The organism is Rhizobium leguminosarum, from assembly GCF_010668065.1.
GTDB lineage: Bacteria > Pseudomonadota > Alphaproteobacteria > Rhizobiales > Rhizobiaceae > Rhizobium > Rhizobium leguminosarum_S.
In genome coordinates this window covers 514,909-976,281 of the sequence record NZ_WUEN01000001.1, presented here as the reverse complement: position 1 = coordinate 976,281, position 461,373 = coordinate 514,909, and the positions used below count along the sequence as shown (strand labels likewise).

Sequence of the window (461,373 nt, the reverse complement as noted above, 5' to 3'; positions counted from 1 at the left end):
TGCCGCCGTCGGCCTCAATGAGGCGGTCTCCGAGGCCGTGGCTCTGGTACAGCCGCAGGCGAACGGCCAGCGCGTCATCATCCGCACGGCGCTGTCGCATGCAGTGCCCGAGGTCGTGGCGGATCTGCGCTCGATCAAGCAGATCGCGCTCAACATCCTGTCGAACGCCATCCGCTTCACCCCGTCAGGCGGGCAGATCGTCGTTTCGACGTCCTATGAGGCGAATGGCAGCGTTGTGTTGAGGGTCCGCGATACCGGCATCGGCATGACGCGCAACGAACTCGACCAGGCGATGAAGCCGTTCCGGCAGGTCTCCTCGACCCAATCGCGTCATCGCGGCGACGGCACCGGGCTCGGCCTGCCGCTGACCAAGGCGATGGTGGATGCCAACCGGGCGGTTTTCTCGATCAATTCGGCGCCGAACGAAGGTACGCTCGTCGAGATCACCTTCCCGTCGCAGCGGGTGCTGGCCGGTTGATAAAGAAAAGGCAGCCAGGAGGCCGCCTTTGAATTTGGTGCTGTTCAACAAGAGCTCAGTCGATCAACGTCATGTTTCGGAGGCCGGAAGGCCCCAGGCCGCATCGTTCATGTGCGGCCCCCAAGTTAGCTTCACCTTTGACAAACCTTTCTTAACGAAAGGTTTCCATGACAGGAAATTGATAAAGGGTGAAAGCTTGTAATCTACGATCGCTGTCAATCCTTCAGCTCGCTTAGCCCGGCGAAGAGCCCCAGCGCCTCTGGATTGGCAAGCGCTTCCTGGTTCTTCACCGGCCGGCCGTGAACGACCTCGCGCACGGCAAGCTCGACGATCTTGCCGGACTTGGTGCGGGGAATATCGGCAACCGCGATGATCTTCGCCGGCACGTGCCGCGGCGAGGCGCCGGTGCGGATGCGGGTCTTGATCGCCTTGACGAGATCCTCGGTCAACGTCACATCCGGGGCAAGGCGGACGAAGAGGATGACGCGCACGTCGTCGTCCCAGTCCTGGCCGATGCAGAGCGCCTCGGCCACCTCCTCCATCTGCTCCACCTGATTGTAGATCTCGGCGGTGCCGATGCGCACGCCGCCGGGATTGAGCGTCGCATCCGAACGGCCGTGAATGATAAGGCCGCCATGCTCCGTCCATTCGGCGAAATCGCCGTGGCACCAGACATTGTCGAACCGTTCGAAATAGGCGGCGCGGTATTTGGCGCCATCGGGGTCGTTCCAGAACATCACCGGCATCGAGGGGAATGCCTTGGTGCAGACGAGCTCACCCTTCTCGCCACGCACCGGCTTGCCGTCATCGTTCCAGACGTCGACGGCAAGGCCGAGGCCGGCCCCCTGGATCTCGCCGCGCCAGACCGGCTGCAGCGGATTGCCGAGCACGAAACAGGAGACGATATCGGTGCCGCCTGAGATCGAGGCGAGCTGTACGTCTTCCTTGATGCCCTCGTAGACGAAGGTGAACCCTTCCGGCGACAGCGGCGAGCCGGTGGAGGTCATCAGCCGCAGGCTGGAGAGATCGTGGCTGACGCGCGGCGTCAGCCCGCCCTTGCGCACCGCGTCGATATATTTCGCCGAGGTGCCGAAGATGGCGAATTTCTCGGCCTCGGCATAGTCGAACAGCACGTTGCCATCGGGGGCGAAGGGTGAGCCGTCGAACAGGCAGAGCGTCGCGCCGCTGGCGAGACCGCTGACCAGCCAGTTCCACATCATCCAGCCGCAGGTGGTGAAATAGAACAGCTTCTCGCCCGCCTGCAGGCCGCAATGCAGCCGCTGCTCCTTGAGGTGCTGCAGCAGCGTGCCGCCGGCCGAATGCACGATGCATTTCGGCACGCCTGTCGTGCCTGACGAAAAGAGAATGTAGAGCGGGTGCGAAAAGCCGAGCCGCGTGAACTCGACCTCCCTTGCCTCATAGGGCGCGACAAAGGCCTCAAGCGTTAAAGCCCCCGGCGTCTTACGCGCCACGGCCTCCGCATCGCCGGCATAGTGGACGATGACGGTCCAGACACCCAGATTTTTTGCGACCGTGGCGACCTTGGCGCCGACATCCTGCAACTTGCCGGAATACCAATAGGCATCGCAGGCGATGAACAGCCTTGGCTCAATCTGGCCGAAGCGGTCGAGCACACCCTGCTCGCCGAAATCAGGCGAACAAGACGACCAGATGGCGCCGATCGAGGCGGCGGCGAGCATGGCGGCGACGGTTTCCGGCATGTTCGGCATCATCGCGGCGATGCGGTCGCCCTTGCCGATGCCGAGTGCTGCGAAGGCCTGCTGCAGCTTCGAGACCAGCACGCGCAGCCGGTCCCACGACCAGCGGTCCTCGGCCTTGTCCTCACCGCGGAAGATGATCGCATCACCCTCGCCGCGGCCCGATAGCAGGTTCTCGGCGAAGTTCAGCGTCGCATCGGGAAAGAAGCGGGCTTCCAGCATGCGGTCGCCATTGGCAAGCACCTCTGCGCCACGCTCTCCCTTGACGCCGCAGAAATCCCAGACGGTCGACCAGAAATTCTCCCGCTCGGCCACCGACCATGCATGCAGATCCTCAAAGCCTGAAAGAGAAAGCCCGAAATCGGCATTGCAGCGCTCCATGAAGGCATGGATCGGGCTTTTTGCAACGGCATCCTCCGAGGGCACCCAAAGTGGTCTGTTATCCTGCATTCAATCCTCCTCCCCAATGCCGTCCTTATATCATGCTGCATTGCATTATAAAGCGTGGAACCGACGCGATCCGACGCCTAGAGTATGATGTCGAAAAGTGTGAGCGATTTTCGGACGACATCATGCTCCAACTATTTAATTGAAAGTGCTACAGCGTCCTTTGCGCGTCTGAAAAGACGTGCGGCGCTGTAGGGATTTGCATATGCCTGATATTTCCTATATCCGGCGAAATCAGCGCATAACGGGATGACCGGCTGAATTTGCCGGCGGAGATCATGAGCACGTCAAGACATCGCAGGTGGCGCAGGAAGATCGGACCCGTTTCGCGCTGGCTTCCGGCCTTCGCCCGCCTGTCGACGGTGTTCCTGCTGATCGCGCTGGCGCTTTTCGTGGCGCTCAGGGTTGCCGCACCCTATCTCATCTCGACCGGCTTCGTGCGCTCCGGCATCGAGGACACGCTGTCGAAATGGACGGGCTACCATGCCGAGATCAAGGGCAGTCCGGTTCTCGAATTCTGGCCGACGCCACGCATCACGCTGAACCAGATCACCATCCGCCAACCGCGCGAAAGCGGCGACAAGCTGCTCGGCAACATTGAAAGCCTGTCGGCGGATTTCAGCCTCATCGACGCGTTGAGAGGCCGGACGAGCTTCCACGAATTCCACCTGGTGCGCCCCAACCTGGCGCTGACGCGCGACGAAAAAGGGCTGATCGACTGGAGTTATGCCGGCCTGCTCGCACGCGCGATCAGCGGCGTACGCTACGAAAACGGATCTGAGGTGCTCGATCCCGATCTCGATGCCGAGATCGGCGCCGTGACCGTCGAGGACGGCACGCTTGTGGTCACCGACATCAAGTCCGCCACGACCTATCATTTCGACAGCGTCACCGCAGATATCGCCTGGCCGAGACTATCCGGCGCGATCTCGGCGGTGGTCATCGCACGTATCAACGGCGAAGACCTGAAGGTCGATTTCGCCTCGCGCCAGCCGCTGCTCGCCTTTGCCGGCAGGAATGCCGAGACACGGACGTCGCTCACATCAAACCTTTTGACCGCGCACTTCCAGGGCATTGCCAGCATCGCCAATCTTTCGGCCCTTTCCGGCAATATCACCGCCAGCATTCCCGATGTGCCCGCACTTCTGACATGGTCGGGCAAATCGATCCCCGGCATCGCAACGCTGAAGAGCGCCTCGCTGGAATCCGACATCATGTCGTCGGGCAACGGGCTGCGTTTCAACAATCTCAGCCTCTCGCTGAACGAAGCGAGCGCCACCGGGGTGATGGACCTTTTCACCCAACCCGGCAAACGACCGAAAATCGGCGGCACGCTTGCCTTCGACCAGATGAACCTCAAGCCCTTCCTCGACGCCTTCGCGCTCAGGCTCGCCGCCGGCGAGGCGGAGGAAATCTCCGCCGGCATAAGCGGACCGCTGCGGGTGCTCGATGTCGACGTCAGGCTTTCGGCGCGGCGCGCGCAGATGGGTCTCTTCGAGCTCTCCGATGTCGGCGCCAGCATGATCGTTGCCGGCGGCGAGGCGAAATTCGATATAGGCGACAGCCAGTTCGAAGGCGGTGAAATGACCGCGCATCTGGAAGCGACGCAGCGCGACTTCGACGGCGGCGGCAAGCTGCAGCTGTCGATCCGCAATGCCGACTTCGCAGCCCTTGCCGAGCGCCTGCAGCTGAAGGGTCCGCTGCCGCTTGCAACCGGATCGCTCGATCTCGACCTCCAGTCGCCGAAGGCGATCTGGACGACCGGCCTTGCCGACGTCACCGGCAAGCTGCACTTCTGGACGAGGGAAGGCACGATTCCCGGCATCGATGCCACAGCACTGCGGACGCAGGCGGCCGAAAAACCGTTCTTTCCGCTGAGCGCTGCAGCAGGCGGCGCCTTCGCCTTCAACCAGCTCAACCTTCAGGCCGATTTCGCCAACGGTTCCGCCGAAATGCACGACGCCCGCATCGCCGGCGCCACGCAGACGCTGACGCTTTCCGGCGTCATCACCTATCAGTCGAACGGGCTGGCGCTTTCCGGATCGCTGGCGGCGACCGATCCGGCCAAGGCGGCGGAGCTGCCACTTCTGCCGTTCTTCATCGGCGGCTCATGGCCGAACCCGGTGATCTCGCCGGTTCCGCTTTTCGGCAATACGCCTCAGGCGCAATAGAGCGCTCACACTTTTCGGCATCAATGCTCTAGGCTCAGGCGCCGGCGGCGGCTGCACGCTCGTCCCGCTGGCGCTGGATTTCTTGACGCTTGGTGACGATCGAGGCGCAGATGACACCAACGGTCACGATCGCGATCAGGATCGTGCACACCGCATTGATCTCCGGCGTCACGCCGAGGCGCACCTGGCTGTAGATCCTCATCGGCAGCGTGGTGGCGCCCGGCCCCGAGGTGAAACTGGCGATCACCAGATCGTCGAGCGACAGGGTGAAGGCAAGGATCCAGCCGGAGAGCACAGCCGGCGCGATGATCGGCAGGGTGATCTCGAAGAAGGTCCGCACCGGCGGCGCGCCGAGATCCTGCGCCGCTTCCTCGATCGATTGATCGAAGCTCAACAGGCGCGACTGCACGACGACGGCGACGAAGCACATGGTCAGCGTCGTATGCGCGAGCGTGATCGTCCAGAAGCCGCGGTCGAAACCGATCGCGACGAAGAGCAGCAATAGCGACAGGCCGGTGATGACGTCAGGCATGACGAGCGGCGCGTAGATCATGCCCGAAAACAGCATGCGGCCGCGAAAGCGGGTGTAGCGCACCAGCGTCAGCGCCGCCATGGTGCCGAGGATGGTTGCGACCGTCGCCGACAGCAGGCCGACACGGATCGTCACCCAGGCGGCGTCGAGCAGGCCCTGGTTCGAGAGCAGCGAGACATACCACTTGGTTGAGAAGCCGCCCCAGACGGTGACGAGCTTCGATTCGTTGAAGGAGAAGATCACCAGCAGCACGATCGGCAGGTAGAGAAAGGCAAAGCCGAGCGTGACGGAGATGATGTTGAAACGGGTCCATTTCAGCATGACTTATTTCCCCCGCTCTTCGGCCTTGGCCTGGGCGTTCTGGAAGAAGACGATCGGGATCACCAGGATCATCAGCAGGATCGTTGCTACCGCCGAGGAGACCGGCCAATCGCGGTTGGCGTTGAATTCGTTCCAGAGCGTCTTGCCGATCATCAGCGTCTGCGAACCGCCGAGCAGGTCGGGAATGACGAATTCACCGACGGCGGGGATGAAGACCAGCATGCAGCCGGCCACCACACCGGGGATCGACAGCGGAAAGGTGACGCGCCAGAAGGCCTTGATCGGCGTGCACCCAAGATCCTGCGCCGCTTCGATCAGCGTACCGTCCATCTTCTCCAGAGCCGAATAGAGCGGCAACACCATGAAGGGCAGATAGGAATAGACGATGCCGATATAGACGGCGGTATTGGTGTTGAGGATGATCAGCGGGCTGTCGATGATGTACAGCGACAGGAGAAGCTGGTTGAAAAGCCCCTCCGGCTTCAGGATCGCGATCCAGGAATAAACGCGAATCAGGAAGCTCGTCCAGAACGGCAGGATGACCAGCATCACCAGCGTCGGACGGATGCTACGCGGCGCCTGTGCCATGCCATAGGCAATCGGATAGGCGATCAGCAGGGTCAGGAAGGTGGAGATCCCGGCAATCACCACGCTCGAGACATAGGCATTGAAATAGAGCGAGTCCTCGGTGAGGTAGCTGTAATTGTCGAAGGAGAGCTCTCCGATCTTGCTCCAGAGCCCGGCCCAACCGTCGGCAAGTGAGAAGACGGGCTCGTAAGGCGGCATGGCGATCGCCGTCGTCGACAGCGAAATGCGGAAGACGATGAAGAAAGGCGCCAGGAAGAAGAGCAGCAGCCAAGTATAGGGAATGGCGATGACGAGGCGATTGTAGAGGCCGGAGGTTAGCTTGCCCATGATGTCAATCCTTCAGCAGAATGCCGGCGTTCTCGTCGAAGGAGACCCAGACTTCCTGATCGTAAGTGAAGGGGTCGTCGACGGAGCGCTGCGCATTGAGGGACGAGGCCTTGACGATACTGCCGCTCTGCAATTTCACATGGAAGACGGTCATGTCGCCGAGGTAGGCGATGTCCCAGAGTTCGCCCCTGGCGGCGTTGACCGAAGCGTTGGCGGGAGGCGTGCGCCCGACCCGCATCTTTTCCGGCCGGATGGCGAAGCCGACGGCGCTGCCGGCCGAGGGTGTCTCGGAAGCGGCGACGCGCACGCTAAAGCCGCTGTCGATTGATATCTCGATGGTGCCGTTGCCCGATGAGGCGACCTTGCCGTCGAAAATGTTCACGTCGCCGATGAAATCCGCGACGAAGCGGGAATTCGGCGCCTCGTAGATTTCGGCCGGCGTCGCTACCTGCACGACCTTGCCATGGCTCATGACGGCGATGCGGTCGGCCATGGTCATCGCCTCTTCCTGGTCGTGGGTGACGACGACGAAGGTGAGGCCGAGGTTCTGCTGCAGGTCCATCAGCTCGAACTGGGTTTCCTCGCGCAGCTTCTTGTCGAGCGCGCCGAGCGGTTCGTCGAGCAGCAGCACCTTCGGGCGCTTGGCAAGCGAGCGAGCCAAGGCCACGCGCTGGCGTTGGCCGCCGGAAAGCTGGTTCGGTTTGCGGGAGGCGAACTGCTCAAGCTTGACCAGCTTCAGCATCTGCGAGACGCGGTCAGTCATCTCGTCCTTCGACATGCCGTCCTGCCTCAGGCCGAAGGCGATATTCTTCTCGACCGTCATGTGCGGGAAAAGCGCATAGGACTGGAACATCATGTTGACCGGACGCCTGTAGGGCGGCGTGCCGGCCATATCGGTGCCGTCGAGAACAATTTCGCCCGAGGTCGGCTGCTCGAAACCGGCGAGCATGCGCAGGAGCGTCGACTTGCCGCAACCCGACGCGCCGAGCAGCGCGAAGAACTCGCGGTGATAGATGTTCAGCGACAGATCGTCGACGGCGGTAAAATCGCCAAAGCGCTTGGTGACATTCTTGAAAGCAATGAAGGGTTTTGCAGACGGATCGGTCCATGGCGCAAAAGCGCGGCGGATATTGCCGAGAGACTTCATATTATTCCCCGAAATACAAGGTTCTGCCGGCCTCCACCCCGGCCGGTAATTGAAAGGCCCGGACGTTTCCGTCCGGGCCCAAGGCTGAATTACTGGCCGGTGACGACCTTCGTCCAGAGGCGCGTCCCCAGGCGCTGCGTTTTCGGATCCCACGGCTTGACCGTGAAGAGGTTCTTCATCACCTCCTCGGTCGGATAGATCGCCGGGTCTTCCAGAATCTCCTTGCTGACAAACTGCTGCGAAGCCTTGTTGCCGTTGGCATAGAAGGTGTGGTCGCTCGCCTTGGCGATGACCTCAGGCTTCATCAAGTAGTTCAGGAACTCGTGGGCTTCCGCGACATGGGGCGCATCGGCGGGGATCGCCATCATGTCGAACCACATCTGGGCGCCCTGCGAGGGGATCGAATAATTGACCTCGACGCCGTTCTTGGCTTCGGCCGCACGGTCGCGAGCCTGCAGCATGTCGCCGGAATAGCCGAAGGCGATGCAGATGTCGCCGTTGGCAAGCGCATTGATGTATTCGGACGAGTGGAACTTGCGGATATTGGGGCGGACGGCCGTCAGCAGCTCTTCGGCCTTCTTGAAATCCTCAGCCTTTGTGGAGTTCGGGTCGAGGCCGAGATAACGGAACGCCGTGGAGATGACGTCCTTCGGTGTGTCGAGAACGTAGATGCCGCAATCCTTGAACTTTTCGGCGACCTTCGGATCGAAGATCACTTCGAGGCCCGGCTTGACATCGGGACCGAGGATTTCAGCGACCTTCTTGACGTTGTAGCCGATGCCGTCCGTACCCCACATGTAATCGACCGCGTGTTCGTTACCCGCATCATATTCGGCGGTGCGCTGCTGGATCACATCCCACATGTTGGAAATGTTCGGCAGTTTCGACTTGTCGAGCTTCTGGAAGACGCCGGCCTGGATCTGGCGCTGCAGGAAGTCGGCTGTGGGAACGACGACGTCATAACCCGTGCCGCCGGCAAGCAGCTTGGTTTCCACGGTCTCGTTGGAATCAAACGTGTCGTAGACGACCTTGATGCCGGTTTCCTTGGTGAAGTCGGTCAGGATGGAGTCGTCGATATAATCCGACCAGTTGTAGACGTTGACTACGCGGTCCTGCGCATAGGCCGGCGCGGCAGCAAGGAGTGCGGTAACGGCGGCGGCCGTCACGCATAGGATGGTTGACCTCATGACTTCTCCTGTTTTGTTCAAAGATTCCGCACCCGGGGTATCTTTTCCCTCTGGTTTTCAACGCAGACTAAGAAGGAATTTCACAGCCCACAAGCGTAAAATCCTGCGCCTTCAACGATTTCGCAATCACTGGAAATCGAAGGCGCTGAGGCCTGCCACCGTCTCGTCGAGCCCGAGCGGTCTCGTCACCGGCGGCTCGGCGCGGGAAAGGCAGCCGCGCCGCTCGCAAAGGCGACAGGCCGGACCGACCGCGACCGGTTCGAGCGCCATCGCCTGCCCGTAGACCACACCCTCGCCAAGGGCAGCGTCGCAGCCGATCAGGATCGCCGTACGCCTGACCCTTTCGCCGAATTCGACGCTCGGTCCCTCCAGGGTGCGGGCGACCGTCAGGAAGGATGCGCCGTCCGGCATGACGACCGTTTCGGCGAGGATCTGGCCCGGCTGCAGAAAGGCGGCATGGATATTGAGCTTCGGACAGCCGCCGCCGAAACGGGCCTGCGGAAAGCCCTGGGCGCCTGCCCGGCGCAGCCGGTGGCCGGCGGCATCGATCTCGATCAGGAAGAAGGGAATGGCGGCCGCCCCGGGGCGCTGCAGCATGGCAAGGCGCGCGGCCGCCTGGCCGAAAGAGACGCCGAAGCGCGCACGCAGAATATCGATATCGTAGCGCGTCGCCTTCGCTGCCGAAAGAAAGGCCTCATAGGGCATTGCCAGCGCCAGCGCGGCGATGCGGGCAAGCTCGAAGCGGGCGATGCGGCGCGCCTCGGCGGAAGAGAGCGGGAGATCGTCGAGCTCGGCATCGATTGCCGGCAGCAAAGCCAGAGTCGCTGCCTCGACGGCGATCTCGTGCGCACGGTCGGCCTGTGACAGGCGCTCCGAGATGAAAAGCCGCATCGAATGGCGATCGAAACGGCGGCGCAGATCCGGCATGACATGGACGGGCAAGACACGCACCGCGATGCCGCGCTCGGAGCGCAGCCAGTCCTTCAGCCCGGCGGCGAGATCGATGCCCCAGGGCAGCGTGGCGGCAAAGGCTTCGGCCGCCATCTCGATCTGTCCGAAATAGCCGGACCGACGCTCCAGCATCTCGCGCACCTCGTCCAGCGGCAAGCGGCCGGCGGCGACCGGCGCATGCCCTTCGGCGGCCATCAGCGCCGTCAGATCGGACAGCCTTGCCGCCTGCTCGCGATAGGCGCGGTAGAGCTTGATCATGCCGCTCGCGGCATTGGGTGCCGCCTCGGCCACCTCGACCAATTCCTGATCACCCGGCAGTTCGCCGGACAGCAGCGGATCGGCAAAGACCTCCTTGAGCTGGCCGAGACTGCCGCCGGTCTGTCCGCGCAACTCTTCCAGATCGACCCTGTAGACGCTTGCAAGCTTGAGAAGGAGCTGCACCGTCAACGGCCGCTGGTTGCGCTCGATCAGGTTCAGATAGGACGGCGATATTTCAAGCGCCTCGGCCATGGCGGTCTGCGTCAGCGCCAGCGCATTGCGGATGCGCCTGACCTTCGGGCCTGCGAATATCTTCCGTTCCGCCATGTCACACCCTTTGACAGGAAGGAGCGCTCATATTTACAAAATTTTACAAATTCACAGCGCCACTCTGTCAATCCTCCTCATCTTAACCTCTTTCCGGACAGGAAATCAAAGGTTTTTCTGGTCATTGCGGCTCATATTGTCAATCTTGTCATGCAGCACCTTTATCGGGCTTTTTAGTGAGGAGAGCAGCATGACGGATTTTTACAAGCTTGTTCCAAACGCATCAGCAGGCCGCTTCGACGGCATCGAGAGGCCGTACTCGGCCGATGACGTGCGGCGGCTCAGGGGCTCGGTGGCGCTCAGCCATACGCTGGCCGAAATGGGGGTGGACCGGTTGTGGCGGCTTCTGCATCAGGAGGATTTCGTCAATGCGCTCGGCGCACTTTCCGGCAACCAGGCCATGCAGATGGTGCGCGCCGGGCTGAAGGCGATCTATCTCTCCGGCTGGCAGGTGGCGGCCGACGCCAATACCGCATCGGCGATGTATCCCGACCAGTCCCTCTATCCGGCCAATGCCGGTCCGGAACTTGCCAAACGCATCAACCGCACGCTGCAGCGCGCCGATCAGATCGAGACCGCGGAAGCCCAGGGACTTTCCGTCGAGACCTGGTTCGCGCCGATCGTTGCCGATGCCGAAGCAGGCTTCGGCGGACCGCTCAACGCCTTCGAAATCATGAAGGCCTATATCGAGGCGGGTGCCGCTGGCGTTCACTTCGAGGACCAGCTCGCCTCGGAGAAGAAATGCGGCCATCTCGGCGGCAAAGTGCTGATCCCGACGGCCGCCCATATCCGCAATCTCGACGCCGCGCGGCTTGCCGCCGACGTCATGGGCGTTGCGACGCTGGTGATCGCCCGCACCGACGCGGAAGCGGCAAAGCTCTTGACGTCAGACATCGATGAGCGCGACCAGCCCTTTGTCGACTATGATGCCGGCCGCACCGTCGAAGGTTTCTATCAGGTGCGAAACGGCATCGAGCCCTGCATCGCGCGCGCCGTCGCCTATGCGCCGCACTGCGATCTCATCTGGTGCGAGACCTCGAAGCCGGACCTCGAGCAGGCGCGGCGTTTTGCCGAAGGCGTGCACAAGGTCCATCCCGGCAAGCTGCTCGCTTATAATTGCTCGCCTTCCTTCAACTGGAAGAAGAACCTCGACGAGGCGACGATTGCACGGTTCCAGCGCGAACTCGGGGCGATGGGCTACAAGTTCCAGTTCATCACGCTCGCCGGCTTCCACCAGCTGAACTATGGCATGTACGAACTGGCGCGCGGCTACCGGCAGCGGCAGATGTCGGCCTATTCCGAGCTGCAGCAGGCGGAATTCGCCGCCGAGGTCAATGGCTATACCGCGACCAAACATCAGCGCGAGGTCGGCACCGGCTATTTCGACGCCGTGTCGCTCGCCATCACCGGTGGCCGGTCGTCGACCACGGCGATGCACGGCTCGACCGAACATGCGCAGTTCAAGCCGGCTGCGGAATAACTCGAAGAGGAGGAGAAGATCATGGCATCCATCACACGCGTCAGGGAACGGGCCGAGGAGCAGGCAAGCAGCATGAGCGAGGATCAGCAGACGACGATCCGCATGCTCGCCAACGACCTGCACCGGCTGAACCAATCGGTCATGAAGGCCGTCGAGGCCGGTGTCTCGGTCGAACTGGTGCGCTCGGCCCGTCATCACGGCGGCGACGGCCACTGGGGCGACTTGCTGATCCCCGTCGTCGTCACCAACCGGCATTGACGACCGGCAGCGGGCCGACGGTGGCGGCCCCGTTGCTCAATCAGAGCGCCTGCATGTCAACGAGACGTGTGGGCGCTCATCCTTTTTGAAAACTCGTCCCGATTTAGGTTTGCGCGCACCACTGCTCTTTGCAATTTGCCGCAATTGTCACCGCCGCCTAGTCGGCGTTCCGGGAAATGACCGAGCCGATAGGTTGGCGGCCTCGACAGCTGCGCATCGTTCGTATAAAAATATTTTTCAGAGTTGGAATTTTTCTGGCAATTATCACCAAGGCGAACCATGGCGTCACGTATTGCAGTAACACAGGATGCGGATTTCATCGTGAAGGCCTATGCAACGTCCTTCGGGTTTACGGTGCAACAGACTGAAGCCTATGTGGGCAAGGTGGGCCTCGAAAATTTCTATATCGCCGACCATGAGGATAGGCCGGCGGCGGTCTTCGCTCTCATCACCACCGGGCACTGGTTCGGTGGCAGAGCCGTGCCAGCATGCAACATTGCACATGTGGCCATTCTACCCGAATACCGCGGCATGGGTCTCGCAGAAATCATCCTGGAGCATGCGGGTGCGATCGCTACCAGCAGAGGCGCATTTCTCACAACCTTATTTGCATCAACCCGCCCCGTCTATCGAAGAGGCGGATATGAATTGGCCGGATCGGAAATCATCTACGAAGCGGAAACGTCAGAGCTTTATAAAATCAAGGAAAAGTACCGTTGCCGCGAGCTGACGCTATCTGCCGCGTTGCCGACCTTGGCCTCTATTCATGAGCGACAATGCGCAGTGGAGGCGGGTAATCTGCGGCGCAGTGCAACACAATGGTCCCTTCTTTTGACGTGGCCCGATCCCGCGACGTCCGTTTACGTCTTCGACAGCGACGATGACGTCGCATATGTGATCATCGATACGAGTAATCCCGAATGTCTGGCCATTCGGGATTGGGCGGCGTTGTCCGGACGGGCGGCTCGGTGCATATTGCGGTTTTTGGGGACATTCTCGACCGTATACCCGCGGGTGCGGTGGCACGGTTCGGCGCAGGACAAGTTGGTCTTCGCGATGCCGGACAAGGGATGGCGTCTGGTCCACCAGGAGGAGTTTCTAATGCGGGTCCTTTCCGCAAGGGACGCGCTTCTGGCGCGTGGCTACAACTCCGTGACCGAGCAGATCACATTGGAGATAATGACGGGCGATCAGGTCGAGACGCTATCGCTCTCCATCGAAAACGGCACACCGTATTGCCGAACACATGAAGCCGGCTCACCCGTCGTGAAAATCGCAAGTGAACATCTTGCAACACTCTATAGCGGCTTTCGCTCCGCGAGCTTTCTTGCAAGAGCAGGGTGGATAAACGGTGATCGTGATGGCGTAATGGCATGCGACCGCATATTTTCCGGCCCGTCCCCCTGGGTCGGAGAACATTTTTAAGGACATCACGTGAATCCGACACCGCATATGGCTCTCGTCGCGAGTATTCGCTCACGCGCTCCGAACATGACGCGCGCGCTACAGCGTGTCGCAGATTACACGTTGGAAGACCCGCAGGCGGTGCTTTACAAAAGTATCACCGAGCTTGCAGAAGACGCGCAATCCTCGGAAGCCAGCGTGATGCGGTTCTGCCGTGAACTGGGATTCACCGGGTTCCAGAATTTCAAGCTGGCTTTGGCGCAGGAGTTGGCGACACAGAGCCAGACCAGCGTCCCGATATCAACGGGAGATCCGGTTCAGAATCTTGTGGAGACCGCAAGAACGGCCCTCGATGAAACGGAGCGGCTGCTCGACCGTAGCATAATACAAGCCGTAGCCCAGGAATTGCTGCAGGCAAAACACATCGAGATTTTTGGCGTCGCCGCTTCGGCGATCACAGCGCAATATCTGGAATACAAGCTCGCACGCCTGGGTGTGCATTCCCATATCGCCCGTGACGCGCATCTGGCAACTATGGCCGCTGCCACCTCAAATCCCGCTGATGTCTACTTCCTGATTTCAAGTTCGGGCTCGACCCTTGATACGGTCAAGATTGCCGAGCTTGCGCATGCGAGGGGCGCGCGCGTGATCGGAATCACCAATCGATCGAAAAGCCCGCTGGCAGCCACTTGCACGCATGTGCTGTTGGCATCCTGGCCGGAGACACCGCTCACCGGGGGCGCCTTTCCCTCGAAGATCAGCCAGTTACTAATTGTCGATGCTCTGGCGTCCTATATGACGATGGCTGAGCCGGACCGTCTGATTACCATTCTCGACACCGCCCAAAGCGTTACCGACCGCAACATTTAAGACCCCTGCGAGCGCCCCTTTTCGCCGGGTTGATTTTTGCTCTTATTTTTTGGCGGAAATTTTCATCATAAATAATTTCTTGACGGTTTATTTCACTATGATACCGTGACCTCGAATTTGAGACGAAGGGTATTGGAACTTGAGCATCCTTGAAGCCTTGCGCGGAACACTTGCCGTTTCCTGTCAAGCGGCTGACGGCAGCCCCTTGCAGCCGACAGATCACATTGTCGCACTTGCCAAGGCGGCGGTGTTGGGCGGCGCGAGGGCGGTTCGTATCGAGGGCGTCACAAATGTGTCGGCCGTGCGAAATGCCGTCAGCGTCCCTGTCATCGGCATTACCAAGATCGAGCATCCGGATTCCGAGATTTACATCACGCCGACGCTGGAGGACGTTCGCCAGCTTTGCGAGGCGGGCGCAGACATCGTGGCGTTTGACGCCACTGCTAGACCAAGACCCTGCAGCGTCGCTGCCCTTGTCGAGGCGGTGCATCAAGCGGGCCGGATCGCCATGGCTGATATCAGCACCTTGGACGAAGGGCGGGCAGCGGTTGCCCTAGGTGCTGATTTCGCAGGCACCACCCTGTCTGGATACACGCCCTATTCGCCACAGAGCGAGGCGCCGGATTTTAAGCTGATGCAAGATCTTTTCCGTGCAGGCATCCCGTTCGTGGCCGAGGGCCGGATCTGGGAACCAGCCGATGCACGCAGAGCTATCGAATATGGTGCCGCGTTTGTCGTGGTCGGTTCTGCCATCACCCGTCCGGATGTGATCACACGACGGTTTGCGGACGCTGTGGCCGGTGCACGGCAAACGCCTGAATTCAATGGAGAAAGCAGATGACAAGGAAATTTCGCGTTGCCGTGATCGGAGCCGGCTTCATGGGTTCGATGCACGCTTCGATTTTCGCAAACGAACCCCGCGCTGAACTCGTAGCCGTCGTCGATAGCGACATCGGACGCGCCGCTGCGCTGGCAGGTAAGTTGCGCGGCAACGTCAAAGCCTACAGCTCCCATCAGGAACTGCTGGCTGCCGAAGAGCTTGACCTGGTCAGTATCTGCACCCCGGATCACCTTCATCTCGATCCGGCGCTCGCCATTGCGGCAAAGGGCATAAATCTCTTCGTTGAAAAGCCGATCGCCTCGACCATGGAAGACGCAGCCAAGATCGTCGCGGCGTGCAAGGCGGCGGGCGTCAGGCTTGGGGTCGGCTATCTGCTTCGGTTCGACCCGCGCTACTACAAGGCGCGCGAGTTGATTACGTCGGGCAAGATCGGCACGCCTATTCACATCTATGCCCGCCGCAACAGCGCCCGCACCGAAGGCCCCAAGCGCTATGGCGGCACCTTGCCGCTCGCACTGCATGTCACAGTGCATGATGTCGACATGGTGCTTTGGATGCTCGAGGGCCAGACCCCGGTTTCCGTCTACGCCCAGCAGACTGACATTCTCCTCGGATCGCTCGGCACGCAGGATACGATCGCGGCGGTCGTACGCTTCTCGGGCGGGACCGTCGTGACGTTTGAAAGCGCCTGGTCATTGCCTGCCGGCGCTCGCCACATGATCGACGCACGCCTGGAACTCATCGGCACCGAGGGTTCATTCGAAGTGCAGTGCGGAGATAGCGGCCTTTATTTCGCAGACAACCAGACATCGCGCGAGATCGACACCCAGCATTGGCCGATCGTCGAAAATCGGGTTGGCGGCGACCTCAAGCTCCAGCTTGCCAGCGTTCTCGAATGGCTCGACGGCGGCCCCTCTCAGGTGGCCAGCGGCGAAGAAGCCATTCGCTCGTTGGAATTGACCCGAGCCCTCATCCGCTCGGCCGAAAGCGGCGAGGTGGAGAGACTCTAGCGCATCATCGATCAAGCAATTCGACGCAACGCATGGATAGTTCAAAAAAAGGGGAATGACATGAAACGACGCCAACTACTCGCACTCACGCTTGCACTTGCGACCTCTTCGGCCCTGCCGGCGATCGCACAGAACGCCAATCAGCCATACGCAGGAACGCATATTGCGGTTCTGATGGAAGGTCACCCGACCACCGATGGCATCCAAAAGCTGTTGCCGGAATTCACCAAGGAAACCGGCATCGAAGTGGAACTCGAGGTCATCCCGGAATCCGACATCACCGCCAAGATGCTCCTGGAGTTCTCGTCCGGCTCGGGCCGCTATGATGTCGTCCAGAACAACATCATCTATATTCCGGGCTTCGTTAAGGCTGGATATATCGATCCACTCGACGATCTTGCGAAAAAGCTGCCCAAATATCTCGACCGCGCCGATTTCGTGCCCGGCTACCTCAACACGAATATTGTCGACGGCAAACTCTACGGCCTGCCGGTTTATGGCGAGAGCACGTTCCTGATGTATCGCAAGGATTTGTTCGAGCAATACGGCCTCACCCCGCCGAAGACTTTTGACGAGGTTATCAGCGCGGCCAAGACCATCAAGGAAAAGTCCAACGGCGAAATCGCAGGCATTACCATGCGTGGCGCCCAAGGTATCCAGAACGTCTATGTCTGGGCAGGCTGGCTGTGGGGTTACGGCGGCGAATTCCTCACCAAGGATGGAAAGTCGGCCCTTGGAACGCCAGAAGCCGCCGCCTCGCTCGATGCTTTTGCAAAAATCCTGCGCGACTACGGTCCCGTCGGCGCTGCCAATTTCGGTTGGGAAGAAAACCACGTTCTCTTCCAGCAGGGCAAGGCCGGTATGACCATGGATGCAACGGTCAATGGAGCATTCAACGAGGACCCGGCTGTGTCATCAGTGGTCGGCAAGGTTGGCTACGTGCCGGTTCCCAAACAAACCGACGCATTGAAGGGTGGCTCATCGTCCCTCGCTGTGCACAGCCTTTATATCACGTCCGCCTCCGCCCAGAAGGAAGCAGCATGGCTGTTTGTGTCGTGGGCAACGGCGAAAGAGCAGCAAATCAAGTCGTTCAGCATCGCGCCCAACTCCGGCGTCACGTCTGAAGCTGCGTTGAATTCGGATGAATTCAACAAGCGCTACGGAGCCTTCAAGGAAGCGATGCTGGCTTCGATCAACCAGGGCAATCCGCAATATCTGCCGACGGTTACGGCTGCGAACGAAATCATCAACAATGCTGGTATCGCCGTATCCAAGGCGCTCGCCGGCACCGCTTCGGCAAAGGACGCACTGGCGGAAGCCAACACGGCCAACGACGCAGCACTCGCCCGCTAACAAACGGGCGCCACGTCCGGATTTCCGGACGTGGCTACACTGCGGGGATCATTATGCTCAACGACGCGACAAAGCTTTTCTATCAGCCGGTGATTGCCTTTTTCGGCGCGGTCTCGGTGGTCATCACGATCTATGTCGTGTGGCTGACATTGCACAATATCAGTCTGATGCGGCCAGGGCAGGAACAGTTCATCGGGCTGGACAACTACTTGCGGCTTCTGCTCGACCCACGCGGCCTCAATGCTCTCTGGCGCACGGTCCTCTTCACGGTGCTGGCCACGACCATTGAACTGATCATCGGCCTTTTCGTCGCCTTGCTGCTCGACCGGGAATTTCATGGCAAGAGGATTGCGCGGGCTATCATGCTCGTGCCCATCGTCATGACGCCCATCGTCGTCGGGCTGACATGGCGTTTCATGTTCGACCCGTCGAGCGGTATGGCGAACTACCTCCTGTCCCTGCTTCATCTCGGTTTGGTCGATTGGCTTGGCAATCCAAACGTCGCCCTGTTCTCAGTGATGATTGCCGACATCTGGCAATGGACACCCTTTGTCGTGCTCTTGACGATGGCGTCACTGGAAGCGCTGCCAGGCGATCCGCAAAACGCCGCGCGTGTCGACGGCGCTCGGGAGTGGCAGGTTCTCTGGCACATCACCTTGCCAGCGCTTCACCGTGCGCTTCTTGTCGTCGCCCTCATCCGCGCCATCGACAGTGTGAAGACCTTTGACATCTTCTACATCATGACCCGCGGCGGGCCAGCGCTGTCGACGGAAACACTCAATCTCTACGGCTATATTTCGGCATTCACCAATTTCGACATTTCCTACGCCCTGACCGTTGCCATGGTGTTGACGATCTTCACCAATGTCGCGCTGCTGTTGCTGTACAACCTGGCCTTCAAGGCTCAAGCGCGGGGAGCCGTATGATGCGCAAAATGGCCTTCTATATCGCCATCCTCGTCCTCATCGTGGTCGTGCTGTTTCCGCTCTACTGGGTGGTCGTCACATCGGTAAAGACGACGAAGGACGCCTTTGCGATCCCGCCGGTCTGGTTGTTCGAACCGACCTGGGAGAACTACCAGCGCGTTCTCAACAATGGCGTCTTCATTCGCGCCTTCATGAACAGCGTCCTTATCTCCATTACGGCAAGCGCCATATCGGTGGCGATCGGTGCGCTTGTCGCCTATGGACTCGTGGCACAGGAAGAACCGGTCCGCCGCAGCAATGAAAAGTTCGTGCTGAGCCTCAGGATAGCACCACCCCTGATCTTCATCATTCCCACGTATTTTCTAGCCGCGCAGTTGAAATTGCTCAACAATCACTGGGTGATCATTGCGGTCTACGCCTTCATCAATGTGCCCTTTGCCATATCGCTGCTCATCACCTTCTTCGAGGACATACCGAAGGAGCTGCGTGACGCGGCAAAAGTGGACGGCGCACGCGAACTGACGATCTTCTGGAACGTGTTCCTGCCGGTTGCCAAGGGCGGCATCGTCGCGACGATGATCCTGTGTGTGCTGTTTACCTGGAATGAGTTCTTCATCGCCCTCGTCCTGACCGGGCGGGACACCCAGACACTGCCCGTCAGTATCACCTCGTTCCTGACTTTTCAGGGGGTGCAGTGGGGACCGCTGACGGCAGCCGCAACACTTGTCATGCTGCCTATGCTCGTTCTCGGCATGTTGGTTCAAGGCCAGGTCGTACGTGGCATGTCACTCGGAAGTATAAAAGGATGACCGGCATGATCCAGGCCAGCAAACAGTCGCTTTCCCTACGGAAAATCACCAAATCCTATGGCCCGATCTCGGTGCTGAAAGGGATTGATGTCGAGGTCGATGAAGGCGAATTCGTCGTCCTTCTCGGCCCCTCCGGCTGCGGGAAATCCACCCTGCTGCATGCGATCGCGGGTCTGCATCCGATCGACGCTGGAGAAATCGTGATCGAGGGTCGACCCGTGACACACATCCCGACACGGGAGCGCGATGTCGCAATGGTGTTCCAATCCTATGCGCTCTACCCGAACATGACGGTTGCGCAGAACATCGGCTTTCCGCTCCGGATGCGCAAACTCTCGCGTGAGACAATTTCGCAAAGGGTGTCGGAGGTCGTACGCCTCTTGCAAATTGAACCGCTTCTCGAACGGAAGCCGCGCGAGCTTTCCGGTGGCCAGCGCCAGCGTGTTGCCATCGGACGGGCTCTTGTGCGCGACCCGAAGATTTTCCTCTTTGACGAGCCGCTGTCGAATCTTGATGCGACGTTGCGTGTCGAGACACGCGCCGAGATCAAGAGACTGCACGAGCGCGTCGGAAAAACAATGGTTTATGTGACCCACGACCAGATCGAGGCCATGACACTAGCGACCAGAATTGTCGTGATGAACAAGGGCGATATTCAGCAGATCGGCTCGCCCTATGAGATCTATCACAAACCGGCCAACACCTTTGTGGCCGGGTTCGTCGGCTCGCCGTCCATGCAGTTTATCAGCGGCCGCCTTGTTATGGATGGGACCACAGTGATCTTCACGGATGGAAAGGATTGGAAACTGCCTCTTCCGCTGCCAGGACTTTCCGAAGGCATTTCGGGAGACGTCATTCTTGGTGTGCGGCCGGAACACATAAAGCTGGCCCGTCACGATGAGGAGGGTCATGACGCCATCGTCGACCTGGTCGAGTCGACAGGCCCTGAGGACAACGTCACTTTATCGATCAACGGACAGACGGCGACAGCCAGGCTGGAAACCGGGAGCACCGCCCCTGGGCAGACGATCAAGGTGCAGATAGCGGCCGAGAAAGCGTCCCTTTTCGACGCCGCGACTGGACAGCGCCTGAATTGAACGGAAAAACCATGGAAATCATCGTCAAGGATACAGTCGACGAAGCCTCTGCCATCGTCGCGGAAATTCTGATCCGGCAAGTCGAAGAAAAGCCGGACAGCGCGCTCGGCTTGCCGACGGGAGCGACGCCGCTTGGGGTGTACGCTCGTCTGATTGAGGACTTTCGAAACGGCCGTGGTTGCTACAATCGTGCCCACGCCTTCAATCTTGATGAGTATCTCGGGATTTCGGGCACCGACACTGCATCCTATGCCTTCTACATGCGTGAAAACCTGTTCCGGCACATCGATTTCATGCAGAGACATATCCATATTCCGGATGGTTCAGCTGCGGATGCGAGCGCGGAGGCCACGCGCTACGAAACGCAGATTGCAGCGCGTGGAGGCATCGACCTGATGTTTCTCGGCCTTGGCCGCAACGCCCACATCGGCTTTAACGAACCGGGATCTCCGCATGACACCCGCACCCGGCGGGTTGCGCTGTCAGCCTCGACGATGGAAGCCAATGCGCGCTATTTCGAGCCGGGCTCACGCCAACCCACGCATGCCATCACGATGGGAATCGGCACTATTCTAGAATCGCGGAGAATCGTTGTTCTGGCGACCGGCATCGAGAAGGCCAGCGCGGTTGCGGCAAGCCTTGCAGGGCCAATAACAGATGCCGTTCCCGGCTCCGCGCTCGCACGCCATGCCCATACGACCATTGTGCTGGACAGGGACGCCGCCCACGAGCTTGATCGCATACTGGCGTTGGAGATTGACGCGTGACGAGGCCGGTGCTTGCCATCGATATCGGTGGAACAAAAACGATGACGGCGCTCGTGTCTGACGCCGAAGTCCTTGAGGAGGTGACCGTTCCAACACAGCGTTCTGACGGACCGGATACCTGGCTCACCAACGCCCACGCTGCCGCGGAGCGTTGGCATGGTAAGTATGATGCAATCGGCCTTGCTGTGACGGGCTTCATCCGCAATGGGCTTTGGTCGGCCATGAATCCTGAGACACTCGGAATACCTGAAAACTACCCTCTGGTCGACAAAACCTCGGCCTTGTTTGGCGCACGCGCCCTTGCGATGAACGACGCTCAGGCGGCGGCGTGGGGCGAGTATCGCTTTGGCGCCGGGTCTGGTGGCGATCTGGTTTTTCTGACCGTATCGACGGGTGTCGGTGGAGGTATCGTTATCAACGGTCGGCCACTTGGCGGTCTCGCCGGGCATTTCGGGCTGACGCAAAGTTTTGGCGGTAGTTCCACCTATCTAGAGGACCAAGTGTCCGGGCGCTGGATGCAGGCAGAAGCCGCGCGACAGGGATTTGGCGCCACGCCCGCCCCCGACATTTTTAACGCTGCGCGGAACGACGAAACTTGGGCGAAAGCGATCGTTGCACGATCGGCGCGTGGGATCGCCATGCTTTGCCGGGATATTCAACTTATACTTGACCCCGCAGAGATTGTGATCGGAGGTGGAGTCGGCCTTGCCGAAGGCTATCTCGATCTCGTTCGCGATGTCAGCGTTCAAATCCCTTCCGCCATAAGATCAAATATAATGCCCGCTAAACTGGCTGCACGGGCTGGAGTTATCGGAATTGCCGATCTTGCAAGCCGATTACTTCTCCCAGATGGTCAGGCTAGCGAAGTGACAAATTCATCGATCTCGACGCGCTGACCATCGGTTGCGCTGATCGCAGAATGATAGAGCGTCCTTAGCGTGTCTGAAAAGACGCGCGGCGCTCTAGCCACGGCTCGGTCGTTTTCCGGCGAAGAGATCGGCATAACTTTTGATGAGCTTGGTCATGCGGTCGGCGACCGTCCGGATCTCCGGGCGGTGGCGGTCCTCGGCATTCATGACGATCCATTGCCGGTGGCGCAATTCCGGCAACTCGCTGCCTTGCCGCTGCAATTCGGGATGGAGATCGCCGACGAAACAGGGAAGCACGGTCTTGCCGGCGCCGGCACGCACCAGATCCGGCAGCGAACGCGGCCGATTGACGGTGGCGACGATCCCCGTCCCGGCATGGGCGTGCGGCCAGCGCAGATAGGCCGATATCGCCTCTTCCTCAGCAACGGCAATCCAGCGCTCGTCGGTCTCGGCGGCGTTGCGCCTGATATAGACGGCATAGGCCACCTCGCCGAGCAGACGTGCGGCAAGATTGGCCTCCTCAGGCTCGAAGGCGCGAATACCGATGTCGCTCTCGCGATAGGCAAGGCTCGCCCGCGCCTCGCCGATGGTGAGCGAAATGGCGAAGGCATCGCCCGGCATGCGGATTGCGGCGAAATTCTCGGTCAGCAGCCAGGCGAGCCAGGTGCCGGCGGCGACCCTGACGGTCGTGGCGCCCTCGCCGGATTGCCGCCACGCCGCCACCTTGCGGGCGGCGGCCTCCATTTCCTGCAAGTGATCGAGCAGCGCCTGGCCATCCTGTGTCAGACGATATCCGGTCTGGCTGCGCGAAAACAATGCGCGGCCGATTTCCTGCTCGAGATCGAGCATACGCCGGCCGACGGTCGCAGGACTGAGCCCGCTTGCGGTGCTTGCCCCCGTCAGCCCGCCGAGTCGGGCCACCTGCAGGAAAAGCTGATAGGAATCCCAACTCGCGTTTTTCATCAATGAAAAACATAGCGGGATTTTTCCCGTTTATAAAGAGAAATTCGACGCCTAGATCAAGTGATGTCTTACACAGGAAAGGACATTGTCATGATCGACATGATCACCATCGCAGGCACCATCGGCTATCGACACTATCCCCAGCGAAGCGGTGGCAAGGCGGAAGAGGACAGATTCTATGCCGAGTTCGGAAACAATAGCCTCATTGGCTTTATCGCCTGGCTGACGTCGCTCGACCTCAATCTAGGAAGGCGCCGCAAGGGCGCGGCGCAATCCCGTAGCGGCAGCTGCGCGGTTCAGGCGACTCTTCTTGCTCCGAGATGAGCCGGTGCCGATTCTGCGACGATGCGGAACCGCTCGATCAGCGCCATCAGCGTATCGGCCTCGCCGGCAAGCAGGCGGCTTGCCTGCGTCGTCTCGGCAACCATCGCCGCGTTCTTCTGGGTCATCTGGTCCATGGCGTTGACCGAACCGTTGACCTCCTGCAGCGCGGCCGACTGATCGCGGCTGGCGGTGGCGATGGTTTCGACATGGCCGCTGATCGCGATGATCTCCTGGCTGATCGAGGCAAGGACGCTGCCGGTCTTCTGGACCAGTTCGGACCCTGCCGTCACTTCGCGGCTCGATGTCTCGATGAGCGACTTGATCTCGCGCGCCGCATCGGCCGAGCGCTGGGCGAGTTCGCGGACTTCCTGGGCGACGACGGCAAAACCCTTGCCCGCCTCGCCTGCGCGCGCCGCCTCGATGCCGGCATTCAGCGCCAGAAGATTGGTCTGGAAGGCGATGTCGTCGATCACCTCGATGATCTGCTCGATACGCTGCGAAGCCTGCTCGATGCGATCCATGGCGGCGACGGCATCGCCGACGACGGCGCCGGAATTGTCAGCCGTCTTCTTGGTCGCAGCCACGACATTGTTGGCTTCACGGGCACGCTCGGCGGAAGAACGAACCGTCACGGTGATCTCTTCCACCGCGGCCGCGGTCTCCTCGAGGTTCGCCGCCTGCGCCTCGGTGCGTTTCGAAAGCTCGCCGGCAGAGGCGGAGACGGCGCCGCTGTTGCGCTGGATCGTCGAGGCGCTGTCACGGATACCGGACAGCGTATCCTGGAGCCGCAAGAGGGAAGCGTTGAAGTCGACGCGCAGCTGCTCCAGCCGGCCGACGAAGGGCGTGCCGATCGTCTGCGAGACATCGCCCTGCGACAAGCGCCCGAGGCCGGCGGCAAGCTGGTTGACGGCAAAGTCGATCTGGCCATCGAGCGAGCGCTTGTCGGCATCGTTCCTGGCGCGCTCGGCATCGCTCAATTCGCGCTGTTCGGCAGCCTGGGTTTCCAGGTCGCGCCTTGCACGGGCACTGTCGCGGAAAAGCGCCAAGGCCCGGCCGATGTCGCCGAACTCGTTCCTCTTTTCGACACAAGGAATCGCCCCTTCGAGATCGCCCGCGGAAATCGAGTGGACGCTGGTCGTCAGCGCCTGCAACGGCTTCACCGACAGGCGGATCGCATAGAAGGCGAGAACGCCGACGATGAGCATGACGATGGCGCCGACGCCGAGAACCAGCATCTGCAGCTCATACATGCGCTGGTAATAGAGCTCCATCGGAATGCCGATGAAGAGAATGCCGACATTGGCGTTCGAGGCGTTCTTGATGGGGAAATAACCGGTCATGAACTTGCGGCCGAAAAGCTCCGCCGGACCGTAATAAGCCTCGCCCCTGGCGAGAACCGGCTGGGCGGGGTGCTCGGCGACCAGCTTGGTGCCGACGGCCCGGTCGCCGTTTTCCTTCTTGACGTTGGTGGAGATGCGGACGTAGTCGCTGCCCTGCTTTTGAAAGATGGTCGCAACGCCGGCGATCGATTGCGCCGTGCGGTCGACCAGCGAATGGTCGGCAAGGGCGGGAATGGCGTCTTCCGTGACAGTGGAGAGCTGATTGTCCTTCAGCTCGATCTTTGCAGCCTGATCGGCCGCGCCGTAGAGGACGGCCATGGCGCGGGTGGCATCCCTGGCGTCGGAGACAGCCCCATCCATGACATGGTGGCTCAGATTGTAATAGGTCACGCCGACGATGGCGGCCGTGCTGATCGCCAGCAGAAACAGCGTGATCGCAACGATCTGGCGTACGATCGACGTAGAGAAAAGGCGCAGCATCGAGACCCCCGGGAGATAGACCACGGTTAAATTAGACTAAAAGCGTTAAAGAAGATTCTCCGTAAATCAGGGTTGTCGGAGGTATTCATCGGTCTCGTTTTCAGACGGATCATCTCTGCGTGATGGCCGCGCGACCGCTCGCAATCCGACCAGATCGCGATTTCTGCGGAATAAATAGAAACGGCCCCGGAAAGTCCGGGGCCGTTCGAATAAAGACAGGTCGGTCGATGATCAGGCGGCGCGGTAGACCGGCGCGCCGGTGGCTTCGCCGTCGATCTTGAACTGCTGGATGAGCCTGCGCAGCGAACCGGCCTCGTCGGCCAGTTCGCGGCTGGCGGCAGTCGTCTCCTCCACCATGGCGGCGTTCTGCTGCGTCATCTGGTCCATCTGGTTGACCGTCGCGTTGACGCTCTGCAGCGCGGTGGACTGGTCATGGCTGGCGCGGGCGATCATCTCGACATGCTGGCTGATCGTGACGATCTGGGCGCTGATCTTGGCGAGCACCGTGCCGGTCTCCTGCACGAATTGCGAGCCGGAATTGACCTCGTTGGTCGACTTGTTGATCAGCCCCTTGATCTCCTGCGCCGCGGCGGCGGAGCGCTGGGCCAATTCGCGGACTTCCATCGCGACCACCGCGAAGCCCTTGCCGGCTTCACCGGCGCGCGCCGCCTCGATGCCGGCGTTGAGCGCCAGGAGGTTGGTCTGGAAGGCGATCTCGTCGATGACGCCGATAATCTGCTCGATCTGGCGCGAGGCACCTTCGATGCGGCTCATCGCGTCGATCGCATTGCTGACGACGACGGCGGAATCGTCGGCACTGCGCTTGGCCTGGCGGACGATCTGGTCGGCATCCTTGGCGCGTTCGGCCGACGAGCGGACCGTGACGGTGATCTGATCGACGGCGGCCGCGGTCTCTTCGAGCGAGGCAGCCTGTTGTTCGGTACGCTTGGAGAGGTCCTCGGCTGACTGGGCCATCTGGTTGCCGTTGCCCTGGATCAGTTCGACATTGTCGCGGATCTGGCTCATCGTCGCCTGCAGGCGCATCATCGAACCGTTGAAATCCTGGCGCAGCTGTTCGAGACGGCCGATGAAGGGCGTTTCGATCGTCGTCGAGATATCGCCCTGCGACATGCGTTCGAGGCCGGCGGCAAGCGCATTGACCGCGAATTCGATCTGACGATCCATCTCGCGCTTTTCGGCGTCGTTGCGCTGGCGCTCGTGTTCTGCGGCGGCGCGTTCCTCGTCGCTCTGCTCCTCGATGCGGATCTTCGAGATGGCGTTTTCCTTGAAGATGCCGAGCGCGCGGGCCATGTCGCCGATTTCATCGTGGCGCTGCTCGCCGGAGATGCTGGTATCCAGCGCCCCTTCGGCGATGCGGCGCATGGCGCCGGTGATATGGCTGATCGGGCGCTGCAGCGTCAGCACCAGGGCAATGCCGCCGAGGATCGACAGCAGAATGCCGAGACCGGTGGTCATGACGGAGATGCTGTTTGCCTGGGTGCGCTCGGTGCCGGCCGTCTGCTTCTGCAGCTCGGCGAAATCGGTCAGCTTTTTCCAGATCTGGTCGAGCTCCTGGCGAGCCGCGGCATAGGCGGTGACACGCTGGCCGATCGTGTCGACGATCTTCGAGCCGCCGCCGGAAATGACGTCGAGCGCCGGCTGGATCGCGCCGGATATGCCTTCGGCAAAGCCCATGCCCTTGGCGCTGGTGACCAGCACCTGCATGTCCTTGCCGAGCGTGCCGGCCTGCTGCTGCAGGCGCACGAGATTTTCCTTGCTGGAATCGGCGAGAAAGTCGGAAAGAACGATCTGAAGCGAATAGACCGAATTTTCGAGACGCCTGGTATCCTGCAGGACCGAGTTGGCCTGGGCAATCCGGCCGTCGAGCGCGGCGAATTCCTGGGTCGCGTCACGCATCTTCTGCGTTGCGGTCAGCTGCGTATAGGTCGAGGTCTGGCGGAAGCGCGAAATGAGACGGCCGAGTTCGGTGGCGGTCTCGTCGGTCGGATTGGGCGTCTGGACGATCGCCTTGATGCCGTCGATGGTCGCAGCCAGCGCGTCGATGACATTCTTCTGATTGCTTGGAACCGAGATGGCGATCAGACGCTGCGATTTGATGATCTCCGGCATCTGTTCGTTGATGAAGGCGATCTTGTCCTGCGGTGTCTGCGGCTTGCTGAAGCCGCTGGCGACGGTGCCGAGGAAATCCCCGCCCTTCAGCAGGCGGTCGGCCGTGCGAAGGGTGCTGGTGGCGGCGCTCTCGTCGCTCTGGACGGTGCTCTGCAACTGCTCGGCCTGGTAGGACACGGTGAAGCGAGTGCTGATCACGCTCTTCTGGGCCGCGTCGATCTGCTCATGCAATGCCCGTTCCTGCTCGTGCAGGGCCCACAGCTTGTCGACGACGCCCGAAATTTCCTTGGTGCGGCGCGATGCTTCCGCAAGGCTGTCGCGACCGGCGGCCTCGTCACCGACCTGGCTCAGCGTCTGGTCGAGCACGCCTTGCTGGGTCTTCAGATCCGAGATCAATTTGTCGCGCGCCTCAGGGCTGGTGACGCGCAGGAAATCGTCCATCGAGCCATAGAGATCTTTGAAGCCGCTCAGCGACTGCAGCACGCTGTTGGATATTTCCATGCGGCCCTGCAGAAGTCCCGAAGCGTAGAGGCCGGTCAGGCCCACCGCCGAAATGGTGACGACGAAAGGCAGAACGAAGATCAGAACCTTGGTCTTGATCCTGAAGCGGGAAAGAATCTTGTCAATCAACATGGCGTTCCGGGCCTTTCATACACCACTCCTCCCGCAGGCGGCCACATGGCGCCAGCCGGGTGCACATCGAGCTGTTCTTATTTTACATTGGGGAACCCGGAGGCCAGGCGGCAGTCATTGCCAGTTCACGTCCAAACAACTTGGAGATGCCCAAATATTCGCGAGCAATTGTGTCAGATTAGATATTAATTTTCGGATAAGCGGTTATGGCGGGTTAAGCCAAGGCAGTGAAATAGTTACAAATTATGGGCCGCGATGCCGCGGTGCGACAATTGGCATGTCGCAATGTTGGTTCCAGGTCTGCTGACAGGATCAGATGAAGTGCGAGAGCAGCAGCGCGAGGCTGGCGGCGGTGGCGCCGGCTGCAAGCATCAGATAGCGCAGGGCGACCATCCGGGCGTTCGGCTTTGCCTCGGCAATTGCGATGGCGCGGGCGCGTCGTGCGTTTCTGTTCATGGCGAAACCTCACTTCTCTCTGACACAACAACAATCCAACAAAACGGCTTGCCGGTAAAGCTTAATTTAGGAACGACCTCACAAACCGCCAATTGAGACAGGATGGCGCACCTCTATTAAGAAGTCTTGAATCGGTATCTCCGGATATTTCCAATGCATGTCAAAAAGTGTGCAGCGGTTTTAGGGCTACGACATGCATCAAAACAAAGAGCTTTAGACGCATTCGCCGGCGGCAAATCCGGAAGCCCAGGCCCACTGAAAATTATAGCCGCCGAGCCAGCCGGTGACGTCGACGCATTCGCCGATGAAATAAAGGCCGGGCACGGCTTTTGTTTCCATGCTGCGGGAATCGAGCGCCGCCGTGTCGATGCCGCCGAGCGTCACTTCGGCGGTGCGGTAACCTTCCGAGCCGGACGGTTTGACCGCCCAGTTCTGGACGGCGGCGGCAAGACGCAGCAGCGCCTTGTCGGGTAGGTCGGCCATGTTGCCGGAGATCTTTTCGCGCTCGACGAGAAATTGTGCCAGCCGCTTCGGCAGGATATCGCCGAGTGCCGTCTGCGGCGACTGACGGCCATTGATCTGTTTTGCCGTCTTCAGATGGGCGGCAATGTCGATATCCGGTTCGATCGAGACCACGACCTCGTCGCCCTCGCGCCAATAGGAAGAGATCTGCAGGATGGCTGGGCCGCTCAGCCCGCGATGGGTAAAAAGCAGCGCTTCGCGGAAGGCGGTCCTGCCATGGCGGATTTCGGCCGGGGCGGCAATGCCGGCGAGCGGCGCGATGCTTTCCAGCAGGCCGGGATCGAGCGTCAGCGGCACGAGGCCGGGTCGGGTTTCGAGCACGGCCAAGCCGAACTGCTCGGCGAGGCGATAGGCAAAGCCGGTGGCGCCCATCTTCGGGATCGACTTGCCGCCGGTGGCGACGATCAGCGACGATGCTTCGCAGTGACCTTCGCTCGTCGATACACGGAAGCCGGATTCGGTCTTTTCGACGCCTGATATCTCGGTGCCAAGATGCAGCACTGCACCGGCCGCGCGCATCTCCGCCAGCAGCATGCGGATGATGTCTTTGGCGCTATCGTCACAGAAAAGCTGGCCGAGCGTCTTTTCGTGCCAGGCGATGCCGTGGCGGTCGACCATGGCGATGAAATCGGCGGGCGTGAAACGGGCAAGCGCCGACTTGCAGAAGTGCGGGTTGGCGGAGAGGAAATTCTTCGGGCCGGAATGGATATTGGTGAAATTGCAGCGGCCGCCGCCTGATATGCGGATCTTCTCGCCAGGCGCCCTGGCATGGTCGAGGATGACGACCGAGCGGCCGCGTTTTCCGGCACGGATGGCGGCCATCATGCCCGCCGCTCCGGCGCCGATGACGATAACGTCGCTTTTGCGCTGCAAACCCGTTTCCCCGATCAAACCCGCGTCTTCTTTTTCCATCAAAGGGCGAAAGTCAACGTTTGCCACCCCTCGCCAATTGGCAAAGTCTGGTTATGATGGCGCCACGATCAATGCAAACCGGTGTGTCATGTCCCCAAAAAAGACGACGCTGAAGCCTGCCAGAAACGTACCCGCCTCGAAGAAAACTCCCCCGGAACCCGGATCCCTGCGCGGCGTTGCGAACTGGAAGGAAGCAGCGCGGTGGCTGAGGGACAGGGGCATCGAAGACATCGAATGCATCACGCCCGACCTTGCCGGCGTTGCGCGCGGCAAGATGATGCCGAGTTCGAAATTCACCTCCAACACCTCGCTGGCGCTGCCTTCGGCGATCTACCGGCACACGATTTCGGGCGAATATCCCGACGAGACGGAGAGCTTCCGCTATGAGCCGCGCGACAGCGATCTGAAGCTGATGCCCGACCTTTCGACGCTTTCCGTCGTGCCCTGGGAGACCGACCCGACGGCGCAGGTGATCTGCGACATCGTCGATTCGGACGGCGGCGAAGTGCCCTATACGCCGCGCAACGTACTGAAGCGGATCATGAGCCTCTATCATGAGCGCGGCTGGAAACCGATCGTGGCGCCCGAGATCGAATTCTACCTCGTCGCCAAGAACGACGATCCAGACTATCCGCTGCACCCGCCGAAAGGCCGGTCCGGCCGCTCGATCCTCGGCGGCCAGGGCTATTCGATCGCCGGCATCAACGAGTTCGACGAGCTGATCGACGACGTCTATCATTTCTCGGAGAAGCAGGGGTTGGAGATCGATACACTGATCCATGAAGAGGGACCGGCGCAGCTCGAAATCAACCTGCGCCACGGCAATCCGATCGAACTTGCCGACCAGGTGTTCCTGTTCAAGCGGACGATCCGCGAGGCGGCGCTGAAACACGATATCTACGCGACCTTCATGGCCAAACCGATGCAGGGTCAGCCGGGCTCGGCGATGCATATCCACCAATCGGTGGTCGATATCGAGACCGGCAAGAACATCTTCTCCAACCCTGACGGATCGGCCTCGAAGGAATTCTTCCATTTCATCGGCGGCATGCAGAAATTCGTGCCGAGCGCGATGGCGATGCTGGCGCCCTATGTGAATTCCTACCGGCGCCTGCAGCCCGATATGTCCTGCCCGGTCAACAATGCCTGGGGCTACGACAACCGGACGACCGCCTTCCGTGTCCCGGTCTCCGATCCGCAGGCGCGGCGCGTGGAAAACCGGCTGCCGAGCTCGGACGCCAATCCCTATCTCGCGCTCGCCGCTTCGCTCGCCTCCGGGCTGCTCGGCATCATGAAGCAGATCGAGCCGACGGCGCCGACCGAGGATTCGGCCAATGAGGGTTCGATCGACCTGCCGCGCGGCCTGCTGGAAGCCGTGGCGCTGCTCGAGGACGAACCCGCCTTCGAGGAGATATTCGGCAAGCAGTTCATCGGCCTTTATGCCGGCGTCAAGCGCGGCGAGTTCGAGACCTTCATGCAGGTGATCAGTCCCTGGGAGCGGGAATTCCTTCTGCTCAACGTGTAGGGAAGCATCATGGCATCGCAGGAGACGTGGCAGAGCCCGATCGCGCCCGGGCTGTCCTGGTATCAGGCAACCGTCGGGGAGCGGCCCACCTACCCCGCTCTCGACGGCTCGAGAACATGCGACGTCGCGATTGTCGGCGGCGGTTATACCGGCCTGCAGGCCGCCTATAATCTTGCCAAATCGGGCGTTTCGGTGGTCCTGATCGAGGCCTGCCGCTTCGGCGACGGGGCGTCCGGGCGCAATGGCGGCCAGCTCGGCACCGGTCAGCGATGGTGGCCGGAAGAACTCGAGGAGAAGATCGGCTACGAACGCTCGAAGGCGCTGTTCGATCTTGCTGAAGCAGCCAAGCGCCATCTCATCGATTTCGCCCGCGAGCATCAGATCGAGATCGACTATGTGCCCGGCCAGCTCAATGTCGCACACAAGGCGAGCTACAAACGCGACTATTACGAAAATGCTGAAATCGCCGCCTTACGCTACGGCTATCCGCATCTGAGCTTCATGAACGAGGAGGAAACGCAGGAGAGGCTCGGTTCCAAGCGTTTTCATTGCGGCGTGCGCGATATCGGCACCGGCCATATCCATCCGCTGAAGCTGCTGGTGGGGCTGGCGCGGGTCGCCGCCAATGCCGGTGCTGAAATCTTCGAGATGACCAAGGCAACGGCGATCCGCCAAAGCGGCGGCAAGGTGACGATCGAAACCGAAAGGGGAACGATCACCGCTGAGCGCGCGCTGATCGCCTGCAACGGCCATATCGGCGACCTCGAGCCGGTGACAGCGAGCCATGTCATGCCGATCCGCTCCTTCATCGGCGCCACGGCGCCGCTCGACGGGCATCCCGATGTGCTGCCCGGGGGCGAGGCCGTGGCCGATTCGCGCTTCGTCGTGCGCTACTTCCGCAAATTCGGCGACGGCCGCCTGCTGTTCGGCGGACGCGAGGCCTATACCTCGGACAATCCGCGCGACATTTCCGAGCACATCCGCCGGCAGATCGCCGAGATCTATCCAGAGCTGAAGGACATCGAGATCACCCATGCCTGGGGCGGCAGCGTCGGCATCACCCTGCCACGCCAGCCCTTCGTGCGCGAGGTCATGCCCGGGGTCACGTCGATCGGCGGTTATTCCGGCCATGGCGTCATGCTGTCAAACTACTGTGGCAAGCTCTATGCGGAAACGGTGCTTGGCAAATCCGGCGATCTCGATCTCTTCGCATCGCTCGATATTCCCGCCTTTCCCGGCGGAGCCCGGATGCGCGCACCGTTGCTTTTCCTCGCCTTGTCGTGGTTTGCACTTCGCGACAAGTTTTAGTCCGATTGCGGATTTCCTCTTCCGGAAATTCGCTCTAAAACCAGTTCCTGAGAGATTCATTGCACTGCACACTGGCTTTTTTAAATCGATTAGATTAAAAGGGCCGCCAACCAGCCTGATTGAGAGACAAGCTCATGAGCAGCCAAATCATTCCCGTTGAGCCCTTTGATTATGTCGTCTTCGGCGGCAGCGGCGACCTTGCAGAACGCAAGCTTCTGCCCGCGCTGTATCATCGCCAGATCGAAGGCCAGTTCAGCGAACCGACCCGCGTGATCGGCGCCTCGCGCAGCCCGTTGACGCACGAGGAATACCGCAAATTCGCCAAGGACGCGCTGAACGAGCACCTGAAGAAGGGTGAATATGACGAGGCGGAGGTGGAGAAATTCTGTGCCCGCCTCTACTACGTCTCGGTCGACGCCCGCACCGATGCCGGCTGGGATCAGCTGAAGAAGCTGCTCGACGAAGGCAAGGATCGCGTGCGCGCCTTCTATCTGGCGGTCGCGCCCGGCATTTTCGGCGACATTTCGCAGAAGATCCACGACCACAAGCTGATCACCAAGTCCACCCGGATCGTCGTCGAGAAGCCGATCGGCCGCGACCTCGCCTCGGCGCTGCAGCTCAACGACACGATCGGCCGCGCCTTCAAGGAAGAGCAGATCTTCCGCATCGACCATTATCTCGGCAAGGAGACGGTGCAGAACCTGATGGCGCTGCGCTTCGCCAATGCGCTCTACGAGCCGCTGTGGAACGCCAACTACATCGACCACGTGCAGATCACCGTGGCTGAATCGGTCGGCCTCGAAGGCCGCGCCGGCTATTACGACACGGCGGGCGCATTGCGCGACATGGTGCAGAACCACATCCTGCAGCTCCTCTGCCTGACGGCGATGGAAGTGCCCTCGTCGATGGATTCGGAAGCCGTTCGCGACGAGAAGCTGAAGGTGCTGCGGGCGCTGAAGCCGCTCAATGCCTCCAACGTCGAGCAGGCGACGGTTCGCGGCCAGTATCGCGCCGGCGCATCGGGCAGCGGCCCGGTCAAGGGCTACCTCGAAGAGCTCGAAGGCGGCGTGTCGAATACCGAGACCTTCGTTGCCATCAAGGCCGAGATCAACAACTGGCGCTGGGCGGGCGTTCCCTTCTACATCCGCACCGGCAAGCGCCTGACGGGGCGCATGTCCGAGATCGTCATCACCTTCAAGCCAATCCCGCACGCGATCTTCGACCAGGCGGCCGGGCGCATCAACGCCAACCAGCTGATCATTCGCCTGCAGCCGGATGAGGGCGTCAAGCAGTCGCTGATGATCAAGGATCCGGGTCCGGGCGGCATGCGCCTGCGCAACGTCTCGCTCGACATGAGCTTCGCCCAGGCCTTCAACGTCCGCAATCCGGACGCCTACGAGCGCCTGCTGATGGACGTGATCCGTTCCAACCAGACATTGTTCATGCGCCGCGACGAAGTCGAAGCCGCGTGGAAATGGGTGGATCCGATCCTCAAGGGTTGGGAAACGACCGGCCAGCAGGTGCAGGGCTATACGGCCGGTACCTGGGGGCCGAGCCAGGCCATCGCGCTGATCGAGCGTGACGGCCGTACCTGGCATGACGAAATCTAGGACGAAATCGATGGCATCGACCCTGCATTCCTTCGCCAGCGCCGCAGACCTCGCCGGCAGTCTCGCCGATAAGGTCGCAGATACGCTTTCGGCGGCGATCACCGCCCGCGGAACGGCGTCCATCGCCGTTTCCGGCGGCTCCACACCGAAGGCCTTCTTCCAGGCGGTTTCGACGCGCGACATCGCCTGGGACAAGGTGACGATCACCCTTGTCGACGAGCGTTTCGTGCCGGCCGACAATCCGCGCTCGAACCATCTGCTGGTGGATGCCAATCTGCTGCAGAACAAGGCAAAGGCGGCACGCTTCCTGCCGCTCTATCAGGACGCTGCCTCCGCGGAGGATGCAGCAAGGCTCGCAACCGAGAAGACCAGGGCGATCAGTTCACCCTTCGACATCGTCATCCTCGGCATGGGCGGTGACGGCCACACGGCTTCGTTCTTTCCCGGCGGCAGCAATCTTGCCAAAGCGCTCGATGCATCGACGCCGCGCGGCATCATCACCATGGAAGCGGAAGGAGCCGGCGAGCCGCGCCTGACCTTCACCTTCTCCAGTCTTGAGGATGCCGCACTCCTGGTTCTCCATATTGAGGGCGAAGGCAAAAAAGACGTTCTCGCCAAGGCGGAAGGTAGTGGTGACGAGGCAGAAATGCCGATCCGCGCCGTTCTGCGCCGGGCCACTTCCCCGGTCGAGATCTACTGGGCTCCCTGATCAGCCATAAATCCATTGAGATTTTTGGGCCAGAGCCGCCGAAACAGATAAGACAACGAACAAGGCAGGGATTTTCCATGTCCGCTCACGCACGCATTTCAGCGATCACCGATCGCATCGTCGAACGCTCAAAACCAACTCGCGAGCGCTACCTGGAACGTCTGCGCGCGGCCGCCTCGCAGGGCGTCGCGCGCTCGGTGCTGGGCTGCGCCAACCTTGCCCACGGCTTCGCGGTCTGTTCCCCCGCCGACAAGGATGCGCTCGCCGGCGACCGCATCCCCAATCTCGGCATCATCACCGCCTATAACGACATGCTCTCGGCCCACCAGCCGTTCGAGACCTATCCGGCGATCATCCGCGAGGCAGCAGCCGAAGCAGGCGGCGTGGCGCAGGTGGCCGGCGGCGTGCCGGCGATGTGCGACGGCGTCACCCAGGGACAGCCGGGCATGGAGCTCTCGCTCTTCTCGCGCGACCTGATCGCCATGTCGGCGGGCGTCGGCCTGTCGCACAACATGTTCGATGCCGCCCTCTTCCTCGGCGTCTGCGACAAGATCGTGCCAGGCCTGGTGATCGCAGCCCTGTCCTTCGGGCACCTGCCGTCGATCTTCGTTCCGGCCGGCCCGATGACCACAGGCCTGCCGAACGACGAGAAGTCGCGCGTGCGCCAGCTCTTCGCCGAGGGCAAGGTCGGGCGCGCCGAACTGCTGGAGGCGGAATCGAAATCCTATCACGGTCCCGGCACCTGCACGTTCTACGGCACCGCCAATTCCAACCAGATGCTGATGGAAATCATGGGCTTCCACATGCCCGGCTCGTCCTTCATCAATCCCGGCACGCCGCTGCGCGAAGCGCTGACGCGCGAAGCCGCCAAGCGGGCGCTGGCGATCACCGCGCTCGGCAACGAATTCACGCCGGCAGGCGAGATGATCGACGAGCGCTCGGTCGTCAACGGTGTCGTCGGCCTGCATGCGACCGGCGGCTCGACCAATCATACGCTGCACCTCGTCGCCATGGCGCGGGCAGCCGGCATCCAGCTCACCTGGCAGGACATTGCCGAGCTTTCAGAAATCGTCCCGCTGCTTGCCCGCGTCTATCCGAACGGACTTGCCGACGTGAACCATTTCCAGGCAGCCGGCGGCATGGGTTTCCTCATCAAGGAACTCTTGAAGCACGGCCTGGTGCATGACGACGTGCGCACCGTCTTCGGTCAGGGTCTCGCAGCCTATACGGTCGACGCCCGTCTCGGCGAAAATGGCGCCGTCCTGCGCGAGCCGTCGCCGGAAAAAAGCGTCGATCCCAAAGTGCTCTCCAGCATCGAGACGCCGTTCCAGGCGAATGGCGGGTTGAAGATGCTGCGCGGGAATCTCGGCAAGGCGGTCATCAAGATATCGGCCGTCAAGCCGGAGCGTCACATCATCGAAGCGCCGGCGATCATCTTCCACAGCCAGCAGGCGCTGCAGGATGCCTTCAAGGAAGGCAAGCTCAACCGCGATTTCATCGCCGTCGTGCGCTTCCAGGGCCCAAAGGCGAACGGCATGCCGGAACTGCACAAGCTGACGCCGCCGCTCGGCGTGCTGCAGGACCGCGGCTTCCGCGTGGCGCTGCTCACCGACGGGCGCATGTCCGGCGCATCCGGCAAGGTGCCGGCGGCGATCCACGTGACGCCGGAAGCGGTCGACGGCGGTCCGATCGCCCGCATCCGCGAGGGCGACATCATTCGCCTCGACGCTATCAAGGGCACGCTCGAACTGCTCGTCGATGCGGCTGATTTGGCCGAGCGCGAGCCTGTCGTCGTCGATCTTTCCGACAATGAATTCGGGATGGGCCGCGAGCTCTTCGCGCCGTTCCGCCGCGCCGTCGGACCTTCGGATCAGGGCGCGAGCGTGCTCTTCCACCACTGAGCGCGGTCACTCGAGATAGACAAAAACCCACGGGGGGCGCGCAGCACCCCGTGGGTTTTTGATTTCAGTCGGATGGTCCCTCAGGCTCGAATATCGAGAACGTAGTCGCGGTGCGCCGGATGGGTGCTGTAGACGAAGATCTTGTTCAGCTCCTTCTGCGTCAGCAGGCGCAGGAAGCGAACTTCCACTGTGTTGTTGGCATTGACCTTCATCAGCAGGCAGCCGACCTTGGTGATGCGGGCATCCGGAATATCCAAATAGAACTGCTTCGGCAGGCTGAATTGGGTCAGGATCGCGAGCGTCGCGCTGCTCATCGAGATTCGGACAATATCGCAGCGGCGCGAAGCCGCGTGCATGACGCCCTTTTCCGTATATTCGATGCGCGCGGCGTTCATGGTGTCCTCCATCTTGAACCGCGCCTCGCGGTCATACATGAAGGATTCTTCCTTGCTCAGGAAATGAGATTTTGGCTGTGACGGATTGGAAGCGGCCACCTGCTTATCCCCCTCATAAATTGACAGGGAAAAGGTAGCAGCCGATCTTTAACAGAAAGTGAGAATTCGGACCGTCCCGCACGATTCTTGGGGCCATCACCCCAAAAATGGCCGCCTCACTTCCGGTAGGTATGGCCGGTTGCGTCAAACAGATGCAACTTCTGCCTGTCGGCGGCAAACCGCATCCTCTGGCCCTTCTTCACATCATAGATGCCGGGCAGCTTGACGACGATCGGCTCGCCCGGAACCAGACCCTCGATATAAAGCAGCGTCACTTCGCCGAGCGCTTCGACGATCGACACTTCCCCTTCGAAAAGGTAGTCGGCGCCATCGGCAACCCGGAGATCCTCCGGCCGAACGCCGAAGCTTGCCTGCTTGCCCATTTCCGACGCGTCGGTCGCCGCATCGAGCGTCACCGACATGCCGCCGGTCAGCGTCACCGTCGTCTGGCTTCCGGTCCCGGCGACCGTCGCCGGAATGATGTTCATCGCCGGCGAGCCGATGAATTTCGCGACGAAGAGGTTTGCCGGGCGCTCGTAGAGGTCCAGCGGCGCACCGACCTGCTCGATATTGCCGGCGGAGAGAACGACGATGCGGTCGGCAAGCGTCATCGCCTCGACCTGGTCATGGGTGACGTAGATCATCGTCGTATCGGCCATCTGTTCGTTCAGACGGGCGATCTCGATGCGGGTCGCGACGCGCAGCGCAGCATCGAGGTTGGACAGCGGCTCGTCGAACAGGAAGACCTTCGGATCGCGGCAGATGGCGCGGCCGATCGCCACGCGCTGGCGCTGGCCGCCGGAAAGCGCCTTCGGCAGGCGACCGAGATATTGGGTCAGCTGCAGGCTCTCGGCCGCCGCTTTGACGCGGCGATCGATTTCCTGCTTGCTTTCGCCGGCGATCTTCATGCCGAAAGCCATGTTGTCGAAGACGGTCATATGCGGGTAGAGCGCATAGGACTGGAAGACCATGGCGATGCCGCGCTTGGAGGGCGGCACGTCATTGACGAGATGGCCATCGATATACATCTCACCGCCGGTGATCGCCTCGAGACCGGCGATCATGCGCAGAAGCGTGGACTTGCCACAGCCGGACGGACCGACGAAGACGATGAATTCACCCTGCTTGATATCGAGGTCGATACCATGGAGAACGTCCACGGAACCGTAGGATTTGCGGATATCCTTCAGCGTCAGTCCAGTCATTTCTCTCTCTCCCCTTAGTTCCTAGGCGAGACGGGCGAAATACGCCCCCCAGGCCGGAATATCGATCTTGTCGCCATAGTTGTTGCTGGTAAAGCCGTGGCCCGTCAATGCCTGCCATTCTCCCGCAGGCAGAATGACGGCGGCCTCGGCCGGGCTCATGTTGAAGATGCAGAGCAGCTTCTCATTGCCGTATTCACGGGTGAAGACCAGGCTATCGCCCTGTTGTTCCTCGAATTCGATCTCGCCCTTGGCAAAAGCCGGGTGCAACTTGCGGAAGGCAATGAAGCGGCGATAGTGCTCCAGCACGGAAGTCTCGTCGCCCAGCTGGACGCTGACGGCACGCAGGATATGCTCGACCGGCACCGGCAGCCAGGGTTTGACCGTCGAGAAGCCGCCCTGGGCGACCTGGCTGTCCCAGACCATCGGCGTGCGGCAGCCGTCGCGGCCCTTGAATTCCGGCCAGAACTGGATGCCATAGGGGTCCTGCAGATCCTGATAGGCGAGATCGGCCTCGGTCAGCGCCAGCTCCTCGCCCTGATAGAGGCAGACGGAGCCGCGCATGGTCATCAGTAACGAGGCATAAAGCTTGGCAAAGGCGTCGTGATCGGCGACCAGCCCGCCCCAGCGGCTGACATGGCGCATGACGTCGTGATTGGAGAAGGCCCAGCAGGCCCAGCCATCGGGTGCGGCAGCTTCGAAATCCTGCATCACCTCCTCGACGCGCTCCGGCGTCAGCGGATCGGGCGCCAGGAATTCGAAGGCATAGCACATATGCATCTTGTCGTTGCCGGAGGTGTATTCGCCGACGATTTCAAGGCCGCGCTGGCTGTCGCCGACTTCGCCGACGGCGGCGATTGCCGGGAATTCTTCGAGAACGGCGCGGAAGCGCTTCAGGAAGGCAAGGTTCTCCGGGCGGTTCTTGTCGTAGAGATGCTCCTGAAAATTATAGGGATTGACCGCCGGCGCCGTCGAGGCGTTGCGGCGCTCGGGGGCAAGCGCCGGATTGTCGCGCAGCTGCGTGTCATGGAAATAGAAATTGATGGTGTCGAGGCGGAAGCCGTCGACGCCGCGATTGAGCCAGAAGCGCACGACGTCGAGCAGACGGTCCTGCACCTCAGGATTATGCAGGTTCATGTCCGGCTGCGAGGTCAGGAAATTGTGCAGGTAATATTGCATGCGCGTCGGATCCCACGCCCATGCCGAGCCGCCGAAGATCGACAGCCAGTTGTTCGGCGGCGTGCCGTCCGGCTTGGCGTCGGCCCAGACATACCAGTCGGCCTTGGCGTTGGTCTTGCTGGATCGGCTCTGCACGAACCAGGGATGCTGATCCGAGCTGTGGGAGATGACGAGGTCGATCATCACGCGAATACCGAGGCGATGGGCCTCGGCGATCATCGTGTCGAAATCCACCAGCGTGCCGAAGATCGAATCGACATTCTCGTAGTCTGAAACGTCGTAACCGAAATCGCGCATCGGCGAGGTGAAGAAGGGCGAGATCCAGATCGCATCGACGCCAAGGTTTGCCACATGCGGCAGGCGAGCGGTGATGCCCTTCAGGTCGCCGATGCCGTCGCCGTTCGAATCCTGGTAGGAGCGCGGGTAGATCTGGTAGATCACCGCGCCGCGCCACCAGTCCTTGTCAGGGGTCGAGATCGATTGGGAAGCCACGTTCATGGAATATCCTGTTTGAAGTCACGTTTGGAAATGGTCAGCCTCCCTTGACCGAACCCGCCAGCAGACCGCGCACCAGGTAACGCTGCAGCCCGAAGAAGACGAGCAGCGGCACGATGATGGTGACGAAGGCTGACGCCGTCAAAATCTCCCAATTGCCGCCGCGCGAGCCGAGCAGCGCGTTCAGGCTGCCGGTCAGCACGATGTGGTCCTTGTCGGTGCCGAGGAAGACCATGGCGACGAGCAGGTCGTTCCACACCCACAGGAACTGGAAGATGGCGAAGGAGGCGAGTGCCGGGAAGGACAGAGGTAAAACGATGCGGACGAAGATCTCGAAATCGCTTGCGCCGTCGACGCGGGCGGATTCGATGATCTCCTTCGGCAGGCCAGCGATATAGGCCCGCAAGAGATAGATGGCGAGCGGCATGCCGAAAGCGGTATGAGCCAGCCAGATGCCAGGATAGGTCTTCGACGGCTGGCCGAGCAGGTTGCCGACCTCGTTATAGAGGCGCAACAGCGGGATCAGCGACATCTGCAGCGGCACGACGATGAGGCCGACGACGAGCGCAATCATCAGCCCGCGGCCGGGAAACTCCATCCAGCTCAGGGCATAGGCGGCGAAAGCGGCAATCAGGATCGGGATGATCGTCGCCGGGATCGTCACGGTCAGCGAGTTGATGAAGGATTGGCCGATGCCCTCGCCGGTCAGAACCGTGTTGTAGTTCTGCATCGTGAATTCCGGCGGCGCCGAGACGGATGCATAGATGCGCCGCGGGCGTTGGTCGGGCGAAAAGGCGGCGTTCTTCACATAGCGATAACTGCCGTCGCTGTTGATCTGCAGGGTTTCACCGTCGCCGAGATCGGCGGTTTCACCGGCCTTAAAGGCGGCCGGCTGCTGCACGCGGTTGCCGAAGGCCTTCACCTCGCGGCCGGTCTGGCCTTCCAGCACATTACCTGAGATGACGTAGCTGGCGCCCTCTTGCTTTTGCTGGTCGGGTGTACCGAGGCGGACCGCGGCGGTTTGCGTCGAGCCGACGAAGGCCGTCCACCAGCCGGAGACGACGATCTGGTCCTTGTCGCGCAGCGCGCTGACGAAGATGCCGAGCGTCGGGATCAGCCAGATGATGACGATCAGCAGAACGGCTGCGTGAACGAAGAGCCGGGCGGGGCCGATCTTGAAGTAGCTTCCGATAGCGGTCATCTCAGTGCCCCTTCAATTCGCGATTGGCGCGGCGCACGTTCCAGACCATGATCGGTGTGACGGCGAGCATGATGATGATGGCGATGACCGCACTTCGGCCGGAATCACCGCCGCCGCGGAACATCCAGTCGAACATCAGGTTCGCCAGCACCATCGTCTGCCACTGGCCGTTGGTCATGGTCAGCACGATGTCGAAGACCTTGAGGACGAGGATGGTGATCGTCGTCCAGACGACGGCGATGGAACCCCAGACCTGCGGCACCATGATGCGCCAGAAGATCTGCCAGCCATTGGCGCCGTCGATCACGGCGGCTTCGATCGTCTCCTCGGGGATGCCGCGAAGGGCGGCCGACAGGATGACCATGGCGAAACCGGTCTGGATCCAGATCAGAATGATCATCAAGAAGAAGTTGTTCCAGAAAGGAATGGAGATCCAAACTTCCGGCGTGCCACCGAAGGTCTGGACGATAGCGTTCAGCAGGCCGATCTGGACGTCGTTGCCGCCGCGATATTCATAGATGAATTTCCAAATGACCGAAGCGCCGACGAAGGAGATCGCCATCGGCATGAAGACGATGCTCTTGGCGATGTTGCCCCACCAGATGCGATCGGTCATCACGGCGATGACGAGGCCGAAGAAGGTGCAGGCGGCCGGCACGACGGCGAGCCAGAGGATGTTGTTGAAGATCGACTGGCGGAATTCGCGGTCGCCGAGCGCCCATTTGTAGTTGGCGAGGCCGACGAACTGCAGACCGGCACGGTCGTAGAAGGAGAGGATGAAGGTCGCAACGACCGGATAAACGAGATAGACGATGAGCAGGAAGAGCGCCGGGCCGATGAACAACCACGGCCGGACAAGTGCACGTCGGTTGAGATTGCGCGATGCGGCGCGGATGTCGCCATCCTTCACCGGCAGAGCGAGATCCAGGATCTTGTTCGAAAAATAGAAATAGGCCGAGCACGCGACAACGGCGGCGACCACGACGCCCAAAGCGGACACTATCTGCGACAGCATTTCGTCCCTCCCCTGCTTCCCCTGATCTTATTCCGACCGGTTTTTATTCTGACGGCTCAACGCCGGTCACCGTCAATTTGTTTGTATTGCCCAATCACAATATATCCTGCGATGGCCGGGCTCTTTGCGAGCCCGGCCAGTCATGCAAGCCATGCCGCCGGCAAGCCGGCGGCATAATTTTGAAAGATTACTTGATGCCGTCCCAGGCGCTCTGGATTTCGCCAGCTGCCTCTTCAGCGGACTTGCCGCCGACGAAATCGACCATGCCGGTCCAGAAGGCGCCGGCGCCGATCTTGCCCGGCATCAGGTCGGAACCGTCGAAGCGGAAGGTGGTGGCCGAGGTCAGGATATCGCCTTCCTTCTTCATCTGCGGGTTGGCATAGGCCTCGGTGCTGACGCTCTTATACGGCGTCAGGAAGCTCGACTGCGCCATCCAGACCTCATGGGCGATCGGGGTCTTCAGGAAGTCGATGAAGGCGCGAGCAGCCTTCGAGTCCTTGGCGATCGAGACGAGCGTGCCGGCGCCCAGAACCGGCTTGCCGAGTTCGGGATGCGAAGCAAAGGTCGGCATGTAGAAGAAGTCTGCATCCTGGCCGAGCTTCGTGCCTTCAGGGAAGAAGGACGGGATGAACGAGGCCTGATGGTGCATGTAGCACTTCGGCGGAACCGCGAAGAGGCCCTTCGGGCTGTCGCGGAAATCGGTCGAGGCCACGGCTGCGACGCCGCCATCGACGTATTTTGCGTTCTTGGCGAACTTGCCGAACTCGTCGATCGCGGCAACGACGGCCGGATCGGTGAACTTCAGCTCGTTGGTCGTCCACTTGTCGTAGGCTTCCGGTGGCTGCATGCGCAGCATGATGTCCTCGACCCAGTCGGTCGCCGGCCAGCCAGTGGCGCCGCCGGAACCGAGACCGATGCACCAGGGAACGCCGCCGTCCTTGACGATCTGGTCGGTCAGGGCATGCAGCTCTTCCATGGTCGTCGGGATCTTGTAGCCGGCTTCCTCGAAATTCTCCGGCACGTACCAGACGAGCGACTTTACGTCGGCCTTGTAGGGGAAGGCGTAGAAGGCTTCCTTGCCGTCCTTGCCCTTGTAGGTGCCGTAACCGACCCAGCTGTCGCCGGCGCCGTAATTGTCCTTGATCCACTTGGAGTTGTCATCGCCGAGCGGCGTCAGGAAGCCCTTGCTGGCGAGATCGGCCAGGAGGCCTGGCTGCGGCAGAACGGCAATGTTCGGCGGCGAGCCTGCCTGCGTGTCGATGACGATCTGCTGTTCGTAGTTTTCGGAAGAGGAGTATTTGGCATCGATGCCGGTCGCTTCGGTGAAATAGGCAAGAACGCTCATGAAGAACGCCTCGTCCTCGCCGCGCCACGGCCCGAAGATCGTCAGAGGCTGACCCTTCAGATCGGCATGAGCAGCCTTGAACTCGTCATAGCTCTTCCAGTTGAACTTGGAATCCTGTCCCGGGGCAAATTTCAAATCGGCCGCGGACGCAGCACCGGCAAAAAGCGCTGCCACGGCAACGCCCATCAAAAATGACTTTTTCATGTGATCAACCTCCCATCACAATCCCAACCGCGCCGAATTCCCTCAATAAAGAAATTTCAAAGCGCTTTGACACCCAACTCATTCCACTTTCAGTGGAATGGAGTCAAGTTAATTCGCGAAAACCCGCTGCAAACACGCCAGATATCGCGGCATATCGCGGTGCAACAGCGCCTATCGGGAAATATGGAGCGATTTTTCTTGAGTCAAGCGCGCTAGATGATACATAATTGAAAGCGCTTTGGATGCCACTGGGAGGCGACAGGCCTTTTCAGACGGCTGACGGGCGGGCTGGGAGGAAGCATAGCAGGTGAATCTCAAACAGCTATCGGAATTGCTGGGGCTGTCTCAGACGACGGTGAGCCGGGCGCTCAACGGCTATCCCGAGGTCAATGAGGCGACCCGGGAGCGCGTGCTTCAGGCTGTCAAGGAAACCGGATACAGGCCGAACAAGGCGGCGCAGCGGCTTGCGACCGGCAAGGCAGGCTCGATCGGCCTCGTCATGCCGACGGCGCCCGGCCACCAGTCCGACGTGCATTTCGGTGAATTCCTGGCCGGGCTCGGCGAAGAGGCCGTGCGCCACGACTTCCACTTCGTGATCATGCCGGCCGACCCGGATGACGAGGTGGCGGCGCTGCGCCGCCTTGCGATCAGCGGCAATGTCGATGCCCTGTTCGTCGCCTATATGCGCGGCCACGATCCGCGGCTCGCCATGCTGAAATCGCTCTCGATGCCCTATGTCGTGCACGGCCGATCCTTCGGTTCGGAGCCGGACTATCCCTATCTCGATATCGACAATGAAGGCGCCTTCTACGATGCAACGCGGCTCTTGCTGCAGCTCGGCCATACGCGCTTTGCGCTGATGAACGGACCGATGCATCTCGATTTCGCCATCCGCAGGAAGAACGGCGTCATATCGGCCCTTGCCGAGCGCGGGCTCGCGCTCGAGGAGGGCTGCATGAGCCACGCGCTGATGACGGACGAACAAGGCCTGCTGGCGATGGAACACTTCCTGCAATTGCCGGAGCGGCCGACGGCGATCCTCTGCTCCAGCACCGTGCTGGCGCTCGGCGCGATCCGCGCCGTCAACCAGGCCGGATTGCGGCTCGGTGAGGATATCTCGCTGATCGCCCATGACGACGTGCTGCCGCTGCTGAAGCCGGAAAGCTTTTCCGTGCCGCTGACGACGACACGCTCTTCACTGCGGGCGGCGGGCGTTCGCATCGCGCAGCGGCTGATTGGCACGGTGAAGCAGGCCGGCCCCTTCCCCGACCAGGAGCTCTGGAAGACGGAGCTGATTGTCAGGGCCTCGACCGGCCCTGTTCCCCAGTCTTAGAAGCCTTTCCGGGTTCAAAACTGCGGCGGTGTCTGCCCTGCGGTACGGTGGGCGGCAATGACCGTGTTGGCCATCAGCATGGCGATGGTCATCGGCCCGACGCCGCCGGGAACCGGAGTGATGGTGCCGGCGATCGCCGAGACCTCCTCGAAGGCGACGTCGCCGACGAGCCGGGTCTTGCCCTCGCCTCTTTCGGGGGCTGCCACCCGATTGATGCCGACGTCGATGACCGTCGCACCGGGCTTGACCCAATCGGCCCTGACCATCTCCGGCCGGCCGACGGCGGCCACCAGGATATCGGCGTTACGGCAGACCTCGGCGAGATTCTTGGTCCTGGAATGCGCAATCGTCACCGTCGCATTGGCGTTGAGCAGCAATTGCGCCATCGGCTTGCCGAACAGATTGGAGCGGCCGATGACGACGGCGTTGAGGCCGGAGAGATCCTCGCCATGGGTGCGGCGGACGAAGACCATGGCGCCGGCCGGGGTGCAGGAGACCAGTCCGGTCTTCAGGTCGCCAGTGGCGAGCTTGCCGGCATTGACGACGCTCAGGCCGTCGACATCCTTTTCCGGCAGGATCGACTGGATGATCGCCTCGCTGTCGAGCGGCTTCGGCAAGGGCAGTTGCACCAGAATGCCGTGGATCGACGGATCGGCGTTGAGGGTGGCGACGAGAGCTGCCAGATCCTCCTGCTTCGTTTCGGCCGGCAGCGTGTGCTGAACGGATTTGAAGCCGCACTCCTTGGCCATTCGACCCTTGGAACCGACATAGGCGTGGCTTGCCGGGTCGTCGCCGACGATGACGACCGCAAGGCCGGTGGTGACGCCGCTGCTCTTTTCCAGCGCCGCCGTCGCACTCTTGACCGTCTGAATGACCGATGCAGCTACGTTCTTTCCGTCGATTACTGTCGTCACACGTCTCTCCGCCCTGTTTCGCGTCAATCTATGGATACTCGGCGAGCGTCAATTGCCCGCTAACGCCCTATCCTGTCGGAAAGCGGCAAAGCAATAGCAAGCTTGCAAGGAAATGTTCGTTCAGCGCAGCGGCTACCGCGCTTCGAGCGCATGAACACGAAGCCGGTCACGCAGGCCGGAGATTTCGGAGCGCAACAGTTCCATTTCGTCGCCCGACGCGGGGGCCTGCGCGGGCATCGAGGGCAGTGGGGCCTGCGGCCGGGATACCGGCATTTTCTCGCTTGTGGACTCGGCGACAGGCCTACGCAGCCGGAGCAAGAAGGCCGCGACAAGGCCTATCGCAAGGCCCACCGCGGCACCGGCCAGCGCGCGGCCGGTCAGGCCATCGCTTCCCGATACTGCGGTTGCCAACGCCGGCTTCAGGAGAACGATACGACCGTCGGCGGCCGTTTCCACCGCTGCGGATGTCGCCTCTTCGAGGCGCGAGCGGGCGGCATTCGCCTTTTCGCTGAGTTCGGTCAGGCGTGACAAATCGACGCCGGTGTCCCGGCTCTGAGCGATCAGCGTATTGCGTCGATCGTTCAGGCCCTTGCGCGCATCGACGGCGGCCTTGGCGGCGAGGTTGGCAGTCTGGGCAAGACGGGTAAGCTCCTTGCCCATATTTTCCTTCAGACCATCCGTTTCGGCCTGCTGCTGCAAGAGGCGCGGATGGCGCGGGCCGAGCTCGGCCGAAAGCTGCGCAAGCGTCGTTTTGGCGACGGCATATTTGTCGCGCCAGTCCTGCAGCGCCGGCGAAAGCATATCGGAGGGGAGCGAACCATCGAGCACTTCGGCAAGTTTTGCGGCCTTGAGCCGGTCGGCCTGCGCCTTGGCGGCAAGGATGTTCTGGTCGGCCTCTTTCAGATCGGCATCGAGCCGGTCGATCTGACGACGAAGATCGATCGCCACCTTAACGTTGCCCTCGCCGCTCTTCGCGGTGAAGGCGGCAAGCTCCGCTTTCACCTCGTCATAGGTTTTACGCAAGGCGGTATCGGTCTCGACATTGCCGCCGGCTCCGTCTGCTGCGGACACCGCTTCGGCAAGCCTTGCGGCGATGCGCATGGATTTGCCGCTGTCGCCGGTCGTCACCCTGACGAGGATGGTGCCTGTAGCGGCATCGGGCAGTATCTCGACCGCATGTTTCAGCGTCGCCTCGGCGCGCGAGGACGGATCGGCAGCAGCACCGGTCGCCGAAAGGAGATCGAGAGCGACGCCGAGCGCATTGGCGCTGGCGCCGGCAAATTCGGGATCATGATCGAGTTTCAGGGCGGCGACTGTCGAAGCAACCACCCTCGCCGACAGCAGCCCTTTCGCCGCGGCCTGGGTGAAGGCAGCGCGGCTTGCGGCATCGCTCTTCACTGCAAGCGTCGCCTCGGCACGGTAGAGGGCCGGCGAAGCTGGCATCAGCGCCGGCAAGCCCCCGCCGATGATCGTCGCGGCGGCCACCATCATCGCAAGGCCGATGCCGCTTGCCCGACGCTGCGGCGCTACCGGCCGGGGCTCGGCGGGTTCTTCACGGACCGCGGCCAGCGGTTCAGATGAGATCATCGGTTCGTCGGCCGGAACAGTTAGCTCTTCATCGTCCGCCAGTTCCTGAAGAGGCGGATGGCCGACGTCGTTGGCGGCCCGGAGGCGGTTGCCGAGGATGGTTTCGATGCGGTCGACCAGCGGTGCGGTGCGCGCCGCCCTGGCGCGCTGCTCCTCCAGCACCCGGCCGATGGCGCGCAACAATTCGGCCTCGGGCGGCGCGATATCAGGCCGGCCCGACCGGGGCCTCCCATAGGAATCGTCATGGGGGCGCGGCCCTGCGGCTGCGCGATCCTGGAAGCTGTTTCTGGCCCTAATATCGTACATTTGCGCCACATCTCATGCACATGATGGCCGAGTTCCCTCATCCGCACGAATGCAGATGATTAAACGACTCTAAATATTCATGGCAAAGAAATGGTTAACCGCAGCGGGCAAGAATTGCTAAGCCGCGCGCCCTGTTAGACACGCGGCGCTATAAGCTCAGCTCGCCTTCTTATGGTCCGACCGCAGCTGCAGCGCGCTGCCGTGCTCTTCCGGATGGCTGAGAATCCTTTCGCGCCGGCGGAAGCGGTAACGCAGGACATGGAAGAGGAAGACCGGAATGCCGATGATGTAACGGCGCCAGAGGCGCGTCGGCTCCTGCAGCAGGCGATAGGCCCATTCCAGGCGCATCATCCGCACCGTCTTCGGTGCACGCGGGACGGCGCCGGAGACGAAGTCGAAGAGAGCGCCCACGGTCAGCACCAGGCGCGCATGATCGGCGCGGATATGGTTGTGAACCCATTTCTCCTGCAGCGGCGTTCCCATGCCGACGATCAGGATATCGAGCTTCTGATGCTCGAGTTCCTCGATGACCTCAGTGGAATCGACCTTGTCGAAGTAACCGTCGGAAACGACGACGAATTCGTGCCAGGGCGTGTGTCTGCGGAAATTTTCCGCCGCCGCCTCGACGACCGAACGCTCGCCGCCGATGAGGCCGATGCGGCGCGGGGCCTCCATGAAGGTCAGGAAGGCCGGCACGAAATCGGTGCCGTTCAGATTAGCCGGAAACGGTGCGCCATGGGCGATCTGCGATGCGATGTTGAGGCCGATGCCATCAGGCAGCACCAGATTGTGCGACATGATCCGGTAATATTCGTCGTCGCGCAGCGCCGTCAGCATGTTGTGGGCGTTGACGAAGCAAACCACGGTCTGGCCGACGGGAATGGAGGCCAGCTCGTTGATGAAAACGAGGGCGTCGTCCCAGCCGAGATCGCAGACCGGCAGATCGAAGATCGTCCGCCGCGATGCGAGCACCGCGAAGTTTGCAATCAGATTCATTCCTACCTCCTGCCGAGGGTGCTGCATGCGCCCGACATCCCGGAAAACAAGCCCATATTTCCGCACCGGAGGTCTCGAAAGGACCGGTCGCGTCCCGCCGGTGCGCCTCGCTCCGATCCCGGATAAGCGGCGCATGCCAAGCTGTGACACTGATATAACAGGACGGTTTCAAACAACCCTTAGGAAAATTCCTTGAATTTCCATGCTCGTATAAGTGGTTTATTAACCATGCGCGCCAACGACAAACGGCGCCCTCGGGCGCCGTTTGTCGTCGATGATCGAATGATGTCGAAAGCATGTCGCGCAAAAGTGTGCAGCGGTTTTGCGACAACGACATGCGTAAAAAACAAAGACCTAAAGCGCGAGGAGCGAATCTGAAAGATCGCGACGCGCTTTAGTGGGCTGCTGGCGCCGGTGCTTCGGCGGCCGGGGCGGTCTCGACGATCTTGACGGGTGCGCCCACCTTCTTCGGCTGACCGGCGGAGCTTTCCTTGACCTCTTCCTTGGACAGATAGTCGAGCTGCTCCAGCATCACGTCGGCGACGTATTCGCCGCCGAGGCGCTCGTTCATGCCCTTCTTGATCTCTTCGCGGAAAGCCTTCGGATCGAAGGATTTGATGTGGGCGATATCGACCATCTTGTTGCCGACCAGCAGGCTGAAAAGCTCGTCCGTCGTCATCTCGCTCAGTGGCAGCGTCACGCCTTTCAGCATGTCCTTGTTCATCATGAACGAAACGCGGCCGAGGAAGTAACCGGTGATCGCACCGTTGCCGATGATCGGCACCGTGATCGTTTCGCCCTTCACCAGTTCAAGCGCGCTCTGCTTGGAATCCGTTGCTGCGGGCGCCGGCGCGGTCGCCAGGTACACCGAGAAATAGACCGATGCCAAGGTGATGGCGCAAACCCAGACACCGGTGAGGACGAGCTTGATCATCAGTTTCCACGCGCGGCGAATTGTTCCTGGGAATAGGTGCCGTCGGCGTCGGCGTCCTGAACTGCGTTCTTCAGCAGGTCGGCGACAGCGCGAACCGCTTCGAGATGCGCCTCGACGCGACGGGCGTTGAGAACCAGCTTCTTCTTCAGGCCATGCAGCTGATCGAGATGGGCAGCGGCAAGCTCGGCCGGATCGGTGTCGCGGAAAAGCATCGACAGTTCGTAGAGGCAGCGGCTCTTATGCGCATTGGAGACCTTGAGATCGAACTGCGGATCGTTGCCGATCCGGGTGTTCTCATTGTCGATGATCATTTCGAGGCGTCCGAGAACGGATTTGATCCTGTATTCGTTCGAAATTATTTCCATTGTACCCTCGGTTATGCGTCGCTTAGAGCATGATGCCGAAAAGTGTGATCGGTTTTCGGACGACATCACGCTCTAACTATATAATTTAGAACAGGATTCAGATTTCAGGCCAACGGGCCTAAAATCATCCTGTTCTATCGGCCTTGGCGTCCGCCGTCGGCGTGCCAAAGGTCTTGCGCTGGAAGTCGTCGATCATGCTGAGCGCGGTGTTGCGGTCATCGTCGTCGGTGGAGGCATTGACGATCTTGCCTTCCTGGCGGCGCAGCTGCTCGCTGTACATCTGCTTGGCGATGCCGATGCCGTCTCCCTTGGCCATGACGTTGCCGAGCTGTTCGGCCATCATGCCTTTCCAGATATCGCCGGTCGCGCCCTTGCCATAGACATCTTCGCTTTCGTTCGGCAGCATGGACTTGACGAAATTTTGCAAGACCATGGCCTCGAACTTCCGGTAGCTTTCCGGAGCTTCCTCGGTCTTGGTGCGGTTCTGGATGTTGTTGAGGCCACTCTTCTGGCCGACTTGATCGAGAACGTCGACCGTATTGGAGAAGCCCTTGCCATTCTCGGCGAGGCTCGTTGCGGCAAAGGCCGCACGATTTGCCTTCAACTTTTCCTGGGCCGCCTGAACCTCCATGGGGTCGGCAGCTTTGACAACGTCCAGGACCAGATCACTGGGGGGCGAAATAGCCACGTTACAATCCTCTGAATTTAAGATCGTAACGACTATGGTTTTTGAAGCTTGCTGGAGGCTGGCGTTGCGAATTGCTGATCGATGACATCGTAGACGGCATTGTCATCGGCCTCGCGGCGCTCGACTTCCAGCGCTTCCTTCATGCCGTCTTCGAGGCGGTCGCCCTTGGCGCGCTCGCGCGTCAGCCGCATCTCGTGGATCTGCTGCATGCCGGTCAGTTGCTGGTCCTTGATGGTGAGCCTGCCGAATCGGTCGGCGTAATTCTGCGAGAAGGCGTGGTGGACGGGGTCCATCGAGCCGAGCGCGAGGATGACGTCGTCCATCGCCACATTGACCTCGACACGCTGGCGGCTCGTTTCGGCCAGGTCGTTCTCGGCCATTCTTTCGATATGCCGCTGCACCGAGAGCAGCCGCTTGAGCTTCTGGGAGCGCTTCTTTTCGATCATATCAGCCTCATCGCCCGATATAGATCGAGCCGAAGGACTGGCCGAACTGGCTGACCATCGCCGCAATCGAGAAATAGATCAGGAAGAGCCCGCCCATCAGCAGATAGGGTGTGGAGATGAAGTAGACCGGGATCTGCGGCGCCAGCTTGTTGATGAAACCGATCGAGACGTTGAAGATCAGGCCGTAGATCAAAAACGGGCTCGACAGCCGCAGCATGATGTAGGTGGTCTGCTCCAGCGTGTCGGCAAAGGAGATCAGCGTCGCGCGCATCTGCATCATGCCACCGAAGGGCATGGTCGTGTAGGAATCGATCAGCGCGCGGAAAACGATATGATGGAAATCCATGATGAAGAGGATCATCATGCCGGCAAAGGTGATAAAGGCCGACAGGCTGGTCTCCGGCGTGTCTTCGAGGATGTCGGCGGAACCCGGCTGGGTGTAGCCGACCATCATGGCGGTGATCGAGGCGGCGAACTGCATGCCGAGCGTGTAGATCCTCGCCAGCATGCCATACATCACGCCGATCAGCGATTCGCTGAAGATCAGGCCGATATAGGTTCCGGCACCGGTGTGAACGGCCGGATAGACGGTATCCCAGAGCAACGGCATGACGGCGATCGAAAGCGCGCCGGCGATGAAGACGCGTAGCTGTGCGGGCACGCGCGCCGAGGAAAAACCCGGAAGAGCCAGCACACAGCCACCGATCCGGCAGAAAACCAGAAACAGCGCGAGAACGGTCCCTTGCGGGTCTGTTATCATGAAATAGAGCCCAAAATCTTTATCTCGATGCCCTTGGCCAGTTCGACATGCGACAGGACCGGGAGCGTGGCGAACAGCCTCTCGATGATCATGCGCACATAGGAGCGTGTTTCCGGCGACGTGACAAGTGCGAATGGCAGGCCGCGATCCATGAACTCACGGATAACTTTGGTGGCCTGCTCGCTGAACTCCTCCAGGCTGCGCGGATCGATGTCGAATTCGATCACCTCGCCCTTGGCGTCGCGCTTCAGCGCCTGGTGGAAAGCCAGATCCCATTTGCTGCCCAGCCGCAGCACGCGCAGCACGCCGTTGTCGGCGAGGTCGCCGCAAAGCTGCTGGGCCATGCGGATGCGGACATGCTCGACGATCTGCTCGGTCTTCCTGACATGCGGGGCGAGCTCGGCCACCGCCTCGAGAATGAGGTGCAGGTTGCGGATCGAGACACGTTCGGCAAGCAGCAGCTTGAGCACTGCCTGCAGGCCCGAATAGGACATGTGCGACGAGCAGATCTCGTCGGCAAGCTTCTTGTATTCGGGATCGAGCCGATCGATCAGCACCTTGACGTCCTTGTAGGACAGCAGCTGCGGCAGGTTGTTGCGGATGACCTCGCTCATATGGGTGAGCACGACGGAGACATTGTCGATCGGCTGGAAGCCCTCGCGTTTCAGATCGTCGGCGAAGTTTTCGAGGATCGAGACGGCAGGCATGCCGAAAGCGGGTTCGCGGATTTCGTCGCCGGGAATGCTCGGCCGGCGGCCGGCGCCGGTAACGACGAGGACTTCGCCGACGCGCAGCAGGTTGGAAGCGACCGTCGTGCCGTGGATACGGATCTGATACGACTTCTCGGCGATGGCGATATCGTCGGTCACCTTGATCTCGGGCACGACGAAGCCGTATTGGGTGGCGAACTTCTTGCGCATCTTACCGACACGGAAGGCGAGCTCCTGGTGGGCGCCGAGCAGACGCGTCGAGACCATCTTGCCGAGTGCGAGCTCGATTTCGGAGGTGCGCAGCACTGCCTTGACCGAATCCTTTTCCAGCTCCTTGTTCTGGACGACCTTCTTTTCTTCCTGCTCGCGGCGAAGCATGTTCTCTGCCTCGACCTGACGCGGGATGAACCAGGCGCCGAAGGCGAGAAGACCGCCGAGGACCACGAAGGGCACAAACGGCAGACCCGGCATCAGGGCCAGGATGAACATCAGCACCGCCGAGACGGAAAGCGCACGGGGATAACCGCTCAACTGGTTGACGACCGCCTGGTCGGTGGAGCCGGTGGTGCCGCCGCGAGAGACGAGAAGGCCGGCGGCGAGCGAGACGATGAGAGCCGGCATCTGTGCGACGAGGCCGTCGCCGACCGAGAGCTTGACGAAGACGTCAGCGGCTTCGCCGATCGGCATGCCGTGGCGGAAATAGCCGATGATGATGCCGCCGAAAATGTTGATGCAGGTGATGATCAGGCCGGCGACGGCATCGCCGCGCACGAATTTCGACGCACCGTCCATCGCACCGAAGAAGGAGCTTTCCTCCTCGAGTTCCCTGCGCCGGCGCTGGGCTTCCCTCTCATCGATGATGCCGGCCGAGAGATCGGCGTCGATCGACATCTGCTTGCCGGGGATGGCGTCCAGGGTGAAACGTGCGCCGACTTCGGCGATACGCGTGGCGCCCTTGGTGATGACGATAAAGTTGATGGTGATGAGAATCAGGAAAACGATCAGACCGATGACGAAGTCGCCGGACATCACCAGGCTTGCAAAACCGGCGATGACGCCGCCTGCCGCATCGTGGCCCTCATGGCCATGCGAAAGGATCACGCGTGTCGTCGCGATGTTCAGCGCCAGCCGGGTCATCGTCGCGATCAGCAGAATGGTCGGGAAAGACGAGAAATCGAGCGGTTTCTGGATCCACAGCGCAACCATCAGAATCAGCACCGAGAAGGCGATCGAGAAGGCCAGTCCCATATCGATCAGGAATGGCGGGATCGGCAGGAAGAGAATGCAGATGATGCCGATGATGCCGAGGGCAAAACCGACATCGCGCAGGCTCGGGGCGACTTTTGGAATGGGGAGTGCAGGTGGTTGCGCCATGACGATTCCGTCTCTTCATGAGAGGAGGCGGACATGCAGCCCGCCCAATTCGGATCGAGAGTTAAATGGCGAAGCTTGCGCGAAGGTGGCTCAGAGCGGTTCAGCTTCTCATGGAAGCGTAGAACCGCTTTTACTTTTTGTTTCCACGCAATCCCGGACGCAAAACCGCTGCGCACTTTTGCTGGAATTGCTTAGAAACCGGACTGGATGCGCGAGAAGACCAGATTGGTGAAAATCGAGATCTGCGAGCCGACGAAAGGGGCGGTGACGCCGACCGTGATCAGCACCGCGACGATCTTCGGCACGAAGGTCAGTGTCGCTTCCTGCACCTGGGTCAGCGCCTGGATCAAGGCAATGACGAGACCCACCACCATCGCCGCGATGACGGCAGGACCGGCGGCAATCAGGACGGTCCAGATCGCCGCCTGAAACAGATCCAATGCATCAGCTTCATTCATCCGAAGGCAACCTCATATCGCCTTGAAGCGGCCCCGCCGTGGCCGGACCGCCATTGATTGGTATCACCCGAGCTATGCGGCGCACCGGCGCCGTGGGTATCAGGTATCGCTGGTCGGCGCCTTGTCGGCAATAGTGATTCCCGCTTGCACGAGTATATTACCGCCATCCGTGGTCGTCGCTATGATTCCGTCCGAATAAACCTTGACGGATTCGATGGTGCCCTTGACCTTACCGTCGGCGCTTTCCATGTATTTTCCGACGTAGCTGCTGGCCTGGGTGAGGCTCGAGCTTGCCAGAAGCGTGTCCAGCTTGGTGTTGGTCTGGATCGTCTGCTCGACCTGCGAGAAGCTCGCCAGCTGCGACATCTGCTCGCTGGCATCCATCGGATCGGTCGGATCCTGGTTCTTCATCTGCGCGATGAGCAACTGAAGGAAATTGTCGTAGTTCAGCGTCGCCTTCGTCTGGGCCGTGCTCGTCGTGCTTGTCGTGCTCGACGTGCTCACGCTCGATGTTGCATCTACCGCCATGGTGCAATCTCCCTGCGAATCTGCTCGACCATCGTCGGCGGCATTTCGTGGTTATTGAGGATATTGTCTTCGATCGCGTAGAGGCCACGGATCGCCTTGAGCGCGTCGAAGGCGCGGCCCGTCGAGACGAGCGCATCGATGCGCTTCAGTTCGGCGAGGATCTCCTCGTTCTTGAAGCAGGAGAGCAGCATGGTGATCGACTTGCGGAACAACGCCGTCGAGTGGTCCTTGCCCTCAGGGTTGATGAGGATCATCTGCGCGATGAAATAGAGCTGACGCAGCGGCGTCGTGGCTCCCTCCGGCTGGAGGACGTGGTTTTCGAGAAGGAACGTCACATCATTCAGGAATTCCAGCGCGACCTTGCGGTCGACGCGCAGGACGGCGCCGTTGATGAAGATTCTTTCTCCGGCTTTCAGAGAAATGCGAAGTGTACTTTTCATTTAAGTCCATCCCTGATGATGGTGGTAACGTCGATGATGCCCTGGTAGTTATTAGACTGACGTTTTCTGATCCTGTCGCATTCCTTCAATATCCAGATCGCGATCGAGATGAGGTTGGCCCTCAGCCCGATCTCCAGCTGGTTGTCGGGATGTTTGAGATCCTCGATGAAGCTGATCCAGACCCGGCGTGTATAAAACAGGGCTTCAATGGCTTCCCGGCCGTATTTTTCCTTTTCGCGCGCCGCCGCCAGCAGGTCTATGGACCGGTCAAGAACCTGCCATTCCCGCTCTTTCGCGTCGGCCACCGAGTCCTGCATGACTTCGGCATATGAGAACTGATACATTCATGCATCCTTCTTTATTGCGCGCCTTTGATCATCAAAGGTAGTTTACTAGACTCAACTGCTGGATCTTCGAGACGATCGTGTAAGCGGTTTCAAGCTGCGTTTCCAAAGTCTTGACGAGGGTCGAGGCTTCGTAAGGATCGACGCCCTGGAGATCGACGAGCTTGTTCTTGATGATGTTCGATTGAGCGTCGAGAGCGTCGTTGGACTTCTTGACGCGCTCTTGGGAAAGGCCGAGCTGGCTTGCCTGGGTCACGAGGCCGCTGGTCGCCTTCGTCGTATAGCTGATCGCCTGTTTGGACACAGTGCTCATCGCATCGCTGCTGAGGCCCTGACCCAACAGTGCCGAGGTCATTACCGAGGCGAGCGCGAAGTAACGCATGCCCTCGGAATTGGCATTGGTCGAGGATTCGATCACTTCGGAGTTGCTGATGCGGCTCGTCATATTCTGGCTCGATGCCTGCGACCAGCCGGTCGTCGGATCGGTCCAGGCCGCCTGGCTGAACATCGGCTCTACCGTCGTGGTGATGAAGGTGCTCATTTCAGCGCCGGTCAGATCCTTGACCGCCTTCGGTGGGACAAGAGCGGCGGCGTAGGCATTCAATTGCGTGACGATGGCGGCACTCGTCGCGGTCGTCTTGTCGGTCAGCGGCTGCACATCGGTGTTGATGCCCGAGAACAGATATTCGCCGTTTACCATGGTGTTGGCCGTGTCCATCATCGTGGACAGGGCGCTGGTCGCCGACTGGATGGCGACGGTGATGCTGCCTGGGTCGTGGCTGCCCTGGAGAGCGGTCAGCTTCGAAACGAGGCCGTCGCCGACATCCTTCATCTTGGAAAGGCCGAGCTGCGAGGATTCCATGCGCGCGGTGACAAGCGAATTGCTTGATTTGATCGAGGCTATCCGGTCGACCTCGCGGCTGAAGTCGACGCTCCTGGCGGCGTTACCGCCGAGCGAGACACCGATATCGGCATAGACTCCGGTCGTCGCTTCCATCGTCGCCTTCGTCATCTGGTTCTGCGCCTGACGGATCGTCAACCGCATCGCATTCTGAATGGCCGAACTTGAAATAAATGAGCTCTTCATGGCTTAACTCGCAATATCCAGCAATGACTTCAACATTTCGTCAACGGCGTTCAGGATCTTGGTCGCCGCCTTGTAGGACTGCTCTATGTCGAGGAGCAGCGTCAGCTCCTCGTCGAGGTTGACGCCCGTCTCATTGGAATAGGCTTCGTCGGAGCGTGACAGCGCCGCCGAGGTGTTTTCCGCCGCCGTCGTGGCATTGCTGCGGTACTGTTCGAGCCAGCCGAGGGAATTTGTGGCGAATTCCATGATGCTGACGTTTGAATCGATGCCGGTCGTGGCGTCGAACCCGACCGGCGTCCCCGCCGCTGGGTCGAAATCGATGTCGGAGCCCAATGCGGTATAGAGACGATCGAGTTCAGTCGTATAACCGCTGGCGCCTGACGTGTTCAGGACGAGCCCGGTGGCGTTGACGCCACCATCGCGCAGGCGCATCGGATCGCCGCCTTGCGAGGTGATGACGCGGCTGCTGACCGTTATGGTCGCCGCCATGCCAGCAACCGCGGTGGCGCCGGTATCGACCGTGCCGCCGCTCCAGGTGAAGAGGCCTGGCACATAGGCCGGGCCGGCCACCGTGTTCTGTTCCTTGAAGAGCGAGACCAGGCCGCGGGCGACTTCGTCGAGCTGCTTCTGGAAGTTCGGTGCGATTTCGTCGCGCACCTGGAGGAGAGACTGAAGGCTTCCCTGCCCCGTCGTCGTCGATCCGCTGCCGCGCGGAAGTGCCACACCGTCGATATAGACAGAATTGCCGGCGATGGTCGCGGTATAGACATCCTGAGACTTGAACGTCACCTTACGCGGGATCGTCTCGAAGAGGATCGTCCCGTCAGACGTGCTCAGCACCATGTCGTTATTGTCGCGCGTCGTCGCGTTGACGCCGACAATCTGCGAAATCTGCTTGAGAGCCTTCTCACGTTCGTCGAGGGCGCCGGATGCATCCGCACCCGAGGCCGTGGCGGTCTTCACCGCATTGTTGGCCTTCTCGAAGTCGCTGAGAAGCGTATTCAGCTTGTCGACGTCGGTGGCGATCTGCTTGTCGGCGGTGGCGCGGACGTTCTGAACGGATTGCGACGCATTGTTCAGCGAGTTGGCGACGTCCTGGGCGGCGGTAATGGCGCCCTGGGCGGCGACGGTGCTGCCCGGCGTCGTGCGGAAGGCCTGAAGCTTCTGCTGGAAAACACCGAGATAGGTGGATGGCGACGTTTCGTAGTCGTTGCCACCCACGATCGACTTGAGGTCCTCAAGACCGCCGAGCAATGCCTGCTGGGCACTGTCCTGAGAGGATGTCTTCAGGTATTGGCGCAGCAGCGCTTCTTCCTGCGCGCGGTCGATCTTGACGACCTGCGCGCCATTCAAGGACGTGGTGAGCATCGCCTGCCGGCGCACGTAATCTTTGTTGCCCGCATTCGAGATATTGTTCGATACGACACTGCTCTGAGTGCCCGTATTGTTGAATATATTCTGCGCGGTATTAAGTGCGGATGTGAGCGACATGGCTTACCCGGTACCTTGCTTATCTCTTGAGGTTGACGAGAACGTCCATAATGTCGGATCCCGTCTGGAACACCTTGGAATTGGCGGTATAGCTGCGCTGCGATTCGATCATCTCGGTCAGCTCGCCGGCGAGGTCGACGTTCGAGCCTTCGAGAGCGCCTGATTTGATCGTGCCGAGACCGTTGGTCTGCGGGAAGCCGGTGACGGTGACGCCCGACTGGCCGTTGGCGCTGTAGACGTTGCCGCTCATCAGCGTCAGCTTGTCCGGGCTAGCGACATTGGCCAGCGGAATGCGATAGAGCGGCTTGGTGCTGCCGTCTTCGTATTTCGCGTAGACGATGCCGTCGCCGTCAACCGTAACGTCCTTGACCGGGGTCGCTGCCTGACCGTTCGGCGTACCGGTGCCGGAGAAGTCGGCACCGAGCTGTGTGAAGGCGGAGAAGTCCATGGCAATCGTCTGGCCAGTCACCGGATCGACGATGTTAACGGCGCCGGTCGAGGTCATCTTGCCATCGCGGTCGAAGGTCAGCGCTCCCGTGCCGACAGCGGCGGTGGAGTAAGGGAAGGAGGTCGCGCCGCCGACCGCAGCATCGGCGTTGCGGAACATCGCCACTTCCCAGGTGGCAGCGGTAGCGGGAGGTGCCGGTGGCGGCGCTGCCGCGACTGAGGACTTCGTGAAGTAGAAGTCGTACATCACCTTGTTGCCGAGACGGTCGTAGGCGACCATCGAGACCTTCTTGGTATCGGTCGTCGTCGTGGCGAGGTTGGCGCTTGGAGCCGTCGCGGGAGCGACCGGAGCGATCTTGGCGTTGGAGTCCAAGTTGCCCTTGAAGATACCGGATGTCGAGGCGATCGCGGTCAGACCATCCTGGTTGACATTGACGGGAACGAGGCCATCGAAGCCGTTGACGACGACGGCTGGAGCGCCGGAATCGTAGGAATAACCCATCAGCATGAAGCCGGCGGCGTTGACGAGGTTGCCTTCGTCGTCCTTGGTGAAGTCGCCGGCGCGGGTCAGAACCGGCGTGCCGTCAGGACCCTGGACGATGAAGAAGCCGTCGCCCGAGATTGCGAGATCGGTGCTCGACGTGGTGTAGGAAATATCGCCCTGGTCGGAGACGGCCTGGCGGACGGAGGTCTGAACACCGCCGGAATTGTAATTGCCGCCCGAGGAGGGCAGAACCAGCGACGAGAAGCTCGTCGACACAGCCTTGTAACCGGTGGTGTTAACGTTGGCGATGTTGTCGGCGACGGTGCTGAGGCGGTTGGCCTGAGCGTTCATCCCCGATACTGCCGTCTTCATGCTGCCGAAAATGCTCATCTGAAAACCTCGTTTTACCTGTTATGCACGAGAGTATTTGTCGGGCCTTGCGTGAAGCTGTCTGTCATGCGAGCTGCGAGGCCAATATTGACGTTCAGCCGGGCGCCGCCGCCCGGCCGAGAAATCAGGCCCAATCGATGCAGTAACCAAGGAAGCGCTTGGAATCGACCGGATCGACGCCGAGCTTTTTGCGCAGCTTTTTGCGCAGCTTCGAGATGTGGCTTTCGACGACGTTCTCCTCGACCTCTTCATCGAAGATGCCGTAGATGGCGTTGAAGATCTGGGTCTTGGTGACCCGGCGACCGCGATTGGCGATCAAATATTCGAGGATGCGGCGCTCGCGCCGGGGAAGTGCGAAGACTTCGCCGTTGATCTCGGGGTCACGACCATCCGAGAAGACGCGGATCCCGCCGATCTCGGTGTAGTTGGTGATCGCCTTCAGCCGGCGCCGGATCGCAGCCGCCCTTGCGAGGATCTCGCGGGGATGCACCGGTTTACGCACCACGTCGTCAACGCCGCAATCGAAAAGCGCAAGAGTGTTTTCGAGCGAGTGCTGGTCGCTGACCGCAATCACCGGCGCCATCGACCGATCCCGGATCGCCCGGGGCAGTTCGAAGTTGCGCTGGCCCTGACCGATCAGAAAGGCCTCGACTGCAGCTATGTCGGAATCGGCGGCGGTCTGTACCCACTCGCCAAATTCCGCTGGATCAAAGCCGGTGGAGGGAATGCCCTCACGACCGAACAGAGATGTGTATCCATCTTTCACGAGCTCACGCTCATCAACCACTACGATCATTCGTCCGCCTCCGAATCAGTGTGGCACTTCGATGATCTATGGGTACGAATCGCACGAATCGGCGACAACTCGTTAAAGTTAATGGCAGAAACTAATAATTGATTAAGACCTGGGTACCGATTTGATCTATATCTAGTGGGTACGCCTGATTATGCACACCAAAATTTCGTGGAAAAGTTAACGGTCGGTTAAATATGACTTGCGCGGGGGATTCACGCCGGATTCCTGCCACATTGTGACACAGTTTCGTCACAATACGCCTCTTCCATCTTTGGTTGAATCAATTTCGACAAAAGTTACTCGCATTGAGAGTCCACTTGCCATAGCCCGTGGCGACGAGATTGGAGATGACGCGGCAGACATATTGCTTCTGCGCCGGATTGTTGTTGGGTCCGGCATGGTATCTGGCTACCGCCATCGTCCATGTCTCGTGACGGTCATGCAGATTGCGGAGGAATTTTGCCGCATACTCGACGTTGCGATGCGGATCGAACATCTCCTCGGCGGAGCGGAAATTCTCGCCGTGAAAGTAGTGGTTGATCTGCATGCAGCCGATGTCGATGAGCTTGGCGCCGCTGTTGCGGGCGACATCGAACTGCCGCATCGCGTCCTGCTCCGAGGGCGGAAAGATCGCCTTGCCTTCGACGTTCATGGCGTAGGGATAGAGCGAGCCCTTGCGGCCGGTCTCCGTCAGACCGACCGAATAGAGGATGCCTTCCGGGATGCCGTATTTGGCCGCTGCCGACTGGATCTCGCGTTCGCAGGCGCCGGTGGAGGCGATCGCCTCAGAGGTAAACGCCGCCAGTGCCGCTGCTGCCGCCAGAACGAGCGTCTTCAACACTGGTATCGCCTGCGCCATTGAAGCCTCCGCCCGTCCGCTGTGCCGTCTGATTTTGGCGCTCGCGCGCCTCGCCGCCCTGCCCCTGCTGAGGGAGCGACTGCTGCTGGGAAGCCTGGCTCTGGTTGCCCGCGTCGGGGCGCTCGACCGGCGCCATGCTGATGGTGACGTTTTCGACCGCGTAACCCTGGCTGCGCAGAGCTTCGAGAATCTTGCCGTGATCTTCCTTCATTTGACGATAGGCCGCTCCGGTATCGACCTTGAGGTCGATGTTCAGAGCGTCGCCGGACAGGCGCATGGTCGCCGTCACCAGGCCGAGATCGAGCGGGTTCATCTGGATCTTCAACGTATTGACCACCTTGCCGGTGCTCGTCCATTCCGCCGCGTTGGAGAGCGCCGAGCTCGGCTCCATGGCGCGCGCCCATTCGGAATCGCCGGAGAGAGCGGCGGTGACGGCGGCGGAATTCGTATTCTGCATCAGGCCGATATAGCGGCGCGATTCGAGCACCGAAACGTTTTCGACATCGGCCTTCTTCGAGCCATCTTTCGGCCCGGCCTGATCCGTGCCGATGTGGACGTCCATCGACACGCCGCGGCCATCGGCGCGGCTCAACCTGAATGTCTTGCCATCGGCGGCTTCGGCAGTCTCCGATCCGGGAACCTTGATGTCATTCGCCTTGCCGCTCTCGTTATTGCCGCTGACCGCGGCAAGAGCGTCGGACGCATGGCCGCCCGCCTTGGCTTCGATACCATCGAGTTTCTTGTCGCCCGCTCCAGCCTCGTCGACCTTGGCGGAGACGTGATGCGCGGTGGTCGCCGGCAAAGTCACGGTCCCGTCGGCAGGCTCCTGCTTCAGCAGACCCAGAACATCGGAAATGCCGCCGTCATCATCGTCGCTGACCTTGTCCGTATCGGTTTCCAGCGCGTCGGCCTTGGCGTGTTTGCCGCCCTTGGCTGCCGGAGCGACCTCGTCTGCGGGACTGTCCTTCGGATCGAGCTTGCCGAAGGCGAGATCGGCCGGCATTTTGACCTCAGCCTTTACGGGCTTTGCCGTGGCCTTTTCAATACTGGCAATCGTTTCCGGCTGTACCTCCGCCTGTGCCTTCAGCGCGGCGTCGCCGAGGTCGATCAACGGCTTTGCGCTGCTGCGGCCGCGGGTCGTCCGCGCCACTTTCTCGGCGCCGCCATCGGCAGCCACGCCCTGATCCGGCTGCGCATCGTCGGGCTCGTCATTGACGGCATCGCTGCCTGCCTTGGCAAGCGCGTCGAAGAAGCCGCTCTTTTGGCCGTCAGCATCACCTTTTCCGGCCAGTCGCGCGGATTTCGCAACCGCGGCCGTCTCCGTACCGGAGGCTCCGCCCGAGACGCTTATATCCATCATTGTTCGTTGCCTTCTTGCGCCAGAAGACCGTCGATCTCGTCGAGCTTGGATCGACTGGTCGTCACAAATGCGTTGAATGAGGGGTCGGTATCCTGGCTTTGGCCAGTCGATGCCACACCTCCCGGAACAGGCTCGGGAAGCGCGCCTGGCGCTCCCGGTTGCATGGCTATCGCCGCAGCCTTTTCAGAAGTGATTTCTTGATGATCAGTGTTAGGATTGGAGGCTTGCGTCAAGCTTGCCGGGTCGGGAGCGCGCAGAATCTGCTCGGCAACGGATCGCGCCGCCTCCTGCAGCGCCTGATCCCGCCGCGACAGCGCGTTGCCGTCGATGCCGCTGACATTCTTTGCTGCCTGATCGATATCCTCGGTGGGAAGGCCGGCCATGCCGCCATAGAAGTCGGCGAGCGGACCGAAGGCATTGTCGGTGCCGCCGCCAAGCGACTGCACACGTCCGACCGCCATACGCGCCAGCTCCGGCTTGCCTGATATAGCGGCGGCGCGGGCGATGCGCAGATAAACCTCGCGTTGGCGCGGTGCGTCCATGAAGGACAGGATGTCGATGACATCCTGCGGCTTCACGTCGTGATCGTGGCCGACGACGAGGGTGACGAAAAGATCGGCGAACTGGCTGGCATAGGGCGAATGCAGGAATCGTCTGACATAGCGCTGCGAATAGGCCATTCCCCTGTCGAGCATCCCCTTGTCGACGCAAATGGCGACTGAGCGGCGCAACGCCGCCTCCTCGACGATCGTGCCCGGGGCGGCAAGGCGCGCCTGGTCGTAGAGATCCAGCGCGTCTGTCGGTTTCGTCGCGATCAGCACGTTGCCGCCGATCAGAGCAAGATAGGGGCCGATCTTCTTGTCGCGATATTCCCTGGCCGTCTCCTGCAGCGTCTTGGCGACGAGGAGGCCCTTGCCGCTCAAATATTTGCGCAGCACATCGGTGACACGGTTGTCGAAATAGCCGTTGACGTCGTGGGCGATCAGATATTCGAGCGTCTGGGGATTGCCGCCGCTCATCGTATAGATCAGCGCTGCGTCGACGTTGCGATCGTCGTCAAAGATCGACGGTTCGACGGTGCGCAGCCGCGTGTCGATCGTACCCAGCATGAAGCGCTGCATCTCACCGGCCGAATGATCGCCGGTAACGACGGAATCCTGCACGAATTGCAGCGACCGCAGCATTTTGTAGGGCGCGAGATCGTCCGGATCCTGCGCATTGGCTGCGGCCGGCGAAAGCATCGCCAGGCTGAGAGCCACAAATCCGACGTAGCGATGCTGCCGACGCGCCATTCGACTATCCTTGATCCGCCTGCACCAGAATCTCGATCCGGCGGTTGGTGGCGTTGAACGGGTCAGACGGCAGCTTCAGCCGACGGTCGGCAAAGCCGGAGACCTGGGAGATGCGTTTCTCGTCGAGCCCGCCGCGCACAAGCATGTAGTAGGCGCTCTGAGCGCGGTCCATCGAAAGCCGCCAATTCTCGTTCTGCGCGCCCTTATACTGGCGACCGTCCGTGTGGCCGCGGATGGCAACCGCACCACCCCTCTCCTTCAGGATCGCGCCGATCTTTTCCATGGCGAGTACCATTTCCTGGCGCGGAACCGCGGAACCGATATTGAACATCGAATCGTCGGCCTGGTCGGAGATGCTGACCAGCAATCCGCCTTCGGACGCCGTCACTGTCAGGCCTTCGGCGAGTTTGCCGGCAACGCCGCCGATCTGCTGGGCGATCTGCGCCTGCAGCTGCTCGGCTTCCTTCTTCTGCTGCTGCTCGGTCTCGGCGGCACTCTTGTCCGCATCCTTCTGATGATCGGCGTCCTTCTGAGCTTCGGCCTTCTTGTCTTCGGGCGACTTGCCACCCGGCGTCTTGCCGTCCTTGGCCTCGACCGCGCCCTTGGTTTCCTTCGTTTCTTTGGTTTCCTGGGCGGCCTTCTGATCGGTAGTCAGCGGTATCGGCTTGGCGTCCTCAAGCTTGGCGATCTCGGTCGTCTCGCTCTCGACCGCCTGGTCGTCGCTCTTGCCGGGCGGCAACGGCTTGCCGGCCGTCGTGACCTCGACCTGCTTCGTCCAGAAATCCGGATCGAAGGGATCACGATAGGCCTCGCCGCCATCGGCGCCGGTGGCCGGGCCGGAATCGGCGGCACCGCCATCGCCCTTGGCGCTGACATTGGCCTGCTGGCCGACTTCCTGCGCGATCTCGGCAAGAACCGAATAAGGGTTTTCGAAGAAATCGGCCTCGGAATAATTGGTTTGGTCGCCGGAGGTCGATGTCTGGTCGTCACCATCCGCCGCGGCCTTGCCGTCGTTCGGATCTTCTTCCTTCTGTTTCGACTTCTCCTGCTTCTCCTCGCCCTCGGCGTTGTCGACCGGCTTCTTCAGGCCCTTCTCGGTCGGCTTTTCGTCGGAGAGTTTGATCGGATTGAAATAGGTCGCGACCGAAGCCTTGGTCTCCTCGTTGGCGGCATTGACCAGCCACATGACCAGGAAGAACGCCATCATCGCCGTCATGAAGTCGGCATAGGCAATTTTCCACGCACCGCCATGGGCGCCATCGTGATCACCGCCGCCATGTCTCTTGACGATGATGATCTCGTTCTTGCCGTGGTGGTGGTTTTCGCCTTCGCTCATTCCAGAACTTTCTTCAAGCTGGCCGCCCAGGCGGACATACGGGTGACGATGACGGAATCACCGATTTCAACGGCAAGATCGATATCGTCGGTCTCAAAGTGGCGAACCGCGCCGGCATGTTCGCCGAGCTCGGCCTTCAATATATCGAAAAGCCGGGTCGGGCCCCTGACGACGATCGCTCCGGCCGCGCCTTCGAGGATCGCATCACGCAGCAGGGCGGCGAGGCTTTCGGCAGCCTTGGCCGCAAGCGCTTCCGTCATCACAGGCGCGATGGCCTGGGCGGCGCCGGCGCTGACCAGCTGAGCGACTTCTTCGGCTATATCGCGGATGCGGGACGCAATGACCGCCGCCGCCTCGACTTCGTAGCGAAGCTTCAGTTCCTCGAGTTCACGCGCATGGACCTCCGCCAGCGTCTGCACCTCGCGTTCGTATTTCTCGGTCAATTCCACGGTCGCTGCGGCATGACCGTCCGCATAGGCTTCGCGGCGCTCCGCCTCGACGTCGATCGCCGGTTCGCTCGGCATTTCGGGGAAATCGTCGCCGCCGAAATCGTTCATGTCGAGGATCGGCGCTGACGATTCCGGTTCACCGAAATCCTTCAAATACCGGGAAAGCGTAATGCTCATAAAAAACCATCCAGCATTCGGGAGGCATGCAGCATGCCCGCCCCCGCTCAAAGTGACCTTGCGCGCCGGCATCCCCTTCGAAACGGGCAAGGGCCTGACCTTGCACCGGCACGGATTCGGACGATGCCTTCATGCCGGAAACTAGGCAGTCAAACTTGCGCGAGGATGAATGGCGCCGCCACCCGTGATCGCGCCCGCCCCTATTCCAGCAGGATCAGGATCTTGCTTGCGGCCGTGTTGAGGATCGAGATCGCTTCGACCGCCATCTGCTTCTGGGTCTCGATCGCCTTCTGCCGGATCGAAGCCTCGTCCATGTCGGTATCGACGAGCGCGCCGACGCTCTTGTCGATCGAATCGGCCAGATCGGCGGTATAGTCGATCTGATCGTCGATGCGCGTCTTCATCACACCGATGGACGCGGCCGTCGTCGTCAGCGAGGAGAGAAGCGCGTCGGTGACGTCAAGCATGTCGGTGAGTTGCTCACCGGTCGTGTTGTTGTCGATCGCAATTTCCGTACCCGTCGCCGGCGTGGTCGAGTTGGCGTTCAAAAGGTAGTAGTTGCGCGACGTCGCACCGCTGTTGTTGATCGCATTGGCATCGACCGACTTGGTCAGCAGGCCGCCGCCCGCATTGTTCTTGTCGATGAGGATGGTCTGCGACGATGGGAAATCGATGGTCTGGGCCTGATATTCGCCGGTCGGAGCGCGCACGAAACCAGAGATGACCTGCCATGTCGGCGGCGCAGCGGTGTCGCCGTTCAACAGCCAGTTTTCACCCGCAAACGACGTCGATTCAACGATCGTCTGCAGCTGCTCTTTGTATTCGCTGATCTCGGCGTTGATCTTGTCCTTGTCGGCGCCGGGCTCTCTTGCCGAAACCAGTTTGGCGCGAATATCGCCTATGAGATCGATCGCCGAGTTCATCGCCGTGTAGGTCGCATCCACCTTGGCAGCGCCGAGACCGAGCGCATCTCCGATCGTTCCGAGATTGGTGCTGTCCGAGCGCATGACGGTCGCGACCGACCAATAGGACGCATCGTCGGCGGCCGTCTCGATACGATATCCCGAGGACACTTGCTGCTGGGTCTGGTTGGCTTCTTTGTTGATGCTGCGCAGCACCGCAAGCGCATTCACCGCGGCCGCGTTGGTAATCTTAACGGTCATCGACAGGTCTCGGAATCGGGGTGAAAGGGCAGGCCGGATTGCCGGCGGCGACTGAAGTGGCGTCATGCCTCCGGCAGAGTTTCTACCGGCGTGTCGCAAAAGCAAATCAACTCGAGGCGAAGTTAACTCGATACCAACCTGTTGGGCAAGTGCGCAGCACTGAGCCCGATGCAGCGATCGCAATTCCGACCAAAGCATTGATATAAAAGAAAGAACCGCGCCATTTCGGGCGCGGTCCGGGATGCTTTGCACTTCTTGCCAGACGACGGCGCAAGATTGGGTCCAGCTTCAGCGCCTGATTTAGCTGCGGAACAGCGTGAGGATGTTCTGAGCGCTGGAGTTGGCAATCGACAGCGACTGGATGGCCAGCTGCTGCTGCGTTTGCAGCGCCGTCAGCTTGCTCGATTCCTCTTCCATGTCGGCATCGACGAGGCGGCCGACACCCGATTCGATCGAGTCGCTGAGCGCGCCGACGAAGTTTTCCTGCAGATCGATGCGCGTGGAAATCGAGCCGAGCTGCGATGCAGCCTTGGTCATCGCCTCCAGGCCGGCCTCGATCGACGTCAGAGCCATGGAGATCTCAGCCGAGCCGAAAGTGCTGATGTCCATCGAGTAGATCGAGCCGATCGTACCATATGATGTGCCGATGATGCCGGAACTCGTGTCGATCACGCCGGCCGAGGTCATGCCGAAGAGGACGTTGCCTGTGGAGCTCGAGTTCAGGATGTAGTCCGTCGTCTTGACGGAGACATTGCCATTGCCATCACGCACGAAGGTGGAAACGACGCTCTTGGTGCCGTCGGCGCCGGCAACCCAGTTTTCACCGGAGAAGGAAGCCGATTGCGCGATGCTCAGGAGCTGCTGCTGCAGCTGGCTGATTTCTTCCTGGACCTTAGTCTTGTCGACGCCCTTTTCGGTCGCGGCGACGATTTTCGCCTTGATTTCGCTGATGACGTCGATGGCGCTGTCCATGGCAGAGTAAGCGGTGTCGACTTTGGCGGCGCCGAGGCCGAGAGCGTCGGAAACAGCTCCGAGAGCCTTGTTGTCCGAACGCATGGTCGTTGCGATCGACCAGTAGGCGGCGTTATCGGCTGCCTTTTCGACGCGGTAACCCGACGATACGTGGTTCTGCGTAGTCTCCAGGCTGTCGTTGATACCACGGAGTGTCTGAAGAGCGGCCATCGCCGCGACGTTCGTCAAAATGCTGGTCATGAAATGATTGCCCCTTGGCGTGTGGAAAAAAGGGACATTCCGGAAAGCTACCGGGAACGGGAAGCAGCCTCATGCCTGTTAACCGGTTCTTAAATTTGGTTAACTCTCCGTCTCGTTGACCGCAGAAGACAGCATTATGGTTAATCAACAGTTAACGGAAATTAAAAAAGCCGCGCTCCATTGAAGCGCGGCTCGATTCCGAGATGCCCGCCGGAGACCGGCGGGCCGATGTTTCTGCGGGCTATTAGCCGCGGAACAGCGTGAGGATGTTCTGCGAAGAGGAATTCGCGATCGACAGCGACTGGATCGCCAGCTGCTGCTGGGTCTGCAGGGCGCTGAGCTTGGAGGATTCTTCTTCCATGTTGGCGTCGACGAGGCGGCCGACACCGGAGTCGATCGAGTCGCTGAGCGCGTTGACGAAGTCTTCCTGCAGGCCGATGCGGGTGGAGATCGAGCCGAGAGCAGCGCCTGCGCTGGTCATGGCCTTCAGAGCCGATTCAACGTTGGTCAGAGCCGTCTGGATCTGGCCGAGCGTGAAGGTGGTGATGCTCATCGAGTAGACCGAGCCGGTCGCGCCCGACGAGGTGCCGAGGATACCGGTGGAGGTTTCGACCGAGCCGCCGCTCATGCCGAACAGAACGTTGCCGGTGGAGGTGTTCGAGAGAACGTAGTCGGTCGTCTTGACCGAAACGGCGTTGGAGGCGTCGCGGACGAAGGTGGAAACGACGCTCTTGGTGCCGTTTGCGCCGGCAACCCAGTTTTCGCCCGAGAAGGAGGCTGACTGAGCAATGCTCAGGAGCTGCTGCTGCAGCTGGGTGATTTCTTCCTGGACCTTGGCCTTGTCGACGCCGTTTTCAGTGGCGGCAACGAGCTTAGCCTTGATGTTGCCGACAACGTCGATGGCGCTGTCCATGGCGGAGTAAGCGGTGTCGACCTTGGCAGCGCCGAGTCCGAGAGCGTCGGAGACGGCCGAGAGAGCCTTGTTGTCCGAACGCATGGTCGTTGCGATCGACCAGTAGGCAGCGTTGTCGGAAGCCTTGCCGACGCGATAGCCGGACGAAACGTGAGCCTGGGTTTCCTGGAGGCCCTGGTTGATGCCACGGAGAGTCTGGAGGGCTGCCATTGCAGCGTTATTGGTGTTGATGCTCGTCATAGTTTGCTTGCCCCTTGTTGGCAGATTTTAAGAAGGGACATTCCGGATTTTCGGCCGGCCCACAGCGATCAGCATCATGCCTGTTAACCATTCCTGTTAGGGTTAACTCGCCGTTTCGATGGGCCTAGATGACAGCAAGATGGTTAAGGAAAGCTAAATTCGAATTGGAAATAGCGTAAAAATATCTGATACTTAGAAGGATTTTCATTAACCTTATGTTAAAACATTTCGCGGCCGGGGATGACCCGGCCGCGAAACTTGGAAGCCTTGTGCCGACCGGTCTTAGCGGAAGAGCGACAGGATGTTCTGCGAAGAGGAGTTCGCAATCGACAGCGACTGGATCGCCAGCTGCTGCTGGGTCTGCAGGGCGCTGAGCTTGGAGGATTCTTCTTCCATGTTGGCGTCGACGAGGCGGCCGACACCGGAGTCGATCGAGTCGCTGAGGGCGTTGACGAAGTCGTCCTGGCTGTCGATGCGGCTGGAGAGCGAGCCGAGAGCAGCGCCGGCGCTGGTCATGGCCTTCAGAGCCGCTTCAACGTTGGTCAAAGCCGTCTGGATCTGGCCGGCGGTGAAGGTGGTGATGCTCATCGCGTAGATCGAGCCGGTCGCGCCCGACGAGGTGCCAAGGATACCGGTGGAGGTTTCGACCGAGCCGCCGCTCATGCCGAACAGGACGTTGCCGGTGGAGGTGTTCGAGAGAACGTAATCGGTCGTCTTGATCGAAACGGCGTTGGAACCGTCGCGGACGAAGGAGGAAACGACGCTCTTGGTGCCGGCTGCACCAGCCACCCAGTTTTCGCCGTTGAAGGAAGCCGATTGAGCGATGCTCAGGAGCTGCTGCTGCAGCTGACCGATTTCTTCCTGGACCTTGGCCTTGTCGACGCCGCTTTCGGTTGCGGCAACCAGCTTAGCCTTGATGTCGGTGACGACGTCGATGGCGCTGTCCATGGCGGTGTAAGCGGTGTCGACCTTGGCGGCGCCTACGCCGAGAGCGTCGGAGACGGCCGAGAGAGCCTTGTTGTCCGAACGCATGGTCGTTGCGATCGACCAGTAGGCAGCGTTGTCGGACGCCTTTTCGACGCGATAGCCCGACGAAACGTGGTTCTGCGTCTGGTTGAGGCCCTGGTTGACGCTACGCAGCGTCTGGAGAGCGGCCTGTGCGGAAGAATTGGTGTTAATGCTTGTCATAAGTCTGTCCCCTGGAAAACTAGATACAAAAAGGAGGACATACCGGACTATAGTACCGGCGATGACGGACCAGCTTCATGCTACTCGGCGCCTTTTTTGTTTGGCCCAAACCCGTCATGTCCAGGGCAATTTCGCAGCCAATGCTTGCCAACTTCTTAAAAATACAGACCCTGGGCCGGCTCCTTGCAGGGCATAGTTAATGCCTTCTCACAAGGCTTAGTTAATGCCTGCTGAAGATAATTTTTGGCATCCGAATTCGAGCGGCAAAAGCGAACTTTACCGGCGAAAGGGGCGCTTTCCTGGGACAGTCGAGGCTTTCCGAACAAAGCAGGCGCTCATCGCGCCACCGGTTTCAAGCAAGCTTCGAATGCCAGTATGGCAGATGCCGGGATAGCATCATCGGACTGACCCCGTTTTTGGGAGGACGGTCCGTGCGCGCTTCGGCGATCGACAGTCATGCCAGAACATTTCCTTCACGGAGTTGGGTTTTGAACAGCAAAGTTTCGTTCTCTGCGGCATCCAAGGATTACCAGATGGGCCGCTACACACAGTCCTTGGCGACGCTCAACCAGCTCATGGATATCCAGCAGGACGCCAAGACCTATGCGCTGCTGGCCAAGAACCTCGTGCAGCTAGGCTTCAAGGCCGATGCCGCGAAAGCCTATGGCCTGGCCGGCAACTGTGAAGGACCGAATTCCTACGAATACCAGAAACAGGCTGCCAAACTGCATTACGAGACCGGCAACGAGGACGATGCTCTGCTGATCGCCATGCGAAACCTCGCCAAAGCGCAGGAAGACCCGGAGCTCGCCTTCATCATCACCGCGATCTATCTGAAGCGCCAGCAGCGGGATATCATCCGCCCGTTCAAGACGGTGCTGTCGGAGAGCATGAACCCCGATCATATGCGCCTTGCAGCCCTGCTTCTCAGCGACGATCTGAACGACCCAACCAACCAGAGCCTCTCGCGCAACCTCTTCAAGCGTTTTCCCGGCAATCTCGCATTCCGCTTCCTGCATCTGGTTTTCGCCCGCGAATTCAATGAGTTCGAAGAGGCCAGCAAACATCAGGCGGTGATCGACGCTGCTCTCGCAAAGGGCGATATCGAGATCCTGCGCAAGGACAATCCGTTCTATCACCTGCACTGGTGCGGCAACGAGGACTTCAACCGGTATGCGACGATCGGCTTCGCCCCCCTCAACCCGGAACGGGTGTCCTTCCGCCGCAGCCAGCCGCACACATGGTCGGACAAGATCCGGATCGGCTACATGTCATCGGACTTCTGGGATCGCCACGCGACGATGAAGCTCTTGCAGCGCATCCTGGAACTGCACGACAAGGACCGGTTCGAGGTGACGCTCTTTTGCCATACGGACCCGGAGTTCCTGAAGCACAACGACACCGACCGCAACCGCTGGGGCAGGATCGTCACAATTCACGGCTTCTCCGACCAGGCGATGCTGGAAGCGGTGCGCGAGCATAATATCGACATCATGGTCGACCTGAAGGGCCATACATCAGGCAGCCGCGCCACGGCCTTCAACTTGCCGCTGGCACCGGTGCATGTCGGCTGGCTCGGTTTTCCCGGCAGCACGGTCAATATCGACCTCGACTACGTCATCGGCGACCATTCGGTATTGCCCGAGGTGGCCAAGCCCTTCTATCACGAGAAGTTCTGCCGGCTGCCGGAGAGCTACCAGCCGAACGACCCGATGCATCGCCCGAAGCCCCGCCCCGTCACTCGCGAAAAGCTCGGCTTGCCGGAAGAGGCCTTCATCTTTGCGTCCTTCAACGGCAATCGTAAAATCACGCCGGAGACGATCGACAGCTGGTGCCGCATTCTCAAGCGTGCGCCGAACAGCGTGCTCTGGCTGATGGCAAATACGCCGCGCAACCAGGCGAACCTCTTGAAGCAATTCCAGGCGGCGGGCATTTCGCCCAAGCGGATCATCTTCTGCCCGCGCGCCCCTTACGAAGAACATATCGACCGCCAGCAGGCAGCCGACCTCGGCATCGACACCTTCCCCGTCAACGGCCACACGACCACCTCGGAGCAGCTCTGGGGCGGCCTGCCGGTCCTGACCGTCAAGGGCACGAACTTCGCCTCACGCGTCAGCGAGAGCCTGCTCAGGGCCATCGACCTGCCCGATCTCGTCGCGCCCGACCTGCAGGCCTATGAGGATATGGCCGTCGAACTGGCGCAAAATCCCGGGCGGATCGCCGAATACAAGGCGCATCTCAAGGAGAAGCGTTATATCGCGCCGCTCTTCGATGCCGAACGGTTCTGCGACCATCTGGAGAAGGCCTATGAAGTCATGGCCGAGCGCGCCAAGCAGGGTCTTGCACCCGATCACATGGACATTCCGGCGCTGCCGCCGCGCACGGCGCCGTTCGCAGCCGAGTGAGGCTTTTCGATCCGCACAAAAACACCCGCTGGAGCGATCCGGCGGGTGTTTTTCATTGGTGAAATATTAAAAGCGGCAGCCGGTCAGCTGAACGAGCGCACCAGGCTGCCGACGAGCAGGTTCCAGCCGTCGATCAGCACGAAGAAGAGAATCTTGAAAGGTAGCGAGATCGAGGTCGGCGGCAGCATCATCATGCCCATCGCCATGGTGATGGTCGCGACGATGAGGTCGATGACGAGGAACGGCAGCACGACGAGGAAGCCGATCTCGAAGCCGCGGCGAATCTCGGAAATCATGAAGGCCGGGATCAGCACGCGGTAGTCGATCGGATCGGTCGTCTGGATATTCTGTCCGCGTTCGCGCGCCAGATCGACGAAGAGCGCCAGATCCTTGTCGCGGGTATTGGCCGCCATGAAGGTACGGAAGGGTTCGGCGATACGCTGGACCGCCTCGGTCTCGTTGATCTGATTGGCAAGCAGCGGCTGCACACCGTTCTGCCAGGCCTGATCGAAGGTCGGCGACATGACGTAGAAGGTCATGAACAGCGACAGCGACAGGAGGATCATGTTGGAGGGCGTCGAGGAGAGGCCCATGCCTGAACGCAGGATCGAGAAAGCGATGATGAAGCGCGGAAAGCTCGTCACCATGATCAGGATGCCCGGCGCGACCGAAAGAATGGTCAGCAGGCCGAAGGTGCGGATGATCCAGGCGGCGACGGAGCCATCGACCGGCACGTTCAACAAGTCAGTCGGCAGCTGCTGTGCCACCGCCAGTTCCGGTACCGCCATCATGGCGGCAAGGAAAACTATGAGACGAATCATTCGATGACAAATGTCCTGAACATGACCTTCGATACCCGCCCTTGCGAGCGAAGGTCAACACGTTCCTGTATGTCATCCTTGAGATATTGAAAGCCCCGCGGTCCCTCGATCTGCTGGAGGGAAACGGTCCTGATATAAGCGAGGATATCCTGGTGAATATCCTCGGAAACCTTGACATCCGGCGGCCCGTTGAACAGCAGCGCGACCTCGAGTCGCACCCAGTTTTCGGAGGGGTAGGCGAGGTTCGAGGTGATCGGCTCGAGCTGGACGACGTTATTGGCCTCGGTCGAGATGCGCGCCAGGCCTTCCTCGGCCTTCTTCTTGGCCTCCGCATCCTTGGCCTGCTCGACCTCCTTGGCACCCTTGATGTTGGGTGCGACGATCGTACCGACCGCCCAGCCGCCGCCGGCGCCGAGCAGGGTCAGAACGGCGATGCCGATGATCGTCATCAGCGAGCCGGATTTCTTCTGCGATTGACCTGCGCTTGCGTCTGGCTCTGCCATCGTCGTTCAGCCTCAAAGCGGCGAGAAAAGATCGACGGCCTGCTGGCCGCGCGGAGGCTGCTGCACTTCCATCAGGCGGCCGCGGCCGCCGTAGGAGATGCGGGCTTCGGCGATCTTGTCATAGGAGATCTGGTTGTCGGCATTGACGTCCTGCGGACGAACGATACCGGCGACATTCAGGATGCGCAGCTCCTGGTTCAGGCGAACTTCCTGCGAGCCTGATATGACGAGGTTGCCGTTTTCGAGAATGCCGGTGACGACGGCGGCGACCAGAAGGGTGAGCTTGTCGGTGCGCTCGATCTTGCCCTTGCCGTCGGTGCTGGTGTCGGAGCCATAAGTCAGGTCGGTCTTCGACTCGGGCGTCCAGCCGAAGATCTGGGCGTTGACGTCCCAGTTCATGCCGCTCGAATTCGTGCGGCTGCGGTTGGTCTCGTTGTCGAAGGAGGCCTTGTCGTTGATCTGGATGTCGACGGTCAGGATGTCGCCGACGTTGAGCGCGCGCGCATCCTTGAAGAGGGCGGCCTGCGAATCGCTCCACAGCGAATAGCCCTGCGCCACGGCGCGCGGCTGTTTCGGATAAAGCGCCATCTGCGGCGTCTGACCGTAGGCGAGGCCGCTGCCGATCGGGCTCATGGCAGGCGCACGGCCGATCTCGCTGACCGCCGTCGGAGACTGGCAACCTGCAAGGAGTGCGAGGGCGGCGATCGCGGCCGGGAAACGCATATTCATGAAGGATCCTTCGACGTATTGGGATCGGACGCACTGGCGATGACGCTGGCGATGACCGCGGCCTTCTCAGGGTCCATCTCGTTGAGGATGAGGCTCGACTGACGCGGGCCGAGCCGCATGATCACGGCGGAGGCCACCTCGATCTTCATGTCCTGCAACTGAAGTGCGGCCGCATCCGGCTTCATCTTCCTGTAGATTTCGGTAAGGCCGGCTTCCGCCTGCTTCAGGAAATCGTCACGCCGCTTCAGCCAGTCCTGGTATTCGGCCTTGCGCTTGTCCATTTCCGCCATGCGGGCGTCGATGTCGGCGCGAAGCTTTTCCAGTTCCTGCTTCTGCAGGAGGTAACGCTGGTCGCGGGCGGGCTCTGCGATGTTGGTGCAGAACTGCTTGATCTCGTCCTGGGAGGTGATGTCGCCTGCCGGCGCATGTTCCTGCGCGAAGGCGCTGGGGATCGACAGAAGGACGAGGCCTGCGGCCGGCAGAGCCAGCCGGCGCAGCAATTGCAGAACCGTCATGTCAGGGTTGATGATGTCAATCATTGCAGCACAAGCTCCGCCTGCAGGGCGCCTGCCGACTTGATGCCCTGGAGAATGGCGATGATGCCATCCGGTTTCACACCGATATTGTTGAGGCCGGCGACAAGGGTCCTGAGATCTGGACCATCGATGATGGCGACGCGCCCGCCGGTCTGCTCGGCCGCGATATCGGTCTGCGGCTGGACGGCGGTCCGGCCGCGCGAGAAGGGTTCGGGCTGGATGATCTGCGGCGTCTCGGTGACCTGAACCGTCAGGGTGCCGTAGCTGACGGCGACCGGCGAGACGCGGACGTCGGAGCCGATGACGATCGTTCCGGTGCGCTCGTTGATGACGACCTTGGCCGGCGTATCGGTTTCGACGATGAGATTTTCAATATCGGCCATCAGCCGGGTGAGATCGGCCGTGCGCGGCTTCTGGATCACGACTTCCTGCGAATCCTTGGCTTCGGCGACCGGGCCGCCGAAGCGCGCCGAGGCATAACCGTTGACGATGTCGGCGATACGGATCGCCGTCGAGAAGTCTGGGTTGCGCAGTTGCAGGACGAGATTGACCGAATCCTTGAAGCGGGACGGCAGTTCGCGCTCGATGATCGCGCCGCCGGGCACGCGGCCGGCGGTGGTGACGCCTTCGGTCACGGTCGCCGCCTGGCCCTGCGCCTGAAAACCGGAAACGATGGCGGCACCTTGCGCGACGGCATAGATTTGTCCGTCGGCGCCGGAAAGCGAGGTCATGACGAGCGTGCCGCCGCGCAGCGACGTCGCGTCGCCGAGCGAGCTCACCGTCACGTCGATACGACTGCCGGGACTTGCGAAGGGCGGCAGGTTGGCGGTGACCATCACGGCCGCGGTGTTCTTGGCGCTGGACTGACCGCCCTGCGTCGAGATGCCGAGATTTTGCAGCATCGCCCGCATCGACTGCTCGGTGAAGGGCGAGGATCGGAAGCCGTCGCCGGTCCCCTGCAGGCCGACGATCAGACCATAACCGATCAGCTGGTTGTCGCGACCTGCCTGAAGGGAGGCGATGTCCTTGATGCGGGAGGTCAGCGCCCAGGCGGGCGCGACATCAGCCAAACTCATGGCGAGAACCGCGACAAGGGTGACGAAACGGAAGAACAATTTCATTTTGCCCTCACATGGACCGTGCCGTCCGCAAGCACCGTGCCGCTGACGATGACGCCGGAGTCCATATTGCGCGCGCGGACGACCTGCCCGATCGTGCCGTCTTCGAGCGGCGTGCCGGCGGCGGAGATCGTCATCGCGCCGAGCGATAAGACCAGACGGATCGAAGAGCCGCGCGTCACCGTATAGGCCTCGCGCAGACCCGAAACCGAAATCGTGCGGCCCGGCAACAGCGTGCGCTTGGAGACCATGCCTTCGACCTGGGAAATGGATTTGGCGTAATCGCCGGCGAGGTTGGGGTTGGTGACCTCAACCTCCTGAAGCTGGCTCGACGACAAAGTGTCGCCGGGATAGATGATCGTCGTCGGGACGACGGCATAACCCCCGGCATCCGCCGACACAGGCAAGGCGATGCCCGCGACTGCGATCGTGGCTGCCGCCACCCATCCTGAGATGTGTCCTGCCCGGCAAAACATCATGTTTCGGCCCTTCCCTTTACTTCAGGTTCTTGCTGACGATGGAGGCCATTTCATCAGCGGTGGTGATCACCTTGGAATTCATTTCGTAAGCGCGCTGGGCCGAGATCAGCTCGGTGATTTCCTTCACCGGGTCGACGTTCGAGGACTCCAGATAACCCTGCTTCATGTAGGCGAAACCTTCCTCGTCAGGATTGCCGATGACGGCTTCGCCGGAGGCCGGCGTTTCCTGGAAGAGATTGTCGCCGAGCGGCTGGAGACCCGCCTCGTTGACGAAGTCGGCAAGGGTCAACTGGCCGAGCTCGGTCGCCTCCGTCGCTCCCGGCAGCTTGGCCGAGACCTGGCCGGAGCGGCTGATCGTCAGTTCGGTCGAGCCCGTCGGAATGGTGATGCCGGGAAGGACCTCGTAGCCGTCGATGGTGACGAGCTGGCCCTGGTCGTTCTTGTTGAAGGCGCCGGCGCGGCTGTAAAGCGTCGTACCGTCGGTCGACTGGATCTGGAAGAAGCCCTTGCCGATCAACGCTACGTCGAGATCGTTGCCGGTCTGGGTCAGTTCGCCCTGGAGATGCAGGTTGCGGACCGCCGAGGTCTGGACGCCGAGGCCGATATTGGCACCTTCCGGAACGACGGCCTGGTTGGCGCGGTTGGCGACACCCTTGGCACGTTCGGTCTGGTAGAGAAGATCCGAGAATTCGGCGCGGGCGCGCTTGAAACCGGTCGTATTGATGTTCGCGATGTTGTTCGCGATGACTTCCAGATTGGTCTGCTGGGCATCCATGCCCGTTGCTGCGATGGCGAGCGCTCTCATGTGTTCGTCCTCAAATCAGTTACATCTGCATCTTGGTGACTTCGAGAAAGGCCGAGACGACCTTGTCGCGGATGGCAATCGCGGTCTGCAGCGTCTGCTCGGCCTGGAGCATGGAATCGACGACTTCACGCGTCGTCGCCGTGCCCTTGATACCGGCAAAGGACATGCTTTCCGCACCCTTCAGGTTATTGACCGCATCGCTCGCCATGTTGCCCATGACGGAGGCGAAGCTCATGCCATTGGCCGCACCTGCGGCGCCCGACATGGTGGCGGCAGACGAGGAGGCGGAATTTTCGGTGTCGACGGCGCCGAGCGCACGGGTCATCGAAAGGTTGCTGACATTCTGGACGCTGCTGATCATTATTATTGGCTCTTCAGGAGGTCGATCGTGGAGGAGATGAGATCGCGGGTCTGTTTGATGGTCTGCAGATTGGCGTCATACGAGCGGTTGGCTTCGCGCATGTCGGCCATCTCGACCAGGATATTGACGTTCGGCAGTTTGACGACGCCCTTCTGGTCCGCAGCCGGATTGCTGGGGTCGAATTCAGTGCTGAAGTCGCCTTCGTCGACGCCGACCTTCTTGACGCCGACAGTCTCGACGCCGTTGTTGCGATCCATCTGCTGGCCGAAGGTAATCGTCTTGCGGCGATAGGGGTCGGCACCGGGCGTGTCGCCGGTCGAGCGGGCGTTGGCGATGTTTTCCGAAACGATGCGCAGGCGCGTCGATTGCGCCTCGAGCCCGGAACCGGCGATTTTCATTGCTGCTGAAAGCGGATCCATGACTTTACCTCCTGACCGTCATCAACATCATGCGGTTGAAGGAACTGACCAGCGAGGTGTTCAGATCGTACTGGCGCTTGATATCGCCCGACTTGGAGAGCTCCTCGGCCAAACCGACGGTATTGCCGGATTCCTGGACACCGATTTCCTGGTCGAGCGCGGCATCCTTGACGTCGATATCGCCGCTGTCGCTGAAATCGTTGCCGCTGAGATGCGCCGGATTGGTGCGCGCCATGTTGATATTGGAATTGTCGAGCACCGCATCAAAGGGCGTAACGTCCTTGGCATGGAACTTCGGGGTATTGGCATTCGCGATGTTGCCGGCAACAACCTGCTGACGGATCGTCAGCCATTCCGCCTGCCGCGAAGCCAAGTCGAAAAGTTGGATCGGTTGCATGAGAACTCTCCGTTTTTACTGTCCCGAACCTAGTGCGGTAATCTTGCGTGGGACTTACGGGGAATTCAGGCTTCGGGGCAGTTTTCGGCGAAGGCCGCCGCGATGACAGCGCCGCGCATCTTTCGGACGCGCAAGGATGCTGTAACTCTTTGAATTACTGCGTTATTCCCTAAATCGGAATCGATCTAAGGAATGACGGAATAAAAAACAGGGGCTCCGGCCGGTTCACGGCGGAGCCCCTGTTGCCTTCGGCGTTTGCGGACAGGTTCAATTGTTCTGGTAGATCTCGCCCTTGGAGGTGACGATCACCCATTTGCCGTCGCGCTGCTCGAGTGTCGCAAGGCGGCTTTCGTCGGGCAGGATCGAGCCGATGCGCACCACATACATGCCCGAGGGATCCTCGATCAGCGCCCGGCCGTTGGAAACATGCAGCAGGCGGAAGGAAGATTTGCCGGGGAAAGGCTGATCTTCCTGTATGGCGCGGCCATCGCGCTCCTTGCCGAGATCGGAGACCGTCGCCGTCGTCAGCGGATCGATCGGCGGGGCCTTTTTGTCCGCCTCGTTCTTGTTGACCATGGCAAGCGGCGAGACGCTGAAGACGTTGCGGGCCGGCCAATCCGGCAGTTCACGCGAATTCTCGCTGGCGGCGACATTGATGCCGAATTTGTCCGCGTTGAAGAAGACGTACCAGGGAAAGAAGGCGGAGGCGCCGGCAAGCGCCAGGCCGGAGAAGGTCAGAAACCGATCCAGGATGGCGGCTTTCCTGCGCTGCTTCAGGGAAGCTATACGTTCGTCGTCGAAATCAGCCACGTCTAGCCTCTCCTCTGAATAGGGGCGCCCTGATTGCCCATGCCGGCGGCAGCCTTGAGCGCGCCGGCGAGATCGGCAAAAGCGTCGAGCGAGTCGCGATCGCCCGGAGACTGCTTCAGAACGTCGTAAATAATCGGCACCTGCTTGATCGCCATGTCGAGATCGGGATCAGCACCCTGACGGTAGCCGCCGATCATGCGCAGGTCGCGCGTCTCTTCGAAACGATGGATCAGCACCTTCAGCCGCGATACCAGCTTTTCCTGATCCGGCGTCCAGGCCTTGCGGGCAAGACGCGAGATCGAGGCGAGCGGATCGATCGGCGGATACCGCCCTTCTTCGGCGAGACTGCGCTGCAGGACGATATGTCCATCGAGGATGCCGCGGGTCGAATCGGCGATCGGGTCATTGTGATTGTCGCCGTCGACGAGGATCGAGATGATCGCGGTGATGGTGCCGGCTCCCTCGGGACCGGGACCGGCGCGCTCCAGGAGGCGCGGCAGCTCGGTGAAAACGGAGGCGGGATAACCGCGCGCGATCGGCGGCTCGCCGGAGGCGGTCGCCACCTCGCGGATCGCATGGGCGAAACGCGTGACGCTATCGACGATGAAGAGGACGTTCTCGCCTTTGTCGCGGAAATGCTCGGCGATGGTGACCGCCGTCAGCGGCGCCATTTTGCGCAGCATCGGGCTCTCGTCGCTGGTGGCGACGACGGCGATCGCCTTCTTCATATTGCTGCCGAGCGTATCCTCGATGAATTCGCGCACTTCGCGGCCACGTTCGCCGACGAGCGCAATGACAACCTTGTCGAAGGCATCGGCGCGGGCGAGCATGGACAGAAGCGTCGACTTGCCGACGCCGGAACCGGCGAAGATGCCGAGGCGCTGGCCGAGGCAGAGCGGCGAGAAGATGTCGATCGCGCGCACGCCGGTCTTGAAGCCGGTCTCGACACGCTTGCGGGTCATCGAGGGCGGCGCGGTATTGGAGATCGAGCGGCGATCAAGGCCCTCGGTGATCGGGCCCAGCCCGTCGATCGGCTCGCAGAGCGAGTTGACGGTGCGCCCGCACCAGCTGTCCGTCGGTGAAATGCGGAAGGCGCCCTTGCGGATGACGGTATCGTGGATACCGATCGGTTCGCCGGGTTCGATCGGGCAGACATAGATCAGTTCCGGCTCGACGCGCACGACCTCGCCGAGATGGATGCCGGTGGCCGATTTATGGGCCACGAACTCGCCGAGACGAACATGGCGGGAGAGACCGTGAACCGTGTAGTGGCCGGCAGCGATGGTCTGCACGCGGCCGCCATGGGCAACCGCGAACTCCGGCGATGCGTATCGGTCGACGAGGTCGGACAGATGCGCCAGCTTCGGAGAAAGGCCGTCTACTGATAGTAGCGTGGTGCTCATGCTTCAAATCCCGCCCTAAAATACGTCGCGTGCAGCTTGCTGCATGCGACGTATTTTGGATCTTTGTTCTTGTGCATGTCGTTCCCCCAAAACCGCCGGACACTTTTGGGCGACATGCATTAGCGGCTGCCTCCAAGCGTCTGAACGGCTTCCTTGAAAGAATCCTCGCTGTCGCGCATCAGTGAAGAGACGCTTTCGAAGGCGCGGTTGACTTCGATCAGCTGGGTGATCTCGCGCATGGCGTTGACGTTGGAGTTTTCGAGATAACCCTGCTCGACACCGACATTGAAGCGGTCGACGACGGCGCGGGGCTGGTCGGTGGTCATGATGCCACTGTTTTCGTAGCGCAGGTAACCCTTGCTGACATCGGCCTCGAACAGGCCGAGCGAGCCGATCTGGCGGCCGCCCTGATAGATGATGCCGTCGGTGCCGACGGCCGGCTCGCCGCCTGTCGTGTTGAGCTGGATCGGTGCGCCGCCGGCGTCCAGAACCGGGTATCCGCGGATCGAGACGAGTTCGCCGGTATCCTTGATCGTAAAGCGGCCGTCCCGCGTCAGTACCTGGCCGGCCGGCGTGTCGAGCGCAAACCAGGCATCACCCTTGATGGCGAAATCGAGCATGTTGCCGGTGTGCTGCAACTCGCCATTTCCCTCGTTCAGGTAGTCGTTGCCCTGGGAAACGAAGGCGACCTTGGTGTTCAGCTTGTTCTTGGTGGCTGCCACCATCTCATCGAACTTCACCTCGGTGGCGCGAAAACCGGTCGTGTTCACGTTCGCCATGTTGTCCGCGATGGTGGTCAGACGCTTTTCGAGGGCCATCTGCGACGACAGAGAAACATAAAGACCGGATTGCATGTCGGTAAGCTCCAAGCATTGGCGATGAACGGAACGAAAAGCCGGGCGTCGTCTTATGTGGTTCGGCCGGGATTTCGCTGAGGCGGCATCTCAGAAACGGGTACTCGCACCCATTCGTCCCCTTTAGACTGACGGCAGATGCTTGCGCGAAGCTGGCACGCGGAAATGCCTCGCGAACGGGCCTTTCATCAGCCTCACGCAAGGCAGAAACCCTATCGGTCTCAATGAAAAGCAACGTTCAGATTGGGCTGACGATGAACATCATTATCGGATTTATAGTGACTTGCGGCTGTGTCATCGGCAGCTTCATGGCGATGGGCGGCGACGTGAACGCTCTGTTCCAGCCCTTCGAATTCGTCATCATCGGTGGCGCCGGTCTCGGCAGCTTCATCATGGCGAACCCGATGAAGGTGGTGAAGGATTCCGGCAAGGCGCTCGGCGAAGCCTTCAAGCATGCCGTGCCGAAGGAACGTAACTATCTCGATACGCTCGGCGTGCTCTATTCGCTGATGCGCGACCTGCGCACCAAGTCGCGAAACGAAATCGAAGCCCATATCGACAATCCGGCCGAATCGACGATTTTCCAATCGGCTCCGACCGTTCTGAAGAACAAGGAACTGACGGCGTTCATCTGCGACTACGTGCGCCTGATCATCATCGGCAACGCCCGCAGCCACGAGATCGAGGCGCTGATGGATGAAGAGCTCAACACCATCATGCACGACAAGATGAAGCCCTACCACGCGATCCAGATCATGGGCGATTCCTTCCCGGCGATCGGTATCGTCGCGGCCGTTCTCGGCGTCATCAAGGCGATGGCTCACATCAACGATTCGCCTGAAGTACTCGGTCACCTGATCGGCTCGGCGCTCGTCGGCACCTTCCTCGGCATTCTCTTGTCCTACTGCGTCTGCTCGCCGCTGGTCTCCCAGATCAAGGTCGTGCGCAACAAGCAGCACCGCCTCTACGTCATCGTCAAGCAGACGCTGCTTGCCTATATGAACGGCTCGGTACCGCAGGTCGCTCTCGAATACGGTCGCAAGACGATCTCGGCTTACGAGCGTCCGTCCATCGATGCGGTCGAGCAGGAAATGATGAACCCAGGCGGCGAAAACAAGGCGGCTTAAATGACTATGAGCAATGCTTCGCACGACAAACCGGCAATGGATCCTGCCCTCCTCGCCAAGCTGACAGGCGGGCTTGGCGACAGAGGCAGGGTCGCCAAGATCTGCAGCTCCTTCGGGGAAATCTACAGCGAATTCTTTCCCGACGTCATCAAAAGCGAGACCGGCCTCGACGTGACGGTCAACTATCTCGGCTGCGAGATCGGCTACAAGAACCACCTCATCGAAGACCTGAGCGCGAACGTCACACTCGTCGACGCGACGCTGCGCAACTGGTCGCAGAACATTACGCTTGCCTGCGGCAACGGCTTCGTCATCACGCTGATGGAGCATCTGCTCGGCGCCACAGCCGATACGATCGAGGAACCGGCCGACCGACTGCTGTCGATCATCGAGCTCGATCTGGCGGTGATGGTCTTCGACAAGATCGCCAAGGTGCTGCGTTCGGCCGTCAACGCGCCGGGCGGTTTCGAACCGAGCCTTTCGGCCCCGTACGCCCATGACATGCGCGCCCGGCCGCAGGAGGATCGTCCGGATGAATTCGCGGCCGCCATCAACATGTCGATCACGCTTGCCGGCATCGTTTCGGAATTTTCGTTGATCGTTCCGCAGACGGCACTGCTCAAGACCAAGGTGACGCCGCCGAAGCCGAAACGCCAGGCCAGCAGCAACTCAGCTGAATGGACCGAACAGCTCGGCGACCAGGTCCGCCGCTCACATGTCACGCTCGAGGCCAAGATCAGGCTGCAGGACCTGACGCTGCGCACGATATCGAAGCTGATGGTCGGCGACGTCATTCCGTTCCGCGACCACGGCGAGGTGCGCGTCGAGGTCAGCGCCAACAGCAAGGAATTGTATGTGTGCGAGTTCGGGCGTTCAGGCGAAAACTACATGGTCCGCGTCAAGGATACGATGAACTCGGATGACGAACTCATCCGTCATTTAATGAATTAATCGGTTCTCTGGCTTTTGGGCTGCAAAGGCAGTTTGAGGCAAGTTTCAACTGGAATAGTGATTTCATGGCTACGAAGAAAACACAGCAGAACAGCGACCTCTCCCTGGATCTTCCGGGCAGCGAAGCCGATCTCGATCAGGCGATCGACGATCTGCGCGGCGTGCTGAAGCAGGATGCCGATGGCGACCTGTCGCAGTTTGGCGACGACCTGCAGAGCGACCCCTTCGCAGCAGGAACGGACCTGGCCGCCTTTGGCGGCGAGACTTCGGAAACCCCGTTTGGCAGCGACGATTTCGGGGGCGACTTCGGCGGCGGCGATGCCAACCCGGCGGCGGGCATGGATTTCGGCAGCAGCCCCTCCTTCGAGGCGTCGCCGGCCCCGCTCGGCAGCGCGTTGAATTCCAACTTCGATCTGATCATGGACATCCCGATCGACGTCCAGATCATGCTCGGCACCAGCCGCATGCAGGTCTCCGGCCTGATGAACCTCAATGAAGGGGCGACGATCGCCCTCGACAGGAAGATCGGTGAACCGGTCGAGATCATGGTGAATGGCCGCAGGATTGCCCGCGGCGAAATTACGGTGCTTGATAACGACGACACACGATTCGGTGTGAAACTGATTGAAGTTTTGAGTACGAAAAAAGCCTGATCCCTGTGTGGGACGGAGAGGTTAGACCATGATGGACTTTGACGATTTCGGCGGCGCACTAGCCGGGAAACCGTTGACCCAGGCTGAAAAGGCGGCGGCTGTTCTTCTCGCTATGGGAAAGGGCGTCGCCGGCCGGCTGTTGAAATATTTCACCCAGGCCGAACTGCAGACCATTATCTCATCCGCCCAGTCGCTGCGCGCTATTCCGCCGGACGAGCTGCTGTTGCTCGTCTCCGAGTTCGAAGACCTCTTCACCGAGGGCGCCGGACTGATGGACAACGCCAAGGCGATCGAGGCCATTCTTGAAGAAGGCCTGACGCCCGACGAGGTCGACAGCCTGCTCGGCCGCCGCACCGCATTCCAGGCCTACGAAACCTCGATCTGGGATCGCCTCAGCGAGGCGGAGCCGACGTTCGTCGCGCAGTTCCTGCTGCGCGAACATCCGCAGACCGTCGCCTATATTCTTTCGATGATGCCCTCCGCCTTCGGCGCCAAGGTGCTGCTGCAGCTTCCCGACAACCGCCGCGCCGACATCATGAACAGAACGGTCAACATGAAGGCGGTCAGCCCGAAGGCTGCGCAGATCATCGAGAACCAGGTCATGACGCTGCTTGCCGAAGTCGAGGCAGAGCGCAATGCGGCCGGCTCGACGAAGGTCGCCGATCTCATGAACGAGCTCGACAAGCCGCAGGTCGACACGCTGCTCAGCTCGCTCGAATCGATCAGCCGCGAGTCGGTCAACAAGGTTCGCCCGAAGATCTTCCTGTTCGAGGACCTCATGTACATGCCGCAGCGCAGCCGCGTCATGCTGCTCAACGACATCTCGACGGACGTGCTCACCGTTGCGCTGCGCGGGTCGCCCCCCGAGATCCGCGAATCGGTTCTCTCCGCCATCAGCCCACGTCAGCGCCGCATGATCGAATCGGATCTGCAGAGCGGCATGGGCGGCGTCAATCCGCGCGAGATCGCGATTGCCCGCCGCGCCGTGGCGCAGGAAGCGATTCGGCTGGCCAGTTCCGGCCAGATCGAGCTCAAGGAAAAGGAAGGCGACGCTTCGGCGGCCGCCTAACACGTCGAGACTGTTGACAAATCCGGCATGCCGAAAGGCGGCTGTTGATCGCCGTGCCACAGACGACTACCCTTCCAGCAACAGTCCGCGCTCTAAAGCGCGTCGCATAGAACTCGGTTCCTGCGACGCGCTTTAGGTCTTTGTTCTGATGCATGTCATTATCCCAAAACCGCTGCACGTTTTTGGGCGACAAGCATTAGCTGCGGCCTATTTCTTTGAAGAGGGCCGCGACTTGGCAGACGATGACAAGGACAGCAAAACAGAAGCCCCAACCGCGAAAAAGCAAAGCGATGCCGCGGAAAAGGGCAACGTGCCGTCTTCGCGCGAACTGTCGATCTTTGCGACCATCCTCGCCACCTTCATCTATCTGGTGTTCTTCCTTCCAGAAAGTGTCGGGCGCATGACTGAAATGCTGCGCGACATCTTCGAGCAGCCCGACCAGTGGAAGATCGAGACGGGACCGGATGTCCTGGCGCTGTTCGTCCGGATCGGCTGGGCAAGTGCGGCGCTGGTGGCACCCGCCTTCATCCTGTTCATGGTGTTCGGCGTCGCCTCCTCCGTCTTTCAGAATCTGCCGACGCCGGTGCTCGAACGCATCCGCCCGCAGGTCTCGCGGATTTCGCCGATCAAAGGCTGGTCACGGCTCTTCAGCGTGCCCGGCCTGGTCGAATTCGGAAAGTCGCTGTTCAAGGTGGTCGTCGTCGGGGTGATCCTGTTCTTCGTGCTCAGGAGCGAATATTTCGGCTCGATCGACGCGATGTTCTCCGATCCGCAGACGATCCTGGTGCGAATGATGGCGGCGATGCGCAAGATCATCATCGTCATGCTGATCGCCACGGCTATCGTGGCGATCGCCGATCTTTTCTGGACGCGCCATCACTGGTTTACCGAGCTGAAGATGACACGGCACGAGGTGAAGGAAGAAAACAAGCAGGCGCAGGGCGACCCCTTCGTCAAGAGCCGGCAGCGCTCGCTGATGCGCGACCGGGCGCGCCGGCGCATGATCGCCAACGTGGACCGCGCGACGCTGGTGATTGCAAATCCGACGCATTATGCGGTGGCGCTGCGTTACGCGCGCGAAGAGAACGACGCGCCGGTGGTGCTGGCCAAGGGTCAGGACCTGATTGCGCTCAAAATCAGGGAGATTGCCGAGAAGAACGGCATACCGGTGTTCGAAGATCCGCCCCTTGCGCGCTCCATGTTTGCGCAAGTCTCGATCGATAGTGTCATCCCGTCAGTCTTCTATAAGGCGGTAGCGGAGCTCATCCACCGGGTCTACGCTGCGGACGCCAAGAACAAACGGGTCAGATAAGCCGAATGAAAAAATGCCCCCACTCTACCCAGCGTGAAAAGATCCTCGCAGACGCGATCAGCCCGGTCGCCACTGAACTGCGCCTTCTGGATGCTTCTGACCTTATTTCACTGCTGCGCTTCGAGTATTACGGCAATCTTTCCGATCTCGTCGCTTCGGCGGCGGAGCTTTTCTTTCATCCAGGCACGGTGAATTTCGGCCTGGGCGGCAATTATACTCTGGAGTGGGGCGGCAAGCCCGAAGTCGTTCTCGATCTGGAAATCAAGCCGCGCGGCGTCACCGTCTACGCACAGCTCACCCTTGCCGAAGATCACGCCGGCATCGAGATCAGCCATATCGCTTTCCAGGAGCCTTCGGCCGATCCGGACGAAAACACCATCTTCCTCAAAAAGAGCCTTCGGGAAGCGCGTTATAGCGTCAACCAGCCGCCGCAGGCGCTGGCCGGCTGACTTTCTTCCATGCACACTTTTGCGCGACATGCTCTCGCGCGTCTGAAAAGACGCGCGGCGCTGCAAGCGACAACGCGTGGGTTCAGCTGATATAACCAAGCCGGATCGCCTTGGCGATCGCCTGGATGCGATTGACGGAATCGAGCTTGATGGTCGCCGAGCCGAGATAGGCGTTCACCGTGTGCACCGACAGGCCGAGCTTGTCGGCAATCTCTTCGCTGATGCGGCCGTCGCCGGCAAGCTGCAGACAGGCGATCTCGCGTTCGCTGAGCGCCTCGGCGGCAGCCGTGCGGCGTTCGTCGAGCGAGAGCAGATCCATCATGATATGGCAGCAGCGACCGTGCAGCTCGACGATGGTATCGCTCGAAGGATCGATCTCATCGCCGGTGAAAAGGATGAAACCATTGCCGACGGCGCCGAGCCGCACTGGAAAGGCAAGTCCGGAGAAGGGCAGAATACCGTCCTGCAGTCGCGTCATGAACGGCGAGAAGTCTGCCGGACCGGGTGCCGCACGGTCGTAACCGCCGGCCCATGAGAGCGGCAGCAGCGACTTGTCGATATGATCGAGAAGAATATCGCCGTAGGCATCCGTGAAGGCCTTGCCGAAACCGGCATTGGAAGAACCCCAGTTCTCAAGCTCGCAGACAAGCCTCTGCTTTGCCGGAAGGCCCGAGCCGCTGACGCGGAAGATCGCGAAACCTTGCGCATCGGCGAGCTTCTGCATCGCGATCAGCCGCGGGAAAAGATCGGACCGGCTGGAAATCCTGTTCACACGCACCGTGCGCAGCTGCTCGGCGCTGCTCATCGTCCTGCCTGCTGGATAGCCCATAGATCCCCCTATACGAGATTATTGCGGACGGCGAAGGCAATGGCCTCGGACCGCGTCTTGGTCGCCGTCTTGCGCATCACGCTGGTGATGTAGTTGTTGATGGTATTGCGAGAGATACCGAGGATCATCGCGATCTCGTCGCTGGTCTTGCCTTCGGCGATCCAGAACAGGCATTCCAACTCGCGGTCGGTCAATTCGAAATCGCGATCGACCTTCGTACCACCGCAGCGCAGGAAGCTCGCGACATAACCTGCAAGCAGGCCTACGTCCCGCAGGCGCTCCGGCGAAAGGATGAACCCCTCGCCGAACAGGAACATCAAGGCCAGCCGCGACCGGCCGACATTGAAGGTCACCGAACAATATTGACGGCTGGCGCCATCCGGAACCTCGGCACTGTCAGGCAGAAGAGCAAAATTCGGCTGGAAAACCTGCATGCATTTTTCCAGCTCCGTCGACCGGGCATAGCCGCGAACCAGATCATTGGCGATGTCCCTGACCAGATCGAAAGGCCAGTCCGACGAAACGATGAAATCGAGGCCACTTTCCTGAAGAAGATCGCAGCGCGCCAGAAGGTAGTGCGAAGCACCCACGTAGTCCGTCAGAGCGCGCAAACCAGACTGCAACCTGCCAGTGCTGGCGACACCGTGGAGGCGCTGGAGCAGCTCATCGCGCGGCAACAGATCCGGCACCACCGCATTCGCGAAATTCGCCATATGCCTCTCGCCTTTGCTCGCCTGAATTACATTCATATCCATTGGCAATGTCCTGCGGCTGAGAAACGATCGAACTCGGTGCAACAGCAATTTTTCTGCAAGGGATTCAATTCAAGTCCCGCTCGAATCCCATTTCGAATCACCCAAGGGTAAGCCAGCCGATGCAAATCACCATCTCCGACTTCTAGGGATTTACTTTCGCTGTCGCCAATGCACTGATTCGACCGCTCGTTCCAGCCTTCAAGATATAGGGAGGCTAAGGTGATTCTGGCGGTATCGCAACTTGCTTCGCGTTTTACGCGAGTCCATCTCATCATATCGCCCTACAGCCGCATTTCAGTGGTCGGGTCTTTCGCATTTCCAGTCACGGCTTTTCAGCAAACAGCGGTTAGGGATCCAGCTTCGGTACCGACATGAAAAAAGGCCGGTTGCCCGGCCTTTCCTTTACGCTGCTTCGTCGATCGCCCATTTCCTGAGGATTTTCGCGGCGCGTTCCTCGTTGATCTCGACCATACGGGAAAGCTTGCGTTCCGGGCCTTCCTTGACGCGGCGATTGAAGTTTCCATCGTCGTCGCCGAGGCTGAGCAGGTCCTCGGTACTGTCGAAGCCGAAGTCGGACCCGAAGCCGTCCATGAGAGCGCCGCCGGGTGCTCCCGATGAAGGCGCGAAGTCCGGAAGCTCGAGGCCGGCCGCTTCCGGCGTCGCGTCGCCGAAAGCCGCGGAGCTGCCGTTGCCGTTGATGCTGCGCACCAGGGGCCGCAGGCCCATCCAGACCACCACGAAGGCGACCGCGACAAAGGCGAGCGAGTTGATGATGCCGGCAAGGTTGCGGCTCAGCATGTCCATGACGCGGACGCCGCCGGTGGCGTCTTCGAGCAACTGGTTCTCGAGGAAGTCCATGGCCGTCACGGTGACGATGTCGCCGCGCTTGGCGTCGATGCCGGCCGCCGAAGCGACGATCTTCTGCATTTCGGCAAGATAGGCGTCGACCTTGGTCTGATCGGCGGGCTCGCCGACCATCTTGGCGATGCGGCCCTTATTGACCACCACGGCGATCGAAAGCTTTTCGACCTTGTAGCTGCTGCGGGTCGTCGCCGTCGTCTTGCTGTTGATTTCGTAGTTGGTCTGCTCTTCGCGCTTGTCCGACTTGTCCTGCGATTCAGGCCCGGCGGCACCGCCGGCCTCGGGAGCCGCCTGCGGAATGTTCTGCTCGACTGTCGTCGCGCTATCGGACTGCTTCTGCTGCGACTGCTGGGCTTCCTTCGTCGAGCGGACCGAACGTTCGACCTTGGATTCGGGATCGTAGGTCGTTTCCTGGATCTGCTGGGCGTCGGTGTTGAGATCGGCGGTGACGCTGGAGCGGAAGTTGTCCATGCCGAGGAAGGGTGCCAGCGCCTTGTCGATGTTGGATTCGACTTCCTGCTGAACGTTCTGGACGATGTTGAGCGAGCGGTTCAGCGAGCTGTTGCTCGCCTCGTCGCCGGAAGCGAGCAGCTGGCCGGCGGAATCGAGGATGGTCACGTCATCGACGTCAAGCCCCGGCACAGCCGAGGCGACGAGGTGGCGGATCGAGGTCGCCGCGCTGCGCCCGGTGGTGGCGCTTGCGCGAATCATGACGGATGCGGTCGGCTTTTGCTCCGCCTTCCGGAAGTTTCCAACCTCCGGCATGACGATATGGACGCGCGCGGCTGTTATACCCGAGATCGACTGGATGGTGCGGGCGATTTCGCCTTCCAGCGCTCGAACCCGCGTTACCTCCTGCATGAAGGAGGTCAGGCCGAGGGAGCCGACATTGTCGAAGAGTTCATAACCGGCATTGGCGCTGTTCGGCAGGCCGCGCTCGGCAAGCATCAGGCGGGCCTTGCCCGTCATCCCCGCGGGAACGCTGATGCTGGAGCCATCCGTGCCGACCTGGAAATTGATGTTGGCTTCGGCAAGCGCCATGCTGATCTGGTTGAGATCCGGCGAGTCCAGACCGACATAGAGCGTTTCCTGTGCCGGCTTGTTGACGAAAAGGGCGGCCGCAAGGACGATTGCAATGGAAACGGCACCGACGCCTCCAAGAATCATCAGGCGTGTTCGGCCCAAGGCGCCGAAGTTCTTAAAGATCTGAACTAATTGATTTAACAGATTCATTCTGTTCTCGCACGATCCGTCAAAGACAAAGCAGGCTTATTGCCTCATCAGACGAATAGTCGGCGAAACTTGTGCGAGCGTTTCGTGAGAGCGTGCGGGAGTGAAAAGGGCTAAAGTAATTCCGGCCAAACTGCCCAGCGGTTTTGCGTCCGGAATTGCGCAAGAACAAGGAGAGAGCGTTTCCGTGACTCGGAGAAAAACGGAGACGTTCTAGGCTCCAAACCCAATCAAGCCATTGATCAAAATGGATCGCTGTGATTCATTATGATGACAATGGGAGTTTTGATGATGGCAGGAGAGTTCTGGCTTGATGATCAGCAGTGGGCGGTGATTGCGCCCCTACTTCCCACGAACCAACCCGGTGCTCATCGCACTGACGACCGTCGAGTGATTAGTGGAATCATCCATGTCCTGCGATCGGGTTGCCGATGGCAGGATTGTCCCACTTGCTACGGGCCTTCAACAACCATCTACAATCGCTTCCATCGCTGGTCTGCGAAAGGAATATGGCGGCGGCTGTTTGAAGCTCTGGCGCAAACAACCGATCGGGATCTTCATATGATCGACAGCACCACCGCCAAAGCCCACCGATCAGCCGCTGGCGGAAAAGGGGGGCGGATGCCGAGGCAATCGGCCGCTCGCGAGGCGGCAGATCGACAAAAATCCATGCTGTTGTCGATGGTTGCGGCCGTCCAATCGCGCTGCGAATAACGCCCGGGCAGCGCGGCGACGCACCCGTTGCCGTTCCGCTGCTCACGCCCTTGCCTGCGAGCCGCCTGTGTGCCGCAGACACCGCTTATGACAGCGACACATTACGCGACTTCCTCACCGCCCGCGGCACGCAGCCGGTCATTCCCAACAATCCTACTCGAAAGCGCATACAGCCCTTCGACCCCATTGCCTACAAGCGCAGGAATATTATTGAACGCACCTTCTGCCGCCTGAAGGATTGGAGGCGCATCGCAACACGATACGACAAGCTCATGATCAACTTCGAGGCAACTTGCTACATCGCTGCTCTCGTCATTTGGTGGGCATGATTGAGTCTGGAGCCTAATGCATGCCGCCCAAAAGTGTGCAGCGGTTTTGGGACAACGGCATGCATAAAACAAAGACTTAAGCGCGTCACATGATTCCGATTCGACGCGACGCGCTTTAGCGCATTGGAGCGAAAGGGCGAATTGCCACGCGCCTGACAATATGCAACCTTCCCTGACTGCGGCAGGAGCCGGCAAAAAGGGGATCATGCATGTTTCTGCTTCTTGCATTGCTGATTGGTGTCATTGCCGGGCTTCGCGCCATGACGGCGCCCGCCGCCGTCGCCTGGGGCGCGGCGCTTGGCTGGTTCGATGTCTCGCAGACGCCGCTTGCCATCATGGGTTACCAATGGACGCCGTGGATCTTCACGCTTCTCGCCATCGTTGAACTGATCACCGACCAGCTGCCATCCACACCGTCGCGCAAGGTGCCGGTGCAATTCGGCGCTCGCATCGTCACAGGCGCGCTGGCCGGTGCCACGATCGGTGCCGCCAGCAGCCTGCTCTTCGGCGGGCTGATCGCCGGCGTGATCGGCGCCGTCATCGGCACATATGGTGGCGCCGCCGTTCGCAGCAGGCTTGCCGCCTCCTTCGGCAAGGATCTGCCGGCCGCTCTCATCGAGGATGCCGTCGCCGTCATCGGCGCGGTGCTGATCGTGGGGGCTGTCGCATGAAAAGCTTCGACGCCATCGTTATCGGCGCCGGCCAGGCCGGCCCGTTTCTTGCCGCCAGGATGGTCGAAAAGGGCATGAAGGTGGCGCTGATCGAGCGCAAATTCCTCGGCGGCACCTGCGTCAATGCCGGCTGCATGCCGACGAAGACACTGGTCGCCAGCGCCCGCGCCGCCCATGTCGCAAGAAACGGCGCCGTTTACGGCGTCAATCTCCCGGGCGAGATCGCCATCGACATGACGGTGGTCAGGGCGCGCGCCGAAACGGTGACCATGAACGCCCGCAACGGCCTGATCGGCTGGTTCGCCGGCATGGATGGCATGACCGTGATCTATGGCCATGCCCGTTTCGAGGACCCGAAGACCGTCAGCGTCAACGGCGAGACGCTGACCGCACCGCGCATCTTCCTCAATGTCGGCGCGCGGCCGGTCATCCCCGAGCTATCAGGCGTCAACGATATCGACTATCTCACCAGCACTTCGATCATCCATCTCGACACGCTGCCGCGGCATCTGGCCGTCATCGGCGGCAGCTATATCGGGCTGGAATTCGCGCAGATGTATCGCCGCTTCGGCGCCGAAGTCAGCATCATCGAGCATGGCCCGAAGCTCGCGTCGCGCGAGGACGAGGATATATCGGACGCGATCGCCGATGTCCTGCGCTCGGAGGGCATCGACATTCATACCGGCGTCAGCGACATCGCCTTCGCTAGGAGCAGCGACGGAATAACGGTCGCCACCGATTCAGCGAGGATCGATGCGAGCCATGTGCTGATCGCCACCGGCCGCAAGCCGAACACCGACGATCTCGGCCTCGATGCCGCCGGCGTCATCACCGACGGACGCGGCTTCATTACCGTCGACGACAGGCTTGCCACCAATGTCGACGGCATCTGGGCGCTCGGCGATTGTAACGGCCACGGCGCTTTCACCCACACTTCCTACAATGATTTCGAGATCGCCGCCGCCAATCTGCTCGACGGCGACGACCGCAAGGTCTCGAGCCGCATTCCGGCCTATGCGCTTTATATCGACCCGCCGCTTGGCCGTGTCGGCATGACGGAGAAGCAGGCGCGCGCCTCGGGACGCAAGATCATGATCTCGACCCGGCCGATGAGCCGCGTCGGCCGCGCCAACGAGCGCGGCGAGACCAAAGGCTTCATGAAGGTGATCGCCGACGCCGAAACCAAAAAAATCCTCGGTGCGGCGATCCTCGGCATCGAGGGCGACGAGGTGATCCACGGTATCATAGACGCGATGAATGCAGGAACGACCTATCCCGCATTGCAATGGTCGGTGCCGATCCATCCGACGGTGTCGGAGCTGATCCCGACGCTGCTTGGGGATTTGAAGCCGGTTTAGCTGTAGAAACCCCGGGCCGAGGACAGCCGCGTGTCTATCGAACTGCTGATCGAGCACTACGGCCTGTTGGCGATATTTCTGGGTGCAGCCTTCGAAGGCGAAACAGCCGCCTTCCTCGGCGGCGTCATTTCCCACCGCGGGCTGCTGACCTATTGGTCGGCGTCGCTTGCAGCAACGGCGGGATCCTTCGCCGGCGATCAGTTCTGGTTCTTCGCCGGCCGTTATGCCGCTCGATGGGGTCTCGTCCGCCGGCTGATGGAAAGACCGGCGCTGGCGCGCGCCACCCGGCTTCTGGAAAGATATCCGACCGGCTTCATCCTTGCATTTCGTTTCCTAGTGGGATTGCGGACGATCAGCCCGATCGTCATCGGGACAACACGAATAGCGACCGGGAAATTCATTATCCTGAATGCCGCGGCCGCGTTGGTATGGGGGCAGCTTTTCACGGCGCTTGGCTATCTATTCGGGCACGGCCTTGAACAGACATTGGGCCACCTTCCGCTTCACCGCCATCTGCTGATCGCAGTCGGAGCCGCGGCTGTCGTCGCAGCCGCAGCTCTGGCCTTTCGCAAGATGAAACTGAGTGCCAAGCACTCATAAGAGCAGACTTGCTCTACTCCATCACGATCTGCAGCTTCACGTCGCTCGGCCGGGCCTCGACGGCGCGATCGAACGCCTTGATCGATTCTTCGAATGTGAAGGTCTCGGAAATCAGCGGCTTCAGATCCACGCGTCCCGAGCCGAGCAGCGCGATCGACCGCTCATACTGGTGCGCGTAGCGGAACACAGTTTCGATGCGGATTTCCTTGGTGGATGCCGTCGAGACGTCGAAGCCGATCGGGTTGACCGGCAGGCCGACGACGACGATGACGCCGCCCGGGCGCGGCAGCGCCATGATCGTCTCCCAGGCCTTCGGCGAACCGGAGCATTCGAAGACGACATCGGCGCCCCAGCCGTCGGTCAGCCGGCCGACCTCTTCGGCCAGGTTCTTCTCGCGGATATTCACCGGAATGACGCCCTGGTATTGTGCTGCAATATCGAGCTTCGGCTGGGCAAGATCGGCGACGATCGCGCGGGCGCAGCCGCCGGCAAGCGCCGCGATCGCCACCATCGTACCGATCGGCCCGGCGCCGAGGACGACGGCAGTATCACCAGGCGTAATCTTCGCCTTGGTGGCCGCTTGCATGCCGACGGCGAAAGGCTCGACCATGGCGCCTTCGGCAAAGCTGACATTGTCGGGTAGCTTGAAGGTGTAATTGGCGGGATGCACGACCTCTGGCGTCAGCACGCCATGGATCGGCGGGGTCGCCCAGAAGGTGACGGCCGGGTCGATATTGTACATGCCGAGCCGGCTTGCTTTGGAGTTTGGATCGGGAATGCCGGGCTCCATGCAGACGCGGTCGCCGACTTTCAGATGCGTGACGCCGGCGCCGACCTCGACCACCGTGCCAGCCGCCTCATGGCCGAGCACCATCGGCGCGTTGACGACGAAGGGGCCAATCTTGCCGTGGGTGTAATAATGCACGTCCGAACCGCAGACGCCGACCGTGTGGATCCTGATCTTCACCTCGCCGGGGCCGGTTTCGAGCGGCAGATCGATATCGCGGAGCGCAAGCTCATGCTGGCGCTCGAGGACAAGCGCGCGGACTTTGGTCATCGTCGGTTTCCTTCCCTGGTGGCTTGCCCATGACTCCATCGGGCAGCGTCGAAGCCGACTATAAAGCCCGAAGCCTTCCCAATTCAACCAGATTGAAAAGGCTTTTGCTCAACAAATGATAAAATGCTCAAGCAGATCTGCCGGAGGATATAGCACCGGCAGCGGCCCGCCCGAAAACGGCGCCAGCCTGGTCCGACGGCGAGCGGCCCCGCAAGGGCATTTATAAGATTTTTATATAGATGGCCCGTCGTCCGTCTCGAACCTTTATGCGCTTCGGCTCCATATTGATGGCCGAGAGATCGAAAAGATCATCTCCACGCCAGAAAGCATGAAAGGCGACCTCCCAGCGCCCTTTGTCTTGTCTGACTCCAACAAGAACAACAGGAGTCACGATCATGATGGATATCATTCTACTCGGCACCGCGATCATATTCTTCGCGCTGTGCTTTGCCTACACCCGAGCCTGCGACAGGCTTTGACAGGAGAACCGACGATGACCCTCGATTATGTCTTGAGCGGTGCCGTGACCGTGTTTCTCACCGTTTACCTCACCTACGCTCTCCTTCGCCCAGAACGCTTTTGAAGAGAACTGGCGCTTCCGGGGTCACGCATGCGCGACCGAGAAGCAGCCGGGTATTGAAAGTTACCTCAAATGACCCTCAACGGATGGCTTCAGATCCTGCTTTACTGCGGGATCGTCCTCGTGCTCGTCAAACCGCTCGGCGGCTACATGACGCGTGTCTACAATGGCGAGCGCACATTCCTCTCCCCAGTCCTCGTTCCGATCGAACGGGGGCTTTACCGTATTGCCGGCACCAGCGAGCGCGAGGAGCAGCATTGGACTTCCTATGCCTTCGCGATGCTGACGTTCAACCTGCTCGGCGTCCTCGTCCTCTACGCGCTCCTGCGCTTCCAGGATATCCTGCCCTATAATCCGGCCGGCATGGCCGCCGTCCCGCCGGAGCTTTCGTTCAACACCGCCGTCAGCTTTCCCACCAACACCAACTGGCAGAATTACGGCGGCGAAAGCACCATGTCGTATCTGACCCAGATGGCCGGCTTCACGGTGCAGAACTTCCTGTCGGCCGCGACCGGCATGGCGATCGCTGTCGCCTTTATCCGTGCCTTCGCACGGGCGTCGGGCAAGGCGATCGGCAATTTCTGGGTCGATATGATCCGCGGCACGTTCTACATCCTGCTGCCGATCTGCATCGTGCTGACGATCGTCTACGTCTATCTCGGCGTGCCGCAGACACTTGGGCCCTATGTCAATGCGACCACGCTCGAAGGCGCGCAGCAGACGATTGCCGTCGGCCCCGTCGCCTCGCAGCTTGCGATCAAGATGCTCGGCACCAATGGCGGCGGCTTCTTCAACGCCAATTCGGCCCATCCGTTCGAAAATCCCGACGCGATCTCCAATCTCATCCAGATGGTCTCGATCTTCGCGATCGGCGCGGCTTTGACCAACGTCTTCGGCCGCATGGTCGGCAACCAGCGCCAGGGCTGGGCGATCCTTGCCACGATGGGCGTGCTGTTCCTAACAGGCGTCATCGTCACCTATTGGGCGGAAGCTGCCGGCAACCCGCTGATGCACGCTTTCGGTCTCGGCGGCGGCAATATGGAAGGCAAGGAAGTCCGCTTCGGCGTTGCCATGTCTTCGCTCTTCGCCGTCATTACCACGGCCGCCTCCTGCGGCGCGGTCAATGCCATGCATGGCAGCTTCACCGCGCTTGGCGGCCTGATCCCGCTGATCAACATGCAGCTCGGCGAGATCATCGTCGGCGGTGTCGGCGCGGGCTTCTACGGCATCCTGCTGTTCATCATCGTCGCCGTCTTCGTCGCCGGCCTGATGGTCGGCCGCACGCCGGAATATCTCGGCAAGAAGATCGAGGCGAAGGAAATGAAGATGGCCGTTCTCGCCATCCTCTGCCTGCCGCTCGCCATGCTGGTCTTCACCGCAATCGCCACGGTGCTGCCTTCCGCCGTCGCCTCGATCGGCACCGCGGGTCCGCACGGCTTCTCCGAAATTCTCTATGCCTACACGTCGGCGGCAGCCAACAACGGCTCGGCTTTCGGCGGCCTGACGGGCAATACGCCCTGGTACAACATCACGCTCGGCATCGGCATGCTCGCCGGCCGCTTCCTGGTCATCATCCCGGCCCTTGCCATCGCCGGCTCGCTGATCGCAAAGAAGACGGTTCCGGCCTCGGCAGGCACCTTCCCGACCGACGGTCCGCTCTTCGTCGGCCTGCTTGTCGGTACGATCCTGATCGTCGGCGGCCTGACCTTCTTCCCGGCCTTGGCGCTCGGCCCTGTCGTCGAGCACCTGGTCATGATCGCCGGCCAGACCTTCTGAGGTGATGTCATGATCCTCCGTCACAGGCTTCGCAACGCCTTCCACCCTCGTCCCGGTGCGCCGGGACGAGGGAATGGCCGGACGACCCGCGCCTCCGACATCATCCTGGTGATGATGGCAGGCCTCCTCGTCATCGCCGCCATCTTCAAAATCTTACAGGGCTGACCGGCTTCCGGTTCGCCATCCTCGTTTCAAAGCTGGAGTCTCTTATGAGCCAGGCAAAATCCGCGAGCGTCATGGATTCTCGCATCCTCATTCCGGCCGTGGGGGCCGCTTTCAAGAAGCTCAACCCCCGCGCGCTTGCCAGAAACCCGGTCATGTTTGTCGTGGCCACGGTCTCGGTGCTGACCACCATCCTCTTCCTGCGCGATCTGGTGGCGGGCAACGGCAATCTCGGCTTCTCGTTCCAGATCAATCTCTGGCTCTGGTTCACCGTGCTGTTTGCCAATTTCGCCGAAGCCGTCGCCGAAGGCCGCGGCAAGGCGCAGGCGGATTCGCTGCGCAAGGCACGCACCGAAACCCAGGCCAAACTGCTCACCGCCAACAATGGCAGCGGCTATCGCATGGTGCCGGGCACCAGCCTCAAGGTTGGCGATCTCGTGCTGGTCGAGGCCGGTGACATCATCCCGTCGGACGGCGAAGTCATCGAAGGTGTGGCCTCCGTCAACGAAGCGGCGATAACAGGCGAATCCGCCCCAGTCATCCGCGAATCCGGCGGCGACCGCTCGGCCGTCACCGGCGGCACGCAGGTGCTGTCCGACTGGATCCGCGTTCGCATCACCGCCGCTGCCGGCTCGACCTTCATCGACCGGATGATTGCGCTCGTCGAAGGCGCGGAGCGCCAGAAGACGCCGAACGAGATCGCGCTCAACATCCTGCTCGCCGGCATGACGCTGATCTTCGTGCTTGCGACCGCGACGATCCCGAGCTTTGCCATCTATGCCGGCGGCTCGATCCCGATCATCGTGCTCGTCGCCCTCTTCGTCACCCTGATCCCGACGACGATCGGCGCGCTGCTCTCGGCGATCGGCATCGCCGGCATGGACCGCCTCGTCCGCTTCAACGTGCTCGCCATGTCCGGCCGCGCCGTCGAGGCCGCCGGTGACGTCGACACGCTGCTGCTCGACAAGACGGGCACGATCACCCTCGGCAATCGCCAGGCGACGACCTTCCGCCCGGTTCGCGGCGTGTCCGAACAGGATCTCGCCGATGCCGCCCAGCTCGCCTCGCTTGCCGACGAAACGCCGGAAGGTCGTTCCATCGTCGTGCTCGCCAAGGAGAAATATGCGATCCGCGGCCGCGACATGGCAAGCCTGAAAGCAACCTTCGTGCCCTTCACCGCCCAGACCCGCATGAGCGGCGTCGATCTCGAAGGCGCCTCGATCCGCAAGGGTGCGGTCGATGCCGTGCTGACCTATGTCAACGGCGATTCATCCTCGAAAAACGGCAGCGAGGTCGTGCGCGAACTGCAGTCGATCGCCGACGAGGTCGCCAAATCAGGTGGCACGCCGCTGGCCGTCGCCCGCGACGGCAAGCTGCTCGGCGTCATCCAGCTGAAGGACATCGTCAAGGGCGGCATTCGCGAGCGCTTCACCGAGCTGCGTCGCATGGGCATCCGCACGGTGATGATAACCGGCGACAACCCACTGACGGCAGCCGCCATCGCCGCCGAGGCCGGCGTCGACGACTTCCTCGCCCAGGCAACGCCGGAAATGAAGCTGGCGCTGATGCGCGAGGAACAGTCGAGGGGCAAGCTCGTCGCCATGTGCGGCGACGGCACCAACGATGCGCCGGCGCTTGCCCAGGCCGATGTCGGCGTCGCCATGAACACCGGCACGGTCGCTGCCCGCGAGGCCGGCAACATGGTCGATCTCGATAGCGACCCGACGAAGCTCATCGAGATCGTCGAGATCGGCAAGCAGCTGTTGATGACGCGCGGCGCGCTGACGACGTTTTCGATCGCCAACGACATCGCCAAGTACTTCGCCATCATCCCGGCGATGTTCCTGACCTTCTACCCGCAGCTCGGCGTGCTGAACATCATGGGATTGTCGACGCCGCAAAGCGCCATCCTCTCGGCGATCATCTTCAATGCGCTGATCATCATCGCGCTGATCCCGCTGTCGTTGAAGGGTGTCCGCTACCGTCCGATCGGCGCCGGCGCGCTGCTGTCGCGCAATCTGCTGATCTATGGTGCCGGCGGCATCATCGTCCCCTTCATCGGCATCAAGGCGATCGACATGGCTGTCGCAGCCCTCGGCCTCGCCTAAGGCCTGGAGCCATCCCGGTTCCGAGAGGATCGGAACCGGAGCTCTTCGCAAAAGAACACTCCAAGGAGTAAGACAATGTTGAAAGAACTTCGTCCGGCAATCGTCATGATCGTCGCCACCACCGCCATCACCGGCCTTCTCTATCCGCTCGCCATGACGGGTGCTGCCCAGGCCCTCTTCCCGACCCAGGCGAACGGCAGCCTGATCGAGAAGAACGGCCAGGTGATCGGCTCGACGCTGATCGGCCAGGCCTTCACCAGCGACAAATATTTCCACGGCCGCCCCTCGGCCGCCGGCGACGGCTACAATGCGGCTGCCTCCAGCGGCTCTAACCTCGGCCCGACCAGCCAGAAGCTGATCGACCGTGTCAAGGGTGACTACGAGGCAGCCAAGGCGGCGAACCCGACGGCCGATGTCCCCGCCGACCTCGTCACGGCTTCGGGCAGCGGCCTCGATCCCGATATCTCGCCGGAAGCGGCCTATTTCCAGGTACCGCGCGTCGCCAAGGCACGCAGCATGGATGAAGCCAAGGTCAAGGCACTGGTCGACGGCGCCGTTCAAGCCCGCGAACTCGGCATTCTCGGCGAACCCACGGTCAATGTTCTGGCGTTGAACCAGACCCTTGATGCTTCTATGACTCAGTGACCCTGCCAGGCTGGGCGCACCCGTTCCTTCCCATCCGCGGTAGCGCCCGCCCCGGCAGCCATCTGCAGAAAGACCATATGCATGCCAGACGACAATCGCGACCAGGCCGGCAGGCCCTCGCCCGATGCGCTTCTCGAAAAAGCCCGGGCTGAAACGCGCGGCCGTCTGAAGATCTTCCTCGGTGCCGCCCCCGGTGTCGGCAAGACCTATGAGATGCTCGTCTCCGGCCGCGCCAAGATCGCCGATGGTCTCGATGTCGTCATCGGCATCGTCGAAACCCACGGCCGCAAGGAGACCGAGGCGCTCGTCGCCGGCTTCGAGATTATCCCCCGCGTCGAAATCAGCTACAAGGGCCGGGCGCTTGAAGAAATGGACCTCGACGGCATCCTCGCCCGCCGGCCTGATCTCGTGCTGGTCGACGAACTCGCCCACACCAATGCCGAGGGCAGCCGCCATCCGAAGCGCTATCTCGACGTGAGGGAATTGCTCGATCGCGGCATCGACGTCTATACGACGCTGAACATCCAGCATGTCGAAAGCCTGAACGACGTCGTCTCGCAGATTACCCGCATCCGTGTGCGCGAGACAGTGCCGGACTCGATCATCGACCTTGCCGACGACGTCGAGATCATCGACCTGACGCCGGATGATCTGATCAAGCGCCTGCACGACGGCAAGGTCTACATGCCCCGCACCGCCGAGCGGGCGCTGACCAACTATTTCACCCCCGGCAACCTGACGGCGCTCAGAGAGCTTGCGCTGCGCAAGACCGCCCAGCGCGTCGACGATCAGTTGCTCACCCATATGCAGGCTCATGCCATATCCGGCCCCTGGGCGGCGAGCGAGCGCGTTCTCGTCTCGGTCGACCACCATCCGCGCTCAGCGTCACTGGTGCGCTACGCCGCCCGCATGGCCTCGCGCCTGCGCGCGCCTTGGGCCGCCGTCTATATCGAGACCAACCGCTCGATCAATCTGAGCGAGGCCGAGCGTGACACGATCGCATCGACGCTGCGCCTTGCCGAGCAGCTCGGCGGCGAGGCGATCACCCTTCCCGGCCGCGAGGTCGCGGAAGAGCTCGTCGGTCACGCCACCGCCAACAACGTCACCCACATCGTCATCGGCGCCCCGAAGAAGCCGACATGGCGGGACTGGTGGAGCCGCTCGATCACCGACGAACTGATCCGCAGGGCCGGAGAGATCAGCGTCCACGTCATTTCAGGCAACGAGAAGGACGGCACCACCACACGCGGCGTCAAGGCCGCCGTCACCGCGCCGCCGCTGGATTTCAGGGCCTACCTGCTGGCGACCGGCTATGTCGCCATCGCGCTCGGCGTCAGCGTCGTGCTCGACCAAGTGCTCGACGTGCGCAACCTCGCCCTCGTCTTCCTGATGGCGGTGCTGACCTCCGCCGTTCTCCACGGCCTGCGGCCGGCACTCTACAGCTGCATCCTCAGCGCGCTGTCCTTCAACTTCTTCTTCCTGCCGCCGCGTTACACGCTGACGATCAGCGATCCGGAAAGCGTGCTTGCCCTGTTCTTCTTCCTGGGCGTCGCCATTATCGCCAGCAATCTGACAGCGACCGTGCAGCGCCAGGCCGCCGCCGCCCGCCAGCGGGCGCGCACGACGGAAGACCTCTATCTCTTCTCGAAAAAGCTTGCCGGCACCGGCACGCTCGACGACGTGCTCTGGGCAACCGCCTTCCAACTCGCCTCGATGCTGAAGGTCCGCGTCGTGCTGCTGCTGCCGGAAGAGGGCACCATCGCCGTCAAGGCCGGTTATCCCCCTGACGACACGCTGGACGATGCCGATATCGCCGCGGCCCGCTGGGCCTGGGAGCATAATCACGCCGCCGGTCGCGGCGCCGATACCCTGCCCGGCGCCAAACGCCTCTATGTGCCGCTTAGAACCGGGCGCACCGCCGTCGGTGTCATCGGCCTCGACAGCGACCGCCGCGACGGACCGCTGCTGACGCCAGAGCAACAGCGGCTGCTCGATGCGCTGGCCGACCAGGCGGCCCTTGCCATCGAACGCATCCAGCTCGTCGCCGATGTCGACCGGGCAAGACTTGCGGCCGAATCCGACCGGTTGCGCTCAGCCCTGCTGACTTCGATCTCGCACGACCTGAAGACCCCGCTTGCCGCCATCCTTGGCGCCGCCGGCACGCTACGCGATTATTTCGCCTCGATGCCGGAGGAGGATCGCAGCGACCTGCTGTCGACCGTCGTCGACGAATCAGAGCGCCTCAACCGCTTCATCGCCAACCTGCTCGACATGACCAAGATCGAATCCGGCGCGATGGAGCCGAACTCCGCGCTGCATTATGCCGGAGACATCGTCGGCAGCGCGCTGCGCCGGGCGGCAAAGATCCTCGACGGCCACAAGACCGAGATGAGCATTCCCGCCGAACTGCCGATGGTGCGTGTCGATCCTGTCCTGTTCGAGCAGGTGATCTTCAACCTGCTCGACAATGCCGCGAAATACGCGCCCGAGGGATCGGTGATCCACATCGAGGGCTGGGCCGATGCCGACAACGTCGTCGTGCAGATTTCGGACGAAGGCCCGGGCATTCCGCCCGCCGATCTCACCCGCGTCTTCGACACTTTCTACCGCGTGCGCAAGGGCGATCAGGTGCGCGCCGGCACCGGGCTTGGCCTTTCCATCTGCCGCGGCTTCATCGAGGCGATGGGCGGCACGATCACCGCCGGCAACCGGACGGGCCGCCCGGGCGCCGTCTTCACCATCCGCCTGCCGAAACCCACCGACATTCCGAAACTGGATGAACTCAGATGACCGGTTCAGCCGTCAAAATCCTCGTCGTCGACGACGAGCCTCCGATCCGCAAGCTGCTCCGCGTCGGCCTGACCGCGCAGGGCTACGAGGTGCAGGAGGCGCCGAACGCCAGCGCCGCCCGTCAGTCGGTCACCGACGACATGCCCGACCTCATCGTGCTCGACCTCGGCCTGCCCGACAAATCAGGCTACGACCTGCTGCAGGAGTGGCGCGACGAAGGGCTTTCCATGCCCGTCGTCATTCTCTCCAGCCGCACCGACGAGGCCGGCATCGTCAAGGCGCTGGAAAGCGGCGCCGACGATTACGTCACCAAGCCCTTCGGCATCAACGAGCTCGGCGCCCGCATCCGCGTGGCGCTGCGCCACCGCCTGCAGCAGCAGGGAGAAAAGGCGATCTTCCAGACCGGCGGGCTGTCGATCGATCTGGTCAAGCGCATCGTTAAGGTGGACGGTAACGAAATAAAATTGTCGCCGAAGGAATACGACATCCTGCGCGTGCTCGCCCAGCATGCCGGCAAGGTGCTGACACACCAGTTTCTTCTAAAGCAGATATGGGGGCCGGCGGCTGACGTGCAGTATCTGCGCGTCTATGTCCGGCAGCTGCGGCAAAAGGTCGAGCAGATTCCGGACCAGCCGCACTATATCACCACCGAGACCGGCGTCGGCTACCGGCTCAGGGAACCGGATTGACATCCCCTCCCTCCCGCTGCCCGAACAGTATTGAGAATGACATGAACCTTCTGAACATCATCCGGCCGGAACACACCTTCATCGGCGTGTCGGCGCCGACCAAATGGCGCGCGCTGCAGATTATAGCGGACAAAGCCGCCAAGGCTTTCTCCGTCGACGGCCAGACCATCCTGAAGGCGCTCGAAGCGCGTGAGAAGCTCGGCTCCACCGGCATCGGCAACGGCGTCGCCATCCCGCATGCGGCGATCGACGGCATGACCAGCCCGCGCGGCCTGCTCATCCGCTTTGCCCAGCCGCTGGATTTCGAGGCGATCGACGATATCCCGACAGACATCGCCTTCGTGCTGCTCTTCGGAGAAACCAATCGCGGCGAATATCTGAACGTGCTGTCCGCCATCGCCAGGCGGCTGCAATCGGACGGCGTGCTTGCCGCCATGCGCAAGGCAAGAACGGTCGACGAATTCTATTCCGATTTCATCGCCGATTCACGGGTGTGACGCCCCAAAACCGCTCACACTTTTCGGCATCATAAAAAAGGCGCGGCCCGAAGGCCGCGCCCGCTCGTCTGCAATCAGACTATCTTAGAAATCGCGCTGGAAGCGCAGGAAGCCGAACACTTCGTCGTCGCCTTCGTCCTCATCGTGATATTGCACGCTGAGCTTCGAACGCAGGTCTTCGACGATCTGGTAGTCGATGGTGACACCGGTCGTGTAGGCGCTGCCGCCGGTGAAGCCGTTGCCGTCAGCCTCGAGAGCGATGTTCTCGAAGTACTGGAAGCCCGGGGTGACCGACCACTTGTCGTTGACCTTCAAGGCATATTCTGCTGCGATCGTCCATTCGGACTCTTCGTAGTAGTAGTTGGCGCCGCTTGCCCATACGCCGGCAATACCGAGCGTGCCCGGGCCGATGTCGGCATAGACGATACCGCGGACAGCGACTTCGCTGGTGTCGGTGTCATAACCGGCAAGCAGGTAAGCGCTGATGGCGCCGGCCTTGTAGGAGACCTGGCCTGCGACACCAAAGTTGTTCGGGCCTTCGCCCGGCTTGGTGGCGTAGTCTTCTTCGAGTTCGTCAACCGAAATGCCGGCCGCGAAAGCGCCATTCTCGTACTGATAACGGATCGAGTTGTGGGTCGTCTCGTTGCTGGCGAGCGTATCGGTCTCGCCGCTCATGTCGTCATCCCACCAGCTGTACAGTTTACCGGCGCGGAAACCGGCAATGTCGAGATAGCCTTCGTCGAGCAAAGCTTCCTGATCGGAGGCATTGTCGACATTGTAACGCAGCGTGATGACGCCGGTGAGCGTACCGTACTCGGTGTCGTTCTTGGTCTGGAAGGTGACCTGACCACGAGTCCAGAAGTTTACGTCGGAATCGCCGGATATCTGCTCACCGAAGCGCACTTCGGTACGGATGTAACCGCCGATCGAAAGGCATGTTTCCGTCCCCGGAATATAAAAATAGCCGGTACCGTAGGCGTCGCAAACGCGAACATATTCCACGGGCTCGGGTTCCGCCGCCACGATGGCGTCGGCTGCGCGGGCTCCGGAGGCCGCGGCAAGGGCGGCAACGGAGGCAAAAAGGATAGTTCTGATATTCATTTTAAATGGCCCTTAACAGGTTTGGAATGCGAGGCGCACTTCAAGGGTTGCCCCCGCGTAGCAGTCGGCGAATACGACCGCACGGGAGCCATATAGGAATCCGCAAGTGTCATCGCGGCAAAATCTTGGCAAAAATCTGCATCACCATGTCGTTTTCGTGGAGGAACTGTGGCCAAAAAAACACGGCCCTGCGGCAGGCAGCGCCCGGCGACCAATTGGCCGCGGCCAACTTCGGCACGTCCATTTCCAAATTGCCCCTTAAATGGAATGGCATTCTAACAGCCATGCCGGAACCGGAAGAACCTTTGTTTCATTATACGACCGAGTTGATAGAGTTAAGACAGAAAACAGGAGGGTTCCCCATGCAGACACAACGGCTCACCCGGCTCCTCGCGGCGGCGGTCATGGCAGGCAGCTTCGCGATCGGAAGCATTGCTCCGGCATTCGCAGATCAGACGCTTCTTAACGTTTCCTACGATCCGACCCGCGAATTATATAAGGATTTCAATGCCGCCTTTGCCGCCAAGTGGCAGAAGGACAGCGGTGAAACCGTGACGATCCAGGCTTCGCATGGCGGTTCCGGCGCCCAGGCCCGCTCCGTCATCGACGGTCTCGACGCCGATGTCGTGACACTTGCCCTCGAAGGCGATATCGACGCCATCGCCAAGGCGACCGGCAAGATCCCGGCCGACTGGAAGACCAAGTTCCCCAACAATTCGACCCCCTATACGTCGACGATCGTCTTCCTCGTCCGCAAGGGCAACCCGAAGGGCATCAAGGATTGGGGCGATCTGGTCAAGGACGACGTGCAGGTCATCACCCCGAACCCAAAGACCTCTGGCGGCGCCCGCTGGAACTTCCTGGCCGCCTGGGCATGGGCCAAGCAGGCGAATGGCGGCGACGAAGCCAAGGCGCAGGAATACGTTGCGAAACTGCTGCAGCATGTTCCGGTTCTCGACACCGGTGCTCGCGGCGCCACGACCACCTTCGTCCAGCGCGGCCTCGGCGACGTGCTGCTTGCCTGGGAAAACGAAGCCTATCTCTCGCTCGAAGAACTCGGTCCCGACCAGTTCGAGATCGTGACCCCGGCCTTCTCCATCCGCGCCGACCCGCCGGTCGCCATCGTCGACGGCAATGTCGACAAGAAGGGCACGCGCAAGGTCGCCGAAGCCTATCTCAACTACCTCTATTCGGACGAAGGCCAGAAGATTGCTGCCAAGCACTATTATCGGCCGACCAAGCCGGAAGCCGCCGATCCGGCTGACATCGCCCGCTTCCCGAAGCTGACGCTCGCGACCATCGACGACTTCGGCGGCTGGAAGAGCGCACAGCCTAAATTCTTCGGCGACGGCGGCGTATTTGACCAAATCTACAAGCCGGCCCAATAATAGACTTCATGAAAGCACATAGCCCCACGCGGTGGCGGTTCAAACGGCCGAGCGTCATTCCGGGTTTCGGAATGGCGCTCGGCCTTACCTTGACCTGGCTCACCCTTCTGATCCTCATCCCGCTCTCGGGCCTTGCCGTCCGGTCGAGCGCACTCGGCTGGGAGAAATTCTGGTCGATCGCGCTCGATCCGCGCACGCTGAATGCATTGCGCATCAGCTTCGGCAGCGCCTTCATCGCCGCGATCGTCAACGCCGTCTTCGGTATCATCCTCGCCTGGGTGCTGGTGCGTTACCGCTTTCCCGGCAAGCGCATCATCGATGCCATGGTCGACCTGCCCTTTGCGCTGCCGACCGCCGTTGCCGGCATCGCACTGACGACGCTTTACGCGCCGAACGGCTGGATCGGCCAGTTCCTGACGCCGCTCGGCATCAAGATCGCCTTCACGCCGGCGGGCATCGTCGTGGCGCTGATCTTCGTCGGCCTGCCCTTCGTAGTGCGCACCGTGCAACCGGTCATGGAGGAGATCGACAAGGAAGTGGAGGAAGCTGCGGCAACGCTCGGCGCCAATCGCTTCCAGACGATTTTCCGCGTGCTGCTGCCAGGCTTGGCGCCCGCCGTGCTCACCGGCTTTGCGCTCGCCTTTGCCCGCGGTGTCGGCGAATACGGCTCGGTCATCTTCATCGCCGGCAACCTGCCGTTCAAATCGGAGATCGCGCCGCTGCTGATCATCATCAAGCTCGAAGAGTATAATTACGCCGCAGCGACCGGCATTGCAGCGATCATGCTGATCATCTCGTTCGCCATGCTGCTCGTCATCAATCTCATCCAGAGCTGGAGCAGGCGGAGGTACGGTTATGGCGCTTGATGCGACCGCTCAACCAACGAAGCTGCGTTCGGTGACCACCGAAAACAGGATCGCGCGCTTCACCCTGATCATCCTCTCGCTCCTCTTCCTGCTGCTGATCCTGCTTCTGCCGCTCGCAGCCGTCTTCGTCGAGGCCTTTCGCAAGGGAGCCGGCCCCTTTCTCCAGGCGCTCGCAGACGCCGAGACCTTCTCTGCGATTCGCCTGACACTGATCGTTGCTGGCGTCAGCGTGCCGCTCAATCTCATCTTCGGGGTTGCCGCCGCCTGGGCGATCGCCAAGTTCGAGTTCAAGGGCAAGGCCTTCCTGACGACGCTGATCGACCTGCCCTTCTCGGTCTCACCCGTCATATCGGGCCTGGTCTTCGTTCTGCTGTTCGGCGCCAATACCTGGCTCGGCCAATGGTTCAGCGCGCACGACATCAAGATCCTGTTTGCGGTGCCGGGGTTGATCCTCGCCACCATGTTCGTCACCTTCCCCTTCGTCGCCCGCGAGCTGATCCCGCTGATGCAGGAACAGGGAACGGCCGACGAGGAGGCAGCCCTTTCGCTCGGCGCCAGCGGCTGGCAGACCTTCTGGCACGTGACGTTGCCGAACATCAAATGGGGCCTGCTTTACGGGGTACTGCTCTGCAACGCCCGCGCCATGGGCGAATTCGGCGCCGTCTCGGTGGTATCAGGCCACATTCGCGGCCAGACCAACACCATGCCGCTGCAGGTGGAAATTCTCTATAACGAGTATAATTTCACCGGCGCTTTTGCGGTCGCCACGCTTTTGGCCTTGCTCGCGCTCGTAACTCTTGTTTTGAAGACGCTGCTGGAAATGCGCTATAGCGCCGAAATCGCCGCCAGCCGGCGGCACTGAAGGATTTGGAATGGAAGTACGCGTTCAAAACATTCGCAAGGAATTCGATCGTTTTCCGGCACTGCACGATGTCTCGCTCGACATCCGCTCCGGCGAGCTGATCGCACTGCTCGGTCCTTCTGGCTCCGGCAAGACGACATTGCTGCGGCTGATTGCCGGCCTCGAAAGCCCGACGGAGGGGCTAATCTTCTTCGGCGACGAGGATGCCTCGAAGAAATCGGTGCAGCAGCGCAATATCGGCTTCGTCTTCCAGCATTATGCGCTTTTCCGCTACATGACGGTGCTCGAAAACGTCTCCTTCGGCCTCAAGGTCAGAAACAGCGCGCGGCGGCCACCTAAGGCCGATATCCGCAAGCGGGCGCTCGAACTGCTCGACCTTGTCCAGCTTTCCGGTCTCGAAAAACGCTACCCGGCCCAGCTTTCCGGCGGCCAGCGCCAGCGTGTGGCGCTCGCCCGCGCCATGGCCGTCGAGCCGAACGTGCTGCTGCTCGACGAACCCTTCGGCGCGCTCGACGCCCAGGTGCGCAAGGACCTGCGCAAGTGGCTGCGCGATATCCACGACCGCACCGGCCACACCACCGTCTTCGTCACCCACGACCAGGATGAGGCGCTGGAGCTTGCCGACCGCGTCGTCGTCATGAGTCAGGGCGCGATCGAACAGGTCGGCACGCCGGACCAGGTCTACGACAATCCGAATTCTCCCTTCGTCTTCGGCTTCATCGGCCAGTCGAACTGCCTTGAGGTCGAGATCTCAGACGGCGACATTCGCTTCGAAGGCCGCTCGCTCGGCCTCAATGCCGAAGGCGAGCCGGATGGCACGGCGCAACTCTACTTCCGCCCGCACGATGTCAGGCTCTGCGAATCAGCTGAAAACTGTATCGCCGGCCAGCCGGTTTCCAGCCGCCGCGTGGCCGGCACCCGCCATATCGAATTGGATATCGGCGCCGATCGCCCGCATATCGAGATCGAATTGCCGCCGAGCGAGGCCGACAGGCTCGACCGCAACCGGGTGGCTTTCAAGCCGACCCGCTGGAAACTGTTCCGCAGCTGATGGAGATGGGCGGCGACCGACTGCGCCGCGCGTCTGTTCGACAGCAGCAAAGGAGCTGTAACACCTTGAATTCATGCATCATTTTATCCTTGAATCGAATCCGATTTAAGGAATATGCAGGAGGTCACCGCCGGAATCGCATTTGGCGAGAGTCCCTTGGGCTTTTTGTGATCTAAGGTTGTTTGTATTTCAGTCATATGACGAGTAAAACGTTTTCACTTAATTACAAAGGGCTGGACTAATCCCATAGGAGGCACTTGGCGTTGAGGGCGGAGATTTCCTTTGGAAAATCCCTGATCGGGATTTTGCTCGTAGGACTGGCAGCAGCAAGCTGCACGACGACATCGAAACCGGCGGCAACGGCGGCGAACACCAAGACGAAGCAGGGTCAACCGGCAAAAGTCACGTTCAATTATACGGCCAAGGATCGCGACTGCCTGCAGCGCGCGATGTATTTCGAATCGCTGCATTCGGACGAGGACGGCTACATGGCTGTCGGGACCGTCGTCATGAACAGGCTCACCTCCGGCGCCTATCCCACATCGATCTGCGGCGTGGTGGCCCAGAAAAGGCAGTTCGCGCCCGGCGTGATGACGCGCGAAGTCAAGCCGCAGGCTGAAACTGAGCTTGCCAGCGCGGCCGATGCAATCCTGGTTAAAGGCGCCCGCCATCCTGCGGTGAAGGATGCGATGTTCTTCCACACCAATGGACTGAAATTCCCCTACGACAACATGCACTACGTGACGGTCGCCGGCGGCAACGCCTTCTACGAGAAGCGCGACTCCAACGGCATGCTTCAAACGCCGCCGCCGCTGCCTTCCTACGAGGTGGCGATGAATTATGTGCCGGGCGAAAGCATGCTGCCGCCGCAATTCGAGGCCCTGATACCCTCGGCGGTTCCCGTTCCTCTGCCGGCTCCGGACCCCATGTCTACGGCGAGCACGGCGCAGATGCAGATCACCGCACCGGTGACCGTGCCGGAAACATCGCCGGTAACATCGGTCGAGCCCGAACCGGGAATCCCCATCGCGATCCCGACCCCCCGGCCCGCCTATGACAGCGTGATGCTGCGTGAAAGCCTTCCGGCGAACGGCGGTTAATCAACCGCCCTTCCGGTTTGAAAGTTAGGTGTAAGCGTGTCTTTGTTTCCGCGCAATTCCGGACGCAAAGCCGTTGTGCGCTTTTGCTGTTTTAGGCGCGCTCTTCCCAGACTCTCGCCAGTTCCACGATCGTTTTGACGGCCTTTTCCATATCCTGGCGGCTCACCCATTCGAGCGGCGAGTGAAAGGCGTGGCCGCCGGCGAAGATATTCGGGCACGGCAATCCCATGAAGGAAAGGCGCGAGCCATCCGTGCCGCCGCGGATGCTGCCGCGCACCGGCGTCATGCCGGCCCGGCGCACCGCCTCGATGGCGTTGTCGACGATCTCCGGATGACGATCGAGCACCACCTTCATGTTGCGATACTGCTCCTTCACCTCAAAACGATAGGTCGAGCCGGGATAGCCAGCCATCACGTCCTTGACGATGGCTTCGAGCATCGTTTCCTTTTCCGTCAGCCCCTTGTCGGTGAAGTCACGGATGATGAGGCTCAGCGACGCCTTCTCCATCGAGCCGGTCACGCCGGTCGGATGGATGAAGCCCTGCTGGTCTTCCGTAGTCTCCGGCGCAATATCCCTCGGCAGCCGGTCGATGATGGCGCCGGCGATCTTGATGGCGTTTTCCATGCGGTCCTTGGCGAAACCGGGATGGATTGCCACACCTGATATGCTGATCTCGACGCCGTCGGCCGAGAAGGTCTCATCCTCGATATGGCCGGCCGTCTCGCCGTCCATCGTATAGGCGAAGTCGGCACCGAGTTTCTTCAGGTCGACCTTGTTGACGCCGCGCCCGACTTCCTCGTCGGGCGTGAACAGGATCTTGATCGTCCCATGCCTGATATCAGGATTGCCGACGAGCATCGCAGTTGCGGTCATGATTTCGGCCAGTCCGGCCTTGTCGTCGGCGCCGAGCAATGTCGTTCCATCGGTCGTGACGATATCGTTGCCGATCTGGTTCTGCAGTTCGGGGTGATCGCTGACGCGGATCACCCTGCCCGTGTCGCCGGCAAGCTTGATATCCCCGCCCGCATAGCTCCTGATGATCTGCGGCTTGACATCGGTGCCGCTGAAATCGGGCGCCGTATCCATGTGCGAGCAGAAACAGATGACCGGCACCGCCTTGTCGCTATTGGCCGGAATGGTCGCATAGACATAGCCGTGTTCATCGAGATGCGCGTCCGCCAGACCGATCTTCAGCAGTTCATCGACCAGAACCCGGCCGAGATCCTTCTGCTTGCCGGTGGTCGGCTGCGTCGACGAGGCAGGGTCGGATTGCGTGTCGATAACGACATAACGGAGAAAGCGGTCGAGAACAGTGTCGGTCATGGCATCCAGTCCAGTAAGATCACACGGACGATATAGCCCTCCCGGGCGATGCGGCAAAAGATTTTTCCGCTCGCAGCACGTGAGGGTTTCGCCATTCAATCCGTCTCTCAGCCACCGCCGCGGCAGCGAGCAACCCATCTCAACCACTCAGTCGACGCGCTTTCCTTCGCCGTCGAACACATGCAGATACTGGGCCGGGAAGGCGACATTGACTTTCGGCCCCGCCTTCAGCGCGTCGCGGTTCAGCGTGAAGATCTTGAACGGCAGGCCATGCAGGGCAAGGTGCAGGATGATGCCGAAGCCTGTGGGTTCGACGAGTTCCACATCCGCGGCAAGCCCCGCCCCGCCATCGCTCATCAGCACATGCTCCGGCCGGATGCCGAGCGTCACCTTTGCGCCGTCGACAAGCGGCAAAGGCTTTGCAAGCGGCACGATCGTGCCGTCCTTCAGCTTCACGCCGCCGGCATCATAGCTGGCCTCGAGGAAATTCATCCCCGGCGAGCCGATGAAGCCGGCAACGAAGAGATTGGCCGGGCGGTCGTAGAGCTCCAGGGGACTGCCGACCTGCTGGACCACCCCGCCATGCATGGCGACGATCCGGTCCGCCAGTGTCATTGCCTCGATCTGGTCGTGGGTCACGTAGATCGAGGTCGCCTTCAGGTCGCCATGCAGTTTCTTGATTTCGGCGCGCATCTGTTCGCGCAGGCGCGCATCGAGGTTGGACAGTGGTTCGTCGAACAGGAAGGCCTTCGGCTGGCGCACGATGGCGCGGCCCATGGCGACGCGCTGGCGCTGGCCGCCGGAAAGCGCCTTCGGCCTGCGTTCGAGCAGCGGATCAAGGCCGAGCTTTGCGGCCGCCGCGGCCACCGCGCTGGTGATTTTCTCCTTCGCCACCTTCCGCAGCCTGAGGCTGTAACTCATATTGCCGGCGACATTCATATGGGGGTAAAGCGCATAGGACTGGAACACCATGGCAATGTCGCGATCCTTGGGATGCAGCTCGTTGACCCTGACCCCGGCGATGCGGATCTCACCTGATGTGACCTCCTCCAGCCCGGCGATCATGCGCAGCAGCGTGGACTTGCCGCAGCCGGACGGGCCAACGAGCACGACGAATTCGCCGTCCTGGATTTCGAGGTCGACGCCGTGCAGCACCTGCACATGGCCATAGGCTTTGCGGATATTCCGGATATCGATCGATGCCATTTGTTTAACCCTTGACCGCGCCGGCCGTCAGGCCCTGGACGAGATAGCGCTGGATGAGCAGGAAGAAGAGGCCGGCCGGAATGAGCGCCATGACGCCCGCCGCCATCATCTGCCCGAAATCCACCGAGAATTTCGAAACGAAGGTGAGAAGGCCGACGGGGAAGGTCGCCGCGTCATTGCCGTTGATCAGCATCAGCGCGAAGAGCAGTTCGCTCCAGGCGGCGGTGAAGACGAAACCGAGCGTGGCGGCGATCCCCGGCAGCGTCAGCGGCAGGATGATCTGGCGAAACGCCGTGAACTGCGTCGCCCCGTCGATCTTCGCCGCCTCTTCGAGATCCCTCGGGATGCCGTCGAAGAAGGACTGCATCAGGAAGGTGGCGAAAGGTACGTTGAAGGCGGTGTAGACGATGACGAGCCCGGTCAGGCTGTTGGTCAGATGCAGCGGCGACAGGATCTTGAAGATCGGTGCCACCAGCATGACCAGCGGGAACATCTGGGTCAGCAGCATCAGGGCGACGATCCAGTATTTTGCCCGGAAATTGAAGCGCGACAGCGCATATCCCGACAGCGAGGCGCAGATGGTCACGGTAACGGCCGTCGAGGCCGAGACGATCAGGCTGTTCTTGAAGAAGGTCGGAAAGGCGCTGTGCCGCAGCACGAAGGCATAGTGATCCCATGTCGTGTGCGACGGCCACATGCGCACGCCCTCGCTATAGAGCAGGTCATTCGGCGTCACCGACACCTTGAGCAGCCAGAACAGCGGAAAGAGCGCGAAGGCGATATAGCAGAGGATCGCCAGACGGTGTGCGATGGTGGGAATGACGGATCGTCTCATGATCTCAATCCTTATTCAGCAACGTCTGCCGGAGCAGGATGATCAACATCGAATAGGCAAGCAGCAGCACGAGCAGCACCAGCGCGATCGCCGAGGCATAGCCGAAATCGAGCCGCCTGAAGGCTGTCGTGAAGATATAGCTGGCGACGATCTGCGTCCGGTCGGCCGGTCCGCCGTTGGTCATGACGACGATGAGATCGGCGAAATTGGAAATCCACACGGTGCGCAGCAGCACGGTGATGGCGATCGTTGGCGCCAGAAACGGCAGGGTGATCGAGCGGAAACGCTGGAACCAGCCGGCGCCGTCGATCGATGCCGCCTCATAGAGATCACGCGGGATCGCCTGCAACGCCGCAAGCAGCGTGATGGCGAAGAACGGAATGCCCCACCAGACATTGGCGACGATCGGCCCCCACATCGCATAATTGGGATCGGAGAGGATATTGCCCGGCTCATGCATCAGCCCGAGGGCGAAGAGCCAGTGCGGGATCGGCCCGATGACGGGATTGAACAGCCAGGCCCAGTTGAGGCCGGCGAGGAAAGACGGCACGGCCCAGGGCAGGAAGACCAGCGCCTGCGCGATTGCCCTGCCCTTGAACGGCTTGTCGAGCAGCAGCGCCAGGATCAGCCCAAAGACGAACTGCAGGACGACGGAGGCGCCCGTCCACCACAGCGTGTTCCTCAGCGCCCCGTAGAAGGCGGCATCGCCGGCAAGCTCTCGGAAGTGATCGAGCCCGATGAAGCCGCCGGAAAACGGATTGAGCAGCTGGATATCGCGGAAGGCGTAGGAAATCCCGACCGTCAACGGCACCAGCATCACCGCAATGATCAGGATCAGCGACGGCGCGCTGTAGAGATAGGGCTCCGAAGCATCGGCAACGCGACGCAGCCATGGCCTGCGGTCGCGACGCATGTCGAGCGTATCGGCGGAAATAGTCATCAGCCAGAAGTTCCCGTTCGCGGCGTTCATGCGCCGTCTGTGTCATCAAAAAAGCGGCGGCGGCCTGTGTTGAGGCCGCCGCCGTCGATCCGTCGCTTATTTCTTGGCGAGGAACTTCTGCTGCGCCTTGGTGAGGTATTCGGCCCACTGGTCGGCCAGATCCTTCGCCGAGATATCGCCGAGCAATGCCTGCTGCGAGGTCTTGATCGCCAGCGAATCCTTGAAGAAGGCGAATTCCTCGAGGTAGGTCGGCATGACTGTTGGTACCGTGTTCGGGTCCGCCAGTTCCTCGAACCAGCCCTTGAACTGGTCACCGGCATAGAAGGGATCCTTCTCGGCCGCCGTATAGGCCGGCAGGGCGCCGATGCGCTTGTTCCACTCGATATTGCCTTCCGGCCCTTCGAGGGTAGCAATCAGCTTCCAGGAGAGGTCCTTGTTGCCGCTGGTCGTGAACATCGACCATCCGCCATAGCCGATCGTCGGGAAGGACTTGCCGTCGGGACCCTTCGGCAGCGGCATGACGCCGAAATCCTCCTTCTTCATGCGCTCAGCGATGGCGATCAACGCATCCGGATCCTGGTCGAGGAAAGCGCAGGTGCCGGAATAGAAGCCGGCGACGACTTCGTTGAAGCCCCAGTTGACGCTGTCCTTCGGCGCATAGCCCTTCTTGTAGAGATCGACCATCCATTCGATGCCCTTGGCCCAGCCGGGGCTGTTCATCGTCGAGGTTCCGTCGTCGTTGAAATACTTGTTTGAGCCGGCCATCGAGGCGGCGAAGATCATCCAGCCATTGAGGCCGCCCGCTCCGCCGCGCATGCAGTAGCCGTATTTGCCGGACAGTTTGGAAACCTTCTCCGAAGCGGCGGTGAATTCTTCCATCGTCTTCGGCGGCGCGGCGACGCCGGCTTCGGCAAGCAGCTTCTTGTTGTAGAACATCGCCCTGAGATAGAAGCCGTAGGGCAGCATATAGGCGGTGTTCTTGACGTCGCGGCCGAGTTCGAGCGCGCGCGGCGTCAGCTCCTTGGTGTGCTCCCACTTTTCGAGGTAGGGCTCCAGGCTCTCGAGCATGCCGTTATTGGCATAGAGCGACAGCCAGGTATCGGGCATCTCCATCACATCGGGCACGTCGCCGGCAGACACCATGGTCGCGAACTTCTGGAACGCTTCGTTCCAGGGCAGCGAGATGATGTCGACCTTGGTGCCGGGATTGGCGGCTTCGAATTTGCCGACGATCGATTTCAGCGTTTCGGTGCGCTCCGGGCTGGTGATGACTTCGACAAGCTTGAGCGTCGTATCGGCAAAGGCCGTACCCGCCATCATCGAAGCAAAGAGCGTCGAGATTATTAGCTTTTTCATGCTCAGTTCCCCCTTATTAGGTTTCTCTCGGGTTTCAGGATTGTGAGGCGGCGGCGAGCGCCTCCTCGATGTCTCTCCACAGAGCCTCGGTTCCTTCGAGGCCGACATGGAGACGTACGGATCGCGCATGGATGCCGAAGGCATGTGCGGAATTCGGCTGTGCCTTCTGCTGAAGCACCACCTCGCCCGGTACGATCAGGCTTTCATGTCCACCCCAGCTTACGCCCAGTTTGAAGAGCTTGAGGTGATCGGCGAAGGTGCGGATATCGACGCCGTCGCGGAATATGAAGGAAAACAGGCCCGAGGTGCCGTTGAGCCCGGCGGGCAGACGGTTGGCGAGCCCCGGATGGCAGACCGTCTCCACCACGTCGAGCTTCTGCAGGCGCCTAGCGATTTCGAGGCCGGATGCCTCATGAGCCCGCATGCGCAGCGGCAGCGTGCGCAACCCGCGGATCAAGAGCCAGGCGTCGAACGGCGAAAGCTTGCCGCCGAGATAGGGATAGGCTTCGGCCTTGACGCGCGCGATCATCGCCTTCGAGCCGGCGATGACGCCCGCCACCACATCGCTGTGGCCACCGAGATATTTCGAGGCCGAATGGATGACGAGATCGACGCCGAGCGTCAGCGGCCGCTGGAAGAACGGGCTCGCCCAGCTGTTATCGATCATCGAGACGACGCCGTGTTGTCTGGCGATTGCTGCGAGCGCACCGACGTCATGGGCCTCCATCACCCAGCTCGTCGGGCTTTCCATGTAGAAGAGCTTGGCGCCGGGCAGCGCCTTGGCGACCGCCTCCTCGTCGCGCCCGTCGACATAGGTCACCTCAATCTTCATCCGCTTCAGGATGGTGCCGAACAGGCGGAAGGCATCGGGATAGACGTGCTTGACGGCAACGATGCGGTCGCCCGGCTCGACGAAGCTTAAGACCGCCGACGAGATCGCCGCCATGCCGCTGGCAAAACCCAGTGCGTCCTCGGCACCTTCGAGCTTGGCCAGCATTTCCTCGAAGGCACGTACCGTCGGGTTCAGGCCGCGCGTGTAGATTGGCCGCACCTTCTCGCCGCGGTAGGAGGCGATCATGTCGTCATAATCGGAAAAAGTGAAAAGCGACGTCTGGAAAATCGGCGGCACGACGGCGTCGGCGAAGTTGCCTTCGTCATGCGCGGTGATGAGGGAAGCAAGATCGAACGGTTCAGAGCCGTTGCTCATTTGGACATTTCCTTGATGTCTTCCTCGACGATATCGAGAATTTTCAATGTTTCAGCACGCGCCGCCTCGGGATCCCCGGCAGCGATCGCGTTAAAAAGGGTGCGGTGAAAGGGAAAGGACCGGCGCGCGAAATCCTGCCGGTCGAACGGATGCTCCCAGAAGCGCTCGAAGGTCTCGCGCATCTGCTCGAGAAGCTGCCGAAATAGCGGATTATGGGTGGCGTCGTAGACGGCGAGGTGGAAGGCCAGATCCTCCGGCCCGGAGGTGCCTTTCTCCAAGTGCACACGCTCCATCGCATTCAGCTTTTCCTCGATGACGACGAGGTCCGTGCTCGTGCGCTGCCGTGCCGCGACCATGCCGGCCTCGCATTCGATGCCGCGGCGAACCTCCAGCGTCTGCAGCAGCACGTCGCGCAGATGAACCGTGTCGAGCGACAGCGGCATGTGGATTGTCGCCCTGGACACCGGTTTCAGCAGATAGGTGCCGCTGCCCTTGCGCGTCTCGATGACGCCGAGCGCCTGGAAGTGGCGGATCGCTTCGCGAATGGTCGAGCGGCCGACGGCAAGGGCTGCCATCAGTTCGCGCTCGGCCGGCAAACGGTCGCCCGCCTTCAACCTGGCTTCCTCGACATAATCCGCCAGCGCATCGGTGACCTGACGCGCGCGGTCCATGACCGGAAGCGGCCGGATCACCGGCCTGTCGCTGCTGTTTGCCTTCATGGTTCCCCATTTTCTTATCAGGCAGCCGACCTTTAGAATTGGTCTGACATCTTAGCATTTCTCAAAGAGCGAAAGACGTCAAGGGGTGTTTGTTCACAGGTTGGCCCGCCGTTCCACAATTCCCTTTGCACCTCCGAAATGGTCTCAAAGCACATGATCCGATGTCCTTCATCGGTCACGAGAGACCTCGACACGCGATGTGGCTGGCCGCAGTGGAACCGCCTCTCTGTTCAGGTGTTCCTCTCGACCAGCAGGGAGCTTTCAAATGACCTACGTCGCATCGCCAAGCTACGACCGTAACGACGCCAGCCGCGCTTCGAACCTCCGCCAGTGTCTCGAGACTGCCAGACGCCGCCTCGATGAGATTTCGCACAACTCGGAAACTGAGAAAATTGAAACGCTCGTGGCTTCCGCCATCGAGGCGGGTTGGGAAGAGGATGAAGTGCGCGAGGCACTGAGCGCCGGCGACGAGCAAGGAAACAAGATGCCGGAGCACAAACCACCCGTCCCAACGATCGGCGTGGTCCCTTCGTCATCTCTCTGACAAGTGGCGGACGCTAGCGCAGTCCGGGCCAGCGGCGGGATTTCCATGTATCCCGCCGTGTAATCACCTGTGCGGGTAGTGTTGGCCAATCGCCACCACTCTGGCCCCGAGTAGGGGTCCGTCAGACGTGCTCAAGAAGCAAGAAGACCCGTCCAACCCTCCGGCGTGATCCTCTTTCCAGCAAACCATCTGACTGTGGCCTGACAATCGGCGGCACCGACCTAGTTAGTCACCGACGGTCGGGGATGGCGGCCGTCGGGCCTTGACAACTCGAAATCAACGACAAGAGGATAAGTTGATGAAAAGGACGTTTCTATATTATTGCGCTTTGATATCTGCGCTGGCGGCGATGACGGCTTCCGTTGTCGGCGCACCCGCTCTTGCCGAAGAGTTTGTTGCTTCGCAGAGCAAGACGGTCGTCGAAACCCAGAAGGGCAGTCTCGTCGGCGCACTCGACGATGGCATCTACAGCTATCTTGGCGTCCCCTATGCACATGCCGACCGCTTCATGCCGGCGGAAGAGGTCGCGCCTTGGAAAGGCATCCGTCCCGCAGTCACCTATGGTGAGAACTGCTTCATCCCTCGAATGAAGGAAGTGGCCGGCGACGAACTCTTCAATCCGCATCGTTATCTGCCGATGAGCGAAGCCTGCCAGTTCCTGAACATCTGGACGCCAGCGATCAAGGACGGAAAGAAACGGCCGGTCATGGTCTGGATCCATGGGGGCGGCTTCACCAATGGCTCCGGCATCGAATTGACCTCGTATGACGGCCATAATCTGAGCAAGGACGGCGATGTCGTCGTCGTCACCCTCAACCACCGGCTCAACGTGCTCGGCTTCCTCGATCTTTCCGCTTACGGAGAGAAATTCAAACGTTCGGGCAATGCCAGCGTCACCGATCTCGTCGCTGCGCTGAAATGGGTCCACGACAATGCCGAGGCCTTTGGCGGCGATCCCGGTAACGTGACGATTTTCGGCCAGTCCGGCGGTGGCTACAAGGTGCGCGCCCTGATGGGGACGCCGTCAGCGAAGGGCCTCTTCCAGAAGGCCATCGTCCAGAGCGGCTCCCGGACCGATTCTGTCATCGATCAGGCGTCCGCGCGGAAGGTGGCCGAACTGACGCTCGCCAATCTCGGTCTCAAGGCCGGCGAAATCGACAAGCTTGCCGACGCGGACTATTACGATCTCCTTGCCGCTGCCGACAAGGCCATCAAGGACGCGACCGCCCAAGGCGCGAAGGACGCCCGATACGCACCCGTTCAGGACGGCGACTACATTCCAGCGAACCCGGTCGGGACAGAGTGGGTCGACCAGGCCAAGGACATTCCGCTGATGGTCGGAAACACCCTCAACGAATTCGAGACGGTGATCGGCCACAAGGCGGGCGAGCTTCTTGCCGACAACAAAAATAACTGGGACGAAGACAAGTCTGAGGCCAAGCTGAAGGAGCGCTTCGCCGACAAATCCGACGCGGTCGGCAAGGCATTCATGGCGGCCTACCCCGAGAAGAAGATCGCCGACGCCTATTTCCTCGACCTGCGCTTCCGGCCAGGAGCCATCCGTGATCTCGACCTGAAGGCAAAGCAGAACGGGGCTCCGGTCTACTCCTACATGTTCGCCTACGAGTCACCGGTCCTGGATGGCATTGCCATGGCCTGGCATTGTGCGGAACTGCCCTACGTGTTTGCCAACGCCGGTCTGGTCAAGACGTCGACCGGCGGTGGCAGCGACGCGCTCGCGCTTTCCCGGAAGGTGAGCCAGGCTTGGGTCAACTTCGCGCGCAACGGCAAACCGAGCGCCGAGGGCTTGCCCGACTGGCCGGCCTACACAACCGACAAACCAGCGACCATGGTTCTCGACAAGGAGTCCCGCGTGGCGGTCGATCTCGATCGCAAGCTGCTGCAGGCAGCAGGCGCTCTCTAGCGTTAATTGCGGGATTGGACATACGGCGCCGGACGACATCGACCCGGCCGGCGCCGGCAGCGACATTTGCTGGCCGCGGTCAGCCATCGACATCGGCTGAAATCGTCACCTCCTTGAAGGCGTCGAGGGTAGCCAGCCGCTCGACCAGCGCCTTGCGGATCGAGGCATAGCTGCCGGCGCCAAGTGCCAGCCGCTTCGGAGCCGAGTGTTGTTCGGCAGCCTCGATCATCGCCTGCGCCATCTTGACGGGGTCACCCTTGGCCTCGAACCTGCCTTCGGCGATGGCGCGGCGGATTTCGCCGGCCGGCGTCGCGTCATAGGCTTCCATCGGCTGCGGCGCGACCAGGCCGCGCCCGAAATCGGTCAGCGCAGGACCTGGCTCAGCAATGATGAATTCGATGCCGAAGGGGGCGACTTCCTGCGAAACCGCTTCGATGAAGCCTTCGATGCCCCATTTGGTCGCATGGTAAAGGCTGAAATTCGGATAGGCGATCTGCCCGCCTTCCGAAGATACCTGCAGGATGCGGCCGCCACCCTGCGCCCGTATATGCGGCAGCGCTGCCCGGATCACCTGGATCGAGCCGATCAGGTTGGTATCGATCTGATGGCGGATCTGTTCGTCGCTCACCTCCTCCGCGGCACCGAACAGGCCGTAGCCGGCATTGCTGACCACGACGTCGATCCGGCCCATCGCTCCAAAAGCCGCGTCGACGACCTCGCGCACCGCCCCATCATCGCTGACGTCAAGCGTCGCGATCCAGAGGTTCTCGCCGTAATGCGACTTCAGATCGTCGAGCGCTTCCGGCCTGCGCACTGTCGCCGCGACGCGATCACCGCGCGCCAGCAGTTTTTCGGTCATGATGCGCCCGAAACCGGAGGAGGCGCCTGTTATCATCCATGTCTTTGCCATTGTCCTTACCTTTCATGCCGCGGGATTGCGGCTGCTCTTGAAGGTAAAGATAGATAAGGCTATTCCTGCTTCCATCCGTCGAATGCTGTATGAGTTGGTGAATTTTAGCCATGAATTACAAGCCGACCCTTGCCGATCTCAGAGCCTTGTTTGCCATCGTCACCCATCGCAGCTTCCGCAAAGCCGCTGACGAGTTGGGTCTGTCGCCTTCGACGCTCAGCCATATGATGCGTTCGCTCGAAGCAAATATGGGCGTTCGGCTTCTCAACCGGACGACCCGCAGCGTCGCGGCGACGGAAGCCGGCGAGCGTCTCGTCACCCGTCTGACGCCACTGTTCAGGGATTTCGATCTGGCGCTCGAGGAGGTCAACGAATTCCGTGGCCGCCCCAGCGGCACATTGCGGATCAACACTAGCGAGATCGCCGCACGAGTGCTGCTCGATGCCGCCGTCCCGACCTTTCTCACACGCTATCCCGACATGTCGCTCGATCTCGTCACCGACAATCGGCTGATCGATGTCGTTGCCGACGGTTTCGATGCCGGCATAAGGCTTCGCGAGGCGGTGCCGCTCGATATGATCGCGGTGGAATTCGGCGGCGATACCCGCTTTGTTGCCGTCGCTTCGCCGGCCTATCTCGCGACGCATCCGGCGCCGCAGACACCGGACGAACTAAAGACCCATGCCTGTATCCGTTTCCGGCTGCCAAGCGGCAAGCTCTTCCGCTGGGAGTTCGAAAAACACGGTCACGAGCTTGTCGTCGACGTTCCGGGCGTGCTGACGCTCGACCATGTCGAGCTGATGGCGCAGGCGGCGGCAAAGGGGCTCGGCATCGCCTATGTCTCGGATCGCACGGCGCGGCCTTTTCTCGAAAGTGGCGCGCTCGTCACCGTGCTGGACGACTGGTGTCCCGCCATTCCAGGCCTCTGTCTCTATTATCCCGGCCACCGTCACGTGCCGCAGGGTTTGCGGGCTTTCATCACCGTGCTGACCGAGGTCGAGCGTCACGGCCGATAGCCGCCTTCAGAATGTTTCGATCCGGGAGTTGATCCAACGAACAAAGAGTGAGGCAGGCGGGGCGAGCCGCTCGAAACTGCGCGCGACCAGCCAGTAGGCGCCGTGGGCAACGGCAAGGTCGGACAGGCGAAGCAATCGGCCCGCCCTGATCTCTTCCTCGGCGAAGATATCGTCCATCAGCGCTATGCCCTGCCCGCGCAGGACGGCCTGCATGACCAGCCCACCATCGGCATAGACCGGCCCGCGCGCGGTTTCCGGCATGGCGATGCATGCCGCCTCGAACCAGCGGAACCACACGTCGCGGGTCTCCTCATGCAACAGCGTATGACGGAGCATGTCTTCCGGACGGTCGATCGCAGGCCCTGCCTTGAGCAGCGCGGGTGCGGCGACCGGCACCATCCTGACATCGGCGAGATGCCCGCTCTCCGTCCTCGGCCATGCGGTCACGCTGGCGCTGTGGCGGATGCCGATCTCGGCCTGCCCGCCCCGGAACTCGATCAGGCGCGAATCGGCGTCGATCGTCACGTCGATCTCAGGATGCCGTTCCCGAAACTCCGGCAGGCGGGGAACGAGCCAGCACGCCGCGAAGGAAGGCTCCACGCTGATCGTCACCGCTGCCGTCGCCGGCCGGCTGCGGATTTCTTCCAGGCATTCGTCGATCCGGTCGAAGGATAACGTCAGGATCGCCAGCAGCCGGTTGCCCGAGTCGGTCAGATGGACGCCGCGATGGCGGCGCTCGAAGAGCGCTTCGCCCAGCAACGTCTCCAGCTCGCGGATCTGCCGGCTGACCGCCGCCTGCGAGATGAACAGCTCCTGCGCCGCCAGCGTGAAGCTTTCGAGGCGGCCGGCGACCTCGAAACTCCGCAAAGCCGTCAATGGCAGGCGTCCGCGCTTCATCCATAACCTCAAGTCATTCGAGGCCGACGATAAGCTCGTTTGAAGGCGCGAGGCAAGGGGAGGCATATGATCGCGAAGGATAGATATCGATGCGCAAGCGGATATTCGAGATCATATTGAACGCCATCCGGCTGGTGACGTTTCAGTCTTGGCCAGGTGAAAGCGCCGGCCGAAGTGACGACGGCGACAGCACCCATTGTCGCCATGACATCAGCCCGCAACCGGTTCCAGATCGATCAGCGCCTTGATCGGCAGGTGGTCGGAGGCGATACGCGCCAGCGGCGTATCATGCGCTTCCACCTCCGAAATAATCCCCTTGCGGTTGGCGATGATCCGGTCGAGCGCCAGAAGCGGCAGGCCGGCGGGGAAACTCGGGACGGCGGGCGGCAGCGGTCCGAAGGCGGATTGGAAGGTGTTGAGCGAAGAACGGTCGCCGAGCCGCCATTCGTTGAGGTCGCCGAGCAGGATGGTCGGCATCTCGTGCCTGTCGTTGATCAGTTCGACCAGCATGCGGGCCTGCTGGGCTCTGCTATGGCGCAGCAGCCCGAAATGCGCGGCGATGATGCGCAGCACCCCGCCCTTCTCGAGTTCGATCTCGGCAACGAGCGCGCCGCGCGGCTCCAGCCCCGGCAGCTTGACCTGATGCACGTCATGCACCAGCCCCTTCTTGAAGAGCACGACATTGCCATGCCAGCCATGCGCCTTCGCCATGCCGGCAACCGGCACCGCGATCAGCCCCGTCTCCCGCTCCAGCCGTCCGAGATCGAGAATGCCCGTGCGCTCGCCAAAGCGCGTGTCGGCCTCCTGCAGCGCGATCACGTCGGCGCCGATTTCATGGATCACCCGGCTGGTGCGCTCCGGATCGAAGCGGCGGTCGGTGCCGATGCACTTGTGCACGTTATAGGAGGCGATCAGCGTTCCCGCACTGGGCGGCCTTGCCTCCGTATAGGCTGCGTCGAGCCGCTTTTTCCTGCTCCTGATCGAGGCGAGAATGCTGGCGGGAAGGCTGTCTTTTCTGGCGTGCATCGGCAGGCGCACTTGTTCCGTTGATCGAAAAGGCTTGTCTCAGCAGTATAGGCAGGCAAGCCGGACTTGCCACGTCCGATCACAAAAAATCCTTCAGAGATAGGGCGACCCCAGCCATAGCACCTTCTCGAGCAGCCGCACCGCGAAGGGTCGCGCCTGCAGCCCGTCAAGCGTCACCGGCGTTGCCGTTTTCAGCGTTTCCTCGATATGCTCGTCGATCTCGGCGGCGAAGCCCTCGTTCAGCACTTCGAGATCGACTTCGAAATTCAGCCGCAGCGAGCGCGGGTCGAGATTGGAAGAGCCGACATAGGCCCAGGTGCCGTCGATCGTCAGCAGCTTCGAATGGCTGAAGCTGCCGGTGGAGCGCCAGATGCGGCAGTAGTTCTTGAGGATCTGGTCGAATTGCGCCGTCATCGCCCGATCGACCAGCACGAGGTTGTTGACCGCCGGCACGACGATATCGACTTCGACGCCGCGCCGCGCTGCCGTCACCAGGGCGCTGATGAGTTCACGGTCCGGCAGGAAATACGGCGACATGATGCGGATCGATTGGCGCGCCACGGAAAAGGCGCCCATCAGCATCTTGTGGTTGGTCTCGACGCTGCGGTCCGGGCCGGAGGCGACGACGCGCATCAGAATGGGATCGCCGGGGCTGCGCTGCGGCGGTTCGATGCGCCAGGGCTCGTCGTTCAACAATTCCTGCGTGGAGAAGCGCCAGTCTTCGGCGGCGAGATCGAAGAGGTCGGCGACGACAGGACCGGTGACGCTGAAATGCGTGTCGCGAGCAAAGCTCTCGCCCGTCGCCTCCTCGCTGAAGCCCGCCCTGATGTTCATCCCGCCAGTCAGCGCAATTGTCCCGTCGACGATCAGGATCTTGCGGTGGGTACGCAGATTGGCATAGGGCAGGCGCAAGCCCATGATGACGTTGCCGTTGAAGACGGCAACGGTGACGCCGCCTTCCCTCAGATGGCCAAGAATGCTCGGCACCGAATAACGCGCGCCGACCGCGTCGATCAGCACCCGGACCTCCACACCGCGCCTGACCGCCGCAACCAGCGCATCGGCGATGCGAAGGCCGACCGCGTCGCGGTCGAAGATATAGGTTTCGAGCAGGATGCTGCGCGTCGCCTCGTCGATGTTTGATTTCATCGCCGCATAGGCCTCGTCGCCGGTCTCCAGCATGTCGATCGTATTGCCTGAAGTCAGCGGATTGCGCGTCACCCGGTCGCCCAGCGTCTGCAGCGCCGCAAAGCGGCGGCCGAACTGACTGATCACCGTCTCTGCCTCGGCGTCGAAGGTCTCCAACTCGTCGAATTCGGCTGCAAGCAGCAGCGCGTCGCGGCGGACACTCAACGACTTGCGGCGGATGCGGTTGATGCCGGCAATCGCATAGAGCACCGCGCCGATGATCGGAGACAGGATGATGACGCCGACCCAGCCGATCGCGGCACGCACTTCCTCCTTGGTCATGGCCGCATGGATCGCCGCCGCGGCCCCCATGGCGATCGAGACGACAAAGAGGATATGCGGCCAGTAGGTCGACAGGAGATAGAGCATCGCTGGCGAATATAGCCGCGAAACGCCGGCGTTCAATCACGCCGCCGCTCTCCCATGACGTGAAATTTTTCGTCGTGACCATTTTGCCGGCCCGGGACCGCGCGAATACGCCGCAAGCTATCCGCCTCCTGCCCATTTCGCCATCATGAACATCGCTGCAAATGTCGGTCCGGCCTTGGCGTTCGAAGTCGCGGATGCCGACAGCATTGCCGAACTCCGGCATCAGGCCGAAGGCTGCACTCGTTGTGGTCGTGACGCTCGGCGCAAGCGCGCGTTATGCGCTGCTCGGTCCGAGGGTGAAGCTGACGCCGGAGCGCGGCCATATCCTCTATCCGGCAAACCGTCCGCCTGTCCTGGTCACCATCCACCCCTCCTATCTGCTGCGTATCCGCGACAAGGAAGATCAGCGCCGGGATTTCGTCTCAGATCTGCACAAGGCGGCGGAGTTTCGGCCCCCAGTGAAGGCCGATTCTCAACCTTAATATGCTGCGATGCGAAATATTTCCGGTTGCGGCGCGATTTCGCTTGAAAGAGCCCCCCTCCTCTGGAACCATCCAAGCAGTATCGCGTTCGAACGACGGCATCATGTGACTGGAGATCAGCGATGGCAGAAACTCGGGAAGAGTGGATCAAAAAACGTGCATACACCCTCTGGGAAGAAGAGGGTTATCCGACAGGGCGAGAATCCATCCATTGGGAACAGGCACGAGACGAGCGCGACGCGCTTGAGGGCTCGGCTGCGTCTTCCAAGGGCAAAGAGGTCAAGCCCAAGGCGAAGCGCACTGCGACGGGCGCCAAGACGAATGGCGTGGTCACGCCGGCGCCGAAGCGCACCGCGAGCCGCAAGACCGCGTCCTGAACACTAGAATACTGAGCATCTCAATTAAAAAGGGCGTCGTCTCGACGCCCTTGATCCCTTTTTGTCACATGCCTGAATTGGTTGTGCGATATTAAATTGCAGGGGTGGGCTTCCATGCGGGGGTGAACAGAGGCCGGATGACGCTGCAAGCTTTGAGGCTTTCAAAAAAAGTTGAGCCCTGCCCCGATAGCCGGGAACAAGAGCATCCCATGGCTGTTTATGGCGAAACAGGGGAAGTTGCCATGAACGACGGCCGTATCGAAATCCTCTGCTTAGCCAGAAACCGCGCTTCGATCGCGATCGTGTGAGGGATGGAGATGTCACTCCTCGTCATCGCCGCACTGCTCTACCTCGGTCTCGCGCTCGGGTTCATCCTTGTCGTCGACAATCTCGTCGGACTGGTTTTTCGCGATCCGCGCGCGCCGGTTCAGCTGGTCTCCGTCTACATCGGCCGCGCCTTTGCCGCATCGCAAAAACTCTATCGAAAATAACAGCTCGCAGGCGCCGTCCGCAGACTGCTAAAAGTGTTGAACACCCGGCAGTTAAGGATATTTCGACCGCGCCCTTTCCCTCCCATCGGAAGCCTCTATGTTGACGGTTTGGAAGGGCTGAACCCCGAGGTGGCCGATCACCCCGGCGCGGCTGACGACAAGAAAGCGATTTTGAATGGGAAGCGTCGGGAACGGCTGGCCGAGAGGCGGCGGCGAAATCGGCGAATTGTTACGGCATCCGGCTTTCCACGCCGTCGGTCTCGGTCCGGTCGAAAGCTGGCCTGCGTCTCTCAAGCATATCGCCGAAATGGTGTTGAATTCCCGCCAGCCCAAATTCGTCGCCTGGGGTCCGGATCTCGCTTTTCTCTACAATGACGCCTATGTGCCGGTTTTCCCGGAGCGGCATCCCGATGCACTCGGACGACCCTTCCGCGAGGTCTGGGCGGATATCTGGGAACAGTTCTCGCCGATCGTCGCCAGCACGCTGGAAGGCAGTTCGCAGCTCTTCAAAGAGCTGCTCATCCCGATGCGCCGCGACGGCCGTACCGAGGACACCTGGTTCACCTTCTCATACACCCCGCTGCGCGACGAGGACGGCAAGGTCGCCGGCATCCTCTGCGCGGCCCTTGATGTCAGCGACCAGGTGTCGGCCAAGCGCGGCGAACAGAACGCGCTGGAAGAACTGCGTGCAAAATCCGAAGCGCTTGCGGTCGTCAACCAGGCGGGTGCGGCGATCACCGCCGAGCCCAGTGTCGAGCGCCTCACCCAGATTGTCGTCGATGCCGGCGTGATGCTGACCGGCGCGGAATTCGGCGCCTTCATCTACAATGTCGATGATGGCGAGGGCGGCAGCTACATGCTCTATGCGCTCGCCGGCGTCGATCGGAAGAACTTCGAGAAATTCCCGATGCCGCGCAATACCAAGGTCTTCGCGCCGACCTTCAACGGCGAAGGCATCGTGCGCTCCGACGACATCCTGCTCGACCCGCGCTACGGGCAGAATGCGCCGCATGCAGGCATGCCGAAGGGGCATCTTCCGGTCAGGAGCTATCTTGCCGTGCCGGTGAAATCTCGCGACGGCAGCGTCATCGGCGGCTTGTTTTTCGGTCACGGCCAGCCCGGCCGTTTTTCGCAAGCGGCCGAGGCGAGCCTCGTCAGCCTCGCCGGCCAATCGGCCGTCGCGATCGACAATATCCGGCTCTTCCGCGCCGCCAAAGTCGAAATCGACCAGCGCCGCGACATGGAAGATCAGTTGCGGAAACTCAACGAAATGCTCGAGGTCCGCGTCGCGGCCGAGATTGCCGAACGCCAGCAGGCCGAAGCAGCACTCCAGCAGTCGCAGAAGATGGAATCGATCGGCAAGCTCACCGGCGGCGTTGCCCATGACTTCAACAATCTGCTGCAGGTGATCTCAGGCAATCTGCAGCTTCTCGGCAAGGACGTGGCAGACAGCGGCCGGGGCAAGGAACGCATTTCCAACGCGCTTGCCGCCGTCGAACGCGGCTCGCGGCTGGCAAGCCAGTTGCTCGCCTTCGGTCGCCGCCAGCCGCTGGAACCGAAGGTCATCAACATCGGCCGTCTCGTCACCGGCATGGACGACATGCTGCGCCGCGCGCTCGGCGAGGAGATCGAAGTCGAGACCATGGTCTCCGGCGGCCTCTGGAACACCTTCGCCGATCCGATCCAGATCGAAAACGCACTGCTCAACCTTGCGATCAACTCCCGCGACGCAATGGATGGCGCCGGCAGGCTGACGATCGAGGTCGGCAACGCCTTCCTCGACGATTCCTACAGCCGCATCCATCCTGAAGTCACCGCCGGCCAATATGTGGTGCTCGCCGTGACCGATACCGGCGCCGGCATGACGCAGGAGGTGATGGAGCAGGCCTTCGAGCCCTTCTTCTCGACGAAACCGGAAGGCAAGGGCACCGGTCTCGGTCTGTCGATGGTCTATGGATTCGTCAAGCAATCCGGCGGCCACGTGAAGATCTACAGCGAGATCGGCGAAGGCACGACCGTCAAGCTCTACCTGACCCGCTCGTTCCGAAGCGAGGATCGGGTCACGGCCGCCGACAGCGTACCGGCCGCCGGGGGCACGGAAACCATCCTTGTCGCCGAGGACGACGAGGGCGTGCGCACCACCGTCGTCGAGATGCTGTCAGATCTCGGCTACTACGTGTTGAAGGCCAAGGATGCGCAAAGCGCGCTCACCGTGATCGAAAGCGGCGCCCATATCGACCTGCTCTTTACCGATGTCGTCATGCCCGGGCCGTTGCGGAGCCCGGAGCTTGCGCGCATGGCGCGCGAGCGTCTGCCTGACATCGCCGTGCTCTATACATCGGGCTATACCGAAAATTCGATCGTCCATGGCGGCCGGCTCGATCCCGGTCTCGAGCTGCTCTCGAAGCCCTATACGCGCGAGGAACTCGCCCGCAAGATCCGCCACGTGCTTACTATCAGGACGCAACGCCGCCAAGGGGCGGGCGATGCTGCGGTGGCCGTTGCCAAACACGCAGAGATCGCCCGCGAAAAGCTGAAGCTGCTGCTTGTGGAGGACGACGCCTTCATCCGCATGGATACTGCCGAAATTCTGCAGGAACTCGGCTATGACGTCATCGAAGCTGATAGCGGCGAACGGGGCGTGGAAATCCTCGGACACACCATCGTCGACATCATCGTCGCCGATGTCGGCCTGCCCGGCATGTCGGGTCAGGTCTTTGCCGCCAAGGCGCGCGAGGCCTTTCCGTCGGTCGGCCTGGTCTTTGCCACCGGCAACAGCAGCCTGCCGGATGCAAACCGTCTCCCCGGTTCGGTGCTGCTGCCGAAACCTTTCAGCAGCACGGCGCTCGACCAGGCGGTCAAGAACGCCGTCCAGCAGCGGCCTGGCGCTTAAGCCGGTCACGGAAACACGGTAACTTTTGCTTCATGCGTCGGCGCGGTCGAACTCGGGATATTTGCGCATCAGATCCACCTCGCTGGTGCAGCTGTCGTCGCGCGCCGTCAGTTCGATCGAGATCGTGTCGGCAGGACCGAGACGGCCATTATCGTGATGATTGCCATCGTCGTGATGGCTGCCACCATCGTGATAGACGGGAATGCGCGCGCCGCTCTGAGTGACCAGCACGGCATCCCGCTCGAAGCCCCTCTGCAGCAGCCAGTCACGCGGCGCCATCAGGCGGATGTCGACCTCGTAAGAACGTCCCTTCCCTTGATTGAGGCTGACGGTATAGGTGACCGGCGATACCTGGCCGTTCACGTCGATCGCGCCGTTTCCATCGGCTTTGACGATGTGTTTTTCCATGTTCTCGGCTCCTTCTTATGTGCGGCCCGTGTTCAGGCTTTCCCATCGGAAACCTGATAAAATCGGCTTTTGTTCCCAAATCCGGGGCTTGCAAGCCATGCCCGCGGCCGGAACTTTTGGGCTCCGTACCGGTTCAATCCCTTTGCAGACCGACCGCCAACCAAGGATCGACAGCCGGTGGCTTGCCACCGACCGCATCCGGCAAAAGGATTTTCGACATGGCCAAATCGAAGAAGAAATGGTCGCAGGACGTCACCGAACACAGCGATGCGATGGACCTGAAGGAAGGCGTGTTCAAATCGGACGATCCGAAGAAGATCGCCCGCTCCGTCAAGCACTCCGCCAAGGAGAGCGATCGCCGCAAGTCGAGCCCTTATCGTGCCGCCATGTCGATGCTGACCTTCTACATCAACCGCGCCGGCGACCAACTGACGAAAAAGCGGCGCGGAACCCTTGAAAAGGCCAAGGACGAACTGCGAAAAGACTTCGGTCGTCAACCGAAGGATTGAGCAGCCATGGCATACGAGCTTTATTATTGGGACGGCATCCAAGGCCGCGGCGAATTTGTGCGGTTGGCGCTGGAAGAAGCCGGCGCCGACTATATCGACGTTACCCGCCAGCCCGGGCGCGGGACCGGAGCCATGATCGACATCATGGAGAGCGAAAGCGAACCGCACATTCCTTTCGCACCGCCCTTCTTGAAGGACGGCGACCTCATCATCCCGCATGTCGCCAATATATTATTTTACCTCGGTCCGAAGCTCGGCCTTGCGCCTGAAGACGAAGGCCTTCGCCATGTCGTCAACGGCCTGCAGCTGACCGTCACCGATTTCGTCGTCGAAGCGCACGATACGCACCACCCGATCGACATGTCGCTCTACTATGAGGACCAGAAGCCAGAGGCAAAAGCCCGCTCGACCGCTTTCATTCGCGACCGCATTCCAAAATTCCTCGGCTATTTCGAGCGTGTGCTGCGACAGAACCCGAAAGGCCCCAACCATATGGTCGGCGATGCGCTCACCTATGTCGACCTCTCGCTCTTCCAGGTGATCGAGGGCCTGAATTACGCCTTTCCGAAAGCCATGACGAAGCGCAAGGTGGAATATCCCGGCCTCTTGGCGCTGCATGATGCGGTGGCGAAACGTCCGAACATCGCCCGATATCTCGCCTCCCCCCGCCGCCTCGCCTTCAACGAGGAAGGGATTTTCAGGCATTATCCTGAACTGGACGGTGCGGGCTGAGTGCTGAGTTAAGAGCCGTTCATTCGAGCGGCATCGCCGCACCGAAGAAATTTCCCCACGGGTCTCTCGGCTGGGTCTCCAATCGCCGCGGCACGTTGCCGAGCGTGAAAGCGGCGGGACCACTCACATCGCTCAATTCTGACCAATCCAACGGCGTCGAAACCGGCGCACCCGACCGCGCCCGCGTCGAATAGGCCGCGACCGCCGTGTTGCCGCGGCCGTTGCGGAGATAATCGATGTAGATATGTCCACCGCGTTTTGCCTTTGTCGCGGTTGCCAGATATTTGTCCGGCGCGTCGGCCGACATGCTTTCGGCCAGCGAATGGGCGAAATCCTTCACATCGGCCCAGCCGGCCTTCGGCGCAAGCGGCGTCACCACATGCAGCCCCTTGCCACCTGACGTCTTGACGAAGGCGGCCAGCCCACGTGCCTCCAGCCGCGCCTTCAACTCAAGCGCTGCTGAAATCACCGCGCTCCACGCCACGTCCTCGCCGGGATCGAGGTCCATGGTGATCATGTCGGGTTTTTCCCAATCGTCGGTCGTTACGCCCCAGGGATGAATTTCGAGCACGGCCGACTGCACCAGCGCCACGAGCCCGTTGAAATCGGCGATGCGCAGCAGCTTTTCGCCGTCCGCATCCTGCGGGTCGGCGATCTCCTCGATATGCGAAATCATGCCCTTCCAGGCATGTTTCTGGAAAAACCGCTGGTGGCTTTTTATCCCGTCCGGCAGACGCAGCAATGCTAAGGGCCGATTGACGACATAAGGCGCCATGAATGGCCAGACCGCCGCATAGTAATCCGCCAGCGCCTGCTTGGTCACGCCCTCGTCCGGCCAGTAGAGCCGGTCGGGATGTGTCAGCGATACATCAGATGCCGGCGGATGTCTGGGGCTCATTCTTCGATCTCGCTTGTGAGGAAATCAAGTAGCCTGTTTTCCTCGGCCCGCAAGCCCCGGAGCGGCTCGCTACCAGTCTCGATCAGAGGATGACCGTTGCCGGCGAGCGCAATGATGGCGGGATGGATATAGCTCGAGCGCGAGATCGCCGGTGTGTTGTGCAACGCCTCGGCCGCCGCTTCCGACATCTGCTTTACCGTCGGCCGGCCGCCACTGAGGATCGCCTCGCGTGCCGCTCCGAAGGCCGCCAGCGATCCGGCCCAGGTGCGGAAGGTCTTCGCCGAAATCGGAATGCCCGATATCTCGGCGAGATAGGCGTTCAACCGTCCGGAATCGATTGGCTTCAGCGTCCCGCTTTCATCCTTCCAGACGAAGAGCTGGCGGCCGGGCAGGTCGGCTATCTCCTCCAGGATCTTCTGCAGCCTGGGATGTTTGAGGCTGCGCTGGACGCGCTTGCCGCCCTTGGCACGGAATTTCAGCTCGATCTGCCCGTCGACGATCTTCAGGTGGCGCTTCAGCAGCGTCGTTGCGCCATAGGTGCCGTTTTCTCTGACATAGGCTTGGTTGCCGACGCGTAGGTGCGCCTCGTCGAGCAGCGTCGTCAAAGCCGCAAGCACGCCGTTGACATCCTCCGCACCGGTGTCGAGATGGCGCAGCACGGTGCGGCGTATCCGAGGCAACGCCCGACCGAACTCGATCAGCTGATGGAATTTTCCCGCGCTTCGGAAGGATTGCCATTCCTTGTGGTAGCGGTATTGCTTGCGCCCGCGCGCATCGAAGCCCGTCGCCTGCAGATGGCCGTTGTCGTAGAGGCAGATCCAGACATTCTCGTAGGCCGGCGGCAGGCCGAGCGCGCCGATGCGCGCCCGCTGCAACTCGTCGGCCAGCGTCGTGCCGTCGGGCATCACATAGCTGAAGCCCTTACCCTTCCTTCGTCTGCGGATGCCTGGTTCGGTATCGCTGACATAGACGAGACCAAGGTCGGTGATGGCTTCGGCATTCATGTTCTCTGCGACCCGTTACTTGCTCCTGCGGCCGAACTGAAACCACCACCGGCGCCCGGCCTTGGTCATGTCCTTCAGCGGCTCGGTCTGCCCCTCCGGCGCAAAGACGGCCACGCTCTGGGCATAGACCATGACCGGATTATCCTGATCGCGAACCTTAAAGGCATCCCTCTCCGCCCCGGTGTCGGCAATCCGCGACCATTTCGTCAGTCCATTTACCTCCGGCACGTGGAATTCGCAGTCGCCGCCGGCATTGAAGATGAGGAAGAGGTCATCCATCGTCTCGGTCTCCGGCGCATTCGCGCTCTTCGAGAGATAGACGCCGAGCACCCGCAGCTCATCATCGTTCCAGGCACCGTCATCCATGAAGCCGCCGTCTGGTCTGTACCAGGCGATCTCGATGCGGCCGTCCTCGCCGGTTTCTCCGGTCAGGAACCGCTCCTGCCGCAGAACGGGATGGGCCTTGCGGAAGGCGACGGCCTGCCGGCAGAAATCGAGGAAAGGATCGTCGAGCCCTGCCCAATCGGTCCAGCCGATTTCGTTGTCCTGGCAATAGGCGTTGTTGTTGCCGTCCTGGCTGTTGCCGAGCTCGTCGCCGGCCAAGATCATCGGCACGCCCTGGGAGAGCATCAACGTCGCCATCATGTTGCGCCGCCGCCTTGCCCGCGCGGCGTTGATATCGGCATTATCGGTCGCACCCTCAGCACCCATATTGTCGGAATGATTATCCGAATGGCCGTCCCGGTTATCCTCGCCGTTCGCCTCGTTGTGCTTGTCGTTGAAGGAGACCGTGTCCATCAGCGTGAAGCCGTCATGGGCCGACAGAAGATTGATCGAGGAGGTCGCTCCGCGGTCGGAATGGTTGAACTGCAGCGCCGAGCCGGTGACGCGCGCCGCCACCTCCGACACCATGCCGCCATCACCCTTCCAGAAACGGCGGACGTCGTCGCGGAATTTGTCGTTCCACTCGCGGAAGGGATGCGGGAAGCCGCCGACCTGATAACCGCCCTCGCCGATATCCCAGGGTTCGGCGATCAGCTTGACGCCCGACAGCATCGGATCCTGCCTTATGGCGCCGAAGAAGCCGCCCTGCCGGTCGAACTCCAGATCCTGCCGGCCGAGCGTACTGGCAAGATCGAAGCGGAAGCCGTCGATATGCATGACGCCCACCCAGTAGCGCAGGCTGTCGAGCACCATGCGCATCACCATCGGGTTGGCGACATTAAGCGTATTGCCGGTGCCCGTCGTATCGAAGGTATGGCGCGGATCGTCGGGGGAGAGAATGTAATAGCTCGCATTGTCGAGCCCGCGGAAGGACAGTGTCGGGCCTTTTTCGCTGCCTTCGGCGGTGTGGTTATAGACCACGTCCATGATGACTTCGATGCCGGCGGCGTGGAACTTCTTCACCATGGTCTTGATCTCGGTGATCTTGTCGCCGGACATGTAGCGCGATTGCGGTGCGAAAAAGCCGAGGGTCTGGTAACCCCAGTAGTTGCTGAGGTTGTTTTCCAAAAGATAGCGGTCGTCGAGGAAATATTGGATGGGCAGAAGCTCGATCGCCGAGATGCCGAGCTTGACGAGATGGTCGATGATCGGATCGCTGCACATGCCGAGAAAGGTGCCGCGCAGCCGGTCGGGCACCTTCGGATGCGTCATCGTCAGGCCGCGCACATGCGCCTCGTAGATGATTGTGTCGGGCCAGGGGCGGCGGATCGCCTCTTCCCCCGCCCAATCGAAATCCGGATCCTGCACCACGCCCTTGACCATGAAGGGCGCGCTGTCGCGCTCGTCGAAGGAAAGGTCGTCCTCGCCGATCTGATAACCGAACAGCGCGTCATCCCATTTAAGCTCGCCCGTCACCTGTTTGGCATAGGGATCGAGCAGCAGCTTGTTCGGATTGAAGCGATGGCCGGCGGCAGGATCGTAGGGACCATGAGCGCGATAGCCGTAGACCGTGCCTGGTCCGACGCCGGCAATATAGCCGGACCAGATGTCGCCTTCGCGTTTCGGCAGCGGCAACCGGGCGACCTCATTTTTTCCATCAGGCGAGAAGAGGCAGAGCTCAATCTGCTCCGCATGGGCCGAGAAGATGGCGAAATGGGTGCCCGAGCCAATATATTCCGCCCCGAGCTCCGGCTTGAGGAAGTCGAGTTCCGAAAATGAAAAGCTCATGGTGCCCCGCTTGGTAAAAAGACCAAGCGGATAACGTAACGGCGGTTCGAAAGTTCCCTCATGGAAAGGCAAAAGGGAACGATGTTGCGCGCCGATGGAAGCGTTTACGGCATCAGCTGGCCGCCATTGACCTCGATGATCTGGCCGGTGATGTAACCCGACAGCGCAGGTGAGGCGAGGAAGAGATAGGCGCCGACGCAATCCTCCGATGTGCCGACGAAACCCATCGGGATCGACTTGCGCTGCAATTCCATCTGCTCGTCATTGGTATAACGCTCGTGGAAGGGCGTGGCGATAACGCCCGGCGCCACCGCGTTGACGCGGATCCGGTCGGCGACGAATTCCTTGGCATGGCCGCGCGTGATCGTCGACACGAAGCCCTTGGACGCCGCATACAGGATCGCACCATTGCCGCCGCCGTTGCGCGCGGCGATCGAGGTGGTGTTGATGATGAAGCCACCCTGCTTCTTCAGCCAGGGATGCGCTGCACGCGTGGCCGCCAGCACCGAGCGGGCGTTGAGGTCCATAACCGCGACATAATGCGCGTCGGTATAATCCGAGGTCGGCTTGCGCCCCAGCATGCCGCCGGCATTGTTGATGAGCCCGTCGAGATGACCGAAAGTCTTCGCCGTCTCCTCGACGACACGCTCGGTCTCGCCTTCCCTCGACACGTCGCCCTGGATCAGATGCACGGTGCCGCCGGCAGCCCGGATCTCTTCTGCAAGCTTCTCCGCCGGTTCGCGGCTGGCATTGTAATGCACGCCGACCTTGGCTCCTTGAGCCGCGAAGGCGCGGGCGAGTGCTGCACCGATCCCGGTCGAGGCGCCGGTGATCAGCACGGCCTTGCCGGACAGGTCCGGCAGCTTGATGGATGCGAGCGATTGCGCAAGTTCGACCATGGCGACGATTGCCTCCCGAAAAACCAAGGACATAGGTGATGAAACGAATAGGAGAAGTCTTATCAGGGGAAATCGACGAAGGGCAATGCACGAAAGCGGAGATTGGCATGGTGTTTAGTCCCGGCCAGCAGGATTGAGTTCCTGAGAGAGGTCGACAAGTGTTGCACCCCTGCCAGGAAAAGTTTCCTTGTTGCTTTCGATGTAAGGGCCATAAACGTCAAGAAAAGACTGCACAGTATCATTGAAGAAGACTGCCGTTGTTTCCTTGGAGCAGAGTGACGCATTCACGCAAAGAGCAAGCCGGTTGAAGAAATAGACGACCTCCCTGATTTGCTCCCGGCGCGTGGGCTCCTGCGCAATCTGACGGTTTAAGGACTGCAACAGATTATCCTTGGCATGCCCGCTGGTCTCAGCCATCCTTTTGTCGGCGACCGGGATCGTCTCAAGGAACGTTGAATAAAACTCGCGAAGTTCACCGTAGGCTTGCCGATAGCCTTGCGTTTCCCAGGTCTCGATGAGAGTGAGCGTATATTTCGTGCGATCCGTCTCCTTCTTCTCGATGTACTCGAACACCGCCCAAAAGATACCGCCCATCGCGCTGGCGAAGGTCACAACGGTGACGATGCTGCTCAGAAACGACCAGCCGGCATCCGAAACATTTAAGAAAGAGAGCCCGACTCGCCGTTTGGATGATGGCTGGCTCATGGCTTGCAGTTCTCGACCAGATCGAACCGCACCGACGGATCGATCGTACCTTCGTGCCCATCCAGCAATCGCTTGAGGCAAATAAGGCTTGCCTCATCGAAGATGTAGACCGAGCGTAGCTCGCGCTGGTTCCGCGCGCTGGATTCACTTCCGGCTGGTAATAGCCCGGGCATCCGATCAAGACCGCGGCGTTCGCGTCCGTCGTCCCCGGCGCAGGCGGAGAGATCGACCTCCGCATTGCTCGTTTCCGCGCTCCGGGCGGTTGAAAGAAACTTTTCATAGTCCTGACGGAAGCATTTTGCCCTTACCCCATCCAGCTCGACGACCTCGTCACAGATGAGGCACGCGGCACCGGCGGCGGCAGGTGCGAGAAGCAGCAAGGCAGCTGCCAGGGCCGCAACCGTTCCATAGGCGTCGCGAAATCTAAAAGAGGGCATAGTCTCCCACCAGTCGGCTGTTGATGATCCAGGGTGTCTGCTTGCCGTCGCTCGCCGCGAAAACCAGCGTCTTGACGCCGCGATACAGTTCGGAGGCCTCGATGCGACCATTGTGATTGTGGTCATAACGATCGCGTTCCTTTCCAAGGACGGTAACGATCGCGTTGGTGAACAGGCCCCCGACCTCGCGCCGTCCGAGCGACTCCTGTCGCCCCTTCGCAGCGGCGAGAACGGTGAGATTGGATCTGAGGGCGGCGAGGCTGTTGGCGAGATCGTCGTTGGTGGTGAAAGACCCGGTCCCCGCGGCGCCGGAGTGGCAGGCGTCAAGAAGAATGGTGATGCGCGCCTCGGTCCGTTCGAACAGCGCGGCCAGCCGGTCGAAAGGCAAGGCTGTGTGTTCGAGATCCGTTGGATCGGTGGCCGACGTCGCGAAATAGAAACGCCCATTGCGATCCTGCATGCCATGGCCGGCCAGAAACAGGACCGCGTGGTCCCCACGGGCCAGCCCGTCCAGCAGTCGCGCCGTCGCCTCCAGTATGGCCTCGGGTGTGGCACGCCTGTCCTTCGGCCCTACCTCGCCGCGGAACGGTGGCTCCTTGCCAAGCGGCTCGGTCAGCGTTTCGAGCACCGTGCCTGCATCGCGCAGAGGGTAATTGAGCGAACGGAGGCGCTCATCCTCGTAAGTGTTCACGCCGATGACGAGCGCTCGGGTGACCGCACGGCGCGCAAGAGGCTCGCCGAGATCAGCCGATACCGGGAGGCTCGCCAGGCCCGCAGAATTGAATCCGATGACCGACACCCAACGCGCGTCCTTGAGCCTCTCGATCGACACTGCATTTCCGACGGTGGCAGCATCAACCGTTTCGGTCAGCACACCGTCCTGAAAAACGGACATATGCACCGTCTCGGCCGGATCGAAGTGCAATACGGCTCTTACGCGACCGCCGTTTTCCTCGAGCGCGATCTCGCCTGTCAACGACGGCGGTACGCCCACCTCGGCGACGGCCTGCGGCGTCTGCCCTCGATCAAGAACGGCGCGCGCCAGATCTGGGACCAGGCGCGCTGTGCCAAACCGGTCGAGACTATACTGTCCAACCCTACCGGGAAACTTCAGATCGATGAGGGCGGCGGCCTCGGCTGTCGCGTCGTAAAAGTAGTCCTTGGTCCAGACCGCGATCTCGTCGTCGGCAATGCGCCCGGACAGGAGCGACTGCCTATCGTCCAGAATGGCGTGAATGTAGAAGTTGCCGTCAGAATTAAGTTGCACCGCATGGCGACGGTCTTTCGTCAACCAGGCGTCGACGAGGAGGTCGCCATTCGGAAGATTCTCGCCGATCCAGAGGAACTTCTGTGTTGCGCGGTCACGCACAGTAATGACGCCGTTGCCGGGCGCATAGGTCAGCAGCAGATCGTCATTGGCTTTGATACGAAAAGCGTGTTGGTACCACAGACGATGGGCATTGTTTTCGAAGAAAAATGCGCCTTCCGCCTGAAGTGCCGCACTCGCCGCCGGCGCGGGGCGCGCGATATCCATGACGTAAAGGGCAGCATAGGGCCTGAGGCTTCCGAACGTCGCGCCCGCGACACACTCCGCACGCGCCACCCATACCGCGCCGCGAGACGTGCGGACCGTCGAGACCTCGACAACATCGCGAGGCGCTGACAGCGAGCCCGTGCCCCCCGAGCTTGAGGATTCTCCGAGCAGAAGATGTTCACAGTCGGAGATGGGACCCTCCTCCCCGACGGGCAGAGCCCAGTCGAATCGCCAGCCCGCACGCTCCGCCTCGCGGCGGAAGCGCCCCATCGCCTCTGCGGATCGTTTCAGCCGCTGGTCGCGATCAAGCGCGTGAAGGGCGTTGTTCTCACCCGCGGCGTAGGACGCGAGGAGGCGTTCCCCGTCGACCATTGGATCGAGCGCGACGCCGAGGCGCAAGAGTTGTTCGGGCAAGGCAGCGGCGAGAGGCGTGTCGTTGCCGGCTCTGGTGGAGCCTTGGTCGTTCGATGCCACGGCCGTATCGATCATGACTGCCTGAAGCTCTACTTTGCCCAATGTGCGCGACAGGCTCTCCGTAAAATCGCGGGGGCGGCGGCTGTCGGCTTCCGCGACCTCCCAGTCTTCCCAGGTACTGGTCGTCCTGAAGCCGCCGGCAACATCGAATTCCCGAGCGACACTGACGGGCGACACCATGCCAAGCGACCAGAACATATGAAAATGAAGGGGAATCGTCTCGCCACCTGCGGAACTGTAAGCGCCGGAAGAATTCGCGATCGAGGCGTAATCCGGGTTCTGGAGCGCGCCAACGCGGTAACCGGCGCCACCCCAGATGGTGTAGGCGGCATTCTCCAGATCGATCGCCACGCGTGTTTGACCGCGTTCCGCGGTGCAGCAAGACGGCCCGGTAATCTGTTCCCGTATGCGCAAATGATCGCCGAAGGTGGAGGAAAAATTCACCTCCGCCCAAGGCGCGAGTGTGGTGAAGACGACACTGTCGCCGAGCGCCCAGCGAAGGTCGCCGGCATCCGCTGTCGCAGCCGTATGCCCATCGACCATGTCGACGATGTCGAGCCGGCCATTATGCTCGACGCCGATGAAGCGGTGGGTTGGCGAGATCTGCAGGTGTGTGCCTGCCCGCTCGACGATTTCCGTCCCGCTTGCCGCATCCAGCAGAAGAAAGCGGGTATCGTTGAGGAGGATGCGGCGGGAGAATTTAGGGATATCGATGCTATGTGTGAACGCCGCGCGGCCCTCGGCGGTATTGAGGACGATCTCGGCGGGCGCCGGTGCGATTTCGAGCCGCTCTGACTCTTCCTTCAGAACGATCTCCTCCTCGCAGGCGCGGAGATAGCCCACCAATGAGACGGATAGGTTCAAAGGCCCCGCTTGCAGCGGAATGGTTGAAACTGAACCACTCGCCGCGGCGCCACGCGTCGCCAGAGCGACCATGGCGCGTGTCTTGCCCAGACCGGTTTTTATCGCGAACGGATTGGGCGCGGCAGCACCCAACGCGACATGCCCCTTGCCTTTAAAACGGACGGGCTGTTCTGCTTTGACCATGAACCAAACCGGTATGCGATCTTCGAGCGTGTTGCCCGACCACTCGATCGCAAAGCTGTTTCCGGCGCGGAGCGGTCCCTCATGCGGCAGTGTCCATTGGAATTTTTCGGCCAGGCGCCGGAGCGTGTCCTTCTCCTCGTCGCATGACCCGCCTAGCCTGCGAGCAGCTTGTTTCACGCGGGCCTGGAAGCCTTCCAGCGTCTCGCCCTCGCGCCACCCGACCGCTCCATCCACGATCGGTCCCGCACCGCGGGTGGGTGGAGGTGCTAAACCCGCTTTCCGGCCATCGAAAACGCCGCTCTTTGCGGCTGCGTGGGGTTTGGGCGAACCCTTTGCGGACTTCAGGAAACATGCCCCGCCGCTCGGGTTGAACGTATAGGCCCGGCACATGTCGGTTTCCGAGCAGATCGCGATACATTCGCCTTCCGTCAGGCCACGCAGAAGCGGATCGGCCAGCCCATGTCGAATATCATTGCCGGCAAGGTCCGTATTCGGCTGCGAGGTCCACGTTCCTTCGGACACGGTGGCCTCGGCCAGTTCGTCGGCAAGACGGGAGAACTGGCCAGGGAAGGGATCCTGGCCGCTACGGAGCCTGGCGAGCAGCGTAGCACATGCTTTTCCAACCCGGTCGTACTCGGGGCCGAATTGCGCGAGACCGAAGGACATCGACCATGTCCCCAACTTGAGGTTCAGCGACCGCCCGGAGGAAAGGCGGGCGATGAGCGCTGCATCGCGACCGGCATCGAGGACCGGTCTCTTGCGGATGCCATCGAGGGGAAGCGTTGCCTCAGGGCCTCGATCCACCGTCAGACCCGCGCTGGAGACCGACGGTGTCGAGTAGCCCGCCACCTCTTCGAAATCAAGGACCACACCGGCTTCGGCATCGCAGGCAAGACGAAGGCAGACCTTGCTGTAGCCGGTGGAGGCGCAGATTTTGCTGCCGATCCCGGTATCGTCCGGCTGCCACGGTGGCAAGGCCGCATCGCCGACAACCGGGCCTGTCCTCTGGGAAAGCTCCTCCTCCATGTTGACGGCATGTGCCTCGCGGATCGATGCCGGCGCTTCCCAGCTCCGATCGGCTGCCCAGGCCGCCATGGCAGCCATGGTCGCTTGGTCTGTCTGGCCATTCACCGGCCCCGAATAGTAGCCGAGCCGTGAGAGGGCCGATTGAACGCGACGAACAGTCCCATCTTCTGGACCAGAGCTTGGACGATCCTGTTCTGCGACCTGTCCCTGCGCGCGTTCAGCTTCAAGAGAATTGAGATGCGCCACACGGAGGGTTGTTGGAGCCTCCCATCCCCGGTCGCGTGCCCACGCTACCACCGAACTCCACGTCTCGACCCCGGCATTTCCGTCGATCGGACCATGATAGTAACCGAGCGCTTCCAGGGCACGCTGCAGGCGTTGCACTTGCGATCTTGTCAGCTGCGACCGAAGAGTCGGTATCGGTTTAGACGGTGGGCGACCAGCATCTGGCGGCGCGGCATCACGTGTGACGCCGTCGGTCAAGCTCCTGAAGATGTCAAGTGGAGACTGCGCCAGAGCCGGCTGCGACAGCAACATGATACATGCCAGAGCAATCCCCATGACCCTCATTGCTGCAGCATGGCCCCCAGCCAAAAGTTAATAAAGAGTATACTGCCGAAGAACTGAGGGTTCCTCAAGTGAATATTTAAGGATTGGTGCGTCTTACCCGTTACCGCCCTAGCAGAGTGCGTCGCCGCATCGTCCGCTACTATACCAATACGAACTCTACTTTTGCGTGAATCAAGTATATTCCTTGCCTTGCAACGCTTTGTTCTTTCGCAATCCAGAATGGCACACAAGCCAGCGGATGTGAATGATCGCGGTCCGGCTGGTCCTCGTCCATTTGTTACGGCGGAGGCAAATGTGCCGCCTGCGGTGTTGGCGATCTGGCGGCAAAAGTCGCGACGATGCGAAAACCTTGAGTGGGCGTTCACCAACGTCCACTCTCGATACTGCTCGTGAGGGCTTTAAGGCGCCGGTTACGGCGCCATGCCGAAGGCAGGTTGTGGTTTCTGGCGGGCGAGAGGCGGGAACGCGAGCGCTATCGCCGCGGCCGCCAGCCCGACCATCGCGGAGCCGATGAACAGCCAGGAATAATTGGCGAAAGTGTCGAATATCCAGCCGCCGATCAGAGGGCCGAAGGCCATGCCGAGGCTGGAGAGCATCGTCGCCGCGCCGAAGACCGTGCCGATGACGCGCGGCCCGAAATATTCCCGCGCCAGCACCGCATAAAGCGGCATCACACCGCCATAGGCACTGCCGAAGACGATGGCGAGCGCATAGAATTCGCCGAGCTGGCTGACGAAGAGATAGGTCGCAAGGGCCGCCGCCTGCACCAGCAGGCCGGCGACCAGCACCGGCTTCACCCCGATCCTGTCGGCAAGGCTGCCATAGAGCAGCCGGCCGCCCAATCCCGCCAGCCCCTCGACGCTGTAGATGCTGACGGCCGCCATCGGCGCGACGCCGCAGATCGTCGCATAGTTCACCATGTGGAAGATCGGCCCGGAATGCGCCGCACAGCAGGCAAAGAAGGTCAGGCCAAGCACGATGAATTGCGGCGATCGAAAGACTTTCGACAGTTGCGGCCGGGCACCGTCGGCCGAGAACGCGGTGTCGGTATCGGCGGTCTGTGCCGGCGGGCGCCTAACCAGCAGAGCGGCCGGCACCAGCAGCACCCAGGCAGCAATGCCGATGATCAGCATGGCCGGCCGCCATTCATAGGCCGAGATCAGCCAACGCGCGAAGGGTGAGATGGTCATCGGCGCAACGCCCATGCCGGCAGAGACCAGCGACACCGCAAGGCCGCGATTTTCATCGAACCACGCGGTCGTCGCCGCGATCATCGGCGCGAAAAACGTGCTGGCGGCCAGTCCGACAAGGATGCCGTAGGTCAATTGGAACTGCAGCAGGGTCTCGGCCCGGCTCGCCAGAACCAGCGCCAGGCCGAGCAGCACGGAGCCTATCATCACGACGATGCGCGGGCCGAAGCGGTCGCTTGCCGCCCCCCAGAAGAAGCCGCCGAAACCCATGACGATGAAGTTCAGCGTCATCGCGCTCGCTATGCCGACATGCGACCAGCCGGTCGCCGTCGCAATCGGCTCCTGAAAGATCGCCAGCGAGAACATCGCGCCGAGCGCAACGCATGTCATCAATGCGCCCGCAGCGACGATGACCCAACGATAGGAAACACCCATGGCTTCATAACCTCCATGCCGACAGAGTGATCGCGAGGCAACGCGGCAAGCCTACCGCATTTCGCGCCTGCGATCTCAAGACGTTTGGGCCGCGGCGGATTCGACAGCGCGCTCACATCTTTTTTAAGTGTCGAATCGGCAATGGCCCTATCGGCAACGCGCTCTGATCCTCGAAGCTAGCCCAATCCCAGCCTATCGAAAAGCTCTGCCGGCGCGCCATGCTGCTCGATGACTTGCCGCATAAGATGCAGCATTCGTCGTCGCTCTTCGGGCCGGTCCTGCCAGAGGTCGTGCTTTTGCCCGGGATCATTGCGTCGATCGTAAAGCAGCGGCTGGCTGTCCAGGTTCCGCCGGTCCCCGGGGCCGTCGGGGGTGATGGGAATTTTCCATTGCGGCATTTCGATACCGGGAATGTAGTGCCCATGATCGACCGGCTTGTCCTGCGGCTCGATGGTGGTCGGCACCATGGTCGAGTAGGCGTAGAGCGGCTTGTCGCGATCCGGCGGCTGGATCAGCGTCCATTCGCCATCGGTGCAGCAGATGCCTTGCCCGAATGTCCCGTAAATGACGGCGTTCCGCGCGTTGCTGGTCTCGCCCTTGAGAAGCGGCAGAAATGAATGCGAGTGCGTCTTTCGTGGCGGCTTAACGCCGGCGATCGCCAGGATCGACGCGAAGAGATCGACGGTCGACGTCAGATTTTCAATCGCGCCGCCATTGGCTTGGAAGCCGGGGTGCCAGACGAGCAGCGGAATGTTCGCGTGGCTGTCGAAATGCGGGAACTGTTTGCCATAGCCGCCGCGTTCGCCAAGATCATGTCCGTGATCGGTGGTGACGATAATGGCCGTGTCGTCCCAGAGCTGCAGTTCGTCCAGGGTTGTGAACAGCTTGCCCAGCCACCGGTCCGTCATCGTCAGCTTGGCGCCATACTGGGAGCGAACGAAAGCCAGTTCCTCGGGGCTCGCCTGGCTCATGAACTCCGCTTGGCGTGCCGCATCCTGATAGGGCGGCCACAGCGTGAAGCGGTCGCGTGCCGCACCGTCGCCGTACATCGATGCATAGGGCTCCGGGACATCGAAGGGCTCATGCACGTCGAAGGACTCGACCTGCAGGAAGAACGGCTTTCCGGTCTTCGGCTTGGCGAGCCATTCGCTGGCCGATGTCATGACCTTGGCGGGGAAGAAATCGGCCTCATCCTTGAAGTTTGCGACATTGGAGAAGTAGCGATGACCATAGCCTGGGCGCCATTTCTCAATATTGTGCACCCATTGCGGCAGATCTGCCTCCGGCACGAGCGGCTCCCAGAAATCCAGCTCGTGCCCTCGAATGAATTCCGCACCCTGGAAGCTCTGAATGTAGCCGTTCGCCGACTCCTCCCAATAGTGATAGTGATCGGTGACAATCGCGGTTGTGTAACCCGCACTCTCCAGCAGCTTCGGCAGACGAAGGTCGAAGGGTTCGAGCGGTCCCCAAGGACGCCATTGCATGCCGCTGAAGCCGGCAAAAATCTCACGCCGCGCCGGCATGCAGGGCAGGCTGCCGACGAAGTGATTGTCGAAACGCCAGGCCTTTTGGGCGAAAGACTGAAGGTTCGGCGTCTCGAACTCGGTTCCGCCATAGGCCGAAAGAGCATTGCGGTTAACGCTGTCGATAAGCACGAGGATGATGTTCATGGAAGGACCTTCGTTCGAGGCTTTCACGCCGCTACAGCTTCACCGCACCGGCCGCGAGATCGGAGACGAGCTTTCGCTGAAGCAGCATGAAAAGGACAAGCGTGGGCAGCGTCGAAATCACCGATGCCGTCATCACCAGATTCCATTGGGTGGTGTATTCGCCGAAAAAGCCGGCAAGCCCGACTGGCACGGTCTTGTTTTCGTCCGATGTCATCAGTGTCAGGGCAAACAGAAATTCATCCCACGCAGACACGAAGGCGTTGACCGCAACCGTCACCACACCCGGCCAGGCGATCGGCAAAATGACCTTGAAGATGATCTGGATCGTCGAAGCGCCGTCGAGCTTGGCTGCCTCGTCGAGATCCTGGGGAATTGTGTCGAGGTAGCCGAGAAGCAGATAGATGGCGAATGGCAGGTTCATGGCCGTATAGGACAGAACCAGGCTCAGCGGATTGTTGATCAGCCCCACGGCGAAAAACATCGAGTAAAGCGGTGTGATCAGGATCACGTAGGGAAACAGCTGCGTGCAGATCACCAGGATCAGCAACAGGCCGCGGCCGCGGAAATCGCGGTTGCGCGAAAAACCATAGGCGGTGATCAGCGAGATGGTAACGGCCGCAACAGTCGAGATCGTGCAAACGACGAGGCTGTTTCTGAGGTAGTTCGGGAACGGCGAATTCTGAAGGAGGGTGTAGTAGTTTTCCAGGGTGACGCTGGTGAACAGCTGAAACGTCCGGGTGAAGATTTCCTTGTCCGGGCGGAAGGAAATCAGCACCACCCAAATGAAGGGGAACGCCAAAATCAGCAGCAGGCCGATACCCAGAATGACGGTGATCAGGTCCCTGGCGAACCTGATATGCCGCGCTCGATGCGTCATCGAAACATTCATCACGAGGCCCCCCGTTTCCCGCGGGAGAGAACCCCGAGGTAGATGAGCGCGAAGGCGAACATCATCAGGCTCATCAGAACGCCGATGGCGGCACCCTCGCCGACGCGATAGTCGACAAACGAGACCGTATACATCTTCGTGGCCAGAACCTGCGTGTAGTCGCCCGGCCCTCCCCGCGTGGCGAGCCAGACGTAGACGAAATTGTTGAAGGTCCAGATCGTCGTCAGCAGTGCGACGACCGCGATGACAGGTTTCAGCATCGGCAGGATGATGCGCAGGTGTATCTGAAACTCGGACGCGCCGTCGATGCGGGCCGCCTCCCTCAGTTCCCTCGGAATCGACTGCAGCGCCGCGAGGAAGGTGATGATGACGAAAGGAAGCTCGCGCCAGATCAACATGGTTTCGACCGCGCCCCAAACCGTCGACGTCCTGGAAAGGAACGGAATTCCCCTGTCGATGAGCCCAGTCGACAGGAGAAACTGGTTGACCGCGCCATAGCGGGGGTCAAGCAGCCATTTCCAGGCGGCGACGGCGACAACCGGCGGCGTTACGAATGGAACAAGCACCAGCGACCGGACGAGCCAGCCGATGCGCCATCTGGCGAAGACCTCGGCGTTGAGAAGGATCGCGAGCGCAAGTCCGAGTGCCAATCGAATGACAACAGTCACGAATGTCAGCAGGAAAGCCGTGTTGAACAACGCGCCGGCAATTCCTTCATCCTTGAGGACGGTTGCGAAGTTGGCAAACCCGACCCACCGACCCTCCTTTCCCAGATCGAAAAGGCTGAGGTCCTGAAAGCTGAGCGCGATATTGTAGAATGCCGGGCCGGCGAAAAAGATAGCCAGGATAAGCATCGCCGGCATGACCAGGCCGTAAGGCTCGAAATGCCAACTCCGGAATGATCCTCGTCTTTCGGCGCGCTTGGCCAGCGCGCCGTCCGGGTTTGCGGAAACAGACATCGTCAGCCCTTGCCGCGGGCGAGCAAGTCGTTGAGCTCCTTGATGATCACGTCCGCAGCCTCATCAGGATTGCGCTGCCCGGAGAATACGGCGCCGAACTCACGATTGATGAGCGCTGTCATGCTCGACACCTTGATCGGGGAAGAGATGTACCGCTCGAAGGTCTGCGCCAATGGCAGCATCGTCACATAGCCCTGCTCGGCCGGCGGAAACTGGAGCTGTGAAAGCAGCGACTTCTGCGAGGGATACTGGTTGTAGGTTTTGAAGGTCTCGGGGCCGACCAGATATTTGACGAACTCCCAGGCCTCCTTCTGATGCTTGGTGTTGGGATTGATGCCCAGCGCACGTCCGCCAAGATGAGAGATGCGCTTCTCGCTCCCTCTCGGAATCGGTGCGGTCAGCAGCGGCTTGTCCGATTGTTTCTGGGCGGCCCTGAAGGTTTGCGGCGGAAAGAAAGTGATCGCGCAATCGCCTCGGCCGAGCCCGCCGATCAGCTCCGGATCGCCCCACGCATTCACGGTGATGAGATTTTCGGGCGCTGTTCCGTCCGCGAAAAACTGATTGAAATAGTTCATCGCCGCCGCCAGTTGCTCCGGCGTCACCGACACCTTCCATTTCCCCGGGCTTTCCTCCGTGACCAGGGTCGAGCCGTTGCTCCAGAGGTAATAATTCACAAGCGTCCACATGCCGCTGTCGGGTGCGCTGCCTGCGGGGAAGCAGAAACCGTATTGTTCAGCTCCACCACCTTCGGTGGTCAATTTCTTGGCAGCTGCCGCAAGATCGTCCCAGCTATCCGGAAAATTCGAGACGCCGGCTGCCTGCAGGAGATCCGGGCGGTAAGCCATCGAGAATGTATCCGCCGTCCAGGGCAGGCCGAAGATCTTGCCGTCGAGGGTGGCGAGGTCGAGAGCCAGGAAATCGTCGGTGCCGGCTCCCGGCGCGTTCGATTGGATGAGAGGACTGAGATCGAGAAGCAGCTTCGATCGCGCCAGATCACGCGTCCACACGAAAGCCAGCTGCTGAACATCCGGTCCCGCACCGGCGGGAATTTCGCGCGCCAACTGGGCAAGTGTGTCGCCGCCCGACATCGTCTCCAATTTGACCTGGACATCGGGATGACTGGAGTTCCAGGCATCGACGGCGGCAATCAGGCCTTGAATTTCGGTCGGGGGATCGAATTGACGAAACGTCAGTTGGACCTTCTCCTGCGCGGCTGATGGAGCAACCACAAAGATCATCGACGCCGCCGTCGTCGCGGCGAAAATCAGCTGCCGGCCTATGCTATTTTTAAACATCGGTTCCTCCTCCTTCTATCCCCATCCCGCGCCCCGATTTTCTTGTCGAAGGCTTATTCTTCTGTGTAGAGCGTCCGTCGAGAACGTGCTCATGAGCACGAAATTCCCTTCCATGAGGGGCTTTCGCAGCTTTTGGCACGCCAGAATTAGTCTACTATTGTTGTGTAGAATGTGGCGCATACAGCGCTGAGGTCAAATGCAAACATGCTATATGTTATGCGTAATTCGCATAGGGAGGGAGACGGATGCGGGAGCTACGCCAATTCGTCGAAGTGGCAAACCAGCGATCGATCTCGCGTGCCGCCAAGAAGCTGAATATTTCGCAGCCGGCGCTTTCCCGGGCTATCCGACAACTCGAAGACAGCTACGGTGTTCCGCTGTTCAACAGGACCGGAGCCGGCGTCGAATTAAGCGTGTACGGTTCAGCCCTTTATAGCCGGGCGGTGCGGATATTACCGGCGCTCGATGAAGCGAAAGAAGAGATCGAACATCTTCAGGGCCGCGCCAAGGCCGTTATTCGGGTGGCCACCGGCGATCTTTGGGGGCTCGTCATATTGCCGGGGATCATAAAAGCCTTCAGCCGGACGCATCCAGGTGTCGTCGTCCATGTCGAGATCGCCGATGACGGCACGCGTTTCGAGGGAATGCGGCACGGCGTCTACGATCTCGTCTTCGGAACGCTCTCCTACAAATATGAAGCCGTCATGCAGGTCGAGTTCGAAACGCTGGCAAGACAGGCGACCTACATCTACTGCGACAAAGATCACCACCTGGCCAAAGCGACGACTGTCACCCTCGATGATCTTCTGCGTCAGCGCTGGATCAGCCCCGGTTACGGAGATGATGAAGGGCCTGGTCAACTCGAGCGTCAGACCCGCGATTTTGCCGTACGCGTGGACTCCATGTTGCAGGCTCTGTTGATCATGCAGGGTTCGCCGCTGGTGATGGCCGCCTCCAGCGGCTTTGCGAAACTGTTCGATGGGTTCGGGATCAGACCCGTGATGTTCCAGGACCACGGCCGGGTACAGGAATCGGGCGCAATCTATTTTCCGCGTGCACTCGAAAAATCTCCGGTCCGCGATTTCCTGCGTCTGGTGCGTGGTTCGATGCCGTTGCTGGAGCTACCTGAATTCTCGCTCGCGGAAACCGTGTGATCAAAGCGTGCGAAACATCACCAATGCGTCGACGTAACCTTGCGTCGGATGAAGGAAGACGCCAGGCAGCCGGCCGACGACATCGAAGCCGAGAGATTGCCACAGCCCAACCGCGCGTTCATTGCTGCTGACGACGAAATTGAACTGCATGGCGCGAAAGCCCCGCAAACGGGCATGCTCCAGGGAATGGTCATGCATCAGCCGGGCGACGCCACGGCCGCTTGCGGCAGCATCGGTCATGTAGCCGCAATTGCAGACATGCCGCCCGCCGCCGGCCTGATTGGCCTTGATGTAATATGTGCCGAGGACCACGTCGTCCTCTTCGGCGACGAAAGTCTCGCGGTCCGGTCCCATCCAGTAGGCCAGCGCATCGGCTTCGCTCAGATCGCGATCAAGCGCATAGGTTTCGCCGGCGCGGATCGTCGGACCGATGATCCTCCAGATCGCGCTTCGATCGTTCTTGTCTGCGGGTCGGATCAGCATGCCCGATCACTAGCGAAACCGGGCGCGTGGCGCAACGGGTCAGCAGCCTCCGGCAAAAGCCGGAAGCGTCCCGACCTCAAACCCTTTCAAGCGCTATCGCAATCCCCTGCCCGACGCCGATGCACATGGTCGACAGCGAATATTTCCCGCCGGTTTCCAGAAGCTCGAGTGCCGCCGTGCCGGTGATGCGTGCGCCCGACATGCCGAGCGGATGGCCAAGCGCGATCGCGCCGCCATTGCGGTTCACCCGTGCGTCATCGTCGGCAATCCCGAGTGCGCGCAGCACCGCCAGCCCCTGGCTGGCAAAGGCCTCGTTGAGTTCGATCACGTCGAACCGATCCACGGTCATGCCGAGCCGCGCCATCAGCTTGCGCGAGGCCGGAATCGGCCCGACGCCCATCACCCTTGGCGGAACGGCGGCAGCCGCGCCGCCGAGGATGCGGGCGATCGGCGTCAGGCCGTATTTTCGCGCTGCCGCTTCCGAAGCGACGATCAGCGCGGCCGCCCCGTCGTTGACGCCGGAGGCATTGCCGGCCGTCACCGTGCCGCCTTCCTTTTTGAAAGGTGTCGCGAGTTTCGCCAGCGTTTCGATCGTCGTTGCGCGCGGATGTTCGTCCTTGTCGACGATAACGGGATCGCCCTTGCGCTGCGGGATGGTCACTGGGGTGATCTCCTTCGCAAGCCGTCCGTTTGCCTGGGCGGCGGCCGCCTTCGCCTGGCTTCGCAGCGCGAAGGCATCCTGGCCTTCGCGGCTGACATGATAGTCCTCGGCGACATTCTCGCCGGTCTCCGGCATGGAGTCGACGCCATATTGCTTCTTCATCAGCGGGTTGACGAAGCGCCAGCCGATGGTCGTGTCGTGGATTTCAGCCGCCCGTGAAAAGGCCGTCTCGGCCTTCGGCATGACGAAGGGCGCGCGCGACATGCTCTCGACGCCACCAGCGATCATCAGCTCGGCCTCGCCGGAGCGGATGGCGCGCGCCGCCGTGATCACCGCATCCATGCCGGAGCCGCAGAGCCGGTTGATCGTCGTGCCGGATACGGCGATCGGCAGGCCGGCCAGCAGGGCCGACATGCGCGCGACATTGCGGTTGTCCTCGCCCGCCTGGTTGGCGCAGCCGAAGATGACGTCGTCGACGGCTTCCCAATCGACGGCGGCATTTCGTTCCATCAGCGCCTTCAGCGGGATTGCGCCGAGATCGTCGGCGCGCACCTGGGACAGCGAGCCGGCGAAGCGGCCGATCGGCGTTCTGATATAGTCGCAGATAAAGGCTTCGGTCATGGCTTTTCCTCAGAGTTTGGGGACGACGAGGTCGGCAGCCGGCCCGTCGACATGCAGCGGCGCACCGGTCATGGCCTGCAATTCCTCTTGCGACATCGCGGCCAGCTTCTCGCGCAGGACGAAGCGTCCCTTGACGATGTCGATGACGGCATGGCTCGTATAGACGCGGGTGATGCAGGCGACGCCGGTCAGCGGGAAGGTGCATGCCTCCACCAGCTTCGGCTCGCCTGTCTTGGTGACGTGCTCGGTAATGACGCAGACCTGCTTGGCGCCGTGCACCAGGTCCATGGCGCCGCCGACGGCCGGCACGCCCTTGCTGCCCACCCGCCAGTTGGCAAGGTCGCCGCTCTGGGCGACCTGATAGGCGCCGAGGATCGCGACGTCGAGATGGCCACCGCGCACCATGGCGAAGCTGTCGGCGTGATGGAAGAAGGCAGCACCCGGCTTCAGCGTCACTGCCTTCTTACCGGCGTTGATCAGGTCCCAATCTTCCTCGCCTGCCGCCGGCGGCTCGCCGAAGTTCAGGATGCCGTTTTCCGTGTGAAAAATCGCCTGACGGCCGGGCGGCTGATAACGGGCGACCATTTCGGGAAAGCCGATGCCGAGGTTCACATAGGCGCCGTCGGCAATATCCTGCGCGGCGCGCCAGGCGATCTGCGCATTGGAAAGCTTGATGTCTTCGCGAGTATCGATGGTCATACGTAGGCCACTCCGGCTCGAATGAGCTCTTCTTCCTGCTGCGGATTGGGAACAGTGACGACGCGATCGACGAAGATGCCTGGTGTCACCACCTGCTCGGGATCGATGCCGCCGGCCGGCACGATCGATGAGACCTGGACGATGGTCTTTGCCGCCGCCATGCACATCAGCGGATTGAAGTTGCGGCCGGCCTTGTTGTAGGTGAGATTGCCCTGGATGTCGCCGATCGCAGCCTTGACGATCGCGAAGTCGGCCTTCAGCCAGCGCTCCTGCACGTAATGGCGGCCGTCGAATTCGGCGATGACCTTGCCGTCGGCCAGTTCGGTGCCGTAGGCCGTCGGCGTATAGAAAGCCGGAATGCCGGCGCCGCCAGCGCGGATGCGCTCGGCAAGCGTTCCCTGCGGCACAAGTTCGAGCTCGATTTCGCCGGCCAGATATTTATCGGTGAAGGCGCGCGGATCCGACGAACGCGGGAATGAGCAGATCATCTTTCTGACCATGCCGGCATCGATCATCGCGGCGATACCGATGCGCCCGTTGCCGGCATTGTTGTTGATCACGGTGAGGTTCTTTGAGCCCTTGTCGATCAACGCATGAATGAGCTCGATCGGCGCGCCCGAGCCACCAAAACCACCGATCATGACGGTCGCGCCATCCCCGATCTCAGAGACGGCTTCCGCCGTGCTCCCGACTGTCTTGTCCATTGCGGGATCTCTCCTTGGCTAGATGCGGCCGGGAACTCTCCATCCCGTCCTCTGCCGTAGACATAAAGCGCGGCGGGCCAAGCGACAATATATTTGTGCGGTATTTGACATTTGTTCGTATATCGCACAAAATAGAATGAATTCATTGGAGACTGAACCCATGCGCGAAACGGATTTCGTCAGCGGCTTCGCCCGCGGCCTGAAAGTCATCGAAGCTTTCGGTGAAACGCGGCAGCGGCTTTCCATCGCCGAGGCATCGAAGCTGACGGAGCTTGACCGCGCCACGGTGCGCCGCTCGCTGCTGACGCTCGCCGAGCTCGGATATGCCGATTATGACGGCAAGTTCTTCACGCTGACGCCGAAGATCCTGCGCCTTGGCCATGCCTATCTCGCGGCGACGCCGCTGCCGGCGCTGCTGCAGCCGCATCTCGATCATCTCTCGGAAAAGGCCGGCCAGAGCGCCTCGGCCTCGGTGCTCGACGGCACCGACATCGTCTATATCGCCCGCGCCTCGCAGCGCCGCGTCATGTCGATCAACTTGACCCCCGGCAGCCGCCTGCCCGCCTACTGCGCCTCGATGGGGCGCGTGCTGCTCGCAGCCCTTCCAGAGAGCGAGGCGCGCGCCATCCTTGCCCGCAGCGAGCTGAAGCAAAACACGCCGAATACGAAGACCGATCCGGACGAGTTGATCGCCGAATTCCGCCGGGTCCGCACTGAGGGTTACGCCATCATCGATCAGGAGCTGGAGATCGGCCTCTGCTCCATCGCCGTGCCCATCGACAACGACCGCGGCGAAACGGTGGCGGCCATCAATATCGGCGCGCCGGCCGCCCTCGTACCAGCAGCGGAGATGAAGGAACGCTATCTGCCGCTGCTCAAGGAAACACAGGCCGCGTTGCGGCCGTTGCTGCGCCGGTGACGGCAAGTCTGAAGGTGGGCGGCCTCGGTCAGCGCCGGGGCCGCTCGTGATCGGTCAATGCGTCAGGTCGAGCGCGGCTGTCAGGTCACCCATCGGCGGCCGGTCGTTATTGCGTAGCGCCTTGTCACGGGCGATGATGCCCGGCAGCACCGGCAGATCGTAGCGCGCGGTGATGAAGCGGATGATCGACGTCGTGTCGTATTGGGTGTGATCGACCATGCCGCCCTTGGCGAAGGGCGAGATGATGAAGGCCGGAATGCGGTTGCCCGGACCCCAGCGATCGGCCTTCGGCGGCGCGACGTGATCCCAGAAGCCGCCATTCTCGTCATAGGTGACGATGACGAGCATATGGCCCCATTGCGGGCTCTTCTCGAGGTGGGAGACGATATCGGCGAGATGCTGGTCGCCGCTCGAAACATCGGCATAACCGCCATGTTCGTTGAGGTTGCCCTGCGGCTTGTAGAAGGAAACCGCCGGCAGCTTGCCGTCGTCGATATCCCTGAGGAAGGCTTCGCCGCCAAGGCCGCCATCCCTCAGATGCTCGGCACGCGCCGGGGTGCCGGGCGCGAAATTGGCGAAATAGTTGAAAGGCTGGTGATGGAACTGGAAGTTCGGCACCGGGGTGGCATTTTTGCCGTCAAGGGTTGCCTGCCAGGCGCCGCTATACCAGGCCCAGCTGACGCCCTTCAGCGACATGAGGTCGCCGATGGTGATTTCATGCTGCGGCGGCAGCGTTGTTGCGGCCGCCGGATCGGCATAGGCCGGATCGCCGTCCTTGGCCGGCGGATTGGCGCTCGGCTGGTAGGGCGGCTGCATGGTGTTGACGGCGTAGAAGTCAGGCGTCAGCGTGCCGTCGGAGACGAATTTCGGTGCGCCCTCCAGCGCCGACTTCGGGGCGTTTTCCGCGACCGTCAGCGATGTGCCGTCCGCATCCACCTTGGCGATGGTCGGCTTGGCCGGGCTCTTGTCGGCATCCGGATAATAGGGCGTGCAGGCGCAGACCAGCGCGAAATGATTGAGGAACGAACCACCGAAGGCGCCCTGGAAGAAGTTGTCGGCCATGACGTATTTCTTGGCGAGCTGCCACATCGGCAAGATGGAGCCGTCGTAATGGCCCATGACCAGGCTGCCGGAATCGGCCCAGGCGACGAACTTGTCGTTCTTGCCGCCGTCGATCTGCATCTGCTCCTGGTAGAAGCGATGCCAGAGGTCGCGGGTGATGACCGAAGGCGCCTCTGCGAAGCCCTTCGGATCGTCGATCGCGAAGGAGGCGTTGGCGAGATGGGCCGACTGCGCCTCGGTGACGGCAGGCGAGACACCCTTGGCGGTGAGGCCGCCCCAGGCCGGCGGCAGTTCGGACAGCGGCTGGCCATCGCGGTCGAGCTGGCGGGCGCGATCGGCGGTCGCGTTCGAGAGCCCGTCGGCGCCGGGAAAGCTGCCATAGAGATTATCGAAGCTGCGGTTTTCCGCATAGATGACGACGACATTGTCGATCTTGTCGTAACCGGCGGGCGCCGCATGGGCTGCCGTCGCCATGGCAAACGGCACGATGGCCGATCCGGCGAGACAGATGGAATGGAGGAGTTTCAGTCTTTTCACGGGTGGTACCTCATGGCTAGGGGGCGTTGGCTAGAGGGAGCGAAGAACGCTCGGGGGGCGTTCGGACGCTATTCCGGCCGTCTATCAACTTTGTGACATCAGGGGTTGCCGTGATGCCGCAGGGAATAGTCGTCATCAATTTGTTGCAACGAGGTTCGATCATGGAGGAAACCAGTCTTAAGTTATTGGAATCCTTATCATGACAATCAAGACCATCTGGCTTGTGCGGTCCGGCCTGGCGGTGAGCATGGGTGCCGTAGCGCTCTGTCTTGCCATTCTACCCCTGCGGCAAAGCAGCGCGGCGACCGGCTCCGGCGTTCATCCCGGTCCGATGTCACGCACGGAAGCCTTCGCCCGGGCCGAAACGCTCACCGCAATTGGCCGCAAGATATTCTCAGATCCCTCGCTGTCGGCCTCGGGCCTCCAGGCCTGCGCGTCCTGCCATGATCCCAGTCACGCCTTCGGCCCGGCATCGGCGACACCGATCGAGATGGGCGGCGAACATGGGGACCAGCCGGGCCTGCGCGCCGTTCCGACGCTGCGTTATCTGCAATCGGTGCCTGCTTTCACCGAGCACTATTATGATTCCGAGGACGAGGGCGACGAAAGCGTCGACAATGGCCCGACGGGCGGCTTGACCTGGGACGGCCGGGTCGATCATGGCGCCGATCAGGCGAAGATCCCTCTGCTCTCCCCCTTCGAGATGGGCAACAAGGATGCGGCCGAGGTGGTGGCGAAACTGCAGAAGGCGGCCTATGCCGGCGACATCAAGGCGGCCTTCGGCGCCACCGTGTTCGACAACCCGCAAGATGCCTTCGACGCCGCCGCCGAGGCGCTCGCCACATTCGAACAGAGTGGCCCGGATTTCTATCCCTATTCCAGCCGCTACGATGCCTTTCTCGCCGGCAAGGCGACGCTGACGGCGCAGGAACTGCGCGGACGACGACTGTTCGAGGACCCAGCCAAGGGCAACTGTTCGAGCTGTCACTTAAGCGAACCCGCCAATGACGGCGAGCCGCCGCAATTTTCCGATTTCGGCTTCCTCGGGCTTGCAGCACCGCGCAACATGGCGATACCAGCCAACAGCGACCCTGGATATCACGACCTCGGCCTCTGCGGGCCTCAGCGGACCGACTTTGCCGGACGCAGCGAATATTGCGGCCTGTTCCGCACGCCGACGCTGCGCAATGTCGCGCTGAAGAAGAGCTTCTTCCACAATGGCTATTTCCACTCGCTGCGCGACGTCGTCTCCTTCTACGCGACGCGGGAAAGCGATCCCGGCCGCTGGTATCCAAGGAATGCCGACGGCACGGTTCGTAGATATGACGACCTGCCGCAAGCCTATTGGGACAATCTCAACCAGGATCCGCCCTTCGGCAGAAAGCCGGGCGACGCGCCCGCCCTCACCGATCCCGAAATCGACGACATCGTCGCCTTCCTCGGAACCCTGACCGATGCCGATCTGCGGCCTGAGGCGACCGGGCATTAGGAATGACGTCTTTCTCAACAATAACAATCAAACCGTCGAAGCATCCCACTTGATGTATCATGATTTCCGATATACATCATTTCATCGGAAACTATGGGGGAATGATGGAACGCTCGTTTTTGACGATTGCCGCCGGCGAGAATAATGATGCGATACGTGCGCTTTCCGCACCGGCCCGGCTCGAGATGCTCAAGCTGCTTTGCGCCAAAGGACCGATGAATATCAACGATATCGCGCGTGCTCTTTCTCTGCCTCAATCGACTGTCGCCACCGGGATCCAGATTTTGGAAGACGCCCGGCTTGTCGATTCTCAGCTGACAAAGGCCCGCAAGGGAAACCAGAAGATCTGCTCGGCGATCTACAGCGAAATTCTGATCAGCTTTGAGGAAAGTGCCGCCCAAAGGGCCAACAATATCATCGAAGTCGAGATGCCGGTCGGGCTCTACACCAGTTGCGACGTGCATGCGCCGTGCGGTCTCTGCTCCACCGAGAGCGTCATCGGCCCGCTCGATGTGCCCGACTATTTTCTCGATCCGCAGCGCATGCAGGCCGGGCTCGTCTGGTTCGGCAGGGGATATGTGGAATACAAATTCCCCAACAATGCCAAGGTGTTGAACAAGGATATCCGCGCCATAGAGTTTTCGCTGGAGCTGTCGTCGGAAGTGCCGGGCACCAATCCGGACTGGCCGTCTGACATAACGCTCTGGGTCAACGGCATGGCCATCGGAACATGGACCTCGCCCGGCGACTACGGCGACAAACGCGGCGCCTTCACGCCGGCGTGGTGGAAGCTCGAAGGCTCGCAATATGGGATGATGAAGACCTGGCGGATTTCCACCCGCGGAACCTTCATCGACGGTATCGCCGCCTCGAATGTCACGCTCAGCGACCTCGCGCTTGCCCAGCACTCCTCCATCCGGCTGCGGGTCGGCATCGCCGAAAATGCCGGCCATACCGGCGGCGTGAATATTTTCGGGCGTAGCTTCGGAAATCACGGACGCGATATCATCATGCGGCTGCATGTTTGAAAAATAGAAATCGGAAATCTTGATTTAAATATCACGATTCTTTCCAGTTCTGGTGGCCGATAAAGGCATCCAAATAACTGTAATTAAACAATTTTTTCTGAAATCAATATTAGTATGATTAAAGTCGCAACTTGGTTGACACAACAACATTCCTGATATCAAGTTAGAGGCAAGAAAACAAAATATCTGATACATAAACGGGAGGATCCGTTGAAGACGAACGTTGTGGCTCACCGCGATTTCCGCATCGCGACCATTGATTCCAGGCTCTACAGTTCATTTCTCGAGCATCTCGGCAGGGCGATCTACGGGGGCATTTATGAGCCCGGTCACCCGACGGCCGATGAGGACGGATTCCGCCAGGATGTCCTTGATCTGGTCCGTGATCTCGACACGCCATACTGCCGCTATCCCGGCGGCAATTTCGTCTCGGCCTATAATTGGGAAGACGGCGTTGGCCCGCGTGCCGAGCGCCCGGTTCGCCTCGACCTTGCCTGGCGCACCCGCGAAGCCAACCAGATCGGCGTCAATGAGTTCGTCGACTGGTGCAAGAAGGCGAATACCAAGCCGATGCTCGCCGTTAATCTCGGATCACGCGGCCTGGATGCCGCCCGCAATTTCCTCGAATATTGCAATCATCCCGGCGGCACCTACTGGTCTGATCTGCGCCGCAAGCACGGCTGGTCCAATCCGCACGATGTCAAATTGTGGTGCCTCGGCAACGAGATGGATGGTCCCTGGCAGGTCGGCCACAAGTCGGCCTATGAATATGGCCGGCTGGCGGATGAGACGGCGAAGGCCATGCGCGGCTTCGACAAGTCGCTTGAGCTCGTGGTCTGCGGCTCGTCCAATTCCGACATGAAAACCTATCCCGAGTGGGAAGCCCAGGTCCTCGAGCAGTGCTATGACAGCGCCGACCATATCTCGCTGCATATGTATTTCGCCAACCGCGAAAAAAATACGCTCAACTATCTCGCCCGCGCGACGAAGCTCGACCGCTACATCACCACGATCGGCGGCGTGATCGACTATATCAAGGCGAAGAAACGCTCGAAGAAGACGATCGGCATTTCCTTCGACGAATGGAATGTCTGGTATCATTCCAACCAGCAGGACAAGGAGATCCTGGCGCGCGACGAATGGCCGGATGCGCCGCATCTCTTGGAAGACATCTATAATTTCGAGGACGTGCTGCAGGTCGGCGGCATCTTGAACACCTTCATCCGGCGTTCCGACCGCGTGCGCATCGCCTGCATCGCGCAGCTCGTCAACGTCATCGCCCCGATCATGACCGAGGACGGCGGTGCGGCCTGGCGCCAGACCATCTATTACCCGTTCTATTACGCCTCCAGATATGGCCGTGGAACGGCGCTGCAGCTGGTCGTCGATGGCCCGACCTATGACAGCGACGAGGAGAACGACGTCCCCTATCTCGACGTATCGGCAGTCCATTCCGAGGACGGCAAGACGCTGACCTTCTTTGCCGTCAACCGCCATCCGAGCACGGCGCTCGATCTCGATGTGCGGCTGGAAGGCTTCGGAAATGCCCGCGTGGTCGAGCAGGTGGAGATGACCCACGGCGACCTCGAGGCCGTCAACACGGCAGCGCGACCGAAGACGGTCGCCCCCGTCAATGTCGAGAGCGGAAAGATCGAGGATGGACGGCTACGGGCGGCGCTGAAACCGTTCTCCTACAACGTCATCCGGCTGTCGGTGTGACAGCTACCGCCGGGTAGCCCATTGGGGCACGCCCCGGCTAGAACAGGATGATTTTAGGCCGGGTCGGCCTAAAATCTGAATCCTGTTCTAAATTAAAGAGTTAGAGCATGATGTCGTCCGAAAACCGCTGACACTTTTCGGCATCATGCTCTGGGATATTCGGCTCGCTGCGAGGAGGCAGGGAGCCGGAGAGATGGTTCACTGAGGTCCCGGACCTGACTGTTCAAGTCCTGATGCCTCTGCGAACCGACAACCGCGACGTGCCCATGCGTGCCCTTGCGGCCGCCGTATCGTCGCTTTCTAGGGAGGAGTTCATGCAACAGTGGAAGAGGCTCGCATTTGGCGTCGCGCTGGCCGCACTCGGCCTGACAGCGGCGGCCAAGGCCGATGACTACACCTCCTTGCCGCGCAAGGAGACGCTCATCGTCGAAAATCCGGAAGGGACGATCAAAAATCCCGGCTGGTTCAATATCTGGGTCAATGGCGGCGGCGGCGTTTCGACCGGCCTGCAGCAGCTGACCATGGATACGCTCTGGTATATCGACCCCGAACAAGGACTTGGCGGCGCGACCTGGGACAATTCGCTGGCTGCCGACAAGCCGCAATATAATGCCGACTTCACCGAGATGACCGTGAAACTGCGCAAGGGGCTCTTCTGGAGCGACGGCGTGGAGTTCACGGCGGACGACGTGGTCTACACCGTCAAGACGCAGATGGATCATCCCGGCATGGTCTGGAGTGCTGCTTTCTCGGTGCAGGTGGCAAGCGTCGAGGCGACCGACCCCTCGACTGTCGTGTTCAAGCTGAAGAAGCCCAATTCGCGCTTCCACGCCATTTTTACCGTTCGCTGGAACGGCGCCTGGATCATGCCCAAGCATGTCTTCGAGAAAGTCGAAGATCCGCTTCGTTATGATTTCGCCAATCCCGTCTCGCTCGGCGCCTACAAGCTCAAGTCCTTCGACCCCCAGGGCAAGTGGTATACCTGGGAGAAGCGCGACGACTGGCAGCGGACATCGCTTGCCCGCTTCGGCGAGCCGGCTCCGAAATATGTCACCTATGCCGATCCCGGCCCGCCGGATAAACGCACCATCGCTCAGCTCGAGCATAATCTCGATATCATCCACGACAACACGCCCGAGGGCATGTTCACGCTGAAGGAAAAATCCAAGACGATCGAGACCTGGTTCCCGGGTTTTCCCTTCGCCCATCCGGACCCGACGCTTCCGGCGGTGATCTTCAACACCCAGAATCCGCCCTTCGACAACGCCGATGTACGCTGGGCGCTTGCCCTGCTGATCGACATCAAGGCGGTTGATATGGCGAGCTATCGCGGGGCAGCGACGCTTTCGGCGCTCGGCGTGCCGCCGACGGCGGCCACGATGAAGGACTATCAGGCGCCGATGCAGGATTGGCTGAAGAATTTCGAGATCGATACCGGCAAGAGCAAGATCAAGCCTTATGACCCGACGGTCGGGCAACAGATCGCCGATATCCTGCGCAAGCAGCCGAAGTTCAAGGACCAGATCCCGACCGATCCGGAGGCGATCAGCGGTGCCTTCGGCTATGGCTGGTGGAAACCGGATCCGAAGGCTGCCGGCGAGCTGCTGGAGAAGGCAGGCTTCAAGAAATCCGGCGGCAAATGGCTGACGCCTGATGGACAGCCCTTCAAGATCCGGATGACGGTGGAAGGCGACACACGCTCGGTCTTCACCCGCGCCGGGACGCTGATTGCACAGCAATGGGCCGCATTCGGCATCGACGCCAAAGCCGTGCCGGCCGCGAAACTTTGGCAGACGGCGCTCCAGCCCGGCGATTTCCAGGTGGCGATTGCCTGGAGCGTCGAAACCTGGGGCGGCGATCCCGATCTGTCGTTCTTCCTGGATAGCTGGCACTCGCAGTTCGTGGCCAAGAAGGGTGACAATCAGCCGCCGCGCAACTGGCAGCGTTGGAGCAATCCGGAGCTCGACAAGATCATCGAAAGCATCCGCGGCATCAGCGCCGACGATCCTAAGGGCGTCGAGCTCGGCAAGGATTATCTGAAGCTGGTTGCCCGCGAAATGCCGACGATCCCGCTGATGTCGTATAACGTCTTCACCTCGATGGATACGACCTATTGGACCGGTTATCCGACGATATCAGATCCCTATACCGATCCAGTGCCGAATTGGGCCAACTCCAGGCTGATGATGGTTAAACTCAAGCCGGCACAACCGAAATAATCCTCCCAACGCCGGCGCGAGTGTTGCGCGCCGGCCCCCTAATCGACGGGCATGTGGCATGTCCGTCGATCCTTTCCACTTGATGAAGGGAACCAGAGAGGAACCACCGCCCTATGACGTCCTATCTGATCTTTGTGCTGAAGCGGTTCGGTCAGTTTCTGCTTGTCGTGTTTCTCGGCGTGACCATCACATTCTTCGTCACCCACCTGACCCCGATCGATCCGGTCGAAGAAAGCATAGGCGCCATCACCCAGATGGGGCAGTCCGATCCAAATGCGATCGAACTGATGCGCCAGTCGCTTCGCGAGCTTTACGGCATGGAGGGTTCGATCTGGCAGCAATACCTACATTTCTGGCTTCGGCTTGCGACCGGTGATCTCGGTCCCTCGCTATCGGCTTTTCCCACGCCCGTTTCCACCATCATCCTGCGGTCCCTGCCCTGGACCATCGGTCTGATGACGGTGTCGACCCTCATCACCTTCGTGCTCGGCAATGCGATCGGTGCGCTCGCCGGCTATTACCGCAAGGACATGGTGCTGAAGGCCGTCAGCCTCGTCTTCATCGCCCTGCTTCCCATTCCCTATTACATCCTGGCCTTCGTGCTTCTGATTGTGTTCGGCTATCTTTGGCCAGTGCTGCCGATCAATGGCGGCTACGAGATGAACGCCAATCTGGACCTCTCCTTCGCCCTGGTCTTCGATATCCTGAAACACTCGATCCTGCCGGCCTTGTCGCTGATCATGGTCGGCGCCGGCAGCTGGCTGATCGGTATGCGCGCGCTCGTTTCCAACATCATCACCGAGGATTACGTCGTCTTCGCCGAGCTTGGCGGCGTTCCGAAGCGGAAGATCCTGCGCTCCTATATCGCCCGCAACGCCATGGTGCCGCAGTTCACCGGGCTTGCCATGTCGCTCGGCGCGATTTTCAACGGCACGGTCATCACCGAAATCGTCTTCGGCTATCCGGGCATCGGCAACCTGTTGATCGAAGCGGTGCATGCCGGCGACTACAGCCTGGTGCTCGGCCTCAGCGCATTGTCGATTGTCGGCGTCGCCGCCGCCGTCTTCATCATCGACATTCTGAGCCCGCTGATCGACCCGCGCATCAAGGTGGAATAGAGCATGTTTACGATCGTCCGCGACCTCGCGCGCCAGAATATGGAATTCCTCTGCGGCCTGCTGCTCTTTGCCGTCATCGTCGCATTGATAGTGGTGTCCTATTTCTCGCCTTACGGCGCGACCGACATCTATCTTCTGCCGCCCGACATGCCGCCGGATGGCGAATATTGGCTCGGCACGACGTCGCGCGGCCAGGACGTTTTCTGGCAGCTGACGACCGCGCTCAGGAACACCCTGTTTTTCGGCATCGGCGTCGCCTTCATTTCACGCATCATCTCGCTAGTCGTCGGCCTCGTCGCCGGTTATGCCGGCGGTGCGGTCGATCGGGTGCTGATGGCCATCAACGACAGCGTCATGGTCATCCCGCAGTTTCCGCTGCTGATCCTGTTCTATTTTGTGCTGAAGGACAGCATGACCTGGACGGCGCTGATCCTCATCATGGCCGCGCTCGGCTGGTCCTATGATGCACGCCTCATCCGTTCGGTGGCGATCAGCCTGAAGACGAGATCCTTCACCACCCAGAGCGTCTATTCCGGCATGAGCATGCGCAAGATCCTCATCCAGGAGCACCTGCCCTATGTTCTGCCGATCGTCTTTGCCACCACGATGAACAACATGATCTGGTCGATCGGTATGGAGATCACCCTTTCGGTGCTCGGCTTCACCGATATCGAGACGCCGACCATGGGCATGATGATCTACTGGGCCAATACGCATTCGGCGCTGATATCAGGCATATGGTGGTGGGTGGCCGCCCCCGTCGCCGTCATCGTCGTCCTCTTCCTGGCGCTCTTCCTGCTGTCCATGTCGATGAACGAATACAATGATCCGCGCAGCCGGCTGAACCGGATGGGAAGTTAGTATGGATCCTTTGGTCGAAATTGAGAATCTGAAAGCCTATTACCGTGCCTTCCTCTACGGCGTCGATCGCGAGGTGCGCGCGGTCGACGATATCAGCCTGACCATCGCCCGCGGCGAGGTCTATGGCGTTGCCGGTGAATCGAGCAGCGGCAAGACGACCTTGATCAAGACCATCGCCGGCGCAATCCGGCCGCCGCTGAGGGTCGTGTCCGGGAAAGTGACATTCCATTTCGACGGCGGCACCCAGGATATCTACGCGATGAAGCCGGAAGAGCGCCTGGCGCTGCGATGGAAGCATCTGTCCTATATCATGCAGGGCTCGATGAATGTGCTCAATCCGGTGCGCCGGATCCGTCATTCCTTCACCGATTTCGCCTTTCGCCACATGAAGGTCGGCAAGAATGAGTTTCTCGAAAGGGTCGCCACCCATCTGCAGCGGCTGAAGCTCGATCCGCATCTGCTCGATGCCTATCCACACGAACTCTCCGGCGGCATGCGCCAGCGCATGACCATTGCGCTGGCCACCATCCTGACACCGGAATTCATCATCGCCGACGAACCGACGACCGCGCTCGACGTCATCGTTCAACGCGACGTGCTGTCGATGATCCGCGAAATCCAGCGCGAGATGGGCTCGTCCTTCCTGTTCGTCACCCATGATATGGGGGTTCACGCGACGGTCTCCGACCGCATCGGCATTGTTTATGCCGGGCGACTTGTCGAGGAAGCGCCGACCGCCAAACTCTTCAACAAACCGCTCCACCCCTATACGCAGCACCTTGTCGGCAGCCTGCCGCGCATCGGCGATGCGACGGCCCGCCCTTCGCTGGAGGGGCGTCCGCCGAACCTTGCCATGCCGCCGGAAGGCTGCCGGTTTCACCCGCGCTGTCCGAAGCGCATGGAGATCTGCTCGCAGAAGGTTCCACCGCTCGTCACCGTCGAGCCGCAGCGGCGCGTGGCGTGTTTTGCCGTTACGGGAGATCAGGTTTGAGCGCTCTTCTTAGCCTCTCGCATGTCACGAAAGTCTATAGGCAGGGCGGCATGCTCGGCCGGCGGCTGATCACGGCGGTCAAGGACGTCAGCTTCGAACTGGGAGCAGAGCCGGAGATCCTCTCGATCGTTGGAGAATCCGGCTCGGGAAAATCGACGATCGCGGCAATGATCCTCGGCCAGACCGAACCAACGGAAGGCGAGCTTCAGTTCAGTGGCAGGACCGTTGCCATCCATAGCAGATCCGAACGCACGGCTTTCATGAAAGAGGTCCAGCCGGTTCTGCAGAACCCCTTCGAAGCCTTCAATCCGCTGAAACGTGTCGATCGTTATCTCTTCGAGACCGCCCGCAATTTTTCGTTCTCGGGAAACCGGCCGGACCGAGAGCAGGCGGAGAAGATGGCGGATGCAGCACTCGTCCATGTCGGCCTGACCCTTGAAGAAGTGAAAGGCCGGTTTCCCCACGAATTGTCGGGCGGCCAGCTTCAGCGCGTCGCCATCGCCCGGGCGCTGATCCCGCAACCCCGCCTGCTGGTGGCCGATGAACCGGTCTCCATGGTCGACGCCTCGCTGCGCATGGCCATCGTCAACCTCTTCGGCCGCCTGAAAAACGAGCTCGGCCTTTCAATCGTCTACATCACCCACGACCTCGCCACCGCCTATTATATCAGCGACAACATCATCATCATGCGCAAAGGCGAAATCGTCGAGCGCGGACAGGCTAGGGCCGTGTTGGATGATCCGCAGCATGAGTATTCGCGGGCGCTGAAGGATGCGGTTCTTGCGGCGGACTTTAGTGCGGCGACGTAAATGCTGCGGGGAAGCTGCGGCAGTCAAACTGCGTCCTTCACTCGGCGCGGTCTCTTCGGGATGGAGACGAGAGAAACGCGGCTCATTTGCTCAAGTTACCGACGGACAGCGACCTGAAAGCCAGAACCGTTCGCTAGCAACCGTGTTGTCCAGCGGTGGAAGTTTAAAGTGTGGCTGGGAAATGGGCCGCCTTGATTGGAACGGAACCGGACCAGCGCACAGCATGGTGCTCAACGTCCGTAGGATCGGTTTTCCTCCCACCATTCTCAGTTCACATTCCGTCTAATTTAAAGTCTAAACGCGGCCAATTTAAAGTTCATGCCCACGCCTCTCGATCGTCGGAAAAATGCGGTTCGGCAAAATCGAGGATCGCGGCAATGATCCGCGGCCAGAGCGCACAAACGGAAGGCGAGCTTCAATTCAGCGGCAGGACCCGTCGCCATCCATACAAATCAGATCGCAAGGCTTTTATGAAAGAGGTCCAGCGGGTTCTGCAGACCACTTCGAAGACACGCTTGTGGGCCGAGCCAGACTTCTACATCCCAAGCCCCAAGGTCTTGCCGCACTTCAATGATCGCTGCAACCCCATCTGCTGGGTGGGTTCTGCACGATGAATACGGTCGGCAAGACGGACGACCTGTTGGATACGCTCGACGTCACCAGCCTGACGAAGCCCGGCTCGCTTAAGTTTCGCCGCAAGTCCAAGGCGCGACCGAAGCGCATTTCGATCGCACTGACGATATCCTTTTCCTGGGCGAGTTGAGAGCCGGCCCTCGGGAACATCCATGCCTACCGCGAGCTGCTGTTCGTCGCCGGTTATCGGCCGATTATTGCGACAAAGTTGCGCTGTTATGCGACCCGGAATTTGCCGGATTGTTTGCAAGATAGGATAGATGAGGCAAGCCGTTCTCATCACCCCGATGAATCGATCAGCCATAACTGATTCATAAATGTCGTTGGACGTCGCCGCCTACTCTTTGCGATCTTGCCGGCATGACACTTCAGCCCTTTCACCTCTACATCGAACGCAGAGAGCCTGACAAAAACATGGCACGCTTTTATGCCCTGTCGATCGAGCCGAACCTCTTTGGCGGCACTTCGCTCGTCCGCAGCTGGGGACGCATCGGCAGCCGCGGGCAGCAGAAGATCTATGTCCTCGATAGCGAGTTAAAAGCAGTCGATCTCCTGCTCACCCTTTTGCGCAGGAAGCACTCGCGAGGCTATCTGCTGCTGCGGTAAGCCGCGTCTCTCATGGCCAATTGAGGAAGAGACGGCTCACGCCGCCTCCTCCTCGTCGAGCCGCGGCTGCAAGGAATGCAGGTAGTCGACGGCGCGCTGCGCATGTGCTGCCGCCGAGAAGATGGCGCGCTTGTCGTTGCCCAGAACCTTCAGCCAGCCATCGAGATAGCTTGCGTGGTCGGGGCGCGGTTCGAGCTCGGGAACGATGCCGAGATCGGCGCAGAGAAACGAGCTGCCGAGTTCGGCAATGAGCTCTTCGCGGGCGCGTTCGCTTCTGTCTTTTGCGTAGCGGCTGAGATCGCGATTAAGCCGTCGCGATGCGCCAGTCCAGTGCGTCATCTCGTGGCTGAGGACGGCGACATAGGCGGCATCGTCCCGGAAGGCATCCAGGCATGGCATCTGGATGTAGTCACGCTGAGCGGCATAATAGGCAGCCGATCCTCCGTGCCGGATCAGCGCGCCGGTATTGGCAAAGAAGCGGCCGGCATTGCCGATGCGGCTCATCGGATCCTGGTGAGGTGCGACGTCGTCAAAGCGGCCGTTGAGACCGGCGATCTGATCGGTGTTGAACACCGTGTAGGCTTTGAGGAATGGAACATCCTGTTCGATCTCGGTGCCCGTCTCGGTCGTCTCGGTGCGGACGAACGAACTGGCGAAGACGACGGTTGTGCCGGTTTCGCCCTTGCGGACGGCGCCACCGAGTTCGATTGCCTGGCGAAACGTCATCCATCTTGATGAGACAAAGCCACGGGCAATGGCTTCGGACCAGAGGAGCAGGACGTTGATCCCGGTGTAGGGTTGGCCGTTGTGGCGCAGTGGCCGGCTGACCTCACTTGCCGCATGTCCCGTCGTCCAGGGTTTGGTCCATGGCCGCACGCCCTGTTCGAGATCGGCGACGATCGTGTTGGTGATGCGGCTGTGGATGTCAGATCGTTGATTGGATTGCTGCCTGCTCATGTTGGAACCTCCGTTTCGAGGTCGCGGCCATCGCCACCTGCTACGGCGGTCCGAAAGCCGGGCTGCAAGCGGCGCCTGCACCCGCAGGGCCGAAACGAAGTGGAGGACGGCAAAGCCGTTGCCGGCGGCGCGAGCCTGGCAGGACCAAAGCCGGGGCAGGACGCGATTGCCGCAATTCAGGTGGAAGGTTTAGACGGAGGCGGACATGGCAAATCCGCGAGGCGGCATCACGTCGCTTAGATGGCCCATGAACTACAGCGAAGGAAGATGGCTCACTTGGCCAGCCGCGCCAGTCAGCGAGCGGGTGATTGGCGATGTGGTCGCGCGAGGCGTTTAGCTCCTGCTCACATGATGAGTTTGAGTCCGCGGCTAGCGAGACAGCATGTTCGCTTCTTCGTTTCGATCCACGTCTGAGCCTGACGCGAAAGCCGCCTAACGGCGGTAAAGGTATCGCTCACCAAATAGAACCTGCAATTAGTTTGAAGGAAAAAGCACTGTGCACCAGGTAGATGGACGACCCGCGCTGAGGACGTGGTGGAAACCCCAGCACCGCCAATTCGCGGAGATCGCGGCCATGTGCCTCAAAGAGGTTGATTCCGATTCCAAAGGTCACAGGTTCGAATCCTGTCGGGTGCGCCATTTCCCTTAGGGTCCGTTCTGGACACATAGGTTACTTGTTTGGTGGTAAGCCCGCGAAGGTTTGCGCCTGAGAGCCGGGGATTAGTGAATTTTCCGCGTTAGATTTGCACCTGATATCCTGCGGCGTTCGACGTCCTTCCAAATTTGACGAATCTACCGCCCTCGCCCTGACCGGCGTACGCTATCATTTGATCGTCTACAGTGTTCTCGATGCCGATCAGTCGCTTGCAGTCGAGAAACAGATCCCCGCGCCGAGGATGATAACCAAATGGTTGAAATCAGTGCGAAGAGGCTGGCGACGATTCCGCGGGTAGCATACATAATCAGCCGTCTCTTAGGGGTAGGCCGGTATGTACGCCGAAAACGACTTTCAATTGATCGAAGCTCGCACCCGCCATGGTCGGGCAGAGATTCCGTGGCGCCGAAGCAATTCATTCGTAAATCCTAACGTCTTGTTTGACGATGAGACCGTCAATCGAACTTCCTCATCAGATCATATCACGGCCATCATAGGCAAAAATGGTACCGGAAAGTCCTACCTTCTGACCTCGATCGTGCAGACGTTCTTGGCGCTCGAAGACGCCCAGACCATGAGGAAAGACAATGTTGGCAGTATCCCCCTCGAATACCTCGCTTATAGGGCTGATGGGAAGACATGCGTCGTGAGCCGGCGCCGGCGAGGCAAGTTGGAACTGCAGGTGGAAGGCCGAGAGGTCTCTATTTTCCACTTACCACTGCCGCGCCGCGTTGTAGCCTTGACCGTCACGCCGTTCGATAAGTTCCCCGTCCCTACAAAGATCCGCGGCTCCAGCACGCAGAATGAGGCATTCCTTTACGAATACCTGGGCCTTCGTGACCGCTTCAACAAAGCATCACTAGAAAATCTCCTTTACCGTTCTTTGAACAATCTATTTGACGAAGCGCGCGACGACGCCCTGCGGCGCGTGAACGTCGAAGCGGCATTCAGTTATTTCGAACTGAGGCCGCGCCTCACCGTCGCCTATCGGCTCAAGATCCCTAAAATCATCAGAGACGCCATCGTCCATCAGAAGACTTTGCGCTATCCGCAAATCGGCAACGACTACTCGCAGCGTCGCCGGGTAGAGCAGATGCTGACAGATGGATTGGACATAAACTACCTCAATGACTTGTTAGTAAGGGCAATCGCGAACGCGCAATACGGCATCATCCGAACGACGGCGGACTTCGCACCAGGCGGGCGAATTGATGAAGCATTCAAAGATCTGCAACCGTTAAGGCGCGCGGGGTTTCTCAGTGTCGAGGGTATCGAAGTCATACAATATAATGGAGTGGTCGCCGATCTGAAGCGTGCGAGCTCGGGTCAGCTCAGCATGATAGTGTCATTGCTGTCGCTAGCCTCGGTGATCACAAATGCTAGCCTGGTACTCATTGACGAACCTGAACTCAGTTTGCACCCGGAATGGCAGACTGAATACGTCAACCTTCTCGTGAGGACGTTTTCCAGGTTTGATGGCTGCCACTTCGTAGTTGCGACCCACTCGCCAATGGTCATTTCCGAACTTCCGGCTCACGCGAGAATCGTGGCCCTCGACCGGCCAAACATTCCCAGCGTCGCGGAATCGGCGGGACAGTCGGCAGACTATTTATTGGCCGAGGTGTTTGGGGCGCCGTCTCGAGGCAATCTGCACGTGCGACAGCTTATCGTAGAAGCTCTTAAGCTTGTCGCCAATGGCAAGGCGCGTACGCAAGCGTTCAGGGACACACTTTCTAATCTGACAGAGGTTGCCAAGGAACTCGACCCGAGCGATCCCGCTGCAGAGGTCATCGCCAACCTCGCAGAAGTTGCGAAAGACGCAGGTACAAAAGTACAGAAATGATCCCCGTCAAATACTCTAACCCAAATCAAGCGATCGTCGATGGCTACAACAACCGCCCGCCAGCGGCTGGTGATTTCGTTTATTGGGCCGAGGAGGTGGTAAATACGGTCCGCAAGGAGATCAAGGATCACTATATAAACGAACAGGAACAACACTGCTGCTACTGCGATAAAGAGTATCCCACCAACAATAATTCAGTCTGGGATGGTGACCACATAATTCCAAAGAAGCTCGCCGCTAGGTTCCTTTTCGAGCCAAAAAACCTCGCCGCGTCCTGCAGGGATTGCAACATCGCAAAGAGCGAGAGTGAAGTACGGGTGAGGCCTTCCCGAAAGAGCTTTCCGGACAAGTCAGCCCACTACACGATCGTTCATCCACATTTCGACGTCTATTCGGAGCATATCAGGTGGTATGGCGACGCTGTGCGCTCCCTTAGCCCAAAGGGCTCGAAGCTGATTTCCATGTGCAATCTCACCCGTTTCGGACATCTCAAGATCGGGGCTGATCCGACGCCACCAAATCGAACGCTGGAACAGCTTCTAGGTAAGTTCATGGATCCGCTGGCATCGCGCCTTGACCTACAAATGGCACTTGCGGCTATGGGGGAGTACGTTAAGAGCGTACCGCAAGACTAGCCTGCGTCTGTGCTGAGGTCACATCATCCCACGCGCATTCGCAGCGCACTTCAAGGTATGTCTTACCACCATATTGATGGACGCTATAGAAGAGCCAATGCTCGGACCTGCTCGGGCGACCACGAAGGCAGGTCACCGTCTTGCTCGGCTCGGCGCTGAGCGCGATAAGATATCCATCGACCAGAGGGCTGCTCGTCCGCCAGCGCCAGTTCCTTCATCGCGCGATACGATTGTTCGCCGGGAATGGCCTCCAAAACGTTCAGTATCGCATTCCGCGCGTCCTGTGCATGATCTCTAAGCGTAGGCGAATATACACCACCATTCGCCCGGTCTATGTCTTCCGACCGGCGAATGTGTTGATGCGCCAGCTTGTAAAGCGACTTGAGATGTTCCGGCGTCTTGAACGCATCATGGGCAATCGTCGGGTCAGTACGCCGCTCCCCAAACAAGCGAGTGACGAAGGTCATTGCAGTCTCCGTTCGTAATTGATCATCGTGCACGCTCGATAAATATTGCTCAAAAGCCGTGATCGCAGATTTCGGCGACGCTCCGGTCCACGCAGCAAACCAATGCGCGACATGAGGGGGGTGCAGGCCAGAGGTCGCTCTTGACTTCGCCAGCTCAGCGATCTCGGAGACGGAGACAGGCGATCCGATTACGATCTGAAGAAGCTTGTCGAGCGTCTCGCTATTTCGTGGCTCAACAGTTTTCAAGAGCTCCAATACCTTAGGCCCGAGGTCGGCCCACGCCCAACGTCCGGACCAGCTCAAGTCGTCGACAATGTAGTGCATCCCGTCTTCTGGTTCGTGCCGCACCTCAAAGGCTAGCTCACGCATCAAGAAATCTGCGACGATCGTTGGATAGGCTTCAAACAGACCAGGAAACCATTCGGGAAATCCGTTCAGCTCATGAGTCGCATATCTGCATGCTCGCAGGACATCGTCCTCGTTCAGACCGCTGCACCAGTTGTTTATTTCCCGCGCTTCTATTGCAAGACCTGTCAATCCGAAGATGACGGAGGCCACGGTCTGATTGGCCGGCGCTCCCTCCGATCTTAGTTTGGGAAGTGCCCGACGCCAGAACGCCAGCGCACCATCTCGGTACGCATGCGCGACTTCCTCGCCGAAAGTCGGGATCAAAATCTCCCATGCGCCCACTGACCATTTGCCGCTCCGTTCGGCCGCATCGCGAGTCTGATGGTACAGGTACCATTGCGTCCTAGACACATCCTCAGGGTTCGGGAATTTCGGATCCCGCAAGGACTCGATGTGGTTGCGGATGTATTCCTTCGCCTTCCTTTTCTCCGCCCCTTCGGCTCGCTCGCGGGCGCTTGCCCGACGTTTCCAGCGCGCCTCCTGAGGTGCCAATTGACTGCGCGGCGGTGGATTGAGTAGCGACAAAAACCGCCTTGTCAGCTCTTTGTCCTCGTCGGATACCGCCCTCTTGAGGGTCTCGTAAATATCCCTCGGACTTCCCGAGAGCACGTACGCGTCGTAAGCGAGCGAAAGTGCGATCAACTTGTCATCGACCGAAGACTTTTCCGTGATCTGTTCGCAAAGATAACTAAAATCCTTTCCATCGAACTTCCAAAAACCTCCGAACCTCGAGACCTGCCACGGAGAGTTGACAGAGCTCGTCTCTCCGGAAGCGATACGCGCGACCTCAACTTCCGACCAGAAAACTGCACGGTTAAGATCAGGCCATGACGGGACCAGATCGGCCATGGCAGTCTTCAACTCGCGGACGTCCGAGCCGAAATGACGTGATGCGCCTACGGCATGGAGAACACGGATCACCGCGGCTTCAAGTGCAGCAGGATCTCGCGCCTCAATTAGCCTCTCGGCAGTCCTTGCCGCAGCTTGAAGGAGCCACATGGATTCCTCGGACACTCGCAAATATCGCTGATCGATGTAAGGAGCTCGTGAAAGCATGTGATCAAATCCTGCGGCCAGCACCGCAAGAGCTTCTTTGGTCGCATCGTTGACAAAACGAATAAGTGCCTGAGATAGACGATCGACTTGGAAGCGCGCAGGAGCTTCCGCGTTTGCAATCGCCGACAGCAACCAGTCAATATCTTTGTCAGTGCAGCCGAGGGTCGCTACAAGCTCCCCTAACACATCGCGCTTGATAGGTACGCCTTCGTTGAGTAGTGCTTCGCGGACCTCGCGTAGTTGAACAGGCGACCCAATTTCATTGAGAGCGCGAATGGCGGAGATCCGTTGATGGCTGTTTCCGTCGTTTGTCAGGGCGGCGGCCAGTGTTTCTGGAAGCGCCCCTTTGATCTGACCTTGCCATACCATTCGAAGAAGAAAGCTTAGAGCGTCGCTGTTCGATTTATACTGCTGCATGAGCTGGCGGATGTCGTCCGTGAGATCGACGTGAGCGAACCGCTGCACAGCGCTGAGAGCTGTCGGCGAACGAGGCGTGTAGTTATCCGCAATCTCAGATGTAACGTCCCGAAGGACCTGGCGCCGGGTCGGCAGCGGCAATTCGGCAGGGTCGCCGCCCTCGAACAATATCTCGGGCGCCACCACAATGGTACGCTCTCGGATAGACTCGTCAAACAGAGCAAGCCATGGGAGTAGCGGGCGCGTTGCAGGCACTACGATTTCCGTATCGTATTGCGTTTTGAAGAACATGCTCTCGATCGCCTGCCGTGGCCCGCCCTCCTTGAGCAACTGGTGCAACCATTCGGCTGTCAGATACTCTCGGACATTTCGATGGTGGAAGCGAACCGCCCCATAGGCTGGTGCGTCGAATACCGGTCGCTCCAAGAGCGCCTTGCGCTCGCGGGCGTCCCAATCAGGCAATACTCTGTCCACATGAATTCCCCCGAGGCCATGCGCCCCGTCGGGAACTTGAATGGCTGGGTTCCGTCCAAGGGTAGTCGCCGCCGCGAGGAACTGCGCGCCTGTCCTTGCTTTCTGGTCTGAGAGCGGGACCGCGTCATCCCTGTTTTGATCGGACTCCTTGAGGCGCCGGAAAATCCCACCTTGCATGATCGCCAACCGACCACCAATCCGGCGCTTCTCTCCCCAAAGCGCGATGAGGTCCTCGAGGTCCTGAGGTCGCGTAGTGAATTGCCAAGCATCCGCCCGTTCGATTGCCTTCACGAACTCTGAGACCTCAGCAATACCTGACGCTGTGGCAAACCTCTCAACTTGAACCGCGTTGAGGTCATCGAGCGTCACGATACGAAACGGCGCTGTTGGATTGTCGGCGCCTTCCGATATAGATGTTCTTGACGACTGGCGTTCTGGTTGCTCGCCGTCGACGCCGTCGAAATCTGAGGAATCGACATTGTTTTCGTCGGCGTCGTGTGGTCCGCCCGCAGCATCCTCAGCCACCCGTGCGATCGGTGTATAAGGGAGATTGCGTCTGCACATCTCCAGATCTGTCTTCGGACGCCATGCAGACATCCGCCCCGTCAAAACGACGTGCGACCGGTCGAGGGCGAGGCGGATCCGGTCGCCAATGATCTTTACGGCAAGTTCAAAGTCTTGGGGGTGGCGAAGCCGCGCCTCGTCCACCGAGTCGAGGAGAAGCCAGCCTTCTCGCCCGGACAAGACCCAATCATTAAACTCGTCGAGCGTGCCAACGTCGAAGGCGTTTTCGAAGTGCGACGGGATGTTCTCAAGGCGAAGAAAGAAGGCGTCCTTTCCCTCTTTGCGAAGACGCCAAGCCGTATGACGAATTTCTTCCGTCTTACCGGATCCCGCCTCGGATAGAATTACAACCCTATACTCTGCTAGGAGGTTCTCCCAGGTTAGCAAATCGCTGACGAAGAGCCCTTTGGAGAGATCGCCGTCGTCATTTTCATCCCATTGACGCGAGAGTTCGTGGAAAGTGCGTTCAAGATCGATGTGCTGGTGATTGCCTTCGGAGATCTGCATGTGTCCACCGCGTTGCTGAACCAAAGCCTTACTTGCTCAAAGAGATCGAAGCCAGCAGATCGGCGGCCGACGCAATTACATGCTCAACAATGCCATTTTGCCGGATCCGAACCACGGCGATCGCTAAGAGCTCAACTTACCAATACTTCGGACAAGCTGCGAAAGCATCGCCCAGGTTGCGAAGAAGCGGCCCATCCAGGTCGCTCTTCAAGTGAGCTTCAAGGCGTATCGTTGCTTGTGAAATGATCGGCTCATGCACTTGAATTGTAATTTCAAAGCATGTTGAAGTTCGTTCGATGACAAAGCGGAAGTATTCGCTCATGTCCAAAAGCTTGAGGGTTTTAGGCTCTTTCGATGACAGATCGATCCTAAATTCATCCCACATGTCTGTATCAAACCAAACATCTGTCGCGAGGTAGGAAAAACATCCTGTGGAATGTTTTATACCCAACCGGACGCTCCAACGCGTTGAGCGTTGGTCGTTTGGATCGAGCTCTAGAAAGCCCAGCTCCAAGGAAACGTTTTCCGAGTCAAAAGTTATATCAGTCATTTGTACAAAGCATGTTTGATCACAGGGAGAAGGTCCGTCGGTCTTTTGCTAAAAATAATTTCCCAGCCGTTTAAGTTGTATAACTTGCCATATTCGACACTTCCAGCAGATGATATTTCTTTTACCGCTGCCGAAAAGCTCTGCAGGAGAACTTGATCATTAGTAATATTTGAATTGTTTTTGAGATATTCAGGCATATGCTTTGTAGCATTTGAATTGACATAGAATTCCATTTCTCCCGCTTTGAGCTTAAAGGTCGCAGGTATTTTGGTATTTGGCAAATCTCCTGCCGTCGGAAGAATATCATCCCAGACAGTCCCTGTCTTGGCCCCGGTAGCTTCCCTTGCCGCAGCGTCAATCCGCAATCCAGTCGCAAGGTAAGCGAGCTCGACAACGGTTGACGATGCATAATGGAGAGCCTGCCCCGTGGCAAAGCAACCATTCGACTGACCATTATCCTCGCAATAGCCGACGCCAGCCAGGACATCCATCAGCTTTAGCTCGAATTGCGTGGCGTCCGCCGTCAGCCACCGCTCCATAACCTGATTAGAGAGAAGACGCTGCGCCAAAGCCTCGCTTACGCCAAGCTCCTGCAGCTTTACAACATCGAGATACTCGAAGCGCGGGTCGCCATTCAGGTCACCCAATAGATCCTGGACACACTGCCTGGTACGGCAGGCATCGAGCTGACGGTCCTGATTGAAGTCGAGTTCGCTGTATTTTTCCGAAACGATAGCCTTACACGAGGCGGGATCAGCGGCGCTGGCGCAATCTCCCAACTCTTTGGCGAGATCATCGCGCTGCTTGTGCGTCAGGAAATTATAATTGATGTTGTCGAGCGCTGTTGCCACGCCCGTCTCACCGCCAACGGCAACCCCGACGATGGCAGCCACCCACTGGGTGATGGCGCTCTTCTGGTCCTCGGTAAGATTGGGGTTGGCTTTTAGCACATCCTGCAGCACGCCGTTGGCAATTTCGCTGACGGCGCCGGCGAGCGCCCCCGTTCCGATGTTGCCGCCGGCAATTTGTGAAACGAGCGCACCTACAGCCGCGTGCAGGGCAATCTTCTCCGAACTGCCCTCGGCAAAGCCTAGCCTGGTCGAAAGATCGCCGACGGCGATGTTCAAGAGTGCCGACACTGCTGCTGCGCTTGCCTGCCTCGCCTTCAGCCTATCAATGTCGAAGGGCTCGACGGTGTTGTTGGCCTTGGAGAGATCGGTGTTGAGGCCGGCAAGGTCCTGGGTCTGGTTGGTGAGCGTCAACTGGCCGGGAGAGAGCGTGGCACGGGCGACGCCGTGATCTCCCTCCTGCGCCGGCTGGCCGACGACCGGAACCGGAATGCCGCTGGGCGTCAGCCCTACGCCGTAGCTCGAGGTGGAGGCCTCGGAGCGGTTCTCGATGTTCGACCAGGTGAGCGATCTTGCTGTTAGATTATTGTTGGCGGGATCGGCGGTGGAACCGACGACGCCTCCGACCAGATCGACATTGTCGCCCACCGTGACGTGATAGCCGCCAGAGCCGGCGATGATACCGCTCTGCTCGCCGACATTGGCGTAATCACCCTCGGTTCTCCCCTTCTGAACGCCGCCGGAGAGACCGGATTTAGGCGTAAAGCCGATGCCGGCGCTAAGAGTGTTTTCGGCATAGGTGGCGGTGTCCTGGCGGCTGATAATGTTCAGATCGCCGCCAACCACGGTCGTCACGCGATTGCCCGAGATCACCGCGCCAGCCAGCGTTGTGTCGCCACCGGAGACGATCGTGACGTTGCCGCTGCCGATGACATGGCTGTTGATCTGAGTGACGCCGCTCGCCTGCTCCGTGCCCTTGCCATAGCTTGCGTTGCCGGTGAGGCCGCCGCTGGCAAGATCAACACCGATAGCAGCACTCGTCGATTGACTGCTGGAGGAGGAACTGCTCGTTGCCTCAGCGCTCCTAAGGTCGATGTTGCCACCGGCCGACAAGAACACGTCGCCGTTCTGCGGATACTCTGGCGAGCCCGCCGCGATCTGCACACCGCGGCCAGTAATGTCGCCCGATTGCGCAGCCACCGTCACCGAACGGCCGGCCCCGATGCTGGTGACGACAGGAACGCCGGTCGAAGCGCTCTGTTCGCTCTTCGAGACGTTGAAGCCCACCGTCAGCGAAACGGAACCGAGGCCCGATTTCTGAAGACCTGCCCAGTCGGTGAGGCCCTGCATGTTTTTCAGGGCGTCGGTATTGATGCCGGTGAGAGCGTTGTAGGTCTGATAGCCGGCAAGGATTGCGGGCGCCAGCGCGTAATTGCCGTTGGCGCCGCCGAGATCACTTACGGCGGAAGCTATACCCTGTCCGGCGCTAATTAACCCGGAGGACACATTGAGGCTGACGCCGGCGAAGAGCTGCTTGTGCATCTCCGTGTAGTTGCTGACATCCTGGGCCGAGAGCAGATTGATATCGCGTGCTGCAAGGACGTTGACGTCGCGGCCGGCTTCGGTCTGGGCGGCTTGCAGATTGGCGTCGCGCCCGGCTGTGATCGTCACGTCTCGGCCGGCCGACAGCGTCGAGACGGCGTTTGTCGAGGACGACTGCGCGGTGTTGTCCGTGGCGCTCCCGTAACCAATGCCGATCGAGGCGCCGCCATTGCCGGAGCTGAAGGCGATGCCGAAGCCGGAGCGCTTTTCCTTTTCCGCGGACGAGGCGCTTTCGGCGCCTGGGGTGATATTGACGTCGCGGGCCGCGTCCAGCGTGATGTTGTCGTTGGCGTAGATCTGCGAGCCGAGAATGTTGACATCGGTCTCGCGGGACTTCAGCGCCACGTCGGTTCCGGCAGAGAGCACCGATGCCATGTTCAGCTCAGAGGCCTGCTTGCCGCTCTTCTGCTCCTTGCCCCAGAGGGAGATAAAGCCATCGCCGGAGCCGACGAAGAGGCCGGATTCCTTGCGGGTGATTTCAAGTGCGTGCTGTTCGGCCGCCCCGATGACCGAGATGCTGTCGCCCACCACGCTGATAGACCCATCGGCATCAGCCTTCGAGCCGGCGATAACCGCCGCGCCGCCGGCGCTCAGATTGATATCGCCGGATGCGCCGAGTTCGGAGGCGACGGTCGTCTCGTCGTAGCTCTTGTAGCTGGACGAGCCCTTGGACAGGAAGCCGCTGCGCGAGCCCTTGTCGTCCTTGGCGCTGGTATCCTTGCCGGATGCGATCACGAGGTAGCCGCCGGCGGTGATGTTCAGATCCGCCGTGCCGCTCTCATTGCCGGCCTCGATCTTCGAGGCCGAGATGACCGTGTCCTTGCCGGATTCAATATCGACGCCACCACCGCCTGTGATGGCGGAACCGACGGCCGTCGTCGTTTCCAGATGCGTGGTCGTCTTCTCGCTGCTGCCGAGGAAACCGCCCTTGATGCTGAGCTTTGTGTCGAGGGTAGCGGTGTCGGTGGCTTCGGCGATCGTCACCTCGCCGTCGGCCTTGAGACCGACCTTCCCGTCGGCGGTAAGCTTGCTGCCGACGATATTGAGGTCGTGATCGCCGCTGCTATTGCCCGCCGTCACCGAGAGGTCGCCGCCGGCGGATATCTCCGAACCGACATGGGTGATCGACGAAGCAGACTTCTTGCCGAAGGTGGATGCGGAATGCTCCTGCGCGGCGGTGATGTTGATATCGTCGCCGGCGCTGAGCGCGACATTGCCTTCGGCCTTGACCGAGGAGCCGGAGAGCAGGATGTCGTCGCCGGCCTTGACCGTCGCATTCGTGCCGGCGGAAAGCTGCGATTGCTGCTGATCGGTGGAGAGGGTCCTGGTGTAGCCGGATTGGTTGTCGCGGGCGACATCGGTCGCCACCACGGCCACCGAGCCGTTGTCGGCGGTCACGTCGAGCATCGTGCCCGCCTTGGCGGAACTGCCGATGACGTTGACATTGTCGGTGGCCTTGATCGTCAAGGCCCCGCCGCTGGCGATCTGAGTGCCCGTGGCATTTTGTTGACCACTATTGTCGACCTTTGCCGCATCCAGCGTTACGTTTTTACCGGTGAGCGAAGCGTTGCCTGTGGCATTGACCTTGACGCCCGTCAGCGCCAGATCGCCGCCGCCGGCAAGCTGCAGATTGCCGCCTGCCGTCACGCCTGCATTGGTATTGACGACGTTCTGGCCGCCGATCGTCATCGTCTGGGCGGCGAGCGTGATGCCGTTGGTGGCATTGAGCGCCGTGTCGCCGCGCGACAGGAAAGTGCCGCTGCCCTGGATGGAGCTGCCGGAGACGGTAAGGCCGCCTGCCGACGCGATCAGGCCGGAATTGTCGAGATTGCCGACATTCATATTGACCGAGCCGCCCGCCATGGCCGCGCCGGCGCCGGAAAGCTTCTGCCGGTCAGCGGCGGCAACATAAACGACCGGAGCCAGCACCTGGACGCCGTTGACGGTCTGCCATTGGTAGAGGACGATCGACTCGGTGAGGGCCGCCGCCTGCTCAGGGGTCAGGCCCTGGCCGACGGCCAGGCCATGATCATTCGCATAGGTGGCACCGTTGTCCAGCAGCGTCTTCATCTGCTCGATTGCATTGCCGCCGGCGATAAAGGTGCTTCTGCCGAGCCCTTCGCCGACGAGCTGCCGCAACTGCGTGTCGATCAGTTGGTTTTCGAAATAGGCATCGCCGAGGAAGGGAACCGTCGTCTCCGGCTGATAGCCGATTTTGTCCATGAAATAGCCGGAGCCATAGAAGGTGCCGACATCGAGGTAGGCTGCGCGGGTTTCGAACAGGAAGGTCTGGTGGGCTATCTTGCCGCCGAAGCCGCCGGAATCCGGATTGGTTGGGGGCGCGAGGGCGGCACTGCCGAGCCCCGAATTGACGTTGAACAGCGCGCCGCCCGCGGTCAGGCCGGAGAGCGCCGAGAGCGGATCGCCGGGATTGCTTGCGGGGGTGACGCTAGCGCCACCAGCCATCGAGCCGGCCGCCGATGTGTTGTTGACGCTGCCGAAATCGACGGAAAGCACGCCGCCGGCCTTGATGTTGGCCGATACGCCGCCGATCGCCTGGACGGAGCTGACGATCGTCGAGCCGTTGGCGATGTTCTTCGAGGGATTGGCAGTGCCATTGGCATTATAGGCCGTGCAGGCGCCTTGGGCATGGCAGGTCGTCGTCGTCGTGCGGAAAAGGCTGACGCCGGTATTGGTCAGTGTCGAGCCCCGCAGCGTCGCGCCGCCGCCGGCCTCGATCGAGCTGTAGGCATTGGTCAGATTCGTGGCGTCGATGGTGAGGTTGCGAGTCGCCCGGATCGTCGCTTCCGGGCTGAGCGTGCCGACCAACCGATCTTCGTAGACCGACTGGCTGAGGTGGGACGACCAATCCCAGCTATAGGTGGTGCTTTCATCCGAGCCGCTGAAATTGACCTCGTCGACGATGAAATAGCGCGACGGATTGTTGGGATCGACAACGGGATTGCCGTTCGCGTCCCTCGGCACGCGGGCCCTGATCCATTCGATGATCGGCTCGACCTTTTCGGGTCCATCGGCCGAGATCCATGTCCATGCACGATACGTCGTGCCGTCGGCGAGCGTCGCCTTCGACCAGAGCAGCGGCTGATAATCCTGCCACAGCCCCGGATCGACCCCGGCATAGAGCTGGTACATGTTCTGGTCTGCGGTCTCGAGATAGCCGAAAGGCAGGCCGGCGGCGACGGGATTGAGCGTGAAGCCGCTGACGACGCCCGAGGAAACCAGCGTCCCGCTCGTCCATTGCGGTGTGACGGCCCGCCGGTTGGTCAGATTGGCCGTCAGGATGGACATGTCGTTTCCAGCCTGGATCAGGCCGGAAATATTGGTGACTTCAGTGTTTCTTAGTCCCGATGTCGTCCCGGCAATCTCAAGATCGTTGCCGGCGAGGATGGCGCCTTGATTGTTGGTGAGCACCCCGCCGATGAACAGGCCCGCGTCGTGGCCGGCATAGGCCAGGCCCGTGGCGCTGTTGGTGAAATTGCCGGATATGTTGAGCGTCAGATCGTCGCCGGCGGCCAATTGGCCGGCATTGGTGAGAGACGGCAGCGTCAGGGTCAGGTCGTGGGCGGCGAGCAGCGCCGTGCCGGCCGAGGTGGAGAGGCCGCCGGCGTTGATGGCGATGTCGCCCGAACCGCCGGCATTGGTGACGGCATTGATCCTGGTGCCGCTGAGATCGGCAGCATCTGATAGATTGAGGGTGAGCCCTCCGAGAGTGAGGCTGTTATTGCTGAGATTGGCGCTATCGGCGTTGAGCGTCAGCGTGCCGCCGGCGGCGATGTTGCCTGCGCCGCCATTGGAGAGATCGATAGTGGTGGTGGTGAGCGTCAGGTTTCTCTTGGCGCTGGTGGGATTGCCGTAGCTGATCTGGCCGGCAGCGGAGAGATCGGCACTGCCGAGGCTCTGCAGCTTGGTATAGGCGAGATTCTGGCTGGCATTGGCCGAAAGATCGCCGCTGCTCAGCGCGTTGGAAACGGTGATCGAACCATTCGTGGCGGCAAGGCTTATGTCGCCCGCCGGCTGCAGCACCAGTGCGGCATTGGCGGATTGAGCGGTGGCGGCGAGATCGACGCCGGAGGCGATCGTCGCGGCTGCGATCGAACGGCCCGAAGCCGTGACGTCGCCCTCAGCCAGGACATCGCCCGATACGGCGATGTCGGCGCCGGCGGAAAGCGTGAGATTGTTGCCGCTGACAAGCGAGGCCGCGGCGATCGAGCCTGATGTCGCGGTGATCGCCAGCGCATCGCCGCTCTTTGCCGCACCGGCAATCTGGATGTCGCCTGAGGTGGCGGACAGGGTAAGCGTCTGCCCGGCCATGACGCTGTCGGCCGCAATTCCGGCGGCCGACGTCATCTCAACGTTGGCGGCGCTATTCACCTCGCCGCCGACACTCAACAACCCGCTGCCGCTCGACAGCAGGATATCGTCATCGGCGGCGACCGTATCGAGGGTGATGCCCTGATCCGCTTGAACGGCGACCTTTGCCTTCGACGTGACCTTGGAAGCCGTCACCTTCGCCTTCGAGGAGATCGAAACGCCCTGCTGGCCGGAGACGTTGCCGACCGAGATCTTGCCGTCGGCAGACAGAGACAGCTCGCCGGCATTGGCGGCCATGTCGCCGCGCATGCGCACGCCGGCGCCGCGCTCGGTAACCACGATCTTGATGCGGTCGGCCTGCATGGCGCCGAGCGCCGAACCGTCGATCGCATATTCTGGGGTGCCGGACGTCGCCGCAAGCGGCGTGGCGTTGCCGGTAGCATAATCGAATTGATTACGGCCGGCCGTGACGCGAAGATCCTTGCCGAAGACCGCGCCGTTGACGTGCACGGAGCGCGAGACGATATCGAAGAGGTCGACCGCGCCAGGCCCGGCAGCGAAGTTGCCGCCATTCGTTCCGATGGTGACATCGCCGCCGTTGACCGTGAAGCCCTTCAGCGTGCCGTCCGCGCCGATATCGGGGACGCCTGTGGTTAGCGTTGCATGCGGCGTGTTGATGAAGCCGCAGCCGTCGCAGGTGATGCCGTTCGGATTGGCGATGACGACGTCGGCTCGTCCGCCGAACACCTCGATCGCACCGTTCAATGCCGAGCGGTTGCCGCTGATCACCTCGTTGAGGATGACCGATGCCGGACCGGAGCTGTTGAGATTGGGGTTCCCCGGCGTGACGCCGCCGAGATTGGAGTTGCCGACCTCGCCCTTAAAGTTGTTGAGGATGAGGCCCGGCGTGCCGACGTTGAAACTGTCGTATTTGTTATGCGACAGGCCCTTGCTGTTCGGCGTGACGATGTCGATGAGCGGCACGCCGTTTGGCGCCGTGCCGACGCCCGGCTGATTGGCGGCGGGCGCCGTGGTGCTTGCCGAGACCGACTGGGCATTGGCAAGCATCGGCTGTAGCACGAGCAAACTGCTGAGCAGGAGCGCCAGCGATTGCCTGAAAAGACGTGCCGGCCTGAGACCAGCTCTTTCATTTGCGCCGGCGACGCCCCTTGTTGCCGCCGTCCGCCCCAACCGCTCTTCGCTCATCACTGTCTTCCGCGCCCTGAAGTCTGCACGACGGATAAATCCCGCCGCAGTTGTAATTTTTCAGCAGGACCGAGACCACAGCCATTGGTCGTGGTCAACTTCCGCCTGTACTTGAGGTAAATGCAATCCGAAGAAAACATCGTCATTTATCGCGGTGCAGCAATCATGGCTGGCTATTACTCCCAACCATCCTGATGCAGAGGGGCATCTTCACTTCTCGCTTCACTACCAATGAGCGGATGCACTGAAATAAAAGAGCCCGCCGTCGACACCGTCGACGCTGCTTGCAACAATCTCGGAATAGCCGAGGTCGGCGCTGATATTGCCGCCGGCGGTCCGGACGCCGAACGTCCAACTGGCGAGATCGCCGCCTGACATATCGAAGCGCTGCTGCGCGTAGATGTGGCCGTAATCGAAGCCGAGATAGGGGCGCAGCTCGCCGAACGCCTTCGCCGCCGCGCCGCCGCCTTGGTTGGACCCCGTTCTCCAGACGATCTCGTTGTGGCTGAACATGCCATTATTGCCGAAGAGCACGCTTTCGCGCGTGCCGCGGACATTGCTGTAGCTGCCTAGCGAGATCTGTTCCGCGCCAAGGAGATTGTCGGGAGAATATTGACCGCTGATGAGCGAGGTCAGCTCGAACTGCCGGCCCGCCAGCGTGAACGGCTGCGTCACGCTGATCGTGGCATTGAATTTCGAAAATCGCGGATCGGCGTTACCGGCGCCTGGATCCCCTGGTTCCACGGCATCGAAGAGACCGAGCCCCTTGTCATAGCTGGCGTCGAATACCCAGATGCCGCCGAACATGCGGCGGGAATGGGAAATGCCTATCTCGCCGACCGTATAGCGGCGGCTGCCGACCTCGATCAGGTTGCCGAGCAGGAAGTTATCCGTCTGCTTGTAGGTCAGGCTACTGCGGACAGTGGTGATCGAATCCTTGTCGCGCAAGACGACGCGATCGATGCCGAGACCCGCCTGCCCCGAATTGCCGGAGGTTTCGAGCGTGCTGAAGTTTCCTTCGACGGCGCTTTCATACTGGTACCAGGACCCGTTCAGTGAAACGGTGGAATAACCGTAGGGGACGCTGACGCTGCCGGAATAGCTGTTGCCATAGCCCCTGCCGTCATTGCCCCAGGGATAGTCCGGTCCGCTATGTTCGTAGGAGAAATTCCACTGATCGTTGATATCGAGCACATCGTCGAAGCCGAGCGACGTGGAGCTTCTGGAAAAACCGGTGCTTTCCTGACCCAAATTGTTGTTTCCGAAGGAGACGTGCCAGGGCCGGCCGGGGCGGTTCTCGATGTTGAGGATTGATGTTCCGTCCTTGGGGCCGGGCAGCATCGCCGACTTGGCGTCATTGGCCTGCAGCCGGTTCATCTGGTCGAGCCCCTGCTCGATATCGCGGATATTGACGACCCGGCCGATCAGACCCGGAAAGGCTGTTGCCAGCGAACCGCTGCCGGCCACTTTCTTGCCGTTGAGATAGATGTCCGACAGCGTGCCTTCGACGACCAGCAGCCGAAGGATCTTGGTCTTGGCGATATCCTGCTGCGGCACGTAGGCCCGCGAGGTCACATAGCCATGATCGATATAGAGATGGGTGACATCCCGGAGCACGGCGTTGATCTCGGCGAGGCCGACGCATCGGTTGCCATAAGGCGCCGTCACTTTGCCGAGTTCGCTCGGCGACAGCAGGTTCGCCCCTTCGATCTCGATACGGGTGATGTCGAAGCAGGCGCCTTTGCCCTGGCCGGCTTGCAAAGGCCCGCTTTCCGTCTCCGCGCCACCGCCCGGCGTTGCCTGGCGAAGGGCATCCAGCCGCTGCTTTTGCGCCTGTTCTTCCTGGCGGCGCGTAAAATCATCGGCAGGCGACTGCGCGAAGGCGGGCGCGATGCTCATGCCGAAGATGGTGCCGGCGACGAGGAAGGATCGAATTTCTGCGGTCATTTCGAAATTCGGCTACTTCACTGAAATGGACTGGAGTTCGTCGAGGGCCGGCTTCAGCCCTTTCAGCGAAAAGCGAATATTGACGTCCTGGCCGTTCATCAGCCGCACCAGCCCTTCGGCGGTAGCGCCCTTCTTCAATGCCGTCGTCGTCTTCGTATCCAGCGCCAGTTGCGCCCAGCATCCGGCCGCGTTGCAATTGCGGTAGTCGAGCTTGGCGACCGGTTTGCCGTCGGCCCTGATCGACAGGCCCGAAGGCAGGAAGACGTTGAGGGGCAGAAGGGCGGTCAGCACCAGCCGTGATTTGCCTTTCTCGCCCTTGCGCTGGGCGTCGGCTGGCGCAGTTGATATCGCCAGCGTGAGCACATTGACGTTCTTGCCGTCCTTGGCGACTTGTGCAACCTGCGCGACTTCGCATGCCACAGCGCTGGTGCAGCGATAATACCAGTCGTCGAACTTCTGGGATTTTATGGCAGGCGTCGGTTGAGCCGGCGCCTGTTCCGGCGCTTTATCGGCCGGGACAGGCGATTGCGAAAAAGACGGATTGGCACAAGCAACAACCATCAGAACGGCCGCGACAGTCCGGCCGCCCCGTTTCGTGCCGCTTTTCAGAAAACGTCTCATGGAAAATGCAAAGATTTCGATCAGGTGGAAAGCCATGTCGCTACAATTGATTTTGCCTGTGCTTGTCGCACACTGGCAAATTATCGATGTCATGAAAAAAGGCTCGGAGAGCAAGCCCCATCATAGGCTCGCTGCCTTCATAGCAGATGTTGGCGCGATACATCGATAGGTAGTTTTCGCTTCTGCTCGATTCATGCTCGTTTTCGGAGAGTTGTGTAGTTAGTGCAACACATGCGCTAAGATAGACTCCTGCCGTTAGCAGGCCTAAACACTTCTGCATGCTCTCTCCCATATGGGTTTTCACGCAGGCGCCTCTGAATCATGTCGTTGCAAGGCAGCCCGGAGGTGGATCCGGGCACGGGTCTCGGCGCTCTGTCAACGGAGGGTTGCGGAGCGTTATCTCTCCGTGTGAATGACATCAGTGCCGTAAGACTGTACATTCCATTCGAAGCACTTGCCGTTTAGTCGGGATTTGTCACAGATGTCCTCCTCGCCCACCACCCGACGACTGATGGCCATCCTGACGACGGACGTCGTCGGTTATTCGCGCATGATGGAAGCCGAAGAAGAAGGAACACTGGCAAGCGTTAGTCGCTTGCAAGAAGAGATCCTCAAGCCTCGAATCCTCAAGAGTGGCGGTCGGACAATCAAAGTTATGGGTGACGGCCTACTTTCGATATTCGACAGCCCGGCCGTCGCCATCTCGACGGCGTTACAGGTACAGTATCTGCTGGCCAGCGAGGCTGTAGCTGCCAGTGGCACCGATCCTCTTCGAATTCGAATTGGTATAAACTACGCCGAGGTCATGATCACTCAGGACGATGTGTTCGGCGACGGCGTGAATGTTGCGGCGCGCCTCGAACAACACGCGTTACCGGATGGCATCTGCATCTCAGAAGCAACGCACGACATCCTCCCAGAGGAATTGCAGCGGCTGTTTGTAGATGGAGGACTGCTACATCTGAAGAATATTTCCAGGCCGGTGCGTGCATGGCATTGGCCTCGCACTCCCACAATAGAGCAGTCAATTCGAACTGTCGTCGCCGTCCTTCCCTTTCAAAGCGCAGATGAAGCAGCGAACGAGTTCCTCGTCGACGGCTTTACTGAGGACATCATCTCCGGTCTGGCAAGATTCAGGAGCTTGTCGGTGATTGCGGTGTCCTCAGCGTTTACGTTCCGTGATCGCTCGGAGGGTTTAAAGGAAGTTGGGCGCAAGCTCGCTGCCAACTATCTCGTGACAGGCAACATGCGTCGGTCGGGAGACGAGGTTCGGATCACGGTGCGGATGATCCAAGCCGACACGGAGCGGTTGGTCTGGTCTGAGAAATATCAGCGGCAAGCGGCAGATATTTTCGGCATCCAGGACGAGATCGTGAAAATGATTGTCGCAAATCTCGTGGGCCAAATCGAAAGCTGTGATTATCGAGAGTCCCTCCGGCGGCGGCCGGCCAGCCTCGCTGCTTACGAGTATTATCTGCGAGGGCTCGTGCATCTCAGAGGCTACGAGCCGGATGACAACGTCAAGGCAGTGGAGATGTTCGAAGCAGCGGTTGCCGGCGACGGAGGCTTTGCACTGGCACACGCTCATCTTGCGTTGGCGAGGATAGCGGTCGCCGGCTATGCCAACGCGCCGGAGGCTGTACTTCGCGACGGGATCGCCCTTGCTCGTCATGCCGTAAAGTTAGACGAGGGAGAGGCTGGCGCCCATCGTGTACTCGGGCTCGCTCACCTTTACTTGAAGGATTTTGACAACTCCGAAAGAGAATTCCGCCTGGCATATAAGCTCAATTCCAGTGACGCCCATGCATTGGTCCAGCTCGGCGGACTTCTGGCAAGGCGAAACCGTATAGACGAAGCGCTTCCCTTGGTCGAAGAAGGGATGCGGCTCAACCCCTACCCGCCTCACTGGTATCACGCAGTTTTGGGTAATCTTCTCTATTTTAAGGGCGACTACGAGCAGGCCCTAGCGGCGCTAAAGCAGCTACCGAACCCCGGAAAGTATACCAGCACCCGGATGATCGCCTGCTTGTCGATGGCGGGCCGCTCCCAGGAAGCTGCCGCACTTGCCAAACGCGTTCGCGAAAATCACCCAGATCTGACGATCAGGGAGTTTTTGGCGCAAGGGATCGTGGTCGAAACTGCCGAACAGACTGAGAAGTTCAGACAGGGCCTGTTGGGAACGGGATTACCGGAGTGATAGGACGTCGTTGGCCACGTCCGGAGGCCGAGGAGTATGGCCATGCCATGCAAGCTAACAAGCCGCCCGTCCTCGTCTCTGGGAAAACGGAGTCAGTCCGGACATTGATCAGGCAGCGCGCACCCGAAGACGGCGCTGTCCGTCGGCGATCTTGTCGAGGTCTCGGAATAACACGTTGCCAAGCTGGCCAAGTCGTGGATCGTCCTCGGTCAACCCGATCTGCAGCGCGACCTGCGAAAGCGGGCGTCGTGGCGGCGCCTGCTTGTGATGCATTGTATTGTGGTAGCGATCGGTGCCAACTGCAGCAGCCAGGCCCGTCAAAAGGACGCCGGCTTTCTTACATCGATGGGCTGGGGGTCACATATGGACCGGAGCGCCGTCCAAGACAGCGCTCCCGCTCCTCCTTCAAATCAGGCGGCGTCCTGCTTCTCGCCCTCGATCTGGAGAGGGGCCCGTGTTCCGGCGCTGCCGCCGATCGCGATCTTGCGGGGCTTCATCGCTTCCGGGATCTCCCGCTTAAGCTCGATGCTGAGAAGGCCGTTCGTCAAAGAGGCGTTCTCCACCTTGACGTGATCGGCGAGCTCGAAGCGGCGCTCGAAGGCGCGGCCGGCGATACCGCGGTGTAAATACTCACCATCCTTTTCGTCGGCCTTCTGACCCTTCACCACGAGCACGTTGCGCTCTTGCGTGATCTCGAGATCGGCGTCGGCGAAGCCGGCGAGCGCCATCTGAATGCGATAGCCGTTGTCGCCCGTCTTGACGATGTCGTAGGGCGGCCAAGTGTCGATGGCCTGCAGGCGCTGTTGCGCGTTGGTCAAGAGATTGAAGACACGGTCGAAGCCGATGCTGGACCGATAAAGCGGTGCGAAATCGAAGTCGTTTCTCATACCAAATCCTCCGTAAAGCGAGTTGGAATGGAGACGCGGAATCCGGCGTCTCCTGGTTGCTGTCGGCCCCATCGGGCGACCGACGGAAATGATCTGGTCTCGAGCATTTTTTGATTCAAGAGGCGCTTCAAAAAAAATCTGAGCGGAGCGCTTCGAACCTCTTGAATGCTGGTTTCGTTGAAACAATCTCCTTTTCACCTGGAGATTTTCGCTCCGTTAGCTGGAAGTTTTTAGGAGATGCAAGATGAAAACGAAAGGCTCTGAACACACTACCCCCCACGACGCGGTCGACGCGATATCCGCGTCGCACATTCTTCACCCGCACCGACACTTCGACCGCCCGGAGGAGGTCGTCTCAGCGCGGCTTTCGAGTGACGAGAAACGAGCAATTCTCGCTTCGTGGGCTTCTGACCTTCACGCGGTCGAATCGTTGCCGGAACTACGCCATCCGCCGGGCCTCCCCCGTCCGGTTCGATACAGAGACATTCTTGACGCGCTCAAGAAGCTCGACGAGTGGCGAGACGAGGGCTCGCAGACGCGGCCCGCGCGCCATTGGGTTTTGCTTGGATAAGCGGGAGGCCGAACATGAAAGTCAGGCAAACCCGACCTCGGATTGTCACCACTACCTATGATCCCGTGCCACAGCGGCTCTTGGTGATTTCCCGCTACGTGGAGAACATCCGCCGCCTTGCACGGCTGGCGGACCGGATGGGCCACAGCGAGCTCGGCACGGCAATGATGGAGGTGGCAGGCTGTATGGAAAGGATGTCCAACGACATCGCGGTGAGCGCAACCGGGGCGATTATCTTGCGGCGGGCCGCGAGGCTTGTTGGTACCGTCGAAGGTCTTCTGGAGAGGCAGGCGAAGCTTTCAGTGCTGCATTAGGTTGTGACCATTGCGCGAGGTGAACACTTGAATTGGCATTGGTAAAAATCCGCCAGCCCGAGGGAGGTTCCAGCGGACGTCATGTTTTGAGAACGATCATTGCAATCGCCGCCACCGCCATGACCACGGTGGCGGCCCAGCCGAAGAACAAAACGGTCTTGGAGGCTGTAAATTCCTTCATTCGTTCGTGACGGCTGACCACCGTCATCATTGCCACCATGATCGGCACGGCGACGAAACCGTTAATAACAGCACTCCAAAACAGCATTTTTATGGGATCGATAGGCATAAACTCGAGGCCAAGTCCCAGCAGGGTGGCGGCCGCGATCACTCCATAGAAGCCATAGGCCTCCCACGGCTTGTGCTCCAGGCCACATTTCCAGTCCTGGCTCTCGCCAAAGGCATAGGCTGCGGATCCTGCAAGCACCGGAATGGACAGCATGCCGGTCCCGATGATGCCGAGGCTGAACAGCACGAATGCGAACTCGCCCGCAACCGGCTTGAGGGCCTCGGCGACATCGGCAGCCGACGCAATGTCGGTCTTGCCATGAGCATGGAGGGTGGCTGCGGTGCTCATGATGATGGCGATCGCGACGATGTTGGAAACCGCCATTCCGGCAAAGGTGTCAAGACGGATCCGCTTGAGTTCCTTCGGAGCTTGTCTCGGGTCGTTCTTGAGCGGCTCTGCGCTGTCCTTGCGATCAATCTCCTCGACCTCTTGGCTCGATTGCCAGAAAAAGAGGTAGGGGCTAATCGTGGTTCCGAGGATCGCCACGATGACCGTAAAACTGTCGCCTGACAGGGGAAAGGACGGCCATATGAAGCCCTTCAAAGCCACGACCCAGTCGATCTCGACAACCAACAGAACGGCGACGTAGCTCAACAACACGAGTGTCAGCCATTTGAGATATCGGGCGTAGCTTTCGTAACGAATGAACATCTGCATCGTGAGGGACAGAACAGCGAAAACCATGGTTACCGGAAGACTCGGTATTCCAGTGGCGAGTTCCGCGGAAGCTCCCATTGCAGCAAGGTTGGCACCGATGTTAATCGTGTTCGCCACGAATAGAAGCAGTACCAGTCCGAGGACAACTGGCTTGGGCCATATCGCCCCGATGTTGGTGGCGAGGCCGCATCCCGTGACACGGCCGATGCGGGCGCTGATGAGCTGGATCGCCGACATCAATGGATAGGTCAGCAGCATCGTCCAGAGCATATTGAAGCCGAACTGAGCTCCGGCCTGCGAATAGGTCGCGATACCGCTTGGATCGTCGTCGGCGGCTCCGGTAATCAGTCCGGGACCGAGCTGCTTCAGGACCGAACCATGCTTTCCAGCCGCGCGGGGTGTCGGGTGCGCTTCGCGTGGCAATGGGTCACTGAATGAAGTTTCCATGCGCTCCTCCCGTCACGCATAACTATCTCGAAGGTAACGGCTTTCAATATGCCAGAACGTTATCAGCGGATGACCAAAAGCGGCCCGGTCGAATTTTTCGTCATCACGAACTTGGGTGCGATGGCCGGCCAGGCGAAGCGCGGGCACGCGCGTCTCGCCGGACGCTATCTGCAGGGTCTCAAGTTTGAAGCTTTCGAAAAACATGCCCCCCGTCCATACAGATCTCGAAGTGTTCAGGCCCCCGTCTCGCGATGCGAGGAAGCGACAGGCTTTGACTCCGGCGACCCCTTAAAGCGCAGGAAGATCGACAGAACGACGACGACCGCGGTTGACAGAAATTCAGACTGCCAGTTCTGCAGGGATTCGAACCAGAACCGCGCACTGGCAAGATGGTGGACCATGGTGACTGGAGGCTGGCCGTGTATCAGCGCCTCGGCGCTTTCGGCTTCCGCACTGTAGCGAAGATGCAGCAAAAAGGTTACAAGAAACAGCATGCCAAGTGCGATCCCCAACGAATAGGAATAGAGAAATCTTGTGAAGCCGCCAACGCGGACTGGCCACGGCACATCTGGGTCATTGTGCCTTGAGGCAGGGTCCTCATCCTGCTCGGCAGGCTCGTCCGGGTCCTTGGATTCAGCCGATCCTCGCTGGAAGAGAAAAGCGGTCAGCATCACGTAGGCCGACATCTGCAAAAATTCGCTTTCCCAGTTCTCAAAAAGCGATGAAAGGAAATGCCCGGACGCCGCGTAGGCTGCCAGTCCGATCTGCGCAGCACCATGGTCGGCGAGTTCGTCATAGTAGACAAAATAACCCGTTACCAGCATGCCACCGATCGTCAACAGCGATGCCGTTGCGAGAATGATCGACAGTCCGTTGTCGCGTAAAGTACGCATCATGTTTCCCTCTTCCGAGATACTGCTTCGCAGTAACCCCTGATCGGGAATTACGTTCCCACTTATGCGGTCGTGCGGCGCCGGCCCTCGTGGGTGGTTCCGTGCCGTTGATGATCGCCCAGACCAGGTCATATGCTCAGGTTTCCGAACCGAAAGCGTGCGATGTTCCAGAGCTGTTGAGGTTCAACGCGAGTTTATGACTGCGGCGCAAGCGTAGATCATTACTGAGAAAAATCAGTCCGTTCTCGGTCTCGGCAGAACCCTTTGGAGTGGTTCTCTCCGAATGGTCGCCTTGAACCAGTTCGAACTACCGACCCGTTGAATCTCAGCATTGAGAACGAAGCCTAGCTCGTTGGCAAAGTGTTTGGCCATTCGTGCGCGCCATGGAGGACGCGAAGGATACGAACCGCTGTTTCGGTGATTGCATACGCTGCGACGCCCTCCCGTCCGACAGCGAAATGCCGGCTGACAGCCGGAAGTTCCATCACGGCGTTCGCCCAGCCATTTACGAGGAAAAGCGCGCTTATGCCAGACCTCGCCCCACCCGAGGCGAGATCATCGTTTCTACTTTAACTGGCAACGAGACGTGCTGGCCGAGCCGGATGCGTTCTCGGCTTTCTCTTCCACGGGGCAAGGATGGACGGCATGCCGGCTTCGAGGCAGGCCGCCACGAAGGCCTCGCGCGCGACGATGCTGGCAATAGCCCCGTTGAGAGCGCCACGGCACGTCTTCACCGCGCGTTCATGGCGCTCTCCATGACGCAGTGGCGGACTGATATGAGGCGAAGGCCTTGGCAAAGCATTCCTCACGTCGGGGCAATGGGACGATGTACGGCTGATTGGCGCGGCGGCCCTCCTCCGGTTCCGGATCAGGAGAAGGCTCCTCGCCAGGAAAGCGAGCGGGGTCCGGTTGCGGGGGGCACGATCGGCTCGAATGGAACGGACATGACGCGAACCTATAACCGAGGCCGTCGGCAAGCGAAGTTTGAAGCGTCGAGGACTTGAGATCGCTATCGTACCAGGTCACGGCAGCCTGCGTGTCGACGTCGAAGGCGCTCTTGCCGTACCAGGTCAGGTGCCGTCAAAGCCATAGCCTGTGGTGTCGATGTCGCCCTTGCCGAAGCGCGAGGAGATGTCGGACGAAGCGGTGTTCACATGGAAGCTGATCCCGCTGATCAGGGCACCTCCCCCGCTTTCACGTGCCGGTGGTCGAACGTTCCGGCTCGAAGTGCGAATGCGTGCCGTCGACGCGTGTCCAGATCCCGGTGGCGGCGGTGTTGGCGTGGCATGTCGTCCGAAGGCCATCGGAGTGCAAGGTCGCGACCGCGTCGGATTCGCACCAGCACCGTCAAGGAATACGAGTGGCGACGGAGAACCGATTTCAATTCGATGCAGCGGATGGCCTGCCGGAAGGCAGTCCGCGTCGCGCAATCTTCCGAACTACGGTTTTGAGACTCACGGGCGTCGACATGACTAGGCCGGATCGAGCCGCCTGCGCTATCGACGTCTCGATGAAGTCGGCATCGATCTCGGACGGGTCGATCGGCGCATAGTCCAGACCATTCGCCGTAGGCATAAGAAGCCCTACGCGCAGGTCAGGCTTAAGTCGCTTCAGTCGTCGAACGATCTGACGAGCGCGAGACTTCGAATTGCCGTTTAGATATATGACGATCGCCGTGTCGACCCTGTCGATGGGAAAAGCGAGAGATCCTCGCGCGGCATGGTCGGAATATGATGACGTCGTGGACGTTGCTCCCTGGACCTCCAGCACCTGCGAAAGCATCGCGGCGGCCGCATCGTCCAGACCGCCGCGGCCTCCGATGCACAATAAGGAGCGGCCCTGGCCATCGGGAAGTTCCAGTTCGGAACCCGTTTCGAGACCGGCATCCGATGCGGTCTCGTCCTCGTTCTCCTCCTCCTCTGCAATGTCCGACAGGTTCTCCACCAAAGACAGCGAGCTGGACGCCACCAGAATGATCTGGTTTTCTGACAATACGCCGCGCTGACGGTCGGTCTCGCCAAGCAGGAGCGCAGGAAGGCCTACATTGTCGTAATAGTCGACGAGATATTCCTCTTGCAGGAACTCCTCGGCGTTGTCGGAGGCTTCGTTCGGATCGCCCGCGAGCAGACGCTGGTAGAGCTTCTCGTGAGGCTCCAGAACCGGCTCGTTGCCAAGCAGGACATCGAGGACGCCGAACTGGGGGACATGTCTTCCGAGCACGACCAGACAAACAGTCAAAGGCGTCGAGAGCATCAGTCCCAGCGGCCCCCATAGCCACGACCAGAAGATCGCCGAAATAATGATCGCCAGAGGCGAAAGACCGGTGTTGGCCCCGTAGAGCCATGGCTCGAGCACGTTGTTGCTGATCAGTTCTGTCGTCAGATAGAGAGCGCCGACCCAGACCACGAGAGACCAGCCAGGCGCGATTGCGAGGGCCAGAAACAACGGAAGGATCATGCCGATAATCGCGCCGATATATGGCACGAACCGCAGAACAAGTGTGAGCAGCCCCCAGAGGATGGCGTTCGGAATGCCGAGCGCCCACAGGCCCATGGAGATCGGCACTGCGTAGAGCGTGTTCACCACCAACTGCATCAGCAGGTATCGCCCGACCCGCTTGCCTGCGTCCTGGAGAGCCGCGGTCGTCCGGTGAAGGTCTCCCAAACCAACCAGCCGGATGAAACGGTCGCGCAGGTCTTCTCGCTCGAGCAGCATGAAGATCACCAGCACGACCACGAGACCAGCGGTCGCGAACGGGCTGATGAGCGGCAGAAGAAGGTTGCCTAGCGTCTGGATCGGATCGGAACGTGTCACGATCTCGACTGGCATCGGTTCGCGAGTCGTGGGCGTCTGGGCGGTCGGGCTCTTGCTTTCGATGGCCCGCGTCTGGATCTCGGCGCCGACGCGTTCGACCGCTCTGCTCAGATGGTCGAGGACGCCGTTTCCGGCGCCCGCTTGGGCGAGGGAATGAACCTTGTCGACCAGGTTTCTTTGATAGGTGGGGATGTTCTCCGCAAGGTTCGTCACCTGCGTCGCCACGACAATGCTGAATACGGCGATCGCGCAAAACGCCGACACGACTGCGAGAAGAACAGCGGCGATCTTTGGAACGGAGCGCTTGCGAAGGAAAGAGACGATCGGGGCCAGCGTGAACGAAAGGAGAAGCGACAGCGCGAGGGGAACGAAGATCTCCTGGCCCAGCCGGAGGATGACGGCCACTCCAATGAGGATCAATATCGTGCTGCCCGACAGCTTGCTGCGAAGCTCCCCCTCTGCAAGTCGATAGGGTTCGCCGGTCGGCGCCTTGGTGGTCTTCGAAAGTTCCGCGCTGCTCACCGCCCACCCCTATCTTCAAAGGAAAACCTATGCGCTCGACATGGATGGAGGCGCACATCGTATGCGTAAGTGCTCAGTCATATCGCAGGCTGGCCTTCAGGTCTCCGAGGTCGCCCTTATCACAACGACGGCAAGGGCAACGCCGATCGTGGACGGCAGAAATGCCTTCACTGCGACCGCGACGGCGTTTCGTCTGCAATCACATAACTTGTCTCCTCGCACTCCTCAATTCGATGGGGTGCGATCATTACCTTGAGCACCCGCCTTGAACGCATCGACCTCCGTGATCAGGCGATCCTTAACCGCGTCGTGGGCATCTGACGCGACCAATGCGGCCTTTTCGTAGACCTCCGAGGCGACCTCTTTGCTTTGGTCGACAACATCCAATGCCTCGGCGGTGAGCCGCTCTTTCGTGGAATCGGCGGCGTCACCGAGAAATTCGTCTTCGGTGTCGGTGTGCGGCAACGCCGCGCCGATAGCCGCGCCCACCGCAAAAGCTAATGCACCGCCGACCAGCGGCTGATCGCGAAACTGGGTAAGGATCGCCTGATTAAGTTTGGTGGTTTGTTCCTGGAGGCTTGTCGCCGCCGAAGAAGATCGGTCAGACACCGAGCCGGCAACTGCACTTGCGGCGTCTTTTGCCTGCTCCCATCTCTCCGCTGCCCAGCCCGTTGCCGCGTCGAACATCGCACCCACCTCGTCGCTGATCTGATCGATCTGCGTGCCGCTGGCGTCCGCAAACCCACGGTAGGTCTTGCCAGCTTCGTCGACGAAGTGACCAGCACGGCGTCCGGTTTCATCGGTCAGCGCTTTCAGCCTCTTGCCGGAGCTGTCCGCGAAATGGCTGTAGCGCATTCCGTTTTCGATCTCGGGAGGGCCAAGACGGCGGACCGGTCCGTTCACCGGATACAGGGGATACTCAGCCGCGGTCCGGGAACTGGCAGGCACATTTGAAGAGGAGGTTCCCTTTGCCATCAGCCAGGCTAGGCTCACCCCCATCAACGCGACAGGCAGGGGATTTTCCTTGAGGGCTTGGCCAAGGTTGCTGACATACTCTCCCCCACCACTGTTCTTTGCATAAGCCAAGACCTCATCGATCAACTGGCCTGGCGACATTCGCTCCTGAATGGCGTCGATGCGATCTCCGATCCGCCGGCGATCTTGATCGATCTCCTGCTGAAGGTCAGCAGATGTTCTTCCAACTGTCGTTTCCATCAGATCTTCTCCTTGACAACATTGGCATCACGGCGAAGCGAGGTCGCGGTTCGATCCAATTTCAAGTTGCTTCCACGAAGTGCGGCCAGGCCACGGGAAACCAACGCCCACGCGATGACTGCAATCACGACCCCGACGATTAGGGACGCGAGGGCACTGGCACTTGTCTCTGTAAAACCCTCGGTCACCAGGAACGCCGCAAGCCCCCCAACGAGGGCGCTCAACAGGACGCCGACAGCGCCAATCGCCAGGACAAGCCCGAAAACAAGCACTTCGACACCGCGAAGCACCTGCGAGAACTTTTCGGACGCCTCGGTCTTGGCGAGATCGATTTCCTTGCGAAGCAGCCCCGTGACATCGGCCACGAGACCGCCAACGAGCTCTGAGAGTGGGGTACTATCGACAGACTTAACCATTGATTTCTCCTCCCGCCGCCGATGACCCCGAGCGTCCAACTGCAACGGTTTGGCCAATCGCTTCCGTGGGCGATCGCTTGGCGGAGGCGGTCAAAAACCTGCTCGCACTCAAGCCCGCAAGTGCCGCAATTCCAAGGAATGCTAGCGGTTGCTTGCGGCCGAATTCCTCGGCCATCACCGCGATTTCGCCGAGGTCCTTGCCTTCCATTCGTTTGGCCGCGGTCTGGACGCTTCGTCCGATCTGCCTGGCATACCGTCCGACCTCTGGCTGGTCGGATGCCTCCAGTTCCGCGCCGACCTTCTCAAGCGCCGTCGCGATGCCGCCAACCTGGCGGGCTGCGAAGTAGGTTTGCTCGGAAATAGCCTCGTTGACCTTTTCGACGGCGGTATCGGCGCCTTCCTTTATGGTGTCTCTGGCCGCGGTGACATCATCGGCCAACTTAGATTTCAAGTCCGCGAGTGAAGGCTCCGCCTGCGGGGGCGCAGGCGCTCTTGGAGATGGCGTGGATGTTGGCGATGACGGCTTTGGCGGGCCATTTAATTCTGTGAATTCGCTTGGCACTGTAGCCTCCCATGGCTTAACAAAAGCGGCCTTGGCCGCAATCCTAAACCTCGACTGGAGGCCTTTGTTCCCAGTCCTGAGCGCTGTCGCTCTTTTTGACATTTGACGTCTCCCGCGAGGGCGCGAAGAGCGTTCCCAGGCCCTGATGCGGTCTCTCCCTTCTAACCTCAAGAAGGTAAGCGACTTATAACGAAGACCTTGAAGAACTTCGAGGAGTTGCTGCGCGAAGCACGCGTTCAGTTTCCAGTCCTGAAAGCTTTGGCGACATCGGACGACGAAGCGCGGAGCGAGGCCATTTCCCGGATTGCCGGTGGCACAACATTGGGTGCGGGGGATGTATCCGCCATCCGGGCCAATCTTCGAAAAAAGTCGTTCGCGCAGGAGTCTGTCACAGCCGGCTTCCAGAGCTCGTCGAAGTCGGCGCGTCGCAGAGCGGTGGATAAAGTCCGTGTAGTCGACGGCGCCACTAACTCGTCTTCCCAATCAGAAGGCGATACTGACGCTGCGTCATCGTCGGGAGATCGATCCGCCTCCGTTGGCGCCATCGACCGACGACATGACTGCGGATCCAGGGGGTCGAATTGGTACCCGGATTGATCTCAGCCGCTAGCGCTTTCTTTTCCATAGTCACATCGGAGGCCATTACCTTCAGCCCGCGGATAATTCCACGGTAAGAGTTCCACGATTCGGCTCTGCTTGGTTGACGATGCCGGTGAGCGTGGCAGTGAGATACGCAAACGGTTTGAGGGACGCATTGATTGATGTCTCACCTCGGCACTGACATCGACGAATTATTGCGAGTGAGTCGGACTTCGGTCCGATGGTAGACAGCAATCTCTCTGCTAATTTCCGTTCCGCTGAGCTGCAAAACTCAGCACGAAAAGGGTGTCTGCCCCTGATCCGGAGCACCCTTTTCAAACTCGCTTTGGGAAGGCCCGCATTAAACCTTGGCACCAATGGTTCGCGAGCGGCCAGTCGACCAACAAGTCCCTTCTGCAATCATCGCCTGCGAACAAATGGCGGAGCGAAAGCGGTGTGCCGCTCACACTTCCGAAATTATTTAGGCTCCAACAGGCATGCGGTTCTGCCACCCGATACCGGGTTATCGGGCAACCCCGCTCATTGTGCCATGACCGGTTCGGGGAATTTCCATTTTCCTTCCCGAATTTCGGTGTGCGGCCAGTAGAGCCGGACGGTGTAGTTCCAGCCCGGCATGATTGGGAGGCAGTTAGGCGACGAGGTCGAATCCGCTTCGACCGGACGGCGGCCGCCCGAATCCTCGACGACCTCCGGCACGTCGCGTCCGGTACAGGGCGATCTTCAACCGACGCAGACGCCGGCGGACACCGCTGCGGAGGTTTCACAGGTTACGGGGTGGCACTGTCACAGATTGGGTGCACTCTCGGCGTCCGGGAAACGCACAAAGACTCCAAAGAGTTGCGTCTGTTTCTTTTAGCTTGATCTGCCGGCACGACAGGACGCCCCGCGCGGCATCAGTTCGCGGACGTGTGACCAAAGGAGCCCGAGGTCATACGGCTTAGGGAGAAATCTCGCGCCCGCTGGCAGGACGTCTGGGCCAGCATGGTATCTGCCCGAGGTGACAAGAATGCCGATCTCTGGATAGACGTCTGCCACGAGCTTCGCCAGGTCGACGCCCGTCAGGCCACCGGGCATGTCCACGTCGGTGAAGACGACGTCGATCTTCCGGCTCGACAGGATCCCAACCGCTTCGAGGACGGAGCCCGCCTCATAGACCACGTAGCCGTCATCTTCGAGAACGTCGACAGCGACGAAGCGAATGAGCGCTTCATCCTCCACTACCAGGACTGCTTTCTGCATGGAGCCGCCTCTCCTACCTCTTTAACGGACATGATTCAGCGACCACGAAAGTCAACGACGGATAGATAAGAAAATGCTAAATAATGCAGTGGATACCCGCGAAGTTTTGATTGACGGCGACTCTCCGAACGGATCCTCGGACTTCAGTCGGAAGTGACAGGCACTGTCGTTTTCGATACTCTTGCGCTGCCCCAGAAGGAGAAACATGCCTACGATCCTCATCCTTGAAGACGAACCTTTCATCGCGATCGATATCGAAACGGTTCTGGAGGGATGTGGCCAGCGCAGCTTCGTAACGCTCTCGGCCGGTTCGGACGCCGTTTCCTGGCTGAAGGAAAACGCGCCGTCCGCCGCGATTGTCGACCCCCGCCTTTTGGACGGCGTCTGCACTGCCGTCGCGCGGCATCTCGTCGATTGCGGCATTCCGTTCATTGTCTATTCGGGCGAGACTGAATCCGTTTCCGAGTTGGAGCCAGCGTTCGCAGAAGGTCATCTTCTGATGAAGCCGGCTTCGCCTGAGCAGCTTGTGGAAGCCGTCGAGACGGCCTTGTACGGGTCCGACCGTCGGCGTAAGTCCGGGACATGACGACACGTTATCTCTGGACGTTGGAACGCGAAGGCCGGTCGACCCGCAGCGGCCTCGACACGGTCGAGGAAATCATATCGATCATCGAGACCGAGGACGTTCCCGGTGCCATGCCGGCAGACTGGGTGGTCTCGTTCATGCGGAGCGATGCCGATCAGGACGGATCAGCAGCTCACGAATCTCCGCTGGGCTGGACGCTGCGTCTGCAGCAGATGGCTGCCTAGTTCGCCTTACGGCCGACTTCTCGTAGCCTTCCTTCTATCAGCTCGCCATCTTCATTTCTGACATGTCGTCCGGAAGGACGTGCATCCCTGCGGCATGGGCCGCCTTCACGAACGCATCGCGGGCGATCTCCGGATCGAGGTAGAGTTCCATCGCGTCCAGCGACGTCGCAAGCGCTCTGTGAAATTCGGCCGACTGCTTGCCGCTGGAAGGCCAGCTTACACTAAGCAGAAGTCCTGCAAGTTCATCGACGGTGTGCGCCTGTCGGTACCGGGCGAGACCTTCGATCTCGACGTGAAGCGGTCGGATGGGAACTTGGATCTGGGAGTTGTTCATGACGCGAGACCCTACTGGACGTGTAGCGAATCAAAGCGTGAACATTGATTCGGTTCCGTGACGATGCGAATCAGGGAGACAAAAAGGCGTCGGCCTCGGCCAGCTCGACGAGCGACGCCGCCGGAACCTTGGATCGCCGCCACATGTCGTCATCTGCAGTCGCCTGGCCTCTCACCATGCGCATCCCCAAGCGGACCGCGTGGCGGTCGGTGTTGTCGATCCTCTCGAGCGTGCAGTCCCATCGCGACCGATTGATGCAGACGGGCCTGATTTCGACGCCGTGCTTCGCGGCATCGCCAACGATTTGAGCCGGCGCATAGAAACCCATCGGCTGGCGGTTCAACAGCGCTGCGCAGAAGACGTCCGGAAAGTGGCATTTCACATAATTGGACGCGTAGGCGATGAGCGCGAAGGAGGCCGCGTGGCTCACCTCCTCCGCAGCCCGTCCACCTAGGGTCATGGCGACGTGGTCGAGATACCCTTGCCTATCCCAGAGGAGGTCGTCTGCTGAAAGTGCGCGAACCCCAGCGGCTGCGAGGCATACGCCTCCCAAGACTCGGTTACGGTGTTCAAATGGCCGACCCCCAGTCGAATTCCGACGACGGCGTGCCCGGCCTCGTGTACCGCGACCATTCTACGTCCGCCGCCCGAGATACTTTTTGGCGCGAGAAGGATGACCATAACGTCTTCGATGGAGACCGGCCGCCCTGCTCTCCGGGCAGCTCTCCTCGCTTCACGGCCGGCCCTCTCGAAGTGTGCTCCAGCGAACCCTACAGTCGCCGCCGCGATCGCTTCGACGTCACCGTCGGACAGGTCGTGGCCGAAATAAATGCGCGAAAGGAGCTTGCGCTCTTCGCCGTCCGGCAGCGAGATGCTGATGTGACGGTCGAGACGTCCCGGCCGCAGCAGGGCGGCGTCGATCGCGTCGGGGTAGTTCGTCGCTCCGACGATCACGACGCCGTCGAGCCGAGTGTGACCGTCGATCATCTCCGAGGTGGAACTCGACGTCCGGTCTCGCGTGAAGGTTGCGCGGCTTGAGCGGACGCCCTGAGGTCATGTCGCGGCCTCCTTTTCTAGGACGGACCATCAGTCAATTTGCGATTTGTGGTTTAGGGCAAGCAGTGTAGACTCGGCCAATGGCCTAACTTCTCAAAAATTATTTCAAGCCGCCCCACGATTATTGCTCTCCAAGATGAAATCATCCCTCAACCATATGCCTCTTCGCAAACAGCGAGAACTCGGGCGAGTTCTCGAGATCCTCCATGAGGAATTCGAGGATGCGCTGAAAGAAGGCACGGCTGATTTCAAGAAGCGCGGCAGGATCCTAAAGATCATCCTATTCGGCTCCTACGCCAAGGGCGGATGGGTCGATGAACCTTTCACGATGAAGGGATACCGCTCTGATTTCGATCTGCTGATTATCGTCAACAACCGCAAGCTCTGCGAGTTCGCCGAATACTGGCACAAGGCCGCCGACCGGCTGATCCACGAAGCCTCGATCGAAACACCAGTGAGCTTCATCGTCCATTCCAGGCGGGAGGTGAACTCCTACCTCAAGGAAGGGCAGTATTTCTTCTCCGACATTCGCAAGGAAGGCATCGTTCTTTACGAACTCGACGATGAAGCGCTTCCCGAGCCGGCACCACTCTCGCCGGCAGATCGACTACGGGTGGCGAAAGAGCACCACTCGGATCGGTTTTCGCTCGCGCAGGCATTTTTAAAGGGATTTCGGTTCTACGTGAGCGAGAAAGAACTCCGCGTGGCGGCTTTTGAGCTTCATCAATCGATCGAGCAGGCCTTTTCCTGTGTCCTGCTTACACTCACTAATTACGGCCCGCCATCCCACAACATCAAGTTCCTCCGCTCGCTTGCCGAGGAGCAGGACCGAAGACTAATCGAGGCCTTTCCTCGCGATCAGCACAAAGAACGTGCCTGGTTCAACACGCTAAACGAAGCTTACGTGAAGGCACGGTATTCCGCGCATTTCGAGATCACCGAAGAAGCCCTTCTTTGGCTTGGGGAGCGAACGGCCGACCTACTTGAGTTGGTCAAAACCGTATGCTCCGAGCATTTAGAAAAGCTTGAGCGAAACAATGCCTAGCTTTGGCCCGCGAACCGCCCAAGCCTCTAGGATGCGGTTCCAAGACCGAACAAGTCCACAGGGTGTATGTCGCCGGTCGCCTTGAACGAAATGGAACCTGCCGCCGTAGCCCGCCTTTCGATCTCAATCTTTCGTTTTCAAGGGAGAGCAAAGGGGAATCCGCTTGTCCTGGACTACCTCTTCTGGCTGCGCTTTAAAATTGATACCTTTTCCGAAAAGTCGAAGGCTTTGAGCATGCACCGCGCCTTCAAATACAGCCGTTCGCAGGTGAACGGCGATAGGCATCATGGCCTCTAATAGTTGCCGCGCGCGCAGCGAGTCGGAGAACTTCGGCACAAAGTTTCAATTGACCGTTCCCGATCGCGAGGCGACACTTGCAACCTGCAGCGAGGCAGGAGGAAAAACGATGGACGACACAGACCGCTGGCGCGACATGGCAAGCGCACCGAGAGACGGTAGCCGGATCCTCGTCACGATCCGCCCGTCCGAACAGGGGCCGGCGGAAGTTGACCTCGCCTATTGGTCGAATGGCGATCAGTTCGCTGCAGAAGGCTGGCGCGCCTCGGATTCCTCGCCCGGGCACATCATCGAATATGCCGAGCCGGAATTGAAGTGTTGGATGCCGATGCCCTCGGCCAATCGCACCTCGATGCCCTCCCCTTGGGAAGGCGACGATGAGCAGGAGCTCTACGGGTCGGGGATTTAGGAAATCACGCCCCGATTACATTAGTTCCTGCCTCAGCAAACAGGTCCAGATTGCCGTCCGCCACGACTGCGGCGCGACGAAGTCGCCTGATCAAATTGAGGTTCAACCGTATAGCCTTTTGTTTTTATGCATGTCGTTGTCCCGGAACCGCTGCACACTTCCGGGCGACATGCATTAGGCACTTAGGCTGCGCGCACCCTGTCCCGGCCGCTTAACTTGGCAGCATAGAGTGCCTGATCGGCGCGTCGATAAAGGTCCGACGCGCTGTCTGACGGGGCACAGGCGGCGATGCCGGCAGAACAGGTGTAGCTGAAGTCGGGAGATCCCGGCAGAGGCCGGGAGAAGCGGATCACCGTCAGCATGCACTCGACGATAGCAATGGCGTCTTCCGGACCGGTTGCCGGCATCACGAGCAGGAACTCTTCTCCGCCGACCCGCCCGAAACAATCGTTGCGGCGAACATTCTGATGAATGCGATGCGCAAAATCGCGCAGGACGACATCCCCGGCCTGGTGACCAAGCCGATCGTTGATGTGTTTGAAATTGTCGATGTCGAATACCGCAAGGCATCCGTTGTTTCCGTGCTCAGCGGCCACCAGCATGTCTTCGACGCGGGCCATCACAAAGCGGCGGTTGGCGACACCGGTGAGTTCGTCGGTGTAAGACGCCTTGATCGCCTGATCGCGATCTTGCCGGACAGTCCTGCCATGCGCTCGCAGACTGGTGATGTCGCTCGCAATGCACAACATCCAACCGTTCTTCTGGACAGCCTCGGTCATCCAGAACCATCGGCCATCGTAGAGGTCCGTCTCGAAAGCGCGATAGCCGATCTTGCCGCGGCGCGACTGTGTCGAGCGCAGCCACTCGTCGAAATTGCTCGTCCGAATGACTGTGCCGCGCCCCAGCTCGAAATTGCGCCACATGAGATCCGGCCAGAGTGGAGTTTCATCCGGCTCGATGAAATAGACCGAACGAAAGGCGCTGTTGGCGTATCGCAGCCGGTCATGACCATCGTAGACGGCAATCAGCGTTTCGGTGCGTGCGGAAAGGTGCAGAAGCTGTTCGAATATCTCGTCCATACCGAACCCTGTCTGGTTGCCTTGGTATGAGATGGCGCAGAAACCCTATGAGAAAAGAGCCGGTCAGCAAGCAAAGGCGCCTCGAGTGATTACGGAAACGTCAACGAGATGCCGTTTTCAATCGTGATTGGACATCGGCTGCGACCTGAGCGACGCTGTTTTTGGGAGGCGGACCATCTATTTTTCCGGAGATAGGAGGCCGAAATGGAACAGTACGCATTAGACCAGTTGAAATCCATCGCAACGGTCAGCCCGACCTGCAAGCGCCTTGAAATAACGCGGCGCGAACGGCTTGAACGCTGGGCCGAAAGTCTCGAACGCAGCCCCAGGCCGTTTCTGAAGACGCTTCACGAAACCGAATATCAGCCGATGGCCGATCGGCTTGCTCTCAGGGATGACGGCACCCCGATCTCCGTTGCATTCGCTGATCCGATTCTGCGCGCGGCAGGAATGGAAAATGACAGCTATGGCGAAGCCAAACGGTTCTTCGAACTCAGCGATGAGCAATTGCACGACCTTGTCTGCTTCTGCCATTTCGGTGAACGCGTCAGCGCGGCAGTCGTCGCTCGCCGTTTGCGGAAGATGTCAGGCTCCAAACCAGACGGGTTTTTCGCTCAGCTTCGTGCGTGGTTTGCCTGATTGAGGCCAAAGGCCACCATCTGACGTGCCGGTCGGGGATGCATCGATCCCCGTCGGGTCGTTGCTCCTGCGGCATCGACTATCGCTGACATTTTGAGGGGCAGATTTCTGAAGCAGTTGGTTCCTGCTGGTGAGCAGGAACCAGGTTTTCTGCGCTGGCCGACTACGCCCCCTAGGGACTTGCGTCAGGGCGTTCACCAGCAGCACCCACATCTATGTCAGCGTGCTGGGGAAAGATGCCTCGCCGAGCGACTATCCAGACAGAGGCTTGAAGAGGCCGTATCGCTACTTACCGCCAGCTAACCACGCGCTTGCCATTGTAGGTGATTTAACGGAAAATCCTCGGCATGGCCCTTGAGGCCTGGGCAGCCTGCCATGATCGGAGAACGCCGTGCCTCTGAAAAACCTTTTGGCCGCAGCAGCAATCGTCTTCATGACACTCGCAGGATGCGCAACTAGCGGATCGGACAACACAACCTATGCACAGCCGCAGGGGATAGGCCCAGTTCGCGGTGAGATAGGCGGTTACTAGCCCATCGAGAGTGTTTCGCCCGCTTTAGAAACACGGCCTGGCTGTTTACGTCGAACCAACCTCGGCGCTCGATCCGATATCATCGTCGCTGTCCGCGGAGGAAGGCATGACGATGATGCTGGGCCGCAGCCGACGTGACAAATGCAGAGGCGTCGGTTCCGTGCGACAGTAGCGCTTTAAGCCTCAATATTGTCGAGCATCGAATTCCTCAATCGTTTCCGGGTCCTGCTTATATTCCCATTGCACACCGTTCAGCCGGCGCCAGATTGTCCCGATGGGTTTCGGCCGGCGGCGTCGACGAGTGGCACCGGGAGGAGTGACTCGTGCTTGTGCCAGAGTGTGACGTCAGTGACGCTAGCCTGCTTGGGCTTCCGGAACAGGTTAAAAAGGAGTGCGAAGTCCATGGCCGATTTTCCCCAAGGGATCCGACTATAGGGACTTTTTGGGTACTTTCAGGTACAATAATTTTGGGAACCCGACGCGCGGAAAATATCGGCGCCGCTGCTCACGAGTAGCATGCGTCATAGATCGAACAAAGGTCAGCTAGGGGCCCGATTGCGAACGCAGCAAAGAGGCCTCTGAGGTAGCACAGACGTCTCCAATTCTAGAAGCGCCTACACATCCGCGTTGTCGTTGAACGGCAGTCCGCGAGTTCTCCATTCGTCCCTCAGTATATCTTCCAGGTCCTCGACCGTGAATTCGTCGAAGTTTGCCCAGAGCTGCACGGCCAGCGCCTTCAAATTCGACGTTGTTTCTGAGTCAGCTTCGGCCGCCGCGGCAAGCCGATAGACTTCCTGGCGGAGTGCATCGCTCTCTGTCATGTCGCTCCTCATGGCACTGCGCCAGCGCCTCCTGTTCGATGGCAGGCAACGAACAAGGAATCCCTAAGGTTGTCGCAGGATGCCGGCCTCCTTCGCCGCAGCCTCAAACGCAGCTCGCGCTTCCGCACCGGGAACAACGCCATTCGCCGCGTCCAGGCATACCTTCCGCGCTGTCGCGTAGCTCGCGCTTCTGTTGTCGGGCCAGTATTTCTTCAAAAATGCGACCGCCTCTCGAGCGCTCCTGACGACGTGAAAACGATCATCTATCTTCAATTCGACGTTCGCATCCCAGATGCTGATCATGGCGTCCTCCGTGGGGCAGGCTTCCCACAAACGTATATTAGGAAGATCTGTTCCAAGCGGACGATCCGGCCGGAATTTTGGCAGCAGCTTGAGGCTCTTTCGTTTTAACCCAACAACCGCTCGCGATAGCCGTCGCTGTTGCGCTGCGTCCTACCGCCGTGCTTCGATGCTTCGCCTTATCTTCGGTTAAGCGCCTTCGATTCGGCTCTGAAGGTGCATTCAAGAAAGTGGTGACAGGATGTCGATCCGGCCATGCGAGTCACGTCCCCAAATCGCAAAAAGCCCCATCCCCACGCAAAGAGCCCCGCGGTTGTTGCCACCGCGGGGCTCCTTGACGCCTTACCTGGGAGAGTAGGTCAGGCGGCCTGTACTTTGCGGGCCGTGCGTGCCCATTCGGGCAGCCAGTCGCCGTGGGTGGCGAGCAGATCGTCGACCAGCGACCAGATCTGGTCGAGGTCGAGTTCGGCTGCCGTGTGCGGGTCCATCATCGCGGCATGATAGATGTGCTCGCGATTCTCGGTCATCAGCGCCTGCACCGTCAGTTCCTGCACGTTGATATTGGTGCGGATCAGCGCGGTCAGCTGCGGCGGCAGGTCGCCGATGAAGGTCGGCTGGATGCCGGAGGCATCGACGAGGCAGGGCACTTCGGCGGCGCAATTGGCAGGCAGCGAGGTGATGCAGCCATTGTTGCGGACATTGCCGTAGATCACCGAGGGTTCGCCGGTCCAGACCGAATTGATGATCGACGAGGCATATTCCTTCGACGGCTGGACTTCGATCTTGTCGGCTGAACGATAGGCCTCGGCCTGCCCTTTCCAGCGCTCGATCTGCTCGATGCAGCGTTTCGGATATTCATCGAGCGGAATGCCGAATTTCTCGATCAGGTCCTCGCGCCCCTCCTTGATGAAATAGGGCGTGTATTCGGCGAAATGCTCCGAGCTTTCGGTGACGAAATAGCCGAGCCGCGTCAGCATCTCGTAGCGCACCTTGTTCGGGCAGCGCGGGTTCCAGCCGGGCTTCGGCGCCCTGCCCTCGCGATAGGCGCGCAACAGGTCGGGATAGAGGTTGCGGTAGGACCCGTCGGCCTGGCGATGCTCGAATTTGAGGTAGAAGGCCATGTGGTTGATGCCGGCCGCGCGGTAACGGATTTCGTCGTAGGGGATGTCGAGGTCGTGGGCCAGTTCCATCGCCGTGCCCTGCACCGAATGGCACAGGCCGACCTGGCGGATGGTCGGATATTTCTCCGATATCGCCCAGGTGTTGATCGCCATCGGGTTGACATATTGCAGCATGATCGCCTCGGGGCAGACCGCGAGCATATCTTCGCAGACCTTCCAGAGATGCGGCACGGTGCGAAGCCCGCGCATGATGCCGCCGACGCCGAGCGTATCGGCGATCGTCTGGCGCAGCCCGTATTTCTTCGGCACTTCGAAATCGGTGACCGTGCAGGGTTCATAGCCGCCGATCTGGAAGGCGACGACGACGAAATCGGCGCCCGAAAGCGCCTTGCGCTGGTCGGAATAGGTCTCGGCCTTCGCCTTCACGCCAAGCGTCGAGATCAGCTTGTTGACGACGATGGCGCTTTCTTCCAGCCGCTGCGGATTGAGATCCATCAAGGCGATGGTCGCACCCGACAGGGCCGGACGCTGCAGCACGTCGCCGACGATGTTCTTCATGAAGACGGTGGAGCCAGCTCCGATAAACGTGATTTTGGGATTTCTTGCCATTATAACCTCCGGCATTCGGCAATCATGCTACCTCGAAAGCGGCCTTGACGAGCCGTTCGGTGTAAGCGGTCTTGGGATGGGATAAAACTTCGTTGACGGGACCCTCTTCGACGATCTTGCCATGCTGCATGACGATGACGCGATGGCAGAGCGCCCGGACGACCTTGAGATCGTGGGAGATGAACAGGTAACTTAAGCCCCGCTCGTCCTGCAGCTTGCGCAGCAGTTCGATGATCTGCGCCTGGACGGAAAGGTCGAGCGCCGATGTAGGCTCGTCGAGCAGGATGAATTCCGGCTCCAGCGCGATGGCGCGGGCAATCGCGATGCGCTGGCGCTGGCCGCCGGAAAATTCGTGCGGGAAGCGCGACAGGATATTGCCCGGCATGCCGGCGGCGATCAACGCTTCGCGCACCCGGTCCTGCCGTTCGCCCTTGGTCGCGCCCAGCCTGTTGACGACAAGCCCCTCCTCGATGATCTGGCCGATCGTCATGCGCGGATTGAGCGATGAGAACGGATCCTGGAACACCACCTGCATGCGGGCGCGCAAGGGCCGCATCTCGGCCCGGGAGAGGCCGTGGATCGGCTGATTGTCGAAACGGATCTCGCCGCTGTCGGGTGTGTTCAGCCGCAGGATCGCCTGGCCGAACGTCGTCTTGCCGGAGCCGGATTCGCCCACAAGTCCGAGCGTCTCGTGACGGCGCAGCGTCAGGTCGAGGCTGTCGACGGCGACAAGCTCGCGCATCGCCGGCTTCAGAAAGGTACCGTGACGCATCATGAAGGAGACGCGCACGCCTTTGGCATCGAGGATGACATCCGAGCCTTCGGGCAGCGGATTGGCCTGGCCACGCGGCTCGGAGGCGAGCAGATGCTTGGTATAGGCGTCCTGCGGGTTGGCAAACAGCGCTTCGGTGGTGTTGTGCTCGCGCACTTCACCAAGCTGCATCACATAGACGTAATCCGAGAACTGCCGCACGACGGTCAGGTCGTGGGTGATGAGGATGACGGCCATCCCCAGTTCCTTCTGGAGGTTGCGGATCAGGTTCAGGATCTGCGCCTGCACGGTGACGTCGAGCGCCGTCGTCGGCTCGTCGGCGATCAGCACATCAGGATCATTGGCAAGCGCCATGGCGATCATCACGCGCTGACGCTGGCCGCCGGAAAGCTGATGCGGATATTGCATGAGCCGCGCGGCGGGATCGGGGATCTGCACATGTTCGAGCAGTTCGAGCGCGCGCTTTTGCGCATCCCTCTTGCTGATCCGGCGATGGACGCGGATCGCTTCGACGATCTGGCTGCCGATCGTATAGATCGGGTTCAGCGAACTCATCGGCTCCTGGAAGATCATCGAGATGCGGTCGCCGCGCAGCTTGCGGCGCGCCCGCTCGGAAAATTTCAGGATGTTGCTGCCGTCATAAGCGACCGTCGATTTCTCGGAGACGACGGCGCGCTTCGACAACAGCCCCATCACCGTTCGCGCCGTTACCGATTTGCCGGAGCCGGATTCGCCGACGATCGCGATCGTTTCGCCGCGATAGAGCTGGAAGGAGACGTCTTTGACGGCTTCGACCATGCCGTCCTCGACCTTGAAATTCACCGCCACATTGCGGGCGTCGATAACAGGCGTGTCCGAACGGCCATCATGGTCGTGGCGGACGGGCGGGGCGAAGGAATTGACCAGTGCAAGTGCCATATCAATCACCTCAATAAGGATCGACTGCGTCGCGCAATCCGTCGCCGAGCGCGTTGAACGCGAAGACGGTGGCGAGCACGAAGCCGACGGGAGCGAGAATCCAGGGATAGGAACCGATGACCGAATAGGTCGCCGTATCCTGCAGCATCAGCCCCCAGGAGATCAGCGGCGGCTTGACGGCGAAGCCGAGGAAACCGAGGAAGGATTCCAGGAGCACGACGCTCGGTATGTGCAGCGTCACCGCGACGATGACGTGGCTCATTACGTTCGGGAAGATGTGCTGCATGATGATGCGCGTGTCGGTGGCGCCGACGGCCATGGCCGCCCGGACATAATCGATGCGGGCGAGCGCCAAGGTCTTGCCGCGCACCTCGCGCGACATTTGCGCCCAGCCGAGCGCCGACATGACGACGATGACGAAGGCAAGGAAGACATTGGTCGGCGCCGTCACCGGGATCAGCGAGGTCAGCGCCAGATAGAGCGGCAATTGCGGGAAGGCCAGCACCAGGTCGACGAAACGCTGCAGCCAGACATCGAAGGTGCCGCCGAAGTAACCCGACACCATGCCGACGGTCGTGCCGATGATGGTGACGATGAAAACCACGGTCAGGGCGATGGTCAGCGAGATGCGGGAGCCGATGATGGCGCGCGACAGCACGTCGCGGCCGAACTTGTCGGTGCCGAGAAAATGCACCGGCTGGCCGTCGGTCGATCCAAAGAAGTGCCGGTTGGCGGGGATCAGGCCGAAAAGCCGGTATTCGGCACCCTTGACGAAGAAGCTGAGCAGCCGCGGATTGTCGTAGTCGATGCCGACGATCGGCTGGAAGGTGACCGGATCGAGCTCTTCGGAATCCGACAGCGCATAGACGCGCGGCTGGAAGACGAAATTGCCATCCTTGTCGTGGAAGCTCATCACCTGTGGCGGCGCGAAGCCGACATCGGTCGCCTTCGGATCCATCGGCGCAAAGAAATCGGCAAAGATCGCCATGAGGATCAGGAGCACGACGAGCACGAGCCCGGCCATGCCGGTCCAGGAGCGCCTCAACCGGCGCCAGACAAGGGCGATATAGCTTTCATGCCCACGCGATGGCTTGGTCACGATGTCGGTTGTCGGTGGCGTCGCGGAAGAGTCGAAAGCAAGCATCTCAGGCTCCTCCATATTGGCGGACACGCGGATCGAGAAGAGCGAGCAGCATGTCGGCGATGATGTTGCCGACGATCAGCGTCGCCGACAGCACCATCATGAAGGTGGCGGTGACATAGACGTCGCCGACCGCCATCGAGCCGACGATCGCCGGACCGACGGTCGGCAGCGCGAAGATGATGGCGGTTTCGATCTCGCCGGTCAGCATGTAGGGAAGCACGACGCCCTGGTACATCACCAGCGGGTGCAGCGCATTCGGCACCGCATGGCGCATCACCACGGCTGCGCCGGAAAGCCCCTTGGCCTTGGCCGTCTCGACATATTGGGCGTTCAGCGTATCGAGCAGATTGCCGCGCATCACCCGCATATTGTAGGCGAGCCCGCCGAAGGTGGCGATCGCCACGACCGGCCAGACATGGTGGACGAGATCGACGAATTTCGCCCAGGACCATGGCGCGCCGCCATATTGCGGCGAGAAGAAGCTACCGATCTCGGAAACATTGAGCTGGAAGACCAGGAGATAGACGATGATCAGCGCCATCAGGAAGCGCGGCACCGTCATGCCGAGGAAGGAAATCCCCGAAAGCAGGCTGTCGATCCAGCTGTACTGGCGGGTCGCCGCCCAGATGCCGAAACCGATGCCGAGCACCGAAGCAAAGAGATGGCAGACGAGCGCTAGAAGCAAGGTCCTCGGCAGGCGTTCGCCGACGACATCGGCGACCGGCTTGTTGTAGAACATGCTGTATCCGAAATCGCCGCGCGTCACGATGCCGCCGATCCAGTTGACGTATTGGACGACCAGCGGCTTATCGAGCCCGTGTTCGACGCGGTAAGCCTGCGCCTGCGCTTCGGCCTGCGCATAGGACGCGCCGCCCTGGTTGATCAGCTGGGAGCGGATGTAATCGGCGTAGTCGCCGGGCGGGGCCTGGATGATCGCAAAAGTCACCACGCTCAGAATGAAGAGAATGGGTATCGCGGAGGCTATGCGCACGAGCAGGAATCGTAACATCGGACGGTTCGCTTCTCCTTGCCGCCAGTCGCTCCTTGTCAGCGCGGCCGGCTTGTTGGTTTTGCCCGGCCGCGCGCTGCACGCGCGGCCGGAAGCTCACTTCAGCTGGGAGGGAGCTCTCCAGCGCGTCGCATCACATGCGACGCGCTTTGACTCTTTGTTTCCGGGCGGCATGCATCAGTTGATGGGACCCTTGTCGCCGGGCTTGCCGGGCAGCTGTTCGGGGAACAGCTCGTATTTGCCCTGCTTGTCGGCGGCCACCCACAGGCGTTCGCGGATCACCGAATCTTCAGCCCAGTTGAACATCATGATCGGCGTACCCTGGGGCACGTTGGAGAACCGCTTGTTGACGATCAGGGCGCCCGGATATTCCGTCAGGCCGACGGTGTTGACGTGCTCCGTCGAGATCTTCTGATACTGCTTCATCAGATCGACGCGCTCGTCGTTGTTCTGGCTCGTCCTGAACTTGTTGACGACATCGATGAGCTCCTTCTCGAAGGGCATCAGATCGAGCTGGTCATCCTTGCCGGCACGATGATGCCAGCTGGTGCGCGGACCGACAGGAGCAAGCTGTTCGGTATTCTGCACCACCGACGACAGTTCCGTCGTGTTGCGCTGGATCAGCCAGTCGAAGCGGCCGGCATAATGGGCGTCGTCACGCTTGGCGCCGTCGAGCGCATTGATGACGATCTTCAGCCCGAGTTTCTCCATCTGGCCGACGACACCTTCGGCAAGGCTCTTGTCGGTCGTGTACTGATTGTTGATCAGCATGACGATTTCGACATCCTTGCCGCCGAGCGTGCCGGCCGGGAAGTTCACGATGCCGTTGCCGTCGGTGTCCTTGAGGCCGGCTTTGGCGAGTTCCGCCTTGGCGCCCTCGAGATCAAAGGGATAGTAGACGGTCGAGTTGCGGTCGTAGAAGCTGGTGCCGGAGGAGAGCCCGCCGGGATAGATCGCGGTGAACGGCCCCTTGACCAGCGAGTCGCCGATCGCCTTGCGGTCGAGCGCCATGGTGACGGCCTTGCGGAAATCCTCGTTGCGGTTCAGCTCGCGGATCGCCTCACCGCGCTCGTCCGGGCTGCCCCAGCCGTTGGCGGAGAAGTTCATGCGGAGATTGTAGCCGATGAGACGCGGGCCGAAGGCGAGGCGGGCGGGCGCCGTTTCTTCCGCGGCACGCTTCAGCGAGGCGACGAAGTTTTCCGGCTGCTCGAGGTTGGAGAAATCGGCGGATCCCGCCACGGCCTGAACGTCGCGGTCGGCCCAGGTCGAGAGCTTGTAGTGCAGCTCGTTCAGATAGGGGAGCTGATCGCCCTTCTCGTCGACCTTCCAGTAATAGGGGTTGCGGCGCATGACGATGATATCGTCGGAACGATATTCCACAGGCACCCAGGCGCCCATGACCGGCATGTTCATGAACTCCGGCGGGAAAGCGTTCTTGAACTGGTCGTAGGTGTTCTTCGAATATTTCGGATGCTTCGGCTTCAGGATATGCGACGGACCCGGGCAGAAGTTCGGGTAGGACATCGTGTAGAGATATTGCTTCGGGAAGGCCTCCTTGAAGGTCCATTCGACGGTGTAATCGTCGACCTTCTTCAGCGTCGTTCCCACGCCGAAGGCTTCCGGCGAGGCGCCGCCGCCGAGCGGCGAGACATTCGGGTCGATGACTTCGTCTTCCCAGTAGAACATGATGTCGTCGGCGTTGAACGGCGCGCCGTCGGACCATTTGGCGCCTTCGACCAGGTGCATGGTCAGCTTGTGGCCGTCTTGCGACCAATCCCAGCTCTTAGCGAGGTTCGGCAGCGGCTCGGTGTCGGAGGCCTGCACCTGGAACAGCGGCGCGGTGCGCGTCAGGCATTCGGAAAGGCCGATATCAATGCCGCCCCAGCCCTGCGTCTGGCCGGCGCCATAGTTCCAGCCTTCCGGCCGTCCGCCGATGACGTGGCGCATCGTGTCGCCATAGACGCCGATGCCGTCGGGCATATTGCCGGTCTTGAAGACCAGCGGCTCCTTCGGCAGGCGATCCTTGACCGGCGGCAGCTTGCCGGTGGCGACGAAATTCTTCGTGACCCAGTCGGGCTCGTGATATTCGGGCAGCGCCTTGAACTCCAGGATGGAGTCGCGCGCCACATAGTTGATCTTGCCTTCGGCGGGAAAGTCCGCCGGTGCAGGTGGGATGGTTGGCTCGGAGGCATAGGCATTCAGCGCCGCGGCTGAGACGCTGAGCGCCAGTCCGGCCAGAATGCCTGCGTTACGGAAATTCATCATCGTTTCTCCCTCTTGTTCCGGAGCGCGATCACGCGGCTCCTTTTTCCTCGAACGACATGAAAGCGGGCCTGACGTCATGGATTTCCCTCCCGGAAACCCATGACGACCCATCCTTCAAGAACATCAGACGGCCTGTTTCAGCGCCGCCTTTTCCGCGCGCAGCTCCTCGATCGAGCGAACGTTGCGGCGTGCGGCCCCCGCCCAGTCGCGGGTCTGCACCTTCGATTTCGACAGCCGCTCCTTGGCGGCCGGCACGGCATGCGCATATTGCGGCAGCCAGCGCGCCTGGGCAACGACCATCTCGTCAACCATCTGCCAGACCTCTTCCGGCGTCGAGACGGCGCCGACCAGCGGGTCGTGCAGCACGGCCAGCTTCAAGAGGTCGATGTCGCCTGATATTGCCGCATGCACCGACATGCGCTGGACGTTGATCGAGGCGATGCAGGTGGCCGCACAAGCTTCCGGCAGGGTGACGCCGGAGACCATGTTGATGCCGAAGCGATCGACGAAGCCAGGCGATTCGATGATCGCATCGGACGGCAGGTTGGTGATGACGCCATTGTTCTTGACGTTGAAATGGCCGCGATAGACCCGGTTCGTCTCCAGCGCCTCGAGGATATGGCTGGCATGTTCGTTCGAGCGCTTGGCGGGATCGATCGGCTTTGCGGCGGATTCCAGGAATTGCGGATATTCCGTTTCGAACCAGTTGCGCGTTTCAGTGGAATGGCGGAGATAGCCGCCGGTCTCGCCGTGGATCCAGTCGGACATGTCGATCCAGCGGGTGATTTCGTCCGGCCGCTTGCGATACCAGGGCAGATATTCCGAGAGATGGCCGTTGCTTTCGGTGGAATAGACGCCGAAACGCTTCAGCACGTCGATGCGCAATTTCTCCTGCTGCGAATAGACGGGATGCGACTCGAAGGCGGCGATCAGCTCGTCCTTGCCGATCCTGCGGCCGTTGAGGCGCAGGTCGATGAACCAGGTCTGGTGGTTGATACCGGAGCAGATATAGTCGAGCTCGCTCAGCGACTTGGCGCCGAGCACCTCGGCGATCTGTTCGGCGCCATGCTGGACACCGTGGCAGAGACCGACGGTATCGACCTTGCCATATTCGATCGCCGCCCAGGTGTTCATCGCCATCGGGTTGGCATAGTTCAGGAATTTCGCGCCGGGCTCCGCGACCTCGCGGATATCCTTGCAGAAGTCGAGGATGACCGGGATGTTGCGCTGGCCATAGAGGATGCCGCCGGCGCAGATCGTATCGCCGACGCACTGGTCGATGCCGTATTTCAGCGGGATTCTGATATCGTCGGCATAGGCCTCGAGCCCACCGACCCGGACGCAGCTGATGATGTAGCGCGCGCCTTCCAGCGCCTGGCGTCGGTTGGTCGTCGCCGTCACCTTCGTCGGCAGCCCGTTCGCCTCGACGACGCGGTCGAGGATCGCCTTGATCATTTCCAGATTATGCTCGCTGAGATCCGTCAGCGCGAATTCGACGTCGCGAAACTCCGGAACGCACAATATATCGGTAAACAGCTTCTTGGTGAAACCGACGCTGCCCGCACCGATGATAGCGATTTTGAAACTCATGATCTTCACCTCGACCCAATCGAATGCTAAGGAAAAGAAGGCCATGGAGGATCAGGCTGCATGCTGACGCATGCGGCTGAAAACACCGTAAAATCTGCCTTTTTCCTCCCGGCCGCTCTGTCGGCCGTGGTCTCTTCCTCTTGTCGGCGGGGATTATGCCCGAAATCGACAGGGCGACCAGAGAAGGATTATGCTTTCAGGGGTAATTTTGTGCTGCAGGATTTGATCGCCAACGGACAGTCGATGAGGACGGTTTCTCTGCCCCGCGGCCGCCAGCGATTGCACGCCATGCCGACCAGCGCCGGCTATGAAGTGCGCGAGAACGAGAGCTATGACTGGGACGGTCGCCGGCGCGGCCAGACGCCCTTCACCGTGCTGCAGCACACGATCAGCGGCAGCGGCAAGCTGCGCTACCAGAACCGCAACTATCGCCTTCAGGGCGGCGACACGCTGCTCGTTCTCGTGCCGCACAATCATCGCTACTGGCTGGAGAAGGGCGACCGCTGGGAATATTTCTGGATCTCGATGAATGGCGAGGAAACGCTGCGCATCCACCAGATGGTGCTGTCGACGGCCGGGCCGGTGCTGAAGCTGCAGCCCTCGACCATCGATCATCTCGCCGATTGCAGCCTGCGCCTGGTCAAGGGCGCCACGTCGCCGGGTGCCGCCTCGGCGATCGCCTATGAAGCGGCGATGGCGCTCTATGACGACGTCTTCGGCTCGCCGGCCTTTGCCGCCGAGCTCAGCCTGATGCAGCCGGTGATCGACCATATCAATGCCAATCTCGAAAAGCCGCTGCCGGTCAGCGAGCTTGCCGGCATCGTCGGCCTCAGCCGCGCGCATTTCTCGCGCAGCTTTGCTGAGAGCGAGGGCATGCCGCCGGCCGAATTCGTGCTGCAGCAGCGCCTGCAGCGTGCCGTCAAGCTTCTGACCAAGGCAGACTTCCTACCGGTCAAGGAAGTCGCCATCATGTGCGGCTTCGAAGACCCCAACTATTTCTCCAAGGTCTTCCGCCGCGTCTACGGCACCAATCCCACCGAATTCCGCACGACGGGCATGTACGCCAGCATCGGCAAGCTGCGATAGCTGGTCGTCCCGATCGGCGGACCTTGGCTTCAGGCCCTGACTTCGAACACCATGTTGAACGGCGTTTCCGTGGCGCGCCGGAAATGCGTGAACCCGGCGTCGAGCGCGACCTTTCGAAGCTTCATTTCTCCCGCCTGTGCGCCGAGCCCAAGCCCCACCTCCTGGGAGAGTGACGCCGGCGTGCAGATCATCGTCGACGCGCCGTAATAGACGCGGCCGACCGGATTGAGATTGTCCTTGAGATGGTCATGGGCAAAGGGCTCGACGATGAGCCACGTGCCGTTCGGACCAAGCGTGTCCTTGACATGCCGGCCGGCGCCGACCGGATCGCCCATGTCGTGAAGGCAGTCGAACATGGCGACCATGTCATAGCCGCGCCCCGGAAATTCCGCCGCCGAGCCCTGCTCGAAGGTCACGCGGTCCGAAACACCCGCATCCTTCGCGGCGGCCTTTGCCCTTTCGATCGACGGGCCGTGATAGTCGAAGCCGGTGAAGCGGGACGCAGGATAGGCCTGCGCCATCAGGATGGTCGATGCCCCATGACCGCAGCCGACATCGGCGACACTGGCGCCGGCCTTGAGCTTTTCTTCGACCCCGGCCAGAGCCGGTATCCATTCGGCGACGAGATGGCTGTTGTAACCGGGGCGAAAGAACCGTTCGGTCCCGCGAAACAGGCAGGTGCTGTGCTCATGCCAGCCGAGACCCTTGCCGGTGCGGAAGGCATCGGCGACCTTTGCCTCGTCCATCCACATGGATTGGACGACTTCGAAGGCGCCGACGAAAAAGGCGGGGCTGTTTTCCTCGGCAAAGACCATCGCCTGCTCCGGCGTCAGGCTGAACCGATCGGTCTTTTCATCGTAAGCGACATAGTCCGCAGCCGCCTGGGCGCTGAGCCACTCCCTGAGATAGCGCTCCTTTATCCCCGTCTTCTTGGCAAGATCCTGGACGCTCATCGGCGTTCCGTCGGCCATCGCCTTGTAGATTCCGACCTGGTCGCCAAGCACGACCAAGGCACCTGACATCGCGGCGCCGACGTCCCCAACAAGACGACCGACAAGCGCATCGAGTTTTTGCATATCTGGCTCACGCATTGTTACCTCCCGGGTGCGTGATAAGGGTAATCTAAATTAGTCTTTAATAATATTCAGTCAATCAACTTGGTCGTTCGATAGATGAGCGTGGAGTATTAAAGGTCGAAAGAATGAAATAGGCGTGCCTATTCCAGGGCTCACAACATGCTGTGCCGTCATGGACCTCCTCTCATCATCGCTTGTGTCGAGATTGCGTTTTTAATATAATCTGCCCGAGGCAGAATCACACTTTTGATGCAAGGTTATTGTTTTGTGCCTATCTTCCGCTCAATGCCGCGCTGCACGTGCCCTTTTGGCATGGTCTCAAGACGATCTCTCATCGGCCTCGAAAGTCGCCAAAGCGACGATCGCTAATTTCGAGGCCGGGAAGCGCTCTCCCTACGAACGAACCCTTCAGGATATGAAGCACGCCCTGGAAGGCGCAGGTGTGATTTTCATCCCGGAAAATGGCGGGGGTGCGGGCGTTCGCCTGGCAAAACGCGCCGATGCCTCGATCGACACGAACGAGACCGAGACGGTTCAATATGAAGAATATCTCAAAAACGATGCACCACCGGGTGCAGGTGGCTGAATGATGGCAAAGAAAGAAAAGCTCGAACACTCCGAACTGGCGGGAGAATTCACCGACGACGGTGTCACCGTGCTCGTCGATATCTTCCGCACGTCGGGCAGCAATGAAGACTGGACGATGGAAGTGGTCACGCAAGCGGAGGACCTGATCCGCTGGGACGAGCCATTTCCGACTGACCGGGATGCCTTCGACGAATTCCTGGCCATCGTCGCGCGCGACGGCATTCGGTCGTTTCTCGAAGATGAAGAGCCATCCGTGCATTGAGGGTGTCCAGTGAAAAGCATCAATGATCTCGTCGCATCGGCGAAAACCGTCTGCGATCGATACCGGGCCGGCCGGATGGAGCGCGAGACCGTGCGGGAATGGGTTCTCGGACTTGGCGCCTATCCGCCGCCGCATGGTGACCGCGTGCGCGAAGCCGCGGAATGGTTCCGGCTGCACAATCGTGAGCCTGTTTCCGAAGACATCGTGCTGGTGGACATCGACCGGCTTGCAGCCATTGCGGCGCCGTGAACCCGGGCCGCCGGCTCTCTTTTACGGTTGGCTCGCCGCCTCGATCCGGACTGGCGCAATTACGCCGTTACTAGGCGGCGTAGGACCAATGACGATCACGCGCCTTATGCATAATACCCTCATCGCAGCTTCCATGCGTAGCGGTCGGGGGTTCCGCTGCTTCGGCAGACATGACACCCTTACGACGCTGACATGACTGCTGCATCTCACGCGCGAAGCGTACGTCAAGCGCGGTTAGGGCATATTAATTCGTGCGATAAATAGAAGGAACAGCACGTGGCAGCATTTCCGGAAAAGGCAAAGGTCGTCATCATCGGGCTCGGCGGTATCGTCGGCGCCTCCATCGCGCATCATCTCGTCGAGCGGGGATGGGACGATATCGTCGGCATCGATAAGTCGGGCATCCCGACGGATATCGGCTCGACGGCCCATGCCTCGGACTTCTGTTACACCACGAGCCACGACTATCTGTCGGTCTGGACGACGCAATATTCGATCGATTTCTACGAGAAGATGGGCCATTACGCCCGCATCGGCGGCCTCGAAGTGGCGCGCACCGGCGACGATGCCTGGATGGAGGAAATCAAGCGCAAGCTATCCTCGGCACGCGCTTTCGGAACGCGCGCTCATTATGTCAGCCCTTCCGAGATCAAGGAGAAGTTCCCGCTGATCGAGGAAGATCAGGTGATGGGCGGCCTTTACGATCCGGATGCCGGCCTCGTCATTCCGCGCTCGCAGACCGTTGCCGGCAAGCTGGTCGATGCCGCCGAAAAGGCCGGCAAGCTTCAGGTGTTCGGCAATACGCCGGCGAAGTCGCTGATCGTCGAAGGCGGCCGCATCAAGGGCGTTGTCACCCATCGCGGCACCATCATGGCCGACCACGTCATCGTCTGTGCCGGCCTCTGGGGGCGCCTGATCGCGGAGATGGTCGGCGAAGACCTGCCGGTCATGCCGGTCGACCACCCGCTCACCTTCTTCGGGCCGTATAACGAATTCGAAGGCACCGGCAAGGAAATCGGCTTCCCGCTGCTGCGCGACCAGGGCAACTCCGCCTATATGCGCGATACCGGCGACCCGGCGTCGACGGAGGGCGGCCAGATCGAGTGGGGCTACTACGAAGCCACCAATCCGCGTATGTGCCATCCGCGCGACATTCTCGAAAAACACGAAGCGCGCCTTTCGCCCTCGCAGCGTGATCTCGAGATGGAACAGATCATCGAGCCGCTCGAGCGCGCCATGGAACTGACGCCGATCCTCGGCGAACTCGGCTATAACGAAGGTCACTCCTTCAACGGCCTGCTGCAAGTTTCCGCCGGCGGCGGCGCATCCTGCGGCGAGAGCCAGAAGGTGCGCGGTCTCTGGTATTGCGTTGCCATCTGGGTCAAGGACGGCCCGGGCTATGGCAAGCTGATCGCCGACTGGATGACCGATGGCCGTACTGAAATCGATCACAACAGCATCGACTATGCCCGCTTCTATCCGCATCAGTTGACGGAAGAGTTCATCGAGGGCCGCTGCTACGAAGCCGCCCAGAAGATCTATTTCCCGGCTGTTCACACCCGCGAACCCTATGCATCCGGCCGCAACGCCAAACGCTCGCCCTTCTACGAGCGCGAAAAGGAGCTCGGCGGTTACTTCATGGAACTTGGCGGCTGGGAACGTGCGCACGGCTACGCCGCCAACGAGCACCTTCTGGAGAAATACGCCGACCGCGTCCCGGTCCGCGAGAATGAATGGGACAGCCGCCATTTCTGGCGCGTGTCGAATGCCGAGCACCTGGCAATGAGCGAGGATTGCGGCATCGTCAATCTCAGCCATTTCCACATGGTCGATATCGAGGGACCTGACCATGTCGAATTGATGGAATGGCTTTGCGCCGCCAAGGTCGGCGGCGATGCCAACATCGGCAAGGGCATCTACACCCACTTCCTCGACGACGAAGGCATGGTCCGCGCTGATTTCACCGTCTTCCGCATGGCCGACCGGTGCCGTCTCGTCAACGGCGCCGATGCCGGCCCGCGCGACCTGCACTACATGAAGCGCGTCGCCGAAGACCGCGGCCTCGACGTGACCATCACCGACGTCTCGGAAAAATTCGTGACGATCGGCATCTGGGGTCCGAACGCGCGCGACACGCTGAAGAAGGCCGTGGCCGATCGGGCCGGGCTCGATCAGGAAAACTTCGCCTTTGCGGCGATCAAGCCGATCGAAATCGCCGGTAAGCCCGTCACCGCTTTCCGCATCTCCTATGTCGGCGAGCAGGGCTGGGAACTGCACATGAAGTACGAAGACGGCCTCGCCGTCTGGGATGCGCTGCGTTCAACCGGCGTGATGGCCTTCGGCGTGGAGACCTATGCAAACTCGCGCCGCATGGAAAAGAGCCTGCGCCTGCAGAACGCCGACCTCCTCACCCAGTACAACCTGATCGAAGCCGATCTCGCCCGTCCGAAGGTCAAGGAAGCCGATTTCCGCGGCAAGGCAAAACATCTGGAATATAAGGCGCGTGAGCACCAGCCGGCCATGCTCTGCACGCTTGTGATGACCGAGAATACCGACAAATCAGGCGTGAAGCGTTATCCCGTCGGCAGCATGCCGGTTGTCGATCCCGCCACAGGAGAGGTTCTGGTCGACGAACTTGGCCGTCGGTCCTACACGACCTCGGTCGCCTACGGCCCAACGGTCGGAAAGAACATCGCCTTGGCCTATCTGCCCTGGTCGCATTGCCAGGTCGGACGCAGGCTGAATGTCGAGTATTTCGCCGAGACTTATCCGGTCCAGGTTGTCGGCGTCGGGTACAAGCCGATCTATGACCCAGAAAATCTGAAGCCGCGCAGCTAAGCGCATCGGCCGCGCAAATCGGAATCGATTTTCGGAAAGCACGAGGATTGAAAGTGTTACAGCGCCGCGTGTCCTAAAAGACGCACGGCGCTGTAAGCGCTCCAGAACTTGCGACGTTGCAAGGATGGGGCGCTACAGACATGAGGTTGATCGTCAGCGCCACGCTGAACGGCGGCTCGGATGGTCGCTGGTGACCCGGATCCGTCAACTGTCTGCGTCTGACACTCTGGGTGCTGGCGCAATTTTACGGTTGCCTCGCAGTCGGATTGGAAGTCAGGATGCGGCGAAGCCATCATTAGAATTCAAGAGTGAGGCATGATGTCGTCCGAAAACCGCTCACACTTTTCAGCATCATGCTCTGGCGAGTGGACAGTCGATGCTTGATAATCCCACATGGTCCGGAGTACTCGCCGATCCTGTCGTCCAGGCCGGGACGTTGGCCGTGGTCGGTGCGATTATCACGCGCATAGCGCTTCGGCCCTTCCCGAGCTGGAAGCTCGCCGGACAGGTGTTTTTCTTCGCGGCACTCACCGTCCTGTTGCTCTATCACGACATCGTGCCCTACGAAGTCGGGCCGACGACGGCTTCGACCTTCGAACGCGTCTTCATCGCCCTTGCCAAGGTGGTCTGGTGGATCAATGCCGCCTGGGCACTGATCGCCTTCGTCCGCGTCTTCCTGATCTTCGAGCGCCAACCGCGCGAAGGTCGTCTCGTTCAGGATCTGGTCATCGGCCTGATCTATCTCGGCGCGATCCTCTCGGTGGTCGCCTATGTCTTCAGCTTTCCCGTCGGTACGCTGATCGCCACATCAGGCGTCTTTGCCATCATCCTCGGCCTTGCGATGCAAAGCACTCTGAGCGACGTCTTTTCCGGCATCGCGCTCAACCTCGGCCGTCCCTATACGATCGGCGACTGGATCGTGCTGAATGACGGCGTCGAGGGTCGTGTCGTCGAAACCAATTGGCGCTCCACCCATCTGCTGAACGGCTCGAATGACCTCGTCGTCCTGCCCAACAGCTTTCTGGCCAAGGTCGGGCTGACCAATCTCAGCAGCCCCGACCGCAGTCACGGCGCCTCACTGACGGTCCGGGTCATACCGACGATCGGGCCGTCGGCGATCATCGAGGTCATGCGCGCCGTGCTCTTGAGCAGCGGCTCGATCCTGACTGAGCCGAAACCCAGCGTGCAGATCAAATCGCTGACATCAGATGCAGTGGAGTTGGAACTCTCCTTCCGCGTCAGGGACATCGGCCAGACGGGGCCGGCGAAGAACGAGATTTTCGATCTCATCTACCGCCACATCAAGGCCGCCGGCCTCACCTTGGCACGGCCGCTCGACGCCGCCGGCCCACCGCCCGACCAGTTGCAGTCGGAAGAGGTGGTGAAGCCGCACCGGCCGACGCCGCTCAAGCTTCTCGACGCCATCCCGTTGTTTTCCTCGTTGACCGAGGACGAGAAGGAAACGCTCGCAGCCTCAATGACGCGGCGAACCTACAAGAAGGATTCCATTCTTATCGAGCAGGGCGATGCGGTCGCATCGCTGATGATCGTGCGCAGCGGCGCCCTGGTCGCCACGCGCCGGGAAGGCCATCAGGAAATCGAACTCGGCCGGCTGGCGCCGGGCGATTATTTCGGTGAAAGCGGACTGTTGATCGGGGTCGGCGAGGCCGCCAGCCTGCGTGCCCTGACCTTCGTCGTCGTCTACGAGATCGCCCAGACAAGCCTGACGCCGCTGCTGCACGACCGGCCCGGCATCGCCGAAGAGCTTGCCGCTACCCTCTTACACCGTATCGAGACCGGCCAGCATTCTTTCGCGGCCGAAGGCGCCACGTTGCACGGCCACTCGGTTGGCTCCCTGGTGACGCGCATCCGCCACCTGTTCCATGTGCCGCAATAGGCCTCGCGCTATCCGTCGTCGTCGTTCGCGATCGTGTGGACATTATCTGGCGCGCGGCTTGGGATGAACCGCTTCGAGATCAGCCAGCAGCCGAGCGCCCAGAGCGCGCCGGCACACCATCCGGCGAAGACGTCCGTCGGGTAGTGGACGCCGAGATAGATCCGGCTCAAGCCGATGATGACGGCAAGGAAGACGCCGGCGCCCATGACGAAGATCCGCGTCGAGGGATAACGCTGCGTTCGCGCCACGAGCGCGCCAAGCGTCAGATAGGTCACCGCCGAGACCATCGCATGTCCGCTTGGAAAGCTGAGATCGCTCACTTCGACCAGATGCGGCACGATATCGGGACGCGGCCGGGCGACGAGGATTTTCAGCAGCGCGCTCGCCAGCCAGCCGGTCAGCACCGAGGAAAAGACGAAGATGGCGATCGGCCAGCGCCGGTCGAACAGAAGATAGATGGTGATCAGAGCCGTCAGCAGCGAGAGGACGGTGATGCCGCCTAGGGCTGTGATATCGTCGACGGCATGCGTCAGCCAGTCGGGGCCGATCGGCACGGCAAGATCGTCCGCGCGTCTCAACGCCAACAGGACCACCTCGTCGAAGCGAAAGGTCTCGCCTTCCAGGACTTCGCTCGTCAGTCGCTGGAGCACGAACAGCCCGCCGGCGATCGACGCGAGCGTAATCAGCGTCAGCGGTTCATAGGCGGTAAGCCGTGTCAGAAAACCTCGTCGTTGAACCTCGGTCATGCCTGCCGTCGAACTCCCTTTAGTCATGTCGGTCCTCGCCAAATCGGCAATTTGACCTCAAGATTCAAGGCCAGGCGCACTCAAGAACGCTCCTAAAAGGAGTTTTTACGCTCGGAGAGGCTGCCGTCCATTGGTTCATCGGCACCACCGGTGAGAGTGGGAAACGCATTGATCTGGTCGCGCCCTGGTAAAGGACTGCCGCAGCCGGGTCGGAAAAAACGCGTTGCCGCCGCCGCCCCAGGGGGAAGGGGTCCGATCACCCCGTCGGCGATGCTGTATCCTGGTCGATGAGACTGGTGAAGCTCGTCAAATACCTGGCCATGACGAAACCGTGGGCGCGAAGATCGGCAAGCAACATCGGCATGTTTGTCGCTACGTCTTAGGTAAGCATATGATTTATTGATATAACTTTGTTGTCAATCATCGGCAAAACCATCAACGTGTCGCAAACTTCAAAGATCGGCAATCAACATCGGCAATTTTCTTGATTTAAACATGCTAACTTACTAAATATAATCATGTTTTCGAGATTAAAAGATCGGCAAAAAATGGCAGAAGAAGTCCCGACCCGAATTGAGCCCGCATTTTTCGAGGAAAGCATCCCATCCTCGATCTCCGATCTCGTGGTGGAGATGCAGGCGGCAGCCGCGAAGCTGGGCCACGGCCTGCACAACGACGCCGCCTTCGAGCTGTCTGACCTCGTGAGGGTGATGAACTGCTATTACTCCAACCTGATCGAAGGGCACAACACGCGTCCCAAGGACATCGAGCGCGCGCTCGCGGGCGCTGAAATCGAGGAGGCCACGCGCCCTCTGGTCTTGGAGGCCAAGGCGCATGTTGTCGTTCAGCGTGAAATTGACCGTTTGAGCCGGGATGGTGCGTTGCCATCACCAACATCTTCCGAGTTCATCGCTTGGGTACATCGTCGCTTTTATGAGGAGATGCCGGAAGAAATCCGCTTCGTCGAAGGCCGTGATGGACCTAAGGTCGAGATCGTTCCCGGCGCGTTCAGATCAAAAAGCGAAGACGATGTCTCCGTCGGTCGGCACCAGCCGCCATCCTCTCCGTATGTCAAAGCGTTCATGGATCATTTTTCCAAGCGCTACGCAGCCGCGCAGGCCGGAGCTACCAACAAGATCATCGCCATCGCGGCGGCGCATCACCGTCTTAACTTCATCCACCCCTTCATTGACGGGAACGGCCGGGTGAGCCGACTGATGTCGCACGCCATGGCTCAGGAAGCAGGCGTGGGCGGGAAAGGACTGTGGTCCATATCGCGTGGCTTGGCCCGTGGCCTCAAAGACAAGACAGAATACAAAAGCATGATGGATCATGCCGACCAGCAGCGCATGAATGATAGAGATGGCCGAGGCAATCTTTCCGCAAAGGCACTTCAAGACTATTGCGAATGGTTCTTGTCGGTGGCCCTTGACCAGATTCAGTTTTCCAATGCTGTCTTCTCTTTCGACAAGCTTGAGAGCCGTTATCGCAAATTGATCGAAGATGTTATCGACGATAAGCGTGCCCCGGACATCATCTCGGCAGTCCTGAAACATGGCTCGATAGATCGCGGTGATATCGGCTTCATCACGAAGTCGCCCGACCGTACAGCGCGAAACACATTGAAGGCCCTGCTCGATCATGGCTTTCTGAAATCCGCCTCACCGAAAACACCCGTGCGGATAGCTTTCCCACTTGATTACCGCGAGCGGCTATTCCCCAATCTTTTCACAGATGGCGAGATAGATGCGCCAAAGCCGTCTGTTCCATCATACATCACTCGGGTGCGCACGAAGGAGATTGCCAGTCGATCCTCCCTCAAGCCACCCTTCAATGAAGACGAGGAATTTCAAAAGCGCGTCGGCGGCATCACGGCCCTGCAGAAGTCGCTTGGCGCGAGAAGTACCCTGGGCAAAATAGCGGCTCAAGAACTCGCAACCACCGAACCCACGACGGTAGATTGGCAATCTGTCGAGGACCGCGTGATCGCTGAGGGCATTGGAGAGCACGGGCAGTCCCGCGCGGAGGTCATCGAAGCGCTTTGCGAGTTCAGCCCTGGCGCGGTGTCGCAGGAACAGAAGGATGAGATTGAAAAGCGCGTCTTGGCCGCCGCACCCGCGCTAGCGGAAAAATACAACAAACTCATCATGGACCGAAAGCCAAAACGCTAAGATTGCTGGCCGTGCGCCGCGTTGAACCTCGGTCATACCTGCCGTCGAACTCCCTTTACATCATGTCGGTCCTCGCCAAATCGGCAATGCAACCTCGGGATTCAAGGCCCTGCCCCATTCAACGGCGCTCCTGAAGCGAGTTTTTGCGCTCGGCGAGGCCGCCGTCCATGGTCTCGACACCACCCGCGAGATGGGGAAAGGCATTTCGACGGGGAGCCGTTCCCATGGAGTGTACGAAGAGGGAGATGTTCCTTCACGTCAACGTCTTGCGCGAAGATCAGCCCACCTTGCCGACGATCCCCCTCGCTTTGGCTGAGAGCCTGGATGCGCTACTTGGACATCATCCGGCGGAATGTTTTTGATTCATCCGCGGGCAATACATCGGAAGCCTAGATGGCAAGTTGCTGTATCGACGGGTTGCGCCATGCGTGCGGCCGGCCGGTAACGGCGGCAATAATTGGGGGCGCAAAGATGTGAGCCGCCCTTCATAACTTTGCGTGGAATGCTGATCTGCGGTAGGCGCGGATCATAGCTGTTGGATCGTTCAGCGCCGACGGGATTCGAGATCGTGCAGCACGGGCTGTCGATCATGCCATGCTCCTGATACCAGTCGGTCGTCCATTCCCAGACATTGCCGGCCATATCGAACAGACCATAGCCGTTGGCCGGAAAACTCCCCACGGGAGATGTCCCTTCGAAACCGTCTTTCCGACTGTTCTGGACGGGAAACTCGCCCTGCCAGGTGTTGGCCATATGCCGACCACCGGGCAACATTTCCTCTCCCCAGACATAGTCCGCCGCCTCAAGCCCGCCGCGTGCGGCAAACTCCCATTCTGCTTCGGTCGGCAGTTCCTTGCCGGCCCAGGCCGCATAGGCTTGCGCGTCCTCGAAGGCGACATGGACGACCGGGTGCTCCAATAGCCCCTTGATCGTGCTTGCCGGCCCCCGCGGATGCCGCCAGTTTGCTCCGCGCACATATTTCCACCAGTTGTAGTGGTTCGTCAGATCAACGGGCGACCTTGGCTTGATGAAAACGACCGATGATGGTGTCAGCATCTCCGCGACGGCGCCGGGATAGTCTGCGGGGTTGACCGGCCGCTCCGCCGTGGTGACATAGCCGGTCGCCTCGACAAAGGCGGAAAACGCCCGGTTCGTCACCGGGCATGTGTCCACCCAGAAACCGTCGACACGAACCCGGTGTGCAGGGGCTTCCTCCGCATAGTGGCGATCCGAGCCCATCAAGAAATCGCCGCCGGGGATCCATAACATACGACCGCTCGGAGGCGCTTTCACATTTCGTCTTTCCAACACGGCTTCGCCCTGCTTTCGATCTTCACTGATCATTCATTGGCGGAGACCTTCACTCAATCGCCGCCGGCTGGGTGCCGTCATCAACACGGAAGAGAACTCGTCTTCGCCAATCGTTGTTTGCACCTACTGCACCTCGCGATGTTCAAAGAACAGATTCCAAAGCCTCCCCTTGCCGAGCGCGACTCCGAGTTCCCTCGATGCCAGATAAGGGATCAAGATCAGTAGCATGATCGCACTCATGGCCAGGAGTTCGGGTAGCCTGCCGGCTATACCTGTGATCACAACCGAGAGCGTCCGGCCATGGAGGAACCCAACGACGCACTCTTCGGCAAGCGACATAACGAGGATCAGCGAAAGATAGAGTGCCGCCTTATAGGCCACGACGCTGACGAGTCTCGAACTGTCTGACCGCTCTCCCAGCCGGATCGTATGACCGAGCAGAATGAACTTTCCGAGAATGAGGGCCTTGAGCGCGGGTATGCCAAACACAAGAAATTCCACACCCTGACCACCGAGCACCGCCATTTTGTAGAGGAGGATGGCGGCGAAACAGACATAGAGATAGGCGCAGAGGAAGGCGTACTCCCTTATCTCGTGCTTGGCTCGCTGGAGAATAGTCGTCGCTTGCCTGTTCTCATTCGCGATCATCGGTCTTTTCCGATCATAAACGGAATGGCGCCGGAAAATTAACGGCGCCATCCTTGCCTTCTTCGAAGCATGATCACTGCCCATCACTCCGCTGGAGTTTCTCAAGGACATGGTCCAGCGAGAAGCTTCCCGGCGCCTGGCGGGGTGGGTACTTTACATATGTTTGAAGATGTTTGGCCACATATGCCTGGGCAGGAACCAGCGCGAAGGCATGTTCGACGCGCCATCGTGCATAATCCCCGGCTGCATGCTGGGCAATTTCGAACGGATCGGCGCGCAGGTCGATTAGTTTCGGAAATCTCAGTGTGATCAGAGGATCCTGCCACACGTCCAACCCTTCTGCTCGTTGCTCCATGAACACCAGCTTCCAGCGGTCGTAGCGTAACCCTGCGAGGCTCCCCTCATCAGTCCAGTAAAAATACTCCTTGCGCGCGCCAGGCCCCGTGCCGTCAAACAGTTTGCGTTGATTGTAGCCATCAAGATGCACGTTGAATGTCTTGCCGGCCGCTTCATAGCCGGTCAGAAGCTTGGCCACGATGTCAGGCTCGCCGGCTGCCGCGACCAAGGTCGGCAGCCAATCCTCGTGGGAAACAATCTCGTTGATCTCGGTTCCCGGTTTGACGACGCCCGGCCAGCGCACCATCCCAGGCACGCGGTAACCACCCTCCCAATTGGTATTCTTCTCGCCATGAAACGGCGTTGTGCCACCATCAGGCCAGGAAAACACCTCTGCACCGTTATCGGTCGTCCATACCACGATGGTGTTCTCGGCGATGCCAAGTGCATCGAGCTGGTCGAGCAGCTGGCCAACCATACCGTCGAATTCAGCCATGCCGTCGGCAACAATCCCTAAGCCCGTTTTGCCCTTCGACTCCGCCTTAAGATGCGTATAGATATGCATCCGGGTCGAATTGAACCAGCAAAAGAACGGCTTTTCGGCTTTGGCGCTGCGGTCGATGAAGTCCTTGGCGGCGCCTAGGAATTCCTCGTCGACGGTTTCCATGCGTTTTCTGGTGAGCGGTCCCGTATCCTCAATCGTCTGCTTGCCCACTCTTCCGAAACGCGGATCCTCGGTCGGATCGTCTGTCTCGCTCGCTTTGCATTTCAGCACGCCACGCGGTCCGAATTTTGCGCGAAACTGTGGATCCTTCGGGTAATCTGGGTTCTCCGGTTCTTCCTCGGCATTGAGGTGATAGAGGTTGCCGAAGAATTCATCGAAGCCATGGACCGTTGGCAGAAATTCGTTGCGATCGCCGAGATGGTTTTTGCCGAACTGGCCGGTAACGTACCCTTGTGGCTTGAGCAGTTCGGCGATTGTCGGATCCTTCTCAGACAGACCCTCCTTGGCTCCGGGAAGCCCGACTTTGAGCAGCCCCGTGCGAAAACAGCTTTGGCCTGTGATGAAAGCCGCTCGCCCCGCCGTGCAGGATTGCTGAGCGTAGAGATCGGTGAACATCGCACCTTCGTCGGCGATACGGTCGATATTTGGCGTCTGATATCCCATCTGCCCGCGATTGTAAGCGCTGGTATTCCACCAGCCGATGTCATCGCCGAAGATCACAAGGATGTTCGGCTTCTTTGCTCCCGCTTGGGCAAGCGCCGGAATGCTGGCGATCGGACAGAATGCCGTTAAAGCAATTGCCGAACCGCCGGCCAGCAGGATTTGGCGACGGGTTGCGTTGTAACCTTGCCGATTGCACTTGCTGCTCATCGTGGCGCTCCCATACACGTTGTCGGCTGTTTCGCTACTTCTGAGAATTTAGCGCAAATACGGACCCGCGCTATTGCACTTAAGGGAGGGTCGGCGCCCAGACTTTCCTGGACTGTCCCCGATGCAGGCAGGAGCAAGCTTCATCTCGAGGCACTCAAGATCAAACTAGAGAGAAGATCCAAAGCAGGTCGGCGCAAACGCTGTCAGCGTTCTCAAGGCGGCCGCCAACTCACGGGCGGCTGTCATCATAAATGCTCACAGATCCAATGCCTTGTTAATGGCCGCAATCAGCGCGGCTCCGGAAAATTGCTTCTGCAGATAAGCAACGCATCCCACCTTTTCCGCCTCCGCCTTCACGGAGCCGGCTTCGAGTGCCGTGATGATAATCACCGGAAGGATTATGCCCTCGGCCTTCAGCCTGCGTTGCAGATCGATGCCGGACATGCCACCGAGGTCGATATCAAGGACAAGGCAGTCTATCGCCGTTTGGGGATCGCGAGCGAGAAAGGCCTCGGCGGATGCATATTCCTCGGCCAAAAAACCGTAGGCGTTAAGCAGCCGCCCGAGGCTGCGCCGCAGGCTTGCATCATCATCGACGACAGCGACCGTGCGGCGAAGGTTCTCCACCTCATGCCCCCTCTTTCGAACATATGAGAGACTAACGGTTGCCGGTCAAACTAGGCTGGATGGAGATCGATTGATATTGTCCTAAGGGGAAGGAGCAGCCGATCATCTCTGCGACGATGCCGTATCCTGGTCGATGAAACCGATATTTGCGGCGATCGACACCGCCTCGGCCAGCGAGCGTACACCAAGCTTTTCCATGACCTGATGGCGATGCACCTTCACCGTCCGCTCCGAGATGCCGAGCGCATAAGCGACCTGCTTGTTGAGACGGCCGCGAATGACGAGCCGGAACACCTCGGCTTCGCGCGGACTGAGGCCCGCCACGAGCGCCCGCTGGGCTTGAAGGCGGTCGTGGCCGGCCAGCTGTCTTTCGTATTGAATGAGAGCCCGATCGATCGCCTCCATCAATGCCGCCGTGGTCGAACCCTTCTCCAGAAAATCCTTGGCACCCGCCTTCATCGCCTCGACGCTTGTCTTTATGTCTCCTTCCCCCGTGAGGAACACGACCGGCAAATGCGGCGCCAGCTCGCATAGCCGCCGTTGTATCTGCAAGCCGGACTGGCCGGGCATCTGGAGGTCGAGGAGAACGCAGCCCGGCTCGCAACCGGAAAGGCCGGCGAGAAACTGATCTCCGGATTCATAGACTTCGACCTTGAAACCGTGTGCCGACAGCAGCCTTGCGGTCGCCGTCCGGTAGGATTTGTCGTCATCGACGATATGGATGACCGGTTTCATCTCGATCGCTCCTGCCTGCGGGCGAGCGGCAGGGCCACACGAAAGACCGCGCCACCTTCCGGGCGGTTGTCGGCACGGATGGTACCGCCATAAGTCTCGACAATGGCGCGGGCTATCGAGAGACCCAGCCCCGTACCCGCTTGCTTGGTAGTGTAGAATGGCTCGAAGATGCTGTTCAGGCTCTCCTGAGGAATGCCGTCGCCGGTGTCGGAGACCCGGAGTTCCACCTTCTCGTTCGCCAGTCCCGTTGCAAAGGTGAGCGTTCTCCCGGCCGGGACGGCGTCCAGCATGGAATCCATCGCGTTGGTCGCCAGATTGAGGATGACCTGCTGCACATGGACTTTGTCGGCACGCACCGGCAGCTCTCCGGGCAGCTGGTTTGATGTCAGCGTAATTCCGCGCCGTTCTGCCTCGCCGTGAATGATGTGGATTGCGCTCGACGTGACGTCGTTCAGGTCGAACTCCTGCCAATCGATCTCGCTTCTTTTCTTGAGCAATCCTCTCATTCGGCTGATGATATCGCCTGCGCGTTGATCGTCCTCCTGGATGTCGAGAAGAATCTGCTGGATCAGCTCGTGATCGGGGGGCACTCTTCGAAGCAGCACCGAGGCCGCCTCGGCATTGTTGCGAATGGCCGATAAGGGCTGGTTCAGTTCGTGAGCGATCGACGAGGACAATGCTCCTGCTGTCGCGGACTGGTTGAGATGGACGGCTTCGAGCAAGTGCAGGCGCGAGCTGCGCTCGGCGGCGCGGCGGCGCCTCCGCTCGAGCAGCAGCACAGAGATGATGCTGGCTTGCGCCAGCACGAGGCCGCTCCCCGCCACCAATAGGACCCAGTGTTCCTCCCAGAGGCTTTTAACCCTGTGCATCTGGACCGTGCCCGGCGGCAGATCCTTTTCGGCGAGCCCCCAGCGTTGGAGTTGCCGGGCATCGGCGACATAGGTCTGGGGCGCTTCGAGATCGGACACCAGCTTGCCGGCGATCGCATCGATGACGAGGTCGCCGACAGTGTGGCCCAGCGCCTCGAATGTGACGGTGTTGCCGCCGACGACGCCATGATCGATGTAGGTCTGGTAGGGTCCGTAGACAGGTGCACTGGCCGTCGCCGCGATCTGCCTGATCGCGTCGCGCGGAACAAAATTGCGCCCTGTCCGATCCTTGAAGACCGTCAATGCCAGGATGATGCTGTCGGGCGGGACGCGGGACGCGCGTTCGACGAATTCGTCGATCGCCAGATCTTCCAGATAGGTCGTCGTATCATAGGATTTGGAGAACTGTTTCAAATCCGCGCGAGCCGTCGTCAGCCAGCTCCGGTCGAAGTCGGACGAGCCTCCGACGATGTAGAGGTGGCGGGCATCGGGCTGCAGGCCGCGGGCCATCTCGGCCGTCTTCAGAATGTTGAATGTCGAGAAGGCTCCGATCACGTCATCCGGCAAAGCGATCTTCTCGGCGGTGGCGGTGCCGAAGCCGGCGGCTACGATTTTGGCGCCGGGAGCGATCGTGCCGCGGTTCGCGACGATGAAGCTGGCCGATTCCCTGCCGACGGCCACGACCACGTCGGGGCGGCGCGCTGCGTATTTCTCGCCCAGATATCGGGCCATGCGCGCGACATGTTCGCCTTCCGGAAACCGGGAGAGATCCAGGAACTCGGAAAACAGATCGATCTTGCCGTTGGTCGCCTCCAGCAGACGGCTTCTCAACGCCTCTCCGGCAGCGGTCGTCGCCGCGATCCTCTCGTCATAGGGATAAAGAACGAGGACGCGGGGAACCCGATCGATGATGGCAATCGAGGTGTCGGAGGCTGCTGCCTGACGACTGGACACACTCAGGGCGGCCACCGCCAAAAAAAAGGCAGTGCAGCATAATCGACCCGACCATTCGCCCAAGCCCATCAGCTTTCCCCCCAAAGCCGGGCGACAATAACAGCTTCCTGATGCGGCGTCATCTGCGCATCACTACTTTCGATTGCCACCGCATGAAGAGATTCCCTAAAGTACAATATCGGGGCAAGAAAGCATTCGCTAAAGTTCAGCGCGCCGGGGCAAAGATGCGGCCGGCCTCGCAACCCCACCGGAGGCAGCTCCGGCAGGATCTTCATTTTCAAAGCAGTCCAATTGATCGACGCATGCAATCGCGGCCCTTTGCCGCGAGCGGCTCCGTCATTCAAGAACGGCAACGGAGGGATTTGAAATGAACAGCAGAATCCTTATCCGCTACATCGGAGCATTGGCTTCATCCACCATTCTCTGGTGCGCGGCCTCGCCCATGCAAGCGCAGGACACCCAACGAAAACCCAACATCCTGTTCATCGTCTCGGACGATACCGGCTACGGCGACCTCGGCCCCTATGGCGGCGGTGAAGGTCGCGGGATGCCGACACCGAACATCGACAAGCTGGCCGACGAAGGCATGACCTTCTTCTCCTTTTATGCCCAACCGAGTTGCACGCCCGGCCGCGCCGCCATGCAGACAGGCCGGATACCGAACCGCAGCGGCATGACGACGGTCGCCTTTCAAGGCCAGGGCGGCGGATTGCCCGCGGCCGAATGGACGCTCGCCTCCGTTCTCAAGCGCGGTGGCTACCACACCTATTTCACCGGCAAATGGCACCTCGGGGAGGCGGACTATGCGTTGCCGATCGCCCAGGGCTACGACGAAATGAAGTATGTCGGCCTCTATCATCTCAACGCCTACACCTATGCCGACCCAACCTGGTTCCCTGATATGGATGCGGAAACCCGCGCTCTGTTCCAGAAAGTGACGACGGGCTCGTTATCCGGCAAGGCCGGAGGCGAGGTGAAGGAAGACTTCAAGATCAACGGCCAGTATGTCGATACGCCCGTGATCGACGGCAAGGAAGGCGTTGTCGGCATTCCGTTCTTCGACGGCTACGTCGAGAAAGCGGCACTGGGCTTTCTGGATGAAGCCGCGAAGGCGCCGGATAAACCCTTCTTCATCAACGTCAATTTCATGAAAGTGCACCAGCCGAACATGCCGGCCCCGGACTTCCAGGGCAAATCGATCTCGAAGAGCAAATACGCGGACTCCGTCGTCGAACTCGATACACGCATCGGCAGGATCATGGACAAGCTGCGTGAGACCGGCATGGACAGAAACACGCTGGTATTTTACACGACCGATAACGGCGCCTGGCAAGACGTCTATCCGGACGCGGGCTACACCCCATTCCGCGGCACGAAAGGCACCGTGCGCGAGGGCGGCAACCGTGTTCCCGCGATCGCAGTATGGCCTGGCAAGGTCAAACCTGACGTCAAGAACCACGACATCGTCGGCGGGCTCGATCTGATGGCGACCTTCGCCGCGGCCGGCGGCGTGCCGCTGCCCACCAAGGACCGCGAAGATAAACCAATCATCTTCGATAGCTACGACATGACCCCGGTCCTGATGGGGACGGGAAAATCGGCCCGCAAGAACTGGTTCTACTTCACCGAGAACGAACTGACGCCGGGCGCTGCCCGCGTCGGCAATTACAAGGCCGTGTTCAACCTGCGCGGCGACAATGGGCAGGCCACGGGCGGTCTGGCTGTTGATACCAACCTTGGCTGGAAGGGTGCTCAGTCCTACGTCGCCATCGTGCCGCAGGTGTTCGATCTGCTGCAGGATCCGCAAGAACGCTACGACGTCTTCATGAACAACTACACCGAACACACCTGGACACTGGTCTCCATCTCCGCGGCGATCAAGGATCTCATGAAAACCTACGTCGAGTACCCCCCGCGCAAGCTGCAGAGCATGGGTTACGACGGCCCGATCGAGCTCTCCAAATATCAGATGTTGGAGTCGGTTCGTGAACAACTCGGCAAGGAGGGCGTCAATATCACCGCTCCGACCGGAAACTAGGTCCTTGGCAGCCCCGGAGCGATCCGGGGCTGCCGTATATCTCCGAGTTCAAGATCGCTGCAGGTTAATCGATGGAGGCTTCGCGATGATTTCGGCACGCAATTTCCTGTATTTTCCCCGCGGCGTCGCGCTCGCCGCCGCGCTATGCCTTTTTACCGCGGCCTCGGCAGTCGCTCAAACGGACGCGCTCCCTTCGTGGAATGACACGGCACCGAAGCAAGCGATTGTCTCCTTCGTCGAGAAGGTGACAAAAGCGGGTTCAGCCGATTTCGTCCCGGAACCGGAGCGAATCGCCGTGTTCGACAATGACGGCACGCTGTGGGTCGAGCATCCGATGTACACGCAGCTTGCTTTCGCCCTGGACCGGGTGAAGGCGCTCGCTCCGCAGCATCCCGAATGGAAGGAAACCCAGCCGTTCAAGGCCGTTCTCGAAGGAGACATGAAGGCGCTCGCGGCATCCGGCGAAAAGGGTCTCGTCGAGCTCATCATGGCCACGCATGCGGGCATGACCACCAGCGATTTTCAGAAGGTCGTCACCGATTGGTTCGCTTCGGCCCGCGACCCTAAATTCAAGCGGCCCTACACCGAACTCGTCTACCAGCCGATGATCGAGCTTCTCGCCTATCTCCGCGACAACGGCTTCAAGACCTTCATCGTTTCGGGCGGCGGCATCGAGCTGATGCGGCCCTGGGCGGAAGAGGTATACGGCATCCCACCAGAGCAGGTTATCGGCTCGTCGATCAAGACCGAGTTCAGGATGCAGGACGACACGCCAACCCTTTTCCGGCTTCCCGAAGTCAATTTCATCGACGACAAGGCCGGCAAACCCGTCGGGATCAACCAGCATATCGGCCGCCGGCCGATTGCCGCCTTCGGCAATTCCGACGGAGATCTCCAAATGCTGCAATGGACGACGATGGCCGGTGGGCCTGCGAGGCTTGGCGTGCTGATCCATCATACCGATGCGGAGCGCGAATACGCCTACGACCGCGATACCGAATTCGGCCGCCTCGACAAGGCGCTGGATGCGGCCGCGATCGCCGGCTGGACCGTCGTCGACATGAAGGCCGACTGGAAGAAGGTGTTCAAGGACTAAGGAATGTGCCGAGCGCCGGAGCCTTGCATGATGGCGCCGTGACCTTCTGGAGCGTCGACAGGGAGCGATTGAGTGGCAGCGTCTGTCCGATCAGCAGCGGTGAGGGGAGTGGCTCTCCTGCTTTTCCTGTTGCTCGCCTTTGTCGGGAACAGCCTTGCTAGTGACTCCTTCTCGACGCCCGCCGCCGACCCGCGAATATCGATCCACGAGGGTTTCGTGGACGAAAGCACGTGCTCGTCCTGCCATGCCGATCAAGCCGCGGCTTTTTCGAAGTCCCATCATGCGAAAGCCATGGCACTGGCCGCCGACGACACGGTGCGCGGCGATTTCGACAATGCCAGGTTCGAACATGACGGCGTCGTCACGACCTTCACCCGCCGCGATGGCCGCTTTTTCGTGAACACCGAGGGTGCGGACGGCGGCCAGGCCGAGTTCGAAGTGAAATATACCTTCGCCTACGAACCCCTTCAGCAATACCTCGTCGACATCGGAGGCGGACAACTGCAGGCTCTCGACATCGCCTGGGATACGGCCAGGCGGCAGTGGTTCTGGCTTGGCGACGACGCCCCGTCCAAACCGGGCTCGACCAATCATTGGACAGGCCCTTTCTATCGCTGGAACCGGACCTGCATCGATTGTCATTCGACCGATCCCCAGGCGAAGTTTCAACCGTCGACGAACAAATACAAGTCGACCTACGTCGCCACCAGCATCGGCTGTCAATCCTGTCACGGCCCCGGAGCCAGGCACGTCGCTTCCGCGCGATCGGGCGATATTTCGTCCTCGATGCCGGATACAGGTCTGCCGAAAGTCGATGCAGGCATCTGTTTCGCCTGCCACGCCAGACGCACCCGGCTGCTGGGCGGCTATCAGCCGGGAAAGCCCTTTCTCGACTATTTCTCCCCCGCCCTGCTCCGACAGGATCTTTATTTCCCGGACGGGCAAATACGCGACGAGGTCTTCGAATATGGCTCGTTTCAGCAAAGCAAGATGGCCAGGGCGGGCGTGACCTGTCTCGACTGTCATCGGGTGCACGATGCCGGCCTCAAGGCCGAGGGCAATGCGCTGTGCACGCAATGCCACGCCGAGATAAAGCCAGAGCGCTTCGTCGACGACCAGGACCCGAGCGGCCTGTTCGACACTCCAGCACATACCCGCCATCAGGCCGGTTCGACCGGAGCGCAATGCGTCAACTGCCATATGCCGGAACGCACCTACATGAAGGTCGATCCGCGCCGCGACCACTCCTTCGTCATCCCCCGGCCAGACCTGTCGGCGAGCCTCGGAACGCCGAATGCGTGCACGACCTGCCATACCGGTAGAACCGATGACTGGGCGGCCGAGACGATGGACGGATGGTACGGAACGCAATGGCGCGAACGCCCGTCGAGCGCCCATGCCTTCGCCGGAGCCGCGAACGGCGACCAGGCCGCGATGGAGGCTCTGCGCGCTCTTGTCAGCGACCAAAACCAGGCGGGAATTGTCAGGGGCAGCGCCATCGCCGCGATGAGCGCGACTGGCGGCGTGGACTTCACCACCGACATCCGAACCGCAGCAGCCGATGGAGATCCGCTCGTCAGGCTCGGCGCAGCGGAAGCGGCGGGCAATATCCCGCCGGAGCAGAGGCTGGAGGCGATCGGCAACCTGCTGGGCGATGAAACGCGCGCGGTGCGCGTTGCCGCCGCCAATGCACTCGCCGGCACGCCTCCCCACCTCTTCGGCGATCAGCAAGGCAATTTCGAAGCCGCTGTCGCGGACCTTCGCGCCTATGTCGAAACGAATGCCGACGTCGCGGAAACACAAAGCAATTATGGCTTCTTCCTGTTCGCCCGACAGCGTACGGCCGAGGCCGAAGCCGCCTTCAAGCGGGCGACCTCTCTCGACCCGACACTGGAGGCAATGCGCATCAATCTCGCCGAGTTCTACCGCGCCACCGGACGAAACGACGAATCAGAGCAGACCTATGCCGAAGCGATCCGGATGGCGCCCGAACGCGCGGATCTGCGTTACGGACATGCGCTGTCCCTGGTGCGCAAGCAGGCATTGACTGATGCGATAATGGAACTCGATGAAGCGGTTCGGCTGGATCCGCAAAACTCCCGCTACAAGACGACCTTCGCCGTCGCTCTCGATTCCGCTGGCCGGACAGAAGAGGCCTTGGACAGGCTCGACGGTTGGGCGGCGGGCGGAGACGCCGACATCATAGGCCTCGCACTCCAATACAGTCTCAAACTTCGACGCTTGCCGGAGGCGCTGAGATACGCGGAAGCTCTGGCGCGACTGAGGCCTGAGGACCGGGAGATTTTAGGCCTCATCGAGCAGTTGAAGCAGGCGATCAACGGAAAATAGGTATTTAAGCTTGTTCAAATCTACTTCTCGCTGCACAGTGCCGACTCGGGACAGCAGTGCCGAGGCGATAAACGAGATCGGGGGATTCTCATGAAAGCCATATACTTGCGTGCCATTCTGTTGCTGGCTGGCATCTCCGCGGCGTCGGTTGGCAATGCCGCCGATGTCACGCCGCTGGCGCCGGAAGCAAAAACCGTCGAGAGCCAGAGCGGCTGGGAATTCACCTTCGCGCCATATTTCTGGGCTGCCGGCATTTCCGGCGATATTGGGCAGTTCGGGCTTCCGGAAGTTCATGTCGACGCGGATTTCGGCGATATTCTCGACAATCTCGACTTCGCGTTCATGGCAGCAGGCGAAGCAAGATACGATCGCTTCAGCATCGTCGGTGACGTGATCTATACCAAACTGGGTGCCGATGCCGACACGCCGGCCGGCATCCTTGCCGACAGCGTCGATGTGACGTCGAAGACCTTCGCGGGATTTCTTGGCGTCGGTTACGCCATACTCGAAGACCAAAATGGCCACCTCGACATCGTCGGCGGCATGAAGGTCTGGTCGGCCAAAACCGAGATCTCATTCAATGGCGGCATTCTGGCCGGAGTGGATGTCGAGGACAGCGCCACATGGGTCGATGCCGTCGCCGGCGTCAGAGGAAACTACTTCTTCACGCCGGAGATCTATCTCACGGGATGGGGTCTGGTGGGCGCCGGCGGCGCCGATCTCGACTGGGACGTGGCGTTGGGCCTCGGCTACAAGTTCAACGACAGCATCTCGGCGATCGCCGGATATCGCGCACTGGGCGTCAATTACGAGAATGACGGCTTCGTCTTTGACGTCGTCCAACAGGGGCCGATTTTCGGGGTCGCCATCCGCTTTTAGGCGGACAAGCCGCTCGCAGGGGTGCGAGCGCGACGTCCTACGGCAGTGCGCAACGACGGAAAGAGACGCTATGAAAGAACGGCGGCTCTCTCTTCAGACTGTATCCAGGCAACATGAACGCGGATCAGCCAAAGCGTCATGCCGGTCCCACTGAACGCGCCACGCCTGCGATATGGTAGTGCCCGAGGTGCGGATTTGGTCTTCCAGTTCCTGAAGGGCGTCCTCACCCGACCTTCGATCAGGAACCATTCCGCTCGCTTCTGGTCCGGATCATGAAGAAAACTTCGGCGAGCAGTGCCGTTGCCTCGAGAAGGATCGGGAAGCGTTCGTTGAGCCGCGGAGCTCCGTTCATGATCGCCTTGCCCTGGTCCAGCAGTCGCCGCCTATTGCTCGTCGGCCGATTTCAGGACCAGGACCCCAACAAGGATTTGACCGTCGGTGAAGTACGGGTCGCCGCCACCGTTGCGACCATCTTTTGTCGGACCGATGCCTGCTCGCTGGTAGGTCATGGAGATCTGCCCGGAAGCCATGAGATCACTGATCACCAGTTCGCGCTCGGCGTCGAGATCGGGGCCGATATGGTGGGTGATCTGCCCGGTGTCGTGGCTGACGCCGACGCCGCGGTCGAAGCTGGCGGAGCCCAGCCACAGCGGCTGGCCGTCGGCGCCGACCGTCGCCGTGCGCCAGAGACGTATGTGGTGGCGCTCGTCCGCGCTGCGCCCGACGGGCTTTTCGAACGCCAGATCCTGCTTCCGGCCATCGAAGAACAGCGGGCTGACGGGCGCATCGAGGTCCGGCCGATCAAGCGCCACGCTCAGGCCGATTTCAACTGAGGAAAGCAATGTTATCCTGTCAGCGGGATCCCAGCCGGCGGCGGCGAAGGCCTTGATCACCTGCTGCTTCGGGCCGACGACGCCGACGTTGATCGGGTCGCCCGGAATGTCGTCGCCGGTCGTGGTGACCATCCGGCTGAGATCGGCAACAGTGCTCCGGTCGCGGAATATCCAAAGTTCCGGCATCACCAGGTAGCAGACGAGCAGATACGCCAGGATGATGGCGAAAAGAACGCCCGCCGCCGACTTCCATCCGCCTCGGATGTTTCTCCCCTGCTCCATTGCAATGTGCCACTCCCGACTTCAGTAGCAGGGCGGATACGGATAGTAGCCGCAAGGGGGGTGATAGTAGTATGGCGCGGAGGCCGCCGCGGCACCGATTGCCGCGCCCGTCGCGACCGCGGCGCCGTAGCGGGCCGCCGGGTGCGCGTACCAGCCGCCATGGAATCCGACCGCACCCACGCCAACCACGCCGACACGCCCCATTCCGGCGCGGGCCACGAACATGTCGATGAAAAGCGAGGCCGGGCCATTGGCCTTTGTGAGCTCGCCCTCGAGAACCTGGACGTCAAAGGTCAGCGTGCTGCCGTCCAGCTTTGGCTTGGTCAGGACCACGACCGCGTCTTCGACAGCGGTGCCATCGCTGCTCATGACAGAGATCGTCGCGTTCGGCGGGTCGACTGCGAAGCTGTCCTTGCCCTCGTCCCATTCCTTGATGAACTCGGTCGTGAGCACATGTCCGGCCGATCGTACGGGACGGTCGGCGAACACGATGGAGTTCGGGGTGACGCCCGTCATGGTCAGCTTGCCGTCGACCAGCGTCGCCCCGCCGGAATTGAGGACGGCGAGCGACGGCACCATCTTCGTGGCCGTGGTCGCTCCAATGGTCTTGGCGGCGGGTGCCGTGATCGCGTCTTCGGCCTGCGCCGCTCCTGCGAACGACACGAGGCAGGCTACGGCGAGAGTGCCAATCCGTATATGGCGTTTCATGGAGAATTCTCCTTTTTGCTACTTCACGAGACCAAGGTTCACGAGCTGGACGCGCCGATTGTCGGCGGCCTGAGGGTTCGACGGATCCACGAGCCACTCCTCGCCGACGCCGATTGCGAACAGACGGTCCGGGGCGATGGCGAAGGTCGTCGACAACGCCTCCGTGATCGCGTTCGCCCGCTTCTGACTGAGGTCCAGATTGTGCTTGGCGTCACCCGTCGAGCTCGTGTGTCCGACGACAAGGAACTTGTAGCGCCGCAGGTTCGGATGATGCAGGGCGTCGGCGATCATGCCGACGGTGCGGTAGGATTTCGGTTCGATGCCGATGGAGTCGTTCTCGAAGTCTATCTCGACGATGAGCTGCGACAGCTTCGAAAGTTTCTGCCAGTCGGGAAGCGCGGCGACGCCCTTGCCCGCACTCGCCGCCGCTTCTTGCATGAGCAACGCGAGGTCGATGGCCGGAGCCCCTCCCTGCAGTCTGTCGAGCGTGCGCACCACCTGCGGGCCGCTCAGTTCCTGGGCGAGTGAGTGGCCGGGTGCGAGCAGCAGCCCGGCGGCAAATATCGTCGCAAGTCGAAAGCTCTTCATGATCCTGTGTCCCTTCAACATCGTTCACCGCCAGCCGGCGTCGATGATCGCCTGGCCGCACTGGCCTTCGTTCACGCGCGTCGCCTTGTTCAGGCAGGAAAGAATGTTGCCCTCGCCCACCACGCCGCTGCAGAACTGCGCGACGTAGTGCTTGCACATCGCGGTGAACGACGACTGGGCGGCAAGGCGCTGCTCGATCGAGGTGGTGACGCTCGCCAGTGTCGACGTGCAGGTCGGCGAGACTTTTGCGGCATGGGCCTCGAGACAGTTCTGGATGCGACCGCTTCCGAGGTTCAGGCCCTTGCAGAACTTCTTGATGTCGGATCCGCAGTCGTTGGCGAGCGTGCTCACCGCATCGGCGAAGCTGATGGTGTCGGCACGGGCCGCCCCGCTGAGCGCCAGGAACGCGACCAGCGCCCCTCCTAACAGTCTGGTTCTCGTCGACATGCTACCCCCATCGTGAACGATTGATCGTCGGAGAAACTCTCCGCACGTATCTGGTGCGCTCTCGGGGGTCCGAAGGGAAGTATGTTACGGTTACACGGACCGTAGGAGACAGCGTTCAACGTGTCGCCGCAGCGATGGAGGTGGAAGCTACTCGCCGCGGTCTGGCGGCCCATCCTCCACGGCCTTCCCGAAGCGATCCAGTTCGAGCGAGTAGCAGAATAATCCGAACAGCGTCGCCGCGACATACACGCTCTTCACGAACGCCTGGGCGAATGGGGGAAAGGCGTCGAGTTCCGGCAGATGCCTGAAGAAGATGGCCGAGAAGAGCGCACCGCCGAAGAAGAAGCTCACCCGGCTGGCGAAGAAGAGCAGATGCGCTACGAAGACACTGTGAAAAGACGCCGTGACCGGCACCCATTTCAACCGTGTCCAGTAACAGCAATGGAGCAGCGCCGCGCTGGCCACAATCCCGATCTGGTCCGAGAGATCCAGCATCTGACGTTCACCGAGGTGGGTGACCAAGCCATGAAAGATGGGGAACACGATCCAGAACAGGATCAAAGCCGCGGCGGTCTGAGCTGCGAGGAGACCCGCGTATATCCATGGTGCCGACGGCCCTGATCTTGACGTCAAGCTCTGCCTCCCCGCAGTCCTGCTGATCGTTGCTATGGCGCATGAGCCAGAAGGCTCAAGGCGCCTGGCTGATGCCGGCGGTGCACTCATGTTTCCGGCCAATGCCGATCCGACATACCAGTCGGATCGGCATTGGAGTTCATCGCATATTCTAGCGTCACTCGACCGGTTCGAACTCGCCTGGCTTCCAGGTCTTGTCGAACCACGGCTCCAGGGGCCCGTAGAGGCGAAGAAGGACGTTCCAACCCTTGCCCGGCACTGTCTGGACCCAGTTGGCCTCATGACCTTTCGGCGCCGTCGGACCGAACCAGACGTCGACCGACGAGTCCGCGTTGATCACGATGTCTTTCTTGTCGCTTCCGATGCTGGGGAATTGCCGGTCCGTCTGCAACATCGAACGCGTCTGGTTGTCATACGCCACGAACGACCAGAATTCCTTTGCAGGAATGTTTGGCGGCAGGTGAATCTTATAAGTCTTGCCGCCGTCGAACGGCTTGCCGTCCTTGTCGGTCGTGGCGCCGGCATATTGCGAACCGATGCCGACGCGCTTTATCGCCATCGCCGGCGTGATGCCCGTCGCGTAGTAGTGAAACAGGACGCGCGCATCCAGATAGCGAACGCCGGGCTGCAGCAGGAACTCGTAACTGCCGCCGACAAAGCCGGTGAACCAGGCACTGTTCGGATAATAATAGGCGTCCTTCATGCGCGTCTTGAAGGTGATGGTGCGCGCCGTCGCATTACCGACGGCCACGGCTTCGGTGAGGATCTTCTTCATCCGCGCATCCGGCGCGAAGGGCTTGCCCTTTACGATGCCGATGGAGGCGAGCTGTCCCAGCACTTCCGGATGATAGGCTTCGTCCGGCTCGTACTGGACGATGGCGTTCACTTCCTCGTAGAAATGGAAATTATTGGCATGGATGGTGTTGAACTCCTTGCCGGAGACGTTGACGATCTTCATCGGCGGCGGATTGCCGGCTTCCGAAAGCGGATAGACCTTGGCGAATTTCCTGGTGTTTTCCACGGCCGTCGTCGTGCTGCCGTTTTCGAGGAAGCCGCGCCAGAAGAACAGGTTCCCGTAGGTCGACGACCGCAACACGTGATAGCCTTCGGGGACCTCGCCCTGGTAACCCGGCGGCAAGAGCAGGTATTTTCCACCCTTGCCCTTGTCCGGGCCGGCATTGCCGACGTCGCCGACATATTCGAACCAATGGTTGTCGATCATGCCCAGGATGTTGGGTGGCGTCTCGATGACCAGCGGACCAGCCTTGGTATCCAGCCACATGAGATTGTAGATGCTTTCGGTGTTGCCTGTGAGGAACAGCGAATGCGAGTCCATGAGGTTTTCGAATATCAGAATCGTCTGGTTGTTGTCGGCGCCCTGGCTGGCCAGTCCAACCCGCATGGCTTCGACGGATGCACCGGGCATGGCGTTGAGAAAAGCGTCGACGCCGCGCATGAAATCGAGATTGTCATAGATCTTTTCCGAAGTGGCGTCGTCCGGAAAGCCGTCGAAAAAGTTCAGCTTGCCAATCCTGGTGTCCACGCTCTCCGGCGTGACGATCGAATCCGGTATCGGCGTCGCCATCTTCGTCTTCGGTGCTTCGGCGGAAGCGGCCCCCCAGCCCATTAGCAGCACCGCGGCAGTAGCGTAAAACTGTCTCGTCGCGCGTTTCATTGCTCTCTCCTTGTCGACCGCCCCGTCGGCCGTTCTTCATGAGGTCGCCAATCTGTGTTCACTCGGGGGCGCGCGGGGAAGTATGTTACGGTTACACGACGGTAGCCTACTGTGAGCCGCGGGAGGGTTCCGGCTAGAACTTCACCGCCAGTCGCGTGAAGACGCCGTGCTGGGTGGCGTCATACCGGAAGCCATCTTCCTCGTAGTCGGTGTAGAGCGCCTTGTAGCCGAAAGACGAAGCGAGCGTGTCCGTCCAGTTGTAGCCGACCGTCGCCGTTCCCTGCAGCGTGATGTCGGAAGCGACACCGAAGCCGCCGACGTCGGCCATGACGTCCACGAACCATTTGCTGTTGACATCATAATGCATGGTGAGCCCGACGATCGGATCGGCCCAGCTTTGCGAACCGCTGCGGTCGATCGCCGGAAAAAACACGGGATCGATCCCGAGTTCCACCTTGTTGTACTGGTAGCGAAGTCCGCCCGTCGCGTAGAGCTGCATGTTCGCCACGTTGACCGGCAGCTCGTAGCCGACAAGCGCCGTCGCCACGATCTGCGTCTGCTCGAAGTCAACGGTTCCGCCGAAGGGACCGACGTCGGCGTCGGTCGAAATCTTCGCCCACATGACATCCGTATACAGAAGCCAGCTATCGCCTGCTGCTTGAAAGGATCCTGCGAACACGCCATCCAGATCCTCGAGCACGTCCATAGGCGAGACGTCGACTGCCGCCGCCGGGAGGCCGCGCACGCCGATGTCGCCGTTCAAACCTGCCAGCCAGCCGTCGAACGTGACCTGGAACTTCCATCCGCTGTCGACGACGGCCGGTCGAGGTTCCGAGATGTCTGCGGCGGCCGCAGGTGCCGCCGCCATGGCCAGAGCCAACCCGCAATAGACGCTTTTCATTTCAATCATGCAGCAGTCCCCGATCTACCATGGATCCGGCGATTGCCGGAAATGATTCCCGGCGCAAGGATAGCCAATCACGCCGGAAGCACCCGTATGTTACGTATTCCGTTTGTCCCTGCTGACTATTGGCGTGACCATTTCTGCGACTCGCAGACGACCTTCATCACACAGCCTTTGAGAGTGACTGTGTCGCCGGAGACGCTGATGGTGCCGTTGTAGGTTTTCTTCGCGTCGGGATCGGTGATCTTGCCAGAATAGCTGCCGCCGCTACCTTCGAACGCGCCGATCTTCTCGCCGGTATGCTTACCGCTCTTCAGCGTGATGCAGAAACCGCCGCCGCACGGCTCGATCGCGGCGGTGTCGCCGAGCGTCGTCTTCCAGTTTCCGACGATCGGCTCGGCTGCGCTCGCCAGTCCGGTCGACATCAGCAGCGCTGTGACGGAAATCAGGATGGGTTTCACGGTAAGGTCCTCGCATGGCTGGCCCGCCACCGGGCCGATGACCGAATGGACCACACATGCTCTGCCGACCGCAAGAAACTCGCCGTGTGTTACTGTAACCTACATGGTGCCGGCCGGGTTCTGTGTCATCTTCATGACGACTACGCGGATGAGCGGGAGCCTTCGCGTCGCCTGGCCGGGAGCCGATGCAATGGAATACGACACGGAGTTCGCCAAGCGCAGGTTTCCCGAGCAGGCGCTGGAGATCGAAGCGCTTGCCTCCCGCAATGAAAGCTTTCGGGAACTTTGCCACGACTTTTCCATCGCGGACCAGCTCGTGCAGGACTGGGAGTCGTCGACGGCTCCGGGGCGAGATGAACGTTACGCCGAGGCGCTCGAACTCAGGGATTGGCTCGGCAAGGAAATTCACACCATGCTGGATCTTGCCAAGGTCGTGCCATTCCCGGTCGCCAGATGAACGCGCGATCTCCGCATCATCGGTACTTCGGCGGCTACGGAAAAGGAACAACATGCCTCGACTGATGGCGATCACCTTGATCTTCCCGGTCGCCCTGATCGTGGCGGCTTTGACAGCCTGGGCTTCCCTCGCCCTATGGTATCGCCTGGCCCTGCCTGATGGCGGGCGGGCGATCGGCGCTGGCCTCTTCCTCGTTTTCGGTCTCTTCACTGTAGCGGCGCTTGCCAGCCGGCTGCGCATCAAAGCACTCCTTTCGTTCGCTGTCGTCTTTGCGCTGGTTCTCTTCTGGTGGAACTCGATCAAGCCGGAAGCGAACGCCGCATGGGCGCCGGATGTCGCCCGCCAGGTCACGGGTCGTGTCGACGGAAATTCGCTGACCTTGACTGATGTCCGGGACTTCGAGTGGCGAAGCAATTCCGACTTTACCGAGCGCTGGACGACGCGAACCTACGATGTGAGCAAGGTGAGGACGGTCGACCTGTTCATGTCATACTGGGCGGGGCCGAAGGTCGCGCATGTCATCTTCAGCTTCGGCTTCGAAGGAGGCGAACAGCTCGCCTGGTCGATCGAGGTACGCCACAAGGTCGGCGGCGGATTTTCTCCCCTTGCCGATCTCTTCAAGAACGACCCGCTGGTGGTGGTTGCCGCGGACGAACGCGACGTCGTCGGCGTCCGCTCCAACGTGCGTGGCGAGGACGTCCAGATCTACCGGCTGAGAGCCAGTCCCGAGCAGGCGCGGAACCTGCTGCTCGAGTATGTCGCCGAGGCCAATGCGCTCGCCCGGACGCCGCGGTTCTACAACTCGATCACGACGAACTGCACGACGACCGTGGCTAAGCTGATGCGGGTCGCTGGAGACAAGGTGCCGTTCGACTGGCGGCTGATCGTCAATGGTTATCTTCCTGACTACGCCTATGACCGGGGAGCCGTCGACACGTCGATGCCGCTCGACCGGCTGCGGGAGATTGCCAAGATCGACGTGCGGGCGCGGGCGGATGGATTGTCGCCCGATTTCTCGAAGGCGATCCGTCTCGGCGTGCCCTTCCCCGTCGTCGCTGCGCCGTAACGTACAGTAACATACGAAGGGAATCGCGATGATTGAGGCATGGTCCGCCCTGTCAGGAATTCGCTGGGCGAAGTTTCGCCGATGCCCTTAACCAGGACCGCACTCATGAACCTCATCAAGCACTTTCAGAACGTCACCGCGGCTGCGGCTGTCCTGATGATGGTGGCCGCACCGATGCTCGCTCCGACCCCGGCCGAAGCGCGCCGAGCGGTGGTCGGCTGCGGAGCGAGAGGATGTGCAGCCGTCGGTAATCGCGGCGCGGTCGCTGTCACTCGCCCGCCCGTCAGGCGCGGCGTCGTCATCGTGAATCCTCGCCGCTATTGGCCCGCCGGGGGTGCGATCGCGGCTGGAGCCGCCATCGGCTTCATCGCGGGCGCTGCGGCGGCCTCGGTCGCCGGGACGCCGCCGAAGTCCGGCATGTGCTGGTACTATACCGATAGCACCAAGAAGACGGGTTTCTGGGACGTCTGCCCACGATAGCGCTCGACGATCGCCGTGAGCATCGAGCTCGGCGAACCGATTTCAACAGGGGACTTGAGCTTGTTTGGTTCGTTGACTGCTGGTCGTATCCGGCGACTTCTTGCATGCCTCGCGCTAGTCGTGCTCGCTGGCTGCGGCGGACATCCGAAGGGCGTGCTGTCCCCCGTTGCGGACACCGTGCCGGATACCAGTCGCGTCGACATGCTCGTCGCGACCACGCGCGCCCGATCGACTGTCCCGGGCGAGATGTTTACGGGCGAGCGCGCCCGGACGCCGTCCTTTGCGCAGATGAGGGTTTCACTGCCTAAGGTCCGCAAGGAGGGCGACGTCGCCTGGCCCAAGAGGCTGCCTTCAAATCCGGAGACCGACTTCGCCACGCTGAAGGCCGACGAGCTCAGTCTCGAGGGGGCGAAAGACTGGCTGAACGCCTCGGTCAAAAGGAACCGCGACCAAAGCGTGCTGGTCTTCATCCATGGCTTCAACAACCGCTTCGAGGACAGCGTCTACCGCTTCGCTCAGATCGTCCACGATTCCAATGTCCACAGCACGCCGGTCCTTGTGACCTGGCCATCGCGCGGCAGCCTGCTCGCCTACGGTTATGACCGCGAGAGCACCAACTACACGCGTAACGCGCTCGAGACGCTGTTCCAGTATCTCGCCAAAGACGGGAACGTGAAGGAAGTCAACGTGCTGGCCCACTCGATGGGCAACTGGCTGGCGCTGGAAGCGCTCCGGCAGATGGCGATCCGCAACGGCGGTCTTCCGGCGAAGTTCAAGAACGTCATGCTGGCCGCTCCGGACGTCGACGTGGACGTCTTCCGGTCTCAGATCGAGGACATGGGCGACCCTCATCCGCAGTTCACGCTCTTCGTCTCGCAAGACGACAAGGCGCTTGCCTTCTCGCGGCGGGTCTGGGGCAACATCCCGCGGCTCGGTTCGATCAATCCGGAAACCGCGCCGTACAAGACCGAACTCGCCGACTACAAGATCTCGGTGATCGATCTGACCAAGATCAAGGTCAGCGACGACCTCAATCACAGCAAGTTCGCGGAATCGCCGCAAGTCGTCCAGCTCATCGGCGCGCGGCTGTCCGAAGGGCAGACGCTGACCGACAGCCGGGTCGGCCTCGGCGACACGATCCTTGCAGGGACGACGCATGTGGCGGCGGCGGCCGGAAGCGCGGCGGGCCTCGTACTGACCGCCCCCGTCGCCGTGCTCGACGCCGATACTCGCAGCAACTACGCCAATCATGTCGGCGGTCTGACCGGACAAGATGGCGGAACGCAGAAGATCGCGGTCAAGAACTGCACGGTGACGCCGGCCGACCCGGCGTGCCGGAAACGGCGATAGCAGGAGGCGCCCGCTTGAGTTCGCCACGCCTGGCACCCCCGTCTTCATATGCCCGTTCGGGGCCTCGTTTATCGGCGTCATCGTCCGTAACCGGTTGCCCGGCCCATAGGTGATCCGCCTTGAAACTTCTTTCAGGTAGACGAAGGGCTCTTCGGGGGTTAGGTTGCATAAGGGGATTTTAATACAAGCTTTTACTGTCGCGCATCTGTGTGACGAGGGGGAGGATGCAATGCAGACCTCGGTGCCTTTGCCTGACGATGCCGAGCGCCCGTGTCCGACCCATGAGGAGGTCAGGGCGCAGCTTGAGCGAATTCTCTCAAGCCGCGAGTTTCCTAGCACCGGACGTGGCGCTGCCTTCCTGAAATATGTCACCGAGGAGACGCTTGCAGGCCGGGCACAGCGTCTCAAGGCGTATTCGATCGCCATCGAAGTGTTCAACCGAAGCGCGGGCTTCTCTCAGGAAGATCCCGTCGTTCGCATCGAGGCCGGACGTCTTCGCCGGGTCATCGAGCGCTACTATCTCGTTGCAGGCCAACGCGATCCGATCCGCATCGACATCCCCAAGGGCGGTTATGTGCCGACCTTTACGTGGAATGACGCGCCGATAGAAGCTGCCGTGGATGCGCTGAACGAAGACGTCGCCGAGCGCCGGGTTGTCGAGTGGCAGCGTCTCGTCTGGCCGGTGCTGGCCGTGCTCGTGGCATTCGTCTGCGCGGGCCTAGGCTATTACGCCGGCGTTCTGACGGGGCCGGCCACCGGTCGTTCCGCCGGGCAGGTTCCGGGCGAGCCGACCCTTGTGATCGCACCCTTCGCGGACCTTGGCGACGGGCCCCAGACTGCACGCTACGCCGCCGGGCTGACCGAGGAGCTTCTAACCGCCCTTCCCCGCTTCAAGGAGATCACCGTCTTCGGCCGCGAGACATCGAAGGCACTGCCTCCGGGCGTCGAGGCGTCGCAGGTGCGCGAGGGACTTGGCGCGCACTACCTTCTCGCGGGCGGGGTTCGCGTCGCGGGCGACAAGATCCGCGTGACCGTGCGTCTCGTCGACACCTCCGAAGGATCCATCCTGTGGTCGCAGCACTACGACGAGAACCTGGACACGCACGAGCTCTTCGTTATTCAGACGGATGTCGCGAGCAAGGTGGCGACGGCGATCGCCCAGCCTTACGGCATCATCGCGAAATCGTTGGCGGCCAACCCGCCGCCGGACGATGTCGGCGTCCATGACTGCACGCTGCGCTTCTACGCCTACCGCGAGGAGCTGAACCCGGAAACGCATCTGATCGCGCGCGACTGTCTTCAGAACGCCGTGGCGCGTTTCCCCGGCTACGCGACCGCTTGGTCGATGCTCTCGTTCATCCATCTCGACGAGGGCCGGTTCGAGTTCAATCCACAGAGTGACAAGGGTCCCGCGATGGAGCGAGCGCTGGGTTCGGCGCGGCGGGCGGTTTCGCTCGAACCCGACAACACGCGCGCCCTGCAGGCGCTCATGACGGCGCTATTCTTCAACAACGAGACGAAAGAAGCCTTCGAGGTCGGCGAAGCGGCGCTCGCCGCCAACCCGAACGACACGGAGTTCCTCGGGGAACTCGGAACGCGCGTCGCGTTCTCGGGGCAATGGAAGCGCGGCGCGGAACTGCTGGATCGTGCGATCGAGCTCAATCCAGGCGGAGCCGGATATTACTTCGGGACGCGCGCCCTGATCGCCTGCATGCTCGACGATCATGAGGTGGCGGTGCGGCTGATCCGTAAAGCCGACCTGCAGAAATTTCCACTCTTCCATGGCGTTGCGGCGGTCATCTACTCCGAGGCCGGGCTGCTGGCGGAAGCGAAGCGCGAGGGCGAGGTGTTCATGAAAATGCGCCCCGACTATCTGCCCAACATCGTGGCTGAGAATCGGAAGAGAAACCTGTCGCCGAAGGACAGCATGCGCATGATCGCAGCGCTACGACGGGCCGGACTGCCAGTGCCGAGCGCGACGGATATCGAAGCCGAGTTCAGCGTCTCCGACGCCTCATACGGCCCGTGAAGGCCGTACGCTACAGTAACATACGTTTCTTCTTCCTCCTCGTTCCGTCATTCTTCCAGCGCATGATCCGAGGCTCGCTCACCGCCAGCCTCGGCATCGGATGGAGACAGAGCAAATGGGCAAGACCGCATCGAACCGCACTCTCCCGCTGAAGAGGTCCCTGACGCTCGCCGTCGCCGCGACCCTCGGCATGGGGGCGCCGGCCTACGGTCAGGATTCCAGCGCCGATCTCGCCAAGAAGCTCTCGAACCCGATCGCCTCGCTCATCAGCGTTCCCTTCCAGTTGAACTACGACCACGGCTACGGTCCGCTCGATGGCGACAAGGCGACCCTGAATATCCAGCCCGTGATCCCCTTCTCGCTGAACGCTGATTGGAACCTGATCTCCCGCACGATCCTTCCCGTGACCTACCAGAACGACATCGCCGGGCCATCCGGATCGCAGTTCGGTCTCGGCGACGTCGTTCAGAGCTTCTTCCTGTCGCCTGCCAAGCCGACCGATGGCGGCCTCGTCTGGGGCGCGGGACCTGTCTTCCTGATCCCGACCGCGACCGACGATCTGCTCGGCGGCGAGAAATGGGGCGCAGGGCCGACCATCGTCGCGCTGAAGCAGGACGGCCCCTGGACCTACGGCGTGCTGGCCAACCACATCTGGTCGTTCGCCGGCAACGAGGACCGCAACGACATCAGCAACACGTACATGCAGCCATTCCTCTCCTACACGACGCCGACTGCATGGACGTTCGCGCTGAATACGGAATCCACATACGACTGGAAGGCGCATGATTGGTCGGTGCCGATCAATCTGACCGTCTCGAAGTTGGTCAAGGTGAACGAGCAGCCGATCAGCCTGACGGCCGGACTTCGCTACTGGGCAGCGGCTCCGGACGACGGCCCCGAAGGGCTCGGCGTCCGGGTCGGGCTGACGTTCCTGTTCCCGAAGTAGTCGCATAGCCCCTCATGGTCAGGACCAGATCGGCTCTGTCGATCGACCTCCGCGGCCGCATGACCCTTCTCCCGCCACCTGCGCGTGCCGATCGCACGACGCGAACCGAAGGACGTTCAAATGCTTACGAAACGCGATCTGCTTCGCTCTGCTGCGATGGCCGCACTCGTCGTCGCAGCGGCCAAGTCCACCCCGGTATTTGCGCAGAACACGGCCGAATGGCCCAGCCTGCTGGAGGCCAAGGACATCGCCGAAGAAGGCTTCATCTACGGCCTGCCGCTGGTGATGAACTATGCGGTCATGAACGAGTTCGCCGTGGACAGGAACTCCGGACAGTTCAAGGCGCCGTTCAACGAGATCAACAATATGCATCAGGTCGCCAGCCCGGCGGACACGGCAATCATCACGCCGAACAGCGACACGCCCTACTCGATCCTCTGGCTGGACTTGCGTGCCGAACCGATGGTCATCTCGGTGCCGACGGTCGAGAAGGAACGCTATTACTCGGTCCAGCTCATCGACGGCAACACCTACAATTTCGGCTATATCGGCTCGCGCGCCACGGGAAGCGAGCCGGGCTCCTATCTCGTTATCGGACCCGACTGGAAAGGCGAGAAGCCCGACGGCATCAAGCAGGTCTTCACCTCAAGCACCCCGTTCGTATTCGCCAACTTCCGGACTCAGCTTATCGATGCCGAAGATATGGCGAACGTGGAAAAGGTGCAGGCCGGCTACAAGGCGCAACCACTTTCGGCCTTCCTCAAGCAACCCGCCCCGCCCGCCGCACCGACGATCGAGTTCCTTCCCGCCACCACCGCCGGCATCAAGAAAAACTTCTTCGAATATCTCGACGTGGCTCTGCAGTTCGTCCCGGAGACGTCAAGGGACAAGGACATCCGTGCGAAGCTTGCAAGGATCGGCATCGGTCCCGGCAAGACCTTCGAGTTCAAGGATCTGCCGCTCGAACATAAGGCCGAGTTGCTGGTCGGCATGAAGCAGGGCGACGACAAGATCGACAAGTGGCTGGCCAGCGGAAACAAACCGATCAACGGCTGGAACGTCAGCTCGCTGCTTGGCGACGAGGCCTTCTTCAACGGCGATTGGTTGATGCGCTCAGGCGCTGCCAAGGCAGGCCTCTATGGCAACGATGCCGCGGAGGCCATGTACCCCTTCACCCGAACAGATGCGAGCGGAAAACCGCTGGACGGCAGCAAGCACAAGTACACCGTCACCTTCCCGCCGGGCCAGTTGCCGCCGGTGAATTCGTTCTGGTCGGTGACCATGTACGACGGCAAGAGCCAGTTCCTGGTCAAGAACCCGATCAATCGCTACCTCATCAACTCTCCAATGTTGCCGGCGATGAAAAGGGACGCGGACGGTTCGCTGACGCTGTACATCCAGAAGGACAGCCCCGGAGCGAACAAGGAAGCCAACTGGCTCCCAGCCCCGGATGGCACGATCTATCTGGTGATGCGCCTGTACTGGCCGAAGACGGAAGCGCCTTCGATCCTGCCTGCGGGGAAAGGAACGTGGCAGCCGCCCGGCGTGAAGCGGGTTTCGTAGAAGATACAGGTCTCGTACGCCTCTACACGGCACGGATCGGTCCGAGCGATATCGTTTCACTCCGAAGGAAGCTTGCTTCGCGGGCTGGGTTCAATCGGATCATGAGGGATTGACGAAGAAAATCGCTTCTTGGATGGCACTGCTTGCCGCGGCGCGCTCGACCCCATCCTAAGATACGGCCGCTATTTAAGGCAGACACCCGCTCCTTATGTGATGTAATTTATAATAATCTAATGTACAGTAGCGTACCCATCTGGGACTGCAGCTACAGAATTCAGCAAGTATTGTCAGCGCGCCGGCGAGCGGCGGAGGCCACGATCCCTCGGGCGTGCCGGTGGAGCCCGATATCTTGGAATACATGACGTCGCCGAAGACACTGTAACGCTCGTACCGGGCCTCGCCGATCGCCATGGCCCCGAAGTCGAGATGGTCAAGGATATCGCTGAAACTCGAGTCAATTTCGACTGTCGGTAGTCCAACAAGCCAGCAATAGTTTTCGCGAACAATTGAATGCTGAGGAAATGGCCTAATCTCGACAATACTGCAATTTCCCTCTGCTAATCGCCGTATGCGGTGGTTGTCACAGCAGGAACAGCAGCCACAAGACGCTTAAGAAGACCAAGGAGAGACAAGGTTTCCTGTCATTGATGCAAATCAACAAATAGTCAGCTCAGACAGTTCAAGCATAACTGCTGCAAAGGGGGGGAAGTGATGAACAAGACATCTGCGACGTTGATTATTGCGGGCTTCGTAAGCCTGGGCTCTGCCTTGCCGGCTGCGGCCCAGGAGTCCACCGATATAGGGACTCTGGACAGCGCGAAGGCCGGAAAGGCATTTTCCAGCAAACCTGTCTACTCGCCCTATGCGGGGCGCAATTTTCCGACCCGGCCGCTATTCGGCGACACGCATCTCCACACCGGAGCCTCGTTCGATGCCGGCGCATTCGGCGCACGGTTGACGCCTCGCGACGCCTACCGCTTCGCTCGGGGCGAGGAGATCACGGCGTCGAGCGGCCAGCCCGCTAAGTTGTCACGGCCGCTCGACTTTCTGGTGGTGGCCGACCACTCGGACAACATGGGCATGTTCCCCGACCTCTTCGCCGGCAAGCCGGAAGTCATTTCCGATCCGCAGGCCAGGACCTGGTACGAGGAGATCAAGGCGGGACAAGGTGGCAAGGCCGCGCTCGAGATCATCTTCAGCTTCGGCAAGGGAACGCTCCCTAAGAGCATGATCTACGGGCCGGAGACACGTCCCTACAAGAACGCGTGGCAGGACACGATAAAGGCCGCCGAGGAATACAACGATCCGGGCCGCTTCACCGCCTTCATCGGCTATGAGTGGACCTCGAACACGGCAGGCAACAATCTGCATCGCAATGTCGTCTTCCGTGACAATGCCGACAAGGCCGACCAGGTCGTGCCCTATACGACGCTTAAGCCCTTGGGCAGCGACAATCCGCGCGACCTATGGAAGTGGATGCAGGCCTATGAGGACAAGACCGGCGGCAACGTGCTGGCGATCGCGCACAACGGCAACCTGTCCAACGGCCGCATGTTCCCGCTGATCGAATCCTTCACCGGCAAGCCGGTCGACAAGGAATATGTCGAGCAGCGTTCCAGGTGGGAACGCCTCTACGAGACAACCCAGACGAAGGGCGATGGCGAAGCTCACCCGGTCCTGTCGCCCAATGACGAGTTCGCGGATTTCGAGACCTGGGATTTCGGTAATCTCGATGCCAGCGTGCCGAAGACGCCTGACATGCTCGAGTTCGAGTATACACGGTCCGCGCTGAAGAACGGCCTCAAGCTCGAAGCCGAACTCGGCACGAACCCTTACAAATTCGGGCTAGTCGGCAGCTCCGACGCGCATACGGGCCTTGCGGCCATGGAAGAGGAAAATTTCTTCGGCAAGACCACGCCGCAGGAGCCGAGCCCCGAGCGCCTGACGGCCACTTTCGTCAAGAATGCCAAGACAAACATCACCGTGATGGACTGGGAGGTTAGCGCGTCGGGCTACGCCGCTGTGTGGGCCACGGAGAACACCCGCGAGTCGATCTGGGACGCCATGCAGCGCAAGGAGACCTACGCCACGACGGGACCGCGCATGATGGTGCGCTTCTTCGGCGGCTGGGATTTCGAGCCTACCGATGCCGAGACCCGCAATCCCGGCGTGATCGGCTACGGCAAGGGCGTGCCGATGGGCGGCGACCTGACGGCAGCGCCGGAAGGCAAGGCACCTTCGTTCCTCGTCGCCGCGCTGCGGGACCCGATTGGGGGCAACCTCGACCGCTACCAGATCGTCAAGGGCTGGCTCGACGACAAGGGCGAGATGCATGAGCAGGTGTACGACGTCGCCTGGGGCGGGGACCGCAAGCCGGGGGCCGACGGCAAGGTGCCATCGGTCGGCAGCACCGTCGACATCGAGAACGCGACCTGGACCAACACCATCGGTGCGCCGGAACTAATCGCGGTCTGGAAGGATCCAAGCTTCGATCCGAAACAAAAGGCCTTCTACTACGGACGCGTCATCGAGATACCGACGCCTCGGTGGACCGCCTATGACGCTAAACGATTCGGGACAAAGCCGCTGGAGGGCACGCGGATGACCGTCATCGAACGCGCCTATACCTCGCCGATCTGGTACACGCCGTGATCGCGATGCCGGCGGTTGAACCGGATGCCGGACTGTCGAACGCGTGAGCACGATCTTGTTGAAACGCGTGCTGAGGGAGCCGCTGGTCCACTTCTTGGCTCTCGCGCTGCTGATCTTCGCGGGTTACGGGCTCCTGGGCGCCGATACGGACGACAAGCCGGACAGCATCGTCGTCACGGCGCCGAAGATCGAGCAAATGGCGACCGTGTTCACAAAGACCTGGCAGCGCCCGCCGACAGCCGAGGAATTGAAGGGCCTGATCGACGACCATGTGAAGGAAGAAATTCTGGTACGCCAGGCGCTGGAGATCGGGCTCGACAGGGACGACACGGTCGTTCGTCGCCGCTTGCGGCAGAAGATGGAATTCCTAAACGCGGCCGACGCCGAAACGCTGACAGCGACCGATGCGGAGCTCGATGTCTATCTGAAAGCCAATGCAGCCACGTTCGAGATTGATCCGATGCTGGCCTTCCAGCAAATCGTTCTGAACCCCCAGCGGCACGGAGAAGCAATCGAACAAAAAGCGGCCGCCATCCTCGAAGTATTGCTGAGCCAGCCTGCGGCCGATCCCGCTTCGCTTGGCGATGCCTCGCTGCTTCCACCGGAGCTTCCAATTACGAGCAAGACATCGATCGGCCAGGCCTTCGGCGCCGATTTCGCGGAAGAACTCGACAAGATCCCTGCGGGCCAGTGGACGGGTCCCGTCAATTCCGGCTTCGGGCTGCACCTGATCCGCGTGACGGAGCGCGTGCCCGGCCGAGTGCCGACGCTCGACGAGGTTCGCGACGCCGTTGCGCGGGAGTGGACGAACGCAAAACGCAAAGAACTCGAGAACCAGCGCTTCGCCGAACTCCTTAAGCGCTATGTGGTGAGCATCGAAAGCCCGGTCGGAGTGGGAACCGACCCATGACGCGGCTTGGGGCGCTGCTGGCCGTGCTGATGCCGGTGTTGCTGGCCACGCCGGGGTACCCTCATGAGATTCGGCCGGCCTATCTCGACATGCGCGAAACGGCGAGCGACGAGTTCGCCGTCGTCTGGAAGGTTCCGGCGCAAGGCGACATGCGTCTCGGGCTCTATGCAAGTCTGCCGAAGCGGTGCATCGAGAAAGCCGAACCGACGAGGTCGATCGTGGACGGAGCTTATCTGGAGCGAAGGACCGTCGCCTGTGCAGGGGGATTGAGGGGCGGCGAGATCGGCATCAACGGCCTCAAGTCGACCATGACCGACGCGCTCGTCCGCATCGAATACGAGAACGGCGACACGGAGGTCGTGCGCCTCATGCCGGACGCGCCCTCCTTCACCGCAGCCGGCGCGCAGACCAGCCTCGAGGTCGCCCAGACCTACTTTCTGCTGGGCGTCGACCATATACTCTCGGGTCTCGATCACCTGCTCTTCGTGCTTGCGATCATGCTACTCATTCGAGACCGCTGGATGCTGGTCAAGACGATCACGGCCTTTACGATCGCGCACAGCATCACGCTGGCTGGAGCGTCACTCGGATATTTCAGTTTGCCGCAGAAACCGGTGGAAGCGACGATCGCCCTCAGCATCGCATTCGTCGCAAACGAACTGATCAAGATGAAGCCGGGCGAAAGACGGCTCTCCGAGAGTTACCCCTGGGTCGTTGCCTTCGCGTTCGGGCTGCTGCACGGCTTCGGTTTCGCCGGCGCCTTGATGGAAATCGGCTTGCCGCAATCCGATGTGCCGCTGAGCCTGCTGACATTCAACCTGGGCGTCGAGGCAGGACAGCTGATCTTCGTCGCCGCGGCGCTGGTCGTGCTTCGGGCAGCAGGCGCGCTGAGCACGATACAGCCCGCACCGGCGCGTCGGTTCGGCGCCTACATAATAGGGACCGCCGCGATGCTGTGGCTGGTTTCGCGGATCGCCGGGTTGGCGGCGTGAGCAGCGCGATCCACTGTAGATCTGCTTCTCGCTCTGTTCGCGACAAACTGAGTTAGAAGGAGAAGAACCGCCTTGGGTCAAGCTGCGCCGTCAAGCACAAGCCCCAGATGGCTGCAACGCATCGACAACAGCGCTTGGGCGAGCAGGCACCGGAGGTCCGCTAGTGGGGCTTCTCAGTTGACGCGAAATTCTCCGCGTCCAAACCGCTTATAGGATTGGTGGAAACATCCGCCCATGACCAAGACATCGTAGTCAGTCCAGTTCAGTTCGCCGCGGTGTTCAGCCGAATCTTAGCCGAACTCACGGCCAGACGCAGCAAGCGGGAACAGCAGTTCAAACCGCTACAGCGTCCTTGCGTGTCAAATAACACGCGCGGCGCTGTGGTAGCAAAAGCTCAACCTTCTTTTGCTATCGCTGGAGACGATTGCGTTGGAGACGATTGCGGCGATGAAAATTCCGACAGTGATGGTTCTGATGGCGGCCCTGCTGCAGCCGGTCTCAGCCTTCGGCGAGACCGAATGGATAGGCGGCGCGAGACAATGGTCGGTCGGCTTTGCCAACGAGAGCCCGGATCCCTATTGCCGCCTGCTGTGGGACAGCGAGATCGGCAAGACCATGGAATTCCGCCAGAGCGCGACCGAGACCTTCTGGCTGGTCGCAAAGACCACATGGGACATTCCGGCCGACACCAAGACCGAGGTAACGCTGACCGATCGTACGGTGACGAAGGTCATCGCCGCCGATTTCTTCGACAAGAACACGCTTCGCCTCTGGGGTCCGGCCAGCAAGGGGAGCGCCGGACTGAAGAAAATCATCAAGAATTCCTTTGCCGGAATGCCTGACGTGCAGATCACCTTTGCCGGCGACGAAGGCGACTGGACGCTGCCGCTCTCGCGGGTGGAGCAGCTGTACCCGACCTTCGTCCAGTGCCTCAAACGTCTCGAGACCGGTGAAAAGCCAAAGCAGAATTCCGAAACCCAGCCGTTCTGAGGCCGATCATAGCGGCGGCGCAGTCTCGCGGATCAGGCTGCGGACAGCCTCTATATCGCCGTTGAGCGGCCGTTCGTCGCCATAATGGGAAACATGTTCCCGCACGGCCTGATAGACAAGGTCGGTGCCTGCCGCCCGCGGCGCCGTCGCCGCCAGGAAATCATGTGCCTGGGCAGCGGCCATCAGCTCGATCGCCAGGATATATTCGGCATTGTCGATGACGGTGAGCAGCTTGCCGGCGGCGGCCGTCGGATGCGCGAGAAAGTCTTCCTGCAGGCCGGAGGTCAGACCGCCGTCCATGGCCGCAGGTGCGGCAAGGCGGCGATTCTCGTTGCTGAGTGCGGCGGCGGTATATTGGGCGATCATGAAGCCGGAATGGCTGCCGGCATCGCTGGCGAGGAAGGGCGGCAGACCGCTCACCAGCGGATTGACCAGCCGGTCCATGCGCCGCTCGCTGATCGCGCCGAGCTGCGCGAGCGCAATCGCCAGGCTATCGGCCGCCTGCCCGAGCGCCGGGGCAACCGCATGGGCCTCGGAGGAGACGATCGGCTGTTCCGGCGTGCCTGAGACAGCCGGATTGTCGGTCACCGAGGCAAGTTCCTGATCGACGACGCGGGCGGAATTGTCGAAGACGTCGCGGGCGGCGCCATGCGCATGCGGCACCGAACGAAGGCTGAGCGCATCCTGCGTGCGCCGGCCGAAGGCGGCGGCGACAAGGCTGCTGCCCTGAAGCCGCGCACGCAGCGTCGCTCCGACTTTCTCGATCCCCGCCGATGGGCGCAGCGCCAGCACGGCCTCGTCGAAGGCGGCGATCTGGCAGCCCGCCGCTTCCAGCGTCAGTGCTGCGATCGCATCGGCCCAGTCGAGCAGCCGCTCGGCGCGGGAAAGCGCGACAGTGGTCAGGCCGGTGGCGCAGGCGGTGCCGTTGACAAGGCTCAAGCCCTCCTTGGCGCCGAGCACCAGCGGTTCGAGGCCGATCGCAACAAGCGCCTCGCGGCCGCTCATGCGCCCTCCGCCCAGGTGAGCGCTGCCTTCGCCGATCAGAACAAGGGCAATATGGGCATTGTGGACGAGATAACCGACAGAGCCCTTGGATGGCACGTCGGGAATACAATCATGTTCCAGCAGGGCTGCAAGATGCTGGACGATCTCGCGCCGCACGCCGGAATGGCCATGGGCGAAATTGGCGATCTCAGCGGCGATGATGGCGCGCACCTCGCGGGCGGCCAGCAATGGCCCGACGCCGCAGGCATGGCTGAGCACGATGCTGCGCGACAAAAGGCTCTGCGAGGCCCGATCGACCACCGTATCCGCCAGTGCCCCGACACCGGTATTGACGCCGTAGGCGCGCACCCCCGTCTCGACGATGCGCGCAACGATGCGGCTTGCCTGTTCGACCCGCCCCCAGGCGGCGGGCGACAGCGCCAGCGCTTCCCCTGCCCCGACGCGCGCGACACCGCGCCACGTGAGCCCCGCATCGATGGTGATCGTCATTGACCGCTTCCGAAATGGCCGATGAACTGGCGGAAAGCGGGTGTGGCACCGCCGGTGAACATCTCGTCCGGCTTGCCGCTGCTTTCGATCAGCCCTTCGCGCATGAAGACGACGCGGTTCGAGACGTTGCGGGCAAAGCTCATCTCGTGGGTGACGACGAGCATGGTCATGCCTTCCTCGGCAAGCGCGCGCATGACGCGCAGCACCTCGCCGACAAGCTCCGGATCAAGTGCCGAAGTCGGCTCGTCGAATAGCATCACCTTCGGCTTCATCGCAAGCGCGCGGGCAATCGCGGCGCGCTGCTGCTGGCCGCCGGAAAGATGGGCCGGATAGGCATGGCGCTTATCGGCGATGCCGACCTTTTCGAGCAGCGCTTCGGCCTCGGCGATGCAGTCGGCGCGCGGCCGCTTCAACACATGGATCGGACCCTCGATGACGTTCTGCAGGATCGTCATGTGGGACCAGAGATTGAAGGACTGGAACACCATGCCGAGCTCGGAGCGGATATGGTCCACCTGCTTCTGGCTGGCCGGCTTGCTTCGCCCGCCCTTGTGCACCATGCGGACCTCCTCGCCGTCGACCCAGATCTCGCCGTCGCTGGCGGTTTCGAGCATATTGATGCAGCGCAGAAAGGTCGATTTGCCGGAGCCGGAGGCGCCGAGCAGCGAAATCACATCGCCGTCTTCCGCATCGAGGGAAATGCCGCGCAAGACTTCGTGCGTACCGAAGCTCTTGCGGATATTGCGGACCGATAGTCGGGTTACGCCTGGCATGGGTGCTCCAATCGGGTCAAAACTGCTACGCCTTCAGCGCCTGCGGGGCCGCGCGGCGGTGTCGGGACAGCGAATATTCGAGCAGAGCCATGCCCTGCAGGATGATGAAGTTGAGGACGAGATAGATGATCGCCGCACAGAGAAAGACTTCCATCGTGCGGTAGGTCTGCGAGATCAGCCGCTGGGCGACGCCGGTGACCTCCCAGACGGTGACGAGGCTTGCGAGCGCCGTCGACTTCATCATCAGCACGATCTCGGTGGAATAGGCCGGCAGCGCGTGACGGAAGGCGATCGGCGCCAGGATACGGCGGACCAGCAGGAAGCCGGACATGCCGATCGAGCGCGCCGCTTCGATCTCCTTCGGCGAGACGGCGCGAATGCCGCCACGGAAAATCTCCGCCGTGTAGCCGGCGGTGCAGAGCGCCAGCGACAGCACGGCACAGACCATCGGCTCGCGCAGGAACGGCCAGAGGAAGGAATAGCGGATGAAGCCGAACTGGCCGAGGCCGTAGAACACCAGGAACATCTGGATCAGCAGCGGCGAGCCGCGGAAGATGAAGATGTAACCCTTGGCGAAGCTCGTAAGCACCGGGTTGCCGCTGGTCCGCATCCAGACGATGACGAGCGCCAGCAGGCCACCTGTGACGATCGACAGCGAAAACAGGATGAGCGTCGTCGGCACGGCCTTGAGCAGGGTGACCAGGGTCGAGGCGATGAAGGTGAAATCCATTGTCGCCTCCTTACGCCTGGCCCATGGCGGATGCCGGCATGCTGCGGTTGGCGCGGCGCTCCGCCCCGTTGAAGATGCGGTCCGAAAGGCTGGTCAGGATGAGATAGAGGCAACCGCCGGCGATGAAGAACAGGAAATATTGCCGGGTCGAGCCTGCCGCCACCTGGCTGGTGCGCATCAACTCGGCAAGGCCGGTGACGGAGATCAGCGCCGAATCCTTGAGACTGAGCTGCCACACGTTACCGAGCCCGGGAATGGCGAGGCGAAACACCTGCGGCATGATGATGCGGCGAAGGCGCATGCCACGATGCATGCCGATCGCCGAGGCGGCTTCGAGCTCGCCCTTGGAGATGGCAAGGAAGGCGCCGCGGAACACCTCCGCCTGGTAGGAGCCGGAGATGATGCCGACGGCAAGCGCGCCTGCGATAAAGGAGGGCAAGCCGAGGAAACCCTCGTAACCCATTGCCTTGCCGATCGCGGTGACGGCCGAGGAGCCGCCGAAATAGATGAGATAGATGATCAACAGTTCGGGCACGCCGCGAAACACGGTCGTATAGACGTTGCCAAGCGTGACGAGGATAAGATTGCCGGAGAGTTTTGCCGCCGCGACGATCGCGCCGAGCACCGCGCCGATCGCCAGCGCCGTTGCCGTGACGGCCAGCGTCATCAAGGTGGCGGCAATGAGCAGCGCGCCCCATCCCGTCGAGCCGAAGCCAAGCAGTTCCAAACTTGCCATATCGTCCGTTCCCCGTCCGCGGCAGTGTTTTGTGGATTGACAATAACACGCAGTCCCCGGCGATAAAGCCGGAGACCCGTGTCTGCGGCCGAAAGGCCGAAACGCTTACTGCTGCGGGCTGACGTCCATCTTGAACCACTTCATCGACAGGGTCTTGACCGTGCCGTCGGCAAGCGTCGACTTGATCGCCTCGTTGAACTTGTCGCGCAGCTCGGTATCGGCCTTGCGCAGGCCGAGACCTTCACCCTCGCCCCAGATCGAGCCGGCGATCTCCGGGCCGGTGAAGGCGAGCGTGTCGTTGGCAGCCTTGAACGCGTTGGCGAAATAAACGGCGTCATCGAAGCCGAGGTCGATACGGCCGTTCTGCAGGTCGAGGTCGCGATCGGCGCCGGTCTTGTATTCGCGGATCTCGGCGATGTCGCCGAAATTGTCATAGACGAACTTGGCGTAGACGGTGGCCGCCTGGATGCCGATCGTCTTGCCCTTGAAGACTTCCTTCAGCGCGTCGATCTCCTTCACGCCGGTCTGGCCGGGCGTCATCTTGATCGTGGCGCCGGTGCCGGCGGCGTTCGCCAGCGGGCTGTCCTTGGCGGCGGCGAAGGCGGCGGGCGTGGCGGCATAGGGAATGGTGAAGTCGATGATCTTCTTGCGCTCTTCGGTAATCGACAGCGCATCCATGATAACGTCGAACTTGCCCGCGTTGAGCGCCGGGATCATGCCGTCCCAATCGGAGGCAACCAGCGTGCACTCGATCTTGGCGCGCTCGCACAGCACCTTGGCGAGTTCGGGCTCGAAGCCGCCGAGCGTGCCGTCGGCATTGGTGAGGTTCCAGGGCGCATAGGCGCCTTCGAGCGTAATGGTCGCCTTCGTCCAGTCCTTGGAAAAGGCAGGCGCAGCGAAGGCGGAAAACGCCGCCACGCCGCAAAACAGGATTGCGCTGAATTTCATTTTTGAATTCTCCTCTGGAGTTGAAACAGACCTTGGGGCACCACGGCCGATCTTCGCCGGCTTGCCCTATCCTGTCCTATTTTTCTCAAAGGACCGATTGGGAGGTTGTATATGGTACCATATGAGATATTTTATGATATGCAAGAGGGAAAGTTGAATTATGTGGCGAATTCCATTCGTGCAAAAGGAATAGGCAATGAAGCGTCCCGGCGAGATGAAGCGCGAACTGGCGGAAAATGACAGCACCCCGCTCTATGCCGGAGTCAAGCAGGTGATCCTCGACCGCATCCAGAGCGGCGAGTGGCCGCCGAAATACCGCGTGCCCTCGGAAAACGAGCTGGTCGTCGAACTCGGCGTCAGCAAGATGACCGCCAACCGGGCGCTGCGCGAACTTGCCAACGAGGGCGAACTCATTCGCATCCAGGGCGTCGGCTCCTTCGTCGCCGAGCGCAAGGGCTATTCGGCGCTGTTCGAAGTCCGCAACATCGCCGAGGAAATCGCCGAACGCGGCCATGTCCATGAGGCCGCCGTCGTCGTTCTCGCCCAGGAAACCGCCTCTCCCGAAGTTGCCGACGCGCTCGAATTGCCGATCGGCGCTGCGGTTTTCCACTCACTGATCGTCCACAGCGAAAACGGCGTTCCCGTGCAGATCGAGGACCGCTTCGTCCATCCGGAAGCCGCCCCTGAATATCTCGCCCAGGATTTTTCGACGCTAACGCCGAACGCCTATCTGACGGCCGCAGCCCCGCTCAGCGGCTCCGAGCATGTCGTCGAGGCGGCGATGCCGCAGGCCTGGGAATGCAAGCTCTTGACCATCATGAAGACCGAACCGTGCCTGACGATCCGCCGGCGCACATGGTCGGCAAAACAGGTGGTCTCGACCGCCCGCCTCGTCTATCCCGGCCACCGCTACCGGCTGGAGGCGCGCAGCGGCAAGATGTTCGAGGAATGAAAACACTGCCCATGTTGTATATGGAACATGGGCAGGTATTAGGATGCCGGCGTGAAACGCGCCACCAGCGCGTGACGATCGCCCGGATAGGTGAAGCGCACGTGCGTTACCGGGCCGGCATTGCTCCAGGTGCGGCGTTCGACCACGAGGCAGGCGGTATTGCGTGGTATATCGAGAGCCGCGGCCAGCTCGGCACCAGCTGAGACGGCATGGATCCGGTGTTCGGCCGTGCTCCACGGCACCTGGTTGAGCAGCCAGGGGCCTGGCGCCATCGTCAGGAAATCGGCATCGGCGGCTTCAGGAACCGTCGCAAGACTGATCAGCCGCTCCTCCAGGCAAAAGGGCCGCGCGCCGGCATTGTGGATGCAGACGACCTCGACGACCGAGGACGCCACCGGCAGTTCCAGACGGCGGCTGTCGTCCGCCTTGGCCTTGCGGCTCACCTTCTTCGAAAGCGCATAGGAATAGGGCAGGTTCAGCGACTGCACCTCGGCCTTGATGTCGTGGATTTCGAGAATGGCCGATTGCGCCTGCGGCTGGGTGACGAAGCTGCCGGACTTCTTGCGGCGCTCGATGAGGCCGGCCTTGGCAAGCTGGGTCAGCACCTTGTTCACCGTCATGCGCGAGCAGTCATACTGCGTGGCGAGATCGACCTCGAAGGGAATGCGGTGCCCCGGCGGCCAATCGCCCGAGACGATACGGCCCTCGATGTCGCCGAGGATGCGCTGATGCAAGGTGGGATCCCTGCTTTGGTTCATCGCCACCGATTGGTCTCCCGCTATCTCTTTGTTTTTACGCAATTCCGGACGAAAAACTACACACTTTTGCTGGAACTGCTCTAATTCGAATGCCTGGACAGGAAAAGCTCCTTTTCAGGCGGTCAGCAATTCACCCATGACAGCGAGGAATCGCCGGTCGATCGCGTCGCGCCTGAGATGGCGACCACCTTCCACCTGCTTGCGGCCGCGCGCCCAGACGCAATCGACGGAAATGCCGCCTGCAAACAGCCAGTGATCGAGGATCTGGTCGCCTGCGAGATAAGGAACGGCCGTGGCATCGAGCGAAACGATATCGGCGTGATGGCCCTCGACAAGACCTGCCGGTGCTTTCAAAGCGGCACCGCCGCCGGCAAGTGCATGTGTGAACAGCGAAAGCGCCGTCGAACCGCCGGGTGCTGCGACGACGTTGCGGGCGCGAAGCGCCAGGCGCTGAGAATATTCGAGCTGGCGCAGTTCCTCCGGCACGGAGATCAGCACGTTGGAATCCGAACCGATGCCGTAACGCCCGCCCTCTTCGAGAAAGAGCGGCGCGGCAAAGGCGCCGTCGCCGAGATTGGCTTCGGTGATCGGGCAGAGGCCGGCGATCGCGCCGCTTTTCGCCATCCGTCGCGTTTCGTCCTCGGTCATGTGCGTCGCATGGATCAGGCACCAGCGCTCATCCACAGGCGCATGATCGAGCAGCCATTGCACTGGCTGCGCGCGGGACCAGGCGATGCAGTCCTCGACCTCCTTCACCTGCTCGGCGATATGGATATGGATGGGGCCGTCGCCCGCCATCGGCACCAGCCTTGTGAGCTCTTCCGGCGTTGCGGCGCGCAGGCTGTGCGGTGCAAGCCCAAGCTCGGCGCCGTCGAGCCGGCCGGTCACTGCCCGACATCCCTCCATCAGCCTTTCGAAGCTTTCGAGCGAATTGATGAAGCGCCGCTGGCCGTCGATCGGGGCGCCACCGCCGAAGCCGGAATGGGCATAAAAGACCGGCAGCAGCGTCAGGCCAATACCAGTCTCATCGCTCGCAGCACCGATGCGTTCGGCAAGCTCGGCGATATTGGCGTAAGCGCTGCCATCCCTGTCGTGGTGGAGATAGTGGAACTCGCCGACACGGGAAAAACCGGCCTCCAGCATTTCCGCATAAAGCTTGGCCGCGACCGCCTCCACATGCTCCGGCGTCATCGCCAGGGCAAACTTGTACATGACAGTGCGCCAGCTCCAGAAGCTGTCATTTGCCGGGCCGCGCACTTCGGCAAGGCCGGCCATCGCCCGCTGGAAGGCATGGCTGTGCAGGTTCGCCATGGCGGGAACGAGGAGAGCGTGGCGTTCTTCACCGGGCTCGGGAGCAGTGCCGATTTCGATCCGCGCGATGCGCCCGGCCCCGAGCGTCAGCCGCACGTCCTTCTGCCAGCCCTGCGGCGTCAGAGCCGTGTCTGCATGAAGTGTGGTCATGACCTTCCCTCTCCTCTTGCCGTGCCGCCGATCTTTCTTTTCCAGAAAAGCGCACAAAATTTCTCTTGTCACCTGTCGATTATGTATATACATGTTTTGGCATAAGGAAAGGCGCAAAGCTGATGACCGGGAACAATTTTTCAGAGGAAGTCTCGCCCGCAGAAGCCCGCCCAGTGCTGTGGCGCAATGCGCGGCTGGCCACGCTGGCGCCTGGCAAGGAAGGGCTCGGCATCGTCGAAAAAGGCGCCGTGCTGATCGAAAACGGCCGCATCGCCTTTGCCGGCGCCGAAAGTGAGCTGCCTGCATCGGCCATCGAACATTCCGAAATCGTCGATCTCGAAGGCCGCTGGGTAACGCCCGGTCTCGTCGATTGCCACACCCATATCGTTCACGGCGGCAACCGCGCCCGCGAGTTCGAAATGCGCCTGGCAGGCGCGACCTATGAGGAGGTCGCACGCGCCGGCGGCGGCATCGTCTCCTCGGTGAAGGCGACCAATGCGCTGTCGGTCGAGGAGCTTGTCGCCCAGGCTCTGCCGCGGCTCGACACGCTGCTTGCCGAAGGTGTGACCACGATCGAGGTCAAATCCGGCTACGGGCTGAACCGGACCGGTGAAGTGAAGATGCTGCAGAGCGCCCGCCTGCTCGGCCATGTGCGCCCGGTCCGCGTCACCACCAGCTATCTCGGCGCCCATGCGACGCCTGTGGAATATAAGGGTCGCAACGGCGATTATCTCGATGATGTCGTCCTGCCCGGTCTCGACGACATGCATGGCCTCGGTCTTGCCGATGCCGTCGACGGTTTCTGCGAGGGCATCGCTTTTTCCACGGCCGAGATCGCCCGCGTCTTCGACAAGGCCAAAACGCTCGGCCTGCCGGTCAAGTTGCATGCCGAGCAGCTCTCCAATCTCGGCGGCGCCAGGCTCGCCGCCTCCTATGGCGCACTTTCGGCCGATCATCTCGAATATCTCGACGAAGATGGCGTTGCGGCGATGGCCGCAGCCGGCACCGTCGCCGTGCTGCTCCCCGGCGCCTTCTACGCCATCCATGAAAAGCAGAAGCCGCCGGTCGAGGCGCTGCGGCGGGCAGGCGTGCCGATCGCGATCGCCACTGATTGCAATCCCGGCACCTCGCCGCTCACCTCGATGCTGCTCACCATGAACATGTCGGCCACGCTTTTCGGCCTCACCGTCGAGGAATGCATCGCCGGCGCCACCCGCGAAGGCGCCCGTGCGCTCGGCCTGCTCGACAAGACGGGAACGCTCGAACCCGGCAAATCCGCCGATCTCGCCGTCTGGAATATCGAAAGCCTCGCCGAGCTCGTCTACCGCATCGGCTTCAACCCGCTTCACGCACGCGTCTTCAAGGGCGAAAGGAATGGCCGATGACCATCACGCTCCACCCGGGCTCCGTCTCGCTCAAGGATTTGGAAATCATCTACTGGACGGGTGCACCGGCAAGGCTCGATCCCGCTTTCGATGCCGGGATCGCCAAGGCCGCTGCCCGTATCGCCGAGATCGCCGCCGGCAACGCGCCGGTCTACGGCATCAATACGGGCTTCGGAAAACTCGCCTCGATCAAGATCGACAGCGCCGACGTGACCACCTTGCAGCGCAATCTCATCCTCTCGCATTGCTGCGGCGTCGGCGCGCCGCTGCCCGACAATATCGTGCGGCTGATCATGGCGCTGAAGCTGGTCTCGCTCGGGCGCGGCGCCTCCGGCGTGCGGCTGGAGCTGGTGCGGCTGATCGAAGCCATGCTGGAAAAGGGCGTCATCCCGCTGATCCCGGAAAAGGGCTCGGTCGGCGCCTCCGGCGATCTGGCGCCCCTCGCCCATATGGCGGCGGTGATGATGGGCGAGGCCGAAGCCTTCTTCGCCGGCGAACGCCTCTCGGGCGCGCGAGCCCTCGAAAGGGCCGGCCTCAAACCGGTGGTGCTCGCCGCCAAGGAGGGCCTCGCTCTCATCAACGGCACCCAGACCTCGACGGCGCTGGCGCTTGCCGGCCTCTTCCGCGCCCATCGTGCCGCACAGGCGGCGCTCATCACCGGCGCCATGTCCACCGACGCCGCCATGGGCTCTTCGGCGCCCTTCCATCCGGATATTCATACATTGCGTGGCCATAAGGGCCAGATCGACACGGCAGCCGCGCTTCGCGCGCTTCTCGAGAATTCCATCATTCGCCAGAGCCACATCGAGGGCGACGAGCGTGTGCAGGATCCCTATTGCATCCGCTGCCAGCCGCAGGTCGACGGCGCCTGCCTCGATCTGCTGCGCTCGGTTGCCCGCACGCTTGAGATCGAAGCCAACGCGGTCACAGACAATCCGCTGGTGCTCTCCGACAATTCCGTCGTCTCCGGCGGCAATTTCCATGCCGAACCCGTCGCGTTTGCCGCCGACCAGATCGCGCTCGCCGTCTGCGAGATCGGCGCGATTTCGCAGCGCCGCATCGCGCTGCTCGTCGATCCGACCCTTTCCTATGGGCTGCCGGCCTTCCTCGCCAAGAAGCCCGGACTGAATTCCGGCCTGATGATCGCTGAGGTCACGTCAGCGGCGCTGATGTCCGAAAACAAGCAGATGTCGCACCCGGCCTCGGTCGACTCGACGCCGACATCGGCCAACCAGGAAGACCATGTCTCCATGGCCTGCCACGGCGCCCGCCGCCTGCTGGGAATGACCGAGAACCTGTTCGGCATCATCGGCATCGAGGCGCTGACCGCCGCCCAAGGCGTCGAACTGCGCGCGCCGCTATCGACCAGCCCCGAACTCGGCAAGGCGATCACTACCATCCGCACCAAGGTCCCGAGCCTCGACGTCGACCGATACATGGCAAACGACCTCGCCGCCGCCGCCGAGCTGGTGGCAACGGGCGCCCTGAACGCCTCGGTTTCGAATGGTATTCTGCCGGTATTGGAGGGTTGATCGTGATGGTTCTGCACGTGGTACCCCCCTCTGCCCTGCCGGGCATCTCCCCCACAGGTGGGGAGATCGGCCGGGCGGGCCCGCTCGTTCCAGCATCAATTGTTTGGGCAGCTTCCATCCACGAGTCGATCTCCCCCCTTGTGGGGGAGATGTCCGGCAGGACAGAGGGGGGTAACGCCCCAAACGCCGGACCGCTCTGCTCATGAGCGCGCCCGTCTTCGAGATCACAACAGGCACCTCGCCCGTCATCCTCGCCTTCCCTCACACCGGCACCGAGGTGCCGACTGAGATCGCCGATCGCCTCAACGACAATGGCAGGATGCTAGCCGACACCGACTGGCACATCCACCGGCTCTATGACGGGCTGCTCGACAATGTCACGACCGTGCGCGCCACCTTCCACCGCTACGTGATCGACGCCAACCGCGATCCGGCCGGCGTCAGCCTCTATCCCGGCCAGAACACCACCGGCCTCGTTCCCCAGACGGATTTCGACGGCAAGGCGATCTGGAAGGATGGGCAGGCGCCCGACGAGGCCGACGTCGCGGCGCGGCTGCGGGACTTCCATGCCCCCTATCACGCGGCGCTCGCCGCCGAGATCGAGCGCGTGAGAGCTATCCATGGCGTCGCAATTCTCTACGACTGCCACTCGATCCGCTCGCACATTCCCTTCCTGTTCGAAGGCAAGCTGCCGGATTTCAATATCGGCACCGATATGGGTAAGACCTGCGACAGCGCGATCGAGCAGGCGACGCTCACCGTCGTCGAAGCCGCCGAGGGCTACGACGGCGTGCTCAACGGTCGCTTCAAGGGCGGCTGGACGACACGCCACTATGGTCGGCCCGACACTGGCGTGCACGCGATCCAGATGGAACTCGCGCAATCGACGCATCTCCAGACCGAGGCACCACCCTTTGCCTACGACGCCGGCAAGGCAGACAGACTTCGCGTTCATCTCAAAAACATTCTGGTGCGCATCGAACAGATTGCGCCAGGCCTGAAACGATAACGATCTCTCGACAGGGGAACCGCCATGAGCAATCCACGCCACAATATCCGCGAAATCCGCGCGCCCCGCGGCAACGATCTCAATGCTAAGAGCTGGATGACCGAAGCGCCACTGCGCATGCTGATGAACAATCTCGATCCGGATGTCGCCGAAAACCCGAACGAGCTCGTCGTTTATGGCGGCATCGGCCGCGCCGCCCGCACCTGGGAGGATTTCGACCGCATCGTCGCGACGCTGAAGACGCTGACGGAAGAAGAAACGCTGGTCGTGCAATCCGGCAAGCCGGTCGGCGTGTTCCGCACCCACAAGGATGCGCCGCGCGTGCTGATCGCCAATTCCAACCTCGTGCCGCATTGGGCGACCTGGGATCATTTCAACGAGCTGGATAAGAAAGGCCTTGCCATGTACGGCCAGATGACGGCCGGCTCGTGGATCTACATCGGCACCCAGGGCATCGTGCAGGGCACCTACGAGACCTTCGTCGAAGCCGGCCGCCAGCACTACGGCGGCAATCTCAAGGGCAAATGGATACTGACCGGCGGCCTCGGCGGCATGGGCGGCGCCCAGCCGCTCGCCGCCGTCATGGCCGGCGCCTGCTGCCTTGCCGTCGAATGCAATCCCGATTCGATCGATTTCCGCCTGCGCACTCGCTATGTCGACGCCAAGGCCGAGACGCTCGATGAAGCGCTTGAGATGATCGACCGCTGGACCAAGGCCGGCGAGGCGAAGTCCGTCGGCCTGCTCGGCAATGCTGCCGAAATCCTGCCGGAGATGGTCCGCCGCCGCATCCGCCCCGATATCGTCACCGACCAGACCTCGGCCCATGACCCGATCAACGGCTACCTGCCGAAGGGCTGGACGATGGGTGAGTGGAAGGCAAAGCGCGAAAGCGATCCGAAGGCTGTGGAAAAAGCGGCGCGCGCCTCGATGCGCGAGCATGTCGAGGCGATGATCGCCTTCTGGAATGCCGGCGTGCCGACACTCGATTATGGCAACAATATCCGCCAGGTCGCCAAGGACGAGGGCCTCGAAAACGCCTTCGCCTTCCCGGGCTTCGTGCCGGCCTATATCCGCCCGCTGTTTTGCCGCGGCATCGGCCCCTTCCGCTGGGCGGCCCTTTCCGGCGATCCAGAGGATATTTACAAGACCGATGCCAAGGTGAAAGAATTGCTGCCTGACAACAAGCATCTGCATCATTGGCTCGATATGGCCAGGGAGCGCATCGCCTTCCAGGGCCTGCCGGCACGCATCTGCTGGGTGGGCCTCGGCGACCGCCACAAGCTCGGTCTTGCCTTCAACGAAATGGTGAGAACAGGCGAACTCTCCGCCCCGATCGTCATCGGCCGCGACCATCTGGACTCTGGCTCCGTCGCTTCGCCGAACCGCGAGACCGAAGCGATGAAGGATGGCTCCGACGCCGTCTCCGACTGGCCGCTGCTCAACGCCCTGCTCAACACGGCGTCGGGCGCCACCTGGGTGTCGCTGCATCACGGCGGCGGCGTTGGCATGGGCTTCTCGCAGCATTCCGGCATGGTCATCTGCGCCGATGGCACGGACGATGCCGCCAGACGCCTCGAGCGCGTGCTCTGGAACGACCCGGCGACCGGCGTCATGCGCCACGCCGATGCCGGTTACGAGATCGCCATCGACTGCGCCAAGGAAAAGGGCCTGCGCCTGCCCGGCATTCTCGGGAACTGAGCCCGATGAGGGTCCTGCGCGTCGGCGATCACAAACGCATGCCCTGGAAAAACGGCAAGGGAGAGACGGTGGAGATCGCCGTCTTTCCACCCGGCGCTTCGATCAACGACTTCGACTGGCGCATCAGCATGGCGACGGTCGCAGAGGACGGCCCGTTTTCGATCTTTCCCGGTATCGACCGCACGCTGGCGATCCTTGATGGCAACGGCATGGTGCTCGATGTCGCAGGCAGCGCGCCGGTGCTGCTGACAACGGCAAGCGATCCGCTGGCCTTCCCGGCGGATGTCCCCGTCGCGGCCAGGCTCCAGGACGGAGCGATCACCGATCTCAACGTCATGACGCGCCGTGACGGGCTCGCCCATACGCTGATCCGGATCGACGTCGATGGCAGCAGGACCGTGCGGCTTTCGCCCTCGACATGCCTGTTGCTTTGCCATCGCGGCGCATTGTCATTCCGGCGGGACGGCGAGACCGGCACGCTTGCGGCCGGCGATGCGCTGCTGATTAAGGGCGCGACTGCTACCGCGCTGGAAATCGATGGCGAAGCCAGATGTTATCTCGCTTCGATCACCACAGGCTGATCGCCGAACAACATATTGAAACCATTAAACAATCGAGGATTTGGCGAAGTATGTGCATAAACCATCGCCATCTCGGGCCATGGACGTCATTCCTCGTTTCGGTCTAAACTTTGCCCTTCTGATGCAGAAGAAGACCTAGACTGCCCGCGACGTGCCGGGGAGCAAGGGAGCAGGCGTGACGGATCCATACGATATTCTCGGCGTTGAACGCGATGCGGACGAGGCGCAGCTGAAGGCCGCCTATCGGCGCTTGGCGAAGGTTGCCCACCCCGATTCAGGTGGTGATTCGGACGCCTTTGCCAATCTCCAGAAAGCCTATGGGCTGCTTCTCGATCCGGTCCGGCGCAAGGTCTACGACGATACCGGCTACGACGTCGAATTCGCCGATGCGGCCGAATTGCAGGCGCTCGTGATGATCGAGAAGCTCGTCACCGACGCGGTCCTCGACGAACGCGCACCCGGAAGTTTCGATCCCGTCGCCGTCATGCAGGACAGCCTTTCCGAAGAACTGCGCAAGGCGCGTTTCAGCAAGAGCGAGCTGGAGCGCCACGCCTCGCGAATCGGCCTGCATCTGGAGCGGCTCGAAAAGCAGTCCGGCCGCGATGTGCTCGCCCACATGTTCCGCGCCCGCATTGAGGCGATCTCCAAAGCGGTCGCCGAAACCGAGGCGAAGATCAAGGCGACGGAACGCGCCGCCGACATGCTCTCCGGCTATGTCTACGACATCGATCCGCCGCCATTGCCGGATGCCGCGGTTACCAGCATCGAATGGGTCGAGCCCTCAAGAAACCGCTCCACCGGCTGACGGCGGACGACGCGGCTGATCTTAATAGGACAGCTTCGGATACCAGTCCGCCGGCCGGCCTTCAGGCGTCGAATCGATGACGGTCCAGAGCGGCATCAGGTCTGGTGCGCCGCGCGGATCCTCGCCGGGGTCGGCCGTCACCTCGCCCATCTCCTGGCTCCAGAAATGGCGGATGCTGCCGTCGCGGCGCGTGAAGACGTTGAAGGCCGCGTCATCGCCCCCACCCCTGCCGATCGCGTGATAATCGCGGCTATAGTCGCCCGTCGTGTCGGAATAGAGCGGCAGGTGGTGCCAGCCGCGTTCCTTCTTGAAGGCGAGCAGCCTGCCGATCGGCGAAAGTGCGACCACTGCCAAGGCTGCGCGCTGCTGGATGTCGGGCACCTCGCCGTCCCAGGCCGACAGCAGCGAGGTGCACATCGGGCAAGGGCGCTCGCGTTCCGGGCCGAACATGTAGCTGTAGACGATCAGCGTCTCCTTGTCGGCGAAGAGTTCTCGGAAGGATATCGGCCCATCGCTGCCTTCGAAGCGGTAGTCTTTCGTCACTTCGCCGCCTGGCGGCAACGCCCGGCGCTGTACCGCCACGCGCTCGATGTGCCGGCGCAATTCGATCTCTTCGGCCAGCAGCGCGTCGCGGGCCATGCGATATTCCTCGCTCTCATTGGGAAACCGGACGCCGTTCTTGGCCGCGAGCACGGCGGCGGGGACCAGATGCTGATTATCCATGACAATAGCTCCTTCTGTTGCCTGAGAACGTGCTGAAGCCACGACCGGGTGCCAGCACATCATTACAAGGACGATCGGCTGATGCGAAAATCGACAGTGCCGACCGAAAATATTCGCCCCGCGCTTTGGCCGGCTTGGCGCCCGGATCGCCAAGGCCTAGCAGATCAAGTTCGCGCGTTCCAAAATGCGGATCATCGAACCAGCTCATGATCAGCATCACGCCCTTCCTAGAGGACGCCGCCCCGTAAACTCATTTCACCGTCGGCTGCGAAACTCAGTGAACGGTGATCACCGGAATGCCAGCTTCGTCGGCGGCACGGATAAGCGCTGCCCGCGCATCCTGAGCCGGAATTTCCCCATGAATTGCATTTCGGCACGCCCTAATCGCTATAAGATATTCTTCTCCGTCGTCGATCGGCCAGCCAACTGTCAGCATCTCGGCAGCCTGGAAAAGGGTTGCGACAAGCTTGTATTTTTCCGACCCACTCACAACGAGCATCAGAGGGGCAAACTCTTCGGATGTGCGCCACTTCATGACATTAGGTCTCCCGCAGTAAACATATTAGTAACCGTGCAAGAACCGTTCCGTGATCTTCGCTGGCATGCCAGCGCTCGTTTCGGAGGCCGCAGAATGTGGCCGCCGCCGAAAGATCGATCAGCTCTGCCTTCGACCGGCTGGCTCCAATGGAGGCGGCGCACAATTGCAGGAAGCTCAATACCTATAAAACAAGAGAGTTATTGGCTGAGAGCCTGAGGGGTGCCGGACCTCCGCTCAAAGGTAAGCTCGCGAAAAGAACACCGCGGTCGTTAAAAAGGCGACCGTGAGGGTTAGCACCCGGACGACCGATGATGGCAGCCTTCGTCCGATATGCGCTCCGATCCATCCGCCGATAACGGCTCCAATCGTCATGGGAATGCACTCCTGCCATACGATTGCCCCGGCAAGTACGAAGACGACGACGGCGACCGCGTTGGCGGCAGTGACCATCACCATTCTTGTCGGGTTCAGGCTCTTGATGTCCCCGCCCCCGAGCGCGCTCCATGCCGCAAGCATCATGAGACCCACCGCGCCGCCAAAATAGCCGCCATAAAGACCGAGAAAGAACTGAACCATTGCGAACGCCAGAACACTCGGACGTGCCTGCGTCTGCAACTGGGCGCTGAGCCTCGGACCTGCAGCGAGCATCAATGTCGCCACCAGCAAAAGCCATGGCAGGAGACCATCGAAGATCCTGGATGGGGTTAGCAGCAACAGAATGCTTCCGGCCACACCACCCATCACCGTCACGATGGCAATGGGCACGACATTGACGCCGCACACACTCTTAACCCCGTCACGGTAGACCCACGAGCTCGCCATGCCGCCGGGAAACAAGGCTAGGGTGCTTGTCGCGTTTGCGGCTACCGACGGCACTCCGACCGATATCAGCGCAGGCAGGGATACGAACGACCCGCCGCCCGCCAACGCATTCATGCTGCCTGCTAACAAGCCAGCAAGGAAAAGAAGCATGATATCGTACATGTTCAGGTCGCCTTAGCACCCAAGCCTGAGTCCGGCCGAGCCTCTCGTCCAATACCGCCGTCAAATCGCCGCACGCCGTTGCGCGTCCAGAAGAGTCCGCCCCACGACTGCCATTCGCCGTAGTCAAGGAAACGCAATTGAGAGCCATTCATCCGATCACCATGAGCGTAACCGATGCTATCCCGAGGAGTACGCCAACCGCCTGATGCCAGCCGAGCCTCTCGTCGAAAACCAAAACGGCGATCGCGTTGATGGCGATGAGCTAATGTGTAGAGGACAAGCGCGGTGGCGAGCAGCCAAAGGTTCGAGTTGCTCACATATGCGCGGGAAGCGGTCGCTCCCGCCAGGAATAGGCAGACGGCTATGAAGAGGATGGCGGCAACACGCATCGATAAACTCCTGCTGACGCGTTTTGTCTAACGCCGGGCGGCCCGTCAATCCATCAGAGACTATCCCTTGTCCTCGATCGCCTACATGGTGATCAGTCTATTTTTCACCCAGCTCGACGTTAGCTTCCAAGAAGAAGGCTCTCAAGCCGTCCAAATCGTCCAAGGCGGCCAAGGGCAAAAAGGACGACGCCGCAAAGTTTTTCGAACGTCATCAACATGATGGGTGCCCTCAAGAAGAACGTCGAAGCCGACATGAAACGTCGAAAGAAAGCGGCCTGATAAAATCCCGAGCCGACGAGCGGTCCCGCCTATGTGGAATGACTATGAACAACATTCGCATGAAAGAGTTCTGCGACATGATGCAGTCCCTCGCGGCCTCGCTTCTCCGCCGCTGAAATCCCTTCCGCCAAACGACAAGACGCAAGCGGCGATATACGCAAGGGCTGGAAAGCAAAAAGGGCGCTCGACCCCTGCGGGGAGCGCCCTTATCCTGTCGGACACGAGCAGCTCGACGACGTCGATACCGCGCGCATCCATTTTTCAGGCAGGACGGGTATATGGACCCTTCCCGCCGGGGTTTCAAGAGGCGGCTCAGCGGTTCTACACGATAATTGACCCTAGATCAGGATGTCGTCCGAAAACCGCTCACACTTTTCGGCATCATGCTCTAGTCGATCAGGAGGCGACCCCGGTGATCGGATTGACTACGGGTCGTTCGCTTTTGTCCCTGACCCCAGCCGGCTGCACCACCGGCGGCGCCATCGATTCTGCGTCGGCGGGCTCCGGCTTTTCAGGAACGGCGCCGACATCTTTGGGGCGCCGCTGCTCGGGCTTTACGTTTTGATCATTCGTCGACATTGTCGATCTCCTTTCCAGGAAGAAGTCACGGCCGTCGACATGGTTCCGGCGATGGGATGGAGGATTACCGATGCTTGACAGGTTTCTGCTGCAGGGGCCTCAGGATGCGCGCTTCACGATCCTTCTGGCGCATGGCGCCGGCGCGCCGATGGATTCGGCATCGATGACAGCAGCGGCAAATGCACTCGCCGGCGTTGGCTTCCGCGTCGCCCGTTTCGAATTCGCCTATATGGCCGCCCGCCGTACCTCGGACGGTCGTAAACCGCCGCCGCGCGCCGAAACGCTCAATCCCGAATACGAGACGGCCATTGCCGAACTCAGCGCCAGCGGTCCGCTGATCATCGGCGGCAAGTCGATGGGCGGCCGGGTCGCCAGCATGGTCGCCGACGATCTCCATCGTCGGGGAAAGATTGCCGGCCTGCTCTGCCTCGGCTATCCCTTCCATCCGCCCGGCCAGCCGGAGAAGCTGCGCACCGGCCATCTCACGGGGCTGACGACTCCCGCGTTGATCTGCCAGGGAACACGCGACGAATTCGGCACGCGGGACGAGGTGCCGGACTACGATCTGTCCGACAGGATCGAGATCCTCTGGCTCGAGGACGGCGACCACGACCTCAAGCCGCGCAAGACGATCTCCGGTTTCTCCAGTGCCGATCACCTCGCCACGATGGCGAAGACGGCAAAGGCATGGGCCGAACGATTGCCGGTTTGAGCGTCACCATATCCCCGGCGCCGGCCCGCGGCGGCTGCCGTCAGGCCGCAAGCTTCCTGACATCGATGCGCCGGTCGGTGGCGGAAACGGTGATTTCGAAGTGGTCGGCCTGCACCACGTCCCGAATGTTGCGCGGCCGGTGCGCGACGATGGCCACTCCGCCTCTCAGCCGGACACTGTCATAGAGGATACCGGCGCCGCCGCTCGAGCGCACCTCTTCCCCCAGCACCTGCGATGCCGCATAGCTGGTGCCGTCATAGACATCGGGCCGCAGCATCTGCTCTCCGCGAATGTCGAGATAGTCTCCAAACAGAGTGGCCGCGTAGCTTCTATAGGTGCGGGCCACCGTCGCCACCCCGCGCGCGACAGCTTCGCGCCTGAGATGATGGCCAACCTCCGCGGCGGCCGTCTTGAGATCGTCGGCGGCATACCAGGCGCCGAGATCGGGGCCGTTGAAGCGCATTCCTCCCGGCGCAACATGCAGGAATGCCGCCATCACAATGCTGGCATTGGCAACGCCATAAACCCATTGGTCCTCGGGAAGCCGTTGGATGCGGTCGGCAACGAGCCGGTCGTTGGTCCAGCCGACGAGTTCCATCACGGCTTCGAGATCGGCCGCCCTCGTTACTGTCTCAAAAAGCCCGATCGGTGGAAATTGCGACGGGATGAGCCGATACGACGGACGCGGCGCCTGGGCAAAACGATCCCTCACCGGAAGACGATGTCCGCATCTTCGTAGGGTGTGAAGGCTTCGTCGAGCACATTCGGCTGCATGTAGAGACCACCGCGGGCACCGTCGAGAAACCGGCGTACGGTCATCAACCCGTCCTGGGTCCCGTTGGTCAGGATATCAAGAGGCGGATGGCTGCCGAAAACCGGCGCCTGATGCGGTGTGCGCAGCCAGGCGACGCCGGCGCGTTCATCGGAAAACAGCACGCCGAGCGCCTGATGGATGCCGAGCACGGCCGAGATGCGGGTCAGCGTATCGACATCGAGCGTGAAAGCGCCGTGCTCGCGTGCCTGTTTGGCCCAATTGTGGTAGGTCGACCGGGAGGGATAGCCGAGCATGAGCAGACGCTGCTCCTCCGTCAGCCCCCAGAGATCGGCGATCGCCAGAAAGGTTCGCAGGGCCGGGGCGCTCAGCCTCTTGCGGTTGGCCGGAGCAAACCGCTCCATTTCCAGCCGCTGTGGCCCTTGGTCTTCCCGTTGCTCACGTCGCGCATGCTGCATGAAAGCCTCCTGTCTTGAATTAGACATAGTCCAAATATAGGCGTTCATCAAGCGAATTTAAAGGCTCGCCTCGCCTGCCGCCTCGCGGATCGTCTGCATCAGGATCGATTGCGGCAGAGACGGCACGGCATCGGCGCGCATCGTCAACCCGACGGGCCCCTTGGTCTCGCCGGTATCGACCGGCAGAAGCGCCAGCCGCCCGTCGGCGACATCGCCGGCCACCACGCCGTTGGAAATGATCCAGATCGCATCGCTTGCCCTGAGGAAAGCGCGGCCGAAGGAATCCGACACCGTCTCGATCTGGTTCGGCAGGCTGGAAACGCCGTTGGCGATGAGGAAATTTTCAACCACCGGCCGGATGATCGACCCCCGCGTCGGCATCAGCACCGTGTAGTTGCCGAAGCCGGCAAACAGCGATTGCCGGCCGTCGAGCAGCGGATGGCCGGCGCGCACGGCAAACACCACCTGCTCGGAATAAAGGTGTTCGAAGGAAAAGCCCGCCATCATCTCGGCGCCGGCCAGACGTCCGACGACAAGGTCGAGATCACCGACGCGAAGCTGCTCCAGCAGCACGGCGTTCTCGCCGGTGACGATCTTCACCCGGCTCCAGGTCTTCTCCTTGAGGAAGAGTTCCATCGCCCGCGGCATGATCCGCGATGACACCGTCGGCAGCGCGCCGATCCGGATCGGCGGCGCATCGGCGAACTGCTCCTGCGAGACGGAATCGAGACCCTGGCGTAGCGCCGTCAGCGCCGCACCTGCGTGCCGCAGGAAGACCTCGCCGTAGCGGGTGATCTTGATGCCGCGGCCGTCGCGCTCGAAGACATCGACACCCAGCACCTGTTCCAGTTCACGGATCGTCTTGGTGACCGCCGGCTGGCTGACATGCAGCAATTCGGCGGCCTTCATGACGCTCTTCTGCCGCGCCACCTCGACAAAGGTTTGCAGATGGCGGAACTTGACCCGGCTGTCGATCATCGCTCGCATAACTCCAGGGTTATCGAAACGCCAATAAATATCATTTTACTTAACCGGATCAACCAGTCAATTTCACCATTCAGGAGGAGAGTGACGTGCAATTCGCCCGCATAAACGATGTGACGATCCACTATCAGATCATTGGTGCCCCCGCCGACAGGCCGGTGATCGTCTTTATCAACTCGCTGGGAACGGATTTCCGCATCTGGCGCGACGTCGTGGTTCAGCTTGCCGGTGAATTTGCCATCGTGCTTTACGACAAGAGCGGCCACGGCCTTTCCGATGTCGGCCAGCTGCCCTCATCGATCGAGGACCATGCGACGGATCTCGCCGGCCTTCTCGATCTGCTGTCGGTCAAGGATGCCGTAATCTGCGGCCTGTCGGTCGGCGGCCTCATCGCCCAGTCGCTCTATCATCGCCGGCCGGATCTGGTCCGCGCGCTGATCCTCTGCGACACCGCCCACAAGATCGGCACGGCGGAGAGCTGGAACGCCCGCATCGCCGCCGTCGAGCAAAACGGCATCGGCAGCATCGTCGACGCGGTCATGGAGCGTTGGTTCACGCCCGCCTTCCGGCGGCCCGAGAGCACCGCCTATGCCGGCTATTGTAATATGCTGACGCGCCAGCCCGTCGAGGGTTATGTCGCCGCCTGCGCCGCGATCCGTGATGCCGATTTCACCGAGGTCGCAAAGACGATCACCGTCCCGACGATCTGCATCGTCGGTGACCAGGATGGCTCGACGCCGCCCGATCTCGTGCTTTCGACCGCGAAGCTGATCTCCGGCGCTCGCTACGAGGTCATCCCTAATTGCGCGCACATTCCCTGCGTCGAGCAGCCGGAGGCGCTGACGGCGATCATCCGCACCTTCCTCACATCCATTCCGCCTGGAGAAGTCAGCCCATGAATGAGACCGCGTCCCCTTCCGAGCGCTATCGCCAGGGCATGGCGACCCGCCGCGCCGTGCTCGGCGACGCCCATGTCGACCGGGCCGCCACTGCTGCGACGGAGTTCGACCGCCCCTTCCAGGAGCTGATCACCGAAGCTGCCTGGGGTCATGTCTGGTCGCGCCCGGCGCTGACGAAGCGCGAGCGTTCGATCATCACGATCGCTCTGCTTGCCGCGCTTGGCCAGGACGACGAGGTCGCCATGCATGTGCGCGCCACCGCCAATACCGGGGCGACCCGCGAGGATATTTGCGAGGCGCTGCTGCATGTGGCGATCTATGCCGGCGTTCCTGCCGCCAATCACGCGATCAAGATCGCAAAGCAGGCTTTTGAACAGATGGACGCCGAAAAGGCGGCCTGAGGGAGGAACATGTCCGAACGACCGAACCGCAAGCCCGAGACCGGCGGCTTCTTCGCCCGCGACCGCGCCTGGCATTCGCCGGCGCTGACCCCCGGCTACAAGACCTCCGTGCTGCGCGCGCCGCAGCGCGCGCTGCTCTCGCTCGACGGCACGATTTCCGAGACTACCGGCCCGGTCTTCGGCCATTCGATGATCGGCGAGCTCGACAACGACCTGATCCTGAACTACGCGCAGCCCGGCGAAAGCGCCATCGGCGAGCGCATCATCGTCCATGGCCGTGTGATCGACGAGCGCGCTAGGCCGGTTGCAGGCGCCTTGGTCGAGTTCTGGCAGGCCAATGCCGGCGGCCGATATCGCCACAAGAAGGAAACCTATCTGGCGGCGATCGACCCGAATTTCGGCGGCTGCGGCCGCGCCATCACCGACGAGGATGGCCGCTACCATTTCCGCACCGTCCGCCCCGGCGCCTATCCCTGGCCGAACGGCATCAACGATTGGCGTCCCGCTCATATTCATTTCTCGATCTTCGGCCATGGCTTTGCTCAGCGCTTGATCACCCAGATGTATTTCGAAGGCGATCCGATGATCTGGAAATGTCCGATCGTCGGCACGATCCCCGACAAGGCGGCGATCGAGCAACTGATCGCGCCGCTCGACTGGGGCAACACCATCCCGATGGATTCACGCGCCTATAAATTCGATATCGTGCTGCGCGGCCGCCGCTCGACGATGTTCGAAAACAAATTGGAGGGCAACTGACCATGCAGCAGCTCGGCTACCTCAAGGAAACCCCGTCGCAGACGGCAGGCCCCTATGTGCATATCGGCCTGACGCCGAATTTCTGCGACATCTCGGGTGTCTACGACACCGATCTCGGCATCGGGATGGTCAACGACAAGACGCTCGGCGAACGCATCACCGTCACCGGCCGAATCTTCGACGGTGCCGGCGCATTGGTACGCGATGCGGTCATCGAGATCTGGCAGACCGACAGCGCCGGGCTCTACAACAGCCCGTCGGAAATGCGCGGCGCCGCCGATCCCAATTTCACCGGCTGGGGCCGCTGCCCAACCCGCGCCGAGGACGGCGTCTACAGCTTCGAGACGGTCAAGCCCGGCCGTGTCCCCTTCAAGGACGGCCGCAGACAAGCCCCGCACATCACCTTCTGGATCGTCGCCCGCGGCATCAATATCGGCCTGCACACGCGCATGTATTTTCCGGAAGAGACGGAAGCCAACGCCGCCGACCCGCTACTTTCCCGCATCGAACATCGCGAGCGCGTCGCAACGATGATCGCCACCCGCGACGGCGCAACCTGTCATTTCGACATCCATCTGCAGGGTCCGAAGGAAACGGTGTTTCTGGATATCTGAGGGTGCGCGGACGGCTTGTTCGGAGAGCTCCGAGCAAGTAGCCCCCCTCACCCTGCCCTCTCCCCGAGGGGAGAGGGGAACAGTGCTACGCGAGAATATCTGCCCAGAAGGCGCCACCGCCGCCCGAGTCCCTTCTCCCCAACGGGGAGAAGGTGGCGGCAGCCGGATGAGGGGGCCACCACCACAAACCGAGACGATCATGACCGCATCGCCCTTCGACCATCCTTTCCTTTCCGGCCTACTCGGCGACGATGAAATCGCGCCCTATTTCTCCGCCGAGGCGGATATCCGGGCCATGCTTTCCTTCGAGGCCGCACTTGCAAAGGCTGAAGCCGCTCACGGCCTCATTCCTGCCGAAGCGGCAAGGCGCATCACTGACACCTGCGCTGCCTTCTCGGCCGATGTGCCCAGTCTTCGATCGGCAACGGCAAGGGACGGCGTCGTCGTTCCCGATCTCATCAAGCAGCTGCGCGCTAGTGTCGGCGAGGAAGCGGCAAAAAGCCTTCATCTCGGCGCGACCAGCCAGGATGTCATCGATACCAGCCTGATGATCCGCCTGAAGGCCGTCGTCTTCCTGTTTGCCGGCCGGCTTTCCACCATCGCCGCGGGACTCGATGCGCTCGACCGGCAGTTCGGCCGGAACCAGTTGATGGGTCACACCCGCATGCAGGCGGCGATCCCGATCACGGTCTCCGATCGCCTCCGTGCATGGCGAGAGCCGCTGACGACCTATCGCGACCGCCTGACCGAGCAGAGCTTTCCCGTCCAGTTCGGTGGTGCGGCCGGCACGCTGAACAAGCTCGGATCGCAGGCTGCCGCCATCCGCGGCTCGCTCGCCCAGGAACTCGGCCTCACAGATGCGCCGCAATGGCAGAGCGGGCGTCTGCCGATCGCCGATATTGCCGGCCTGTTCGCGTCGATATCGGGCAGTCTCGGCAAGATGGGCCAAGATATCGCGCTGCTTGCCCAGGCCGGCGGCGAGATCGAAATCTCAGGCGGCGGCACTTCGTCGGCGATGGCGCACAAGCAGAACCCCGTTTCCGCCGAAGTCCTCATCTCGCTCGCGCGCTTCAACGCCACTCTTCTATCGGGCGTCCACCAGTCCCTTGTACACGAACAGGAACGCTCGGGCGCCGCCTGGACGCTCGAATGGCTGCTGCTGCCGCAAATGACGATAGCAACCGCCGCCAGCCTGCGGCTGGCGAAGGAGCTGATGGGGAATATCAAGAGGCTTGGAACGACCTGATTCAGCGCCTTTGCATCTCATGCCGGAAACCGGCTATGCAGAGTGCAATGAAATCAGGAGCAGTCTCGTGACCTTTCCCCTCTTCGACCTCTCCGGCCGCCGCGCCCTCGTCACCGGCTCCAGCCAGGGCATCGGCCGCGCGTTGGCGGTCGGGCTTGCCGAGCATGGCGCTTCGATCATCATCAACGGCCGCAATGCGCAGAAGGCGGAGGCCGCCGCCGAGGATATCCGTCGCAGCCATCGCCATGCCGTCAGTGCCGCTTTCGACGTCACCGATGCGGAGGCGAGCCGCACCGCCATCGCCTATATAGAGGCGGAGATCGGCCCGATCGACATCCTCGTCAACAATGCCGGCATGCAGTTCCGCACACCGCTGGAGAACTTTCCGGTCGACAAATGGGACGAGATCTTCAAGACCAACGTCTCCAGCCTGTTCTATGTCAGCCAGCCGGTCGCCCAGGCGATGATATCGCGCGGCCGCGGCAAGATCATCAACATCGCCTCCGTCCAGGCCGAACTCGCCCGTCCCGGCATCGCACCCTATACCGCGACCAAGGGCGCGGTGAAGAACCTTACGCGCGGCATGGCGACCGACTGGGCGAAATACGGCCTGCAGGTCAATGCGATCGCGCCCGGCTATTTCCGCACGCCGCTCAACCAGGCGCTTGTCGACGATCCCAAGTTTTCTGGCTGGCTGGAAACCCGCACGCCGGCCGGCCGCTGGGGCGAGGTCAAGGAGCTTGTCGGCGCCGCCGTCTTCCTGGCCTCGGATGCCTCCTCCTTCGTCAACGGCCATATGCTGACCGTCGACGGCGGCATCACCGTCTCGCTCTAGAACAGACTGTCGTCCGAAAACCGCTCACACGCTTTTCGGCATCATGCTCTAAATTCGCATCATCCGAGTTTGGCGATCGCCCGCAGATTGTCGGCCGTCGTCGTCGGGAATTCGAAAAATTCGAGATAGGCGGGGATCTGTTCGAACAACATGTCCGTCCCAACCTGAAATGCACAGCCGCGCGCCCGCGCGGCCTCGAGAAAGGGGGTTATCTCCTTCGTCATCACGACCTCGCCGACGAAGGTCGATGGCGAGATGCGGTCGATATCGATCGGCAGCGGGTCACCGCGTCGCATGCCGAGAGGTGTCGCGTTGACGACGATGTCGAAACCTTCAGGATCGGCGGAGCCGACCGTCACATCAAGCTGTGGATAGTATTTCCTCAGCCTGTCCAGCAGCGCGGTCGCGGTCGCCTCATTGGCGTCGAAGATCGCCAGATGCTCCACCCCCGCCTGTGCCAACGACGCCGCGATCGCGGAGCCGACCCCGCCTGCACCGGCGATGAGCGCACGCGCTCCTTCGACCTTTTTGCCCTTGCGCAATACACCGCGAACGAAGCCCTCGCCATCGAACATGTCACCGATCAGCCTGCCGTCCGACCCGAGACGCACTGCATTGCACGAGCCGGCGACTTTCGCACTGGTCGACGTTTCGTCGAGCAGCGCCATCGTCGAAATCTTGTGCGGCATGGTGATGAGAGCACCGTGGATATTGGATAGCCGGAACAGAAGTTTCAAAAACACCGGATAATCCTCCGGCCTGCAGCCCATCGGCACGACGACGGCATCAATTCCGTTCTTCTCGAAGTACGGATTGTAGATCAGCGGCGCCTTGAAGGACTCCGTCGGATAGCCGAGGTGCGCGATGAGTTTGGTCGTCCCTGTGATCATGTGGTCAGACTTTCTGGGGATCGGAAGAGGCGCTGGCGTCCGCGAGGTGGATCATCTGTCCCCAGCGCGCCGATCTCTTGATCGCTTCGACGACCCTGAGCGTGGCGAGGCCCTCCCGGCCACTCACCAGAGGCGTGGCATCGCCACGAATGACGTCGCAAAAATGTCCGAGCTGAACGCAAAGGGGATCGGCTGCTGCGTAGGGCACCCGCTCCTGGGCAAGCTGCTCCAGCCAGTCGGGCCTCGAAGGGCTCGTCCAAAGCGTCAAATCGGGAATTCCGAGCGAACCCCTGGTGCCGCCGATCTGGTAGCAGAATTGATCGTAATGGGGAAAAGCGGGGTTCTCACCGGTGGTCGTCTCCCAGCTCCAGGGCGCGGCCGCGGCATCACTGCCGTTGAGGGTGGCAAGCACCCCGCTTGCGAAACGCAGCGTGACGACGGCCGTATCCTCGACGGCATGGTTCCGCACCGCGTGCGATTCCATCGCATGGACGGCTTCGACCTCGCCGAAGAGATATCGGAAGAGATCGACATCGTGGATCAGGTTGACGAAGACCGGGCCGGCGCCCGCTTCGCGCCGCCAGGGTATATCGAAATAGTCGTCGGGCTTGGCGACCCAGAACGTGCCGTGCACCGCGATGATCCGGCCAAGCCTTCCGCCGTCGACGATCTGTTTGACCGCCTGGATCATCGGATTGTGGCGCCTGTGATGGCCGACCAGCAGCGGTATGCCCGCTTTCTCGCCGGCGGCGACCAGTGCGGCTGCAGCATCGACATCGTCGGCGATCGGTTTCTCGATCAGAACGGGGATGCCGGCGGCGACGATCTCCATTCCGTTCTCGACGTGAAGCTGGTTCGGCGTTGCCACGATGACGCCGTGAGGCCTGTCCTCGACGCGGATGTCTAAGAAGCTCCGGTACCATCGGGCGCCGACAGACTCGGCAAAGTCGCGACCGGCGGCGGAAGGATCGATCACCGCCGAGAGAACGGTTCCGGGCTCGGACATGACACGCTCGACGTGGCGCCTGCCGATGAGGCCGGCTCCCATGACTGCAATCTCCAGCGGCTTCATTGCCGGCTCCCATAATTTGCCAGACGCGTCGACCTTGAGACGCCTTACTTCCGCAGGATTTCTCCGAGGAATTTCCTGGTTCGCTCATGCTGTGGGTTCGTGAAGAACTCGGCCGGCGGGGCTTCCTCGACGATCGCGCCGCTGGCCATGAAGATCACGCGATCGGCGACCTGGCGGGCAAAGCCCATTTCGTGTGTGACGCAGATCATCGTCATGCCCTCGTCGGCCAGCGCGATCATCGTATCCAGCACCTCCTTGACCATCTCCGGGTCAAGCGCCGACGTCGGCTCATCGAACAGCATCACTTTCGGTCGCATGCAAAGCGCGCGGGCGATGGCGACACGCTGTTGCTGGCCACCAGAAAGCTGCACCGGATATTTGTCGGCCTGCTCCAGGATCTTGACCCGCTCGAGCAGCCCGCGTGCCCGTTCCTCGGCCTCCGCCCTACCGACGCCGGCTGCCTTCATCGGCGCCAGCATGCAGTTCTGCAGCACGGTCAGATGCGGAAACAGATTGAACTGCTGGAAGACCATGCCGACCTCGCGACGGATCGCATCGATGGTCTTGGCCTGATTGCCGAGAAGAATCCCGCCGACGCGGATTTCACCTTTTTCGTAGGTCTCGAGATGGTTGATGCAGCGAATGAGCGTCGACTTGCCGCTGCCGGAAGGCCCGCACAAGACGATCCTCTCGCCGCTGCGAACCGATATGTTGATGTCGCGCAGGGCTTGAAAAGCGCCATACCACTTCTCCACCCGCTCCATGGTGATCATGGTTTCCGCGCCTTGAGCGGGACTGGGACTGGTCATCGGTAGAACTCCATATTGGCGGGCTGGACCGCGTCGAGGACGAGGGATGCGGATCAGCGCGCGGAGACGGCGAACTTTCGTTCGAGGCGGGCGCCAAGAAGCGTCAGTGGGCAGCACATCAGGAAATAGAGAATGCCGACGATGCCGAAGACCGTCAGCGGTTGGAAAATCTGGTTGGAGATGATGTTGCCGGCCCGCGTCAGCTCGGTGAAGCCGACGATTGACGCAAGCGAGGTGCCCTTGATCAACTGCACGAGGAAACCGATCGTGGCTGGCAGCGAGATGCGCAGCGCCTGCGGCAGGATGACATCCTTCATGCGCGAGATGTATCTCAGGCTGAGAGCCTTTGCCGCTTCCGTCTGGCCGCGCGGAACCGCTTCGATCGATCCGCGCCAGATCTCGCCGAGATAGGCGCTGGCATGCAGCGTCAGGCCGATGGCGACGGCCACCCAGGCATCGAGCATCAGCCCCACCAGCGCCAGGCCGTAATAGACGACGAAAAGCTGCATCAGCAGCGGGGTTCCCTGGAAGACGGCGATGTAGCCGGCCGTGACGCGTTCCAGCAGCGGCATGCCCGAGGCACGGGCAAGCGCGACGCCGAGCCCTGCAATGCCGCCGCAGACAAAGCCGACGGCAGACAGGAGCACGGTCCATTTCAGGCCGATGAGGAGGAAGACGAATTCTTCGTGACTCATGGAATTCCTCCTACTTGACCGGATATTTGAAGTAGCGCGCCGAAAACAGCGCGAAGATGCGCATCATCAGCCAGGAGATCACGAAATAGAAAACCGTGACGGTGAAGTAGACCTCGAAGCTGCGGAAGCTCTCCGACTCGATGCGCTGCGAAACGGACGTCAGCTCGTAGGCCGAAATCGCCGAGGCAATGCTGGTGGTCAGCGTCAGCAGGACGAACTGGCTGGTCAGGGACGGATAGATCGCCCGCAATGCCGGCTTGAGGATGATCAGCCGGAAAACCTGAGCCTTGTGCAGACCAAGGGCCAGCCCCGCTTCCATCTGTCCCTTCGGGATCGACTGAACCCCGCCACGAATGATCTCGATGGCGTAGGCGCCGCCGTTAATCCCGAGCGCGATAATCGCCGTCGGCGTCGGATCGAGCCTGATGCCTGTGAGCGGAAGCGCGAAGTAGATGAAGAAGATCTGCACCAGAAACGGCGTGTTGCGGATCAACTCGACGAAGGCGATAACCAGCCATCGCGCCGGCTTCAGGGCAGAGTCGCGCAAGGCAACGCCGCCAATTCCGATCGCGATCGCCAGCAGCATCCCACAAATGGCAAGCAAGAATGTCCCGAGACAGCCGAGCAGAAGGCTCGGCAGGCCATCTATGACCGGGGTGAAATCCAACTTATAATTCATGGCGATCCTTCTGGTCCGTCTTCCTGAAAGTTCAGTCGCGCTTGACCATTCCAGCCATTGCCTGGATAGCCAGCTCGTAGCCGTCTGCTCCAAAGCCGATCATGATGGCCGTGGCAACGCGCGAGATCAGCGAATTGTGGTAGATGCTTTCGCGCGCATGAACATTGGAAATATGCAGCTCGATCTTCGGCGGGTCGAACATTTTCAACGCATCGAGAAGAGCGATCGATGTGAACGTATAGCCGGCAGGATTGATGATGATGCCACAGGCGTCGGTCCGGGCCTGGTGCACGCTCTCAACCAGTTCGCCCTCGAAATTGGTCTGCCGGAACTCGACGTCGAATCCCAAGGACTTTGCCTTGGTCATGCACCGTTTCCTGATGTCGGCCAGCGTCGTGGTTCCATAGATCGCCGGCTCGCGCTGACCGAGAAGATTGAGGTTCGGCCCGTTGAGCACAAAGATTGGTTTGTTCATGATCGCGCTCCTGGATGCGGGCAGAGCCTTAGGCATGGCGGTTGCGTTGCCGGGCATCGCATGCCCGGCCTTGTCTCGTGAGGTTTGCCTCTATGAGGACATCATCCTCGGCTTTCTGCCGGGGATCCGCCGCCGTGGATGCTCGGGACGAGCCCGAGCATGACGGAAGAGCGGTTGGCGGGCCCTATATCAGCCGGAAAGCCGGGCCTCGTCCGGCTTTGCGGTTCGCTCAGTTCGCCGCGAACGGAATGCCTTCCAGCGTTTCCGGGAATTCCGGGACCGGAACCTTCATCCACTTGTCGTAGACCGCCTTGAGTTCGCCGTTGGCCTTGATCTTGTCGATGAAGGTGTTGAGCGCCGCATTGATTTCCTTTTCGCCGAGACGCGTGCAAGCACCGTTGTAGAGCTTCTGGAATTCAAGCTTGTTTTCGAATTCGCCCGGACGGGCCTTCTCCACCCGGTCCATGTAGAAGATGTTGCCACCAAGCGTCTCGACCTGGCCGGACACCAGGGCCTGGACGCTCGCGGCATCTCCATCATAGCGGCGGATGGTCGTGCTCGGCGGTGCGTTCTTGGTGACCTGCGTGTCCTGGGCAGCCCCCTTGGCGACGCCGACCGTGAACTTGGCCATGTCGTCATTCTTCTTGATCTCAGCCGATTTCGGACCAATCAGAACGATGGCATTGGCAACATAGGGCTTGCTGAACTGCACGGCCTTTGCACGATCCGGCAGCATCGCCATCGTCGCGAAGAGAACATCGACGCGGCCGGCCGTCAGTGCGGGAATGCGGTTGTTGACTTCAAGCGGCACGAACTCGACGGAAACACCCAGTTCCTTGGCAAACAGCGTCGCGATGTCGGCATCGAGGCCGTCCTGTTTGCCGCCGCTGGTCACAAAGCCCCAAGGCGGGTTGTCGCCCTGAATTCCGACGATGATCTTGCCGCGAGCCTTGATTTCATCAGGCGTGATGGCGGCGGCCGGTTGCGCCAGGGTGACGGCAGCCACCAGGGCCGCGGCTCCGAGCATCGCGTTTCGGCGCGTCAGCATAGATTTGAACATGTGATTCCTCCTCCTTTGGCGGTCACTCGACCGGACAGCCACCTCACCTTTTGACTGTGTGAGCAATGATTGCCAGAGACGAGCGGTCAAATCAACAGAGTTTTTCAAAATCATATGAGAATTTATAATAAGACACGCTATTTGAATTCCTCACGACATTTGCCATAATAGTAGCGAGCGATTTTCCGGGACGCATCGTAGTGTTCGGCGCTCGTTTAATCTCGCACGGATATCGGAAGGGCTTTGACATGAGGACCTCGATTGCGACTGTAACGATCAGCGGCGAACTCCCGGAGAAGCTCGAGGCGATCGCCCGGGCGGGCTTCGACGGCGTCGAGATCTTCGAAAATGACTTCCTCGCCTTCGACGGAAGCCCGGCCGATGTCGGAAAACTCGTCCGCGACCATGGCCTGGAGATCACCCTGTTTCAGCCATTTCGTGATTTCGAGGGCATGCAGGAGCCGCTGCGAAGCCGCACGTTTGACCGTGCGGAGCGGAAGTTCGACGTGATGCAGCAGTTGGGAACGGACCTGGTGCTCGTCTGCTCCAACGTCTCGCCGGCCGCTATCGGCGGCATCGACAGGGCGGCGGCGGACTTTCATGAACTCGGCGAGCGTGCTGCCCGGCGTGGACTGAGGGTGGGCTATGAGGCGCTTGCCTGGGGCCGCCATATCAGCGACCACCGCGACGCCTGGGAGATCGTCCGTCGCGCCGATCATCCGAATATCGGTCTTATCCTCGACAGCTTCCACACCTTGTCGCGCAAGATCGACGTCAATTCCATCCGCTCGATTCCCAAAGAGAAAATCTTCATCGTCCAGCTTGCCGATGCCCCTGATATCGACATGGACCTGCTCTATTGGAGCCGCCACTTCCGAAACATGCCGGGTGAAGGCGACCTTCCCGTGACGGCGTTCACCGAAGCCGTCGCGGCGACAGGTTATGACGGGTATTTCTCCCTGGAGATCTTCAACGACCAGTTCCGAGGCGGTTTGTCGCGTGCGATTGCGGCCGATGGCCACCGCTCCTTGATCTATCTTGGCGATCAGGTACGACGCAATCTCGGCATCGGCAGCATGACCGGGGCGGCGATGCCGGAAAGGCCTTCCGTCAAGGGCGTCGGCTTCGTCGAGTTTGCCACGGACGAGGAAGACGAAGTCGAGCTGGTTGCATTGCTGCGCACCCTCGGATTCAAAAAGACGGCGGTCCACCGCACGAAAAAAGTCTCCCTCTTCGAGCAGGGCGAGATCCGCATCCTCGTCAATGTCGATCAGGCAGGATTCGCCAACGCCGCCTACGCCGTTCACGGTACTTTCGCCTATGCCATGGCCCTGATCGTGGACGATGCGGCCAAGGCCTATGAGCGCGCGCTCGCCTTGGATGCCGAGCCATTCACCCAGCCTGTCGCAGACGGTGAGCTTGAGTTGCCCGCCATTCGGGGCGTGGGGGGCGGGATCGTCTATCTCATCGACGACAAGAGCGCATTGGGTCGCTTCTCCGAAATCGACTTTCAGCCGGTCCCCGACGACAGCGACGCGCCGCCTGCGGGCCTTTTGCGCATTGATCACGTCGCCCAGACGGTCGGCTACGATGAAATGCTCACCTGGCTTCTGTTCTACACGTCCATTTTCGAGACGCGGAAGACCCCGATGGTCGATATCATCGATCCGGCCGGGGTGGTGCGCAGTCAAGTCGTCGAGAACGACACCGGGGCGCTGCGCATTACCATGAACGGCGCCGAGAATCGCCGCACTCTGGCGGGACATTTCATCGCCGAGAAATTCGGGGCCGGAATCCAGCACCTGGCGTTTTTGACCGACGACATCTTTGCAACCGCCGAAAGCCTTCGTGTCTGCGGTTTCAGATCACTGCACATTTCGCCGAACTACTACGACGACGTCGAAGCACGCTTCGGCCTCGATCCTGCATTGACCGAGCGGCTGAAGGCGGAGAACATCCTCTATGACCGCGACGAGCACGGCGAATATTTCCAGCTCTATAGCGGAACCTATGGAGAAGGTTTCTTTTTCGAGATCGTCGAGCGCCGCGGCTACCGCGGCTACGGCGCGCCGAACGCAATTTTCCGGATCGCCGCTCTGAAGAAACAGATGCGTCCGGAAGGAATTCCGAAAGATGCCTCTTGAGCTATGGTTTAGGAGCGGCTCAGCTTTTCATGAAAGCGCAGAGCCACTCTAACCTTTTGTTTTGCCCATTCCGGACGGAAAACCGCTTCGCACTTTTCCTGGAATTGCCCTAAGTAATCCGGCCGCTCTTCAGCACATGTTCCACGCCGCTTTGAACGTGCCGCCTGACGACGTCGGTCGCGCCGGCGACGTCGCGCCGAATGGAAAGTTCAAACAAAAGCCTGTGGTCATCGACGACGGGCTTGCCTCGAAAACTCTCGGCCAGCATATGGTAGCGGAGAAAGCGGTCGAAGACCGACGACAATGTCGCCATCAGCGTCGCTGAATTGCAGGCCGAGACGATCGCCTGATGGAACTCCCAATCGTATCGGACCCAGTCGACGGTCCTCGAGACGTCGCCGGCAAGGAGCTTGCGTTCGGCGGCTGCCAGCCGGTGATGGGCGGCGACGATGCGCCCCTCCCATTCGAGATTTCCAGCAGCGAAGGCAAGGCCGATCGCGTGCGTTTCAAGAACGATCCTGAGGTCGGCGAGTTCCAGAAGTTCGCGGCGCGAAGCAGGGCTGACCTCAAAGCCACGCTGCCCCTCGGCGACGACGAGGTTTTCCGTAGTCAGGCGGCTCAAAATTTCGCGCAGCGATGAAATGCCGATGGAGTAGCGCTCCTTTGCCTGCTCCAGCTTGATCTTGGTCCCCGGCGGCAAAGTGCCCGATATGATATCCTCGCGGATCTGCCGGAAGACGACATCGCTTACTGTTTCAGCCGGATCATGGATTTGCTTGAGCATGGCTTTTCCTGGTTTCGCCGAAATGTCTGAGTTGGTGGACCTAAAGTTCGAAGAGAAACGTCCGAACCATTTCTATCTCAGCGTCCCTCTCGCCAGCGCATGTTCAACCCCGCCTTGAATATGCAGGACAAGCACCCGCTTGGCCGTCTCCGCGTCCCGTCGCAATGCCGCATCCAACAACTGCTGATGTTCGTTGGCCGCGACATCGCCTCGATAGGACAAGGCAACCATCTGATATCTGAGATATCTGTCGAAGATCACCGAATGCGTCTCCATCAGCAGTTTCGACCCGCAGGCGGATATCAGGGCTTGATGGAACTCCCAGTCGTAGCGCTTCCAGTCCTCGGCCCGGCTGGTATCACCGGAGGCCATCACCTGTTCCATCCGCGCCAATTTGTAATGCGCCGATACCAGCGGAGCTTCCCACTCCACGTCGCCATGCACGAACGACTGCTCCAGCGCATGTGTTTCCAGGAGAAGCCTCAGCGCCGCCGTCTCCTTGAGGTCTGAAACCGACACCGGAGACACTTCGAACCCTTTCTGCCCTTCGGCGAGGACGAGCCCCTCGGAGGAGAGCCGGTTCAGCACTTCCCGAAGGGTGCTGATGCTGGTCTCGTAAGACTCCTTCAGGCTTTCAAGCTTCAACTTTTGTCCGGGAGCCAGCCGGCCAAAAATGATGTCGGCCCGAATGCGCCTGTAGCTGCTTTCGGCAATGGTCTCGTTGATAACCGGCTGCAACATGGCGAGTCTCTTATATTTCCCGTATCGTCGGATATATCGCTTTCTGGCATTCTCAAGCAAGGAAACATTCGCAGAATAGGAAGCACAATTTTCTCATATGATGCTGGTTTTCCCGGAGAACCGGGCGAGCAGGGCGGACGACCAATACACGCGCCACATCTCGTTTAGGCCGGGCTCTTCGGCGCGGCTTTCGTGTTGCTGCTAAGACTGGATTTTCGGCTCAACATGGCGGCAATTGTTTTTTCAATCGCGCGCAACCATCTAATAGGCATGACTTACGGGAAAATGTCCCCCGCCCTCAGCAGCGCGTTTACCGAAAACCAACCATACCGGCTTGCTTTCCGAGCCGAAAGCCGATTGCTTAGGAAAATCTACTTCTTCTTCCGCTAGCGGTTAGGAGAATACAAAGGGGAACAGACAAACCCGTGGAATTCTGCTGCTTCGCATAGAGACGAACTATGACTACGATGGCGATGCGGGAAGGCCGGTTTGAAGAACGATGACGACAGAACTGTTTCAGGTAAAATTTTGGGGCGTCCGCGGCAGTATTCCCGTGTCAGGCCCCGAGTTCGATCGCTACGGCGGTAACACTTCCTGCATCGAGATTCGCTGCGGAAAACATCGGATGATCTTCGACGCAGGCTCTGGTCTGCGCGAGGCCGGGCTGTCTATGCTCGCCGACGGCGTCAGCGACGTCGACCTGTTCTTCAGCCACTGCCATTACGACCACATCATTGGCCTGCCCTTCTTCAAGGCGATCTATTATCCCTCGATCAACGTCAACATCTGGTCCGGCCATCTCGATGGCAAGATGAGCACGCGGGAAATGGTCGAGCAGTTCATCAGCCCGCCCTGGTTTCCGGTCAAGACCGACATCTGTCAGGCGACGATGAACTTCCGGGATTTCCATGCCGGTCAGGTGCTGACCCCGCACGCGGGCATCGAGATCAAGACTTTCATGCTGAACCATCCGGGCGGCGCCATCGGCTACCGCATCGAATGGCAGGGCCGTTCGGTCGCTCTCGTCTATGACATCGAGCATATTCCCGGCAGCTATGATCCGGTCTCGCTGGAGATGATGCGGGACGCCGATCTCGTCGTCTACGACTGCACCTACAATGAAGACGAGATGCAGCGTTTCAAGGGCTTCGGCCATTCGACCTGGCAGCATGGCACCGAGCTTGCGAAAATGGCAGGCACCAAGCGCTTCGCGCTGTTCCACCACGCCCCTTCGCGCACGGACGAACAGCTGGCGGAGATGGAAATGCAGGCGCAGGCCGCCTTCCCCGAATCCTTTGCCGCCCGCGACAATCAGACCGTGGTGATCTAAAGCACGTCGCGAACTTTCAGATTCGCTCGTCGCGCTTTAGATCTTTGTTTTTACGCATGTCGTTGTCGCAAAACCGCTGCACACTTTTGCGCGACATGCTTTAGCAGGCTGCCGAAGGCCGCCGTCATCTTGCCAGTCCGAAGCTCTTCGACAGAGAGCCCATTCGTCGAACTGGCATGCCGGCGACGTCTCGACGGAACAGATGCTGGGCCGGACCGTTTTCCCAGTAGCGCAAAATCAACGAAACAGGGATCCGTCATGACCGTGCTTTCCGGAAAGTGTCTCTGCGGGCAGGTGCGTATTTCTGTCCGGGGCGAGCCCTTACGCGTCGGAATCTGTCATTGCACCGACTGTCGAAAAGAAAGCGGTTCGGCTTTTACCTTCTATGGGATCTGGCCCGCCGGCCAATTCGAACATTCAGGGGAAACCGGCCAGTTCCAAGGTCGGCATTTCTGCACCGGTTGCGGCTCGCGGCTGTTTTCCGCCGATGACCAGGAGGCGGAAATCAAGCTTGGCATCCTCTCCGAGGCGCCGACGCCTTTGGTGCCGAGCTACGAACTCTGGGTCAAACGCCGCGAGCCGTGGCTGCGACCGGTGGAAGGCGCCGAGCAGTTTGAGGAAGACCGAAAGTGAACACCAAGCGCTGGGCGACGTCATTGAGCAACGAAGACAGTTCAAAGGAGGTTTCCGATGGTCACTCCCGTCCGACATCGCTGGATGACGGTTGCAGGCGTCGAGACTTTTTACCGCGAGGCCGGCCAACCGGATGCGCCGGTCTTGTTGCTGCCGCACGGATATCCCTGCTCATCCTATGAATTTCGCAATCTCATGCCGCGCCTTGCCGACCGTTGGCGTCTGATTGCGCCGGATTTCCCAGGTGCCGGCTACAGCGCCACACCCGATGATTTCGACTACAGCTTCGATGGATACGCTGCCTGGCTGGAGGCCTTCATCAGTGCGATGAATGTCGACCGATTCGTCCTCTACCTCCACGACTTCGGCTCGCCGATCGGTGCCCGGTTGGCGATCAGAGCCCCTCAGCGCATCGTGGCGCTGATCATCCAGAATGGCGACATTCCCTATGAAGATGCCCTCGGACCGAAATATGCGGATATCGAGGCGACATGGATGCTTCCGAATTCGGAGATGAGGAAGGTACTAGCGGAGGCGGTCAACGAGGAGACTTTCAAGGAGGAATTCCTCAACGATCTGCCGGCTCCTCTGGTCGACGCGATCCCGCCAGATCTCTGGAAACTGCATTGGTCGCTGATCACGCCGCAGCGCAAGGAAATCGCCATAGACCTGATCGCCGGATTGAAGGAGAACCGGGCCTGGTTCCCGGAACACCGCAAATATCTCAGCGAATACCGGCCGCCCACCTTGATCGTCTGGGGTCCGAACGACCACTACATGCCGGAAAAGTCGGCTCGGGCCTATCTGCGTGATCTGCCGGACGCCGAACTGCATCTGCTCGGCGGCGGCCACTGGCTGCTCGAGACACATCTCGATGACGTCGTCGCACTTATGCGAGAGTTCCTCGGACGCGTTCACGCCGCCTGATCGGCAATGTCTAAGGCCCTAGCAGTTCCGACGCCGGCGACCAGCGGACGGCGGGATGTCCGCCCGTCACCGCAAACAGGGCCGACAGGAAATCCCATGCAGCCGTATCATGCACCAGGTGGTGGGTGAGCACGCCGACGGGCTCGTCGCTGCCGGCAAATCGGTCGCGAAGCTCGGCCACCAGTTCGGCCACCAGTTCCGCCTCGCTCCGTCCGCCGCGCGTGCCGTGCCAGTCGATGATGTCGACATGGGTGTTGAGCAGCGGCACCGGGCCGTCCTGCCTTGCCCGGCCGTAGACCGAAAGGGCTGCAAATCCGAGCCCGGGCAGCGCCGGGATGAGGGCCGCGTCGATCCGGTTCCACGGCGGCACCAGCACCGGCACGAAGCGGGCCGGATGCAGCCGCTGCAGCAGCCGGAACCCTTCACCCAACTCGCCGAGCACGGCCTCCGCCGGCCGGTCGCCGCCGAGTTCCTGCTTCTTTCTCTCCGGCCCCGCATGGTTCGCATGAGACCAGCCATGCACCGCGACAGCGACGGCTGCTTCCTCCACCAGGCGCGCCGCCAACGCCTCGCCGGTCATGCCGGGAATGACGGCGAGCGTCAGCGGAACCTGGCTTTGACCCGCCAGCGCCATCAGCGTCTCCAGCGCCTGCGTCGGCTCGACGGCGTCGTCATCGCGCAGCCAGAACCGCGCCACGCGGCCGGCGGCCTGCCAGCGGTCAAGCTCGCGGCGCAGGGGGTCCCAGGCTATTGCGTCGGTCATCACGTCACTCCTGTTGCTGCGCTGTCCCGCAAAATTCCGTTCAACACCTCAGCCGCCGTCGCAAGCGAGCGTTGCCCAAGCACGAAGCGCCGCGCCGCCTGCCCCATGGCGTCACGCCTTTGCCTATCGTCAAGCAGGGCAGCCACGGCCTCGGCATAAGCGGCGACATCGCCATCCGGTGTCAGCAGGCCGGTCACGCCAGCCTCGACCACATCAGGCACGCCTGCCGTTTCCTGCGCGACGACAGGCAGGCCGGCGGCCTGGGCCTCCAGATAGGCAAGACCATAGGCCTCGCCGCAGCCGGGCCAGACATAAACACCGCCGCGTCCGAGCAGTTCGGCGATCTCGACGGCATTCCGCTCGCCCAGCCATTCGATGCGGCCACCAAGACCGGCAAACAGCGCCGGCACCTCTTGCCGCATCGGACCGTCGCCGATGACGGCAAGCGTCCAGGGCCGGTCTTCGATCAGCCGCAATGCTTTCGCAAGCATCGCATAACTGTCCATCTTGTCGCCGGCCCGCATCATCGCGACCGTCATCAACCGGCGCGGATCGGGCGCCGGGGACCCCTTCTCGAACAATGCCGTGTCGATGAAGGGTTTCAGCCTGGCAAGGCGCGCCTGCGGAAAGGCGGCTGTGATCCCGGCCTGGTCGCGCTCGGTGAAGCTGATATTGACCGCCGCCCGCATGATCGCCTCGCCCACCAGCTTCTGTGACGCTGCCCAGCCGGTTCGGTCGCGTTTTGCCGCATAGGAGGCTTCGGCGGTGACATAGGGAATGGCGAATTCGGCAGAGATCGCCGGCCCGAAGGGATCGGGCGATTTGTAATAGGGGTGGTAGCAGAACCAGAGTTCCGGTCGTGGCCCGGATTTCCATGTCAGCCGCAGCCGCTCCAGCTCGGCGGAAATGGCGGGTTCGAGCGCCGCTGCCGCCTCCGGTGTCGAGGCATGGGTGCGGAATTCGGAGGCGACGTCGACCTGATGTCCGCCAAGCTCCAGCGCCTGGATCAGCAGCCGCGCCATCAGCCGGTCGCCCGACGGCACCGGATGGTTCGGCGATTTCATCGGCGCGTAGAAAGCCACCCGCATTGGAACACCTCAGTTAAGACACACTGTTTACAACTTTCGCGCCCGTCGGGAAAATTCCGCTATTGTCCCTTTGCCGAAAACTTGCGCATAAGCATATGGAATGTGATCGCGATCGAAGCAATTCTGCCTCTTTCCCAATCTCTATGGGCCTGCGGTTACATCGACAAGAACGGGAATGAATGACGACTGTCTCGGCCACAGGGATTTTTTCGGAACGTACGATCAGAAGGGCGAGGCTCGGTTCCGGCCTCGTCATTTTCATCTTCGTCCTGCTGCATTTGTCGAACCATGCGATTGGCCTGATTTCTGTCGCAGCCGCCGATAAAGCCGCCCATCTCTTTCTGGCGATCTGGCGCAATCCTCTGGGGACCGCCATCTTCTATTTGTCGGTGCTCACCCATATCGCGCTGGTGCTGCGCGCCATCTATATGCGCCGCAGCCTGGTCATGCCGAAGGGGGAAATGGCGCAGATCGTGCTCGGCCTGATGATCCCGCTGCTTCTCCTCGATCATGTCATCGGCACGCGCATCGCCCACGAGTTCTACGGCTACATCGACGACTACGAGACGGTCGTCGGTTCGCTGTGGATCAGGTCTCCGGCGAGCGGCGCGCGGCAGGCGCTCGCCGTCGTCGCCGTCTGGATCCATGGCTGCATCGGCATCCATTTCTGGCTGCGCTACCGCTCCTGGTACCCGGACTTCGCACCGCTGATGCTGGCGCTCGCCATCCTGGTGCCGGTGCTCGCGCTGCTCGGCTTCGTCGAAATGGGCCGGACGCTCGCCGACCCTTCCTACCAGCAGTCAATGACGGTCAGCGCTTACAAGGAGGGCGTCAACACCCGTTACGCCTCGAACCCGGAAGTTCACCGTCAGGTCGCCATGATCCGCGCCGGGCTCTACGGCGCCTTCTCGGCCTCTCTGCTCATCGTCGTCGTCGCCCGCGCCCGGCGCAAGCTGAAGGAGCGGCTTGACCAGGTCGCCGTGAATTATCCGGGCGGCGAGGTGATCCGTGTGCCGCGCGGCTTCTCGGTGCTGGAAGCAAGCCGGCTCGGCGGCCTGCCGCATTATGCCGTCTGCGGCGGCAAGGGCCAGTGCTCCACCTGCCGCGTGCAGATCCTCGGCGATTACGAAAGCCTGCCTGCCCCCGACAAGATGGAACAAACGACGCTGAAGCGCATCAATGCCGGCCCGGATGTCCGGCTCGCCTGCCAGCTTCGCCCGAACCGCGACGTTGCCGTCGCGCCGCTTCTCGTGCCGGCGATCGAGGCGGCCCTTCCCGCCAACAGCCAGGAGACGAGCCCCGGCCGCGAGCGCGAGATCGCCGTGCTCTTCGTCGATATCCGCCATTTCACCACACTGACGGAAACCCGCCTGCCCTTCGATGTCGTCTTCCTGCTGAACCGCTATTTCGCCATCATCGGCAAGGCGGTGGAGCAGTCGGGCGGGCGGCTCGACAAGTTCATCGGCGACGGCGCGATGGCGCTCTTCGGGCTCAACACCGCGCCGGAGGAAGCCTGCCGCCAGGCGCTCGCCGCGGCAGCGGCGATCGTCGCCGAGATCGAGAAACTCGCCGCCGAGCTGGCCGACGAACTGGCGCTGCCGCTGCGCATCGCGATCGGCATTCACACCGGCCCGGCCGTCGTCGGCACGATGGGATATGGCCGGGTGCGCAGCATGACGGCGATCGGCGATACCGTGAATGTCGCGAGCCGGTTGGAAAGTGCTGCCAAGGAGTTCGAGGCGGCGATCGTCATCTCCGAGCCGGTGGCGAGCCTTTCCGGTGCTGATCTTTCCGGCATCGAAAGCCGTGAAATCAGTGTGCGCGGCCGGGCCTTGCCCTTGAAAGTCTATGTCATTCCGAGAGAGAAAGCGGCAGAACCGCTCGAAGGAATAGATTGATGCCCGGCAAGCCCTGGCTGACCGCCAAATACTGGAACCGCCGGCTGCGCAAGGCGCGCAATGCGGCCGCTTCGCGCTTCTTTGACACCCGCTTCGGCCGTCGCCTGCTGATCGAGAATATCGGCCCGCGCGTGGTCTCGATGACGGTCGATGCGGGCGACCACCTGATGACCTTCTCGCCCTCGGACTATATCGGCCGCAAGGTCTTCCGGAAGGGTCATTTCGAGCGCGAGGCCGTCGACCGGCTGATCGTCATCCTGCGCGAGCGCGGCCTCTTGCGAAAGGATGCGACGCTGCTGGAGATCGGCGGCAATATCGGCACCCAGACCGTCTATTTCGCCCTCAGCGACACCTATATCAAGATCGTTAGCATCGAGCCCGATCCACGCAATTTCCCGCTGCTTCAACTTAACATCCGCCAGAATCGGCTGGAGGAGAAGGTGCGCCTCGTCAATTGCGCCGCCGGCGAGAGTGAAGGCGAGATCGACTTTTTTCTCAACCTCAACAATCACGGCAAGAGCAGCGCCATCCGCCAGAGCCCGAGCGACAGGAAGATCAGCGTGCCGGTGAAGCCGGTCTCCGAGATCCTTGCCGGACTTTCGGTCGATCCGGCCGCAATCGGGCTCGTCTGGATGGATATCGAGGGCTACGAGCCGGTCGCCTGCCGGTCGATGCAGCCGCTGCTTGCCCGCCGCGTGCCGCTCTACATGGAGTTCACGCCGCTCTTTTACGGGCGGGAGGGAACGAAAGCCTTCATATCCATGCTGTCCGGCTTCTACGAGGACTGCCTCGTCCTCTTCGAGGACCGCGAGGTCGAGATGAAGGTTCGCGACCTGCCGGGCGATTTCGATCAGTACAACGTGCTGTTCCTGCCTTGAAGTGGATCGCAATCTTTCAGGGTCGCTTGCCGCAGATGGTCACGCCCTGCCCGCGAACCGCCGCGTTTCGGGCACCGGCGCTAGTTATGTAATGGCCCCATTCGTCCATTGCTCAACGGGGCGGCCGGGACGCTTCACGGACGGAAGCTATGGTATCTACTATGCAGGCGACAGTGAAAAAGTCGCTGTCGCCGAGACAATCCATCATCATCAGAAGTTCATGAGCTCAACGCCCCAGCGTCCGGGGTGGACATCGGACTTTCGTGGTAGGCAGCGTGGACCGAGGACTGGACGACGTGAACGCGGTGCCTGGCGTCCTGCATCGGGACGATTACACCGCTTCCCAGATTGAGGGACGCGAACTTCGTGCAGCGGGAAGCGATGGTCTCTTGTGGAACAGCGTTCGAATGCCCGGTCGACGTTGTATCGGCATTTTCTGGCCGGACGCCACAACCATTCCTGTCCAAGGGCGGTATTACTGCTATCACTGGAACGGCATGCGGGTCGATTTCGTGCGTCAGTACGACACCGGGGCGGTACTGGCGGTAACTTAACCGGTGGCTTATGGCAGGCGGACTTCTCCTAGGTCAAATCGAACGACACCCATTCCAGACGACTTTCCTCGTAGACGCTTTGCGTTGGCGCGAGCGATGAGGGATCGGCGAAGCATCCCAAGGCGACGGCTACGAGCTCTTTCCTGAATTCCGGCATCCAGAAAACCGTAGACGCGCATGCCGGGCAGAACCTGAATTCGATCGAGTTCCCGCTGTCCCCCGACCGGATATAGCTACTTGACGATCCCGACGTCTCGATTTGATTCGCTTGGAAGAATACGGCTACTCCGAACGCGCTGCCGGTGCGACGTTGGCAGGCCCGGCAATGGCAGGCGGAGATTTTGACAGGTTCTCCGTCGGCGGTGATCGAAAGCTGGCCGCATGAACAACTGGCTGCTCGTTTCATTCCGTGTTCCTGCTAAATGATGTCCGCCAGAGCAAACGCACGCACCTGGTAGCGGTTTTGGAAATGCCGCCGCGAGGCCGCTGGACAGATCGAACAGTGTCCATCAGGTGTCAGGTCCATGCTCGTAGCATACCACTCGATAGATGATCGCGCATATTCGCCGGTCGTCTGTGTAGAACTCAAAGTTACTCCGACTCCCTTTCGACCGCACGCCGCGCCCGGATAGCCGCGGCGATGAAGACGCGCGAAAGGCCATGATAAAGCGGTTCGCGCGAAAGAACGCGCGAAGTCACGTAACCGATCATAGACACTGCCATGATCGGGATGACTGCCTGATGATCGCCGGTCATTTCCAGGATAATCACGAAGGCCGTCATCGGTGCCTGCACGACACCCGCGAAATAGCCGGCCATGCCGAGGATGGCCGCCAGCGCGACGCTGGTGCCGAGCAGGGAGCCGACGGTGCTGCCGAAACCGGCGCCGACGGCGAGCGACGGCGCAAAGATGCCGCCCGGAATACCTGACAGCATCGACAGGAAGCTTGCGGCGAACTTCTCGACGAAGAAGAGCAGAGGCAGGGCGTTGCCTTCGACCGCAGTTCGTGCCTGCTCGTAGCCGGTACCGAAGGTCGTGCCACCTGATGCCACTCCGATGACTGCGATCGTCAGTCCGCAGGTGCCTGCAAGAGCCAGCATGCGCTTCAGCGGCTGTGGCTGCACCCAGCGGCGGATCTTCTGGCCAAAGTGCAGCGCGAAACCGCTGAAGGCTGCCCCGAGCGCGCCGCCGCCGAGGCCGCAGATCAGAACCAGTCCCCAGTCGCGAAGCTCCGTGGGTGCGGCCGATGCCATGCCGAAATAATTGTAGCTTCCGGAAATCCCGAGCGCGGCAAGGCCGGAGAGGATGACCGCCGTGAGCACCAGCCCGTTCGCCCGAGACTCGTAGGTCCGGCTCATTTCCTCGATCGCGAAGACGATGCCGGCAAGCGGCGTGTTGAATGCCGCGGCAATACCGGCCGCCGATCCGGCAAGGATCAGCCCGCGCGCCTGCGCCATGCCACTGAACCGGGCGACGGCAAGCATGATCGATGCGCCGACCTGGACAGTCGGTCCCTCGCGGCCGATCGAGGCGCCGGAGAAGAGCCCGAGCACCGTCAGTACGATCTTACCACAGGCGATCTTCAGCGACAGCAGCCGCGTTCGGTCTTCGTCGTCCCTCAGGTGCCTCGCTGCAATCGCCTGCGGAATGCCGCTGCCCTGCGAGTTCGGAAACAGCCTCGCCGCCAGATAGGCCGAGAGCATGAAGCCAAGCGGGGTCAGCGCAAGTGGCAGCAGGAAGGCCCTTTCCCCGGAGGAGGTGAGAGACCCGAAGCCCTTCTGAGCCAGATCGGCAAGCTTCGCAAAGCCGACGCTGATCACCCCGATTGCCAAGGCCCCGCACCAAAACACCAGCCTTGGCTGCCAAATTGAGAAAGAGCCCCATAAGACGCGGGAGCGGCGAAAGAGCTTGGAATATCGATAGGATGGCGGCATGTCGGGCTCGGCGATGCGGGGCGGGGTTGTCCTTTACTAGCGCTATCGTGCCCGAAGATCACCCCCATTTGCAGCATGTCGATCGCGGCACGACTGCGGGCGCGCGCCGGGCACGGAGGCTCACGTTCAACCGTTCCGTCCAGGCTTATCGCCCTCTCCCGATCTTGCCCGCTTGGCACGAATGGCCTCTCGACCGGCCGATTGCCCCAGCGGCCCGCTTAACGTGATGTTTGCGCCCTATGCGACCAACTGCATGACAAGCGATTGATGGCAGTGCACGCCGGCGAGCACGCCTGAGGCGGAGGCGAGCGTGGCATTGTGCATGGCGCTTGCCGCATCGCCGGCGGCGAAGACACCCTTGACGGTGGTTTCCTTGTTATCGGCGATCCGAATGATTGGCCCGAACGGGCCGTCGTCGAAGGCGCAGCCGAGCTGTTCGGCAACAGGGCTCGCCATCGAAGTTTTCGGTGCGACGAAGACGGCGTCGAGCGGCACGACGCGGCCATCGGCGAGGCGAACGGCCTCAAGCTTCGGGTTGGCGCCCAACAATTCCACGATAGGGCTGCGTTCGATCCGGACGTCACGGGCGGTCAACTTCACCAACTGCTCTTCATCGGGCTCGAACAGCGCTTGGGTGAAAAAGGTCGTTGTGCCCCAGTCCGGGATCATCATGGCCGAATGGGCCGAATGCGGATGATTTGCGAGAACGCCGAGCTTGCCGCCGCCGACCTCAAAGCCGTGGCAATAGGGGCAGTGCAGCGCGGAGTGGCCCCACCGGTCCTTGAGGCCGGGGATTTCGGGCAGCGTGTCGCTGACGCCGGTTGCGAGCACGATGCGCGCGGCTCGTTCTTCGCCGCCGTCTTCGGTGCCGACGATGAACGCGTCACCATCGCTGCGCGCCCGGACGACTTTCCCCAGGCGGATGGTGATGCTCGGATAAAGCGAAAGCTGCCGCTTTCCCTCCTGCATGATCGCCGCCGGCGTCTGGCCGTCCTGGCCGAGGAACCCGTGCGACGCTTCAGAAAAGCGATTGCGGGGCGCGCCCGCGTCAACGAGCAGCACGCGCCGCCGCGCTCTGGCCAGTTGCATGGCGGCCGACAGGCCGGCAAAATTTCCGCCGATGACGATGGCGTCGAACGACATTGAACTCTCCCTTGGCATTAAACTCATGACTCAACATAAGTTACATGAACTGGCGCTGTCAAGCATCATGTTACTTGTCTTGTTACGATCCGCTTGCGATAATGATCCGTCCGATCGACAGGAAGAGAACCATGCGCAATGACAGCCGCCTTTCACGCATGCTGCACGTGCTAATCCACATGGATAAGCACCAGCATTCGGCGACCTCCGACATGATTGCGAAAATGCTGAACACCAACCCGGTTGTCGTCCGCCGCACCATGGCCGGCCTCCGCGAACAGGGCTACGTCCGCTCCGAAAAGGGCCATGGCGGCGGCTGGACACTGGTGCGTCCGCTGTCCGAGATCACCCTGCTCGACGTCTACCGCGCCATCGGCGAGCCGCATCTCTTCGCCATCGGCCCAGCCGACGACCAGCCGGAATGCCTGGTGGAACAGGCCGTGAATGTCGCTCTCGGCGACGCGATGAAGGAGGCCCAGGCCCTGCTCCTGCGGCGGTTGGACAGCGTGACGCTGGACAAAATCGCCGCCGACTTCGAGGCCAAACTGACCGCGCGCCCGGCCACATCCTATTCCTGCGCCTCCTGAGCGGTCGCAAGCTCACAAGGTGTGTCGTTTCCGCATCACTTTCCGTAAGGTTGCAAATATCCGCTTGGCAATAGCGAATTGCTTCGGTACAAAAAACTCACCGCTTTAATTCGAACACAAGGGAGGCGTTGCATGACACCAGCAATCATCGAAACCTTCCCGTGCGGAATGTCCCGACATTAGGTCATTTCCATTCGCGGCCCGCCTCGAGCGCGCCCGACATGCGGTTTTCCCTTAATTCATAGCCCGATTGATCTGACGGGATCATTTCGTCTCCCGCTTGGGCTGTGCCATCCAACTCTCGATTTTGAGGACCGGCCGCCGACACGGCGCCGAGCGATTAAAATGACTCGCAAGAAGCTCGATTTCCGCGCCGATGCCTATCGCCATGTGCTCGGCTTTGTTTTCCATCATTGGCGCCATCGGCCTGTCTTGGTGGGCATTATCATCGTGCTGGTCATTGCCAGCACGCTGGCCGAAGTCATGGTGCCGGTGTTTTCCGGCCAGATCGTCGATGCCATTGCCGGCAGCAATGCGGCTGACCGGGCGCTGCGCGCCTTCGTCATCGTCGTGGCTCTGGGCCTGACCAGCGTGGCTCTGCGCTGGTTCATCTTCAACGGCATCATCCGGCTGACGCTGCGCACCATGGCGGATGTGACGAATAACGGCTTCCACAAGGTGCAGCGGTTCTCGACCGACTGGCACGCCAACAGCTTTGCCGGTTCGACGGTGCGCAAGATCACCCGCGGCATGTGGGCGCTCGACCAGCTCAACGACCTGCTGCTGGTCGCCCTTTTGCCATCCATCGTCATGCTGGTGGGCGCCAGCATCGTGCTCGGCAGCTACTGGCCGATCATGGGCCTGATCGTGGCTGCGGGCTCGCTCATCTATATCGGCGTGACCGTGGCGCTTTCCATGGGCTTCGTGTCGCCGGCAGCACGGCTTGCCAATGCCTGGGACACCAAGCTTGGTGGCGCACTGGCGGATGCCATCAGCTGCAATTCGGTGGTCAAGGCCTTCGGGGCCGAGAGCCGCGAAGAGGTGCGCCTGCGCCACGTGATGGCGAAATGGGACAGCCGCACGCGGCGGACATGGAAGCGCGGCACCTTGAGCGGCACGATACAGGGTTTCCTCATGGTTTCCATGCAGGCCGGTATTCTGGGAACGGGCCTGATCATGTGGCGGCAGGGGCTGGCGACGCCTGGCGACATCACCTTCGTGCTGGCCATGTTCTTCGTTCTGCAAGGCTATCTGCGCAATGTCGGCCAGGACATCCGCAATCTGCAGCGTGCCGTCAACGACATGGAGGAGCTGGTGCTGCTCGACAAGATGCCGCTCGGCATCGAGGACAAGCCCAACGCCACGCCGATCGAGATTGGCGTGGGCGAGATTGTCTTCGATCGCATCACCTTCCAGTATGGCGCTCATCCCACTCCGCTCTATGAGGATTTTTCGGTCACCATCAAGCCGGGTGAGCGCGTCGGCCTGGTGGGGCATTCGGGCTCTGGCAAGACGACCTTCGTCAAGCTCATCCAGCGCCTCTATGACGTGAACTCGGGCGAAATCCGCATCGACGGACAGGATATCGCAGGGGTCAAGCAATCAAGCCTGCGCGGCCAGATCGCCATCGTGCAGCAGGAGCCCATCCTGTTCCACCGCACGCTGGCGGAAAACATCGCCTATAGCCGGCCGAACGCCTCGCGGCGCGAGATCGAGCAGGCGGCGAAACAGGCGAGTGCCCACGACTTCATCATGGACCTTCCCAAAGGCTATGAGACGATGGTGGGGGAACGCGGCGTCAAGCTGTCGGGCGGCGAGCGGCAGCGTGTCGCCATTGCCCGTGCGTTCCTGGCCGATGCGCCGGTGCTGATCCTGGACGAGGCGACGTCGAGCCTCGACAGCGAGAGCGAAGTGCAGATCCAGCAGGCCATGGAACGCCTGATGAACGGCCGCACGACGCTGGTCATCGCCCACCGGCTGTCCACGGTGCGGGCGCTCGACCGGCTGCTGGTCTTCGACAAGGGAAAGATTGTCGAAGAAGGCGACCACCAGGCGCTGATCAGGCTCAATAACGGTATCTATCGCCGGCTGTTCGAACGGCAGGCGCTGGAACTGACCAAGGGTCTGGTGGCGTGACCGAAACACGACAGCGCCGCGCGTCTTTTCGAGAGACGCGGCGCTTTAGCACTTTCAATTGCTGGTGCTACGTCCTGCGATACAGGAAATAGCGGCCTTCCTTGATGCCGTCTGGCAGCGGCAGCGCCATCAGCTCAGGATGCTCCAGCGGCAGCCCGCTGACGGCGATGCCGTCATGGGCGAGCACGCCGGCCATCAGCTGCGGCAGCCAGGTCAGCGTCACCGCGTCGATCTCGTCATGACCGGTGCCGATATCGGCATGGGCAAGGGCTGCGCCGATGCCGACGAAGGCCTGGCCGGACTCGCGGATATTGCCGGTCACCATGTCTTCCGCCGCTGGTGTCGAGGCTGAATAGGAACGGACTTCCCAGTCGAAAGCGACGATGCGCCGTCCCGGAAAGTTCTCGCGCAGGTGATCATAGGTGCGGCCGTTGCCGAGGCCGAACTCCAGCACCGGGCCTGGCGTTTCCGCCACCAGATCGATGATCGAGTTCAAGATGTCGCGTTGGGCCGTCAACCGGCGAATGAAGCTGTCGAGGCGGCTCATCTAATCTATATCCGTCATGAAATCGTCGGCGGTCCTGGAGGAATTCCAGCAAAAGTGCGAGAGCGTTTTTGCGTCCGGAATTGCGTAAAAACAAAAAGATAGCGCATTTCCGTACGTCCGAAAAAGCACGAAATGCTCTAACACATGAAACCTTGCCAAGTCGATTGCCGTAAATGGGAATTGGCGTTGCAGTGGCGACATGGGTCTGTGCTAAGCTGGACGATATGAAAACCGTGACCGACGAAACCTTCTTTGCCGAAGTGCCGCTCTTCAGCGAATTCGAGGGCGTGACCGACGCCGCCAATTACCGGCCGTTGCCGGACGGATGGGTGCTGGCACTGGCCGACATCGTCGGCTCGACGCCGGCGATCGCCGCCGGCCGCTACAAGGACGTCAACATGGCGGGCGCCAGCGTCATATCGGCGGTGCTGAATTCCGTCGGCAAGGCCGACTATCCCTTCGTCTTCGGCGGCGACGGCGCGCTGATCGCGCTTCCGGGCTCGCTGGAACAGGCAGCGCGCGACGCCCTTGCCGCCGTGCAGGTCTGGGTCGAGGAGGATCTCGGCCTGACGCTGCGCATCGCCATCGTGCCGGTCGCCGATACCCGCGCCGAGGGCCTCGACGTCCGCGTCGCGCGTTACTCCGCAAGCCCTTATGTCACCTATGCGATGTTCTGGGGCGGCGGTACCAGCTGGGCCGAAAGACAGATGAAGCTCGGCCGCTACGGCATCGATCGCGCGGCCCCGGGAACGCGCCCCGATCTCACCGGCCTTTCCTGCCGCTGGAGCCCGATCGACGCCAGGCACGGCGAGATCGTCTCGATCATCGCGGTTCCCGGCGAGGGCCGGCCGGAGCAGGAATTCCGCGACCTCGTCAACGGTATCGTCGCCGTCACCACCGAGCAGAACCGGGACAGCCACCCGGTACCGGCGGATGGTCCGAACTTTGCCTTCTCGCTGCACGGCATCAACCGCGAAGCCAAGGCCACCGCGCCGGCTGGCCGGCGATTGCGGCAGAAGCTCATCATCTTCCTGCAGCTCGCCATCACGGTCGTGTGCTACAAGCTCGGCATTCCGCTCGGCCGCTTCGACGCCCGCCGCTACAAGCGCGACGTCGCCGGCAATTCCGATTTCCGCAAATTCGATGACGGGCTGAAGATGACGATCGACGTCGACGCCGAACATCTGAAACGGATCGAGACGCTACTCGAAGCGGCACGCGCCAAGGGCATTGCCCGCTATGGCCTGCATCGGCAGGCCTCGGCGCTGATGACCTGCTTCGTGCCGACGCCGATCTCGCGCGATCACATGCATTTCATCGACGGTGCGGCCGGCGGTTATGCGGTGGCCGCAAGCCGGATGACCGGCAAGGTGCTTGCCACAGCACCGCATCAAACGTGATCGTCCGAAGAAAAATAAACCCGTCGCTTTGACGGCGACGGGCTGATCTCGCATTGGTTTATGCAAAGACTTTATCGGGAACGGCAGCGACCGGTTCGGGTGGTTTCTTTGTCGCCGTCATCATAGGCAATACCAATCTTCTCGCCACCAAGCGAGGTGATCTTGCCTGCATACCAATCGCCAGCACCCTTGTAATTGCACTCGACCTTCATCCCGATGACCCAGTTGTAAGGACGCACTTCGCTCAAGGAAACAGTTTCCTTATCGCCGTCATCATATCGGATCGTGACCTTCCCGCCTGAGGCACTGTCGATAACGCCGGGGAACCAATAACCTGCCCCCTTGTAGTTTCCGAGAACCCAGTCGCCTTTCGTCTGCGCAGATGCAACAGAAGCGTAGGAACACACGACACCGATTGCGATAACCGCAGCAACAAAACTCTTCAAAATATTCCTCCCTGGGAATTCATCCAATCCGCCCCTGAAATGGTTGTGGCAGATCAGCAGCTTAAAGCGCAGTGATGAAGCCTGCCTTAACAACAAAAAGCTGCGCGGATCAGTATAAGAGGCTGTAGCACTTTGAGTTGCTGCATGATGCAGCAACGTTTCCGTCATGCCTTGATGACGTGCTCGGCCGAGAGGCCAAGCCGGTTGAAGACGTTGCGCGTGTCGACGATCAGCGCGGCGCTTTTTGCGAGCGCCGCATAATCCACCCTGTCGTGATCGGTCGCGACCAGCACCGCATCGTAGCCGGCAATGATATCAGGCGTCAGCGTCACCGATTTGCGGCCCTTCAGCGCCTGGTATTCGCGCGTCGGCGGAATCTCGGCGACGAAGGGATCATGGTAATCTGCGTGTCCGCCACGCTCCTCGATGATCTCGATCAGCCGCAGCGACGGGCTCTCGCGGATATCGGCGACGTTCTTCTTGTAGGCAAGCCCGAGCACCAGCACCCTGCTGCGGCTCAATGCCTTGCCGGCGCGAATGTCGAGCGCTTCGGCGAGCTTGCCGACGACATAACGCGGCATGGCCGAATTGATCTCGCCGGCGAGCTCGATGAAGCGGGTCGGCAGCTCGTATTCACGCGATTTCCAGGTGAGGTAGAAAGGATCAATCGGGATGCAATGGCCGCCAAGGCCGGGGCCGGGATAGAAGGGCATGTAGCCGAAGGGCTTGGTCTTGGCCGCGTCGATCACTTCCCAGACGTCGATGCCCATGGCCGCATAGACGGTCTTCAGCTCGTTGACGAGGGCGATGTTGACCGATCGAAAGATGTTTTCGGTGAGCTTCACGGCCTCGGCCGTCGCATTCGACGAGACCGGAACGACCGATGATACCGCCGCACCATAGAAGGCCTTCATCAGCGCCAGCGCCTCAGGCCCGTCGCCGGCGACGACCTTCGGAATGGTGGCGGTATGATAATGCTGGTTGCCGGGATCCTCGCGCTCCGGCGAGAAGCCGACGAAAAAGTCCGAGCGGGATTTCAGTCCGGTGCCTTCGAGAATGACCTTCACCACATCGTCGGTCGTGCCGGGATAGGTGGTCGATTCCAGTACGACGAGCTGACCGGGGCGCAGATGCGCGGCGATCGAGCGCGACGTCGCCTCGACGAAGGAAAGGTCGGGATCGCGGTGTTTGGTAAGCGGCGTCGGCACGCAGATGATGACGACGTCGCACTCGGCAAGGCCGGCGAAATCGGTCGTCGCCTTGAAGCGTCCGGCATCGATCTCGGCCGACAGCGCCTCGTCGCTCACCGCGTCGATATAGGAGCGGCGGGCATCGAGAGCCACCATCTTCCCGGGATCGATGTCGAAGCCGGTGACCGCAAAGCCGCTGCGCGCCACCGCCATCGCCAGCGGCAGGCCGACATAACCGAGGCCGATGATGCCGGCACGGGCCGCGCGGGTTTCGATCTTCTGCAAAAGCGTATCGAAGGGGGAGATGGCCAAGGCGGGATCTTTCAAACGGGGAAGAGAAGGCTGATCTAATGCATGCTCCAGGCAAATTAAACCCAGGCCCCGTCTCTCCGCTGACGAGAGGAGCAGAAATCAGGGCCGCCGCCCCTTGCGATGCTTATCGGATGTGGCTGACCGGGTGTGGCCGAAATGACTCAGGCCGCTCCCCTTGCTGCAACTTGAGCGCACAAAAAAATGTGCATCCCATTGTTTCGCATTTGCAGCATCCCTATTTTGACTTTTGATAATGAACCACCGCGAAAGGACTACCCGTCCGATCCCGCCATGGGGGAACTGAGGGGCGCCGCTGCCGGGCTTTCGGCAGATCGTTGACACTATAATACCGCTCGTACATCCTGATTTCCTTGTGACCTGCGCATGAAAATGGGCCGGCCGAGGGACTTTTGGCTCTTGGGGATGGCGTGCCTTATGAGGATCATACCGAGAATGAGCACGATCGAATCCAGCGTGTCCTCCATCCTGTTGGACCGGGTCGCTGAATGGCTGACGAACTCTTCGCTGGCCGGAGACGAGCTTGAAAACATCGTGCGCGGTTTCTGCGAAAGGCTGACTGCCGCGGGCCTGCCGCTTGCGCGCGTGCATCTTTCCTTTTCGATGCTGCATCCGCTCTATGATGCGCTGAGCTTCACCTGGCGGCGCGCCAGCGGCGTCACCATCGAGGGCTTCCGCATGCCCGCCGGGCAGAAGCCGGACCGCTTCCTGCAGAGCCCTTACTATTACCTCCTCGACAACAATCTGCAGCACATCCGCCGCCGTCTGATACAGGACGGGCCGAACGAATTCCCGATTTTCGAGGACCTACGCAAGGACAGCATCACCGACTATCTCGCCTTCGTTCAGCCCTTCGGCGACGGCTCGGTGCAGGGTATGATGGGTTCCTGGTCGACGGACCATAACACCGGCTTTTCCGACGACATGATCGATGCGCTGCTCAGGATGCAGAACCATCTGGCGGTCGCCGCCAAGATGGCGGTGCTCGGCAAGCTCGCCAACAACATGCTGACCACCTATCTCGGCGGCGACGCCGGCAAGCGGGTGCTGAACGGCCAGATCCGCCGCGGCGACGGTGAGACGATCCGGGCGGCGCTGGTCATGGGCGACATGCGCGAATCCACCATGTATGCCGAAAAGGAAGGCCGACAGGCCTATATCGACACGCTGAACCAGTTCTTCGACGCGATCGCCGCCCCGTTCAACCGCAATGGCGGCGAGATCCTGAGTTTCCTCGGCGACGGCTTTCTCGCCGTCTATCCTTGCGGACGCCATAAGGATCCATCGAAAATTGCCTGCGAAGCGGCTCTTTCGGCCGTCCATCAGGCACAGGCGCGGGTTGCCGAACTCAATAGGGACCGCGAGCAGAAGGGCCTGACCAGGGTCGGCTACGGCATCGGCCTGCATGTCGGGAACGTCATGTTCGGCAATGTCGGCCTCAAGGACCGCCTGACCTTCTCCGCCTTCGGCTCGGCGGTCAACGAGGTGCAACGCCTGCAGATCCTGACCAAGAAATACGGCCGCGAGGTCGTCGCCAGCCAGGCCTTCGCCGGTTATTGCGGCGGCGAATGGACCACGCTCGGCGAGGAGAAGCTGCGCGGCATCCGCCAGAAGGTGACGGTGCTGCAGCCGCGCGCGCCGGCACCCGCAATCAATGTCGACGAGAGCTTCCGCGAGGCCGTGCAGAACGGACTTTCAGAAGCCGAGCAGGTCATTCTCCTGCATCGCGACGCCAAGAAACAGGTCGAGCGCAGCAGCATGGAGAAATTCATCCAGTAAGAGCTTAGAACCCCTGTCATAATCTGCGCGTCTCGCCCGGGGAACTTCGGCGGGACATGCTGGTTTATCTATGATTGTCATCAACTGGACACCCCGTTTGCGGTACGCTAGTGTGCCTTAACGGGAACACAGAAGACTGGGGAATTTCATTGGTATGGCGTCTGCAGCGGATCTGTTGCGTATTGAAAATCTCGACGTCTCCTTCTCGGTTTTCGGTGACCGGCTACGCGTCGTAAAACAAGCCAATCTTCGCATTCTTCCGGGCAAGGTCACCGCTCTCGTCGGTGAATCCGGCTCCGGAAAATCGGTGATCAGCCAGTCGATCATGGGCATCCTGCCCAATCCGGCTAAGGCCTCGGGCAGCATCCTTTTCACCGATCCGCTCGACGGCAGCACGACCGATATCCTGTCCTTTCCGCGCGACAGCGAGGAAATGCGCGACCTGCGCGGCCGCCGCATGGCGACGATCTTCCAGGAGCCGATGACCTCGCTCTCGCCGCTGCATACGATCGGCAATCAGATCAGCGAAGTGCTGCTGATCCATACTAAAGCCGACAAGCAGGAAGCCCGTGAAAAGACCGAGGAGATGCTTGGCCTGGTCGGCTTCTCCAATCCACATCGCACCTACGACATGTATCCGTTCGAACTGTCCGGCGGCATGCGCCAGCGCGCGATGATCGCCATGGCGCTGATCTGCAAGCCGGCGCTGTTGATCGCCGACGAGCCGACGACGGCGCTCGACGTGACGATCCAGGCGCAGATCCTGGAACTGCTCCGCGAGCTGCAGGCCAAGCTCGGCATGGCGATGCTGCTCATCACCCATGATCTCGGCATCGTCGCCAACATGGCCGACGAGGTGGTCGTCATCTATCACGGCGAGATCATGGAGGCCGGGCCGGTCGAGGATATCTTCCGCAATCCGCAGCATCCCTATCTCAAGGGCCTGATGGCCGCCGTTCCGCATTTCGACATGAAACCCGGCGAGCGGCTGAAAGCGCTTCGCGAGGTAACGGTCAATCTCGAGTCCCTCGTCGGCAAGAAGAAGCCGCTCCAGGCAGAGGCACCGGGCATCCTGCTTTCCGTTGCCAATCTCTCGAAGACCTACAAGACGCGCAAGCGCAGTTTCTTCGGCAAGCATGAAGCCACCGTCCTGCGCGCCGTCGACGACGTCAGCTTCGACATCCGCCGCGGCGAATGTCTCGGCCTGGTGGGCGAGTCCGGCTGCGGCAAGACGACGCTCAGCAAGATCCTGATGCGCGCGATCACGCCGGACAGCGGCGCAGTGGTGTTCAACGACGGCAAGGAGGTCGTCGACGTCCTCTCCGTCAAGGGCTCCGAACTGCAGGACATGCGAACCAAGATCCAGATGGTGTTCCAGGATCCGGTCTCCTCGCTCTCGCCGCGTATGACGGTGCGCAACATCCTGAGTGAACCGCTCGAGATCCATGACCGTGGCGACAGTGACGAGCGCAGGCGCAAGGTCGAAGGATTGATGGCGGCCATCGGCCTCGACAAGCGTTATCTCAGCCGTTACCCGCACAGTTTTTCGGGCGGCCAGCGCCAGCGCATCGGCATCGCGCGCGCACTCGCGCTCGGCCCGAAGCTCGTCATCCTCGACGAGCCGGTCTCGGCGCTTGACGTCTCCGTGCAGGCGCAGATCCTCAACCTGTTGAAGGACCTGCAGAAGGAGCTGGGGCTTACCTATCTGTTTATTTCGCACAATCTCGCCGTCGTCGATTACATGGCCGACCGCATCGCGGTGATGTGCAAGGGCCGCATCGTCGAGATCGCGCCGCGCGAGATCATCCTGCGCGATCCGGTGCACCCCTATACGAAATCTCTGCTCGCCGCCGTCCCCTTCCCCGATCTCGACCGGCCGCTCGATTTCCAGGCGCTCAGGGAAAACGGCGCCGCCGACAAGCAGAACTGGGGCGCGACCTTCACCGCCGAGCACGACGACGCTTCCGAGCTTGCCTATGCCGACCTCGGCGACGGCCATCTGGTGCGCGCCCGCAAAGGCGCCGATGCCAGGGAGTTGCGCTGATGGTGACGCGTCGCACGTTTCTCGGCGGCCTTGTCGGCGCGGCAATCGCGCCCGCGGTGCTTCGGGCCGGACAGGTCGGCGAGCCGGAATTTCTCAAGGAGCGGCTGACATCAGGCAGCCTGCCGCCGATGGCCGAGCGCATTCCCGTCCGCCCGCGCATCGTCAATCTTAAGGAGATGGGGCTCGAACCCGGTGCCTACGGCGGCACGGTGCGCACCATCATCGGCAGCCAGCGCGACATCCGCTTCATGACGATCTACGGCTATGCCCGCCTGGTCGGCTACAACAAGCACCTGCAGTTCCAGCCGGATATCCTGGCCGGTTTCCAGTCCGAGGACGACACGGTCTTCACCTTCACGCTGCGCGAGGGCCATAAATGGTCCGACGGCCAGCCGTTCACGGCCGACGATTTCCGCTACTGGTGGGAAGACGTCATCCTGAACGACAAGCTGACGCCGGGCGGCGGCGCGCTGGAGCTTCGTCCGCACGGCAGCCTGCCGCGCTTCGAAATGCTCGATCCGCTGACCGTGCGCTACAGCTGGGAAAAACCCAACCCGATGTTCCTGCCGACGCTGGCGGGCCCGCAGCCGCTCGTCATCTTCGGCCCCGGTCATTATCTCAAGCAGTTCCACAAGAAATTCCAGCCCGACCAAGCGAAGATGGACGAGCTGATGAAGACCTACCGCGTCAAGAAATGGCAGGATCTGCACATCAAGATGGCGCGTTCCTATCGTCCGGAAAATCCGAACCTGCCGACGCTCGATCCCTGGCGCAATACGACGCCGCTGCCGTCCGAGCAGTTCGTCTTCGAGCGCAACCCGTTCTTCCACCGCATCGACGAGAACGGCAGGCAGCTTCCCTATCTCGACCGTTTCATCCTCAACGTCTCCTCCTCCTCGATCATCGCCGCCAAGGCGGGTGCGGGCGAAGCCGACCTGCAGGTGACCGGCATCGATTTCAACGACTACACCTTCCTGAAGGAAGCCGAGAAGCGCTTCCCGGTGAAGGTCAATCTCTGGAAGCTCGCGCGTGGCTCGCGCATCACGCTGCTGCCGAACCTCAACTGTGCCGACGAGGTGTGGCGCGGCCTTTTCCGCGACGTGCGCCTGCGCCGGGCGCTGTCGCTGGCGATCGACCGGCACGAGATCAATATGGTCGCCTTCTACGGCCTTGGCACGCCAAGCGCCGATACGGTCCTGCCCGACAGCCCGCTCTTCAAGCAGGAATATGCCGACGCCTTCGTGAAGTTCGATCCCGACGAGGCCAACCGCCTGCTCGACGAGCTCGGCTTGACCAAGCGCGGCGACGACGGCATCCGGCTGCTGCCGGACGGGCGGCGCGCCGAGATCACCGTCGAGACGGCCGGCGAGAGCAATCTCGATACCGACGTGCTGGAGTTGGTTCACGATCACTGGGCCAATATCGGCCTGGCGCTCTATACCCGCACCTCGCAGCGCGACGTCTTCCGCAACCGCGCCATGAGCGGTTCGATCATGATGTCGATCTGGTACGGCCTCGACAATGGCGTGCCGACGGCCGACATGTCGCCGGCCGGCCTTGCGCCGACGCTCGACGATCAGCTGCAATGGCCGCTCTGGGGCATGCACTACCTCTCCGCCGGCCAGGAGGGCGTCGCTCCCGACCTGCCGGAGGCAGCCGAAATGGTCGACCTGCTCCGCCAATGGGGCTCGACTGCGAAGTTCGAGGAGCGCCAGGTGATCTGGCACAAAATGCTGTCGCTCTATACTCAGCAGGTGTTCTCGATCGGCCTCATCAACAGCACGCTGCAGCCGATCCTTCGCGCCGCCAAGCTGCAGAACCTGCCGGAGAGAGCGCTCTACGGCTTCGATCCCACCTCCTATCTCGGCGTCTACATGCCGGATGCATTCTGGTACAAGGAGGCCTGAGGCGTGCTCAGATACATTCTCTGGCGCATCGCCGCCATGGTGCCGACGCTCTTCGTCATTTCGGCGCTGGTCTTCACCATCATCGAGCTGCCACCCGGCGACTTCTTCGAGAGCCAGATCGCCGAGCTGCGTGCCTCCGGCGAGACCGCCAATCTCCAGGAAATCGAGGAGATGCGCCAGCAATACGGCTTCGACAAGCCGGAGATCGTGCGCTATTTCTACTGGGTCGGCGGCATGCTGCACGGCGATTTCGGCTATTCCTTCGAGTACCAGCTGCCGGTCTCCGACGTGGTCGGCGACCGTCTGTGGCTGACGATGCTCGTCTCCTTCACGACGATCCTGCTCACCTGGCTGATCGCCTTTCCGATCGGCATCTATTCGGCCACGCACCAGTATAGCTGGGGTGATTACGGGCTGACGTTCCTCGGCCTGCTCGGCATCGCCATTCCGAACTTCATGCTGGCGCTGATCCTGATGTATTTCGCCAATATCTGGTTCGGCATCTCGATCGGCCACCTGATGGACCAGCAATATATCTCGGCGCCGATGAGCTGGGAGAAGGCGCGGTCGATCCTCTCTCACCTGTGGATCCCCGTGATCATCGTCGGCACGGCCGGCACAGCCGGCATGATCCGACGGCTGCGCGCCAACCTGCTCGACGAGATGCAGAAGCAGTATGTCGTCACCGCCCGCGCCAAGGGCCTGCCGCCGCTCAAGGCGCTGGTCAAATATCCGCTGCGCATGGCGCTCAACTTCTTCGTCGCCGATATCGGCTCGATCCTGCCGTCGATCATCTCGGGCGCCGAGATCGTCGCGATCGTGCTGTCGCTGGAGACGACGGGGCCGATGCTCATCAAGGCGCTGCAGAGCCAGGACATGTATCTCGCCGGCTCCTTCCTGATGTTCCTGGCCTTCCTCAACGTCATCGGCGTGCTGATCTCCGACATAGCGCTCGGCTTCCTCGATCCCCGCATCCGTCTGCAAGGCAGGAGCACCAAATAATGTCGCCCCTCCCCGCACCCGGCGCGCCGCTGCCGCACTACGTCTCCACAGCTCCTTTCGATCCGCTTGCGACCGAAAGCATGACCGCGGCGCAATCGCGCATCCATCTCGCCTCGCAGAAGCAGCTGATGTGGTGGAAGTTCAAGCAGCACAAGCTGGCCTTGATCTCCGGTATCTTTCTCGCCGTCGTCTACCTGATGATCCTGATCGTCGAGTTCCTGGCGCCTTATGGCCTGCACACGCGCAATGTCGATTTCATCCACGCGCCGCCGCAACCTATCCACTTCTTCGACAAGGGCAGCTTCGTCGGTCCCTTCGTCTACGGCCGCAGCATGACGCTCGATCTCGACACGCTGCACCGTGTCTATACCGACAGGCCGAACGACGTGCAGCCGATCCGTTTCTTCTGCCGCGGCGATGCCTATAAATTCTGGGGCGTTGTTGCCTCGAACTATCATCTCGTCTGCCCGGCGATCGGCGGGCAGATGTTCCTGCTCGGCACCGACCGGCTCGGCCGCGACGTGCTCTCGCGCATCCTCTACGGCGCGCGGATATCGCTGACGATCGGTCTGATCGGCATTTCGATCAGCTTCGTGCTCGGCATCGTCATCGGCGGCCTTGCCGGTTATCGCGGCGGCATTTTCGATCTCATCGTCCAGCGCCTGATCGAAGTGCTGCAATCGCTGCCGAGCCTGCCACTGTGGATGGCGCTGGCCGCCATCATGCCGGTGACGTGGAGCCCAATCGTCATCTATTTCGGCATCACCGTCATCCTCGGCATCATCGACTGGACGGGGCTGGCGCGTGCCGTGCGCTCCAAACTCCTGGCGCTGCGCGAGGAGGATTATGTCCAGGCCGCACAGCTGATGGGCGCCAGCACGCCGCGCATCATCGGCCGGCATCTGGTGCCGGGCTTCATGTCGCATCTCATTGCGTCGGCGACGATTTCAATCCCCGGCATGATCCTTGGAGAGACCGCGCTCTCCTTCCTCGGCCTCGGCCTTCGTCCGCCGATCACCAGCTGGGGCATTCTGCTGACGGAGGCAAAAAGCGTCAGCGTCATCGCCTTCTATCCATGGCTGCTCTATCCGATCATTCCTGTTGTTCTCGTCATTTTGGCGTTCAACTTTCTGGGAGACGGCTTGCGTGATGCGGCAGATCCCTACAAATAGCAGGAAACGCGGCCGCCCATCACGGCACCGCCCCCACCTCTTGGCCTCCGGACGGTGGGGGTACTAAGTATGTTGCTGACCCCAGAAGGGATGCCCATGTCCAGACGTCTCGAAGATGCGCGCATCCTCATGTACAGCCACGATACTTTCGGTCTCGGCCATCTGCGCCGCTGCCGCGCCATTGCCCATGCGCTGGTCGAGGATTATCGCGGCCTCAACATCCTGATCATTTCGGGTGCCACGATCGCCGGCGCCTTCGACTACCGCGCCCGTGTCGACTTCGTGAAGATCCCGAGCGTCATCAAGCTCCGCAACGGCGAATATACGTCGCTCGCCAGCCATATCGACCTGCACGAGACGCTGAAGATGCGCGAATCGAGCATTCGCCACACGGCCGAGACCTTCCAGCCCGATATCTTCATCGTCGACAAGGAACCGATGGGACTGAAGGGCGAGGTCGAGGATACGCTCGCCTATCTCAAGGCCCGCGGCACCGTTCTGGTGCTCGGCCTGCGCGAGATTATGGATGCGCCGCATCTGCTCGAGGCCGAGTGGAAGAAGAACAGCATCATGCAGAAGATCGACCAATATTACGACAGCGTCTGGGTCTATGGTCCGCCGGATTTCTACGATCCACTGATCGGCCTCGACGTGCCGGCCAGCCTGCGCCGGAAGATGGATTTCGTCGGCTTCCTGCAGCGCAGCGTCTCCAGGGGCAAGACGTCGATCAACGCCCGCAAGGACAATTACATCCTCGTCACCACAGGCGGCGGCGGCGACGGCTCCGATCTCGTCCACGACGTCATGAACGCCTACGAGGCCGATCCGACGCTGACGCAGAAGGCGCTCGTGGTGCTCGGGCCCTATATGCCGGCCGCCGAGCGCGCCAAGCTGGTGCAGAAGGGGGAAGCCATTCCCTATATCGAGGTGATCGAGTTCGACAATCACATGGAAGAGCTGATCGACAGCGCCACCGGCGTCGTCGCCATGGGTGGCTACAACACCTATTGCGAGATCCTCTCCTTCGACAAACCGGCCCTCATCGTGCCGCGTGTCAAGCCGCGCGAGGAACAGCTGCTGCGCGCCCAGCGGGCAAGCGAACTCGGCCTCGTCGACATGCTGCTGCCGGAACAGTCGGTCGACCCCACAATCATGGCCGAGGCGCTGAAGCGCCTGCCTTCCCGCCAGCCACCGTCGAAGAGCGGCGGCAATATGCGTCTCGAAGGACTGGACCATATCTCGCAGACCGTCGGCCGGTGGATCGACGGCCGCGGCAGCCACCTTTCCCTCGTCGGCGCGGAATAGGGCACAGCCTTGCCGCCACGCCGCAAGATCCTCGTCGTGCTAAAAGGCTATCCCCGCCTTTCGGAAACCTTCATCGCCCAGGAGCTGCTCGGCCTCGAAAAGGCCGGCTTCGACCTGACGCTGATTTCGATGCGCCGGCCGACCGACAAGAAGCGCCATCCGGTGCATGACGAGATCCGGGCGCGCGTCGTCTATCTGCCGGAATATCTGCACGAGGAGCCGATCCGCGTGCTGAAGGGCCTCATCGCCGGTTTCTCCAAACCCGGCTTCAAGGCGCTGATGAAACGCTTCCTCGCCGACCTCAAGCGCGACATCTCCCGCAATCGCTTCCGCCGTCTCGGCCAGGCGCTGGTGCTGGGGCGCGAATGGCCGGACAAGGGTGAATGGCTGCATGCCCATTTCATCCACACACCGGCCTCGGTGACGGAATATGCGAGCATCCTTACCGGCACGCCCTGGACCTGTTCGGCGCATGCCAAGGACATATGGACGTCGCCCGACTGGGAGCTGAACGAGAAACTCGGCAGCGCCCGCTGGACCGTCACCTGCACCAGGACGGGCTACGACCATATGCGGACGCTGACATCACGCAGGGAGGCCGTGCACTTGAGTTACCACGGTCTCGATCTTGCCCGCTTCGGCCATTTTGCCGGCGAGCGTTCAAACCGCACCGGCAGCGAGCCCGCCGACCCGGCCTTCATCCTCAGCGTCGGCCGCGCCGTCGAGAAGAAGGGTTACGACGTGCTGCTGCGCGCGCTGGCGCTGCTGCCCGCCGACCTTCACTGGCGCATGGACCATATCGGCGGCGGCGAGGAGCTTGCGAAACTGAAGGCGCTGGCGACCGAACTCGGCATTTCCGGCCGCATCGTCTGGAAGGGCGCCATGGCGCAGGAAGACGTGCTCGATCATTACCGCCGCGCCGACCTCTTCGCGCTCGCCTGCCGGATCGCCGCCAACGGCGACCGCGACGGCTTGCCGAACGTGCTCGTCGAAGCCTCGAGCCAGCGGCTCGTCTGCCTCTCGACCGAAGTATCCGGCGTGCCGGAACTCTTGAAGAACGGTGAAAACGGCCTCGTCGTGCCGCCGGAGGACCCGGCGCTGCTGGCCAGCGCGCTGGAAGCGGCGATCCGCGACCCGGCACTGCGCAAGCGCCTCGGCGACGCCGCCGAAAGCCAGGTGCGCGAATATTTCGACTATCACTCCAGCATCAGACAGCTCACCGGCCTGTTCGAGGCCGAATGGCAGAAGGCGTCATGACGGCACCGCGTATTTTCTTCTATGTCCAGCATCTGCTCGGTATCGGCCACATAGCCCGCGCCAGCCGCATCGCCAATGCTCTGGTCAAGGACGGTTTTGATGTGACTGTCGTGACCGGCGGCCTACCGGTGCCGGGCTTTCCCGGCGAAGGCGTGAAGACCGTGGCCTTGCCGGCGGTCGTCGCCAGCAATGCCGGCTTCTCCGGCCTCGCCGATGCCGATGGCCGGCCGGCCGGCGAGGATTTCCTCCATGCCCGCCGCCAGCTGCTGCTCGATGCCTTCCATGCCGCAAGACCGGATGTCGTCATCATCGAAGCCTTCCCCTTCGGCCGGCGACAGATGCGCTTCGAACTGCTGCCCTTGCTCGAGGCCATCGACAAGGCCGAACCGCGGCCGAAACTCCTAAGCTCGGTGCGCGACATCCTGCAGGAAAACCGCAAGGCCGGCCGCGACGCGGAGACCGTCACGCTGGTCAAGGAGCACTTCGACGCCGTGCTCGTCCACGGCGATCCCGGTTTCGTCAGGCTCGAGGACACCTTTCCGCTGACACCCGAGATCGCCGACAGGCTGCGCTATACCGGCCTCGTCGCAGCCCCGCCGGCGCCGGAACCGACCGAGACATTCGACATCATCGCATCGGCGGGCGGCGGCGCGGTCGGCGCCGCGCTGATCGGCGCGGCCAAAGAGGCAGCAGCGATGCTGCCGGACAATCTTCGCTGGCTGCTGGTATCAGGCCCGAACCTGCCGGAGGCCGATTTCGCCGCGCTGGCTGAGGACGCGGGCCCGAATGTGACGCTGGTGCGCTTCCGCAAGGATTTTCCCTCGCTGCTGCGCGGCGCCAAGGTTTCGATCTCGCAAGCAGGCTACAATACGGTCGGCGATCTCTTGCGCACCGAATGCCGGGCGATCCTCATTCCCTTCGTCGCCGGCGGCGAGACCGAGCAGACGGTGCGCGCCGAACGGCTGCAGGCGCTCGGCCTCGCCGATATCCTGCCGGAAAACGGACTGACTTCGGGCCATGTGAAAGAGGCGGTCGAAAAGGCGCTCGCCGCACAGCCACGGGGGCCGGTCTTGCTCGACCTCGACGGGGCGGAGAAAACCGCCGGCATCATTCGCTCCATGATTGCCGAATCCCTCGCCTAATCCAAAATTCCTGTGATATAAGCAATGTTCCGGCGAGAATCGGCATTTTTGCAGCCGGTCGCTTCGCCTTGTTTTCATTGCGATATCGGCGGTCCGGCTGCATGATCCTGTTCTCAAAATTCCTTCCCGTCCCGGAGCCCGGATCGCGCCCCCGGAATTTCCCAGCAAGCTGACGGTTAGCCATGGAAAAAAGCCTCGCCCGCTACATCTGGAAGAACACGCGGCTGCAGCAGCTGTGGATTCTGGCTGTCGTCGCTGCCTCGATGGTGCCCTACTTCCTGTCCTTCGACCTGCCGAAGCAGATCGTCAACGGACCGATCCAGGGTGACGGCTTCGAAGGTCCGGGCGCAACGCAGACTTTCATGCACATTGCCTACGACCTGCCGCTGATCGGCCATGTCGAATTCTTTCAAGGGTTGCAGCTCAACCGCTTCCAGATGCTGATGGCCCTCAGCCTGGTTTTTCTGGCGCTGGTGGTGCTGAACGGCCTCTTCAAGTTCTACATCAACACCTATAAGGGCCGGCTCGGCGAGCGCATGCTGCGCCGTATCCGCTTCGAGCTGATCGACCGGGTGCTGCGCTTCCCGCCCATTCACTTCAAGCGGGTGAAATCGGCCGAAATCGCCACCATGATCAAGGACGAGGTGGAGCCGATGGGCGGCTTCACCGGCGATGCCTTCGTCTCCCCTGCCCTTCTCGGCGGCCAGGCGATCACGGCGCTCGCCTTCATCATCGTCCAGAATTTCTGGCTCGGCATGATCGCCGCCGGCATCGTCGGCGTGCAGGCGATCGTCATTCCCCGCATGCGCAAGCGCCTGCTGGAGCTCGGCCGCCAGCGGCAGCTGACGGCGCGCGAGCTGTCTGGCCGGGTCGGCGAAATCGTCGAGGGCATCGGCACGATCCACGGCAACGACACATCCAACCTCGAACGCGCCGACATCGCCTCGCGGCTCGGCCGGATCTTCTCGATCCGCTACGACCTTTACCAGTGGAAGTTCCTGGTGAAGTTCATCAACAACTTCCTCGCCCAGGTCACGCCCTTCCTGTTTTACGCGATCGGCGGCTACCTGGCGCTGCAGGGCCGGCTCGACATCGGCCAGCTCGTCGCCGTCATATCAGCCTACAAGGACCTGCCCGGTCCGCTGAAGGAACTGATCGACTGGGACCAGATGCGCCAGGACGTGCAGGTGAAGTACCAGCAGGTCTATGAGCAGTTCAATGTCGAGCCGCTGATCGACAGCCGCATCCAGGAACTCGCAACCGCCCCGGTCGGCGCGCTGACGGGCGCGTTCGTCGTCACCAACCTGTCGCTCTCCGACGACAGCGGCGCCCGCCTCGTCGACCACGTCTCCGTCGAGATCAAGCCGAACGAGACGGTGGCGATCGTCGGGCCGAACGGCAGCGGCGCGGAAGCCTTCGCCGAAGCGCTCGGCCGCATGGTCTGGCCGGACTCCGGCCGCATCACCATCGACGGCCGCGATCTCCTCGACATGCCGGAATCGATCACCGGCCGGCGGATCTCCTATGCCTCGTCCGACACTTTCTTCTTCCACGGCACGCTCGCCAGCAATCTGCTCTACGGCCTGAAACATGCGCCGATGACCGATCCGGTTTACGACGAGCGGGAAGCGCTGGAGTATAAATGGCATTCCGCCGAGGCGGAGAAGGCCGGCAATCCGACGCTCGACCTCAACAGCGACTGGGTGGACTACAAGGCCGCCGGCGCCAGCGGGCCCGAGGACATTCTGAAAGCGATCCGCCCGGTGCTCGACGCCGTCCTGATCTCGCAGGACATCCTCGATCTGGCGCTGCGCTCGACCGTCAACACCGACGTGCATGTGGCGCTCGGCGACCACGTCGTCGCGCTACGCGCCTCGCTCAGGGACCGGCTGCGCGACGAGGGGCTCGACACGATCGTCGTGCCTTTCGATTTCGATGCCTATAACGGCCAGGCGACGGTCGGCGAGAACCTGCTCTTCGGCACCATGAAGCGGCCTTTGATGACCAACCGCAGGCTTGCCGCGCATCCCTATTTTCAGCAGCTCTTCCGTGAGACCGGCCTCAGCACCGATCTCTACGCCATGGGCCTCGAGATCGCCGAGAACGCGGTGGAACTCTTCCACGACCTGCCGCCCGACCATCCATTCTTCCAGCAACTAACCTTCATGACGGCGGACGACATTCCGACCTACCAGGCGCTGCTGCAGAAGCTGCAAAGCCGCCGCTTCGAGGACGCCACGCCCGAAGAACGTTCGGCCATCATCCGGCTGAGTTTTGCCTATATCGAGCCGCGCCACCGCTTCGGCTTGCTGTCGAACGAGCTCATGGACAAGATCGTCAGCGCCCGTAAGCAGTTCCACGAGCATATTCCGGCCGATCTCGCCGAGCTGATCGAGCGCTACGACGCCGAGCGTTTCACCCCGTCGGCAAGCCTGATGGACAATGTGCTCTTCGGCCGTATCGCCTATCAGCAGGCCGACGCCTCCGATCGCATCCGTGGCATCATGGGCGAACTCTTCGATGCGCTCGACCTTTATGACGACGTGCTGTCGATCGGGCTCGAATTCGACGTCGGCTCCGGCGGCAAGCGACTGACCATGGTGCAGCGCCAGAAGCTGAATCTTGCCCGCGCGCTGTTGAAGCGCTCGGACTATTTCATCTTCAACCGGCCGCTTTCGGCGCTTGACCAGCGCGTTCAGGATCAGATCACCCGCAACATCATCGAGGGCCTGCACGAAGAGGGCCATCGCCCGGCGATCATCTGGGTGCTCTCCAACGCCCGGCAGGCGGAGATGTTCGACCGGATCCTGCTCTTCGACCGCGGCGGATTGGCGGAGGCCGGGAACTATCCGGAACTTTCCGAGAAAAACGGGATGTTCAAGGAACTGTTATCGTAATATTCTATAGGGGCGGCGATGGTGGGTGTTCCCGATGGGACGCCTTGGAGTTTTGAAGACGCCTGGTCCCCGCGGACCCTGCGTCAGGGGATTGAAACGCTCATGCTGTTGAGAGACGAAGTCGAAATGCTGCGAAGGGTGCCGATCTTTTCAAGGATCGCGCCAGCAAAGCTCAAGCTTTTGGCTTTTACCTCCGATCGCATGACCTACAAGGCCGGGCAGAACCTCTTTCATCAGGGCGATGTCGGTGATGCCGCCTACGTCATCCTCTCGGGTACCGCCGATATCGTCGTCGACTCGCCGGCCGGCGAGATCAAGGTCGCCGACGTCGAACCCAATTCCATCGTCGGCGAAATCGCCATCCTCTGCGACGTCTCGCGCACGGCAACGGTACGCGCCACCTCGCCGCTCGAGGTGCTGCGCATCAGCAAGGAGCACTTCCTGAAGCTGCTCAGCGATTTCCCGGAAATGGCCGTGGAAATCATGCGCGTGCTGGCCGACCGCCTGAACCACACCACGGCGGAGCTGACCGCGGCCCGCGCGGCGAAACAGCCGCAGATGGCGCAGTAGGATTCAGCTATAGGATTTGGGTGGCCAAACGATCCTCACTTGCCCTCATCCTTGAGCAAGGCAAGCAACTCGGCACGCTCGCGCGCCATCTCTCCCTTAATGACTTCATGCGGGATCCAGACAGCGTTCGGATCATCGGCTTCCCGGATTGCTTCCTCGACCCGTTCGAGAAACCATCCCTCGTATGCCGCCGCCTCGTGAGTTCGCCGCAAAGCCTCAGCACGATCCGGTCCCACTTCTCTCCCAGGCATGGCTTCCTCGCAAAGTCCTATTCGCGCTGCTCCAGCGCCCTGCTGAAGGCGAGTGCTGCAAGCGTGCAGAAGGCGCCGGAAAGCAGGTAGTAGCCGACGAAGGTCAGGCCGAAGCGGCTGGAAAGGCTGAGCGCCACCAATGGCGCAAAACCCGCGCCGATCAGCCAGGCCAGATCCGAGGTGAAGGCCGCACCCGTGTAGCGGTAGCCGCGGCCGAAGCGGGACGAGATCGAGCCCGTCGCCTGGCCGAAGGAAAGGCCGAGCACGCCGAAGCCGATGATGACGAAAGCGTCATGGCCGCTGTTGCCGGATGCGATCAGGCTCGGCCCGACAAAGCTGAAGACGGCGATGATGACGGCGCAGATGGCAAGCTGGGCGCGCCGGCCGATACGGTCGGCGATCAGGCCCGAGGCGATGATCGTGAGGATGCCGACCGCGGCGCCGATCACCTGCACCACCATGAAGGTGCCGATCGGCTGGTTGCCGTAAAGGCTCATCCAGCCGAGCGGGAAAATGGTGACGAGGTGGAACATCGCGAAGCTTGCGAGCGGCACGAAGGCGCCGATCAGAATGTCACGGCCGTGAACGCGCAGCACGTCGAGAATGGGAGCTGCTTCCAGCTCATGCTGCTCCAGCAGCGTGCCGAATTCCTTGGTCATGACGAGCCGCAAACGCGCAAACAGCGCTACGACGTTGATCGCGAAGGCGACGAAGAAGGGATAACGCCAGCCCCAGGAGAGGAAATCCTCACTGGAAAGATTGGCGACGAAATAACCGAACAGGGTGCTGGCCAGCGCAAAGCCGATCGGCGCGCCGAGCTGCGGGATCATCGCATACCAGCCGCGGTGCTTGGCCGGCGCGTTTAGCGCAAGCAGCGAGGCAAGGCCGTCCCAGGCGCCGCCGAGCGCGAAGCCCTGACCGAGGCGGAAGAGCGCCAGCAAGGCGATCGACCAGACGCCGATCTCGTTGTAACCCGGCAGGAAGGCGATCGAGGCGGTGGAGCCGCCAAGCAGGAAGAGCGCGATCGTCAGCTTGGTGCCGCGGCCGTACAGCCGGTCGATCGTCATGAAGACGACGGAGCCGACGGGGCGGGCCAGGAAGGCAAGCGAGAAGATGGCGAAGGAATAGAGCGTGCCCGTCAGCCTGTCGGGCGCGAAAGGGAAAATCAGCTGTGGAAAGACCAGGACCGAGGCGAGACCGTAGACGAAGAAATCGAAGAATTCCGACATGCGGCCAATCACCACGCCGATGGCGATACTACCAGGCGAAACCGGCTTGTCGTCGTGAATGCGCCGTGCGTCGCGTTCCAGCGACGACGATGACGGTCCGTAATTAGATGTTGTAGCCATGAAACGCCTCCCTCGTTGAAGCGCTTTCGGCAAGGCGCCTCAGCCTGATCTTGATCAAACCTGCAGGCTTATCAAGTCCGTAAGACGTAAATAGTTCATCATCACGGCTCAAAATGAGGCTTAGGCGGAAAAAATAGCGTGATCCGGACCGCGATTTTTCCTGGGGACGCTGGCTTGGCCGGCTCTTGCGGATATATTGGAACAAAACATGCGCTGGCGAAAGAATCCTTCTTGATTTCATCAGGATTCCAAAGCTGTAGTGCACGATGATTTGTGCCGCAGTGCGGCATGATTGCTGCACTGCGACCAAACACCTCATGTCGCTATCAGGTTCAGTGCGTTAGTCGCGGAACGAACGAAACAACAAGAGCTTAGAGACGTGCTAAAACTGGTGAAGTTTTCCCGCCTTCTATCCGTCTTGCCGCTGCTTTTCCTGGCAGGATGCAACATGGTGGTCATGGCGCCCTCCGGCGACATCGCCGCGCAACAGCGCGATCTCATCGTCATCTCGACGGTGCTGATGCTTTTGATCATCATCCCGGTGATCTTCCTGACGCTGTTCTTCGCGTGGCGCTACCGCCGCTCCAATACGGCCGCAACCTACGCTCCGGAATGGCACCATTCGACCCGCCTCGAAATCGTGATCTGGGCAGCGCCGCTTGCGATCATCATCGCGCTCGGCGCCGTAACTTGGATTTCAACCCATAAGCTCGATCCCTACCGCCCGCTCGACCGCCTCGATGCGGAGCGCGCCATTCCGGCCAATACCAAGCCGCTGATCGTCGAGGTCGTGGCGCTCGACTGGAAGTGGCTGTTCTTCTATCCCGAACTCGGCATTGCCACCGTCAACGAACTCGCTGCCCCGATCGACATGCCGATCAATTTCAAGATCACCGCCTCTTCGGTGATGAACTCCTTCTATATCCCTGCCCTGGCCGGCCAGATCTATGCGATGCCCGGCATGGAGACGAAGCTGCACGCCGTCATCAACAGACAAGGCGAATATGAAGGCTTCTCCGCCAACTACAGCGGAAGCGGCTTCTCGCACATGCGCTTCAAGTTCCACGGCCTCGACCAGGCGGGCTTTGACGCCTGGGTGGCTGCGGTCAAGCAGCAGGGCACGATGCTCAACCGCGACGCCTATCTCAAGCTCGAGAAGCCGAGCGAGAAGGAACCGGTGCGTTATTATGCCGGCGCCGATGCCGACCTTTACAACGCCATCCTCAACATGTGCGCCGCTCCGGGCAAAATGTGCATGAACGAGATGATGCACATCGACATGACGGGCGGCGGCGGCAAGGAAAGTGCGGAGAACCGCGAGAAGCTGCGATACGACGACCGTCATGCCGACGAAGGCATCGTGGCGCCCGCCGCCACCGTGCCGGCGACCGGGGCTCCGGCCCGCAGCGAACCTGCCGAGCGGACCGACGGCAACAGCATGCAGCACGACATGCCCGGCATGCCTGGCACGCCTGGAATGGACATGCAGCATGAGGGTCATTCCATGCCCGGCATGAGCAATGGCGCCGATCCGGCGCCGGCGCAGCTCAACAACAACAATTAACCTGGCGCTTTGCGTCGCAAGACATAATGAACGGGTTGTTCCATGTTTTCCAATCCTGACCTCCTGAAGTTCGTCTTCGGCCGGTTGACCCTCGATGCCATCCCCTATCACGAGCCGATCCTGGTCGTGACCTTCATAGGCGTCGTCATCGGCGCCATCGCGGTGCTCGGCATCATCACCTATTTCAAGTTCTGGGGCCCGCTCTGGCGTGACTGGATCTGCAGCGTCGATCACAAGAAGATCGGCATCATGTATGTGATCCTGGCCGTCATCATGCTGCTGCGCGGCTTCTCCGACGCGATCCTGATGCGCATCCAGCAGGCGATCGCCTTTAACGGTTCGGAGGGCTATCTGCCGCCGCACCATTACGACCAGGTCTTCACCGCCCACGGCGTCATCATGATCTTCTTCGTGGCGATGCCCTTCGTCACCGGTCTGATGAACTTCGTGGTGCCGCTGCAGATCGGCGCGCGCGACGTCTCCTTCCCCTTCCTCAACAACTTCTCCTTCTGGATGACCACCGCCGGCGCGATCATCATCATGCTGTCGCTGTTCATCGGCGAATTCGCCCAGACCGGCTGGCTCGCCTACCCGCCGCTGTCGGGCGCGGCCTACAGTCCGGGCGTCGGCGTCGACTATTATATCTGGGGCCTGCAGGTGGCCGGCGTGGGAACGACGCTTTCGGGCATCAACCTGATCGCCACCATCGTCAAGATGCGTGCGCCGGGCATGACCTTCATGAAGATGCCGGTCTTCACCTGGACGGCGCTTTGCACCAACGTGCTGATCGTCGCCTCCTTCCCGATCCTGACGGCAACGCTGGCGCTTCTGTCGCTCGACCGCTACGCCGGCACGAACTTCTTTACCAACGACCTCGGCGGCAATCCGATGATGTACATCAACCTCATCTGGATCTGGGGTCATCCGGAGGTCTACATTCTTGTGCTGCCGGCCTTCGGCATCTTCTCGGAAGTCGTCGCCACCTTCTCCGGCAAACGCCTGTTCGGCTACGCCTCCATGGTCTACGCGACCTGCGTGATCATGATTCTCTCCTACATCGTCTGGCTGCACCACTTCTTCACCATGGGCTCGGGCGCCAGCGTCAATTCCTTCTTCGGCATCACCACGATGATCATCTCCATCCCGACCGGGGCGAAGATTTTCAACTGGCTCTTCACCATGTATCGCGGTCGCATCCGCTTTGAGGTGCCGATGCTGTGGACGGTCGGCTTCATGGTGACCTTCGTCATCGGCGGCATGACCGGCGTCATGCTTGCCGTGCCGCCGGCCGACTTCGTGCTGCACAATTCGCTGTTCCTCATCGCCCACTTCCACAACGTCATCATCGGCGGCGTTCTCTTCGGCATGTTCGCCGGCGTGAACTATTGGTTCCCGAAGGCCTTCGGCTTCAAGCTCGATCCCTTCTGGGGCAAGATGAGCTTCTGGTTCTGGCAGATCGGCTTCTGGTTCGCCTTCATGCCGCTCTATGTGCTCGGCCTGATGGGTGTCACCCGCCGCGTCAGCCAATTCGAAGATCCGTCACTGCAGATCTGGTTCATCATCGCCGCCTTCGGCGTCGGCCTGATCGCGCTTGGCATCGCCGCCTTCCTGATCCAGATCGTCGTCAGCTTCATGAAACGCGAGGAATTGCGCGACGACAGCGGCGATCCCTGGGACGGCCGCACGCTGGAATGGTCGACCTCCTCGCCGCCGCCGGATTACAACTTCGCCTTCACGCCGGTGGTGCACGATCATGACAGCTGGTACGACATGAAGAACCGCGGTTATGCGCGTCCGCTGGAAGGCTTCCGGCCGATCCATATGCCGAAGAATACCGGCACCGGCGCGATCCTGTCGGCCATCAGCGTCGCCCTCGCCTTCGGCCTGATCTGGTATATGTGGTGGCTGGTGGTCGTCTCCTTCGCCGCCATGCTGGTGGTCGCGATCGGCCATACCTTCAACTACAGACGTGACTTCCACATCCCCGCCGAAGAGGTGACCGAAACGGAAGGCAAGCGCACCGCGTTGCTTGCCGAGCAGGTGTGATGACCATGAGCGATCAGACTATCGACACGGCCGAAAAGCCTGAATTCTACCTGACGGAAGACCTTCATCCTGAGAACAGCACCAATCTCGGCTTCTGGCTCTACCTGATGAGCGACTGCCTGATCTTCGCCGTGCTGTTTGCAACGCACGGCGTGCTCGGCCGCAATTATGCCGCGGGCCCCTCGCCCGCCGATCTCTTCGATCTGCCGATCGTTGCCCTGAATACCTCGATGCTGCTCTTCTCCTCGATCACCTACGGCTTCGCCATGCTGCAGATGGAGCGGAACGCGAAGGCGGAAACGCTGTTCTGGCTTGGCGTGACCGGCTTGTTCGGCGCGGCCTTCATCGGGCTCGAACTCTACGAGTTCGTCCACCTGATCCATGAAGGCGCCGGGCCGACGCGCAGCGCCTTCCTCTCCTCCTTCTTCACGCTCGTCGGCACTCACGGGCTGCATGTCACCTTCGGCATCATCTGGCTGATCACCCTGATGGTGCAGGTGTCGATGCACGGGCTGATCGAGGCCAACCGCCGCCGCCTGATGTGCCTCTCGATGTTCTGGCACTTCCTCGACGTCGTCTGGATCGGCGTCTTTTCCTTCGTCTATCTGCTGGGAGTTCTCGGATGATTTCGCAAGCACCCGCACATGAGGATGCCCACGAGGCACACCACGGCCACAGCCACGGCCATCAGGCCGGCCATGGCACGTTCCGCAGCTACATGACGGGCTTCGTGCTCTCCGTCATCCTGACCGCCATTCCCTTCTGGCTGGTCATGGCCGGCGTCTTCGCGAGCCCCGTGCTGACGGCGGTGCTGGTGATGGGCCTCGGCGCGATCCAGATCGTCGTCCATATGGTGTTCTTCCTGCACATGAATACCAGGAGCGAGGGTGGCTGGACGATCATGGCGCTGATCTTCACCCTCATCATCGTCGCCATCGCGCTCTCCGGTTCGCTCTGGGTCATGCATCATCTCAACACCAATATGATGCCGATGAGCCCCGAGATGATGAAGAACATGCCGTGACGGTCACGAAGGGGCGGCGGCAGCGTCACCCGCAGGCTCCCTCGGAAAAATCGGCTGGACGGCATTATCGGGTAAAACGCGCGATCTTCACCGTCTGTCTGGTGCTGCTTGCCGCAGCACTCGCCGCACTCGGCACCTGGCAGGTCGAGCGCCTTGCCTGGAAACGCGATCTCGTGGCCCGAGTCGACCAGCGTGTGCGTGCGCCACCCGTGCCGGCGCCTGCACAGGCCGACTGGAAAAAGGTCAATGCCACCGATGACGAATATCGGCGGGTGACCGCGGTCGGAACGCTGGCGAACGACAAGGAAACGCTGGTCTATGCCTCGACCGCGCTCGGTCCGGGTTATTGGATGATGGTGCCGCTGACGCTTGCCGATGGGACATCAATCCTCGTCAATCGCGGCTTCGTGCCGACCGACAGGCGCGACCCGGCCACGCGGCGCGAGGGGCAACCATCAGGCCCGGTCGAGATCACCGGGCTGATGCGGATGACGGAGCCGAAGGGATCGCTGCTGCAATCGAACGACGTCGCCGCCGACCGCTGGTATTCGCGCGATGTCGCGGCGATCGCTGAAAAGCGCGGCGTCAGTGCGCCAGCGCCTTATTTCATCGATGCCGATGCCATGGCCAACCCGGGCGGTCTGCCCGTCGGCGGCCTGACGATCATCGCCTTCCCCAACAACCATCTCCTCTACGCGATCACCTGGTACGGGCTGGCGGCGATGGTGCTGGCATTGCTCCTCTTCATTCTTCGCGGCGAGAGGGCAACTCGCATGATGCGGCGGTGATCATTCCTATGAAGCGATCCGGCTGATCGCCTCGGCGAGCTGCGCCTGCGAAAAGGGTTTGCCGAGGCGGGGCAGGTCGACGATGCCGGCGCCTTCGGGGATCTCGGCGTAACCGGTCGCGAGGATGATCGGCATGTCGGGCCATTCGCTGCGGATCGCCTGGGCGAGCTGCGCGCCCGTCATGCGCGGCATGGCATGGTCGCAGATCACCAGGTCGACCTGCTCCTTGCGCAGGATGTCCAGCGCCTCGGGGCCCGCCATCGCCTCGAACACGGTATGGCCGAGATCCTCCAGCATCAGCGTCGTATTCATCAGGACCAGACCATCGTCATCGACGGCGACGATGCGCAGCCGGGGCGTCGCGTTTTCCTCCTGCCGCGGCCGCTCGGCGGTGGACTCGGTCGTCTGTTCGACGCTTGCGACCGGGAACCACAATTCGACCGTCGTGCCTTCGCCGAGGCTGCTCTTCATCATCAGGCGACCGCCGGACTGGGACGCAAGGCCCTGCACCATGGAAAGGCCGAGACCGGTGCCCTTGCCGACGCCCTTGGTGGTGAAGAACGGCGTGATGGCCTGCTCCAGCGTCTTGGCATCCATGCCCTCGCCTTCGTCGATCACCGCGATACGGACATAACGGCCGGGCGGCAGCGGGTTTTTGCCTGACGGCAGCGATTCCTCGGACGCGCGAAGCATGATCCGGCCACCCGAGGGCATTGCATCGCGGGCGTTGACGACGAGGTTCAGGATCGCCATCTCCAGCTGGTTCGGATCGGTCATGATCGTCGGCAGCCTGACGGGGAAAGAGGTCTTGATCACGGTGAGCGGGCCGAGCGAACGGCTCAGCATATCCATCATGCCGCGGACCAGGCCGGAGACGTCGATCGGCTCCATGTGCAGTTCCTGCCGGCGGGAAAAGGCCAGCATGCGCTGCGTCAGCGCGGCACCCCGCTGGGCGCCCTGCATGGCGTTGTCGACCAGCGATGTCAGCGAGAGATCCTGCGGCATGCGTTTCTTCAGAATTTCGAGACTGCCGAGCACAGCCATCAGCAGATTGTTGAAATCATGGGCGATACCGCCGGTCAATTGACCGATCGCCTCCATCTTCTGCGACTGGAAGAGCTCTTCGCGCGCCTGCTCCAGTGCCCGCTGGGTCTCCATCTTCTCGGTGATATCGCGGGTGATCTTCGCAAAACCGAGCACATCGCCTTCCTCGTCCCGGATGGCGTCGATGACGACGCTGGCCCAAAAACGGGTGCCGTCCTTGCGAACGCGCCAGCCTTCCCGCTCGAAGCGGCCCTCGGCGCGCGCGATGCCGAGCGCTTTTTCCGGAACGCCGGCTTCGCGATCCTCGGGAGTATAGAAGGTCGAAAAATGCCGGCCGATGATTTCTTGCGGCCGATAGCCCTTGATACGCTCGGCGCCGAAATTCCAACTGCTGACATTGCCGCCGGGATCGAGCATGTAGATCGCATAGTCGGAGACGCCCTGGACCAGCCGGCGGAACTGTTCCTCGCTCTGGCGGATCGCCTGTTCAGCGGCTCGGCGTTCGGTCAGGTCGCGGGTGATCTTGGCATAGCCGATGAGCTCGCCGGAAGGACGACGGATCGGATCGATGATCACATGCGCCCAGAAGCGGCTGCCATCCTTGCGCTGGCGCCAGCCTTCTCCCTCGAAGCGACCGTGCTCCGCCGCCGTGGCCAGCGCGCGCGCCGGTAGTCCCGCGGCGCGGTCCTCTTCCAGATAGAAACGGGAAAAATGCTCGCCGAGAATTTCGGGAGGCTTGTAACCCTTGAAGCGCTGGGCGCCGGTATTCCAGCTGGTGACGATGCCCTCGGGGCTCAGCATATAGATGGCGTAGTCGGTGATGGCATCGACCAGAAGGCGAAAGCGTCCCTCCTCGTCAAGAGACGTGTCATGTCGATTAAGCACTTCCATCGGCCCCTCGGAGTCACCAGCGCTTTATAACGCAGCAGCGGGCGGATGGTTCCGAAACGGCCCGAATTTCAGACGGCCTTGACCTGCGGGTAGAACCGCTCGCTGACACGCTCGGCAGCGGCATAGGCCTGCGAGACGATCTCCGGCACGAGATCGATATCGGGCAGGCTGCCGAGACCGAGCGGGCCGACGGCAAACAGCCCGGCGACCGTCGATCCGTCCTCGAGGAAGGGCTCGCCGCGCGCGTTGACCGCGAGCCCCAGCGAGAGCTCGTCCGGCATGGCGAGGCCGGCGGAAAGCAGGCTCTGCATCAAGGGCGCTGAAAGATCAGGCGCCTGGCAGCGGCAATCGATGATGCGCTCGGCATGGATGACCTCTTCGGCGGTGGAACCGGCCGGCGTGAAGAACAGGCCGCTCAGGCCCCGGCGGCCGGCCTGGCCGCGGCGCAGCACCGTGCGGCCTTCGGCGAGCTCACGTTTCAGGCGCAGGTGCATGGCCTCCGGCAGGCGGTTGCGATGGCTGTCGTAGATTGCCCTGAGATGGCGGTTGAACTGATGCTTGTCGCGGGCCGGCAGCGAGCGCCAGAGCGAGCGGGCATGTTTTCTGAGGCCGTTCATCACCGATTGCCAGCTTCGTCCCGTTTCTTCGGCCTCGCGACAGGCTTCACGGATGAAGCGCACGATCTCCGGCAGGCTCTGCGGCAGCGTTTCGGCCGGGAAGACCGGATCGGCGGAATTCGGCGTATGGCTCTGGGGCAGGAAGCCGCGCCTTGAAATGATCGTCACCTGGCCCGTGTAACCGGAATCGCGCAGCTGCAGCAGCTGATCGACGACGCGGATGCCGCTGCCGAGCAGCACCGCATGCGGCCGCGCGACGAGGCGCTGGGCCCGGACCGGCGAAGCGTCCTCACCGCCGGCATCCGGCGCCGTCAGGCCGTAGCCGGTGGCGAGGATGACGGTATCGAACAGCGGATTGGCGGGATTGGCGCTTTCGAGCAGGAAGCGGTTGCCGTGGCTCCTGCGGATCGCCACGACCGGATCGTTGCAGACCTGGACGGTGATGTCCCTGCGCGCGGCGAGTGCTTCCGAAAAGCGCTGGTAGACATAATCGCTGAAGATTTCCTTCGGCACGAAAATCTGCCGGAATCCGGGAATGGCGGCCGGCACGGCGGCGCGGAAGGCGGCATTGCTGCAGAGCCAGTCGTTGAAATCGTCGTTGTCGCCGACCGAGACCGAGAGATCGCGCACGCGAGTGTTGAGGATCGTCGAGGAACGGGCCGAAGCCAGCGCCTGCCCACCGCTGACCGACGAATTCGGATCGAACAGCTGCAGGTGGAAGGGCGCGCGCACCGTCTTCATCAAGGCGATGGCCGTCATCATGCCGGAAAAGCCGCGCCCGACGATCGCAATGCGCGGTACGGCCGATATCTGCGCCGCCGCATTGGCTCTGGCGGAAAAAAGTCCCTGAACCGTCATCGCAACTCCTTTGCGGCTTCATCCGCACCCTGGGTCGATCGAGGTTTCAACGCATATAACAGCGGTTCACGCGTTGATGAGGTTCATGCGGCCATTCACAACACCTGCCGCGGCATCGGGGTCCGAACCAGCGGCCCCGCAACAGAACTAGCGGAGCAATCACACTCGTCCATAGTCTATCAAACTAGTAGTGTATGAAAGCGCTAAATGGCGCAGGTGGCAAGAGGTTTGTTGCCACATCTCTTCAAACTATTGAAATAAAACATAATTTAGACGTATTCCGCGAAAGCTTGGCCGACCTGTGCTCACCGAACCGCGAATTAATCTTGAAAATGTCGGGTGGGCAACGACCTCAACTACCCTCACCCGGATATTGTTTTGCCTTCAGCAGGCCGGCCAGATGCACCGTGTTGCGCGCCAGCATGTCGACGGCTTTGGTCACGACCTTCGGCACCTTGTCGAGATCGACGAAATTGGTGGAACCCATTGCCTCGCCGACCCAATAGGCGACCGCATTGGCCGGAATGGTGAAGCCGACGTCGTTCAGCGCCTGGAAGAGCTCGGCCGACACATGATGGGCGCCGTCCTCATTGCCGACGACGGCAACGGCCGCGACCCTGCCATAGGAGACCATGCGTCCTTGATCGTCGGTCTCCTCGAGGAAGGCGTCCATGCGCTCCAGCGCCCGCTTGCAGACACTGGATGGCTGACCGAGCCAGATAGGCGTCGCCATCAGCAGGATATCGGCGGAGAGCACCTTGGCGCGAATATCGGGCCAGTCATCGCCGGCGCCTTCGTCCGAGGTGACGCCCGGCTTGACGTTGAAATCGGCGAGCCGAAGCACTTCAGTGACGACGCCGTGCGCGGACATCGCCTTGTCGATCAGTCCGATCATCCGGTCGGTCGAGGACGCATCCTTGGCGTCGCTGGTCTTCAGCGTGGCGTTGAGGGCGAGGGCTTTGAGCGGCATGGGTCTCTCCGGCACCGGTCGGCGGTTGGCGTTCGCCTGCTGCAATCCGTTCGCGCGCAGATTGTTCCGCCCGGATGCGAGGAGACCTCACGTAAAAATAACCAACTGGTGAATTCTTTACTTGAACCCCCAAATGGAATCGGCAAAAGTGAAGGTGCTATCAATCCCTTCATGGATTTGCCGTCTTTTCGGGCCAGCGTCCGACCACACATCTATTGGAAAAAATACCGTGAGCAGCGATGCGTTAATACGCGCGACGAAGCCTTCGGCTTCGATGGCGCTTGCAACTGCGGCAGGCTGGGGCCGAGGCCTCTTCACCTTGGTGCGTATCACCATGATGGCCTTCCGCCACCCCTGGCAATCCGGCTTTGCGATCGGCGCCACGCTTGTGGCCTCCACCTTCCAGCTGATGATCCCGCGCCTTCTCGGCCAGGCCGTCGACCACACGCAGATGGCGATGAGCGGCGGTGCGGCGGGCCAGGCGGCGCAAGACGCGCTTCTGACCACGGCATTGCTGCTGCTCGGCGCCAGCGTGCTGCGCGGCCTCTTCACCATGGTTCAGAACTATTACAGCGAAGCCGTCGGCCATCACATCGGCTACGAGTTGCGGCTGGCCTGCTACGAAAAGATCCAGCGGCTCTCTTTCAGCTTTCATGACACCGTGCATTCCGGCGACCTGATCACCGTCGGCCTGCTCGATCTCGAAGGCGTGCGCATGTATTTTTCCACCGCGCTCGTCCGGATGATCCTGCTGTCGATCCTGATCGGCATCGGCGCCCATATGCTGCTGTCGACCGATGTCGTGCTCGGTCTCCTGGCGCTGAGTTTCGTGCCCTTCGTCGGCTGGCGCTCGTCGGTGACGCAACTCAAGCTACGCGCCACCTGGCTCGACCTGCAGGAGCGGCTTTCGGTGCTGACCCGCATCATGGAGGAAAATCTCGGCGGCATTCGCGTCGTGCGCGCCTTTGCCGCCCACGAACACGAGATTTCGAAATTCGAGGCGGCGTCGAAGAGCGCGCTGGCGCTCGCCCACCAGCGCGTCGGCATCCGCGTTACCAACACCAGCGCCATGACCTTCTCCTTCTTCGTGGCGATGGGCCTGGTGCTCTGGGTCGGCGGCGGCAAGGTGATGTCGGGCGAAATCACCGTCGGCACGCTGGCCTCGTTCCTGACCTTCATGACCATCCTGCAGATGCCGGTGCGCCAGCTCGGCCTGATGGTCAATGCCTTTGCCCGCGCCTCCACCTGCGGCTCGCGCCTCTTTGCCCTGCTCGACCTCGACATCGCGATCAAGGATGCGCCGGATGCCAAGGAATTGGCGGTGACGGACGGCGTGCTGCGCTTCGAGAATGTCAGCTTCTCCTATCCGGGCTCTGAAAAACGCACCGTGCTCGACGATGTATCCTTCGAAGCCAGGCGCGGCCAGACGATCGGCATCGTCGGGCCTCCGGGCAGTGGCAAGTCGACGATCGCCCATCTCATTCCCCGCTTCTACGACGTCAGCGGCGGTAAGATCACGATCGACGGCCAGGACATCCGCAAGGCGACGCTGCAATCGCTGCGCCGGGCGGTCGCCGTCGTGCAGCAGGATTCCTTCCTGTTCACGACGACGATCGAAAACAACATCGCCTATGGCGACCCGTGGGCGAAGGAAGGCCGCATCGAACGCGCCAGTGAAAGTGCCCAGCTGCACAATTACGTGCTCGGCCTGCCCACGGGCTACGGCACCGTCGTCGGCGAACGCGGCGTTTCGCTGTCCGGCGGCCAGCGGCAGCGTCTTTCGATCGCCCGTGCGCTGATGCTGAAACCGGCGGTGATGGTGTTCGACGATTCGACGGCGGCAATCGACGCCGCCACCGAACAGCGCATCCGCGGCGCCATGCGCCGCTATGCCGCCGACCGCGTGACGATCGTCGTCGCCCACCGCCTGAGCTCGCTGATGCATGCCGACCAGATCCTGTTCGTCGAGGACGGCCGGATCGTCGAGCGCGGAACGCATGAAGCGCTGCTTTCGCTCGGCGGGCGCTACAAGGCGCTCTACGACCTGCAAGTGCGGCCGGGCGACGAGGTCTTGAGCGCCTAGCAATGAATTCCCTTCTTCTGCCCCCGGGGAGAAGAGCGGACAAGCAATACTATGCAGGCCACCGGACGTGATGGCCGCGGGAGGAATGGCATGGCCGAGGAACTGGAAACCGAGCGTCCCGACGTTCGCGAGGATGGACGCCGCCCGCCGCGAGCGGTGGTCGGTTCACATCGCGTCGAGGAGGAGATGTTCGGCAAGGCCTTCGACGGCAATATCGTCAAGCGCATCTGGGTTTTCGTTCACCCCTATCGCCGCCAGGTTCTGTGGTCGGTCGTCGCCGTTCTGACCTTCACGATGATGCAGCTCACCATCCCCCTGATCATCCGCTATGCCATCGACCACGGCATGTCGCCGGGCGGCAACCATTCGGCACTGGTGTGGTCGATCGTCGCCTTCACCATCGCCATATCAATCAATTATGTGGCAAGCTATGCGCAGGAAACGCTGGTCGGCGGCGTGGCGGAAGACGTGCTCTTCGATATCCGCAAGGCGATGTTTTCGCATCTCCAGCGCGTCTCGCTGTCCTTCATGGACAAGACCGAAGTCGGCCGGCTGATGTCGCGCCTGCAGGGCGACGTCAACTCAATGCAGGAATTCCTCGAAACCTCGGTGCTGTCAGTCGGCGACATCGTGCTGCTCTTCGGCATCGTCTTCGTGATGCTCTATCTCGATTTCAAATTGGGGCTGCTGACGCTCTCGGTGCTGCCGGTGCTGTTCATCGTCCGGCTGTTCTGGCTGCCGCTGGCGCGCAAATCCTTCATGGCCGCGCACGAGACCAATTCGGTCGCGAATGGTGCGCTTGCCGAAGCGATCCACGGGGTGCGTGCCGTCCAGAGCATGGATAGGCAGGGCGTCAACTTCACACTTTACGACGACAAGGCGCATGCCAACCTCAAGACGCATCTGACGGCGGCGCGCTACGCGCAGGTGATGGTGCCGATCGTCGACAGCCTGACCGGCGTGGCGATGGCGCTCGTCATCGTCGTCGGCGGCGCCCGCGTTCTCAATCAGGCACTCGATGTCGGCGTGCTCGTCGCCTTCCTTTTCTACATCCAGCGCTTCTTCGACCCAATCCGTTCGCTGACCCTGCAATATTCGGTGATGCAGCGCGCCATGGCGTCGGGCCAGCGGCTGACCGAAGTGCTCGACGTGCCTGTCGACATCAAGGACGCGCCCGATGCCAAGGCCTTGTCGCGCGACATGGACGGATCGGTGGAATTCAAGGACGTCGTCTTCGGCTACAATCCGAAACATCCGGTGCTGAAGCACGTCAGCTTCAAGGTCAATCCCGGCGAGACGGTGGCGCTGGTCGGGCCGACGGGGTCCGGCAAATCGAGCTGCATGTCGCTGATCCATCGCTTCTACGACGTGCAACAGGGCCAGGTGCTGGTCGGCGGCGATGATGTGCGTGATCTGACGCAGGATTCGCTCGGAGCGCAGATCGCCATGGTGCTGCAGGAACCCTTCCTCTTTACCGGCACCGTCTTCGAAAACATCCGCTACCACAAGCTGGAGGCGACGCGCGAGCAGGTGATCGAGGCGGCCAAAGCCGTCGGCGCGCATGATTTCGTGATGCGCCTGCCCGATGGTTACGATAGTGTCCTCGGCGAGCGCGGCGGCAACCTTTCGCTTGGCCAGCGCCAGCTTTTGAGCTTCGCCCGCGCATTGGTTGCGGACGCGAAGATCCTCGTGCTCGACGAGGCGACGGCCAATATCGACAGCTATACCGAGATGCTGATCCAGAAGGCGCTGGTGAAGCTGCTCGAAAACCGCACCGGCCTCGTCATCGCCCATCGCCTCGCGACGATCCGCGAGGCGGACCGCATCATCGTGCTGCAGAACGGCGAAATCATCGAAAGCGGCGACCACCGCCAGCTGATGAAGAACGGCAAGCTCTATTCCAAGCTCTACAATCTGAACTATTCCTCCTTCGACGACATTCCCGAAGATGTGCTGGAAGAGACGACGGCAGCGGAGTCGGCGACGTGATCTCAGGCGACATGCATTAATGCCTGTCGCAAAGTTTGAACGAACAAACGCCTTGCTGCCGCATTTATTTCCTATCGGGGGACAAGTGCCATTGAGGAGAATGTTATGAAGAGAGTTATTAGCAGCCTGTTGATCGCAACGGCCCTTGTTGGATCGGCCATTCAGCCAGCTGCCGCGCGTGATCGCCATCACGACAATACTGGCCGAATCATCGCCGGCGGCGTTGCCGCAGGCGTCGTCGGCGGCCTGATCGGCGGCGCAATCGCCAATGGCGGCCCTCGCTACGTTGATGAAGGCCCTCGTTATGTGGAGAGCCCCCGCTATGTCGAACCCCAGCCGAGATGCTGGTATGAGGACCGCGACGTTCGCAACCGCTATGACGGCGGCTACCACGCCGAAACCGTGCGGGTCTGCGAGTAAACACTGAACCTTTGGCAGCGGCGTTGATCCCATCGCCGCTGCTTTTGTCTCTCGGCCGAGGTTGCTCCCGCGCAGCCTCGGCTTTTCTCTGCAAAAAATTACGGTTGCCATGCGGCCGGCTGTCATCCTGATGTCAGAGACAAGCAATAGCTGAGAGCCGATGAATGATGGTCCAATGAACGGCGGCAAGACGCCAAAAAAAGAGCGCATGCGCTTCGTCAGCGCCGAGCAGGTGGCGCAATTGGCGGGCGTTTCGCGCTCCGCCGTGTCGCGTACCTTCACGCCGGGCACCAGCGTAGCGCCTGCAACGCGCGAGAAGGTGCTGCAGGCGGCGCAAGAACTCGGCTACCACGTCAACGACCTGGCGCGCGGCGTGCTTGCCAACCAGAGCCGCCTGGTCGGCATCGTCGCGACCCGGCCGGAAGTGGGTTTTCGCGCCCATCTGGCCGCAGCGCTTGCCAAATGCCTGATCAAACGCGGCAGCATCCCGATTCTCATCAACACCGGCCAGACGGAAGACGAGCTGCTTGCTGCCCAGAAGATGCTGATCGGCCACCGTGCCGAGGCGATCATCATCCTGTCCGGCTCGCCGCCGGCGAGTTTCTTCGAACTCGCGCAGCGAAATGGCCAGCCGCTCGTCGTGATCGGCCGTTCGGAACCCGACGCCGACCATGTGCGCGCCGGCAACTTCGAGGCCTCCCGCAAGGCGGCGACGGCCTTTTTCGAAAGCGGCAGACGGCGGCTGGCGGTCGTCGGCTCCAACACTGGAACGCCTTCCATCATCGAGCGCGAAAGCGCCTTCCTGTCGACGGCCGAATCGCTCGGTGTCTCCGTCGTCGTCGGACGCGGCGGCGATTCCGACTATGACGGCGGCGTCACCGCCGCACGCGCGCTCTTCTCGCAGGCAATAAAGCCCGACGCAGTCTTCTGCGCCAACGACCAGATCGCTTTCGGACTGATGGATGTCGTACGCCTGGAAACGCGGCTGCGCATCCCCGAGGATGTCGCCGTCATCGGCTTCGACGACGTGCCGGAATCCTCCTGGCTGAGCTACCGGCTGACTACCTTCCGCCAGGATCCGCAGACCATGGCGCAGCGCGCCGTCAAACTGATGGAGCGGCGGCTTGAAAACCCGGGTTTACCGCCGGGTTACGAACGCGTCATTCCGGAGCTCGTCATCCGACAGAGCTTCAGACCCTGACCCTCCTCCACGGCTTTTCGCAGGCGCCATCCTGTGGCAAGAAGGGCTGACGCTTTATTTGACGCATGTCGTTACCCCAAAACCGCTGCACAGTTTTGGGCGACATGCATTGGGGAGGAACATCGCCGGAGATGAAGGGAATTCGCCAGCTCGCCGAGCATCTCGACATTTCGATCGGGACCGTATCCCGTGCACTGAACGGCAAGCCCGACGTCAACGACGAAACGCGCCGGCGCGTGCTCGCCGCCGCCGAGGAGCTCGGTTACGTCGCCAACCAATCGGGCCGCAGCCTTCGCCAGGGCATGACCAACGTCATCGGGCTGATGCTCGAAGTGAGCCGCGAGACGGTCGAAAACAGCGACGACTTCTTCCTTGGCGTCACCGACGGGCTGCAGAGCGTCTTTTCCCGTCACAAGCTCGATCTCGTCATGCTGCCCTGCCCCGATGACGAGGACCCGCATGAATATCTGAAGCGCATGGTGGCGCGCCGGCTTGTCGATGCGCTGATCATCTCGGCGACACGGCGCACCGATAGGCGTATCGAGCTTCTGGAAAAGGCCCGTATCCCCTTCGTGGCGCTTGGCCGCAGCGCGTCGGGCGGCAGCTACACCTGGATGGACCTCGATTTCGAGGGCGTGGCGGCGCGCGGCGTCGACCGGCTGGTCGCCAGAGGTCACCGGCGGATCGCGGTGGCCGCCCCCTCCTCCGACATCAATCTCGGCTACGTCTTCCTCGACGCCTACCGCCAGGCGCTTGAACGGCACGGTATAGCCTTCGACCCGGCCCTCGTCATCCGGGTCAAGTCGAGCGAACAGGGCGGTTATCAGGCCGGCCACGAATTGCTGATGATCGAAGAGCGGCCGACGGCGATCATCCTGATCCACGAGCTGATGGCGATCGGGCTTTACCGCCGGCTCGCCGAGGCCGGCATCGTGCCCGGCCGCGACCTCGCCGTCGTCGGTTTCCGCGAGGAGCCGCGCACGCATTTCCTGCAGCCGACGCTGACATCCTTCCGCATGTCGCTACGCGATCTCGGCGCGCAGCTCGGCGAAACCCTGCTCGCCACCATGCCGGCCTATGCCGATCATTATCCGCAGGGCGCCCGAAACAGGATCTGGCCGCTGGAACTCGTTCCAGGCGAAAGCGACGCTTTCACGCTCAATCAAAGAAATAGAGCATGATATCGTCCGCACACCGTCAGGCATGATCAGCACCGGCGCTACTTACCAATCCCAATGATGTATCGCATCCTGCTACCTACGCCGGATACTTAGCCATCACCCCAGCTGCGGCTTGCTGCAAAGGCGACTTCGGCTTCGGTGCGCGCGGTGCCGCTGGCCGCAACGCTGTCGCGTTGCCTTTTCGGCAATCAAAACATCGAAAATCGGCGCTTTTTCGCAACGCCATCCTTTGACATACTCGTCTCAAGTCAAGATTGAGGTGCGGCCGGATGGCCTATGTCATTACCGATCCCTGTATCGACGTTAAGGATGGCGATTGCACGGTCGCCTGTCCCGTGGACTGCATCTACGAAGGCGGACGGATGTTCTACATACACCCAGGCGAGTGCATCAATTGCGGCCTGTGCCTGTCGGTCTGTCCGGTCGATGCCATTTCATGGGACGAGGAAATTCCGCACGACAGGGTGCAGTTCAAAGCCGTCAATCAGGACTTCTTCGGCCCCGACGTCACCAACTGGGGCTCGCCCGGCGGCTGGGACAAAAACCATACGACCAATCGCGATCACCCGCTCGTCGTCGCCTATGAAAGAGCCTGATTGAGACAGGCCTCTCGATCGAGAACGGAAATCGACATGACAGCAGCAAAGATCGGTGGCGTCGTCGCAGCCGTACCTACCCCCTTCACCGAAAACAGAACCGTCGATGTGGATGCTTTCCTTGAACACGGCCGCTGGTGCCTGGCGGAAGGATGCGATCTTCTCAATGTGCTGGGAACGACGGGCGAGGCTAACGCGCTCTCCTCCGTGCAAAGAAGCGCGCTCATGGCCGCCGCCGCAAAGGGCCTCGACGGCGGCAGGATGATGGTGGGCACCGGAACGCCCGATCTTGAAACGACGATCGCCTTGACACGGCAGGCTTGCGAGCTGGGTTATGCCGCCGCGCTCGTCCTGCCGCCTTACTACTACAAGCCGGTCCAGGATGAGGGGCTTTTTGCCTGGTTCGCCGAAGTCATTCGAGAGACAGCCGAAACGCCTATCAGCCTGTATCTCTACAACTTCCCGCAGTTGACAGGCATCGAGTTCTCACCCGCCCTGGCAGCAAAACTCATCCAAATGTTTCCCGAGCGCATCCGCGGCGCAAAGGATAGTTCAGGCAATCTGGACTATGCCCGTAAGCTCGCACAAATTCCCGGCTTTGCCGTCTTCCCGAGCAACGAGGCAGCTCTTGCCGAGGCGGAAAAGGATAATTTCGCCGGCTGTATTTCGGCAACCATCAATATCGACCCGCAATCCTCGGCACGGCTATGGAAGAACCAGAGCGATCACGCGACTCTCGATAGAGTCGGAAACCTCAGGCAGGCGATCGCCGCTCACCCGCTCATTCCGGCGGTCAAATATCTCGTCGGCAAGCGGACGGGCCATGCGGTATGGGGCAATGTATTGCCACCGAACCTGAAAATCGCTGAAGCGGCAAGCCTGGACGCGCTGGACACGATCGCCGCCGAGTTGACGAGCGCAGGCTAAAGCATGTCGCGCAAAAGTGGGCAGCGGTTTTGCGCTAACGACATGCGTAAAAACAAAGACCGAAAGCGCGAGGAGCGAATCTGACAGATCGCGACGCGCTTTAGATACCCGACCTTCTCACCACCGAGAATAGTAGCTGCGGATTGCAGCCGACAGACTCCCGGCAAGCTGCCGTTCGCGCTGGAGGCGGGGCAAATCGGCCCTTGCCTGCTCGCGCAGTTCCCGCCGCGCTCCATCAAAATCGACAGTGGTCAAGCGACCGTCCCTCATGATCTCGCGCCCGCCGACGAATAGCCCCTTGGCCTGGGCTGATGTCATGCGGGTCAACAGCATCTCGGCCTCATCGATATCGTCAAACAAGCTGTCTGCCGTCAGGGCATCATAATCGATCACCACGAAATCCTGGCCGGCCGGTGCGTTGAGCACCTTGGCGCCGATGTGAATGGCGGCATCGAAAATCCGGTCGGCGGTGAACCGGCGATTGAGCTCGCGTCCGCCATGCAGCAGGTGGATAAGTCGCATTTCGCGCCAGAGATCCTGATCGTCGTCGAAACCTGACCCGTCGAGGCCAATGGCAAGAGCCGGCCCTTTCTCTGCCACGAGCGAAATCGGCGCAACGCCGGAGCGCAGACGCAGATTGGCCGAGGGATTGCTGACGAGCTGCACACCCCTTTCCGCCAGAAGCTCACATTCCGCCGGCTGCAACTGCACGCCATGGGCAACCGCCAGCCGCGACGACAGGAAACCGATCTCATCGAGGTAGCGGACGACACCCTGCGGAAAACGGCGATCCAGCCATTGTCGCTGCCGGGGGCTTTCCAGAAGATGCATGTGGATGCGCCGGCCGTTGACTCCAGATGCTTCGGCGATCGCCTCAAGCAGGGCGTTGGAACACCATTGTGGACCGACCGGCCCGTATTGAACATCGACCATCGGATTGGAATTTGCCGCCGCCACCGCGTCGACGGCGGCGATCTGTTCGGCGACCGGCGCATAGGCCGGGATGCTCGGCGACAGAGCCTGCCAGTCGTCCTCGCTCAGCAATGGCTTCAACTTCTCCGGCCCGCCGCCATAGGCCCAAGGGTCGAAATCGAGCAGCGGACAGGACAATCCTAGGCGAATGCCGACTTCCCCCGCGGCACGGATGACGGCGGCGGCTTCATCACCGAGCCGATTGATATTCAGCGAATTGTGGCAATGCATCGTCGCGCCCACACCGGTTTGCGCCAGGCGCGCGAACGCCACCAGCGCCTCCAGATAGGCATCGGTTCGCGGCCGCAGGCGCATGCCCGGAATCCAGACCTCAAGAGCTTCGTCGACGACGCCGAAGTCGAGCGTACGGATACCATATCCGTGGTCATGGGCGTTGACGGGTGACGGCATCACCAGATCGCCCGGGCCGAGCGCGGCAAGCACGCTTCGCGCAACCGGAAACCGTGCGGCGCCATCAAAACGTTCCGCAGGCTGATGGCCAGGGCGAAGCAGCAACTGGGCTGATGGGGTCATCTTCTTACCTCTGGATCACAGTCTGGATTTTGTCGCTGAACTTCTTCAGCTCGACGCTCATCGACTCGATCACCACCTCGGTTGCGTGGGTAAGCTGGCGATGACGCGGCACGACGATGCCGACCTGCAGATCGTGCAATCGCGAACCGGCAATCGGCAAAGCGACGACTTCTCCGGCCTCAAGCTCTTCCAGAAGGCCAAGCGGCGTGAAGAAGGCGACCCCCTCACCAGACAGGATCAGCGGCTTCAGCATCATCTGATTGTTGGTCGCCACCACCGTACGGCCGACACGGTTGAGCGCACCGAGCTCGACGGCGATCATCGAGCTCATGACCTCATTGTCGAGCTGCAGCAGCAGCTTGAACTGCGCGCATTCCTGCAGCGTGACGGATTTCTGCCGCGCCAGTGGATGATTACGCGATACCATCGCCATCAGCGGCATCGGAACGCCATAGACCAGCTTGATGTCATGCGGCCGGGCAAGATCGAAGGTGACGCCGATATCGGCGTCACCGTCGGCCAGGAAATGGAAAATGCTGGTGTAATTGTCGTAGCGAATACGAAAATCGACCGCCGGATGCCGCCGGTGGAAGCCCATGACGAATTCCGGCAGGAACTGGATGGCGAGACTATCGAGGGAGGCAATATGGACTCGGCCGGCGCACTTGCCCTGAAGGTCGCCGAGATCGGATTTCATGATCTCGTATTTCAGCAGCGTGTCCTTGGCATGCTTCAGCACGATCTCGCCGGCCGCCGTCAATCGCAGGCCGTCGGAGAAACGTTCAAACAGCGGTGCTCCAAGCTCGTCCTCCAGCTTCTTGATCTGCCGGCTGACGGCCGAGGTCGCCACATGCAGTTCGTCCGATGCCTTGCGGATCGACCCTGAACGCGCGACTTCAGCGAAATATTTCAAGATACTAGCGTGCATGAGAGCCCCTCGATATGCCGGAAGCTATACCATGCTCATCGTCCCCGCCAAACGGGCGCCCGTTTCTGCTGGAAGGCGGCGACGCCCTCCAGCGCATCCTCGCTTTGCAGCGCCTTGACCAGCGCCGGCGTCCGCAAGGCCTGTGCCTCTGCGGGGCTCAGATGGCCGGTCCGGTTCACCGTCTGCTTGATCGCGCGCAGCGACAGCGGCGCGCAGGCAACGATATCGGCAACCCAGCGATCGACGGCCGCATCCAGCTCGATCGCCGGAACCACCTCGTTGACAACCCCGAACCCCGCCATCTCGGCGGCGCCGAACTGCCGGCCGGTCAGCATGACGGCCATCGCCCGGTTGAAGGCGATCTTTCGTTGCAAGAGCACCATGCCGCCATCCAGCGGCATGCGCCCAACGCGGGCTTCCGGCAGGCCGAAACGAGCCGTTTCCGCGGCAATGACGATGTCGCAACCGAGCACCATCTCGAAGCCGCCACCGAGTGCAAAGCCGTTGACGCGGGCGATGACAGGCACATCGAGAGACCGGCGAAACGCCAGCCCGCCGAAGCCGTTCACCCGGCTCGCCGCCCAATAATCGAGGCCGGAGCTACCGCTCCCGCCCTTCAGATCGGCGCCGGCGCAAAAGGCTCTTTCCCCGGCTCCGGTCAGGACGACGCAGCTGATATCGTCTCGCGCTTCGATCTCGCGCCAGATCGTCTCCAGCTCCTGCTCCGTCGCGGCATCCACCGCATTCATGCGCTCGGGACGGTCCAGGGTGACGCGGGCGACACGATCTGCGACGGAAAACCCGACACTCATGCCGCATTTCCCTGCAGCCTGCCGAGAGAGCCGAGGATCTCGTCATTGTGCTGGCCGAGCTGCGGCGGCGAAATGCGCACCGCGACCTCAGCCGCCGACATGTCGATCGGCGAGCCGATGAGGCGGATCGGGCCGGCTGCCGTCTCGCCTGCCTCCAGGATCATCTTGTTGATGATCGTCTGCTCGTCCTTCAGCGCTTCCGGCAGGGAGCGGACAGGCGCGCAGAGGATGTCGACGTCCTCCAGGCGCTGCAGCCAATGCGCCGTGGTGTTTTTCGCGAAATTGTCGTGGAAGATCCTTTGTAGCTCCGGCCGCCGCGCCATCTGCGCGTCGAAATCCTTGTAATGCGGGTACTGCGACAGATCCTCGATCTCAAGCGCGTTGCAGATATCCTGAAGCGGGTTCTGCTTGAACGCGCCGACCATGACGATGGCACCGTCAGTGGTTTCGAACACGCCTGTCAGCGGGAAAGCACCCCAATTGAGATCCTTCTGGCGCATCAGATGGGTCGTACCTTCCTGCATCTGCATGGCGAGCATGGAGTTATAAAGGCTGACGGCGACCTGCTGGCCTTCGCCGGTCTTGTCGCGCTGCAGGAGCGCCAGGAGGATGCCCTGAACCAGATGCATGCCGGCGGAATAATCGGCAAGCGGCGTGGCATAGATCGAAGTCGGGTGGCTGCTGTCCGACTTGCGGCGCATGACGCCCGATACGGCCTGCGCCAGCACGTCCTGTCCACCCTTGTGCTGGTAGGGGCCGGTCAGGCCGAAGCCGGTGCCAACCGCATAAATCAGTTTCTTGTTGATCTTCTTCAGGTCCTCGAAGCCGAAGCCCATGCGCTCCATGACACCGGGACGGAAGTTGTTGACGACGACATCGGCCGTCTCGAGCAATGTGAGCACGGTTTCGCGCGCCTCAGGCTGCTTCAGGTCGAGTGCCAGGCTCTTCTTGTTGCGGTTCAACGAGCAGAAGACCGGGTTGTTCAGGCCATCCGGATCGGAGCCGAGCGACCAACGGGAGAGATCACCGATACGAAGCTTTTCGATCTTGATGACTTCGGCGCCATAATCGGCCAGCACCTGGGTGCAGGAGGGGCCGAGCATGACTTGAGTGAAATCGATGACGCGAATGCCGTCGAGGGGGAGAATGGTCATTCTGCGGCCTCCAGATAGGTAGCGTTTTCGGATGGTACGTCGCCGGGATCGGCCCCCTGCGCCCGCATCTGTTTCTGAATTGCCTTGATGTCGGCCTTGCGCACGGTCGTGCCGGCATTGAGTGCGACGACAGCGGCAACGCCTGCTGCCTCACCCATGGCCATGCAGGGCGGAATTTCGCGGCTGGATTTCTGCGCCTGCGGCGTTGCCGAGTAATGACGGCCAGCGACGATCAACTGATCGATCTCCTTCGGCAGCATTGCCCGGTAAGGCGTGTAGTAGTCGCGGCCACGGCAGACCGTGTCGGCGAAGTGCCGCCGGCTCATGACATCGTCCTTCGTCACGACATAGTCGCCTTCCAGCTGCCGTGTCTGGCGCACGCCGGTCTGCGGCGCGAAATCGACGACATAGGCATTTTCGAAGCCCGGCATTTTCTCTCGCGCGAAGTCCAGCAGTCGAGCGATACGCGCGCGGCCTTCCAATTCTGCCCGCGTCAAGTCCTCGACCTTGAGGCCGCTCAGCTTCGGCATATGCGGGCAGTTGAGCCAGACGACGCCCGGCAGTGGCGTCTTCAGCCACCAGAAAGACCAGCAACCGCCGATGAGACGCTTGGCTTCGTGATCCACCAGCTTGAAGGCTTCCGGATCTTCACGCTCGAACCGCTCGGCCGCATCCGTGTCGATACCGCCCCAACGCGAAACCGTCGTCAGGATAAAATTGGATTCGATATGCGAGGCACCGGCACTGGCGGCGACATCAAGATCGCCCGTGGTATCGATGACCACATCACCTAGGATTGCTTCCATGCCCGCCTTGGTCTGGCAGATCACACCCTTGATCGTCCTGTCCTCGACGATCGCGGAGGAGAACCAGCTATGGGTTCTGAGCTTGACGCCAGCAAGAGCCAGAATGTCGTAGGAGGCACGCTTGAAGGCGTCGGGGTCGAAGGCTGCGGAAAAGCATATCGGATGCGGCATGGACGGCGTGTGAAAGTCGAACAGTCCCCAGCGCGCCCAGCGCTGCCAGGCTTCCGGCGTATCGCGGAATTCGATCAGGCGGTCGCGGTCGGTCGGCGTGACGCACAGACCCCAGAGCTTCATGCGCTCGATCATTTCCATGCAGATGCCGCGCACGGTGATTTCGAGCTCGTTGATCATATCGTCGAGCACGAGCACCATGCCGCCGGCAGCAAGACCGCCGACATAGGGATAGCGCTCCAGCAATGTCACGCTCGCACCGTTGCGGGCCGCCGACACTGCCGCCGAGATCCCGGCTGGGCCGCCACCGACCACGACGACGTCGGAGCGATCGACCACTTTGATGTCGCGCGCAGGCTGATGGATTGTCTCAATCATTGTCGTTTTCTCCTGGTTGCGCGTGCTCAATGCGATCCGGCCGGCTTCCAGCGCACGACCTTCGTCTCGACGACCGAGACCAGGGCGAAGAGGACCACCGCCAGAAGGGCTGCGATCACAACGGTCGCGTAGAGAAGCGGCGAGCGGAAATTATAGGTGGCCTCGATGATCAGGGCGCCGAGACCGAAACTCGAACCGATCCATTCTGCGACGATCGCCCCCATGACGCTGCTGGTTGCGGCGATCTTCAAGGCGGCGAACAGGAAGGGCAACGAGCTCGGAAACCGCACTTTCCAGAGGATCTCCGAATTGGTGGCGGACAGAACCCGCATCAGGTCGAGCATGGCGGGACTTGCCGCCCGCAGCCCCTGGACCATGTTGACCAGCGTCGGAAAGAAGCAGATCAGACCGGCGATGATGATCTTTGGCGCCAGTCCATTGCCGAAGATCAACACGAGGATCGGCGCAAGTGCGATGATCGGGATCGCCTTGATGAAGACGGCGATCGGGTAAAATGCCTTTTCCGCCGTCGTGCTATGCACGAACCAGACAGCCAGCAGGATGGCGACGAGGTTTCCGAACAGAAAGCCGAGGGTGGCTTCGAGCAGCGTCGGCAGGAAATTCCGCCACAGCGTTGCGGCATTGTCGCGAAAGGCGAGCACGACGTCGGCCGGGCTCGGCGCCATGAAGGTCGGGATCTTGAAGATCCAGATCACCACTTGCCAGAGCACGACGAGGCCGAGTCCAGCCAGGATCGCCGGCAGATTTCTCGACAGGGTGCCTATGGTGGCGTCGAGGATCGCGACCTTGCGCGGGGTGGATGCTGGCGCGGAACGCGCTTCGGAAGAGACCACGTTGCTCATAGGCATTCCTCCAGCAGAGCGCGCAGATGCGCCGTCACCTGAATGAATTCCACCGTGTCTCTCATGGCGAGCGAACGCGGATAGGGAAGGTCGACCTTCATGAACTCCTTCACACGGCCGGGATGCGCCTGAAGCATCAGCACATGCTGGCCAAGGAAGGCTGCTTCGGGGATGGAGTGAGTGACAAAGAGGATCGTCGTGCCCGTCTCCTGCCAGAGCCGCAGCAATTCCTCGTTCAGCTTGTCGCGGGTGATTTCGTCGAGCGCGCCGAACGGCTCGTCCATTAGCAGGATGCGCGGCCGCGTGACCAGCGCCCGCGCGATGGCGACGCGCTGGCGCATACCGCCGGAAAGCTCATGCGGCAGGGCAGTCTCACGTCCCTTGAGCCCGACCATCGCCAGCAGCTCCGCCGGGTCTGCAAAGGAGCCTGCCGCATGCTTGCCGACCTCGATCGGCAGGCGGACATTGTCGATGACGCTGCGCCAGGGCAACAGAGTGGCGTCCTGGAACACGAAGGCGAAATCGCGTCCTTCTCGTGCCTCGCGTGGCGAGCGCCCGAGCACCGAGATCGAACCGCCGCTGATATGCACGAGATCGGCGATACAGCGCAGCAGGGTCGATTTTCCGCAACCCGAAGGGCCAAGCATCGTCACGAACGCCCCCTCGGGAATGTTCACCGACACATTGGAAAGAGCAGCAATCTGATTGTCCTTGTCACCGAAGTGGACATCCAGATTGGCGACGGATACGGCGAGCGGCGGTACGTTTGATAACGCATCGGGCCGTTTGACGGTGGCGGCGGCAGTCATGGCCGTTCACCCGACCTGCTTGCGGATATCGGCCGTCGCATCGAGTATGGCGAAGCTCGCGACGTCATCGACGTTCGGAACCGTCCCGGTGAACTGCTTGAGGTCGGCATAGGCCTTGATCTGGGCTGCCCAGTTTTCCCTGTTCATCGCCCCCCAGCCGAATTGCTTGGTGGTGTCGCCGAAGGAGAATTTGGCAATCGGACCGACGGCTTTGTGTTCGCTTGCCTTATCAAGGTTGGGATAGGTCTCGACCAGCATGTCGACCGCCTCTTCCGGATGGTCGCGGACATAGCCCCAGCCCTTTGCGGCTGCCGTGGTGAAGCGCACCAGCACGTCGGCATGTTTGTCGAGCTGTTCGTCGGTGGTGTAGTAGACATTGGCATAGAGCTGCAGCCCAGCGTCCCAGAGCATCATGTCGACGCGGTCGTCACCCAGGACCGAAAGGGCATTGGTGTTGGTGATCCAGCCGGTGACGGCGTCGGCCTGACCGGTCAAAAGCTGGTTCATGTCCGAGCCCATATTGACCATCGTCACCTGATCCTCGGCGATGCCGTTCTTGGCGAGCAAGGCGCGAAGCAGGATAAAAGCCGTCGGCTGCGTGGCGATCGTCTTGCCGATCATGTCCTTCGGCTCGCGGATCGGCGCTTTCTTCAGCGAAAAATAGGTGAAGGGATGTTTCTGATAGCCGGCGAGGAAGGCTTTGACGGGGATGCCGGCGGAGCGCGCCAGCATCACCGACGGGCTAGAAGAGATTTGGCCAAGCGTCGATTGCCCCGCCGCGACACCGGCGACGCCATCGACATTCGGGCCGCCGGGAACGATTTTCAGCTCGACGCCCTGCTCCTTGAAGAAACCCTTCTTCTGCGCAACGACTTCACCGATCACGCCGTTGGAGACCAGCCAGCCCAGTTGCATTTTCACCTGGGCGACGTCTTGGGCAAGGCCGGCACGCACGCCGATCAGGGTCTGTGCTGCGGCCAAGCCGCCCACCGTTGCGACATTGGATATGAAGCGACGGCGGTTCATCATGAAATGAGACATAATAGTTCCCCTATTTGTTCCCCCGGTCCGACTTTATCGTCGTGTACCGAAGCTCATTTGCCGAGTGCCCGGGGAGGATGGGGAATTTTGGCGTTCTAATAAAGAACAATTATTCGCTAGATGAATTGCCAAAAAGGCAACACCGCCGGATAGAACCTGCGGCGACACTGCCGATCGAAGCTGAGAACGCTGTTCGGCTTGGGGGTATCAGACATCACGGCTGTACTGGGTTGTGCTAATGAATCCGATAATTAAGTAAACGACAAGCTATTGATGTTGCATCGAAACATTTGTTTCGCGGCGGCGATGCGCAACCACGGGATCATACATTGGCGGACTGCTTTGCGCTTTCCAGGACGAAATCATTGAATAGTTCACTGACGAATCCGGCAACTGAGCACGAGAGTATCCATGAAGGAACATTGTCGACCTAAACCCGGCTCGGAGCCGCCGAATGCTCCCTGTGCGACAGCTGACGCGTGACGACGAAGACCAGCAGGGCTCCGGCAGCAAGGCAGGCGGCCAGGAAGAACATCGGCGCGATCGTGCTGCCGCTCGCTTCCTTGATCCAGGGCACGACGTTCTGGGCGACGAAGCCGCCGAGATTTCCGACCGAATTGATGGCGGCAAGGCCCGCCGCAGCCCCCGCGCCCTTGAGGAAGCGGGAGGGCAGGCTCCAGAATACCGGTTGGGGCGCGAAGATCCCGGCAGCGGCGACGCAGAGAAAGGCGAATTGCAAAGTGTGGTTCGGGATCAGCGCCGAGAGCAGCAGGCAGGCGGCACCGATGAAGGCCGGAATGACGATATAAGGCGTCTTCGATTGCGCCTTGTCGGCCATGGCGGGAACGACGTAGAGCGCGATCGCGACCAGCACCCAGGGAATGATGTTGAGGAAACCGTTCACAGTGTTGCTGACGCCGAAAGCCTTGACGATCGTCGGCAGCCAATAGCTGAGGCCATAGGCCGAAAGCGGAAAGGCGATATAGCAGAGCGCCATCAGCAGCACGCGCGGGTCGATGAGCGCCTTGAAGCCGTTTCCGGCATTCTCGCCCATGCCAGCATTTTCGGAAGTGAGCCTTCGTTCGAGCCACTGCTTCTCCTCGCCGCTCAGGAAGCTTGCATTTTCAGGCCGGCCGGGAAGATAGAAGAAGGTGACGATGCCGGCGATCACAGCCGGAACGCCCGTCGCCAGAAAGACCCACTCCCAGCCGGCAAAGCCGTAGAGACCGTCGAGATCGAGCAGCACGCCGCCGAGCGGCGCACCGACGGCATTGGCGATGGCGCTGAAGATCATGAACAGCCCGACCATCCTGCCGCGATAAACCGAAGGGAACCACAGCGTCAGCAGATAGAGGACGCCGGGAAAGAAGCCGGCTTCGCAGACGCCGAGGAGAAAGCGCAGGATATAGAACATCGTCGCGTTCTGCGTGAAGGCGAGCGCGATGGTGACGATGCCCCAAGAGACCAGGATGCGTGCGAACCAGACACGGGCGCCGAGCCTGTCAAGGAAGAGGTTACTCGGCACCTCGAAGAGAAAATAGCCGATGAAGAAGAGCGAAGCGCCGAGGCCGTAGGCATATTCGCTCATTCCGAGGGCATCGACCATCTGCAGCTTGGCGAAGCTGACGTTCTGTCGATCGATATAGGCGATGAGATAAAGGATGCCGAGAAACGGCATCAGCTTCCAGGTGATTTTCGAAATCAGCCGCTTCTCGTCGACCATAAGTATTCTCCGGTATGACCATGCTTCGGGATCGGATAAATAGGGCGGCCAGCCGATATTCAATTGTGCGCGGCATTTTCTCGCAGCCGCAACCCTGATGATGTGACCGTACCCGAGGCCAGGTACGGTCTCTTTGATCATTCAGCAGCGGCGACAGCGGCGCGGCGGCCGATCGTTGCCTGGGTCAGCACGAAGGCTGCGAAGGCGCAGAGCGCGATGCCGGCGGCCATCGGAACGGCTGTGCCGTCGAAGAAGACGCTCGATATGACCATGGCGACGGCGGCGATCACGAAGTGCAGCGTGCCCATCAGCGACGAGGCAGTACCGGCGATCTCGCCGTGATCCTCGAGCGCAAGCACAGCGCTCGTCGGGATGACGAGGCCGAGGAAGCCGTAGCCGATGAACAGGAAGGTCGCCAGGACAGGCAGCTGGTTGAAGCCCGCAGCCATCACCACCGCCATCACGACCATGGCAAGGGCAAAAGCGCTGACCGCAATCCGCATGACGCGCACGAGGCCGAAACGCTCGCCGAGCCAGCCCGTCGCCTGCGACACCGCGAAGAAGGACACGGCATTGATCGAGAAAGCGAAACTGTATTGCGTCGGCGTCAGCCCGTAATGCTGGATCAGCACGAAGGGCGAGTTGGCGAGATAGACCAGGAAGCTGGAAATGCCGAGGCCACCGATGAAGGTCAGCGTCAGGAAGTTGCGGTCGGCAAGCAGCAGGCGGTAGGCCGCCATGGCGCTCTTCAGGCCGCTGCCGCTGCGTTCGGCCGGTGAACGGGTTTCGTCAAGCTGGGTGGCGAGCAGGACGAGGCCGATAAAGGCGGCGATCGTCACGGCCCAGAATACGCCGCGCCAGCCGTAGAACTCGATGACGGCGCTGCCCGTCAGCGGCGCCAGGATCGGCGAGATCGAGAAGACCAGCATCAACAGCGACATCAGGCGGGCGGCCTGCACGCCGGTATGCATGTCGCGGACGATGGCGCGCGGAATGACCATGCCGGCGGCACCGCCGATACCCTGAACGAAACGGAAGGCAATCAGCGTTTCGATATCGGTCGCCAGCGCGCAGCCGATCGAGGCGACGGAAAAGAGGCCGATGCCGAGATAGAGCGGCAGCTTGCGCCCCCACATATCCGACAGCGGACCATAGACCAGCTGGGCGAGCGCAAAGGAGATGAAGAAGGCCAGAAGGGTGAGCTGGGTGACGTTGTTATCGGCATGCAGGTCCTGGCCGATGGACGGCAGCGCAGGCAGATACATGTCGATGGCAAAGGGCCCGATGGCCGACAGAAGGCCGAGAATGAGGGCAATGCGAAAGAAGGGAGCCGTCATAATGGTGATCTTTCATAAAAGCGCGGCGGAGGTACCGGATCGTCGCTCCGCCACATTGCTCTCAGGGTGAATGATGATCGTTCGCGCGAAGACGAAGTTGGGAGCTCATATCTCCTGCGGCGAAACCAAGAGTGTCAATAAATTTGGACACAGATGTAAAATTAGACGCCATTGTCTAAAACGTCAAGACGTCATATCTTCGCTCTCATGAAAGATCGCATGACACCGGCAGCCCGGATGACGGGGCATACGCAGCGCGGACAATGCGCCAAGCGCATGTCGATCCTTGATTCCGCGGCCGACGTATTCTGCCGCCAGGGTTTTGCCGGCGCCAGTATCGACGAGATCGCCGCAGTCGCCTGCGTCTCGCGCCAGACGATCTACAATCACTACCGCGAGAAGGAAACGCTGTTCGTCGCCGTCGTCGAAGACGTCATGAACCGCGCCAACGCCATGCTGTTCTCGGTGCTTTCGACCTTTCCTGAACGCGCCGACGATCTGGAGGACGAGCTGACGGCCTTCGCGGTGCGCCTCAATAAGAACTGCATCTGCAACCACGACGGAAAATTCCTGCGCAAGCTGGTGCAGACCGAGGGCGAGCGATATCCGCACCTCTTCGAAAGCTGGCGGCAGCAAGGGCCGGGCAAGCTGATCACCGCACTGTCAGCACTTTTCGCGCGGCTTGCCCATAAGGGGGCGCTCGTCATCGATGATTTCGACGTCGCGGCCCGGCAATTCGTGGCACTCGGCAATGCCGACCTGCAGATGATGATCCTTCTCGGCGCCACACCCACCGATGAAGAACTGGAAAAGGCGGCGCGCAACGCGGTCCGTACCTTTCTCAAGGCCTATGGCAGGCCGGAGGCGGAACAGGCCGGCCATCCGCCGCAACTCGCAGCCATCTCAGGCTGAGCAGGCCCTTCCGATCAAGCCCTCCGATCAGGCAAAGACCGTCATTTGTGAGGGTACGACCGCGAACATGCCGACACGGCGCGCGGCAAGATATTTCACCAGCTGTTCGACAACCGAAGGCATGACCGGCTTCTGGACCACGCCGACCGCGCCCTTGACGCCGTCAGCCACCACTTCGGGATTGCCGGTCATGAAGACGACGGCAATGCCATGTTCCTGCGCCAGCCGCCGGCCGATCTCAGGCCCTGTCGGGCCGTCGGCGAGATTGACGTCGACAAAAGCAATATCGGCAAGCGGCGCTAGCCGCAGCGCCTGTTCGCGATCATTCGCAAGGCCCGCAACCTGCATCCCCATGCCTTCCACCGTCGCCTCGAGATCGAGGGCGATCAGGAATTCATCTTCGACGATCAATACTCTCTGTTTCATGAGATCATCTCGTTGCCAGCGCCGCACGACATTGGTGGCCATGATACGTCCCCTTGGTTACGCATAACTCGAAAGAGGGATCCGCTCCGGCAGCTATCCCGACGCGAAACTCATGGCAGTAACGGGCAAGTCGACGATATGTTCCGCGGTGGAACGCCGTTTCTTGTATTTAAGATATTGTTAACGTTGACAAATTCTTAAGAATAAAGAACATGAAGAAAAAAGGCGGCACCCGATCGTGCTCAGTCTCGACTGCGCGCCTTCTGGATGGGGACGCGATAAGGCGGTATTAGCCATCCGGTGAGCTTGAAGATGAGGATCAGGTTGAGAAGCAAATTTGTCATTTTAACCGCCGTCGTCGTCAGCTTGCTCGCTTACACGAAATTGATGGCCAGGATCGGCGCAGGCTCACCACCTCCAGATGCGCCGTTGGAGCAACAGGCTGACCTCATTCGCGTTTATAAAGCCGAACGTCGCATGGTCCTCCTCAAAGGGGATACCCCCATCTCAACATACCGGATTTCTCTTGGGCAGGCTGCCGATGAGGGTCCCAAGCAACGAGAAGGTGACGAGAAAACACCTGAAGGGCGCTATGAAATAGACTGGCGAAATCCCAAGTCCATGGCGCATCTGAGCCTGCACATTTCATATCCAGGCTCTGATGATCGGCGCAACGCTGACGCCGGTGGCTTTCCTCCCGGCGGCAATATCATGATCCACGGGCTTCCCAATGGCTGGGGCTTATTCGGAAACGCCCATCAACTGTGGGATTGGACGGATGGGTGTATCGCGGTCACCAACTCAGAGATGCGCGATATTTGGGCCCGCGTCCCCAATCATACGCCCATAGACATCATGCCCTGAACTGTTGCGACGAACGCATTGCATCCCTGTGTTCAGAGCCGATAATCCCAGGACCGACAAGATCGATCAGCCCTTGACCTTCATCACCAGGACCGGTTTGCCGCGGTAGTCGGCCGGAAACAGCGACTTCAGGTTTTCGATTTTCGGCAGGTCGTTGTAGACGATATAGGGATAGGTCGGATTGAGCGTCAGGAAATCCTGATGATAGGCTTCGGCCGGATAGAAACCTGTCGTTTCGGATACTTTGGTGACGATCGGCTGCGGGAAGGCATGCGCCTTGTCGAGCTGGCTGATATAATTCTCGGCGACCTTGCGCTGCTCGGGATCGGCAACGAACAGCGCTGAACGGTACTGCGTTCCCCGGTCCGGACCCTGGAAATTCAGCTGCGTCGGGTTGTGCGCCACCGAGAAGAAGATCTGCAGCAACTTGCCGTAGCTCACCTGTTTCGGATCGAACGTCACCTGCACGGCTTCGGCGTGACCCGTCGAGCCGGTGCTGACGGTTTCATACTGCGCCGTTTTGGCGTCGCCGCCGGCATAACCGGAGACGGCGCTCTTCACACCCTTCACGTGCTGGAAGACGCCCTGGACACCCCAGAAACAGCCGCCGGCGAAAATGGCGGTCTCGGTGCCTGTGCTGGCCACCTCATCAACGGCCGGCGGCGGGATGACGACGGCATCCTCGGCCGCGTCCGCGGCACACACGCCGAGCGAGAATAGAGTGGCAGCAAGGAGCGCGACAAGGCTCCTGCGGTGGGAAGACGTGGACATGGCGCTACCTCCTGCGACGGCCCAAATACTTGCTCATCCTTGTAGATGCCGCAAATCACAAGGCGGTCACTCACGCCGATTTGACAGCCAGACGAAAGCGCCTGTGCGAACATGAAACAGCGCTCAACTTGAGTTGACAATCTCGCGAGGAGTGAGGACAGTGCCCGCCGGTCAGAGCCAGCATTTCCGGGGGGAACCTATGTCCGTGCGCTCGTTCTTCGCTTTCGCGACAATCGCATTTTCCATGATCGCCATCAGCTTTCCCGCCGTCGCTGCGGACACCAAGCGCGACATCCAGACGATCAAGGACGCCGATTTCTTCGGCTTCGATCTTCGCACCGAGCAGAACGTCTCGCTCGATCAGTGCAAGACCTCCTGCATCGGCGACAAGAGCTGCAAGGCCTTCACCTACAATCCCAAGGTGAAATGGTGCTTCCTCAAATCCGATTTCAAGACAATGAACGCCTTCCCCGGCGCCATCGCCGGCAAGATCGTCGAAACGGCCGGCCAGCAGGAACGGGATATCGGTGCTGCGCCGCGCCTGACCTTCCTGAGCAACGATCTCATCCAGCAGGCCCATGACTTCAAGGACAATCTCACGCTTGCCGACGACCAGCAGGGCCAGGGCGTCGACAGCCTCACGGCCAACGCCCGCCTCGACCTCACCGCCAACAATCTGGCCGACGCGCTGAAGTCCTTCCATGGTGCGCTGTCGATCACACCTGACGACGCCGATCTCTGGCTCGAAACCGCCCGCGCAGCAGCCTCGCTCGGCAGCGCCGAGAGCAGCACGACGGGACAGGCGGTGGTCGACGCGCTGAACGGTTACGAGCTGACGCGCACCACCGCCAAACGCGCCGAGGCGCTGGCCGTGCTCGCCACTGCGCTGGAGCGGAATGCCAACTACCGCCCGGCGCTCGACGCCTACAAGGCGAGCCTGGCGCTAGTCGGCGCCAAGGATGTGCAGGCGGCCTACCTGCAGCTGAAATCGACACAGGGCTTCCGCGTCACCGAACACACGGTCGATGCCGACAGCGCCACGCCGCGTGCCTGCGTCACCTTCTCCGAAGCGCTCGTCAAGACCACCGACTACACGCCCTTCGTGACGCTGAACGGCGAAGCGCCGAAGGCGCTGGAAACCAAGAACAAGCAGATCTGCGTCGAGGGACTGACGCATGGCCAGACCTACAAGATCGCCTTCCGCACCGGCCTGCCGTCATCAGTCGACGAAGTGCTCGAAGCACCTGTCAGCATCGACGTCTATATCAAGGACCGCAGCCAGATGGTGCGTTTCACCGGCGACAGCTTCGTGCTGCCCTCGACGGCGCGCCGCGGCATCCCGATCGTTTCGGTCAACATGACCTCGGCCAACCTCAAACTCTACCGCATCGGCGATCGCGCCATCGCGCCGCTGCTGACCAATTCGCAGTTCCTGAGCCAGCTCGACGGCTACAGCGCCCAGAACATCCAGGATCAGAACGGCGAACTCGTCTGGCAGGGCTCGATCGACATCGCCAACGAGCTCAACAAGGACATCGTCACCAGCTTCCCGGTCGACGAGGCGCTGCCCGAGCGCAAGCCCGGCATCTACGTGATGACCGCAACGGCGGCAAACGGCCCGGCGCAGGAGTGGGATTCGCAGGCGACGCAATGGTTCCTGGTCTCCGATATCGGCGTCACCACCTATGCCGGCACCGATGGGCTCAACGTCTTCACCCGCTCGCTCGCCTCGGCCAAGCCGATATCAGGCGTCGAACTGCAGCTGCTTGCCAAGAACAATGAAGTGCTCGGCACCGCCACCACCGACGAAAACGGCCGCGCCACCTTCACCGCCGGGCTGATCCGCGGTACGGCGGCGCTGACGCCCGCCGTCATTGCCGCCAGGAACGGGACCTCGGACTACGTCTTCCTCGACATGACGCGTGCCGGCTTCGACCTTTCCGACCGCGGCGTCACGGGTCGCGCGGCACCCGGCGCGATCGACGTGCTGACGTTTACCGAACGCGGCATCTACCGCGCCGGCGAGACGGTGCATGCGCAGGCGCTCGCCCGCGACACCGATGGCAACGCCATCGAGAACCTGCCGCTCACCTTCATCTTCAGCCGCCCCGACGGTGTGGAAGACCGGCGGATCGTCAGCCAGACCAGCAATCTCGGCGGCTATACCGTCGATTTCCCGACCCAGGAAAACGCCATGCGCGGCACCTGGACGATGAACATCTATACCGATCCCAAGGGCAGCGCGATCGCCACCAAAAGTTTCCTCGTCGACGATTTCGTCCCCGATCGCACCGACATGGAGATCAAGACCGAGGCCAAGGAAGTCGGTCCGGACACGCCGGCGACGATCACCGTTTCGGGCAAATATCTCTACGGCGCCCCGGCCGCCGGCCTGACGCTCGAAGGCGACGTCGTCGTCAAGCCGACGCGTGAGAGTGCTGCCTACAAGGGCTTCCTCTTCGGGCTTGCCGACGAAGAGGCGAGCGAGGATTCGCGCCTGCCGATCGATGGCCTGCCGGAACTCGACGAGAACGGCGAAGCCTCGACGGATCTCACCATCAGCGAACTGCCGGCAACGACGCAACTGCTGAACGCCACCGTCTATATGCGCATGCAGGAGGCGGGCGGCCGGGCCATCGAGCGCACTTTGACCATTCCGGTGAAAAATCAAGGCGCATCGATCGGCATCAAGCCGGAATTTTCCGACGAGTTGCCGGAGAACTCGATCGCCAACTTCACGGTGATCGGCGTCAATGCCGATGGACAAAAGCAGGAGGCAAAGGGCCTGCGCTGGAAATTCTACAGCCTCAACCGGCAATACCAGTGGTATCGCGAGGGAACGGCATGGAAATACGAGCCGGTCTACACCGCCGAGCAGGTCTCCAACGGCAGCGTCGACGCGACGATGGACGGCGGCAAGATTTCCGTGCCGGTGAGCTGGGGGCGCTATCGCCTCGAAGTGGAAAGCCCGGATGCCGACGGCCCGACCTCCAGCGTCGAATTCGACGCCGGCTGGTTCGTGAGTTCGACCTCGACCGAAACGCCCGACGGGCTGGAAATCGCCCTCGACAAGGACAGTTACAAGATCGGCGAAACCGCCAAGCTGAAAGTCACCTCGCGCTATGGCGGCGAGCTGATGGTGACGGCGGGAACCGAAAAGCTGGTTGCCGTGCAGAACGCCACGATCGGCGAGACCGGTGGCGAGATCGACATCCCCGTTACCTCAGACTGGGGTGCCGGCGCCTATGTGACCGCCACGCTCTTCCGCCCCGGCGACGCCCAGGACAGCCACATGCCGATGCGCTCGATCGGCATCAAGTGGCTGAAAGTCGATCCCGAACAGCGCGCGCTGCAGGTGACGCTCGACACGCCCGAAAAGATGCTGCCGCGCGGTCCGCTGAACATTGGCCTGCAGGTGGCGGGCGCCGGCGCCAACGAGGATGCCTATGTGACGGTTGCCGCCGTCGATGTCGGCATTCTCAACCTGACGCGCTACGAACCGCCGAACCCGGAGGACTGGTATTTCGGCCAGCGCCAGCTCGGACTTGAAATCCGCGACCTCTATGGCCGCCTGATCGACGGCTCGCTGGGTGCGACCGGCAAGCTCCGGACCGGCGGTGATGGCGGCGCCATTGCGTTGCAGGCAAGCCCGCCGACGCAGAAGCTCGTCGCCTTCTTCTCCGGGCCGGTGAAGCTCGACGCCGAAGGCAAGGCCAATGTCTCCTTCGACATTCCGCAGTTCAACGGCACGGCGCGCGTCATGGCGGTCGCCTGGTCGAAATCAGGCGTCGGCCACGGCGTCAAGGATGTCATCATCCGCGACCCGGTCGTGGTGACAGCAAGCCTGCCGAAGTTCCTCTCGCCTGGCGACAAAGCCAATCTGCGCCTCGACATCGCTAATACCGATGCGCCGGCCGGCGATTACAAGCTGCAGCTGACCGGCAATGACGCGGTCGGCATCGAGCAGGCATCCGCCTCGCAGACGATCCGTCTCGAGGCCGGCGCGAAATCCGAACTGACGCTTTCGCTCGTCGGCAAACAGCCGGGTGCCGGCAATGTCTCGATCAACCTCTCCGACGCCTCCGGCCTTTCGCTCGACCAGACGCTCGACCTGCCAGTGCGCCCGGCCTCCTTGCCGATCACCGAACGCAGGGTGCTGGCGCTGAAGCCGGGGGCAAAACTCACCGTCGACAAGAACCTGCTCGCCGACAGTGTGCTGCCCGGCGCCTCGATCAGCGTCAACGTCACCCGTTCGGCCGCCTTCGATATCCCGGCCCTGCTGATGACGCTCGACCGCTATCCCTTCGGCTGCGCCGAACAGACCACCAGCCGGGCGCTGCCGCTGCTCTATCTCGCCGAAGTGGCGAAGCAGGCGGGCATGGAAAGTGACGATGATGTGAAGAAGCGCGTGCAGGATGCGATCTACCGCGTGCTCTCCTATCAGGCCTCGGCCGGCAGCTTCGGCCTCTGGGGACCGGATTCGGGCGATGTCTGGCTCGATTCCTACGTCACCGATTTCCTGACGCGGGCCCGTGAAATGAAATACGACGTGCCGGAAAGGGCTTTCGTGCAGGCGCTCGAAAACCTGCAGAACACGCTGTCCTACACCACCGACATCAAGGGCCAGGGCGACCAGATCGCCTATGCCATCTACGTCCTTGCCCGCAACAAGAAGGCCGCGATCAGCGATCTGCGCTACTATGCCGATACGATGATCAACGACTTCCCGACGCCGCTCGCCAAGGCGCATATCGCCGCCGCGCTGGCGCTTTACGGCGATGCGCAGCGTTCGAAGAATATCTTCCTCGATGCGCTGCAGATGTCGGAGCAGTCGATGGTGTCGCGCGTGAACCTCTCGCGCACCGACTACGGCACGATCCTGCGCGATGGCGCGGCGATCCTGGCGCTCGCTGCCGAAAGCCGGCCGGTACCACCCGTCATCCCGGAACTCGCCAAGGCGGTCGGCAAGGAATGGGAGCGCAGCAAATACAAGAGCACGCAGGAAGAAACCTGGATGCTGCTTGCCGCGCGCGCCATCCAGGGCGGTGACGATGGCCTGAAGGTCGATGTCAATGGGGCCGCGCACACCGGCGCCTACATGGCACGCATGACCGGCGATGCCCTGGCTGACCATCCGCTGACGCTGACCAACCAGACCAACGACGCGGTTTCGGCTGTGGTCACCACCGTTGCCGCCCCGACAGTGCCGCTGCCGGCCGGCGGCGACGGCTTCATCATCGAGCGGACCTATTACACGCTCGACGGCGAGCAGGCGAATGTCAGCGAGGCGAAGCAGAACGAACGCTACGTCGTCGTCATCCATGTGCGCGAAACCAATGACTGGCCGTCGCGCATCGTCATCACCGACCTTCTGCCCGCCGGCTTCGAGATCGACAATCCTAACCTCGTCGACAGCGCCCAGATGACGAATTTCGACTGGATCGGCGAGATTTCCGCTGCCCATACCGAATTCCGCTACGATCGTTTCGTTGCCGCCTTCAACCGTGCAGCCGGCGACAACCGAGAATTCAACGTCGCCTATGTCGTGCGCGCCGTCACCCCCGGCACCTACGACCATCCGGCCGCAAACGTCGAGGATATGTACCGGCCGGAGCTTTCGGCCCGCACGGCAACAGGCAAGATGGAGGTCGTGACGGCGCAACAATGAGGCGGCGGCACAAGTTTGCGATCGGGTTGGCTGCCGGCATCCTTCTTGCCGGCACGGCTCTCTTTGTGCTCGATGCCGCCGACAAGGCCTTTCCGCCGCCGCTCGCCAGGGCAAATGCCGTGTCGGCCGAAGTGCTGGATGCCGATGGGCAGTTGTTGCGTGCCTTTGCGACGTCGGAAGGCCGCTGGCGGCTGAAGACGACGGTCCCCGAGGTCGATCCGCAATTCCTGCGCATGCTGATCGCCTATGAGGATCAGCGTTTCTACGACCACGGCGGCGTCGACCCCTGGGCGCTCGGGCGTGCCGCCATGCAATTGGTCAGCAACGGCCGCATCGTCTCCGGCGCCTCGACGCTGTCGATGCAGGTGGCGCGGCTGATCGAGCCGCGCGAAGGACGCTCTCTTTCGGCAAAGCTCTTGCAATTGGTGCGCGCCGTGCAGATCGAACGGCGGCTGTCGAAGCAAGAGATTCTCGACCTTTATCTCACACACGCGCCCTATGGCGGCAATCTCGAAGGCGTGCGCGCCGCAAGCCTTGCCTATTTCGGCAAGGAACCGCGGCGTCTGACGGTCGCCGAGGCGGCGCTGCTCGTCGCTCTGCCGCAATTGCCGGAACGGCGCCGGCCGGACCGCAATCTCAAGGCAGCCGAGGCCGCACGCAAGCGTGTGCTCGACCGCGTGGCGGTCGCCGAGGCCGTTGGCGACGGTGAAGCGGAGCGAGCTGAAGGCGTTGCAGTCCCGGCCCGGCGCATGCAGTTGCCGGCACTTGCCGCCCATGTCGCCGAAGCAGCACTGCGCAAGGAGCCGACGGTTCTCAAGCATCAGACGACGCTGAAGAAACAGGTGCAGCAGGGGCTGGAGGCGGTTGCGCGGGCAGCGGCCATGAAGCTCGGGCCGAAGCTTTCGCTCGCCATGATAATGGCGGATGCGCAAACCGGCGCGATCGTCGGCGAGGTTGGCTCGGCCGATTATTTCGACGCCAGCCGTTCCGGCTGGATCGACATGACGCGCGTCAATCGCTCGCCGGGCTCGACCCTGAAGCCCTTCATCTATGGGCTCGCCTTCGAGCAAGGCCTGGTGTCTCAGGAGACGATCATCGAAGACCGGCCCGCCGATTTCTTCGGCTACCGGCCGCGCAATTTCGACATGAGCTATCAGGGCGACGTCACCGTGCGCGAGGCGCTGCAGCTTTCGCTGAACGTGCCTGCTGTCAAGCTGCTCGATGCCGTCGGGCCGTCGCGGCTGATGGTGCGCTTCCGCCGCGCCGAGGTACGCCCAGTCCTGCCGCCGAATGAGACGCCGGGGCTTGCGATCGGTCTTGGCGGCGTCGGCATTACCCTGAAGGATCTGGTGCAGCTCTATACGGCGCTCGCCAATCGCGGCCAGCCGGTTAGGCTCGGCGACGGCGTCACCGGCACACCGGCCAAGCTCGACGGCGAACCGCTGCTGGAACCGGTCGCGGTCTGGAACGTCGCCGATATTCTCTCCGGCGTCATTCCCCCCGCCGGCGCGCCGCAGCGCGGCATCGCCTACAAGACCGGCACGAGCTACGGCTATCGCGACGCCTGGTCGGTCGGCTATGATGGCCGCTATGTGCTCGGCGTCTGGGTCGGACGGCCTGACAACAGCGCCGTGCCGGGGTTGACCGGCTATGGCACCGCCGCGCCCATCCTGTTCGAAGGTTTCGCCAAGTCCGGCATCGCGACGACGCCGCTGCCCCGCCCGCCTGCCGGCGCCGTGCGCATCGCCCAGTCCGAACTGCCGATCAGCCAGCGGCGTTTCGCACTCAATGCCAGCGGCCTGCTCGCCTCCGGCCGCGAGGCCGCGCCGCAGATCATCTATCCGCCCGAGGGCGCGCATGTCGATCTCGGCGCCGGGCAAGGCAATTTGTCACCGCTGATGCTGAAGCTTCAGGGCGGCCGAGCCCCCTTCCGCTGGCTTGCCAACGGCAAGCCGCTGCCCGATCTCTCCCGCCGGCGCATCCAGCAATGGCTGCCCGATGGCGGCGGCTACTCGAAACTGACCGTCATCGACTCGGCCGGACGCGCCGCAAGCGTCGGCGTTTTCATCGACTAGCGCATCGTTCTTGGCGCGTCTGAAAGGACCCGCTGCGCAGTAAGGGAACAAAGCCGCGCTGCAACCGTTGGGGACAATCTCTTTCCAACGTCAGACGGCCCCATGACACTTCCGACAGCGACCTACCGGATACAATTCCGCAACGGCATGACCTTCGATCGCGCCTGCGACCTCGTCCCCTACCTCAAGACGCTCGGCATCAGCCACCTCTACGCCTCTCCGATCTTCACCGCCGTCAGCGGCTCGACCCACGGCTATGACGTCACCGACGCCAACGACATCGACCCGGCGCTCGGCGGCCGGGCAGGATTCGACCGGCTGACGGAAAGCCTCGCCTCGGCGGGCATGGGGCTGATCCTCGACATCGTGCCGAACCACATGGCGGCCTCGCCGGAAAACGGCTGGTGGCGCGACGTGCTGACATTTGGCCGGCAAAGCGCCTATTTCAGCCATTTCGACATCGACTGGAGCGAGCCGCTGACGCTGCCGCAGCTCGGCCAGGATTTCGAGGGAGCACTGGCCGACGGCGAACTGCGCATCACGCTCGACGAAACGCACGGTAACTTCGCCTTCGGTTATTTCGAAACGCTGTTGCCGCTGAACCCTACGAGTTACGGAGCGATCGCAAACCGGCTCGACGATCCGGTTGCCACCAGAATGGCGGAGGCCGCGGCCGTGACCTCCGGCGAGGATTGCAACCGCGCGATGCGCGATATCCTCTTTGAAGGCGGCGATCGGGCAGTCCTCCGGCAAAAACTCAATGACGTCTCCTCCGACCACGATTTCATGAGAAACCTGCATGAGGGGCAGCATTGGCGGCTGACCCATTGGAAGGAGGCGGCACGACATCTGAGCTATCGCCGTTTTTTTGAGGTGACCGGACTGGTCGGCATCCGCGTCGAAGATTCAGCCGTGTTCGAGGACATGCACCGGCTGGTGATCGAGCTGGTGCGCCATGGCAAGGTGCAGGGCTTGCGCATCGACCATGTCGACGGGCTAGCCGAGCCTAAGGCCTATCTCGACAGGTTGCGGGAGGCGGCCGGACCGGACACCTATATCGTCGTGGAAAAGATCCTTGGCGCCGGCGAGGTCCTGCCGGAGAGCTGGCCGGTCGCCGGCACCACGGGATATGAATTCATCGCTGCGCTCAGCGAGCTGTTCATCGACGGCGGCGGTCTGCGCATATTGGACGATGCCTATCGCAGCATCGCCGGCGAGACGGGCAATATCGAGGAGGCCCGGCGGCTTGCCAAGCGACTGATGGTCGAACGCAATTTCGCCGGCGAGACCGACAGGCTGGTGTCGATCGCAGCAGGCATCTTTCCCGAGGTGAAAAGAGACGAGATCACCACTGCGCTCAGCGAACTGCTGATCGCCTTCCCCGTCTACCGCACCTATGGCGACGGCGGTCCGCTTTCCTGGCAGGATTCAGCGGTGCTTGCGGCGACCGCCTCACAAGCCATGGCGCAGCTGGACGACCGGCGTGCATGCGACCACGTGCTGACGCTTCTCGAAGGCAAGGTCGAAGGTGACGCGGCCCACGACTTCCGCATCCGCTTCCAGCAATTGAGCGGCCCGGTGATGGCGAAGGCGACGGAGGATACGCTGTTTTACCGCTATAACAGGCTGCTTGCCGCCAACGAAGTCGGCGGCGAACCGGGCAAGGCGCCTGGCGGCCCGGAAGAATTCCACCGCCGCATGGCCGAGCGGGCGCGGCTGCAGCCGCATGGGCTTTCGGCAAGCGCCACCCACGACACCAAACGCGGCGAGGATGCGCGCGCAAGGCTTTATGCGCTGAGCGAAGGCGCCGATGTTTTCGCCCAGGCGGTCGAGCGGTGGCGCGAGATGAACCGGCCGTGGCTGAAGGATCTGCCTGAGGGTGCCGCGCCGGAACCAAATGTCGAATGGATGCTCTATCAGGCACTGGCCGGCATCTGGCCGGAGGATTTCGACAGAGGACAGACCGAAGAACTCCGCGAACGCTTCACCGATTACGCGGTCAAGGCGGTGCGCGAGGCGAAACTGCGCAGCGGCTGGACGGAACAGGATGCCGCCTACGAGGAAGCGGTCACCACCTATGCCGCGGCACTGGTCTCGTCTGACAATGACGTCTTCCTCGAGGATTTCGAAAGGGTGCTGCAGCCCTTCATCGCGGCGGGTTACCTCAACAGCCTGTCGCAGACGCTGCTCAAGCTGACGGCCCCCGGCATTCCCGATATCTACCAGGGTGCGGAGGGCTTCGATTTCAGCCTCGTCGATCCCGACAACCGCCGGCCGGTCGATCATCAGCGGCTGACGGCCTGGCTTGATGAATCCGGGCCGATCGCCAAGCTGCAGGCCGCAGCGTTGAAGCAGCGCCTCGTCGGGATCGGCCTGCAGCTGCGCCAGCGGCACGCAGACCTCTTTGCTGGAGGCGACTATCTGCCGCTGAAGGTGACGGGCAACAGGCGCGACCATGTGCTTGCTTTTGCCCGGGTGCATAAGGGTGATTTCGCCATCATCGTGGCGCCGCGGCTGATGTTCGGCTGGCTCGATCCGGGCGTGCTCTTTGCCGGTCCGGAATTCTGGGAGGATACGGCGATCGCCGTCCCCTCCCCGCTTCACGGGCTGAAGGCCGATCTGGTGACCGGAAAGACGGTCGAGCCCGGTGGCAGCATTTCGGTCGCCACCCTGCTCGGGAGCCAGCCGGTCGGGCTGATCACCCCGATCTGAGGATCAGCCGCCGCAAAAATCGAGCCCATGAAAATAGTGCTTGACCTTCCAGTCGCTGGAAGGTTGATAAGCCTATCCAAGTGCCCCACCGAGCACAGGAGATAGTCATGGATATCAAGCACGAACACGATCACCATCACAGTCACGCCGATGGCGACGATCATTGCCATTGCGGCCATGAACAGGAGAAGGCTGCAAGCGCCATGATCCGTGATCCTGTCTGCGGCATGACCGTCGATCCGCAGGCCGGCAAACCCTCGCTCGACCATGACGGCCGCATCTATCATTTCTGCTCCGAGGGCTGCCGAACGAAATTCGCGGCGGCGCCTGAGGACTACCTGACCGCGAAGGACCCCGTCTGCGGCATGACCGTCGATCGCTCCACGGCGAAACATTTCCTGAAGCACGAAGGCGAAAAATTCTACTTCTGCTCGGCCGCCTGCCAAGCGAAGTTCGAAGCCGACCCCGCAGCCTATCGCGACGGCAGCCGCCCGCCGGCAAAGCCGGCACCCAAGGGTACGCTTTATACCTGCCCGATGCATCCTGAGGTCGTCAGCGATCGTCCGGGCGATTGCCCGAAATGCGGCATGGCGCTGGAGCCGATGGGCATTCCGCCTGATGACGAAGGCCCGAACCCGGAACTCGTCGATTTCGTCAGGCGGCTCTGGGCCAGCGCCATTCTCGCTATACCGTTGCTTGCGCTGAGCATGGGGCCGATGCTCGGCCTGCCGCTCCGGGACGCGATCGGCGAGCCCCAGGCGACATTCATCGAATTGCTGCTGGCAACGCCGGTGGTGCTCTGGGCGGCCCTGCCCTTCTTCCGCCGCGCATGGGCGTCCCTCGTCAACCGCAGCCCGAACATGTGGACGCTGATCGGTCTCGGCGTCGGCACCGCCTATGTCTACAGCGTCGTCGCCACGCTTGTACCAGGCATCTTCCCGATGAGCTTCCGTGGCCATGGCGCGGCCGTGCCCGTCTATTTCGAGGCCGCAGCCGTCATCGTCGCGCTCGTCTTCGTCGGCCAGGTGCTGGAATTGAAAGCGCGCGAACGCACCGGCTCGGCAATTCGCGCTTTGCTCGACCTTGCGCCGAAGACGGCGAGGCGCATCGATGCCGAGGGCAGCGAGAGCGACGTGCCGGTGGACGATATCCAGACTGGTGACCGGCTGCGTGTGCGCCCCGGCGAGCGGGTGCCGGTGGATGGCTCCGTCCTCGAAGGCCAGTCGACCGTCGACGAATCGATGATATCAGGTGAGCCCCTGCCTCTGGAGAAGTCGAAGGGCGACCCGCTGACCGGCGGCACGATAAACAAGAACGGCACCTTCGTCATGGCCGCCGAGAAGGTCGGCGCCGACACGGTGCTGTCGCGCATCGTCGACATGGTCGCCAAGGCGCAACGCTCGCGGGCGCCGATCCAGGGTGCGGTCGACCGGGTGTCGGCCGTCTTCGTGCCGGCGGTGATCGCCGCTGCCATCCTTGCCTTCCTCGTCTGGACCGCGATCGGGCCGGAGCCGCGCATGGCGAATGGCCTGCTTGCCGCTGTCGCCGTTCTGATCATCGCCTGCCCTTGTGCACTCGGCCTCGCGACGCCGATGTCGATCATGATCGCCACGGGGCGCGGTGCGCAGGAAGGCGTGCTGATCAAGGACGCCGAAGCGCTGGAGCGTTTTTCGAAGGTCGACACGCTGATCGTCGACAAGACCGGCACGCTGACTGAAGGCAAGCCGAAGCTTACCGATATCGTCGCCTTCGGCGGTGTCGGCGAAAACAGGCTGCTGTCGCTGGCGGCAAGCCTGGAGCGCGGCTCCGAACATCCGCTGGCCGAAGCTATCGTTTCCGGTGCCGAGGAGCGTGGTGTCTCCTTGGTGGAAGTCACCGGCTTCGAGGCAAAGACCGGCAAGGGCGTTCAGGGCCTTGCCGGCGATACGATGGTAGCGCTCGGCAATGCGGCGATGCTCGCCGATCTCGGTATCGATCCGGCCGCACTTGCCGAGAAGACCGAAGCCTTGCGCGGCGACGGCAAGACGGTGATGTTCGTGGTTTTCGACGGCGCGCTTGCCGGTCTCGTCGCCGTTGCCGACCGCATCAAGCCGACAACAGCGGCCGCCATCAAGGCGCTGCACGAGAGCGGGTTGAAGATCATCATGGCGACGGGCGACAACGAGCGCACGGCGCGTGCGGTGGCAAAGAGCCTCGGCATCGACGAGGTGCGCGCCGACGTGCTTCCGGAAGGCAAGAAGGCGCTGATCGACGAGTTGCGTGCCAAGGGCGCCATCATCGCCATGGCCGGTGACGGCGTCAACGACGCGCCGGCGCTTGCCGCCGCCGATGTCGGCCTTGCCATGGGTACCGGCGCCGATGTCGCGATGGAAAGCGCCGGCATCACATTGGTAAAGGGCGATCTGAACGGCATCGTCAGGGCGCGGCGACTGGCGGAGGCGACGATGAAAAACATCCGCCAGAATCTCGGCTTCGCCTTCGGCTATAATGCGCTCGGCGTGCCGATCGCGGCCGGCCTGCTCTATCCGATCTTCGGGCTGCTGCTTTCGCCGATGATCGCCGCGGCAGCGATGAGCCTCTCGTCCGTTTCGGTCATTGCCAATGCGCTCAGACTGCGCTTTGCAAAATTATAGGAGATGGCGATGAATATCGGCGAAGCATCGGAACGCTCCGGCCTGCCTTCCAAGACCATCCGCTACTACGAGGATATCGGCCTCATCCGTCCCGAAAGGGGCGGAAACGGCTATCGCGACTATGCCGCAACCGACATCCACAAGCTGCGCTTCCTGCAACGCTCGCGCGGCCTCGGCTTTTCCGTCGAGGAATGCCGGCAATTGCTGGCGCTCTATGAGGACAAGGACCGGGCGAGCGCCGACGTCAAGGATATTGCTGAGACCAAGCTTGCCGAGATCGACCGCAAGATCCGCGAACTGACGGAGCTGCGTCGCACGCTGGAGCATCTCGTGCATGCCTGTCATGGCAACGACAGGCCGGACTGTCCGATCCTCGAAGAGCTTTCGGACGGCGGCTGACCATTTCAGGAGAGCAGGCGTCGCGTTTCAGATGATCTGTATCAGGAAAGCTGGGGCATGTTCTGGTTGGCCGCCTGCGAGGATTGAGGCTGCTCGTCAGGCCCCTCGTCTTCGCCGTCGTCCAGTACGCCATCATCCAGCCGATGCTTGATCGCGAGCGCATAGATCACGTCGAGAATATTGCGGTCCCTGAGATGAGGATCGGTCAGGGCAAGAAGCGAGGCCCGGACGATCTTCCTGCTGGTGGCCTTCGGACAACGCGCCCTGACGAAATCGTAGAGCGCCTCGTCCGTCAGCCCTTCCATGGCGCCGTCCACGAGAGCTTCGTAGACCCGCTTCTTTTCCTTCATTCTGGATTTTCCCCTCAAATCAGCGGCGTCATGATCCGTCATGTAATTGTCATAAACAATCGCGGATTTAGGGCGCCTAAGGGATATTTGAAATGAACCGGCGACGGCGACGGCCCCGCATGATTTTTTTACGCCCGCCTGGAATAAAATCCGCCGCATTTCCGTATACTCAATCATGGAACGCAAAGACCGCCCCTTCGATGTCATCGGACAGCTCGCAGCGCTGAGGCGCTACGCTCGCTCGCTGGTGCGCAATTCGGACGAGGCGGAGGATCTGGTGCACGATGCGCTGGTGCGCGCCTTCGAGAAGCGGAAAAGCTTCCGCAGCGGCGGCAACCTGCGCACCTGGCTGCTCTCCATCCTGCACAATGCCCATATCGATCGTCTTCGCCAGAACCGGTCGCTGACGCGCCGTCACGACGAGGCAGCTGTCGACGCCGAGCAATCGCTACCGGCCGGCCAGGAACATGCCGTGCGCCTGCAGCAGGTGCGCGACGCCTTCTTCGACCTGCCGGAGGAACAACGCGAGGCGCTTCACCTCGTCGCGATCGAAGACCTTTCCTACCAGGAGGCCGCCCAGGCGCTTGGCATTCCTGTGGGTACGCTGATGTCGCGCATCTCCCGCGCGCGGGCTCACCTGCGCGAATTCGAGGAGAAGACGCCGCGGGTTTCGCATCTGAGAATAATCGGAGGGAACGGCAATGAAAGCAGTTGATCCGATCATCGATACCGATCTCGACGCCTATGTGGATGGCGAGCTCGATGTCGCCCGCCGCATCCAGGTGGAATCCTATCTGTCCGAGAATCCGGCGATTGCCGCCAAGGTCATGGCCGACCTCAGCATGAAGGGCGAACTGCGTCTGGCGCTTGCCGGCGAAAGTGCCTTCGGCCGGCCCGAGACCCGCGATGCCGCCCGCCGGCTGGAACGTGGCCTTTCCTATGGCCGCATCTTCCATTCCATGCAGCGCATTGCCGCCGTCGGTATTCTGATCGCTGCCGGCTGGGTGGCGCACAATTCCTTCGGCGCCTTCTCGGCGACCGAGGTGGTGGCATCCGTTCCGGCACCCGCCTATGTCGAAGACGCCGTCCGCGCCTATCAGACCGCGGCGCTGCGCCAATCGATGCCTCCGCAGACGCCGGCCACCTATAGCGCCGACGATATTCGCGCCGCCACCGCGATCGTAATGCCCGAGCTGCCTAAGGGTTGGAAGGTCGCCGACGTGCAGATCTTCCCGTCCGAATTCGGTCCCAGCGTCGAGATGGCGATCGAACAATCAGATGGAAAGCAACTGTCGCTTTTCGCCGTCCGTCCGGGCGCCTTCGAGGTCAAGCCGGTCAGTCATCTCACGCTGGAAAAAGCAGAAGCCGCCTATTGGCAGATCGGCGAGGTCGCCTATGCGCTGATCGCCGACGATAGCGGTCTCAATCTCGACCAGGCGGCCGAACGGCTCGCCCGCTCGCTCTATTAATTCAAACCGAGGAGATCAGCATGAACCCGATCAATCCGCGCTACGGCGCCGTCACCGGCTCCCAGGCCCTCTTCGACGAAGGCCTTCGCCAGCATATGCTGCGCGTCTACAACTACATGGCTCTCGGCCTCGTCATCACAGGCCTCGTCGCCTTTGTCGTCGGCTCGACGCCGGCACTCTACGTCCCGATCTTCGGCTCGCCGCTGAAGTGGGTGGTGATGCTCGCCCCGCTCGCCTTCGTCTTCTTCTTCTCGTTCAAGATCCAGACGATGTCTGCCAGCACCGCCCAGATCACCTTCTGGGCCTTCTGCGCCGTGATGGGCCTGTCGCTCGCTTCCGTCTTCCTGGTCTTCACCGGGGCGAGCATCGCGCGGACCTTCTTCATCACCGCGACGATGTTCGGCGCCACCAGCCTCTACGGCTATGCGACGAAGCGTGATCTCTCGCGCATGGGCTCGTTCCTGATGATGGGCCTCTTCGGCGTCATCATCGCCTCTGTCGTCAACATCTTCATGGGTTCGAGCGCGCTGCAGTTTGCGATCTCGGTGATCGGCATCGTCGTCTTCGTCGGCCTCACCGCCTACGACACGCAGAACATCAAGGAACAATATTCGGAAAACTACGATCAGGAATCGAACCAGAAGCTCGCCGTCTTCGGTGCGCTCTCGCTCTACCTGAACTTCGTCAACATCTTCCAGCTTCTGCTCAACTTCACCGGCGAGCGGGAATAGGACTGCGCTTCTGGGGGCAAAGGAAGCGCAAGAGCGCCTGGTCTGCAGTCTGTGACAGGATGGCGGACTGGGTGCTCACCTAAACGAGACGGCCGGGCCAACGCCCGGCCGTTTTCGTTTTTAAAGCGCATCGCGTCAAATCGGAATCATGCGACGCACTTTAAGTTTTTGTTTTATGCATGTCGTTGTCGCAAAACCGCTGCCCACTTTTGGGCGACATGCATTAGAGCAGAGCACCGCGCGTCTTTTCAGACGCGCTAAGGACGCTCTATCACTTTGAATCTGCGCATAATCCTTTCCGAAAATCGACGCCGATTTTCGGAGTTTCGCGCTAGATGATGCCCCAGGCACGATAGCGCCCCCGGCCGGTAATTTCACGAATGCCGATCTCATTGACGAGATTGAGCGCGCCGCGCGGCGTGATGCGCAGTTGACGGGCGATCATCGCCGCCGAGACCATCGGCCGCGACAGGATGAAATCGGCAAGCTCCGGCAGGCTGCTGTTCGAACGGCGGCCGCGAAAGCGCAGCTCCATCTGCGTGCGTGCTAAGGACAAGCGGTCGATTTCCTTGAGGCCGGCCACAGCACCCAGATGCATCGCCTCCAGAAAGGCTTGCAGCCGGGTGACGCGATCGCGTGCCCGACGACGCTCATGGCGCACCAGCTTCAGCCCACCGTAAAAAGAAAAGAGATGCGAGGCGACCTTGCCGCGGGCGCGTAGATGGCTTGCGACCAGAAGACCGCCGAGCCAGTGCTGACGCCGCAACGGCTCGATCCTTTCCCAGGCTTCGAAGAGGATGATAGCGCCGAGAACCGGCGGTAAGCTATCGGCCAATGGCTGGACGCTTCGCCACTCCGCAAGCCGCTGTTCCTCGTCCCACTCGTCGTCACCGAGCAAGCCGAGAGGATCTTCGTTGCGCCTTGCCGGGGTAAGGGCGGCCGTCTCGCCTGGCGGCGTTTTCCCGGTATGGATATCGAGCAGCTTCTGCGAGCGGGCAAGAAGCGCATCGATCTCCGCCATCTCGGCAGCGAGCGGCCCCTCCTCATCCTCGCCCTCTTCGTCGGTCTCGAGTGGAGCGGCGACACTCTTTGCTTCCTGCGCTTTCCCCTCCCCTTCCCCGCCGGTCGCGGTCAGCGTCGCAAGCCCCGAGACGCCGAGTGCCCAGGCGGGTTCGCCCGTCCAGATGCGCCGACGTGCCCGCAGCACGGAATGGGCGATCGTCAGTTCGTGGGTGGGAGCGCGGCTATCCATATGCGCGTCATGCAAAACGAGATCCTCGACATGCACGAGTTCGCCGGCCACCCAGAGCGCGCCGGCGGCGTCGAAGAAATGGCTGCGTTCGGCAAATCCCTCGCCGACCGGCGAGCGCAACACCCGCTCGTCCAGCCGCGCCACTGCATCCTCCGCCGCGGTAAGGGCTGGAAGCAGGGTTTGAAGCATTGCACCGTCGATATCGTAGCGCATTGTTAAGCTTTACGGTTTTTCACAAATGGAAGCAAAATACGTGTTTCCTTCCGCCATGTATGACATGGTTAACAGTGTATTTCAATAAAACTAGAGGGAATGAAGCCGATAAGCTGGCTGATCGACCGGCCGCATATCATTCTAACCGTCTGAGCTGGCGCGAAGCTTTTTCATAGCCGCTCATCCGGTTTTCCTCGCCGTCGGACCATTTGCCCGCATCAGCGCCATCAGCATCGGTCCGAGCGAGAATTCGCCGCGCTCCGCCCGCCGCGTCAGGTCACGCAGGTAGCCGCCGGCCGAGTTGATATGTCCGCCCCTTTCCAGGATGCAGGCGATCACCGTGGCGGCGTTTTCCGGCCCCATGATATCGCAGGCCAGTTGATAGGCGCTGGGGCTGACGCCAAGCGTGGAACGGACGATGATGGCCGCGGCCATCAGATCGCGCCAGCTGCCAATGCCGCCGCCCGGTCCGTAAGCGATGATCTCCGGGCAGGCCTGCAGCACCATGGCGAGGGGGAAGGATTTCGGCGGCTCCCGCCACGGCTGCGGTTCTTCCTCCGGTTTTGCTCCCTGCTTCGTTTCGAAGCTTGGTTCAAGTTCAGATATAGGGTGTGGGTTTGAATTATGTATGTGCCGACCGTTTTGGTTATCATTGACGTCTGTTTTTTCTGTTTTCGACTTCGATTCCAGCGTCTTGACGATCAATTGCCGGAAAGCTTCGAGATCAGCCAGCAGGCTTTCCATCTCGGCAACCGACGGGCGGCGCGGCAGGCTTGCGAAAAGCAGATTGAAATGCTTCTGCATCTCGATCCATTCGCCGGCAATTTCCTCTTCCAGCGCGATCTCGATGAGCTTGGTGATGTCACGCCGGCAAAGTGTCAGGCGCTCCCTCAGGCGCTTCCATTCGAGCTTGGCGGCCATCACCTGAGCCGCCTGCGCCTCGATCTCGCGAGCGCGCACCAGGAGCGGCGCCAGGCTGAAGCCAAAGGCCTCTCCAAGCCCGCCCTCGCCGTTGCGGCGGGCAAAACGTTTCCCGTTCGGGCTATCCCGGCGGATGATCAGGCCGGCTTCCACCAGCATCGCCAGGTTCCGCCGCAACGTCGTGCCGGCCATGCCATGCGTGCGCAGCGACAACTGCTCGTTCGACGGAAAGACGACGAAGCCGTTGGCCTCGGCAATCTCGTTCTTCGGGTAGAAGGTCAACAGCGCGTTGAGAACAGCCAGGGCGCGGTCGGATACGCCGACCATCTCCTTTGCTTCGCAGAGCGCGCGAAAAATCTTCCACTTGTCGACCGATGCGTCCGGATCGACATTGCTGACGCTTTGCTGACTTGCCAGCATGCCAAGCGTCATCGATCGCCGCCCAAAGGGCGTCGATACATATTGAGGCTCCATGTCCCTCACCTTTTCTCAAGGCAAAAGAAAGCTACCACCCAAAAGGATGCCGAAGACGCTTGACAGTGATTCGAGGAAGTGCGATTCTCAGATTGTCCAGATATGAGAAAGGCTTCCGCGGCGGCAACGTTCGGAGGCTTTTTTCTTTTGCGGCCTATTCTCCTGCTTGCAACCTGCCGGCCCGATAGGCTTCGTAAAGCTCATCGAGACGGCGTGAAATGTAAGCGCCGAAATCCGGCGCGTCGCCGGTCTTCAACGCGATCGTGAAGGAATTGCCGGCGCTCTTGATTCGGCCGGCAATCTTGCCGCCGCTCTTCGGCTTCCAGTCAAATTCCGTGGTTTCGGGCTTTGCCTCTTTCCTGGCGAGCTCGGCGACCAAAAGCTCGAAACGGCGATCGCTTTCTTCCGCCAGGAAACTTCCCGAGGCAATGAGCTTGGCAAGCCGGGCGGCCGTCATCCCGTTCCAGTCCTGGGCAAGCGCCATCCACCGGCGTCGCCCGATGCCGGGCGCGGCTCCGACCGACCTGACGATCTCGGCGGGAATAGCTTTTGCAACGGATATCAGCTTCGATAGCTCCGTCTTGTCCGTCGACAGCGCTTTCATGATGACCGGGCGCTCAAAACCCTTGAGCTCGAGATTGAGGGCAAAGACCGCGCGCTCGATATAGGAAAGGTTCCGGCGCGCTGAATTCTCGATACCCTGCGCGATGACGACATCGGTATCGTCAAGCTTACGGACGATCGCCTGCACCTTGAGGCCGAGCAGCTTGACAGCCTGCAGACGGCGATGGCCGTAGGCGATTTGGTAGCGGTCCTCATCCTTCGGATGGCGGCGAACGAGGATCGGCACTTCCTGGCCGTTCTCGGCGATCGACTGCACCAGCTCGTCTTCCCTATCGAGGGGCTGGTCGGCAAGGCGGTCGCGGACGAAGGAGGAATCGATCAGATCAGGATCGAGCTCGACGACGCGTTCCCCGGAGAGCAAGGCCTCCTGCATCGCCCTGCTCTCTTCCTCCATGCGGCCAAGGGTCAGCGCCATCGTCCGAACCGGACCGGCCGATCCGCGCGAAGATGGTTCCTCGTAGTTGGCCGCGGCCAACTCCTGCGCCGTATCGTCGAAAAGACCTTTCAGGCGATCGCGTCTGCTCATGCTCGACCCCAGGCTTTGTGAATACCGGCGAGAACCTCGCCGTTGGCGGCATTGACCGATTCCAACGCCCGGTCATAGGTCGAGCGGCGCACCTGCCCCTTCTCGATCTCGTAGAGCGTCTGCTTGGTCAGGCCGACATCGGCGATCGCCGTCGATTTGAGAATGGTCGCCGTCAACACATCATCACTGAAGAGGCTGCGCAGCAGCGCGACGATCTGTGACTGCGGCGCATCGAAGGGTTCGTGACGCGTGACGACATATTTGATGAAGTCATGCTGCAGATCGCCGCCGGCCTTTCGCACAACGGAAAGCAGATCCGACGTCATGAGCAGGAACTGCGACATGGAAGCGACATCGACCATTTGCGGATGGATGGTGATGAGCAGCGATGTTGCGGCACAAACGGCGCCAAGCGTCAGATAGCCAAGCTGCGGCGGGCAGTCGATTACCACGATGTCGTAATCGGCCTCGACCTCGGCAATGGCGATGCCGACGCGACGGAAGAACAGCTCGCCAGGTCGCTGCCGGTCGTTCAATGCCCGTGGCGTCTCATGCTCGAACTCCATCAGTTCGAGATTGCCCGGCACCAGATCCAAACCGTCAAAATAGGTCTTGCGGACGATCTCCTTCAGCGGCTTGCGGGCCTCATCGTAGCGAATTGCGCCATAGAGCGTATCGCCCTCGGAAAGATCGAATTCGGGCTGGACGCCCAGCATGGAGGAGAGCGAAGCCTGCGGATCGAGATCGATGGCAAGCACCCGGTAACCTGCCAGCGCCAGATACTGCGCCAGATAGAGCGTCGTCGTCGTCTTGGCCGATCCGCCCTTGAAATTGGTGACGGCAACCGTCTGCAGCTTTTCGCCAGGGCGACGCCACGGCTGATAGGAAAGCGCGTCCTTCGGCTTGAGCTTGGCCATATACTGGCGCAATTCGTTGATCTGGCCGAGCGTGTAGGAACGCCGGCCATTCTGGGCAAAATCCGGCTGAGGTCCCTTGCCATCAAGTGAAAGCTGGCGAAGATAGCCGTCCGAGACGCCGATCATCTGGGCGGCCTCGCCGGAGGAGAATGTTCGTAGCGTCTTTTGCGAGAGCGGCGGGAACAGCTTGTCGCGGAGGAGCTTCAGTTGCCGCGAAAGCTGGTTCGCATGCCGCTCGATCCGTACATCTGTCGTCGATACGCTAATGTTGTCCAAAACACCCAATCCTTTTCGATGCGCTTTTCTGTCAACATAGCGTCAAAAAGCGTATCAAAAGTGACACGATTCGGGATTTGCAGCAACAACAGGGCTCAGATGCCACCCACAGGCCGGGTTGGCCGCGGCCAACTCCCGTTCAGCCCTTGCGACGACCAGGCTTTTTCGGCAAGACCGCCGGGACTCAACGGGGAGCATCCGCTTGAAGCATATCCATATCATCGGCATCGGCACGGGCAACCCGGACCACCTAACCATACAGGCGATCAACGCGATGAACGCGGCCGACGTGGTCTTCCTGCCGGTCAAGGGCGCCGGCAAGGAAGAGCTCGCCGAAATTCGCCGGGAGATCTGCGAACGCTATATCACCCGGTCGGCCGGCAGGATTTCAGAATTCGCGGTGCCGCGACGGCAGACAGCGGACAAGAGCTACGTGCAGAGCGTCGACGCCTGGCACGGTGAGATCGCCCGCATCTATGGAGAGCTGATCGCCGGTCTCCCGGATGACGGCAGCGGCGCCTTTCTCGTCTGGGGTGATCCCAGTCTCTACGACAGCACGATCCGCATCATCGAACGCGTGCGGCAGAAAAGCAGCCTGGATTTCGATTACAGCGTCATTCCCGGCATCACCAGCATCCAGGCGCTGGCGGCCAGCCACAGGATCCCGGTCAACCTCGTCGGCAAACCGATCGAGATCACCACAGGGCGCAGGCTGGCGCAGGACGGGCTTCTGGCCGACAGCACCATCGTCATGCTCGACGGCGAACAGGCTTTTGCAAAGATCGACGATCCAGACGCCGAGATCTTCTGGGGCGCCTATCTCGGCACCAAGGACGAGATCGTCAGGTCAGGACGACTTGGCGATATCGCGACCGACATTCTGAGGCTCAGGGCCGAGGCCAGGCAACGGCACGGCTGGATCATGGACATCTATCTCCTGCGCAAGGGACGGGATTTCGAGGAATAGCCGGTCCGAAGCCTTTCCATCATGCTTTGCCGACCCGACTGCGATCATGTAAGAAATGGTCAGAGGATTGAGAATGAGCATTCAGGCCGCAAAGGCGAGCGACAGGACAGGCGAGGCGGATCTGCACGGTCGCCCGGCGGTGGAGATGCGTAGGCGCGGTGCCTGCCCCGCCCTTGCCGCGCCCATGACGACCGGCGACGGTTTGCTGGTCCGGCTGCGGCCGGCCGGCGGTGCGTTGACGCCGTCGCAATTCGCAAGCCTTGCCCGCTCAGCCGCGACCCATGGAAACGGCATTCTGGAAATCACCGCGCGCGGCAATCTGCAGATCCGCGGGCTGCGCGCCGAGACCGTCGGTCAGCTCGCTGCCGATATCGATGCCGCCGGGATCACCGTGCCGGAAGGGCCGGCGATCGAGACGTCGCCGCTGCACGGCATCGATCCGGAAGAGGTAAGCGATCCGGCCGCAATGGAAATGGCCTTGCGCAGCACGCTCCGCGATCAGCTTGCCTCACCCCAGCTCGCGCCAAAACTCTCGCTCGTCGTCGACGGTGGCGGTTCCTTCGGCTTGTCAGCACTGTCCGCCGATATCCGTATCGTCGCGCAATCCCCCGCGGATTGGCTTGTCGCGATCAATGGCGACGGTGAAACTGCAATGCCGATCGCGATCGGTGCTGCGGAGGTGGCGATATCGGCCGTCGGCGAAGTTCTGAGCCTGTTGGCGGCCCTCGGGCAGGGCAGGCGGGCGAAAGATATCGATCCGGCGCTTCTGCGGACGCGTTTTCCCGCGATGGATGGCATTCGATCCATTGCGTCCCGCGCGGCAGGGATGCCGCTTGCCGGCTCGCACAGACTCGAGGACGACAAAACCATACTCGGCGTCCGGCCGGAATTCGGGCAGATGAGAGCCTCCGATCTGGTCGCTTTGCTCGATCTGGCAAAGGCCCGTGGCGCAACCGCCATCCGGCTTGCGCCTGGTCGCGGTTTCTTCCTCATCGGGCTTTCCGCCGATACAGTGCCGGCTATGCAGATCGACGCAGCCAGACATGGCTTCGCCGCACAACCTGGCGAGAACAGCGAGCATATCGCCGCCTGCGCCGGCGCTGGCGCCTGCGGCTCGGCCTTCTACGAGACACGAACCCTGGCGCGTCACCTCATTGGCGTAGCACCTGCCCTTTTCGACGGTTCGCTGACGCTGCATCTGTCCGGCTGTCCCAAGGGCTGCGCTCACGCCCGGCCGGCGCTGACCCTGACGGGCTCGGCGGAAGGTTATGGCCTCATCCTCAATGGGCTTGCTGCGGATCTGCCGGACGAACGGATCGCTGGCGGTCGGATCAATTTCGCTATAGAGAGGCTCGCCCGGGCCATCGAAGACAACAAAGACGCTGGCGAATCGACCGCCGCCTGCCTTACACGGCTTGGCGCAACCGGCGTTTCGAAGGCGCTGCGACAGGAATAGGAATGCCAGACTACGATTATATCCGCAGCGGCGATGCGATCTACGAGCGTTCCTTTGCCATCATCCGTGCCGAGGCCGATCTATCGCGCTTCACCGAAGATCAAGCCGAAATCGCCGTGCGCATGATCCATGCCTGCGGCCTGGTCGAGGCGGCGGAGCATTTCCTGTTCTCCGCCGATTTCGTCAGCGCTGCGCGCGATGCACTGAAAGGCGGCGCGCCGATCTTCTGCGACGCGGAGATGGTATCCCAGGGCGTCACTCGGGCGCGGCTGCCGGCGCAGAACGAGGTGATCTGCACGCTGCGCGATCCCGCGACACCCGAGCTTGCACGCGAGACCGGCAATACGCGCTCGGCCGCCGCAATGCATCTCTGGCTCGATCGGCTCGGCGGCAGCGTTGTCGCGATCGGCAATGCACCGACCGCCCTCTTCCATCTGCTCGAACTCCTGCGCGACGGCGCCCCGAAACCCGCGGCGATCCTCGGCATGCCCGTGGGTTTCGTCGGCGCAGCGGAATCGAAGGATGCATTGGCGGAGAATTCCTACGGCGTACCCTTTGCCATCGTCCGCGGCCGGCTCGGCGGCAGCGCCATGACGGCAGCCGCCATCAATGCATTGGCGAGGCCAGGCCTATGACGACAAGCGGCCGCCTCATCGGCGTCGGCACGGGTCCCGGCGATCCGGAGCTCCTCACCCTCAAAGCCGTGCGCGCCATCGAAGGCGCGGATGTGATCGCCTATTTCGCCAAGCAGGGCAGGGGCGGCAACGGCAAGGCGATCGTCGAGCCGCTGCTGAAATCCGGGGTGACGCTGCTGCCGCTCTATTATCCTGTGACGACCGAAATCGACAAGAACGACGAACGCTATCAGAGGCTGATCACCCAATTCTACGATCTGTCTGCCAAAGCGGTCGCCGGGCATCTCGATGCCGGGCTGACGGTCGCCGTTCTCAGCGAAGGCGATCCGCTCTTCTACGGCTCCTATATGCACCTGCATGTCAGGCTTTCCCAACGCTACCCGACGGATGTGATCCCGGGCATCAGCGCCATGTCGGGCTGCTGGTCGCTGGCGGGCATGCCGATCGTCCAGGGCGACGACGTGCTTACCGTACTGCCCGGTACGATGGCCGAGACCGAGCTGACGCGGCGTCTTGGCGATACGCAAGCCGCCGTCATCATGAAGGTCGGCCGCAACCTGCCGAAGATCCGCCGTGCGCTGGCCGCCGCCGGCCGGCTTGCGGAAGCCGTCTATGTCGAGCGCGGCACCATGGCGAATGCGGCGATGGAAAAGCTTGCCGACAGGACCGACGGCGATGCGCCGTATTTTTCGCTCGTGCTGGTGCCGGGCTGGGAGGGCAGCCGATGAGCGGCAGGCTTTTCGTGATCGGCACCGGCCCTGGTAACCCCGAGCAGATGACGCCGGAAGCTTTGGCCGCTGTCGATGCGGCGACGGATTTCTTCGGCTACGGACCTTATCTCGACAGGCTGCAGCTCCGCCACGATCAACTGCGGCATGCCTCGGACAATCGCGAGGAGCTCGACAGGGCAGGGGCAGCCCTCGCCATGGCAGCCGATGGCGCCACGGTCTGCGTCGTCTCCGGCGGCGACCCCGGCGTCTTCGCCATGGCGGCGGCCGTCTGCGAAGCGATCGAGAACGGGCCGGCCGCATGGCGCGCGGTCGATCTCACCATCCTGCCCGGCATCACGGCGATGCTGGCCGTGGCGGCAAGAGCAGGTGCTCCGCTTGGCCACGACTTCTGCGCCATATCGCTGTCTGACAATCTAAAGCCTTGGAATATAATAGAAAACCGTCTTGTGTTGGCGGCAAAGGCAGGTTTTGTCATCGCGCTTTATAATCCGATCAGCCGGGCGCGGCCCTGGCAGCTCGGCGAAGCCTTCAAGCTGTTGCGTGACCATCTGCCTGCAGCAACACCGGTTATTTTCGGGCGGGCGGCCGGGCGGCCGGACGAACGCATCGCCGTCCAGCAGCTGTCGCAGGCAGATGCGTCGATTGCCGATATGGCAACCTGCATCATCATCGGCTCGGCCGAGACACGCGTCGTCACGCGGCCAGGCCGGCTGGACCTCGTCTATACGCCGCGCTTCATGGCGGGGGGAAACAGGTGATCGATCGCCGCCAGCGCCGCCTCGACAGTGTCGACAGCCTTGACGATCGAGGCCGGCGCGCGCGTTACCATCATCACCTCGATGCCGAGCAGGCGGGCTGCCTCGATCTTCGCATAGGTGGCCACACCGCCGCTATTCTTGGCGACGATGACGTCGATGTGGTGCTGCCTCAGAAGATCGCATTCACCATCCAGCGTGAACGGACCACGCTCGAGGATGTATTCGACATTATCAAGCGTAAGCGGCGGTTCGACGGGATCGACGCTGCGAACGAGATAGTGATGTTGCGGTGCGGCTTGCGCATGATGGGCACCCTGCCGACCCGTCGCCAGGAAGACTTGGCGGGGGAGGGGGCCAATCGCTTCGATGGCAGCCGGAATGCTCCGCACGTCCCGCCAGCGATCGCCGGCCACGCGTTGCCATTCGGGACGGCGCAGAGCGATCGCGGCAATGCCGGTAGTCTCGGCCGCGAAAGCGGCATTGGCCGAAATGCGCTCGGCGAAGGGGTGCGTGGCGTCGATCAACAGGTCATATCCGCCGACTTTCAGGAAATCGGCAAGTGCTGCGGCGCCGCCGAAACCGCCGATGCGAACCGGAACAGGCTGCGTGGCCGGTTTTTCGGTGCGGCCGGCAAGCGACAGCAGGACATCGCAATCATCACGCGCCGCCAGCGCCTCGGCCAGCAGCCGCGCCTCGCTGGTGCCGCCGAGGATCAAGATGCGGGGTCTTCCCATGTCTGATGTCGCTCCTGCGTCCGGCCAGCGCTGGCTGACTATTATCGGCATCGGCGAAGATGGTCCAGAAGGGTTGGGCGAGGAGGCGAACAGGCTGATCGCGACCGCACCCGCCGTCTTCGGCGGCGTGCGGCACCACGCGCTTGCCGCATCGCTCATCACAGGCGAAAAGCTTTCCTGGCAGAGCCCGTTCGAGCGCTCGGTCGAGGCTATCCTCGAAAGGCGTGGCACGCCTGTCGTCGTGCTCGCCTCCGGCGATCCGTTTCTCTACGGCGTCGGCGCGACACTCTCCCGCCATGTGGCGGCCGAAGAGATGCACGCCATCCCCGCGCCCTCGGCCTTCAGCCTTGCCGCCTCCCGCCTTGGCTGGCCGCTGCAGGACGTCGCAACGATCTCGCTGCATGGACGGCCGATCGATCTGATCCGGCCGCATCTACACCCCGGACGGCGCATCCTCGCGTTGACCTCGGACGAGAAGGGGCCTGGCGATCTGGCTGCGCTGCTGATTGCTGCTGGCTTCGGTCAGTCCCGACTTACAGTGCTCGAGGCGCTTGGCGGCGCTCGGGACCGGCAAAGAAGTGCTGTGGCTGCGGATTTCGATCTCGTGGACATCGATCCCCTGAATGTCTGCGCACTCGATATCGCGGCAGGGGAGGGGGCTCGCGTTCTGCCTTTTGCCGCCGGGCTCGAGGACGAACTGTTCGAGCATGACGGACAGATCACCAAACGCGAAATCCGGGCGATGACGCTTTCGGCGCTCGCGCCGCGTCATGGCGAACTGCTCTGGGATATCGGCGCGGGCTCGGGATCGATCGGCATCGAATGGATGCTCGCCGATCCCAGCCTGAAGGCGATCGCCGTCGAACAGTCGCCGGAACGGGCCGCACGGGTCGCCCGCAACGCAGCCGCCTTCGGGGTACCGAATCTTGCCGTCGTTGAGGGTACGGCGCCCGATGCACTGAAGGGCATGCCGGAACCGGATGTGATCTTCCTCGGCGGCGGCGGCAGCGAACCGGGTGTTGTCGATACTGCGATTGCCGCGCTGAAGCGGGGAGGGCGGCTCGTTGCCAATGCCGTGACGCTGGAGATGGAAGCGGTGCTGCTCGGTGAACATGCCAAACGCGGCGGTTTCCTCACGCGGATCGAAATATCGCGCGCACAACCCGTCGGCGGCATGAGCGGCTGGCGGCCGGCGATGCCGGTGACGCAGTGGCGCTGGACGAAAGGATGACGAGATGACGGTGCACTTCATCGGCGCCGGGCCAGGTGCTGCGGATCTGATCACGGTGCGTGGCCGCGATCTCATCGCCCGGTGCCCGGTCTGCCTTTATGCCGGCTCGATCGTCTCGCCGGAGCTGCTGCAATATTGTCCGGCGGGTGCGCGCATCGTCGACACGGCGCCGATGTCGCTCGATGAGATCGAGGCGGAATATCTTCGCGCTGCCGCGGCCGGCCAGGATGTCGCCCGGCTGCATTCCGGTGATCTCTCGGTCTGGAGTGCGGTCGCCGAGCAGGTCCGCCGGCTGCAAAAGCATGCCATCGATTATACGATGACGCCTGGTGTTCCGGCCTTTGCCGCCGCGGCCTCGGCGCTCGGCCGAGAACTGACGATCCCGGCCGTGGCCCAAAGCCTGGTGCTGACCCGCGTTTCCGGCCGCGCGTCACCGATGCCGAACGACGAGACACTGGCGAAGTTCGGCGCGACGGGTGCCACGCTGGCGATCCATCTGGCAATCCACGCGCTGAAGCAAGTGGTCGAAGAGTTGACGCCGCTTTACGGCTCCGACTGCCCTGTCGCGATCGTCGTCAAGGCCTCCTGGCCGGACGAGCGCATCCTGCGCGGCACGCTCGCCGATATCGAGGCAAAGGTTGCCGCCGAACCGATCGAACGCACAGCGATCATCTTTGTTGGCCCCTCGCTCGCGGCAGAAGATTTCCGCGAAAGCTCGCTCTACGATCCGGCCTATCAGCGCCGGTTCAGAGGCCGGGAATAACTGCGGGCGACTGGGCGGCTTTTAAACCCGCGCTGCCAGATACTCCATGCTGGCGCGCAGCGCGCCGGCCGGGTCCTTCAGCGCATGCACCTCCGCCGCGAAGGGCTCGAAGGAGAACGGGCCGGTATAACCCGCCTGCAGCAGCACCCTGACCTGCCCGGCATTGTCGAGCAGGTCGTCGGCATTGACCAGGACACGGTGGGAATCACGCATATCGGCAACGGAAACAGCCGGGTCGTCGACGCCGGAGATGTGCACAAGGCCGGTCAGATCAGGAAAAGTCGCCGCTTCGCCGGCAAGATGGTGGTGGAAGGTGTCGTGGACAAGCCTGAAGGTCGATTCCGCGCCGAGCTCCCTGATTGCCTCGGCCGCCTCGGTCTTCGAGCGCAGCGAGCAGATCTCGAAACCGAGCGGCTCGACGAGACCGATAATGCCGGCTTTCTCCAGCATCGGCTTCAGCGCGGCCAGGGACTGGCGCAGATTGGCCTGCCGTTCGCCATCGGCGCAGCCGGTGCCATCATTCTTCGGAACGAGGACGAGCGCCTTGGCGCCCGAGGCGCCGGCATAATCGATCAGTTCCTGCGCTTCGGCAGCCCTGGTTGCGTTCCACTCGTTGAAGCGCTGCAGAGCGTTGATCGAGATGATCGTCAGACCATGGCGGGCAGCCGCTTGCCTGATCACCTGGGGTTGGGTGCCGTCAAGGATGGCATTGCCGGAAAGGTCGTTGCGGATCTCGACGGCATCGATACCGAGCGATCTGGCCAGCGCGAAAAAATCCTCGATGGCAAGCGACGGCGCGGCCATATGGTTGAGCGCAAAACGGATCGAAGTCATGATCGGTATCTCCTCCTGGTCTCCGCATCAGAGCGGAGCAGTCCTCGTGAATGGGTCAGCGAATCTCTATCGGAATTCGCGTCGCAATCCATCCGTCATCGCCGGTGCCCGCTTTCATTGCTGAGAGAATTTCGAACGGAATGATGGAATTCCATCACGCCTCAGATGTTCTCGGAAATATGAATATCGAAAGGCAGGAAGAGCTGCCCGGGAACAGCCGTTTCGCCGTTTTCGATCGCACCCGTCATCAGCACCATCAACTCCTTGCAGAGGGCGGGCAGGGGGGTGCCGATCGCCATGGCGACGATATCGTCGGCAAGGCCGGCTTTGCTGTCGGGCGTCAGCTCGTTGACCACCAGGACAATCTTGCCGCCGACACCTTCTTCGCGGAATGCCGAAATTGCCCCCTCCATGCCGCCGCCGCAGACATAGAGGCCGACGAGATCGGGATATTTCTGCAGAAGTGTCAACGTTGCCTCATGCGTGATCTCGGCAGTCTCGAGATTGATCAGCGTGTCGACGACATCGAACTCAGGCGCATTCTCGCGAAAATAGGAGCGGAAGCCGATTTCTCTGAGCTCATGGCCGTGAAAGCGGTGGCTGCCGACGAAACAGGCGACCTTGCCGGGCTTGTGCGCCGTGCGCGCAATGGTCCAGGCGGCGGTGCGCCCGACCTTGCGGTTGTTGACGCCGACATAGGCGTCGCGCACGCCGGTGGCGAGATCGGAAAGCAGCGAGAACACCGGAATGCCGCGCTCCTTCAACTCCTCCACCGCCGTCGTCACCGCCGGATAATCCGGGCCAACGAGAGCAACGGCCTGGTTGCGCGCGCCGAGCGTCTTGATTTTTTCGACGATGGCAGCCGGTGTCGCGGCTGACGGAAAGTCGATCTGCGTCTGGATGCGCGCGCTCGTCAGCGCCCGTGCCGCGGTTTCGATCTCACGCACGAAGCTCTGATAGAAGGGTTGCATCGGCTTCTGCAGCAGGAAGGCGAGCCTGTATTGCGGCAGATCCTCGAAGACGCGCTGCTTGATCAGGCCGACAGCGTGATAGCCGATCGACTGCGCCGCATCATAGACCCGTCGCGCTGTCTCCTCGCGCACCCGGTGGCGCGCGTTGAGAACGCGGTCGACGGTGGCGACACTGACGCCGGAGGCGCGGGCAAGATCGGATATGGTGGGACGGCGCATCGGCGTTCCTGATGGATTCAATCATGAATGCAAGCCATTTATGATGGCTTTTGATAGATTATATCAAGCCTGCATTGAGCGCTTTCCAAAGTCAACCTATTCTCCCAGGCAAGGGCATAACGGGAGGCGGATAATGGCGACCCAGACGAAGAAACGTGACTACGACCTCCTCGGCGGAAGCGGCCGCACCGCCGTCGAGACGGGGCTTGCGGCAGCCGAATGGTATCACACCGACATTCCCCGCAAGGAGATGAAGGCGCTAATGCAGCGCTCCGATGCGCCGGCGATCCGCGACACGATCATCTGGCTCGGCGCCATGGCAATCTTTGCCGGGCTCGGCATCTATTTCTGGGGCACGTGGGTGGCCGTGCCCTTCTTCCTCGCCTATGGCGTGCTCTACGGCTCGGCCTCCGACAGCCGCTGGCACGAATGCGGTCACGGCACCGCCTTCAAGACGCGCTGGATGAACGATGTCGTCTACCAGATCGCCTGCTTCATGATCATGCGCAATCCGGTGACCTGGCGCTGGAGCCATGCGCGCCATCACACCGATACGGTGATCGTCGGCCGCGATCCCGAGATCGCCGTCATGCGGCCGCCTGATCTCTTCCGGCTGGTGCTTAATTTCTTCGGCATCCTCGACGCCTGGCATGCGATCGTCGACATGCTGCGCAATGCCTTCGGCGGCGTCAGCGCGGCGGAGAAGACCTTCATCCCGGAGATGGAGCAGCCAAAGGCCATCCGCATCGCCCGCATCTGGCTGGTGATCTATGTCGTGACGATCGCGGCCGCGATCGCCACGGGTTCGATCCTGCCGCTGATGCTGATCGGCCTGCCGCGCCTCTATGGCGCCTGGCACCATGTGCTGACCGGTCTGCTGCAGCATGGCGGCCTTGCCGACAACGTGACCGACCATCGGCTGAACAGCCGCACGGTCTATATGAACCCCATCAGCCGCTTCATTTACTGGAACATGAACTACCACGTCGAACATCACATGTTTCCGATGGTGCCCTACCACGCGCTGCCCAGGCTACACGCGATGATCAAGCACGACCTGCCGGCGCCGAACCCATCGATCTGGTCCGGCTATCGCGAGATGATCCCGGCCTTCCTGCGCCAGCTGCGCAACGAGGATTATTTCCTGAGGCGCGAACTGCCGGCCACCGCGCGGCCCTATCGCGAGGAATTCCACAACGAGCTGGCCCCGGCCGCGCAATAATTACAATCGGAGGACAAGATGAGCGGAAATTGGATCCAGGTCTGCGACAAGGATGAGATCGACGAGGAGGATGTCATCCGCTTCGACCATGACGGGCGCACATTCGCGGTCTATCGCAGCCCGGACGACGAATTTTTCGCGACCGACGGGCTCTGCACGCATGAACATATCCATCTCGCCGACGGGCTTGTCATGGATGAGATCATCGAATGTCCAAAGCATAACGGCCGCTTCAACTACAAGACGGGCGAAGCCAAGGGTGCGCCGGTCTGCGTCAACCTCAAGACCTATCCTGTCAAGATCGAAGACGGTGCCGTCTTCATCTCGCTCTGAGGGAGGTTGGCGTGGCTCATTTCGTCATCCTGGGCGCGGGCGAATGCGGTGCGCGCGCCGCCTTCGCCTTGCGGGAAAAGGGCTTTGCCGGCGAGATAACGCTGGTTGGCGCCGAGCCGCTTCCGCCCTATGAACGGCCGCCGCTTTCGAAGGCCGGCTCCGCCGATGCAGGCGATCCGAAATTCATCGCTGCGGCGGAAAAATATATCGAAAACGGCATCCGGCTGCTGACCGGCCTCGAGGCAAGGGATGTCGATCCCGCATCCAGGACCGTCACGCTTTCGGACGGTACCGTGCTTTCCTACGACAAGCTTCTGCTTGCGACGGGTGCCGCCGCGCGATCGTTCCCCGGAGCACCGGAGGGCAGCCTGCATATTCGTTCGCTCAGGACGCATCACGATGCGGCGGCATTGCGCGATGCGATGAAGCCGGGACGGCATATCGCCATCATCGGCGGCGGGTTCATCGGACTGGAGCTTGCGGCAACGGCGCGGCTGCTCGGAGCCGACGTCACCGTCATCGAGGGGCTGGAACGCGTGCTGAAGCGTGGCGTGCCGGAGGAGATCGCCCATCTGCTCACCGAGCGCCACCGTGCCGAGGGCGTGGATATCCGCTGCGGCGTCTCCATCGAGACGCTGACTGCCGAAAACGGCAAAGCCAAGATCCGATTGTCGACCGGCGAGGTGATCGAAGCCGATCTCGTCCTCGTCGGCATTGGTGCACGGCCGAATGTCGAGATCGCCGAAAGGGCAGGCCTGGCAATCGACAACGGCATTGCCGTCGACACCTATCTCCAGACCTCCGCAGCTGATGTCTTTGCGGCCGGCGATTGCTGCTCCTTTCCGCTGTCGATCTATGGCGGTCGGCGGGTGCGGCTCGAATCCTGGCGCAATGCCCAGGAGCAGGGGACATTGGCCGCGGCCAACATGCTCGGCCTCAACGAAGCCGTTTCGGCGGTGCCGTGGTTCTGGTCGGATCAGTACGACATGACGCTGCAGATATCAGGCCTTGCCGAAGGGGCTGCCACGCATCAGCGCCGTGAGCTCGGCGCAGGCGCCTTCATTCTCTTCCATCTCGACGCCGACGGTCGATTGATCGCCGCAAGCGGCATCGGACCGGGCAATGCGGTGGCACGCGATATCAGGCTCGCCGAAATGCTGATCGCAGCGCGCGCCCATCCGAACCCGGCAGCACTCGCAGCCAGCGACATCAAGCTGAAATCCCTGCTCGCCGCCTGAGCCGCCCGACATTTTCACCCGATTTTTTCAAAGGAATTGATGATGAAGAAACATAGACGCGCAACCGTCGCCGATCTGCTTTCGGAAAAAGGCAAGCGCCAGCTCACCATGCTGCGCGTCACCTCGCTGGAGGAAGCGGACGCCGCCGAAAAGGCTGGGATCGACATCGTCTCCGTGCCGCCCTCGCTGCTCGGGCCGGTCTTTCGCGAAATCGCCCCCACGCCCTTTGCCATTCCGGGGCTCGAATATGGCGATCATGTCTCGGCCGAGGACTATCTTCGTGCGGCCTTCGCGGCGCTGAAGGCGGGCGCCGATGCGGTCTATTGCGCGGCAAGCCTGCAGACGATCCGGCGCATGCGGGACGAGGGTATTCCGGTCTGTGGCCATCTCGGACTGATCCCTTCGAAGGCGACCTGGACCGGCGGCTTTCGCGCCGTCGGCAAGACGGCGGCAAGTGCGGCCGAAATCTGGCGGCAGACCAAGGCGCTGGAAGAGGCAGGCGCCTTCGCCGCCGAAATCGAGGTCGTGCCGGGGGATGTCGCTGCCGCCATCAGCAGCAACACCTCGATGCTGATGATCTCCATGGGGGCAGGCAGCGGCTGCGACGCCCAATATCTCTTCGCCGACGACGTGCTCGGCGCCAATCGCGACCACACTCCGCGCCATGCCAAGGTCTACCGCGACTTTGCCGCCGAACACGACCGGCTGCAGCGCGAGCGCATCGCCGCCTTCACCGAATTTGCGAAGGATGTCCGGACCGGCGCCTATCCGGAAAAGCGCCATCTCGTCGGTATCGACGACGCGGAACTGGAAATCTTCCTGCAGCGGCTGAAAAGCGACACGGGCAATAGCTGAGAGCAAACGCGCTCTATTGCCTCGATGATGTGGGAAGCGCCGCAAAGGCGCTTCCCCTCCATTGGCTTCCGTCCCGGCCTGTGTCAGGAATTATCCGTTCGATTCATTCGGAACGGAGTATTCGGTCCCCTGTGACGATCGGCTTTGCGCATGCGGAATTGATTGCGGTGCTCGTCGCGGTGACGGGGGACGAGCCGCGCGTGATGACCATCCGTTCCGGCAACGCGCTGCCGTCAGGGCCCTTCGAAATGGGGCATCGCACCCTGCAATCTGGCCTGCGCGAATGGGTGCAGGAGCAGACGGAACATCCCGTCGGTTATCTCGAACAGCTCTATACCTTCGCCGACCGAGACCGGAACAACGACATCCCAGGCGGGCGGACGATCTCGATCAGCTATCTCGGCCTCGTCAACGAGCAGTCGGGCGCCGGCCGGCCGGGATGGCATGGCTGGTACGAATATTTCCCCTGGGAAGACCACCGGCAGGGACGGCCGGCCGTGCTTGACGAGATCATGGCGCGTCTGAGGAGCTGGGCCGATGCCGATCCGGCAAGGCGTGACCATCGCCATCGCCGCGCGGATTTCACCTTCGGCCTCGACGGCGGCGGCTGGAACGAGGATCTGGCCCTGCAGCGTTACGAACTGCTTTACGAGGCGGGGCTCGTCTCGGAAGCCGGATGCGGGGCGGAGGCCAATCTCGGCCGGGCGATGTTTGCCGATCACCGCCGTATTCTCGCGACCGGCATCGCCCGGCTGCGCGCCAAGATCAAATACCGCCCCGTCGTCTTCGAGCTTATGCCGGAGAGTTTTACGCTGCTGAGGCTCCAACGCACCATCGAAGCATTGGCGGGACTGACGCTGCACAAGCAGAACTTCCGCCGCCTCATCGAACAGCAGGAACTGGTCGAGGAAACCGGCGGAACCGAAAGCGAAACCGGCGGCCGGCCGGCCAAGCTTTTCCGCTTTCGCCACACCGTGCTCGAAGAACGGGCGCTGGCCGGAACGAAATTACCGCTCTCCCGCAATTGACATATGCTCACCGTGAGAATATCTCTTTGCCTATGATATGCTCAAAGCGAGCATAATTAGGAGCCGGTCATGAATTATCCTGTTTCCGCATCCTCGCTCTACGAGCGCGTCAGCCGCGTCATACCCAGAGCCGAATGGATGATGTTCGAAAATGACGTCGACGCGATCCTCGAGCTCAAGCGCCGCCGCAACGCCGTCATTCTCGCGCATAACTACCAGACACCGGAGATCTTCCACTGCGTGGCCGATATCGTCGGCGACAGCCTGGCGCTCGCCCGCAAGGCGATCGAGGTCGATGCCGATGTCATCGTGCTTGCCGGCGTGCATTTCATGGCCGAGACCGCCAAGCTGCTGAACCCTGAGAAAACAGTATTGATCCCGGATCTCGGCGCCGGCTGTTCGCTGGCGGATTCGATCACGCCCGAGGATATCGCGCTGCTGCGCCAGGCCCATCCCGGCGTGCCCATCGTCACCTATGTCAACACCTCGGCCGCAGTGAAGGCTGCCTCCGATATCTGCTGCACCTCGGGCAATGCCAAACAGGTGGTGGAATCGCTCGGCGTGCCGAAGGTGCTGATGATCCCGGACGAATATCTGGCGCGCAACGTCGCCCGCGAGACTGACGTCGAGATCATCGCCTGGCATGGCCATTGCGAGGTGCACGAACTCTTCACCGCCGAGGATGTGCGCCAGATGCGCGAAAACCATCCGGGCGTGACGGTACTCGCCCATCCGGAATGCCCGCCCGAAGTGGTGGCCGAAGCCGATTTCGCCGGCTCCACCGCCGTGATGTCGGACTATGTCGGCAGGCAGAAGCCGGCACGCGTCGTGCTGCTCACCGAATGCTCGATGAGCGACAATGTCGCCGTGCACCATCCTGATGTCGAGTTCATTCGCCCCTGCAATCTCTGCCCGCATATGAAGCGCATCACGCTGGCCAATATCCGCGCGGCACTTGAGGAAAACCGCCACGAGGTCACCGTCGATCCGGCAATTGCGGTGGCCGCCCGCCGCGCCGTCGAGAGGATGCTGGCGATATGACCGAGATTCTCGAGCAGCTATCAGGACGCACGGTGATCGTCGGCAGCGGGCTTGCGGGATTGATGAGCGCGCTGACACTCGCGCCTGAACCTTCCGTGATCGTCACCCGCGCGGCCCTTGGCGCGGAGACATCGAGCGCCTGGGCGCAGGGTGGCATCGCCGCCAGCATGGGCGCCGACGACAGCGCGGCGCTGCATCTTGCCGATACGCTTGCCGCCGGCGACGGGCTTTGCGATCCGCTGGTCGCCGCCGGCATCATCGCCGAGGCCCCGGCGGCGATCGCGGCGCTGGAGCAAGCCGGCGTCCGTTTCGACCGGAATGGCGCGGGCGAACTCTCGCTCGGACTGGAGGCGGCCCATAATCGCCGTCGCATCGTCCATGCCGAAGGCGACGGCTCGGGTGCTGCGATCATCGCCGCGCTGATCAAAGCAGTGATGGAGACGCCAGCCATATCAGTGCTCGAAGGTTTCGAGGCGCGGCGGATTGTGATGGACGGCGAGCAGGTCGCCGGCCTGCTTTGCGCGACCGCGAATGGAGCCGCCATTCTGCCGACGTCAAGGGTGGTGCTCGCCACCGGCGGCGTCGGCGGGCTTTACGACGCGACCACCAATCCGATGGGCAATTTCGGCCAGGGGATCGCACTCGCGGCAAGGGCCGGTGCCGCGCTCGCCGATATGGAATTCGTCCAGTTCCATCCAACCGCACTCGATTCACGCCGCCGGCCGCTGGCACTCATCAGCGAGGCGGTGCGCGGCGAGGGGGCTTTGCTCGTCAACGAACGAGGCGAACGGTTCATGGCCCTCATATCAGGCGCCGAACTTGCGCCGCGTGACGTGGTGGCGCGGGCGATCAGCGCCGAAATCGCCCGTGGCGGCAGGGTCTTCCTCGACGCTCGCGCTGCTCTTGGCAGCCGCTTTGCCACGCGCTTTCCTGTCATCTCGAGCCTTTGCGGCGAGGCCGGCATCGATCCGGCGAATGATCTCATTCCGGTGCGCCCGGCCGTTCACTACCACATGGGCGGCGTCGCCACGGATGCAAATGGCCGCAGCTCGGTTTCCGGTCTCTGGGTCGCCGGAGAGGCGGCCTCGACCGGTCTGCACGGCGCAAACCGGCTTGCCAGCAATTCGCTGCTGGAGGCAGCGGTCATGGGCATGCGGGCGGCACGCGACATTTCAGGCATGCCCGCAGGTGGCACCGGCACCATCGCCGCCGGGAGTCTCCCGGCGCCGGCCGATGCGTCATTCGTGCGGCCGATCGTCTCGCGCCATCTCGGCGTGTTGCGCAATGCCGGCGCCATTCAGGGGGCGATCGCCGCCCTGCTGCCGCTTGCCGAAGGCAACGGCCCTGCCGCCGATCCGGCCATCGTCGCGCTGCTGATTGCCGTCTTTGCCAGCCTGCGGATGGAATCGCGCGGCGCCCATGCCCGCACCGATTTTCCGCTGAAGCTCGCCAAGGCCAACCGGCGCCAGCTGTGCCTTTCCGACGTTCTGGAAATCGCCCGCGCGACGCCGCCCTATGCCCTTGCAAGGAGTGCCTGAGATGAGTCTTGTTCCCCTTCCGCGCCTGATCGTCGAACCGCTGGTGCGGGCAGCCCTTCTCGAAGATTTGGGTCTTGCCGGCGATATCACCTCGGCCTCCGTCATCCCTAGTGATCACCGTTCGACGGTGGTGATGGCGGCCCGTCAGCCGGGCGTGATCGCCGGTCTCGATGCCGCCGAACTCGCCTTCGCTCTCGTCGATCCCGAGATCGTCATGCGCCGCCATCTTCAGGATGGCGACGCGGTCAAGCCCGGCGACGTGATCGCCACCATCGAAGGCCCGTCGCGCGGCCTGCTGAGCGCCGAGCGCACCGCGCTGAATTTCCTCGGCCATCTCTCTGGCATCGCCACCGTGACGGCGGGGATCGCTGCCGCCATTCGCGGCACCAAGGCATCCATCGCCTGCACGCGCAAGACGACGCCGGGGCTGAGGGCGCTGGAGAAATATGCGGTGCGGGCCGGCGGCGGCATGAACCACCGCTTCGCGCTTTATGACGCAGTGCTGATCAAGGATAATCACGTCGCCATCGCCGGTGGGGTCGCTGAAGCGATCCGCAGGGCGCGGACAGGCGTCGGCCATATGGTGAAGATCGAGGTCGAAGTGGACACCCTCGATCAGCTGCGTGAAGCGATGGAGACCGGCGTCGACGCCGTGCTGCTCGACAACATGACGCCCGATCAGCTGCGCGAAGCCGTCGCGATCGTCGCCGGCCGGGCCATCACCGAAGCGTCCGGCCGCGTCACGCCGATAACGGCCGCCGCAATCGCCGCTTCCGGTGTCGACCTCATTTCCGTCGGCTGGCTGACGCACAGCGCCCCGGTACTGGATATCGGGCTCGATTTCGTCGAAGCCGCGACCGCGACGGAAACAAACCCGAGACGGATTGCACAGGTGCTGTAATCCCTCAGGCCTGCTTCGGCTGGACTTCCTTGTCGCTGTCGAATTCCAGCAGTTCGATCATCACGCCGAGATCGGGCACCGTGTCGTAATAGGCGTAGCGCCCGTGGCCGCCGTCAAATTCGCCGCGCTGGAGCAGGCGGTGGCCCTTGTCTTCCAGATAGCGGTTTCGCTCGGTGAGGTTCTTCGTCTTGAAGGCGATGTGGTGACAGCCCGGCCCCTTCTCCTCCAGCAGGTCACGCCAGGCACTTTTCTCCGGGCCGGGCTGCAGGAATTCGACGTCGATATTGCCGAACTTGAACATGATGATGCGGCAGCCGACCTCAGCGGGCTTGCCCTTGTAGATCGCCCGCGCCTCATCCGGCTCGGCGGCTTTGCCTTCCGGCGGCACCGGCTTGCCGGTTAGTTCCGAGAACCAGGCAGCGGATTTCTGCACATCGTCGGTCACGAAGCAGATCTGCATGACGGCGTCTTCGTCGAGCAAACGCTTGTCCATCGGTATTCCTTTCTGTGATGGCGCGGGACGGCCCGCCGTTTCGGAAACGGACCGCGCCTTCGGGAGAAACCTCGAGCCGCTTCAGCCGAGAATGGTCTTGTAGTTTTCCTTGATCTTGGCGATCGCATCGTCGACGCTCATATCGGGATCGCTCCAGAAGTTGAAGGCCACGTCCCAGATCGAGTTTTCCCAGTCGGCGTCGCTGATGGCGTGCGGGTTCTGCACCTGATGCTTCGGATCGGCAACGATGCGAAGCACTTCCTTGGAGCAGGCGTCGAGACTGTCCTGCGGCGCATCGAGGCGCACCGGCGTTGAGCCCTTGGCCTTGGCGAATTCCGCCTGGACGTTCGGATCGACGACGATCGAGGCAAAGTCGAGTTCGGCCTTGTCCTTGTCGGCAGGCTGACCGCCGAGCAGGCCCCAGCTGTCGACGCTGGCAGCCACGGCTTTGGCGCCCGGGATCTGGATGCAGCCGAAATCCTTGCCGGCGGTCTTGCCGGCCGCCAGCCACTCACCCTTCATCCAGTCGCCATGGATCTGCATCAGCGCCTTGCCTGTTATGACGAGGTTGGTGGTGAGGTTCCATTCGCGGTTGGCCGAGCCTTCGTCGGCCGCCTGCTGGAACTTGCGCAGATAGTCGAAGACCTGGCGGAATTCCGGCGTATCGAAGACGGCGGGATCGGGCTTTTCGCCGTAGACCTTGTTGAAGAAGTCCGGACCGCCGATCGTCGCCGCCAGCGCATGGGTGAGGTAACCCACCTGCCATTGCTGGCCGCCGACGGCCAGCGGAATGACGCCAGCCGCCTTGATTTTGTCGAAGTCGGCAAACATTTCGTCGAGCGATTTCCAGGCCGTCGGATCGATGCCGAGCTTCTTGGCGACATCCATATTGTAATAGACCATGCCGTCGATGTGCAGCGCGGTCGGCACCTTCATCACCTGATCATCGACGACCATCGAATGGGCCACAGCATCTGGGTACTTGTCCGGGTAGCCATGCTCCTTGAAGAAATCCGTCAGCGGCCGGCCGAGGCCGGCTTTCGTCAGATCGCGATAGACGCCGGGATTTGACTCCATGAACAGGTTCGGCGGATTGCCGCCGGCAACGAGGTTCATCAGGTTGACGTTGGAGCCGGTGTCATGCGGGATAGCGATGTCGGTCCAGCTGTCGCCTTTGGCCTCCAGGTTCTTCTTCAGCACATTCAGTGCCGCCACTTCAGGCGGCGCCGACCAGGTGTGGTAGATCACGAGATCGGTCGCTTGCGCGCCGATGGGAGCGGCGCCTGCAAGCATGGCGGCGGTGATGCCGGCAAGTATCCTGTTCATCATTTCCATTCCTCCCTTGGGTTGCTTATTCACATGCGGCGCCCGGTGCGGGCGTCGAAGACATTGGCCTTGCCGCGCGGAAAATCGGCGCGCAGGCTCTCGCCGGCGCTGAGGCCGGCGGCACGATCCGGATCGACGCGCAGCGCCAGCAATTGATCGCCGAAGCCGAGATAGGCGGTCGCGTCGGAGCCTGTGCGTTCGGCATGCCTGAGCGGCAATTCGAAGCTTGCCGCTGCATTGGTGACCGGCTGATCGGCGACGACGAAATGCTCGGGCCTGAGGCCGATGACGACCTCGGCACCGCTTTCCGGCCGCTGCGAAAACCGATAGTCGCCGAGATCGATGACATCGCCGGTATCGAAGCCCGCCTTGACGCAATGGCCATCCACCTTCAGCCGCGCCGGGCGGAGATTCATCGCCGGCGCGCCGATGAAGCCGGCAACGAAAAGATTGGCGGGTCTGCCGTAGATCTCGTCGGGCGTACCAAATTGCTGGATGACGCCGCCATCCATCACCGCGATCTTCGTTGCCATGGTCATCGCCTCGATCTGGTCGTGGGTGACATAGACGACGGTCGGTTTCAGCGTATCGTGCAGTTTCTTGATCTCCAGGCGCATCTCGGTGCGAAGCTTGGCGTCGAGATTGGACAGCGGCTCGTCGAAGAGGATGACGCCGGCCTGCTTGACGAGCGCCCGGCCGATGGCGACGCGCTGACGCTGGCCGCCGGAGAGCTGCCCGGGCTTGCGGGAAAGCAGCGGCTCGATCTGCAGGAGCCTTGCGGCGGCGGCGATGCGCTGCTCGACTTCGGCCCGCTCGAGGCGGCTCGCAGCAAGGCCGAATTTCAGGTTTCCGTAGACGGTCTTGGTCGGATAGAGCGCATAGGACTGGAAGACCATGGCGAGGCCGCGGTCCCTGGGGTCGAGATCGGTGACATCGCGCTCGCCGATCATGATGCGGCCGTCGGAAACTTCGAGCAGACCGGCAAGCAGATTGAGCAGCGTGGTCTTGCCGCAGCCGGAGGGGCCGAGCAGCACTAGGAAATCGCCATCCTCGACCGCGAGATTGAGATCGTCGAGGATCGTCACCGCGCCGAACGACTTGACGATATGTTCAAAGGAAACGCGCGGCATGAGGTCAACCCTTGATCGCGCCGGCGGTGATCCCCTGAACGAAGAACTTGCCGACGAGGAAATAGATGACGAGGGGCGGAATGGCGGTAAGCAGGGCGGCCGCCATGTTGTCGTTATAGGCGACGACGCCTGTGGACACGGTGATGAGATTGGCGAGGATGACGGTCATCGGCTGCGTTCCGAGCCCGCCGAAGGTGACGCCGATCAGATAGTCGTTCCAGATCGAGGTGATCTGCAGGATCAGCACGACGATCAGGATATTGCCCGACATCGGCAGGATGATCTCGATGAAGATCCGCCAGAAGGAGCCGGAATCGATGATCGCGGCACGCATGATCTCCTGCGGAATATCCTTGTAGTAATTGCGGAATATCAGCGTCAGCACCGGCATGGCGAGCACGGCGTGCACGACGGCAATGCCCCAGAGCGTGCCATAGATGCCGATCGACGCGGTGATGCGGATCAGCGGATACATGATGACCTGGAAGGGCACGAAGGCGCAGATGAAAAGCAGGAAGAGGAAGGCATTCGCCCAGCGCACATTCCAGAGCGCCAGCGCATAACCTGTGACGATCGACAGCGCGATCGACAGGACCAGCGACGGGAAGAGGATCAGCACCGAATTCCAGAAGCCGACCTTGAGGCCGTTGCAATTGATGCCGGAGCAGGCCTTGTTCCAGGCGTGGTCCCAGGCCTCGAGCGTCCAGACATGCGGCAGCGAGAAGATCGCGCCCTCGCGGATCTGGTCCATCGTCTTGAACGAGGTGACGACGACGACGTAGAGGGGCACGCAGAAGAACAGCGCGCACATCGTCAGAAACAGCAATATGACGATCGAGCGCCCGGGAATGCGTTTCTTCTTGCGGGGGAAGAAAGGCCGGCGCGGGCCGCGTGAAGCGTTCGTTGCATCTTCCAGCACTGCTGCTTGCGTCACCACGGTCATCGCGAACCCCCGTTCGCACGGCGCTGCTGCCAGGTGGTGATCAGCACCAGCGGCAGGAAGATCAGCGCGGTGATGACAAGCATGGTGATCGCGGCGGCCGAGGCATAGCCGATATTGCTCTTGGCCGAGAGCGCGTTGATGGTGAAATAGGCCGGAACCCAGGTGGAATTGCCAGGCCCGCCATTGGTCATCGCCACGATCACGTCATAGGCCTTGATGACGCCGAGCGAGAGCAGGATGGCGCAGGTGATGAAGGTGAACTTCATCATCGGGATGATGATCTCCAGATAGAGCCGCCAGAAGCTGACGCCGTCGAGGCGCGCGGCACTCCATATTTCGGTGTTGATCGATTTCAGGCCCGATAGCATCAGGGCCATGTAGAAGCCGGAGCTCTGCCAGATCGAGGCGAGAATGATCGCGTACATGGCGGTCTCAGGGCTCGCCAGCCAGTTGAAGCTGACCGAGGTGAAGCCGAGGCCATGCAGGAAATTCTGGAGCCCGAGCTGCGGATTGAAGATCCAGCGCCAGGCAGCGCCCGTGACGATCAGCGAGACGGCGAGCGGATAGAGGAAGACCGTCCGGAAGAAACTCTCGCCGCGCCGTTCGCGATCGATCATCGCCGCGAGGATGAAGCCGAAGACGATGGCAAAGGCGCTGCCGATGCCAAGGATGACCAGGTTGTGCAGCGAGATCGCCCAGCCGGCATCGTTGAAGAGCCGCTCATACTGGCGCGTCCACTCACTCCAATTGATCTCATATTCCGGGACGCGGCGGCTGCGCGTCAGCGACAGCCATGCCGTCCAGCCGATTGCGCCGATGAATGCGACGAAGGTGACGGCGACAGCCGGCGCGAGAGCCAGCTGGGGCATCATCCGGCTCCAGCGTAGTTGCATCTCTTCCTCCCAGACCCAACGCTCCCACATCGGACCAAACCTGAAGCAGGCTTGTATTATCGTTAAACTAAGATCAAAAATACCCATGCGTCAACAGACGATTTTTGCCTGCTATCGCTCGAAACTGGCGACAAGCTCGGCAGAACCGGCCTGAAGCGACCGGAATGAAAGGGAGATAACATGGAAAATCAGTATCTTATACCGAAACTGGGTTTCGGCACCTATGGCCGCAACGGCAAGGATGGCATAGGTGCCATCCTCTGCGCACTGGAGACGGGCTACCGGCATCTCGATACCGCGCAGACCTATGACACCGAATTCGAGACCGGCGAAGCACTGCGCCGGTCCCGCATTGCGCGGAGCGAGGTCTTCATGACGACGAAGATCTCGACCGACAATTTCGACGAAGGCAAGCTCATCCCTTCACTCGAAAAGAGCCTGGAGGCGATGCGCATCGACCAGGTCGATCTGACGTTGATCCACTGGCCGGCGCCCAACGGCGCCATTCCCCTGGAGGTCTATCTCTCGCAGATCGTCGAGGCACAGGAGAGGGGACTGACGCGGCTGATCGGCGTCTCCAACTTCACCATCGCACTGCTGCGACAGGCGGAAGCAATCGTCGGAAAGGGGCGGATCGTCAACAATCAGTTCGAACTCAACCCACTGATACAAAACAAGAAACTTGCGGATTACTGCCAGGGGAACGACATCCTCGTCACTTGCTATCTGCCGATAGCCCGCGGCACGCTTTCGGGTGATCCGGTGCTCGGCTCGATCGCCGACCATCACGCCGCCACGGTCGAGCAGGTGATCATCGCCTTCGAACTCGCCAAGGGCTATTGCGCCATTCCGACGTCGAGCCGGGCCGAACGCATCCGTTCGAATTTCGCCGCCGGCGAACTGCGGCTGAAACAAGATGAGATCGCCCTCATAGAGGCGCTCGACCGCAATCACCGCACCATCGATCCCGACTGGGGGCCGGATTGGGATTGAATCTGCCGGCGGTTGACAATTCCGCGCGGTGCGTACAATTGTGATCTTGTATTATCGTTAATTCAAAAAATGCTTCTGTTGCGAAACACCGTTGACGGCGGCGACCGACGCCGCCCCTGAGGAGGAAACATGCTTGGAATAACCGGCTACGGCCATGTCGCCATCAAGGTCAAGGACCTCGACGCCTCGCTCGAGTTCTACCGCGAACGCCTTGGTTTTCCCGAGATGCTGCGCCTGAAGAACGACGACGGCTCGACCTGGCTCGTCTATCTCCGCATCACCGACGACCACTATCTCGAAATTTTCCCTGGTGCCGAAAACGACCGGGCGCCCGGCTGGAACGCCAACGGCGTCAACCACATGTGCTTCACCATCGACGATCTGGATGCCACGGCGGAAAGGATCCAGGCGGCCGGCATCAAGCTCACCGCCGAGATCAAGCCGGGCCTCGACGGCAATCGCCAAGCCTGGATCGAGGATCCCGACGGCAACCGCATCGAGCTGATGGAAATGCATCCGGACTGCCTGCAGTACCAGGGCATCAAACGGCTGCATGCCGAAGGAAAATAATGGGGATCGAGGAAAGCCGTGGGGCGGAATCCCGCGGCTTTCGCTTCCGCTTTCCCCAGGAAGCTTCAGCTTTCCCCCGTGGAAACTTTCACTTTCCACGGGGGAAGGTTATGGAAGGAAGATTAAGCATCAGGACATATAGCCGCCCTCACGATGACCAGATCGAGCGTCCGCCTCAAAGACATTGCCGACAAGACCGGATTTTCCGTGAACACGGTCTCGCTGGCGCTTCGCGGCAGCCCGCGCATCCCAGAGGAAACGCGCCAGCTGATCCGCACCATCGCCGAGGCGCTGAATTACCTGCCGAACCACATCGCCCAGTCGCTGGTCAGTCGCGAGACGAAGACGATCGGCCTTATCCTCACCGACATCACCAATCCGACGCTGATGCGCACCGCGCAGGCGATCGAGCTGGAGCTCGCCGACAGGGGCTACGGTACGCTGTTTGCCACCTCCAACAACGATCCGGAGGAGGAGATCAGGGCGCTGGAGATGTTCCGCTCGCGCCAAGTGGACGGCATGCTCATCTATCCCCGCAGCCATCGCAAGCTCGATCACATTCGCAAGATCCGCCAGTCGAACTATCCGATCGTGCTGCTCGTCGGCGATCCGGATTCCGGCATTGACGCGGTCTGCGTCGATGAGAGGCGCGGCGCCTATAAGGCGACGCGGCATCTGATCGATACCGGCCATCGCAGGATCGGCATCATCGACAGCGCCAATCCGCTCGGCAATCTGGAAAAGAGCGAAGGTTACCTGCAGGCGCTTTCGGAAGCCGGCATCGTCTTCGAACCGGTGCTGACGGCCGACCCGCAGGGCCATTCGGTGATGAAGGGCTATTGGGCGATGGACCAGCTGATGAGCGCTGCCAACCGGCCGACCGGCGTCTTCGCCGCCAATGATTCCCTTGCGATCGGCGCCTTGCGCTGGTGCCAGAAGAACGGTGTGAACGTGCCCAGGGACGTCGCCATCATCGGCTTCGACAATATCGAATTCGCCGAGCATGCGGCAACACCGATTTCGAGCGTCAACTACGCCGTCGACATCGTCACCGAGCTTGCCGTCGAGCGGCTGATGCGGCTCGTCGCCGCCAAGGATGCGCTGCCCGACCCGCGTGTCACCATGATCGAGCCGGATCTCGTCATCCGGGAAAGCACCACCGGCCGAAGCTGAGGCCGACACGAATGGGAGCAGAGACTTGACCTATCCGATCTCCTACCAGCTTTACTCCTCGCGCAATTTTCCACCGCTCTTTGCCCAGTTTCCCGAGCTGAAGGCTTTCGGCTACGACGCGATCGAGCCCTGGCTTCCGGCTTATGAGGCCGATGCCAAGGCTTTCCGCACGGCGCTCGACGACGCCGGGCTGAAATGCCACTGCTTTCACATGCCGCTGAAAGGGCTGGTCGAGGAGCCGCAGCGCTTCATCGACATCGCGCTGACGATGGGCGCCACCATCATGATCCCGCCCTATGTAGCGCCGGAAGAGCGCGGCACGACGGCGTCTTATTGGAAGAACCTCGGCGCGCAATTGGCCGAAGGGGCAGAGCAGGCGGCAGAACACGGTCTGAAGGTTGCCTGGCACAATCACGATTTCGAATTCCTTGCGCTGGCCGACGGGTCGCGGCCGATCGACCATATCTTCGATGGTGGCGGCGACACTGTCCGGTTCGAGATCGATTGCGGCTGGATCACCCGCGCCGGCGCCGATCCGGCGGCCGAACTGAAGACGTTCGCCGACCGCATCATCGCCATCCAGATGAAGGACATGGCGCCGAAGGGCACCACGACGGAAGACGGTTGGGCTGCGACCGGCGACGGCATCATCGACTGGGAAGAATTCGTACCACTCTTCCGCGAAACAAAGGCCGAGCATATCGTCACCGAGCATGACAATCCGGCCGACTGGCGCCGCTTCGCCCGGCGTTCGATCGAGCACATCAAGGCGCTCGGCCTGTAGCGCGACCGCGACTTGGTTGGGAATTGCGGGTGACAAGGACCGTCGACAGCTTAATAACCTGCCCCCACGGAACGCAAAACGTCAGCCATCCAAAATATCGGCTAAGCATCTTCTCGGCGAGCGACACGCGAAAATGCAAATATTCGCTGAAATTTCTTCTTTTTATAGCAAAGCCGCTATGCGCGGCGGCTTTATAGCTTTAACATGATTTCTTGACCGCCGGTGCGCTTGTGCGCCTTGGCTTTCAGGGGTGATAACCGAGATGCGATGGACATCCGGCAGATGCTGACGAACAGGCTGTGCCTGCTCGGAAGACCGCGATTGCTGGCGGCGGGGAAGGAACTCCCCTTGCCGGAGAAGTCTTATTTTCTCCTCGCCATGCTCGCCGCCGAACCCAATTTCGAACTCGACCGCGAAACCGTCAGGCGGCAGCTCTGGCAATCAGAGCTGCCGGAAAAGCGGGCGGGCAGCCTGCGCCAGCTGCTGGCGCGCATCGAACAGAGCGTTCCCGGCGGCCTTCCACCACTGCTTGCCGCGACCCGAACCCATATCGGCCTTGCCGATGGCTGGGAGGTCGACGTTCATATCCTGAAACAGAAAGGGCCGCTCGCACCCGACGACGGCGACTTGCTGAACGGCGAATTGCTCGAAGGCGTCAAATCGCCGACGCAGGGCGCCGAGGACTGGCTGACCTTTGAGCGCCAGCGGGTCGACGAGTTGCGCTCCGCCCATCTTGCCCGGCTGGTCGAGACATCGGAAGACAGATCGGATGAAGATCAGGTCACGCTTGCCAGGCGCCTGCTGGAACTCGACCCTGCCAGCGAGACGGCCTATCGCGCCTTGATGCGCACCTATGTCAGGATGAACGATCCGGCAGCGGCGCGTCAGGCCTATCTGAAGTGCAAGAGCCAGCTGAAGGACGACTTCGACACCGAGCCGGACGACAGCACCACCGCTCTTGCCCGCGAACTTAACCTGGTGCCGGCAGCACAGGCGACGTCGGGACATCCTCAGTCGGCGCCTAACCTTTCCGTTGGTCCGCTTGGTCAGCCGCGTATCATCATCCTGCCGCCGGAAAGCATCTTCACCGATCCGCTGATGGAGCGCGTCGGCAGGGCCCTTCTCGAAGACGTCACCATCGGCCTCAGCCAGCAGCGCGGCTTCAAGGTGATCGCGGCGCATACGAGCCTGGAGATCCTCAGCCGTTCGATCGATCCGTCGCGTGCCGTGCCTGGTCCGCTCGACCTCAGCTTCGACTATGCGGTCTACGTCACCATCCAGGGCCGCGACGAGGATGTCTATGCGACCTGCCGGCTGACGCGGACGACGACATCGGAGGTGATCTGGGCCATCGAGCTGCCGCTGGTCATGCAGAAGATCAGCGAATCCTTCGCGCATTTGACGCGACGGATCGTCTCCTCGCTTGCCGACACGATCGAGCGTCACGAACTGGCGATGCCGATCGGCGACGTGCCGCCGTCCGCCTACCGTCTCTACCTGGAAGGCAAGCGGCTGATCGCCCAGACCGACCTGCAGCATCTGCGCCAGGCGCGCAAATGGTTCAAATCCTCGCTCAATCGTTATGAACATTTCTCCGCCGCCCATGCCGGCATGTCACGCGCGCTCGGCATGGAATGGCTGATCCGCGGCATGCGGGACAAGGAACTTCTCGACGAGGCGAACGGTGCTGCCCGGCAGGCACAGCAGTCCGACCCGAACAGCGGTCGGGCCTATCGCGAGCTCGGCTTCGTGGCGCTTTATCGGCGCCGCTTCGACGAAAGCCTGGAATATTTCCAGCAGGCCCAGGATCTCAATCCCAACGATGCCGACATCCTCGCCGACTATGCCGACGCGCTTTCTCATGATGGCGATTTCGATCGAGCTCTGGAGCTCAGCCGCGCTGCCTTCAAACTCAATCCGCTGCCGCCTGACTATTATTACTGGAACCTCGGCGGCATCCACTTCATGCGCGAAGAATATGAAATGGCGATCGAGGCGCTGGAACCGGTGAAGGCGAAGCAGGCAACGGCCCGTCTGCTCGCCGCCTCGCATGCCATGGCAGGCGATAGGGGCAAGGCTGGGAATTACGCCAGGATAGTGTTGGAAAACTTCCCCGATTTTCGCAGTGAGGACATCCGTCATTTCGTCCCAGATCGCGATCCCGCCTATACGGAACCGCTGATACAGGGCCTGCAACTTGCCGGACTTCCCTGATGCACCGCCTTTTAATGAAGCCTGTAACGCTTAAATGACGCAGGCAATGTTTCCCTCCGAAGGTTAACGGCAGCAAGGCGCTGCCTAACCAATCGGAGATGAAACATGAAGACGAATGCTGACACCACCGCAGCTCAGACACAGTCACTGCGCTTCTCTGCAGCCGCCAAGGCAGCCATGAAGCAGGACGAGCTCACCGTTTCCGCCAATGCGCTCGAGAGCCTGACACATGCGCTGAGGTTCCGCTAAGGAACAAATCGGTATGTCTGCTTTCACCGACCTTGAAGCGCTTGCCGGTGACCTCAAACGATCATCGGCCGGCGTCAGCGACTATCATGACCGCGCCGTCACGCCGGCTCAGACATTGGCAGCCATCAGGCCGCATCTGCGCGAATTCGGCATTACGCGCGTCGGTCTGCTGACCGCACTCGACGTTGTAAACATCCCCGTCGCCTTCGCAACGAGGCCGAACAGCCATACGCTGTCGGTCTTTCAGGGCAAGGGTATCGACAACGATGCCGCCATGGCCTCGGCGGCGATGGAGGCGGTCGAGACGCGGATCGCCGAAATTACCCCCACCGACCTGACGCAGGCGACGGTCGAGAGCATGCGGGCGGAGCGTGCCGCGATGATCGATCTCGACAATGTCGCACGCTGCGCGCCCGACGAGATCGGCAACAGTCCTATTCCCTGGTGCACGGGGTTCGACATCCTTTCCGGCAGCAGCGTCTTCGTGCCCTGGTGGCTCGTCGGGCTCGACCATCGCGGCGAGAGGCCGCCGGGCTTCGAGCAGTCGAGCGATGGGCTTGCCTCCGGCAACACGCCGTCCGAAGCGGTCCTGCATGGGCTTTGCGAGCTGGTGGAGCGCGACGCCTGGGCCTTGACCCAGCTGAAATCGCCCGAGCGCCTGAAGGAGAGCCGCATCGACCCCGCCTCCTTCGGCGATGCGGTCATCGACGTCATGACTGACCGGATTACCCGCGCTGGCATGAAACTGCTGTTGCTCGATATGACGACGGATATCGGCGTCCCCGCTTTTCTGGCCGTCATCATGCCAGGCAACCTTTCCGACCGTGTCGACGCGCGCTGGTCGCATGTCTGCGGTGGCTGCGGCTGCCATCCCGATCCCGTGCGCGCCGCGCTGCGCGCCATCACCGAAGCGGCGCAGAGCCGGCTGACCGCGATTGCCGGCAGCCGCGACGATTTTTCGCCGCGCATCTACCAGCGGCTCGACAGGAGTGCGGCGATGCAGCAGGTGGTCGAACTCTGCGAGGACAGCGGCCGGATGCGCTCGTTCCAGGCCCGCGATCGCCGCCCGGCGACGATCCAGGACACCATCGGCCATATTGCCGACCGGCTGGCGGCGACCGGCATCGAGCAGATCGTCGTCGTGCCGTTTCCGCACCCGGCCCTGCCGGTTTCCGTCGTCAGGGTGGTCGTGCCGGGACTGGAGGTCGATATCTCAGGCCGATATATCCAGCTCGGCCTGCGCGCCGTCAACACTATGAGAGGTGCCGAATCATGAAGGTGTTGTTCGTCGGCCCGAGCCTTGGCAGCGATCTTGCCGCGGCAAGGGCCATGTCTCCTGGCATCAATTTCCGGCCGCCGGCCGCCGCCGGCGACATCCTGAAGGCCGTTCAGGACGGCGCCACCGCGATCGGCCTCGTCGACGGCTATTTCGGCGATCTGCCTTCGGTCTGGCACAAGGAAATACTTTACGCACTCGAACACGACGTCGCCGTTGCCGGCGGCGCCAGCATGGGCGCGCTGCGGGCAGCCGAATGCGCGCCCTTCGGCATGGTCGGGCTCGGCTCCATCTTCGAAGATTATGAGTCCGGGCGGCTGCTCGACGACGAGGCCGTCGCGCTGGTACATGCGCCGCAGGAGCTCGGCTGGCTACCGCTTTCCGTACCCTGGGTCGATTTCGAGCCGACCATCGATGCGCTTTACGCCGACGGCGAAATCTCGTCCGGCGAGCGCAAGAAGCTGCTGCTGGCCGGCCGTTTCCTGCATTTCTCCGAGCGCACCTATGCCAAGGTGGCCGACGAGTGCCATTTCCGCAAGCCGCGCCGCGACCACATCCTCGCCGCCATCCGGGGGAACCGTGTCGAGCGCAAGCGCGGCGACGCGTTACTGGTGCTGGAATGGCTGCGCCGGGACAAATTCCGCCCAATCAACCGTGACTGGCGCTTTGCCGCGACCTCGCACTGGGAGCTCCTGCACGCTGAAGTCACGCGCAATGCGGTTCCTGTAACGCTTGAATAACGGTCGCGGCGGAAGATGCAGTAATGATGGAATCGTAGGGTTCCACGACCAAAGAGGGCGGGAACGATGTTTGAACAACACCACGAAGGTACCGGCAGCGAATACGCAAGGATCTTCCGGCTGCTGTCGGCAGCCAAGGAGGAGGCTGAAAAGCTTCAGCTGCGTAATCTGATGCACCTGACGAACATGGCGCTGCTGCAGGTCGTCATCGATTGGGACGGCATAGATCCCGACAGGGAGCTTGACGTCAATCTCGAGAAGCTGGTCGGCAGCAAAGCCAAGATCGCAATGAAGGATGCCAGCGAGAATCTGATCTTGATCGATCGCCATTGAGCCCGATCGATTGCTATTGATCTCGATCAACCGCCATTGATCCTCATGCGGTCCGTTCGGAGCGCGTGAAGGACAACCGGTCTATTCGGCGGCTTCGGTATCCAACTGTCCGGTGGTGGCAATCGCCTGGACGAGCTTCAGGATCTTCTTGCGAAGCGCTTCGTTCTTGATCGAAAAGAACGCCGCATTGAGAAGCACGCCTTCGCGCGAAATAACGAATTCCTCGCTGGGAGCGGCGTTGTCGTTGGCCGTATCAGGGGTCGACAGATCGTCGAAAAACGTCCTGACATCGACCTTGAGCGCGCCGGCGATTTCGACCAGCATGCTGGCGGAAACGCGGTTGGAACCCTTTTCGTATTTCTGGATCTGCTGGAACGTTACGCCCACACGATCGCCCAGTTCCGTCTGAGAAACTTTCCTCAATAGACGCTGGATGCGGATCGTCTTTCCGACGTGAACATCGACGGAATGCGGTTCTTCTTTCATCTCATTTCCCTTCTGAAGGCAGCGGACAAGGGGTTATTCGCCATATCCGTGTCAACAACTTTTAGCCGAGATAAATAAGGCTAGCAATTGCTTGCATGTAGATAGAGTTAAACCCGAAAATTGGGCACTTTTTGTCCTGGAATGGTACAAAAAACATGCCGAAATGGCACGTCCAGGAGACCGGTCGCTTTATTTTGTGACGTCAGAGCGACCAGAGGCGCTGTGCGTTAGCGAAAAGCAACTTCGAACGCTCCGCCTCGCTCACGCCGGAAAGCATCGCATGGGTCGCCGCGACCCAGGTAGAGAGGCCGCCGCCGAGCGTGCAGACCGGCCAGTCGCTGCCCCAGACGACGCGGTCCCAGCCGAAACTTGCGGTCACATGTTCGATATAGGGCTGCAGCGTTTGCGCCGTCCATGTCTTCGCATCGGCATAGGCGATAACGCCGGAAATCTTGCAGACGACGTTCGGCCGCCGGGCGATCTCCGATATGCCGGCCCTCCACGGCTCAAAGGCATCCGAGCGGATATCCGGCACGCCGCAATGGTCGAGCACGAACTGCACGTCGGGCACAAGATCGACGAGGGCGGTCACACGGCTCGCCTGATGCGGCAAGGTGCAAAGGTCAAAGGTCAGGCCGCTGCCGCCGATGCGCCTGATGTTTTCGCGGAACAGGGCGCCTTCGGAGACATCATCGGGCACGACATGCAGCACGCGGCGGAACCCCTTGACGAAGGGATCGGCCTTTTGCCGCTCGAGATAGGCGGCAAAGCCTTGCTCTTCCGGTCGGCAGGAGACGATGGCGCCGGCAATCAGACTGCCTTCCTTTTTGGCGATGCTGGCGACGTGGTTGGTCTCGGCCTGCATCGCGGCGGGATCGACATCGACCTCCATATGCAGCACCGTGGTGATGCCGCAGCGCCGGGCCTCGGTCGCATAGGCCTCGTAGAGGAAATCATGATCGAGATCGGGCGCTTGGGAGAGCCAGGGATAGGGCAGCGCCGACCGATCGATGATATGCAGATGGGTGTCGATGAACACGCTCTTCCTCCCAGAATGGTGTCGTGAAACTATCCCTGGTGAATGGATTGTTCAAATAGAAATTCTTTGGCCTCAGGCAGGGGTGACGACATCGGCGCCGGCAAGCAGCGAAAGCTGGGCGGCGGTCTTTTGCACCAGTGTGATCGCCTGCGTAATGTCGGGAGCGGACGGCGCATTGACGAGCGCGATGAAGGGGCAGGTGAGGGCGGCGATGCAGCGGCGATCCGGCCCGAGAACGGGAGCCGAAAGATTGTAGACGCCGGATGTCTGGGCGCTCGCCATCATCTCGTAGCCGCGCTCGCGGATCTGGTCGAGACGATCGTAGAATTCAGGCCCGAGTTCGACGTCCGCGCGACTGCGCACATGTTCCGATATCATCATCTCCCGCTCCTCCTCGCTGCGGAAGGCGAGCAGCACGTGCCCAGACCCGGTGTCGAAGAGGCTGATATGGGCGCCGATGCGGATCGAAAATCCCCAATAGTCCGGCGCCTCCTGCTGGGCGATGACGACGGCAGCACCGCGATCGAAGACGGCAAGATGATTGGCCTGGCGCGTGCGCTGGGCAAGATCGCGCATCAGCGGCGTGGCGTAAGAGGCGAGCCGGCGCACCGGTGCGTGGAGCTGCGCAAGGCCGAAGAGCTTCAGCGTCAGCGAGTAGCGGTCGCCATCCAGCCGGGTGACGTAACCACGGCGCACTAAGCGATCGAGCATGCGGTAGAATTCGTTGGGGCTGCGGTCGAGCCGCTTGGCGATTTCGGCCTGGGTGAGACCGCTGTCAACGCCGGCGAGCAGCTCCAGGATATCGAGGCCCTTGTCGAGGGCAGGAGCGCGGTAGCGGTCGGACTCGTCGGTCTCCATTCCTTCCCCCTGTGAATATCATTCTGCATATACGCAGAACCGCAGCCGGAAAAGGAAAACTTCGCACTTGACCCTTGGCCAATCGTCTGTTTGTCTATAAACAGACAAATCACCACTGAAGAGCATGCCGGGAGACAGGGAGGAAGACCATGCAGCGCGTGGGAACGGTCATCGGCCCTGGAGCCGGCGAAGGTCGTCGAAGTCAAGCCTCTGCATGCAGTCGATCGGCAGGATCCGGCGCTGGTCTGCCTTTGCAACAGTGGCAACTCCTCCAGTTAAGACAGAGAGCCGCGCGCATCTTGCCAGAACCCGGTCGAAACGCGCAAAGAGGGCGAATGGCGGACGATGATGGACGAGGCGCTCCATCGCGACCGAGCTTCGCCAAGACATCAACCGCACTCCATCGTCCAGCGTAGACATTCCAGAAAAGGCCCGTGATATGACAACCCCCGATGTGACAAGCAGACTTTCCGGCAAGACCGTTCTCATCACCGCCGCCGGCCAGGGCATCGGCCGGGCGACGGCGGCAGCCTTTGCCGCAATCGGCGCCAAGGTCCACGCGACTGATATCAACACTGAGGCGCTGGCGACGCTTGCCGCCGAAACTGGCGTTTCCACCCATAAGCTGAACGTGCTCGAAGAGGATGCGGTCAAGGCTCTGGTCGCCGAGATCGGCGCCGTCGACGTACTGTTCAACTGCGCCGGTTTCGTCCATGCCGGCTCGATCCTCGAGATGAAGGATTCCGATCTCGAATTCGCCTTCGACCTCAACGTCAAGGCGATGATCCGCACCATCCGCGCCGTGCTGCCGGGCATGATCGAGCGCAAGGACGGAGCGATCGTCAACATGGCCTCCGTCGCCTCCAGCATCAAGGGCGTGCCGAACCGCTTCGCCTATGGCGTCACCAAGGCGGCGGTGATCGGGCTCACCAAGGCCGTCGCTGCCGATTATGTCGGTCAGGGCATCCGCTGCAACGCCATCTGCCCCGGCACGGTGGAAAGCCCGTCGCTGCAGGACCGCATGCGCGCGCAGGGCGATTACGACGCGGCGCGCGCCGCCTTTATCGCCCGCCAGCCGATGGGCCGGCTCGGCTCGCCGGAAGAGATCGCCGATCTCGCCGTCTATCTTGCCGGCGCGACCTACACATCGGGCCAGGCGATCGCCATCGACGGCGGCTGGACGATCTGATTTCGGCGGATCGGCCGGCCCGGCAGACTTGCCGGCCGGCCCGGCCGCTGCAATCGGCTCTTTATAATCGGCCCATATAATCGGGAGAAACACCATGACCCGCATCACCGACCTTCGTGTCTTCGATCTCCGCTTCCCCACGTCGCAAAGCCTGGACGGATCCGATGCGATGAATCCCGATCCGGACTATTCGGCGGCCTACGTCATTCTCGATACGGATGCGCCAGATCTTGCCGGCCACGGCCTGACCTTTACCATCGGCCGCGGCAATGACATTTGCTGCATGGCGATCGAGGCGATGCGCCACCTCGTCGTCGGCGCTGACCTCACAGAAGTTCTCGCCCATCCCGGCGCCTTCTGGCGGCATCTGACCAGCGATAGCCAGCTGCGCTGGATCGGCCCGGAAAAGGGCGCCATTCACCTGGCGACCGGCGCGGTCGTCAATGCCGTCTGGGACCTGCTCGCCAAACAGGCCGGCAAGCCTGTCTGGCGGCTCGTCGCCGAGATGTCGCCGGAAGAGATCGCCGATATCGTCGACTACCGTTATCTCACCGACGTGCTGACGCGCGAGGAGGCAGTCGAGATCCTGAAGCGCGCCGAGGCGGGCAAGGCGGAGCGCATCGCCATCCTCGAAAAACAGGGTTACGCCTGCTACACGACCTCGGCCGGCTGGCTCGGCTACGGCGACGAAAAGCTGCGCCGCCTTTGCCAGGAGGCGATCGATGCCGGCTTCAACCATATCAAGATGAAGGTCGGCCGTGACCTGGAAGACGATATCCGCCGCCTCAGGATCGCCCGCGAGGTCATCGGCCCCGACCGCTACCTGATGATTGATGCCAACCAGGTCTGGGACGTCGGCCAGGCGATCGACTGGGTCAAGGCGCTCTCCTTCGCCAAGCCCTTCTTCATCGAGGAGCCGACCAGCCCTGACGATGTCGCCGGCCACCGCAAGATCCGCCAGGCGATCGGCCCGGTGAAGGTCGCGACCGGCGAGATGTGCCAGAACCGCATCATGTTCAAGCAGTTTATCGCCGAGGGCGCGATCGACATCGTGCAAATCGATTCCTGCCGCATGGGCGGGCTGAACGAGGTCCTCTCCGTGCTGCTGATTGCCGCCAAGTTCGACCTGCCGGTCTGGCCGCATGCCGGCGGCGTCGGCCTCTGCGAATATGTGCAGCATCTGTCGATGATCGACTACATCGCGGTGTCGGGCACCAAGGAAGGTCGCGTCATCGAATATGTCGATCATCTGCACGAACACTTCCTCGACCCCTGCCTGATCGAGAACGCCGCCTACATGCCGCCCACCCTGCCGGGCTTCTCCATCGAGATGAAACCGGCCTCGATCAGCAACTATACGTTTCGAGGCTGAGGAAACTTCGCCGGCCGCATGTTGAATTCCTGATTTCGACAGTCTTTCCTGCTGCCGATGGGCTTCCAATCTGACAGGACTGCTCCAATTCACTTGGAGGCGGCGAAGCTTGCTTTTTAGAGCGCCAAGGAATAGTTTTGAATTGTGAATGCGGAGGGGGCCAGCACCAGCGGGCCAGCAAATTTTATTGAACATAGACAATAGAATGTTTGCGATCGAGCCATGCCCAAGTTTCACTGCGTCAAGAGACTGTGCGCTTATCTGCTGACCGTTGCAGCAATACTGCTATCGATCGGTAACGCGCATGCCGCCATCACCGAGGAGAGCGGGCGCCGCGTCGCCCTCGTCATCGGCAACTCGGTCTACAAGACGCTGCCCTCGCTTCCCAATCCTGCCAATGATGTCGAAGAGGTCGCGACCACGTTGCGCGCGGCCGGTTTCGATGTGACGATCGGCGTCAATGTCGACCGCATCGGGCTCGAAGATACGGTGCGCCGCTTCCTGCGTTCGACCAGCAATGCCGAGGCCGGCCTCATCTACTATTCGGGCCACGGTATCCAGGTGGGCGGCCAGAATTTCATCGTGCCGGTCGATGCGACGCTGGAGACGCCCTATGACGTCGAGACGCAGACTATGCCGCTCGACCTCATCCTGAACCATCTCAAGCAGAATTCGCGGGTGCAGTTGATCTTCCTCGACGCCTGCCGCAACAATCCCTTCAATGCCCAGAAATTCTGGATGGCGGAAAAACTGGAACCGGTCGGCGCCACACGCGGACTTGCACGCATCGATAGCGATCTCGGCAGCCTGATCGCCTTTTCGACCGAACCCGGCCAGGTGGCGCTCGATGGCACCGGCGCGCTCAGCCCCTATTCCGAATCCTTCATCAAGCGGGCGAGCGAACCCAACAAGGAAATCCGCCAGGTTCTGACCGATGTGCGCCGCGACGTGATCGCCATGACCGGCGGCAAGCAGGTTCCCTGGGAAAATTCCTCGCTGATGGACAGCTTCTATTTCATTCCGGCGCCGCCGCCGCCGAGCGTCGAATCGATGCAGCAAGTGAGCGTGCCGGAGGGTGCGGCCACGACCAGATTGCCGATCGCCCCACCGCATGACGAGACCGGCTCGGCGCTGCTCGTCACCCTCAACCAGCTTCCCAAGACCGGCAAGCTCAGCTTCGACGGCAAGCCGGTCGAGCAGGGCGCAAAGATGCCAGCCGCGGCGCTGACGGCGCTGACTTATGATTCATCAGGTGTTGCCGCCGGAACCGTCGGCCTGATCGGCTATACCGTGAGCGACCCTTATGGCCAGGCAACGCAAGGTGTCGTCGCGATCACCGTCTCGGCGGATGCCGGCGCCAAGCTCGCCCAGCTCGAACAGGAAAAGCAGGTGCGGTTGACCGATGCCGACGCCTATCTGAAGACACTGCCACGCGACGTCGACACGACGATCGGCGTCGGCCCTGTAGAAGCCAGCCTGCCGGTCGTGCCGGCATCGGCCGCGGAGATGACCTTCAAGGTCGCGGCCCTGCCCGACAAGGGCACGCTGCGCGCCGGAGACCGGGTGATCGGCCTCGGCCATGTGCTTGAAGCTGCCGATATCCCGGCGCTTTCCTACGAGCCGCAGATCGGCACCGAAAGCCAGCCTTTCGCCCTGACGCTGCAGGCCGCCAACGACGACTTGCCGCCGGCGACCGTCACCTTCAAGCCGACGCTCGACGCCTGCGATACATCAGCCGCAGCCCCGCTCGACCTGCAGGGCGTGACAGCAGGCAAGCTGCCGAACGAGATCGACCCCGATGAAGCACTGCCGGCCTGCACGGAGGCGATAAAGGCCTATCCCGAGGTGTCGCGCTTCGTGTATCAGCTCGGCCGTGCCCAGCTTGCCAACCGCGACGCCAAGACGGCGTTTGCGACGATCAACAAGGCGATGGATGCCGGGCATGTCCGGGCCATCTATGAACTGTCGAGCCTTTACGAATTCGGCGCCTCCGTCCCGCGCGACGCAGCCAAGGCAAGCCAGATCGCCAAGGGTGGTGCGGCCAAGGGCGATCCCTTCGCCCTGCATAGCTACGGCAAGGCCCTCTACTACGGCCGCGGCACTAAGGCCGATCAGCAGTTGGGGTTGCGCCTGATGCTGCAGGCCGCCGATCTCGGCCATACTTATGCGATGAACGAACTCGGCTATATCTTCCTGAACGGCGTCAACGTTCCGGCCGATCCCGAGCGCGCTATCCGCTTCTATGAGGCCGGCGTCCAGCGCAACGACATCTATTCGCTGAACAATCTTGCACTCGTCTACCGTTTTGGAAAAGGCGCTCCGGAGGACCTCCCGAAAGCGCTCGACCTTTTCACGCGGGCGGCAGAGGGCGGTCAGCCCTATGCCCCGACAAACCTCGGGCGCATGTACCGCGACGGCGTCGGCGTTGCCGCGGACAAGGCGGAAGCGGTGAAGTGGCTGGAGATGGGCGCGGAACGCGGCGACTATTGGGGTGCACTCGACCGCGCCATTCTGGCGAAGGAAGAGGGTGCGGACGCTGACAGCCTTGCCATCGCGTCTCGTTATTTCGCGCTGGCGACTGCCATCAACATGCCGGGCAGCGGCGATCCGAAGAACCAGGCGCTGGCGGAACTCAAGAGGATGCCTGGCGCTGCGAAGAAAAAAGCGGAGGCCGCCTTTGCCGCCGAGCTGACCGCTCAGGAAAAAAAGGCAATTCCGAAGACCAAGTCGCTCGATGACAGGCTCGTCAAGCTCGCCAAAGCGACATGGGTAAAGCGAAATCCGAGGTACGATCTCTTCTGAAACGGCGGTCCGGGGGCGCCCTACATGAACAGCAAGCTCATCATCCGTGTCCTATTGTGCTCGACATTCATCGCAGGCTCAGGCGCAATACTACAAAGTTGCATCTTCGACCCAGGCGCCAGGACGCTGTTTGCCAGCGAAGAGCCCGTGGCCAGGAGCGCCACGCCTACCAGGAGAACCACGCCCACCGTTAGAAAAGTGGCCGCAACGAGCAGTCAACCGGCTTTCTCCCGCTCGGAGAACAGTTCCAGTGGGAATTCCGGCGGCGGCATGGGCGGCGGCTCTGGCTCTAGCGGTTCTTCTGGTTCGAGCAGTTCATCGAGTTCCAGCGGAGGCTGGTCCGATCGTCGTCTGAAGATCGATATTCGTCGGCTCGGCACCTCGGCTGAGGGCATACCGGTCTATGCCTTCCGCTACATCTGGGGCGGCCCGCTGTTCGTCGGCACGATGGCGCAGGATCTATTGGCGATCAGGCCTGAGGCAGTCATCGAAACCGCATCGGGTTACTACATGGTCGATTATGACAAGCTCGATATTGCGATGATCTCGCTGCCGGAGGACGCGTCTCTGCTTACGGCTGAAGCCGCGATGGCGCTTGCGACTCGGGCGGCACGGATACGCTCTCGGGGCTCCGTCCAGCCGTCAATGTGATCGAAAAGGCCGAGCGCGTGCCGATACCGCAGGACAGGGATACCGTAACCGGGAGCCCTCTCGTCAGCCAGGCTGCGACCCTTGCCGGAGTTCTTATCGGCATCGCGCTCTCGACCTATCTGCAGCTTGAGCCCGGCAAGGCAATGGCGCTTGCCGTGTTCTGCCTTCTCCTGACGTGGATCGCCGTCGACGGCACATGCGTTGCTCGTTCGACCTGGGCATCGCGAAAGGGACGAGACGAGGCTCCCGCCATCTTCTGGCGTCGCATCGGAACGAAGCTTGTGGGCCTCGCCGCGCTGCTTGGCGTGGTCGTCATCGCCTGTTCGGTCTTTCCGTTTTTTACGCAGTCGTCGGCGGTCCGATGGATCATCGAGGCAGGGCACACCACTATTCCCATTTCCATCGCACTTGCCGGCGCCACCATTTTCTACGTCGCGGTCACCGATCTGGTCGCGGAGGAGCCCGACGATTATCTCAATCAGGTCGGGCGCGCGGTGTTGATGCAGGACTTTCGCGAGGAAGACGTGCTGTTTGCATTGCGCCTGCTCGCAATCAAGTGCTTCTTTCTCGTCCTGATGTTCTCGGGCGGCATGGCGGCTCTTTCCGATCTTGCCGAGAAGCCGGCCTGGGCGTTTCCGCCGCTCTCGGCGGCCTGGTTCGGAGGCCTGTTGCAGCTTGCCTTTCTTGTCGACATCGTGCTTGCCGCCGGCGGCTATGTCGCGACTTTCAAGCTTTTCGGATGGCATGTCAGGGCAACGGAGACGACGGCACTCGGCTGGCTCGTCTGCCTCATCTGTTATGAGCCGTTCTTCCCTGCGATCTCGCATGCCTTCGTGCCCTATGGCGAGGGGCCGGGCTGGGAGACCGTGATCCGGGAAGGGTCGGCCGTCTTCATCCTCTGGAGCGTCGCGACGCTGTTCTGCACCGTCATCTATGTCTGGGCGACCGTCGCTTTCGGGCCGCGATTCTCAAACCTCACGCATCGCGGCATCATCACATCCGGCCCCTATCGCTTCATCAAGCATCCGGCCTATGTCTCGAAGAACATCGCCTGGTGGCTGGTCGCGATCCCAGGCTTTCTCGCCAGCGGCCTTGCGGAAGGACTTGCCCGAGCCGGCATGCTGGCAATCGTCAGTCTTATCTACCTGCTGCGCGCGCGAGCGGAGGAACGCATGCTGAGCCGGGATCCCGCCTATCGGGACTATGCCGAGCGCGTCGCGGCGCATGGGCTTCTGGCGATGGCGAAGCGGCGGCTGACATCAAGACCGGCGGCGTGAGGTTGCGACCGTTCAGCCGTCGAGCCCCTTGAAGCGCACCGGCTGGTAGCCGCGCATCAACAGGCTGCCGAGCGAATAGGTATTGCGGCAGACACGGCCCTTGCAGGCATTCGGCGAGGCCTCCATCACCTCCACCTTCTTGTCGGCCGTGAAGCGCATGAACAACAGCACATGCGAGCCCGGCTTGTTCAACGCGTCGCCCGGCCGCATCGACCAGGGGTCGGAGAGGCGCTTGGTGATCCCGGGGATGGCGCGCGTCGAAACGTGCATCTTCAGGCCCCAGGCGTCGCTGACGAAACCGGAGCAGTCGACGCCGAGGATGCTGGATTGCGGCGCGCTCTTGGTGCAGACGTTGCCGGCGGTCTGGCCCTTTTCCACGCCGCCGATGAAATTCTCGAGCGGCGTCTTGCAGCCCCAGCAGTAGGGAACACCCTTGACCGTCTGACCGCGCTTGCCGATCAGGTAGATCGGACGGCGGAGCCGGTTCATGTTGACGCAGCCCGGTCCGGGATCCTTGCCATAGGCGGTTGATGTCACCATCCAGTTCAGCGTCTCGAAGCCGATTGCCCGCTCGATGACGTCGCTGCGCGATTTCGGCACGATCGCCACTTTCGGCGTCTTGCCGGGCTTGCCGGCAGTCGGCTGCTTGGTGGGCCTGATAACGGCAAGCTTGCGACCGGGCTCCCTGCCGTCGAGCCGCAGCACCTGCGCCCGGCTTTCCTGCGAGCGAAGATAGAGCACGTCGCCGCGCGGGCCGATCGCCACGAACCGTCTGGAGAATACCGTGCCCGGTTCGATCGGCAGGTCGTAGACCCGGTCCATCGCCCCGTTCGGCGTGAAGCGCACCACCAGCATGCCGGTGCGCTCGGGCCGGTCGGCGGGCACGAGCTCGACCAGCGCATAGGGTCTGCCTGTGGTGTCGATGTCGAGAAGTTCGACGGTGCCGATCCGCCCTTCCGAAGCGAGCTGCAGCGAAAGGAAATTCTCCTCCGAGCTGCTGCGCCGCAGCAAGATCTCCGCCTTGTCGTTTGCGGCAGCCGAGACCTCGGCGACGATATCGCCGAGCCCGCGGCTCGGCACGTATTGAATGACCGGCGGGCGGGCCTCGGGCCGGCTGGTGCTGCGGCCGATCTCGTCGATGATGCTGTTCAGCGAACCCGGCGAGACCGAGCCCATCGAGGCGAAGACCGAGCGGGTGTAGTCGTCGGCATCGCCGCCACCGTCGACGGCCCGCAGCGTCTGCGATCGGCCGTCGGCATCGGTTGAGCGCTCGAGCGGCACGACGCCGTCGGACCAAAGGTAGAGTTCGTTGTGAACGACGGCGAGGTCCTCCGGCGTGGCATTTTCCGGCAGCGGCAGGATCTCAGGCTCGGCCTGCGAGCGTTCGGCGTCGACGGCGAGCACGCGGCCGTTGTTCTGGTCGAGGATGTAGATGGTGCCGTCGTCGCCAACGGTGATCGCCGCCGGCCCGGATGCCTCCGCTTCCTCGTTGGAAGAAATGATGCCGACCGAACGCGCGCCGTCGCCGCCGCGAAGCTCGATGATCGTCGTATCTTTGGCGAAAACCGGCGAGGCGACCGCGAGCGCCGCGGCAAACAAAATATGCGACCCAAAACTACGCATTGCCTCGACCCCCGGCGTCATACTCTGTGACCGTCAAGTCTTTAAAATGGTAGGCTAGATATGACTTCTCAGCAAGCCGTTGCTTTCCAAACGATTTGGAGATCTGCGCCGGCGATAGTACAAGATCATCGTCTCGAAGATTTGTCGGCAGGAAATGCTTATGCTGGAATGGAACGGTGACGAACTGGCGCTCGACATAAGCTTGCTGGAGCAGGTTCGCGCGGCGAGAATAGGTTTCTCAGACCGCGTCTGCGCCGCCTCGGCCAGCAAGGACGACAAGCATCTGGCGCAGTTGCGCTCGGAGCCGACCTATCTGATGGCTGAGTTCCTCTATTCGATGAAGGTCTTCGGCATCAACACCGCCGAGGATATCGAACGCTTTGCCGATCTGCACAATGATTACGTCGTTTCGCTCACCCGCGATTCGGCCAAGCTGCAGCGTCTGGGGCTCTCGCAGGATCGTGCGCTCGCCTCGATGTTCACCGCCGACACCAAGCCGCGGCTGATCCAGAACTGGGCTGATAAATCAGGCGCGATCGACCAGTCCAATCTCGCCCGTTTCCTTGTCGCGGTAATGTCGAGCGAGACATGCCGCAAGACGTTGATCGATTTCGAGACGGCGGGCTTCATGCAGCGCAAGCGCTCGCCCTACGGCACCATGGTCGTCTGGTCGACCGGAATGATCGAGGAGATCTTCGGCGAGATGCTGCGCGATCTGCGCCTTAGCCTGCAGCAATTGAAGATCCTCTGATGCATGTCGCCCGGAAGTGTGCAGCGGGGGTCAACGACGTGCATAAAACAAAGAGCGAAAGCGCCGCTGCCAGCCGATTTCAACCCTCCCAATCGATTGGCACCGAGCGCCGTTGCCTTCCTTCCGGCCTCTCCCTATTCTCGGGACGCTTATGCATGTCGCCCGGAAGGGTGCAGCAGTTCCGGGGCAACGACATGCATAAAAACAAAGAGCGAAAGCACGTCGCATGAATCAAGTTTAATGCGACGTGCTTTTGTCACGCAGTGGCGCCAATAAGACGGATGTGACGACGATGACGAAATCCTGGCTCATAACCTTGTCGATCGGCCTGCTGCTGGCGCTGCAGACCCCGCGGCTTGCCTATTCCGGCCCGACTGAGGACGCGCTCGCGGCGCGAAACCCCTCGCTGGCAGCGCTGCGCCAGCATGACGAGAAGGCCTTTGCTGCGGCGACTGCGATCATCGCCGAACACGAACGCGCCAAGGGGCTGGCGCCCGGCGAGGCGAAGCTGCCCGATGCGACCTCACCCGGCCGCGACATGGGCTCAGGCCCCGGCAAGGAATTCACGGTCGACAATCCCGATATTCTCTGGCTCTACAATTCCTCGCCCGAGGGAATGAGCGACCTGATCTCGATTTTGAAATCAGCCGGGCAGAAACCCAAGAACTAACCGCCTCCTCGCAGTCGAACGGGACTATAAAAGGCGCCGGATATTGCCGAGCGTGAGTCTTGCTCACGTCTTTGGCTTGGCGGATTCTTCCCGGCTCCAAATAATTTGTAACCCTCCCTCAAGCAAGACAGGCGAAACCATCCCAATTTCGCCAGTCAGTGCTATTCTCATCTTCAACACAGTATGAGATGTTCGAAGAGGAGGTTTTTCAATGCCGAACCGCAAAGCCATCCTGGCTGCAGCCACCTTTCTTTCGTTCTTTTCGGTGGTTCCCGCCGTCGAGGCGCAGAACGAACGCACGTTGACCGAAGCGCCGGCGCAGACCGGGCCTGTCACCATCACCTTCGATCGCGCTGAAGCCAAATACGCCATCGGCGAAGTTGTCGGCCTCTTCATCCAGTCGACCGAGAACGCCTATGTCACGGTGCTGAACGTCTCGCCGAATGGGGCAGTCGTGAAGCTTTTCCCGAACAAGTACCAGACCGATGCCCTTGTCGGCGCCGGCAAGCGCGTGCAGGTGCCGGATCCGGCAAGCGGCGCCAAGCTGCAGGTTTCAGGCCCCGTCGGCCAGGAGCAGATCAAAGTCTTCTATTCCTCCAAGCCGCTGACCATCTTCGCCGATCTCGGCGGCAGCGGCGGCGGCATGTTCCGCTCGATCGACGGCGGCATGGATGCCGTTTCCCGCAGCCTTGAAGAAGCCCGCAGCCTCGGCACCAAGATCAGCAGCAAGACGCTGATGCTGACGACGGTCGATAGTCCGGCTGCCCTCCCGCCCGTCGCAGCCGCCCCTGCAGCGAAACCGGTCGAGCAGGCCGCAAAGCCGCCCGTTGCGCCGAAACCTGCGGCCGCTCCGAAGCCGAAGCCTGTAACGAAACAGGAAGTCGCCAAGAAGCCGGAAACAGTGGTGGATAAACCCAAGCCGGCTGCCCCGAAAAAGGTGGCGCCGAAGCCCGTCGAGCAGGCAACCCAGCAGCCGCCGAAGAAATACAAGATCGTCACCAACCTGGCGCCCGGCCAGGAGCTTGCCGCCGACGAACTGGAGCTGATCGGTCCGGCCGACACCACCTCATCCACCCGGCCGACCCAATATAAGCAGCCCACGCAGTATAAGCAGCCGAGCCAGTCTTCGCAGACGAAGATGCCGAAACTGCCGATGCCGCAGATCAAGATGCCACAGTTCAAGCTTCCCGGCGGTTTCAGCATCAAGATGCCGCAGCTAAACCTCGGCCGTTCGGCCGAACCCGCCCAGGCTGGCGAGGAGATCGAGGTAGCGAACGCCGATACGCCTGTTTGCACCGCCCTTCTCGACAAGCTGAACACCGCCGTCGCCGCCAAGGATATCGGTGCTGCCGCGGCTGAGGCCGATGCAATCGCCGTCAGCGCCGATTGCGGCCAGTTCCAGGTGAATGCCCAGCGCCGCGTCGCGGCCCTCAGGCTTTCCGCAGCCCAGGAGATGATGGCCGCCAACCAGCCGGTCGCCGATTACGAGCCGCTGCTTGTCGCCGCCGACAGCCCGCAGGTGCTCTGGCAGGCCTCCGCCACGCTCGGCGAGATCTATTTCTCCGCACGCCGCTTCGCCGATGCCGCTGCCGATTACCAGCAGGCGATCGAGATCATCAAGAACGAGACGCGCACGCCGAAGGCACCGCCCGCCGAGACGATTTCCGATCTCATCCAGCGCGCCGCCCAGGCACGGATCCTTGCCGCCAACCCGACGAGCGACAATCCTGAAGGCAGCTTCGTGCCGGCCGAGAAGGACCACCGCAGCGGCGTGCTCGGCGGCATCTATTCCGAGAATGTGCGCGGCATCGTGCCGGTCTCCATTCCGGTTCCGATCACTTTCGACTTCAACAAGTCGAGCTTCACCTCGATCGGCACCGAGGCCGCCCAGGAGTTGCTGGAGGCGCTGAAGGAGCAGAAGCCCGGTCGCATCATCCTCGTCGGCCATACCGACCGGCGCGGCGGTGACGACTATAATCAGAAGCTGTCCGAACGCCGTGCCCAGGCCGTCGCCGACTTCCTGAAGAGCCACGGACTCGACGCGACAATCGACGCCGAAGGCCGCGGAGCATCCGAACCGGTCGACGTCACCGCGACCGCAAACCTCACCGAAGACGATGTCGATGCGCTGAACCGCCGCGTCGAATGGCGCCGAGAATAGGCCGGGCGAGGGGGAAACTGGCCATGTCCACATTCGTTTCCATGGCCGCAGCACTTGCCCTCCTGACCGTGGCGGCCACCGACAGCCTGGCAAAGGTGATCGAGGCGCCCGAGCGTGGTGCGGTCAGGGCCGTGCTGATCGGCATCGACCTCTACCGCAATGTTCCGCCGCTGCACGGCGCCGTCGCCGATGCCGACGACCTTTCGCTTTCACTGCGCTCGGTCGGCGTCGAGGACATGACGCTCTTGAAGAATGGGACTGCCGACCGCGAGGGCATTTTCCATGCGATCGAGGCCGTGACTGAGAGGGCAGGGCCTGGCGACCTCGTCGTGCTCGGCATCGCCGGTCATGGGTCGAGCGAGCCGGAACGCGTCAAGGGTTCCAAACCGAGCGGCCGCGACGAGGTCTATATCCTTGCAGGCTTCGACACCCGGCTGCCGGGATCGCGCGAGCGTATCTTCGGCGACGAATTCAAGACGCTGATCCGCAAGCTCGAGGCCAAGGGCGCCGATGTCGTCTTCATCGCCGATACCTGCCATGCGGGCGGCATGACCCGCGACGTCGATCCGCGCGGCGCCGAGATCACCTGGCGTCAGGCGCCTTCCTATACGATCGAGGAGGACGACCTCGCGCCGATTTCGACCACGGCGGATGCGCTTTCCACCGGTTTCGATTTCAAGCGGCTGACCTTTCTCGCCGCCGTCGACGACAATACCAAGTCGCCCGAGATATCAATTCCCGGAATTCCGCAGAAACGCGGTGCGCTGAGTTATGCAACCGCCCGCGCCTTCGAAGGGGCCGCGGACCGCAACGGCGACGGCGCCGTCAGCCGCCGTGAACTCTTCGAATATGTGCGCCAGGCGGTCTACCAGTTCACCAACCAGCGGCAGAACATCTTTACCGAAAGCCCGCCCGGAACCGATCTCGATCGCGCGGTCGTCTATCATTACGAAGGGGCGGGGAGCAAGACGGCGGCGGAGAAATCAAACACTCCGCTGCCCGCCGAGCCCGCGCCGATCAGCGTTTCCGCCCTCGGCTCCGATCCGGTGCTGCAGGGGATCGATCCCGCCGTCACGCCGTTCAAGCTGACGGAGGGGGCTGATGCCGAACTCGTCTTCGATCCCGAAAAACACGAGGCGATTGCCGGCGGCGATGTCGTCGCCTCCGGCGTCGGTGCCGGCGACATGCCTTTCGTCGTCGACCGGATGGCAGCGCTCGATGCGCTGAAGCGGCTCTCCGAGACCAACCCGCAAACCGTGCGGGTGACGCCTTCCGACACCGTCCATCGCGAAGGTGAGCGCGTCGGCGTCACGGTTTCGGATCTATCAGCCCGCAGGCTCGTGCTCTTCGACGTCACCGGCGATGGAACCGTCCAGTTCCTCTATCCGGGCGAAAAGGAGGTCGATGCCGAGATGTCTCAGACCTTCGATCTCGACCTTTCCGTCGTCGCGCCTTTCGGCACGGACCTGCTCGTCGCCGTCACCTCCGAAACCCCGATGCCCGACCTTATCGAATTCCTGAAACAGAACGACAGACGCCGCGCCGCCGGCAATATCGCCAAACGCCTCGGCGAATTCCTGCCCGAGGGCGCGCGCGTCGGATTTACGGTCCTCTATACCTCCGCCGGAGCCAAGCTATGAGTACGTCGATCAGCAAGGTCCTCAATATTGCGTCCGTCATGCTGCTTCTGGCCACTCCCGTGCTGGCGCAGCAGGATACCGATTTCGCCGGCGAGGATGGCGGGCGGGTCATTGGCGGCCAGGCGGCCAAGAAGGGCGAATGGCCCTGGCAGGTGAAGATCCTGGCGCCCGACCCCGAACAGCGCGGCCGCTTCGGCGGCCATTGCGGCGGCTCGCTGATTTCGCCGCGCTGGATATTGACGGCCGCCCACTGCGTCACCAGCGGCCGCTCCGGCAAGCAGGATCTCTTCGCCCGCGACCTGCTGATCGTCGAGGGCAAGTCGAAGATCGACAAGGTGATTGCGGTCGACGGCCCCGACAAGCCGGGCCTTGCCGTGGACGAGGTGATCATTCACGAAGATTTCGACCGCAAGGTCTTCGCCAACGACATCGCCCTCATCAGGCTGAGCGAGCCCGCTAAATCGAAGCCGGCGATCCTTGCCTCGGCCTCCGATGACGAGGTGGAGGCCGCCGGCCACCCGGCCGTCGTCACCGGCTGGGGCTACACCAAAGCCGATCACGGCTGGGACGACAAATACCTGCCGACCGAGCTGCAGGAAGTGGAATTGCCGATCGTCCCGCGCGAGGACTGCCGCGCCGCCTACCGCGACAGCTCGATGCGCATGAACCCGATCGACGAGCGCAATGTCTGCGCCGGTTATGCCGAAGGCGGCAAGGATGCCTGCCAGGGCGACAGCGGCGGGCCGCTGGTTGCCCAGCGTCCCGACAAGCGCTGGATCCAGCTCGGCATTGTCAGCTGGGGCGCCGGCTGCGCCGAAGCCGAACATTACGGCGTCTATACCCGTGTTGCCGCCTTCCGCGACTGGATCGCCGCAAAGACCGACGGCGACGTCCCAAACGTCGAAGGCCCCGCCGCCGGCGATCAGGTCGCGTCCACCACGACCGGTGGCGGGACGAAGCAGCGGAAGTCCGGACAGGAAGAGGCCAATCTCGCCATCACCACCCCGCCCGCCGGCGATACGGCGCCGTCAGGCACGACCGAAACGCCTGCTGCCGACACGCCGGCTAACCAGCCCGCCGCCGACGAACCCGCCGTTCAGCCGCCCGTCGTCCAGACACCGGTGATCGAAAGCTCGCCCGGCGACCGCGCGCTATTGATCGGCATCGACGATTACGAGATGCGCGAGGCGAAGCTGACCGGCTCCGCCACCGATGTGAAAGCGATGCAGCTCTTCCTCGCCAAGACGCTTGCCTACCGCCCGGAACAGATCCACACGCTAACCAACCGCAAGGCGACCCGCGAGGCGATCCTGGCCGAAATCGACGACTGGCTGGTGCGCCAGTCGACACCCGGAAGCCGCGTCTTCCTCTATTTCAGCGGCCAGGGCTCGGAAGAAATGGGGGCGGAGGCAACGACCAGCCCGACGCTGGTGGCAGTCGATGCCAAGCTGGTGCGCGAGGGCGGCAAGGTGACCGTCACCAACCAGATCCGCGAAACCGAGATCGCCGCAAGGCTCAACAGCCTCAAGGACCGCCGCGTCACGCTGCTGATCGATGCCTGCCATGTCGGCCCCGGCAGCCGCAGCGCGGTGGCCGCACCCTCCGGCACCGTGCGCTGCCTCGGCCCGGCGCTGGCAGCGCTCGAACCGCCGAACAAATCGGGCAAGGAAGCGAAATTCTCCTTCGGCGGCGAAAACGCCATGGTCTGGTCGGCCGTCAACGCGGGGCAGTGGGCCCTCGTCGACCGCGAGGCCAAGCCGGCGCTCGGCGTCTTCACCCGCCACTTCATCGAAGGCGTCCAGGATGGCGTGGCGCGCGCAGCCGACAAGCCGAATGTCAGCAATGCCGCTTTGCTCGATTATGTCCGGCGCAAATCGGACGAATATTGCCGGACACATGCGGGAGACTGCCGCTTCACCCCGGTGCCGCAATTTTATGGCCAGCCGGATGCGCTCGGCCGGGATGTCATTACCGGCGAGGAGGCGAAGACGCCGCTCGCCGCCGTCGAGAACACGCTGAAGAGCGACAATGAGGCTGGCGTCGCCGTCGACGTGCTGCCCGGCACCGCAGTCAGCATCGGCGACAAGGTGGCGATGCGTGTCTCCACCAAGAAGTCCGGTTACCTGATCCTGGTCGATATCGACGCCTCCGGCAAGCTGACGCAGCTTTACCCGAACAAGCGTTCCATGGGCCTGAAACCATCAGCCAAAAGCGGCGACAACCGGCTCGATCCGGCCCGGCCGGTCGTGGTGCCCGATGCGCGCAATCCCTATACCGGCTTCGAATATGTGGTGGAGGGACCGGCCGGCGTCGGCATGGTCGTTGCCATCCTCAGCGACAAGCCGATCGAAGTGCTCGACCTGCCCGATGTGCCGACGCCGCTCGTCGGCCAGCGCGCCGCCTTCAACTATGTCTATGATCTCGCCCGAAGCCTCAGGATCGTCGGCGACGACGAGACCGGCGCCCAAGGCAAATGGTCGTTCGATTCCAAATTCTATCGCATCCGCTGAACAGGAGCGAACCATGCCGAAATCCACTCTGCTGGCGGGTCTTGCCGCTTCCCTGATGGCGCTTGCCCCGGCTCATGCCGGCGACAGCAAGGCGATGCTTGCAGCGCAAGCCGGGCTTGCGGCCGAACTCATCGACCGCACGCTGGCAAAGGAGGGTGCTGCCAATATCATGGTGTCGCCGGCAAGCCTTGCCGCAGCACTCGGTCTTGCAAGCCTCGGCGCCTCCGACCAAGGCAAAGCCTCGATCGCCAAGGGCCTCGGCTTCGGCGGCGAGGTGAAGGGACCGGAGAAGGTGCTCGACTCGATGTATCAGGAAAAGCCGGCAGCGGCGGACGCGCCGTTGACGACGGCGGTCGCGATCGTCTTCGACGACAAGCTGGTGCTTGTCCCCGATGCGCTCTCCATGCTCGCCGGCCACCGGATCAAGCCTTCGATCGAGGATCTCGATGGACCGAAATCGGTCGAGCACATCAACGGCTGGGTCAAACAAGCGACACGGGGCGCCATTCCTGTCATCCTGGACGCACCGCCCGGCGGCGGCTTCGTCAGCCTCGGCGCGCTTTCCTTCAAGGCGCGCTGGAAGACCTCCTTCGATAAGGAAAGCCCGGCAAGCCCTTTTCAGCGGCCGGATGGATCGACGATTTCGGTGCCGATGATGCATCTTGCCGGCGATGGGCAGAGGTTCCGCTCCGACGAGAAATTCACCGCCGTCGACCTTGCCTATGCCGGCGAGAGCTACAGCATGGTCGTGGTGGTCGCGCGTTCCGGCAAGGGTGTGGGCGGTGCGGACCTGAAGGTGCTCACTTCCTGGCTGCAAGGGGAAAAATTCGAAGCCGCCAAGGGCGAAATCTTCCTCCCCCGCTTTTCCCTGAACGACGGGCGTGATTTGATGCCGATACTCAATGCGATGGGAGTGGCGCCCGAAAAGGCCAAGGATGCGGGTTTCCCGGGTTTCACCAAGGAAAACATCAGTCTGGCGCGCATCCTTCAGAAGACGATGATCAAGGTTGACGAAAACGGCACGGAGGCGGCAGCGGCCACGGCTGTTATCACGGAACGCAGCATCGATCCAAAGCTTGTTCGAGTCGTGGCCGATGCCCGTTTTGCCTTCGCGCTTCGCGATACCAAGACCGGCCTGCTGCTGGCCGCAGGCCTTATCGGCGATCCGCTTCTGGTGGGCGAATAGAATTCGGTTTCATGAATGCAATGAATGCAGGGGGACAAGTGCATGAGAAGTGATCTGATCGCCCGCTACACGATCGGCGAGCCGGTCTATGAGAACGAGTTCATCGTCTATCCTGCCCAGGACAAGCGGATGGACCATTCGGTCTTCATCGTCGCGCCCGATATGGCGCTGAAACTGGACAAGGCTCGGTTCGAGCGGGTCTGGACCTCCATCAACGAGGCCAAATCGCTGACGGCCAGGCGCTTCGTCGAAATCGAGGACCTCATTCCGCCGTCCCCGGAAGACGACAATTTCTATATCGTCGAGAAGCGGCCGTCGAAAACGCTGCACCAGTATCTCGATGAAACGGAAATGGTGGCTTACGAGCGCGCCGTCGAGATCGGCCGCCACATCCTCGAGGGGCTGGCGACGCTGCACGGCGCGGGTTACGCCCACAATGCCCTGACGGACCAGTGCATCTACGTCTCCGAGGACTATTCCGGCCTGTCGGTCCGGATCGGCAACCTGCACCTGATTTCGAAGATCGGCGAGCACATCATCCCGCCCTATGTGCCGGAATTCGGCGCGCCGGAGATCTATGCCAGCGGCACTTTTTCCGCCTCCGCCGCGCTCGACATCTACGCCATGGGCATGATCGCCTACAAGCTTTTCCTGCCGCGGCAGACCTATGCCAGCGTCTTCGACAGTGTCATGGTCTGGGAAGACGAGCACCAGCGCGAGCAGAGCTGGAAGAACATCCATCTCGACCCTTCCAACATCTTTCCCCGCCTCGACGTGCTGATCCCCGGCTTTCCCGAAGGTCTTGCAAGCCTTGTGGAAAGGATGCTGAGCCGCGACCCGAGCGCACGACCGCGCACGGGCGCCGATGCGCTGGGCGAATTCGCGCGCGTCACGACAGGCATCCAGCCGATGTCGTGGGATCCGCGCGGCGGCATGCCGCAGCAGCAGGACACCCCGAAACCGAAAAAGTGGACGCCTGTCAAAATCTCCATGATCGCAGCACTGCTCTTGATCTGCATCGGCGTCGGTGCCGTCACCATCCCGAAGCTGCTCCGGCCGGATCCGAAACTCGTCGCCGATGTCGGCGTCTGGAAGAAGGAGGCCGAAAGCCGCAAGCAGAAGGCAATCGCAGCCAAGGCGCCGGAGCGCCCGGCCAGCGACCAGGCAAAGCTCTCCTATGACACCGGCGCCTCGGCGCTGACATCGGCCGATGCGCTGCTCAAGGACGAAGATTACGAAAAGGCGCTTCCGGGCTTCCAGACGGCAGCCATCAATCTCGGCAATGCGCTGATCGGCATCTCGAAGGAGAATGCGGAGAAGGCGAAGGCTGCCGCTTCGGCGGCAGGCGGCGACAAGGCGCCGGGTTTTGCCGAGGCCGACGCCAAGATGAAGACTGCTGTCGATGCCGCCACGGCAAAGCAGATGCATGCTGCGGTCGACGCTTACGACGCATCGAAAACGACGTTTGACGATCTCGCCAAGGCGCTCACCGCGCTGACGGCGGCGGAAGAGGACGCAGCGGCAAAACGCGAAACGGTCAATCGCATCGGCGCCGGCGACAGCCCCGACGTTAAAAAGGCGAGTGGGCTGATGACCGAGGCCAAGGCCAAGGCCGAGCAATGGCAGATGCCGGCCGCAACCACAAGCTATGGTGACGCCGCCAAACTGTTCGACACCGTCATCGCCGATGTCATGGCGGCAAAGGACGAGGCGACGGCGCTGAAGCAGAAAGTCACCGATCTCAACGCCTCGATCGCGACCCGCGCCGGTGCTGCCGATCCGACGCTTGCGGCACTCGCCCCGAAGATCGGCGAGGCTGACGGCCGCTACACCGCGGAGGCCTATAAGCTGGCGATCGTTGCCTATCAGCCGATCCTTGCCGATCTCGAGGCGCTGTCGGCGCGCGGCTTCTGCCCGGTTTCACAGACCCTTGCCTTCGAGACCGTACCGGCGGGGAGTTATTCGCTGGAGAATGTCCGGCTGATGACCTCGTCGATGCAGGAGCTCGGCGGCATGCTCGGCGTTGCCAATGGCGCCGTGAAGATCGACAAGTCTTTCTGCATGCAGACGAAGGCGGTCACCCGTGCGGAGATGGCGGAATATTACACCGCCAATTCCGATCCAGCCGCAGCCCAGGCCTACGCCGACAATTCTGAGCAGCCGGCCGACGACGTGCCGCTTGCCGTGGCGCAGAACTATACCGCCTGGCTGTCGAAGCAGTTGAACGCGCCCGTCCACCTGCCGTCGGCGACGGAATGGATGGCGAGCGCGGCGAAGATCACGCCGGAAAAGCTGCCCGACAACGGCGATATCATCCTGCAATGGAGCGCCACCCCCTGCGAAGCCGGCGGCAATGTCGCCTTCATGGCGCAGGAAGGCTCCACCTTCGTCGTCTGCTCCGACGCGTCGGCCGGCGGCATCTTCCGCGTTACCGCCGAATTGCGGTGAGCGCGGCGAAAAATGGGACCGAATAGGGAAGTGTGCACGCCGTTTCTGCTTCATTCGGCAGCTCGCGCTCAAGCCGCATCATTCAACAAATTTCAATTCCAAATTTCAAAATACGCGCGTATATTGAACTGGGGACTGCAGTATCCGTGCCTTGAGGGGTCGAGGACAATGTGCTGGAACACATCATCAGCATTCACGCCGGTTGGGTTTGCTTTGCGAGGCCCGGCATCTCGCAAGATCGTATGGACGCTGGGCGACGCGGCGCGTCTCCTGATCAACGATTGGCCTTGTGATGACGGCGAGGAATATGTGGCTGCCGTGAAAGCCTGCGTCGACGCGTTGAGCGGCAAAATTGCCCCGGAACAATTCCGGGAAGCGCTTCTGCGTGCGGCCGATGAGGCGGGTATAGCTGCTCTATCGCTCGTCCGGCAGGGGGTTGGAGAGCGACGACCGGACCTTCCCTCAAGCGCGCAAAGATAGCACGTATTTCGGGGGCTACTCGCCTCTCGACGTCACGTTTGCGCCCCAGCCGCGGACATTAGTCCCAAAGCTAGAAAAGCACAAAATGCAGGATGATGAGGCCGGTCCTAGTTTGTCCCTTGGTCTTTTCAGACTCAGTGGCCTCTTCGCCTGTGTCGTTATCGTCATATATATTTTCTGGGAAATGTTCAGCCAAAGCGCAGCCCTTATTCGGCTTTCGATGACAGCAAAAAATTTCCCTTATGCTGAGAGATGTGATGCTAGCGGCAATCCGATTACTACAGGAGAACCCAATTGCGTCGACCTTGGCCGCTATCAGGTCGTCTACGGCCCTGTCATCAAGGTCTTCCGCAGGGCCTGTTCCGGGAGTGACGGAGCCCCCGAGACGCTCATACTAGACAAGGCGTCGAGGATCGAAATCAGCTTAGTGGAAAAGTCGTTGAGTTTTCGAGCTCGCAATGGAGTGAGCGTACATTGTATTCCACCTAATCTCAGCCCCGAACGAAGTAACTAAACTCCTCACCAACGGCCGCTTCGGGCCGAACTCCGCCATGGCTCAGATGCACCAAAAGGCAAATCCCCCGGCGAAGTCGGCTGCCATAGGCTTGCGGGCGGTGGAGTTCCGGCAGCCAGCAGAGTCAACCAGTCGCCCGCCCCGGTCAAAGCGGGAGCCGCATCGCGGCCCCCGCGATACAGCACCGTTTCACGATCCGGGTGATGCGTATCGAGAGGCTGGTTCTCATTTTCGCCGGCTACCGACCAGAGCGCGTGGCCGGTAAAATTTCCCCATTCGATCAAGCATTTCGCTTGATTGCCAAACGGCACACTCGGTGTCGCGGAGACCAGGGCTCGGTGACGCAACTTCAAAAGGGTGAACATTATGGACAGACTTTTCTATATTGGCGTGTCGGCCGCTCTCTTTGCGGCCTTTGCCTTTTCGCTCAACTTCGTGGTGCCCTTCATCATCGGTGACTATTCCACCTTTGATTTTGCTCTCATACGTCACGTCGTCTCGGCACTCGTCGGGCTTTGCATCCTGTTTTCCGAGAAGGGTGTCATGCGCCACCTCACGCTTCGAAACTGCCTGCAAGCCATCTGGCTCGCCTTCGTCGGCTATGTCGGCTACTTCCTGACAGTGACGGGAGCGGCCCTCTTTGCCGGCCCAGTCATCGCTCCGGCCTTTCTCGGGCTGGTACCAATCGTATTGATGGTCATTGGCAATCAGGGTCAGGCATCATTGCCATGGCGATCCCTCATGGTGCCTCTGGCACTGGTGCTGGTCGGCCTTGTTCTCGTCAATGGCACAGCATTCACGGCCGAAGGACTGGACTCTGTGCAATCATTGTGGATTGGCGTGCCGCTGGCGCTTGCTGCCGTGGGCCTTTGGGTCTGGTTCGCACTTTCCAATCAGGCAGCACTCGCCGTACGGCCGGACATGCCCTCCGGCGTGTGGTCGGCGCTGATACTGGTTGGCGGCGGCGTCTTGATGCTGGTCTTCTATCCCATCGGTGCCGCGATGGACCTCTTCCGGCTTCCGACATTGGGATTCGGCTGGAGCGCTGCCGGCAACCTCTATGTCTGGGGCACAACTCTCGCGCTACTGGCCACCGTGGGCGGCGTCTGGGCCTGGAGTATTGCGTCAAGGACCCTGCCGGTTGCCCTGGCCGCGCAATTGATCGTCTCCGAGACTGTCTTCGGCGTGATCGGCGGACTTGTCGTGCATGCGCGCTGGCCAACGCCGATCGAAGTCGCCGGGGTTGTTGTCCTGATCGCCGGCGTCGTTCTGTCGGTTCGGGTTTTCTATGATCGCCAATTTGCATCTGGAAAGACAGTGCTTGCGAACGAGTGACCCGCTGGACACAGGCCAAAAAGCAGGCGCAGGCATCGGAGATGCAATCACGTTCAATGTAAATCCGCTTTGACGCAAACATGCGGCCTCGCCAGTCCAATGCGTTGTCCGCTTTCAAGCCGCCGCTTGGCTGGGGCTCTACGACTGATATGAGGGCGCAAAGCAGCCTTATCCTTCGACGACGAAAAAGTTCGCGTAGGGCCGAATTCCGCCGGCTCAGATGCACCAAAAGGCAAATTCCCCGACGAAGTCGGCTGCCCAAAGGCTTGAGTGCGGTGGGGTTGCAGCGGCCAGTAAAATCAACCGGCCGCCCTTCACATTCAGCACGGGAGCCGAGGGGCCGGCTCCCTGTTCGATACCATGGCGGCGGCGTCCCGGAGTTCGAGCCTTCGACGCTGCGGGTCGTCTCTCAAGCTTCAGATTTCAGCTTGCCACCGACCGCCCAGGAATCCTTGGCAATCTCCGTTATCAGGATTTCCAGCGACTCGGGCGGGCACGCCAGGGTTTCGACGGCGGCCTTGGTTGCTTCGCGCGCGAAGGCGCGTTTCTGATCGTCGGTGCGGCCGGGGTGCATCTGCAAGTGAAGAATGGGCATGTTTTCTCCTTGGTCAGGTCGGTGATGTCCGTCGTCTTGGCGCGGACATGACGACCATGTTGTAAATCTCTCGGTTGATAAATAGGCTGTTGGTATCGTCATTCGAAACCAAGAGGTAGGTAATCGTGGACAAGCTGGCCGGCATGGCAATGTTCGTCAGGGTCATCGACAATGGCAGTTTCGCGGCGGCCGCGGAGATCGCGCAAGTTTCGCCTGCTATGGTTGCCAAACACATCAAGACGATTGAGACCCGGCTCGGGGCGAAGCTGATCCATCGCACCACGCGACGCCATCAGCTCACAGAGGTTGGCCAGCTCTATTACGAGCGCTGCAAGCGCGCCCTTTCCGAAGTGGCGCTGGCCGAGGCTTCGGCGAACGAACTGCAATCGGCGCCGCGCGGCCGCCTTCGAGTGGTGGCACCCGTCAGCTTCGGGACGCAGGTCCTGGTGCCGACGCTGATCGATTACCAGAACGCTTATCCCGACGTCAGCATCGAGCTATCGCTTGACAACAATGTCCATGACCTCGTCGGCGAGGGGTTCGAGCTCGGTATCCATATCGGTCCGCTCTCGGACAGCAGCCTCGTCGCCCGCCCGCTCACGCCCTACCGGCGGATTCTCGCTGCCTCGCCGGACTATCTTGCCCGCCATGGCCGGCCGGCCTCGCCGGAGGCTCTGGCGAACCATCTCTGCCTCGGCCACTCCTATTGGCGCATGCAGGATCGCTGGCACCTGGTCGGACCGGGAGGCGAATTGCGCGATGTATTGATTTCCGGAAAATTCTCAACCAACCAGGGGGCGGCGCTCCGCATGGCAGCGCTCAGCGGCGCGGGAATTGCACTTCAGCCGGAACTGCTGCTCGCCGCCGATATCGCCGAAGGACGGCTCGAGCAGGTGCTGCCGGAATGGTCCTACAAGCCTGTCCCGATGTCCCTCATCTATGCGCCGAACCGTCGGCCAACAGCAATGTTGCGGACGGTGATAGATTTCCTGGTGGACCGCTTTGGCTGACCACGCTCGGTCGAGGCCGTCATCGCTCGGCGGTTCTTGGCAGAAACAGCTCATCACGCACACCAGCCGCTAAATTCGGCATCGGCAGAATAAGCCGTCAGATACCTATTAGGGGCGGCTATTTGCCACGCCCCTTTTTAGCCTATGGACGTCGAAGTTTCCGGATCTAGATGATGATCGGTTGTGGATAGCGTTTGATCAACTGCCTGTCGCCCAGCGGAGCAACGCAATGCAAATCACAAAGCTTGCTTTCGGGCTTTTGCTCATCGCTTTCGTGCAGCCTAATCCTGGGGCCCACGCTGACGAGTTGGTGCGATTCGACAGCGCAGTCGCAAAGCCAAGTCCATTCCTGGAACGCAAGGCCAAGGAACAAGGTGTCAGTCTCCCGCGGGCCCAAGCTACGCACTTGCTGGGATATCTGAGCCGACCACAGGGAGATGGTCCCTTTCCGGCCGTCGTTGTCATGCACGGTTGCGGAGGTATTCAGCCAAACACCAAGACTTACTGGCCGCAGCGATTGACCTCATGGGGATATGTCGTGCTGGTGGTCGACAGCTTCACGACCCGTAACATTGAGAACACCTGTGAACGCTATCTTCCCGACCGGGTGTTCGATGCCTACGGGGCTCTCGATTTCCTATCCACATACACCTTCGTTGATGCCCGACGTGTGGGGCTGATGGGCTTCTCTGCTGGTGGAATCGCAACACTAGAAGCCACGAAAGTCGAAGGCAACGAGCAGTTTATGGATCGAAAGTTCAAGGCTGCAGTCGCCTACTATCCGGTTTGCGCTCCGCATGAGGGCGATGCGACGGTGCCAACTTTGATCCTAAATGGCGAACTGGACGATTGGAGCCCCGCCGAGAGGTGTCGGCAGAGGGTTTCTCACCTTAGTGGCAAAGGTCCGCCAATCGAACTCAACGTCTATCCAGGTGCATACCATGATTTCGATTCCCCGTACGTCGCGGTGGCAAAGACGTCATTCGGTCATCGGGAAGAATATAATGCGACGGCGGCCGCACAGTCCTTTAGCAGCGTTCGGGCATTCCTGAGCAAGTACCTCTCTAAATGAAGCCCAGGCTCATCTGCCCCTTCTGGCAACAGCATTCATTCTGAGCAAAAAGGAGGCACCAGTTGCAACTGAGTTTGGAGCTATTTGTCGAAGCGCCTGAGACATCGATTGATTTCTATCGGAGGGTTCTGGGCTTTGAAGTCCAGGGCTCGCCAAGCACCGAATACACGATGTTGAAAAACGGTGACGCGGTGATCGCGATCAATTCGCGTAGCGTCCTTTCGACCGATCATCCGCTACGGATCGATACCGGCCAGAGAGCTGGCCTCGGCGTCGAGATCGTCTTGAAGGTCGCTGACGTTGAGGGTGCCTATCGCACGGCAAAAGAGAGCGGCTGGCCGGTCTCCGATCTTGCTCTACAGCCTTGGGGACTGCGTGATTTTCGTCTTATCGATCCTGACTGCTATTATGTCAGAGTGACCAGCCGTCATCCGAGCTGATGTCCACGCGTTTGAACAGTGGTTCATCCATCGGCGGCTCGAATTTTCTTCGACAGTCTAAACACACGGTCGGCTCCGACCTTACGAGCAGCGCTGCAAGACTGGCAATCACCGTCTAGCGACCGGCTTCACCGCAGCCCGCCGCTGCAGCGCGAAGCGTGCGGCTGAGCAGTTGACGTCGGGAACGAGATCGTAGGTCTGCTGGTAGAGGGTCTGCGCCAGCGTATTGTTGCCGCGGTTCTCCGAGGCAAGGGCTGCGAGCGCCGTGCGTTTGTAGGCCTCGACGATCGGCTCGGCGGCCTTGGCCAGCGCGGCGTCATCAGACGGTTCGGCGGCCAGCGAAAGGGCGGCATAGGTTGCGTCGCCATCCCTGCCGACACGGCCGCCGACGGCGCCGTTGAAGCTGGCCTCCGAGACCTGGCGCATGCGCCGGGCGTTCTTGATGCATGTCGGAATTCGGCCGGCCTCCGCATTGATGCGTTCGGCCGTCGGGCCACCCTCTGCGCTGCCGCTGTCGGAGAGGATCACGTAGCCGATGATGCCGACGATGGCGAGATAGGCGACACCTATGCCGGCGAGGAAGGCCGGCTGCTTGAGGAGCGACTTTTTCGGTTTGTCGTCACTTGCCTTGGAGGCCTCCTTCTTCGGCGCTTCCTTGGCGGCGGCCTTGACGACGAACTGGAATTCGACGTCCTTGCCGAGACGGAAGCTGTCGCCGGCCTTCAGCGAGGCCGTCTGCAACAGCGCTTCGCCGCGCAGCATGATCGGGTTCAGCCCCATGCGGCGGATGATGAAGCCGCCGTCGCTCTGCCGCTCGATGCGCGCATGGATCGGCGCCAGGAACGGATCGTCGACGACGATATCGGCATTGCCCGCCCGGCCGATCGACATTTCCGGCCGGTCGAGCACATGGCTGCGGCTCTGGCCGCCGGGACCGGTCTGCAGAAGGCTAGGCTTGTTTCCGCGAAAGAAGGAAAAGACCATGATCAGAACATCCCACTCGACATCATCTCGACAATTGCAGGCGCCAGCACCAGAAGAAGGATCGATACGACGATCATCATCGCCGGCATGACGATCTTGGCCTTCAGCTTTTCACTGGCCCTGTCGGCTTTTTCCCAGCGGCGGAAGCGCAGGTCGCGCGCGTGCTCGCGCAACAACTCGACGCGGTTGCTGCCCTCGACTTCGCCCTGGATCACGGCGCGGATGACGCGGATGACCTCCTCGGCGGTCATGCGGCGCTCCAGGCGCTGCAACGCCTCGATCATGCCGGTGCCGAGCGCCACGTCCTTCAGCGTCTGTTCGATCTCCTCGCTCATGACGGTGCCGGGTGCCGCCTCGGCATAAAGCCTCAGGCTTTCCGGCAGCGTCGCCTGCGCCTGCTGCGTCATGACGACGAGATCGAGAAAGTAGGGAAATTCGCGCGAAATGCGTTCCTTGCGGTCCTGCGCCTTGTCGTCGGCGACGACCCAGAAATAGATGGCGGGGATAAGGCCGAGGATCAGGCCGGCCACGAGCCCGCCGATCACGCTGCCGCTGGCAATGCCGAACAGCAGGCCGAGCACAACGAAGCCGAAGAGACTGAGAACGACGAGAAGGGCGATATATTCCCGTCCCGTGACGCCGCCGAACGGCCGGCCGGCATAGATCAGCTTCTGCTCGAGCTGCGCGCCGTAATCGGCCAGAAGCGGCTCGAAATGCGTCAGCACGAATTCGACCGGGGTGCGCATGCCGATGCTGTCGACGATATTCGGCGGCGGACCATCGCCGCCTGCGGACCGGCGCACCACCTGAATGCTGCCGAGCATATCGCCGATCCACCAGACGAACAGCGCAGCGGTAATGCCGGCAAAGGTGATGGCGATCGGGGCGAGGGGTATCTGAGACATCATACCGACACCTTCATCATCGAGCGCATCCAGAAGAAACCGGTCGCATAGAGGATGGCGCCGACGATCGCGATGACGATGCCGATGGCGTTGCCGAACACCTTGTCGATCAGTTCCGGCTGGCCGAAGAAGATCATCAGGATCATGAACAGCGCGCCGCCGTTGACGACGCGGAAGTTCATGCGCGCCTGCGACGACGAGGTGGTGATCTTCTGATCGAGCTTCCAGATTTCCTTGAAGGATTTCGACATTTCCGTCAGCGGCTCGGAAATGTCACCGCCCTGGCGGGCAAAGAGACCGAGGGCTGCGTCAACCATCTTGAAATGCAGGCTCGGCACGTTGCGGCCGTGGCGGTCGAGCGCCTCGACCAGGCCGATGCCGAGCTTCTGTTCGCGGGCGATGCGCTCGAACTCCCGCGAGGCCGGCATCTGGCCGGTATCGGCCACCGCATTGACGGCGATGGCGAGCGGCTTGCCGGTGCGCACCGCCGAGACGATCTGGTCGACGGCATAGGGAAGCTGCGATTCGATCTGCAGCCAGCGGCGCTGCAGATAATAACGGATCACGCCCTTGGGCAGGAAGATGGCGACCGGGATTGCGATGACGAAGCCGAAGATCGGCCCGAAGATCAGCGAGATCACGATGAAGACGACGATCGCGGTGATGCCGTAGGCGAGGATCATCGTATAGGGCGGAACGGCATCGCGCCCGAAGACCTGCGCCGCCTCGCTGGCGAGCGCAATGTCACGTTCGGTGGCGCGCAGCAGCGGCGCCGGCCAGCGCACCGGCGCGCCCCAGACGAGCAGCCCCGCCGTCACCGCGCCGAGGGCGACCGCAAAAATCTGCAGAATGCTGATATCCATGGTTTCCCCCTCAGAGCAATTCCAGGAAAAGCGCGAAGCGCTTTTGCCGGGGAATTACGTAAAAACAAAAGCTTAGAGCGGTTCTGGAACCGCTCTAGACGAACATGTCCAGTTTTTCGATCTCGCCGTCGTCGTTGAACTCGACGAGCTCGGCGACGAAGCTCGGCAGGTAGCCGGTGAAGGCATGCACGGCCTGCCCGCCGGCGCGGCCGACGAGATTGAAGATCGGCTCGACGATGATCAGGCCGGTATCCGGATCGATGCCGATCACCTCGGATATCTCGGTGACGGCGCGCCGCCCGTTCGCCAGGCGGTTGAGCTGCACGACGAGCTCGACGGCGGCAACGATCTGCTGGCGGATCGCCATGACAGGCAGCGAGCTCTGGCCCTGCAGCACCATCACTTCAAGGCGGGTCATCATGTCCTGCGGCGTGTTGGCATGCGCCGTCGTCATCGAGCCGGCATGGCCGGTGTTCATTGCCTGCAGCATGTCGATCGCCTCGGCGCCACGGCACTCGCCGACGATGATACGGTCGGGACGCATGCGCAGCGCGTTGCGCACGAGGTCGCGGATGGTGACGCTGGTTTCGGACTCCGCCGTCTTCGGCCGCGATTGCAGGTAGACGACATGGATGCCGTCAAGCTGCAGTTCCGACGTGTCCTCGACGGCAACGACGCGCTCGCCGACCGGGATGAATTGCGACAGGCTGTTCAAGAGCGTCGTCTTGCCGGAGCCGGTGCCGCCGGAGACGACGATGTTCTTGCGGGAACGCACGGCCGCCTCGAGGAAGGCGCGCATCGGCTCGCTGAGCGCGCCGGCGGTGACCAGCTTGCTGATGTCGAGCCGCGACTTGCCGCCGAACTTGCGGATGGTCAGGCAGGCGCCCTTGACTGCCAGCGGCGGAATGACGGCGTTGACACGCGAGCCATCCGGCATGCGGAAGTCGGCCATCGCCTCGCTCTCGTTGATCGAGCGGTTGGAATCGACGGCGATGCGCTCGATCACCTTCATCAACTGCCGCTCATTGGCGAAGGCGAAGGGGTAACGTTCCAGCAGGCCGAATTTTTCGACGTAGATCTCGTCGTAGCGCGTCACCATGATTTCCGAGATGACGTCGAGATCCATCAGCTCGGAGATCGTCCCCCAGCGATACATCAGCTCCTCGATGTTGGAGCGCAGGTGCATATGGGCGATCTCGTAACGGTCGCCGGCGTTGAAAAGGGCTTGCCGGGACTGGAAGGCGGCGCTGAAACGGGTGTCGAGCTGGGCGAAGTCCGAGCGGGTGGACTCGAAGTTCAGCTTGAGCTGCAAGGCCGAAATCAGCGCCTTGCCGACGTCGAAGAGGCGGCGATTGTCCTGCTCCTCGCGCGAGAGGCTTGCGGCATTCGACGACGCATCACGCCGGCCCGTGCGGGCAATGCGTTTTGCCAGCCACCGATAGACGGCGTTCTTGATGACGAGGATGACGAGATCCTGCGGCGCGCCGTCGAGCGCCTCCTTGATGAACATGTCGAGGCGCTCGCGGATTCGATTTCGCGTGTCCTCGCGGCCGAAATCGGAAGATTTCACCAGCCGGTCATATTGCGTGTCCTTCAGCAGGCGCTCGTGGATTTCCATTTGCAGGGCGAGCACCCGTTCCTGATCGGGAAACTGCGTGACCGCTTCGGCCACCGCCGCCGGTTCGACGAGTTCGATGGTGACGTTCGGCACCCAGATCGACATGCCTGCCGAGACCGCAACCGGCGTGCCGGCCCGAAGCGGCTGATCGTCGACGCGCGTCGGGTTACGGCCGTGATGCTGCACCGACCAGCCCTGGCCCGACTTCCGCAGCACGAATTGCGGCGAGGAGACGTGGCTGCCGCGCAGCCGCACGACGCCCGCGCCGGCAGGCAGCGTCAGTGTGCTGCTTTCGCCGACGAAATAGGTCTCGTTCGCCGAGAGCGGGATCACCTCCCGACCGCTGCCGTCCTCATAGGAAATCTTCAACAGCATGGCTCATTCCCCCGCGGCGGTCACATGCGCGTCCAGTTGATGCTCGGCAGGTCCTCGACGGTATTGTCGGCCGGATTGCGCAGCACGAGGTTCAGGCTGCCGTTCGACTGGCCCATGGCAAAAATCAGCATTTCAGCTTCCGACGGCGTCACTTCGACGGTCACATTGTTGTAGGTGCTGTTGGCCTTGGTGACCGCGCCCTCCGCCGTCGTCGCCGCGCCGACGGCCAGCACTTTGACATTCTGCAGGAAGGTGCGGGTGACGACGCGGGTGCGCGAGCTTATGCCGAGTTTATAATCCTGCGCCTGTTTGCGGTAGGCGTTGACATCGTTCTCGTCGGCGCCTGGATACTGGGTGAGATAGTTCTTCAGCATCTGCTCGACCGGCGACTGTGGCTGGGCTGGAGCCTGCGGCTGTCCGGCTGTGGCCGGCGCCTGACCCGGGACGGCAGGCTGACCTGGCACGGCAGCGGGCTGGCCGGGCGCTCCCGGCTGGGCTGCTGCGGCCGGCGCCACGGGCTCGACCGGTTCGTCGACCGTACCGATTATATCGACATAGCTGCCCGGCTCGACGAAATGGCCGACCGCTGCGGCCGCGTTGACGGGAAGGGTCAGCGCCCGCTTGCCGGGCGCGATCATCGTCGTCAGGCGTCCGCCATCGGTATCATCGAAATACTGAAAGAGCAGCACCGAGCCGGCTGGAATGTCGCTCGCCGCCGTCCTGTCCTTCAGCCATTCCTGGTAGGCGCTGGCGGCGGGAACGGCGAGTTTGGCGAGCGCCCCGAAGCTTTCCGGCAGCATCACCGGTTCGGCGAGCATGTCGGGCGTGATCGCCTGCCCTCGTGTGACCTTCCTGTCGGGCTGGAGCCGCATGAAGGCATAGGCCGTCTGCTCGTTCTTGACGCTCTCGGTCCAGAAATAGAGCAGAACGCCGGTGATGAGCCCGACGATGACAGCCGCGATGAGCTTCCAGTTCATGGTGTTATTCCCCCTACGAAGGGTTGCCTGATTTGAATGACCTCGACGGTCCGGCCGTCGGTCTTGCTGCGGGTATAGAGAACGTTGGCCTCGACGCTGCCGCGCCGACCGTAAAGCGCGGTGACCCCGCCGCGCTGCGCCGGCGGCGTCTCGATGGTGAAGCCGTCGCGGGCAAGCAGATCGGCGCGCTGATCGGACCAGCGCGAGGCCGACAGCGTGCCTTTCGACACGACCGTGCGCGACGTGTGGCCCTTGTCGCGATCGCCGATATCGCTCAGCACCTCGACACCGGCCGGCGGACGCAGCGACATCGGCAGCTTGCCGATATCGGCCGGAGCCGCGAAGGCCGGCAGCGTCGAGGCAACATCCTCGAAGCGGCTCATCAGCACCTCGGTCATCGGCGCGTCGGCGGGACGGCGGATCATGATCGAAACGCCCGGGATCGGCGCTTTTGCCGAAGGATTTTTAGGATCCTGCCGGCGGAGATAGTCGAGGGCCGCCTCGCCGTCGCCGTCAAAAAAGCGCACCACCACGGCGAGATCGTCGCGGATGCGGCTCGTCTTCGGGACGATCAGCATGTTGGCGGCAATCACGGCAGTCAGTTCTTCCTTGTCGTTGCTTTTCGGCAGGGCAGGGCGGGTATTGACGGCCAGTACCCGCAGCCACTCGTCGGTGATATCGGAAATGCTGCGATCGCTCTGGTAGGGCGTGAATTCAAGCGGTTGGCCGTTGATGACGAGATCGCGTGGCGCCCGCTCCGGCGCGCCGAGGATGCCGGCCAGCATCGAATTCAGCGTCACCCTGAAATCCTTGTAGATCTCGGCGCGAACAGGTGTGGCCACGGCGACGGCGAGTCCGATGACGAGCGTCACGCCAGTGAGATGGATGAAGATGCGCGAACCCGGTCTCATCTCACTTCGCTCCCGGAAAGATGCCGTCGAACAGATCGCCGGAATCGTCGGCCACATCGCGGATTTCCCGGCGCAGCGTCGGATCGTAGCCGCGGCGCGTGGTGTCGTTGTTGTGGGAGGCAAACAGCGTCGAGTCGTCCACCGTGAAGGCGTCCTTCCAGCGGAGGCTCCTGATCGTGTCGAGATCGTCGGAATCCCTGAACTTGTAGACCCGGTCGGCCGTCGCGGTGACGAGCTGAGGCTTTTCATTGGCGAGGTCGCCGACCATATCGCCGAAATCGCGGCCGTTCTTTAGGGTATTCTGTACGTCGTCCCAGACAAAGGTGCGCTGAGGGTCGCCGCCGCCTTCATGCGATGGCGTGCGCGAGCAGCTCATGGCGTCGCGTCCGGGCAGTGCCGGCAAAGCCGGGATCGGGAAGGCGTTCGAGAAATCCGACGTGCAGTCCAGCCCATTCGCCTCGGCGAAGGCGGCGTTACGCATCGCCACCATGGTTCCGACCTTCTTGGTGGAAATCTTGTTCGCGTGGATGACGAAAATCACGATCAGCAGGATGACCGGCGCGGCGAGCACGAATTCGATCGAGGCCAGGCCGCGCCTGTCGCGGTGCAGCCGCATCAGCAGCCCGCGGCCGGGAGGACCGCTCATAGGCTCAGTGTGTGTTGACGGCAGCCCAGGCATTGGCTCCTCCCTGATCGAAGACGCGGGTCAAGCCGGTAAAACTGTCGGCCGCCGGGCTCTGCTTGATGGTGTTCGAAACCTCGCCGATATCGTCGGCAAGCGTGGCGGGGGCCAGCGATGCCAGCCAGTCCTGCGTGTAGAGGTCGAAGGCCGTGTAATTGTGGACCCAGCTCTGCGCGAGCGCATAGGCGGACGGCGTCTTGTCCTTGAAAATGCGGATCTGGAGCCTGGCGCGCGGGGCCCGCGAAACGATCGCCAGCGTCTGATAGTCGTCGAGTTGCTCGCCGCCAAAGGGCGTGAAGTTGAAAGGTGTGCGTCCCTTCAGCCAGTAAGGCTTCGGGAAAGAGATGACGGGCAGTGCGCCTGCCATCGAAATCGCAGCGCCCGCCGGGCTGCAGACCCCATTCCAGATCGTGTCGAACTTGCGGGTGAAATCGTTCTCGTCCTTTGTCTGCTTGTCGGAATAGCGCGGGGGCTTGTCGATCGGCAGTTGAAAGGGGTTCACGATGCCGAATTCGATGCCGAAGAATTCCTCGGCGATAAAGAAGCTGCCATCGAGCAGCAGTTCCTGCCACCAGCTGAGATCGCCAAATTGCTCGATGATCGCCTTGAACGGGATCTTGCTCAGATAGGCCGGGCCGAAGGCTTCATAAAAGATGTAGAAGTCCACCAAAGCATCGTCGATGCCGCTCTCGTGATTGACCCAGTCGCGGATATGGCTGCCGTCGACGCCGCCTGCGGTCAACGGACCCTTGCCGTTGGGGAAGCCGCGATTGGCAAACTCGCCGCGCATGAGAAACGGGTCCTGCCCCTGGGTGCCATAGGTCATGGCGAGGCACATTTCAGCATAGGCCGAGGCGGGATTGATGCCGTCGCGATCGACCGGCAGGTTACCCCCGGCGCCCTCCCCGGCGTTGTTGCAGGACTCGCACGGCGGATGGAAGACGACATGATCCGACTTGTTCAGGCGCACCAGATGCAGGGCTTCGTTGCCGACCCGCTGAGGAAAGCTCTCGACGAGGTAGTCGTTGAGATCATTCATGGCGTCGATGATGTCGCTGGACTTCACGATGAGGCCCCAGGGATCATAATCGAGCTGTGCTTTTACCGTATATGCAATCGCCTTGGTGGCTCCTATCGCCCGGACCCCCTGGAACGCCAGGCAAGCACCGTAGATGATGCCACCGACGACCGGGATCTTCTGCCAGCCCGGGCAATGGGGCATCGGCGGCATCGGCGGCAGGAGCGACGCCGGCCCCAAGCCTTCGGTGAAAGAATATTGGGCGAGTTTTGCCAGAATGGCGGTCGAGCGCAGGGCCAGTTCCGCCGTCGTCAGCTGAAAGGCGACCGAGGTCGCCATGACGACGGTTGCCTGCGAGGAGGCGACGTTGTTCATCGCCATGATGTTGAGATAGCGGGCTTCCCAGTCGGCATGGACGAGTGCTGCGGCATCCGCCGTGTCCTGCGTGCGCTGCTTGTCGTAGATCATCTGTCCGGTATTCAGGATCCAGACAATCATCAAAGCGAGCGCGATCGTCATGTAGAGAATGATCGGCGACAGGAAGCCGCGTTCGTCGCGGTGCAGGCGCTTGATAAGGGTCGGTGTCATAGCAGGTTCACCTCCGCCGTCGAGATCGTGTAGTAGCGGCCGTCCTTCCTCTGGCCGCGGGCAAAGACCCAGCCGGCATATTCGAGCAGCAGGAAGCGCGCTTCCACCTTGGCGGTGACCGGCACGTGCGGCGAGCGGTTGATGGCGGCATAGAGCGCCATCGGCGCGCGGTCGACGGTCACGGTGACGTTCTGCGGGTCGAACATATAGCGGGCCTGGTTGCGCATCGCGCGCCAGTTCTTCGAAAGGCCCGAAGCATCGGCAAGGCTTTTCAGCGCATCTTCCGGCGGCTGGCAGGCGCCGACGCATTTCAGCTGGTCGTAGGGTGCGGCCGGGATCAGCGCCAGGCGGGCGGCAAGATCGGCCTTGCCGGCGGCAGCATCGTCATCGCAAGTCTTGACGTCGATGATGCTTCTAAGTGTGATCGGAAAAGCCGGGCAGAAATAGACGCGGGCGCTGCGCGCCGCCGCATAGGCGGCATAATGGGTGAAGAGGTGGTTCTTGGCCAGGATCGTGAACTGGAAGACCACGAACATGAAGAAGACGAAGACCGGTGTCACGAGCACGAAATCCATCATCGTCGTGCTGCCGGAGATATCGCCGTGAAGCTCCGATATCCGGCGCCGGCGGGCGGAAAGCCGCGGCAGCAGCAGCATCGAGGCAAGCAACATCATGGCGATCGCAAAGGTACCGAGGAGCGCGCCGTGATCCTGAGGGACCCAGAAGGTCCGCGAGTGCAGGATCGAACTCCAGAAGGCACCGTCGAAGATGGGGCGTTCGAGTTCCGCGCGCATTGCCGTTACCTCACGAATGAAAGAGGGGTGAAATCGGGCATGAAAAGGCACCAGAGAAGTCCGAGAGCAGCGGCAACACCGAAGCGGACGGTATGATGGGTTTCGCGTGGCTTCAGCACCGAAGCGGCATCGCGGAAACCGGCAGGCAGGAGAAGCGCAAACAGTCCGACCGTTCGGGCCAGCACGCTCCACTGAACGCGCCGCGCCATGGAGAAAACGGCGATCACGCCGCCGGCCATCAGCGATGCAAGTGTGACGTCGATGGCGGGCCAGAGGCCAAGAATGGCGCCGAGCGCCGCCATCAGCTTGACGTCGCCGCCGCCGCAGCTTCCGGCTGCGAAGGCGATGATGAAGATCAGGCCGGCTGCAAGGAGGCCTGCGAAAGCAAGCCCTATCCCTGCGAGACCGCCGCTGACTGCCGCCAACATGAACCCGCCAAGCAGGCAGGGATAGGTGACGGCGTTCGGGATATGACCGTGGCGATGGTCGAGCACCGCCGCGGTCATGGTGCAGGCGACGGCAAGAGCCGCCGCCGCAGGCATCAGGGTCAGATCATAGGTCGTATCCATGATCCCGACCCGCTTATTGACCCGGCTCAGGAATTCTCTCGGCATCCGAGAGCGCCGTGTTCTTTTCGTTGAACCATTCGCCGATCTGTTTGCCGAATGCGAGCAGGATCAGCATCAGCGGAATGACGATCAGGGCGACGGCCAGGACGATCTGGGCCATGTCGCCGCGTTCGTCCTTGTGAAGTGCAATTGCGAGAGTCTTGAGTTTACCAAACATGTGATTACTCCTCATTCCCAGGTTTGTTTCGGTTCGAAGCCCTGGTGAAGATGAACCAAGCATATGCTATCGATCCGAACGAGCATGTTGCTCGATCCAATGATATTTTCTGCTTCAGCTTATCTTCCCCGGCGGCCAACGTTTGTTGAGCAACACCATTAAGACCCAAGAGTGCGCCCAAGGCCAGCCCTCCGTCAAGCAAACGAAACGAAGGGTTCCAATTGTCTTGGAGGCATCGCCGGCACAATCGCAGTTGACGTCATATTTTTTCAACTAACCGATTGAACAAGCTGCAGTTTTACCTGCATGGCCGAAGTTTTTGTCAACCTTGCAAGGCCTCGTCTACTGCTCCATAATTGGTCAATTCTTTCAAAGCGATAGAAGAAACGGCGCGTGACGACCATAATGACTGCCTCCGCGGGGCCTGGCCATGGCGTTGTTTGGCGATCTGGATTAAGCTTTCGTCAAATGGTGGGTATCGCCCGCCAGTCGATCCGGAGAGAAAACGATGGAAACGATGAGCAGCATCTTAATACTTGCATTGGTCCTCATTCCATTGATGATGTTCTTTCCGACCGCGGTTCAGATGATGGCGACGCTGTTCGGCATGAGCACGGTCCTGGTCGGGATGCCGCTCTGATGAAGGCCGTTTCCGACGACGCTGCCGAACAGGCGACCTTCCAGGTCCTGACCCGGGCGCTGGACAAGCTGCTCGGGCCGATCCGTTTTCTTCTCGATGATCCGAGCGTGTCCGAAATCCTGATCAACGGCACATCCGACATCTTCGTCGAAAGGCGAGGCAAGCTCGAACGCGCCGATACGCGCTTCGCCAGCCGCGAAGATCTGGAATCGGCCGCGCGCAGCATCGCGCAGTTCTCCGGCAAGCGACTGACGCCGGAGGAACCGAGCGTCGAAGCGCGTCTGCCGGACGGTTCGCGTGTGCAGATGATCCAGCCGCCCGCGTCCCGCACCGGGCTTTGCATATCCATTCGCCGCTTTTTGAAAGAACATCGCAGCATCCACGATCTCGTCACCCAGGGTAGCCTGACCGACGAGTCGCTGACGCTGCTGCAGGCGGCCGTCGGGCTGCAGAAGAACGTCATTATTTCCGGCGGCACCGGCACCGGCAAGACGACGATGCTGAACGCGCTATCGGAAGCCTTTGCCGACCACGAGCGCATCATCGTCATCGAGGACACGTCCGAACTGCAGATCCGCAAGGAACACGTGGTCTATCTCGAAGTGACGAAGCCGGACCGTTTCGGCCGCGGCGGCGCCAGCATTCGCGACCTGTTCCGCTCGTCGCTGCGCATGCGGCCCGACCGGGTCATCGTCGGCGAATGCCGCGGCGGCGAGGCGCTCGATATGATCCAGGCGATGACCTCAGGTCACAGCGGCAGCCTTTCGACGGTGCATGCGAACACCCCCTATGACTCCCTGCACCGGCTGGAAACGCTGGCGCTGATGTCCGATATCGACATGCCGCTTCGGCCGCTGCGCGCCCAGATCGCCTCGGCGGTCGACGTCGTCGTGCAGATCGCCCGCTTCAAGCGCACCGGCCGGCGCCGGGTAATCGAGATCTCCGAGATCAAGGGATTGAACAACGACGGCCAGTATATCGTCGAAAGCATCTACAAGCTCGAGGGCGACGGTCATTCCAATCCCGATGGCGCACTGCTGTGGACCGGTGTCGTGCCGAGCTTCGCCGCCGATGCGCTGGAAGAGCTGCAGGGCGCGGAGCGCCCCGAATGGGTCGGCGCCGCCGCGCTGCATACAGCTTAAACCTATTGGCGGACGTCGCATCCAACAAGCTTGGCGGCGTCATTTATTCGCGCAATGATTGCATATATGCAATACTCTATTAATGTTCCCGTTTCACTCTAGCGATACTAAATGATTCACCTCGTCATGATGACGACCTGCAATAACGCCTCATGAGAGGGCGCTTAACAGAGAAGACATCATGGTTTCCGTTTCATCGTCCGCAGCTTCCGGTAATTCGACGGCATTGACCCTTCTCAATGGATCTGCCCAGTCGGCCGCGGCGGCTACAAAACAGTCGGCCGCCAGCCAGATTCTGTCATCCATTTCCGGCGTCAATCTCGATCCACTGAAGCAGGCCGAGGGCCAGATCACCAGCATCTTGCTTGAAAATGGCGGACAGTTCATCTTTGGCGGCGCGTTTGCGAGCATCACTGGTACTGACAAGGACGACATTATCCGTGCTGGGCCGGACAGCACGGTAAATGGCGGCGCTGGTGATGACATCATCAGCGGCAGTTTCCTCATGACTATCAGCGGCGGCGCAGGCAATGACACGATATCGGTCGGTTCTGTCAGCACGATCGAGGGCGGCGACGGCAACGACACGCTCTCTGCCGGCGGGGGGAGCACCGTGATTGGCGGCGAGGGAGACGACACGCTCTTTGCCGGCGTCGGCAACACGGTAGTTGGCGGTGTTGGCAATGATGCTATCGTTGCCTCGCTCAACAATACGGTTGATGCCGGTGTCGGCGACGATACGATCTCCGCCGGGATTGGAAACACGATCATCGGCGGAGCCGGAAACGACAAAATCACGATTGGCGGTAATCAAGCAGAACTTGGTTCCACCGTTAAATTCGCAGTTGGCGACGGCCAAGACTCCATCACTCTTCTGCGATCGTCGTCCACGCTTGAACTGGGTGAAGGCTTCACCGCTGCAAATACCAAAGTGACGATCAGCGACAACAAGGCAACGATCTCGTTCGACGGAAACGACACCGATGGAATCTCGGTCAATTTCTTCCTCGGCAGTGCGCTGACGCTTTCCTTTGCCGATGGTAGTACTTTGGAGGTCAAGCCCGCCGACACGATGCCCAGCCTGGTGTCATCATACGGGCAACCCTGACCAAAGGCCCCGCCGACAAGGCGAGGCGTTGCAGATCGTGAGATGCAACATTGAAACCGGCATGGCTTTTCGGGTTCCAGCAATACATGCAGGAACCCAGGCTCTCGTCATGATGACGATGCGCCGTCCTTTTCGGCGCTCGCCGCCATATGGGTGAGATCGTCCCAGAGGCTTTCGGCAAAACTGCGCAGGACCGTGAGTTCGAAGCTGTCATCGCCGGTGCGGACGATCTGCACGGAGAGATGACCGACCATCGCCATGACCGAATGGCCTTCCGGAAAGATGGAAGGATCGAGATCGACGGCGGTCCCCCGTGAGAGAAGCGCCCGCGAGAAACGGCCGGCAACGCCGATACGCACCCGCCCGTGGCTCTGGTCCATGACGAAGGCCTTTCCCGCGAGCGCCGCCACGAGAGCATCGAGGCTGGCGGGCACGAGCGGCTCGTCACCGGCGACAAACCATTGCCGGAAGCCTGCCTGGCGGATCGAACTTTTCGCAAAGCCTGCTTTCACCAATTCCGCGGCGAGCGAGGTTGGCTCGATTGCGCCGAGCACATGCAGGAGATGGCCCTCCGGCAAGGCTTCCAGCCGGATGCCCGCCCCTGAGATGCCGTTATAAACCGTCCCGGCAAGAACCGGTTTGTGTTGCGGAAGATCACGCATGGAGCTTCTCGTTTTCAGGATCGATGAAGACGGGATGGCAGAGCACCGCATCGGTGAATTCGTTGCGCAGGCCGTTCCAGACCGTCACCTTTTCACCGATACGCTCCGGCCCGCGCCGGACGAGCGCCAGGCCGATCGTATGGCCGAGCCCCGGCGAAAAGGCGCTTGATGTCACATAGCCCTGGTCGTTTTCGAGCGTCGCCGCAACACCGTCGGCGAGAATATGCGAACCGGTGCGAAAACCGCTCGCGGGATTGAGTGGCTTGACGCCGACGAGGCGCGGCCGCTCGGCATCCTGCAGGCCTTCGCGCGCAAGCATTGCCTTGCCGATGAAATCCGGCTTGGTTGATGAAACCATGCGGCCGAAGCCGAGGTCACCAGGTGTCACCGTGCCGTTGATCTCGGCATGGGTGACATGACCCTTCTCGATACGCATGATGCCGAGCGCTTCGGCGCCGTAGGCGCAGATGCCATGTTTCTCGCCCGCCGCCATGACCGCATCGGCAACGCTTTCGCCGTAGCCGGCAGGCACCGCCAGCTCGTAGGCGAGTTCGCCTGAGAAGGAAATCCGGAAGAGCCGGCCTTCAAGTTGACCGCCGAAGAGGGAGACCTTGCGGGCACTCATGAAGGGGAAGGCCGCATCCGACAAGTCCTCGTCGACGATCTCCTGGAGAATGGCGCGCGACTTCGGCCCGGCGACGGCCATCTGCGCCCATTGATCGGTCGAGGAGGCAAAGCAGACGTCGAGTTCCGGCCAGAGCGTCTGGGCGCAAAATTCGAGATGGGTCAGCACACCGGCGGCAAGTGCGGTCGTCGTCGTCATGAAGAAATGCTCGTCACTGAACCGGCTGGTGGTGCCGTCGTCATAGATGAAGCCGTCCTCGCGCAGCATGATGCCGTAACGCGCCTTGCCGACAGCGAGCTTGGCGAAGCCGTTGCAATAGATGCGATCGAGGAAGGTCGCGGCATCCCTCCCTGATATTTCGATCTTGCCGAGGGTCGAGACGTCGCAGAGGCCGGCATTCTTCCGGATGTTCAGCACCTCGCGGTCGACGCTTTCGCGCCATGTCGTCTCGCCGGGGCGCGGAAACCAGGAGGAACGGTACCACAGGCCGGTTTCGACGAAGACCGCGCCGTTCTTCTCGGCCCAGCCATGTAGCGGCGATTTGCGCGCCGGCTGGAAATGTTTGCCGCGCGATGTCCCGGTCAAAGCGCCGAAGGAGACCGGCGTATAGAAGGGCCGGAAGGTCGTCGTTCCCACCTCGGCGGGCGACACACCGCGCGCCTCGGCAAGGATGCCGATGGCGTTGATGTTGGAAAGCTTGCCCTGGTCGGTCGCCATGCCTGATGTCGTGTAACGCTTGGCAAGCTCGACATGACCGTAGCCTTCGCGGACGGCGAGGCCGAGATCCTTGAGATGCACGTCGTTCTGGTAATCGACGAAGGCCTTGCCCTTCGAGCCCTTGACCGACCAGAGCGGCTTTGCCTGTGCAACCGCCTCGGACGTCGGTGCAAAAGCCGGCTCCGCCGCTGCGAAACCGATCGCCTTCAACGCGGCAGCTGCCTTTGCGGCGCCATCACCAAGGCAGGTCGCGGTTTGCGCCATGCCGGCAGCCGAGCCGGCAACGGTCAGACCTTCCTGCTGGGCGGGCGCCAGAAACGCCGAGGCCTCGTCCGACCATTGCGGCTTCGCGCCGCGATGGCAGGCAAGATGAATGATCGGGCTCCAGCCGCCCGACATGGCAAGCGCGTCCGCGTCGATCCGGCGGGTGCCGCCGGCGGTTTCGACGCTGACGCTGCGCACGCGCTTGCCGCCAAACGCGTCGATGACCCTGGCGCCCTTCAGCACTTCGGCGCGGCCCTCCCAGCTTGCGGCCGCATCCCCGCGGCTGTCGACGATCGCCGCGACCGCGAGGCCGGCGGCTTCAAGATCCGCAGCGGTGCGATATCCGGCGTCGTCGGTGGTGAAGATGACAGTGCTTCTGCCCGGCGCGACCGCCTGCCGATTGAGATAGCTGCGCATGGCGCCTGCCATCATCACACCGGGAATATCGTTG

The 461,373-nt window shown here is 61.4% G+C and carries 410 protein-coding genes and 11 pseudogenes (2 of these 421 cut by a window edge); 200 read left to right on the top strand and 221 right to left on the bottom strand.

The window, feature by feature from the left end; genetic code table 11:
* Positions 1-478, top strand: partial view of an ATP-binding protein gene (locus GR198_RS04440; protein ID WP_164067598.1) — the 3' portion only. 3,416 nt of this gene lie to the left of the window's left edge; 478 of the gene's 3,894 nt are visible here — the last part of the coding sequence; its start codon lies off the left edge, out of view; the stop codon is at positions 476-478.
* 215 nt (positions 479-693) lie between these two features.
* On the opposite strand, the gene GR198_RS04435 is transcribed toward GR198_RS04440, so the two are convergent.
* Positions 694-2,646 carry an acetoacetate--CoA ligase gene (locus tag GR198_RS04435; RefSeq protein WP_164067596.1) on the bottom strand — a complete coding sequence of 651 codons (1,953 nt, stop codon included), beginning with the start codon at positions 2,644-2,646 and terminating at the stop codon, positions 694-696.
* A 275-nt stretch (positions 2,647-2,921) separates the two neighbouring features.
* On the opposite strand from GR198_RS04435, the gene GR198_RS04430 reads away from it, so the two are divergent.
* Positions 2,922-4,814 (top strand): AsmA family protein, encoded by a 1,893-nt coding sequence (locus GR198_RS04430; protein ID WP_029874094.1) that lies wholly within the window; start codon positions 2,922-2,924, stop codon positions 4,812-4,814.
* 34 nt (positions 4,815-4,848) lie between these two features.
* Here the strand turns inward: GR198_RS04430 and GR198_RS04425 are convergent, their stop codons facing one another.
* From GR198_RS04425 to GR198_RS04405, 5 genes are all read right to left on the bottom strand, one after another.
* Positions 4,849-5,667, bottom strand: a complete 819-nt coding sequence (locus tag GR198_RS04425) for an ABC transporter permease (RefSeq protein ID WP_164067594.1) — start codon at positions 5,665-5,667, stop codon at positions 4,849-4,851.
* Positions 5,668-5,670: 3 nt separating this feature from the next.
* Positions 5,671-6,582 carry an ABC transporter permease subunit gene (locus tag GR198_RS04420; RefSeq protein WP_164067592.1) on the bottom strand — a complete coding sequence of 304 codons (912 nt, stop codon included), beginning with the start codon at positions 6,580-6,582 and terminating at the stop codon, positions 5,671-5,673.
* Between the two features lie 4 nt (positions 6,583-6,586).
* Complete coding sequence (locus GR198_RS04415; protein ID WP_131628186.1) at positions 6,587-7,729, bottom strand: ABC transporter ATP-binding protein; 1,143 nt, start codon at positions 7,727-7,729, stop codon at positions 6,587-6,589.
* An 89-nt stretch (positions 7,730-7,818) separates the two neighbouring features.
* On the bottom strand, positions 7,819-8,916 hold the full coding sequence (locus tag GR198_RS04410) for a polyamine ABC transporter substrate-binding protein (protein WP_164067590.1): 1,098 nt from the start codon (positions 8,914-8,916) through the stop codon (positions 7,819-7,821).
* Positions 8,917-9,042: 126 nt separating this feature from the next.
* Positions 9,043-10,452, bottom strand: coding sequence for a helix-turn-helix domain-containing protein (locus GR198_RS04405; protein WP_164067588.1), 1,410 nt, complete (start codon positions 10,450-10,452; stop codon positions 9,043-9,045).
* A gap of 190 nt (positions 10,453-10,642) precedes the next feature.
* Here GR198_RS04405 and aceA point away from each other — a divergent pair, with 190 nt between their 5' ends.
* From aceA to GR198_RS04345, 12 genes are all read left to right on the top strand, one after another.
* The gene (aceA, locus tag GR198_RS04400; protein WP_164067586.1) at positions 10,643-11,932 is read left to right on the top strand and encodes an isocitrate lyase; all 1,290 of its coding nucleotides are present in this window, start codon (positions 10,643-10,645) and stop codon (positions 11,930-11,932) included.
* 21 nt (positions 11,933-11,953) lie between these two features.
* On the top strand, positions 11,954-12,190 hold the full coding sequence (locus tag GR198_RS04395) for an SMc00767 family acetate metabolism repressor (protein WP_003545603.1): 237 nt from the start codon (positions 11,954-11,956) through the stop codon (positions 12,188-12,190).
* Positions 12,191-12,469: 279 nt separating this feature from the next.
* Entirely contained in the window at positions 12,470-13,615 is a 1,146-nt protein-coding gene (locus GR198_RS04390; RefSeq protein ID WP_029874087.1) for a GNAT family N-acetyltransferase, read from the top strand.
* A 9-nt stretch (positions 13,616-13,624) separates the two neighbouring features.
* Entirely contained in the window at positions 13,625-14,464 is an 840-nt protein-coding gene (locus tag GR198_RS04385) for a MurR/RpiR family transcriptional regulator (protein WP_017990308.1), read from the top strand.
* A 139-nt stretch (positions 14,465-14,603) separates the two neighbouring features.
* Positions 14,604-15,305: an N-acetylmannosamine-6-phosphate 2-epimerase gene (locus GR198_RS04380; protein WP_029874086.1), complete on the top strand. Its 702-nt coding sequence runs from the start codon at positions 14,604-14,606 to the stop codon at positions 15,303-15,305.
* Entirely contained in the window at positions 15,302-16,315 is a 1,014-nt protein-coding gene (locus GR198_RS04375) for a Gfo/Idh/MocA family protein (protein WP_029874085.1), read from the top strand. Before GR198_RS04380 ends, GR198_RS04375 begins: the two co-directional genes overlap by 4 nt.
* 60 nt (positions 16,316-16,375) lie before the next feature.
* Positions 16,376-17,668, top strand: a complete 1,293-nt coding sequence (locus GR198_RS04370) for an ABC transporter substrate-binding protein (RefSeq protein WP_029874084.1) — start codon at positions 16,376-16,378, stop codon at positions 17,666-17,668.
* A 53-nt stretch (positions 17,669-17,721) separates the two neighbouring features.
* Positions 17,722-18,594 carry a carbohydrate ABC transporter permease gene (locus tag GR198_RS04365; RefSeq protein ID WP_164067584.1) on the top strand — a complete coding sequence of 291 codons (873 nt, stop codon included), beginning with the start codon at positions 17,722-17,724 and terminating at the stop codon, positions 18,592-18,594.
* Entirely contained in the window at positions 18,594-19,403 is an 810-nt protein-coding gene (locus GR198_RS04360) for a carbohydrate ABC transporter permease (protein WP_017990303.1), read from the top strand. The genes GR198_RS04365 and GR198_RS04360 overlap by 1 nt, the downstream gene beginning before the upstream one ends.
* A complete protein-coding gene (locus tag GR198_RS04355; protein WP_164067582.1) occupies positions 19,400-20,500 on the top strand; it encodes an ABC transporter ATP-binding protein in 1,101 nt (366 codons plus the stop codon). Before GR198_RS04360 ends, GR198_RS04355 begins: the two co-directional genes overlap by 4 nt.
* An 11-nt stretch (positions 20,501-20,511) precedes the next feature.
* Positions 20,512-21,267: a glucosamine-6-phosphate deaminase gene (gene nagB, locus GR198_RS04350; protein WP_029874080.1), complete on the top strand. Its 756-nt coding sequence runs from the start codon at positions 20,512-20,514 to the stop codon at positions 21,265-21,267.
* The gene (locus tag GR198_RS04345) at positions 21,264-22,163 is read left to right on the top strand and encodes an ROK family protein (RefSeq protein WP_029874079.1); all 900 of its coding nucleotides are present in this window, start codon (positions 21,264-21,266) and stop codon (positions 22,161-22,163) included. The genes nagB and GR198_RS04345 overlap by 4 nt, the downstream gene beginning before the upstream one ends.
* Before the next feature lie 66 nt (positions 22,164-22,229).
* On the opposite strand, the gene GR198_RS04340 is transcribed toward GR198_RS04345, so the two are convergent.
* On the bottom strand, positions 22,230-23,099 hold the full coding sequence (locus GR198_RS04340) for a LysR family transcriptional regulator (protein WP_029874078.1): 870 nt from the start codon (positions 23,097-23,099) through the stop codon (positions 22,230-22,232).
* A 90-nt stretch (positions 23,100-23,189) separates the two neighbouring features.
* Between GR198_RS04340 and GR198_RS04335 the strand changes: the two genes are divergently transcribed.
* Positions 23,190-23,423, top strand: a complete 234-nt coding sequence (locus GR198_RS04335) for a hypothetical protein (RefSeq protein WP_164024830.1) — start codon at positions 23,190-23,192, stop codon at positions 23,421-23,423.
* Here GR198_RS04335 and GR198_RS04330 read toward each other — a convergent pair.
* From GR198_RS04330 to GR198_RS04320, 4 genes are all read right to left on the bottom strand, one after another.
* A complete protein-coding gene (locus GR198_RS04330; RefSeq protein WP_029874076.1) occupies positions 23,396-25,243 on the bottom strand; it encodes a methyl-accepting chemotaxis protein in 1,848 nt (615 codons plus the stop codon). The genes GR198_RS04335 and GR198_RS04330 overlap by 28 nt on opposite strands.
* A gap of 231 nt (positions 25,244-25,474) precedes the next feature.
* A complete protein-coding gene (locus tag GR198_RS04325) occupies positions 25,475-28,006 on the bottom strand; it encodes a methyl-accepting chemotaxis protein (protein ID WP_164067580.1) in 2,532 nt (843 codons plus the stop codon).
* 312 nt (positions 28,007-28,318) lie between these two features.
* Complete coding sequence (locus GR198_RS35290) at positions 28,319-28,462, bottom strand: hypothetical protein (protein WP_012756101.1); 144 nt, start codon at positions 28,460-28,462, stop codon at positions 28,319-28,321.
* Between the two features lie 213 nt (positions 28,463-28,675).
* On the bottom strand, positions 28,676-29,896 hold the full coding sequence (locus tag GR198_RS04320) for an NAD(P)/FAD-dependent oxidoreductase (RefSeq protein WP_164067578.1): 1,221 nt from the start codon (positions 29,894-29,896) through the stop codon (positions 28,676-28,678).
* A gap of 88 nt (positions 29,897-29,984) precedes the next feature.
* Between GR198_RS04320 and GR198_RS04315 the strand changes: the two genes are divergently transcribed.
* From GR198_RS04315 to edd, 5 genes are all read left to right on the top strand, one after another.
* On the top strand, positions 29,985-31,421 hold the full coding sequence (locus GR198_RS04315) for a glutamine synthetase family protein (protein WP_003545596.1): 1,437 nt from the start codon (positions 29,985-29,987) through the stop codon (positions 31,419-31,421).
* A 9-nt stretch (positions 31,422-31,430) separates the two neighbouring features.
* A complete protein-coding gene (locus tag GR198_RS04310; protein WP_164067576.1) occupies positions 31,431-32,729 on the top strand; it encodes an NAD(P)/FAD-dependent oxidoreductase in 1,299 nt (432 codons plus the stop codon).
* A gap of 134 nt (positions 32,730-32,863) precedes the next feature.
* Positions 32,864-34,339, top strand: coding sequence for a glucose-6-phosphate dehydrogenase (gene zwf / locus GR198_RS04305; RefSeq protein WP_012756097.1), 1,476 nt, complete (start codon positions 32,864-32,866; stop codon positions 34,337-34,339).
* 10 nt (positions 34,340-34,349) lie between these two features.
* Positions 34,350-35,048, top strand: coding sequence for a 6-phosphogluconolactonase (gene pgl / locus GR198_RS04300; protein ID WP_164067574.1), 699 nt, complete (start codon positions 34,350-34,352; stop codon positions 35,046-35,048).
* A 77-nt stretch (positions 35,049-35,125) separates the two neighbouring features.
* Positions 35,126-36,949: a phosphogluconate dehydratase gene (gene edd, locus GR198_RS04295; RefSeq protein WP_164054107.1), complete on the top strand. Its 1,824-nt coding sequence runs from the start codon at positions 35,126-35,128 to the stop codon at positions 36,947-36,949.
* Between the two features lie 80 nt (positions 36,950-37,029).
* Here edd and GR198_RS04290 read toward each other — a convergent pair whose 3' ends face one another.
* The 6 genes from GR198_RS04290 to GR198_RS04265 form a co-directional block, all read right to left on the bottom strand.
* Positions 37,030-37,383: a hypothetical protein gene (locus GR198_RS04290; RefSeq protein ID WP_003545591.1), complete on the bottom strand. Its 354-nt coding sequence runs from the start codon at positions 37,381-37,383 to the stop codon at positions 37,030-37,032.
* A 176-nt stretch (positions 37,384-37,559) separates the two neighbouring features.
* The gene (locus GR198_RS04285; RefSeq protein ID WP_164067572.1) at positions 37,560-38,648 is read right to left on the bottom strand and encodes an ABC transporter ATP-binding protein; all 1,089 of its coding nucleotides are present in this window, start codon (positions 38,646-38,648) and stop codon (positions 37,560-37,562) included.
* Between the two features lie 21 nt (positions 38,649-38,669).
* A complete protein-coding gene (gene bglA / locus GR198_RS04280; protein WP_164067570.1) occupies positions 38,670-40,322 on the bottom strand; it encodes a beta-galactosidase BglA in 1,653 nt (550 codons plus the stop codon).
* Positions 40,323-40,356: 34 nt separating this feature from the next.
* A complete protein-coding gene (locus GR198_RS04275) occupies positions 40,357-41,520 on the bottom strand; it encodes a carbohydrate ABC transporter permease (RefSeq protein ID WP_029874068.1) in 1,164 nt (387 codons plus the stop codon).
* A gap of 1 nt (position 41,521) precedes the next feature.
* Positions 41,522-42,535 carry a carbohydrate ABC transporter permease gene (locus tag GR198_RS04270; protein WP_164067568.1) on the bottom strand — a complete coding sequence of 338 codons (1,014 nt, stop codon included), beginning with the start codon at positions 42,533-42,535 and terminating at the stop codon, positions 41,522-41,524.
* 187 nt (positions 42,536-42,722) lie between these two features.
* Entirely contained in the window at positions 42,723-44,084 is a 1,362-nt protein-coding gene (locus GR198_RS04265) for an ABC transporter substrate-binding protein (RefSeq protein ID WP_011650499.1), read from the bottom strand.
* Between the two features lie 307 nt (positions 44,085-44,391).
* Here GR198_RS04265 and GR198_RS04260 point away from each other — a divergent pair, with 307 nt between their 5' ends.
* On the top strand, positions 44,392-45,417 hold the full coding sequence (locus tag GR198_RS04260) for a LacI family DNA-binding transcriptional regulator (protein ID WP_164067566.1): 1,026 nt from the start codon (positions 44,392-44,394) through the stop codon (positions 45,415-45,417).
* Between the two features lie 14 nt (positions 45,418-45,431).
* On the opposite strand, the gene folD is transcribed toward GR198_RS04260, so the two are convergent.
* The 26 genes from folD to GR198_RS04130 form a co-directional block, all read right to left on the bottom strand.
* Positions 45,432-46,331 carry a bifunctional methylenetetrahydrofolate dehydrogenase/methenyltetrahydrofolate cyclohydrolase FolD gene (gene folD / locus GR198_RS04255; protein WP_164067564.1) on the bottom strand — a complete coding sequence of 300 codons (900 nt, stop codon included), beginning with the start codon at positions 46,329-46,331 and terminating at the stop codon, positions 45,432-45,434.
* A gap of 132 nt (positions 46,332-46,463) precedes the next feature.
* Positions 46,464-48,224, bottom strand: coding sequence for a succinoglycan biosynthesis protein exop (locus GR198_RS04250; RefSeq protein ID WP_164067562.1), 1,761 nt, complete (start codon positions 48,222-48,224; stop codon positions 46,464-46,466).
* A 156-nt stretch (positions 48,225-48,380) separates the two neighbouring features.
* Positions 48,381-49,220, bottom strand: coding sequence for a WecB/TagA/CpsF family glycosyltransferase (locus tag GR198_RS04245; RefSeq protein WP_164067560.1), 840 nt, complete (start codon positions 49,218-49,220; stop codon positions 48,381-48,383).
* A gap of 394 nt (positions 49,221-49,614) precedes the next feature.
* Entirely contained in the window at positions 49,615-50,154 is a 540-nt protein-coding gene (locus tag GR198_RS04240; RefSeq protein WP_027666408.1) for a hypothetical protein, read from the bottom strand.
* A complete protein-coding gene (locus tag GR198_RS04235) occupies positions 50,154-50,519 on the bottom strand; it encodes a hypothetical protein (protein WP_003545575.1) in 366 nt (121 codons plus the stop codon). The genes GR198_RS04240 and GR198_RS04235 overlap by 1 nt, the downstream gene beginning before the upstream one ends.
* 124 nt (positions 50,520-50,643) lie before the next feature.
* Positions 50,644-51,207, bottom strand: coding sequence for a rod-binding protein (locus tag GR198_RS04230; protein WP_029874062.1), 564 nt, complete (start codon positions 51,205-51,207; stop codon positions 50,644-50,646).
* Positions 51,208-51,239: 32 nt separating this feature from the next.
* Positions 51,240-51,653, bottom strand: a complete 414-nt coding sequence (locus GR198_RS04225) for a hypothetical protein (protein WP_003545570.1) — start codon at positions 51,651-51,653, stop codon at positions 51,240-51,242.
* 7 nt (positions 51,654-51,660) lie between these two features.
* On the bottom strand, positions 51,661-52,413 hold the full coding sequence (locus GR198_RS04220; protein ID WP_164067558.1) for a flagellar biosynthetic protein FliR: 753 nt from the start codon (positions 52,411-52,413) through the stop codon (positions 51,661-51,663).
* Positions 52,410-54,497 carry a flagellar biosynthesis protein FlhA gene (flhA, locus tag GR198_RS04215; protein ID WP_028743716.1) on the bottom strand — a complete coding sequence of 696 codons (2,088 nt, stop codon included), beginning with the start codon at positions 54,495-54,497 and terminating at the stop codon, positions 52,410-52,412. Before flhA ends, GR198_RS04220 begins: the two co-directional genes overlap by 4 nt.
* Before the next feature lie 191 nt (positions 54,498-54,688).
* Positions 54,689-54,955: a flagellar biosynthesis protein FliQ gene (gene fliQ, locus GR198_RS04210; protein ID WP_009992823.1), complete on the bottom strand. Its 267-nt coding sequence runs from the start codon at positions 54,953-54,955 to the stop codon at positions 54,689-54,691.
* 99 nt (positions 54,956-55,054) lie between these two features.
* Positions 55,055-55,483, bottom strand: coding sequence for a flagellar hook assembly protein FlgD (gene flgD, locus GR198_RS04205; protein WP_164054099.1), 429 nt, complete (start codon positions 55,481-55,483; stop codon positions 55,055-55,057).
* Complete coding sequence (flbT, locus tag GR198_RS04200; protein ID WP_003556571.1) at positions 55,474-55,923, bottom strand: flagellar biosynthesis repressor FlbT; 450 nt, start codon at positions 55,921-55,923, stop codon at positions 55,474-55,476. Before flbT ends, flgD begins: the two co-directional genes overlap by 10 nt.
* A complete protein-coding gene (gene flaF / locus GR198_RS04195; protein WP_003556569.1) occupies positions 55,920-56,267 on the bottom strand; it encodes a flagellar biosynthesis regulator FlaF in 348 nt (115 codons plus the stop codon). The genes flbT and flaF overlap by 4 nt, the downstream gene beginning before the upstream one ends.
* 34 nt (positions 56,268-56,301) lie before the next feature.
* On the bottom strand, positions 56,302-57,354 hold the full coding sequence (locus GR198_RS04190) for a flagellar hook-associated family protein (protein ID WP_164054097.1): 1,053 nt from the start codon (positions 57,352-57,354) through the stop codon (positions 56,302-56,304).
* A 3-nt stretch (positions 57,355-57,357) separates the two neighbouring features.
* Positions 57,358-58,845, bottom strand: coding sequence for a flagellar hook-associated protein FlgK (gene flgK, locus GR198_RS04185; protein WP_029874056.1), 1,488 nt, complete (start codon positions 58,843-58,845; stop codon positions 57,358-57,360).
* A gap of 19 nt (positions 58,846-58,864) precedes the next feature.
* Positions 58,865-60,166 (bottom strand): flagellar hook protein FlgE, encoded by a 1,302-nt coding sequence (locus GR198_RS04180; RefSeq protein ID WP_027666401.1) that lies wholly within the window; start codon positions 60,164-60,166, stop codon positions 58,865-58,867.
* A gap of 124 nt (positions 60,167-60,290) precedes the next feature.
* A complete protein-coding gene (rem, locus tag GR198_RS04175; protein WP_003545558.1) occupies positions 60,291-60,962 on the bottom strand; it encodes a transcriptional activator Rem in 672 nt (223 codons plus the stop codon).
* Between the two features lie 280 nt (positions 60,963-61,242).
* Positions 61,243-61,800 carry a transglycosylase SLT domain-containing protein gene (locus tag GR198_RS04170; RefSeq protein WP_003545557.1) on the bottom strand — a complete coding sequence of 186 codons (558 nt, stop codon included), beginning with the start codon at positions 61,798-61,800 and terminating at the stop codon, positions 61,243-61,245.
* Positions 61,748-63,181 (bottom strand): flagellar hook-length control protein FliK, encoded by a 1,434-nt coding sequence (gene fliK, locus GR198_RS04165; RefSeq protein WP_164067556.1) that lies wholly within the window; start codon positions 63,179-63,181, stop codon positions 61,748-61,750. The genes GR198_RS04170 and fliK overlap by 53 nt, the downstream gene beginning before the upstream one ends.
* Positions 63,178-64,473 (bottom strand): chemotaxis protein MotC, encoded by a 1,296-nt coding sequence (motC, locus tag GR198_RS04160; RefSeq protein ID WP_029874053.1) that lies wholly within the window; start codon positions 64,471-64,473, stop codon positions 63,178-63,180. Before motC ends, fliK begins: the two co-directional genes overlap by 4 nt.
* 4 nt (positions 64,474-64,477) lie before the next feature.
* Complete coding sequence (locus GR198_RS04155; RefSeq protein ID WP_029874052.1) at positions 64,478-65,809, bottom strand: MotB family protein; 1,332 nt, start codon at positions 65,807-65,809, stop codon at positions 64,478-64,480.
* On the bottom strand, positions 65,806-66,435 hold the full coding sequence (locus GR198_RS04150; protein WP_029874051.1) for a hypothetical protein: 630 nt from the start codon (positions 66,433-66,435) through the stop codon (positions 65,806-65,808). Before GR198_RS04150 ends, GR198_RS04155 begins: the two co-directional genes overlap by 4 nt.
* A gap of 200 nt (positions 66,436-66,635) precedes the next feature.
* Positions 66,636-67,598, bottom strand: coding sequence for a flagellin N-terminal helical domain-containing protein (locus GR198_RS04145; protein WP_029874050.1), 963 nt, complete (start codon positions 67,596-67,598; stop codon positions 66,636-66,638).
* A 300-nt stretch (positions 67,599-67,898) separates the two neighbouring features.
* On the bottom strand, positions 67,899-68,810 hold the full coding sequence (locus GR198_RS04140) for a flagellin N-terminal helical domain-containing protein (RefSeq protein WP_026158527.1): 912 nt from the start codon (positions 68,808-68,810) through the stop codon (positions 67,899-67,901).
* 244 nt (positions 68,811-69,054) lie between these two features.
* Positions 69,055-69,963 carry a flagellin N-terminal helical domain-containing protein gene (locus tag GR198_RS04135; RefSeq protein ID WP_017958998.1) on the bottom strand — a complete coding sequence of 303 codons (909 nt, stop codon included), beginning with the start codon at positions 69,961-69,963 and terminating at the stop codon, positions 69,055-69,057.
* Between the two features lie 282 nt (positions 69,964-70,245).
* Positions 70,246-71,151 (bottom strand): flagellin N-terminal helical domain-containing protein, encoded by a 906-nt coding sequence (locus GR198_RS04130; RefSeq protein WP_029874049.1) that lies wholly within the window; start codon positions 71,149-71,151, stop codon positions 70,246-70,248.
* 431 nt (positions 71,152-71,582) lie between these two features.
* Between GR198_RS04130 and GR198_RS04125 the strand changes: the two genes are divergently transcribed.
* Positions 71,583-73,556, top strand: coding sequence for an O-linked N-acetylglucosamine transferase, SPINDLY family protein (locus tag GR198_RS04125; RefSeq protein WP_029874048.1), 1,974 nt, complete (start codon positions 71,583-71,585; stop codon positions 73,554-73,556).
* Between the two features lie 83 nt (positions 73,557-73,639).
* Here the strand turns inward: GR198_RS04125 and fliP are convergent, their stop codons facing one another.
* The 13 genes from fliP to flgF all read right to left on the bottom strand — a co-directional run bounded on the left by fliP (position 73,640) and on the right by flgF (position 82,791).
* Entirely contained in the window at positions 73,640-74,377 is a 738-nt protein-coding gene (gene fliP / locus GR198_RS04120; RefSeq protein WP_003556541.1) for a flagellar type III secretion system pore protein FliP, read from the bottom strand.
* Entirely contained in the window at positions 74,374-74,880 is a 507-nt protein-coding gene (locus GR198_RS04115; protein WP_003545539.1) for a flagellar basal body-associated FliL family protein, read from the bottom strand. The genes fliP and GR198_RS04115 overlap by 4 nt, the downstream gene beginning before the upstream one ends.
* A gap of 12 nt (positions 74,881-74,892) precedes the next feature.
* A complete protein-coding gene (flgH, locus tag GR198_RS04110; RefSeq protein WP_011650477.1) occupies positions 74,893-75,609 on the bottom strand; it encodes a flagellar basal body L-ring protein FlgH in 717 nt (238 codons plus the stop codon).
* Positions 75,606-76,148, bottom strand: coding sequence for a MotE family protein (locus GR198_RS04105; protein ID WP_012756064.1), 543 nt, complete (start codon positions 76,146-76,148; stop codon positions 75,606-75,608). Before GR198_RS04105 ends, flgH begins: the two co-directional genes overlap by 4 nt.
* The gene (locus GR198_RS04100) at positions 76,145-77,266 is read right to left on the bottom strand and encodes a flagellar basal body P-ring protein FlgI (protein ID WP_029874047.1); all 1,122 of its coding nucleotides are present in this window, start codon (positions 77,264-77,266) and stop codon (positions 76,145-76,147) included. The genes GR198_RS04105 and GR198_RS04100 overlap by 4 nt, the downstream gene beginning before the upstream one ends.
* Positions 77,263-77,742 carry a flagellar basal body P-ring formation chaperone FlgA gene (gene flgA / locus GR198_RS04095; protein ID WP_029874046.1) on the bottom strand — a complete coding sequence of 160 codons (480 nt, stop codon included), beginning with the start codon at positions 77,740-77,742 and terminating at the stop codon, positions 77,263-77,265. Before flgA ends, GR198_RS04100 begins: the two co-directional genes overlap by 4 nt.
* 16 nt (positions 77,743-77,758) lie before the next feature.
* A complete protein-coding gene (flgG, locus tag GR198_RS04090) occupies positions 77,759-78,547 on the bottom strand; it encodes a flagellar basal-body rod protein FlgG (protein ID WP_003545534.1) in 789 nt (262 codons plus the stop codon).
* 19 nt (positions 78,548-78,566) lie between these two features.
* A complete protein-coding gene (locus GR198_RS04085; RefSeq protein WP_029874045.1) occupies positions 78,567-78,908 on the bottom strand; it encodes a flagellar hook-basal body complex protein FliE in 342 nt (113 codons plus the stop codon).
* 2 nt (positions 78,909-78,910) lie between these two features.
* Entirely contained in the window at positions 78,911-79,327 is a 417-nt protein-coding gene (gene flgC / locus GR198_RS04080) for a flagellar basal body rod protein FlgC (RefSeq protein ID WP_164024848.1), read from the bottom strand.
* Positions 79,328-79,331: 4 nt separating this feature from the next.
* On the bottom strand, positions 79,332-79,724 hold the full coding sequence (gene flgB / locus GR198_RS04075) for a flagellar basal body rod protein FlgB (RefSeq protein ID WP_029874044.1): 393 nt from the start codon (positions 79,722-79,724) through the stop codon (positions 79,332-79,334).
* 267 nt (positions 79,725-79,991) lie between these two features.
* Positions 79,992-80,534, bottom strand: coding sequence for a hypothetical protein (locus GR198_RS04070; protein ID WP_020048479.1), 543 nt, complete (start codon positions 80,532-80,534; stop codon positions 79,992-79,994).
* Between the two features lie 2 nt (positions 80,535-80,536).
* Positions 80,537-81,937, bottom strand: a complete 1,401-nt coding sequence (fliI, locus tag GR198_RS04065) for a flagellar protein export ATPase FliI (RefSeq protein ID WP_011650472.1) — start codon at positions 81,935-81,937, stop codon at positions 80,537-80,539.
* A gap of 119 nt (positions 81,938-82,056) precedes the next feature.
* Positions 82,057-82,791 carry a flagellar basal-body rod protein FlgF gene (gene flgF, locus GR198_RS04060; RefSeq protein WP_029874043.1) on the bottom strand — a complete coding sequence of 245 codons (735 nt, stop codon included), beginning with the start codon at positions 82,789-82,791 and terminating at the stop codon, positions 82,057-82,059.
* Between the two features lie 254 nt (positions 82,792-83,045).
* Between flgF and motA the strand changes: the two genes are divergently transcribed.
* From motA to GR198_RS04030, 6 genes are all read left to right on the top strand, one after another.
* Positions 83,046-83,918 carry a flagellar motor stator protein MotA gene (gene motA / locus GR198_RS04055; RefSeq protein WP_011650470.1) on the top strand — a complete coding sequence of 291 codons (873 nt, stop codon included), beginning with the start codon at positions 83,046-83,048 and terminating at the stop codon, positions 83,916-83,918.
* On the top strand, positions 83,919-84,869 hold the full coding sequence (locus GR198_RS04050; protein ID WP_164054091.1) for a FliM/FliN family flagellar motor switch protein: 951 nt from the start codon (positions 83,919-83,921) through the stop codon (positions 84,867-84,869). It abuts the gene before it with no gap.
* Positions 84,870-84,934: 65 nt separating this feature from the next.
* A complete protein-coding gene (gene fliN / locus GR198_RS04045; RefSeq protein ID WP_164067554.1) occupies positions 84,935-85,522 on the top strand; it encodes a flagellar motor switch protein FliN in 588 nt (195 codons plus the stop codon).
* A gap of 28 nt (positions 85,523-85,550) precedes the next feature.
* Entirely contained in the window at positions 85,551-86,591 is a 1,041-nt protein-coding gene (gene fliG / locus GR198_RS04040) for a flagellar motor switch protein FliG (RefSeq protein ID WP_164067552.1), read from the top strand.
* A 232-nt stretch (positions 86,592-86,823) separates the two neighbouring features.
* The gene (flhB, locus tag GR198_RS04035) at positions 86,824-87,903 is read left to right on the top strand and encodes a flagellar biosynthesis protein FlhB (protein WP_029874040.1); all 1,080 of its coding nucleotides are present in this window, start codon (positions 86,824-86,826) and stop codon (positions 87,901-87,903) included.
* Positions 87,904-87,908: 5 nt separating this feature from the next.
* The gene (locus GR198_RS04030) at positions 87,909-88,352 is read left to right on the top strand and encodes a hypothetical protein (protein WP_017958982.1); all 444 of its coding nucleotides are present in this window, start codon (positions 87,909-87,911) and stop codon (positions 88,350-88,352) included.
* Between the two features lie 82 nt (positions 88,353-88,434).
* On the opposite strand, the gene visR is transcribed toward GR198_RS04030, so the two are convergent.
* From visR to fliF, 3 genes are all read right to left on the bottom strand, one after another.
* Positions 88,435-89,181 (bottom strand): transcriptional regulator VisR, encoded by a 747-nt coding sequence (gene visR / locus GR198_RS04025; protein ID WP_028740340.1) that lies wholly within the window; start codon positions 89,179-89,181, stop codon positions 88,435-88,437.
* An 8-nt stretch (positions 89,182-89,189) separates the two neighbouring features.
* Positions 89,190-89,936, bottom strand: coding sequence for a transcriptional regulator VisN (gene visN / locus GR198_RS04020; protein ID WP_025393145.1), 747 nt, complete (start codon positions 89,934-89,936; stop codon positions 89,190-89,192).
* A 402-nt stretch (positions 89,937-90,338) separates the two neighbouring features.
* Entirely contained in the window at positions 90,339-92,030 is a 1,692-nt protein-coding gene (gene fliF / locus GR198_RS04015; RefSeq protein ID WP_164067549.1) for a flagellar basal-body MS-ring/collar protein FliF, read from the bottom strand.
* A gap of 288 nt (positions 92,031-92,318) precedes the next feature.
* Here fliF and GR198_RS04010 point away from each other — a divergent pair.
* The 4 genes from GR198_RS04010 to GR198_RS03995 all read left to right on the top strand — a co-directional run bounded on the left by GR198_RS04010 (position 92,319) and on the right by GR198_RS03995 (position 95,699).
* Positions 92,319-93,070, top strand: a protein-coding gene (locus GR198_RS04010) for an IS5 family transposase (protein WP_094231186.1) whose coding sequence is annotated in 2 segments (ribosomal slippage) — positions 92,319-92,646 and positions 92,646-93,070 — 753 coding nt in all. Because the reading frame shifts where the segments join, the coding sequence is not laid out codon by codon here.
* A 209-nt stretch (positions 93,071-93,279) separates the two neighbouring features.
* The gene (locus GR198_RS04005; RefSeq protein ID WP_029874813.1) at positions 93,280-93,741 is read left to right on the top strand and encodes a DUF4126 family protein; all 462 of its coding nucleotides are present in this window, start codon (positions 93,280-93,282) and stop codon (positions 93,739-93,741) included.
* The gene (locus tag GR198_RS04000; RefSeq protein WP_029874812.1) at positions 93,738-95,099 is read left to right on the top strand and encodes an FAD-containing oxidoreductase; all 1,362 of its coding nucleotides are present in this window, start codon (positions 93,738-93,740) and stop codon (positions 95,097-95,099) included. Before GR198_RS04005 ends, GR198_RS04000 begins: the two co-directional genes overlap by 4 nt.
* 30 nt (positions 95,100-95,129) lie before the next feature.
* On the top strand, positions 95,130-95,699 hold the full coding sequence (locus GR198_RS03995; RefSeq protein WP_029874811.1) for a DedA family protein: 570 nt from the start codon (positions 95,130-95,132) through the stop codon (positions 95,697-95,699).
* Positions 95,700-95,712: 13 nt separating this feature from the next.
* On the opposite strand, the gene GR198_RS03990 is transcribed toward GR198_RS03995, so the two are convergent.
* On the bottom strand, positions 95,713-96,756 hold the full coding sequence (locus GR198_RS03990; RefSeq protein WP_164067547.1) for an NAD(P)-dependent alcohol dehydrogenase: 1,044 nt from the start codon (positions 96,754-96,756) through the stop codon (positions 95,713-95,715).
* A gap of 493 nt (positions 96,757-97,249) precedes the next feature.
* Between GR198_RS03990 and GR198_RS03985 the strand changes: the two genes are divergently transcribed.
* From GR198_RS03985 to GR198_RS03955, 8 genes are all read left to right on the top strand, one after another.
* On the top strand, positions 97,250-97,339 hold the full coding sequence (locus GR198_RS03985; RefSeq protein WP_003547774.1) for a K(+)-transporting ATPase subunit F: 90 nt from the start codon (positions 97,250-97,252) through the stop codon (positions 97,337-97,339).
* A 69-nt stretch (positions 97,340-97,408) separates the two neighbouring features.
* Entirely contained in the window at positions 97,409-99,112 is a 1,704-nt protein-coding gene (kdpA, locus tag GR198_RS03980; protein ID WP_029874808.1) for a potassium-transporting ATPase subunit KdpA, read from the top strand.
* Positions 99,113-99,121: 9 nt separating this feature from the next.
* On the top strand, positions 99,122-99,277 hold the full coding sequence (locus GR198_RS35285; RefSeq protein ID WP_165422438.1) for a hypothetical protein: 156 nt from the start codon (positions 99,122-99,124) through the stop codon (positions 99,275-99,277).
* 44 nt (positions 99,278-99,321) lie between these two features.
* Positions 99,322-101,382 (top strand): potassium-transporting ATPase subunit KdpB, encoded by a 2,061-nt coding sequence (gene kdpB / locus GR198_RS03975; RefSeq protein WP_164067545.1) that lies wholly within the window; start codon positions 99,322-99,324, stop codon positions 101,380-101,382.
* A gap of 75 nt (positions 101,383-101,457) precedes the next feature.
* Positions 101,458-102,027 (top strand): potassium-transporting ATPase subunit KdpC, encoded by a 570-nt coding sequence (kdpC, locus tag GR198_RS03970; RefSeq protein WP_028741792.1) that lies wholly within the window; start codon positions 101,458-101,460, stop codon positions 102,025-102,027.
* An 81-nt stretch (positions 102,028-102,108) separates the two neighbouring features.
* Positions 102,109-104,817 carry a sensor histidine kinase gene (locus GR198_RS03965; protein WP_029874806.1) on the top strand — a complete coding sequence of 903 codons (2,709 nt, stop codon included), beginning with the start codon at positions 102,109-102,111 and terminating at the stop codon, positions 104,815-104,817.
* Entirely contained in the window at positions 104,814-105,506 is a 693-nt protein-coding gene (locus tag GR198_RS03960) for a response regulator transcription factor (protein WP_029874805.1), read from the top strand. The genes GR198_RS03965 and GR198_RS03960 overlap by 4 nt, the downstream gene beginning before the upstream one ends.
* A 41-nt stretch (positions 105,507-105,547) precedes the next feature.
* The gene (locus GR198_RS03955; RefSeq protein WP_029874804.1) at positions 105,548-106,003 is read left to right on the top strand and encodes a PTS sugar transporter subunit IIA; all 456 of its coding nucleotides are present in this window, start codon (positions 105,548-105,550) and stop codon (positions 106,001-106,003) included.
* Between the two features lie 84 nt (positions 106,004-106,087).
* Here GR198_RS03955 and GR198_RS03950 read toward each other — a convergent pair whose 3' ends face one another.
* Positions 106,088-107,104: a porin gene (locus tag GR198_RS03950; protein WP_029874803.1), complete on the bottom strand. Its 1,017-nt coding sequence runs from the start codon at positions 107,102-107,104 to the stop codon at positions 106,088-106,090.
* Positions 107,105-107,466: 362 nt separating this feature from the next.
* On the opposite strand from GR198_RS03950, the gene GR198_RS03945 reads away from it, so the two are divergent.
* The 5 genes from GR198_RS03945 (at position 107,467) to GR198_RS03925 (ending at position 112,371) form a co-directional block, all read left to right on the top strand.
* The gene (locus GR198_RS03945; RefSeq protein WP_029874802.1) at positions 107,467-108,492 is read left to right on the top strand and encodes a sulfate ABC transporter substrate-binding protein; all 1,026 of its coding nucleotides are present in this window, start codon (positions 107,467-107,469) and stop codon (positions 108,490-108,492) included.
* A gap of 8 nt (positions 108,493-108,500) precedes the next feature.
* Positions 108,501-109,358, top strand: coding sequence for a sulfate ABC transporter permease subunit CysT (gene cysT / locus GR198_RS03940; protein ID WP_033183675.1), 858 nt, complete (start codon positions 108,501-108,503; stop codon positions 109,356-109,358).
* Complete coding sequence (gene cysW, locus GR198_RS03935; RefSeq protein WP_029874800.1) at positions 109,348-110,220, top strand: sulfate ABC transporter permease subunit CysW; 873 nt, start codon at positions 109,348-109,350, stop codon at positions 110,218-110,220. The genes cysT and cysW overlap by 11 nt, the downstream gene beginning before the upstream one ends.
* Before the next feature lie 10 nt (positions 110,221-110,230).
* A complete protein-coding gene (locus GR198_RS03930; RefSeq protein ID WP_029874799.1) occupies positions 110,231-111,271 on the top strand; it encodes a sulfate/molybdate ABC transporter ATP-binding protein in 1,041 nt (346 codons plus the stop codon).
* Positions 111,272-111,534: 263 nt separating this feature from the next.
* Positions 111,535-112,371: a cell wall hydrolase gene (locus tag GR198_RS03925; RefSeq protein WP_029874798.1), complete on the top strand. Its 837-nt coding sequence runs from the start codon at positions 111,535-111,537 to the stop codon at positions 112,369-112,371.
* 91 nt (positions 112,372-112,462) lie between these two features.
* On the opposite strand, the gene pepT is transcribed toward GR198_RS03925, so the two are convergent.
* From pepT to GR198_RS03890, 7 genes are all read right to left on the bottom strand, one after another.
* Positions 112,463-113,695 (bottom strand): peptidase T, encoded by a 1,233-nt coding sequence (gene pepT / locus GR198_RS03920; protein ID WP_029874797.1) that lies wholly within the window; start codon positions 113,693-113,695, stop codon positions 112,463-112,465.
* 147 nt (positions 113,696-113,842) lie between these two features.
* Positions 113,843-114,901 carry an ABC transporter ATP-binding protein gene (locus GR198_RS03915; protein ID WP_029874796.1) on the bottom strand — a complete coding sequence of 353 codons (1,059 nt, stop codon included), beginning with the start codon at positions 114,899-114,901 and terminating at the stop codon, positions 113,843-113,845.
* 4 nt (positions 114,902-114,905) lie between these two features.
* Complete coding sequence (locus GR198_RS03910; RefSeq protein ID WP_029874795.1) at positions 114,906-115,736, bottom strand: carbohydrate ABC transporter permease; 831 nt, start codon at positions 115,734-115,736, stop codon at positions 114,906-114,908.
* Between the two features lie 4 nt (positions 115,737-115,740).
* The gene (locus GR198_RS03905) at positions 115,741-116,676 is read right to left on the bottom strand and encodes a carbohydrate ABC transporter permease (protein WP_011655107.1); all 936 of its coding nucleotides are present in this window, start codon (positions 116,674-116,676) and stop codon (positions 115,741-115,743) included.
* Positions 116,677-116,772: 96 nt separating this feature from the next.
* The gene (locus GR198_RS03900; protein ID WP_003547731.1) at positions 116,773-118,032 is read right to left on the bottom strand and encodes an ABC transporter substrate-binding protein; all 1,260 of its coding nucleotides are present in this window, start codon (positions 118,030-118,032) and stop codon (positions 116,773-116,775) included.
* A 34-nt stretch (positions 118,033-118,066) separates the two neighbouring features.
* Complete coding sequence (locus tag GR198_RS03895; protein ID WP_029874794.1) at positions 118,067-119,239, bottom strand: PLP-dependent transferase; 1,173 nt, start codon at positions 119,237-119,239, stop codon at positions 118,067-118,069.
* Complete coding sequence (locus GR198_RS03890) at positions 119,236-119,958, bottom strand: FadR/GntR family transcriptional regulator (protein WP_029874793.1); 723 nt, start codon at positions 119,956-119,958, stop codon at positions 119,236-119,238. The genes GR198_RS03895 and GR198_RS03890 overlap by 4 nt, the downstream gene beginning before the upstream one ends.
* Before the next feature lie 265 nt (positions 119,959-120,223).
* Here GR198_RS03890 and GR198_RS03885 point away from each other — a divergent pair, with 265 nt between their 5' ends.
* Both GR198_RS03885 and GR198_RS03880 read left to right on the top strand, forming a co-directional pair.
* Positions 120,224-120,502, top strand: a complete 279-nt coding sequence (locus tag GR198_RS03885; protein WP_164067543.1) for a hypothetical protein — start codon at positions 120,224-120,226, stop codon at positions 120,500-120,502.
* 298 nt (positions 120,503-120,800) lie between these two features.
* On the top strand, positions 120,801-122,426 hold the full coding sequence (locus GR198_RS03880; RefSeq protein ID WP_029872271.1) for a carboxylesterase/lipase family protein: 1,626 nt from the start codon (positions 120,801-120,803) through the stop codon (positions 122,424-122,426).
* Positions 122,427-122,505: 79 nt separating this feature from the next.
* Here GR198_RS03880 and GR198_RS03875 read toward each other — a convergent pair whose 3' ends face one another.
* On the bottom strand, positions 122,506-123,336 hold the full coding sequence (locus GR198_RS03875; RefSeq protein WP_164067541.1) for an SDR family oxidoreductase: 831 nt from the start codon (positions 123,334-123,336) through the stop codon (positions 122,506-122,508).
* Positions 123,337-123,446: 110 nt separating this feature from the next.
* Here GR198_RS03875 and GR198_RS03870 point away from each other — a divergent pair, with 110 nt between their 5' ends.
* Positions 123,447-124,352, top strand: a complete 906-nt coding sequence (locus GR198_RS03870) for a LysR family transcriptional regulator (RefSeq protein ID WP_029872269.1) — start codon at positions 123,447-123,449, stop codon at positions 124,350-124,352.
* 6 nt (positions 124,353-124,358) lie between these two features.
* Here the strand turns inward: GR198_RS03870 and GR198_RS03865 are convergent, their stop codons facing one another.
* The 3 genes from GR198_RS03865 to GR198_RS03855 all read right to left on the bottom strand — a co-directional run bounded on the left by GR198_RS03865 (position 124,359) and on the right by GR198_RS03855 (position 127,832).
* The gene (locus GR198_RS03865) at positions 124,359-125,249 is read right to left on the bottom strand and encodes a LysR substrate-binding domain-containing protein (protein WP_029872268.1); all 891 of its coding nucleotides are present in this window, start codon (positions 125,247-125,249) and stop codon (positions 124,359-124,361) included.
* A 210-nt stretch (positions 125,250-125,459) separates the two neighbouring features.
* Positions 125,460-126,275, bottom strand: a complete 816-nt coding sequence (locus GR198_RS03860) for an endonuclease/exonuclease/phosphatase family protein (protein WP_029872267.1) — start codon at positions 126,273-126,275, stop codon at positions 125,460-125,462.
* A 93-nt stretch (positions 126,276-126,368) separates the two neighbouring features.
* The gene (locus tag GR198_RS03855) at positions 126,369-127,832 is read right to left on the bottom strand and encodes a phospholipase D-like domain-containing protein (protein ID WP_029872266.1); all 1,464 of its coding nucleotides are present in this window, start codon (positions 127,830-127,832) and stop codon (positions 126,369-126,371) included.
* 145 nt (positions 127,833-127,977) lie between these two features.
* On the opposite strand from GR198_RS03855, the pseudogene GR198_RS03850 reads away from it, so the two are divergent.
* The 5 genes and pseudogenes from GR198_RS03850 (at position 127,978) to GR198_RS03840 (ending at position 132,075) form a co-directional block, all read left to right on the top strand.
* Positions 127,978-128,314: pseudogene (locus GR198_RS03850) on the top strand (uracil-DNA glycosylase family protein).
* 122 nt (positions 128,315-128,436) lie between these two features.
* On the top strand, positions 128,437-128,691 hold the full coding sequence (locus GR198_RS03845; RefSeq protein ID WP_029872265.1) for a DUF2934 domain-containing protein: 255 nt from the start codon (positions 128,437-128,439) through the stop codon (positions 128,689-128,691).
* A 137-nt stretch (positions 128,692-128,828) separates the two neighbouring features.
* The gene (locus GR198_RS35280; protein ID WP_172643809.1) at positions 128,829-128,999 is read left to right on the top strand and encodes a hypothetical protein; all 171 of its coding nucleotides are present in this window, start codon (positions 128,829-128,831) and stop codon (positions 128,997-128,999) included.
* Positions 129,000-129,008: 9 nt separating this feature from the next.
* Positions 129,009-129,182 carry a hypothetical protein gene (locus GR198_RS35275; protein ID WP_003548963.1) on the top strand — a complete coding sequence of 58 codons (174 nt, stop codon included), beginning with the start codon at positions 129,009-129,011 and terminating at the stop codon, positions 129,180-129,182.
* A 175-nt stretch (positions 129,183-129,357) separates the two neighbouring features.
* Entirely contained in the window at positions 129,358-132,075 is a 2,718-nt protein-coding gene (locus tag GR198_RS03840) for a hybrid sensor histidine kinase/response regulator (RefSeq protein ID WP_164067540.1), read from the top strand.
* Between the two features lie 30 nt (positions 132,076-132,105).
* Here GR198_RS03840 and GR198_RS03835 read toward each other — a convergent pair whose 3' ends face one another.
* Positions 132,106-132,483 carry a hypothetical protein gene (locus GR198_RS03835; protein WP_164067537.1) on the bottom strand — a complete coding sequence of 126 codons (378 nt, stop codon included), beginning with the start codon at positions 132,481-132,483 and terminating at the stop codon, positions 132,106-132,108.
* 218 nt (positions 132,484-132,701) lie between these two features.
* On the opposite strand from GR198_RS03835, the gene GR198_RS03830 reads away from it, so the two are divergent.
* Positions 132,702-132,992 (top strand): DUF3175 domain-containing protein, encoded by a 291-nt coding sequence (locus tag GR198_RS03830; RefSeq protein WP_029872262.1) that lies wholly within the window; start codon positions 132,702-132,704, stop codon positions 132,990-132,992.
* A 6-nt stretch (positions 132,993-132,998) separates the two neighbouring features.
* Positions 132,999-133,724 (top strand): glutathione S-transferase, encoded by a 726-nt coding sequence (locus tag GR198_RS03825; RefSeq protein WP_029872261.1) that lies wholly within the window; start codon positions 132,999-133,001, stop codon positions 133,722-133,724.
* A gap of 19 nt (positions 133,725-133,743) precedes the next feature.
* Here the strand turns inward: GR198_RS03825 and ligD are convergent, their stop codons facing one another.
* The 12 genes from ligD to GR198_RS03765 form a co-directional block, all read right to left on the bottom strand.
* Positions 133,744-134,622, bottom strand: a complete 879-nt coding sequence (gene ligD / locus GR198_RS03820; RefSeq protein WP_029872260.1) for a non-homologous end-joining DNA ligase — start codon at positions 134,620-134,622, stop codon at positions 133,744-133,746.
* The gene (locus GR198_RS03815; protein WP_029872259.1) at positions 134,619-135,626 is read right to left on the bottom strand and encodes a DNA topoisomerase IB; all 1,008 of its coding nucleotides are present in this window, start codon (positions 135,624-135,626) and stop codon (positions 134,619-134,621) included. Before GR198_RS03815 ends, ligD begins: the two co-directional genes overlap by 4 nt.
* 15 nt (positions 135,627-135,641) lie before the next feature.
* Positions 135,642-137,798, bottom strand: coding sequence for a glycogen debranching protein GlgX (gene glgX, locus GR198_RS03810; RefSeq protein WP_029872258.1), 2,157 nt, complete (start codon positions 137,796-137,798; stop codon positions 135,642-135,644).
* A 104-nt stretch (positions 137,799-137,902) separates the two neighbouring features.
* On the bottom strand, positions 137,903-138,697 hold the full coding sequence (locus GR198_RS03805; protein WP_164067535.1) for an SDR family NAD(P)-dependent oxidoreductase: 795 nt from the start codon (positions 138,695-138,697) through the stop codon (positions 137,903-137,905).
* Positions 138,698-138,811: 114 nt separating this feature from the next.
* Positions 138,812-139,402, bottom strand: coding sequence for a DUF4760 domain-containing protein (locus tag GR198_RS03800; RefSeq protein ID WP_029872256.1), 591 nt, complete (start codon positions 139,400-139,402; stop codon positions 138,812-138,814).
* A complete protein-coding gene (locus GR198_RS03795; protein WP_029872255.1) occupies positions 139,399-139,839 on the bottom strand; it encodes a hypothetical protein in 441 nt (146 codons plus the stop codon). The genes GR198_RS03800 and GR198_RS03795 overlap by 4 nt, the downstream gene beginning before the upstream one ends.
* Complete coding sequence (locus GR198_RS03790; protein ID WP_246711041.1) at positions 139,826-144,403, bottom strand: caspase family protein; 4,578 nt, start codon at positions 144,401-144,403, stop codon at positions 139,826-139,828. Before GR198_RS03790 ends, GR198_RS03795 begins: the two co-directional genes overlap by 14 nt.
* Before the next feature lie 497 nt (positions 144,404-144,900).
* The gene (locus GR198_RS03785) at positions 144,901-146,115 is read right to left on the bottom strand and encodes an MFS transporter (protein ID WP_029872253.1); all 1,215 of its coding nucleotides are present in this window, start codon (positions 146,113-146,115) and stop codon (positions 144,901-144,903) included.
* 176 nt (positions 146,116-146,291) lie between these two features.
* Entirely contained in the window at positions 146,292-147,785 is a 1,494-nt protein-coding gene (locus GR198_RS03780; protein WP_029872252.1) for a sulfatase, read from the bottom strand.
* 31 nt (positions 147,786-147,816) lie between these two features.
* Positions 147,817-148,662, bottom strand: coding sequence for a carbohydrate ABC transporter permease (locus GR198_RS03775; protein ID WP_245279649.1), 846 nt, complete (start codon positions 148,660-148,662; stop codon positions 147,817-147,819).
* Positions 148,663-148,673: 11 nt separating this feature from the next.
* Positions 148,674-149,633 carry a carbohydrate ABC transporter permease gene (locus GR198_RS03770; RefSeq protein WP_029872251.1) on the bottom strand — a complete coding sequence of 320 codons (960 nt, stop codon included), beginning with the start codon at positions 149,631-149,633 and terminating at the stop codon, positions 148,674-148,676.
* Between the two features lie 2 nt (positions 149,634-149,635).
* Positions 149,636-150,928 (bottom strand): ABC transporter substrate-binding protein, encoded by a 1,293-nt coding sequence (locus tag GR198_RS03765; RefSeq protein WP_029872250.1) that lies wholly within the window; start codon positions 150,926-150,928, stop codon positions 149,636-149,638.
* Positions 150,929-151,173: 245 nt separating this feature from the next.
* Here GR198_RS03765 and GR198_RS03760 point away from each other — a divergent pair, with 245 nt between their 5' ends.
* Positions 151,174-152,082, top strand: coding sequence for a LysR family transcriptional regulator (locus GR198_RS03760; protein ID WP_164067534.1), 909 nt, complete (start codon positions 151,174-151,176; stop codon positions 152,080-152,082).
* Here the strand turns inward: GR198_RS03760 and GR198_RS03755 are convergent, their stop codons facing one another.
* From GR198_RS03755 to GR198_RS03740, 4 genes are all read right to left on the bottom strand, one after another.
* On the bottom strand, positions 152,083-152,565 hold the full coding sequence (locus tag GR198_RS03755; protein WP_164067532.1) for a GNAT family N-acetyltransferase: 483 nt from the start codon (positions 152,563-152,565) through the stop codon (positions 152,083-152,085).
* A gap of 76 nt (positions 152,566-152,641) precedes the next feature.
* Positions 152,642-153,847, bottom strand: coding sequence for a 3-oxoadipyl-CoA thiolase (pcaF, locus tag GR198_RS03750; RefSeq protein WP_164067531.1), 1,206 nt, complete (start codon positions 153,845-153,847; stop codon positions 152,642-152,644).
* Between the two features lie 9 nt (positions 153,848-153,856).
* Positions 153,857-154,546, bottom strand: a complete 690-nt coding sequence (locus tag GR198_RS03745; RefSeq protein WP_164024713.1) for a 3-oxoacid CoA-transferase subunit B — start codon at positions 154,544-154,546, stop codon at positions 153,857-153,859.
* Complete coding sequence (locus tag GR198_RS03740) at positions 154,543-155,250, bottom strand: 3-oxoacid CoA-transferase subunit A (protein ID WP_131643665.1); 708 nt, start codon at positions 155,248-155,250, stop codon at positions 154,543-154,545. The genes GR198_RS03745 and GR198_RS03740 overlap by 4 nt, the downstream gene beginning before the upstream one ends.
* 160 nt (positions 155,251-155,410) lie before the next feature.
* On the opposite strand from GR198_RS03740, the gene GR198_RS03735 reads away from it, so the two are divergent.
* Positions 155,411-156,169, top strand: a complete 759-nt coding sequence (locus GR198_RS03735) for an IclR family transcriptional regulator (protein ID WP_164067529.1) — start codon at positions 155,411-155,413, stop codon at positions 156,167-156,169.
* A 54-nt stretch (positions 156,170-156,223) separates the two neighbouring features.
* On the opposite strand, the gene GR198_RS03730 is transcribed toward GR198_RS03735, so the two are convergent.
* Positions 156,224-157,768 carry an acid phosphatase gene (locus tag GR198_RS03730; RefSeq protein WP_164067527.1) on the bottom strand — a complete coding sequence of 515 codons (1,545 nt, stop codon included), beginning with the start codon at positions 157,766-157,768 and terminating at the stop codon, positions 156,224-156,226.
* A 199-nt stretch (positions 157,769-157,967) separates the two neighbouring features.
* Here GR198_RS03730 and GR198_RS03725 point away from each other — a divergent pair, with 199 nt between their 5' ends.
* The 9 genes and pseudogenes from GR198_RS03725 to GR198_RS35655 all read left to right on the top strand — a co-directional run.
* Positions 157,968-159,257: a cytochrome-c peroxidase gene (locus tag GR198_RS03725; RefSeq protein ID WP_164067525.1), complete on the top strand. Its 1,290-nt coding sequence runs from the start codon at positions 157,968-157,970 to the stop codon at positions 159,255-159,257.
* A 101-nt stretch (positions 159,258-159,358) separates the two neighbouring features.
* Complete coding sequence (locus tag GR198_RS03720; RefSeq protein ID WP_017996516.1) at positions 159,359-160,285, top strand: ArsR/SmtB family transcription factor; 927 nt, start codon at positions 159,359-159,361, stop codon at positions 160,283-160,285.
* A 210-nt stretch (positions 160,286-160,495) separates the two neighbouring features.
* The gene (gene arfA / locus GR198_RS03710) at positions 160,496-162,004 is read left to right on the top strand and encodes an arabinosylfuranosidase ArfA (RefSeq protein ID WP_164067520.1); all 1,509 of its coding nucleotides are present in this window, start codon (positions 160,496-160,498) and stop codon (positions 162,002-162,004) included.
* 314 nt (positions 162,005-162,318) lie between these two features.
* Entirely contained in the window at positions 162,319-164,223 is a 1,905-nt protein-coding gene (locus GR198_RS03705; RefSeq protein ID WP_164067518.1) for an ABC transporter substrate-binding protein, read from the top strand.
* Between the two features lie 113 nt (positions 164,224-164,336).
* Entirely contained in the window at positions 164,337-165,341 is a 1,005-nt protein-coding gene (locus tag GR198_RS03700) for an ABC transporter permease (protein ID WP_003554064.1), read from the top strand.
* 3 nt (positions 165,342-165,344) lie between these two features.
* The gene (locus GR198_RS03695; protein WP_113547641.1) at positions 165,345-166,202 is read left to right on the top strand and encodes an ABC transporter permease; all 858 of its coding nucleotides are present in this window, start codon (positions 165,345-165,347) and stop codon (positions 166,200-166,202) included.
* Between the two features lies 1 nt (position 166,203).
* Complete coding sequence (locus GR198_RS03690) at positions 166,204-167,193, top strand: ABC transporter ATP-binding protein (protein ID WP_029872237.1); 990 nt, start codon at positions 166,204-166,206, stop codon at positions 167,191-167,193.
* The gene (locus tag GR198_RS03685; protein ID WP_164067516.1) at positions 167,190-168,002 is read left to right on the top strand and encodes an ABC transporter ATP-binding protein; all 813 of its coding nucleotides are present in this window, start codon (positions 167,190-167,192) and stop codon (positions 168,000-168,002) included. Before GR198_RS03690 ends, GR198_RS03685 begins: the two co-directional genes overlap by 4 nt.
* A 350-nt stretch (positions 168,003-168,352) precedes the next feature.
* Positions 168,353-168,499: pseudogene (locus GR198_RS35655) on the top strand (ABC transporter ATP-binding protein); the annotation flags it as partial.
* A gap of 38 nt (positions 168,500-168,537) precedes the next feature.
* Here GR198_RS35655 and GR198_RS35650 read toward each other — a convergent pair.
* Positions 168,538-168,761, bottom strand: a pseudogene (locus tag GR198_RS35650) (hypothetical protein); the annotation flags it as partial.
* Between the two features lie 234 nt (positions 168,762-168,995).
* Between GR198_RS35650 and GR198_RS03675 the strand changes: the two are divergent.
* Complete coding sequence (locus tag GR198_RS03675) at positions 168,996-169,241, top strand: WGR domain-containing protein (RefSeq protein WP_164067511.1); 246 nt, start codon at positions 168,996-168,998, stop codon at positions 169,239-169,241.
* Between the two features lie 36 nt (positions 169,242-169,277).
* Here GR198_RS03675 and GR198_RS03670 read toward each other — a convergent pair whose 3' ends face one another.
* Positions 169,278-170,198 (bottom strand): ArdC family protein, encoded by a 921-nt coding sequence (locus GR198_RS03670; RefSeq protein WP_164067509.1) that lies wholly within the window; start codon positions 170,196-170,198, stop codon positions 169,278-169,280.
* 989 nt (positions 170,199-171,187) lie between these two features.
* Between GR198_RS03670 and GR198_RS03665 the strand changes: the two genes are divergently transcribed.
* Together GR198_RS03665 and GR198_RS03660 are read left to right on the top strand one after the other, a co-directional pair.
* The gene (locus GR198_RS03665) at positions 171,188-172,696 is read left to right on the top strand and encodes an AAA family ATPase (RefSeq protein ID WP_164067507.1); all 1,509 of its coding nucleotides are present in this window, start codon (positions 171,188-171,190) and stop codon (positions 172,694-172,696) included.
* Positions 172,693-173,331, top strand: coding sequence for an HNH endonuclease (locus GR198_RS03660; RefSeq protein WP_164067505.1), 639 nt, complete (start codon positions 172,693-172,695; stop codon positions 173,329-173,331). Before GR198_RS03665 ends, GR198_RS03660 begins: the two co-directional genes overlap by 4 nt.
* An 83-nt stretch (positions 173,332-173,414) precedes the next feature.
* Here GR198_RS03660 and GR198_RS03655 read toward each other — a convergent pair whose 3' ends face one another.
* The 5 genes from GR198_RS03655 to GR198_RS03635 all read right to left on the bottom strand — a co-directional run bounded on the left by GR198_RS03655 (position 173,415) and on the right by GR198_RS03635 (position 188,330).
* Complete coding sequence (locus GR198_RS03655; protein WP_164067503.1) at positions 173,415-177,224, bottom strand: hypothetical protein; 3,810 nt, start codon at positions 177,222-177,224, stop codon at positions 173,415-173,417.
* Between the two features lie 136 nt (positions 177,225-177,360).
* The gene (locus GR198_RS03650) at positions 177,361-177,774 is read right to left on the bottom strand and encodes a hypothetical protein (RefSeq protein WP_246711040.1); all 414 of its coding nucleotides are present in this window, start codon (positions 177,772-177,774) and stop codon (positions 177,361-177,363) included.
* Positions 177,771-185,762, bottom strand: a complete 7,992-nt coding sequence (locus tag GR198_RS03645; protein WP_164067501.1) for a hemagglutinin repeat-containing protein — start codon at positions 185,760-185,762, stop codon at positions 177,771-177,773. Before GR198_RS03645 ends, GR198_RS03650 begins: the two co-directional genes overlap by 4 nt.
* Positions 185,763-185,987: 225 nt before the next feature.
* Positions 185,988-187,709 (bottom strand): ShlB/FhaC/HecB family hemolysin secretion/activation protein, encoded by a 1,722-nt coding sequence (locus GR198_RS03640; RefSeq protein WP_164067499.1) that lies wholly within the window; start codon positions 187,707-187,709, stop codon positions 185,988-185,990.
* 12 nt (positions 187,710-187,721) lie between these two features.
* Positions 187,722-188,330: an invasion associated locus B family protein gene (locus GR198_RS03635; RefSeq protein ID WP_164067497.1), complete on the bottom strand. Its 609-nt coding sequence runs from the start codon at positions 188,328-188,330 to the stop codon at positions 187,722-187,724.
* Positions 188,331-188,841: 511 nt separating this feature from the next.
* Between GR198_RS03635 and GR198_RS03630 the strand changes: the two genes are divergently transcribed.
* Positions 188,842-190,527, top strand: a complete 1,686-nt coding sequence (locus tag GR198_RS03630) for an adenylate/guanylate cyclase domain-containing protein (RefSeq protein ID WP_246711039.1) — start codon at positions 188,842-188,844, stop codon at positions 190,525-190,527.
* Positions 190,528-190,635: 108 nt separating this feature from the next.
* Here GR198_RS03630 and GR198_RS03625 read toward each other — a convergent pair whose 3' ends face one another.
* Both GR198_RS03625 and GR198_RS03620 read right to left on the bottom strand, forming a co-directional pair.
* Positions 190,636-190,800: a hypothetical protein gene (locus GR198_RS03625; RefSeq protein WP_204336997.1), complete on the bottom strand. Its 165-nt coding sequence runs from the start codon at positions 190,798-190,800 to the stop codon at positions 190,636-190,638.
* A 137-nt stretch (positions 190,801-190,937) separates the two neighbouring features.
* Entirely contained in the window at positions 190,938-191,414 is a 477-nt protein-coding gene (locus tag GR198_RS03620; RefSeq protein WP_164067492.1) for an Hsp20 family protein, read from the bottom strand.
* Positions 191,415-191,658: 244 nt separating this feature from the next.
* Between GR198_RS03620 and GR198_RS03615 the strand changes: the two genes are divergently transcribed.
* Positions 191,659-191,985, top strand: a complete 327-nt coding sequence (locus GR198_RS03615; RefSeq protein ID WP_164067491.1) for a hypothetical protein — start codon at positions 191,659-191,661, stop codon at positions 191,983-191,985.
* Between the two features lie 14 nt (positions 191,986-191,999).
* Positions 192,000-192,299 carry a hypothetical protein gene (locus GR198_RS03610; protein ID WP_131604230.1) on the top strand — a complete coding sequence of 100 codons (300 nt, stop codon included), beginning with the start codon at positions 192,000-192,002 and terminating at the stop codon, positions 192,297-192,299.
* Positions 192,300-192,378: 79 nt separating this feature from the next.
* On the opposite strand, the gene GR198_RS03605 is transcribed toward GR198_RS03610, so the two are convergent.
* The 11 genes and pseudogenes from GR198_RS03605 to GR198_RS03560 all read right to left on the bottom strand — a co-directional run bounded on the left by GR198_RS03605 (position 192,379) and on the right by GR198_RS03560 (position 201,953).
* On the bottom strand, positions 192,379-193,692 hold the full coding sequence (locus tag GR198_RS03605; RefSeq protein WP_164067490.1) for an NRAMP family divalent metal transporter: 1,314 nt from the start codon (positions 193,690-193,692) through the stop codon (positions 192,379-192,381).
* Between the two features lie 12 nt (positions 193,693-193,704).
* Complete coding sequence (locus GR198_RS03600) at positions 193,705-193,896, bottom strand: hypothetical protein (RefSeq protein ID WP_164067489.1); 192 nt, start codon at positions 193,894-193,896, stop codon at positions 193,705-193,707.
* 29 nt (positions 193,897-193,925) lie between these two features.
* Entirely contained in the window at positions 193,926-194,585 is a 660-nt protein-coding gene (locus GR198_RS03595) for a DUF6766 family protein (RefSeq protein ID WP_131631489.1), read from the bottom strand.
* A 569-nt stretch (positions 194,586-195,154) separates the two neighbouring features.
* Positions 195,155-195,352, bottom strand: a pseudogene (locus GR198_RS03590) (DUF982 domain-containing protein); the annotation flags it as partial.
* Positions 195,353-195,533: 181 nt separating this feature from the next.
* A pseudogene (locus tag GR198_RS35645) lies at positions 195,534-195,890 on the bottom strand (autotransporter outer membrane beta-barrel domain-containing protein); the annotation flags it as partial.
* A 75-nt stretch (positions 195,891-195,965) separates the two neighbouring features.
* Positions 195,966-197,921, bottom strand: coding sequence for an AI-2E family transporter (locus tag GR198_RS03585; protein WP_077988553.1), 1,956 nt, complete (start codon positions 197,919-197,921; stop codon positions 195,966-195,968).
* Between the two features lie 225 nt (positions 197,922-198,146).
* Complete coding sequence (locus GR198_RS03580) at positions 198,147-199,136, bottom strand: DUF3618 domain-containing protein (protein ID WP_164067488.1); 990 nt, start codon at positions 199,134-199,136, stop codon at positions 198,147-198,149.
* The gene (locus GR198_RS03575; RefSeq protein ID WP_077988551.1) at positions 199,136-199,552 is read right to left on the bottom strand and encodes a phage holin family protein; all 417 of its coding nucleotides are present in this window, start codon (positions 199,550-199,552) and stop codon (positions 199,136-199,138) included. The genes GR198_RS03580 and GR198_RS03575 overlap by 1 nt, the downstream gene beginning before the upstream one ends.
* Positions 199,545-200,114: a nutrient deprivation-induced protein gene (locus GR198_RS03570; RefSeq protein ID WP_164067486.1), complete on the bottom strand. Its 570-nt coding sequence runs from the start codon at positions 200,112-200,114 to the stop codon at positions 199,545-199,547. The genes GR198_RS03575 and GR198_RS03570 overlap by 8 nt, the downstream gene beginning before the upstream one ends.
* A 1,119-nt stretch (positions 200,115-201,233) precedes the next feature.
* Positions 201,234-201,347 (bottom strand): annotated as a pseudogene (locus GR198_RS03565) (carboxylesterase); the annotation flags it as partial.
* Positions 201,348-201,566: 219 nt separating this feature from the next.
* Positions 201,567-201,953 (bottom strand): response regulator, encoded by a 387-nt coding sequence (locus tag GR198_RS03560; protein WP_164067484.1) that lies wholly within the window; start codon positions 201,951-201,953, stop codon positions 201,567-201,569.
* A 205-nt stretch (positions 201,954-202,158) separates the two neighbouring features.
* On the opposite strand from GR198_RS03560, the gene GR198_RS03555 reads away from it, so the two are divergent.
* Both GR198_RS03555 and GR198_RS03550 read left to right on the top strand, forming a co-directional pair.
* Positions 202,159-202,539, top strand: coding sequence for a response regulator (locus GR198_RS03555; RefSeq protein WP_164067483.1), 381 nt, complete (start codon positions 202,159-202,161; stop codon positions 202,537-202,539).
* Complete coding sequence (locus GR198_RS03550; RefSeq protein ID WP_164067482.1) at positions 202,536-202,763, top strand: hypothetical protein; 228 nt, start codon at positions 202,536-202,538, stop codon at positions 202,761-202,763. The genes GR198_RS03555 and GR198_RS03550 overlap by 4 nt, the downstream gene beginning before the upstream one ends.
* 37 nt (positions 202,764-202,800) lie before the next feature.
* Here the strand turns inward: GR198_RS03550 and GR198_RS03545 are convergent, their stop codons facing one another.
* The 3 genes and pseudogenes from GR198_RS03545 to GR198_RS03535 all read right to left on the bottom strand — a co-directional run.
* Entirely contained in the window at positions 202,801-203,097 is a 297-nt protein-coding gene (locus tag GR198_RS03545) for a DUF982 domain-containing protein (protein WP_029875682.1), read from the bottom strand.
* A gap of 79 nt (positions 203,098-203,176) precedes the next feature.
* Positions 203,177-203,524: pseudogene (locus GR198_RS03540) on the bottom strand (helix-hairpin-helix domain-containing protein); the annotation flags it as partial.
* 29 nt (positions 203,525-203,553) lie between these two features.
* Positions 203,554-204,117: pseudogene (locus tag GR198_RS03535) on the bottom strand (AAA family ATPase); the annotation flags it as partial.
* 172 nt (positions 204,118-204,289) lie between these two features.
* Here GR198_RS03535 and GR198_RS03530 point away from each other — a divergent pair.
* Both GR198_RS03530 and GR198_RS03525 read left to right on the top strand, forming a co-directional pair.
* Complete coding sequence (locus tag GR198_RS03530; protein ID WP_164067480.1) at positions 204,290-205,198, top strand: nucleotidyltransferase and HEPN domain-containing protein; 909 nt, start codon at positions 204,290-204,292, stop codon at positions 205,196-205,198.
* Positions 205,199-205,604: 406 nt separating this feature from the next.
* Positions 205,605-205,904 carry a hypothetical protein gene (locus GR198_RS03525; RefSeq protein WP_130756168.1) on the top strand — a complete coding sequence of 100 codons (300 nt, stop codon included), beginning with the start codon at positions 205,605-205,607 and terminating at the stop codon, positions 205,902-205,904.
* A gap of 182 nt (positions 205,905-206,086) precedes the next feature.
* On the opposite strand, the gene GR198_RS03520 is transcribed toward GR198_RS03525, so the two are convergent.
* Positions 206,087-206,983 (bottom strand): GGDEF domain-containing protein, encoded by an 897-nt coding sequence (locus GR198_RS03520; RefSeq protein WP_164067478.1) that lies wholly within the window; start codon positions 206,981-206,983, stop codon positions 206,087-206,089.
* Positions 206,984-207,187: 204 nt separating this feature from the next.
* On the opposite strand from GR198_RS03520, the gene GR198_RS03515 reads away from it, so the two are divergent.
* Positions 207,188-207,622 (top strand): hypothetical protein, encoded by a 435-nt coding sequence (locus GR198_RS03515; RefSeq protein ID WP_029872230.1) that lies wholly within the window; start codon positions 207,188-207,190, stop codon positions 207,620-207,622.
* A 715-nt stretch (positions 207,623-208,337) separates the two neighbouring features.
* On the opposite strand, the pseudogene GR198_RS35640 reads toward GR198_RS03515, so the two are convergent.
* The 9 genes and pseudogenes from GR198_RS35640 to GR198_RS03470 form a co-directional block, all read right to left on the bottom strand.
* Positions 208,338-208,558, bottom strand: a pseudogene (locus GR198_RS35640) (hypothetical protein).
* Positions 208,559-208,768: 210 nt separating this feature from the next.
* Positions 208,769-208,975 carry a hypothetical protein gene (locus tag GR198_RS03505; protein ID WP_164067476.1) on the bottom strand — a complete coding sequence of 69 codons (207 nt, stop codon included), beginning with the start codon at positions 208,973-208,975 and terminating at the stop codon, positions 208,769-208,771.
* A gap of 63 nt (positions 208,976-209,038) precedes the next feature.
* Positions 209,039-209,278: a DUF982 domain-containing protein gene (locus tag GR198_RS03500; RefSeq protein WP_017957910.1), complete on the bottom strand. Its 240-nt coding sequence runs from the start codon at positions 209,276-209,278 to the stop codon at positions 209,039-209,041.
* A 356-nt stretch (positions 209,279-209,634) separates the two neighbouring features.
* The gene (locus GR198_RS03495; protein WP_164067474.1) at positions 209,635-211,005 is read right to left on the bottom strand and encodes an alpha-glucosidase/alpha-galactosidase; all 1,371 of its coding nucleotides are present in this window, start codon (positions 211,003-211,005) and stop codon (positions 209,635-209,637) included.
* Positions 211,006-211,027: 22 nt separating this feature from the next.
* The gene (locus GR198_RS03490) at positions 211,028-212,695 is read right to left on the bottom strand and encodes an ABC transporter ATP-binding protein (protein ID WP_164067473.1); all 1,668 of its coding nucleotides are present in this window, start codon (positions 212,693-212,695) and stop codon (positions 211,028-211,030) included.
* A gap of 10 nt (positions 212,696-212,705) precedes the next feature.
* A complete protein-coding gene (locus GR198_RS03485; RefSeq protein WP_164067472.1) occupies positions 212,706-213,839 on the bottom strand; it encodes an ABC transporter permease in 1,134 nt (377 codons plus the stop codon).
* Between the two features lies 1 nt (position 213,840).
* Entirely contained in the window at positions 213,841-214,848 is a 1,008-nt protein-coding gene (locus GR198_RS03480) for an ABC transporter permease (protein WP_164024689.1), read from the bottom strand.
* A 177-nt stretch (positions 214,849-215,025) separates the two neighbouring features.
* Positions 215,026-217,113: an ABC transporter substrate-binding protein gene (locus GR198_RS03475; protein ID WP_164067470.1), complete on the bottom strand. Its 2,088-nt coding sequence runs from the start codon at positions 217,111-217,113 to the stop codon at positions 215,026-215,028.
* Between the two features lie 123 nt (positions 217,114-217,236).
* Positions 217,237-218,703 (bottom strand): alpha-glucosidase/alpha-galactosidase, encoded by a 1,467-nt coding sequence (locus GR198_RS03470; RefSeq protein WP_164067468.1) that lies wholly within the window; start codon positions 218,701-218,703, stop codon positions 217,237-217,239.
* A gap of 60 nt (positions 218,704-218,763) precedes the next feature.
* Between GR198_RS03470 and GR198_RS03465 the strand changes: the two genes are divergently transcribed.
* Positions 218,764-219,789: an AraC family transcriptional regulator gene (locus GR198_RS03465; protein WP_204336996.1), complete on the top strand. Its 1,026-nt coding sequence runs from the start codon at positions 218,764-218,766 to the stop codon at positions 219,787-219,789.
* Positions 219,790-219,818: 29 nt separating this feature from the next.
* Here the strand turns inward: GR198_RS03465 and GR198_RS03460 are convergent, their stop codons facing one another.
* Positions 219,819-220,880, bottom strand: a complete 1,062-nt coding sequence (locus GR198_RS03460; RefSeq protein WP_164067466.1) for a class I SAM-dependent methyltransferase — start codon at positions 220,878-220,880, stop codon at positions 219,819-219,821.
* 250 nt (positions 220,881-221,130) lie between these two features.
* On the opposite strand from GR198_RS03460, the gene GR198_RS03455 reads away from it, so the two are divergent.
* From GR198_RS03455 to GR198_RS03430, 6 genes are all read left to right on the top strand, one after another.
* Positions 221,131-221,451, top strand: coding sequence for a helix-turn-helix domain-containing protein (locus tag GR198_RS03455; RefSeq protein WP_011654989.1), 321 nt, complete (start codon positions 221,131-221,133; stop codon positions 221,449-221,451).
* A gap of 3 nt (positions 221,452-221,454) precedes the next feature.
* Complete coding sequence (locus GR198_RS03450; protein ID WP_164067464.1) at positions 221,455-221,715, top strand: hypothetical protein; 261 nt, start codon at positions 221,455-221,457, stop codon at positions 221,713-221,715.
* A 9-nt stretch (positions 221,716-221,724) separates the two neighbouring features.
* On the top strand, positions 221,725-221,964 hold the full coding sequence (locus tag GR198_RS03445; protein ID WP_017957896.1) for a hypothetical protein: 240 nt from the start codon (positions 221,725-221,727) through the stop codon (positions 221,962-221,964).
* On the top strand, positions 221,849-222,160 hold the full coding sequence (locus GR198_RS36330) for a hypothetical protein (RefSeq protein WP_164067462.1): 312 nt from the start codon (positions 221,849-221,851) through the stop codon (positions 222,158-222,160). The genes GR198_RS03445 and GR198_RS36330 overlap by 116 nt, the downstream gene beginning before the upstream one ends.
* 80 nt (positions 222,161-222,240) lie before the next feature.
* Positions 222,241-224,802, top strand: a complete 2,562-nt coding sequence (locus GR198_RS03435) for a GcvT family protein (protein ID WP_164067460.1) — start codon at positions 222,241-222,243, stop codon at positions 224,800-224,802.
* Between the two features lie 376 nt (positions 224,803-225,178).
* Positions 225,179-226,699 carry a mechanosensitive ion channel family protein gene (locus GR198_RS03430; RefSeq protein ID WP_164067457.1) on the top strand — a complete coding sequence of 507 codons (1,521 nt, stop codon included), beginning with the start codon at positions 225,179-225,181 and terminating at the stop codon, positions 226,697-226,699.
* Positions 226,700-226,707: 8 nt separating this feature from the next.
* Here the strand turns inward: GR198_RS03430 and GR198_RS03425 are convergent, their stop codons facing one another.
* The gene (locus GR198_RS03425; RefSeq protein WP_164067631.1) at positions 226,708-227,445 is read right to left on the bottom strand and encodes a phosphatase PAP2 family protein; all 738 of its coding nucleotides are present in this window, start codon (positions 227,443-227,445) and stop codon (positions 226,708-226,710) included.
* 548 nt (positions 227,446-227,993) lie between these two features.
* On the opposite strand from GR198_RS03425, the gene GR198_RS03420 reads away from it, so the two are divergent.
* Positions 227,994-229,616: a Fic family protein gene (locus tag GR198_RS03420; RefSeq protein WP_164067455.1), complete on the top strand. Its 1,623-nt coding sequence runs from the start codon at positions 227,994-227,996 to the stop codon at positions 229,614-229,616.
* Between the two features lie 363 nt (positions 229,617-229,979).
* Here the strand turns inward: GR198_RS03420 and GR198_RS03415 are convergent, their stop codons facing one another.
* The 7 genes from GR198_RS03415 to GR198_RS03385 all read right to left on the bottom strand — a co-directional run bounded on the left by GR198_RS03415 (position 229,980) and on the right by GR198_RS03385 (position 236,746).
* Complete coding sequence (locus GR198_RS03415) at positions 229,980-230,885, bottom strand: formylglycine-generating enzyme family protein (protein ID WP_164067452.1); 906 nt, start codon at positions 230,883-230,885, stop codon at positions 229,980-229,982.
* Between the two features lie 165 nt (positions 230,886-231,050).
* On the bottom strand, positions 231,051-231,575 hold the full coding sequence (locus GR198_RS03410; RefSeq protein WP_164067450.1) for a hypothetical protein: 525 nt from the start codon (positions 231,573-231,575) through the stop codon (positions 231,051-231,053).
* A 73-nt stretch (positions 231,576-231,648) separates the two neighbouring features.
* Complete coding sequence (locus GR198_RS03405) at positions 231,649-233,286, bottom strand: arylsulfatase (protein WP_164067448.1); 1,638 nt, start codon at positions 233,284-233,286, stop codon at positions 231,649-231,651.
* A 255-nt stretch (positions 233,287-233,541) separates the two neighbouring features.
* Entirely contained in the window at positions 233,542-233,913 is a 372-nt protein-coding gene (locus GR198_RS03400; RefSeq protein WP_164067446.1) for a response regulator transcription factor, read from the bottom strand.
* A gap of 102 nt (positions 233,914-234,015) precedes the next feature.
* The gene (locus tag GR198_RS03395; protein WP_164067444.1) at positions 234,016-234,648 is read right to left on the bottom strand and encodes a response regulator transcription factor; all 633 of its coding nucleotides are present in this window, start codon (positions 234,646-234,648) and stop codon (positions 234,016-234,018) included.
* Positions 234,645-236,540, bottom strand: coding sequence for a sensor histidine kinase (locus tag GR198_RS03390; protein ID WP_164067442.1), 1,896 nt, complete (start codon positions 236,538-236,540; stop codon positions 234,645-234,647). The genes GR198_RS03395 and GR198_RS03390 overlap by 4 nt, the downstream gene beginning before the upstream one ends.
* Entirely contained in the window at positions 236,540-236,746 is a 207-nt protein-coding gene (locus GR198_RS03385) for a hypothetical protein (RefSeq protein WP_164067440.1), read from the bottom strand. The genes GR198_RS03390 and GR198_RS03385 overlap by 1 nt, the downstream gene beginning before the upstream one ends.
* Before the next feature lie 92 nt (positions 236,747-236,838).
* Here GR198_RS03385 and GR198_RS03380 point away from each other — a divergent pair, with 92 nt between their 5' ends.
* From GR198_RS03380 to GR198_RS03365, 4 genes are all read left to right on the top strand, one after another.
* Entirely contained in the window at positions 236,839-238,509 is a 1,671-nt protein-coding gene (locus tag GR198_RS03380; protein ID WP_164067438.1) for an arylsulfatase, read from the top strand.
* Between the two features lie 85 nt (positions 238,510-238,594).
* Positions 238,595-239,605, top strand: coding sequence for an HAD family hydrolase (locus tag GR198_RS03375; RefSeq protein WP_164067437.1), 1,011 nt, complete (start codon positions 238,595-238,597; stop codon positions 239,603-239,605).
* A 72-nt stretch (positions 239,606-239,677) separates the two neighbouring features.
* Positions 239,678-241,954, top strand: coding sequence for a tetratricopeptide repeat protein (locus tag GR198_RS03370; protein ID WP_164067435.1), 2,277 nt, complete (start codon positions 239,678-239,680; stop codon positions 241,952-241,954).
* Between the two features lie 90 nt (positions 241,955-242,044).
* Positions 242,045-242,833, top strand: coding sequence for a hypothetical protein (locus GR198_RS03365; protein ID WP_164024671.1), 789 nt, complete (start codon positions 242,045-242,047; stop codon positions 242,831-242,833).
* Positions 242,834-243,216: 383 nt separating this feature from the next.
* Here GR198_RS03365 and GR198_RS03360 read toward each other — a convergent pair whose 3' ends face one another.
* The 8 genes from GR198_RS03360 to GR198_RS03325 form a co-directional block, all read right to left on the bottom strand.
* On the bottom strand, positions 243,217-243,948 hold the full coding sequence (locus GR198_RS03360) for an LssY C-terminal domain-containing protein (RefSeq protein WP_164067433.1): 732 nt from the start codon (positions 243,946-243,948) through the stop codon (positions 243,217-243,219).
* Positions 243,949-243,969: 21 nt separating this feature from the next.
* Positions 243,970-244,656: a hypothetical protein gene (locus tag GR198_RS03355; protein ID WP_164054528.1), complete on the bottom strand. Its 687-nt coding sequence runs from the start codon at positions 244,654-244,656 to the stop codon at positions 243,970-243,972.
* Positions 244,657-244,674: 18 nt separating this feature from the next.
* A complete protein-coding gene (locus tag GR198_RS03350) occupies positions 244,675-245,244 on the bottom strand; it encodes an OmpA family protein (protein ID WP_164067431.1) in 570 nt (189 codons plus the stop codon).
* 24 nt (positions 245,245-245,268) lie between these two features.
* Positions 245,269-245,691 carry a cysteine rich repeat-containing protein gene (locus GR198_RS03345; RefSeq protein ID WP_164067429.1) on the bottom strand — a complete coding sequence of 141 codons (423 nt, stop codon included), beginning with the start codon at positions 245,689-245,691 and terminating at the stop codon, positions 245,269-245,271.
* Positions 245,692-245,838: 147 nt separating this feature from the next.
* Positions 245,839-246,324, bottom strand: a complete 486-nt coding sequence (locus tag GR198_RS03340; RefSeq protein WP_164067426.1) for a hypothetical protein — start codon at positions 246,322-246,324, stop codon at positions 245,839-245,841.
* 157 nt (positions 246,325-246,481) lie between these two features.
* Complete coding sequence (locus GR198_RS03335; RefSeq protein ID WP_164067425.1) at positions 246,482-247,999, bottom strand: DUF1254 domain-containing protein; 1,518 nt, start codon at positions 247,997-247,999, stop codon at positions 246,482-246,484.
* Between the two features lie 133 nt (positions 248,000-248,132).
* Positions 248,133-248,909 (bottom strand): hypothetical protein, encoded by a 777-nt coding sequence (locus tag GR198_RS03330; protein ID WP_164067423.1) that lies wholly within the window; start codon positions 248,907-248,909, stop codon positions 248,133-248,135.
* Between the two features lie 116 nt (positions 248,910-249,025).
* Entirely contained in the window at positions 249,026-249,328 is a 303-nt protein-coding gene (locus tag GR198_RS03325; protein ID WP_051077434.1) for a DUF2147 domain-containing protein, read from the bottom strand.
* Positions 249,329-249,554: 226 nt separating this feature from the next.
* Here GR198_RS03325 and GR198_RS03320 point away from each other — a divergent pair, with 226 nt between their 5' ends.
* The 11 genes from GR198_RS03320 (at position 249,555) to GR198_RS03270 (ending at position 262,799) form a co-directional block, all read left to right on the top strand.
* Complete coding sequence (locus GR198_RS03320; RefSeq protein ID WP_164067421.1) at positions 249,555-249,821, top strand: hypothetical protein; 267 nt, start codon at positions 249,555-249,557, stop codon at positions 249,819-249,821.
* A gap of 52 nt (positions 249,822-249,873) precedes the next feature.
* Positions 249,874-250,887: an Lnb N-terminal periplasmic domain-containing protein gene (locus GR198_RS03315; RefSeq protein ID WP_164067419.1), complete on the top strand. Its 1,014-nt coding sequence runs from the start codon at positions 249,874-249,876 to the stop codon at positions 250,885-250,887.
* 105 nt (positions 250,888-250,992) lie between these two features.
* Positions 250,993-251,367 (top strand): hypothetical protein, encoded by a 375-nt coding sequence (locus GR198_RS03310; RefSeq protein WP_164067417.1) that lies wholly within the window; start codon positions 250,993-250,995, stop codon positions 251,365-251,367.
* A gap of 72 nt (positions 251,368-251,439) precedes the next feature.
* Positions 251,440-252,717: an alpha/beta hydrolase gene (locus tag GR198_RS03305; protein ID WP_164067629.1), complete on the top strand. Its 1,278-nt coding sequence runs from the start codon at positions 251,440-251,442 to the stop codon at positions 252,715-252,717.
* A 229-nt stretch (positions 252,718-252,946) separates the two neighbouring features.
* Entirely contained in the window at positions 252,947-254,746 is a 1,800-nt protein-coding gene (locus GR198_RS03300) for an adenylate cyclase (RefSeq protein ID WP_164067415.1), read from the top strand.
* 190 nt (positions 254,747-254,936) lie between these two features.
* Complete coding sequence (locus GR198_RS03295; RefSeq protein WP_246711046.1) at positions 254,937-255,692, top strand: transporter; 756 nt, start codon at positions 254,937-254,939, stop codon at positions 255,690-255,692.
* A 120-nt stretch (positions 255,693-255,812) separates the two neighbouring features.
* A complete protein-coding gene (locus tag GR198_RS03290; protein WP_164067412.1) occupies positions 255,813-257,255 on the top strand; it encodes a DUF1254 domain-containing protein in 1,443 nt (480 codons plus the stop codon).
* Positions 257,256-257,966: 711 nt separating this feature from the next.
* Positions 257,967-259,907, top strand: a complete 1,941-nt coding sequence (locus GR198_RS03285; RefSeq protein WP_164067410.1) for a DUF3604 domain-containing protein — start codon at positions 257,967-257,969, stop codon at positions 259,905-259,907.
* A gap of 43 nt (positions 259,908-259,950) precedes the next feature.
* Positions 259,951-260,817 (top strand): peptidylprolyl isomerase, encoded by an 867-nt coding sequence (locus tag GR198_RS03280; protein WP_312876435.1) that lies wholly within the window; start codon positions 259,951-259,953, stop codon positions 260,815-260,817.
* A complete protein-coding gene (locus GR198_RS03275; RefSeq protein WP_164067408.1) occupies positions 260,814-261,809 on the top strand; it encodes a HupE/UreJ family protein in 996 nt (331 codons plus the stop codon). The genes GR198_RS03280 and GR198_RS03275 overlap by 4 nt, the downstream gene beginning before the upstream one ends.
* A gap of 447 nt (positions 261,810-262,256) precedes the next feature.
* Positions 262,257-262,799 carry a hypothetical protein gene (locus GR198_RS03270; protein ID WP_164067406.1) on the top strand — a complete coding sequence of 181 codons (543 nt, stop codon included), beginning with the start codon at positions 262,257-262,259 and terminating at the stop codon, positions 262,797-262,799.
* Between the two features lie 6 nt (positions 262,800-262,805).
* Here the strand turns inward: GR198_RS03270 and GR198_RS03265 are convergent, their stop codons facing one another.
* From GR198_RS03265 to GR198_RS03245, 5 genes are all read right to left on the bottom strand, one after another.
* Complete coding sequence (locus tag GR198_RS03265) at positions 262,806-264,293, bottom strand: HAL/PAL/TAL family ammonia-lyase (protein ID WP_164067405.1); 1,488 nt, start codon at positions 264,291-264,293, stop codon at positions 262,806-262,808.
* Positions 264,290-265,066, bottom strand: coding sequence for an ABC transporter ATP-binding protein (locus GR198_RS03260; RefSeq protein ID WP_003548676.1), 777 nt, complete (start codon positions 265,064-265,066; stop codon positions 264,290-264,292). The genes GR198_RS03265 and GR198_RS03260 overlap by 4 nt, the downstream gene beginning before the upstream one ends.
* A gap of 25 nt (positions 265,067-265,091) precedes the next feature.
* Complete coding sequence (locus GR198_RS03255) at positions 265,092-265,796, bottom strand: ABC transporter permease (protein WP_164067403.1); 705 nt, start codon at positions 265,794-265,796, stop codon at positions 265,092-265,094.
* A gap of 10 nt (positions 265,797-265,806) precedes the next feature.
* Positions 265,807-266,532 (bottom strand): ABC transporter permease, encoded by a 726-nt coding sequence (locus GR198_RS03250; RefSeq protein ID WP_020052985.1) that lies wholly within the window; start codon positions 266,530-266,532, stop codon positions 265,807-265,809.
* Between the two features lie 105 nt (positions 266,533-266,637).
* Positions 266,638-267,480 carry a transporter substrate-binding domain-containing protein gene (locus tag GR198_RS03245; protein WP_164067401.1) on the bottom strand — a complete coding sequence of 281 codons (843 nt, stop codon included), beginning with the start codon at positions 267,478-267,480 and terminating at the stop codon, positions 266,638-266,640.
* A gap of 196 nt (positions 267,481-267,676) precedes the next feature.
* Between GR198_RS03245 and hutC (GR198_RS03240) the strand changes: the two genes are divergently transcribed.
* Entirely contained in the window at positions 267,677-268,432 is a 756-nt protein-coding gene (hutC, locus tag GR198_RS03240; protein ID WP_011654961.1) for a histidine utilization repressor, read from the top strand.
* 38 nt (positions 268,433-268,470) lie between these two features.
* Here hutC (GR198_RS03240) and hutC (GR198_RS03235) read toward each other — a convergent pair whose 3' ends face one another.
* Both hutC (GR198_RS03235) and GR198_RS03230 read right to left on the bottom strand, forming a co-directional pair.
* On the bottom strand, positions 268,471-269,190 hold the full coding sequence (gene hutC / locus GR198_RS03235; RefSeq protein ID WP_164067626.1) for a histidine utilization repressor: 720 nt from the start codon (positions 269,188-269,190) through the stop codon (positions 268,471-268,473).
* Positions 269,191-269,304: 114 nt separating this feature from the next.
* Positions 269,305-270,651, bottom strand: a complete 1,347-nt coding sequence (locus tag GR198_RS03230; protein ID WP_164067399.1) for a formimidoylglutamate deiminase — start codon at positions 270,649-270,651, stop codon at positions 269,305-269,307.
* 122 nt (positions 270,652-270,773) lie between these two features.
* On the opposite strand from GR198_RS03230, the gene hutI reads away from it, so the two are divergent.
* From hutI to GR198_RS03200, 6 genes are all read left to right on the top strand, one after another.
* Positions 270,774-272,036, top strand: a complete 1,263-nt coding sequence (gene hutI / locus GR198_RS03225) for an imidazolonepropionase (protein WP_164067397.1) — start codon at positions 270,774-270,776, stop codon at positions 272,034-272,036.
* A complete protein-coding gene (gene hutH, locus GR198_RS03220; RefSeq protein ID WP_164067395.1) occupies positions 272,033-273,568 on the top strand; it encodes a histidine ammonia-lyase in 1,536 nt (511 codons plus the stop codon). Before hutI ends, hutH begins: the two co-directional genes overlap by 4 nt.
* Positions 273,569-273,770: 202 nt before the next feature.
* Positions 273,771-274,577 (top strand): N-formylglutamate deformylase, encoded by an 807-nt coding sequence (gene hutG / locus GR198_RS03215; protein ID WP_164067393.1) that lies wholly within the window; start codon positions 273,771-273,773, stop codon positions 274,575-274,577.
* Between the two features lie 24 nt (positions 274,578-274,601).
* On the top strand, positions 274,602-276,275 hold the full coding sequence (gene hutU, locus GR198_RS03210; protein ID WP_164067391.1) for a urocanate hydratase: 1,674 nt from the start codon (positions 274,602-274,604) through the stop codon (positions 276,273-276,275).
* Between the two features lie 5 nt (positions 276,276-276,280).
* Positions 276,281-276,856 (top strand): HutD/Ves family protein, encoded by a 576-nt coding sequence (locus GR198_RS03205; RefSeq protein ID WP_164067389.1) that lies wholly within the window; start codon positions 276,281-276,283, stop codon positions 276,854-276,856.
* Between the two features lie 175 nt (positions 276,857-277,031).
* Positions 277,032-277,661 carry a J domain-containing protein gene (locus GR198_RS03200; protein WP_164067387.1) on the top strand — a complete coding sequence of 210 codons (630 nt, stop codon included), beginning with the start codon at positions 277,032-277,034 and terminating at the stop codon, positions 277,659-277,661.
* Positions 277,662-277,682: 21 nt separating this feature from the next.
* On the opposite strand, the gene GR198_RS03195 is transcribed toward GR198_RS03200, so the two are convergent.
* The 6 genes from GR198_RS03195 to GR198_RS03170 all read right to left on the bottom strand — a co-directional run bounded on the left by GR198_RS03195 (position 277,683) and on the right by GR198_RS03170 (position 281,153).
* On the bottom strand, positions 277,683-278,384 hold the full coding sequence (locus GR198_RS03195; RefSeq protein ID WP_164067385.1) for a DUF899 family protein: 702 nt from the start codon (positions 278,382-278,384) through the stop codon (positions 277,683-277,685).
* Positions 278,377-278,601 (bottom strand): hypothetical protein, encoded by a 225-nt coding sequence (locus GR198_RS35265; RefSeq protein WP_204336995.1) that lies wholly within the window; start codon positions 278,599-278,601, stop codon positions 278,377-278,379. The genes GR198_RS03195 and GR198_RS35265 overlap by 8 nt, the downstream gene beginning before the upstream one ends.
* A gap of 57 nt (positions 278,602-278,658) precedes the next feature.
* On the bottom strand, positions 278,659-278,919 hold the full coding sequence (locus tag GR198_RS03185) for a DUF982 domain-containing protein (protein ID WP_017968256.1): 261 nt from the start codon (positions 278,917-278,919) through the stop codon (positions 278,659-278,661).
* 237 nt (positions 278,920-279,156) lie between these two features.
* The gene (locus GR198_RS03180; RefSeq protein WP_164067383.1) at positions 279,157-279,906 is read right to left on the bottom strand and encodes a sulfite exporter TauE/SafE family protein; all 750 of its coding nucleotides are present in this window, start codon (positions 279,904-279,906) and stop codon (positions 279,157-279,159) included.
* 2 nt (positions 279,907-279,908) lie between these two features.
* Positions 279,909-280,295, bottom strand: a complete 387-nt coding sequence (locus tag GR198_RS35635; protein ID WP_246711038.1) for a hypothetical protein — start codon at positions 280,293-280,295, stop codon at positions 279,909-279,911.
* Between the two features lie 675 nt (positions 280,296-280,970).
* Complete coding sequence (locus GR198_RS03170; protein ID WP_003548476.1) at positions 280,971-281,153, bottom strand: hypothetical protein; 183 nt, start codon at positions 281,151-281,153, stop codon at positions 280,971-280,973.
* 70 nt (positions 281,154-281,223) lie between these two features.
* On the opposite strand from GR198_RS03170, the gene GR198_RS03165 reads away from it, so the two are divergent.
* Positions 281,224-281,865, top strand: a complete 642-nt coding sequence (locus GR198_RS03165; RefSeq protein ID WP_164067381.1) for an alpha/beta hydrolase family protein — start codon at positions 281,224-281,226, stop codon at positions 281,863-281,865.
* Between the two features lie 40 nt (positions 281,866-281,905).
* Here the strand turns inward: GR198_RS03165 and GR198_RS03160 are convergent, their stop codons facing one another.
* The 3 genes from GR198_RS03160 to pcaQ are packed head-to-tail and all read right to left on the bottom strand — an operon-like array spanning position 281,906 to position 284,073.
* A complete protein-coding gene (locus tag GR198_RS03160; protein WP_164067379.1) occupies positions 281,906-282,577 on the bottom strand; it encodes an RES family NAD+ phosphorylase in 672 nt (223 codons plus the stop codon).
* The gene (locus tag GR198_RS03155) at positions 282,574-283,095 is read right to left on the bottom strand and encodes an MbcA/ParS/Xre antitoxin family protein (RefSeq protein WP_164067377.1); all 522 of its coding nucleotides are present in this window, start codon (positions 283,093-283,095) and stop codon (positions 282,574-282,576) included. Before GR198_RS03155 ends, GR198_RS03160 begins: the two co-directional genes overlap by 4 nt.
* 57 nt (positions 283,096-283,152) lie before the next feature.
* Entirely contained in the window at positions 283,153-284,073 is a 921-nt protein-coding gene (gene pcaQ / locus GR198_RS03150; RefSeq protein WP_164067375.1) for a pca operon transcription factor PcaQ, read from the bottom strand.
* Between the two features lie 95 nt (positions 284,074-284,168).
* Here pcaQ and pcaD point away from each other — a divergent pair, with 95 nt between their 5' ends.
* From pcaD to GR198_RS03120, 6 genes are all read left to right on the top strand, one after another.
* Positions 284,169-284,978: a 3-oxoadipate enol-lactonase gene (gene pcaD, locus GR198_RS03145; RefSeq protein WP_164067372.1), complete on the top strand. Its 810-nt coding sequence runs from the start codon at positions 284,169-284,171 to the stop codon at positions 284,976-284,978.
* Positions 284,975-285,379 carry a 4-carboxymuconolactone decarboxylase gene (gene pcaC, locus GR198_RS03140; protein ID WP_017957849.1) on the top strand — a complete coding sequence of 135 codons (405 nt, stop codon included), beginning with the start codon at positions 284,975-284,977 and terminating at the stop codon, positions 285,377-285,379. Before pcaD ends, pcaC begins: the two co-directional genes overlap by 4 nt.
* A 9-nt stretch (positions 285,380-285,388) precedes the next feature.
* On the top strand, positions 285,389-286,138 hold the full coding sequence (gene pcaH / locus GR198_RS03135) for a protocatechuate 3,4-dioxygenase subunit beta (RefSeq protein ID WP_164067370.1): 750 nt from the start codon (positions 285,389-285,391) through the stop codon (positions 286,136-286,138).
* A 2-nt stretch (positions 286,139-286,140) separates the two neighbouring features.
* Positions 286,141-286,752, top strand: coding sequence for a protocatechuate 3,4-dioxygenase subunit alpha (pcaG, locus tag GR198_RS03130; RefSeq protein ID WP_164067368.1), 612 nt, complete (start codon positions 286,141-286,143; stop codon positions 286,750-286,752).
* 199 nt (positions 286,753-286,951) lie between these two features.
* Positions 286,952-287,998, top strand: a complete 1,047-nt coding sequence (locus GR198_RS03125; protein ID WP_164067366.1) for a 3-carboxy-cis,cis-muconate cycloisomerase — start codon at positions 286,952-286,954, stop codon at positions 287,996-287,998.
* A gap of 67 nt (positions 287,999-288,065) precedes the next feature.
* The gene (locus GR198_RS03120) at positions 288,066-288,833 is read left to right on the top strand and encodes an SDR family oxidoreductase (RefSeq protein ID WP_062940602.1); all 768 of its coding nucleotides are present in this window, start codon (positions 288,066-288,068) and stop codon (positions 288,831-288,833) included.
* A gap of 59 nt (positions 288,834-288,892) precedes the next feature.
* Here GR198_RS03120 and GR198_RS03115 read toward each other — a convergent pair whose 3' ends face one another.
* The 7 genes from GR198_RS03115 to GR198_RS03085 all read right to left on the bottom strand — a co-directional run bounded on the left by GR198_RS03115 (position 288,893) and on the right by GR198_RS03085 (position 294,513).
* Positions 288,893-289,723, bottom strand: a complete 831-nt coding sequence (locus tag GR198_RS03115) for a shikimate dehydrogenase family protein (RefSeq protein WP_164067364.1) — start codon at positions 289,721-289,723, stop codon at positions 288,893-288,895.
* Positions 289,724-289,727: 4 nt separating this feature from the next.
* Positions 289,728-290,795, bottom strand: coding sequence for a Gfo/Idh/MocA family protein (locus tag GR198_RS03110; RefSeq protein ID WP_164067362.1), 1,068 nt, complete (start codon positions 290,793-290,795; stop codon positions 289,728-289,730).
* 44 nt (positions 290,796-290,839) lie between these two features.
* Positions 290,840-291,604 carry an amino acid ABC transporter ATP-binding protein gene (locus GR198_RS03105; protein WP_129419372.1) on the bottom strand — a complete coding sequence of 255 codons (765 nt, stop codon included), beginning with the start codon at positions 291,602-291,604 and terminating at the stop codon, positions 290,840-290,842.
* 53 nt (positions 291,605-291,657) lie between these two features.
* A complete protein-coding gene (locus tag GR198_RS03100; protein WP_164067360.1) occupies positions 291,658-292,299 on the bottom strand; it encodes an amino acid ABC transporter permease in 642 nt (213 codons plus the stop codon).
* Positions 292,300-292,309: 10 nt separating this feature from the next.
* On the bottom strand, positions 292,310-292,978 hold the full coding sequence (locus GR198_RS03095) for an amino acid ABC transporter permease (protein ID WP_164067358.1): 669 nt from the start codon (positions 292,976-292,978) through the stop codon (positions 292,310-292,312).
* 31 nt (positions 292,979-293,009) lie between these two features.
* Positions 293,010-293,453 (bottom strand): type II 3-dehydroquinate dehydratase, encoded by a 444-nt coding sequence (locus GR198_RS03090; protein ID WP_062940601.1) that lies wholly within the window; start codon positions 293,451-293,453, stop codon positions 293,010-293,012.
* A gap of 229 nt (positions 293,454-293,682) precedes the next feature.
* On the bottom strand, positions 293,683-294,513 hold the full coding sequence (locus GR198_RS03085; protein ID WP_062940503.1) for a transporter substrate-binding domain-containing protein: 831 nt from the start codon (positions 294,511-294,513) through the stop codon (positions 293,683-293,685).
* A 248-nt stretch (positions 294,514-294,761) separates the two neighbouring features.
* On the opposite strand from GR198_RS03085, the gene GR198_RS03080 reads away from it, so the two are divergent.
* Positions 294,762-296,657, top strand: coding sequence for a bifunctional sugar phosphate isomerase/epimerase/4-hydroxyphenylpyruvate dioxygenase family protein (locus GR198_RS03080; RefSeq protein WP_164067356.1), 1,896 nt, complete (start codon positions 294,762-294,764; stop codon positions 296,655-296,657).
* A 109-nt stretch (positions 296,658-296,766) separates the two neighbouring features.
* Here the strand turns inward: GR198_RS03080 and GR198_RS03075 are convergent, their stop codons facing one another.
* Together GR198_RS03075 and GR198_RS03070 are read right to left on the bottom strand one after the other, a co-directional pair.
* Positions 296,767-297,441: a GntR family transcriptional regulator gene (locus GR198_RS03075; RefSeq protein ID WP_164067354.1), complete on the bottom strand. Its 675-nt coding sequence runs from the start codon at positions 297,439-297,441 to the stop codon at positions 296,767-296,769.
* A 72-nt stretch (positions 297,442-297,513) separates the two neighbouring features.
* Positions 297,514-298,182 (bottom strand): GntR family transcriptional regulator, encoded by a 669-nt coding sequence (locus tag GR198_RS03070; protein WP_029872168.1) that lies wholly within the window; start codon positions 298,180-298,182, stop codon positions 297,514-297,516.
* Between the two features lie 499 nt (positions 298,183-298,681).
* Here GR198_RS03070 and GR198_RS03065 point away from each other — a divergent pair, with 499 nt between their 5' ends.
* The 3 genes from GR198_RS03065 (at position 298,682) to GR198_RS03055 (ending at position 301,072) form a co-directional block, all read left to right on the top strand.
* Positions 298,682-299,512 carry an MBL fold metallo-hydrolase gene (locus GR198_RS03065; RefSeq protein ID WP_164067352.1) on the top strand — a complete coding sequence of 277 codons (831 nt, stop codon included), beginning with the start codon at positions 298,682-298,684 and terminating at the stop codon, positions 299,510-299,512.
* A gap of 258 nt (positions 299,513-299,770) precedes the next feature.
* The gene (locus tag GR198_RS03060; RefSeq protein WP_164067350.1) at positions 299,771-300,145 is read left to right on the top strand and encodes a GFA family protein; all 375 of its coding nucleotides are present in this window, start codon (positions 299,771-299,773) and stop codon (positions 300,143-300,145) included.
* Between the two features lie 57 nt (positions 300,146-300,202).
* Positions 300,203-301,072, top strand: coding sequence for an alpha/beta fold hydrolase (locus tag GR198_RS03055; RefSeq protein WP_164067348.1), 870 nt, complete (start codon positions 300,203-300,205; stop codon positions 301,070-301,072).
* Positions 301,073-301,082: 10 nt separating this feature from the next.
* Here the strand turns inward: GR198_RS03055 and GR198_RS03050 are convergent, their stop codons facing one another.
* Both GR198_RS03050 and GR198_RS03045 read right to left on the bottom strand, forming a co-directional pair.
* A complete protein-coding gene (locus tag GR198_RS03050) occupies positions 301,083-301,835 on the bottom strand; it encodes a polysaccharide deacetylase family protein (RefSeq protein WP_164067346.1) in 753 nt (250 codons plus the stop codon).
* Positions 301,835-302,923, bottom strand: a complete 1,089-nt coding sequence (locus tag GR198_RS03045) for a glycosyltransferase family 4 protein (RefSeq protein WP_164067345.1) — start codon at positions 302,921-302,923, stop codon at positions 301,835-301,837. Before GR198_RS03045 ends, GR198_RS03050 begins: the two co-directional genes overlap by 1 nt.
* 179 nt (positions 302,924-303,102) lie before the next feature.
* Here GR198_RS03045 and GR198_RS03040 point away from each other — a divergent pair, with 179 nt between their 5' ends.
* The 3 genes and pseudogenes from GR198_RS03040 to GR198_RS03030 form a co-directional block, all read left to right on the top strand.
* Positions 303,103-304,821 (top strand): adenylate/guanylate cyclase domain-containing protein, encoded by a 1,719-nt coding sequence (locus GR198_RS03040; protein ID WP_164067343.1) that lies wholly within the window; start codon positions 303,103-303,105, stop codon positions 304,819-304,821.
* On the top strand, positions 304,821-305,699 hold the full coding sequence (locus GR198_RS03035; protein WP_164067341.1) for an FkbM family methyltransferase: 879 nt from the start codon (positions 304,821-304,823) through the stop codon (positions 305,697-305,699). The genes GR198_RS03040 and GR198_RS03035 overlap by 1 nt, the downstream gene beginning before the upstream one ends.
* A 46-nt stretch (positions 305,700-305,745) precedes the next feature.
* Positions 305,746-306,253: pseudogene (locus tag GR198_RS03030) on the top strand (RES family NAD+ phosphorylase); the annotation flags it as partial.
* A 28-nt stretch (positions 306,254-306,281) separates the two neighbouring features.
* Here GR198_RS03030 and GR198_RS03025 read toward each other — a convergent pair.
* The 3 genes from GR198_RS03025 to GR198_RS03015 form a co-directional block, all read right to left on the bottom strand.
* A complete protein-coding gene (locus GR198_RS03025; protein ID WP_164067339.1) occupies positions 306,282-306,659 on the bottom strand; it encodes a GFA family protein in 378 nt (125 codons plus the stop codon).
* 185 nt (positions 306,660-306,844) lie between these two features.
* Positions 306,845-308,188, bottom strand: a complete 1,344-nt coding sequence (locus tag GR198_RS03020) for a chloride channel protein (RefSeq protein WP_164067337.1) — start codon at positions 308,186-308,188, stop codon at positions 306,845-306,847.
* A gap of 237 nt (positions 308,189-308,425) precedes the next feature.
* On the bottom strand, positions 308,426-309,331 hold the full coding sequence (locus GR198_RS03015; RefSeq protein WP_164067335.1) for an NAD(P)/FAD-dependent oxidoreductase: 906 nt from the start codon (positions 309,329-309,331) through the stop codon (positions 308,426-308,428).
* Positions 309,332-309,462: 131 nt separating this feature from the next.
* On the opposite strand from GR198_RS03015, the gene GR198_RS03010 reads away from it, so the two are divergent.
* Positions 309,463-309,918, top strand: coding sequence for an Rrf2 family transcriptional regulator (locus tag GR198_RS03010; protein ID WP_029872157.1), 456 nt, complete (start codon positions 309,463-309,465; stop codon positions 309,916-309,918).
* A gap of 345 nt (positions 309,919-310,263) precedes the next feature.
* Positions 310,264-312,054 carry an ABC transporter ATP-binding protein gene (locus tag GR198_RS03005; protein ID WP_164067333.1) on the top strand — a complete coding sequence of 597 codons (1,791 nt, stop codon included), beginning with the start codon at positions 310,264-310,266 and terminating at the stop codon, positions 312,052-312,054.
* Between the two features lie 67 nt (positions 312,055-312,121).
* On the opposite strand, the gene GR198_RS03000 is transcribed toward GR198_RS03005, so the two are convergent.
* Positions 312,122-312,601, bottom strand: a complete 480-nt coding sequence (locus GR198_RS03000) for a class I SAM-dependent methyltransferase (RefSeq protein ID WP_164067331.1) — start codon at positions 312,599-312,601, stop codon at positions 312,122-312,124.
* Positions 312,602-312,774: 173 nt separating this feature from the next.
* Between GR198_RS03000 and GR198_RS02995 the strand changes: the two genes are divergently transcribed.
* On the top strand, positions 312,775-314,001 hold the full coding sequence (locus GR198_RS02995) for a DUF3095 domain-containing protein (RefSeq protein WP_164067329.1): 1,227 nt from the start codon (positions 312,775-312,777) through the stop codon (positions 313,999-314,001).
* Between the two features lie 71 nt (positions 314,002-314,072).
* Here the strand turns inward: GR198_RS02995 and GR198_RS02990 are convergent, their stop codons facing one another.
* Both GR198_RS02990 and GR198_RS02985 read right to left on the bottom strand, forming a co-directional pair.
* On the bottom strand, positions 314,073-314,615 hold the full coding sequence (locus GR198_RS02990) for a tudor domain-containing protein (RefSeq protein WP_246706039.1): 543 nt from the start codon (positions 314,613-314,615) through the stop codon (positions 314,073-314,075).
* Positions 314,612-315,949: a nucleotide sugar dehydrogenase gene (locus tag GR198_RS02985; RefSeq protein ID WP_164067327.1), complete on the bottom strand. Its 1,338-nt coding sequence runs from the start codon at positions 315,947-315,949 to the stop codon at positions 314,612-314,614. The genes GR198_RS02990 and GR198_RS02985 overlap by 4 nt, the downstream gene beginning before the upstream one ends.
* A gap of 453 nt (positions 315,950-316,402) precedes the next feature.
* On the opposite strand from GR198_RS02985, the gene GR198_RS02980 reads away from it, so the two are divergent.
* The 10 genes from GR198_RS02980 (at position 316,403) to GR198_RS02935 (ending at position 331,042) form a co-directional block, all read left to right on the top strand.
* On the top strand, positions 316,403-317,746 hold the full coding sequence (locus GR198_RS02980; protein ID WP_164067325.1) for an adenylate/guanylate cyclase domain-containing protein: 1,344 nt from the start codon (positions 316,403-316,405) through the stop codon (positions 317,744-317,746).
* A gap of 154 nt (positions 317,747-317,900) precedes the next feature.
* Positions 317,901-319,790: an ABC transporter ATP-binding protein gene (locus GR198_RS02975; RefSeq protein ID WP_164067323.1), complete on the top strand. Its 1,890-nt coding sequence runs from the start codon at positions 317,901-317,903 to the stop codon at positions 319,788-319,790.
* Complete coding sequence (locus GR198_RS02970; protein WP_164067321.1) at positions 319,790-321,697, top strand: ABC transporter substrate-binding protein; 1,908 nt, start codon at positions 319,790-319,792, stop codon at positions 321,695-321,697. Before GR198_RS02975 ends, GR198_RS02970 begins: the two co-directional genes overlap by 1 nt.
* A 3-nt stretch (positions 321,698-321,700) precedes the next feature.
* On the top strand, positions 321,701-322,699 hold the full coding sequence (locus tag GR198_RS02965) for an ABC transporter permease (protein WP_003548391.1): 999 nt from the start codon (positions 321,701-321,703) through the stop codon (positions 322,697-322,699).
* Positions 322,699-323,871, top strand: coding sequence for an ABC transporter permease (locus GR198_RS02960; RefSeq protein WP_164067319.1), 1,173 nt, complete (start codon positions 322,699-322,701; stop codon positions 323,869-323,871). The genes GR198_RS02965 and GR198_RS02960 overlap by 1 nt, the downstream gene beginning before the upstream one ends.
* A 96-nt stretch (positions 323,872-323,967) precedes the next feature.
* Complete coding sequence (locus tag GR198_RS02955; RefSeq protein ID WP_018071536.1) at positions 323,968-325,176, top strand: glycosyltransferase family protein; 1,209 nt, start codon at positions 323,968-323,970, stop codon at positions 325,174-325,176.
* Positions 325,177-325,185: 9 nt separating this feature from the next.
* Positions 325,186-326,433, top strand: a complete 1,248-nt coding sequence (locus GR198_RS02950; RefSeq protein ID WP_164067317.1) for a glycosyltransferase — start codon at positions 325,186-325,188, stop codon at positions 326,431-326,433.
* Positions 326,430-327,575: a glycosyltransferase family protein gene (locus tag GR198_RS02945; RefSeq protein ID WP_032983976.1), complete on the top strand. Its 1,146-nt coding sequence runs from the start codon at positions 326,430-326,432 to the stop codon at positions 327,573-327,575. The genes GR198_RS02950 and GR198_RS02945 overlap by 4 nt, the downstream gene beginning before the upstream one ends.
* 182 nt (positions 327,576-327,757) lie before the next feature.
* Positions 327,758-330,472 (top strand): ABC transporter transmembrane domain-containing protein, encoded by a 2,715-nt coding sequence (locus tag GR198_RS02940; RefSeq protein WP_029872145.1) that lies wholly within the window; start codon positions 327,758-327,760, stop codon positions 330,470-330,472.
* A gap of 102 nt (positions 330,473-330,574) precedes the next feature.
* Positions 330,575-331,042: a cyclic nucleotide-binding domain-containing protein gene (locus tag GR198_RS02935; protein WP_029872144.1), complete on the top strand. Its 468-nt coding sequence runs from the start codon at positions 330,575-330,577 to the stop codon at positions 331,040-331,042.
* Between the two features lie 35 nt (positions 331,043-331,077).
* On the opposite strand, the pseudogene GR198_RS02930 reads toward GR198_RS02935, so the two are convergent.
* Both GR198_RS02930 and GR198_RS02925 read right to left on the bottom strand, forming a co-directional pair.
* Positions 331,078-331,272, bottom strand: a pseudogene (locus GR198_RS02930) (hypothetical protein); the annotation flags it as partial.
* Between the two features lie 38 nt (positions 331,273-331,310).
* Positions 331,311-332,642 carry an MFS transporter gene (locus GR198_RS02925; RefSeq protein ID WP_029872142.1) on the bottom strand — a complete coding sequence of 444 codons (1,332 nt, stop codon included), beginning with the start codon at positions 332,640-332,642 and terminating at the stop codon, positions 331,311-331,313.
* Between the two features lie 379 nt (positions 332,643-333,021).
* Between GR198_RS02925 and cyoA the strand changes: the two genes are divergently transcribed.
* The 5 genes from cyoA to GR198_RS02900 are packed head-to-tail and all read left to right on the top strand — an operon-like array spanning position 333,022 to position 338,064.
* Positions 333,022-334,206 carry a ubiquinol oxidase subunit II gene (gene cyoA, locus GR198_RS02920; RefSeq protein WP_164067315.1) on the top strand — a complete coding sequence of 395 codons (1,185 nt, stop codon included), beginning with the start codon at positions 333,022-333,024 and terminating at the stop codon, positions 334,204-334,206.
* 42 nt (positions 334,207-334,248) lie between these two features.
* Positions 334,249-336,252: a cytochrome o ubiquinol oxidase subunit I gene (cyoB, locus tag GR198_RS02915; RefSeq protein WP_029872140.1), complete on the top strand. Its 2,004-nt coding sequence runs from the start codon at positions 334,249-334,251 to the stop codon at positions 336,250-336,252.
* Positions 336,253-336,257: 5 nt separating this feature from the next.
* Positions 336,258-336,878 carry a cytochrome o ubiquinol oxidase subunit III gene (cyoC, locus tag GR198_RS02910; RefSeq protein WP_029872139.1) on the top strand — a complete coding sequence of 207 codons (621 nt, stop codon included), beginning with the start codon at positions 336,258-336,260 and terminating at the stop codon, positions 336,876-336,878.
* Complete coding sequence (gene cyoD / locus GR198_RS02905; protein WP_017991919.1) at positions 336,875-337,276, top strand: cytochrome o ubiquinol oxidase subunit IV; 402 nt, start codon at positions 336,875-336,877, stop codon at positions 337,274-337,276. The genes cyoC and cyoD overlap by 4 nt, the downstream gene beginning before the upstream one ends.
* Positions 337,273-338,064: an SURF1 family protein gene (locus GR198_RS02900; protein WP_029872138.1), complete on the top strand. Its 792-nt coding sequence runs from the start codon at positions 337,273-337,275 to the stop codon at positions 338,062-338,064. Before cyoD ends, GR198_RS02900 begins: the two co-directional genes overlap by 4 nt.
* Positions 338,065-338,070: 6 nt before the next feature.
* On the opposite strand, the gene GR198_RS02895 is transcribed toward GR198_RS02900, so the two are convergent.
* From GR198_RS02895 to GR198_RS02885, 3 genes are all read right to left on the bottom strand, one after another.
* Entirely contained in the window at positions 338,071-339,999 is a 1,929-nt protein-coding gene (locus GR198_RS02895; protein ID WP_029872137.1) for a hybrid sensor histidine kinase/response regulator, read from the bottom strand.
* Between the two features lie 68 nt (positions 340,000-340,067).
* Entirely contained in the window at positions 340,068-341,474 is a 1,407-nt protein-coding gene (locus tag GR198_RS02890) for an FAD/NAD(P)-binding protein (protein WP_029872136.1), read from the bottom strand.
* Positions 341,475-341,826: 352 nt separating this feature from the next.
* On the bottom strand, positions 341,827-342,444 hold the full coding sequence (locus tag GR198_RS02885) for a flavodoxin family protein (protein ID WP_029872135.1): 618 nt from the start codon (positions 342,442-342,444) through the stop codon (positions 341,827-341,829).
* Positions 342,445-342,565: 121 nt separating this feature from the next.
* Here GR198_RS02885 and GR198_RS02880 point away from each other — a divergent pair, with 121 nt between their 5' ends.
* From GR198_RS02880 to GR198_RS02850, 7 genes are all read left to right on the top strand, one after another.
* On the top strand, positions 342,566-344,527 hold the full coding sequence (locus tag GR198_RS02880) for an ABC transporter ATP-binding protein (RefSeq protein WP_029872134.1): 1,962 nt from the start codon (positions 342,566-342,568) through the stop codon (positions 344,525-344,527).
* 90 nt (positions 344,528-344,617) lie between these two features.
* Positions 344,618-346,516 carry an ABC transporter ATP-binding protein gene (locus GR198_RS02875; protein WP_029872133.1) on the top strand — a complete coding sequence of 633 codons (1,899 nt, stop codon included), beginning with the start codon at positions 344,618-344,620 and terminating at the stop codon, positions 346,514-346,516.
* A 105-nt stretch (positions 346,517-346,621) separates the two neighbouring features.
* On the top strand, positions 346,622-346,936 hold the full coding sequence (locus tag GR198_RS02870; protein WP_029872132.1) for a hypothetical protein: 315 nt from the start codon (positions 346,622-346,624) through the stop codon (positions 346,934-346,936).
* Positions 346,937-347,096: 160 nt separating this feature from the next.
* Complete coding sequence (locus GR198_RS02865) at positions 347,097-348,137, top strand: LacI family DNA-binding transcriptional regulator (protein ID WP_029872131.1); 1,041 nt, start codon at positions 347,097-347,099, stop codon at positions 348,135-348,137.
* A gap of 131 nt (positions 348,138-348,268) precedes the next feature.
* Positions 348,269-349,318, top strand: a complete 1,050-nt coding sequence (locus tag GR198_RS02860; RefSeq protein WP_029872130.1) for a LacI family DNA-binding transcriptional regulator — start codon at positions 348,269-348,271, stop codon at positions 349,316-349,318.
* A 269-nt stretch (positions 349,319-349,587) separates the two neighbouring features.
* Positions 349,588-349,914 (top strand): ferredoxin, encoded by a 327-nt coding sequence (gene fdxA / locus GR198_RS02855; RefSeq protein WP_029872129.1) that lies wholly within the window; start codon positions 349,588-349,590, stop codon positions 349,912-349,914.
* 36 nt (positions 349,915-349,950) lie between these two features.
* Positions 349,951-350,841, top strand: a complete 891-nt coding sequence (locus tag GR198_RS02850; RefSeq protein WP_029872128.1) for a dihydrodipicolinate synthase family protein — start codon at positions 349,951-349,953, stop codon at positions 350,839-350,841.
* A gap of 117 nt (positions 350,842-350,958) precedes the next feature.
* Here the strand turns inward: GR198_RS02850 and GR198_RS02845 are convergent, their stop codons facing one another.
* The 10 genes from GR198_RS02845 to GR198_RS02800 form a co-directional block, all read right to left on the bottom strand.
* Positions 350,959-352,347 carry an amidohydrolase family protein gene (locus tag GR198_RS02845; protein WP_029872127.1) on the bottom strand — a complete coding sequence of 463 codons (1,389 nt, stop codon included), beginning with the start codon at positions 352,345-352,347 and terminating at the stop codon, positions 350,959-350,961.
* Between the two features lie 4 nt (positions 352,348-352,351).
* Positions 352,352-353,275, bottom strand: a complete 924-nt coding sequence (locus GR198_RS02840) for a LysR family transcriptional regulator (protein ID WP_003548341.1) — start codon at positions 353,273-353,275, stop codon at positions 352,352-352,354.
* A gap of 35 nt (positions 353,276-353,310) precedes the next feature.
* On the bottom strand, positions 353,311-354,087 hold the full coding sequence (locus GR198_RS02835; RefSeq protein ID WP_029872126.1) for an enoyl-CoA hydratase-related protein: 777 nt from the start codon (positions 354,085-354,087) through the stop codon (positions 353,311-353,313).
* Positions 354,084-355,241: a CaiB/BaiF CoA transferase family protein gene (locus GR198_RS02830; RefSeq protein ID WP_029872125.1), complete on the bottom strand. Its 1,158-nt coding sequence runs from the start codon at positions 355,239-355,241 to the stop codon at positions 354,084-354,086. Before GR198_RS02830 ends, GR198_RS02835 begins: the two co-directional genes overlap by 4 nt.
* The gene (locus GR198_RS02825) at positions 355,238-356,596 is read right to left on the bottom strand and encodes an FAD-dependent oxidoreductase (protein ID WP_029872124.1); all 1,359 of its coding nucleotides are present in this window, start codon (positions 356,594-356,596) and stop codon (positions 355,238-355,240) included. The genes GR198_RS02830 and GR198_RS02825 overlap by 4 nt, the downstream gene beginning before the upstream one ends.
* 26 nt (positions 356,597-356,622) lie before the next feature.
* A complete protein-coding gene (locus GR198_RS02820) occupies positions 356,623-357,459 on the bottom strand; it encodes an ABC transporter permease (RefSeq protein WP_003548333.1) in 837 nt (278 codons plus the stop codon).
* On the bottom strand, positions 357,456-358,268 hold the full coding sequence (locus GR198_RS02815) for an ABC transporter ATP-binding protein (protein ID WP_164050613.1): 813 nt from the start codon (positions 358,266-358,268) through the stop codon (positions 357,456-357,458). The genes GR198_RS02820 and GR198_RS02815 overlap by 4 nt, the downstream gene beginning before the upstream one ends.
* Positions 358,269-358,274: 6 nt before the next feature.
* Positions 358,275-359,309 carry an ABC transporter substrate-binding protein gene (locus tag GR198_RS02810; protein ID WP_029872122.1) on the bottom strand — a complete coding sequence of 345 codons (1,035 nt, stop codon included), beginning with the start codon at positions 359,307-359,309 and terminating at the stop codon, positions 358,275-358,277.
* A gap of 430 nt (positions 359,310-359,739) precedes the next feature.
* Positions 359,740-361,032, bottom strand: coding sequence for an MFS transporter (locus tag GR198_RS02805; RefSeq protein ID WP_029872121.1), 1,293 nt, complete (start codon positions 361,030-361,032; stop codon positions 359,740-359,742).
* 137 nt (positions 361,033-361,169) lie between these two features.
* Complete coding sequence (locus GR198_RS02800; protein ID WP_029872120.1) at positions 361,170-362,369, bottom strand: multidrug effflux MFS transporter; 1,200 nt, start codon at positions 362,367-362,369, stop codon at positions 361,170-361,172.
* 171 nt (positions 362,370-362,540) lie between these two features.
* On the opposite strand from GR198_RS02800, the gene GR198_RS02795 reads away from it, so the two are divergent.
* The gene (locus tag GR198_RS02795; protein ID WP_029872119.1) at positions 362,541-363,281 is read left to right on the top strand and encodes a TetR/AcrR family transcriptional regulator; all 741 of its coding nucleotides are present in this window, start codon (positions 362,541-362,543) and stop codon (positions 363,279-363,281) included.
* 27 nt (positions 363,282-363,308) lie between these two features.
* Here the strand turns inward: GR198_RS02795 and GR198_RS02790 are convergent, their stop codons facing one another.
* Positions 363,309-363,749 (bottom strand): response regulator, encoded by a 441-nt coding sequence (locus GR198_RS02790; RefSeq protein ID WP_026265589.1) that lies wholly within the window; start codon positions 363,747-363,749, stop codon positions 363,309-363,311.
* 282 nt (positions 363,750-364,031) lie between these two features.
* Here GR198_RS02790 and GR198_RS02785 point away from each other — a divergent pair, with 282 nt between their 5' ends.
* Positions 364,032-364,571 carry a L,D-transpeptidase family protein gene (locus tag GR198_RS02785; RefSeq protein WP_029872118.1) on the top strand — a complete coding sequence of 180 codons (540 nt, stop codon included), beginning with the start codon at positions 364,032-364,034 and terminating at the stop codon, positions 364,569-364,571.
* A gap of 66 nt (positions 364,572-364,637) precedes the next feature.
* On the opposite strand, the gene msrA is transcribed toward GR198_RS02785, so the two are convergent.
* Positions 364,638-365,342, bottom strand: coding sequence for a peptide-methionine (S)-S-oxide reductase MsrA (msrA, locus tag GR198_RS02780; RefSeq protein WP_029872117.1), 705 nt, complete (start codon positions 365,340-365,342; stop codon positions 364,638-364,640).
* Between the two features lie 199 nt (positions 365,343-365,541).
* Here msrA and GR198_RS02775 point away from each other — a divergent pair, with 199 nt between their 5' ends.
* From GR198_RS02775 to cueR, 5 genes are all read left to right on the top strand, one after another.
* Positions 365,542-371,010: an alpha-2-macroglobulin family protein gene (locus GR198_RS02775; RefSeq protein ID WP_164067313.1), complete on the top strand. Its 5,469-nt coding sequence runs from the start codon at positions 365,542-365,544 to the stop codon at positions 371,008-371,010.
* A complete protein-coding gene (gene pbpC / locus GR198_RS02770; protein ID WP_029872115.1) occupies positions 371,007-373,085 on the top strand; it encodes a penicillin-binding protein 1C in 2,079 nt (692 codons plus the stop codon). The genes GR198_RS02775 and pbpC overlap by 4 nt, the downstream gene beginning before the upstream one ends.
* Positions 373,086-373,187: 102 nt before the next feature.
* Entirely contained in the window at positions 373,188-375,797 is a 2,610-nt protein-coding gene (treY, locus tag GR198_RS02765; RefSeq protein WP_029872114.1) for a malto-oligosyltrehalose synthase, read from the top strand.
* A gap of 107 nt (positions 375,798-375,904) precedes the next feature.
* Complete coding sequence (locus GR198_RS02760; protein ID WP_029872113.1) at positions 375,905-378,430, top strand: heavy metal translocating P-type ATPase; 2,526 nt, start codon at positions 375,905-375,907, stop codon at positions 378,428-378,430.
* A 9-nt stretch (positions 378,431-378,439) separates the two neighbouring features.
* On the top strand, positions 378,440-378,829 hold the full coding sequence (gene cueR / locus GR198_RS02755; RefSeq protein WP_025397678.1) for a Cu(I)-responsive transcriptional regulator: 390 nt from the start codon (positions 378,440-378,442) through the stop codon (positions 378,827-378,829).
* A gap of 41 nt (positions 378,830-378,870) precedes the next feature.
* Here cueR and GR198_RS02750 read toward each other — a convergent pair whose 3' ends face one another.
* Complete coding sequence (locus GR198_RS02750) at positions 378,871-379,179, bottom strand: hypothetical protein (RefSeq protein WP_029872112.1); 309 nt, start codon at positions 379,177-379,179, stop codon at positions 378,871-378,873.
* A gap of 175 nt (positions 379,180-379,354) precedes the next feature.
* Between GR198_RS02750 and GR198_RS02745 the strand changes: the two genes are divergently transcribed.
* Genes GR198_RS02745 through GR198_RS02735 form a run of 3 tightly spaced genes read left to right on the top strand, consistent with a single transcriptional unit; the run spans position 379,355 to position 381,379 of the window.
* The gene (locus GR198_RS02745) at positions 379,355-379,894 is read left to right on the top strand and encodes a sigma-70 family RNA polymerase sigma factor (protein WP_029872111.1); all 540 of its coding nucleotides are present in this window, start codon (positions 379,355-379,357) and stop codon (positions 379,892-379,894) included.
* On the top strand, positions 379,881-380,648 hold the full coding sequence (locus tag GR198_RS02740) for an anti-sigma factor family protein (protein WP_029872110.1): 768 nt from the start codon (positions 379,881-379,883) through the stop codon (positions 380,646-380,648). The genes GR198_RS02745 and GR198_RS02740 overlap by 14 nt, the downstream gene beginning before the upstream one ends.
* A gap of 20 nt (positions 380,649-380,668) precedes the next feature.
* A complete protein-coding gene (locus tag GR198_RS02735) occupies positions 380,669-381,379 on the top strand; it encodes a Bax inhibitor-1/YccA family protein (protein ID WP_029872109.1) in 711 nt (236 codons plus the stop codon).
* Between the two features lie 331 nt (positions 381,380-381,710).
* Here the strand turns inward: GR198_RS02735 and GR198_RS02730 are convergent, their stop codons facing one another.
* From GR198_RS02730 to repA, 4 genes are all read right to left on the bottom strand, one after another.
* On the bottom strand, positions 381,711-382,844 hold the full coding sequence (locus GR198_RS02730; protein ID WP_029872108.1) for an RHE_PE00001 family protein: 1,134 nt from the start codon (positions 382,842-382,844) through the stop codon (positions 381,711-381,713).
* Positions 382,845-383,024: 180 nt separating this feature from the next.
* Positions 383,025-384,239 (bottom strand): plasmid replication protein RepC, encoded by a 1,215-nt coding sequence (gene repC, locus GR198_RS02725; RefSeq protein WP_029872107.1) that lies wholly within the window; start codon positions 384,237-384,239, stop codon positions 383,025-383,027.
* Positions 384,240-384,393: 154 nt separating this feature from the next.
* Positions 384,394-385,389 (bottom strand): plasmid partitioning protein RepB, encoded by a 996-nt coding sequence (gene repB, locus GR198_RS02720; RefSeq protein WP_029872106.1) that lies wholly within the window; start codon positions 385,387-385,389, stop codon positions 384,394-384,396.
* Entirely contained in the window at positions 385,386-386,582 is a 1,197-nt protein-coding gene (gene repA, locus GR198_RS02715; protein WP_029872105.1) for a plasmid partitioning protein RepA, read from the bottom strand. Before repA ends, repB begins: the two co-directional genes overlap by 4 nt.
* Positions 386,583-386,784: 202 nt before the next feature.
* On the opposite strand from repA, the gene cobF reads away from it, so the two are divergent.
* The 5 genes from cobF (at position 386,785) to GR198_RS02690 (ending at position 391,129) form a co-directional block, all read left to right on the top strand.
* Positions 386,785-387,549, top strand: coding sequence for a precorrin-6A synthase (deacetylating) (gene cobF / locus GR198_RS02710; RefSeq protein ID WP_029872104.1), 765 nt, complete (start codon positions 386,785-386,787; stop codon positions 387,547-387,549).
* Between the two features lie 73 nt (positions 387,550-387,622).
* Positions 387,623-389,005: a precorrin-3B synthase gene (gene cobG, locus GR198_RS02705; protein ID WP_029872103.1), complete on the top strand. Its 1,383-nt coding sequence runs from the start codon at positions 387,623-387,625 to the stop codon at positions 389,003-389,005.
* Between the two features lie 2 nt (positions 389,006-389,007).
* Positions 389,008-389,640 (top strand): precorrin-8X methylmutase, encoded by a 633-nt coding sequence (locus tag GR198_RS02700; RefSeq protein ID WP_029872102.1) that lies wholly within the window; start codon positions 389,008-389,010, stop codon positions 389,638-389,640.
* Positions 389,637-390,368 carry a precorrin-2 C(20)-methyltransferase gene (locus tag GR198_RS02695; RefSeq protein ID WP_029872101.1) on the top strand — a complete coding sequence of 244 codons (732 nt, stop codon included), beginning with the start codon at positions 389,637-389,639 and terminating at the stop codon, positions 390,366-390,368. Before GR198_RS02700 ends, GR198_RS02695 begins: the two co-directional genes overlap by 4 nt.
* Positions 390,365-391,129: a precorrin-3B C(17)-methyltransferase gene (locus tag GR198_RS02690; RefSeq protein ID WP_029872100.1), complete on the top strand. Its 765-nt coding sequence runs from the start codon at positions 390,365-390,367 to the stop codon at positions 391,127-391,129. The genes GR198_RS02695 and GR198_RS02690 overlap by 4 nt, the downstream gene beginning before the upstream one ends.
* Here the strand turns inward: GR198_RS02690 and GR198_RS02685 are convergent.
* A complete protein-coding gene (locus GR198_RS02685; RefSeq protein ID WP_029872099.1) occupies positions 391,093-391,863 on the bottom strand; it encodes a cobalt-precorrin-6A reductase in 771 nt (256 codons plus the stop codon). The two genes, GR198_RS02690 and GR198_RS02685, sit on opposite strands and share 37 nt — an antisense overlap.
* Here GR198_RS02685 and GR198_RS02680 point away from each other — a divergent pair.
* A complete protein-coding gene (locus GR198_RS02680; RefSeq protein ID WP_029872098.1) occupies positions 391,862-393,094 on the top strand; it encodes a bifunctional cobalt-precorrin-7 (C(5))-methyltransferase/cobalt-precorrin-6B (C(15))-methyltransferase in 1,233 nt (410 codons plus the stop codon). The genes GR198_RS02685 and GR198_RS02680 overlap by 2 nt on opposite strands.
* Positions 393,095-393,098: 4 nt before the next feature.
* The gene (gene cobM / locus GR198_RS02675) at positions 393,099-393,857 is read left to right on the top strand and encodes a precorrin-4 C(11)-methyltransferase (RefSeq protein ID WP_029872097.1); all 759 of its coding nucleotides are present in this window, start codon (positions 393,099-393,101) and stop codon (positions 393,855-393,857) included.
* A 21-nt stretch (positions 393,858-393,878) separates the two neighbouring features.
* Here cobM and GR198_RS02670 read toward each other — a convergent pair whose 3' ends face one another.
* Both GR198_RS02670 and GR198_RS02665 read right to left on the bottom strand, forming a co-directional pair.
* On the bottom strand, positions 393,879-394,691 hold the full coding sequence (locus tag GR198_RS02670) for a TIM barrel protein (protein WP_029872096.1): 813 nt from the start codon (positions 394,689-394,691) through the stop codon (positions 393,879-393,881).
* 161 nt (positions 394,692-394,852) lie between these two features.
* Entirely contained in the window at positions 394,853-395,881 is a 1,029-nt protein-coding gene (locus GR198_RS02665; RefSeq protein ID WP_029872095.1) for a LacI family DNA-binding transcriptional regulator, read from the bottom strand.
* 133 nt (positions 395,882-396,014) lie between these two features.
* Here GR198_RS02665 and GR198_RS02660 point away from each other — a divergent pair, with 133 nt between their 5' ends.
* The 8 genes from GR198_RS02660 (at position 396,015) to nadC (ending at position 404,037) form a co-directional block, all read left to right on the top strand.
* Positions 396,015-397,103, top strand: a complete 1,089-nt coding sequence (locus tag GR198_RS02660) for a fatty acid desaturase family protein (protein ID WP_033183832.1) — start codon at positions 396,015-396,017, stop codon at positions 397,101-397,103.
* 18 nt (positions 397,104-397,121) lie between these two features.
* Entirely contained in the window at positions 397,122-397,436 is a 315-nt protein-coding gene (locus tag GR198_RS02655) for a MocE family 2Fe-2S type ferredoxin (RefSeq protein WP_003548266.1), read from the top strand.
* A gap of 11 nt (positions 397,437-397,447) precedes the next feature.
* Entirely contained in the window at positions 397,448-398,674 is a 1,227-nt protein-coding gene (locus GR198_RS02650) for an NAD(P)/FAD-dependent oxidoreductase (RefSeq protein ID WP_029872093.1), read from the top strand.
* Between the two features lie 39 nt (positions 398,675-398,713).
* Positions 398,714-399,529 (top strand): 3-methyl-2-oxobutanoate hydroxymethyltransferase, encoded by an 816-nt coding sequence (locus tag GR198_RS02645; RefSeq protein ID WP_204336994.1) that lies wholly within the window; start codon positions 398,714-398,716, stop codon positions 399,527-399,529.
* A gap of 29 nt (positions 399,530-399,558) precedes the next feature.
* Positions 399,559-400,557: an NUDIX hydrolase gene (locus tag GR198_RS02640; protein ID WP_011655342.1), complete on the top strand. Its 999-nt coding sequence runs from the start codon at positions 399,559-399,561 to the stop codon at positions 400,555-400,557.
* A 69-nt stretch (positions 400,558-400,626) separates the two neighbouring features.
* Positions 400,627-401,598, top strand: coding sequence for a quinolinate synthase NadA (gene nadA / locus GR198_RS02635; protein WP_164067311.1), 972 nt, complete (start codon positions 400,627-400,629; stop codon positions 401,596-401,598).
* On the top strand, positions 401,595-403,136 hold the full coding sequence (locus GR198_RS02630; RefSeq protein ID WP_164067309.1) for an L-aspartate oxidase: 1,542 nt from the start codon (positions 401,595-401,597) through the stop codon (positions 403,134-403,136). The genes nadA and GR198_RS02630 overlap by 4 nt, the downstream gene beginning before the upstream one ends.
* Positions 403,114-404,037, top strand: a complete 924-nt coding sequence (nadC, locus tag GR198_RS02625) for a carboxylating nicotinate-nucleotide diphosphorylase (protein ID WP_029872089.1) — start codon at positions 403,114-403,116, stop codon at positions 404,035-404,037. The genes GR198_RS02630 and nadC overlap by 23 nt, the downstream gene beginning before the upstream one ends.
* Before the next feature lie 4 nt (positions 404,038-404,041).
* On the opposite strand, the gene GR198_RS02620 is transcribed toward nadC, so the two are convergent.
* The 5 genes from GR198_RS02620 to GR198_RS02600 all read right to left on the bottom strand — a co-directional run bounded on the left by GR198_RS02620 (position 404,042) and on the right by GR198_RS02600 (position 408,822).
* Positions 404,042-404,530 (bottom strand): VOC family protein, encoded by a 489-nt coding sequence (locus GR198_RS02620; RefSeq protein WP_029872088.1) that lies wholly within the window; start codon positions 404,528-404,530, stop codon positions 404,042-404,044.
* Positions 404,531-404,611: 81 nt separating this feature from the next.
* Positions 404,612-405,856 carry an ABC transporter substrate-binding protein gene (locus tag GR198_RS02615; RefSeq protein WP_246711036.1) on the bottom strand — a complete coding sequence of 415 codons (1,245 nt, stop codon included), beginning with the start codon at positions 405,854-405,856 and terminating at the stop codon, positions 404,612-404,614.
* Positions 405,857-405,885: 29 nt separating this feature from the next.
* On the bottom strand, positions 405,886-406,986 hold the full coding sequence (locus GR198_RS02610; protein WP_029872086.1) for an ABC transporter ATP-binding protein: 1,101 nt from the start codon (positions 406,984-406,986) through the stop codon (positions 405,886-405,888).
* A 4-nt stretch (positions 406,987-406,990) separates the two neighbouring features.
* Positions 406,991-407,929 carry a carbohydrate ABC transporter permease gene (locus GR198_RS02605; protein ID WP_029872085.1) on the bottom strand — a complete coding sequence of 313 codons (939 nt, stop codon included), beginning with the start codon at positions 407,927-407,929 and terminating at the stop codon, positions 406,991-406,993.
* Positions 407,926-408,822 (bottom strand): carbohydrate ABC transporter permease, encoded by an 897-nt coding sequence (locus GR198_RS02600; protein WP_032983961.1) that lies wholly within the window; start codon positions 408,820-408,822, stop codon positions 407,926-407,928. The genes GR198_RS02605 and GR198_RS02600 overlap by 4 nt, the downstream gene beginning before the upstream one ends.
* 180 nt (positions 408,823-409,002) lie before the next feature.
* Between GR198_RS02600 and GR198_RS02595 the strand changes: the two genes are divergently transcribed.
* The 9 genes from GR198_RS02595 to GR198_RS02560 all read left to right on the top strand — a co-directional run bounded on the left by GR198_RS02595 (position 409,003) and on the right by GR198_RS02560 (position 417,154).
* Entirely contained in the window at positions 409,003-409,815 is an 813-nt protein-coding gene (locus GR198_RS02595) for an aldo/keto reductase (protein WP_164067307.1), read from the top strand.
* Between the two features lie 129 nt (positions 409,816-409,944).
* Entirely contained in the window at positions 409,945-410,385 is a 441-nt protein-coding gene (locus GR198_RS02590; RefSeq protein WP_029872082.1) for a VOC family protein, read from the top strand.
* 153 nt (positions 410,386-410,538) lie between these two features.
* Positions 410,539-411,558, top strand: a complete 1,020-nt coding sequence (locus GR198_RS02585) for a LacI family DNA-binding transcriptional regulator (RefSeq protein ID WP_017991970.1) — start codon at positions 410,539-410,541, stop codon at positions 411,556-411,558.
* Between the two features lie 25 nt (positions 411,559-411,583).
* Positions 411,584-412,342 carry a sugar phosphate isomerase/epimerase family protein gene (locus tag GR198_RS02580; protein ID WP_029872081.1) on the top strand — a complete coding sequence of 253 codons (759 nt, stop codon included), beginning with the start codon at positions 411,584-411,586 and terminating at the stop codon, positions 412,340-412,342.
* A gap of 267 nt (positions 412,343-412,609) precedes the next feature.
* Positions 412,610-414,556, top strand: coding sequence for a BTAD domain-containing putative transcriptional regulator (locus tag GR198_RS02575; RefSeq protein WP_050573664.1), 1,947 nt, complete (start codon positions 412,610-412,612; stop codon positions 414,554-414,556).
* A gap of 105 nt (positions 414,557-414,661) precedes the next feature.
* Positions 414,662-414,805, top strand: coding sequence for a hypothetical protein (locus GR198_RS35260; RefSeq protein ID WP_171598191.1), 144 nt, complete (start codon positions 414,662-414,664; stop codon positions 414,803-414,805).
* A 13-nt stretch (positions 414,806-414,818) separates the two neighbouring features.
* Positions 414,819-416,081: a YcaO-like family protein gene (locus GR198_RS02570; RefSeq protein WP_164067305.1), complete on the top strand. Its 1,263-nt coding sequence runs from the start codon at positions 414,819-414,821 to the stop codon at positions 416,079-416,081.
* Complete coding sequence (locus GR198_RS02565; RefSeq protein WP_164047223.1) at positions 416,078-416,821, top strand: TfuA-like protein; 744 nt, start codon at positions 416,078-416,080, stop codon at positions 416,819-416,821. The genes GR198_RS02570 and GR198_RS02565 overlap by 4 nt, the downstream gene beginning before the upstream one ends.
* 66 nt (positions 416,822-416,887) lie before the next feature.
* Positions 416,888-417,154: a hypothetical protein gene (locus GR198_RS02560; protein ID WP_003548229.1), complete on the top strand. Its 267-nt coding sequence runs from the start codon at positions 416,888-416,890 to the stop codon at positions 417,152-417,154.
* A gap of 81 nt (positions 417,155-417,235) precedes the next feature.
* On the opposite strand, the gene GR198_RS02555 is transcribed toward GR198_RS02560, so the two are convergent.
* The 3 genes from GR198_RS02555 to GR198_RS02545 form a co-directional block, all read right to left on the bottom strand.
* Entirely contained in the window at positions 417,236-417,640 is a 405-nt protein-coding gene (locus tag GR198_RS02555) for a helix-turn-helix domain-containing protein (RefSeq protein ID WP_003548227.1), read from the bottom strand.
* A gap of 202 nt (positions 417,641-417,842) precedes the next feature.
* Entirely contained in the window at positions 417,843-418,679 is an 837-nt protein-coding gene (locus tag GR198_RS02550) for an amidohydrolase family protein (RefSeq protein ID WP_029872077.1), read from the bottom strand.
* A 72-nt stretch (positions 418,680-418,751) separates the two neighbouring features.
* Entirely contained in the window at positions 418,752-419,537 is a 786-nt protein-coding gene (locus GR198_RS02545) for an IclR family transcriptional regulator (RefSeq protein WP_029872076.1), read from the bottom strand.
* Between the two features lie 454 nt (positions 419,538-419,991).
* On the opposite strand from GR198_RS02545, the gene GR198_RS02540 reads away from it, so the two are divergent.
* The 5 genes from GR198_RS02540 to GR198_RS02520 all read left to right on the top strand — a co-directional run bounded on the left by GR198_RS02540 (position 419,992) and on the right by GR198_RS02520 (position 426,828).
* Positions 419,992-420,726 carry an SDR family oxidoreductase gene (locus GR198_RS02540; RefSeq protein ID WP_029872074.1) on the top strand — a complete coding sequence of 245 codons (735 nt, stop codon included), beginning with the start codon at positions 419,992-419,994 and terminating at the stop codon, positions 420,724-420,726.
* Positions 420,727-420,820: 94 nt separating this feature from the next.
* Positions 420,821-422,098, top strand: coding sequence for an L-fuconate dehydratase (locus GR198_RS02535; protein WP_164067303.1), 1,278 nt, complete (start codon positions 420,821-420,823; stop codon positions 422,096-422,098).
* 222 nt (positions 422,099-422,320) lie between these two features.
* A complete protein-coding gene (locus tag GR198_RS02530) occupies positions 422,321-424,900 on the top strand; it encodes a caspase family protein (protein ID WP_164067301.1) in 2,580 nt (859 codons plus the stop codon).
* 24 nt (positions 424,901-424,924) lie between these two features.
* A complete protein-coding gene (locus GR198_RS35255) occupies positions 424,925-425,551 on the top strand; it encodes a tail fiber domain-containing protein (RefSeq protein ID WP_204336992.1) in 627 nt (208 codons plus the stop codon).
* A 17-nt stretch (positions 425,552-425,568) separates the two neighbouring features.
* Positions 425,569-426,828 carry a methyltransferase family protein gene (locus GR198_RS02520; protein WP_164067299.1) on the top strand — a complete coding sequence of 420 codons (1,260 nt, stop codon included), beginning with the start codon at positions 425,569-425,571 and terminating at the stop codon, positions 426,826-426,828.
* A 12-nt stretch (positions 426,829-426,840) separates the two neighbouring features.
* Here GR198_RS02520 and GR198_RS02515 read toward each other — a convergent pair whose 3' ends face one another.
* Positions 426,841-428,451, bottom strand: coding sequence for a hypothetical protein (locus GR198_RS02515; protein ID WP_164067296.1), 1,611 nt, complete (start codon positions 428,449-428,451; stop codon positions 426,841-426,843).
* 160 nt (positions 428,452-428,611) lie between these two features.
* Here GR198_RS02515 and GR198_RS02510 point away from each other — a divergent pair, with 160 nt between their 5' ends.
* The 9 genes from GR198_RS02510 (at position 428,612) to GR198_RS02470 (ending at position 442,146) form a co-directional block, all read left to right on the top strand.
* The gene (locus tag GR198_RS02510) at positions 428,612-429,202 is read left to right on the top strand and encodes a hypothetical protein (RefSeq protein WP_130790653.1); all 591 of its coding nucleotides are present in this window, start codon (positions 428,612-428,614) and stop codon (positions 429,200-429,202) included.
* A 292-nt stretch (positions 429,203-429,494) separates the two neighbouring features.
* Entirely contained in the window at positions 429,495-429,872 is a 378-nt protein-coding gene (locus GR198_RS02505; protein WP_062944574.1) for a hypothetical protein, read from the top strand.
* Positions 429,873-430,083: 211 nt separating this feature from the next.
* A complete protein-coding gene (locus GR198_RS02500) occupies positions 430,084-432,033 on the top strand; it encodes a DUF4384 domain-containing protein (RefSeq protein WP_164067293.1) in 1,950 nt (649 codons plus the stop codon).
* A gap of 23 nt (positions 432,034-432,056) precedes the next feature.
* Complete coding sequence (locus tag GR198_RS02495; protein WP_164067292.1) at positions 432,057-433,673, top strand: caspase family protein; 1,617 nt, start codon at positions 432,057-432,059, stop codon at positions 433,671-433,673.
* Positions 433,670-436,183: a trypsin-like serine protease gene (locus tag GR198_RS02490; RefSeq protein WP_164067289.1), complete on the top strand. Its 2,514-nt coding sequence runs from the start codon at positions 433,670-433,672 to the stop codon at positions 436,181-436,183. Before GR198_RS02495 ends, GR198_RS02490 begins: the two co-directional genes overlap by 4 nt.
* Positions 436,184-436,196: 13 nt before the next feature.
* Positions 436,197-437,369: a serpin family protein gene (locus GR198_RS02485; RefSeq protein ID WP_029872063.1), complete on the top strand. Its 1,173-nt coding sequence runs from the start codon at positions 436,197-436,199 to the stop codon at positions 437,367-437,369.
* A 42-nt stretch (positions 437,370-437,411) separates the two neighbouring features.
* Positions 437,412-439,817, top strand: coding sequence for a protein kinase domain-containing protein (locus tag GR198_RS02480; protein ID WP_164067287.1), 2,406 nt, complete (start codon positions 437,412-437,414; stop codon positions 439,815-439,817).
* Positions 439,818-439,985: 168 nt separating this feature from the next.
* Positions 439,986-440,297, top strand: coding sequence for a DUF982 domain-containing protein (locus GR198_RS02475; protein WP_011655309.1), 312 nt, complete (start codon positions 439,986-439,988; stop codon positions 440,295-440,297).
* Between the two features lie 880 nt (positions 440,298-441,177).
* A complete protein-coding gene (locus GR198_RS02470) occupies positions 441,178-442,146 on the top strand; it encodes a DMT family transporter (protein ID WP_029872060.1) in 969 nt (322 codons plus the stop codon).
* Between the two features lie 409 nt (positions 442,147-442,555).
* On the opposite strand, the gene GR198_RS02465 is transcribed toward GR198_RS02470, so the two are convergent.
* A complete protein-coding gene (locus GR198_RS02465) occupies positions 442,556-442,741 on the bottom strand; it encodes a 4-oxalocrotonate tautomerase (protein ID WP_003553363.1) in 186 nt (61 codons plus the stop codon).
* Positions 442,742-442,866: 125 nt separating this feature from the next.
* Between GR198_RS02465 and GR198_RS02460 the strand changes: the two genes are divergently transcribed.
* The 3 genes from GR198_RS02460 to GR198_RS02450 all read left to right on the top strand — a co-directional run bounded on the left by GR198_RS02460 (position 442,867) and on the right by GR198_RS02450 (position 445,263).
* Positions 442,867-443,751, top strand: coding sequence for a LysR family transcriptional regulator (locus GR198_RS02460; protein WP_029872059.1), 885 nt, complete (start codon positions 442,867-442,869; stop codon positions 443,749-443,751).
* A 229-nt stretch (positions 443,752-443,980) separates the two neighbouring features.
* Complete coding sequence (locus GR198_RS02455) at positions 443,981-444,823, top strand: dienelactone hydrolase family protein (RefSeq protein ID WP_164067284.1); 843 nt, start codon at positions 443,981-443,983, stop codon at positions 444,821-444,823.
* A gap of 62 nt (positions 444,824-444,885) precedes the next feature.
* A complete protein-coding gene (locus GR198_RS02450; protein WP_029872057.1) occupies positions 444,886-445,263 on the top strand; it encodes a VOC family protein in 378 nt (125 codons plus the stop codon).
* Between the two features lie 108 nt (positions 445,264-445,371).
* Here GR198_RS02450 and GR198_RS02445 read toward each other — a convergent pair whose 3' ends face one another.
* From GR198_RS02445 to GR198_RS02395, 11 genes are all read right to left on the bottom strand, one after another.
* Complete coding sequence (locus GR198_RS02445) at positions 445,372-446,247, bottom strand: FHA domain-containing protein (RefSeq protein WP_164067281.1); 876 nt, start codon at positions 446,245-446,247, stop codon at positions 445,372-445,374.
* A gap of 2 nt (positions 446,248-446,249) precedes the next feature.
* Positions 446,250-447,155, bottom strand: coding sequence for a type II secretion system F family protein (locus tag GR198_RS02440; protein ID WP_164067278.1), 906 nt, complete (start codon positions 447,153-447,155; stop codon positions 446,250-446,252).
* Positions 447,152-448,015 (bottom strand): type II secretion system F family protein, encoded by an 864-nt coding sequence (locus tag GR198_RS02435; protein ID WP_164067275.1) that lies wholly within the window; start codon positions 448,013-448,015, stop codon positions 447,152-447,154. Before GR198_RS02435 ends, GR198_RS02440 begins: the two co-directional genes overlap by 4 nt.
* A gap of 94 nt (positions 448,016-448,109) precedes the next feature.
* Positions 448,110-450,008 carry an ATPase, T2SS/T4P/T4SS family gene (locus GR198_RS02430; protein WP_130793910.1) on the bottom strand — a complete coding sequence of 633 codons (1,899 nt, stop codon included), beginning with the start codon at positions 450,006-450,008 and terminating at the stop codon, positions 448,110-448,112.
* Positions 450,009-450,028: 20 nt separating this feature from the next.
* Positions 450,029-450,985, bottom strand: a complete 957-nt coding sequence (gene cpaB / locus GR198_RS02425) for a Flp pilus assembly protein CpaB (protein ID WP_131628631.1) — start codon at positions 450,983-450,985, stop codon at positions 450,029-450,031.
* Complete coding sequence (locus GR198_RS02420) at positions 450,982-451,896, bottom strand: hypothetical protein (RefSeq protein WP_164067272.1); 915 nt, start codon at positions 451,894-451,896, stop codon at positions 450,982-450,984. The genes cpaB and GR198_RS02420 overlap by 4 nt, the downstream gene beginning before the upstream one ends.
* A 1-nt stretch (position 451,897) precedes the next feature.
* The gene (locus GR198_RS02415; protein WP_164067269.1) at positions 451,898-452,575 is read right to left on the bottom strand and encodes a TadE/TadG family type IV pilus assembly protein; all 678 of its coding nucleotides are present in this window, start codon (positions 452,573-452,575) and stop codon (positions 451,898-451,900) included.
* Complete coding sequence (locus tag GR198_RS02410; RefSeq protein WP_029872050.1) at positions 452,547-454,184, bottom strand: TadE/TadG family type IV pilus assembly protein; 1,638 nt, start codon at positions 454,182-454,184, stop codon at positions 452,547-452,549. The genes GR198_RS02415 and GR198_RS02410 overlap by 29 nt, the downstream gene beginning before the upstream one ends.
* Complete coding sequence (locus GR198_RS02405) at positions 454,181-454,978, bottom strand: TadE/TadG family type IV pilus assembly protein (RefSeq protein WP_164047193.1); 798 nt, start codon at positions 454,976-454,978, stop codon at positions 454,181-454,183. The genes GR198_RS02410 and GR198_RS02405 overlap by 4 nt, the downstream gene beginning before the upstream one ends.
* A 5-nt stretch (positions 454,979-454,983) precedes the next feature.
* The gene (locus GR198_RS02400) at positions 454,984-455,547 is read right to left on the bottom strand and encodes an A24 family peptidase (RefSeq protein WP_011655292.1); all 564 of its coding nucleotides are present in this window, start codon (positions 455,545-455,547) and stop codon (positions 454,984-454,986) included.
* 13 nt (positions 455,548-455,560) lie between these two features.
* Positions 455,561-455,764, bottom strand: a complete 204-nt coding sequence (locus GR198_RS02395) for a hypothetical protein (protein WP_003548168.1) — start codon at positions 455,762-455,764, stop codon at positions 455,561-455,563.
* 508 nt (positions 455,765-456,272) lie between these two features.
* Here GR198_RS02395 and GR198_RS36065 point away from each other — a divergent pair.
* The 3 genes from GR198_RS36065 to GR198_RS02385 all read left to right on the top strand — a co-directional run bounded on the left by GR198_RS36065 (position 456,273) and on the right by GR198_RS02385 (position 458,654).
* Positions 456,273-456,404, top strand: coding sequence for a hypothetical protein (locus GR198_RS36065; protein WP_003594894.1), 132 nt, complete (start codon positions 456,273-456,275; stop codon positions 456,402-456,404).
* A complete protein-coding gene (locus tag GR198_RS02390) occupies positions 456,404-457,546 on the top strand; it encodes a CpaF family protein (protein ID WP_246711035.1) in 1,143 nt (380 codons plus the stop codon). The genes GR198_RS36065 and GR198_RS02390 overlap by 1 nt, the downstream gene beginning before the upstream one ends.
* Positions 457,547-457,727: 181 nt before the next feature.
* Positions 457,728-458,654 (top strand): calcium-binding protein, encoded by a 927-nt coding sequence (locus GR198_RS02385; RefSeq protein ID WP_164067265.1) that lies wholly within the window; start codon positions 457,728-457,730, stop codon positions 458,652-458,654.
* A 107-nt stretch (positions 458,655-458,761) separates the two neighbouring features.
* Here the strand turns inward: GR198_RS02385 and GR198_RS02380 are convergent, their stop codons facing one another.
* Both GR198_RS02380 and GR198_RS02375 read right to left on the bottom strand, forming a co-directional pair.
* Positions 458,762-459,316 (bottom strand): sarcosine oxidase subunit gamma family protein, encoded by a 555-nt coding sequence (locus GR198_RS02380; RefSeq protein WP_164067263.1) that lies wholly within the window; start codon positions 459,314-459,316, stop codon positions 458,762-458,764.
* Positions 459,309-461,373 carry the 3' portion of a sarcosine oxidase subunit alpha family protein gene (locus tag GR198_RS02375; protein WP_164067260.1) on the bottom strand. 893 nt of this gene lie beyond the right edge of the window, so the window shows 2,065 of its 2,958 coding nt (coding positions 894-2,958); its start codon lies off the right edge, out of view; the stop codon is at positions 459,309-459,311. Before GR198_RS02375 ends, GR198_RS02380 begins: the two co-directional genes overlap by 8 nt.

What these genes read in the sequence shown, in the direction of transcription:
- GR198_RS03880 (WP_029872271.1), top strand. Translation starts at nt 120,801, where the DNA reads ATGAAAAGGACGTTTCTATATTATTGCGCTTTGATATCTGCGCTGGCG.
- hutU (WP_164067391.1), top strand. Translation starts at nt 274,602, where the DNA reads ATGAGCAATCCACGCCACAATATCCGCGAAATCCGCGCGCCCCGCGGC.
- GR198_RS03600 (WP_164067489.1), bottom strand. Translation starts at nt 193,896, where the DNA reads ATGTTTTTCGAAAGCTTCAAACTTGAGACCCTGCAGATAGCGTCCGGC.
- GR198_RS03105 (WP_129419372.1), bottom strand. Translation starts at nt 291,604, where the DNA reads ATGACCAGTCCCAGTCCCGCTCAAGGCGCGGAAACCATGATCACCATG.
- GR198_RS04245 (WP_164067560.1), bottom strand. Translation starts at nt 49,220, where the DNA reads ATGAATCTGATTGCAAACTTCGCGGTGCTCGCATCGCGGCGGACGATC.
- GR198_RS03905 (WP_011655107.1), bottom strand. Translation starts at nt 116,676, where the DNA reads ATGACTATTTCCGCCGATACGCTCGACATGCGTCGCGACCGCAGGCCA.
- flgH (WP_011650477.1), bottom strand. Translation starts at nt 75,609, where the DNA reads ATGAATATGCGTTTCCCGGCCGCGATCGCCGCCCTCGCACTCCTTGCA.
- GR198_RS03860 (WP_029872267.1), bottom strand. Translation starts at nt 126,275, where the DNA reads ATGCACGCCAGAAAAGACAGCCTTCCCGCCAGCATTCTCGCCTCGATC.
- GR198_RS04405 (WP_164067588.1), bottom strand. Translation starts at nt 10,452, where the DNA reads ATGGCGGAACGGAAGATATTCGCAGGCCCGAAGGTCAGGCGCATCCGC.
- GR198_RS03825 (WP_029872261.1), top strand. Translation starts at nt 132,999, where the DNA reads ATGGCATACGAGCTTTATTATTGGGACGGCATCCAAGGCCGCGGCGAA.
- flgG (WP_003545534.1), bottom strand. Translation starts at nt 78,547, where the DNA reads ATGAGAGCGCTCGCCATCGCAGCAACGGGCATGGATGCCCAGCAGACC.
- GR198_RS04225 (WP_003545570.1), bottom strand. Translation starts at nt 51,653, where the DNA reads ATGATCGAAAAGAAGCGCTCCCAGAAGCTCAAGCGGCTGCTCTCGGTG.
- GR198_RS03525 (WP_130756168.1), top strand. Translation starts at nt 205,605, where the DNA reads ATGGACGACACAGACCGCTGGCGCGACATGGCAAGCGCACCGAGAGAC.
- GR198_RS02475 (WP_011655309.1), top strand. Translation starts at nt 439,986, where the DNA reads ATGTGCTGGAACACATCATCAGCATTCACGCCGGTTGGGTTTGCTTTG.
- GR198_RS03755 (WP_164067532.1), bottom strand. Translation starts at nt 152,565, where the DNA reads ATGCTGATCCGACCCGCAGACAAGAACGATCGAAGCGCGATCTGGAGG.
- GR198_RS03930 (WP_029874799.1), top strand. Translation starts at nt 110,231, where the DNA reads ATGGAAGTACGCGTTCAAAACATTCGCAAGGAATTCGATCGTTTTCCG.
- GR198_RS03365 (WP_164024671.1), top strand. Translation starts at nt 242,045, where the DNA reads ATGAAAGCCATATACTTGCGTGCCATTCTGTTGCTGGCTGGCATCTCC.
- flgK (WP_029874056.1), bottom strand. Translation starts at nt 58,845, where the DNA reads ATGTCGCTCACATCCGCACTTAATACCGCGCAGAATATATTCAACAAT.
- GR198_RS04140 (WP_026158527.1), bottom strand. Translation starts at nt 68,810, where the DNA reads ATGACCAGCATTTTGACGAACGTCGCGGCGATGGCCGCTCTTCAGACA.
- GR198_RS35285 (WP_165422438.1), top strand. Translation starts at nt 99,122, where the DNA reads ATGATCCTCCGTCACAGGCTTCGCAACGCCTTCCACCCTCGTCCCGGT.
- GR198_RS03625 (WP_204336997.1), bottom strand. Translation starts at nt 190,800, where the DNA reads ATGCATCACAAGCAGGCGCCGCCACGACGCCCGCTTTCGCAGGTCGCG.
- GR198_RS02510 (WP_130790653.1), top strand. Translation starts at nt 428,612, where the DNA reads ATGCTGGAATGGAACGGTGACGAACTGGCGCTCGACATAAGCTTGCTG.
- bglA (WP_164067570.1), bottom strand. Translation starts at nt 40,322, where the DNA reads ATGAACGTGGCTTCCCAATCGATCTCGACCCCTGACAAGGACTGGTGG.
- motC (WP_029874053.1), bottom strand. Translation starts at nt 64,473, where the DNA reads ATGGCGCGTCGGCAGCATCGCTACGTCGGATTTGTGGCTCTCAGCCTG.
- GR198_RS02500 (WP_164067293.1), top strand. Translation starts at nt 430,084, where the DNA reads ATGCCGAACCGCAAAGCCATCCTGGCTGCAGCCACCTTTCTTTCGTTC.
- fliN (WP_164067554.1), top strand. Translation starts at nt 84,935, where the DNA reads ATGGCTACGAAGAAAACACAGCAGAACAGCGACCTCTCCCTGGATCTT.
- GR198_RS02775 (WP_164067313.1), top strand. Translation starts at nt 365,542, where the DNA reads ATGTCCGTGCGCTCGTTCTTCGCTTTCGCGACAATCGCATTTTCCATG.
- GR198_RS03425 (WP_164067631.1), bottom strand. Translation starts at nt 227,445, where the DNA reads ATGACCGAGGTTCAACGACGAGGTTTTCTGACACGGCTTACCGCCTAT.
- GR198_RS03405 (WP_164067448.1), bottom strand. Translation starts at nt 233,286, where the DNA reads ATGAGCAGCAAGTGCAATCGGCAAGGTTACAACGCAACCCGTCGCCAA.
- fliG (WP_164067552.1), top strand. Translation starts at nt 85,551, where the DNA reads ATGATGGACTTTGACGATTTCGGCGGCGCACTAGCCGGGAAACCGTTG.
- cyoC (WP_029872139.1), top strand. Translation starts at nt 336,258, where the DNA reads ATGAGCGATCAGACTATCGACACGGCCGAAAAGCCTGAATTCTACCTG.
- GR198_RS02945 (WP_032983976.1), top strand. Translation starts at nt 326,430, where the DNA reads ATGACGGCACCGCGTATTTTCTTCTATGTCCAGCATCTGCTCGGTATC.
- GR198_RS02670 (WP_029872096.1), bottom strand. Translation starts at nt 394,691, where the DNA reads ATGACTTCGATCCGTTTTGCGCTCAACCATATGGCCGCGCCGTCGCTT.
- GR198_RS04155 (WP_029874052.1), bottom strand. Translation starts at nt 65,809, where the DNA reads ATGAGCGAAGGCGAAAACCACCACCACGGCAAGAACGAGATCATCATC.
- GR198_RS02760 (WP_029872113.1), top strand. Translation starts at nt 375,905, where the DNA reads ATGGATATCAAGCACGAACACGATCACCATCACAGTCACGCCGATGGC.
- pcaF (WP_164067531.1), bottom strand. Translation starts at nt 153,847, where the DNA reads ATGACCGAAGCCTTTATCTGCGACTATATCAGAACGCCGATCGGCCGC.
- GR198_RS02610 (WP_029872086.1), bottom strand. Translation starts at nt 406,986, where the DNA reads ATGCCGCGCGTTTCCTTTGAACATATCGTCAAGTCGTTCGGCGCGGTG.
- GR198_RS03815 (WP_029872259.1), bottom strand. Translation starts at nt 135,626, where the DNA reads ATGAATGCCGAAGCCATCACCGACCTTGGTCTCGTCTATGTCAGCGAT.
- GR198_RS03960 (WP_029874805.1), top strand. Translation starts at nt 104,814, where the DNA reads ATGACCGGTTCAGCCGTCAAAATCCTCGTCGTCGACGACGAGCCTCCG.
- GR198_RS02440 (WP_164067278.1), bottom strand. Translation starts at nt 447,155, where the DNA reads ATGATGTCTCAGATACCCCTCGCCCCGATCGCCATCACCTTTGCCGGC.
- GR198_RS03060 (WP_164067350.1), top strand. Translation starts at nt 299,771, where the DNA reads ATGACCGTGCTTTCCGGAAAGTGTCTCTGCGGGCAGGTGCGTATTTCT.
- GR198_RS04000 (WP_029874812.1), top strand. Translation starts at nt 93,738, where the DNA reads ATGAAAAGCTTCGACGCCATCGTTATCGGCGCCGGCCAGGCCGGCCCG.
- GR198_RS03465 (WP_204336996.1), top strand. Translation starts at nt 218,764, where the DNA reads ATGCTGACGCATGCGGCTGAAAACACCGTAAAATCTGCCTTTTTCCTC.
- GR198_RS03950 (WP_029874803.1), bottom strand. Translation starts at nt 107,104, where the DNA reads ATGAATATCAGAACTATCCTTTTTGCCTCCGTTGCCGCCCTTGCCGCG.
- hutI (WP_164067397.1), top strand. Translation starts at nt 270,774, where the DNA reads ATGACCGGGAACAATTTTTCAGAGGAAGTCTCGCCCGCAGAAGCCCGC.
- GR198_RS02850 (WP_029872128.1), top strand. Translation starts at nt 349,951, where the DNA reads ATGACAGCAGCAAAGATCGGTGGCGTCGTCGCAGCCGTACCTACCCCC.
- pepT (WP_029874797.1), bottom strand. Translation starts at nt 113,695, where the DNA reads ATGACCGACACTGTTCTCGACCGCTTTCTCCGTTATGTCGTTATCGAC.
- GR198_RS02960 (WP_164067319.1), top strand. Translation starts at nt 322,699, where the DNA reads ATGTCGCCCCTCCCCGCACCCGGCGCGCCGCTGCCGCACTACGTCTCC.
- kdpB (WP_164067545.1), top strand. Translation starts at nt 99,322, where the DNA reads ATGAGCCAGGCAAAATCCGCGAGCGTCATGGATTCTCGCATCCTCATT.
- GR198_RS04310 (WP_164067576.1), top strand. Translation starts at nt 31,431, where the DNA reads ATGGCATCGCAGGAGACGTGGCAGAGCCCGATCGCGCCCGGGCTGTCC.
- GR198_RS04325 (WP_164067580.1), bottom strand. Translation starts at nt 28,006, where the DNA reads ATGTTGATTGACAAGATTCTTTCCCGCTTCAGGATCAAGACCAAGGTT.
- GR198_RS03800 (WP_029872256.1), bottom strand. Translation starts at nt 139,402, where the DNA reads ATGAGCCAGCCATCATCCAAACGGCGAGTCGGGCTCTCTTTCTTAAAT.
- fdxA (WP_029872129.1), top strand. Translation starts at nt 349,588, where the DNA reads ATGGCCTATGTCATTACCGATCCCTGTATCGACGTTAAGGATGGCGAT.
- GR198_RS03480 (WP_164024689.1), bottom strand. Translation starts at nt 214,848, where the DNA reads ATGTTACGATTCCTGCTCGTGCGCATAGCCTCCGCGATACCCATTCTC.
- GR198_RS03205 (WP_164067389.1), top strand. Translation starts at nt 276,281, where the DNA reads ATGAGGGTCCTGCGCGTCGGCGATCACAAACGCATGCCCTGGAAAAAC.
- GR198_RS03475 (WP_164067470.1), bottom strand. Translation starts at nt 217,113, where the DNA reads ATGATGAATTTCCGTAACGCAGGCATTCTGGCCGGACTGGCGCTCAGC.
- GR198_RS03530 (WP_164067480.1), top strand. Translation starts at nt 204,290, where the DNA reads ATGAAATCATCCCTCAACCATATGCCTCTTCGCAAACAGCGAGAACTC.
- GR198_RS04320 (WP_164067578.1), bottom strand. Translation starts at nt 29,896, where the DNA reads ATGGAAAAAGAAGACGCGGGTTTGATCGGGGAAACGGGTTTGCAGCGC.
- fliQ (WP_009992823.1), bottom strand. Translation starts at nt 54,955, where the DNA reads ATGAATGAAGCTGATGCATTGGATCTGTTTCAGGCGGCGATCTGGACC.
- GR198_RS03040 (WP_164067343.1), top strand. Translation starts at nt 303,103, where the DNA reads ATGACGACTGTCTCGGCCACAGGGATTTTTTCGGAACGTACGATCAGA.
- GR198_RS04265 (WP_011650499.1), bottom strand. Translation starts at nt 44,084, where the DNA reads ATGAAAAAGTCATTTTTGATGGGCGTTGCCGTGGCAGCGCTTTTTGCC.
- GR198_RS03640 (WP_164067499.1), bottom strand. Translation starts at nt 187,709, where the DNA reads ATGACCGCAGAAATTCGATCCTTCCTCGTCGCCGGCACCATCTTCGGC.
- edd (WP_164054107.1), top strand. Translation starts at nt 35,126, where the DNA reads ATGTCCGCTCACGCACGCATTTCAGCGATCACCGATCGCATCGTCGAA.
- GR198_RS02505 (WP_062944574.1), top strand. Translation starts at nt 429,495, where the DNA reads ATGACGAAATCCTGGCTCATAACCTTGTCGATCGGCCTGCTGCTGGCG.
- pgl (WP_164067574.1), top strand. Translation starts at nt 34,350, where the DNA reads ATGGCATCGACCCTGCATTCCTTCGCCAGCGCCGCAGACCTCGCCGGC.
- GR198_RS03630 (WP_246711039.1), top strand. Translation starts at nt 188,842, where the DNA reads ATGGCCATCCTGACGACGGACGTCGTCGGTTATTCGCGCATGATGGAA.
- GR198_RS03460 (WP_164067466.1), bottom strand. Translation starts at nt 220,880, where the DNA reads ATGCGTGAGCCAGATATGCAAAAACTCGATGCGCTTGTCGGTCGTCTT.
- GR198_RS03395 (WP_164067444.1), bottom strand. Translation starts at nt 234,648, where the DNA reads ATGAAACCGGTCATCCATATCGTCGATGACGACAAATCCTACCGGACG.
- cysT (WP_033183675.1), top strand. Translation starts at nt 108,501, where the DNA reads ATGAAAGCACATAGCCCCACGCGGTGGCGGTTCAAACGGCCGAGCGTC.
- GR198_RS03840 (WP_164067540.1), top strand. Translation starts at nt 129,358, where the DNA reads ATGGGAAGCGTCGGGAACGGCTGGCCGAGAGGCGGCGGCGAAATCGGC.
- pcaC (WP_017957849.1), top strand. Translation starts at nt 284,975, where the DNA reads ATGAATGAGACCGCGTCCCCTTCCGAGCGCTATCGCCAGGGCATGGCG.
- GR198_RS03885 (WP_164067543.1), top strand. Translation starts at nt 120,224, where the DNA reads ATGACCTACGTCGCATCGCCAAGCTACGACCGTAACGACGCCAGCCGC.
- GR198_RS04250 (WP_164067562.1), bottom strand. Translation starts at nt 48,224, where the DNA reads ATGTACGATATTAGGGCCAGAAACAGCTTCCAGGATCGCGCAGCCGCA.
- GR198_RS35260 (WP_171598191.1), top strand. Translation starts at nt 414,662, where the DNA reads ATGAAGACGAATGCTGACACCACCGCAGCTCAGACACAGTCACTGCGC.
- GR198_RS03690 (WP_029872237.1), top strand. Translation starts at nt 166,204, where the DNA reads ATGGATCCTTTGGTCGAAATTGAGAATCTGAAAGCCTATTACCGTGCC.
- GR198_RS04235 (WP_003545575.1), bottom strand. Translation starts at nt 50,519, where the DNA reads ATGGAAATAATTTCGAACGAATACAGGATCAAATCCGTTCTCGGACGC.
- GR198_RS03720 (WP_017996516.1), top strand. Translation starts at nt 159,359, where the DNA reads ATGATGGAACGCTCGTTTTTGACGATTGCCGCCGGCGAGAATAATGAT.
- GR198_RS03070 (WP_029872168.1), bottom strand. Translation starts at nt 298,182, where the DNA reads ATGTTGCAGCCGGTTATCAACGAGACCATTGCCGAAAGCAGCTACAGG.
- GR198_RS04115 (WP_003545539.1), bottom strand. Translation starts at nt 74,880, where the DNA reads ATGGCAGAGCCAGACGCAAGCGCAGGTCAATCGCAGAAGAAATCCGGC.
- GR198_RS35635 (WP_246711038.1), bottom strand. Translation starts at nt 280,295, where the DNA reads ATGCGTGTTGCCGCCATCCTCTTCATAGCCGTCTGCCTATTCCTGGCG.
- GR198_RS04130 (WP_029874049.1), bottom strand. Translation starts at nt 71,151, where the DNA reads ATGACAAGCATTAACACCAATTCTTCCGCACAGGCCGCTCTCCAGACG.
- GR198_RS03320 (WP_164067421.1), top strand. Translation starts at nt 249,555, where the DNA reads ATGGAATACGACACGGAGTTCGCCAAGCGCAGGTTTCCCGAGCAGGCG.
- GR198_RS03270 (WP_164067406.1), top strand. Translation starts at nt 262,257, where the DNA reads ATGAAAATTCCGACAGTGATGGTTCTGATGGCGGCCCTGCTGCAGCCG.
- GR198_RS03595 (WP_131631489.1), bottom strand. Translation starts at nt 194,585, where the DNA reads ATGCGTACTTTACGCGACAACGGACTGTCGATCATTCTCGCAACGGCA.
- GR198_RS02590 (WP_029872082.1), top strand. Translation starts at nt 409,945, where the DNA reads ATGCTTGGAATAACCGGCTACGGCCATGTCGCCATCAAGGTCAAGGAC.
- GR198_RS04335 (WP_164024830.1), top strand. Translation starts at nt 23,190, where the DNA reads ATGATCGACATGATCACCATCGCAGGCACCATCGGCTATCGACACTAT.
- hutG (WP_164067393.1), top strand. Translation starts at nt 273,771, where the DNA reads ATGAGCGCGCCCGTCTTCGAGATCACAACAGGCACCTCGCCCGTCATC.
- GR198_RS03855 (WP_029872266.1), bottom strand. Translation starts at nt 127,832, where the DNA reads ATGCTCTATCTCCTGTCGACCTACTGGCCGCATATCCTCTTTGTCGTC.
- GR198_RS04150 (WP_029874051.1), bottom strand. Translation starts at nt 66,435, where the DNA reads ATGAGCATTACGCTTTCCCGGTATTTGAAGGATTTCGGTGAACCGGAA.
- GR198_RS02695 (WP_029872101.1), top strand. Translation starts at nt 389,637, where the DNA reads ATGACGACAAGCGGCCGCCTCATCGGCGTCGGCACGGGTCCCGGCGAT.
- GR198_RS02535 (WP_164067303.1), top strand. Translation starts at nt 420,821, where the DNA reads ATGACCCGCATCACCGACCTTCGTGTCTTCGATCTCCGCTTCCCCACG.
- GR198_RS03555 (WP_164067483.1), top strand. Translation starts at nt 202,159, where the DNA reads ATGCCTACGATCCTCATCCTTGAAGACGAACCTTTCATCGCGATCGAT.
- repB (WP_029872106.1), bottom strand. Translation starts at nt 385,389, where the DNA reads ATGAGCAGACGCGATCGCCTGAAAGGTCTTTTCGACGATACGGCGCAG.
- GR198_RS04390 (WP_029874087.1), top strand. Translation starts at nt 12,470, where the DNA reads ATGGCGTCACGTATTGCAGTAACACAGGATGCGGATTTCATCGTGAAG.
- GR198_RS02655 (WP_003548266.1), top strand. Translation starts at nt 397,122, where the DNA reads ATGAGCGGAAATTGGATCCAGGTCTGCGACAAGGATGAGATCGACGAG.
- GR198_RS03965 (WP_029874806.1), top strand. Translation starts at nt 102,109, where the DNA reads ATGCCAGACGACAATCGCGACCAGGCCGGCAGGCCCTCGCCCGATGCG.
- GR198_RS03895 (WP_029874794.1), bottom strand. Translation starts at nt 119,239, where the DNA reads ATGAGCAACGGCTCTGAACCGTTCGATCTTGCTTCCCTCATCACCGCG.
- GR198_RS03265 (WP_164067405.1), bottom strand. Translation starts at nt 264,293, where the DNA reads ATGACGATCACCATCGATGCGGGGCTCACGTGGCGCGGTGTCGCGCGC.
- GR198_RS02555 (WP_003548227.1), bottom strand. Translation starts at nt 417,640, where the DNA reads ATGAAAGAAGAACCGCATTCCGTCGATGTTCACGTCGGAAAGACGATC.
- pcaG (WP_164067368.1), top strand. Translation starts at nt 286,141, where the DNA reads ATGCAGCAGCTCGGCTACCTCAAGGAAACCCCGTCGCAGACGGCAGGC.
- GR198_RS36065 (WP_003594894.1), top strand. Translation starts at nt 456,273, where the DNA reads ATGGAAACGATGAGCAGCATCTTAATACTTGCATTGGTCCTCATTCCA.
- aceA (WP_164067586.1), top strand. Translation starts at nt 10,643, where the DNA reads ATGACGGATTTTTACAAGCTTGTTCCAAACGCATCAGCAGGCCGCTTC.
- repC (WP_029872107.1), bottom strand. Translation starts at nt 384,239, where the DNA reads ATGGAGCCTCAATATGTATCGACGCCCTTTGGGCGGCGATCGATGACG.
- GR198_RS03675 (WP_164067511.1), top strand. Translation starts at nt 168,996, where the DNA reads ATGACACTTCAGCCCTTTCACCTCTACATCGAACGCAGAGAGCCTGAC.
- GR198_RS03985 (WP_003547774.1), top strand. Translation starts at nt 97,250, where the DNA reads ATGACCCTCGATTATGTCTTGAGCGGTGCCGTGACCGTGTTTCTCACC.
- GR198_RS04050 (WP_164054091.1), top strand. Translation starts at nt 83,919, where the DNA reads ATGACTATGAGCAATGCTTCGCACGACAAACCGGCAATGGATCCTGCC.
- GR198_RS03955 (WP_029874804.1), top strand. Translation starts at nt 105,548, where the DNA reads ATGAACCTTCTGAACATCATCCGGCCGGAACACACCTTCATCGGCGTG.
- GR198_RS03620 (WP_164067492.1), bottom strand. Translation starts at nt 191,414, where the DNA reads ATGAGAAACGACTTCGATTTCGCACCGCTTTATCGGTCCAGCATCGGC.
- GR198_RS03095 (WP_164067358.1), bottom strand. Translation starts at nt 292,978, where the DNA reads ATGAATTATAAGTTGGATTTCACCCCGGTCATAGATGGCCTGCCGAGC.
- GR198_RS02430 (WP_130793910.1), bottom strand. Translation starts at nt 450,008, where the DNA reads ATGCTGTTGAAGATTTCCTATGAGGACGGCAGCGGTCGGGAGGTGATC.
- GR198_RS03740 (WP_131643665.1), bottom strand. Translation starts at nt 155,250, where the DNA reads ATGGACAAGACAGTCGGGAGCACGGCGGAAGCCGTCTCTGAGATCGGG.
- hutC (WP_011654961.1), top strand. Translation starts at nt 267,677, where the DNA reads ATGAAGCGTCCCGGCGAGATGAAGCGCGAACTGGCGGAAAATGACAGC.
- cobM (WP_029872097.1), top strand. Translation starts at nt 393,099, where the DNA reads ATGACGGTGCACTTCATCGGCGCCGGGCCAGGTGCTGCGGATCTGATC.
- GR198_RS03055 (WP_164067348.1), top strand. Translation starts at nt 300,203, where the DNA reads ATGGTCACTCCCGTCCGACATCGCTGGATGACGGTTGCAGGCGTCGAG.
- GR198_RS03515 (WP_029872230.1), top strand. Translation starts at nt 207,188, where the DNA reads ATGGAACAGTACGCATTAGACCAGTTGAAATCCATCGCAACGGTCAGC.
- GR198_RS02980 (WP_164067325.1), top strand. Translation starts at nt 316,403, where the DNA reads ATGAGCACGATCGAATCCAGCGTGTCCTCCATCCTGTTGGACCGGGTC.
- GR198_RS04330 (WP_029874076.1), bottom strand. Translation starts at nt 25,243, where the DNA reads ATGCTGCGCCTTTTCTCTACGTCGATCGTACGCCAGATCGTTGCGATC.
- GR198_RS03505 (WP_164067476.1), bottom strand. Translation starts at nt 208,975, where the DNA reads ATGACAGAGAGCGATGCACTCCGCCAGGAAGTCTATCGGCTTGCCGCG.
- GR198_RS02490 (WP_164067289.1), top strand. Translation starts at nt 433,670, where the DNA reads ATGAGTACGTCGATCAGCAAGGTCCTCAATATTGCGTCCGTCATGCTG.
- GR198_RS03910 (WP_029874795.1), bottom strand. Translation starts at nt 115,736, where the DNA reads ATGAGACGATCCGTCATTCCCACCATCGCACACCGTCTGGCGATCCTC.
- GR198_RS03760 (WP_164067534.1), top strand. Translation starts at nt 151,174, where the DNA reads ATGCGGGAGCTACGCCAATTCGTCGAAGTGGCAAACCAGCGATCGATC.
- GR198_RS03875 (WP_164067541.1), bottom strand. Translation starts at nt 123,336, where the DNA reads ATGGCAAAGACATGGATGATAACAGGCGCCTCCTCCGGTTTCGGGCGC.
- GR198_RS03575 (WP_077988551.1), bottom strand. Translation starts at nt 199,552, where the DNA reads ATGGTTAAGTCTGTCGATAGTACCCCACTCTCAGAGCTCGTTGGCGGT.
- GR198_RS03745 (WP_164024713.1), bottom strand. Translation starts at nt 154,546, where the DNA reads ATGACCATCGATACTCGCGAAGACATCAAGCTTTCCAATGCGCAGATC.
- GR198_RS03770 (WP_029872251.1), bottom strand. Translation starts at nt 149,633, where the DNA reads ATGTCTGTTTCCGCAAACCCGGACGGCGCGCTGGCCAAGCGCGCCGAA.
- GR198_RS04365 (WP_164067584.1), top strand. Translation starts at nt 17,722, where the DNA reads ATGCTCAACGACGCGACAAAGCTTTTCTATCAGCCGGTGATTGCCTTT.
- GR198_RS02400 (WP_011655292.1), bottom strand. Translation starts at nt 455,547, where the DNA reads ATGGATACGACCTATGATCTGACCCTGATGCCTGCGGCGGCGGCTCTT.
- GR198_RS02970 (WP_164067321.1), top strand. Translation starts at nt 319,790, where the DNA reads ATGGTGACGCGTCGCACGTTTCTCGGCGGCCTTGTCGGCGCGGCAATC.
- GR198_RS02700 (WP_029872102.1), top strand. Translation starts at nt 389,008, where the DNA reads ATGCCAGACTACGATTATATCCGCAGCGGCGATGCGATCTACGAGCGT.
- GR198_RS03125 (WP_164067366.1), top strand. Translation starts at nt 286,952, where the DNA reads ATGACCGCATCGCCCTTCGACCATCCTTTCCTTTCCGGCCTACTCGGC.
- GR198_RS03345 (WP_164067429.1), bottom strand. Translation starts at nt 245,691, where the DNA reads ATGTCGACGAGAACCAGACTGTTAGGAGGGGCGCTGGTCGCGTTCCTG.
- GR198_RS03090 (WP_062940601.1), bottom strand. Translation starts at nt 293,453, where the DNA reads ATGAACAAACCAATCTTTGTGCTCAACGGGCCGAACCTCAATCTTCTC.
- GR198_RS03025 (WP_164067339.1), bottom strand. Translation starts at nt 306,659, where the DNA reads ATGAAACGAGCAGCCAGTTGTTCATGCGGCCAGCTTTCGATCACCGCC.
- GR198_RS03065 (WP_164067352.1), top strand. Translation starts at nt 298,682, where the DNA reads ATGACGACAGAACTGTTTCAGGTAAAATTTTGGGGCGTCCGCGGCAGT.
- GR198_RS03420 (WP_164067455.1), top strand. Translation starts at nt 227,994, where the DNA reads ATGGCAGAAGAAGTCCCGACCCGAATTGAGCCCGCATTTTTCGAGGAA.
- GR198_RS02955 (WP_018071536.1), top strand. Translation starts at nt 323,968, where the DNA reads ATGTCCAGACGTCTCGAAGATGCGCGCATCCTCATGTACAGCCACGAT.
- GR198_RS02445 (WP_164067281.1), bottom strand. Translation starts at nt 446,247, where the DNA reads ATGGTCTTTTCCTTCTTTCGCGGAAACAAGCCTAGCCTTCTGCAGACC.
- GR198_RS03180 (WP_164067383.1), bottom strand. Translation starts at nt 279,906, where the DNA reads ATGTACGATATCATGCTTCTTTTCCTTGCTGGCTTGTTAGCAGGCAGC.
- pcaQ (WP_164067375.1), bottom strand. Translation starts at nt 284,073, where the DNA reads ATGATCGACAGCCGGGTCAAGTTCCGCCATCTGCAAACCTTTGTCGAG.
- GR198_RS04340 (WP_029874078.1), bottom strand. Translation starts at nt 23,099, where the DNA reads ATGAAAAACGCGAGTTGGGATTCCTATCAGCTTTTCCTGCAGGTGGCC.
- GR198_RS02735 (WP_029872109.1), top strand. Translation starts at nt 380,669, where the DNA reads ATGAACCCGATCAATCCGCGCTACGGCGCCGTCACCGGCTCCCAGGCC.
- GR198_RS02890 (WP_029872136.1), bottom strand. Translation starts at nt 341,474, where the DNA reads ATGACGGTTCAGGGACTTTTTTCCGCCAGAGCCAATGCGGCGGCGCAG.
- GR198_RS02420 (WP_164067272.1), bottom strand. Translation starts at nt 451,896, where the DNA reads ATGAGACCGGGTTCGCGCATCTTCATCCATCTCACTGGCGTGACGCTC.
- GR198_RS03335 (WP_164067425.1), bottom strand. Translation starts at nt 247,999, where the DNA reads ATGAAACGCGCGACGAGACAGTTTTACGCTACTGCCGCGGTGCTGCTA.
- flbT (WP_003556571.1), bottom strand. Translation starts at nt 55,923, where the DNA reads ATGAAAAGTACACTTCGCATTTCTCTGAAAGCCGGAGAAAGAATCTTC.
- GR198_RS02615 (WP_246711036.1), bottom strand. Translation starts at nt 405,856, where the DNA reads ATGAACAGGATACTTGCCGGCATCACCGCCGCCATGCTTGCAGGCGCC.
- GR198_RS02465 (WP_003553363.1), bottom strand. Translation starts at nt 442,741, where the DNA reads ATGCCCATTCTTCACTTGCAGATGCACCCCGGCCGCACCGACGATCAG.
- GR198_RS04240 (WP_027666408.1), bottom strand. Translation starts at nt 50,154, where the DNA reads ATGATCAAGCTCGTCCTCACCGGTGTCTGGGTTTGCGCCATCACCTTG.
- GR198_RS03470 (WP_164067468.1), bottom strand. Translation starts at nt 218,703, where the DNA reads ATGAGTTTCAAAATCGCTATCATCGGTGCGGGCAGCGTCGGTTTCACC.
- GR198_RS04085 (WP_029874045.1), bottom strand. Translation starts at nt 78,908, where the DNA reads ATGATCAGCAGCGTCCAGAATGTCAGCAACCTTTCGATGACCCGTGCG.
- GR198_RS03775 (WP_245279649.1), bottom strand. Translation starts at nt 148,662, where the DNA reads ATGACGCATCGAGCGCGGCATATCAGGTTCGCCAGGGACCTGATCACC.
- GR198_RS04415 (WP_131628186.1), bottom strand. Translation starts at nt 7,729, where the DNA reads ATGAAGTCTCTCGGCAATATCCGCCGCGCTTTTGCGCCATGGACCGAT.
- GR198_RS02925 (WP_029872142.1), bottom strand. Translation starts at nt 332,642, where the DNA reads ATGGCTACAACATCTAATTACGGACCGTCATCGTCGTCGCTGGAACGC.
- GR198_RS03765 (WP_029872250.1), bottom strand. Translation starts at nt 150,928, where the DNA reads ATGTTTAAAAATAGCATAGGCCGGCAGCTGATTTTCGCCGCGACGACG.
- GR198_RS04360 (WP_017990303.1), top strand. Translation starts at nt 18,594, where the DNA reads ATGCGCAAAATGGCCTTCTATATCGCCATCCTCGTCCTCATCGTGGTC.
- GR198_RS02820 (WP_003548333.1), bottom strand. Translation starts at nt 357,459, where the DNA reads ATGAGCAACGTGGTCTCTTCCGAAGCGCGTTCCGCGCCAGCATCCACC.
- GR198_RS04395 (WP_003545603.1), top strand. Translation starts at nt 11,954, where the DNA reads ATGGCATCCATCACACGCGTCAGGGAACGGGCCGAGGAGCAGGCAAGC.
- GR198_RS03485 (WP_164067472.1), bottom strand. Translation starts at nt 213,839, where the DNA reads ATGCTTGCTTTCGACTCTTCCGCGACGCCACCGACAACCGACATCGTG.
- GR198_RS02830 (WP_029872125.1), bottom strand. Translation starts at nt 355,241, where the DNA reads ATGACCATTCTCCCCCTCGACGGCATTCGCGTCATCGATTTCACTCAA.
- GR198_RS03020 (WP_164067337.1), bottom strand. Translation starts at nt 308,188, where the DNA reads ATGCCGCCATCCTATCGATATTCCAAGCTCTTTCGCCGCTCCCGCGTC.
- cyoD (WP_017991919.1), top strand. Translation starts at nt 336,875, where the DNA reads ATGATTTCGCAAGCACCCGCACATGAGGATGCCCACGAGGCACACCAC.
- GR198_RS03195 (WP_164067385.1), bottom strand. Translation starts at nt 278,384, where the DNA reads ATGGATAATCAGCATCTGGTCCCCGCCGCCGTGCTCGCGGCCAAGAAC.
- GR198_RS03295 (WP_246711046.1), top strand. Translation starts at nt 254,937, where the DNA reads ATGGGGGCGCCGGCCTACGGTCAGGATTCCAGCGCCGATCTCGCCAAG.
- GR198_RS03865 (WP_029872268.1), bottom strand. Translation starts at nt 125,249, where the DNA reads ATGAAGCGCGGACGCCTGCCATTGACGGCTTTGCGGAGTTTCGAGGTC.
- GR198_RS03805 (WP_164067535.1), bottom strand. Translation starts at nt 138,697, where the DNA reads ATGGTCGAACTTGCGCAATCGCTCGCATCCATCAAGCTGCCGGACCTG.
- GR198_RS02470 (WP_029872060.1), top strand. Translation starts at nt 441,178, where the DNA reads ATGGACAGACTTTTCTATATTGGCGTGTCGGCCGCTCTCTTTGCGGCC.
- GR198_RS03375 (WP_164067437.1), top strand. Translation starts at nt 238,595, where the DNA reads ATGATTTCGGCACGCAATTTCCTGTATTTTCCCCGCGGCGTCGCGCTC.
- GR198_RS02570 (WP_164067305.1), top strand. Translation starts at nt 414,819, where the DNA reads ATGTCTGCTTTCACCGACCTTGAAGCGCTTGCCGGTGACCTCAAACGA.
- GR198_RS03110 (WP_164067362.1), bottom strand. Translation starts at nt 290,795, where the DNA reads ATGAAGCCGCTGGAGATTGCAGTCATGGGAGCCGGCCTCATCGGCAGG.
- ligD (WP_029872260.1), bottom strand. Translation starts at nt 134,622, where the DNA reads ATGAGCCCCAGACATCCGCCGGCATCTGATGTATCGCTGACACATCCC.
- GR198_RS03390 (WP_164067442.1), bottom strand. Translation starts at nt 236,540, where the DNA reads ATGGGCTTGGGCGAATGGTCGGGTCGATTATGCTGCACTGCCTTTTTT.
- GR198_RS03945 (WP_029874802.1), top strand. Translation starts at nt 107,467, where the DNA reads ATGCAGACACAACGGCTCACCCGGCTCCTCGCGGCGGCGGTCATGGCA.
- GR198_RS02380 (WP_164067263.1), bottom strand. Translation starts at nt 459,316, where the DNA reads ATGCGTGATCTTCCGCAACACAAACCGGTTCTTGCCGGGACGGTTTAT.
- GR198_RS04425 (WP_164067594.1), bottom strand. Translation starts at nt 5,667, where the DNA reads ATGCTGAAATGGACCCGTTTCAACATCATCTCCGTCACGCTCGGCTTT.
- GR198_RS04290 (WP_003545591.1), bottom strand. Translation starts at nt 37,383, where the DNA reads ATGTATGACCGCGAGGCGCGGTTCAAGATGGAGGACACCATGAACGCC.
- GR198_RS03255 (WP_164067403.1), bottom strand. Translation starts at nt 265,796, where the DNA reads ATGGATTTCACCTTCATCGCCTCGACCCTGGTCACCCTGCTCAAGGCC.
- glgX (WP_029872258.1), bottom strand. Translation starts at nt 137,798, where the DNA reads ATGAGCTTTTCATTTTCGGAACTCGACTTCCTCAAGCCGGAGCTCGGG.
- GR198_RS03385 (WP_164067440.1), bottom strand. Translation starts at nt 236,746, where the DNA reads ATGAAGATCCTGCCGGAGCTGCCTCCGGTGGGGTTGCGAGGCCGGCCG.
- flgB (WP_029874044.1), bottom strand. Translation starts at nt 79,724, where the DNA reads ATGCAACCGATCCAACTTTTCGACTTGGCTTCGCGGCAGGCGGAATGG.
- GR198_RS02860 (WP_029872130.1), top strand. Translation starts at nt 348,269, where the DNA reads ATGAAGGGAATTCGCCAGCTCGCCGAGCATCTCGACATTTCGATCGGG.
- GR198_RS02410 (WP_029872050.1), bottom strand. Translation starts at nt 454,184, where the DNA reads ATGACACCGACCCTTATCAAGCGCCTGCACCGCGACGAACGCGGCTTC.
- GR198_RS03670 (WP_164067509.1), bottom strand. Translation starts at nt 170,198, where the DNA reads ATGAGCAGGCAGCAATCCAATCAACGATCTGACATCCACAGCCGCATC.
- GR198_RS02685 (WP_029872099.1), bottom strand. Translation starts at nt 391,863, where the DNA reads ATGGGAAGACCCCGCATCTTGATCCTCGGCGGCACCAGCGAGGCGCGG.
- GR198_RS36330 (WP_164067462.1), top strand. Translation starts at nt 221,849, where the DNA reads ATGGTGACCGCGTGCGCGAAGCCGCGGAATGGTTCCGGCTGCACAATC.
- GR198_RS03780 (WP_029872252.1), bottom strand. Translation starts at nt 147,785, where the DNA reads ATGAACATCATCCTCGTGCTTATCGACAGCGTTAACCGCAATGCTCTT.
- GR198_RS35255 (WP_204336992.1), top strand. Translation starts at nt 424,925, where the DNA reads ATGAACAGCAAGCTCATCATCCGTGTCCTATTGTGCTCGACATTCATC.
- GR198_RS02585 (WP_017991970.1), top strand. Translation starts at nt 410,539, where the DNA reads ATGACCAGATCGAGCGTCCGCCTCAAAGACATTGCCGACAAGACCGGA.
- flaF (WP_003556569.1), bottom strand. Translation starts at nt 56,267, where the DNA reads ATGTATCAGTTCTCATATGCCGAAGTCATGCAGGACTCGGTGGCCGAC.
- GR198_RS02560 (WP_003548229.1), top strand. Translation starts at nt 416,888, where the DNA reads ATGTTTGAACAACACCACGAAGGTACCGGCAGCGAATACGCAAGGATC.
- GR198_RS03560 (WP_164067484.1), bottom strand. Translation starts at nt 201,953, where the DNA reads ATGCAGAAAGCAGTCCTGGTAGTGGAGGATGAAGCGCTCATTCGCTTC.
- GR198_RS03705 (WP_164067518.1), top strand. Translation starts at nt 162,319, where the DNA reads ATGCAACAGTGGAAGAGGCTCGCATTTGGCGTCGCGCTGGCCGCACTC.
- flgC (WP_164024848.1), bottom strand. Translation starts at nt 79,327, where the DNA reads ATGGATCCGCTTTCAGCAGCAATGAAAATCGCCGGTTCCGGGCTCGAG.
- visN (WP_025393145.1), bottom strand. Translation starts at nt 89,936, where the DNA reads ATGGATATGAATGTAATTCAGGCGAGCAAAGGCGAGAGGCATATGGCG.
- GR198_RS03015 (WP_164067335.1), bottom strand. Translation starts at nt 309,331, where the DNA reads ATGTCGTTCGACGCCATCGTCATCGGCGGAAATTTTGCCGGCCTGTCG.
- GR198_RS03050 (WP_164067346.1), bottom strand. Translation starts at nt 301,835, where the DNA reads ATGACCGACGCAATAGCCTGGGACCCCCTGCGCCGCGAGCTTGACCGC.
- GR198_RS04370 (WP_029874084.1), top strand. Translation starts at nt 16,376, where the DNA reads ATGAAACGACGCCAACTACTCGCACTCACGCTTGCACTTGCGACCTCT.
- GR198_RS02575 (WP_050573664.1), top strand. Translation starts at nt 412,610, where the DNA reads ATGGACATCCGGCAGATGCTGACGAACAGGCTGTGCCTGCTCGGAAGA.
- GR198_RS03165 (WP_164067381.1), top strand. Translation starts at nt 281,224, where the DNA reads ATGCTTGACAGGTTTCTGCTGCAGGGGCCTCAGGATGCGCGCTTCACG.
- GR198_RS04005 (WP_029874813.1), top strand. Translation starts at nt 93,280, where the DNA reads ATGTTTCTGCTTCTTGCATTGCTGATTGGTGTCATTGCCGGGCTTCGC.
- GR198_RS02680 (WP_029872098.1), top strand. Translation starts at nt 391,862, where the DNA reads ATGTCTGATGTCGCTCCTGCGTCCGGCCAGCGCTGGCTGACTATTATC.
- GR198_RS02605 (WP_029872085.1), bottom strand. Translation starts at nt 407,929, where the DNA reads ATGACCGTGGTGACGCAAGCAGCAGTGCTGGAAGATGCAACGAACGCT.
- flgD (WP_164054099.1), bottom strand. Translation starts at nt 55,483, where the DNA reads ATGGCGGTAGATGCAACATCGAGCGTGAGCACGTCGAGCACGACAAGC.
- GR198_RS02940 (WP_029872145.1), top strand. Translation starts at nt 327,758, where the DNA reads ATGGAAAAAAGCCTCGCCCGCTACATCTGGAAGAACACGCGGCTGCAG.
- GR198_RS03785 (WP_029872253.1), bottom strand. Translation starts at nt 146,115, where the DNA reads ATGGGTGTTTCCTATCGTTGGGTCATCGTCGCTGCGGGCGCATTGATG.
- GR198_RS02455 (WP_164067284.1), top strand. Translation starts at nt 443,981, where the DNA reads ATGCAAATCACAAAGCTTGCTTTCGGGCTTTTGCTCATCGCTTTCGTG.
- GR198_RS03660 (WP_164067505.1), top strand. Translation starts at nt 172,693, where the DNA reads ATGATCCCCGTCAAATACTCTAACCCAAATCAAGCGATCGTCGATGGC.
- GR198_RS03010 (WP_029872157.1), top strand. Translation starts at nt 309,463, where the DNA reads ATGCGCAATGACAGCCGCCTTTCACGCATGCTGCACGTGCTAATCCAC.
- GR198_RS03185 (WP_017968256.1), bottom strand. Translation starts at nt 278,919, where the DNA reads ATGAAGTGGCGCACATCCGAAGAGTTTGCCCCTCTGATGCTCGTTGTG.
- flgF (WP_029874043.1), bottom strand. Translation starts at nt 82,791, where the DNA reads ATGCAATCCGGTCTTTATGTTTCTCTGTCGTCGCAGATGGCCCTCGAA.
- GR198_RS03380 (WP_164067438.1), top strand. Translation starts at nt 236,839, where the DNA reads ATGAACAGCAGAATCCTTATCCGCTACATCGGAGCATTGGCTTCATCC.
- GR198_RS03330 (WP_164067423.1), bottom strand. Translation starts at nt 248,909, where the DNA reads ATGATTGAAATGAAAAGCGTCTATTGCGGGTTGGCTCTGGCCATGGCG.
- GR198_RS03645 (WP_164067501.1), bottom strand. Translation starts at nt 185,762, where the DNA reads ATGAGCGAAGAGCGGTTGGGGCGGACGGCGGCAACAAGGGGCGTCGCC.
- cyoB (WP_029872140.1), top strand. Translation starts at nt 334,249, where the DNA reads ATGTTTTCCAATCCTGACCTCCTGAAGTTCGTCTTCGGCCGGTTGACC.
- GR198_RS03080 (WP_164067356.1), top strand. Translation starts at nt 294,762, where the DNA reads ATGAGGACCTCGATTGCGACTGTAACGATCAGCGGCGAACTCCCGGAG.
- GR198_RS02405 (WP_164047193.1), bottom strand. Translation starts at nt 454,978, where the DNA reads ATGCGCGCGGAACTCGAACGCCCCATCTTCGACGGTGCCTTCTGGAGT.
- GR198_RS02620 (WP_029872088.1), bottom strand. Translation starts at nt 404,530, where the DNA reads ATGGACAAGCGTTTGCTCGACGAAGACGCCGTCATGCAGATCTGCTTC.
- flgA (WP_029874046.1), bottom strand. Translation starts at nt 77,742, where the DNA reads ATGATGTTTTGCCGGGCAGGACACATCTCAGGATGGGTGGCGGCAGCC.
- GR198_RS02870 (WP_029872132.1), top strand. Translation starts at nt 346,622, where the DNA reads ATGAAGAGAGTTATTAGCAGCCTGTTGATCGCAACGGCCCTTGTTGGA.
- GR198_RS02995 (WP_164067329.1), top strand. Translation starts at nt 312,775, where the DNA reads ATGGGAATTGGCGTTGCAGTGGCGACATGGGTCTGTGCTAAGCTGGAC.
- GR198_RS03900 (WP_003547731.1), bottom strand. Translation starts at nt 118,032, where the DNA reads ATGAAAAAGCTAATAATCTCGACGCTCTTTGCTTCGATGATGGCGGGT.
- GR198_RS03700 (WP_003554064.1), top strand. Translation starts at nt 164,337, where the DNA reads ATGACGTCCTATCTGATCTTTGTGCTGAAGCGGTTCGGTCAGTTTCTG.
- kdpC (WP_028741792.1), top strand. Translation starts at nt 101,458, where the DNA reads ATGTTGAAAGAACTTCGTCCGGCAATCGTCATGATCGTCGCCACCACC.
- GR198_RS03430 (WP_164067457.1), top strand. Translation starts at nt 225,179, where the DNA reads ATGCTTGATAATCCCACATGGTCCGGAGTACTCGCCGATCCTGTCGTC.
- GR198_RS02395 (WP_003548168.1), bottom strand. Translation starts at nt 455,764, where the DNA reads ATGTTTGGTAAACTCAAGACTCTCGCAATTGCACTTCACAAGGACGAA.
- fliF (WP_164067549.1), bottom strand. Translation starts at nt 92,030, where the DNA reads ATGAATCTGTTAAATCAATTAGTTCAGATCTTTAAGAACTTCGGCGCC.
- zwf (WP_012756097.1), top strand. Translation starts at nt 32,864, where the DNA reads ATGAGCAGCCAAATCATTCCCGTTGAGCCCTTTGATTATGTCGTCTTC.
- GR198_RS03035 (WP_164067341.1), top strand. Translation starts at nt 304,821, where the DNA reads ATGCCCGGCAAGCCCTGGCTGACCGCCAAATACTGGAACCGCCGGCTG.
- GR198_RS03615 (WP_164067491.1), top strand. Translation starts at nt 191,659, where the DNA reads ATGAAAACGAAAGGCTCTGAACACACTACCCCCCACGACGCGGTCGAC.
- GR198_RS02800 (WP_029872120.1), bottom strand. Translation starts at nt 362,369, where the DNA reads ATGACGGCTCCCTTCTTTCGCATTGCCCTCATTCTCGGCCTTCTGTCG.
- GR198_RS02515 (WP_164067296.1), bottom strand. Translation starts at nt 428,451, where the DNA reads ATGCGTAGTTTTGGGTCGCATATTTTGTTTGCCGCGGCGCTCGCGGTC.
- GR198_RS02565 (WP_164047223.1), top strand. Translation starts at nt 416,078, where the DNA reads ATGAAGGTGTTGTTCGTCGGCCCGAGCCTTGGCAGCGATCTTGCCGCG.
- fliK (WP_164067556.1), bottom strand. Translation starts at nt 63,181, where the DNA reads ATGATGGATATAAGCGTCTCGGGCGGAGCCTCCGGTACGGAGACGGCC.
- GR198_RS03115 (WP_164067364.1), bottom strand. Translation starts at nt 289,723, where the DNA reads ATGATCACAGGGACGACCAAACTCATCGCGCACCTCGGCTATCCGACG.
- GR198_RS02630 (WP_164067309.1), top strand. Translation starts at nt 401,595, where the DNA reads ATGACCGAGATTCTCGAGCAGCTATCAGGACGCACGGTGATCGTCGGC.
- GR198_RS02885 (WP_029872135.1), bottom strand. Translation starts at nt 342,444, where the DNA reads ATGCCGCTCAAAGCCCTCGCCCTCAACGCCACGCTGAAGACCAGCGAC.
- GR198_RS03550 (WP_164067482.1), top strand. Translation starts at nt 202,536, where the DNA reads ATGACGACACGTTATCTCTGGACGTTGGAACGCGAAGGCCGGTCGACC.
- flhA (WP_028743716.1), bottom strand. Translation starts at nt 54,497, where the DNA reads ATGGCGCAACCACCTGCACTCCCCATTCCAAAAGTCGCCCCGAGCCTG.
- GR198_RS03230 (WP_164067399.1), bottom strand. Translation starts at nt 270,651, where the DNA reads ATGACCACACTTCATGCAGACACGGCTCTGACGCCGCAGGGCTGGCAG.
- GR198_RS02790 (WP_026265589.1), bottom strand. Translation starts at nt 363,749, where the DNA reads ATGGCCACCAATGTCGTGCGGCGCTGGCAACGAGATGATCTCATGAAA.
- GR198_RS03155 (WP_164067377.1), bottom strand. Translation starts at nt 283,095, where the DNA reads ATGCAGCATGCGCGACGTGAGCAACGGGAAGACCAAGGGCCACAGCGG.
- GR198_RS03580 (WP_164067488.1), bottom strand. Translation starts at nt 199,136, where the DNA reads ATGGAAACGACAGTTGGAAGAACATCTGCTGACCTTCAGCAGGAGATC.
- GR198_RS03450 (WP_164067464.1), top strand. Translation starts at nt 221,455, where the DNA reads ATGGCAAAGAAAGAAAAGCTCGAACACTCCGAACTGGCGGGAGAATTC.
- GR198_RS03290 (WP_164067412.1), top strand. Translation starts at nt 255,813, where the DNA reads ATGCTTACGAAACGCGATCTGCTTCGCTCTGCTGCGATGGCCGCACTC.
- GR198_RS04145 (WP_029874050.1), bottom strand. Translation starts at nt 67,598, where the DNA reads ATGACCGTTAAGATTACCAACGCGGCCGCGGTGAATGCGCTTGCGGTG.
- GR198_RS02935 (WP_029872144.1), top strand. Translation starts at nt 330,575, where the DNA reads ATGCTGTTGAGAGACGAAGTCGAAATGCTGCGAAGGGTGCCGATCTTT.
- GR198_RS03870 (WP_029872269.1), top strand. Translation starts at nt 123,447, where the DNA reads ATGAATTACAAGCCGACCCTTGCCGATCTCAGAGCCTTGTTTGCCATC.
- GR198_RS02750 (WP_029872112.1), bottom strand. Translation starts at nt 379,179, where the DNA reads ATGAAGGAAAAGAAGCGGGTCTACGAAGCTCTCGTGGACGGCGCCATG.
- GR198_RS03275 (WP_164067408.1), top strand. Translation starts at nt 260,814, where the DNA reads ATGACGCGGCTTGGGGCGCTGCTGGCCGTGCTGATGCCGGTGTTGCTG.
- GR198_RS02805 (WP_029872121.1), bottom strand. Translation starts at nt 361,032, where the DNA reads ATGGTCGACGAGAAGCGGCTGATTTCGAAAATCACCTGGAAGCTGATG.
- visR (WP_028740340.1), bottom strand. Translation starts at nt 89,181, where the DNA reads ATGGGCTATCCAGCAGGCAGGACGATGAGCAGCGCCGAGCAGCTGCGC.
- GR198_RS02730 (WP_029872108.1), bottom strand. Translation starts at nt 382,844, where the DNA reads ATGCGCTACGATATCGACGGTGCAATGCTTCAAACCCTGCTTCCAGCC.
- GR198_RS03835 (WP_164067537.1), bottom strand. Translation starts at nt 132,483, where the DNA reads ATGGAAAAACACATCGTCAAAGCCGATGGAAACGGCGCGATCGACGTG.
- GR198_RS02665 (WP_029872095.1), bottom strand. Translation starts at nt 395,881, where the DNA reads ATGCGCCGTCCCACCATATCCGATCTTGCCCGCGCCTCCGGCGTCAGT.
- kdpA (WP_029874808.1), top strand. Translation starts at nt 97,409, where the DNA reads ATGACCCTCAACGGATGGCTTCAGATCCTGCTTTACTGCGGGATCGTC.
- GR198_RS04430 (WP_029874094.1), top strand. Translation starts at nt 2,922, where the DNA reads ATGAGCACGTCAAGACATCGCAGGTGGCGCAGGAAGATCGGACCCGTT.
- GR198_RS02495 (WP_164067292.1), top strand. Translation starts at nt 432,057, where the DNA reads ATGTCCACATTCGTTTCCATGGCCGCAGCACTTGCCCTCCTGACCGTG.
- fliP (WP_003556541.1), bottom strand. Translation starts at nt 74,377, where the DNA reads ATGATTCGTCTCATAGTTTTCCTTGCCGCCATGATGGCGGTACCGGAA.
- GR198_RS03655 (WP_164067503.1), bottom strand. Translation starts at nt 177,224, where the DNA reads ATGCAGATCTCCGAAGGCAATCACCAGCACATCGATCTTGAACGCACT.
- GR198_RS04275 (WP_029874068.1), bottom strand. Translation starts at nt 41,520, where the DNA reads ATGACCGCTATCGGAAGCTACTTCAAGATCGGCCCCGCCCGGCTCTTC.
- GR198_RS04375 (WP_029874085.1), top strand. Translation starts at nt 15,302, where the DNA reads ATGACAAGGAAATTTCGCGTTGCCGTGATCGGAGCCGGCTTCATGGGT.
- GR198_RS03890 (WP_029874793.1), bottom strand. Translation starts at nt 119,958, where the DNA reads ATGAAGGCAAACAGCAGCGACAGGCCGGTGATCCGGCCGCTTCCGGTC.
- GR198_RS03285 (WP_164067410.1), top strand. Translation starts at nt 257,967, where the DNA reads ATGAACAAGACATCTGCGACGTTGATTATTGCGGGCTTCGTAAGCCTG.
- GR198_RS02415 (WP_164067269.1), bottom strand. Translation starts at nt 452,575, where the DNA reads ATGCCTGGGCTGCCGTCAACACACACTGAGCCTATGAGCGGTCCTCCC.
- GR198_RS04285 (WP_164067572.1), bottom strand. Translation starts at nt 38,648, where the DNA reads ATGACTGGACTGACGCTGAAGGATATCCGCAAATCCTACGGTTCCGTG.
- GR198_RS03005 (WP_164067333.1), top strand. Translation starts at nt 310,264, where the DNA reads ATGACTCGCAAGAAGCTCGATTTCCGCGCCGATGCCTATCGCCATGTG.
- GR198_RS04030 (WP_017958982.1), top strand. Translation starts at nt 87,909, where the DNA reads ATGAAAAAATGCCCCCACTCTACCCAGCGTGAAAAGATCCTCGCAGAC.
- GR198_RS03325 (WP_051077434.1), bottom strand. Translation starts at nt 249,328, where the DNA reads ATGTCGACCGGACTGGCGAGCGCAGCCGAGCCGATCGTCGGAAACTGG.
- GR198_RS35275 (WP_003548963.1), top strand. Translation starts at nt 129,009, where the DNA reads ATGTCACTCCTCGTCATCGCCGCACTGCTCTACCTCGGTCTCGCGCTC.
- GR198_RS04220 (WP_164067558.1), bottom strand. Translation starts at nt 52,413, where the DNA reads ATGATAACAGACCCGCAAGGGACCGTTCTCGCGCTGTTTCTGGTTTTC.
- GR198_RS03735 (WP_164067529.1), top strand. Translation starts at nt 155,411, where the DNA reads ATGCGCGAAACGGATTTCGTCAGCGGCTTCGCCCGCGGCCTGAAAGTC.
- GR198_RS03915 (WP_029874796.1), bottom strand. Translation starts at nt 114,901, where the DNA reads ATGGCATCGATCGATATCCGGAATATCCGCAAAGCCTATGGCCATGTG.
- GR198_RS02835 (WP_029872126.1), bottom strand. Translation starts at nt 354,087, where the DNA reads ATGAGTGTCGGGTTTTCCGTCGCAGATCGTGTCGCCCGCGTCACCCTG.
- GR198_RS03260 (WP_003548676.1), bottom strand. Translation starts at nt 265,066, where the DNA reads ATGCCAGGCGTAACCCGACTATCGGTCCGCAATATCCGCAAGAGCTTC.
- GR198_RS02545 (WP_029872076.1), bottom strand. Translation starts at nt 419,537, where the DNA reads ATGGAGACCGACGAGTCCGACCGCTACCGCGCTCCTGCCCTCGACAAG.
- GR198_RS02815 (WP_164050613.1), bottom strand. Translation starts at nt 358,268, where the DNA reads ATGACTGCCGCCGCCACCGTCAAACGGCCCGATGCGTTATCAAACGTA.
- GR198_RS03520 (WP_164067478.1), bottom strand. Translation starts at nt 206,983, where the DNA reads ATGGACGAGATATTCGAACAGCTTCTGCACCTTTCCGCACGCACCGAA.
- pcaH (WP_164067370.1), top strand. Translation starts at nt 285,389, where the DNA reads ATGTCCGAACGACCGAACCGCAAGCCCGAGACCGGCGGCTTCTTCGCC.
- GR198_RS04190 (WP_164054097.1), bottom strand. Translation starts at nt 57,354, where the DNA reads ATGAAGAGCTCATTTATTTCAAGTTCGGCCATTCAGAATGCGATGCGG.
- GR198_RS03795 (WP_029872255.1), bottom strand. Translation starts at nt 139,839, where the DNA reads ATGCCCTCTTTTAGATTTCGCGACGCCTATGGAACGGTTGCGGCCCTG.
- GR198_RS04105 (WP_012756064.1), bottom strand. Translation starts at nt 76,148, where the DNA reads ATGATTGACATCATCAACCCTGACATGACGGTTCTGCAATTGCTGCGC.
- GR198_RS03665 (WP_164067507.1), top strand. Translation starts at nt 171,188, where the DNA reads ATGTACGCCGAAAACGACTTTCAATTGATCGAAGCTCGCACCCGCCAT.
- GR198_RS02485 (WP_029872063.1), top strand. Translation starts at nt 436,197, where the DNA reads ATGCCGAAATCCACTCTGCTGGCGGGTCTTGCCGCTTCCCTGATGGCG.
- GR198_RS03650 (WP_246711040.1), bottom strand. Translation starts at nt 177,774, where the DNA reads ATGACTGATATAACTTTTGACTCGGAAAACGTTTCCTTGGAGCTGGGC.
- GR198_RS03315 (WP_164067419.1), top strand. Translation starts at nt 249,874, where the DNA reads ATGCCTCGACTGATGGCGATCACCTTGATCTTCCCGGTCGCCCTGATC.
- GR198_RS04270 (WP_164067568.1), bottom strand. Translation starts at nt 42,535, where the DNA reads ATGCTGTCGCAGATAGTGTCCGCTTTGGGCGTCGTGGTCGCCGCCGTT.
- GR198_RS03635 (WP_164067497.1), bottom strand. Translation starts at nt 188,330, where the DNA reads ATGAGACGTTTTCTGAAAAGCGGCACGAAACGGGGCGGCCGGACTGTC.
- GR198_RS02825 (WP_029872124.1), bottom strand. Translation starts at nt 356,596, where the DNA reads ATGATTGAGACAATCCATCAGCCTGCGCGCGACATCAAAGTGGTCGAT.
- GR198_RS03245 (WP_164067401.1), bottom strand. Translation starts at nt 267,480, where the DNA reads ATGAAATTCAGCGCAATCCTGTTTTGCGGCGTGGCGGCGTTTTCCGCC.
- GR198_RS03360 (WP_164067433.1), bottom strand. Translation starts at nt 243,948, where the DNA reads ATGGAGCAGGGGAGAAACATCCGAGGCGGATGGAAGTCGGCGGCGGGC.
- GR198_RS03350 (WP_164067431.1), bottom strand. Translation starts at nt 245,244, where the DNA reads ATGAAGAGCTTTCGACTTGCGACGATATTTGCCGCCGGGCTGCTGCTC.
- GR198_RS04355 (WP_164067582.1), top strand. Translation starts at nt 19,400, where the DNA reads ATGACCGGCATGATCCAGGCCAGCAAACAGTCGCTTTCCCTACGGAAA.
- GR198_RS03545 (WP_029875682.1), bottom strand. Translation starts at nt 203,097, where the DNA reads ATGAACAACTCCCAGATCCAAGTTCCCATCCGACCGCTTCACGTCGAG.
- motA (WP_011650470.1), top strand. Translation starts at nt 83,046, where the DNA reads ATGAACATCATTATCGGATTTATAGTGACTTGCGGCTGTGTCATCGGC.
- GR198_RS03830 (WP_029872262.1), top strand. Translation starts at nt 132,702, where the DNA reads ATGGCCAAATCGAAGAAGAAATGGTCGCAGGACGTCACCGAACACAGC.
- GR198_RS02595 (WP_164067307.1), top strand. Translation starts at nt 409,003, where the DNA reads ATGGAAAATCAGTATCTTATACCGAAACTGGGTTTCGGCACCTATGGC.
- GR198_RS03045 (WP_164067345.1), bottom strand. Translation starts at nt 302,923, where the DNA reads ATGCGGGTGGCTTTCTACGCGCCGATGAAATCGCCGAACCATCCGGTG.
- GR198_RS35280 (WP_172643809.1), top strand. Translation starts at nt 128,829, where the DNA reads ATGACGCTGCAAGCTTTGAGGCTTTCAAAAAAAGTTGAGCCCTGCCCC.
- GR198_RS03990 (WP_164067547.1), bottom strand. Translation starts at nt 96,756, where the DNA reads ATGACCAAAGTCCGCGCGCTTGTCCTCGAGCGCCAGCATGAGCTTGCG.
- cysW (WP_029874800.1), top strand. Translation starts at nt 109,348, where the DNA reads ATGGCGCTTGATGCGACCGCTCAACCAACGAAGCTGCGTTCGGTGACC.
- GR198_RS02990 (WP_246706039.1), bottom strand. Translation starts at nt 314,615, where the DNA reads ATGACGGAAACGTTGCTGCATCATGCAGCAACTCAAAGTGCTACAGCC.
- GR198_RS03415 (WP_164067452.1), bottom strand. Translation starts at nt 230,885, where the DNA reads ATGTTATGGATCCCCGGCGGCGATTTCTTGATGGGCTCGGATCGCCAC.
- GR198_RS02810 (WP_029872122.1), bottom strand. Translation starts at nt 359,309, where the DNA reads ATGTCTCATTTCATGATGAACCGCCGTCGCTTCATATCCAATGTCGCA.
- GR198_RS03695 (WP_113547641.1), top strand. Translation starts at nt 165,345, where the DNA reads ATGTTTACGATCGTCCGCGACCTCGCGCGCCAGAATATGGAATTCCTC.
- GR198_RS02745 (WP_029872111.1), top strand. Translation starts at nt 379,355, where the DNA reads ATGGAACGCAAAGACCGCCCCTTCGATGTCATCGGACAGCTCGCAGCG.
- GR198_RS03495 (WP_164067474.1), bottom strand. Translation starts at nt 211,005, where the DNA reads ATGGCAAGAAATCCCAAAATCACGTTTATCGGAGCTGGCTCCACCGTC.
- rem (WP_003545558.1), bottom strand. Translation starts at nt 60,962, where the DNA reads ATGATCGTAGTGGTTGATGAGCGTGAGCTCGTGAAAGATGGATACACA.
- GR198_RS02865 (WP_029872131.1), top strand. Translation starts at nt 347,097, where the DNA reads ATGAATGATGGTCCAATGAACGGCGGCAAGACGCCAAAAAAAGAGCGC.
- GR198_RS03725 (WP_164067525.1), top strand. Translation starts at nt 157,968, where the DNA reads ATGACAATCAAGACCATCTGGCTTGTGCGGTCCGGCCTGGCGGTGAGC.
- GR198_RS03490 (WP_164067473.1), bottom strand. Translation starts at nt 212,695, where the DNA reads ATGGCACTTGCACTGGTCAATTCCTTCGCCCCGCCCGTCCGCCACGAC.
- GR198_RS35265 (WP_204336995.1), bottom strand. Translation starts at nt 278,601, where the DNA reads ATGCTGATCATGAGCTGGTTCGATGATCCGCATTTTGGAACGCGCGAA.
- nagB (WP_029874080.1), top strand. Translation starts at nt 20,512, where the DNA reads ATGGAAATCATCGTCAAGGATACAGTCGACGAAGCCTCTGCCATCGTC.
- GR198_RS03605 (WP_164067490.1), bottom strand. Translation starts at nt 193,692, where the DNA reads ATGGAAACTTCATTCAGTGACCCATTGCCACGCGAAGCGCACCCGACA.
- GR198_RS02435 (WP_164067275.1), bottom strand. Translation starts at nt 448,015, where the DNA reads ATGGATATCAGCATTCTGCAGATTTTTGCGGTCGCCCTCGGCGCGGTG.
- GR198_RS03100 (WP_164067360.1), bottom strand. Translation starts at nt 292,299, where the DNA reads ATGAGTCACGAAGAATTCGTCTTCCTCCTCATCGGCCTGAAATGGACC.
- GR198_RS04100 (WP_029874047.1), bottom strand. Translation starts at nt 77,266, where the DNA reads ATGAAATTGTTCTTCCGTTTCGTCACCCTTGTCGCGGTTCTCGCCATG.
- GR198_RS02390 (WP_246711035.1), top strand. Translation starts at nt 456,404, where the DNA reads ATGAAGGCCGTTTCCGACGACGCTGCCGAACAGGCGACCTTCCAGGTC.
- GR198_RS02385 (WP_164067265.1), top strand. Translation starts at nt 457,728, where the DNA reads ATGGTTTCCGTTTCATCGTCCGCAGCTTCCGGTAATTCGACGGCATTG.
- pbpC (WP_029872115.1), top strand. Translation starts at nt 371,007, where the DNA reads ATGAGGCGGCGGCACAAGTTTGCGATCGGGTTGGCTGCCGGCATCCTT.
- GR198_RS02690 (WP_029872100.1), top strand. Translation starts at nt 390,365, where the DNA reads ATGAGCGGCAGGCTTTTCGTGATCGGCACCGGCCCTGGTAACCCCGAG.
- GR198_RS02875 (WP_029872133.1), top strand. Translation starts at nt 344,618, where the DNA reads ATGGCCGAGGAACTGGAAACCGAGCGTCCCGACGTTCGCGAGGATGGA.
- GR198_RS02600 (WP_032983961.1), bottom strand. Translation starts at nt 408,822, where the DNA reads ATGCAACTACGCTGGAGCCGGATGATGCCCCAGCTGGCTCTCGCGCCG.
- nadC (WP_029872089.1), top strand. Translation starts at nt 403,114, where the DNA reads ATGCCCTTGCAAGGAGTGCCTGAGATGAGTCTTGTTCCCCTTCCGCGC.
- GR198_RS04435 (WP_164067596.1), bottom strand. Translation starts at nt 2,646, where the DNA reads ATGCAGGATAACAGACCACTTTGGGTGCCCTCGGAGGATGCCGTTGCA.
- GR198_RS35290 (WP_012756101.1), bottom strand. Translation starts at nt 28,462, where the DNA reads ATGAACAGAAACGCACGACGCGCCCGCGCCATCGCAATTGCCGAGGCA.
- hutC (WP_164067626.1), bottom strand. Translation starts at nt 269,190, where the DNA reads ATGAACCAAAGCAGGGATCCCACCTTGCATCAGCGCATCCTCGGCGAC.
- GR198_RS03085 (WP_062940503.1), bottom strand. Translation starts at nt 294,513, where the DNA reads ATGTTCAAATCTATGCTGACGCGCCGAAACGCGATGCTCGGAGCCGCG.
- fliI (WP_011650472.1), bottom strand. Translation starts at nt 81,937, where the DNA reads ATGAGCACCACGCTACTATCAGTAGACGGCCTTTCTCCGAAGCTGGCG.
- GR198_RS04135 (WP_017958998.1), bottom strand. Translation starts at nt 69,963, where the DNA reads ATGACGAGCATCAACACCAATAACGCTGCAATGGCAGCCCTCCAGACT.
- msrA (WP_029872117.1), bottom strand. Translation starts at nt 365,342, where the DNA reads ATGTCCACGTCTTCCCACCGCAGGAGCCTTGTCGCGCTCCTTGCTGCC.
- GR198_RS03170 (WP_003548476.1), bottom strand. Translation starts at nt 281,153, where the DNA reads ATGTCGACGAATGATCAAAACGTAAAGCCCGAGCAGCGGCGCCCCAAA.
- GR198_RS02480 (WP_164067287.1), top strand. Translation starts at nt 437,412, where the DNA reads ATGAGAAGTGATCTGATCGCCCGCTACACGATCGGCGAGCCGGTCTAT.
- cobG (WP_029872103.1), top strand. Translation starts at nt 387,623, where the DNA reads ATGAGCATTCAGGCCGCAAAGGCGAGCGACAGGACAGGCGAGGCGGAT.
- cpaB (WP_131628631.1), bottom strand. Translation starts at nt 450,985, where the DNA reads ATGAACTGGAAGCTCATCGCGGCTGTCATCGTCGGGCTCATCACCGGC.
- GR198_RS02740 (WP_029872110.1), top strand. Translation starts at nt 379,881, where the DNA reads ATGAAAGCAGTTGATCCGATCATCGATACCGATCTCGACGCCTATGTG.
- GR198_RS03075 (WP_164067354.1), bottom strand. Translation starts at nt 297,441, where the DNA reads ATGCTCAAGCAAATCCATGATCCGGCTGAAACAGTAAGCGATGTCGTC.
- GR198_RS04410 (WP_164067590.1), bottom strand. Translation starts at nt 8,916, where the DNA reads ATGAGGTCAACCATCCTATGCGTGACGGCCGCCGCCGTTACCGCACTC.
- GR198_RS03845 (WP_029872265.1), top strand. Translation starts at nt 128,437, where the DNA reads ATGGCAGAAACTCGGGAAGAGTGGATCAAAAAACGTGCATACACCCTC.
- GR198_RS02895 (WP_029872137.1), bottom strand. Translation starts at nt 339,999, where the DNA reads ATGGAAGTGCTTAATCGACATGACACGTCTCTTGACGAGGAGGGACGC.
- GR198_RS03310 (WP_164067417.1), top strand. Translation starts at nt 250,993, where the DNA reads ATGAACCTCATCAAGCACTTTCAGAACGTCACCGCGGCTGCGGCTGTC.
- GR198_RS03410 (WP_164067450.1), bottom strand. Translation starts at nt 231,575, where the DNA reads ATGATCGCGAATGAGAACAGGCAAGCGACGACTATTCTCCAGCGAGCC.
- GR198_RS02840 (WP_003548341.1), bottom strand. Translation starts at nt 353,275, where the DNA reads ATGCACGCTAGTATCTTGAAATATTTCGCTGAAGTCGCGCGTTCAGGG.
- GR198_RS04420 (WP_164067592.1), bottom strand. Translation starts at nt 6,582, where the DNA reads ATGGGCAAGCTAACCTCCGGCCTCTACAATCGCCTCGTCATCGCCATT.
- hutH (WP_164067395.1), top strand. Translation starts at nt 272,033, where the DNA reads ATGACCATCACGCTCCACCCGGGCTCCGTCTCGCTCAAGGATTTGGAA.
- GR198_RS03250 (WP_020052985.1), bottom strand. Translation starts at nt 266,532, where the DNA reads ATGGCAAGTTTGGAACTGCTTGGCTTCGGCTCGACGGGATGGGGCGCG.
- GR198_RS04180 (WP_027666401.1), bottom strand. Translation starts at nt 60,166, where the DNA reads ATGAGCATTTTCGGCAGCATGAAGACGGCAGTATCGGGGATGAACGCT.
- nadA (WP_164067311.1), top strand. Translation starts at nt 400,627, where the DNA reads ATGAATTATCCTGTTTCCGCATCCTCGCTCTACGAGCGCGTCAGCCGC.
- GR198_RS02845 (WP_029872127.1), bottom strand. Translation starts at nt 352,347, where the DNA reads ATGACCCCATCAGCCCAGTTGCTGCTTCGCCCTGGCCATCAGCCTGCG.
- treY (WP_029872114.1), top strand. Translation starts at nt 373,188, where the DNA reads ATGACACTTCCGACAGCGACCTACCGGATACAATTCCGCAACGGCATG.
- cueR (WP_025397678.1), top strand. Translation starts at nt 378,440, where the DNA reads ATGAATATCGGCGAAGCATCGGAACGCTCCGGCCTGCCTTCCAAGACC.
- GR198_RS02660 (WP_033183832.1), top strand. Translation starts at nt 396,015, where the DNA reads ATGGCGACCCAGACGAAGAAACGTGACTACGACCTCCTCGGCGGAAGC.
- GR198_RS03300 (WP_164067415.1), top strand. Translation starts at nt 252,947, where the DNA reads ATGCAGACCTCGGTGCCTTTGCCTGACGATGCCGAGCGCCCGTGTCCG.
- GR198_RS04315 (WP_003545596.1), top strand. Translation starts at nt 29,985, where the DNA reads ATGTCCCCAAAAAAGACGACGCTGAAGCCTGCCAGAAACGTACCCGCC.
- GR198_RS02530 (WP_164067301.1), top strand. Translation starts at nt 422,321, where the DNA reads ATGCCCAAGTTTCACTGCGTCAAGAGACTGTGCGCTTATCTGCTGACC.
- GR198_RS03610 (WP_131604230.1), top strand. Translation starts at nt 192,000, where the DNA reads ATGAAAGTCAGGCAAACCCGACCTCGGATTGTCACCACTACCTATGAT.
- GR198_RS03500 (WP_017957910.1), bottom strand. Translation starts at nt 209,278, where the DNA reads ATGATCAGCATCTGGGATGCGAACGTCGAATTGAAGATAGATGATCGT.
- GR198_RS02975 (WP_164067323.1), top strand. Translation starts at nt 317,901, where the DNA reads ATGGCGTCTGCAGCGGATCTGTTGCGTATTGAAAATCTCGACGTCTCC.
- GR198_RS03000 (WP_164067331.1), bottom strand. Translation starts at nt 312,601, where the DNA reads ATGAGCCGCCTCGACAGCTTCATTCGCCGGTTGACGGCCCAACGCGAC.
- GR198_RS03355 (WP_164054528.1), bottom strand. Translation starts at nt 244,656, where the DNA reads ATGAAACGCCATATACGGATTGGCACTCTCGCCGTAGCCTGCCTCGTG.
- GR198_RS02645 (WP_204336994.1), top strand. Translation starts at nt 398,714, where the DNA reads ATGATGAAGAAACATAGACGCGCAACCGTCGCCGATCTGCTTTCGGAA.